We start from the raw sequence: 358,171 nt of genomic DNA, 5'->3' as shown, positions 1-358,171 counted from the left end.
AAGTGGGCGGGGAGGTGGTGCCGGTGTGCCTGATGGGTGCTGTTGGAGTGGGGGCGCTGCCCCCACACCCCCGGAGATATTTTGGCCAAGATGAAGGGCGGGGCGGGGCTTTACTGCACCGTCAGGAAGGGGTCACCCGCGGTGATCTGGCCGATGCGGGCGGCGGGGAAGCCCATGGCCTGAAGGTCTGTCAGGAGCCTGGCGGCGCGGCCGGGGGGGACGGCGGCGAGGAGGCCGCCGGCGGTTTGCGGATCGAACAGCAGGTCGGTCTCGGGCGGGGCGGGCGCGGGCAGGGCGATGCGGCTGGCGATGGCGGCGCGGTTCTCGGCCCAGAGGGTGGAGCGGATGCCCTTGGCGGCCAGTTCGGCGGCGCCGGGCAGGAGCGGCAGTGCGGCGAGCTTGAGCGTGGCGGCGACGTGGCTGGCCTCGCAGATGGCCATGAGGTGCCCGGCGAGGCCGAAGCCGGTGACATCGGTCATGGCGTGGGCAGTGGCGAGCAGGCGGGCGGGGCCGCCTTGGGGCCGGGCCATGGAGGCGAGGGCTCCGGCGACCCAGGTGGCCTCGGCCTGCCCGCGCATGTCGGCGGCGAGGATGGTGCCGGTGCCGATGGGCTTGGTGAGGATGAGCGCGTCGCCGACCTGTGCGTTTTCCAGCCCCACGGGGAAGGCGGTGCGAAGCCCGGTGACGGTGAAGCCGAGTTGCACCTCGGCGCCCATCGAGCTGTGCCCACCGACCAGCTCGGCGCCTTCATCGCGCAGGATGGCGCTGGCGGCGGAGAGCACCTCGCGCATGGAGCGGGCCTGCATTTCGGGCGCCATGCGGCGCAGGGTGACGGAGGCGAGCGCCGCCTGCGGCCGGGCGCCCATCGCCCAGATATCCCCCAGCGCGTGGACGGCGGCGATGCGGGACATCAGGGCGAGGTCTTCGGTGAAGCCGCGCAGGTGATCGGTGGTAATGACCTGCCAGTCGCCCTCCATCGCGAGGATGGCGGCATCGTCGCCGGGCAGGCTCATCAAGTCATCGCGCTCGGGGGTGGGCAGCTCGGCCAGTGCGGCCTTCAGCGCGGTGGGGGCGATCTTGGCGCCGCAGCCGGCGCAGAGCATGGGTTCGGCGGCCGGGTCTTCGGGGGCCATCGAGGGGTAGGCGGTGAACTTTGCCATGAAGGCGCGATCGATCCGGTCTTTCACGCGCCAGACCCAGGGGCCGGAGGCGGTGAGGCCGAGCTTTTCACCCAGCGCGGATTGGGAGCCGAGGGAGATGAGCTTTAGGTAGTCGCGCTGCGGGCGGAAGGGTTTGAGGGCGGCGCCGCCCTCGGTGGCGCGGCGGAAGTTCTCGGCCAGAACGGGCGCGGCGCGGACGGCATAGACGCCGGCCTTGGGGCGCGGGTCAGGCTCGAAATGGGCGCAGTCGCCGACGGCGAAGATCGCGGGATCGGTGGTGCTGCGCAGGCCGGGGCCGACACGGATGAAGCCGTTGTGCAGGTCGAGGCCTGTCTCGGTGAGCCAGTCGTGGGGCCGGGCGCCGCCCGCGCCGATGATGAAATCAGCGGGCAGGGTGCGGTCGTTTTCGAGGTGGACCGCCTCGGCGGTGACGTGGGTGACGCGGGCGTACTCGAGGCAGGGGATGCTTGCCTTGCGGAGGGTCTCGAAGAGCCGGGCGCGGGAGCCGCCGCCGAGGGCGGAGAGGGCGGTGCCGGCATCGACCAACGTGACGCTGGGGCTGTGGCCTGCGGCGCTGAGGCGGTGGTGGGCGGCCATGGCCAGCTCGACCCCGGCGACCCCGGCACCGATCACCACCACGCGGGCGCGGCCGGGGGCCTCCGCGAAGGCTTGCCAGCGGGCGGCGAAGGCATCGAGCGGCTTGGCGGGGCAGGCGTGCTCGGCGAAGCCGGGGATTTGCGGCATGTCGGAGGTGACGCCGATGTCGAGCGAGGCGATATCATAGCCGAGGCGGCGGGGGCCGGAGGCGGTTTGGACCAGCACCTCGCGCGCCGCGCGGTCGATTGCCGTGGCGTGGCCGTCGATCAGCCGGGCACCTGCAAAGCGGGCGAGGCGGTGAAGGTCGATCTGGAGCGCATCGAGCGGGTAGTGGCCAGCGATATGGCCGGGCAGCATGCCGGAGTAGGGCGCGGTGGTGCCGGGGTTCACCAGCGTCAGCCGGGCTTGCGGGATGGGCGCCATGCCGAGGCGGCGCAGCACCAGCGCATGAGCATGGCCGCCGCCGATGAGCAGGATGTCTTTTGTCAGGCTCGGGGTGGCGTGCACGCGGGCTCTCCGTTGGCTCTGTGCAGACGATAGCGGCCCGGCGGCGGGTGGCAAATGGCGATGGCGACAGGTTGCGCGATGGGCGGGCTGGCAATGGGGTGGCGCGGCGGCAATTGTTCACGATCCGGCATCAATCGGGGCCGCTTTTTCTCCTTGACGGCTCGTCCCCCGGCCACTACATCGGCCCTCGCTTTTGGCGGAGTAGCTCAGTTGGTTAGAGCAGCGGAATCATAATCCGCGTGTCGGGGGTTCAAGTCCCTCCTCCGCTACCAAGCATTTCCTGACAGTTCGTGACTTTTGCTCGGTACGGTGTGCGTCGTGCTGGCTACACTGCGCTCTCGCGTGTCCCGTCGCCGCTGGTCGGAGGGTCTTTGCTCTGCGCGGGAAGCCTCGTATGAGTATTGCCATGCAAGCACTGCGGTTCAGTCAGGATCATGTGGAGGGCGAGACGGTTGGCGATGGGGCCTACCGGCGGATCCGGGCTGACATTGTCTCAGGTAAGTTGCGCCCGCTGGAGCGGCTTAAGCTCGAGCAGTTGCGCGAGGCCTATTCGGTGTCTGTCACCACGCTGCGCGAGATCCTCACCCGCCTGGCCGCCGAGGACTTGGTGACCGCCGAGGGGCAGCGCGGGTTTCGGGTGGCGCCGGTGAGCCTTGCGGACCTCAAGGGGCTGGCTGAGTTGCGGACGCTGCTGGAGGTGCATGCGCTGCGGTTGTCGCTCGCCAATGGCGATCTGGACTGGCAAGGGCAGGTGGTGTCGGCGCATTACAAGCTGTCGGTGGTGGAGCAGGATCTGCTGAGCAATGACCTGCGCACCGTGGCACAATGGGTCGAGCATGACTGGGGCTTTCACCATGCCACCATTGCCGCCTGCGCGACCGAGCCGTTGATGCGGATGCACGCGGCCGTTTTCGACCGCTACATGCGCTACCACATGCTGGTGCTGGATTTTCGCGGCAAGCCCGCTGCCGACGATCACGAGCGGCTGCGGGACTTGGTGCTGGAGCGCAAGACGGAGGCCGCGGTGGACCTGTTGACCCGGCATATCGGGGCGGGACTGGAGCGGATGCTGCAGTCCGGCAAGATCCCCGAGTAGCAGTCAGGCGGCTTTTGCGAGGGCCAGTTCGGCGAGGCGGGTGATGGCGTGGCCATAGCCCGAAATGCCGAAACCCTCGATCTTGGCGCTTGCGGCCTTTGACACGTAGCTGAGATGGCGGAACTCGTCGCGGCGGAACAGCGGCGAGATATGCACTTCGATGATCGGGCCGTCGAAGATGAGCAGGCTGTCGAGGATGGCGATGGAGGTGGAGGTGAAGCCCGCGGGGTTGATCAGCAGGCCGGCGGCCTTGCCGCGCGCGTGCTTGATCCAGCCGATGATCTCGGCCTCGCTGTCGCTCTGGCGGAAGTCGATCTCGACGCCGGCTTCGGCGGCGCGGGCGCGGCAGAGGGCCTCCACGTCGGCGAGGGTTTCATGGCCGTAGATCTCGGGCTGGCGGGTGCCGAGCATGTCGAGGTTGGGGCCGTTGATGATGAGGATTGTGGGGCGCGCGGACATTTGGGTCTCCGGGGTTAGCCGCCGTAGCCGTAGAGCCGTGGGAGCCACAGCACCACGTCGGGGACGAAGGTGATGATTGCGAGGCCCGCCACCAGCACCGCGAGGAAGGGCAGCAGGTAGCGGATGGTCTGGCGGATCGGGGAGCGGGTGATCGAGGTGACGACGAAGAGCAGCAGTCCGTAGGGGGGCGTGGCGAGGCCGATCATGGTGTTGACCACCACGATCACCCCGAAATGCACCGGGTCCACCCCGAGCGCGACGGCGGTGGGCAGGAAGATCGGCACGATCACCAGCAGGATCGCGTTGGCCTCCAGCAGGCAGCCGAGGCCGAGCAGGATCACATTGACGGTGAGCAGAAAGCCCAGCCGCCCCAGATCGGTGCCGGCCAACGCGTCGCGCAGCACGTTGGGCACCTGCTCGACGGTGACGACGTAGTTGAAGGCCAGCGCGCCGGCGATCAGGAAGCCGACGCTGGCGGTGGACTTGGCGCTTTGGCGCACGGCGCGGTAGGCGGTGCGCAGGCTCACGGAGCGGTAGAAGAAGGTGGAGACGAGGAAGGCGTAGAGCGCAGCCAGTGCTGCGGCCTCGGTGGGGGTGGTCACCCCGCCGTAGATGCCCACCAGCAGGATCACCGGCATCAGCAGGGCGGGCACCGCCCGCAGGGTGATGCGGGGCAGCTCGCGTGCGGGCACCGGCTCGTCGACCGGGTAGTCATGGACCCGCGCCTGCCATGCATTCACCACCATCAGCAGCAGACCGAGGATGAGGCCGGGGACGACGCCACCGAGAAACAGGAAGCCGATGGAGGTATCGGAGACGAGGGCGAAGAGCACCATCGGGATCGAGGGCGGGATGATTGGGCCGATGATGGAGGAGGCGGCGGTGATGGCGCCTGCATAGGCGGGCGGATACTTCCCGTCCTTCGTCATCAGGTTGATGATGATACGGCCCATGCCCACGGCATCGGCGATGGCCGAGCCGGACATGCCGGAAAAGATCAGCGAGGCGGTGACGTTCACATGCCCCAGCCCGCCCCGGAACCGCCCCACCAGCGCGCGGCAGAAATCGAGCAGCCGGTCGGAGAGGGAGCCGACGTTCATCAGGTCGGCGGCGAAGATGAAGAGCGGGATCGCCAGCAGCACGTAGGAGCCGTAGAGGCCGTTCAGCATCTGCTCGAAGGCGATGGACATGTCCTGCCCGGCGAGCAGCAGGTAGACCACCGAAGAGGCCAGCATGGCGTGGCCGATGGGCAGGCCCAGCAGCGCGGTGACGACGATGCAGGTGACGGCGGCGCCGAACTCCCAGCTCATTGGCCCATGTCCACGCGGCTGACCTCGCGCGCGCCGCCGCGCAGGGCGTCGATGAGGATCAGAAGGTAACGCAGGATCGTGACCACCGAGAAGACCAGCGCGATGGAGTAGACCCAGTTGAACCGCAGGTCGAGGTAGCTGGTTTTCTGGATTTTCATGAAGGTGACGTAATCCCAGAGGGCGGGCAGGGAGACGGCATAGACCGCCACGAGAAAGATCGAGAACAGCGCGCGGAAGATCCGGCGGGTGCGGGCGGAGACGCTGACATATAGGATGTCGAAGCGGATCTCGTCTTCTTCGGAGACCGAGACGGATTGGCCCCAGAGCAGGATCCAGACCCAGGAGATGACGCAGACCTCCACGGTCCAGCCGACCGGGCTATCCATCACGTAGCGCATGAAGACCTGGAAGATGAAGCAGAGGAACATCGCCACCAGCAGCACGGCGGGCACCGCCTCGGCGGCGGCACGGGCGTGGGGGGCAAGGCGGGAGAGGGCAGGGGGCATATGCGGCAACTCGTTCGGCGGGCCGGAGTGGTCGGCCCGCCGGTGGTGCAGGGGGGGGCGGGTTTATTCGCCCAGAGCGTTGATCGCGTCGAGCATGCCTTCGGGCCAGCTCGCGGCGAACTCGGAAGCGAGATACTTGTCCCGCGCAAAGCTGCGGAAGGCGGCCCGGTCGGGCTCATAAACCTTCAGCCCTTCGCCCTTGAAGAACTCGACCAGCTCGGCCTCGCGCTCGAGGTGGCGCGCGGTGCTCTTGTCGATGGCAGTATCGACGGCGGCTTGAAGCGCGGCCTGCTGCTCGGGAGTCATGCCCTCCCAGACCTCGGTGCCGATGGCCAGCACATCGAAGCCGATGAGGTGGCTGGTCATGACGATCTGGCTCGTCACCTCGTAGAACTTCATGTTGTAGTCGTTGGGCAGGGGGTTGTCCTGACCGTCGATGGCGCCGGTTTGCAGTGCGGTATAGACCTCGGCATAGGCGAGCGGGGTCGGGTTGGCGCCGATGGCCTCGCCGAGAAACTGCCATGCATCGCCGCCGGGCATCCGGAGGGTCACGCCGCTCAGGTCTTCGGGGGTGTTCACCTCCATGTCGGGCTTCAGGTTGACCTGGCGGGTGCCGAAGTAGACCGGGGCGAGGATGTGGATGCCGATCTCGTCGGTCAGTGCGGTGAGCTGCGCGCCCACGTCGCTGGCGAAGGTGGCCTTCAGGTGGTCGGCGTCGTTGAACAGGTAGGCCGAGGTCACGATGGACCATTCGGGCACCTGCTCGGCGATGGTTTGCGGCGCGATCAGGCCCAACTCCAGGTTGCCGCGCTGGATCGAGGTCAGCTCGGAGCCTTGCTGCACCAGTGTGGCGCCGTTGAAGACCTGGAGATCGAACATGTCCGACACGGCGGCGGAGATCTCGGCGAAGGCCTCGGCGCGGATGTCGTTGTCGGAGACCACCGACGAAAGCCGGAGCACCGGCTTGTCTTGCGCGGCGGCGGGCAGCCCGAAGGTGAGCGAAGAGGTGGCGAAAAGCGCCGCGGCGAGGGCCGCGCGGCGGGTGATGGAATTCATGATGTCCTCCCTGACGTGGTGTCTTTTGTGACTGCCGCAAGATCGGCGCGGCTCGTTCATAGGTCAATATTAAAAATATCCTACGTTATTCAAAATGTGATACGTATAGGTTTGGCGGAAACGGTGGGTATTTGAATGCAATGAGGGCAGCGGCTGGCCGCTGCCCTAGCGTTTTCCATTGTGGAAAGGGGGGTATCGCAGCCTGCGTCGCCGACATGGGCGTCGAGGTCTAGCGACCGAGTTTGGGCGTTGGGGAGGTCGCGAGCCTGCCTCCCCCGCATGCGGGGTTGCTTGCGTGGCCGCTGGCCTGAGCGGGCGGTCAGACCAGCGCAGGCTCGGTGTTGCGGGCTTGAAAGGGGTTGTCCAGCCGGGTGCCGGTGGCGGTGTCGAAGGCATGGGCGCGAGTCAGATCGGGGCGCAGGGAGACTGTCTCTCCGACCCCGTCCAACCTGTGGCGCGGGGCGGTGATGACCAGCCGGCCGGCATCCGTTTCGCAATGCAGGATCAGGTCGGAGCCTGTCATCTCCGACAGCACCACCCGGCCCTGCAGGCCCTCGCCGGAGGGGGCAACCGAGATCGTGTCGGGCCGGAGGCCGAGGGTGATATCCTTGCCGCCAGCCCATCCCGGCATGTCGCGGGCGAGCACGAAGTTCATCGGGGGCTGGCCGAGGAAGCCGGCGACGAAGCGGTTGGCGGGGCGGTCGTAGATGGCGGCGGGCGTGTCGTACTGCTGCAGGTGGCCGTCCTTCATCACCGCGATCCGGTCGGCCATGGACAGCGCCTCGGTCTGGTCGTGGGTGACGTAGACGAGGGTGGCGCCGACCTTGCGGTGCAGCGCCTTGATCTCGGCGCGCATCTCGACGCGGAGGGCGTTGTCGAGGTTGGAGAGCGGCTCGTCCATCAGGAACACGCCGGCATCGCGGGCCATCGCCCGGCCCATTGCCACCCGCTGGCGCTGGCCGCCCGAGAGCGCGCCGGGCTTGCGGTCGAGGTAGGGATCGAGGTGCAGCATGCGGGCCACCTCCTCGGCGCGGGCGTGGCGCTCGGCGCGTTTGACGCCGCGCAGTTCCAGCCCGAAGGAGATGTTCTCGCGGACGGTCATATGCGGGTAGAGCGCGTAGTTCTGGAAGATCATAGCGATGTCGCGGTCGCGCGGGGCGACCTCGTTCACGCGACGGCCACCGATGGCGATTTCGCCCTCGGTGCAGGCCTCCAGCCCGGCGATCATGCGCAGCAGGGTGGACTTGCCGCAGCCGGAGGGGCCGACGATGACGACGAACTCGCCGGGCTGAATGGACATGCTGACGCCGTGCAGCACCTGCGGGCCATTTGAGTAACTCTTGCGAATGTCGGTGAGGGCGATGCCGGTCATGCCGCCTGCCCCTTGGTGAAGGCCGCGCGCCGCGCGATGGCGAGGCTGGGCCGGTCGGTGGTGAAGACCTTAACTCCCATTGCGAGAGCCTTGTCGATCTGGGCGGCGGAGTGGGCACCGAAACAGCCGAAGGCCAGCCCGGCCTCCTCTGCCGCCGCCTGCAAAGGGGCATCGGCGCAGTCGATGAGCACGGAGATTTCGGGGATGCCGTGGGCCAGCGCCATCTCGATCACCCCGGCGTCGCCCAGTTGGCGCAGCACCGGCGGGCTGACGAGCCAGAGGCGCGGGCGGGTGGTGAGGCGGGCCAGCTCGTCTTGCGTGGCGATGAGGAAGGAGGAGAAGGTGGTGCGCTCCAGCATACCCTCGGCCTCCAGCACCTCGAGCGCGCCGGGGATGAAACCGGGGTAGGGGCGGCCCTCGGCGTTTGGCTTGAACTCGCAGCGAAAATCCACCGTGCTCTCCCGGTAGATCGCGCAAAGCTCGGCGAGGGTCAGCGGATGGCCGCCTGCGCCATAGTCGATTACCGCGCGGCGGACCGTAGCCGCGGGCAGATCGGTGATCGCGCCCTGCGTATCGGTCGTGCGGTCCAGCGTGGCGTCATGGTGAACGATGATCGCGCCGTCGGCCGTTGGGTGCAGGTCGAACTCGACCTCCTCCAGAGGCAGCCGGGCGGTGGCGGCAAAGCCCTGTGGCGTGCTGTCGCCGAATTCGAGGGTTCCGCCGCGGTGGGAGGCAATGCGTGTCATGGTCATGTCCGTCATTTCACGGCACCCATGGTGATGCCGCGCACGAGGTGCCGCTCCACCGCAAGAAAGCCGATTAGGATTGGAAGGATGGTGATGGTGGAGGCTGCCATGACGAGGGGCCAGTTGATGACATCCTCGCCCGGGTTCTCGCGGTAGAGCTTGGCCAGCCCAATTTGCAGCGTGTAGAGGTCGCTGTCGCTGATCGCCACCAGAGGCCAGATGTAGTTGTTCCACTCGGTGATGAAGATGTAGAGGCCCATCGACAGGATCGCGGGCCGGGCCAGCGGCACGATCACGCGCCAGAGGACCTGAAGCGGGCGCGCGCCATCCATGTAGGCCGCCTCGTCCAGCGCGCGGGGGATGCCGCGGATGTACTGCCGCAAGAAGAAGGCGGCGAAGCCGTTGGAGATGGCGGGCAGGATCAGGCCGGCATAGCTGTCGAGCAGGCCGACCTTGGCGAGCGTCAGGTAGTTGGGGATCAGCGTGATGTGGCTGGGGATCATCAGCGTGGCCACCACGGCGGCAAAGAGAAAGTCGCCGCCAGGAAAGGTGAAGCGGGCGAAGGCGAAGGCGGCCATGACCGCCAGCGCCAGCCCGCCGAGCGTGACCACGCCGGAAACCAGCAGGGAGTTCAGCAGGTAGCGCAGAAAGTCGAACTCCCCGAAGGCGGCGCGATAGTTGTCGAGCGTCAGGACCGGGGTGCCGGCGTAGTAGCTGTCGACCGTGAGGAACGACATCCAGATGGTGTAGAGAACCGGCGACAGGAAGATCAGCCCGGCGGCGAGTGCCGCGAGGGACCAGAGGGCTTCAGGCTTCATAGTGCACCTTCCGGCCCAGCACACGGGCCTTGAACACGGCGAGCGCGATCAGCAGGACAAAGAGCAGCACCGCGATGGCCGAGCCTTGCCCGATGTCGAAGAGGGTGAAGCCGATGCGGTAGAGCAGGTTGACCACCATGTCTGTCGCCCCCGCCGGGCCGCCGCGGGTCATGACATCGACCACGGTGAAGACCTGAAAGGCCTCGATGACGGAGATCACCAGCAGGAAGTAGGTGGTGGGCATGACCAGCGGCACGGTCACGCGCCGGAACACGTGAAATCGTTTGCCGCCGTCCACATCGGCAGCGTCGTAGAGATCGGGCGAGATGGCCTGAAGCCCGGCGATGTAGATGACGATATCGTAGCCGAGCTGCTTCCATGTGTTCACGAGGATGATGACCCAGAGCGCCAGTTGCGGGTCTTGCAGCCAGTAGACCTTGGGCAGGCCGAACCAGGCGAGGGCGGCATTGATCACGCCGTAGTCGGTGGCGAAGAGCCATGAGAACACCACCGCGATGGCGACGGTGGAGGTAACGGAGGGTAGGAAGAGCGCGCCGCGCAGCAGACGCTGGGGGAGTGCCTCGCGCACCAGATAGCTGGCGATGGCGATGGCGAGCACGAGCCGCAGGGGCACCGAGATCAGCGCGAAGATCGCCGTGACCTTCACCGAGTTCCAGAATTCGCTGGAGGAGAGCACGAGCCGGTAATTCTCTGTGCCGACCCAAGGCTTGGCGTCGGTCAGAAAGTCCCATTCACGGAACGAGAGGTTCGCGCTGGTGAGGATCGGGATGTAGGTGAACACCGCGATGAAGGCGAGCAGCGGCGCGATCAGCAGATAGGGGGTGAGGCGGGAGGTCATGGCGCTTGCCTTGTGGAAGTAGATGCCGGGCCACGGAGCGGGCCCGGCATCGGGGTTGAGCGCGGCGGCTCAGTTGGTGCGGGCTTCTTCGGCGCGGGTCTGGGTGGCGAAGTCGGTGAGCGTTTCGGTCACGTCACGCTGGCCGAGGGCCATGGCCTGCCACTTGTCGTATTCGCTTGCGCGCATCCAGGTCACGACCGGGGGGCGCGGGCGGCCACGGGCCACGGAGAGCTGCTCGATGGCGACCGAGATGCCCGGCTCGCCTTCCAGCGCCTCAGCGGCCACCGGCTGGTCCTTGGTGTTCTTGTTGATCGGCATGTAGCCGGTGCCGGCGAACCACTTGGCGTTGGACTCGGCGCCTGCGGCGAAGCTGATGAACTTGTAGGCGGCGTCCTTCACCTCCTGCTCGGAGGTCGAGAGGATGCCGATGCCGGCCCCGCCGATGGGCGCGGCGCAGGCCTTGTTGCAGGGCATGGGCAGCACCAGCAGGTCATCGCCCAGCGCGGTCTTGGAGCGGCGGTAGTTGCCGGTCGAGTTCATCATCATGCCGACCTTGCCGGCCAGAAAGGCGTCCCGCCCGTTGTTCTCCTTGGTGACACCATCGACCGAGGCGACGCCGTGCTCGTGCACCAGAGAGGCCATCCATTGGTAGGCCTCGACGGTGTTAGGCGCGTCGATCAGGATTTCACCGGAGACGCTGTCGATCAGGTCGCTGTCATTGGCCATGATCAGGCCCCAGCGGGCAAACTGGCCGGGCGCGGCGATGCCGGAGATGCCAGTGTCGCCCAGCTCGGCCTGCACGGTTTGCGCGGCGGCGAGGATCTCGTCGAAGGTGGTCAGCGGCGGGATCTCTTCCATGCCGGCATCGGCGAAGATATTGGTGTTCACGTAGAGCACCGGGGTGGAGGAGTTGAAGGGCACGATGAAGTTTTTGCCCTGATAGACGCCGACCTCGCGGGCGAAATCGAAGAGCTCGTCCTTCAGCGGGTCGGCCTCGAGATAGGCGGTGAGGTCGGTCAGCACGCCGCGGTCGGCGAAGAGGCCATAGCGGGTGACTTCCATGATCACCGCATCGGGAGCGCGGCGCGCGGGGATCGCGGCCTGCAGCTTGGTGACGATGTCGTTGTAGTTGCCGATGTGCTGGGCGTCGATGTCGATGCCGGGGTTGGCGGCCTCGAACTCGGCCACGATGCCATCGAGCACCTCGCCGCTGTCACCGGAGAAGCTGTGCCAGAATTCCACCGTGGTTTCGGCGGAGGCTGCGGAGGCCGCGAGCGCCAGAAGGCTGGTCGCTGCGGCGATCTTGAGAGTATCGTACATGGGGTCTTCCTCGTGTTCAGGGTTGGGTCGTGAGTTGGCGTTTCTTGTTGTTGTGGCGGGGGCGCCTACTGCCACTCGGGCGGCAGGGTGGCGCGGAACTTGCGGTAATCTTCCAGCGCGGCGAGGGAGCGGCCCTCGTCGATCCCGGCTAGATCGAGGATGACGGCGTTGGCTACGGCCATCGGCACGGTGAGGGACTGGGTCTCCCCGGCCCGACCGCGCGAGACGCGGATGAGGTGATCGGGGGCGGGGCGCAGGGGCAGGCTGTTCTGGTCGGTCAGGGCCAGAATGGTGGCGCCGCGCGCGCGGGCCACTTCGCAGAGCGAGAGCACGGTGCTGTGCGGTGCGCGGAAGGAGAAGAGCCAGACCACATCGCCCGGTGCCAGCCCGCGCAGCGCCATCGCCATGCCGCCGCGCTCGCCATCGAGGTCGCAGGCGTCATAGCCGGAGCGGCGCAGGCGCAGGGCGGTGAGCTTGGAGAGGCTGGCGGCGTGGCCCTGCCCGAAGAGGCAGATGCGCCGGGCCGCGCCGAGGTGGGCGGAGAAACTGCGGATGTCACTGTCGGCCACCGAGGTGCGCAGGCCCTCGAGCGCGGCGATCTCGCCGTCGATGACCGAGGAGAGCAGGCCGCCCTCTTCGGCGCGCACCAGCCGCGCGGCCATGCGGGCGGAGGCGGTGCCAAAGTCGCGCCCGCCCTCGGTGAGGTTGGTGCGCAGGAAGGCGCGAAAGGCGGGATAGCCCTCGAACCCAAGGCGCTGGGCGAGGCGCACGGCGGCGGCGGGGTTCACGCCCGCGCGATCGGAGAGTTCCTTGCCGTTCTCCAGCGCGGCGCGCATCGGGTCCTGAAGCAGGACTTCCAACAGGCGGCTGTCGGTCGCGGTCAGCCGGGTGGCATTGCGGGACAGCAGCGCATCGAGGGAGGAGGGGTGGCTTGCATCGTTCATGCAGCCGGAATTGCGGGTGCAATGTAAATTGCAGCTATCGGTCCGTTGACTGTTTTGTGACAAGCGGCGCCACGTGAGGGGCGCCGCGGGACCGGGCCTTGGCCTTAGATCGCCCCGCGCGCGAAGGCGATCAGCGCCCAGACCAGCAGGACGACGCCGATGGCCCCGACGATCTCGGGCCACCAGCCAAACTCGTAAGCCTCGTGGTCTTCGTCATTGGTATCCATGATGGCTCCTTTCTACAGGCCCGGCAGCCAGAGCGCGATTTGCGGGAAGGCCATGACAAGGGCGAGGCCGATGATCTGGAGGCCGATGAAGGGCAGGACGGCGAGGAAGATCTCCTGCAGGGTCACGTCCTTCGGGGCCACGCTCTTGAGGTAGAAGCAGGCCGGCCCGAAGGGGGGCGAGAGCATGTAGATCTGGATGTTCATGGCGAAGAGGATACCAAACCAGACCGGGTCATACCCTAGTTGCACCACCACGGGCGCGAAGACCGGCACGGTGATGAAGACGATGGCGATCCACTCGAGGAAGGTGCCGAGAAAGAAGATGATCAGCATCATCACGATGATGACCATGATCGGGGCCATATCGAGCCCGGTGAGGATTCCGCTGAGGAAGCGGGTGCCGCCCATCAGGTTGTAGATGCCCACGAGGCTCACAGCCCCGATGATCAGCCAGAGGATCGAGCCGGTGGTGAGCGTGGTGGCCCAGAGCGCCTCGCGCACGCCCTTGGTGGTCAGTTCGCGCCGGGCCGCGGCCACGATGAGCGAGCCGACCGCACCGATGGCGGCGGATTCGGTGACGGTGGCGATGCCGCCGTAGATCGAGCCGAGCACTCCGAAGATAAGCAGGAATGGGAGGATCAGCCCTTTGAGGTAGGAGATCCGCTCGAGGAAGGGCAGCTGCGCCTCGGGCGCGTCATAGGCGGGGCCGACGGCGGGGTTCATCTTTACGCGGAACAGCACGTAGGCGATGTAGAGCGAGGCCAGCAGCACGCCGGGGCCGACGCCTGCAGTGAAGAGGTCGCGCACCGAGACGCCCGCTTCGGCGCCGTAGACGATGAGCACAACGCTGGGCGGGATGAGCGTGGCCAGCGAGCCGGAGGCGCAGAGCACGCCAATGGAGAGCTTGCGGTCATACCCGAGGCGGAACATCTGCGGCAGGGCGATGAGGCCGAGCAGCACGATCTCGCCGCCGACGATGCCGGACATGGCGGCCAGCACCACGGCCACGAGGCAGGTTTGCACCGCGACGCCGCCGCGCATCCGCCCGCCAAGCACGGCCATCGAGTTGAACAGCTCCTTCGCCACCCCTGATCGCTCCATTATGTTCGCCATAAAGACGAAGAAGGGCACGGCCACGAGGGTCTGCTTGTCCATCACCTTGGTGACGGCGGAGGTGACGAGGATGAAGCCGTTGCTGCCGTAGGCGAGGTAGGCGGTGGCGACGGAGATCAGCAGGGTCGAGGCACCCAGCGGCACGCCGATGGCCATCAGGATGAAGAGCGCCGCGACGATGTAGAGCGTGATGAGTTCGATGCCCATTATTCCACTCCCATTCCGGCGGGGGCGGGCCGCTTGGCGGCGGGCGTGAGGAGGTTGGCGAGCAACTGGAGGAAGTAGAGCACCACCGAGGCGACGAGCATGGTCTTCACGTAGGTGGGAGCATAGGGATCAAAGGCGCTGCCGGTTGTCTGCGGTGCTTTCAGCACCTTCACCATCGGCCCCCAGAGCATGATCAGCAGCCCGGCCACGCCGATCATCGACAGGACGATGGCGACCCTTTTCATGCGGTTCCAGAGCTTCTCGCCGACGAGAATTTCCATGGTGGTGACGGTGATGTGGCGGCGTTGCTGGGTGACGGCGCCGACGCAGAGCATCCAGGCGGTGGCCACCAGAACCATGATCGTTTCGGAGGTCCATGAGGTGGGCGCGCCGAGCACGTAGCGCATGAAGACCTCGTAGAGCGAGAGGCCCACTGCCGCGAGGTAGAACACCCCGCAGACCTTGCCGAGGAAGACAGAGATCTTCCCCATGATCGTTACATATGCCTGCATCTGCCCCTCCCCGTGTGACGGGAGGGGCCAGCACCACGGCAAGCCCCTCCCTCTCGTCTTGTTGTGTTACTTCAGCAGGCCGATCTGCTTCATGAAGGCGTAGTGGGCGTCGAGCGCCTTGCGTGCCTCGGGCGACTTCTCGGCGGTCTCTTCCCAGGCCTCGGCGGCCAGCACGCGGAACTTGTCGCGCTCCTCTTGGCTCCAGTCGACCACGGTGATGTCACCGGCGGCCTCATCGGCCTGCACCTGCTGCTTGTCTTGCAGGTCGAGCTGGCGGCGCAGGTCGTCATAGGCGGCGTAGAACCATGTTTCCACGGCAAGCTGCTGATCCTCGGTCATGCCGTCCCAGACGCCCTGGTTGATGACGAACTGGCGCATCGCCATCGAGTGGATGCCCGGATAGAGCGGGAACTTGGCAACCTGATGGAAGCCGCTGGTCGAGTTGTTGATGTAGGCCGAGGCATCGGCGGCATCGATGACGCCCTTCTCCAGCGAGGTGAAGACATCGCTGATCGACATCGAGACCGGCGCGGCGCCTGCCTTCTGGAAGACCGTGGCGGCGAGCCCGGAGGGCGAGCGGATCTTGACGCCTTCGAGATCGGCCACGCCGCGGATTTCGACCTTGGAGACCAGCGCTTCCTTGGAGACTGCACCGCAGCCGACGACGTGCATCGCGCCGGGCAGCACCGACTCCCACAACTCCTGAAGCGCATCGCGCCCGCCACCGTGGCGGCAGAAGGTTTGCACCTGCTCCGGCGAATCGTAGCCGGCGATCAGGTCGCCCATGATGGCGAAGGCCGGATTGCGGCCGGTGAAGTAGGCCACCGAGTTCAGGTCGCCGCTGAGCACCCCGGCCATCACGGCCTCGGGGGTTTCGTTGCGGTCGACGATTGCGTTGATCGGGAAGAACTCGACGGTCACTTCACCGCCTGTCATGGCGGCCAGGCGCTTGCCCCATTCATCCTCGAGATAGCTGTATTCATAGGCACCGCTTTGCGCCGACGACTGGATCTTGAGAACCGTTTCCGAACTGGCCACCGTGGCAGCGAGCGACAGGGCCGCCGCCGTCAGAATCATCCGTTTCATCTTTCCTCCTCACGCCCACGGGTGGGCAATATCTGGGCCGGAGCACCGGCAAGTCCGCACACTAAGGCATTTTGCATCGCATTCGTCAATGTATGCATTAATTTATTTGACGACCTCCCCCTGAGGTGCAATTGTTGCCGAAACGAGAGGGAACGGACCGGATGGCAGAGGCTGTCAAATCATCGCGCGTCGAGGCTGCCTATGAGCGGCTGAAGGACGAGATCCGGGCCAACCGGATGCCGCCCGGCTTTCAGGCGCCCGAGCCGGAAATCGCGATCAGGCTCGGCATGAGTCGGACCCCGGTGCGCGAGGCGCTGATCCGGCTGGAGGCGGAGGGGCTGGTCGAGCTGATCCCGCGCCGGGGCGTGCGGGTTTTGCCGATCCGGGCCGAGGATATGCGCGAGATCTACCAGATCCTGACCTCGCTGGAGCCCGATGCCGCCGCCCGCTACGCCGAAACGAACCCTAGCGAGGCGGAGCTTGCCCCGCTGGAGCAGGCCACCGCCGAGATGGAGGCCGCACTGGAGAGCGAAGACCTCGATACTTGGGCCGAGGCCGATGACCGGTTTCACCAGATTTTGCTCGATCTTCAGGGTAACCGCCGCCTGAAGGACTTCGTCCGCGCCCTTTACGATCAGGCGCACCGGGCGCGCGTGGTGACGATGCGGATGCGCGGGCCACCCCATCGCTCCACGCAGGAGCATCGCGAAATTCTCAATTACCTGCGGGCAGGCGACGGCGATTCCGTGCGGCGCCTGTTCAAACAGCACCGCACGAGGTCCGCCGAAGAACTGCTGGCCATTCTGGAAAAATACAAGCTGGGCCAGCTTTAGCCCGGAAGGAAACATCATGTCAGACAAGCTGAGCATCGCCCTTATCCGGGGCGACGGGATAGGTGTGGACGTAGCAAACGCGGCGGTCGAGGTTGTGGATGCCGCCGTGGCCAAGGCCGGGCTGCCCGCGCTGCGCTACGAGGAGATCACCGCCGGGGCTGGCTACTTCAAGGAAACCGGGCGCGATATCGAGCCCGGCGGCGAGGCCCGTGCGGGCGAGCTTGATGCGATCTTCCTTGGCGCCATCGGCCTCCCCTCGGTGCGGCATGAGGACGGCACCGAGATTGCCCCGCACCTGCGCTTGCGGGACCGATATGGCCTCTATGCCGGCGTGCGCCCGGTGAAGGCCTACCCGAATGCCCCGCAGCGGCTGGCAGACCCGCGCGCCGCCGGGATCGACATGGTGATTTTGCGCGAATCCACCGAAGGGCTGTTTTTCTCGGCTGCCACTCACGGGCGCCCCAACTTTGCCAGTGATGACGAGGTGCGCGATACGCTCCGCATCACCCGCCCTACCACGGAGAAGCTGTTTCACTTCGGGTTCCGGTTGGCCGAGAAGCGCAAGGCGCGTGGCCGTCCCGGCAAACTGACCTGCGTCGACAAGGCCAATGTGTTCAACTCAATGGCCTTCTTCCGGAAGATCTTCGACGAGGTGTCGCCGCAGTATCCGGAGGTGGAAGCCACGCACAATTACGTCGACGCGCAGGCGCTGGACCTGATCCGCAAGCCCTGGGAGTTCGACGTGATGGTGATGGAAAACATGTTCGGCGATATCCTCTCCGACCTTGGCGGCGGGTTGGTTGGCGGCATGGGCATGGCCGCCTGCGCGGAGATCGGCGACGAGGTGGGCCTGTTCCAGCCCGCGCATGGCTCGGCACCGGACATTATGGGGCAGGACAAGGCCAACCCGCTGGCCGCCGTTCTCTCGGGCGCGCTGATGCTCGACTACCTGGCTGAGCGCAGCGGCAACGAGGCCTGGGCAGAGGCGGCGGAACTGGTCGAGACAGCGGTGCAGGACGGGTTCGAGGCGAACCGCCTGCGGCCGATGGAGTTTGGCGGCGACATGGGCACCGTTGCGGTGACAAAAGAGCTGCTGGACCTGCTGGGCTGACCTATGGGGATCACGATTGGCGCCATTGCCGATGACTTCACCGGCGCGACTGACCTTGCAAGCACCCTTGCGCGCGAGGGCATGTCGGTTGTGCAGGTGATCGGCGTGCCGGACGCGGCGACCGAGACCCATGGAGCCGAGGCGGTGGTGGTGGCGCTGAAGTCGCGCACCGCGCCGAAAGCGGAGGCTGTGGGGGAGGCCATTGCTGCGACCGATTGGCTCTTGCCCCAAGGTGCCGGGCAGATCCTGTTCAAGTATTGCTCCACTTTCGACTCGACCGATGAGGGCAATATCGGCCCGGTGGCGGACGCGTTGCTGGAGCACTTGGGCGAGGGCTTTGCCGTGATTTGCCCGGCCTTTCCGGACAATGGGCGCACCGTATCGAACGGCGAGCTCTTCGTGGGCGATGTGCCTTTGGCGGAAAGCTCGATGAAGGACCATCCGCTGACGCCGATGCGGGACTCGAACCTGATCCGCTTGATGGAGCGGCAGAGCAGGCATCGGGCGGGGCTGATCTCTCTCGATGATGTGCGGTCGGGGCTTGAGACGATCGGGGCGCGAGTGGAGGCTCTCCGCGCGGAGGGGCGGCGTTATGGCGTGGTGGATGCGGTGACGAATGCGGATCTGCGGGCTATTGGCGCGGCCAACGGAAGCCATCGGTTCATCACCGGCGGGTCCGGTATTTCCCTTGGCCTGCCGGCTTATCACCGCGCGACCGGCGCGCTGGGTGAGGCGGTGCCGCTGGAAATGCCCAGCGTGACCGGCCGCGCCTTGGTGCTTTCGGGCAGCTGCTCGGAAGCGACCCGTGCGCAGGTTGCGCGTGCCTGCTCAGTTTGGCCAAGCCGCAAGGTTGATATCTCCCACGCCGCAGAGGGCGACGGCGAGGCGGAGGCGTTGGTGGCCTGGGCGTTGGGTCAGCCAGCCAATGCGCCAGTGCTGATTTACGGCTCATCGGACCCTGCCGAAGTGGCCCGCACGCAGGCGGCGCTTGGCAGGGTGCGGGCCGGAGAGGTCATGGAGCGCACGCTTGCCACGGTCGCCCGCGCGCTGCTGGCTGAAGGGTTCACCCGGATTGTCGTGGCGGGCGGAGAAACATCTGGCGCAGTGGTGACGGCGCTTGGCGTCAAGGCGCTGAGGATCGGCCCGCAGATTGCCCCGGGCGTGCCTTGGACAGAGACGCTCGGTACGGCCCCGGCGGCGCTTGCGCTCAAGTCTGGCAACTTCGGCGGAGAGACGTTTTTCGAGGATGCGCTGGGGATGCTGCCATGATGCAGGCCCGCCGCAGCCGGAGGGCGTGCCGCCTCAATCAATGCGCTCGGGGCGCAGCCTGAAAGGAAAGCCCATGTATGTCGTCACCGTAGTTTTTGAGCCTCACGCGGGCCAGATGGACGCATTTCTGCCGTTGATGCAGGAGAACGCCCGCCGGTCGTTGGAGGATGAGCCGGGGTGCCATCGGTTCGATGTTTGCCTGACGGAGGATCGCAGCCGGGTGTTTCTTTACGAGATTTATTCGGATGAAGCGGCGTTCGTGGTGCATGTTGAGACGGCGCACTTCAAGTCGTTCGATGCTGCCGTCGCCGACATGGTGCGGGAGAAGACGGTGAACATTTACAGGTTGGCCCAGCCGCGGGAGGGATGACCCGCCGATGAAGGCGGCACCACGTCAGGTCGATGGTGCCGGGCTGGTGGGCGCAGGATCGGCGCGCGCCTCTTCCGGGCGCTGGCTTCGGCGGGAGCGCTTTTCACCGAGCATGAGCATGGCGGGGGTGACGATGAGGGTCAGGGCGGTGGCGAACACCAGCCCGCCCGCGATGCTGGAGCTGAGTTCGACCCACATCTGGGTGGAGGGCGCGCCGTAGACGATTTCGCGGCTGAAGAAGTCGACGCTGACGCCGATCACCATTGGTGCGAGGCCTAGGGCGGTGGTGCCGGAGGTCAGGATCACGGGTCGCAGGCGCTGGGCGCCGGTGCGCAGCACGGCCTCCAGCGGCGACATGCTGGCGCGCTTGAGGTCGTTGTAGGTGTCGATCAGCACGATGTTGTTGTTTACCACGATCCCGGCAAGCGCGATGACCCCGATGCCGCCCATGACCACGCCGAAGGGCCTGCCGGTGACGGTGAGGCCGAGCAATACGCCCGCAATCGAGAAGACGATGGCGACCATGATGGTGAAGGCCTGATAGAAGCTGTTGAACTGGATCAGCAGCACCAGAACCATCATGCCAAGGGCGGCGATGAAGGCGCTGATGAGGAAGATCATCGCGTCCTGCTGGTCCTCCGCCTCGCCAGCGAAGGACCATGTGACGCTTTCGGGCAGGTCCATCGCCTCGATGGCGCCGCGCAGGGCGTTGATCTGATCATTCACCAGAAGGCCGGGGGAGACATCGGCGGAGAGGGTGGTGACCCGCTCCTGATCGATCCGCTTGATGGTGCCGCTGCGCGGGGCGGGGGCGAAGCTGACGAAATTGGTGATCGGGATCAGCCCGGCGTTGGTGGGCACGCGCAGGCTTTCGAGCTCGGCGAGGGAGCGGTCACCGGCGGGGAAGCGCACTTTGATGTCGACAGCCTCCTCGGAGGTGTCGGGCCGGTAGTCGGCCACGGTGATGCCTTGGGTCAGGAGCCGCACCGCCTGCCCGAGCAGCGCCACATCGGCGCCGAAGCGGGCCGCCTCGGAGCGGTCGAGCCGGATCTCCCATTCGACGCCGGGCAGGGGGGTGGTGTCTGTCACATCGGTGAAGCCGCCGATCCGCTCCATTGCAGCGCGGACTTCTTGCACGGCGGCGATCCGCAATTCGCTGTCACGCGAGACAAGCTCGAGGTTCACGGGTTTGCCCTGAGAGGGGCCGCCGGCCTGCACCTGCACCTGCACGTCGATGCCGGGGACGGCGCGCATCTCGCCGCGGATCTGCTCGACGATCTCGGCGGCGGGGCGGCGGGTGTCCCAATCGGTCAGTTCGAGCTGGACGGTGCCGATCACCTCTTCGTCGGCCTGCCGGTTGGAGCCGGTGCGGGCGTAGACGCTGCGCAGCTCGCCGTATTTCAGCAGGCGGGTTTCGACCTGCCGGACGAGGGTATCCTGCTCGTAGATCGAGAAGTTGTCGCGGGCGCGGACCTCGACCTGCACGAAATCGGGCTCGGACTCGGGGAAGAAGGTGATGCCGTTGCCGAGTTGGGCGTAGCATAGGAAGGAAGCGAAGAGCGCCAGAACGGCGAAGATCACGGTGCGGCCGGGGCGGAGGATGGCCCATTCGAGCGCCTTCACGTAGAGCCCGGCGGCGCCGGTCATCTGGCGCGGGTCGCCATGCTCGGCCGCGGCGATCTGGGCCTGTTGCGCGGCGCTCTGGGGCTGGCGCTTGCCGATCAGCCCGCCGAGGACGGGGATGAAGACGAGCGCCATGAAGAGCGATGCCGAGAGGGTGAAGATCACGGTGATCGGCAGGAACTTCATGAACTGGCCCACGGTGGAGGACCAGAACAGGAGAGGGAAGAACACGCTGAGGGTGGTCGCTGTGGAGGCGATGATCGGCCAGGCCATGCGTTTGGCGGCGGCGGCATAGGCCTCTTTCGGGGTCTTGCCCTCGCTCAGAAGCCTGTCGGCCAGTTCGACGGTGACGATGGCGCCATCGACCAGCATGCCGACGACGAGGATCAGGCTGAAGAGCACGACCATGTTCATGGTGTAGCCCATGAAGAAGAGCGCGGTGACACCGGCCAGAAATGCGCCGGGGATGGCGAGGCCGACGAGGATGGAGGAGCGCAGGCCGAGTGCCCAGACGATGACGATCATCACCAGCAGCACGGCTGCGATGACGTTGGATTCGAGGTCGGAGAGCATGGTTTTGACCTGCTTGCTCTCGTCTTGCATGTAGTTGATCTGGACGCTGTCGGGCCATTGCGATTGCGCTGCCGCGACGGCCTGCTTCACGGTGTCGACGGTTTCGATGATGTTGGCGCCGCTGCGCTTTTTGACCTCAAGCGCGAGGGCGGGCTGGCCGTTGATCCGGGCAAAGCTGGCGGGGTCTTCAAAGGTGTTTCGCACGGTGGCGACATCGGCGAATGTCACCACGGTATCGCCGGAGACCTTGACCGGCATTTCCATGATGTCGCCGATATCCTCCACCAGCCCTGGCACCTTGAGCACCATCCGGCCCGCGCCGTTTTCGATGGCTCCGGCGGCGATGAGCAGGTTGTTGCGGCTGATCTGGTTGGTCAGCTCGGTGAAGGAGAGGTTGTAGGTTTCGAACACTGTCGGGTCGATCAGCACTTCGAGCATCTCGACGCGTTCGCCGGCCACATCCACCTCGAGCACGCCGGGCACGCCTTCGAGCCTGTCTTTCAGGTCGTTGGCCAGCGCGTTGAGCGTGCGCTCGGGCACCGGGCCGGAGAGGATGGCCGTGAGGATCGGGAAGAGCGCGGTGTTGACCTCCGTCACCGTGGGTTCGGTGGCGTCGGTGGGCAGCTCGCCTGCGGCGCGGTCCACCGCCTCGCGGACCTTGTCGAGCGCGGTGTCGGGGTCGAACCCGGCGTCGAACTCAAGCTGGACGCTGGCGTGGCCCTCGGCGGCTGTGCCGGTCATGCTGTTGAGGCCGGTGAGTGCGGCCAGCTCGGTTTCGAGCGGTTTGACCAGCAGGCGCTCGGCGTCTTCGGGGGAGATCCCCTCCAGCGAAGTGGAGACGTAGACGGTGGGGATCTGGACCTCTGGGAAGCTCTCCTTGGGGATGGCCTGATAGGTGATGGCGCCGACGGTGAGAATGGCGATGAGCATCAGCACGACCACGCGGGTGCGGCTGAAGGCGGCGTCGATCAGAGCGTTCATCACTCGGTCTCCGCCGCGCTGGTATCAGGGGCTTCGACCTCGGCGGCGGCGACCTCATCCTCATCGGCCACGGGGGCCACGGTTTCGCCCTCCGAGACGAATCCTTGCCCGATGGTGATGATGCGCGCCCGCTCCGGCAGGCCGCTGACCCAGACGCCATCGCGCTGGGCGCGCTCGACGACGACCTCGTGGAAGGCGACCACGTCGCCATCGCCCACGGTCTTGACGCCAAGGCGGCCATCTTCGCTGAGCGAGAGGATCGCCGGCGAGATGAAGTGCGCGGTGACCTGCCCGGTGGGGATGCGGACCTGAACCGAGAGGCCGGAGGCGATGGCGCCATCGGGGTTGGGCACGGTCACCTCGGCGCGGAAGGTGCGGGTATCAGTCTCGGCATCGCGGCTGATGTACTCGATCTCGCCTTCGCGCTCCTCGCCGGTGATGAAGGTGACCGAGGCGGTCAGCCCCTCGCGGATCTGGGCGAGGGCCTGCTGCGGCACCTGAATAACGATGCGCAGCGGGTCGGTATCGAGGATCGTGCCAACCTCGGCACCGGCGGAGGTGAAGGCGCCGATCTCGAGGTCGAGCCGGTCGAGCCGCCCGGCGAAGGGCGCCCGGATCACTGCCGACTCCAACGCCTCCTCTGCTTGCGTCAGCTGCGCTTCGGCGGCGGCGAGGGCGGCGCGGGTCTCGCGCAGGCGGGCGGCGGTGGCGGCCCCGCGCTCGACGAGGGTTTCGGTGCTGTCGAAATCTTCCTGCGCTCGGGAGAGCGATTGGCGGGCTTCCTGAACGCGGGCCTCCAGCTCGCGGGTGCTCAGGCGGGCGATCTCGTCGCCCGGTTCCAGCGCCTCGCCCTTGGCGGCGGAGAGGCTGACCACCTCGCCTGCCATCTGGGCGCGGAGCAGGGCGCGGCGGTCGGGTTGGGCCTGCCCCTCGGCGCTGAAGGTCTTGGTGACCGGTTCGGCCCGGCTGCTGCGGACGCTCACGGCGACCGCCTCGCTAGCGGCGACGGTCTCGGGCGGGGCCTCCTCGGGCGAGGGCAGGATGAAACCGCTGCCCATCCAGCCCACCAGCGCGAGGGCGAGCAGCCCGGCGACCCATTTGGACCGTGCCGAGCCGGGCTCGTCGCGGAATGTCAGCTTATCGGGCTCGGTGCCGCGTGCGTCATCGGTCATCGTGAATTCTCCTTGCGCGGCACGACCATGCCCTGCGCATCATCCAGGCCGACCATTTCTGCACTCTCGTTCCACAACCGGTTCTGGGCCTTCAGGTTCCGCGCCAGAGTGGACGGTGCGGGGAAGGTCGGCAAGCCGTTCACCAGCGAAACATAGACGCCCTCGGGCGGAGAGAGCCTGCCGGTGGCCACATCGGCCAGCATCCGGCCGGAGTGCTCGGGGGTGTTCATGTTGAATTCCGGCACGAAAAGGCCGATCGCCGGAAAGAGGGTGCGGGTCAGGCCCTTGATCGCCAAGCGGCGCAGGGGCGAGGCATCGCCGCCGCCCGCCCCGCCGGTCAGCCCGGGGTTGAAGGCGATCACGTCGATCCGGCGCTGCTCCACGTCCGGCTGACGGGCGAGGGTTTGCGCCGTCATCAGGTTGCAGAGCTTGGAGGCACAGTAGCCGCGCGTTCCGGTGCCGCCGCCGCCGGGCGTGGGATGCGCCCATTCGGAAAGGTCCAGCTCCTTGGGCGCGAGGCGTTTGAAGGGCGGGTTGTGCATGTTGCTGGAGGTGATCACCAGCCGCCCGCAGAGGGCGAGGCGGGGCAGGAGCAGGCGGGAAGGGATAGTGGGCGAGGTGGTTGACGGCGAAGGTGAGGCCGTAGCCCTCGGCGCTGACCTGACCGGCCTTGGAGCCGTGCAGCCCGGCATTGAGCAGGAGCACGTCGATGCCGTCACCGGCCAGACGGCGCTGCACCTCGGCGGCGAAGGCGCGGGTGCTCTGCAGCGAGGCCAGATCGAGCGGGAGCACCTCGACCCCGGCGGGCACGGCGCGGCCCTCGCCACGGGCGCCGAGGATGATCCGGGTGTCGCGCTCCTGCGCGAGCAATTCCAGCGCTTTGGCGCCGAAGCCGCTTGTGCCGCCGGTCATCACGATGACCTTCTGGCGGAAGGCCCTGTCATCGAAGCTCATTTGGTTTCCTTTGCGGTGGGGATGTCGCGACGCGGGCGGAGTAGCCAGATGCGGAGCCGATACGCTTCCAGCGCGGCCAGGGGGCTGAAGAAGAGCGCGGCAGGTGCGATGCCTCCCCAGTCATGGAGGGCGGCCCAATGGAGGGCGGTGAGCAGGGCGGCGAGGTAGACGAAGCGCTGGAGGGTCTTCCAGTGCCGTCCGAGTCGGCGCATGGCGGCGTCGGTAGAGGTGGCGGCGAGGGGGATGAAGATGAGGAAGGCGAGCCAGCCGGTCCAGATCTCGAACCGCGTGGACTCGCTCAGCACCGAGGCCAAGGCCTGCCGGTCGAGGAGGTAGACCAGCGTGTGCAGTGCGCCGTAGCCGAAGGCCGCCACGCCGAGGTAGCGCCGGTGCTTCAGCAGCCAGCGCGGGCCGCGCCATCCGCGCAGCGCCAGTGCGAGTGGGCTGGCCAGCATGGCGGCGATCAGCAACCAAGCCGAAAGTTCGCCAGATATGTGGAGCGCCTCCGAGCCGGCCCCGATCTTTCCGCCGCTACGCGCCAGCCCGATGAGGATGGCGGCGGCGGGAAGCGAGAGGGCCAGCCAAAGGGGGAAGGGGTGCAATCGGGAGAGGGGCACGTGGGGCTCGCGGAAGGCTCGTTTGGTGGAGCCATCTCTAGCCGGTTGAATGTCAAGCGCCGTCAAGCTTGTGTAAAGTTGGGTAAAACATGGCCTTGGGGCCGTGTTCACAGGCTATGGACGGGCCGAATGCGCAGAGGATGACGCAGGTGATCAAGGTTCTGCTGGTCGATGATGACGAGGAGCTGACGACCCTTCTTCGGGAGTATCTCTCGGACGAGGGCTACGAGGTTGCGGCCACCTCCGACGGGCGGGAGGCGATTGGGGCGGCGGTGGAGGCAAGGGTGGATCTGATCGTGCTCGACATCATGATGCCGCGGATGAACGGGATCGAAGTGCTGCAGCGCATCCGCGCGCAGAGCGAGGTGCCGGTGCTGATGCTCACCGCACGCGGGGATGACACTGACCGGATCGCCGGGCTCAACCTTGGTGCGGATGACTACGTGCCGAAGCCCTGCTCGCCCGGCGAGCTCTCGGCCCGGATGCGGGCGATCCTTCGGCGGGTGCGGCGCCTGCAGGAGGTGGCGGCGAGCGATCCGATCCGGGCAGGGCGGCTGACGCTCAATCCCGGCAGCCGGACGGCGGAGTGGGATGGCGAGGCGATCAGCCTGACGGGCACCGAGTTCAGCCTGCTGGAGGTGCTGGCACGGCAGGCCGGTGAGCTGGTGTCGAAGCAGGACATCTCGCGGCGTGCCTTCGGCCAGCCGCTCACACCGTTCGACCGGCGGATCGATGTGCATATCTCGAGCGTGCGTCAGAAGCTGGGGTGGCGCGCCGATGGCCAGTCGAGCATCCTGTCTGTTCGGGGGCAGGGCTATCAGCTTCTGGTGGACTGACATGCGCGGCCTGTTCCTGAAATCTCTCGTTGTGATCGCCGTCTCGGTGATTGGCTCGATCGTGGGGATGATCCTGATCCTGAATGCCTTCGAGGCCTCACCGGTGCTGCTGAAACTCGAGGAGGACCGGCGGCAGGTGGCGCTCGACCTGACAGAAGCCGTGCTCACGGATGAGGGGCCGGAGGCGGCGATGCGGTTTGCCGAAGTCTCGGAACGGGCGCGGCCGCTTGGCCTGCGCCTCACGCAGTTGGGGGTGGGAGACTGCGCCGAGGGTGCGGGGCCTTATGAGCAGTTGGTGGACAGGGCGGGCGGGTGCTACCGGCTTTCGACCGAGCCGCCGGCCCCGTTTGTTTCCTACAGGTTTGCGCCGATCATGCTGGGCCTTGCCGTGCTGGCCTCGACCGTGCTGGCGGCGGCGCTCTTGGCCCGAAACCTCGTGAACCCGGTGATCCAGCTGCGCGACGGGTTGCGTGCGCTGGCGGATGGGCGGTTCGACGTGCGGATCGCTGCGGCGCTCGCGCATCGGAAGGACGAGATTTCGACTTTGGCGGGTGATTTCGACCGCACGGCGGTGCGGCTGGAGGAGCATCACGAGGCCCAGCGGCGGCTGTTTCATGATGTATCGCATGAGCTGCGCTCGCCGCTTTCGCGGTTGCAGGCTGCCACGGGGATCTTGCGCAAATCGCCCGCCCGTCTGGGCACGATGCTGGACAGGATGGACCGTGAGGTGGAGCGGCTGGACGAGCTGGTGGGCGAGGTGCTCACGCTGGCGCGGCTCTCGGAGCGGGTCGATGCCCCGTTGCAGACCCAGGTGCTCGACCTGATCGACCTGCTCAACGCCATCCTCGCGGATGCGGCCTTCGAGGCGGCGGAGCGGCGGGTGACGGTGACCACCGACCTGCCGGGCAGCTTCTTGGCGGAGGTCGAAGGCGAGTTGGTGTATCGCTCGTTGGAAAACGTCATTCGCAATGCGGTGAAGCACACCGCCGAGGGCACATCGGTGACGGTGGAGTGCGCGGAGGTGGGGGGCAGGCTGAGCATCAGCGTGACGGACGAGGGGCCGGGGGTGCGCCCGGAAGACCTTGAGACGATCTTTTACCCCTTCGCCCGTGGGTCGGGTGCGCCGCAAAGGGGCGGATATGGCTTGGGCCTCGCAATCGCGCGCCGCGCGATCGAGCATCACGGTGGCCGGGTGCGGGCGGAGCTGCCGCCATCCGGTGGGCTGCGGGTGGTGCTGGACCTGCCGAAGCAGCCGGGGAAGGCGGGCTAGGCGACTGGCGCTGTCATGAGCCGACCAGCCCCGGCAGGATGAACACAAGCCCCGGCACCGCCAGCAGCAGGGCCACGCGCAGCAGTTCGGCGACAAAGAAGGGCAGCACGCCGAGGAAGGTATCTCGCATCGGCACGTCGGGCGCCTGCGCCGAGATGATAAAGACGTTCATGCCTACGGGGGGCGTGATCAGGCCGAGTTCGACAACGATCAGCGCAAGGATGCCGAACCAGATCTTGAGGTCTTCAGTCGTCATCCCGAAGGGGCTTTCGGCCGCGGTGGCCCAGTCGCCGCCGTTGATCTCCACCAGCACGGGCCAGAAGAAGGGGATGGCGAGGAGGATCATCGACAGGCTGTCCATCAGGCAGCCCAGCAGGATCAGGGCGGCCAGCAGCAGGATGAGGGTGGTCATCGGGGCGAGGCCGGAGTTTGCCATCATCTCGGCCATGACCTGCGGCACGCCGCCCCGGGCCATGAAGATCTTCAGCAGTTCAGCGCCGAGCAGGATCAGGAAGATCATGCCGGTGGTGCGGGCGGTCTCCAGCAGGGCTTCGCGGGTTTCCACCAGGGTCAGCTTGCCGCGCAGCAGGCCGATGAGGGCGACCATGACCACGCCCACGGCGGCGGCGGGCGTGGGGTTGAAGAGGCCGAAGTAGAGGCCACCGATGACGGCGGCGAAGACCACCAGCACCGGGGAGATCGCCAGCGTGGCCGAGACCAGCTCGGCGCGGGAGGCGCGTTGGCCGGAGGGGCCGGAGCCGGGGGCGAGGGTGGTGTAGGCGAGGATCGTCAACAGGAAGAGCGCCACGGCGATGAGGCCGGGCAGCAGGGCGGCCATGAACATGGTCACCACGTTGGCCTCGACGATGATGGCGTAGATGATCAGCACCACCGAGGGCGGGATCAGGATGCCCAACACGCCGCCCGCCGCGATGGTGCCGGTGGCGAGGCGGTCGGAGTAGCGATACTTCTTCAGTTCCGGCAGGGCGACGCGGCCCATGGTGGAGGCGGTCGCCAGCGAGGAGCCGCAGACCGAGCCGAAGCCCGCGCAGGCCGCGATGGCCGACATGGCCACCCCGCCGCGCATCCAGCCGAGCCATGCGTTGGCGGCGCGGAAAAGGTCGGCCGAGAGCCCGGTGCGCGAGGCGATGGCCCCCATCAGCACGAAGAGCGGCACCACCGAGAGGTCGTAGTTGGAGAATTGCGCGTAGGCGAGATCCTTGAGTTGGCTCAGCACGATGGGCCAGCCGTTGAGCACCGCCGTGCCTACGCCGCCGACGAGGATCATCGCGTAGGCGATGGGGATGCGGATGGCGATGAGCGCCACGAGCACGCCGAGGCCGGTGAGGCCGATGGTCAGGCTGTCCACGGGTCAGGCGCTCCGCTTGGATTTCAGGGCCGCGATGGCCTCTGTCAGGGTGATGAAAGAGGCCAGCAGCAGCAGGGCGAGCGAGGCCAGAACGGGCACAAAAGCCCACCAGATCGGAATTTCGAGGATGCCGGTGAACTCGGTGTAGGTGCGGTAATCGACCAGCCCGAGCCACATGCGCCAGATCAGCAGCACGCTGAAGGCGAAGGCCACCAGCGCGGCGAGCAGCGACATCAGCGCCACCTGCCAGGGCGAGGCGCGCATGGTGAAGATATCGGCGGAGACATTGGCGCCGACCAGCTGGCAGTAGGGCAGGAAGGCGAAGACGGCGACGGCGGTGCCCATCTCGGTCAGCTCGAAGTCGCCGGGAAAGGGCGCGTTGGCGAGCCAGCCCGCGAGGATCGACCATGCGTTGACGGCGACCACGGCAAAGAGCACAAGGCCGCCGAAGAGCGCCCAGCCCTCGATCAGGCGTCGCGCGGGCCTGAAGCGGCCCGCGCCGGGGGTTTCACCCGTCATCTCAGTTGGTCTGCATGTTCTGGCCGACCAGCTCGACCGCCTTGTCGTAGAGCGCCTGCCCGTCGATGCCCTGACCGTTCATCTCCTCGATCCAGCGGGTCACGACGGTGGACATGGGCTCCTCGAAGGCCGCCCATTCCTCATCCGTGAGCTGGATGTGGGTGTTGCCCGCGCCGGTGGCGACCTCGATGCCGTGGGCATCGGCATTGGCCCAGACCTCGCCCACCTCGGCATGCCACGCCTCGTCGGAGGCTTCGCGGAAGATGGCCTGAATGTCTTCTGGAAGGCTGTCCCACTTGGCCTCGTTCATCAGCACCGAGAAAGAGGTGGTGCCGAAGCGTTTACCGCCCGGGCCCTCGATCTGGTAGTCGGTGACCTCGTGGATCTTGAGGGCGGGGATGATCTCCCACGGGATCAGCGCGCCGTCGATCACCTTTTTGGAGAGCGCGACCGGGATTTCGCCCACCGCCGTCTGTACCGGCGAGGCGCCGAGGGCCTCAAGCACCCATGAGCCGGTGCGCGAGGGGATGCGGATTTTCTTGCCGGCGAGGTCGGCGGGGCTACGGACCTCTTCGGAGGCCATGTGGATGGCCTGTCCCTGGTGGACGTGCTGGAACATGGGCACGACGCCCTGGAAATCCTCGGCGAGGAACTCGTCATACATCGCCAGCATGGCCTTGTTCACCGCCGCGTTGTCGCCGCGATGCACGCCTGGAAGCTCGAAGACCTCGGTGCGGGGGAAGGCCCCGGCGGCATAGGCGTTCACGATCCAGACGAGGTCGACCACGCCGTCACGAGCCTGACGCGGAAGCTGAGGCGGCTTGCCGCCGAGGGTCATGGCCGGGAAGATCTCGATCTTCACGCGGCCCTCGGAGGCCTCCTCGATCTTCTTGGCCCAGGGCTCCAGCATCTGGGTGTGGGCGGGGGCCTTGGGGCTGAGGAAGTGGTGCAGCTTGAGCTGGATTTCCTGCGCGAAGGCCCCGCCGGTGGCAAGGGCGAGGGCCACGGCAGAGGTGGCGAGCGTTCTGACAAAAGACATTGGTTCCTCCCTGATTGTCTCTGTTTGCGGGGCGCCGGTTAGTGCGGCGCGGTTCGTGCGATGGCGATGTTGAGCAGCACCTGCCGCCGCTCGGTGGTGGCGACCGAGATGGCGCGCTCCAGCGCGGCGGGCAGGTCGGCGCCGTCGGTGACGGTCTCGGTATGGGCGCGGCTGGCCCCGGCGGTGCGGGTGAAGTCGGGGCTTGGGCGGAGCGAGGTGAGCGGCACCTCGTTGGAGGCCCGCGCGGCACCCTTGGGGTAGAGCCCCTCGACCGAGTGCCGGACCGCGCCCCACTCCTCATTGTTCAGCACCAGCACGATCACCGGCACCTCATGCGCCTCGGCCACGAGGTGGCAGGCGGTGGGGTTAGCGAACATGTAGCTGCCGTCGCCCATGGTGGCGAAGGTGAGTCTGTCGGGGTGGGCCATCTGCGCGCCGATGGCGGCGGGCAGGCCCCAGCCGAGGCCGCCGGAATGCGGCTCCTGAAAGTAGCTGTCAGGCTCTTGCAGATCGAGCGGCATGAGCGGGCAGCCGAGTTCATGAAAGACGGTGGCGCGGCGGCCTTGTTCGGCCTGTGCTCGGATGGCGCGGCCAAGGCAGAGGCTCACCCATTCCTTGCTCATGGGGCTGCCTGCGCCGGTTTCGGCTTGCGCTACGGCCTGGCCTCGGGCCTTGGCGGCGGCTTCGGTGATGCGGGTGCGGCGGGCCTCGATCGCGTCGGGCTGCTGCGGTACGCCCATCGCCTGCGCCAGACCCTCGATCACCCGGTCGGTCGGGCCGGAGAGGGTGATGGCGGCGGGAAAGCCACGCACGGGGGTGCGGGTAAAGAGCGGGTCGGGCCCGGCCATGATTACGGTGGCATCCTCGCGCAGCGTGACCTTGTCGGGGAACCACGGCGCCAGCGCGTCGAGCACCAGCACGACATCGGCCTCGGCCAGCCACGGGCCAGGATCGGCGCCCACCTGCATGGGGTGGGAGAGCGGCAGGGCGAGCTGGTTTGACCAGTAGTGCGAGAGCGGCAGGGCGTGGGCCTCGCAGAGGGCGGAGAGCGCGGCGAAGCCCGCCTCGCTGCCTGCGCCGCGCTGGGCGATGATGAGGGGGTTTTCGGCCTTGGCGAGCGCCTCGGCGGCCTCAGCCAGCGCCGCGCTGTCGGGGGCGGTGCGCACCGGGGCGATGCGCGAGGGAGCCTCCAGCCCGGCCTGCGGGCAGGGCTCGCAGAGCACCTCGCGCGGCAGGCTCAGGTATACCGGCCCGCGCGGGGTGGAGTTGGCGATGGCCCATGCGCGGTCCATCAGTTCGGCGATCTGGTCGGGGAAGCGCAGCTCGTAATGCCACTTGGTGGTCTCGCGGATCAGAGCCTCCTGATCGAACATCTCCTGACCCCAGCCGATGGGCACGGTGCGGGCGCCGAAGCGGCTGTGCTCGGTGACGGGGGTGCGGCCCGACATCACGATCATCGGGACCTGATCGCACCATGCGTTGATCGCCGCCGTCGCGCCGTTGGCGAGGCCGACGTTGGTGTGCAGCAGCACGGCCTGCGGGCGGCCGGTGACCTGCCAGTAGCCATGGGCCATGGAAACGGCGGCGTGTTCGTGGGGCACGGTGACGGGCGTGGGCAGGTCGAGCCCGGCGCGGCGGGCCTCCACCAGCCCTTCGATGATCGGCGGAAAGTCGGTGCCCGAGTTGGCAAAGACATAGTCCACGCCCAGCGCCTTCAGCTTGCCGAAGATCGCGCCGCCGGCGGTGATGGTGGGGGTGTCTTTCATGCGTGCGCCCTGCTGCCTGTCTCACATTTCACTATTTGAGATTCTGTTTGCAGATAGTGAGGCAGCGCGGCAAGGTGAGTCAATGCTCGCTGAGGGAGACCGCCTGCATGGCCACGCCGATCAACCTGTCTGTCATGAAGGCCTTCGACGCGCTGGAGCTGTTCAACGAGGCGCGGGCCGAGCTGACGGCGGAGGTGGTGGCGCGGGAGTTGCGGCTCTCTCACGCGACGGCGCACCGGTTTTTGGCGACGCTGGAGGCCGCGAGCGTGCTGACGGCAGTGCGGCGCGGGGTGTACGCTCCCGGCCCGCGCCTCGCCCGGCTGGGGCGGATGGCCGAAGACCTCGCCCCGCTGCCCGCCAGCCTGCAAGCCACGCTGGACCGGCTGCGGCAGGGGTTGGAGGAGTCGGTGATGGCCTGCCGCTACACCCCGCGCGGGCCGCTCTGCGTGGCAGTGAGTCAGGCCGACAGGCCTATTTCGGTGAACATCCGCACCGGCACCACCCTGCCGATGCTGAGCACCGCGCAGGGCCGGTTGTTTCTGGCCGGAATGGCGCCGCGCGACCGGAAGAACTGGGCCATCGGGCAGAGCGTGGCGCAGGCGGCGCTTGCCGAGGTGGAGCCGCTGCTGGAGGGCATCCGCGCCGAGGGCCATGCGCTGAACCGGGGCGACAACGAGCCTGATATTGCCGCCGTCTCGGTGCCGGTCATCGCGGGCGGGCGCACGGCGCTGACGATCTCGGCCTTCGGCACATTGGGGAGCTTTGGCCTGGAGGTGCAGGAGCGCGCCGCGCGCCTGCTGAAGGAGGCCGCCGCAGAGTTGGCGCAGGATATCGGCCCGACGAAAGATACCTAGGAACCCCAAGGGAGGAGAGACGAGATGAAAGACGACGACAAAGGCGGCAGCGAGTTCTGGCGCGATCTGAAGCCGATCACCAAGGTGTTTCAGCCCGATGCCTCGCCGGAGGTGTACCTGCCGAACATCGCCGATGACGACATGCGCTACTACGTGCCCTTCACCGAGACGGTGTTCTCGAAGCCGGTCTGGATTTCGCCCAGCAAGAACCAGTGGTGCGATGTGCTGATAGCGACGGGGCCGGGGCTGGTGAACCGGCATTACCACCCGCATGAAGTGTTCGCCTACACGATCTCCGGCAAGTGGGGCTACCTCGAGCATGACTGGATCGCGACGGCGGGCGACTTTGTGTACGAAACGCCGGGCGAGGGGCACACGCTGGTGGCCTATGAGCATGAAGACCCGATGAAGGTGCACTTCAAGGTCACCGGCCCGCTCATATGGCTGGACGAGGACGGGGAGCCGGACGGCTACTTTGACGTTCACCAGTACATCGCGCTTTGCAAGGAGCATTACGAGAAGGTCGGGCTTGGCGCCGACTACATCGAGAAGCTCTTCCGCTAGCATCAGACCGACATGCCGCCATCGGCCATGAGCGCATGGCCGGTGGTGAAGCCCGATTGGGACGAGGCGAGGTAGAGGATGGAGGCGGCGATCTCATCCGCCGTGCCGTGGCGGCCCATCGGGATCATCTCGTTGAAGAACTCCGTGCCGTCGCGGCCGATCTCGGCGCCCAGCCCGTCTTCCACCGCCTTCTGAAAGCCGTTGTCCACCGGGCCGGGGGCGATGGCGTTGACCCTGATGCCGCGCGGGGCGAGATCCTTGGCCAGCACGCGCATAAGGCCGGTCAGGGCGTGTTTAGCGGTGATGTAGGCATAAACGCCGGGATCGCCCCGGGTGGCGGCGACGGAGGAGGTGAGCACGATGCTGCCCCCCTGCCCCATGTGCGGGACGGCGTGTTTGGCCAGCAGGAAAGCGCCGCGCACGTGGACGGCCATCACGCTATCGAACACCTCGGTCGGGTAGGCCTCGATGGGGGCGACGGTGCCGAAGATGCCCGCGTTGGAGACGAGCACGTCGATCCGGCCGAAGCGGTCGACGGTGCGGGCAACGGCGCGGCGGACCTGAGCCTCGTCGGTGACATCGCAGGCGAGGCGCAGCACCCCTGCGGCCTCGGCGCCAAAGGCCCGCTCGCAGGCTTCGTCCAGATCGGAGAGGTGCAGATCCACCAGCGCCAGATGCGCGCCCTGCGCGTGCAGCATCCGCGCGGCGGCGAGGCCGAGAGAGCCCGCGCCGCCGGTGATGAGGCAGGTCTTGCCTTGGAGGTCGAACATGCCGAGCGCCCCTCAGATCGGGTAATGCGGAGTGCCGTCCTGCACGGTGATCCAGCGCAGGGTGGTGAACTCCTCGATCGCTGCCGTGCCGCCGAAGCGGCCATAGCCGGAGTCCTTGACCCCGCCGAAGGGCATTTGCGCCTCGTCGTGGACGGTGGGGCCGTTGATGTGGCAGATGCCGCTCTCGATCCGCTTGGCGACGTTCATCGCGCGCACGGTGTCCTCGCCGAAGATACAGGCGGAGAGGCCGTATTCGGTGTCGTTCGCTACGCGCACCGCCTCGTCGATAGAGCCGACGCGGACCACCGAGGCGGTGGGGCCGAAGCTCTCCTCGGTGTAGATCCGCATGGCGGGGGTGACATGGTCGAGCAGGGTAGCCTGCATCAGCACGCCATCGGCCTGACCGCCGGCGACGAGCTTGGCGCCCTTGTCCTGCGCGTCGCGCACGAGGCCCATGATCCGCTCCACGGCGTTTTTGTCGACCACGCATCCCAGCGGCGTGTTGCCCTCGCGCGGGTCGCCCACGGCGAGGGTGCGGACCTTGGCGGCGAGCTTCTCGACGAAGGCATCGGCGATGGCCTCATGCACCACCAGCCGCTCGGTCGACATGCAGATCTGGCCTTGGTTCATGTAGGCACCGAAGGCGGCGGCGGCGACGGCCTTGTCGAGATCGGCGTCGTCCAGCACGATCATCGGGGCCTTGCCGCCCAGCTCCAACAGCGCTGGCTTCAGGTGCTCGGCGGCCAGTTTGGCGATGATCCGGCCCACGCGGGTGGAGCCGGTGAAGTTGACCCGGCGCACGGCAGGGTGGGCGATGAGCGCCTCGACGATATCGGCGGCGTCATCGGGCGCGTTGGAGATGACGTTGAGCACGCCTGCGGGCAGCCCGCCCTCCTGCATTGCTTCGACAATCAGCGCATGGGTGCGGGGGCTGAGCTCGGAGGACTTCATCACCACGGTGTTGCCGCAGGCGAGCGGCATGGCCAGCGAGCGGACGCCGAGGATGACGGGCGCGTTCCACGGCGCCATCGAGAGCACTACGCCGGCAGGCTGGCGGATGGCCATGGCCATCGAGCCGGGGCGGTTGGAGGGGATGATCTCGCCCTTGATCATGGTGGTCATCGCGGCGGCCTCGCGCAGCATGCCGGCGGCCAGCATCACGTTGAATCCGGCCCATGCGGCGGTGGCGCCCAGCTCCTCGGCCATCGCCACGGCGATATCGCCCTTGCGGGCCTCGAGGCTGTCGGCGGCGGCCATCAGCAGGGCGCGGCGCTGGCCGGGGCCGGTGGCGGACCATTCGGGGAAGGCGGCGGCGGCGGCATCGGCGGCGCGCATCGCATCGGCCACGGTGGCGGCGGCGGCCTCGGTGGCGACGCCGCCAGTCAGCGGGTTGTTGCGGGCAAAGGTGCGCCCGCCCTCGGCGCTCACCTTCTCGCCGGCGATCAGAAGTTCAAGCACGCTCATGGGGTTCTCCTTGGCTTTGGGTCACGCGCTGCCGCCCAGAAAGGCGCTTTGCACCGCATCGTCTGTCATCAATTCTTCGGCCGATCCCGCGCCGGTGATCCGGCCTGCCTCGAGCAGGTAGCCCCGGTCGGCGTGGCGCAGGCTGATCTTCACGTTCTGCTCCACGATCAGCAGGCCCACCCCGGTGGCGCGCACGCGAGCGAGCGCCTTGAAGAGGTCGCCCACCACGATGGGGGCGAGGCCGAGGCTCGGCTCGTCGAGCAAAAGGAAATCGGGCCTGGACATCATCGCGCGGCCCACGGCCACCATCTGCTGCTCGCCGCCCGACATGGTGCGGGCGATCTGCCCGCGCCGCTCCGCGAGGCGGGGGAAGATCTCGAAGACCTGCGCCAGTGTCTCCTCCTCGGAGGCACGGGCGCGGGGTGGTGTGGCGCCGAGGCGGAGATTCTCCTCCACCGTCATCTGGCCGACGATGCCGCGCCCCTCGGGCACCAGCGCGAGGCCCTTGCCGGTGAGGGCGTGGGCGGGCAGGCCGGTGAGGCGCTCGCCGTTCATCCGGACCTCGCCCGAGGCGGCGGGGACCATGCCCGCCACCGCCTTGAGGGTGGAGGACTTGCCCGCGCCGTTGGCGCCGAGCACAACCACCACCTCGCCCTTCTCGACGGTCAGGCTCACGCCCTCCACCGCGAGGTGCTTGCCGTAGCGCACGGTCAGGCCGGAGAGTTCAAGCATGGTCGTCTCCCAGGTAGGCCTTGATCACGGCAGGGCGGGCCAGCACTTCGGCGGACGGCCCCTCGGCGATGACCTCGCCTGCGCTCATCACGATGCAGCGCGAGCAAAGGGCGCGGACGGCCTCCATGATGTGCTCGACCAGCAGCACGGTGATGCCCTGCCCCTGAAGGTGGCGCACCAGCTCGATGCCGATGGAGAGCTCGGAGGGGTTGAGGCCTGCAAGCCATTCGTCGAGCAGCAGGATATCCGGCTCGGAGGCCAACGCGCGGGCCATCTCCATGCGTTTCTGGTCGATGTAGGTGAGGTTGCCCACCTGCTCGCCGCCGCGGCCCGCCAGCCCGACGAAGGCGAGCTTCTCTTCCGCCAGATCGCGGGCCTCGCGGCCCCAGTGGCGCTTCTTGCCGAAGGCCAGCGAGAGCATGACGTTTTCGCCCACGGTGAGGGTGGGCAGGGGGCGGACGAGCTGGAAGGTGCGGGCGACGCCGTGTTTGGCGACGCGGTGAGGCTTCATCCGGGTGATGTCGGTGGTGCCGACCTTCACGGAGCCGCCGTCGCAAGGCAGCGCGCCGGAGATCATGTTCATCACCGTGGTCTTGCCCGAGCCGTTGGGGCCGAGCAGACCGACCACTTCGCCGGGCGCGAGGGAGAAGGACACGTCCTTCACCGCGACAAGCCCGCCGAAGCGCTTGTGCAGGTGGCTCAGGTGCAGCTCGGCGCTCATGGCTTGCCCCTCCCGCGCAGGTCTTCGAGCTTGGCCAGCACGCCCTGCGGCATGACGAAGACGATGAGGATGAAGAGCAGCCCAAGGATGATCGAGAAGTGATCGGGGAAGCTGACAGAGAGCCATTCGAACAGCAGGAAGAGCGGCACCGCGCCCACCAGCGGCCCCCAGAGGCGCATCGCGCCGCCCAGCAGGGCCATGATGAGGGTCATGAAGCTGACGGTCGGATTGAAGACGATGGAAGGCTCGATATAGGTCCACCGCGGGGCCTGGATGGCGCCGACGAGGGTGATGAGCGTGGCGGAGATGACGAAGAGCGTCAGCTTGATCCGGGTCACGTTGATGCCCGCGTGGGCGGCGACCGTCTCGTCATCTCCGATGGCCTTCAGCGCCAGCCCGAGCCGCGAGCGGCCGATGGCCCATGAGATCAGCAGGGTGACGGCGGCGAGGGCGAGGAGCTGCCAGTAAATGTGCCGCCCCTCGAAGGGCAGGAACACGTAGCGGCCCATGGTGTAGGTCACGTTGACCTCCCACCAGCTCACCGTCTGGCGGACCAGCTCGGCGAGGCCGAAGGTGAAGATCACAAAGTAGACGCCCGCGAGCCGCAGGGTGGAGAGGCCGACCACAAGGGCCATCGCCGCGCCGATGCCACCGGCGCAGAGCAGCACCAGCGGGTAGGGCAGCACCTCGTTCAGCACGGCGACGGTGTAGGCGCCGACGCCGAAGAAGGCGACGGTGGCGAGCGAGACGTAGCGGGTGGGGCCGGAGAACAGCGCCCATGCGGTGGCCAGCGCCACGTAGCCTGTCATCCCGAGCAGCACGCCTGTCCAGTAGTCGGGGATGAAGAGGGGCGCGGCGGCGAGGGCGGCGAGCACCACGGCGGCGAGGGCGAAGGCGAGGGGTGTCTTCATCGCTCAGGCCTTTCCGAAGAGGCCGTTGGGCCGCACCAGAAGCAGCGCGAGGAAGACGGTGTAGACGGCGGCGAGGGTCAGACCCGGGTCGATGTAGGCGGCGACGAAGGTTTCGACGAGGCCCAGCAGCAGGCCCGCGAGGATCGCCCCCGGCACGCTGCCTTTGCCGCCGAGGATGACCACGATCAGCGCCTTCATGGTGAAGACCACGCCGCCGGTTGCGGTGAAGGTCTGGAACATCGAGAGCACCACGCCCCCGGTGCAAGCCAGCGCCCCGCCGATGGCGAAGGCGGTGCGCGCGGCGCGGTTTGTGTCGATCCCGTAGAGCGGGGCGCTTTGCGGGGCGAGGGCCACGGCGCGGAGGGTCATGCCCCAGCGGGTGCGGAAGAGCACCACCACCAGCGCGGCGCCGATGGCGAGGCTGAGCGCGAGGGCCAGCAGGCGGTTGGCGGCCACGGTGGTGCCGAGCACGTTCACCGGGCTGTTGAGATAGCTGTAGCTGGTGTAGCCGCCGCCGAAGAGGGTGAGCAACACGCCCTGGATCACGAAGAGCAGGCCGAAGGTGACGAGGATGCTGTCGACCTCCAACGCGCCTTCATCGGGGGCGCGGTCGACCAGCGGTTTCATGATGAAGCGGTAGACCACGAGGCTCAGCGCGTAGCCTGCGGGCACCAGCACCACCAGCGCGAGGATCGGGCTCAGCGCGAGGCCGGTGAACATGAGCCATGTGGCGAAGCAGGCGGCGATGATCGTATCGCCGAAGCTGAGGTTCATGATCCGGGCGATGCCGTACTGGATGGTCAGCCCCATAGCGACCAGCGCGTAGGTGCCGCCGAGCACCAGCCCGTTGACGACGTGTTCAAGCATGAGGGGTCCGCTGCGTCTTGAGTGGAGGGAGGCGGCGGGGCAAGGCCCGCCGCGCTCCGGTTCGGGTTATTCCCAGCCGGGCTTGGGCAGCTTAACCGCCGCCTTGCCCTCGCCGCCATCGGCGGAGACGGCGACGAAGTTGCCGTCCTGCCACTGGCCGATCCAGTTGATCGCGCGGAGCTGGTTGTTCTCCAGCCGGGTCTCCTCGCCAAGCACCGTCGAGAAACTGCCGGTGGAGAGCTCGTTGGCCACGGCGGCCTTGTCGAGACCCACCCGCTCGATGGATTGGGCGAGCATCTGCAGCGAGGCATAGACGAGGATCGAGCCCCAGAGATCGGGCGCGCGGCCGACGACCTCTTCGTGCTTGCTGCGGTAGGCCATCGTGAGCTCGTTGTTGGGGTCGATCCCGCCGAGGCTCATCACGCCCTCCACCGAGCCGCCCGCGATGCCCGGATAGACCGGGAAGGCCGCGCCGACGCCGAGGTAGAAGACCGGCGGATTGAAGCCCGCGACCTTGGCCTGCTTGGTCAGGGCAAAGGTGTGGGGCGGGTAGCTGAAGGCCACGAAGGTATCGGCGCCCGCATTGCCGGCCTCGCCGAGGATGGTGGCGAAGTCGGAGGTTTCGGGCGGGAAGGTCTTGTCGTAGCTCACCTCGAAGCCCGCGGCCTCGAAGGCGGGGCGCGCGGCCTTCACCAGATCGATCCCGAAGCCGTCGGCCACGGAGACCATGGCGATCTGGTCATTGATCGTGCCGGCCTCACGCTGGGCGACGAGGATCTCGGTGAGCGCGTCAACATAATCGACGCTGCCGCCCATGAACCAGAAGCTGGTGTCCCAGCGCTCGACGAAGTCGGGGGCCTTGTCGGTTACCGCCGCGCCCGCGAGGTGCGGGTAGCCGAACTTGGCCATAAGTGGCGCGACGGCGAGGTTGAAGCCGGTGCCCCAGGGCGGGAGGATGAAATCCACCTCGTCTTGCGTGGCGAGGCGCTCCACGGCGCGCACCACCTCTTCGGCGGAGGAGCGGTCATCGTATTCGATGACCTCGATCATCTTCTGGCTGCCGTCGGGCAGGGTGAGGCCGCCCGCGGCGTTCACCTCTTCGACCCAGAGCTGGTAGTTGGGCGTGACCGTCATGTCGGACCCGCCCGCGTTGGGGCCGGACTTGGAGACGGCATAACCGATTCTGACGGTGTCGCCCTCTTGGGCCAGCGCCGCCGTGGATGCCACCGAAGCCAGCAGCGCCACCGTAGCGCCACGTGTCATCAGGCGGCGGACCGCGCCTGCGGTCTCCGCAATAAAGGATGTCATGGTTTTCCTCCCGATATGTCTCGGGAGCGGCTCGTTCGGGCCGCACCCGGCTCCGCATGTCCTCCCATGCGGGGCGTGACAGAGAGCCTACGCCTGCAATGCGGCAGCCGGAATAGACATTTTGAGGAATAAATTGCACTTTTGACGGAGAGACGCGGGAGGGATGCGATGGAGCGGCAGGCGGTTGAGGCACAGCGGATCAGGAGTGAGCTGACCACGACCGAGTTTGGCACCTCGGGCGGGCGGGCGGTGATGCTGTTGCTGCTGGCGGGGCGCGGCACTTTCATTTCCGACGAGGTGGAGCGGGAGGTGGCCGGCCCCTGCCTGATCTGGGCGCCGACCGGCTGGTGGACCCGGATCTCGCTGGCCGCCGGGGCGCGGGGCTTTCTGGCCCGCCTGCCCGAACGCGCGCTTGGTCGGGCGATGCCGACCGATGCGCTCTCGGCCCATGTGCGCCAAGCGGTAAGCCGCCGGATCTTCCTGTCGGACATCTCGCCCAAGATGATCGCCTCGGTCACGACCCTTTTCGAGAAGATCGACACCGAGCTGCGCGAGGCGCCGCCGGGCAGCGAGACGGTGCTGCACCATTGCATCTCGCTGATGCTGATCGACATCTGGCGCGCGGCCGCCCCGCCGCGGCAATCGGTCGAGCAGGCGCCGCACCGGATTTCGGACAGCTTCCTCAGCCTCGTTGAGCTGCACATGCAGAACCATTGGACCATCGCCGAATACGCCAGCCGGATCGGCATTTCACGCGACAGCCTGAACACGGCGGTGCGCGGGGCCATCGGGGTGCCGCCGCACGCGCATATCCAGCGCAGGCTGATGGAGGAGGCGAAGGCGCTGCTGGTCACCACCAACCTTCGGGTGGCGGAGGTGGGCTATCGGCTCGGGTTTGGGGATGCCGCCTATTTCACACGGTTCTTCAAGCGCCATGAGCAGCTGGCCCCGGCGCAGTTCAGGCGGAAGTACACGCCGCTCTATCGCCAGCGGACCGAGGAAGTCTCTTTTGCCCAGTGGCCGTGACGCGGGGCCGCTATTGGCGCGCTCTCAGATATTCAGGCTGCTGCCGCTCTTCACGGCGTCCATCGACACGAAGGTGCGGAACTTGCGGACGTTGCCGCCCGCGAAGAAGGCCCGGCGGGTGAACTCCTCGTAGGCGGCCATGCTCTCGACCACGAGCACCAGCATGAAATCGGCCTCGCCGGTCACGTAGAAGCACTGCTGTACCTCGGGGGCCTCGCGGAAGCGGCGCTTCATCGTGTCGATATCGTCAGGGGTTTCGCTGACCAGCTCGACCTGCGCGAAGATCGTGAGAGGCAGGCCGACCCGGTCGGGCGCGACGACCGCGACATTGGCCGCGATCACGCCCTCGGCCTCCATCCGCTTGATCCGCCGCTGCACTGAGGGCGCGGAGAGGTTGACGGCCTCGCCAATGGCGCGCTGGGGCGTGGCGTTGTTGCGCTGGAGGATGCGGAGGATCGCAAGGTCGTAACTGTCGAGCGGGGTCATGTGAAACAAACTTGCACGAAGGCGGGCAAAATGCAGCGCAAATCTCGCCCGTGGTGGAGTAATTACTCAGGCAGCCAGGGAGATGCCGATGTATTTGCACAACCGACTGCCCAACCACGCCACGCCGCTGGACCCGCGCGATGCCGAAACGCTCGGGCGCGAGGGGGCCCGGGCGGTTGCGCAGGTTCTGGCGCTGCGGGCGCACAATGAGGCCACGCCGCTTGTGGCCTTGCCGGGGCTGGCGGGTGAGCTTGGGCTGGGGGCGATTCACCTGAAGGATGAAGGGCAGCGGCTTGGTCTGGGCAGCTTCAAGGCGCTGGGCGGAGCCTATGCGCTGATGCGGCTGGTGCAGGCCGAGGCCGAGCGGCGGCTGGCGCGCAGGGTGGCGCTGGAGGAACTGCTCTCGGAGGAAGTGCGGGCGATTGCGGCGACGATGAGCTTTGCCTGCGCGACCGATGGCAACCACGGGCGCTCGGTTGCGCAGGGGGCGCAGATCATGGGCGCGCGGGCTGTGATCTTTGTCCATGCGGGCGTGAGCCAAGGGCGGATCGACTCGATCGCGGGCTTCGGGGCGGAGATCATCCGGGTTGCGGGCAATTACGACGACAGCGTTGCAGAGGCGGCGCGGGTCTCGGAGCGAGAGGGGTGGACCGTGCTGTCTGACACCTCATGGCCGGGGTACGAGCATATCCCCGGCCTCGTCATGCAGGGCTACACCGCGATCGTGCAGGAGGCGCTGGCCGAATTGCCGGAGCCGCCGACCCATGTGTTCCTTCAGGCCGGGGTTGGCGGGTTTGCGGCGGCGGTGGCGGGGCATCTGGCGGTGCTGCTGGGCGAGGCCCGCCCGCATGTGACGGTGGTCGACCCCGCGCGGGCGGCCTGCCTTTATGCCAGCGCCGAGGCCGGGGCGGTTGTGAAGGTGGCCGAAGGCGCGCCAACGGTGATGGCGATGCTCGAGTGCTACGAGCCCTCTCTGGTGGCCTTCAGGGTGCTTGAGCGGGTGGCGGACGGGTTCATGACCGTGAGCGAGGAGGATGCCGTTGAGGTGATGCGCCGCCTCGCCGCTCTGGTGGCGGGCGACCCGCCGGTGGTGGCCGGGGAGAGTGGCGGCGTCGGGCTGGCCGGGGCGATTGCAGTGCTGCGGGACGCGGAGCTGGCGGCCGGCATCGGGCTTGGTCCGGACGCGCGGCTGCTGGTGATCAACACCGAGGGGGCGACCGACCCTGCGCTCTATGCCGAGTTGGTGGGGCGGGCGCCGGAGGCGGTGCTGCAAGGAGCGGGCGGATGACGCTGGCGATTGACGGGGCGCGGCTTGTCTACCGGCTGGAGGCGTTGGGCGAGGCGGGCCGCGATGACGCGGGGCGGCTGACACGGCTGGCGGGGAGCGATGCCGACAAGGCGGGGCGCGACCTGCTCTGCGATTGGATGAGCGCTGCGGGCCTGCGGATCGAGATCGACCGGATCGGCAATATCCACGGCCTCTGGGTGCCGGAGGGCGCGCAGGGCGATCCGGTGGTGATGGGGTCGCACATCGACACGGTGATCGACGCGGGCGTCTATGATGGCTGCCTCGGCGTGCTGGCCGGGTTGGCGGTGATCGAGGCGTTGCAGGCGGGCGGCGCAGGGCCCGCGCGGCCCTTGGCGGTTGTGGCCTACACCAACGAGGAGGGCGTGCGCTACGCGCCCGACATGATGGGCAGCCTCGTTGCCGCCGGGGGGATGACGGCGGAGGAGGCGCTGGCCACGGTGGGCACAGATGGCACCACGCTGGGCGAGGAACTGGCGCGGATCGGCTATGCAGGGGACCGGGAACCGGGGTTCATCACGCCCCATGCCTATGTCGAGCTGCATGTGGAGCAGGGGCCGGTGCTGGAGGCGGAGGGGCTTGGCCTTGGCGTGGTGGAGAGCCTTCAAGGCATCTCGTGGCAGCGGGTGACGATTGGCGGCACCGCCAACCATGCCGGAACGACGCCGATGGCGCTGCGGCGCGATGCCGGCGTGGCGGCGGCGCGGGTGATGTGCTTTCTGGACCGGATGGCGCGGGAGATGGAGGGCGCGGTGGCGACGGTGGGCACCATTGAGCTGGTGCCGGGCGCGATCAACGTGATCCCCGCTGCCGCGCGCTTCACAGTCGATCTGCGCAACCCCGACGAGGCCCGGCTGACGGCGCAGGAGGCCGCGCTGGGCGGGCTGCTCGATGAATTGCGCAGCGAGGGCTTCGAGGTGGCGACCGAGCGGCTGGCGCGGTTCGAGCCTGTGCTGTTTGACCCGGAGATCGTAGCCCGGATCGAGGCGGCGGCGCAGGGGCGGCAGCTTGCGCACCGGCGGATGACCTCGGGGGCCGGGCATGACGCGCAGATGATTGCCCGCGTCGCGCCATCTGCGATGATCTTCGTGCCCTCGCGTGGTGGGATCAGCCACAATCCGGCGGAATTCACCGCCGAGGCTGACCTCGTGGCCGGGGCGAATGTTTTGCTCGACGTCGCATGGAGCCTGAGCCGATGACGGATATGGACGCCCTTGAACGGGAGATGACGGGCTGGCGGCGCGCGCTGCACCGCGACCCCGAGTTCGGATTCGAGGAGGCGCGGACGGCGGGCTTTGTGGCCAAGGTGCTGCGTGGCCTCGGGCTGGAGGTGGCAGAGGGGATCGGCGGCACGGGGGTTGTGGGCACGCTCAGGCGCGGCAGCTCCAACCGCGCCATCGGGCTGCGGGCCGATATGGATGCCCTGCGGATCACCGAGGCGACGGGGGCCGACTGGGCCTCTGCCACCCCCGGGGTGATGCACGCCTGCGGGCATGACGGGCATACCGCCATGCTGCTGGGCGCAGCGAAGATACTGGCCGAAGAGGGCGGGTTTGACGGCACGATCCGGTTCATCTTCCAGCCTGCCGAGGAGTGGGGCCGGGGGGCGTTGGCGATGCTGGAGGACGGGCTGATGGCGCGCTTCCCCTTCGATGAGGTCTTCGGGCTGCACAACATGCCGGGCCTGCCGGTGGGCACGCTCGAAACGCGGGGCGGCGCGCTGATGTCGGCGGAGGATATCTTCGAGATCACGCTGACGGGCGAGGGCGGCCATGCGGCGCGACCGCATGTTGGGCGCGAGGTCATGGTGCCCGCCTGCGCGCTGGTTCTGGAGTTGCAGGCCATCGTCTCCCGGCGGCTCGACCCGGCGGAAATTGCCGTGGTCTCCGTCACCGAGCTGCGCACGGATGGCACCCGCAATGCGCTGCCGGGGGAGGCGCTTATCCTTGGGGATGCGCGCAGTTTCAGGCCGGAGGTGTCGGCGCAGATCGAGGCGGAGATGCGGTCGATTACGGCGGGCGTTGCCGCCTCGCATGGGGTGGCGGCAGAGGTGGCCTACACGCGGGAGTTCATCCCGCTGGTGAATGACGGCGAGCTGGCCGGTGAAACGCTGCGCGCGGCTGGGCCGGTGTCGCGCGAAGTGCGCGAGATGCCCGCGCCGATGACCGCCTCGGAAGATTTTGCGCAGTTTCTGGCGCACGTGCCGGGCTGCTTTGCCTTCATCGGCAACGGCGAGGCCTCGGCGCCGCTGCACAGCCCGAAGTACGATTTCAACGATGCGGCGCTGCTGCATGGGGCCAAGGTTCATGCGGCGATTGCGCGGCAGCGGTTGCCGGAGGCCGAAGGCTGATCGCCGGGTCGCAGGCTAGGGCACGGTCTGCCGCGCGCCCGGCGTGACCAGTGCATCGATCTCATGGGCTTGCCGGGCGGGCTACTTGGGGTCGATGTTGGTGAGCATCTGCCGCATGACCTTCAGGAAAACCTCGAGGTCTTCGGGCGCGATGCCCTTGATCAGATCGGCCTCGCAGCCAAGGGCCACGGCGAGGATATCGGCGTGGACCTGCAGGCCGCGCTCGGAGAGCCACCAGAGCCGCTTGCGCGGGTCCGGCCCGGGCTGTTCGTGGCGCAGGTGGCCCATCTCGTTCAGCGTTTTGAGCGAGCGGCTGACGGCGGCCTTGTCCATGCGGATCACGTCGCAGATGCGGCTGGCGGTGATGCCGGGCTCGATGTTGAGCATGGCGACCACGCGCCAGTCGGTCAGGCCGAGGCCGAAATCGCGCCGGTAGATCGCCGAGGTCTGCCGCCCCCATGCGCTCGCCACTGCGTTCAGCAGGAACGGCACATAGTAGTCGATGTCTAGGATTTCCGCGCCCTCGCGGTCGCGGGTGGGCGCGTTGAGGCGCTCGGGCGCGGCTTTGATCTGGTCGGCACGTGTCATGCGGGGGCACCTTTCAAGCGCTCACCGATAGCCGGGTTCGGCCGCCGTGTCACGGGGGCGGCGGCGCTCAGAACTGCTCCTCGGGGATATGCACGGTCAGCCCGTCCATCTCATCGGTGAGGCGGAGCTGGCAGGAGAGGCGGGAGCTGTCCTTCATCTCGGACATGGCGCAATCGAGCATGTCTTCCTCGCTCTCCGAGCGGGTACCGGTGCGGCTGGTCCATGCGTCATCGACATAGACATGGCAGGTGGCGCAGGCCATCGAGCCGCCGCATTCGGCGACGATGCCGGGGACGTTCGCGGCGATGGCGGCTTGCATCACGCTGTCGCCGGGTTTGGCCTCTACGGTCTGTTCGCTGCCGTCGGGCTGGATGTAGGTTACTTTCACGGGGGCGTCCTCTATTTCGGGATGAGTTTGAGTGGCAGGCGGTCGAGCGCTCGGATGGCGTTGTTGGGCCGCCAGACGGCCTCGCCCGCCGGTTCGATCCGGGCGACCTTGTCGGCCATGACGGTGAGCAGCGCCTCCAGCTCGCCGCGGGCGATGTTCTGGCCCACGCAGCCGTGGATGCCTGCGCCAAAGGCCATGTGGCCGACAGGGCGGCGGTCGATCCGGAAGGCCTCCGGGTCGCCCCACTTGTCCGGGTCCATGTTGGCGGCGCCGAGCACGCAGAGCACCTTGGCGCTCTCGGGCACCGGGTGGCCGGCGATCTCGGTGTCCACATTGGCGGTGCGCAGGAAGGTGTGGACCGGTGAAGTGATGCGCAGCACCTCCTCGAAGGCGGGGCGAGCGAGCGAGGGGTCGGCCTTTAGCGCCTCCCACTGGTCCGGGTTCTGCGAGAAGCACCAGAGCGCGTTGCCGATGCCGGTGACGGTGGTGTCGACCCCGGCGGAGAGGAAGCTGCGCACCAGCATGGCGGCCTCGTCGGGCGTGATCTCGCCCGCGTCGGCGGCCTTGTAGACCAGCGCGCCGAGGCCCTCGCCAGTAAGCCGGTCGCGGGCGCAGGCGGCGTTGATCCAGGCAGCGACCTCGGGGGCGCGGGCCATGGCGCCGCGGCGCAGGGCATTGTCGGGGCCGACCGCGTTGAAGACGATGGCGCCGTAATCCACGAGGTGGCGGGCGTGCACATCGCGCATGCCCACGGCGCGGGGGAAGACGCGGGTTGGGAAGGCCTCTGCCAAATCCACCACACCCTCGATCTCGGACCGCTCCAGCAGCCCGTCGACCACCTCTTCCGCGGTGCTGCGGAAATCGTCCATCAGCCCACGGACCACCTTGGGCGAGAGGGCCTTGGACATCACCCGGCGGGTCTTGGTGTGATCGGGCGGGTCGGCCTCGAGGATGATCGACGGCGGTCGCCAGGGCTTTTCGAGCTTGAAGTCGTTGAAACCGATGCCGCGCGACGACACGAAGTTCTCGTGGTCGGAGAAGGTGGCCTTGGTCTCCTCGTAGCGGCCCACGGCGAGCACCTGGTAGCGGGGGATGAACACCACCGGCCCGGTCTCGCGCAGTTGGGCGTAGTAGGGGAAGGGGTCGGCCAGCACCGCCTCCTCATAGGGGTCGATATCGAGCACCGGAATGTCGTCGCTGGGGGCCAGCGGGGCGTGGCCTTCGATCAGGTCCATTGTCGTGTCCTTTGCTATCATGTGGCCAGCGCAACGCCGATGTGGCGCTCCAGCAGGTCGGACCCCTTGAGCGCGGCGGCGGGGCCATCGTGGACGATGGCGCCGCCGGTCATGATCAGGGCGCGGCTGGCGAAGGAGAGGGCGGCCTCGGCGTGCTGCTCGACCAGCACCACGGTGCGCCCCTCGGCGGCGAGGCGCTCGAAGACCTCCATCAGTTGCTCGCAGATCACCGGGGCGAGGCCCTCGAGCGGCTCGTCGAGCAGCAGGGTTTGCGGGCCGGTCATCAGGGTGCGGGCGATGGCGAGCATCTGCTGTTCGCCGCCCGAGAGCTGCCCGCCGCCGTTGCGCCGCCGCTCCTTGAGCCGGGGGAAGAGGGTGTAGGCCTCGTCGAGCGTGGCGGTGTCGCGCTGGGCGGCGAGGAGGTTTTCCTCGACCGAGAGTGATTTGAAGATGTCACGGGTTTGCGGGACGAGTCCGAGGCCAGCGGCGTTGCGCTTGTGAGGCGGGAGGGTGGTGACGGGCTGGCCGTTCAGCGCGATGGTGCCGCCGTGCAGCTTGGTGAGGCCCATCATTGTGGCGAGCAGAGTGGTTTTGCCCGCGCCATTGCGGCCGATCACGGCGAGGCGTTCGCCCTGTGGGATGCTGAGAGAGATGCCGTTCAGCACATGGGTCGGGCCGTAGCCTGCGGTAACATCGGTGAGGGTGAGCGCATCAGTCATGGCCGTGGCCTCCGAGATAAAGCTCGCGGACCTGCGCGTTGGCGGCGATCTCCTGCGGCGTGCCTTCGGTCAGGATGCGGCCCTGCACCAGCACGACGATTTGCGCAGCGACGCGAAAGACGAGGTCCATATCGTGCTCGATGATGAGCACCGCGAGGTCAGGCGGCAGGGCCTCGATGGCCTGCACGATCAGGTGGGTTTCGGAGGAGGGCACCCCGGCGGCGGGTTCGTCGAGGATTAGGACGCGGGGCTTGAGGGCGAGGGTCAGGGCCAGTTCGACGAGGCGTTGCTGGCCATAGGCGAGATCGGCCACGCGCTTGTCGGCCAGAGGCTCCAGCGCGAAGGCGTCGATCAGCGCGGCCACCTCAGCCTCTGTCTCGCCATTGCCATCGGCGCGGCGGAACATGGCAAAGCCCCGGCCCTGCCGCTCGAGGATCGGCAGGCGCAGGTTTTCGCGCACCGTCAGGTCGCGGAACAGTGTGGTGATCTGGAAGGTCTTGGCGATGCCGCGCTTGACCCGTTGGGCCTCGTTCAGCTTGCCGATATCCACCCCGTCAAAGCGGATGGTCCCCGAAGAGGGCGGCAGGATGCCGGTGACGAGGTTGGAGAAGGTGCTCTTGCCTGCCCCGTTGGGGCCGATCAGCGCCTTGCGGTCGCCGGGGCGCAGGTCGAAGTCGATGTTCTCCGACACGGTGAGGCCGCCGAAACGCTTGGAAAGGCCACGGACTTCAAGACCCTGCATTTTGGCCTCCCAGACGTTTCAGGGCGGTCGGCACCGCGACCAGCCCGCGTGGCAGGAAGAAGACCACCGCCAGCACCAGCGCGCCGATGACGAAGAGCCAGTTGAACGGGTCGTTCGCGGCGGCCCAGTGGTGGACGAACATGAAGACCAGCGTGCCCAGCACCGCGCCGTAGAGCCTGCCCGTGCCACCGAGGATGAGCATGATCAGCGCTTCGGCGGAGAGGGTGAAGGAGAAGGACTCGAGGCTCACGAGTTGGGTCACCTGCGCCGAGAGCGCGCCGGCCACGCCCGCGATGGCCCCGCCGAGCGTGTAGGCCGCGACGCGCCGCCAGTAGACGGAGGTGCCGATGGCGGCCATGCGCTCGGGGCTTTCGTGGATGCCGCGCAGCGAAAGGCCAAAGGGCGCGCGGGTGAGAAGGGTGAGGAAGGTGAAGACCACGGCGAGGACGGCGAGGGCATACCAGAAGCCGGTCTGCCCGACGAAATCGAACTCGAAGAGGCCCAGCACCGGCTCCATCCGGATGCCGCGCAGCCCGTCGGCGCCGCCGGTGATGTCACGCGCCTTGTTGGCGATCTCGTGGCAGATCGCGGCAACAGCGATGGTGAGCATGATCAGCGTCAGCCCGTGGGCGCGCAGCACGATCAGGCCGGAGATGAAGGCCAGAACCGCCCCGGCGACACCCGCCACCACCAGCCCGGCGATTGGATCGGCCCAGGCGTGGATGGCGAAGAGACCGGCGGCATAGGCCCCGGCGCCGTAGAAGGCGGCCTGCCCGAGAGTGGCGATGCCCGCGAAGCCGAGCACGAGATCGAGCGAGAGCACCAGCACCGCCATGATCAGGATGCGGGTGAGGAAGGCGAGGTTGTAGGGCAGCGCAAAGTAGAGCGCGACGGCAAGCGCCAGCAGGGCGAAGGGGGCGATACGGTTCATCATTGGGCCCTCACGATCAGCCCGTTCGGGCGTAGCGCCAGCAGCGCCATGACCAGCGCGAAGAAGAGTATGGTGGCGAAGTCGGGCGCGAGGTAACGGGCCGCGGTTTCCAGGAGGCCGAGGCCGATGGCGGCGAGGAAGCTGCCTGCGATGGAGCCCATGCCGCCGACTGCCACGACGATGAGGAAGAGCACCATGTAGCGCAGCGGGTAGTAGGCATCGATTGGCAGGATCTCTGCGCCGAGCACGCCGCCAAGCGCCGCGAGGCCCGCGCCGAGGCCGAAGGCGGCCATGAAGATGCGGTCGGTGTTGATGCCGTGGGCGGAGGCGGTGCCGCGATTGTCGACCGCTGCGCGCAGGCGAATGCCGAAGCGGGTGCGCTCGAGGAGCCACCAGAGGCCGAGCACCACGGCGAGCCCGGCGGCGATCACCATCAGCCGGTGGGCGGGGAGGGTGCGGAAGCCCAGATCGACGGTCGCTTTAAGCCCCTCGGGCAGCGGTACGGGCAGCAGGCTTGAGCCCTGCCAGAGGTTCACGGAGGCGATCATCAGGAAGGTCAGGCCTATGGTGGCGAGCACCTGTTGCAGATCGGTGAAGCCGTAGATCCGGCGGTAGATCACCCGCTCCAGCGGCAGCGAGAGGGCCACGGTGAGCGTGACGGCCAGCACCAGCGCAGGCCAGAAGGGCAGGCCCAGTTCGGCCGCGAACCAATGTGCGAAGGTGCCGCCCAGCAGGGCGAAGCCGCCGTGGGCGAGGTTCACCACCCGCATCAGGCCCATGGTGACCGAGAGGCCGACGGAGATCATGAAGAGGATCATGCCGTAGGCCACGCCGTCGACGAGGATGTTGAGGAATAGGGTCATCTGGCTTTCACTTCGCTGGATTTGCCCCGGGCCGGGAGACCAGCCCGGGGCGGGAGGATCACTTGTCCCAGCCGAGGTCGCCCACGGTGGCGATCACGCCGGTCTCACGGTTCACCAACTGGCCGGTGGCCTCGTCGCGGGCGACTTCGCGGATGTAGACGTTCTGGATCAGCGTGCGCGTCTCCGGGTCCATCTTCACCGGACCGCGCGGGCTCTCCCATTCCAGCGTCTTGGCGGCTTCCACGGCACCGGGGCCGTCGGTTCCGGCGGCGGCGACCATCTGGTAGATCAGGTGGGTGCCGTCATAGGCGCCGACCGAAGCCCAGTTGGCGATGGCATCCGGGAACAGCTCGGTCAGCTTGGCCTGAAAGGCGCGGTTCTCGTCGGAGTCGTGGGCGCCGGAGTAGTGGTAGGCGGTGGTCAGCCCGATGGCGGCATCGCCCAGCCCTTGCAGGTTCACCTCTTCGGTCTCGGCGGTGCCGAGAAACTTGATGCCCGCCTCGGCAAGACCGTTCTCGTTGTAAGTCTTGGTGTAGGTAAAGGTGGGCGGGCCGCCCGGCAGAAAGGTGAAGACCGCATCGGGCGCGGCATCGCGGACGCGCTGGATGAAGGGGGTGAAATCGGTGGTCGAAAGCGGCATGCGGATCGCGTCCACCACCTCGCCGCCCTTGGCCTCGAAAGCGGCCTTGAAGGCGTTTTCCGCGTCGATGCCGGGGCCATAGTCGGTGACCGTGGTGGCGACGGTGCGCATGCCCTGGTCATAGGCCCATTCTGCCAGCGGGGCGGAGACCTGCCAGAGCGTGTAGCTTGTGCGCAGGTAGAATTCGCTCTCCTTGTTGATCGAGGAGGTGGCGGCGTTGAAGATCACCGTGGGCGTCTGGCTCTGCTCGATCAGCGGGCCGACGGCGAGCGCGTTGGGGGTGAAGGTGAAGCCTGCGAGATAGTCGACCTGATCGCGGATCAGCAGCTCCTGCGCCAGTGCGCGGGACTGGTCGGGGTTTGGCCCGCCGACATCCTTGTAGATGAACTCGATCTCGTGCTCGCCGGCGCTGGTGCCGTGCTGGGCGACGTAGGTTTCCACCGCCTCTTGGTACTGTTTGCCGTAGATGGCGAAGGGGCCGGAAAAGGGGGCGACGACCCCGACCTTGATGGTGTCTGCCGGGCTGGCGGCAGGCAAAAGGGTAGCTGTCACGGCCACGAGGGCCGCGCGGATGGCGCGTGTCATGGAATATCCTCCCTGAAGTCCCGCATCCCTCCCTGGACGCGGAGTTGATGATTCAACTCACTCTACGATACGGAGGCGGATTGATATGTCAACTCATATCGGATGATACATTTTCGTGCATTTAAAACAGGGCGTTATGCCGAATTTGCGCCGCTTTACCGGCTTGTTGCTGCGGTCAGAACAGGAAGGTGAGCACCGCCAGAGCACCGACAGAGACCATACCTGCGACCAGTGCGGTGGAGGCGAGACTCAGCACCAGTCCGGCGGCCAGCCAGTATCCGTCACGCTCGCTCAGGCCCAGTGCCAGCATGATGATGGAGAGGGCGGGCAGGCCGTTGGCGAAGGGGATCGGCAGAAACAGGAACACCGACATGATCAGTGTGGTCAGCCCGATCAGCCGTTCGGCCAGCAGGTAGGAGCGGGGCCACCAGCGAGGGCGGGCGAGCCGTTCGACCCGCTCGATATAGGGCACAGAGGCATTGACCATTCGCCCGAAGGCGGCCCGCTCGATGGAGCGGCGGGCGACGAACTGCGGCAGCCACACATCGGGCCGCCCGAGCATGAGCTGCACCGCCAGCACCATGAGCGGCAGGCCGGTGAAGATCGACGATCCGGGGATGAACAGAAACACGTTGGGCGCGGCGAAGAGTACCATCAGCGGGGCAAAGCTGCGGTCGCGCAGGCCGCTGACGATATCGCCGACAGACACCCGCGCACCCTCGCCCGCCCGCAGATCGCGCAAGACTTCCGAAAGGCGCCGACCGGGGCGCTGGGCAAGGAGGGGCGCTGCGGCTTCCAGCTGCGTCATGGGGCGGGCCGGGCCGCAGCGTATGGGGCGTAAAGGACCAAGGCAGAGTCTCCCGGGGAGGCTGGCAGGAGGCCGGGGCGCAGCACGGCCCGGCACCCTCGGAAAGTGGGGGCGACGGGCGGCAAAACAATTGGCGCGAGGTGAAATATTTCTGCACGGACCGCTTGCAGCTTGCGCCGCTCAGGCAGATATTCTGCGCAACCGCCGCAGACCATCCACGGGCCGCCTTGGCGCCCGCGTCTTGCCACCTTCGACGGACCGTCGCCGTGCCCGCGACAGGACCGGGCGCATGTGGGTGCATCTTGAGCGCTATCCTTTGCCGGACCGATTGCCTGCTGCCCGCGCTGCCGTGGCCCGCGCCACTGCGCGATCCAAGGCGCATGCCCCGCATCCCCTTCTTCCCGGTCACGGCTTTCTCCGTGCGCCATTTTCGAAAGACAGCACCATGCTTCACACCGCGTCCCTGATCGCCGGCCTCATCGCGCTTTTCTGCGCCGTGGCGCTCTATGGCATGAACGTTCGCACCCGCCCCACCAGCCGCCTGCGCAGCGATTTCTGGGGCTCGATGTTTCTGGCCCTGCTCACCGGGCTCTTTCCGCTGGCTGCGGCGGGGAGCCTTGTTGGCATGTGGCGGCTGCTTCAGGGCGGCGTGACGGTGGAGGAGTTGCTGGCGGGCGGGGCGGACGTTGTTTCGCTGGCCGCCGTGGTTGCCACCGTTCTGGTGCTCCGCGCACTCGTCGTCGCTACTTACCGGCCAAGCGCCTTGCCCGACAACGTAACCCCGCTCACCCCGCGCCCGCTTGCGCCGCGCCGGGCGGCGACCCGGTTGAAGAAACGGGCCGCCTGAGCGCTCAGCCCTCGGCCCGTTTGCGCCGCATCTCCTTGATCCACGGCATCAGGAAAGGCGAGACGATGCTGAGCACCGCCGCCAGCAAAAGCAGGCCGGAGATCGGGCGCGTGAAGAAGGGCAGGATGCCGTCGTCGGTATAGGTCATCCCGCGCCGCAGGTTCAGCTCGAGCATGGGCGCGAGGATGAAGGCGAGGATGAAGGGGCCGATGGGCAGCCGCAGCTTGTCCATCGCCAGCCCGAGGGCGGCGAAGCCCAGCAGCAGCACGTAGTTGAAGGCAGTGGAGGAGCCGACGAAGACGCCCATGAAGCCCAGCACCACGATGGCCGGGTAGAGGTAGTGATAGGGGATCTTCAGGATCGCTGGGAACAGGCGCATGCCCCAGAACTGCATCACCAGCACCAGTGCGGCGGCGATGAGGGCAGTGAGGAAAAGCGCGTAGACGATCTCGGGGTTGTTGTTGAAGAGCAGCGGCCCGGCCTGAACGCCGTGGATCATCAGCCCGCCCAGCAGGATCGCCGTCACCCCATCGCCGGGGATGCCGAGCGCCACCATCGGAATGAGCGAGCCGCCGACCGAGGCGTTGTTGGAGGTCTCCGAGGCGAAGACGCCATCGACGCAGCCCTTGCCGAACTTCTCCGGGTGCTTGCTGGCCGATTTGGCCTGCGCATAGGCCACCATGTTGGAGAGCGCCGCGCCCATGCCGGGCAAGAAGCCGATCCAGAGGCCGATGAAGAACGAGCGGATCATGTTCCATGTATTGTCGCGGTATTCCTGCCAGCTCACGCCGAAGCCCTTGATATCGCGCGCGTCGACCTCGGGCACCTGCTGCTGGCCCTGCGCGTAATCCTGCACGATCTGCTTGAGGGCGAAAAAGCCGAGCATCAGCGGAATCAGGTCAAACCCGCCGTTCAGGTAGATGTTGCCGAAGGTGAAGCGGGGGTAGCCGTCGATCGGGGCGAAGCCGACGGAGGCGAGCACGAGACCCAGCGCGGCGGCGGCGAGGCCATGAAAGATCGAGCCGCGCGAGAGGGCGGCTACCAGCGAGATGGCGCAGAAGCCGAGCGAGAAATACTCCCAAGGCCCCATCTTCAGCGCCAGCCGGGCCATCAGCGGCGAGGCGGCCATGGCGATGAGGATCGACAGGAAGGTGCCGATGAAGGAGGCGGTGATTGCCGCGCCGAGCGCCTTCACGGCTTGGCCATTGCGGGTCATCGGGTAGCCGTCAAACGTGGTGGCGATGGCCGAGGGCGAGCCGGGGATGCCCAGCAGGATCGAGCCGATCATCGCGCCAGAGACCCCGCCGACCCAGATCGAGACCAGCATCGCCAGCCCGACCTCGGGCGGCATCCCGAAGGTGATCGGCAGCAGCAGTGCCACGCCGAGCCCGCCGGAGAGGCCGGGGATCGCGCCCAGTACGATGCCGAGCGCGGTGGAGAGGATGATGACCATGAAGGTCGTCGGGGCGAGCAGGGTGCCGAAGCTGGCGAGGATGTCTTGCATGGCGAGGTGCCTGTCAGATCAGAAGAGGAGGCCGGTGGGCAGGAGGGTGTTCAGCATTTCGGCGAACACGAGATGGACGCCGAGGGTGACGGCGGCGGCATAGAGCGCCCCGCGCCACCAGACCCGGCGCTCCGGCCCGGCGATGGTGTGGTAGAAGGCGTAAACCATGAGCGGCGTGGCGATGTAGTAGCCGAAGATCCAGAGCGCGAGGGAGTAGGCCACCAGCAGCCCAGCCATGACCACGCCGCGCAGGGTGCTGCTGCGCGCTTCCTGAACCGCATCGGCCTCGGCCTCGGTGAGCACCTTGGATTGGCGCGCACGGGTCAGCAGCATGCCCAGCCCGCAGAGCACCAGCAGCGAGAACCCGAGGATCGGAAAGAGCTGTGGCCCCGGATCGTCGTTGAAGGTGCGCACGCTGATCTGCAGGGTCGCCCAGATCCCGGCGGCCCCGAAGGCGATCAGCCCGGCTCCGAGCGGTTTTTCGGTGTTCATCATGGTTCCTCCCAAAAGTCGCGGGGGCCGGTCGGCCGCGGCCCCCGCGATATGGCTTCACACGCGTCTTGTGATGCGGTCAGCGTGCGAGGCCAAGCTTTTCGGCCAGCGCCTTGATCTTGGCATCTTCCGAGGCCATCAGATCGGCAGCGCCGCCGACATCATAGTAGGTGAACACGCTGTCGGCCTTCTTGAGGGCCTCCCGCGCGGTGGCGTCCTCGGCCATACCGGCGGTGGCGGCGTTGATGGTTTGCACCAGCTCCGCATCCATCCCCTTCGGCCCCCAGAGCACCAGCGGCGCCAGCCAGCTCACGTTGACGCCCTGCTGCACGCAGGTTTCGTATTCCGGGTAGGCCGGGTGCGGCTCGGGGTCGAGCAGGCAGAGCACCTTCATGTCACCGGCCTGCTCATACTGCTTGGCCGAGCCTGCGCCGAGATTGCCCATCTCGATATGCCCGCCCTGGATGGCGGCCACCTTGTCGACCTCGGCGGAGGCCTCCAGCAGCTTCAGGTCGACATCCTCGTTCATCATGATCAGCCCGGCGATGAAATGGGTCGTCCGCCCGAGCGAGACGGCCACGGTGCGCTCACCGGGGTTGGCGCGGGCGTCCTCCATGAAGTCTTTCATCGTGTCCCAAGGCGCATCGGGGGCCACGGCATAGACCTGCGGTGCGTAGCTCTGGGCAACGCCGATGGTGGTGAAGTCATCCAGCCCGATATCGGAGTGGCCGGTGTGGTAGCCCGCCAGCAGGCCGGTGTGATTGTAGAGAATAGTTTGCCCGTCGGGCGCGGCGGTCATCACCTGATTGTAGGCGATCGAGCCGCCGCCGCCATCGACGTTGACCACGACCACATCGCCGCCGGTTTCGCGGCCGAGGTAGTCGGCGAAGATGCGGGCCATCACATCGGTGCCGCCGCCGGGTTTGGACGGCACGATGATCTGCACCGGCCCGTCGGGCCATTCGGCCGCCAGTGCGCCGGTTGCGCCGAGGGCCAGCGCCAGTGCGGCGCCGATCAGTTTGCGTGGTTTCATGGTGTCCTCCCTGTTGAAACGCTTATCCGTAGAGCCTTTGCAGCCAGCCGAAGATGAGAGCCCGCGCCTCCTCGTGGCGGGCCTTGCCGCTGACCACCCAGCCGTGGTCGCAATCGTCGAACTGATGCACGGCGATATCGACGCCTGCGGCGATGAGCTGCCCTGCGTAGCGGTGCGCCTCGTGGCGCAGCGGGTCGAGCCCGGCCACCAGCATCAGCGCGGGCGGCTGGCCGTGCAGGTGCTCGGGCGCGGCCAGCACGGGTGAGACCAGAGGGTTGGCCATGTTGTCGGGCTGCTGGCAGTAGAGCACGTTGAAGGCGTGCATCCGCTCGGCAGGCATGATCGAGCGCGGGTCCACCTTGTCTTCGGGCGGGGTGGCGGCATCGAGAAACGGGTAATCCAGCACTTGGCCGCAGGGGCGGAAAGCGCCGCTCTCGGCCACCATCTGGCAGATCGAGGCGGTGAAGTTGCCGCCCGCCGAGTGGCCGCCGATGGCGATGCGGTTTGCGTCGATCCCGAGCGTGTCGGCATTTTCGAAGGCCCAGGCCACCACATCGTGGCACTCATGCAAGCCGGTGGGGAAGGGATGTTCGGGGGCGAGGCGGTAGTCGACATCCAGCACCAGCGCCCCGGTGGCGCGGGCCAGCTGGGCGCAGAAGATCGTGTCGCGCCGGTGGTAGGGCCGCACGAAGCCGCCGCCGTGGAAATTGATGAAACAGGGGCGCGGGGTGGTGCCCTCGGCGGCGGTGACCTTCATCACCCGCGAGGGGCCAACGCGGGTGGGCACGGCGATTTCCTCGACCGTGACGGCAGCGAGGTCGGCCTCCATCTCGGGGGTGATGGTGGGGGGCAAAAGGGTGCCGCCGCGCAGCTCTTCGGCCAGAGCCAGTTGCGCCTCAGGCGTCATGTCGAAGGAGTAACTCATGCCGCCTCTCCCATCAGGGTGCGGACCTGCGCGATGCGGCCGTCGATCAACCCGTGCCAGATCGCCGGGTCGTGAAACGGATTATGGCCGGGCCGGATGGCCTCGACCTTCTCCAGCATGCCCACCTGCGCGGGATGCGAGCCGAGGGTGACCTGCACCGGAATGGCGCGGACCTTCAGCATGGAGGCGAGGTAATCGTTACGGGCGCTCACCGGCAGGCCGCTCTCGGCCAGAAAGGCATCGCCCAACGTGTTCAGGCCAACGCCGCCGTGCATGCCGCAGAGCAGTCCACCCGCCTCGAAGAAGAACGAGGTGGTGCCCGGCGTGTGGCCCGGAGTCAGCACGGTGCGGACCCTGCGGTCGCCAAGCTCGACGGGCGTGTCATCGGAGAAGAAGGCATCGGGCGTGAAGCTGCCGCAGGGGTAGCCGCTGGCAAAGATCTGGTCGGGCCGCTCCTGCATGAAGTCCCAGTCCTCGCGGCTCATCATCACCCGCGCGCCGGTCGCCTCCACCAAGGCGCGAACACCGCCGATGTGGTCGTAGTGCATGTGGCTGATGAGGATCAGCTCGATGTCTGCCGGGTCCAGCCCCAGCTTCCGGATCGCCTCGAACAGCAGGTAGACCTGCGGCTGCATCGTGGTGTCGATCAGCACTAGCCCCGCGCCGGTATCGAGCAGGTAGGCGCCGACCCAGCCGTTGCCGACGTACCAGGTGCGCTCGGCCACCTCGAAGGGGTCCACATCCACCTCCCACGGGCGCTCGCACCCTTGGCAGAGGCATTCAAAGGGGTCGCTCGGGATTTGGGGCAGAGCTTTACTGGACATGCGCGAATGGCCTGTTGCTAGAGGGTAGGAAAGTGGGGCGCCGGGCAGGGGGCTGCCCGGCGCGGTGGTGGTTCAGTTGGTGAGGCCGAGCATCTCGGCGGTGGCCTTCACCGCCTCACTGGACGAGGCGATGCGCGCCTGGCTCTCGGCCACGCCCATCGGGCTGATCGGCATCCGCATCTGGGCGAGCTTGTCGGTCACATCGGCATTGCCGAGCACGGCGGCGAAGGCCCCGTTGACCTGCTCGACCAGCCCGGCATCCATTCCCGCCGGGCCGAGCACGATGAAATCGAGCCCGTAGACGGCCTCTTCGTAGCCCAGCTCATGCAGCGAGGGGAAATCCGGTGCGCCCGGATCGCGCTCGGGGTTGCCTGCGATGGTGGCGAGGATGCGCAGATCGCCGTTCTCGACATATTGCAGGGTGCCCGGTGTGTTCACGAAAGCAGCGTCGATCTGGCCGCCCTGAAGCTGCACCAGCTTGTCGGCGTCCGACCCGGCTTCGACCATACGGAACTGCGCGTCACTGGCCTTGGTCAGCAGCCCGGCCATGAAGTGCGAGCCGGAGCGAAACTGCACCCCCAGCGTCACCTTGTCGGGGGTTTCCTTGGTGGCGGCGATCAGCTCGTCGACGCTCTGGTAGGGGCTGTCGGCATCCACCGCGAGGGCAAAGCTGCCGCCGACCGGGAAGGTGGCGATGGTGGTGAACTCTTCCACCGGCGAATGGTCGTAGCCGCCGGTGTGATAGGTCGAAAGGAAGCCGGTGTGGTAGTAGAGCAGGGTCTGCCCGTCAGGATCGGCGGTGCGCACCTGCTCGGCGGCCACGGCGCCGCCGCCACCGGGGCTGTTGACCACGACGACACCCTCGCCGATCTGCTCCTGAAGCTGCGCCGAGATGATCCGCGCGCCCGCGTCGGTGCCGCCGCCCGCCTTGGCGGGCACCAGCAGTTGCACGGCGCCCGAGGGCCAGTCTTGCGCCTCTGCGGTGGCCGGGGCCAGCCCGAAGCCGAGCGCCAGAGCGGTTGCGCCAAGCGCGGCCATCAGGGGCCGGCGTGCAATGCGGCTGTGAGTTTCGCGGTGCATAGAGAATCCTCCCAAATATCTCCTCGCTGGCCACGCTATTGACTTTAGTCATAGGTTTGTAATTCCTTTTGAGGGCAACTCATAAGTGATACTTATGCCATGTCCCTGACCGCCGCCGTCCTGCTGAACCGCCTTACGACCCGCGCCAAGATCCGCCATATGCGGGCGCTGATGACCCTCTGCGAGCTGCGCGGCATGGGCCGTGCGGCGCAGGCGCTGGGCATCACCCAGCCCGCGATGAGCCAGCTTGTTGCCGAGTTGGAAAAGCTGCTCGATACCCGGCTCTTCCTGCGCCACTCCAAAGGGGTGGACCCGACCCCGGCGGCGCTCGATCTGCTGCCGATTGCAAGCCGGATCGTGGCGGCGACGGAGGAGGGGGCGGAACGGATTGCCTCGCATCACCGGCGCGAGGGCGGGATGGTGCGGGTTGGCTCCTCCGCCGCCGCGACCGGTGCCCTGCTCGATGCTGCCCTGCCAACGTTTGGGGCCGCGCATCCCAACATTTTCACGCAGGTCCAGACGGTAATCGGGCAGGCGCTCGACAATGCCTTTTCGGGTGACGAGTTCGATGTGGTTTGCTGCCGCGAGCGTGAAGTGCTGCCAGATGGCTGGGCGTTCGAGGCGCTGGTGCCGGACGAGCTGATCGTGGCCGCAGGCACCTCGCACCCGCTGGCGCAGCAGGCCGGGAAGGTGAGCATAGAGGCGCTCTCCCGCGCAACATGGGTGCAGCACACCGCCGTTTCGCTGGCCCGCGACCAGTTCGATATGCTGCGCGAGCGCCACGGTTGGGACGAGTTGAAACTGGTGCATGTGACCTCGCGGATCCCGGTGCTGAGCTGGTCGATGCTGAAGACCGGCGAACTGCTCTCGCTCGTGCCGCGCAGCGTGGTGATGCCGTGGCTCTCGATCGGGCTGTTGAAGGAACTCGACGCCGGGCTGGGCTTGCATCTGCCGCCGATTGGCTATCACTGGCGGCCAGACCGCACGGGCCGCGCGGTGCGGCGCTTCTTCGAGGCGCTGGCACAATGCGCGGCACCGCAGGCAGAGGAGACAGCCCCGTGAGCCAGTTTGATACCATCGCGCCGCCCCGCCTTGGCCACCGCCTGTTGTGGGAGGCGCTGGTGGATGTGGAGGAGATGCGCAGCCTCGGGCAGGGGCCCACGGGCGAGCGCCGGATCGTGCCGATCACCGGCGGCGAGTTTCGTGGCGGGCCGGGGTTGGAAGGGTTTTATGGAACGGTGCTGGCTGGCGGGGCCGACCGGCAGCTGGTGCGGGCCGATGGCTCCAAGGAGCTGGACGCGCTCTACGAGATGGAGGTGGCCGATGGCACGCTGCTGACCATCCGCAACCGGGTCATCATCGATGAGAGCCTGCCCGGCCCGCGCTACGCGCTTTCGCGGATCGAGGTGCGCGCGCCCGAAGGGCCGTGGGAATGGCTCGGGCGGCGGTTGATCGTGGGGACGTTGCAATCCGCCCGGCCCGAGCGGGCGGCTGTGCTGATCCGGGGCTGGGAGATGACCAGCGCTTGAGGCCGCGCCTCAGCCGTGCAGCAGGCAGACCGGTTCGGGCAGGCCTTGGTGGCCTGTCTCGATGGCCAGCACCGCACCATCCGGCCCGCCCCCTGAAGATGAGGGGTCGAGGCTGGTGAGGTAGAGCGTGCGCAGGTCCGGCCCGCCGAAGCACGGTTTGGTCGGCCAAGTCACCGGCAGGTCGATACAGAGGTCCACCCGCCCCGCCGGGGTGATCCGCAGCAGCTCGCCGCCGCCCACGCCCGCCATCCAGTAGCAGCCATCCACGTCCACGCAGGCGCCGTCCGGCCTGCCCGCCCGCCCGGCGGTGTCGTAGAACAGGCTGCGGTTGGTGAAAGCGCCGGTTTCCGGCTCGTAATCGAACCGCCAGATCCGCCGCAGGCTCTCGTAGCTATCGGCCACATAGGCGGTGCGGTCGTCTGGGCTGAAGGCCAGCCCGTTGACGATGTGCAGCCCGCCAAAGTGGCGGGCAAGCTGGCCCGCCCCGGCCTCACCGCTCCAGTGATAGAGCGCGCCGGAGGCGACCGAACGGTCGCTCAGGGTCATGGTGCCGAAATGAAAACGCCCGCCGCGCGAGGTGGCCCCGTCATTGGCGCGGTGACTGGCAGCCGCCTCGGGCGGAAGAAGCGCGTGGGGCGCGAGGGTTCCGGTGGCCGGGTCGAAGAGGTGCAGGCCGTCGGGCATGGCCACGACGAGCGTATCTGTTGCAGTCAGGGCGATGCACCCGGGCTGATCGGGCAGCGGCCAGCGGGTGAGGGCTTCTGCCTCCGGATCAAGGCGCAGCAGGGCGCGGCCCTTGATGTCCACCCAGAACAGCACATTGCGGCGCGGGCACCAGAGGATGCCCTCCCCCACCTCGCAGCGGGTACCCTCCAGCAGGCGGATCTCGGGGCGCAGGCTCACACCTTGAGGTGGAGGGTCACAAGCAGGGTTGCCGCGCTCCCGGCGTCAAACTCACCCGCCAGCCGCAGCCAGTTGCCGAAGTGCGTGAGCCGCACCGCAGCCACCTCACCCTCGGCGGGCACCTCGACCGTTGCGCCCTCGTCCAGCCAGTGCATCCCGTCTGGCGAGATCTGGACCCGCAGCGCGGGCTGCGCGCCCTCAGGGGCCTTCAGCGAGCGGACGAAGAGCACGGCCTCGCGGGCCCACCCGGCCTCGAACGGCTCTGTCGCGGCGCCCCCCTCCCAGCGCTCGTTGCGGGCGAGGATGGCGGTGATGTTCTCGGGCAGCATCAGAAATCTCCCGAAATGCAGACGGAATCGATGTAGAGGAACGCCCGCTTGGCGGCGTCGGTCTCCACAAAGAAGGCGAAGTTGAGCATGTTCCAGAGGTTGGGCATGGCGGGGATCTCGATGGACTCGAAGCCCGAGACATCGAACTCCCGGTCGTTCACCCGGAAGGCCAGCGGGCGCATCGCATCCAGGTCGAAGTCGAAGCACATGTAGTGCCAGTTCACCTTGGTCGCGATCTCGTTGTAGCACATCAGCTGGTCGCCGCCCGGCAGGTCCTGCCAACCATCGGGCGAGAGGTGATAGTGGCTCGCGGTCTTCTTCTCGCTGCCGATGTCGGTGAATTGGGTTTGCCCCGGCTTGTACTGCCACTTGCGCAGGGTCTCGCCCTGATCGGCGTTCAAGAACCGCAGGTGCGGCATGACCCGGCGTTTTGCCATCTGATCCCCGCCCTGAAGGTCGAACAGAAAGCCCCAGGACCGCACGTCATTGTCGCCCAGCCGCAGCTCGGTGGCCTCGGGCTTGTAGGTGACATAGGCCTCGAAGCGGATCGGGCCGCGGTGGCGCATCGTCAGCCGCTTGATCGCCACATTCTGCGCGCCGGGGCGCGGGCGGGTGGCGATTTTCAGGGCATAGGAGCTGTCATAGCTGCCGTGGGAGCCAGCATCCCAATGAGCCAGCGTGGAGAGCATGGCGCTGGTGTGCTGAGCGTAGCCGGGGAGCATGGTATCGAGGCTGCCTTCGTAATTGCCCACCAGCTGCGACCAGCCGCAGTGCCCGCGGCTGAAATCGTCGTGGCAGATGATCCGGCGCATCGGGTCGAACCGGCTGAGTTGCGGGTCGGCCAGCAGCATCCCCTGCCGTATCGCCTCGGTCTGATCTGTCATTGCATCGCGTCCTTCCTTGCCCCGGAGGGGGCGTCACTTTCACTTGCTGCGCAGGTGCGCCACCGCATCCCAGTCGATCTCGAGGCCAAGGCCGGGGCCGCGCGGCACGTCGAGCGTGCCGTTTTGCTGGCGCAGGCAGCCGGGCTTCAGGTCGGCGATATCCACCTTGAAGGGGCTTTCGTCGCCCTCGCATTCCATCACCCGGAAGTTCGGCATGGCCGCCGAGAGGTGCACGCTGGCCGTCTCGCAGACGATGCCCGACATGCCGATGTGCGGCGCGTAGCCCACGTCATGCGCGGCGGCGAGCAGGGCCATGCGGCGGGTCTCGGTCACGCCGCCGGCGCGGGCCACATCGGGTTGCAGGATTGAGAGGGTGCGATTGCTCACGAGGCGCATCGCCTGATCGACGGTGTAATTGCTCTCCCCGGCGGCCAGTGGCACGTCGCAGCGGGCGCGGAGCTGCTCGTAGCCCTGCTCGTCCTCGGGGCGCAGCGGCTCCTCGAACCAGAAGTAGCCGTTTGCGGCGAGCGCGCGGCCTACCTCGATCGCCTCGTCGAGCCCGTAGGCCCAATTGGCATCGACGCAGAGCGCGATGTCGTCGCCCGCCCGCTTGCGCATCCTCTCGATCCGGGCGCAGGCCTCCTTCACCGGGCGGGCCATCTTGACCTTGATCCTGGGGAAGCCGCGGGCGATGAACCGCTCCAGCTCGGCATCTGCTAGCTCGTCGTCGCCCCAGTTCACCGCTGCAGCATAGACGTCGATCTCGCTGCGGTTCTCGCCCCCGAGCAGCGTGGCCAGCGGCAGGCCCGCCAGCTTGCCCATGATGTCCCACAGCGCGATATCCACACCCGCGATCGCCTCGATCAGCATGCCGCCCGCGCGGCCCGAAAGGGCGCGGCGCATCTGCTGCCAATGGGCGGAGATGTTGGCGACGGGCTGGCCGACGATCCGGGGCTTGAGCAGGGTCTCTATCACCTCGGCATAGGCCTTGGGGGCGAAGCGGGCGAGGGTCTCGCCCACGCCGCTCACGCCCGCATCGGTGCGGACCTCGACCAGCACCATCGACACCTCGTTATAGGTGCCCCAAGAGGTGACGGTGGGCCGCCGCATCTGCTGGGTCAGCGGATGGGCGATGACGTCGGTAATGATGGTGCCACTCATGCTGCAAGCTCCTTGACCGCGTCCCAGTCGAGGGTGAGGCCCAGCCCCGGCCCGGTCGGCACGGCAACGCTGCCGTTCTCGATGCGTGCATGGCCGGGCGCGATGTCGGCCAGCCCGTCGCGGAAGAGATTGGGGTTGGCGGCGCATTCCATCGTGCGGGTGTTGGGCATGGCCGCGCCGAGGTGCAGGCTCGCTACCTCGCAGATGATGCCCGACATCCCGACATGGGGCGCGTAGGCGACATCATGCATCGCGGCGAGTTCGGCCATGCGGCGGGTCTCGGTGATGCCCCCTGACCGGGTGACATTCGGCTGGAGGACCGAAAGCACCCGGTCGCGAATGAGCGGCATGGCCTGATCGAGGGTGAAGTTGCTCTCGCCCGCCGCAAGCGGCACGCGGCTGCGGCGGTGGAGGCTGCGATAGCCCGCCTCATCCTCGGGGCGCAGCGGCTCTTCGAACCATGCGTAATTGTTGGCCTCGAGCGCGCGGGCGACCAACTCGGCCTCGTCCAGCGTGTAGGCCCAGTTGGAATCAGCGGTGAGGGTGATGGCCTCTCCAGCGCGGGCGCGGACCCGCGCGATGCGGGCGCAGGCCTTGTCCACCGGCCCGCCGATCTTGACCTTCATGTCGGTCAGGCCGCGGGACAGCATGGCATCGACATCCGCATCGGCTTGGGCGTCATCACCCCAACGGACCGAAGCGCCATAGACCGGCACATGGCTGCGCCCGACACCGCCCAGCAGCTGCCAGATGGGCATATTCGCGGCTTTGCCGAGAATATCCCAGAGCGCGATGTCCACCGCCGAAATCGCCTCGATCAGCATGCCGCCCGCGCGGCCCGAGAGGGCGCGGCGCATGTCGGCCCAGCGGGCGGAGATGGCGGTGGCGTCCTGCCCGATCAGGCGGGGGGCGAGGGCGCTCTCGATCAGCTCGGCGTAGCCCTGCGGGGCGAATCGCGCCAGCGCTTCGCCAACGCCGGACAGGCCCGATGCGGTGCGCACCTCGACCAGCAGGATCGAGACCGAGTCGTAGGTACCCCAAGAGGTGCGCGTGGGCTGCGGCAGCCGCTGAACCAGCGGAAAAACCTTTATTTCCGAGATCTTGTGATCTCCCTCGCCCGTCATGCGCTGTGCTCCTCCGTCACATTCGGTGTCGGGCAAGGGGTAGCAGATTTGAAAAACATAACAACTAAAAAACCTAGTTGCTAAGTTGAGAGGCCTCGCCTAACGTCAGCCCCAACAGCGAGAGGCCGAGATGATCGACAAGCGAAAGACCGACGCCCTGTTTGAAGCCACCCCGCCGACCGGACGGCTGGCGGATGCGGTCTCGCAATCCATCGCCGGGGCACTGCTGGAAGGCCGGATCGCGCCGGGCGAGGCGCTGCCCTCGGAGGGCGAGATCGCCAAGGAGTTCGGCATCTCCAAACCCATCGCCCGCGAGGCGCTGCGCCAACTGGCGGGCGTGGGGCTGATCCACACCCAGCAGGGCAAGGTCGCCCGCGCCAAGGCGCTGAACGGCGAGCCGCTCGACCGGTTCTATGGCTATGCCGTCCGCTCCAGCCTCAAGCGGCTGCGCGAGGCCAACGAGATGCGCCGCGTGGTCGAAACCGGCATCGCCCAGCTCGCCGCCGAGCGGCGGGCACCGGAGGGTATTGCCCAGATGGAGGAGGCCACCCGCCAGATGCGCGAGACCATCCTTCAGCCCGGCGGGTTCACCGAGTGCGACATCGCCTTTCACCTCGGCATGGCGGCCGCGACCGGCAACAGCATGATCAAGGTGCAGATGGAGGGCCTCGGCTCGATCCAGCGCGAAGTGTCGGAGCTGTTCTCGCGCCGGTCCAACCGCAGCAAGGCCGATTGGGAGCGGACCATTGCCCGCCACGAGGCGGTGCTGGAGGCGATCCGTTCGGGCGATGTGGAAGCCGCGCGGGCGAGCATTGATGCGCATTACGAGGCAGCCGATCTCGCCTCGCTCGAAGTGGCGGGCGAACCCGGCAGCGAAGGCCCGAGCGCGTGACAGAGCGCCCGCTCACCGGCCGCACCGCGCTGGTCACCGGTGCAAGCTCCGGCATTGGTCGGGCAATTGCGCTGGCGCTGGCGGGGCAGGGGGCGGACGTGATCCTGCATCACCACGGCCAGCCGGAGGAGGCTGAGGCGGCGGCTCAGGAGATCCGCGCGGTAGGCTGTGATGCGCGGGTTGTGGACGGAGATTTCACCGCGCCGGATGCAGCGGGCAATCTGCTCGCCCAGTTGAACGGCCAGCAGGTCGATATCCTCATCGCCAATGCCGCCATCGAGCGGCGCGGCCCGTGGGAGAGCCTGCCTGCCGATCACATTCAGGCCCATGTGCAGGCCAACTTCCTGTCGCTCATCACGCTGTTGCAGGGCCTCGTGCCCGACATGGCGGCGAGGGGCTGGGGCCGTGTCATCTGCCTCGGCTCGATCATGCAGGCCCGGCCCCGCGCCGAAACCCTGGCCTATGCGGCCATGAAGTCGGCCCAGCTCACCACCATCCGGGCCATCGCCCGCGAGGTCGCGGCGCGGGGGGTCACGCTCAACGCGGTATCGCCCGGCGCGATCCGCACCGAGCGTATGGCCGAGCGATACGACGACCCGGCCTTCGTAGCTGCCGTCACCGCCAAGATTCCCGCCGGACGCCCCGGCACGCCCGAAGACATCACCGCCCCGGTGCTCATGCTCTGCTCCGAGGGGGGCAGCTACATCACCGGGGCAGACATACCCGTCGATGGCGGATGGAGGATCGGCGACGCGATGCACGCGCTGCCCGAGAAGACCTGAAGATAAACATCTCAAGGGAGGAAAACATGACACTTACAAAGAGCCTGCCGGCCACGGCGCTCGCGCTGATACTGGCCACCCCGCTTGCGGCGCAGGAGCTGCGCTTCACGGTCTGGACGGGCAATGACGCCCACCTCGCCATGCTCAACGGCATTGCCGAGAGCTTCAAGGAGAGCCACCCGGATGTGACCGTCAACTTCGAGACGATCCCGGCGGGCGACTACATTCAAAAGCTCACCTTCCAGCTCGCAGGCGGCAACCCGCCCGACCTTGGCTGGATGTTCGAAGACAGCATGCCAGCCTTCGTCGCCGCCGGTGCGGTGCAAGAGTTGACCCCCGCGCTGGAAGGCGCCGAGGGCTACGACCTCGCCGACTTCTCCGAGCCGGCGATGGGCCTGTGGAAGGACGGCGACGCGATCTACGGCGTGCCCTTCTCCACCTCGCCATTCATGATCTACTACAACAAGGACATGTTCGATGCCGCCGGGCTCGAAGACCCGCTGGCGCTCGCCGCAAAGGGCGAGTGGGACATGGACAAGTTCCGCGAAGTGGCCAAGGCCCTGAAGGACTCGGGCGATGCCTATGGCTTCGAGTTCAAGGACGGTCAGGGCTACGATACCCGGATCATGCACGCGATCATGCCGCCGATTCGCGCCTATGGCGGATACGCCTGGCAAGACGGCGAATGCGGCTTCAACAAGCCCGAGGCCGTCGCCGCGATCACCCAGCTGCACGAGATGATCTTCGAGGATGGCTCCATCGTGCCACCGGGCGAACAGGGCGATTATTTCTCGGGCGGCTCGGCGATGACGATCAACCAGATCAGCCGCGCCTCGCGCATGGCCGAAGCGGGCTTCAACTGGGGCATCGCGCCCCTGCCCACCGGCCCGGCGGGCGCCTCCCCGATCATCGGCCAAGCAGGTCTTGTGGTGTTCTCGGAAAGTGACCAGCCCGAGCTGGCGAAGGAGTTCATCGCCCATATGACCAGCGCCGAGAACGTGGGCGTCATGGCGCAGTTCTTCCCGCCTGCCCGCAAATCGGTGCTGGAGAGTGCCACCTTCACCGAGGCCAACAGCCTGATCCCGGCGGAGCAGATGGCGGGCGTCTCGGCGGCGATCAACGAAGGCAACGTGCTGCCCAGCCACCAGAACTCGCCCCAGATCGGTGCGGCGCTGAAGCCCAAGTTCGATGCGCTCTGGCGTGCCGATGCCGATGTGCAGGCCTCTCTCGATGCCGTCTGCGACGCCATCCAGGGCGATCTGTGAGCGCCCGCTAGATGGCCGTGACCGACACCACCGAGACCACGGCGCGCAAACCCCGCGCGCCGTGGCTCACCCTTCGCAGGCGCGAGGCAATCGAGGGCTGGCTCTTTGTCAGCCCCACCCTCATCGGCTTTCTGATCTTCTTCCTCGGCCCGCTCATCGCCGTGGTGTTCTACTCGCTCACCGAGTGGAATCTGCTGAGCCAGAAGAGCACCTATGTCGGCCTCGCAAATTACACCGATGCCCTGCGCGACAACCCCGATTTCTGGCATGTGATCCGCAACTCGGTGGTCTTTGCCGCCGGTCTCGTGCCGCTGAACATGGCGCTGGCCCTCGGCCTCGCCGTCGCGCTCTGCCGTCCGGGCAAGGGCGTGGTGTTCTTCCGCACCGTCTTCTTTGCGCCCGTCATCACCTCTGCCGTGGCCTGGGCCATCGTCTGGAAGTTCCTGCTCCAAGGCGAGGCCGGGGCGGTCAACCAGATGCTGGCAGGCATTGGCATCGATGGCCCCAACTGGCTGCGCGAGCCCAACTGGGCGATGTTTGCCGTGATCGTCACCCGCGTCATCAAGATGGTCGGGCTGAACATGATCCTCTACATCGCCGCCCTCCAGGCCGTGCCGCGCGACTATGAAGAGGCAGCAAGGCTCGAGGGCGCGAACGGCTGGCAGATCTTCCGCATGGTCACATGGCCGCTGCTGGCGCCGACCACGCTGATCATCATGGTCATCACCACCATTGGCTCGTTCAAGGTGTTCGATCACATCTACCTGATGACAGGCGGCGGCCCCGAGAACGGCACGCTGGTGCTGGCCTATTACATCTACGAGCAGGCCTTCGAGTTCTTCAACATCGGCTATGCCGCGGCACTGGCGATCATCATGTTCGTCATCGTGCTGGCGCTCACCGTTGTGCAGCTGCTGCTGCGGCAGAAAGGCTCCTCCTGATGGCCCTCACCCGCAGCCAGACCCGCACCGTCACCCGGATTTTCTGGGCGCTCTCGCTCTCGGTGGTGGCGGTGCCCTTCGTCTTCCCGTTCCTATGGATGATTTCCTCGGGGTTCAAATCGGCCACCGAGATCTTCGGGCAACTCAGCCTGATCCCCGACACATGGCGCTGGGGCAATTACATCGAGGTCTTCACCTACCAGCCCTTCGCGCGGCAGTATTTCAACTCGATCTACATCGCCTGCGCGGTCACTGGCATCACCCTGATCCTGTCGTCGCTCGCGGGCTACGCGCTGGCCCGGATGCGCTTTGCCGGGGCCGGGCTGCTGATGCTCTTTCTCGTCTCGGCCCTGATGGTGCCAGAAGAGGTGACGATCCTGCCCAACTTCTTCCTGATGAAGTGGCTGGGCGTGATGGACACCCATGTACCGCTCATCCTGCTGCCGGTCTTCGGCCCGCATGGGGTGATGGCCACATTCCTGATGCGGCAATACTTCGTCTCGCTCCCCAAAGAGCTGGAGGAGGCGGGCAAGATGGATGGCCTCTCGCGGCTGGGCATCTGGTGGAAGATCGCCCTGCCGATGTCGCGCCCCGCGCTGGCGGCGGTGGCCATCATCACCTTCCTCTTCTCGTGGAACCTCTTCCTCGAGCCGCTGGTCTTTGTCTCCAGCCTCTCCAATTTCACCCTGCCGCTGGCGCTCTCCAACTTCACCGATCCCTACGGCGCGCCGCTCTGGCACCTGCAACTCGCGGCGACCTCGCTGGCGGTGGTGCCGATCCTGATCGTCTACCTGATTGCCCAGCGGCAGATCATCGAAAGCTTTGCAATGTCCGGCGTGAAGGGCTGATGCCCGTCGCCACCCGAAAGGCCTGAACCATGAGCAGTCTCACCCTCAGAAACCTCACCAAGTCCTTCGGCAAGACCGACGTGATCCGCGGCGTCAGCCTCGACGTGGAGGAGGGCGAGTTCGTCGTCTTTGTCGGCCCCTCGGGCTGCGGCAAGTCCACCCTGCTGCGGATGATCGCCGGGCTTGAGGATGTGTCGGGCGGCGACCTCATGATCGGCGGGCAACGGATGAACGACGTGCAGGCCGCCAAGCGCGGCGTGGCGATGGTGTTCCAGTCCTACGCGCTCTACCCGCACCTCACCGTGCGGCAGAACATGGGCTTCGGCCTGAAGGTGCGCAAAGTGCCCGCCGCCGACATTGCCCGGCAGGTCGATGAGGCGGCCGCCGTGCTCAAGCTCGACGCCCTGCTGGACCGTTACCCCCGCGAACTCTCCGGCGGCCAGCGCCAGCGGGTCGCCATCGGGCGCGCTATCGTGGCCTCGCCCGAGGTATTCCTCTTCGATGAGCCGTTATCGAACCTAGATGCCGAGCTGCGGGTGCATATGCGCGCCGAGATCGCGGCGCTGCACCGGCGGCTGGGCAACACGATGGTTTACGTGACCCACGACCAGATCGAAGCGATGACGCTGGCCGACAGGATCGTGGTGCTGCGCGATGGCCGTGTCGAGCAGGTCGGCACCCCGCGCGAGCTCTACGAGAGCCCGGCCAATACCTTCGTGGCGCAGTTCATCGGCAGCCCCAAGATGAACCTTGTCGACGGGCGCGCCGTGGCGGAGAGGCTCAGCGCGTTGGGCCGCCCGGTGCCGGAAGGGGCGATGGTGGGCCTGCGCCCCGAGCACCTGCAACTGGTGCCCGCCGATCAGGCGATCCTTGGCGGGCGGCTGGTCACATCGGAATACACCGGGGCCGACACGCTGCTGCATGTCGAACTGGCGGGCGGCGAGGTGCTGCTGATGGTCCATCAGGGCAGCGATGCGCCGGAGCCGGGTGCGGAACTCTCCATCGGGATCGACCCGGCGCTGGCGCATATTTTTGAGCAAAACGTCGCGGCGAAGAACGCCGCCTGACGCTCAGGCGGAGGCTTCGGTGCGGATCGCAGCGGCCATGCCCTGCGCCCGCATGGTTTCCAGCTTCTTGGCGATGGCCTGCCGCAGCGCGGTGCTCTCTGCCAGCGGGGCAGGGAAGAGGCCGGGCAGCGCCATCAGCCTTGCGACGATGTCCTCCGATCCTTCAACGCCGCTCACCGCTGCCCGCAATTCGTCTTCGCGCGGGTCTCGCAACGCATAGGCTTCGCCCGCCTCGGTCTGGCCGAGGGCGTAGCGCATCCATGCCGCGAGGGCGAAGGCGAAGGGGGCCAGCGGCTGGCCAGCGGAGAGGGCTGCAACGCAGGGCGCAAGGATGCGCTGCGGCAGCTTTTCGGTGGCGTCCATCGCGATCTGGTAGGTCTGGTGCTTCAGGTGCGGGTTGGCGAAACGGGCGCAGAGGGCTTCGGCATAGGCGGCAAAATCGACGCCAGGCAGGGCAGGCATCGTGGCGGCGGCTGCGGCGAGGTGTCGGCGCACCAGCGCGGCCAGCGGGGCATCCTGCATCACGTCAGACACATGGCGATGCCCGGCCAGAAAGCCGGAGTAGGCCAGCATCGAATGCGCCCCGTTCAGCATTCGCAGCTTCATCTCCTCAAAGGGGCGCACATCCTCCACGAACATCGCGCCCGCCGCCTCCCAGGCCGGGCGGCCAGTGGGGAAGTTGTCTTCAATTACCCATTGGGTAAAGGCCTCGGTCTCCACCGCCGCCTCGTCGTGGTGGCCGGTCAGCGCCTCGGCGTCGGCCAGCGTTTCGGTCGTGGCGGCGGGCGTGATACGGTCGACCATGGTGGAGGGGAACGCCACTTCCGTAGCGATGAAATTGGCCATCTCCGGCGCGGTGCGGCGGGCGAAGTCCACCAGCAGACTGCGCAGGAGCAGGCCGTTCTCTGGAAGGTTGTCGCAGCACAGCACCGTGAAGGGCGGGATGCCCGCCGTGCGACGGGCCTTAAGCGCCCAGACCAGCAGGCCAGCAACGCCGATCGGCGCCTCGGGTGCGGCGAGGTCATGGGCGATGGCGGGGTGTGTTTCGTCTACGCCTCCGGTGGCGCGGCTGAGGCCATAGCCCTTTTCGGTAACCGTCAGGCTGACGATCCGGGTCGCGGGCGAGGTCAGGGCCGCCAGCACCTCGGCGCGGTCCGGTCCGAGGCAGAAGGCCTGCGCAAGAGAGCCGATCACCCGTGCTTTGCTGCCCTCGGCGCTGCGTTCGATCAGGGTGAAGAGCCCGTTCTGGGGGCCGAGCTGGGCGGCGGGGTCTGGGCTGCGCAGGCTGACACCGCAGATGCGCCAGTCGCCGCCCTCCGCTGCCAGCGCGGCATCGGTGGCGGCGGCCTGATGCGCCTTGTGAAAGGCCCCGAGGCCAAGGTGTACGATCCCCACGCCATGATCGGCGGGGGTGTAGCCGGGCCGCGCGACGCTGCTCGGCAGCCCGTCCAGCGATGTCAGCCTCATGCGGCGGTCCGTGGCTCGAGCGCGGCGATGATGCCGCGCAGCTCGGCCAGCCCCTTCAGCCGCCCGATCGAGGGGTAGCCCGGCTGGGCGCTGCGTCCGAGGTCATCGAGAATGTCCTGCCCGTGATCGGGGCGGAAGGGGATGGACCAGTCGGCGCGTCCGGCGGCCTTGCGCTTGGCCTCTTCCTTCAGCGCGGCCTCGACCAGCGCCACCATGTCTGTGTCGCCGCCGAGGTGCTCGGCCTCGTGGAAGTCGCCACGGATGTCCGCCGTCTCCCGCTTCACGTTGCGCAGGTGCAGAAAATGCACCCGGTCGCCCAGCCGCTCCATCATGCCCGGCAGGTCGTTGTCGGGCCGCGCACCGAGCGAACCGGAGCAGAGGGTGATGCCGTTGGCGGGGCTGTCGACGCCCTCCACCAGCTTCCGGTAGTGATCTTCGGTCGACATGATCCGGGGCAGGCCCAGCAGCGGCACGGGCGGGTCGTCGGGGTGGCAGCACATCCGCAGTCCAAGCCGCTCGGCGGTGGGCGCGACCTCTGCGAGGAAGTCGAGCAGGTGCTTGCGCAGGGTGTCCTCGGTCATCGCGGCATATTGGGCGAGGTGGTCGCGCACGTCTTCGAGCGAGAAGTGCTCCGCCGCGCCGGGCAGGCCGAAGACGACGTTCTTGGCGAGCTGCGCCTTGCGGTCCTCAGACATTTCGGCGAACCGCTTGGCGGCTGCGTCACGCAGGGCTTCGTCATAATCCTCCGCCGCGCCGGGGCGGGCGAGGATGTGCAAGTCGAAGGCGGCGAAGTCGGTGAGGTCGAAGCGCATGCAGGTGGCGCCGTTGGGCAGCCGCCAAGCAAGGTCGGTGCGGGTCCAGTCGAGCACCGGCATGAAGTTGTAGCAGATCACCTCGATGCCCGCCTCGGCGAGGTGCTCGAGGCTGGTGATGTAATTGGCGATGTGCGTGCGCCAGTCGCCCTGCTGCTTCTTGATATCTTCCGAAACCGGCAGGCTCTCGACCACATCCCAGCCGAGTCCAGAGGGCGCGCCATCCTTCATGGTGCCGATTTCGCGCTGGCGCTGTGCGATCTCGTCGGGCGTCCACACGGCCCCGGTGGGCACATGGTGCAGCGCCGAGACAATGCCCTGCACCCCTGCCTGAAGCGTGTCGTCAATGGATACGAGGTCACGGGGGCCGAACCACCGCCAGGTCTGTTTCATGAAAGGAGCCTCCCGAGTCGTCTGTTGGCGGCAAGCTACCAGACCCGCGCGATCCTGACTAGTATGGAAGTATGGAAGTATGGTAGAGCCATGCCGGGAGGAGAGCGAATCATGACGGAAAACCGCATTACATCCGCTGCGCTGGATCCGGCATCGCCGATCACGCCGCAGATCTATGCGCATCTGCGTGACGCCATCATCCGCAATCGCCTCGCCCCCGGCGACCGCATCTCCGAGACCGAGATTGCCAAGAGCTGGAGCGTCAGCCGCCAGCCCGTGCGCGAGGCCTTCATCCGGCTCGCAGGCGAGGGGTTGCTGGCGGTGCTGCCCCAGCGCGGCACCATCGTGACCCGCATCAACTATTCCGACGTGCTGAATGCGCGGTTCCTGCGCGAAGCCATTGAGGCCGATATCGCGAAGATCCTCGCCCAGCGCCCTGACCCGGCCCTGATCACCGAACTGCGCGCGCAGCTGCAGGCGCAGGAGGCCGTCGCCGCCTCCACCCCGACCGACTTCATCGGTCTGGATGAGCAGTTTCACCGCACGCTGGCCGACGTCGCAGACAAGCGCGGCGCGTGGCGGCTAATCGAGGGGCTGAAATCGCAGATGGACCGGGTGCGCTTTCTGTCGCTCGGCCATTTTCCGGTGGTCAAGCTGGTGGGCCAGCACCGCGCCATCGTGGATGCCATCGAGCAGGGTGACACCAGCGCGGCCAATGCCGCCGTCCGCACGCACCTGCGCGAGGTTCTGATCGACCTGCCGCAGATCCATGCGGCCAAGCCAGAGTTTTTCGACGTGCCGGAGGGGGGGATTCCCGAGCCGGTCAATGCACCTATCCAAGGAGGAAAAGACGAATGACGTTCAATTGGAAAAAGCCGGTTCTCGCCGCCGCTGTGGCCGCGTTTGCCGCCGTGCCCGCCCTTGCTCAGGAGATGACCCTGAAGCTCGGCCACCTCGCCAACGAGGATAACCCCTGGCACCTCGCTTCGGTGAAGTTCGCCGAAGAAGTCGCCGCCCGCACCGAGGGCCGGATCGCCGTGGAGGTCTTCCCGAACGAGAGCCTCGGCAAAGAGATCGACCTGATCAACGGCATGCAGCTCGGCACCGTCGACATGACGATCACCGGTGAGAGCCTGCAGAACTGGGCGCCGATGGCCGCGCTGCTGGCTGTTCCTTATGCCTACAAATCCATCGAGCACATGGATGAGGTCGCCTCGGGTGACATCGGCAACCAGATCGAGGCCCAGATCATCGCCAATGCGCAGATCCGCCCGATCGGCTACTTTGCCCGTGGCCCGCGCAACCTCACCTCGAATCGCCCGATCACCACGCCCGATGATCTGGCCGGCCTGAAGATGCGCGTGCCGAACGTGCCGCTCTTCATCGACGTGTGGTCCGCCCTTGGCGCCGCCCCCGGCCCGATGGCCTTCTCCGAGGTGTTCACCTCGCTGCAGAACGGCACCATCGAGGCGCAGGAAAACCCGCTGGCGCTGATCCGTTCGGCGAGTTTCAACGAGGTGCAGAGCCACGTGAACCTCACCGAGCACGTGCGCTCGTGGATCTACCTGACCATCGCCGAAAGCACCTGGGCCAAGCTCTCCGAGGCCGATCAGGAGGCCGTTCTGGCCGCTGCCGCGGTGGCGCAAGAGTATGAGCGTGGCCTCTTCGAGCAGAGCGTCGCCGATGACCGCGCCTATCTCGAAGAGAACGGCATGACCTTCGTCGAGGTCGACGGTGCCGCCTTTGCCGCCAAGGCCAAGGATGCCGTGCTGTCCAACGTCAGCGACGAAATCCGCCCGATCGTCGAGGGGCTCTTCGCCGAGTAACCCCGCCTTCGGGCACACGGCCGGCGTGGCTCTCCCCCGCGCCGGCCGCCTTCTTTCCTGCCGGAGACCGCTGCCATGCGCCCTGTCGAAACCCTCGTTCGCCTCCTCACCCTGATCGCCCGTGTCGGCGCGGGTGTGGCCTTTGCGGTGCTGATCGTCACCGTGCTGGTGCAGGTCGTGGGGCGCACCACCGGGCAATCGCCCGTGTGGACCGAGGAGCTCACCCGCTTTGCCCTGCTCTATCTCGTGGCCTTCGGAGCGGGCCTCAGCCTGCGCACCGGCGATCTGGTGAACGTCGACGTGATCAGCGAGTCGCTGCCCGGCAAGCTGCCGTGGATCCTGCGCCTGCTGGCCGCCGCCGCCACCGCCGGCCTCGCGCTCTACCTGCTGCCCCATGCGTGGAAATACGTCACCATCGGCAAGATGCAGACCGCCCCGGCGCTCGGCATGCGGATGACCTGGGCGCATCTCACTGTCTTCATCCTGCTCGCAGGCCTCTCCCTCTTCGCCGTGCTCCGCTGCATCACCATGCTCTCTGGCACCGAAGACGGCACCCCCGTCAAACCCGCCGAAGAGGAGGAGTGACCTCATGGACGTGACCATCCTCCTCACCGTTTTCGTGCTCGGCCTCGCGCTGGGCATTCCCGTTGCCGTCACCCTCGGCCTGTCGTCGCTCGCCTACCTGACCTACGCCGGCATCCCGCCCGTGGTCATGCCGCAGAAGATGTATGCCGGCATGGACGTGTTCGTGCTGCTCTCGATCCCCGGCTTCATCCTCGCCGGCAACCTGATGAATCGCGGCGGCATCACCGAGCGGATCATCCGGTTCGCCAATGCGCTGGTGGGCTGGATCAGGGGCGGGCTGGGCCTGACCAACATCGCCGCCTCCATGCTTTTCGGCGGCATCACCGGCACCGCCGTGGCCGATGCCGCTTCCATCGGCGGCGTGATGATCCCCGGCATGAAGAAGGCGGGCTACCCGGCCGACTTCTCCGCCGCCGTCACCGCTGCCTCCTCCACCGTCGGGCCGATCATCCCGCCTTCGGTGCCGATGATCATCGTCGGCGCGCTCTCGGGCATCTCGGTGGGCAAGATGTTCCTTGCAGGCGCGATCCCCGGCATCCTGATGGGGCTGGCGATGATGGTGACCTGCTACATCATCTCGCGCCGCAAGAACTTTCCGCACCAGCCGTGGCAGGGCTTCGGTGAGGTCGCCCGCAGCTTCGGCGGCGCGATCTGGGCGCTGGCGATGACCTTCCTGATCATCTACGGCCTGCTCTCCGGCCTCGCCACGCCGACCGAAACTGCCGTGGTCGCCTCGGTCTATGCCTTCCTCGTCGGCGCCTTCATCTATCGCGAGTTGCCGCTCAAGCGCGTGCCCGGCATCGTCGTCGATAGCGCCGTGGCCGCCGCCGGCATTCTCGCGCTCGTCGGCTTCGCTAACGTCTTCGGCTGGATCCTCGTTTCCGAGCGCATCCCGCAGGCGATTGCCGATGCGGTGCTTTCGGTCACCGACAACAAGTTCCTCGTGCTGCTGCTGATCAACCTGCTGCTCCTTTTTGTCGGCATGTTCCTCGAGACCATCGCGGCGCTGATCATCCTCTTCGTGCCGCTGCTGGCGCTCTCCAACGCTGTCGGCATCGACCCGATCCACTTTGCCACCGTCGCGGTGCTGAACCTGATGATCGGCCTCACCACGCCGCCCGTGGGCGTGTGCCTCTTCGTCTGCGCCAACATCGCCCGGCTGCCGCTGGCGCCGGTGGTGGTGGCGATCTTCCCCTTCCTTCTGACCAACATCCTCGTGCTGCTGGCGGTCACCTACATTCCGCCGCTCGCCACCTGGCTGCCCTCGGTCCTCACCCCCTAGGAGCCCGCCCATGGACGCCCGCGTTTGCCGCCTCTACGGCCAGAACGACATCCGGATCGAAACCGCCGAGGTGGCCGAGCCCGGCCCCGGCGAGGTGCTGCTGGCGCTGGCAGCTGGCGGCATCTGCGGCTCGGACCTGCATTACTATCAGGACGGCGGATTTGGCCCGATCCGGGTGCGCGAGCCGATCATCCTTGGCCACGAGGCTTCCGGCACCGTTGTGGCGGTGGGCGCGGGCGTGAGTGGCGTGGCCGAGGGCGACCGCGTGGCGATCAACCCCAGCCGCCCCTGCGGGACTTGCAGCTTCTGCCAGCAGGATCTGCCGATCCATTGCCTCTCGATGCGGTTCAACGGGTCCGCCATGCGGATGCCGCACGAGCAGGGCCTCTTCCGCGACCGGATGGTGGTGGACGCGGCGCAATGCGTGAAGGTGGCCGATGGCGTGAGCCTCGCCGCCGCCGCCTGCGCCGAGCCGCTGGCGGTATGCCTTCACGCCCGCAATCAGGCGGGCGACCTTGCGGGCAAGCGGGTGCTGGTCACCGGCGCTGGCCCCATCGGTGCGCTCTGTGCCGCCGCCGCTGCCGAGGCAGGCGCGGCGGAGGTGGTTGTCACCGACCTTCAGGATTTCACCCTCGGCGTCGCCGCGAAGATGAGCGCGACGCGCACCATAAACGTGGCAACCGATGCCGAGGCGCTGGAGCCCTACGCCGAGAACAAGGGCAGCTTCGACGTGGCTTTCGAGTGTTCTGCCGCCGCCCCCGCGATCAAGACAGCCATCACCTGCCTGCGCCCGCGCGGGCGGCTGGTGCAGGTCGGGGTCTCGGGCGATGTGCCGATCCCGCTCAACATGCTGGTCGGCAAGGAAATCGCCTACCACGGCACCCAGCGCTTTGCCGGGGAGTTTGCCGAGGCGGTGGCCCTCATCGGCAGCGGGCGGATCGACGTGGCCCCCATCATCACCGGCACCTTCCCGCTGGAACAGGCGGTGGAGGCCTTCAACACAGCCGGGGACCGCTCCGGCGCGGTGAAGGTGCAACTCTCTTTCGCCGCGGACTGATCCGATGACCGCCTACCAGCGCGACGATCTCCTCACCTTCGCAATCGCCCTGCTCACCCGCGCCGGGCTGCCCGATGACAAGGCCGCCGTGGTGGGCGAGCTTCTGGTGCAGACCGACGAGATGGGGATCACCACCCACGGCGTCTCGCTCATCCCCTACTACCTGCCCGAGCTGACCGGCGGCACCATGACCACCGAGGGCACGCATGAGGTGGTGCAGGATCGCAAGGTGACGATGGTCTGGGATGGCAACTACCTCCCCGGCCACTGGCTGATGGGGCAAGCGCTCGAGGTCTGCATGGACCGCGCCGCCGAGTTCGGCATGGCCGCGCTCTCCATGCGCCGAGCGCACCACATCGGCTGCCTCTCCACCCTCACGCGCATCGCCGCCGAGCGCGGCTTCGTTTGCTACATCGCCACCTCCGACCCTTCCGGCAAATGGGTCGCGCCCTTCGGCGGCACAGAGCCGCTGCTCACGCCCAACCCCTGGGCGGTGGGCTACCCGACCGAGGGCCACCCGGTGCTGATCGACACCTGCGCCTCGATCACCACGGTCTCCAAAGTGCGCGAATACATCAACACCGGTGCCGAGTTCTCCCACCCGTGGATGCTCTCTGCCGAGGGCACCCCCACGACCGACCCCACCGTGGTCAACGCCAGCCCTAAAGGCACTCTGATGCCGGTGGGCGGGGCGGATCACGGCCACAAGGGCTTTGCGATGGCGCTGATGGTCGAGATGCTGACGCAGGGCCTCTCCGGCCATGGCCGGGCCGAGGATGTCAGCCGCTGGGGTGGCAACGTGTTCCTGCAGGTGATCGACCCCGAGGCCTTTGGCGGGCGCGAGGCTTTTCTGCGCGAGGTCAGCCATCTTGGCGATCTCTGCCGTGCCAACCGCCCCGCCGACCCGGCCCGCTCGGTGCGGATGCCCGGCGACCGGGCGCAGCAGGCGCTCGCCGGGGCGAAGGGCCGGGTGCGCCTGCCCGATGAGGTCATCACCCGCCTCGCCGCCTCAGCTGCGGAGTTCGACGTGGCGCTGCCGGCAGCGGTCTAAGGCCTCAAAACGCGGGCCAATCGCCCGATTTGCCTGCCCCTGCGTAAATCAAGCGTGAAAAACACGGGCCAAACGGGCCGTGGCGGCGACGACAGGCGCGCAAAGCGCCATAGTGAGGGCATTCACCGCCGTCATTTCAGAGCTCGCCATGCCCAGCCTGCGTTACCGGATTCAAAGCACCCTCTTTTCGATCGTCGAGGCGATCCCATTCCTCGCCAAGATCGCCAACCGCTGGGCGATCAACCGGGTTGTCAAACGCGCCCGCAACCGGCCCCATCCGCTGAGCACCGTGGGCAACTACGTGTCTTGGCGGGGGCTGACAGACCGTCGCTGGAGCGGGCGGCACCTGCCACCGCAACACCGCAGCGGCCTGCCCGACGTGGCAGATCTCCTGCCCCTGTTCGAGCGCCGCGTAGGGGTGCAGCGGCTCTGCCCCAAGTCCACCTGCCTCTTCCCGGCCTTCGCGCAGTATCTGACCGATGGATTCCTGCGCACCGAGACCGACGGGCTGATCCCCGAGGGCGAAGACCCGGAGCTGCGCCTGCGCCGGAACACCTCGAACCACGAGATCGACCTCTGCACGCTCTACGGCCGAACCTTCGGCCAAACCATGGCGCTGCGCGAAAGCTCCGATGAGAAGGGCCGGCGCGGGCGGCTGAAATCGCAAATGATCGAGGGTGAGGAATATCCACCCTTCCTGTTCAAGAATGGCGCGATTGACCCGGACTTCGCCGCGCTCGACCCGGCGCTCGGCCATGAGGATCTGCCACCCGAGCAGCAGGCCACGCTCTTTGCCGTCGGCGGCGACCGGGTGAATTCGGTGCCGCAGGTGGCCATGCTGAACACCCTCTTCCTGCGCGAGCACAACCGGCTGGCGGGCGAGATCGAGGCGGCCAATCCGGCGTGGGACGATACCCGCATCTTCGAGACCGCGCGCAACACCATGATCGTGCTCTTCATCAAGATGGTGGTGGAGGATTACATCAACCACATCTCGCCGCTGCCTTTCAGCCTGAAGGCCGATCCCTCCGTGGCTTGGGAGGCGAGCTGGAACAAGCCCAACTGGATCACCACCGAGTTCAGCCTGCTCTATCGCTGGCACGCACTCATCCCCGATAGCATCCGCTGGGGCGGCGAGGATGTGCCTATCGCCAGAACCCTGCGCAACAACGCGCCGCTGCTGAAGGGCGGACTTTTGGCCGCCTTTGCCGACATCTGCGCCACTCCCGCTGCCGAACTCGGGCCGCGCAACACCTCGGCGCCCTTGGTGAAGGTCGAGGAGGCCTCGATCCTGCAAGACCGCGCCTGCGAGCTGGCCAGCTTCTGGGATTACAACGTGTACCTCAAGCAGGAGCCGCCCCGGACCTTCGAGGATATCTCCTCCGACCCGGAGGTCGCCGCCGAGCTGGCCCGGCTCTACCGCAGCCCCGAACAGGTGGACTTCTTCGTGGGCCTCTTCTGCGAAGACCGGGTGCCCAACAGCCCGCTGCCCAACCTCGTGCTGGTCTTCGTCGCGCTCGACGCCTTCAGCCAGGCGCTGACCAACCCGCTCCTGTCGCGCCACGTGTTCAACGAGGCAACATTCTCCGCGCCGGGATGGCGGGCAATCAATGAGACCCACAGCATCCGCGACATCCTCGACCGCAACGTGCCGGGCGGGGCGGGGGAGACCTTTGTGTCGATGACCCGAGCGGATTGGCAGTCCGAATAAGGGCGGCTTATCGCTTCAATCCGCATTTCCAATTTTTCCTGATAGCGCCCCGCTGCTACGGTTTAAGCATCAGGGAGGAATCACCGGCACCGCTACGGGGCCGGACCCTCCCATTCGCCATAGCCAACGACAGGAGCGCCAGATGGACGGAGCCGAACTTTCAAACATCAACAAATGCCCGGTGATGCACACCCACGCGGTGCGCAGCAACAAGGACTGGTGGCCGAACCAGCTCAACCTGAAGATCCTCAACCAGAACGCTCCGGGCACCTCGCCGCTGAAAGGGTTCGACTACGCCGAGGCCTTCAAAGGCCTCGATCTGAAAGCGCTCAAGGCTGACCTCCACGCGCTGATGACCGACAGCCAGGAGTGGTGGCCCGCCGACTTCGGGCACTACGGCCCGTTCTTCATCCGCATGGCGTGGCACTCCGCCGGCACCTACCGCACCGCCGATGGCCGTGGCGGCGCACGCTCTGGCTCGCAGCGCTTTGCCCCGCTGAACAGCTGGCCCGACAACGCCAACCTCGACAAGGCCCGCCGCCTGCTCTGGCCGATCAAGGCCAAGTACGGCAACGCGATTTCCTGGGCCGATCTTATGGTGCTCACCGGCAACGTCGCGCTCGAGTCGATGGGCTTCAAGACCTTCGGCTTTGCCGGGGGCCGGGCCGATGTGTTCGAGCCGGAAGAAGATATCTACTGGGGTGCCGAGGATGAGTGGCTCGCCCAGTCGGACGCGCCCAACAGCCGCTACTCCGGCGACCGCGAGCTGGAGAACCCTCTCGCCGCCGTGCAGATGGGCCTGATCTACGTGAACCCCGAAGGCCCCGACGGCAATCCCGACCCGCTGGCCTCTGCCAAGGACATCCGTGAGACATTCGGCCGGATGGCGATGAACGACGAAGAGACCGTTGCGCTCATCGCTGGCGGCCACACCTTCGGCAAAACCCACGGCGCCGCCGATGCCGCCAACGTGGGTGTCGAGCCGGAGCAGGCCGGCATGGCGGAGCAGGGCTTCGGCTGGACCTCCAGCCATGGCACCGGCATGGGCGCCGACACCATCACCTCGGGCCTCGAGGTGACATGGACCTCGACGCCCACCAAGTGGTCGAACGGGTATTTCGACAACCTCTTCGGCTTCGAGTGGGAGCTGACCAAGTCGCCCGCAGGTGCCAACCAGTGGACGCCGAAGGACTGGAACGGCGAGCATGCCGTGCCCGATGCGCACCGCGCCGGCGAAACCCACGCGCCGACCATGCTCACCACCGACCTCGCCCTGCGCTTCGACCCGATCTACGGGCCGATCTCCAAGCGTTTCCACGAGAACCCCGAAGAGTTCGCCGATGCCTTCGCCCGCGCCTGGTTCAAGCTGACCCACCGCGACATGGGGCCGAAAGAGCTTTACCTCGGGCCTGAAGTGCCCGCCGAAGAGCTGATCTGGCAAGATCCGATCCCCACGGTCGATCACCCGCTGGTGGACGCCGCCGATATCGCCGCGCTGAAGGAAAAGCTCCTCGCCGCGCTGCCGGTCTCGGATCTGGTGAAAACCGCCTGGGCCTCGGCCTCCACCTTCCGCGGCTCCGACCTGCGCGGCGGGGCCAACGGCGCACGCATCCGCCTCGCACCGCAAAAGGACTGGGCGGCGAATGAACCCGCCGAACTGGCCCGCGTGCTGGGCGTGCTCGAAGGCATCAAGGCCGAGTTCGACGCCGCTGGCGCCAAGAAAGTGTCGCTCGCCGACCTGATCGTGCTCGGTGGCTCCGCCGCCGTCGAGAAGGCCGCCGCCGATGCCGGTTCGGCCATCGAAGTGCCCTTTACCCCGGGCCGGATGGATGCCTCCGCCGAGCAAACCGACGCCGAGGCCTTCGAGCCGCTGGAGCCCCGTGCAGACGGCTTCCGCAACTACATGGGCGGCGATTTCTCGGTCTCCGCCGAGGAGCTGCTGGTGGACCGCGCGCAACTGCTCACCCTGACCGCACCGGAGATGACCGTGCTCGTCGCTGGCCTGCGGGTTCTGGGCGCCAACCACGGCGGCAGCAAGGCGGGCGTCTTCACCGACCGCGAAGGCCAGCTCACCAACGACTTCTTCGTGAATCTGCTCAGCATGGACACGAAGTGGGAAGACGCGGGCGACGAAAAGGCCTTTGTCGGCAAAGACCGGAAAACCGGCGAGAAGAAGTATGACGCATCCCGAGTCGATCTCGTCTTCGGCTCCAACAGCCAGCTGCGGGCAATTGCCGAGATCTATGGCCAGTCCGATGCGACCCACGCTTTCGTCGAGGACTTCGTCGCCGCCTGGGTCAAGGTGATGGACGCCGACCGCTTCGGCGCCTGATCGACAGTTACCACCACGGATGAAGGGCGCGGGGGCAACCTCGCGCCCTTTTGCCTTCCGACCCGCTCCTCATTGGTCCTGCAAATATCCTGCGGGGGTGCGGGGGTGCAAAACCCCCGCCGAGCTCTCCTTCAAGCGCCCCGGCTATGATTGGTCGCGCCTATACGATGAGGCCACGATGGGACCGACGAGCTACGCCGCCGAGAGCCCTGCGCAGAACGCCTTCAGCGCCGCCACTTCAGCACGGTCCGCCCCGCAAATCGCCGGGTCCGTGCCATAGAGCGTCACCGCTGCGCCGATCTCGCCCTGCCAGTCCAGCACCGGGGCCGAGATTGCCGCGAGGCCGGGGATCAGGTCACCGCTCACCTGCGCATAGCCCGCTGTCCGCACCTCTCCCGCCAAAGCCGCCGCATCGCGTCCCGGCTCCAGCGCCATTTCCTCCTCCAGCCGCCCGGCGATCACCGCCTCCGGTGCCCATGTCAGAAAGGCCCGCCCGCTGGCCGAGTTCAGAAGCGGCATCACTGTGCCCAGCCCCAGCGTGGTGACCACGAAGCGTGGCGCGCGCTCCCAGCGCACCACGGTCGCCCCCGCGTTGCCCCAGACGCTCAGCAGTGCCGTCAGCCCGGTGGATTCCACCAGTTCGGGCAGCGCATCCGCCGTGCGGTTCACCAGTTCCATCCGCGCCATTCCAGCGACCCCTAGCGCTACCGCACCCGGCCCGAGATCATACTTGCCAGACCGTCCGGCCTGACTCACCAGCCCGGCGGCCATGAAGCTGGCGAGGTAGCGATGCGCCTTGCTGGCAGGCATCCCCGCCTCCCGCGCGATCTCGCTCAGCCCCACCGGGCCGCCTTGCTGCGAGAGGAGCTTCAGCAGCCCAAGCGCCGCGTCGAGCGAAGAGAGCCCCTCAGCCACCAATCACCTCCCGAAGCGGCGCCACATCGCCCGCCCTGATCCGCCCGTCCGCCTCAACGAACACGCCGCGCACCTCCTCGCCCTCGATCACCAGCCGCTCTCCCACGCTGCCACGATAGTCCACCCGCAGGCTCGTCCGGCCCCATTCGCCGAGCACCATCTCCAGCCGCAGCACGTCTCCATCCAGCCCCGGCGAGCGGAATCGCGCATCGGCCGAGATCAGGCCCAGCCCCCGCGCTCCGAGCCGCCGGCAGAGCGCCGCATGGCCGCCGTGCCGCGCCTTGAGGAAGCTGTGAAAGCACCGGTCCATCCAGCGGAAGTAGTTGGGATAATAGACAATTCCGGCCGCGTCGCAGTGACCGAAGCTGATGTCGACATCGAGGGTGAACAGGCCCAAATTTCCGCTCCGTAAAAGCTATTGCGCAATATGGAATTAGCGCCTAGCCTTACCCTGACACAAGACCAAACCGCAGGGGAGGGCGGAATGGCAGAGATTTCTACCATCGACATCATTGGCGGCGGCCCCGGCGGGCTGCTCTCCGCCATCCTCGCCCGCCGCGCCTTCCCCTCGGCCCGCGTCACAGTGCATGAGGCCGCGCCGCGCGGGGTCACATGGGGCTTCGGCGTGGTCTTCTCGACCCAGGCGCTGGACTTTCTGGAGGCTGACGAGCCGGAGACCCACGCCCTGATCACGCCCCGCATGGAGCGCTGGCAGAACATGGTGCTCAACCACCCCGACGGCCCCGTCACCCTCGACGGCATCGGCTTTGCTGCCATCGGGCGGCTGGAGTTGCTAACGATCCTCGCCGCCCGCGCCGAAGAAGTGGGGGTGGATCTGCATTTCGGCGCAGAGGTGGACCCTTCCAGCCTGCAGGCCGACCTCATCATCGGCGCCGACGGCCTCAACTCCCGCACCCGGACGGAGGCCAACGTGCCCAGCCTCACCCATATGTCCAACCGCTTCGCATGGTTCGGCACACCCCGCCCCTTCGACACGCTCACCCAAACCTTTATCCGCCACCCCAAGGGCGCGCTGAACGCACATCACTACCGCTACGCACCAAACATGAGCACCTTCATCGTCGAGCTGGAGGAAGAGGCCTTTGCCGCTCACGGGCTGGCAGAAATGGACGAGACCGAAAGCGCCGCCTATTGCGCCGAGCTCTTCGCCGATGTGCTCGAAGGCGTCCCGCTGCTCACCAACCGCTCGATCTGGCGGCAATTCCCCAAGCTCTGGTGCGAGACCTGGACCAGAGGCAACACCGCGCTCATCGGCGATGCCGTTCATACCGCGCATTTCTCCATCGGCTCCGGCACCCGGCTCGCGATGGAGGATTCCATCGCCCTTATCGCCGCCCTAAAGGCAGCAACCACGGTCACTGACGGCCTCGCCAGCTATCAGGCCACCCGGCCCCCGATCGCCCGCAAGATCGTCACCGGCGCAAATACATCCGCCCAGTGGTACGAGTCCTTCTCGACTCACATCGAGCAGTCCCCACTCGACTTCGCCATGTCTTACATCACCCGCTCCGGCCGCGTGCCGCGTGAGAAGCTCCGCGCCCTCTCGCCCGCCTTCATGGCCGAATACGAGGCAGCCAAATGATCGACCCGGTTGAAAACCCGCCCGGCGCGCAGGAGATCGGCTTCGACAAATCCGCGCACCCCAACTGCGCCGAGATTCTCTGGCAGAACCTCGCCCGCAACCCCGGCGCCCGCGCCCTCACCGGCCCTGCGGGCGACCTCACCTACGCCGAACTCATCGCGCAGGCGGCCCAATGGGGCAACGCCTTCACCGCTCAGGGCCTCGCCCCCGGCGACCGCATCGCGCTATTCCTTGATGACACGCCCAGCTTCCCCGCCGCCTTCTTCGGCGCCACCCGCGCGGGCTTCGTGCCGGTGCTGCTCAACACCCAAACCCCGCCCGATCTGCTGGCCTATTACCTCTCCGACAGCGCCGCGCCCCTTGCCGTGACCGAGCCGCACTATGCGGAGCGCTTCCCCGCAGATACCCGCCTCGTCACCGACCACGCCGCCTACATCTCCTGCCAGCCCACCACGCTTGAGGCCGCACCGACCGGCCCGGATGACATGGCGTTCTGGATGTATTCCTCCGGCTCTACCGGCCGCCCCAAAGGCATCGTCCACCTGCATCACGACATGGCCTACAGTCAGCAGAGCTTCGCCGCCCATGTGCTGAAGATCCGGGCCGATGACATCTGTTTTTCCGTCCCCAAGGCCTATTTCGCCTATGGCTTCGGCAACAGCTTCACCTTCCCCTTTGCGGCCGGCGCCTGCACCCTCCTGATGCCCGATGCCCCCAAACCCGTTGCCGTGCTCGATATGATCGAAGCCCACAAGCCCACCGTCTTCTACGGCCTGCCCACGCTCTACACCGCGCTCACCAACACGCCCGGTGTCGAGAGCCGCGACCTCTCCAGCCTGCGCCAATGCATGTCTGCCGCCGAGATCCTCTCCGAGGATGTCGCCTCCCGCTGGAAGTCCCTCACCGGCCTTTCACCCATCGAGGGACTCGGCAGCACAGAGATGCTGCACGTTTACCTCTCGAACACGGCCAACGACATGCGCCACGGCGCGGCGGGCAAGCGCGTGCCGGGCTACGAGATCGAGCTCCGCGAGGGCGGGGTGATGTTCGTGCGCGGCCATTCCTCCGCGCCGCTCTACTGGAACCGCCCCGACAAGACCGCCGAGACCATGCAGGGCGACTGGATCAACACCGGCGACCGTTTCGAGGAGCGCGAGGGCTTCTACTACTTCCAGGGCCGTGCCGATGATCTGGTGAAGGTCTCCGGCCAATGGGTCTGGCCGCTGGAGGTGGAGCGCGCGCTGAACGAACACCCCGAAGTGCACGAGAGCGCTGTGCTTGCCCATGAACTGCCCGACCGCCGCACCACCCTCTCCGCCCTGGTCTCGCTCCGCACCGGCCCCGCCGACGAGGGTGCCGTCAAGATGCTCCAAGATCACGTCAAAGCCATGCTGATGCCCCACAAGTATCCGCGCCGCATCCACTTCGTGACCGACCTGCCGAAAACGGGCACTGGAAAAATCGACCGGCAGGCTGTCAAATCACTGCTGCAAGGGAATGAGAATAATATTGCCTAAAACGGCAGTATAGTGCACAAATCTTACTGCGACCGCCGCTCAAAGGAGGCGCACAACGGGAGGAACAACATGAACAAGCTACTCACGGCGGCCCTCGCGGCCAGCCTGACCGCCACAGCCGCCTACGCCGAAAGCGTGAAAATCGGCTTCGTCACCACGCTGACCACCCCCGCCGCCGTCATTGGCAAGGACATGGAGAACGCGGTCAATCTCGCGGTCGAGCACCTCGGCGGCAAGGCCGGCCCGCTCGACATCGAGGTGATCTTCGGCGACGACCAATTCGCCCCTGAGGCCGGCAAGCAGGCCACCGACAAGCTGGTGAAGCAGGACAACGTCGATTTCGTGGCTGGCTACATCTGGTCCCACGTGCTGCTCGCTTCGCGCAAATCGGTGGTCGATGCCGACAAGATCCTGATCTCCGCCAACGCGGGCCCCAGCCAGATGGCCGGCAAGCTCTGCGACAAGAACTACTTCTCGACCTCCTGGCAGAATGACCAGACCCCGATGGCGATGGGTGAGGTGCTGAACAAGGCGGGCGTGAAATCGCTCTACCTGATGGCTCCCAACTACGCCGCCGGCAAAGACATGACGGCAGGCGTGGAGCGCACCTTCACCGGCGAGATCGTCGGCAAGGACCTCACAAAATGGGGCGCCGACGCACAGCTAGACTTCTCCGCCGAACTGGCCAAGGCCAAGGCCTCGGGCGCCGATGGCCTCTTCGTCTTCTACCCCGGCGCAGCGGCCGGTGCTTTCGTGAAGCAGTACCAGCAGGCCGGCCTGAAAGACACGCTGCCGCTCTACTCGGTCTTCACCATCGACGGCATCTCGCTGCCCAAGCTCCAGCAGGCGGGCTTCACCGATGCGCTGGGCTCCAAGATCACGCAGGAGTGGGACCCCTCGCTCGACAACGCCGCGAACCAGAAGTTCGTGGGCGACTTCAAGGAAAAGTTCGGCACCTACCCGAGCTTCTACGCCGCCCAGAGCTATGACGCGATCATGCTGATTGCCTCCGCCGTGGCAGCCGTGGATGGCAACCTGGAAGACCGCGACGCCCTGCGCGCCGCCGTGAAGGCCGCTGACTTCGAGAGCGTGCGTGGCAACTTCAAGTTCGGCACCAACAACATGCCGGTGCAAAACTTCTACCTCCGCGAGGTGGTCGAAGACGCCGATGGCAACTGGACGACGAAGGTGGTCGACACCGTCTACACCGACCACGTCGACAGCTTCGCTGCCGAATGCTCGATGAACTGATCTGACACTCCGGGCGGGCAGGGGAGACCTTGCCCGCCCCTACGCGCGAAGGCCCTCCGTGGACACCTCCCTCCTTTTCATCCAAACGCTGAACGGGCTCCAACTCGGGCTGCTGCTGTTCCTCGTCGCCTCCGGGCTGACGCTTGTCTTCGGCATCCTCGACTTCGTGAACCTCGCCCACGCCTCGCTCTACATGCTCGGCGCCTTCATCTGCGCCTCGCTGACCTACGCGGTGGGCAACTTTTTCCTCGCCGTGCTGATCGCCCTCCCGATCACCGCGCTACTCGGCTGGGGCGCCGAACGCTTCGTTGCCCGGCCCCTTTACGCCCGCGACCACCTCGACCATGTGCTCGCCACCTTCGGGCTGATCCTCGTGCTCGATACCGCCGCCCACCTGATCTGGGGGCCGGAGGGCATCGCCGTGCCGCTGCCCGAGGCGTTTCGCGGCCAGATCGAGCTATCGGAAACCCTCGTCATCCCCACCTACCGCCTCGTCATCATCGCAGCCGGGCTGGCTGCGGCGGGCGGCCTCTACTGGATGGTGGTCCACACCCGGCTCGGCATGCTGATCCGCGCCGGGGCCTCCAACCGGGTGATGGTCGGCGCGCTCGGCATCAACATCGAGCTGCTCTTCGGCCTCGTCTTCGCCCTCGGTGCGGCCCTAGCGGGGCTGGCGGGCATGCTGATTGCGCCGATCACCGAGGCCTCGATCGGCATGGGCAACCAGGTCATCATCACCGCCTTCGTCGTCATCATCGTCGGCGGCATCGGCTCGATGAAAGGCGCCTTCATCGCCGCTCTGCTGATCGGGCTGATCGACACGCTAGGCCGCAGTTTCCTCGATGACATCTTCAAGCTGGTGATGAGCCCCGACGCCGCCGAAAACTCGGCCCCCGCGATCTCTGCCATGCTCATCTACATCATCATGGCCTGTGTGCTGGCACTCCGCCCGCAGGGCCTGTTCCCGCCGAAGGTGCGGTGAGGCGGATGATGCACCAGAAGAGATTTCAGGCCTCCGGCGGGGATATTTGTCGCAAGAAAATGCGAAATTTGATTCAAATTGTTCCTGCCCGCGTGCAACGCCCTTTGCATTTTCTTGCTGCAAATATCCATACCGGGCGCCCGCCCCGGGCGGAGGTCCAGCCATGAGCGCCCGCACGATCGCCACCCTCGCGCTCATGGCCCTGCTCGCCGTGCTGCCGCCGCTGTTCTTCTACACCGGCAACGCCTTCTGGCTCGATCTCGCCACCCGGCTCACGATCCTCGCCATCGCGGCGGTCAGCCTCAACCTGATCCTCGGCTACGGCGGCCTCGTCTCCTTCGGCCACGCCGCCTACGTCGGCCTCGGCGCCTACGCGGTCGGCATCCCGGCCTATCACTGGCTCTACGGCGGGCTCGAAAGCCTTGGGCTGGCGACCACCTCCGGCCTCGTGCAGATCCCACTCGCGATGGTGGTCTGCGCACTCTTCGCCCTTATCACCGGCGCAATCTGCCTGCGGACCAAGGGCGTGTATTTCATCATGATCACCATGGCCTTCGCTCAGATGGTCTATTACGCGATCGTCTCGATCGAGGAATACGGCGGCGACGACGGGCTGGTGATCGACACCCGCTCGGAGTTGCCCGGCCTCAACCTCGACGACCCTATTCAGCTCTTCGCGCTCGCCTATGTGTCGCTCGTCGTGGCCATGCTGATCGTGCGCATGATCACGCGGAGCCGCTTTGGCATGGTGCTGCGCGGGGCCAAGGGCAACGCCGAGCGCGTCCAGATGATGGGCCTCAACCCCTACGCCTACCGCCTCACCGCCTATGTGATCTCCGGCGCGATGGCGGGCTATGCCGGCGCGCTTCTGGGCAATTTCACCACCTTCATCTCCCCCGAGATGATGGATTGGACGCGCTCGGGTGAGCTGATGTTCATGGTCATTCTCGGCGGCGCCTCCACCACTGGCGGCCCGGTTCTGGGGGCGGCGGCCTTCATCATTCTGGAGGAGGTGCTCTCGCACTTCACCATCTACTGGCACCTCCCCTTCGGGCTGCTGCTGATCGCCGTGGTGCTCTTCACCCGTGGCGGTCTGATGGGCTTCTTCCGGGGGCGCAAATGAGCATTCTGGAAACCAAGGGCCTGATGAAGAGCTTCGGAGGCATCCGCGCCACCGATGACCTCACGCTCAGCGTCGAGCAGGGCGAACTCCACGCCATCATCGGCCCCAATGGCGCGGGCAAGACCACGCTCATCACCCAGCTCTGCGGCACTCAGATGCCCGATGCCGGCACGATCCACTTCAAGGGGCGAGACATCACCGCCCTCGCCCCGTACAAGCGCGCCCGCCTCGGGATCACCCGCAGCTTTCAGATCACCTCGCTCATCCCCGACATGACGGTGCTGGAGAATATCGCGCTGGCCGTGCAGGCCCGCGAGGGCTCGTCCTACCGTTTCATCCGCGCCGCCGCGGGCATCCCGGCGATCCGCGACCGGGCGATGGCCCTACTGGAGCGGGTCGGCCTCGCCGAGAAGGCAGAGATGGAAACCCGCGCGCTCTCCCATGGCGAGCACCGGCACATGGAGATCGCCATCGCGCTCGCCAGCCGCGCCGAGCTGATGCTGCTCGACGAGCCTATGGCCGGGCTGGGGCCGGAGGAGTCCGCCCGCATGGTGGCTCTGCTCACCGAGCTGAAAGGCCAGCACACCATCGTTCTCATCGAGCATGACATGGATGCCGTCTTCGCCCTCGCCGACAGGATTTCGGTGCTGGTCTACGGCCACATCATCGCCACCGGCGACCCGGCGTCGATCCGCGCCAACAAGGAGGTCGAGGCGGCCTATCTGGGGGAGGAGGCCTGATGCTGACGGTCGAGAACCTTCAGGCCCATTACGGGCCAAGTCAGGCGCTCTTTCGGGTGTCGCTGCAGGTGAAACCGGGCGAGGTCGTCACCCTGCTCGGACGCAACGGCATGGGCAAGACGACGACGATCCACTCCATCATGGGCATCGTGAAGCCCACCGGCGGGCGGGTGCGGCTGGAGACCAGCGAAATCGCCGGCATGGCCTCGCACTGCATCGCCAACCTCGGCCTCGGGCTGGTGCCGGAGGGCCGCCAGATCTTCCCCAACCTGACGGCGCGCGAGAATCTCGTTGCCACCGCCTCCAACCACCTTGGCCAGCCCGATCCGTGGACCGAAGAGCGCGTCTATGCGCTCTTCCCCGAACTGGCCGAGCGCAAGTCTTCGATGGGCAATCTGCTGTCAGGCGGCGAGCAGCAGATGCTCGCCATCGGCCGCGCCCTGATGACCAACCCGCGCCTGCTGATCCTCGATGAGGCGACAGAGGGGCTGGCCCCGTTGGTTCGGGCCAAGATCTGGGAGGCGCTCGCGCAGATCCGCGACACCGGCCTGTCGATCCTCGTGGTCGACAAGAACCTGCACGACCTGATGCGCCTCGCCGACCGCCACGTGGTTATCCAGCGCGGCGAGACCGTCTGGCAGGGCACATCGGCGGAGCTTGAGGCGGATGAGGCGGCGCGGGAGCGGTATTTGGGGCTGTAAGTCGGAACTTGTCCCGACACGAGCGTCGCGGCGTGTTCGCCCTAGAACGCCTTGAACGTAAGCGTCGTCAGCGTGCGCTCCACGCCCTTCACCTTCGAGACGTTCTCGCTGATGAACTGGCCGATATCCACGCCCTCGGGCGGGTAGAGCTTCATCAGCAGGTCCCATTCGCCGGAGGTCGAGTAAAGCTCGGAGTGAATCTCCTCCAGCACCAGCGCCTTGGCCACCTCGTAGGTGGTGCCGGGGGTGCAGCGGATCTGGACGAAAATGGCGCTCATGTCTGGTCTCCTCCGGCGCAGGCTAACGTGAAATCACAGCGGCGCAAGCGCCCATCCGGCGCCTTCCAACTTCGCCCGCACCGCCCGCGCGATGGCCAGCGCCTCCGGCCCGTCGCCATGCAGGCAAATGGTGTCGATCTGCGCGGGCAGGGTGGCGCCCGATGCGGCGAAGATCGCCTGCACTTCGACCATGCCGAGCACCCGCGCGGCGGCCTCCTCCGGGTCGTGGATCATCGCGCCCGGCTTCTTGCGGTCCACAAGCGTGGCGTCATCTTCATAGGCCCGGTCTGCAAAGATCTCGCAGGCCATCTGCGCTCCAAGCGCTTCCGCCGCGCGCTGTTGCGCGGTCTGGGCGATGACCATGATCACCAGCTCCGGGTCCACCGCCAGCGCCGCCTCGTAGCAGGCCCGCGCCATCGCCTCATTCTCCGCGCACAGGTTGGCCAATGCGCCGTGCAGCTTGAGGTGGCGCACCTTGCCACCCGCCCGCGCCGCCACGGCCTGTGCCGCGCCGAGCTGGTAAGTTACGAGGTTGCCCAGCTCGGCAGGCGAAAGCGTAATCCGCCGTCGCCCGAAGCCCTGCAGGTCGGCAAAGCCCGGGTGCGCCCCGATCCCGACGCCGCGCCTGACCGCCTCGCCCATGGTGGCGGCCATCACATCCGCATCGCCGGCGTGAAAGCCGCAGGCCACGTTGGCCGAGGTCACCACCTTCAGGATCTCGGCATCCTGCCCCATCACCCAGGGGCCAAAGCTCTCGCCCATGTCGGCGTTCAGGTCGATCGTGCGCCCCATCACTCCTCCAGCTCATTGCCGCGGGTCACCCCGCCCACCAGTTGATAGCCCAGCAGGTCGGGGATGTCGTGCGGGTCGCGCACCCGGGGCTGCACCGCCTTGCGCAGCCGTGCCAGCTGCGCCGTTTCGCTCTCCCAGAGCGCATCGGCCTCTTCGACGCCGAGCATCTCGAAGCGCACCGCGTCGCCCGCATGCGCCTGCGCCAGCCGGGGCAGGTCTGCGGTGATCACCGTGCCGATCCTCGGGTAGCCGCCCACCGTCTGGCTCTCGGCCAGCAGCACGTAGGGCCGCCCGTCGCCCGTCATCTGTACGTCGCCGCTGGTGATGAAATCCGAGGCCAGCCCCTGTGTTTCGCTCTCGAAGGGCGCGCCCTCGAACTCCAGCCGCACCCCTTGCCGGTTGGCCTGCGGGGCGCGGGTGAAGGCGGTGTCTAGAAACCGCTCCAGCACTCCTTCGCCAAACAGCCCCGTCTGTGGCCCCGGCATCATCCGCACTGTGCCGCCGCCGAGCCTGTCTTCCGGCACAAGCACCCGCGCCGCCGCCTCGGGATCGGGGTCACTTCCCAGCGCAATTTCATCCCCCGCCGCCAGCGCCCGTCCCACGCCCGCCAGCAAGTGCGCCGCCCGCGAGCCGAGCCATTCCTCGCCGAAAACGCCACCCGCGAAGGCGAGATAACCATATGAGCCCTTCTCCGCGCCGCCCACCCGCAGCACCGCGCCGGGAGGCAGCAGCACCGTTTCGGCATGCCCCACCGGGCGGCCATCGACCTCGGCCTTCATCCGCGCGCCGGTCAGGCAAAACTGCGTGGGCGCATCCACCGTAAACCGCCCACCCGCGCCCGCCATTTCCAGCGCTGCCAGCGGAGCCTCCTGCCCCAAGAGCGCCGCCGCCTCCAGCAGCGCCAACCGGTCCGCCGCGCCGCCCCGTGCCAGCCCCTTGGCCGTCCAGCCCGGGCGGCCCATGTCCTGCACCGTCACGGCGGGGCCTGCGTCGATTACCCGGAGCGTGGTCATGCGATCTCCTCGCACACCGCGCCGCCCAGAGGTTCCGCCTCCAGCCGCTCCAGTTCTGTCGCCTCGACCCGCTCGAACCGCAGCGCATCCCCCGGCGCCAGTGGAAACGGCTCTTTCGCACCCCGCCGGAACGGCCGGAAGGCGCAGCGTCCGACCATCCGCCAGCCGGTCACGCTCTCGGTCGGAAATAGGACAAGCTGCCGAACCGCCACCACCAGTGCCCCGGCGGGCACCTTTGGGGTCAGGTCTGTCTGGCGTGGGATGTTCCAATGCTCCGGCAGGAACCCGAGGTAGGGCATGCCCGGCGCAAAGCCGATCGCCCGCACCCGCAGCTCGGTGGTCAGAAACTCCTCGCAGGCCTCTGCCTCGCTCAATCCGGCCAGCTCCGCCGCCTCGCCGAGTTGGGGCCCGTCCAGTGCCACCGGCACCCGCCAGCGGCGGGCCGGCGTAGGGTCTTTCAGCCCGCGCCATTCCCGTTCGTCCAGTAGTTCCTCGATCCTGGCCACTAGTTCAGCCCGGTCCACCTGCGCCGGGTCGAACCGCAGCAACACCGAGGCCAACGCAGGCGCGACCTCGCCCGCCAGACCCTCGGCCTCCGCCGCAAAGCGGGCGACCGCCGCGCTGGCTTCCGGGCTGACGGCGCGGGCAAAGCGCACAAGTACGCCATCCTGCCCGAGCGGCAAAATTTCCGGCGTGATCTCTGCGGCATCCATACCCGCACTTTCCCCCGCCCACCCCTCGGCGACAATATGCACAAAAATGCAAAATCGACGCGACGAGCTTGATCGACGCGCAGATGTATGCACTATAACGCACATACAGGGAGGAGGCGCGATTCCACGGAGTCGCGTCAGGGAGGACGAAGCCATGAACAGCAACGCAGCCCTCTATTTCGTCGATCGCCACGTGATACAGGGCCGGGGCGACAAGCCCGCCTTTCGCGAGGCCGACGGGGCAAAACGCAGCCTGACCTACGGGCAGCTGGCGAAGGAAACCGCAAAATTCGCCGGGGCGCTCGCCCGCCACGGGGTGCGCCGGGAGGAGCGGGTGGCGATGATCGTCCGCGACCAGATCGAGTTTCCGGTCGTGTTCTGGGGCGCGCTGAAGGCCGGGGCGATCCCGGTGCCGCTCAACACCCTGCTCGCCGCGCCGGTCTACGAGGCGATCCTCGAAGACAGCCGCGCATCCATCCTCGTGGTCTCCGGTGCGATGTGGGACACGGTCAAACCGGCGGTAGAGAACAACCGCTTCCTCCGCGCCATCGTGGTGATCGGCGAGGCCCCCGAGGGCACCGAGAGCTACACAGCGTTCACGCAAGGCGCCGAGCCGATGGAGGCCGTGGAGGCCCATGAGGATGAGCTGGCCTTCTGGCTCTATTCCTCCGGTTCCACCGGCGTGCCCAAGGGCGTGCGCCACGTGCACGCCAGCCTGAAGGCCACCTCCGATACCTTCGGCAAGGACGTGCTCGGCATCCGCGAAGACGATACCGTGTTCTCCGCCGCCAAGATGTTCTTCGCCTACGGGCTGGGCAATGCGATGAGCTTTCCCATGGCCGTCGGCGCGACCACCGTCATCTACTCCGGCCGACCCACCCCCGAGGCCTGCTTTGCGATCATGTCCGAGGAGAAGCCCACGCTCTTTTGCGGCGTGCCCACCCTCTTCGCCGCCCTCGTCGCTGCGCAGGAAAAGGCGGGCGGAGCGCCTGCCCATACCGTCCGCCTCTGCACCTCCGCAGGCGAGGCCCTGCCGCGCGAGATCGGCGAGCGGTGGGAAAAGCTTTGGGGCGCCGAGATCGTCGACGGTGTCGGCTCCACAGAGATGCTGCACATCTTCCTCTCCAACCGCCCCGGCGAATGCGTCTATGGCACCTCCGGCACAGCCGTTCCGGGCTACGAGGTCCGGCTGGTCGATGAGCATGACGAAGACGTGGCCGATGGCGAGATGGGTGAGCTGCTGGTGCGTGGACCTTCCGCCGCTGAGGGCTACTGGAACCGCCGCGCCAAGAGCATGGCCACCTTTCAGGGCCACTGGACCCGCACGGGCGACAAATACGAGCGCGACGGGCAGGGGCGTTACGTCTACTGCGGCCGGACGGATGACATGTTCAAGGTCTCCGGCATCTGGGTCTCCCCCTTCGAGGTCGAGCAGGCGCTGGTGGAGCACCCCGCCGTGCTCGAAGCCGCCGTGGTCGCCCGCGCCGACGAGAAGGGGCTCGACAAGCCCGCCGCCTATATCGTGCTGAAGGAGGGGGCCAGCGCCGACATCGCTAGCGACCTCAAGGAAATGGTCAAGGAGAAGATCGGAATGTGGAAATACCCCCGATGGATTGAGGTGGTCGATGAGCTGCCCAAAACCGCCACCGGAAAGATCCAGCGCTTCAAGCTGCGCGACCCGGAGGCGGCGTGATGGAGTTTCCCGGCATGGGCCGCGTTACGGCGGCAGGCAAATCCCTCGAATGGCAGAGCTGCGGCGGCGATACATCCGCGCCCGTTATCGTCCTCTTGCATGAAGGTCTCGGCTGCCTCGCCCTCTGGCGCGACATCCCCGAGAAGCTGGCACAGGCGACCGGCCTGCGTGTCTTCGCCTATTCCCGCGCGGGCTACGGCCAGTCCGACCCCGCCGATCTGCCCCGCCCGCTTGATTACATGACCCGTGAGGCGATGGAGGCTCTGCCGGATGTGCTCAATGCCATCGGCGCCGAGCAATACATCCTCATGGGCCATTCAGATGGCGCGACCATCGCCGCCGAATACGCCGGCCGTCATGCCGATCACCGCATTCGCGGGCTGGTGCTGATGGCGCCCCATTTCTTCACCGAGCCCGATGGTCTTGCCGCCATCGCCGCTGCCCGAGAGGCCTTCGAGGCTGATCTCAAGCCCCGCATGGCCAAGTATCACGCTGACCCGGAAGCCACCTTCCGTGGCTGGAACGATGTCTGGCTCGCCCCCGGTTTCAAGGAGTGGCACGTGGGCGAGGTGGTCGACTACCTGCGCATCCCCTCGCTCGTGATCCAGGGCGCCGATGATCAGTACGGTACGCTGGCGCAGGTGCGCGAGGTCGAGGAGCGCAGCTACGCGCCTGTCGATACCGTGATCCTCGAGAATTGCCGCCACAGCCCCCATTTCGACCAGCCGCAGGCGGTGTTGGATGCCGTGGCCGAGTTCTCCGCCCGCCTTATCCGGCTGGAGCGCGAAGAGGTGGTGCCCGCGTGACCCTCGCGGCGGATCCCCGGCCCGACTACGCCTATGTGCCGGGCCAGAACCCGCGCCACCCGGAGGGCGCATTTGACGCCATCCGTGCAAGCGCCGAGACCGATCCGCTGGGCTCCGACGCCCTGCGCATCGGCCTCGACTGGATCGACGCCGGGTTCTACTGGGAGGCCCATGAGGTGCTCGAGCCGGTCTGGCTCGTGCTCCCCGATGGCCCCGACCGGGTTGGCATCCAGGCCCTGATCCAGCTGGCCAACGCCGGGCTGAAGGCCCGGATGAACCGCCCCTCCGCCGCGCTCCGCCTGTGCGACATCGCCGCCCGCCTGCTGGACGAGGCGGCCCCCTTCACGCCCCCGCATCGCCCCGCCGGGTGGTTCACCCTTCGGGTGGAGTCGATTCGATCCAGCGCGAAGATCGCGGCGAAAGATGCAGTATAATGCAATAAAGTGCATGATAACCCGGCATAACCACGCCATATGTGAATTATTATGCAAAAAACCGTTGCCGCAACGCGGCCAACCCTGTAAGACAGCGGACTCAAGAGGAGACGCGCCATGAGTGAACAGCCAATCGACTTCCGCACCGACCCGTCGAAGTATCGGCACTGGAAAGTGACCTATGAGGGCGAGGTGGCCCGCGTCACGATGGACGTGGACGAGGATGGCGGCCTGTTCGATGGTTACCAGCTCAAGCTCAACAGCTACGACCTCGGCGTCGACATCGAGCTGGCCGACGTGGTGCAGCGCATGCGCTTCGAGCACCCCGAGGTGAAGGTGGTGATCATGCAGTCCGGCAAGGACCGGGTGTTCTGCGCCGGGGCCAACATCCGCATGCTGGGCGGCGCGAGCCATGCCCACAAGGTCAACTTCTGCAAGTTCACCAACGAGACACGCAACACCTTCGAGGCCGCCGAGGCGGACTCGGGCCAAAAGTGGATCGCCGCCGTGAAAGGCGCCTGCGCCGGGGGCGGCTACGAGCTGGCGCTGGCCTGCAACCACATCATGCTGACCGACGACTCCAGCAGCTCGGTCGCGCTCCCCGAGGTGCCGCTCCTCGCCGTGCTCCCCGGCACCGGCGGCCTGACCCGCGTGACCGACAAGCGCAAGGTCCGCCGCGATCTGGCCGATGTGTTCTGCGCAATGGAAGAGGGCGTGCGCGGAAAGCGGGCCAAGGACTGGCGGCTGGTCGACGAAGTGGTGCCGAACAGCAAGTTCGACGCCACCGTCACCGAGCGCGCCGCCGAATTCGCCGCCGCCATGCCCTCCCGCGCCGAAAAGGGGATCACCCTCGGCCCCATCGAGCGCACCATTACTGACAACGCTGTGACCTACACCCACGTCGAGGTCGAGCTGGACCGCGAGGCACGCTCCGCCACGATCACCCTCAAAGGCCCCGAGGGCGCCGCCCCGGCCTCCGCAGAGGAGCTTCTGGCTCAAGGCGACCAAAGCTACATGCTCAAGCTCGCCCGCGAGCTGGATGACGCCATCCTGCACCTGCGCCTGAACGAGATGGAGCAGGGCACCTGGACCTTCCGCACCCAAGGCGACCCCGAGGCCTTGCTGGCGCATGAAAAGGCTCTGACCGACAACGCGGGCCACTGGCTCGCCGCCGAGACCCTCGGTTTCTGGAAGCGCATCCTCAAGCGGATCGACGTGACCTCCCGCAGCCTCGTCGCCCTCGTGGAGCATGGCTCCTGCTTTGCCGGTGTCCTAGCCGAGATCCTCTGGGCCTGCGACCGCACCTACATGATGGAAGACGAGTTCGAGGGCGACAATCGCCCGCTTGCCACCATCACCCTCGCCGAGACCAACTTCGGCCAATACCCGATGGGCAACAACCTCACCCGCCTGCAAACTCGCTTCCTCGGCACGCCCGAGCAGGTGGAGGCGCTGCGCGACCACATCGGCGAACCCATCGAGGCCGAGGAGGCCGATGAGCTGGGTCTCGTCACCTACATCCTCGATGACATCGACTGGGAAGACGAGATCCGCATCTTCATGGAAGAGCGCGCCAGCTTCTCCCCCGATGCGATGACCGGGATGGAGGCCAACCTGCGCTTCGCCGGGCCGGAAACCATGGAAACCCGCATCTTCGGCCGCCTCACCGCCTGGCAAAACTGGATCTTCCAGCGCCCCAACGCCGTCGGCCCAGAAGGCGCGCTCCAGCGCTACGGCACCGGCATCCGCGGCGACTACAACATGCAACGCGTCTGACCAGACGGTCTTTCAAAACAAAATCTTCGGCAGGAAAAATCCTCGCGAAGGTTTTTCCACCACCAAGGAGGAAAAAATGCTCGACCTGATCAACGTCTCCTACGACACCCAGATCCCCAACAACGTGGGCCTGTCGGAAGACAAGCGCGTGCTCAAAGCGCTGGAAAAATGGCACCCCGGTTACATCAACTGGTGGAACGACCTGATCCCGCAGAACTTTCAGGAAAGCCTTGTTTACCTGCGCACCGCCGTGTCGGTGGACCCGAAGGGCTGGGCCAAGTTCGATTACGTGAAGATGCCCGAGTACCGCTGGGGCGTGCTGCTGGCCCCGCAGGGCGAGGGCCGCACCATTCCCTGCGGCGAGCACGCAGGCCAGCCCGCGTGGCAGGAGGTGCCCGGCGAGTACCGCAACATGCTCAAGCGCCTGATCGTGATCCAGGGCGACACTGAGCCGGGCTCCGTCGAGCAGCAGCGCTTCCTCGGCCTCACCGCGCCCTCCCTCTACGACCTGCGCAACCTCTTCCAAGTCAACGTCGAGGAGGGCCGCCACCTCTGGGCGATGGTCTACCTGCTGTTCAAATACTTCGGCAAAGACGGCCGCGAGGAGGCCGATGACCTTCTTCGCCGGTCGTCGGGATCCGACGAGGCCCCCCGGATGCTCGGCGCCTTCAACGAGGAAACGCCCGACTGGCTCAGCTTCTTCATGTTCACCTACTTCACGGACCGTGACGGCAAGATGCAGCTGGAGTCGCTCGCCCAGTCCGGCTTCGACCCGCTCTCCCGCACCTGCCGCTTCATGCTGACCGAAGAGGCCCACCACATGTTCGTGGGTGAAACCGGCGTGGGCCGCGTGGTTCAGGCCACCTGCGAGGCGATGAAGGCCGCGTGTATCACCGACCCCTACGACATCAACAAGATCCGCGACCTCGGCGTGATCGACCTGCCGACGATCCAGAAAAAGCTGAACCTCCACTACACCCTCTCGCTTGATCTCTTCGGCCAAGAGGTCTCCACCAACGCCGCCAACGCCTTCAACGCCGGCATCAAGGGCCGCTACATGGAGCATCGGATCGACGACGATCACCAGCTCCGCGGCGACACCTACAAGGTCTGGAATCTGGTCGACGGCAAAGTGGTGCAAGAGGAAGTGCCCGCGCTGACCGCCATCAATATGCGCCTGCGGGACGATTACGTGCGCGACGCCTCGGGCGGCGTGGGCCGCTGGAACAAGGCCATCGAGAAGATGGGGATCGAGTTCGAGCTGACCCTCCCGCACGAGAGCTTCCACCGCCAGATCGGCGTCTTCTCGGCCGCCAAGTTCGACCCGCAGGGCACTCCGCTTTCCGAGGAAGAGTACAACGCCAAGAAGGACGAGTGGCTGCCCACCAAGGCCGATGGCGATTTCATCCAGTCGCTGATGAAGCCCTGTTACGAGCCCGGCAAATACGCCAGCTGGATCGCCGCGCCCAAGGTCGGGATCGACAACAAGCCCGGCGACTTCGAGTATGTGAAGCTGCACATGGCTTGATGCCAGTTCGGGCGGCGCCCCGGTGCCGCCCGTCTCCACGACCGATGAGGGAGGAAACGCCATGATGACACAAAGCCACGCCCCCGCCCGCCCCCGCGCGCTGACCACCGGCAAATGCCTCGGCTGCACCGGCTGCAAGGGCGCCTGCCGCGAGGTGCTCGACCTGCTGGCCGTGCCCGAGATGGTGCTGAAGCCGAAGGGCAGGGCGGCATGAACAAGCCCCTCAAGCAGCACCTCATCGATCCCGAGATCTGCATCCGCTGCTACACCTGCGAGATGACCTGCCCGATCGAGGCGATCACCCACGACGACATGAACGTCGTGGTCGATGCCGATAAGTGCAACCACTGCATGGATTGCATCCCCGTCTGCCCGACCGGCTCCATCGACGAGTGGCGCGTGGTCGAAACACCCTATTCGCTTGAAGAACAGTTCGAGTGGACAGAGCTGCCCGAGCAGCAGGAGATCGAGACAGGCGGCGAGAGCAGCACCGAGGCGCTGGACGAGGCCATGGCCGCACTGCTGGCCGAGGCCCACGCCGGGGCAGGGGGCAAGTCCGTCGCCCCCGCTTCCGCCTCCAAACCCTCGATCAACCTTCACACCATCGGCAAGCCTGTCACCGCCAAGGTGCAGGGCAACTACCGCCTCACCGCCGAGGGCGCCGGCAGCGATGTGCGCCACATCATTCTCGACATGCAGGGCGCGCCCTTTCCGGTGCTCGAAGGCCAGTCCATCGGGATCATACCGCCGGGCACGGATGCGCAGGGCAAGCCCCACCTGCCGCGCCTCTACTCCGTCAGCTCCCCGCGCGATGGCGAGCGGCCCGGGTATTCCAACGTCTCCCTAACGGTGAAGCGGGAGGAGAAGGGCGTGGCCTCCAACTACGTCTGCGATCTCGAAAAGGGCGCCGAAGTGCAGGTCACCGGCCCCTTCGGCGCCACCTTCCTGCTGCCAGACGACCCCGCCGCCCGGCTGCTGATGATCTGCACCGGCACCGGCTCCGCCCCCTTCCGCGCCTTCACCATGCGCCGCCAGCGCATGTCGGCGGGCGCGGCGGGTGACATGGTGCTCTTCTTCGGCGCCCGCACGCCCAACAGCCTTCCCTACTTCGGCCCGCTGAAGAAGGTGCCCGACAGCCTGCTGAAAAAGCACTTCGCCTTCTCCCGCGTCGAGGGAGAAGAAAAGCAATACGTGCAGGACCGGATGCGCGCCCATGAAGACGAGGTCGCCGAGCTTTTGGCCGACCCGAAGACCCATATCTACGTCTGCGGGCTGCGCGGCATGGAGGCGGGCGTGGACGAGGCCCTCTCGAACATCGCTGAGAGCATCGGCCTGCCCTGGGTCACGACGCGGGATGCCATGCGCGCCGAAGGCCGCTACCATGTGGAGACCTACTGAGGAGGAGAGACCCGCATGGCAACTTACGTGATCGTTCACGGCGCATGGCACGAGGGCGCGCTGTTCGAGGAGGTTGCCGCGCCGATCCGCGTCGCCGGCCACACCGTCCACCTGCCCACGCTCGCCGGCAACGAGGCGGGCGGCAACAAGCGCGCGGGGCTTGATGACGCCATCGCCTCGGTCACCGACTACTTCGCCGAGCACGACCTTACCGATGCCGTGCTGGTCGGCCACTCCTACGGCGGCATGGTCATCACCGGTGCCTATGATCGCTTGCCTGAAGGCTCCGTCCGTCGTCTCGTCTACTGGTCGGCCTTCGTGCCGAATGACGGTGAGGCGCTGGATGATCTCGTGCCGCCCCACTACGTCGACCTCTTCAACCAGCTCGAGGCGGATGACGGCTCGGTGCTGCTGCCCTTCCCGGTCTGGCGCGAGGCCTTCATCAACGATGCCTCGCTGGAGCAGGCGCAAGAGGCCTACGACAAGCTCAACCCGCACCCGCACAAGACCTTTCAGGACAAAATCTCGCTGCGCAGCAACCCGGCCGAATGGCAGGTCGGCAAGAGCTACATCCACTGTCAGGAAGATGTGGCCCTCCCCGCCTCGCTCCCGTGGCACCCGCGCCTCTCCGAAAAGCTCGGCCTCTATCGCTACGTCTGGATGCCCGGCAGCCATGAGGTCTGCTTCACTAACCCCGCGCTACTGGCGCAGAAGTTCATGGAAGCGGGCAGGGATTGACCCCCTACACCCACCACATCCAAGTCGGCTGGGGCGATTGCGACCCGGCCCGCATCGCCTACACCGCCCGGCTGCCGTGGTTCGCGCTGGAGGCGATCAACGGCTGGTGGGCCGATGCGCTGGGCGAGGTGGCGGGCTGGTATCATATGGAGATGGACCGGGGCACCGGCACGCCCTTCGTCTCGATGAGCATGGATTTCCGCGCGCCGGTCACGCCCCGCCACATCCTTGATTGCGCCTGCTGGCCCACCCGGCTGGGCACCACCTCCATCACCTTCCGCGTCGAGGGGCGGCAGGCGGGTACGCTCTGCTTCGAGGGCGAGTTCACCTGCGTCTTCGTCGATGCGCCCAGCTTCACCAAGCAGCCCCCGCCTGAAGACATCCGCGCACTGGTCGAGGCGCGCATTCCCTAGGGCAGGGCTTGTCCCGACCCGCCAAAAACGCCATCTCCTGCCGGGAACCTCGCCCGCCCCCGCGGGTTACTCCGCCGCAAGGAGACCCGCATGCAAATATTCCACTGCCCCACCTGCTCCGAGCAGGTCTGGTTTCACAACCACCAATGCCCCAACGGCCACGCCCTGCACTTCGACCCCGGTGCGCAGGCGATGGTGCAGGGCAGCGATTGCGAGCGCCGCGCCGCCATCGGCTGCAACTGGTCCGCCCATGCCGAGCCGGGGCCGCTCTGCCGCTCCTGCGCCATGACCGCCGTCATCCCCGACCCCGAGGTCGAGGGCGCCGAGAGCCGGCTGGCCCGCACCGAGGCCGCCAAGCGCTGGGTGCTCGCCGGGCTGCACCGCTGGGGCTGGTTCGGCCCCGCCGATCCCGGCCCCGCGCCGCGCTTCGAACTCGTGGCCGACCGCACCCGTCACGGCCCGGAGAGCATCACCATGGGGCACGCCGATGGGGTGATCACTCTCGATGTCGCCGAGGCCAGCCGTGCCGTGCAGGAAGAGCGCCGCGAGCGGCTGGCGGAAGACTACCGCACCATGATCGGCCACCTCCGCCACGAGTTGGCGCACTACCTTTTTCTGCGCCTCAGCACCGATGATCCGGCCTTCCCCGATGCCTTCCGCGCCCTCTTTGGCGACGAGCGGGCCGATTATGGCGAGGCGCTGAAGGGGCATTACGCCAACCCCCGTCCCGCCGGTGGCACTCATATCACCAGCTATGCCACCGCCCACCCTCATGAGGACTGGGCCGAAACGGTCGCCCACCTGCTGCACCTGACCGACCTTGTCGACAGCGGCTATGCCGTCGCCCTCGCGCCCGGCGGCGATGCCTATGCCGAGCCCGATGCGCAGGCCCTGATCGAGCGCGCCGCCAATTTCGCCATGCGGGTCAACCACGTGAACCGCGCCCTCGACCTGCCCGATCTCTACCCCTTCGTCCTTTCCGACCCGGTCCGCGACAAGCTCGCCTTCGCCCACGACGCCCTCCGCCGCACGGGCTGACACCGAATTTCGTTGAAGCCGCCCGGCGGATCGTCCATCTTGTGCACTATAATTCACACGATGGATCCCGGTGCGCGGGACGCGGCGACAGATGAGCGAAATCACCAACTTCAGGGGCCAGACCACCGCCGCTTTGGGCGGCGACGAGATGGAGGCAGCCGTTGAGCGGCTGATCTCCCGCGTCGGCGAGCGGGTCCGCAAGGCCCGTGAACTGCGCGGGCTGCCCCGCCGCGTGGTGTCGGAGCTCTCCGGGGTCTCCCCGCGCTACCTCGCCCAGTTGGAGGCTGGCGAGGGCAACATCTCCATCGGCCTGCTGAAGCGTGTCGCCGTGGCGCTCGACCACCGGATCGAGTGGCTGGTCGGAGAGGATGACCCGTGGACCTCGGAGGCCATGCGCGTGGCCGACCTGTTCTCTTCCTCCCCCGCCGATGTCCGCACCCGCGTGCTCGAGCTGCTCACGCCCGAGCCACCCGCCCGGATGCGCGGTCAGCGGATCTGCCTCATCGGGTTGCGCGGGGCCGGAAAATCCACGCTCGGCGCGGCGCTTGGCGCCCGCCTCGGCCTGCCCTTCATCGAGCTGAACCGCGAGATCGAGGAGCAGTCGGGCATGCCTGTCAATGAGGTGATGGCGCTCTACGGGCAGGAGGGCTACCGCAAGCTCGAGGCGCAGGCCGTGAGCCGCATCACCGCCACCCACGAGTCGCTCATCCTCGCCGTCGCGGGCGGCATCGTCGCCGAGCCCGATACCTACAAGAGCCTGCTGGCGCAGTTTCACACTGTCTGGCTCAAGGCCTCCCCCGAGGAGCACATGGGCCGGGTCCGGGCGCAGGGCGACACCCGGCCGATGGCCGGCAATCCCGAGGCGATGGAGCAGCTAAAGAGCATCCTGCGCAGCCGCGAGGCGCTCTACGAGCGCGCCGAGGCGCAGCTCGATACCTCCGGCCAGCCGATCGAGGCCACGCTGGACGCGCTCGAAGCGCTGGTGCGGGAGCGCGGCTTTCTGACCGGCGAATGAGCGGCACTATAGTTCATGAGGCCGTGGCCCGGCTGATGGCGCGCAGCCATGCCGAGGTAGAGGCGCTTCTACTCGAAGGCTCCAACCCTTGGGAGCTGGACGAGGCTTTGGAGGCGGGCGGCATGGCCCAGGGCCCCTGCGCCATGCAGGACCAGATCGGCCTCGATGTCATCAAATCCGCCCGCAGCGAGCCGTTCCTTGTGGCCGACCGCATGGTTGCCGAGGGGCGGCTTGGCCGAAAGGTCGGCGTCGGCTGGTTCCGCTATCCCGGTGGCGGCGGCGCGGTGATCGACCCACTGGTGGAAGACCTGATCCGCGAAGAGGCCCATTTCGCCGGGCGCGCGTGGCGCGAGCTGAGTGCCGATGCGCTGCGGGCGCGCTACTTCGGCGCGATGGCGGAGGCGTCTCAGGGCATGCCACCCGAGGCCCGCGCCGCGCTGGGGCTGCCCAAGGATTGAACGGCGAACCGGCACGGAATCAAGGCGAAGCCGCCGTGCAGCGCCGTCCCGCCCCTCCGGGGCGGCGCTTCCTTGACGTTGGTGCCAACTTCTGAGGTTCGACAACCACTGCACCGTAAAGTGTCATGAATAAACGTTGCATGCGCCACCCCGCAGGACGGCGCTGCACGGCTCCGCGCTCCTCACAGCCGCCGGAACACCTCCTGCATTACCCGCTCCGCTGCCCGGCTCATCTGCCGCGCCCGCGCCCGGATGATGAAGCAGGGAGAAACTGCCAGCGGCTCCGCCAGCTCCAGCGTGGCGAGGCTGTCGCCGATCTTGTTGCGCGTCAGCAGATCCGCCACCTCCTGGCTCTGCGGCGCAATCGCATCGGTCCCCTCAAGGATCGACAGTGCCACCAGCAGCGAGGAGGAGTTCGTGATCTGCTCCGGCGCGGCCAGCCCGGCGGCATGAAAGGCCCCATCCATCGCCACCCTGATCGGCGTGCCGAGGTCTTGAATGACCCACTCATAGCCCACCAGCTCCGACAGCTTGCGCCGCTCTCCCAGCGCCGGATGCCCGGCCCGCACCACGAGTGACACCACCTCGTTCCGCGCCGGGTCGATCCGGAACTGGCGGCTGTCATACTCCGGCGGCAGGCGGGCGATGACAAAGTCGAACCGCCCCTCCTCCAGCCCCCTAACAAGCTGCCCCGAGGGGCCGACCTCCACCGTGGCCTGTATTCCGGGCGCCTTGGTCCGCACCGCCCGGATGGCCGGCACCAGCACGCCCACCGTCGGCCCGGTCACCGAGCCCACGCGCACCTCGCCGCCCTCGCCGCTGCGCAGCCCCGCGACCTCCGTCTCGAGGCTCTCCAACTCGCTCAGGATCACCCGCGCATGGCGCAGGAAGGTCTCGCCAATCAGCGTGGGCTCCATCCCCTTGGGGTGGCGGGTGAACAGCGGCGTGCCCACCTCCGCCTCGATCTCGGCCAGCACCCGCGAGGCCGCAGGCTGGCTCATCGCCAGCATATGCGCGGCGGTCTGCAACTGTCGGGTCTCCCCGATCCGCTGGATCAGCCTGAGCTGCCGTGGTTTCAGCCGGGTCGCCAACTCCATAACACGCCCTCCATAACAGAAGTGATATGCAGATCGGCAGTATTCGCATTTTACAGTCATGTAAACGGCGGGCTATCGGAGTCGCACGGGCGCCGGAAGGCCCCGCAACAGGGAGAAGTGCGCCACCGGGCCGGGAGGGCCTGCCGAGCGCACGCATTTGGAGGATACAAATGAAACTCAAGACCCTTCTCGCCTCGGCTGCGGCCGTGGTGGCCTTCACCGCTGGCGCCTATGCCGAAGGCACCGTCGGCATCGCCATGCCCACCAAATCCTCGGCCCGCTGGATCTCGGACGGCGAATCCATGGTTCAGCAGTTCGAAGAGGCCGGCTATGAGACCGACCTGCAATATGCCGAGGATGACATCCCCAACCAGCTCGCCCAGATCGAGAACATGATCACCAAGGGCGTCGACGTGCTGGTCATCGCCGCCATCGACGGCACGACCCTCAGCAACGCGCTCGAAAACGCTGCCGCCTCCGGCATCAAGGTCATCGCCTACGACCGCCTGATCCGCGACAGCGAGAACGTCGACTATTACGCCACCTTCGACAACTTCAAAGTCGGCGTGCAGCAGGCCTCCAGCCTCGTTGACGGCCTCAAGGAGCGCTTCGGTGACGGCCCCTACAACGTCGAACTCTTCGGCGGCTCGCCCGACGACAACAACGCCTACTTCTTCTACAACGGCGCCATGTCGGTGCTTCAGCCGCTGATCGACGACGGCACCGTTGTCATCCAGTCCGGCCAGATGGGCATGGATACCGTTGGCACCCTGCGTTGGGACGGCGCCGTGGCTCAGGCCCGGATGGATAACCTCCTCTCCGCCCACTACACCGACAAGGAAGTCCACGGCGTTCTGTCGCCCTACGATGGCCTCTCCATCGGCATCCTGTCGTCGCTCAAGGGCGTCGGCTACGGCTCCGGCGACATGAAAATGCCGATCGTGTCCGGTCAGGACGCCGAGGTACCCTCGGTCAAGTCGATCCTCGCCGGTGAGCAGTACTCCACCGTGTTCAAGGACACCCGCGAACTGGCCCGCGTCACCGTGGGCATGGTCGATGCGGTCCTCGGCGGCGGCGAGCCCGAGATCAACGACACCGAGACCTACGACAACGGCATGAAGGTGGTTCCGTCCTATCTGCTCGAGCCCGTCTCCGTCGACGCGAGCAACTGGGAAGAGATCCTGATCGGTTCCGGCTACTACTCCGAAGACCAGATCAAGTAATCCCCTCCAAGGGGGTTCTCCCGGGGCCTGCGTTCGCGCGGGCCCCATCAAAGGCGGAGGCAGCGATGAGCGCACTGCTCGAAATGCGCGCGATCACCAAGGAATTTCCCGGCGTGAAAGCCCTCGACACGGTGAATCTCACCGTGAAGGAAGGCGAAATCCACGCGCTGGTCGGTGAGAACGGCGCAGGCAAATCCACCCTGATGAAGGTGCTCTCCGGGGTCTATCCCGTGGGCAGCTACGAGGGTGAAATCCACTACGAAGGCGCGCTTGCCGAGTTTAGCAACATCTCCGACAGCGAAGCGCGCGGCATCATCATCATCCACCAGGAACTTGCCCTGGTGCCGCTGCTTTCCATCGCCGAAAACCTGTTTCTCGGCAACGAACGGGCCAAGGGCGGCGTGATCGACTGGCGCGAAACCAACCGCCGCACCGAGGAGCTTCTGCGCAAGGTCGGCCTCAAGGAGCCGCCCACCACGATGGTCGACAAGATCGGCGTGGGCAAACAGCAGCTGGTCGAAATCGCCAAGGCCCTGTCGAAGGAGGTGAAACTCCTCATCCTCGACGAGCCGACTGCCGCGCTCTCGGAATCCGACAGCCAGGCGCTGCTCGACCTGATGCTGGAGCTGAAGGCGCAGGGCGTCAGCCAGATCATCATCAGCCACAAGCTCAACGAAGTCCGCCGCGTGGCCGATAGCGTCACCGTCATCCGCGATGGCACGACCGTCTCCACCATGGATGCCCGCGAGGGCGGCATCACCGAAGACCGCATCGTGCGTGACATGGTCGGCCGCGACATGGCCAACCGCTACCCCGCCCGCGAGCGCCGCTCCGGCGACATGCTGATGGAGGTGAAGGGCTGGAACGTCTGGCACCCCGAGCACTCCGACCGGCAGGTGATCAAGAACGCAAACTTCACCGTCCGCGCAGGCGAGGTGGTGGGCATTGCCGGCCTCATGGGCTCGGGCCGCACCGAATTGGCGATGAGCCTCTTCGGGCGCAGCTACGGCCAGAACATCTCAGGGCAGGTCGAAATCGGCGGCAAGCCGGTCGATACCTCTACCGTCCCCCGCGCCATTCAGGCCGGGCTGGCCTATGTGACCGAAGATCGCAAATCGCTCGGCCTGATCCTCGAAGAGGACATCCAGCGCAACATCACCCTCACCAACTTGCCTGCCGTCTCAACCTCGGGCGTGCTGAACGAGGCCGAAGAGACCAAGGTGGCCGAGCGCTACCGTTCCGCGATGAACATCCGCACACCTTCGGTGTTCCAGAAGGTGATGAACCTCTCGGGCGGCAACCAGCAGAAGGTGGCGCTCTCCAAGTGGCTCTTCGCCGAGCCCGAGGTGCTGATCCTCGACGAGCCGACCCGTGGCATCGACGTGGGCGCCAAGTTCGAGATCTACGGCATCATCAACGAGCTTTCCGAGCAGGGCAGGGGGGTGCTGATGATTTCGTCTGAAATGCCCGAACTGCTCGGCATGTGTGACCGCATCTACGTGATGAACGAAGGGGCCCTCGTCGGTGAACTCACCGCCGAAGAGGCCAGCCAGGAGCGCATCATGTCGCTCATCGTGACCGATTGAGGAAGACCCATGGCAATCGCTGAACAGAACGACACCGCCCAAGAGGGCATCGGCAGCTACCTGAAGAGCCACCTGCGCGAATACGGCCTGCTGCTGGCCCTCATCGCCATCATGGTGTTCTTCCAGATCGTCACCGAGGGCACCCTGCTGCGCGCGGTGAACATCACCAACCTGCTGCTGCAGAACAGCTACATCATCATCATGGCGCTGGGCATGCTCATCGTCATTGTCTCCGGCAACATCGACCTTTCCGTGGGGTCGGTCATGGGCTTCATCGGCGCTCTGGCGGCGGTGATGATCGTCAACTGGGGCTGGAACACATGGCTCGCCGCCGCCGCGTGCCTCGTCGTTGGCGGGGCCATCGGCGCGGCGCAGGGCTATTGGGTCGCCTATTGGAAGATCCCCAGCTTCATCGTCACTCTGGCGGGGATGCTGGTGTTCCGCGGTGCCTCGCTCTGGTTGCTCGAAGGCCAATCCGTTGGCCCCTTCCCCCGCGAATTTCAGGTCATCGCCAACGGCTTCATCCCCGATCTCTTCCCCGAGGGTCTGGGTGACAGCCTCGCCGGTATCTTCGGCGCCCGTCAGGTCAACGTGCTGGCCCTGCTGACCGGCGTGGTCGCCGCCGCCATCATCGTCTGGCTCGGCATGCGCCAGCGCGCCCGCAACAAAACCTACGGTATCGCAGGCGAACCGCGCGGCTTCTTCATCGCCCGCAACGCCATCGTCTCCATCGCGCTGATCTTCATCTGCTACAAGCTGGCCACCTTCCGGGGCCTGCCCAACGTGCTGATCACAATGGGCGTGCTGACGATCATCTACGCCTTCATCACCGAGCAAACCACCATCGGCCGCCGGGTCTATGCCCTCGGCGGCAACGAGAAGGCAGCCAAGCTTTCGGGCATCAAGACCGAGCGGCTGACCTTCCTTGCCTTCACCAACATGGGCGTGCTCGCGGCCATCGCCGGCCTCGTCTTCGCCGCCCGCCTCAACACCGCTACGCCCAAGGCCGGCTTCGCGCTGGAACTCGACGTGATCGCAGCCGTCTTCATCGGCGGGGCTTCCATGTCGGGCGGGGTCGGCAAGATCGTCGGCGCCGTGGTCGGCGCCTTCCTGATGGGCGTGCTGAACAACGGCATGTCGATCATGGGCATCGGTATCGACTACCAGCAGGTCATCAAGGGCCTCGTGCTGCTCGCCGCCGTGCTCTTCGATGTCTACAACAAGTCCAAACAGGGGTAACTCATGGCGTTCCAACCCGCAGAATGGCCCCGCAAGCTCCGTAGTCAGGAATGGTACGGCGGCAACTCCCGCGACACGATCTATCATCGCGGCTGGCTCAAAAATCAGGGCTACCCGCATGACCTGTTCGACGGCCGCCCGATCATCGGCATTCTCAACACATGGTCCGAGCTGACGCCCTGCAACGGGTCTCACGTCAAGGAACTGGTGGAGAAGGTGAAGGCAGGCATCTGGGAGGCTGGCGGCTTCCCCGTCGAGGTGCCGGTGTTCTCCGCCTCCGAAAACACCTACCGCCCCACCGCCATGATGTTCCGCAACCTCGCCGCGCTGGCGGTTGAGGAAACCATTCGCGGCCAGCCGATTGACGGCTGCGTGCTCATGGTCGGCTGCGACAAGACCACGCCGAGCCTCATGATGGGCGCCGCCTCCGTCGACCTGCCCGCCATCGTCGTCACCGGCGGCCCCATGCTCAACGGCTACTTTCAGGGCGAGCGCGTCGGCTCCGGTACCCACCTCTGGAAGTTCTCGGAGGATGTGAAGGCCGGTAAGATGACCCAGGAGGAGTTCCTCGAAGCCGAGCAGTCCATGTCCCGCTCCACCGGCACCTGCAACACCATGGGCACCGCGTCTTCCATGGCGTCCATGGCCGAGGCCCTCGGCATGGCGCTCTCCGGCAACGCCGCCATTCCCGCCGTCGACTCCCGCCGCCGCGTCATGGCCCAGCTCTCCGGCCGTCGCATCGTCCAGATGGTGAAAGACGACCTGAAGCCCTCCGACGTGATGACCAAGCAGGCCTTCGAAAACGCCATCCGGACCAACGCCGCCATCGGCGGCTCCACCAACGCGGTGATCCACCTCCTCGCAATGGCGGGCCGTGTGGGCGTCGACCTGACTCTGGAAGACTGGGACCGCTGCGGCCGCGACATCCCCACCATCGTCAACCTCATGCCCTCCGGCAAATACCTGATGGAAGAGTTCTTCTATGCCGGCGGCCTCCCGGTCGTACTCAAGCGCCTCGGTGAAGCGGACGTGCTCCACAAAGAGGCCCTCACCGTCTCCGGCGGCGCGATCTGGGACGAGGTGAAGGACGCCGTAAACCACAATGACGATGTGATCCTCCCCGCCGAGAAGGCCCTCACCCAATCCGGCGGCATCGTTGTGCTCAAGGGCAACCTCGCCCCCGGCGGCGCGGTGCTCAAACCCTCCGCCGCCACCCCCGCGCTGCTGCAGCACAAGGGCCGCGCCGTGGTGTTCGAGGATATCGACGACTACAAGGCCCGCATCAACGACGATGCGCTCGACATCGACGAGACCTGCATCATGGTGATGAAGAACTGCGGCCCCAAGGGCTACCCCGGCATGGCCGAGGTCGGCAACATGGGCCTCCCGCCCAAGGTGCTGAAGAAGGGCATCACCGATATGGTCCGCATCTCCGATGCCCGCATGTCGGGCACCGCCTACGGCACCGTGATCCTGCACACCTCCCCCGAGGCCGCCGCTGGTGGCCCGCTCGCGGTGGTGCAGTCGGGCGATATCATCGAGGTCGACGTCGCCAACCGCCGCCTCCATCTCGACATCCCCGAAGCCGAACTCACCGAGCGCCTCGCCGCCTGGAAGCCGACCCACGAGCAGCCCGCATCCGGCTATGCCTGGCTGCACCAGCAGCACGTGATGGGCGCCGACACCGGCGCCGACCTCGACTTCCTCAAGGGCTGCCGGGGCAACGAAGTAGGCCGCGACTCGCACTAACAGGGTGGGCAACCTGCCCACCACCCGAACCAACCGGAGACACCCATGGAAATCGCCCTCGTTGGCATCGGCAAGATCGCGGTGGACCAGCACGTGCCGTCCATTGCCGCCTCCCCCGAATGGGAACTGGCCGCCACCGTCTCCCGCAACGGCACGGTGGAGGGCACGCCCGCCTATACGCAGCTCTCCGAGATGCTTGAGGCCCACCCAGAGATCCGCGTCGTCTCCCTCTGCGTCCCGCCCGTGCCGCGCTTCGCCCTCGCGGCGGCGGCCCTCAAGGCAGGCCGTCACGTGATGCTCGAAAAACCCCCGGGCGCGACCCTCTCCGAGTGCCACACGCTCGAGGCGCTGGCCCGCGAAAACCGCGTCACCCTCTACGCCTCATGGCACAGCCGCGAGGCGGCGATGGTCCCGCAGGCCAAGGCTTGGCTTGCCGGCAAACAGCTCACAAAATTCACCGTAACGTGGAAGGAAGACGTGCGCCGCTGGCACCCGGGGCAGGAGTGGATCTGGCAACCCGGCGGCCTCGGCGTGTTCGATCCCGGCATCAACGCCCTCTCCATCGTCACCGAGATCCTGCCAGACCCGATCCACCTGACCTCCGCCAACCTCGACGTGCCGGAAAACTGCCAAGCCCCCATCGGCGCCCAGCTGGCCTTCGCCCATCCCACGGCCTCTGTCGACATGACCTTCGACTGGCGCCAGACCGGCGACCAGACATGGGAGATCGAGGCTGAAACCACCGAAGGAACCCTCAAGCTGCTCGACGGCGGCGCGCGCCTCCAGATCGACGGCACCGAGCAGGGCGAAGACGCCGACGCGCTCAAGGGTGAATACCCGCGCCTCTACGCCAACCTCGCCCGCCTCGTCGCCGCCGGAGAGATCGACATGGACCTCGCCCCCATGCGCCACGTTGCCGATGCCTTCACCCTCGGCCACCGCACCCTCACGGAGCCCTTCCACGAATGACTGCCGAAATCTTCGCCACCACGCCCGAGGGCGACACCGTCGAGATCGTCACCCTCACGGGCGGCCCCGCCACCGCCCGGGTGATGACATGGGGCGCGACCCTTCAGGACTTTCGCCTCGACGGCACCCCGAACAGCCTCGTCCTCGGCTCCCCGGTGTTCGAGCCCTACCGCAGCCGTATGCGCAATTACGGCGCCGTGGTGGGCCGCGCCGCCAACCGTATCGCGAACGGTCGGGCACCGCTTAACGGCGAGATCGTCCAGCTTGAAACCAACGAGGCCGGCCGCACCGCCATTCACGGCGGCTCCGATGGCTGCGGCTACGTCAACTGGTCCCTCGCTAACCACAGCGAAACCTCTGCCACCTTCACGATTACGCTGGCCGACGGTCAGGCAGGTTACCCCGGCAACCTTGCCCTCACCGCCACCTATAGCCTCGACGACGAAGGCGCGCTGACGCTGGAGATCACCGGCATGACCGACGCCCCGACCTTCTGCAACATCGCCCACCACAGCTATTGGAACCTCGACGGCACCCCCACGCTGGGTGGCCACACCCTGCACATCGACGCCGACAACTACCTCGCGGTCGATGAGCACAAGATCCCGCAGGGCGGCCCGCAGCCCGTCGCAGGCACCCGCTTCGATTTTCGCCAGCCCCGCGCTATCACCACGCCGCAGGACGACCCCAAGCTCGATCACAACTTCTGCCTGCGCCTGCCCGGCACCGAGATGCACCCGGCTTGCACGCTCCGCGCGGGCGATCTGCAACTGGAGATCGACACCACCGAACCCGGCCTTCAAGTCTATGACGGCTCCGGCCTAAGCTCCGAAGTCCCCGGCCACGGCGGCGTGCCCTACGGCCCGCATGGCGGGGTGGCGATCGAGCCGCAAAAGTGGCCCGACGCGCCCAACCACCCCGACTATCCGCAAATCACCCTCAACCCCGGCGAGACCTATCGGCAGGTCTCCCGGTTCCATGTCACCCGTATCTGACGTAAGGAACACCCATGCAAAGCCCGCTCACCGGAATCCTCCCCGTCGCCCCCACGCCCTTCACCGCCGAAGGGCTGGTGGATGAAGAGGGGATGCGCCGCGTCCTCGATTGCATGATCGACCAAGGGGTGGATGCCATCTGCATCCTCGCCAACTACTCCGAGCAGTTCGTGCTCTCCGACGAGGAGCGCGCCACGCTCACCCGCGTGTCGCTCGAACACGTCGCGGGCCGCGTCCCGGTGATCGTCACCGTCTCGCATTTCTCCACCCAGATCGTGGTGGAGCGGGCCAAATACGCAGAGTCCCTCGGCGCCTCCATGCTGATGATGATGCCCCCCTATCACGGCGTTGGGCTCGTGCCCGCCGAGGCCGGGATCATGGAGCACTTTCAAGCCGTTTCGGATGCCATCAACATCCCGATCATGGTGCAGGATGCGCCGCTCTCCGGCGTCACCCTGACCGTGCCCACGCTGGTGCGCATGGCTAAGGAGATCGAGCATGTCTCCTACTTCAAGATGGAAACTCCCTTTGCCGCCGACAAGCTGGCAGCCCTGATCGAACAGGGCGGCGAGCACATCGTCGGCCCCTTCGACGGTGAAGAGGCCGTCACCCTTCTGGCCGACCTCGACGCAGGCTGCACCGGCACCATGACCTCGGCGCTCCAGCCCGAGCTGATCGGCCCCATTGTCGTCAACTACCTCGACGGCGACCATGACGCCGCGCTCGCAGGCTGGAAACGCTGCCTGCCCCTAATCAACCACGAAAACCGCCAATGCGGCCTCCGCGCCGCCAAGACGGTGATGATGGAGGGCGGCGTGATCGGCTCCGACCACGTGCGCCATCCCTTGAAACCCATGTCGCAGCGAACGAAATCCCGTTTGCTGCAACTCGCAAAAGAACTTGATCTGATCGCCCTGAAATGGGGCAAGTGAGGAGAGAAATGAGCTTTACCCCCAAGTCCAAGCACCTGATCGCCGGCGAATGGCTCGATGGCCCGTCGACTTTCAAATCCGAGCCCGCCCACGGCGAGGCCTTCGACTATCCGGTCGGCACGCCTGATCTGGTGAACAAGGCCTGCGAGGCGGCGGAAGAGGCCTTCTGGACCTATGGGTACAGCTCACGCGAGACCCGGGCGAAGTTTCTCGACACCATCGCCGACGAGATCGAGGCGCGCGGTGACGAGATCACCGAGATCGGCACCTCCGAGACCGGTCTGCCCGAGGCCCGCCTTCAGGGCGAGCGCGGCCGCACCACCGGCCAGCTCCGCCTCTTCGCCTCGCACATCCGCGATGGCGGCTACCTCGACGTGCGCCATGACGAGGCGCTGCCCGACCGTGCCCCGCTGCCCCGGCCCGACCTGAAGATGGTCCAGCGCCCGATCGGCCCGGTCGCCGTCTTCGGCGCCTCCAACTTCCCGCTCGCCTTCTCCACCGCAGGCGGCGACACCGCTGCTGCGCTGGCTGCGGGCTGCCCCGTGGTGGTCAAGGGCCACTCCGCTCACCCCGGCACCGGCGAGATCGTCGCCCAGGCCATCGACGCCGCGATCCAGAAGTGCGGCATCCACCCCGGCGTGTTCTCCCTGATCCAGGGCGGCAAGCGTGACGTGGGCACCACCCTCGTCGAGCACCCGCTGATCAAGGCCGTGGGTTTCACCGGCTCGCTGGGCGGGGGCCGCGCGCTCTTCAACCTCTGCGCCGCCCGCCCCGAGCCGATCCCCTTCTTCGGTGAGCTCGGCTCCGTGAACCCGATGTTCGTGCTCCCCGAGGCCGCCAAGGCGCGCGGCGCCGCGATGGGCGAAGGCTGGGCCGGGTCGCTCACCATGGGCGCAGGCCAGTTCTGCACCAACCCCGGCATCGCCGTGGTCGAGAAGGGCGCAGACGGCGACGCCTTCGTTTCCGCCGCCAAAGAGGCGCTCTCCAAGGCCGCCCCGCAGACCATGCTCACCGACGGCATCGCCAAGGCCTATCAAGACGGCAAGGCCCGCTTCGACGGCCGCAATGCCGTGCAGCCGCTGTTGACCAACGCCGACGAGGGCCGCAATGCCAGCCCCAACCTCTATGAAACCGACGCCGCGGCCTACCTGCAGGACCACGCGTTGGGCGAGGAGGTCTTCGGCCCCCTCGGGCTGGTTGTACGGGTGAATGGTAAAGAAGAGATGGAGACGCTTGCGAAAGGCTTCGAAGGCCAGCTCACCGCCACCATCCACATGGATGAGGGCGACACCGAACGCGCCCGCGCCCTGATGCCGATCCTCGAGCGCAAGGCGGGCCGCATCCTCGTCAACGGCTTCCCGACCGGCGTTGAAGTGGCCGACACCATGGTCCACGGCGGCCCCTACCCGGCCTCCACCAACTTCGGCGCCACCTCCGTCGGCACCCTCTCGATCCGCCGCTTCCTGCGCCCGGTCTGCTACCAGAACATGCCCGACGCGATCCTCCCCGAGGACCTCGCAGGCGCATGACCGCTGCTTGGATCGCGGCCGATTGGGGCACCTCCAACCTCCGCCTCTGGGCCATCGGTTCCGAGGGGGAGGTGATCGGCCGCGACTCCAGCAGCTCGGGCATGGGCACGCTCGCGCCCGAGGGCTATGAGCCCGCCCTCCTCGCCCTCGCCGAAAAATACCTCGGTGACGGCCCCACCGACGTGCTCGTCTGCGGCATGGCCGGCGCCAAGCAGGGCTGGGTCGAGGCGCCCTATGCCTCTGCCCCCTGCAAGCCCTCCGGCCTCGCCCCGGTGAGCGCCCCCACCAATGACCCGCGCCTGCGCGTGCGCATCCTGCCCGGCGTCAGCCAGCAGGACCCGGCAGACGTGATGCGCGGCGAAGAAACACAAGTCGCAGGCTTCCTCGCCGGCAACCCCGACTTCGACGGTATCCTCTGCCTGCCCGGCACCCACTCCAAATGGGTCCACGTCTCGGCAGGCGAGATCGTCAGCTTCCGCACCTTCATGACCGGCGAGCTCTTCTCGTTGCTCTCCTCGCAGTCGGTGCTGCGCCACTCGCTCCACGGCGAGGGCTGGGACGACAGCGCCTTTGCCGAGGCCGCCTCCGAGGCCATGTCCCGCCCCGAGCGCCTCGGCTCTTCACTCTTCTCCCTCCGCGCCGCTTCGCTGCTCACCGGCCTCGCGCCCGGCACCGCCCGCGCCCGCCTTTCCGGCATGCTCATCGGCCTCGAACTCGCTGCCGCGCGCCCCTACTGGCTCGGCCAGCGCGTCGCCCTCATCGGCGGCCCGCTCCTGACCGAACCCTACGCCAAGGCCCTCGCCGCCCAAGGCCTCGCCCCCGAAACCCACGATGGCGACAACCTCGCGCTGGCAGGCCTCACCGCCGCCCGCATGGCCCTCGTCTGACGCCGCACCGGAGCCGCCCATGACCCGCAACATCGTCGCCATCCTCCGCGGCCTGACGCCGCCCGAGGCCGTCACCATCGGTGAAACCCTCATCGCCGCCGGGATCACCAAGATCGAGGTGCCGCTCAACTCGCCCGACCCGCTCGCCTCGATCGCCGCGATGGTGCAGGCCTTCCCCGAGGCGGTGATCGGCGCAGGCACCGTGCTCACCGCAGGCGACGTGGCCCATGTCGCCGCAACCGGTGCCCGCCTCATCGTCTCGCCCGACACCAACCCGGCGGTGATCGACGCGACAGTGGCCGCAGGCATGCTTTCCTACCCCGGCATCATGACCCCGTCCGAGGCCTTCACCGCGCTGCGCCACGGCGCCACCGGCCTCAAGCTCTTCCCCGGCTCGTTGCTCGGCCCCGAGGGGCTCAAGGCCATCCGCGCCGTGCTGCCCGCAGGCACAGAGGTGCTCGCCGTGGGCGGGGCAGGGCCCTCCAACTTCGCCAACTGGGCTGCGGCGGGCATCTCGGGCTTCGGGATCGGCTCCGCGCTCTACAAGCCCGGCGACACGCCGGCGCAGGTGGCCGATAGGGCCGCCGCCATCGTCGCGGCCTACGATGAGGTCATGCCATGAGCGAGGTTTACGACTCCCGCGCCTGCCGCCTTGGTGAGGGCCCGCTCTGGCACCCGCTCCGCCGCCAACTCTTCTGGTTCGACATCCTCGAAGCCCGCATGCTGACGCAAACCGACGAAGGCCCCCACGAGTGGACCTTTCCCGAGCTGGTCTCCGCCGCTGGCTGGCTCTCCGAAGACGTGTTGCTCATCGCCTCCGAAACCCAGCTCTTCACCTTCGATCTCGACACCGGCGTGCGCGAACACATCGCCCCGCTGGAGGCCGACAACTCCGTAACCCGCTCCAACGATGGCCGCGCAGACCCAATGGGCGGCTTCTGGATCGGTACTATGGGCAAGAAGGAAGAAAAGGGCGCAGGCGCGATCTACCGCTACTACAAGGGCGAGCTCAGGCAGCTCTACGGCGAGATCACCGTCAGCAACTCGATCTGCTTCGCCCCCGGCGGGCGGTTGGCCTATTGGTCCGATACGGTGACGCAGAAGATCATGCGCACGCCGCTCGACGCCGAGGGCTGGCCGTCCGGCGAAGCGGAGGTTTTCGTCGATCTGGCCGCCGAAGGCCTCTACCCCGATGGCTCGGTGGTGGACAGCGAAGGCGCGCTCTGGAACGCCCAATGGGGCGCAGGCCGCGTGGTGCGTTACCTGCCCGATGGTAGCGCCGATAAAATGATCGAGGTCGGCGGCGAGAAATCCACCTGCCCCGCCTTCGGCGGCGAGGGGCTGACCACGCTTTACGTGACCACCGCCTGCGGCGGCATGGAAAAGGATGGTAAGCAGGGTGTCACTTACATGGCCCCCGCCGGTGTGGCGGGCCTGCCCGAACCGCAGGTCATCCTCTGACCCGCGAGGACGCCTCGAAGGGCGGACGAGCGCACGCGGCGCCCGCTCATCAAGCCCCTCGGGCTTTCTTCGCCCCCGCTATCCCGTCACCCCAATCGGCCAGGGCGCGAACTCCTCTTCGCCCACACCCAGCGCTTCGCTCTTCGATTTCTCCCCACTGGCCACCGCCAGCATCTTCTCGAAGATCTCCTGCCCGACCTCGTCCAGCGACTTGTCGCCGTCGATCACCGTGCCGCAGTTCACGTCCATGTCGCCGGTCATCCGGCCATACATCGGCGTGTTGGTCGCCAGCTTGATCGTCGGCGCGGGCATCGAGCCAAAGCAGCTCCCCCGGCCGGTGGTAAAGCATACGAGGTTCGCCCCACCGGCAATCTGCCCTGTGGCGCTCACCGGGTCGTAGCCCGGCGTGTCCATGATCACGAGGCCCTTCTCCAGCACCGGGTAGGCATATTCATAGACCGCGTTGATCCCGGTCGAGCCGCCCTTCTTCGAGCCGCCCAGCGACTTCTCGATCACATTGGCCAATCCGCCCGCATTGTTTCCAGGCGAGACCCGCCCGTTCATCTGCACATCCCGGCCCTCGTTGTACTTGAGCCACCAGTTGATCCGCTCGATGAACTTTTGCCCCACCTCAGGCGTCTTCGCCCGCGCCGTCAGCGTATGTTCCACGCCATAAAGCTCCGGCGTCTCAGAGAGGATCGCCGTGCCGCCGTGCTTTACCAAGATGTCCACAGCCTTCCCCAGCGCCGGGTTGGCCGACAGGCCCGAGAACCCATCCGATCCACCGCACTGAAGCCCCACCATCAGGTGCTCCGCGCTTACCGGCTCCCGCTCGATCGCGTTGGCCTCGTCCAGCATCTCGCGGATCACCCGCTTGCCTTCCTCCACCGCCGCCGCCGTGCCGCCGACATGCTGCATGGTGATCGCCCGCAGCATCTTGCCGCTCTCCAGCGACTCCTTCTCGAAGAACTCGCCCAGATTGTTCCGCTCGCAGCCCAGCGAGCACACCAGCGCCCCCGCCGTATTCGGATGCCGGATATACCCGGCAAGCGTGCGCCGCAGCAGGTCCATCGGCTCGCCGGTCATCTCCATGCCGCAGCCCTGCTGGTGAACAAAGGCCACCACGCCATCGACGTTCGGCCACTTCTCCAGCCGCTCCTCGTCGAAGTAGGCGCTGATCTTCCGCGCCACCGTGGCCGAGCAGTTCACCGTGATGAAAATCCCGATGTAATTGCGCGTGCCAATCCGCCCGTCCTTCCGCCGGATTCCCATGAACCGTGCGCGCTCTTCCTCGGGCAGCACCGGCGTTTCCACGTAATCCTTTGAAAAGCGGTAGTCTTTCTGGAAGTCATCCACGAGCACATTGTGCGAGTGCAGCCACGTCCCCGGCACAATATCCTCGCCCGCAAAGCCGATGATCGTCGCGTATTTCAGGATCGGCTCGCCCTTGCGGATCTCCCGCGTGGCGATCTTGTGGCCCAGCGGCACCTCCTGCAGCGTGGTCACGCCCTCGCTCGCCACGACCGTACCAGCAGCAATCTCGACCCGCGCCACAACCACGTTGTCGGCTTCATCCAGCCGGATCACCGGCGATTTTTCCATCACGTCGCTCACAGCAACCCCGCCTCTTTCATGAAGCCCATCAAATCCGCCGTCTGCCGCTCGGTCAGCCCGCTGGCCCCCGGCGGGCGGCACGCCCCGCAGTCCATCCCCTGCGCCGAGAGTGCGGCCTTCACCCCGGTCACGTTGGTCCCGCCCATCTCCTCGGCGCGGATGTCCTCGAACACCCGCATCCCCTCGATGAGCCGCGCCGCGCCCGGGTAGTCCCCCGCCGCCAGCGCATCGCGGATCGCCACCGAGCGTTCCGGCCACACGTTGATGAGCCCGCTGGTGAACCCCCGCGCCCCCACCGCATAGAGCGGCGGCGCCCAGACCTCGGCGAGCCCCGCGACCCAGATCACATCTTCCGGGCTCTCCTCGATCGCCCGCGACAGGTTCAGCGCATTGGTCGTCGCCCATTTCACCCCGGCCACGCCTTCGATGGAGCAGATCTCGGCAATCGCCTTCGGCCCCATCCCGTCGTTGCGCAGATACAGCATCACCGGCAGCCCGTCGCCTGCATCCACCACGCGCTTTACATAGTCCGAATACCCACGCGGCGACACAAAGGGGTCCGGCGTCTGGTGGATCATCAGCGCATCCGCCCCGGCCTTGGCCGCGTGTTTGGCCGCCCTCTCCGCCTCGCGGATGCTGCGCCCGATCCCGGCAAACACCGGCGCCCGGCCATCGACCATCTCGACCACCGAAGAGCACATCCGCGCCGCCTCGGCCTCTTCGAGGCTATAAAACTCACCCGTATTCCCGTTCACCACGAGAATATCCACACCAGCCCCAACAGAGCGATCGATGATCGGCACCAGCTTCTCCGGCGCGATCTCGCCGTCATCGCCATAGGGCGTGACGAGAATGCCAGAAATCCCGGCCAGCGCTTCCCTTATCCGGCTCATGCCGCACCTCCAAAGCTCTCTTCGGCCCGCGTCCACTCCCGCGCCTTGTCGCTCAGCGTAAAGCCAAGGCCGGGGCGCTCGGGCACATGCATCTTGCCGCCCGAAATCTCCAACTGCTCGTTGAAAAGCGGCAGCCACCATTCAAAATGCTCCACCTAGCCCTCGCTGCCATAGGCCGCCGCCGCGTGGATGTGCAATTCCATCACCATATGCGGCGCAAGCTCGATCCGCGCCGCCTCGGCCATGGTCATTACCTTCAGCATCGGGGTGAAGCCGCCAATCCGGCATACGTCCAGCTGGTTCACATCGCAGCCGCCCTTGCCGATCAGGTCAAAGTGCTCCTGCGGCGAGGTCAGCATCTCGCCGGTCGCCACCGGGGTCGCCAGATTGCGGGCCAGCTCGGCGTGGCCGTCAAAATCCCATGCGTCCAGCGGCTCCTCGATGAAGGCGAGGCCCATGCCGTCGACCACCCGGCCGAATTGCAGCGCATAGGCCCGGTCCCACTGCTGGTTGGCATCGATCATCAAGGCAATGTGCTCGGGCAGATGGGCGCGCATCGCGTCGATCCGCTTGAGGTCTTCCTGCCCGTCCGGCTGGCCGACCTTCATCTTGATCCCGCCGATCCCATTGGCAATCGAACGGTCCGCCGCCGCCTTCATCTCATCAATCGAGGCCTGCAAGTATTGCCCCTGCGAATTGTAGATCCGCACGCTATCCCGATGCGCGCCAAAGAGCTTGGCCAGCGGCAGGCCCGCCCGCCGCGCCTTCATGTCCCACAGCGCCACGTCAAAGGCGCAGACCGCGTGATAGGCCATGCCGCCGCGCCCGAGCGAGATGCTCTGCCACGCGAGCCGTTCCCATATCCGGTTGATATCGTTTGGGTCCTGCCCGATGAGAAACGGCGCCAATTCGCAGCCGAGCGCAAACATCCCCGGCCCGCCGGCACGCAACGTGTAAGAAAACCCGAGGCCCGTGTGTCCGCCTTCGCTCACCATCTCCACCATCAGCAGATCGAGCGCCGCGAGCGGGCTCTGCCGCCCGGTCAGCACCTTGGCGTCGCTGATCGGCTTGTCCATCGGCACCACCACGTGCCGCAGGGTGACACTCTCGATCCGGTCGGTCTGAAAGCGCGGCTTGTGCCCGGCCATAGGAGGCCGCGCGGCAATGCGCCGCTCGCTCAGATCGAGGCCCATCAGTTGATCTCCGGTTCGGGAACGGGCGCGCCGAAATCGGTGCGCAGGTAGTCAAAATCGCAGCCCTTGTCGGCCTGCTCGATATGCTGGCTGAACATCGCGCCATAGCCACGCTCGTAACGCGGGGGCGGGGCCTGCCAGGCCTTGCGGCGCTCGGCCAGCTCCTCGTCGGAAACCTCCATCTCCAGCTTGCGTGCCTTGATATCCAGCACCACCATGTCGCCGGTCTTCAGCAACGCCAGCGGGCCGCCCACATAGGCCTCGGGGGCAATGTGCAGCACGCAGGCGCCATAGCTGGTGCCGCTCATCCGCGCATCGCTCATCCGCACCATGTCGCGAATGCCCTGCTTCAGCAGCGCCTTGGGCATCGGCAGCATCCCCCACTCCGGCATCCCCGGCCCGCCCTGCGGCCCGGCGTTGCGCAGCACGAGCACAGTGTCGGCAGTCATCGGGTGGTCTTCGTCGTTGATGATCTCTTTCAGCTCGGCGTAGCTGTCGGCCACCAGCGCAGGGCCACGGTGCTGCCAGAAATCCGGGTTGCAAGCGGCGGGCTTGATCACCGCGCCATCGGGCGCGAGGTTGCCCTTCAGCACCGCGAGGCTCCCCTCATGGTAAACCGGGTTGGAGAGCGGCCGGATCACATCGTCATTGAAGTTCTTCGCGCCGTCGATGTTCTCTCCCACGGTCTTGCCGGTCACGGTCATCGCGCCCAGCTCCAGCTTGTCGCCCAGCTCCGCCATCAGCGCGGGCAGACCGCCAGCATAGAAGAAATCTTCCATTAGGTATTTGTCGCCCGAGGGCCGCAGGTTGGCGAGCACCGGCACCTCGTGGCCAATCCGGTCGAACTCATCCAGCGTCAGGTCGATCCCCGCCCGCCGCGCCATTGCCAGCAGGTGAATGACGGCGTTGGTCGAGCACCCGGTCGCCATCGCCACCCGCACAGCATTGCGCGTGGCCTCCCATGTGATGATCTTTTCCGGCGTCAGGTCTTCCCAGACCATCTCCACCGCGCGCCGCCCGCAGGCTGCCGCCATCCGCTTGTGGCCCGCATCCGGCGCCGGGATGCTGGAGGCACCCGGCAGGCACAACCCGAACCCTTCGGCGATGCTCATCATCGTCGAAGCGGTGCCCATCGTCATGCAGGTGCCGTAGCTGCGGGCAATCCCACCCTCCACGCCGTCCCATTCTTCTTTTCCGATGGTGCCCGCGCGCCGCTCGTCCCAGTATTTCCACACATCCGTGCCCGAGCCGAGCTTCTGGCCCGCGTAATTGCCCCGCAGCATTGCGCCCGCAGGCATGAAGATGAAGGGAATGCCCATGCTGATCGCGCCCATCACCAGCGCGGGGGTGGACTTGTCGCAGCCCCCCATCAGCACCACGCCATCCACCGGATGCGAGCGCAGCACCTCTTCCACCTCCATCGCACCGAAGTTGCGATAAAGCATCGAGGTTGGCTTGAGGAACTGCTCGCTGAAGCTCTGCACCGGCATCTCCACCGGCATCCCCCCGGCCTGATACACGCCCTTCTTCACAAACTCCGCGCGGTCGCGCAGGTGGTGATGGCAGGGCGACAGGTCCGACCATGTGTTGATGATCGCGATGACAGGTTTGCCTTCCCAGTCATTGCCATCGAGCCCCATCTGGCGCGCTCGGGAGCGGTGGCCCATCGAGCGCAGGTCATCCGGGGCGAACCACCGGGCGGATCGCAGGTCTTCAGGCTTCTTCATGGCGAACCTCAGGAGATGGGGGTGGCGAAGGTGAACATCAGCGTAATGATCACCCCGGCCAGCACCAGCCCCCCGATCCAGGGCCAGAGGCCATAGCCGTTGATGTCTTCGTGAGAGTCTCTGCCGATCATGTCAGCCTCCTCAGTTCAAGAGTTCGGGCAGCCACAGCGCGATCTGCGGGAACATCATCACCAGAACGAGGCCGGTGATCTGCAGCGCGATGAAGGGCAGCACGGATAGGAAGATTTCCTGCAGCGTCACATCCTTGGGCGCAACCGACTTGAGCCAGAAGCAGGCCGGGCCAAAGGGCGGCGACAGGAAGTAGATCTGGATGTTCATCACAAAGAGGATGCCGAACCAGATCTTCGCCTGATCCTCGGTGAGGCCAAGCTCGGGCGCCAGTGTCATCACCACTGGCGCAAAGACCGGCACGGTAATGAGCACGATGGCGATCCACTCCATGAAGGTGCCCAGCACCATCAGGATCAGCATCATCACGATCACGGTGCCCATGGCCGAAAGCCCGAGGTTCAGGAACAGCGACCGGATGAAGTCACCACCACCGACGAGGTTGAAGATCCCCACGAAGGAGACAGCGCCGAGGATCAGCCAGATGATCGTGCCCACCGTGGTCATGGTGCCCAGCAGCGAGGCCGAGATCACATCCCAGTTGAACCGGTTGCGCACGGCGGCGATGAAGAGCGCGCCGATGCAGCCCACCGCGGCGGACTCGGTGACCGAGGCGATGCCGCCGTAGATCGAGCCCATCACCATCGCAATGAGGATCACGCAGAGGATCACCGCCGTCAGCCGCTCACGGCTCAGCTTCTGCTTGGTGCCGGTGATTTCCGCCACCTCTGCCGCCGTGGGGGCCATCGAGGGGTTCAGGTTCACCCGGATCAGCACGTAACCGGCGTAGAAGGTCGCCAGCATGATGCCCGGGATCGCACCGGCCATGAACAGATCGCCAATCCCCACCTCGGCGGACACGCCGTAAACGATGGTGATGATCGAGGGTGGGATCAGCGTCGCCAGCGCACCGGCGGCACAGATCAGGCCAATCGAGAGCTTGCGGTCATAGCCAAGGCGGAACATCTGCGGCAGGGCGACAAGCCCCAGCATCACGATCTCGCCGCCCATCACGCCCGACATGGCCGCCAGGATCACCGCCACCACGGTGGTCTGCACCGCCACGCCGCCGCGCAGGTTGCCGGCAAAGATGCTCATCGCGTCAAACAGGTCTTCGGCGATGCCCGCCCGTTCGAGGATCGAGGCCATCAGCACAAAGAAGGGCACGGCCACGAGGCTGTAGTGCTCGAGCAGGCCCGCCGCGTTGGACGACACCAGGAACAAGCCGCGCGGGCCAAAGAAGCCGACCGCCATGATGACCGAAACGAAGAGCGTCACCACGCCCAGCGGCATGCCGGTCATCATCAGCACGATCAGCAGGATCACCATGATCAGCGAGATGGTGCCAAGGTCCATGCTGCGCAGTTGCAGCGCCTTCGACGGGTCCATCGACGCGCCCAGCCCCGAGATCCAGTCGGACACCGCCTTGAAGATCTGAATGTCCAGCACATGGCTCAGGAAGGCGGAGACGAAATAGAACACGAAGTAGACGGCCACCGCCTTCACGATCAGCTTCGCCCAGCCGGAGCTGAGGTGGCGATGCAGGTTCATCGTGAGCTGTGCCAGATACATGAACGCGCCCAGCACCATCAGGCTCTTCATCATGAAGGGCAGGGGAGAGTTGAAGGCCGAGCCAGAGGTCTCCACCCGCATCACGCTGTCATAGGCCCGCACCGAGGCGTCGGTCAGCAGCATGTAGAGCGCGAAGATGCCCACCACCATGGCCAGCAGGTCGAGCCACCAGCGGGTGCCGGGGCTGGCAATGTTGTGGATGACGGTGATCGCAATGTGCCGCTTCTTCATCGTCACGTAACCGGCAGAGAGCATCCACGCGGCGGCAACGGTGACCATCACCGTCTCGAAGGCCCAATAGGTTGGCTGGTTCAGCACGTAGCGCGAGAAGACCTCCCAGAGGGTGGCCAGCGCGGCGATCATGTAAAAGGTCGAAACCGCAATGCCCACAACGTGGCTGGTGTGTTCGACAGGCGTGTAATCCGCCATCGCCAGATCAGCCTCGTCGTCATGGTGCAACGGGTCCTGATCGGCAATCTCGGCGTGGCTGGCCTGCACGGCCTCGTCGTATCGCTGGGTCATCTGCGCGCTCCCCTTGGCCCTCTCAGGGGCCGTCCCTCTCGCGGAAATTCTGGTAGCCCCGTAGGGCAAAGATCGGCTGTGCCCCTTGGGGCAAGAGTGGCCTGCGCCCGCCGGTCAGGGGGCGCAGGCTCAAGCTGGGCTCAGAGCAGCCCGGCTTCTTTCATGAAGGCGACATGCGCGTCATAGACTTCCTGAGCCAGCTCGGTCTGAGAGGCAAAGGCGCTCCAGGCTTCCTGGGCGATGACACGGAGCTTGTCGCGCTCTTCCTGCGGCCAGTCGATGATCTCCAGTTCACCGGCAGCCTTGTCGCGGGCCACCAACTGGCGGTCGAGACGGTCGAAGTGCTGACGCAGCCCGTTGTAGGCGGCGAGATACCAGGTCTCGAGCGCCACACGCTCCTGCTCGCTCAGCTCGTCATAAACCTGCTGGCTGATGGTGAACTGCAGGATCGGAGTGGAGTGGATGCCGGGGAAGATCGGGTATTTGGCGATCTTGTGCATCCCGTTGGCGTCGTTGTTGGCATAGGCCGAGTTGTCGGCGGCGTCGATCACGCCCTTCTCCAGCGCGCCATAGGTCTCCGAGCCGGACATCGACACAGGCGCAGCACCCGCGCGCTTGAACACGTCAGCGGCAAGGCCCTCGGGCGAGCGGATCTTCAGGCCCTGCAGGTCTTCCACGCCGCGCACCGGCACCTTTGAGACAAAGGCCTCGCGGGCATAGGCGCCGCAGCCAACCACATGCACACCCGGGAAGTGGGCATCAAAGAGCTTTTGCAGCATCTCCTTGCCGCCGCCCTGCGCACAGAAGGCCTGGATCTGGTCGGCGCTGTCGTAGCCCGCGATCAGGTCGCCCATCAGCGCAAAGGCCGGGTCGACACCGGCGAAGTAGTTGATCGAGGTGAGGTCGCCGTCGAGGATGCCAACGCCGATGGCTTCGGCGGTCTCGCGGCGCGGCACCACCGCGTCCACGGGCAGAAGCTCGACACCCAGCGAACCGCCGGTCATCTCTTCCAGCTTGGGCACCCACTCTTCGTTGAGATAGGCCAGCGAAGCGTGGCTGGCGTTCGAGCTGGTCTGAATTTTCAGAGTCCGCTCGGCGGCCATCGAGGCCGTCGCCATGGCGCCGATGACGGAAGCCACCGCAAGGGTGCTGACCGTCTTGGCGAGGGTTTTGAATGTCATTGGTATCCTCCCGTTTACCTGTTTCGGGCCGCGCGCCCGGTCCTCCCCTGACGCTGCGACTCGCTTACTGATATATTAGTGACCCAATTGCGGCAAGCCTCCAGCCAAGGCGCCGGGCAAAAAGGTTACAAAAGAGAAGGGCCGCCGTGCCTTGTGGCAACGAAGCGGCCCTCCACAATTTTGGCGCATCGCGTATGCATGGAATGTGCATAGGATGTGCATCAGTTGTGTATCCCCCGATTTCAGCGCATCGGTGGGTCGTTAACCTTCAGCGCAGGTTTATTTGCGCCCCGCGATGAGCTGCTCCATCAGGCCCATTTCCTCGTCGGTCAGGTCGGTCAGCGGGCTGCGAACCGGCCCGGTTTCAAAGCCGCGCAGCTTCACGCCCGCCTTGATCGCGCTCACCGCATAGCCGGTCTTGCGGTCACGGATCTTGGCGAACGGATAGTAGAAATCGCGCAGCATCTGCTCGCATTTCGCATCGTCACCGGAGGTGAAAGCAGCATGGAACTCCAGCGCCGTCTCGGGGACAAAGTTGAACACAGCCGAGGAGTAGGTGGGCATCCCCGCGCCGCTATAGGCCTGCGCGAACAGCTCATGCGTGGGCATCCCGCCTATGTAGCTCAACCGGTCGCCCATACGCACGGTGATGCGCCGCACGGTGTCGATATCGCCGGTGCCATCCTTGAAGCCGATCAGGTTGGGGCATTCGTCCGCCAGACGCGCGATCATGTCTTCCGTCACCCGCGCCTGGCCCCGGTTGTAAACGATCACGGCCATCTTGGTGGCTTTGCAGACCGCCCGGATATGCGCCTCGATCCCGTCCGCCGGTGCGCCGATCAGGTAGTGCGGCAGCAGCAGGATACCGTCGCCGCCCGCCGCCTCGATGCCCTGCGCAATCTCGCAGGCCAGCCGCGTGCCGTAGCCGCAGCCGGCAATGATCGGCTGGCCCGGCTGGGCCTCCTTGGCGACCTTCACCACATCCACGATTTCCTGCGGCGTCAGCGAGAACATCTCGCCCGTGCCGCCCGCCACAATGAGCCCCGCGACCTCGTAATCGCTCAACCATTCCAGATGCTTGCGGAACGGATCGGCGGCAAATCCCCCGTCCTCGCCAAACGGCGTGACCGGGAAAGAGAGCAGCCCGGTCTTGATGCGGGCCTGAAGATCTTTGTTGTCGAGCATGGGGTTTTCCTCAGCGGTTGTTCTCTTTGCGCCAAGTCTCGAACTTGGCCAGGTTCTCTTCCTTGGTGGCCGGGTAGAGGCCGATGATCGTCGCGCCCTCCTTCACCTGCTCCACCACGAAATCTTCATAGGCGGTCATCTCCACCGCCTCGGCGCTCACCTCTTCGGCAATCTCCGCCGGGATCACGATGACGCTCTCGTAGTCACCCACGATCACGTCACCGGGGAAGACCGCCACATCGCCACAGCCGATCGGGCCGTTGATCTCGATCGCCTCGTGCAACGTCAGGTTGGTCGGGGAGGAGGGGCGGTTGTGATAGGCCGGGATGTCGAGGCCCGCGATGGTGCCCGCATCGCGAAAGCCGCCATCGGTGACAACCCCCGCGCCGCCGCGCACCATGAGCCGGGTGATCAGGATGTCGCCCGAGGACGCCGCGCGCGGGTCCTTCCGGCTGTCCATCACCATCACGTGGCCTTCCGGGCATTGCTCAATGGCCTGCCGCTGCGGGTGGTTCGGATCGCGGAAGACAACCAGCTGGTTCCGGTCTTCTCGCGCGGGAATGTAACGAAGCGTAAAGGCCGGCCCGACCATATTGCGGCCCTTCACGGCCACCGGCCGCACATCCTGCAACACCTGATTGCGCAGACCGCGCTTGTAGAGGGCAGTTGCGAGCGTGGCGACAGAAACGCCCATCAGCCGCTCGCGGATCTCTTCAGTGAACGACATGGCGCAACCTCCCGTGTTCTGGCTCGTGTCGCGCCAACTGATATATTAGTGCCTCTGGTCTTGCAATGGCCCACTCGGGTTGGCAGAATGCCGTAGTTTCAGGGTTGATAACGCTAACATGAACGATCAGGGCACCTTCACAGACGTCATCGCCCGCCTCGGAATCGGGGCTGACGGGCGTGGTGCCCCGCAAACTGCCGCGGCCCGCACGCTCGATTCGCTCCGCCGCCGGATCATCTCTCTCCAGCTCCCGCCCGACACCGTGCTCACCCGCAATGATCTCGCCCGCGAGTATGGCATCAGCCAGACCCCGCTGCGGGACGCCTTGCAAAAGCTCGAGGCCGAGGGGCTGGTGGATATCTTCCCCCAGAGCAAAACCCTCGTCACCCGCATCGACCCCGACGAGATCGAAGAGGCCCACTTTTTGCGCCGCTCGGTCGAGATTGAGGTGGTTCGCAAGCTGGCTTCCGAGGGCGTGGGCGAAAACACCCTGACCCGGCTCAAGACCTTGGTTTCCATGCAGGAAATGGTGATCGCCAATGGCGATGACATCTCCGCCTTTCAGGATATCGACGACGCCTTCCACCAGGCCCTGCTCGCCGCTGCCGGCTACGCTGGGCTGCACCGGCTGATCCGCTCCCGCTCCGGTCACCTCAACCGCCTGCGGCGGCTCGATATGTGGGATGACGAGAAGGTCAGCCGGATCATTCGCGAGCACCGTGAGATTATCGCCGCGCTGGCGGCCGGCGATGCCGAGCAGGCCGTGGCCGCCGTGCGCAACCACCTGAGCCAAACCGTCAGCCGCCTTGAAAAGCTCCGCGCCGATCACCCCGCCTACTTCCCCGATTGACCGTCAGAACTTCGGCCGGCCAAAGGTCCAGTCCGGCCAGTGCTTGCGCATCTCGGTGGCATCGTCACGCTTGGTGTAGCCGCAGGCGAGGTAGTTCTGGTTCAGTCGCGCCAGCGCCTCTCGGTCCAACGTCACGCCCAGCCCCGGCCCCTCAGGCACCGCCAGCGAGCCGCCTTCAAAGGCGAGTTTGCCGCCCTCGATCACCTCATCCACCTGCCACGGCTGATGCGTGTCGCAATCGTAGGTGAGGTTCCGTGTGGCGGCGGCCAGATGGGTCATCGCCGCCAGTGAGATACCAAGGTGCGAGTTGGAGTGCATGCCCAGCCCCAGCCCCCATAAATCGCAGATATGGGCCAGCTGGCGGCAGGCCATCAGCCCGCCCCAATAGTGGTGATCGCTAAGGATCACCCGAAAGGCATCCTGCGCCATGTTCGAGGGAAGATGCGCGTTTTCAACGACATACATGTTTGTCGCCAGTGGAATATCGGTCGCCGCCTGCACCTGCGCGTTCTCGCTCAGCCCGGCGGTCGGGTCTTCGAGGTATTCCACCAGCCCGGTCAGCCGGGGCAGCAGCTTTAGCGTGGTCTCCACCGTCCAGCCGCCGTTCGGATCGATCCTCAAGGGCGCATCGGGGAAGGCCGCGCGAAGCGCCTCCAGCCCGGCAATCTCTTCTTCCGGCTCCAGCACGCCCGCCTTCAGCTTGATCGCCTTGAAACCGTTCTGAATCACCATCTTGCGGGCCTGTTCCACCAGCCCCTCCGGAGTAAGTGCCTCGCCCCAGTCATCGGTCGTGCCATCGGCGTGGGCGCCGAACTTGTAAAACAGATAGGCCGAGAACGGCACGCGTTCACGCACCTGCCCGCCCAGCAGGTCCACCACCCGCTGCCCGGTCGCCTTGCCGAGCGCGTCCCACATCGCCACTTCAATGGCGGCGACAACCCGTGGCACCACGGCCTCCGCCCCGGTGTAGCCCTCCGTCCGTCCGCCGCCCTGCGCCGCCGCCCAGAGCGCATTGAGGTCAGTCACCTTGCGGCCGACCATTGCGGCCCCCGCAGCCTTGATCCCCTCCACAACCGCCGCCGCGCCGTAGCTCTCGCCAAGACCCACCACGCCATCTTCGGTTTCCACCTCGATGATCGAGCGGAGCGCGAACGGCTGGTGGCAGCCCGCGTTGTTCAGCAGCGGCGGATCGGCGAAGGCGATGGGGGTGACGCGAACGTCCGCGATGTGCAGGTCAGTCATTATTCACCCGATGCGCCTCGATGTATTCCATGTTCAGGTCCTGCCCCAGCCCCGGCTCCTCGCGGCCATGCACATAGCCATCGGCATCCATCTCGTCGTCGATTCTGTTCTGGTAGTCCGCCGGCGCGTCGTAATCTATGAAGGGGTGCAGCAGCCCGCGCTCGTAGTAGGTGCAGTTGTGCGAGGCCAAGGCCACGGCGAGGTTACCCGCCCCGGTGCCATGCACCTCGCAGGCCATGTGGAAGCTCTCTGCCATATGGGCGCATTTCATCGCCGGGCTGATCCCGCCGACATCCCACACCCCTGTGCGGACCATGTCGCAGGCGTCATGCTTGACCCATTCGGCGCGGGTCCAATGCTTGCCGGTCATCGTCTCCGGCCCCAGAATGTTGAGCCCCGTGCTCGCGGTGAGCCACTTGTAGGAGCTCATTGAGGCCTCCTCCATCGGCTCCTCCATCCAGACAAAATCGAGCTCCGCCAGTTTGTTGGCGAGCCAGAGCACATCGCTGCGTGGGTAGAAGTGATGCGGGTCGAGCATCAGCGGGATATCGGGGCCGACGACCTCGCGCACGGCGGCGCAGGCGCGGTAGTCGAGCTTCACGTCCGGCGCGCCGGGCATCGGGACCATCCAGCCGTGCAGCTTGATGGCCTTATAGCCGCGCCCGAGCATCCATTCGGCAAAGCGGGCGTAATCCTCGGGTGTGGCCAGCCCGCCCTCCATGTCATCGCCGCACATGGTCGAGCCATAGGCGAGAATCTTGGGTCGGTAACCGCCGATCAGCTTCCAGACCGGCTGGCCCGTGACCTTGCCCATCAAGTCCCAGAGCGCGAGGTCGACGGCGGTGAGCGCACGGTCGGTCAGCTGCCCGCCCGAGAGCCGCTGCCACTTGTAGATCGCATACCAGGCCCGCTCGATCAGCAGCGGGCTTTGCCCGATCAGGTTGGGTCGCACAAAGCGCTCCAGCACATCCGGGCGCAGGTCGGTCGGGCGGCAAATGGCCTGACCAACGGTGCCATCGTCGCAGGTGATCTGCAGCAACGCCGAAGTGCCGGTGCCTTCCGGGCCGGGATGGTTGTGCCCGTCGCTGTCGCGCTGGGTGTAGGTGCGGTGGGTGAAGGTGATCGCCTCGACGCGCTCGATCTTCATGTGAGGGTCTCCTTGAGAAAATGTGCGGCCCGCGTGATGCAGGCCTCGGCGGCAGGCACGAGGCGCCCGCGATTGATGAATCCGTGAGTCACGCCCGGCTCCACGTGCCAGGTGGTCGGCACCCCGGCGTTTTGCAGCGCGTCCGCCATGGCTTCGTTCTCGCTGCGCAGAACGTCCACTTCAGCGGCGATTAGCAGGGCGGGCGGCAGGCCATGCAGGTCGGCCTTAAGCGGGGCGATCAAAGGGTCGCGGGATTGGCCCGGGTCATACATGGCGAAGAGCTCCTGCATCCGGGTGCGGGTCAGGCCGGGGCCGGCCTCGTGGCGGCGGTAACTCTCTGTCTCGAAATCGTCGCCATAGACCCCATAGAACAGCACCATTCCGGCGAGCGGCACATCGGTCGAGAGCGCGGTTGCCAGTGCGAGGTTGGCCCCTGCCGAGGCGCCTCCGATGGCGAGTTTTCCACCCTTCGCGGCGAGGAAGTCCAGCGCAGCCCGGCAATCCTCCAGCCCGGCGGGGAAGGGGTGGGCCGGGGCGAGCCGGTAGCTGATGCTCAGCACATCCCACCCGCTCTGCAGCGCCATCCCGGCTGCCGAAGGCTGGTGCAGCTCGATAGAGCCTCCCGCCCATCCGCCGCCGTGGATGTATAGCAAGGTCCCGGCCCCGCCGCCCCTGTAGAGCCGCGCCCGCTGCGACTGGCCACCTCCGCCCGTGTAGCAGAGATCCTCGAAAGGCGCCTCGGGCACTCCTTCGTTCCAATAGGCCGCAGCCTCCTCGGGCGAGGGGAAGTCCCCCAGCGCGATCACCTCCGCGATGCCTTCGGCGTAGCTCACGCCCCCTCTCCCAAATAGCGGTGCCGCTGGCGGGTGCCGCGCAGGGCCGGGTCGGCGATGGGCACAGACGAGAGCAGCGCCTGCGTGTAGGGGTGCTGCGGGTTCTGGATGATCTCCTCGGTCTCGCCGATCTCAACGATCTTGCCGCGATACATCACCGCAACCCGGTCACAGAAATAGCGGATCACAGCCATGTCGTGACTGATGAAGATAAAGCTGAGGCCCATTTCTGCCTGGAGCCGCAGCAGCAGGTCGAGCACCTGCGTCCGGATCGAGACGTCGAGCGCCGAGGTCGGCTCGTCCGCGATCACCAGCTTGGGCTCCAGCGCGATGGCGCGGGCCACCACGATCCGTTGCCGTTGCCCGCCCGAGAAGGCGTGTGGGTAGCGCTCCATCATCTCGGGTTGGAGACCTACCTCGCGCAGCAGCGTCGCCACCCGGTCCTCGAGCTCGGAGCCGGAGGCCACGCCGTTCACCACCAGCGGCTCGGCGATGAGTTGCTTCACGGTCATCCGCGGGTTCAGCGAGGCAAACGGGTCCTGAAAGATCATGCGGATCTGCTGGCGATAGCTTTGCAGTTCCGCCTTGCCCGCCGTCACGAGGTTGGAGCCGCGATAATCCACCGTGCCTTCCGGGTCATACACCCGTGCAATGCAGCGGCCCACGGTCGTCTTGCCCGAGCCGCTTTCGCCCACGATCCCCAGCGCCTCGCCCTCCTTGAGCGAAAAGCTCACGCCGTCCACTGCCTTGGTCACATCCGTCACCCGCTGAAGGAACCCCTCGCGCTTCTCGAAGTGCAGCCGCAAGTCATCGACCCGCAAAATCTCCTTTGCATCCGCCGCAGGCCGCACTTTGGCCGCAGCAGGTTCCTCCAGCCGCTTCACAGCGCCCAGCAGGCGCTTGGTGTAGGGGTGGTGTTGCTCGGCAAAGAGCGGCCCGGTCTCGCCGGTCTCCACCACATGGCCCTTCTCCATCACCACCACGTCATCAGCCAGTTCGGCGACCACCCCCATGTCGTGGGTGATGAACATGATCGCCATGTTCAGCTCGACTTGGAGCTTGCGCATAAGGTCGAGGATTTCGGCCTGCGTGGTGACATCCAGCGCGGTGGTTGGCTCATCGGCGATCAGCACATCGGGGTGGCACGAGAGCGCCATGGCAATCATCGCGCGCTGGCGCATGCCGCCGGAGAACTCGAAGGCGTATTGATCCAAGGCCTTCTCCGGCTTCGGAATTTCCACCTGCTCCAGCATCTGGCGGGCGATCTCGCGGGCCTCCTGCTTGGTGCAGTCACGGTGCAGCCGCACGGCCTCGATGATCTGGTTGCCGATGGTATGAACCGGGCTGAGGCTGCTCATCGGCTCCTGAAAGATCATCCCGATCTTGCCGCCCCTGATATCGCGGATCGCCTTGCCGCGCGGGTCCAGCGCGGTGGTTTCGATCTCGCTGCCCTTGGAGGGGCGGAACAGCACCCGCCCGCCGTTGATCTGCCCGGGCCTCGGGACCATATTCAGGATCGCCCGCGCGGTGACGCTCTTGCCTGAGCCGGACTCCCCCACAATTGCCGTTGTCCGCCCGCGGTTCAGCTCGAAGCTGACACCGTGGAGCACGTCGAACATACCCTTGCGGGTGTTGAACCCGACGTTGAGGTTTTCGACCGACAGGATCGGGCGGCTGCTTGCTTCAGTGGCCATAGGGGTCTGCGGCATCGCGCATGCCGTCTCCAAGGAAGTTGAAAGCCAGAACCGCGACGACAACAAAGCCGCCGGGGATGAAGAGCCAAGGGGCCTGGCTGATCGAGCGGATGTTCTGCGCCTCTTTCAGCAGTACGCCCCAGCTGATCGCGGGGGGCTGAAGTCCGAGGCCGAGGAAGCTCAGGCCGGTTTCTGCGAGGATCATCAGCGGGATCGCCAGCGTCAGCGATGCGATTATGTGGCTGGTCAGCGAGGGCAGCATGTGGCGGTAGATGATCCGCTTTTCGCTAGCCCCGTCGAGCCGGGCTGCGATGACGAAATCGTCGTTCTTCATCGCCAGAAATCGCCCGCGCACCACGCGCCCCAGCTCCGTCCACCCCACGAGACTGACAATCAGGGTAATGACGAAATACTGCTGGTAGATCGGCCATGAGGGCGGCAACGCGGCGGCCAGCGCCAGCCAGATCGGGATGGTCGGCAGGCTGAGCACGAACTCGATCAGCCGCTGGATCACCGTGTCGATCCGTCCGCCGTAGTAGCCCGAGATCCCGCCCAGCGTGATGCCGAGCACCAGCGCAATCGCCACGCCGACGAGGCCGATGCTCATGGAAATCCGGGTGCCGTAGACAACGCGGGAGAACATGTCGCGCCCCAGCCTGTCGGCCCCGAAGAGGAAGAAGTTGTCACGCGGTTTGACCGTGGCCAACAGATGAATGTCGGTCTCCCAGAGGCCCCAGAACTTGTACTCTTGCCCGCGCCCGAAAAGTCGCAGGTAGATCTTTTCGCCGCTCGGGACGTAGGTCACGGCCAGCGTGTCGGGGTCGCGCTCGCGGTCCATCTCGTAGACGTAGGGGCGGAAGCTCCAGCCATCTTCGCTGCTGTCGATGAAATGGATCATCTGCGGCGGGTGATACACGGCGCGACGGTTGCTGTCAGTCGGGTCGTTCGGGGCCACGAAGCCAGCGAAGAGCGATACGATGTACATGAAGCCGATCACCCAGAGGCCGATCATCGCCAGCCGGTGCTTTTTGAAGGCCCACCACGTGAGTTGCCACTGCGAGGCGATTGCCACCTCATCGGGCGAGTGCGCCTCGGCCACGGCGAGCGGCTCGTCGGGCTGGTCTGGCAGGGCTTTGGAGGGAGTCTCAGTCATACTTCACCCGCGGATCGAGCAGAACGAGCAGGATGTCTGAAAGCAGCATCCCGATCACGGTGAGGGAAGAGAGCATCAGCACGAAGGCCCCGGCGAGATACATATCCTGCGCCAGCAGCGCCTGAAGCATCAGCGGCCCGGCGGTGGGCAGGCTCAGCACGATGGCGGTGACGACCGCGCCTGACACGAGGTTGGGGAGCACCCAGCCGATGGTCGACACGAAGGGGTTCAGAGCCACGCGCACCGGGTATTTCATGATGAGCCAGAACTCGGAGAGTCCTTTGGCGCGGGCGGTGTCGACGTAGGGCTTGTTCAGCTCATCCAGCAGGTTGGCCCGCATGATGCGGATGAGCGAGGCCGTGGCCGAAGTGCCCAGCACGACGACCGGTAGCCAGAGGTGTTTCATCAGGTCCCAGACCTTGGCCCAGCTCCACGGGGCGTTCTTGTACTCATTGGAGAAGAGGCCGCCGACATCTGCGCCAAAGTGGACGACGCCGATGTACATGAGGATCAGCGCGAGCAGAAAGTTGGGGGTGGCGAGGCCGATGAAGCCGATGGTGGTGGCGAGGTAGTCGCCGAAGGAATACTTGCGCACGGCGGAATAGACGCCGATGGGGAAGGCAACGGCCCATGTGAAGAGCAAGGTCGCCATCGAGAGGCAAAGCGTCAGGCCCATGCGGCCCCAGACAAGATCGGAAACCGGCTGCCGCCATTCGAAGCTCATCCCGAAGTCGCCTACCAGGAGGCGGCTCACCCACTTGAAATACTGCACGTAGAGTGGCTGGTCGAGGCCGAAGCGGGCGCGGAGGTTTTCAATTGAGGCCTGGTCCAGCACCTCGTTGCTCTCGCCCAGCTTGGCGATATAGGTCGTCAGGTAGTCTCCCGGCGGCGCCTGGATGAGCAGGAAGGCGACGATGGAGACACCGAAGAGAAACGGCACCATCCAGAGGATGCGTTTCAGGATGTAACGCCAGATCATTGGGTTTGCCTGTCAGGGTAGTCGTTGCGCCGAAGGGCGGTGGGGGCGGGCCCGAAGGCCCGCCCGAAGGGTCAGCTTTCCGGCCAGTACCAGGTTTGCGGCAGGGTCGGGCCCGGGTCAGGATACATCCACGACGAGGGAAGGCTGCGCGGCGCGTTCATCAGGTTCTTGTTCACCACGCCCACGAGGTTGGGAGCGAGGGAGATGCCGATGATTTCCATCTCGTCGGCGGCCTCCTGGTGAATCTGCCGGAAGATATCCAGCGCCTTCTCCTGATCGGCCTCCTGCTTGAAGCTGTCGTAGAGCGCGAGGCGTTTCTTCATGCTCTCGGTCGGCTCTTCACCTTCCGAGCCGCCGGAAAGATACCAGCGCGTCCAGGGGATGCCGAACCAGCTGGCCTGCGGATGGACGGCGAGCACATCGCGCGGAGAGAGGGTCGGGTCCAGCCCGCCGGGTGCGCCCCAGACCATGAAGTCATGCTCGTTGGCTTCACCGCGCGAGTAGTAGATCGACCGTTCGACCGAGGTCGAGTTCAGCTCGATGCCGATCTCTTCCCACTGCTCCTTGATGATCTCGAGGCTGTCGCCCCAATCGGGCTGCTCAACGCCGGTGTACTGCGCGTTGAACACGATCCGGGTGCCATCGGGGAACAGGCGGTAGCCTTCGTCGTCCATCTCGGCATAGCCGGCAGCATCGAGCAGTTCGTTGGCCTTGTCAGGATCATACTCGGTGTGCTGCTTGCCCAGTTGCTCGTTGTAGAGCACATGGGTCGGCCGCGGCCCGATCTGGTAGGGCTCGCCCTGGCCCTGATAGACGATGTCGATGATCTCCTCGCGGTCGATCCCGAGGCTCAGCGCCACGCGCACATCCTTGTTGCGGATGAAATCGCGCATCTGCGGGTTCTTGTGCGTGTGGTTGAAGTGGATCGCCATCGAGTTGGAGTTCGAGTTGATCATGTCGAGGATCTCGAAACCGCCCTTTTCGGCGTTCTCGGCAAAGACCGGCTTGTTGGCCGGGTTCGAGATTTTCCGGCGCTGGAAGTCGATGTTGCCAGCAATGGCCTCCAGCACGAGGGCCTCGTTGTCTTGCGCGACGCCCATCTCCAGCGTGTCGATATAGGGGAGCTGGTTGCCCTCCTCGTCGACCTGCCAGAAGTAGGGATTGCGCTCCATGACCACCTGCGTGGAACCGGCGGAATAGCCCTCGCCAGTAACCACCCAAGGGTCGAGCGTGGGACGCTCGGGGTTGGACCAGCGGTTGGGGGCCTCGACCTCGCCGCACTTCAGGCGGTAGAGCGCGGGCCAGTCTTCGACCGCCTCTGTCTCATCCACCATCGCCTGCACGTCGTCGTTGTAGGCCGGGTGGAACTGCTGGCAGTAGTGCTTGGCCCAGAGCACCGGCTCCTGTGCGAGCGGCGTGGCCAGCTCGGTCAGGAAGGTGCCGTAGGGCGCTGCGAACTTCAGCGTGACGGTGTGGTCATCCACCTTCTCGGCCTGCATCGGCTCTCCGGCCACCACGAAGCGGGCAGGCGGGTTGGGGTAGAATTCCTTGTTGTTCAACAAGTCGTTGACGAAGAACACCACATCATCGGCGGTGAAGGGCTCGCCGTCCGACCACTTCATGCCCTCGCGGAGCTTGAAGGTGAACTCGGAGCCGTCTTCGTTAGTTTCCCAGCTCTCGGCCACGTTGGGCACCACGCCGGAAAAGTCGGCTTTCCAGCGGGTCAGGCCCTGCGGGCTGATGATGCGCAGAATGGAGTTGTGATCGTTCGAGCCGCCAAGCATCCGGCGCAGTTTGCCGCCGTAGGTGCCGATGTTCTCCAGCCCCGTGACCACCTCGGGCTGGGCTGGCAGCCGCTCTTCCAAGGGTGGCAGGTTGCCTGCGGCAACGGCTTCGGCCAGAGCGGGCGCTTCGCCTGCCTGGGCGGTGAACGGATGCAAGAATACGCCGACGGCAAGCGCGGCCACTGACGAGAATCGCCAATTTCGTGTCATGGATTTTCCTCCCTGTGCTTTCGCTCTTCCGAGTCTCAGCGGCACAAGGTCAGCATTTCCGATGACAACTTGTCAAACAAATTATCTCATGTTGTAATTTCGAGGCCCGTGATACATCTCCGGGCGGGAGAACGTGTTAATGAATACTGTGTCGAAAGATGTGCCTTCGCGCGGGGAGGCGGCCCACGCGCGGCGGCTGGAGAATCAGATCTACGAGCGCCTGCTCGGGCAAATCCGCAGCGGGCACTACACGCTGGGGGCCAAGCTGCCGGCGGAAAAGGACCTTTCGGCAGAGCATGGTGTATCGCGCCCCGTGATTCGTGCGGCCCTTGCGCGGTTGCGCGAAGATGGGCTGATCGTGTCGCGGCAGGGGGCCGGGTCGTTCATCAGCGGGGGCGGTGACCAGCCGGGTGCCGGATACGCGCCTTTGCAGAGCATCGATGATATCGCGGCCTACATCGGTTTTCGGAAGATGCTGGAGGTCGAGAGCGCCGGTCTGGCGGCACAGAAGGTGACGCCCGAGGAGGTTGCGGCGCTGGAGGCCATGCTGGAAGACATGGAGGCGAGCGTGCGCGAAGGCACCTCGACCATCGACATGGATGCGCGGTTTCACGTGCGGATCGCGGAGTTGTCTGACAACAGGTTCATACTTGATACTTTGCGCATGCTGCGAACGCAGATGTTTTTTATCGGTAAGTTTGTGCGCAGTCTTGGCTCCACCGGATACCGGGAGGGCAAGGTCTCAATGGGAAACGAGCACCGTCGGATCTTTGATGCGATAGCCGCGGGCGATGCCACAGCGGCGCGGGCGGCGATGGCCGAGCATATCGAGGCGTCCGAGCGGCGGGTGTTCAAGGGAGAGTGATCCATGACAGTTTCGGTTGATGTGGCCGTGCCCGCTCGGGCGCAGCTGGGAGAGGGGCCTGTTTGGGACGTGGGCGACCAGGCGCTTTGGTGGGCCGATATCTCTGGCGGAAAGATTCACCGCACCGGGGAGGATGGCAGCGACGAGGCATTCGACTTTGGCGAGCCGGTCGGGTGCGTTGCCCGGCGGGAGGCTGGCGGGCTGATCGTGGCGGCGAAGTCCGGCTTTTATCTTTATGACCCGGAAACCTTAACAAAGACCTTCCTCACGGACCCCGAGGCCGACCGGCCCGGCAACCGCTTCAACGATGGCGGCACCGATATGCAGGGCCGGTTCTGGGCCGGCACGATGAAAGACGGCGGCGACCCGGAGCAGCTGGGGCAGTTCTACCGCTACGGCACGGACGGGTCGGTAACGCCCTTCTTCGACAAGGTCTACACCACCAACGGCCTTGCCTTCAGCCCCGACGGCACAACGCTCTACTACTCCGATAGCAACCCGCTGGTGCGCACCATCTGGGCTTGCGACTACGATACCGAAAGCGGCACGCCCTCGAACCGGAAGGTTTTCTTTGACACCCGCGAGGTCGCGGGGCGACCCGATGGCGGCACGGTGGATGCCGATGGCTGCTACTGGATGGCCGGGATCAGCGGCGCGCAGTTGGTGCGGATCACGCCGCAGGGCAAGGTAGACCGGATCATCGACATGCCGGTGGAGCGCCCGACCAAGCCGATGTTCGGTGGGCGCAACCTCGACATCCTCTATGTCACCTCAATCGGTTCCGACGCGCCGGATGCGCTGGATGGCAACCTCTTTGCCGTCACCGGCCTTGGCGTGACGGGCGTGGAGCAAGCGAGGTTTGCGGGATGAAGATCACTGGCTTGAGAAGCTTCATGTCGCGCGACGGCAACCGCCCGCGCGTGATTGTGGCGGTCGATACCGACGAGGGGATCACCGGCTGGGGCGAGTGCTACAACCACGGGCCGGACCGCGCGCTGCCGCCGCTGCTTGATTACCTCTACCTCCAGATCGAAGGCGAAGACCCGACGCGGATCGAGCGGCTGATCTTGAAGCTGCTCCAGCAGAGCCGCTTTCCGCCCGGCGCGCTTGGCCTAGCGGCTATTGCCGGGATCGACCATGCGCTTTGGGACATTTCGGCGAAGGCGCTGGGCGTTCCGGTTTACAAGCTGCTTGGCGGGCATGTGCGTGACCGGGTGCGGGTGTATCAGGGCGTCTACTCGGCGCCCGATGCGGCGGAGGTGGCCGACCATGTGGCGGAGCACCGGGAGGCGTGGGGTCTCAATGCCTTCAAGCTTTCGCCCTATCGTTGCGATATTCATGCCGAGCCGTGGCACAGGGTGGTTGGCCAAACCGAGGAATGGGTGGCCGAGCTGCGTGAGCTTTGCCCGGATGCGGAATTTGCCTTTGATGCCCACGCCCGCCTCTTCGAGCCCTATCAGGCGGTGGAAATGGGCAATGCGCTCGCTGCCTTCCGCCCGCTCTTTTACGAAGAGCCGATGCGGATGGAGAACATCGAGGCTTGGGGCGATCTGAAGCGGCAGCTGAAGGTGCCGCTGGCGACCGGGGAGAGCCTGTATTCGCGCTTCGAGTTCAACCGTCTGCTGGCGGTGAAGGGGGCGGACATCATCCAGCCCGATATCTGCGCCGTGGGCGGGCTGCTGGAGATGCGCAAGATCGCGGCGATTGCCGAGGCGCATTACGTGAACGTTGCGCCGCACAACCCGATGGGGCCGCTGGCGACGGCGGTGAACGTGCATTTCTGCGCCGCGCAGCCCAACTTCAAAATCCTCGAATACCGGCTGCCGGGCACCTCGGCCTTTCTGACCCGCGACATGGTGAAAACCGATGAGGCGGCGGGCTATGTGAAAGACCCCTACATGCCGGTGGACGGCCATCTGGAGCTGCGCCCCGACCGGCCCGGCTGGGGTGTGGAGATCGACGAGGAGTTTCTCGCGACCGACCGTTACATTCATTGGGAGCGCAAGTTGCCCGTGCGGCCTGACGGCTCCTACGGCTACACCTGATGCGCTTGGAGGAGCTGGTGGGCTGGGCGCCGGCGGAGCCGTTGGCGGGCGGGGTGCTCTTGTGCCCGGAAGGGTCGGGGCCGTTTCCGGCGGTGCTCTATTGCCATGCCCACGGAGGCGAATACGGCCTTGGCAAGCGGGAGCTGACCGAAGGCGCATGGTGGACAAGCGGGCCGCCCGGCCCGGCTTTGGTGGCGGCGGGCTTTGCGGTGTATTGCATCGACATGCCGGGGTTTGGCACGCGGCAGGCCGAGGGCAGCGAAGAGGCGCTGTCGCTGGCCGAGGCGTGGCACGGGCGCTCGCTCTTTGCCCGGATGCTGGCCGACCAGCGCGGGGCCTTTGAGCATCTGGCCGCTGACCCGCGCGTGGATGCTGCACGGATCTTCACCTGGGGTGCCTCGATGGGTGCGGGGCTTGGCACATGGCTCGCCGCGCTGGAGCCAAGGGTCGCGGGGGCGGTGAGCCTGATCATGCTGGCCGATATCGCGCCCATGATCGAAACCGGCGCCCATGCGCGTCACGGGCCGTGGTACACCGCGCCCGGCCTGCTCCGCATGGGCGACCAAGGCGATGTGGCCGCGCGGATCGCGCCGCGCCCGCTCTTTGTGGCCCACGGCGGGCAGGACGCGCTGACGCCGCAAGCCGCCCGTGAAGCCGCGCTGGCCAAGCTGCCGCCGGAGGGGCTCACCCATTTCTTCCAACCGGAAGCCGGCCATGCCGAAACCGCGGAAATGCGGGAGGCTGCTCTGGCCTTCCTGAAAACCCATGCGCATAAGTCCTGACAGGGAGAGAAGACTATGATGAACCGACTGCTGATCACCGGCGCCGCTGGCGGCCTTGGCTCGATGTGCCGCGACCGCCTGAAACATATGGCGAAGACCCTGAGGCTCTCTGACGTGGTCGAGATGCCGCCTGCCGGGGAGAACGAGGAGGTCGTGGTTTGCGACTTGGGCGACAAGGCGGCGGTTGAAGACCTCGTGCGCGGCTGCGACGGGATCGTGCATCTGGGCGGCCGGTCGATTGAAGATACGTGGTCGGTCATCCGCAACGCCAATATCGACGGGGTGTTCAACCTATACGAGGCCTGTCGTAACACCGGCTGCAACCGGGTGATCTTTGCCAGTTCCAACCACGCGGTGGGCTTTCACAAGCAGACGACGCGGCTCGATGCCAATGCGCTGACCCAGCCGGACGGGCTCTATGGTGTGAGCAAGGTCTTCGGCGAGGCGATGGCGTCGATGTATTACAACAAATTCGGCATCGAGACCGCGAGCGTGCGGATCGGCTCCTGCTTCCCTGAGCCGAAGAACCGGCGGATGCTGGCGAGCTGGATGAGCTACGATGATTTCGTGCGGCTGATCGAGTGCGTGTTCCGCGCGCCGAAGATCGGCTGCCCGATCGTCTACGGCGCCTCCAACAACGCGACCGGCTGGTGGGACAACCGCGAGGTCGGCTTCCTCGGCTGGGAACCGCAGGACCGGGCGGAAGATTACCGCGCCGTGGTGGAGCAGATGGAGGAGATGCCTGCCATCGATGCGCCGCAGGTGGTTTACCAGGGCGGGGCCTTCACGGCTGACGGAATTCACGAGGAATAGCATGGCCATTTTCGGGGCGATTGCCGACGATTTCACGGGTGCCACCGATCTGGCGGGCCTGCTGGCGCGGAGCGGGGCGAAGGTTTCGCTGCGCATCGGGGTGCCGGAGGACGGCGAGAGCGATGCGCCCTTTGAGGTGGTCGCCCTGAAGATCCGCACTGCGCCGGTGAGCGAGGCCGTGTCGGAGGCGCTGACCGCGCTCGACTGGCTGAAGGGCACCGGGGCGGAGCGGTTTTTCTGGAAGTATTGCAGCACCTTCGACTCGACCGCAGAGGGCAACATCGGCCCGGTGTCGGAGGCGTTGATGGCGGCGCTGGGGGCGGAGCGCACGGTCTATTGCCCGGCCTTCCCCGAGAACGGGCGCTCGGTGTTCATGGGCAACCTCTTTGTCGGGCAGCAGCCCTTGGCGGAGAGCCCGATGAAGGACCACCCGCTGACCCCGATGCGCGACAGCAACCTGATGCGGCTGCTTGGCCCGCAGGTTACGCGCGAGGTGGGGCTGGTGGACAGGCTCACCGTGGCGCGGGGCGCGGAGGCGCTGGCCGAGGCGCTGGCCAAGGCCCCGGCGCATGTGGTCGTGGATGCGGTGGCGGACGCCGACCTCGAGATCATAGCCCGCGCGGGCCGCGACATGGCGCTGATGACCGGCGGTTCGGCGCTGGCGATGCCCTTGCCGGCGCTCTATCGCGAGGCGGGCCTGCTCGATGACAGCGCCCGTGAAGCCACGGTGCCACAGGTGGGGCCGGGCGCGGTGGTGCTCTCGGGCAGTTGCTCGGCGATGACGCGCGCGCAGGTGGCGGCCTATGCTGGCCCGGCCTTCAAGCTCGACCCGCTGGTGCTGGCCGCCGAGGGCCACGGCGCGGCCTCCAACTGGCTGGCCAAGCAGGACATGGGCAAGGCGCCGATCGTCTATGCTACGGCGGAGCCGCAGGCGGTGCGCCGGGCGCAGAGCGAATTGGGGACAGCCCGCGCTGGCGAAGTGGTCGAAGAGGCGCTGGCCGCGCTGGCGGTGCAGGCGCGCGACCAGGGCGCGCGGCGGATCGTGGTGGCGGGCGGCGAGACCTCGGGCGCGGTCACGCAGGCGCTGGGCGTGACCCGGCTCGACGTGGGCCGCGAGATTGCGCCGGGCGTGCCATGGTGCGGCTGCGTCTCCGGTGGCGAGGAGATTGCGCTGGCGCTGAAGTCGGGCAACTTCGGGGCCGAGAGCTTCTTTTCCGATGCGCTGGGGATGCTGGCATGAGCGAGACGGCCCTGCGCGAACAGCTTTGCATGCTGGCAAAATCGCTTTTCGACCGGGGGCTGACCCACGGCTCGACCGGCAATATCTCGGCCCGCACCGAGGATGGCGGCCTGCTGGTCTCGCCCACCGGCACCAGCTTTGGCCGGCTCGACCCGGGGCGGCTGGCGCGGTTCGACAGCGCGGGGCAGCACGTGGGCGGCGACAAGCCAACCAAGGAAATGGCGCTGCACACGGCGTTTTACGACACGCGCGGCACGGCGGGGGCGGTGGTGCACCTGCATTCGTGCCACTCGGTTGCGCTCTCGATGCTGGAGGCCGACGAGGACGACTTTTTGCCGCCGCTCACCCCCTATGGGGTGATGCAGTTGGGCCGGGTGAAGCTGCTGCCCTTTTTCCTGCCAGGCGATCCGGCGATGGGCGAGGCGGTGCGCGGGCTGGCGGGTAAACGATCGGCGGTGATGCTGGCCAACCACGGGCCGGTGGTGGCGGGCAAGGACGTGGAGGCGGCCTGCAACGCCATCGAGGAGTTGGAAGCCACGGCCAAGCTGGCGCTGATGACGCGGGGCATGGGCGCGCGGGGCCTCGACGACGGGCAGGTTCAGGCGCTGGTCAGCAAGTTCGATCTGGAGTGGGACGCATGAGATTTTCGGCCAACCTCGGGTTCCTCTGGAGCGAGTTGCCGCTTCCGCAAGCGATCCGGGCCGCCAAGGCGGCGGGGTTCGACGCGGTGGAGTGCCATTGGCCCTATGCGGTGCCTGCGGGCGAGGTGGCCGATGCGCTGGCCGAGACCGGGCTGGAGATGCTGGGCCTCAATGCCTCGCGGGGCGATGCGGCGAAGCGCGAGATGGGCTTTTCGGCGGTGCCGGGGCGTGAGGCGGAGGCGCGGGATGCCATCGACGAGGCGCTGGCCTATGCCGAGGCGAGCGGCACCGGGAAGGTGCATGTGATGGCGGGCTTCGGAGGCGACCATGACACCTTTGTCGAGGCGCTGGGCTATGCTTGCGGCAAGGCGGCGGGAATGGGAAAGACCATTCTGATCGAGCCGATCAACCACTATGACGCGCCGGGATACTTCCTTTCGACCACCGCGCAGGCGGAGGCGATTCTGGCCGAGGTGGGGGCGGAGAACCTGAAGATCATGTTCGACTGCTACCATGTGCAGTTGATGGAAGGGGACCTCAGCCACCGGTTGGAGCGGCTCTTGCCGAAGATCGGGCATATCCAGATCGCGGCGGTGCCGGACCGGGGTGCGCCGGATCATGGCGAGGTGAATTTCACGCATATCTACAGGCACTTGAAGGCGCTTGGCTGGGAGTCCCCGCTGGGGGCGGAATACAAGCCCGGCGGGCCGACGGAGCCGACGCTGGGCTGGCTGAAGGCGGCGCAAGGCATCTGAGCCAAGCAAGGCTCTTGATCGGTGCGGACGCTTGCGCTAGCAACTGGTATGATGAGCTTACCAGATCAAATAAAACCCCGGAAGCTGGCCGATGAGGTGCAGGATCGTCTGCTGCGGTTGATCCGCGAGGACGGCCTTGGCCCGGGCGATGCCTTGCCTTCCGAGCGGGAGCTGATGGCGCGATATGAGATTGGGCGGCCGGCGATCCGCGAGGCGATGCAGGCGCTCCAGCATCGCGGCGTGATCGAAATCCGGCATGGCGGGCGCCCGAGGGTGGCGGAGCCGTCGCTCGATGGGCTGATCGGGCAACTGGGCACCGGGGTGCGGCACCTGCTCGCGCATACCTCCTCGATGGACCACCTGAAGGAGGCCCGCGCGGCGCTGGAGGCCGAGATGGCCCGGATCGCCGCACGCCGCCGGACAGAGGTGGACATCGCCTCGCTGGAGGCGCTGCTGGCGGCGCAGGAGCTTTCGGCGGAAGAGCCGGAGAAGTTTCTTGAGATCGACGGAAAGTTCCACCGTCGCATCGCGGCCATTTCGGCTAACCCCATTTTCGAGACCCTCGCTGCCGGCGTGTTCGATTGGTTGCGCGACTTTCACGCAGAGGCGGTGCGCAAGCGCGGGTTGGAGCAACTGACGCTCACCGAGCACCGCGCGATACTCGATGCGATTGCAGCAGGGGATGAGGGCGCGGCGGCGAAGGCCATGCGAGACCACCTCGAGCGCGCCAATGAACTCTATCACCAGGATCACTTCCAATGAGTGAACGCATCGAAGCGGACTACCTGATCGAAACCCCGGTGGACCCGGCCAAGGCGGCGGAGGCGATGGCGGGGGAGCAGAGTTCCGGCACCTTTGTTTCTGTGCCGGGGGAGACGCCGGAGCTGCGCGAGCGCTCGGCGGCGCGGGTGGAGGCGCTGGAGGTCGTGGGCGAGGTGGCCGAGCCGTCGCTGGGCGGTGGGGCCACGGGGGAGCGGTATACGCGGGCGAAGGTGACGTTGAGTTGGCCGATGGGGAATATCGGGGCGTCGATCCCCAACCTCGTGGCGACGGTGGCAGGCAACCTCTTTGAGTTGCGGCAATTCTCGGGGCTGCGGCTGCGCGATATCCGGCTGCCGCGGGAGTTTGGCGCGGCCCATCCGGGGCCGAAGTTTGGGATCGAGGGGACGCGGCGTTTGAGCGGCGTGGAGAGAGGGCCGTTGATCGGCACCATCGTAAAGCCCTCTGTGGGCTTTGGGCCGGAGGAGACGGCTTCGCTGGCCGGTGATCTGGCCGCGGCGGGCATCGACTTCATCAAGGATGACGAGTTGCAGAGCGACGGGCCGAACTGCCCGTTCGACGCGCGGGCGCGGGCGGTGATGCGCGTGCTGAACGACCATGCCGAGAAGACCGGCAAGAAGGTGATGTTTGCCTTCAACCTGACGGGCGAGGTGGACGAGATGCGGTGGCGGCATGACCTGCTGCTGGAGCTTGGGGCGACCTGTGCGATGGTTTCGCTGAACTCGGTGGGCTTTGCGGGTTTCCTCGCCTTCTCGCGCCATTCGGAGCTGCCGATCCATGCGCACCGCTGCGGCTGGGGCTACCTGAGCCGGGCCGACATGCTGGGCTGGGACTACACTGCGTGGAGCAAGCTCTGGCGGCTGGCCGGGGCGGACCACATGCACGTGAACGGGCTGCGCAACAAGTTCTCGGAGGCGGACGACAGCGTGGTGGCCTCGGCGCTCTCGGTCGGCACGCCAATGTGGGAGGACAAGCCCTGCGTGGCGATGCCGGTGTTCTCCTCGGGCCAGACGGCGGTGCAGGCGGCGGAGACCTATGCCCGCGTCGGCCACGCAGATTGCATCCACGCGGCGGGCGGCGGGATCATGGCGCACCCGGATGGGCCGGCGGCAGGCGTGGCCTCATTGCGGGAGGCTTGGGAGGCGGCGCAGGCGGGTGTGGCGGCGGAGGACTATGCTGCGACACGACCCGCGCTCAAGGGCGCGCTGGAGGCCTTCGGGTGAGCCTGCCGGGCGGCACCCTGATCGGCTGGGTGGGGGATGACTTCACCGGCTCGGCGGCCAGCATGGAGGTGCTGGAGTTCGCGGGGGTGCCTGCGGTGCTGTTCTTGGATGTGCCAACGGAGGCGCAGCTGGCGCGGTTTCCCGGCGTGCGGGCGGTTGGGGTAGCGACCACGGCGCGCTCGCATTCGCCCGGCTGGATGGAGCGGGAGTTGCCGGGGGTGTTCCGCTTTCTGGCCGGAACGGGTGCGCGGGTGGTGCATTACAAAACTTGCTCGACCTTGGACTCATCGCCCGAGATCGGCTCGATCGGCAAGGCAATCGACCTTGGGGCGGAGGTGGTGAAAGGGCCGTTCATCCCCTGTCTGCTCGCCGCGCCGAAGATGCGGCGTTATCAGGCTTTCGGGCATTTGTTTGCGTCCGGCCCCGGCGGGGTGTTCCGGCTCGACCGGCACCCGGTGATGGCACGGCATCCGGTGACGCCGATGGATGAGAGCGATGTGGCGCGGCATCTGGCGAAGCAGACGGGCAAGAGCTTTGGGCTGGTGTCGCTGGAGGACTTGGACGGTTCGCCGGAGGCGGAGGTCTGGTCATTCGATGCGATGACGGATGCGCATATGGGCCGGGTCGGGCAGCGGATGTGGGACCAGTCGCCGGTGTTTGCCGTCGGTTCGCAAGGCGTGGAATACGCGCTGGTGGAGCATTGGCGCGCGCAGGGATGGCTGCCTGCGGAGGACCGGGGCGAGAGCGCCGGGCCGGTGGAGCGGATGCTGGCTGTCTCCGGCTCGGTTTCGCCGGTGACGGCGGCGCAGATTGCATGGGCTGAGGCGCATGGGTTCGAGGGGATCGAGCTGGATGCGGTGGCCGCCGTGAAGGGCGAGGCTACGGGGGCCTATGAGACGGCGCTCAAGGCTCTGGAAGCCGGGCGGGACCCGCTGATCTACACCGCGAAGGGGCCGGATGACCCTGCTGTGGCGCGGCTGCGGGCGGCGGTGCCGGCAGGCGGGATGGAAGAGGCGAATGCGCGGATCGGCGCGGCGCTGGGCAAGGTGCTGGCGCGGCTGCTGCGGCAGACGGGGCTGAAGCGGGCGGTGATCTCGGGCGGGGATACCAGTGGCCACGCGAGCCGCGAGCTGGGGCTTTATGCCTTTACCGCACTGGCCCCGACGATCCCCGGTGCGGCGCTGCTCAGGGCGCATTCGGAGGATGAGAATTTGGCCGGGCTCGAGCTGGCGCTGAAGGGCGGGCAGATGGGATCGGACGATTATTTTGGATGGATCAAACGCGGCGGTGGTGCCGCAGGAGGAGAATGAGATGACCAAGGTTGCTTTGCTCGGTGCGGGGGGAAAGATGGGCGTTCGGCTGGCGCAGAACCTCAAGCCCACGCGGTTCGAGATTGACCATGTGGAAGTGTCAGAAGTGGGCCGCAAACGGCTGCTGGACGAGGTGGGCGTGGAGGCCGTGACCGACGGCGACAACGCGATTTCAGACGCCGATGTGGTGCTGATGGCGGTGCCGGACCGGCTGATCGGCAAGATCACCCATGGCTTCGTGGACAAGCTGAAGCCCGGCGCGGCGGTGATCGTGCTGGACGCCGCGGCGCCCTATGCAGGGGAGATGCCGGAGCGCGATGACATCACCTACTTTTGCACCCATCCCTGCCACCCGCATATCCTCGAGGTGCAGGAGACCAAGGAGGCGCAGGCGGATTACTTCGGCGGGATCGCGGCGCCGCAGGGGATCGTTTGCGCGCTGATTCAGGGGCCGGAGGAGCATTATGCGCTCTGCGAGGAGATCGCGAAGATCATCTATGCGCCGGTGGCCCGGAGCCATCGCTGCACGCTGGAAAACATCGCCGTGCTGGAGCCTGCGCTGAGCGAGACGGTGGCGGCCACGATGAGCCTTGCGTTGCGCGATGCGACCGACCGGGCGGTGAGCATGGGGGTGCCGGAGGCGGCGGCGCATGACTTCGTGCTGGGGCATCTGAAGATCGAGCTGGCGATTGCCTTTGGCATCTTCCCGGAGGGCAAGTTCAGCGATGGCGCCCTGATGGCGATCGACAAGGCCAAGAGCGTGATCTTCAAGGAAGACTGGCTGGATCAGGTCTTCTCGCTGGAGGCGGTGAAAAAGTCGGTGCAGGAGATCTGCGAAGGCTGAGCGGCTTGACTCCCCGGCGGTGCGGTGGGAGGGAATGGTATACCATTTGACGCGCCGCCGGGGAGGAACAGGCCATGAGCAAGGTGATCGCAATCGGGAACTACAGCGAGGCCGATCTGGCCAAGCTGAAAGAGACGTTCGACCCGGTTTTTCTGGCCGAAACCACCGAGATCGGCAGCCTCGACGAAGCCACGCGGGCGGGCATCACCGCTGCGGGCTTCAAGGGGCACAAGCCGTTTGGCGCCGAGGCGATGGACCTGCTGCCGAACCTTGGGGTCATCGCCAACTTCGGGGTTGGTTACGACTCCATTAACGTGGCGGCCGCCTCGGAGCGCGATATTCGCGTGACCAACACCCCTGACGTGCTCAACGATGACGTGGCTGACCTTGCCGTGGCGATGCTGCTGATGTGCGGCCGGGAGATGGAACATGCGAGCCAGTGGGCGCGCTCCGGATCATGGGCCGAAAAGGGTGAATATCGGCTGAACCGCAAGGTCAGCGGGGGCCGCGCGGGCATCCTTGGCCTTGGCCGGATCGGGCGCGAGATTGCCGAGCGGCTGGTGCCGTTCAAGATGGATCTGCACTACTGGAGCCGCTCCGAGAAGGAGACGCCGGGCTGGACCTATCATGACAGCCCCGAGGCGCTGGCCGCCGCTGTCGATTACCTGATCGTGGCCACGGTGGGTGGCAAAGCGACCGAAAATATCGTTTCGAAAGAGGTGCTTGAGGCGCTGGGCCCGCGCGGCATCCTGGTGAACATCTCGCGCGGCTCGACGGTGGACGAAGAGGCTCTGATCGCCGCGCTGAAGAGCGGCGGGATCTATGGCGCGGGGCTGGATGTGTTCGTGAACGAGCCGAAGATCGACGCGCGGTTCTACGAGTTCGACAACGTGGTGATCCAGCCGCACCAGGGCTCGGGCACGGTGGAGACGCGGGCGGCGATGGCGAAGCTTCAGCGCGACAACATCAGCGCCTTTCTGGCCGGAAACGACCTGCTGACGCCGGTCAACTGAGGCTTTGCGTTAATGCCTGTGCGGCGGGGCCGGATGGGCGTTAACGCTATATTTTGTTGATGCACAACTGATGCACATCCCATGCACATCCTATGCATATGCAGATGTGCATGACGGCGACGTGTTAACGGATCGGGCGGTCTCTCGCCCGGTTCCGGCCGGCGGGCGAGGCGCCGCTAGGGCGCAAGCTTGGGCCAGTCGGCCAGCAGGCTATCGCGCGTCAGAAGGCCGGGGGAGCGCGATGTGCGCTCGCGGGCCTGTGTGAGCCGGGCGAAGACGAGGGTGCGCCCCTCTTGCTCGGCCCAGCCGACGAACCAGCCCCAGCCCGCAGCATAATCGAAGCTCCGGTCGGCACGGCGCGGGTAGGCGCCGCCGGTCTTGCCGTGGATCACCCAGCCGCCCGCCTCGAAGCGCTGCGTGATGGCGCGGGTCTGCGCCATGGCCTCGGGCGAGACGGGCAGGGTGGCGGTGACCAGACCGCGCAGGAAGTCGGTTTGCTCGCGCGGGGAGATTTGCAGCGATGAGGCGATCCAGGCGCGGTCGAGCCCGTTGCCGAAGCCGGGATCACCGGAGAAGTCGGCGTTGCCATAGCCAAAGGCGCGGGCATGGCGGGTGAGGGTGGCCTCCCCGAGCGCGTGGGTGATGCGCTGCGAATACCAGACGACGGAGTAGCGGAGCCAATCGGTTGGGCCTGTTTCGCGCGTCCAGTTGGCGCCGCCCCAGTCCGGGTCACCGGGGCGGAAGGGCAGGACAGGAGCGTGAGGGCCGGTAAGAAACCCCTCCTCGAAACCGATGATGGCGAGGGCGAGTTTGAAGGTGGAGGCGGGGGTGGTGCGCGTGTCGCAATCGCCCGCCTCGTGCAGCGCGGCGCCTGTGGCCGCGTCGATCACGAGGGTGCAGAGGGTGCGGGGTGCGGCCTGCGTCGAGGCGGCGGCGAGGGTCAGCAGGAGGACGGTGAGCAGCGTGCGCATGGAGGCTTGGGCCGGGTCTGGCGGGCTGGAGCAGCCTCACCGCAGCATGGGCTGCGATGAGGCTTTGAGGGCCGAAGCGTGGCCCGTATCAGGGGCGATCGTCTTCGATGTAGTAGCGGATGTTGTCTTCGAAGGTCTCGTCCGCCGACATGCCGAGGCGCCGGGCCTTTTCAGGCCGCAGATCGAAGCGCCAGCCTTTCACGATGTTCTGGATCACCGGATCGTCGTTCCAGGTGATGAGCTTTGCGGGCTCGGGGCCCGCGACGGCGGTCATCGCGTCGATGCATTGGCGGATTGTCCACATGCGGCCGGGCAGTTGCACGGCGCGGTTGGGGCCGAAATCCTCCGCCGGGATCTCGGCGCCGATCACGAGGTTCTCCACGCATTTGCGCGGGCTGAGGTAGTAGTGCGGGAAGCTGTCATCGACGGGGCAGTTGGCGGGCTGGCCGTTGAGCGGCTCGCGGAAGATCGACGACATGAAGCCGGAGGCCGCCGCGTTGGGCTTGCCGGGGCGCACCGAGATGGTGGGCAGGCGGAAGGCGCGGCCATCGATGTAGCCCTTGCGGGAGTAGTCGGTGACCATCATCTCGCCGATGGCCTTTTGCGCACCGTAGGAGGTTTGCGGGTTCAGCGAGGAGAAATCGGTGATCGGGTCGGGCGTGTCGCCGCCGTAGACGGCCATCGACGACGAGAACACGACTACCGGGCAGGTGCCGAGGGTGCGGGCGCGCTCCAGCACGTTGATGGTGCCGTGCATGTTGATGTTCCAGCCCAGCTCGAACTCGGCCTCGGCCTGACCGGAGACGATGGCGGCCAGCAAGTAGATCACATCGGTCTCGGCGGTGATGATCGCTTCCATCGAGGCCGGGTCGGTGATGTCACACTTTGTGGTTTCGACGGCGAAGGGCGCCTCGACGGCGGCGGGGGCGACCACATCGGCGAGGATGAGGCGGCTGATCGGCTTGCCGCGCAGGGTGCCCTTGGCGGCGAGGGAGGTGGCGAGCTTTTGCCCGACGACACCTGCGCCGCCGATGATGAGGATGTTCATTTGCTGTCTCCTGAGAAGATATCTGGCACGAGCGCGCCGGGCGCGCGGATGACTTTGGCGGCGAGACCCATGGCGGCGCGGGCGGCCTCGGCGGGCGGCTCCTGCTGGGCGAGACCGGCGAGGAAGCGGGCGGCGAAGCTGTCGCCTGCGGCGGTGCTGTCCACCACCTTGTCGACCGGCTCGCAGGCGATCTCGGTGATGCCCTCGGGCGTGGCCAGCGTGAGCGCCTCGGCGCCGTTTTTCACCGCGATGATGGAGGCCCCGGCCTCGCGGTAGCGGGCGATGGTGTGCTCTGGCGTGGGGTCGCCGAAGAGGGCGGTTTCCTCATCGAAGCTGGGCAGCACGATTGAGGCGGCGGAGGCGCCTTGGGTGAGGCCGCGCTTCATGGCGTTCTCGTTCTCCCAGAGGCGCGGGCGCAGGTTGGTGTCGAAGCTGACGGTGGCGCGGGAGGAGCGCAGGGCATTGCACAGGCGGCTGCGCTGGTCGGGGGCGAGGATGGCGAGGGTGATGCCGGAGAAGTGGATCATCTCGGCGGTGGCGAAGGTGCTGGCGAGCCAGTCGGTATCTTCGCCCAGCAGGCGGGCGGCGGAGTGGCTGCGCCAGTAGGAGAAGCTGCGCTCGCCGTCGTTGGTGGCGATCATGTAGAGGCCCACCGTGCGATCCGGGATTTCGCGGGTGACGGGGCTGACACCCTCGGCCTGCATGAAGGCGGTCATCTCGGCTGAGGTGGCATCTGTGCCGACCGCGGTGGCGTAGCTGACATCCCAGCTCTCGGGGAGGCAGCGGCGGGCGTACCATGCGGTGTTGAAGGTGTCGCCTGCGAAGCCGCGGCGGTAGGTGTCAGGCCCGGTTTGGGCCAATTCGACCATGCATTCACCGATGCAGAGGAAACGGCTCATAGGATCACCAGATGTTCGGCCTGCCCGGTCGCCTGCGGATCGAGCAGGTAGGTGCAGCCGTCTTCGGGGGCTGGGTTTGGGTCTTCCTGAATGGCTGTCGTCACATAGAGCTGGTCGAGCGCCTCGCCGCCGAAGGCCGGGCAGGTGGTGTTCTTGCCGGGGACGGGGAGGGCGCGCAGCTCGGTGCCATCGGGCGCGTGGACGGTGACTTTGGAGTGGCCATATTGGGCGATCCAGAGGTTACCTTGGGTGTCGCAGACGGCGCCATCGGGGCGGTGGCTCTCCTTGGGGAGGGTCAGCCAAGGTTCGGGGTCGCCCTTGGGCCAGCCGTGCTCATCGAGCGCCACCCGCCAGATCTGGTTTTGCGGCGTGTCGGCGATGTAGGCGGTGGTGCCATCTGGGGTGAAGCAGGTGCAGTTGGGGATGCTCCAGTTATCCCAGAGCTGGCGCAGCTCGCCGCGGTAGTAGCGGTAGTAGGCGCCTGCGCCGGTTTCCTTCTTGCAGCCCATCGTGCCGATCCAGAAGCCGCCCTGAGGGTCGGCGCGGCCATCGTTGGAGCGGGTGGCGGGGTTGTCGGCCTCGAGCGAGGTGATCTCTTCACGCGCCCCTGTGGTGAGGTTGAAAGTGAAGAGCGCGGCGTCTGAGGCGATCAGCAGCGTGTCACGATCGACCCAGCCTCCGGCGGAGACGAAGTGCTCGAACTCCCATGTGAAGGTCTGGCCCGCGCGCTGGGCGTGCATGTGGTGCTTGTTGATGTCGAACCAGAAGAACTCTTGCCGCTCGGGGTGCCAGAGCGGGCCTTCGCCGAGGTTGCACTGGGTATCGTCATAGAGGGTCATAGCAGGCCTCGCTGGGCAAGGTTGCGCATGAGCGCGGAGGTGCCGAAGGTCCACTCCGGCGCCTCGGTGGAGAGGCGGACGGTGTTGGTGAGGGTGCCGAGCAGCGGGGTGGAGATGGAGACGGTATCGCCCGGGTGGTGGGTGAAGCCCTGGCCCGGGGCGTCGCGGTCTTTGACCGGGGCGAACATGGTGCCGAGGTAGAGGAAGAAGCCGTCGGGGTATTGGTGGTGGCGGCCGATGGTTTGGCTGACGATCGAGGCCGGGTCGCGGGAGATTTTCTCCATCGAGGAGGAGCCTTCGAGGGTGAAGCCATCGGTGCCGGTCACGCTCATGGTGAGGTGAGTCTTGCGCACGTCATCGAGGGTGAACTTGTCGTCGAAGAGGCGGAGGAAGGGACCGAGGGCGGCGGAGGCGTTGTTGTCTTTCGCCTTGCCGAGGAGGAGGGCGGAGCGGCCCTCCACGTCGCGCAGGTTTACATCGTTGCCGAGGGTGGCGCCGACGATTTTGCCTTTGGAACTGACGGCCAGCACGACCTCGGGTTCGGGGTTGTTCCAGCTCGACATGGGGTGCAGGCCCACGGAAGCGCCGTGGCCCACGGCGGCCATGGGCTGGCACTTGGTGAAGACCTCGGCGTCGGGGCCGATGCCGACTTCGAGGTATTGCGACCAGAGGCCCTCCTTTTGCAGCACCTCCTTGACGGCCATGGCCTTGTCGCTGCCCGGCTCGATGCCGGAGAGGCTATCTCCGATGTGGGATTTCACCCGAGCGCGGATCTCTTCGGCGCGGTCGGCATCGCCTGCGGCGCGCTCCTCGATGACACGCTCGACCATGCTCTCGGCGAAGGTGACGCCGCTGGCCTTGATCGCCTGAAGGTCGGCGGGGGCGAGGAGGCGGAGGGCATCGGGGCCGGCGGCCTCGGTGGAGGCTTCGGCCAGCTCTTCAAAGGTGCAGAGGAAGTTGCCGGGCGCGGAACGGGCGGTGGCAGCCGGGTCGGGCTGCTCCAGCAGGGCCTGCATGGTGGGGATGGCCTTGGAAGTGATGTCGATCACCCGGTTTGCCTCAAGCCGCACGACACAGGGGCCGGTGCCGGGCTTCCAGACGCGGGTTGTCAGGACGGCTTGGTCACTATTCTGCGGCAGCATGGGGCACCTCGTTGGTTGGCGGCAGGAGCTTGCCGGGGTTCAGGATGTTGCGCGGATCGAAGGCCTGCTTGATCGCGCGCATGTAGGTGAGCGCGGGGCCGTGCTCGGCCTCCATGTAGCGCTGCTTGCCGAGGCCGATGCCATGCTCACCCGAGACGGTGCCGCCGAGGCGGAGGGCGGTTTTGGCGAGCGCACCGGTGAAGGCCTCGGCGCGCTGCATTTCCTCGGGGTCTGTCGGGTCAACGCTGACGCCCGCGTGGAAGTTTCCGTCGCCGACATGGCCGACGATGGTGGAGGTGAGGCCGAGGGCGACCGCATCCTTCTGGGCCTGAAGCACGGCCTCGGCGAGCCGGGAGATCGGCACGCACACGTCCGTGGGCCAGAGGTGCTTGCCCTTGCCGAGCGCGGCGGAGGCGTAGTGGGCCTTGTGGCGCATGGCCCAGAGGGCGGTGCGATCCTCGGCCTTTTCGGCGACCTGCCAGCCGGAAGCGCCGAAATCTTCGGCGATCATGCCGAAGGTCTCGGCCTGTTCGGCCACGGAGGCGGGGGTGCCGTGGAATTCGAGGAAAAGGTGCGGCTCTTCGGGGAGGCCCGCGCCGGAGTAGGCGTTGAAGCCTTTGACCATCATCTCGTCGAGCAGCTCGATCCGGGCCATCGGCAGGCCGGACTGGATGGTGGTGATGACGCAGTTCACCGCGTCTTCGACTGAGGCGAAGCGGCAGGTGGCGGCGGAGGTGGCCTCGGGGATGCCCTGAAGGCGGAGGGTCAGCTCGGTGATGATGCCGAGCGTGCCCTCGGAGCCGATGAGCAGGTGGGTGAGATCATACCCGGTGGAGGATTTGCGGGCCTGGGTGCCCGTGCGGATCACAGTGCCATCGGCCATCACCGCCTCGAGTGCGAGGATATTCTCGCGCATGGTGCCGTAGCGCACGGCGGTGGTGCCGGAGGCGCGGGTGGCGGCCATGCCGCCGATGGAGGCGTCGGCGCCGGGGTCGACCGGGAACATCAGGCCGGTGGCGCGGAGCTCTTCGTTGAGGCGCAGGCGGGTGATTCCGGGCTGGACGGTGCAGTTGAGATCTTCGGGGCGGACTTCGAGAACGCTCGCCATGCGGTTCATGTCGAGGGAGATGCCACCGGAGGTGCAGAGGTGCTGGCCTTCGAGCGAGGAGGCGGCGCCGTAGGGGACGACGGGGCAGGACTCCTCGTGGCAGATGCGGAGAATCTGGCTGACTTCCTCGGTCGTTTCGGGGAAGGCCACGGCATCGGGCGGGGTGTCGGGGTAGTAGGTCTCATTCTGGCCGTGCTGGTCGCGCACGGCGCCGGAGGTGACGATGCGGTCGCCGAGGAAATCGAGGCGGGTGATGGCAGCGGGGATGGTCATTTGAGGAAACTTGCGTAGAGGGCGAGGGCGACAACGGCCAGCAGCGAGGCGGCCATGGCGATGTTGATCCGGCGGTGGGCGGCCTCGGAGAGGTTGAGGCGGTGGAGCGTGGCCCCGGCCCAGAGCCAGCCGAGGTGGATGGGAATCCAGATGGCGTTGACGATCACCAGTTTGGCGATGGTCTCGAACACGAGGTTGTCGGGGGCGAAGGGGAAGCCCGCGAAGAGGGTGGTGTTGACGGCATAGGCCTTGGGGTTGATCGCCTGAAGCATCACGCCGCCGAGGATGCCGGGGGCGGTGGCGGCGGGAGAGAAGGCGATCTTGCTGCCTGCGAAGGCGATCTTGGCGGCGAGCCAGCAGAGGTAGGCCACGGAGGCGACGGCCAGCACGATGCGGATGGCCGGGACCGAGAGCACCACGGCGGCGACGCCTGAGATGACCCCGAGCGCCACGAGGTTGGTGCCGATGAAGAGGCCGACCACATAGCGCAGGCCGGGGCGGAAGCCGAAGCCCGAGCCAACGCCAGCCGTTGTCAGCACGCCCGGGCCGGGGGTGATGATGAGGAAGAAGACGGCGGCGGCGAAGGTGAGCATCAGAACTCCAGTTGGACCTTCATGGCGCGGGATTTGTCGGAGGCCATGGTGAAGGCCTCGGCGAAGCTGGCGAGCGGGAAGCTGTGGGTGATGAGCGGGGCCACGTTTATCAGGCCCTTCTGCATGAGCTGGACCGCGATGGCGAATTCTTCGTGGAAGCGGAAGGAGCCCTTGAGGGAGAGTTCCTTGGCGGTGACCTGCATCATCGGCACGGGCATGTCGCCGGAGAGGCCGAGTTGCACCAGCGTGCCGCGGGGCCGGAGAGCGGCAATGCAGGCGGCGAGGGCTTGGGGCGCGCCGGAGCATTCGATGGCGGCATCGAAGGTGCCTTTGCCCGCCGTGTAGGGGGCGAGGGCCTCGGGGTTTTCGGCGGTGTTCAGGGTGCGGTCGGCGCCGGAGGTTTTGGCGGCTTCGAGCGCGGGCGTGGCGATGTCGGTGGCCACGATCTCGGCGGCCCCTGCGCGGCGGGCGGCGAGGATGCAGAGCTGGCCGATGGGGCCGCAACCGGTGATGAGCACGCGTTTGCCGAGGAGGTCTCCGGCCTGGCGGGTGGCGTGGAGGCAGACCGCGAGCGGCTCGGCCATAGCGGCCTGTGCGGCGGTGAGTCCGGCGGCGGGGACGCATTGGGAGGCGAGGGCAGTCAGCTCTTCGCGGAAGGCGCCTTGGATGTGCGGGAAGGGCATGGCGGAGCCGTAGAAGCGCATGTTCAGGCACTGGTTGGGCAGGCCGCGCAGGCACTCGGCGCAAGCCCCGCAGGGGCGGGAGGGGGAGACGGCGACGAGGTCGCCGACCGCGAGGTTCTGGACGCCCTCACCAAGCGCTGTGATCTCGCCTGCCACCTCATGTCCGAGGATCATTGGCTCGCGCAGCTTGACGGTGCCGAAGCCGCCGTTGTGGTAGTAATGCAGGTCGGAGCCGCAGATGCCGCCGCGCACCATCCGCAGCGCAACCTCGCCCGGGCCGGGGGCAACGGGCTGGGACTCCTCAAGGCGCAGGTCATGCGCCCCGTGGGCAAATAGCGCCTTCATGGGCGTGGCTCCTCCCTGGGCGGGGCGGTTGCATGCCGCCCCAAATGGTATACCATTTGCATGAAGGCTCGGCCCCCGATTGTCAATGAGGGGGGCTGGCGCGTGGGAGGACTTATGAAGATTTTCGATCTGAGCGGCCGGCGGGCGCTGGTGACCGGCTCGTCTATGGGGATTGGCGCTGCGCTGGCCAAAGGGCTGGCGGAGGCCGGGGCCTCGGTGGTGCTGAATGCGCGCAACACCGAACGGCTCGGCGAGGCGGCAGAGGCGCTGCGGGCGACCGGCGCGGATGTGGAGACGCTGGCGTTTGACGTGACCGATGCGGGCGCGGTGCGTGAGGCGGTGGAGGGCTATGGCAAGCCGCTCGATATCTTGGTGAACAACGCCGGGATGCAGCACCGGGGGCCGCTTGAGGAGTTCGAGCCGGAGGCCTTTGACCGGCTGATGCGGACCAATGTGAACAGTGCCTTTTACGTGGGGCAGGCGGTGGCGCGGGGGATGATTGCGCGCGGCAGCGGCAAGATCATCAATATCGCCTCTGTGCAGACCCTGCTCGCAAGGCCCGGCATTGCGCCCTACACGGCCAGCAAGGGGGCGATTGCGAATCTCACGAAGGGGATGGCGACCGATTGGGCCAAGCACGGGCTGAACTGCAATGCGATTGCGCCCGGCTACTTTGACACGCCGCTGAACGCGGCGCTGGTCTCTGACCCCGAGTTCAGCGCCTGGCTCGAAAAGCGCACGCCTGCCGGGCGCTGGGGCAAGGTGGAAGAGCTGGTGGGGGCCTGCGTGTTCCTTGCCAGCGATGCGGCGAGCTTCGTGAACGGGCATACGCTTTTCGTGGATGGCGGCATTACCGCCAGCCTTTGAGATTTTCCGGGAGGACAACATGGCAGACAAACCGACCGTCGGGTTCATCGGCGTGGGATTCATGGGCCACGGGATGGCGAAGAACATCCTGAAAGGCGGCTATCCGCTGGTGGTGAAGGGCAACCGCAACCGGACGCCGATCGAGAGCCTCGTGGGCATGGGGGCGACGGAAGCGGCCTCGCCCAAGGAGATGGCAGAGCAATGCGAGATCATCCACATCTGCCTCGGCAATTCGCCGCAGGTGGAGGCGGTGTTTCATGGGTCGGACGGGATTTTGGCCGGGGCGAAACCCGGCCTGATCGTGGTGGAATGTTCCACCGCCGATCCGGTGAGCACCATGAAGCTGGCCGCTGAACTGGAGGCCAAGGGCGGCCGCCTCGTGGATGCGCCGCTGGGCCGCACGCCGAAGGAGGCCGAGGAAGGCACGCTGGACGCGATGGTGGGCGCGGATGACGAGAGCTTCGCCAAGGTGCTGCCGGTGATCGAATGCTGGGCGGGCACGATCAACCACATGGGCCCGACCGGCAACGGCCACAAGATGAAGCTGCTGATGAACTTCGTCTCGATGGGCTATGCCAGCCTTTATGCCGAGGCGGCGGTGCTGGGTGCGAAGGTGGGGATCACGCCGAAGCAGTTTCAGACGGTGATCGGCGGCTCGCGGCTGGGCAACGGGTTTTTCGACACGTTCACTCGCGGCTGCGTGGGCCGGGAGGCGGAGGTGCACAAGTTCACCATCCAAAACGCCAACAAGGATCTGCGCTACGTGAACTCGATGGCCGCCGATGCGGGCGTGGTCAACGTGGTGGCCAGCGCGGTGCGGCATTACTTCAACCATGTCGAGGCGATCGGGAAGGGCGGCGACTTTGTGCCCTTCGTCACCGACCACGTGGCCCGTATGAACGGGATGGACATGGAAGAGGAAGCCAAGAAGGGCTGACTAGCCGGGCGTGGCCCCTTGGGCCATTGCCCTCTCGACCGCGGCGAGCAGCTCGTCGCGGGGCACGGGCTTCATAAGGCGGATGTCGTCGGCGTGGAGCCCGTTGCCATGCACCGTGGCCTCGGAGGCGTAGCCCGAGAGGAACACGATGGGCAGATCGGGACGGCGGGCGCGCAGGGCGCGGGCCAGCCCGGTGCCCTGAAGCGCGCCGGGCATGACGATATCGGTCAGCACCACATCAAAGGCTTCCGGCTCCTCCAGAAAGGCGGCGAGGGCGGCATCGCCGGTGGCGGTGGCGGTCACCTCGTAGCCGGCGCGGGTGAGGATGGAGAGGAGCACGTCGTTCACGCCGCTCTCATCCTCGGCCAGCAGCAGGCGCTTGCCGGTGGGCGGGGTTTCATCGGCCACGGGCGCGGGCGCGGCGGGCTGCATCGGGGCGCCATCGGCGGCGGGAAAGTAAAGCTTGAAGGTCGTGCCGGTGCCCGGCTCGGAATAGACCTGCACGGTGCCGCCGGACTGGCGGACGAAGCCCATGACCATCGACAACCCCAGCCCGGAGCCGGAAGCGGGGGGCTTGGTGGAATAAAACGGCTCGAAGATATGCGGCAGGTCTTCGGGCGCGATGCCGGTGCCGGTGTCGGAGACGGCGAGCATGACGTAGCGGCCCGGCGCGATCTCTTCATTGCGGGCGTCGATGTAGCTTTGGTCGATGCGCACATTGGCGGTTTCAATGGTGAGGCTGCCCTTGCCCCGCATTGCATCGCGGGCATTGACGATGAGGTTGAGCAGGGCGCTCTCCAGCGTGGCCGGGTCGGCCAGCACCGGCCAGAGGCCGCCCAGCAGCGAGGTTTCGACCGAGACGGAGGTGGGCAGGGCGCGGCGCATCCAGTTGTCGGACTGGCGGGCGATGTCGTTGAGGTCGACCACCTCGGGATCGAGCCGGGACTTGCGGGCGAAGGCGAGCATGGCGCGGGTGAGCTGCGCGCCGCGCTGGCTGGCCTCGATGGCGGCATCGATCAGCGAGAGCCTGTCAGCCGAGCTTATGTCTTCGCGCAGGAGCTCGAGGTTGCCGAGGATCACCGCGAGGATGTTGTTGAAATCATGCGCCACGCCACCGGTGAGCTTGCCGATGGCCTCGTTGCGCTGGGCGCTGTGGGCCAGTTCGAGATTGTGGTCGGCCTCGGCGCGTGCGGCGACCTCGGCGGAGACATCGATGAAGATGCCATCGACCTGATGGCCGCCCTCGGGCAGGGGCGTGCCGGAGCCATAGAACTCCATCCAGCGGGTGGTGCCGATGCGGTCGGTGACCGGGATGCGGCTGCGGATGGGCGCACCGCGGACCAGGGCCGCGCGCATGTCGGCCACGAAACGCTCGACATCCTCGGGCGGCTGGCCGCTGCGGATGAGCGAATTGTCGGCCATGACCTCCTCCGCAGGGTAGCCCCAGACCTCGAGGCACTTGGGGCCGATGTAGGTGAGGCGGCGGCTGCCATCTTTGTCGATCAGCAGTTGCACCACCACGCCCGGCAGGTTGGCGGCGATGGTGGAGGAGCGCTGCTCGGCCTTGTCGAGCGCCTGCTGCGCCCGCCGGATATCGGTGAGGTCGCGGTGGACGCCGACCATCTCGACCGGCCCGTCAGGGGCCTCGCGGAACACCACCCAGTTGAGGCGGATCTCGAGCGGGGTGCCATCGGACCGGATGGCGCGAATGTCGATCTGGTCGCGGGCGGTGCTGCCGGCCTCGGCCTCGTCCTTCGCGCGGGCCATCCGGGCGCGGTCGTCGGGGTGAACGAGGGCGTCGAAGGTGGCGTAATCGATCGGGCCGGGAGGGCGCGACAGGCCGTAGAGCCGCATGAAGCCCTCGTCGACGTGGTAGGTGTTGCTCTCGCCGTAGTAGCGGAAGGTGCCCACACCGGCGTGGGGCAGGATGATGCCCATGCGGGCGAGCAGCTCGTCTTTCTCGGTGAGGCCGTGGGCGGTGCGGCGGGCGATCTCGTTCAAGGCCCAGGTGAGGACGATCGAGATGGCTCCGCCCAGCAGGATGCCTGGCAGGATGACGACAGGGCTGCCAAGCGCGCCGATCGCGGCGCTGACGCGGGGAAGCATCGGCACGATGGATTGCACGAAGGCGAACCCGATGAGCAGCAGGGCGAGGTGGCGGAGCGGCACGCGGGGCCAGTCGCGCGGGGGCGCGAGGGCGCGGATGGCGAGGCCGGTGAGCAGCAGGCCGGCGATGAGCAGCAGGCCCTCGGCCATCACCGGCCCGCCCATCCAGACCCGGGCGCCGAGGGCAAACACCGCTGCCGCCGCCGTGCCGATGGGGCCGCCGAGATAGCCGGCCAGCACCAGTGGGCCGGATTTGGCCACGAGGGGCGCGACAAGCTCGGTCAGCCCGTGTGTTTCGATCAGCAGGGCGACGGTGATGCCGAGGGCGGTGCCGATGGCGGCATCGCGGAGCGGTGGGCGGCGGGCGAGGCTTTGGGAGGAGTAGATGGCATAGAGCGCCCCGGCGGACAGCAGGAGCATGGTCAGGCTGAGGACGACCGAGGTGATCATGCCTTTGCCTTGGGCTTGGCCTGAAGCGGGCGGGCAAGCGCCCTTGGGTCAGCGCGGTGCGGTTTTGCCATGCTCCTCCCTTGGTTTCGGTCGCTTCCGGGCTGGCGCGGGAGCACCAAAGCCATTCGGGCAGAGGGAGGGCCGATGAGTCAAGCCGGGGCTGCTTGCGCCGGTGCGGCTCTCGTGGTCGGATCGGACCATGCGTGCCGCGTTGAAAGCCATAGGTCTCGGATTGCTCCTGCTGCTCGTCTTGGCGGGGGCGGCGGCTTGGGTGAAGCGCGAGGAGGTGGCGCGGCTCTGGGCGGTGCAGAAGCTCTTCGATCCGGAGCGGATCGTCTGGAACTTCACCCACATGGGCGAGCTCTTTCACTGGGTCGCGCTGCCGGTTGGGCCGGGCGATGCGGTGCAGCCGGTGCTGGAGGCCCCGCCGGTGCCGCTGCCCGAAGGGTCGGAGGCATGGATGGCGGAGCGGCGGATCACCGGGCTGGTGGTGCTCTCCGACGGGCAGGTGACGCAGGAGGTGTACCGCGAGGGCACCGGGCGCGATGACCTGCGGATCTCGTGGTCGGTGTCGAAGAGCTTTGTCTCAGCGCTGCTCGGGATCGTGCTGGATGCGGGCGAGATCGAAAGCCTCGACGACCCGGTGACGCAATATGCTCCGGCGCTTGAAGGCAGCGCCTATGACGGGGCGAGCGTTGGCGATGTGCTGCTGATGCAGTCGGGCGTGGCCTTCAACGAGGACTATTTCGACTACTGGTCCGACATCAACCGGATGGGCCGTATCCTTGCGCTGGGCGGCTCGCTCGACGGGTTCACCGAGGGGCTCGACCGCCGGGCCGGGCCGCCGGGAGAGGTCTGGCGCTACGTGTCGATGGACACCCATGTGCTGGGCATGGTGCTGCGCGGCGCGACCGGGCAGGACATGGCGACGTTGCTCGGCGAGCGGCTGCTGGCGCCGATGGGGCTGGAGAGCCGCCCGACGCTGCTGACCGATGCGCGGGGGCAGGGGTTTGTGCTGGGCGGGCTGAACATGAGCCTGCGGGACTATGCGCTCTTCGGGCAGATGTATTTGCAGGACGGGCGGCTCGGGGAGCGGCGGATCGTGCCCTATGACTGGGTGCGCGAGAGCACTCTGCCAAGGGCCAACACCGCGCCGGGCGCGTTGCGCTACGGCTATCACTGGTGGGTGCCGAAGACGGGAGAAGGTGAATTTCTGGCCGTGGGGATCTATGGGCAATACATCTACATCAACCGCCCGGCGCAGGTGGTCGTCGCGGTGAGCGCGGCGGACCACGGCTTTGGGCAAGGTGCGGTGCAGGACGGGATGATCGACTGGTTCCGCCGCATCGCCATAACCAACGTGGAGGCCCGCTGATGACCGCACTGGAGAAATACCCCTCGCTCAACGTGCTGGGCGGCGATCTGGAGCCCTGCTCCAACGATCCGGTGACGGGGTTCTTCCGCGACGGGCATTGCAACTCCTGCCTCGCCGATGCGGGGAGCCATACGGTGTGCGCGGTGATGACGGCGGAGTTCCTCGCCTACAGCAAATACGTGGGCAACGACCTGAGCACGCCGATGCCGCAATACGGGTTTGACGGGTTGAAGCCCGGCGACCGCTGGTGCCTCTGTGCCAGCCGGTTCATGCAGGCCCATGACGAGGGCTGCCCGCCCGAGGTGGTGCTGGAGGCGACCCATCAGAAGGCGCTGGAGATCGTGCCGCTGAAGGTTTTGCAGGCCGTGGCGGCGAAATAGTTTTGCCGCGTGGTCAATGGGTTACGAGATTTTCGCGAAATAATCTCAGTCGGCAATGAATAAACCGGGGTGCTGCTGCGTAACTCTCATGACAGCCGATGAGGGCCGTCACCGAGATAAACCGAACCAGACCATTGACCCAAAGGACCGACAGATGACCCGCATTCTTCCGATGACCGCCGTTCTCCTCGCCATGGCCGCCCCGGCCTTTGCCGCAGGCTCCGACAGCACCACACCGCCGACCAGCACCTCGACGACCACGAAGTGCGAGAAAGGGCAGGTGTTTGACGAGAAGACCGCCAAGTGCCTCGACGCCAAGTCCGAAGCCGTGACCGACGACGACCGCTACGAAGCCGCCCGCGAGCTGGCCTACAATGGCAAATACGACCGCGCCCTGATGGTGCTGGCCGCCGCCGAAGACCAGAACGACCCGCGCATCCTGAACTACAAGGGCTTCACCCACCGCAAGATGGGCGACACCGGCGCTGCGATGGGCTTTTACCAGGCCGCGCTGAACGTGGACCCCGATTACATCCTTGCCCGCTCCTACATGGGCCAGGGCCTTGCCGCCGAGGGCGACCTTGCGGGCGCGACCGAGCAGCTTGAAGAGATCGCCCTGCGCGGCGGGCAGGACACATGGGCTTATGCCAGCCTGATGCAGGCGATTGGCGGGGTTGCGGTGGATTATTGATCCCGCTGCACACCCGAGGGGCAGGCGCCATCCCTGCCTGCCCCAAAAAGCCAACCGTCCGGGCGCATTTTCGCACGGGCGGTTGCATCGCGACCGGCCTTTGGTTTCTATCGGGCCACGCGGACCAGGGGGTTCGCACCGCTCCGAGGAGGCCGCAGCTTGCAGCCCGACGCGACAGATTTTCAGGCCGAGCTTCTGGCCAGCCTTCCGCGGCTGCGGCGCTTTGCGCTCAGCCTGACCCGCCACCCATCCGAGGGCGATGACCTTGTTCAGATGACCTGCGAACGTGCCATAACCAATGCCGCCAAGTGGAACCCCGAGCAGCCGCTGCTGCCGTGGCTTTACACGATGGCGCGCAATCTCTGGACATCGGAGATGCGCAAGCGGCAGGTGCGAACGGGCGAGGGCACGGTGCCAGCTGAGGAGGCCGCCGAACTGGTGAGCCATGCGGGCGGTGAGGAGGCCACTCGCGCGGGGCAGGTGATGGCGCAGATCATGGCGCTGCCCGAGGGGCTCTCATCGGTGCTGCTGCTCGTCTCGGTGGAGGGCCACAGCTATGCCGAGGCGGCGTCGATCCTCGATATTCCGCCGGGCACGGTGATGTCACGCATGTCGGCGGCGCGTGTGCGCTTGCGGGCGGCTCTGGCAGGGGAGGCGGCATGATGGCCGATCGGATGGACCGCATCTCTGCCTATCTCGACGGGGCGATGAGCGCCGCCGAGGCCGCTGCCTTCGAGGCCGAAGCCGCCGAAGACCCGAGCCTTGCTGCAGAGATCGAGGCGGCGGGCGCGCTGGATGCCGAGGTGGGCGTGGCCTTTGACAGCCTGCTCGACGCACCGTTGCCGCCCGAGCTGCTGGCGACGATATCGGCCACCACCACGCCGGGCACCCGGCTGGAAGAGGCCCGGCCCACGGTGGCCGCTGCGACGCCGGCCGGCGAGGGCGCGGCCCCTGCACCGGATGTGGCCGAGGCCGAGCCGGGCGTGCCGGGGCAAGCAGCGCTGGGCGGCGGCGCGCCTTCGGTTGGGGGCATTCCAGCCGGGGGCAATGCGCCGCGCGAAGAGATGCCGCCGCCGGCCTATGCCGCGGCCAATGAGAACCGCCAACCGTTCTTTTCCTCATCCATCGCCGCGGCGCTGGCGCTGCTTTTGGTGGGCGCGGGGGCCGGGGCGCTGATGACGCGGGCGCTGGTGCCAGGCACGGAACTGGCCGATGGCCATGCCACGCGCGGCTGGATGGACGAGATTGCCGATTACCACCGGGTCTATGCCCGGCAGGTGGCGCACCTCGTGGAGGTGCCGGCGAGTGACAAGGACCACATCGAGACATGGCTCGGCAAGGAGACGGGTGTGCCGTTCAGCGTGCCGGATCTTGCCGCCTCTGGCTTTACCTTCCAGGGCGCACGCCTGCTGGTGGCAGGCGGCAAGCCGGTGGCGCAGCTGCTCTATACCGATGCTGAGGGCCAGGTGATGGCGCTTTGCGTGCTGGGCCGGGAGGGTCCGGGGAGCGAAGAGTTTACCCCGCGCAGCTTTGACGGTGTGGAGATGGTGCGCTGGCTGGCGCCGGGTGCCGCATGGGTGGCCGTGGGCGAGCCGGGGATGGACTTGGAGGCGGTGGCGCGGGAGGCGGCGCAGGAGGTGTGAGCCTTGCGGCGTTGCGCACTTTGCCGGTGCTGACTGGGGGGCCAGCCCCCCAGACCCCCCGGGAATATTTTCAGCAAGAAAATGACCAGGGCGGGGCGAGAATTTTAGGCGAATTGTAGGTGTAGGCCGCCCGGCGGGGGTGCCGGACGGCCTGTTGGTTCAGTCGCGGAGCTTCACGAGGTCGGACAGAAGCCCGGCCGTCCCGTTGTGGACGGTGAGCCGCTCGACCTTGGAGGCCACGGTTTCCAGCGCCTCCAGCTCTTTCAGCCGCAGCATGACGGGGTTGTCCGCCATGACCTTGGCCGTGTTGTGCAGCGCCCGGACCGCGTTGGTCTCTTCGCGCCGACGGATGACGTTGGCCTCGGCCTCTTTCTCCGCCGCCACGACGCGGTTGAGGATTTCGCGCATCTCGCCGGGAAGGATCACGTCCTTCAGGGCGATTTCCGCCACCTCGAGCCCGAGCTCGGCCATGGCCGCCCGGACCTCGCCCGCCGCCGTCTCGTCGACCGCGACCTTGTCGGCCAGAAGCTCGTCGAGAGTCAGCGCCCCGAGGGTCTTCCGGAAAGCGAGGGCCAGCGCCCGGTGGAGCGCTTCGGCGTAGTCCTTGACCACCGTCACCGCGGCCCGCGCATCGACCACCCGGTAGGTGGCCGAGAGGTTGACCCGCAGAGTCACCCGATCCCGCGTGAGGATCTCATGGCCGGTGACCTCATGGGCCCGCCAGCGGAGATCGACCGTGGTGACGGTCGACTTGGCGCCGATCGACCAGACACGGTGCAGACCGGGAGCCAGATCACCCACCAGCGCGCCCTCGGTGAAGAGCAGGCCGGTGTGGCCATCGGGCACGGTCACGGGGGTGTAGACCCGCGTGATCCCGGCGGCCTCGAGCCGGTCCCCCAGTGCCTTGGGCAGCAGGGGGCCGGTCACGGCGTGGCGCTCGACCGTCCAGAGGCCCGCGTCTTTCCAGACGGTGACCCGGTGGCCGGGGTGGAGCAGGCGCCAGGGCCAGCCATAGAGCGAGATCAGCACCACCTCGGCCTCCTCGGCCCGGATCTCGGTGAGGTGGGCGTCGTGCAGATCGGGGCGTGCGCGCTTCAAGGCGTCGCTGTAGGACGAGACGAAGGCAGGGTTTGCCTCGATGTCATACCGGTGCAGCGTGGTGCCCTTGCGCCGCAGGCGGTAGTGCCCAGCGGTCAGCATGGAGGCGAACCGCCCGTGCCGCAGCACGAGCACACGCTCGGTTTCGGTGACGGTGACGGGGATGGTCCCGGTCAGAAAATCTATCATGGTCATTGTCTCGTTCCTTCTTCGCTTCGCTATCGCACGCGCGATCTCCTTTTGGGTTTGGTGGGTTGCGCCCGGGATGGACGGCAGGTGTGAGGCGCCGGGTGGCGCGGAAAGGGTGGAGCCCGAGGCCGCCCCTGCCGTGGCTGCGAGCGGGCGGGCCGGGGAGAGGGCGTGGCGTGGTGCGGGTGGGGCATTGGGAGTGCTCCCGCCGCCCGGCCTGCACCGGCCCGTGCCATCACCCGCCGCCGGCCCGTGGCCAGGGTCGGGAAGCGCCTTGCCGCCCCCTTGCCCGAGGGCGCGGGATTGGCGCGGAGCCACCCGACAGGGCGACCCCGAACTCCGTATCTTCAGATGCACCGTTCAAAGCGGTGGCCAGTTCCTGAAACTGGTGGCCTTTTAAGGGCCGGTGATGGCGGGATTCGAACCCGCTACACCCAGATTAGAAGTCTGGTGCTCTACCCGAATGAGCTACATCCATGGCGCACGTGGAAGGAGTTGAACCTCCGGCCTCCGGATTAAATTCCGGCGCTCTTCCGCTGAGCTACACGCGCATCCCGCAGGGCTGCGCCGGGTTCGGCATACGGCAGAGGCAGGGCCTCACCGCACCGGACGGGGGATCAAACCCCGAGCCGCTGAACTCCGACCGCTACGAGCGGGAGGGGCCGTATAGGCGGGATGCGCGATTCTGCCGCATGAAATATGCTGTCATGGGCCGTGAAGTTGCAGAATTGCCACGCGGAGGTGCTGGCAGGGCTATCGCGGGGTGGCCTCGGCGGCTTCGGCGGGCTGGGGACGGGCCGGGGGTGGAGTGGCGGCGAGGGTGCTGGCGGCGAGGCGCTCGTTCATGCCGCTCTCCATCAGTTCTTCGATGAAGAGGGAGAGAAGCTGGGGACGGCCGTTGACGCCGGCTTTACGATAGATCGCTGCCGTTTGGGCCTTCACCGTGCCCTCGGAGGTTTGGCGCAGGCTGGCGATTTCGGGGATGGTCAGGCCCTTCACCGCGAAGATGGCCACATCGCGCTCGGCCGGGGTGAGGCCCCAGGCGGCGATGCGCTCTTCGAGCAGGTCCATGAAGGCGCTGGAGGCGGCGTGCAACTGGTGCCCCAGCGCGGCGTTGCGCGACATGGTGCGGCGCAGGGCGATGCCGCCCAGCAGGATGCCGAGAAGGAGCCCCAGCGCGGCGCCGATCTCGATGAACTCATGCACCTGCCAGCTGAGGGGGGCGAAGCCGATGACCGAGGACAGGATCTCGCCGACGAAGAACAGCGCGCAGAGGGTTTGCACGACGAGGATGACGAGGAGGAGGGCGGTGTTGGCCTGCATCACGGGAGGCCCGCCGCGCGGGGCGGCGCGGGCAGGGCGCCGGACGGATCAATCGTCATCGTCGTCGCCCCCATCGTGGTCATCGTCCCCGTCGTCGTCGTCGTCATCATCGTCGTCGTCATCTCCGCCGCCGCCACCGTTGCGATCATTGCTCGCGCCCGAGGCGTGGCCGTTGCTGCCCTGCACGCCCTTGCGGATCGGGCGGGAGAGATCGCGCAGGATCTCGCCGGTGGCCGGGTTGAAGACGATCTCGCGCTGCATCCCGCGGCCGATGGCGACGATCCGCACCCGGCCCAGCAGGGTGCGGGAGATCCGGAAGTTGCCGAAGCCCTGCGCCTCAAGCTGAGAGACCACGCGGTCGCGCACCGACTGGGCCGGCGCGGGCTCGGGCAGGGCGAGGGCGGTGACGAGGCAGAGGAGCGCGAGGATGCGAGTCATGGTCAGAGCTTAAGCGAAGCGCCCGACCCGGAAAACCGGGCCGGACGGGTTTGGGCCTTTCGGCATGAGATTGCGCGGGTGATCAATCGTCGTCGTCGTCGTCGTCGTCGTCGTCGTCGTCGTCGTCGTTATCATCATCGTCGCGGTCGTCATCACGATCATCGTCGCGATCATCGTCCCGGTCATCGTCATCATCCCGGTCGTCGTCGCGATCGTCGTCATCATCGCGATCATCATCCCGGTCGTCGTAACGATCATCATCATCGTCGTCATCGTCATCGTCATCGTCGTCATCGTCGTCGTGGTCATCCCAATCATCGTCGTCGTCATCCAGCCCGGACATGTGGTGGATCCGGCGGTCGGAGCGGTTGTCGTAGCCGAAGACTTCGCGCTGGCCGTCGCGGTAGACATCGACCCGCGTGGTCTGACTGCCGCGCTGGATCACGATCCGGTCGGCGCCGGGGTGCATGCGCATGATATCGCGCTTGGACAGGTCGGCCACGGCTGGGGCGCTGACCATGGTGAGGGCCGTGGTGGAGAGAATGAGGATGCGGCGCATCGGCTTTTCCTTTCGGGCGTTGTGGGCCGGCGGGGTGCCGGACCTTGGCCAAAAGGAAAGCGTGGTTGGGGGCGGGCGGTCGATTGGCCGGGGGTTTAGGCGTGCGGCCTTAAACCCCCGGGTGACCGGCCTAAACCCCCGGCAGAGGGGCCTAAACCGAGGTTTAGGCCTCAGCCCATCGCGCTCATGTCGACGCCGAGGGCCTTGGCGACGGTGAAGATATCTTTATCGCCGCGGCCGCACATGTTCATGCAGAGGATGTGATCGGCGGGCAGGGTGGGCGCGTATTTGATGACGTGGCCGAGCGCGTGGCAGGGCTCGAGCGCGGGGATGATCCCTTCGGTCTCGCAGCAGAGCTGGAAGGCCTCGAGCGCCTCGGCGTCGGTGATCGACACGTATTTGGCGCGGCCCGTCTCGTGCAGCCAGGAGTGCTCCGGCCCGATGCCGGGATAGTCGAGGCCCGCCGAGATGGAGGAGCCTTCGAGGATCTGGCCGTCTTCATCCTGCAGCAGATAGGTGCGGTTGCCGTGGAGCACGCCGGGGCGGCCGCCGGAGAGGGAGGCGCAATGCTCCATCTTCTCGTTCACGCCCTTGCCGCCGGCCTCGACGCCAATGATCTCGACTTCCTTGTCATCGAGGAAGGGGAAGAACAGGCCCATCGCGTTGGAGCCGCCGCCAATGGCGGCCACGAGGCTGTCGGGCAGGCGGCCCTCGGCCTCCATCATCTGCTCGCGGGTTTCCTTGCCGATGATGGCCTGAAAATCGCGGACCATCGCGGGGTAGGGGTGCGGGCCGGCGACGGTGCCGATGCAATAGAAGGTATCGCGCACGTTGGTCACCCAGTCGCGCAGCGCGTCGTTCATCGCGTCTTTCAGGGTGCCACGCCCGGAGGTCACCGGCACCACCTCGGCGCCCAGAAGGCGCATGCGGAAGACGTTGGGGGCTTGGCGCTCCACGTCATGGGCGCCCATGTAGACCACGCATTTGAGGCCGAACTTGGCGCAGACGGTGGCGGTGGCCACGCCGTGCTGGCCTGCGCCGGTCTCGGCGATGATGCGGTTCTTGCCCATGCGGCGGGCGAGGATGATCTGGCCCAGCACGTTGTTGATTTTATGGGCGCCGGTGTGGTTCAGCTCGTCGCGCTTGAAGTAAACCTTGGCGCCACCGAGGCGCTCGGTCAGCCGCTCGGCAAAGTAGAGCGGGCTGGGGCGGCCGACGTAATGCTTCCACAGGAAGTCCATCTCGGCCCAGAACTCCGGGTCGGTCTTGGCGTGCTCGTAGCGTTCCTCGAGTTCGAGGATCAGCGGCATCAGCGTTTCCGACACGAAACGCCCGCCGAAATCGCCGAAGCGGCCCTTTTCATCGGGGCCGGTCATGAAGCTGTTGAGCTGTTCGGTCATCGCGCGGACTCCTTGTTGACCTGCGCGTTCTAAAGGCGCGGGCGCGGCGCGGCAAGCGGGTCGGGCGCCATTTGGGGGCCGATCAGGCGGCCGTCAGGCCAGGAGCGTGTGATCGAGCAGGATACCGGTGCCGAGGGCGATGAGCGCAAGGCCGCCCGCGACCTCGGCGAGGGTGCCGAAGCGGCGGCCAAGGGAGGCCCCGGCGAGGGTGCCGAGGGTGGCCATGACGAGGGTGGCGGCGCCGATGGTGATGGCGACCGTGACAATGGGCGCGCCGAGCACGGCGAGCGAGATGCCCACGGCGAAGGCGTCGATGGAAGAGCCGATGGCGGTGAGAACGAGGCCGCCCGCGGTGGGCGCGGGCCGGGACTTGGCGAGCGCGTGCAGCACCATGCGCCCGCCGACGAGCGCGAGGAGGAGAAAGGCGATCCAGTGGTCGATGGCCTCGACGAACTGCGCGGCGGCTAGCCCAGCGGCCCAACCGAGCAATGGGGTCAGCGCCTCGACCGCACCGAAGACGGCGCCGGTGGAGAGCGCGGCGGCAAAGCCGGGCCGGGCGACCTGCGCGCCACGGCCAAGCGCCGCCACGAAGGCGTCGATCGAGAGCGCAAGCGCGAGGGTGGCGATGGCAAACGGGGTCATGGCGGGCCTTTCCTGTGCGGGTCAGGTAAAGGCGCTCGATAGAAAAGTCAACGATTTCAATTAGATGTAACTGCGACGCAGTTGCATTCTCATAAACTGTTCAGCAGTTCCGCGGTGGGCCAGCCATCGGCGGGCAGGCCGAGGCGGGCCTGTTCGGCGCGCACGGCGGCGCGGGTTTTTGCGCCCAAGATGCCGTCGACCTCGCCCACGTCATGGCCCTGCGCCTGAAGTTTCTGTTGCAGGGCCTTCATTTGCCCATCCGCGAGACCCGGATCGGGGGCGCCTGCGTTGAACACAGGGGCGCCCTCCAGCCGGGTGGCGAAATAGGCGGCGGTGGTGACGTAGACGAAGCTCTGGTTCCACTCGAAGTAGACGCGGTAGTTGGGGTAGGCGAGGAAGGCCGGGCCCTTGCGGCCCTGCGGGAGCAGGAGCGAAGCGGGCAGATCGGCAAAGCTGCCCTCGCGGGGCTGCACGCCGAGGGCGGCCCATTCGGAAGCGGGCTTCTCGGTTTCCAGCCCGGTCTGCGACCAGTCGAGCGTGTCGGGGATCGTGACCTCTTGGAGCCACGGCTCGCCGGCGCGCCAGCCGAGCGATTGCAGCATCTTGCCGCCGGACATCAGCGCGTCGGGGGCCGATGTCTTGAGGCTCACGTGGCCGTCGCCGTCGCCATCGACGCCATTCTCGATGATGTCTTCGGGGAGCATCTGGACCATGCCGATCTCGCCCGCCCATGCGCCGGTGGTGCGGGCGGGGTCGAGATCGCCGGACTCATAGAGCTTCATCGCGGCAAAGACCTGCGGCCGGAAGAGGCCGGGGCGGCGGCAGTCGTGGGCGAGGGTAACGAGGGCGTTCACCGTGTTGAAATCGCCCTGCACCGCGCCGTAGTCGGTTTCGAAGGCCCAGAAGGCGAGGAGGACGCCGCGGGAGACGCCGTAGCGCTGTTCGATCTCGGTGAAGATGGCATCGTACTCGCGCGCATTGGCCCGGCCCCGGTCGATCCGGCTCTGGCTGATGAGGCGGCGGGAGAAGTCGACGAAGGGCATCTGGAAGACGCCTTGGGCGCGGTCGGCCTTGAGCACGGATTGGTCTTGCCGGACACCGGACAGGAAGCGGCTGGCGGTGTCGGCGCTGACGCCGTGGGAGGGGGCCTCGGCGGCGATAGCGGCCTTGAAGGCGGTGAAGTCACCGCCGCAGGGCGCCTCTTGCGCCTGAAGCGGGGCGGCGGCGAGCAGGCTGGCGGCGAGAAGGGCGGTGCGCATGGCGATCTCCGGGGCTGGCAGTGCGGCGAGAGGGTAGCGGACGCGCGGGAGGACGCAACGGGGCCTACGAAAACGTTAAGTGGTTAACAGGCCGTTCACCGGTGATGGGCGACAAGGCGCTGATTTGAGGCTGATTTTAGATTTGTCCCTCCGGAGCCGGGGAATCGCGTTAACCATTATGTCCAATGTGTTAACGTGCGTTTAGGTATTCTGGCCCATAGTGGGCTGAGGGGGCGTTGCGTCCGGAACCTTCCGGTCAGCGAGGCGTGGTGTGAAAGTCTTGATCGTGGAAAGCGACGAGGAGCTCGGAGGATTCTGGGCTCGGCATCTGGAGCGGCAAGGCTGCCAGGTGACGCTCGTTGGCGGCCAGGGCGATGCGGTGGATGTGCTGCGCCACGGCGAGGCCAAGGTGATCGTGCTGAACCTCGTGCTGGCCGAGGGCAGCGCGCTGGCGGTGGCCGATTTTGCCGCCTACCGCAGGCCCGAGACCAAGGTGATCTTCGTCACCGACACCAGCTTCTTCTCGGACGGGTCGATCTTTTCGATCGCATCCAATGCCTGCGCCTTCCTGCGCACGGGCACCCCGGTCGACGACCTCGCCGCGATGGTTGAGTACCACGGTGGCGGATTCACCCCGGCGGCGACCGGAACCGACGGCGCGCTGACTCACTGACCCCACAGCAGAAAATAGTCGGGCCGGAGGCTTGCCGGGGCCGCGCGAATGGCACAGGCTGAGACGAATCCCCGGGGCCGCCAGATGAAGACCGTCGTGCCACTAAAAACGCCCAAACCTTCCGCCGCGCCGCGGGCCGCTGAGCTTCGGCATGGCGGGCAGGTGCTTGTCGACCAACTCGCCATCCGTGGCATCGAACGCGTGTTCTCGGTGCCGGGAGAGAGCTTTTTGCCGGTGCTCGACGGGCTCGTGGACTCCGGCATCAAGAACATCGTCTGCCGCCAGGAAGGTGGCGCGGCGATGATGGCCGAGGCCGAGGGCAAGATGACCGGCGAGCCCGGCGTGCTCTTCGTGACCCGCGGGCCGGGAGCGGCCAATGCCTCTGCCGGGCTGCATGTGGCCAAGCACGACAGCACGCCAATGGTGGTGTTCGTCGGGCAGGTGCCGCGCGAGCAGCGCGACCGCGACGCCTTTCAGGAAGTCGACATGAAGGCCTTTCTGGCCCCCGTCGCCAAGTGGACGGCGGAGGTGGATGACGCCGCGCGCCTGCCGGAATACATCGACCGCGCCTTCCGCCTGTCGATGTCGGGCCGTCCGGGGCCGGTGGTGCTTTCGCTCCCCGAGGACATGCTGCACGACAAGGTCAACGTGGCCGACCGCCCGGATGACTCCTTTTTCACCTCGCCGGAAGGCTCGAATTTTGCCGAGCTGGTGATCCACCAGATCGAGCGGTCGCACCGGCCGCTACTGATCGCGGGCGGGCCGGGCTGGAGTGCCGAGGCCTCCGCCAACCTCGCCCGCTTTGCCGAGGCGATGGATCTGCCCGTCGCGGTGCCGTTCCGGCGGCAGGATTACATGGACAACCGGCACCCCAATTACATCGGCGATCTCGGCGTGGGCATGAGCCCGGGCCTTGCCGATGCCGTGCGACAGGCCGATTTGATCGTGGCGCTGGGCACCCGGCTGGGCGATGTGACGATGGGCGGCTACAAGCTGCTCGACGTGGCCGCGCCGCACAAGCGGATCATCCACGTTCACCCCGATCCGGACGAGATCGGCAAGGTCTACCCGGTGCAGCTGCCCTTCGTCGCGGAGGCGCCGGTGGTGCTGGCCAAGCTCGCCCGCTCCGTGCGCCCGCGCGGCGACAAGCGGCAGTGGACGGCCGATTACCGCGCTGCCTATGAAAAGTGGATCCGGCCGAAGGAGACCCCCGGCGCACTGAAGCTGGAGCAGGTGATTCACTGGCTTTCGGAGAACCTGCCCGACGATGCGGTGCTGACCAATGGCGCCGGCAACTATGCCGCCTGGTTGCATCGCTACTACCAGTTCAAGCGTTACGGCACCCAGCTTGCGCCGACTTCCGGCTCGATGGGCTATGGCCTGCCCGCCGCCATTGCCGCCAAGCTGCGCCATCCCGAGCGGGTGGTGGTGGCACTGGCGGGAGATGGCTGTTTTCAGATGACCTGCAACGAGCTCTCGACCGCGATGCAACATGGCGCCGCGCCGATCGTTCTGGTGGTCAACAACGGGCGCTATGGCACGATCCGGATGCATCAGGAAAAGACCTTCCCCGGGCGCGTCTCGGGCACCGACCTGGCCAACCCGGATTTCGTGGCGCTGGTGCAGGCCTATGGCGGGTTTGGCGAGCGGGTGGAGCGGACGGAAGACTTTGCCGGGGCCTTCGTTCGGGCGCAGGCCAGCGGGCGGCTCGCGGTGCTGGAGCTGGTGGTGGACCCTGAGGCGCTCTCTGCCGGGATGACCCTGAGCGAAACCCGCGAGGTGGGCGAGCGGCGCTGAGCCGCGCGGGCCCTGCGCCAGCTTCCGGCGGTCAGTTGTCTTGCCGGACGATGTCGATGATGAGCACATCCGTCAGCGTGGCGCCGAGCACCTTGCGGCCAATCTCCTCAAGCGCTTCGGAGAGGTGGCGCATCTTGGTGCCGGTGGTGAAGTTGCCAGAGAACCCGCCAGAGTTGGCGTGGTCGAAGAGCACCTGCAGGAAGCTGTCGCGCAGCTTGGGTTCTCGGGCATAGACGGTTTCGCGCTGGCCGAGCTCGACTTCGAGGCTGAGGCTGAGCACCACCATCGAGGCCACGCGCCCCTCCTCGACGATAGGCACGATGAACTGGTTGTTCAGCTTCACGTATTCCTTGTTCGGGTCGGCCTCCTCGCCGGTGGTGTCCTTTGGCTCCGGCGCGGCGACCGGGTGGCTCTCGACCATCTCGCCCTCCTCGCCGCAGGGGTTCATCACCACCTCCTCGGGCGGCGGGCGGAGCATCATGCCCGCGCCTGCGCCCGCGCCGATGCCGATGGCGGCGAGGATGAGGATGAGGAGGATAGACTTCATGGGGCTGTCTCCGGTGTGGGCGCGGATCAGAAGGGCAGGACGATGTCGGCCACCTGCTGGCCGTAGCGCGGCTGCTGCACATCGGTGATCTGGCCACGACCGCCGTAGGAAATGCGGGCACCTGCGATCTTGTCATAGGTGATCTCGTTCTGGCGGGTGATATCCTCTGGGCGGACGTAGCCGGTGACCAGAAGCTCGCGCAGCTCGAAGTTCACCCGCACCTCCTGGCTGCCCTGAATGCGCAGGATGCCGTTGGACATTTCCTCCACGATGGTCGCCGCGATGCGCAGTTCCAGCTGCTCGTTCCGGCTCACAGACCCGTTGCCTGAGAAGGTGGAGGAGGAGTTCGTTGAAACCGCATCGGCGGTGCTGGCGCCTTCGGGCAAGCGCTCGTCGATCCGCTGGGGGATGCCGAAGAGCGAGGGGACGCCCATGCTCTCGGAGCCGTTGCGGGAGCGGCCGGTGGCGTTAGAGATGGAGGCGCTGTCGTCGATCTCGATCACCACGGTGAGGATATCGCCGCGCCGCACGGCCCGCCTGTCACCCAGCAGGGACTTGCGGTTGCGGCTCCAGAGCGAGGCCTGCTCGGCGCCGCGCTTGTCGTCGAGCACGTCGGGCAGGGGCACGGAGGCCATGGCGCGATACTCATAGCTCTTTTCGGTCGGCTCGAAGTCGGGGGCCTTGCCCACGTTTTGCAGACGCGAGCAGCCGGTGAGCGCGAGTAGCGCGGTGAGCAGGATAAGGGCGGTGCGGGTCATCAGAAGTCCTCCAGGTCGTGCAGCATTCGGGCGCTTGGGCCCACGATGACGCGCCCCGCCTCGTCGACCTGTCCGGTGACGGTGCTGCGGGATGCGAGGTTCATGACTCTCAGCATGTCGCCCAGGCCGCCGCGCCCCAGCGCCCGCGCCTCGGTGGCGATGAGCAGGCCGGAGCGGCGGTAGACGAGGGTGACGATCTGGTTGCGCTCGACCAGTGCGGGCGGACCCAGCTCGGCGGCGCGGATCGGGCGACCGGGGTAGAGGACGACGCGGGATTCGAGCCCGACGGCCTCATCGACGGCCACCACCGCGCCGGCCGCCGTGCCCTCGCGCAGGAGCACATCGCGGGGCTCCAGCAGGGTGCCCGCCGGGATCATCCGGGCGGCCACCAGCATCTCGGCCCGGAGCGGGCTGGCTAGAAGCGACAGAAGGGCGAGGAGGCGAAGCATCATTAGCGGATCTGGGTGGTGGCGCCGAGCATCTGGTCGGCGGCGGTGATGACCTTGGCGTTCAGCTCGTAGCCGCGCTGGGCGGTGATCAGATCGGTGATCTCCTTCACCGCATCGACGGAGCTATCCTCCAAATAGCCTTGCCGGACGGTCCCGAGCCCCTGTTCGCCGGGGGTGGCCACCAGCGGCGGGCCGGAGGCCTCGGTCTCGAGGAAGAGGTTGGAGCCCATCGCTTCGAGCCCCTTCACGTTGGAGAAGTCGGCGAGGGTGAACTGGCCGAGAAGCTGGGGCGCGACCTGGTCGTTGAAATAGGCGTAGATCTCGCCGTCGGCGTTGATGGAGATGGCGCGGGCATCCTCGGGGATTGTGATGTCGGGCACCACGCCGTAGCCGTCGGCGGTGACGATGAGGCCATCGGCCGAGCGCTTCAGGGCGCCGTCTCGGGTGTAGGCGGAGAGGCCGGAGGGCAGAGTGACCTCGAAGTAGCCGTTTCCCTCTATCGCCACGTCGAGATCACCCCCGGTGGCGCCGAGCGAGCCCTGCTGGACGTTCATGCTGACTGCGGAGGGCCGCACGCCGAGGCCGATCTGCACGCCGGTCGGCAGGATGGTGCCATCATTTGCGTTGATCGCGCCGGGCCGGGCGAGCTGGCGGTAGTGCAGATCGGCGAAATCGGCGCGGCGGGCGTTGTAGCCGGTGGTGCTCATATTCGCGAGATTGTTGGAGATGACATCGACGCGCATCTGCTGCGCGCTCATGCCGGTGGCGGCGATTTTCAGGGCCTGCATGGGCTTGCCTCCTTAGCGTGTCAGGGTCTGGATGACGGAATCCTTGCGCTCGGACTCCTTCTCCAGAAATTTCTGGCCCAGCTCATAGGTGCGCTGGACCTCGATCATCCGGGCGATCTCGAGGATCGGATCAACGTTGCTCTCTTCAACGAAGCCTTGCAGCACGCGGGCGTTCTCGGCGGGCAGCACGGCGCCGCCGGGGTTGAAGAGGGTGCCGCCCTGGCGGGTCATGGCGGTGTAATCCTCCGGCACAACCACGCCGATCTGGGTGAGTGGGGTGCCATCGGCGGAGAGGGTGCCATCGGGCGAGAGGCTGATGGAGCGCACGCCAGGCGGAGCGAAAACGGGCGCGCCGCCGGCATCGAGCAGGAAATGGCCATCGCCGTTCATCAACTCGCCTGCCGGGCCGGGGGTGTAGCTGCCAGAACGGGTGAGGCGCAGGCCCTCGGGCGTTTCGATCTGGAAGAAACCCTCGCCCTCGATGGCAAAATCGAAGGTGCCGCCGGTCTGGGAGAGGACGCCTTGAGACAGGTCGGTGTTGCGCACGCGGGCGGTGCCCATGGAGACCGAGCCCGAGGGGCCATCGGCGGCGCGGACCCATTCGGAAAAGATCACCCCCTCGCGGCGGAAGCCGGTGGTGGAGAGGTTGGCGAGGTTGTTCGCGACCGCGCGCATCTCGTTCATCAGCCCGGTCTGGCGGGAGAGGGTCACGTATCCGGTGCTCATGGGGTCATCCTCCGGCGATTAGCGGCACGAGGGTGGATTGGAAGAAGCTGACGAGGCTTTCGGTCATGAACCCCATGGTCAGCCAGAAGACGGCGAGGATGGCGGCGAGCTTGGGCACGAAGGTGAGGGTCATCTCCTGCACCGAGGTGAGCGCCTGGACGAGGCCGATGGCCACGCCCGCGACGAGTGCCACGATGAGGATGGGCAGCGCGATGATGACGCCGACCCAGAGCCCCTCGCGGAGCGTGTCGTAAAAGCCCGCCGCCTCCATTGATCACACAGGCATCCGCAGGATTTCCTGATAGGCCTCCACGACCTTGTCGCGCACCGTGACGGCGGTTTCGACCGCCAGCTCGGCTTCGGCCAATGCCTGAACGAGGGCGTGAGGATCGGCTTTGCCGACCATCGCGTCCTGCGCCACCTGCTCCGCGTTCGAGAGCATGGAGGCGAAGTCCTGGGCCACGCGGGCGAAGCCTTCGCCGCCCGACTGAGTGCTCTCTTTCGGAGCGGTGGCCGGCTTGGCTCCTTCGTAGAGCCGAGCCACCTGGGACAGTTTGATATCCATTCTGGATCTCCTTTAACCTGCTATTTTCGCAGTATTTCCAAAAGGCTCCGGGTCATCTGCCGGGCCTGATCAAACATTTTGAGGTTGGCCTCGTAGCTGCGCTGGGCCTCGCGGGCATCGGCGATCTCGATCACGAGGTCGACGTTGGAGCCGCGGTAGAAGCCCGCCTCATCGGCCATCGGGTGCGAGGGGTCGAAGACCTCGGGAAGCTCGGTGTCATCGAGCCGGACCGGCGCGGCCTCGACCTCGCCGGTCATCCGGCCGCCCTGCATCACCTCGCGGAACGGGGTCAGCTTGCGGTGGTAGCCGGGGGTATCGGCGTTGGCGATGTTCTCCGACACGTGGCGCAGGCGCGAGCTTTGCGCGGCCATGCCGCTGGCGGAGACGGAGAAACTGGACAGAAGATCGCTCATGTTGCCCCCTTACCTGCGGCCGAGCGTGGTGCGGAGGATGCCGAGCGTGGTGCGGTAGACCGAAAGCGCCATCTCGTGCTGGGTGCGGATCTCGGCCGATTTCACCATCTGGCTCTCGATCGAAACGGTGTTGCCGTTGGGGTCGCCATCGATGCCGCGCTCCACATGGGGGCGCAGGGCGGGCGGTGGCGTGCTGTCGGCGATATGGCCCGCGCGGGTGCTGCGCAGGGCCAGCCCAGACGAGGCACGGTAACTCTCGCCAAAACTGGCGAGGTCGCGCGCCTTGTAGCCGGCGGTATCGGCCTGGGCGAGGTTTTGCGCCACCACGGACTGGCGGGCGGCGGAGTGCGTGGCAAGGCCACGCGCCATTGAAAGGATCTCGAGCTGATCGAACATCGGGGTTTCTCCCACGGGCTTCAACCTGGGCTTAACCCTGATTCCTTTAGAAACAGTTTCAGGCGCCCGGCTCGCGGCGCGGAATGTGGAGAATCCCATGGCCGAGACCTCTATTGCCCAACTCACCGCCGAAATTGCGGCGCTCCGGCCCTCGGCCTCGGTCGGGCGGATCAGTGCGGTAGGGCGCGGCGCGGTGGAACTCACCGGCCTGTCGGAGATCGCCGCGCTAGGCGATCAGGTCTGGCTCGGCACGCAGGGCGGGCGGCTGCGGGGCGAGATCGTGCATATCGACCGGGAGCGCGCGATGGCGCTGCCGGACGGGCCGGCCGATGGCATCCGGCTGGGCGACAAGGTGACGCTTCAGGGTGGCGACGGGCTGTTCCCTGATCTGTCGTGGCAGGGGCGGGTGATCGACCCCTATGGCCAGCCACTCGACAGGCGGGCGCTAGCGCGGGGGCCGGACCTGCGCCCACTGCGGCCCCATGCGCCGCCTGCGACACAGCGCAAGCGGCTGGGCGACCGGCTGGGCACCGGGCTGGCGGTGTTCGACACGCTGCTGCCGATCGTCCGGGGCCAGCGCCTCGGCCTTTTCGCCGGGTCGGGCGTGGGCAAATCCTCACTGCTGGGCGCACTGGGCCGGGGGCTTCAGGCCGACCGGGCGGTGATTGCCCTGGTAGGTGAGCGGGGGCGGGAGCTGCGGCACTTCATAGAAGATGTGCTGGGGCCGGAGGGGATGGCGCGCTCGGTGATCGTGGCGGCGACATCGGACCAGTCGGCCATTGCCCGGCGCCGGTGCCTCTGGACGGCGATGGCGGTGGCGGAGCACCTGCGGGACGAGGGGCACCATGTGCTTTTTCTGGCCGACTCGGTAACGCGCTTTGCCGAGGCGCACCGGGAGGTAGCGCTGGCGGCGGGGGAGCCTGCGAGCTTGCGGGGCTATCCGCCCTCGACCGCCCATATGATCATGGCGCTGGCCGAGCGGGCCGGGCCGGGGGTGGAGGGAGTGGGCGACATCACCGCGATTTTCTCTGTGCTGGTCGCCGGATCAGACATGGAGGAGCCGGTGGCCGACATCCTGCGCGGCGTGCTCGACGGCCACGTGGTGCTGGCGCGGGAGATCGCGGAACGCGGGCGCTTTCCGGCGGTGGACCTGCTGCGCTCCACCTCGCGGTCACTCCCCGAGGCGGCCAGCCCCCAGGAGAATGCGTTGATCGCCAAGGCACGGCGACGGCTGGGGGCTTATGACCGGGCGGAGCTGATGATTCAGTCGGGGCTCTATACCTCGGGCTCGGATCCGGAGATCGATGCGGCGATCCGGGTTTACGGGCAATTGGACGGGTTTCTGGCGGAGGCGAGCGCTGGCCCGGAGGAAGCATTCCGGCGGCTGCGGTCGGTGCTGGGGCCGGGGAAAGCATAGGTGATAGACATAGAAAGGGGGCCATGACGGCCCCCTTTTTGCTGCGCTGATGGGCGCGGATTACTCGGCGCGCAGTTCCTGGAACTTGGCTTCGGCAACCGGGTTGATGATGCCGCGGGCGGCAACCGCCTGCGAGGTGGCGGACACGCCGTTGTTCTGCTCGGCGTTCAGCTCGCGGAACTTGGCGGCGGCCACGTCATTGACCACGCCGTTGGCGGCATCGCCACCGAAGTAGACGCGGGATTCACCGGCGGAGTCGCCCTCGTGGGCTTTCAGCGTGGCCAGCTGCTCTTGGGTGTAGGCACCGGGCTGAACGCCGAGGGAGCGGGCGAGGCTGGCATCGCTTGCGAAGGCGGGAGCGGCGACGGCGAGAATGGCGGCTGCGAGGATGGGGGTTTTCATTGTCTTGTCTCTCTTTCGTGTGGTGCCCGTTGGTGGGCTGTTGGCGCGATGTCTTGCATCGTGATGAGCCCGATGTATGGTCTGTTTAGTATGAATCAAACAAACAGAACAAAATAATCGGATTGAACATGCTAATGCATTGAATTTGCTTGATTCAAAATTTGTCGGATGGCCCCGGGTGGCCTCCGCAGGCGCACAGGACGGGGGAACCACTAGACTTTAAGTGCGTTTAGTACTATCTGAACTTACGAGAACGACAGAAGAACAGTGACCAAGACGCATATGAATTGAAGCTCCGAAGAGGCGACCGAATGACCAAATCCATCGAAGAAATCCGTGACGAGTTCATCGAGAAGATCGGGCTGCTGATGCAATCCGACGGCCTGCCGCGCACCGCAGGGCGGGTGATGGGCGCGCTGGTTTGGGAAGGGTCTCCGGTTGCGTTCTGCGACCTTGCGACAGAGCTTCAGGTGAGCCGGGGCAGCATCAGCACGGCGACCCGCGCGCTGATCGACCGCCGGATGATCCGCCGGGTGACGAAGCCGGGCGATCGGCAGGATTACTTCCAGCTCGCCGAAAAATCCTATGAGACGATGGTGGAGGACCTGAGCCTCAAGTTCCATCGCCGCAGCGAAGAGCTTTATGCCACGCTCGATGGCGTGCCCGAGTGCGAGCCGGAAATTCGTGAGCGGGTGCGGGCCTATTCGGAAACGCTGGAGTCCGTCGCCAAGAAGATTGGCGAACTGGCGAAAGAGATGGTCTGAGCGGCCGAGGCCGCCTGCGCCACGGCCAGTCCGGCGTGGGCCGGAACCTCTGATTGGCTGGATCGTTCTGTTGGCAACGCCACCTGAACGAAAGGCAGCCCGACATGGCCAAGAAACCTTCCACCCCGCACACCACCACCGATGCCGGCATTCCGGTCCAGAGCGATGAGCATTCGCTGACCGTAGGCCGCGACGGCCCGATCGTGCTGAATGACCATTACCTGCTGGAGCAGATGGCCAACTTCAACCGCGAGCGCATCCCGGAGCGGCAACCGCATGCAAAGGGCTCGGGTGCCTTCGGGCATTTCGAAGTGACGGCGGATGTTTCGAAATACACCAAGGCGAAGGTGTTTCAGCCGGGCGCGAAGACCGACATCCTCGCCCGGTTTTCCACCGTGGCGGGCGAGCAGGGCAGCCCTGACACGTGGCGCGACCCGCGCGGCTTTGCGGTGAAGTTCTACACCGAGGAAGGCAACTTCGACATGGTGGGCAACAACACGCCCATCTTCTTCATCCGGGATCCGATGAAGTTTCAGCACTTCATCCGCAGCCAGAAACGCCGCGCGGACAACGGGTTGCGCGACCATGACATGCAGTGGGATTTCTGGACGCTGTCGCCCGAGAGCGCGCACCAGGTGGCTTACCTGATGGGCGACCGGGGCATTCCGCGGACGTGGCGGGAGATGAATGGCTATTCCTCGCACACCTACTCACTGGTGAACGCTGAGGGCGAGCGGTTTTGGGTGAAATTCCACTTTCATACCGACCAAGGCGACGGCAACGCGCACCTCACGCAGGAAGAGGCCGACAGGCTGGCGGGCACGGATGGCGACTATCACCGGGCCGACCTGTTCAACCAGATCCGCGAGGGCAACCACCCGAGCTGGACACTGAAGTGGCAGGTGATGCCGTGGGACGATGCAAAGACCTACCGGATCAACCCGTTCGACCTCACCAAGGTCTGGCCGCATGCCGATTACCCGCTGATCGAGGTCGGCAGGATGGTGCTCGATCGGAACCCGACCGATTTTCATACCCAGATCGAGCAGGCGGCTTTCGAGCCGAACAACATGGTGCCGGGCGTGGGCCTTTCGCCCGACAAGATGCTGCTGGCACGGGGATTTTCCTACGCCGATGCCCACCGCGCGCGGCTTGGGGTGAATTACAAGGAAATTCCGGTGAACAAGGCGCAATCGCCGGTGCATAGCTACTCGAAGGATGGTGCGGGGCGGACGGTGCCGGTGAGCGACCCGGTCTATGCGCCCAACACCTACGGCGGGCCCGAGGCACAGCCTCACGAGCACGAAGCCGGGCTCTGGCACAGCGACGGCGAGATGGTGCGCGAGGCCTATACGCTGCGCGAGGATGACGACGACTGGAGCCAGGCCGGAACGCTGGTGCGCGAGGTGATGGACGACGATGGCCGTGAGCGCCTGGTGAATAACGTCGCCGGGCACCTGAGCGCCGGGGTCAGCGAGAAGGTGTTGGTGCGGGCGTTCGAGTACTGGCGCAACATTGACGGTGACATTGGCGAGCGCATCGAGAAGGCCGTACGCGACAAGATCGGTGGCAAGTCGATGGCCGAAGGGATGGCCTCGGCGGAGAGTATCAAGGGGTGAGGCTTCAGGCGTGGTGGCGGGATACGTCCCGCCATTCGCCACTCAGGCCACGAGCGCTTCGGCCTTCTTGAGGTCGACCGAGACCAGTTGGCTCACGCCCTGTTCCTGCATGGTGACGCCGAAGAGGCGATCCATCCGGCTCATCGTCACCGCGTGGTGGGTGATGATGAGGAAGCGGGTATCTGTCCGCCGCGTCATCTCGTCCAGCAGGTCGCAGAACCGGGTGACGTTGGCATCGTCAAGCGGGGCATCCACCTCGTCGAGCACGCAGATCGGGGCGGGGTTGGCGAGGAAGACGGCGAAGATGAGCGCGAGCGCGGTCAGGGTCTGCTCGCCGCCTGACAGCAGGCTGAGCGTGCTGAGTTTCTTGCCCGGCGGCATGCACATGATCTCGAGGCCGGCTTCCAGCGGGTCATCTGACTCGACCAGTTCGAGCGAGGCCTCACCGCCACCGAAGAGGTGCTTGAACAGGAGGGTGAAGTTTGAGTTCACCTGTTCGAAGGCGGTCAGAAGGCGCTCGCGGCCCTCCTTGTTGAGGCCGGCGATGCCGTTGCGCAGAGCGCGGATCGCCTCTTCGAGATCGGCCTTTTCTTTCACCAACTCGTCATGCTCGGTCTGGACCTCTTTGGCGTCTTCCTCGGCGCGGAGGTTCACCGCGCCCAAAGCGTCGCGCTGGCGGCGCAGGCGGGAGAGGTCATTTTCGAGCGCATCGACACCGGGCATCTTCTCGGGGTCGGTGTCCAGGGTTTCGAGCAGTTTTGCGGGGGCGCATTCCAGCTCTTCGTGGATACGCTCCTCGGCGAGCTTCCGGGCTTCCTGCGCGGCCTCCATGCGGGCCTGTGCGGCGGCGCGCCCTTCGCGCAAATCGCCTGCGATCTTGGTGGCCTCGCGCTCCTGAGCCTGAGCCTCGCGCCATGCGCTCTCGCCGGTCGCCAGTGCGTCAGCGGCGGCTTTGCGGCGGTCTTCGGCCCCCTCAAGCGCCTCCAGAAGCTTTGCCTCGCGGGCCTCGATCTCTTCCGGCGCGGCCTCGGCCTGTTCCAGCTCGGCCTCGGTAGCGGCGTGGCGCTCCTTCAGCTCAGTGGAGCGGGTCTCTGCGTTGGTGAGGCGCTCGGTCCAGCTGGCGACTTCGCGGGCGATCTCCTGCACGCGCCGCACGCGGGCCTCGCCCATGCGGCGGATCTCATCCTGCACGGCGCGGCGGGAGAGCATGTCCTGCCGGGCGTTCTCGACGAGGCTCTTGGCAGCCTCGACGTTGCCGCGCGCCTCCTCCAGATCGCCGAGCTGAGACAGCGCAGCCTCGGCCTCGGCCAGACGGCCGCGTGCATCGGCGGCCTCATCCTCATGGCGCTTCACCGCCATCTCGGCGGCTTCGGCGCGGGTGGCGGCCATGGCGGCATCGCTCTCGGCGCGGTTCAGGGCGCGGGAGGCATCGGCGAGCGCGGTGTCGGCCTCTCGGCGGGCCTGACGGGCGGCGCGGTCGGCCTCGGTCACGCGGGCCAACTCGTCGGACAGGCTGCGGTGGGCGGAGCGTGCGCCCTCGGCGCGGGCCTCGGCCTCGTTGAGGTCGATCTTCAGCTCTTCCAGCCGGTTCAGCTGCTCCAACCGGAGGGCGGCGGCGGAGGGCGCATCTTCGGCCCCGGCGCGGAAGCCATCCCAACGCCAGAGGTCGCCCTCACGGCTCACCAGCCGCTGGCCGGGCTTCAGCTCGGCCTGCCGCGCGGCGCCCTCCTCGGGGGAGCTCACCAGCCCGACCTCGGCCATGCGGCGCTGGAGCACCTCGGGCACATGCATGTAATCGGCCAGCGGATGCAGCCCGCCGGGCAGGCCCTGCGGCGCAGGATAGGCGGGCAGGGCGGCCCAGCCGGAGGGCGCGTCGGCCTCGACGGCGGGGGCGCGAAGATCGTCGGCCAGCGCGGCGCCGAGAGCCTTTTCGTAGCCCTTGTCGACCGAGAGCATGTCGAGCACCTGCGCGCCCTCGGTGCCCTCGCGGTCGACCAGCCGGGCCAGCGCGTGCATCTCGGCGGAAAGGGTCTTGGTTTCGCCCTCGGCGGCGGAGGCGGCTGCGCGGGCTTCGGCCTCGCGCCCGGCGATATCGGCGCGGGCAGCATCGGCAGCCTCGAGCGCGGCCTCGGCCTCTTCGGCCTTGGCGCTGGCGATCTCGCTGGCCATCTGGGCCGCGCGCATCGCCTCCTCGGCGCCGGACTTGCGGCCCCGCGCCTCCTCGGCCTGCGCCCGGGCCTTGGCGGCCTCGGCCTCGCCTCGGTCGGCGGCGCTGCGGGCATCGGCCTGCATCCGCTGGGCAGATTGGTGGCGGGCGGCGAGGCGGGCAACATCCTCTGTCTTTTCAGCCAGTTGCTCCTCGATCTCGGAGAGCACGGAGGCAGCTTTGCGGGCGGCCTCGGTGGCCTGCTCCAGCTTGTCCTCGTGGCCCTCACCGGCCTTTTGCAGCTCGGTCTCCTCCCAGCCGAGGCGCTGGACGGTCTCACCGGCATCACGGTTCAGCCCGTCTTCGCGCTCCATGTCACGGGCAAGCTGGACCAGCCGGTTCTTCAGTGTGTCGATGGCGGCCTCGGCGCGCGTGGCTTCCTCACGCAACCCGCCGCGCTCGACCGAGAGCCGTTGCAGCACGGCGGCGGCAATCGCCTCTTCTTCGCGGAGTGCGGGCAGGGCGGCATCGGTCTCGCTGCGGCGCTTTTCGGCGGCCAGCACGGCGCGTTCGGCGGCGGAGGCGGCGGCAACGGTTTCGCGGTGGGCGTGGCCTGCGGCGGCCACAGCCTCATCGGCCTCTTTCCAGCGGCGGTAGAGCAGCAGGCCTTCGACCTGCCGCAACTCGGTGCCGATCTCGCGATAGCGGGCGGCCTGCCGGGCCTGCCGGGCGAGCTGTGAAAGCTGGGCGGCGAGTTGCTCGATCACGTCATCGACGCGGGCGAGGTTTTGCTCGGCGCCGTTCAGCTTGAGCTCGGCCTCGTGGCGGCGCTGGTAGAGGCCGGAAATGCCTGCCGCCTCTTCGAGAATCCGCCGCCGGTTCTTGGGCTTGGCGTTGATCAGCTCCGAGATTTGCCCCTGCCGCACCAGCGCCGGGCTGTGCGAGCCGGTGGAGGCATCGGCGAAGAGCATCTGGATGTCGCGCGCCCGCACATCCTTGGTGTTGGCCTTGTAGGCCGAGCCGGCATCGCGGGTGATGCGGCGGACGACCTCGAGCACATCGGCATCGTTGAACCCGGCGGGCGCGAGGCGCTCGGCGTTGTCGATATGGATCGAGACTTCGGCGAAGTTGCGGGCCGGGCGCGAGGCGGCACCGGCGAAGATGACATCTTCCATGCCGCCGCCGCGCATGGCGGTTGGGCGGTTCTCGCCCATGACCCAGCGCAGGGCTTCCAGCAGGTTGGACTTGCCGCAGCCGTTCGGGCCGACAACGCCGGTCAGGCCATCGGCGATGACCAGATCGGTCGGGTCGACGAAGCTCTTGAAGCCATTGAGTCTGAGCCGTGTGAAACGCACGCTGCCTGCTGCCCCGGTTGTTGTCCCCATGCCCCGTGGGGGCGATTCCCCGGGGCTGACCCATGTTTGGGGGGTGTGCTGCGTCTGTCAATCAGCATCTGGGCTGGATGTTGGTCTTATCCACAAGATATGGAGCGGGTGACGGCGGGGGAACGCCGAAACGGAGGCTGATATGCGCGAAATCGAGGTGACGGTCGGAGACCCTCGGCACCCGGAGGCGACCGCTCTGCTGAAGCAGAGCCACGCACTGATGGAACGGCTGTTTCCGCCGGAGGATAACTTCTTTCTCGACATCGACGCGCTTGCCGGTCCGGACATCGTGTTTTTTGTCGCGCAGGACGTGGGCCGGGTGGTGGGCACCGGAGCGCTGGCGGTTAAGGCGGGCTACGGCGAGGTGAAATCGATGTTCACCGACGAGGCGGCGCGGGGGCGCGGGGTGGCCGGGAAGGTGCTTGCGGCGATCGAGGCGGAGGCGCGCGCGCGCGGGCTGGGCTGGCTGCGGCTGGAGACTGGCAACCTGCTGGAGGCGGCGCATAGGGTGTATCGGGCGGCGGGGTTTACGGAGCGTGGGCCGTTCGGCGACTACCCCGATGCGGCCTCCTCGCTCTTCATGGAAAAGCGGCTCTCATAGCTTGCGGATCAGTTCCCGGCTGGCCTGCATCTGTCCGAAGGACCGGGCCAATGCCTTGCGGGCCTTGGCCGAGGCGGCGCGGGCGCGGGCGAGGTCGCGGTTGAGCACCGCCTTGCGCGCATCGGTCCAGCGCAGCCACACGTTGGTGGCCCGCGCGTGGGACGGGCTGAAGTGGACCGGGTCGGAGGCATCGGCCATCGCCTGACGGCGGGCGTTGTCGATCTCGTCGATGGCCGCGGCGAGGCGGGCCTCTTCGGCGAGGCGTTGCTTGAGCGTGCCCTGACCGGCCATGAACCGCGCCTCCATCAGCCCGGAGAGCCGCTGCATCTGCTTTCGCTTCACACTCATGGGCTGCGCCTGCGGGCATAGCTGGCCCGCGCCTTGCGGCGCATCGCCTCGGAGAAGCGGATGGCGGCTGCGACCGGGGCATAATGCTCGGGGCGGATCTCCTCCCCGATCTGGACGGTGCCGAAGAGCGCCCGCGCGGTGGGCGGATCGCGGTGGATCGGTACGCCTGCCTCCTGCGCCTTTTCGCGTATCCGCGCGGCGACCTCATCCACCCCCTTGGCCACGCAGACCGGCGCCCCCACAGACTCGCGGCTCCACTTCAGGGCGACTGCATAGTGTTGCGGGTTCACCACGATGACATCGGCCTTGGGCACCTCGCCCATCATCTGCGCCGAGGCGATTTCGATGGCCTTCTGGCGGCGCTGCTGGCGGATGTAAGGATCGCCCTCGCTCTCCTTGTGTTCGTCCTTCAGCTCTTGGTGGCTCATCCGGTTTTTGCGCATGTGCTCGGCCCGCTGCCACATGAAATCCACCGTGGCGATGGCGGCCATGATGGCCGTGACGATGAGCAGGAAATCGAGGCAGAGCCGCCCCAGCAGCGCCCCGACCTGCCCCGGCTCCAGCGCGGTGGCCGAGAGCATGTCGGGCAGGCGGCGGTCGAGGTAGGCGAAGAGCACGACCGAGATGATGGTGAGCTTGAGGAAGCTCTTGAAGAACTCGAAGAGCCCGCCGCGGCCGAACTTGTTCTTGGCGTTGGAGAGCGGCGAGATGCGGCTGAGCTTGAACTGGATCTTCTCGGGCGCGAAGGTCACCGCGCGCTGGGCAATGAGCGAGAGCAAACAGACGAGCGCGGGGATGGCGAACCACGGGGCGATGGCTGTGGCGACCTGTGCCAGCAGCCCGCCGGAGAGGGTGGCATAGCCCGGCCCGGTCATCAGCGGGGCGAGACGGTCGGCCTGGGCGAGGAGCTGGCTGCCGGTGGTGCCGAGCGCGCCCACGCTGGAGGCCCCGGCGGTGAGCATGGCCAGCAGGAGCCCGCCATAGGCAGTGGCGGTGGTGATATCGGTCGAGCGCGGAACTTCGCCCTTCTTGCGGGCGTCCTCCAGCCGCTTCTGGGTCGGCTCGTGTTGCTTTTCGCCTTCGTCGCTCTGCCCGGCCATGCGTTACCCTCCGAGCGGGACGGCGAGGTAGCGCTGCAGCGTGTCCAGCCAGAGGGAGAGCAGGTAGGGCGCGGAGAAGAACAGCAGGATGAGCCCGCCTGCGGTGATGGCGGGCGCGCCGACGAAGGCCACCATGAGCTGGGGCATGGCGCGGTTAATCACCCCGAGGGCGATGTTGTAGATCAGCGCGGCGATGATGAAGGGGGAGGCGAGCGAGAAGGCCATGCCGAAGGACGCGCCGATGCGCTCCACGCCCCAGTCCATCGCCTCGCCCGCACCGATGACCGCGCCCACTGGCAGCACTTCAAAGCTCTGGACGAAGCCCATCGCTATCTGCACATGCAGGCCCGACATGGCGGCGAGCGCGAGGCCCGAGACCACCAGCAGGTGGCCGATGGCCGGCTGCGGATCCACATCCTTGGAGGCGCCGAAAATCTGGGCGAGAGAGGTGGATTGCGCCGCCATAGAGCCCGCAACCTGGAGCGCATAGACAAAGAGCCGCAGCCCGAAGCCGAAGATCAGTCCGATGGCGGTTTCGCTGACGAGGGTAAGCGAGAGGGCGATGTCGGTGAGCGACGCGGATTGCGGTACCTCGACCATGGGCGCGACGATGGCAGTGAAGGCCAGCGCTGCGGCGAGGCGGATGCGGGCGGGCACCCCGGCCTCGCCGAAGGCCGGGATCATCATCATCGCCGCGCCGACCCGGAGGAAGACGGTGAAGCCGGTCACAATGGCGGCTTGGGAGAAGCCGAGAAGCTGGGCAAGGGCCTCGATCATGTGCGGCGGCTCATGCGGGACGGCTCATGCGGCGATGACGCCCATCAGGGCCGGGCGCGCATCCATCCCGATTTCCTCGAAGGAGAGCACCGGCGTGCCGATGCCCTTGGCCGTCAGCACGGTTTTCAGGAAGCGGCGACGGCGGGAGGTGGTGACCAGCGCGGGCGAGACCCCGCTTTCGGCCGCGTGGGATAGCTTTTCGGAGACGCCGGTTGCGAGCTTGGAGAACGCCTCTGGCGGCAGGGCGATATCCTCGGTGCCGTTGCCGCCATCGACTTGGTGGGCAAGGAATTTTTCCTCCCATTCGGGGGCGAGTTGCAGCAACGGCAGGGTGCCATCCTCCCGACGCAGCTCGGAGACCAGCTGGAAGCCGAGGCGCTGGCGGACGTGCTCGCAAATCGCCTCCGGGGCGGAATAAGTGCCGCGCGCCTCCGAGATCGCCTCGAGAATAAGGGGCAGGTTGCGGACAGAGACTTGCTCATCGAGCAGCAGCCGCATGACGGCGAGTAGTAGTTCGGTTGGCACCTTGTCGGGCACCAACTCGTCGATCAGGCGGCGGTTGGCCTCGGCGCGGACCGGATCTGAGAGGTTGGATAGCTCCTCCAGCAACCGCCGCAGTGCCTTTAGGGTGAGCAGCCGGGCGAAGTTGCGCTTGAGGACCTCCAGCAGGTGGGTGGCGAGCACCTCGGCGGAGGTGACCACGGTGGAGCCCTGAAGCGCCGCCTCTTCCCGCGCATTTTCGGAGATCCAGCGGGCCGGGGCGCCATAGACCGGCTCGTTGCAATCTTCGCCGGGGGGCAGCAGTTCGGGCGTGTCACCGGCCAGCGCGAGCACCCGGTCGGGGTGGAGCGTATTGGTGGCCTGGGTCACGCCGTGGATGCGAATGGCGTAGGTCTGCGGCTTGAGCGCGGCGTTATCCGTCAGCCGGATCTCGGGAAGGATTAGCCCGTAAGCCCCGGCCACATGGGCGCGCATGTTCTCGATCCGGGCGTCGAGGCCGGTGGCCGGGTCGAGCACCATGGCCACCAGATCGGGCGCGAACTCGACGTGGATATCGTCGAGGTCGAGCATGTCGCCGATGGATTTTCGGGCCGGTTTGGCGGCTTCCGGCGCGGGCTGCGCGGCGGCGATGGCCTCGGCCCGCAGCACACTTTGCCGTCGCCACGCGAAGATCCCGAGGGTCACCGCGCCCGCGAAGAAGGGCAGCATCGGAAGGCCGGGGACGAGGCCGAAGAGCGCCATGAGCACGGCGACCGTGGCAATCGCCGCCGGGTGCTTGCCAAGCTGGCCCACGAGGGCAAGGTCGGTCGCCCCCTTCTCGCCGCCCCGGGCCAGCAGCAGGGCGGAGGCGATGGAGATGATGACCGCCGGGATCTGGGTGACGAGCCCGTCACCCACGGTGAGGATCGCATAGGTCTGGAATGCTTCGGCCAGCGGGAGGCCATGAACTGCGGCCCCCATGATGAGCCCCATCACGAGGTTCAGCAGGGTGATCAGCAACCCGGCCACGGCATCGCCCTTCACGAATTTCGAGGCACCGTCGAGCGAGCCGAAAAAGGTAGTTTCGGCCTGCTCCAGCTCGCGCCGCGCCTTGGCCTCGGCATGGTCGATCGCGCCTGCGGACATGTCGGAATCGATGGCGAGCTGCTTGCCGGGCATGCCGTCGAGCGCGAACCGCGCGCCGACCTCGGCCATGCGGGCGGCGCCCTTGGTGATGACCATGAAGTTCACGATCATCAGCACGCCAAAGACCACGAGGCCCAGAAACACCGAGCCGCCCATGACGAACATGGCGAAACCCTCGATCACGCTGCCCGCTGCCCGGGTGCCGGTGTGACCCTCGCCGATGATCAGCTTGGTCGAGCTGACGTTGAGCGACAAGCGCAGCATGAGCGAGGCCAGCAGGATCGTCGGGAAGGACGAAAAGTCCAGCGGGCGCTCGATGAAGAGGGTGACGGTGAAGATCAGGATGGCGAGCGCGAAGCTGCCGGCAAGGCCGATGTCGAGCACCCATGAGGGCATGGGCAGGATCATCATGGTGATGACGCCCATCAATGCGAGCGCCAGCAGAATTGTGGGCTTGAAGAGATCGGCCTTGCCGAGCGCCATGGCTCAGAACCCTTCTGCCGGGGCGAAGAGGCTGGCCCCCGGGGTTGCCGGGGCGGTGGGCACCAGCGATCCCATGACCTGCGCCGCGCCGGTGTCTTGCACGAGCGGGTAGGTGTTGAGCCGGGGCTGGTTTCCTTGCGGGCCGACAGTGGTGAGCGCCGTATCGTAGGCCTCCGCATGGAGCGAACTGCGGTTGCGGTTGAAGCTGGCCAGCCAGGTCTCGGACTCTTCAGGAGCGAGACCTTGGAGTGCGGCAGCGGCATAGACCCAGCCGCCGTGTTTGGCGTGCAGACCGAGCAAGAGAGACGCTGCAAACTCGGCGTTGATGCGGGGAGTCAGCATATCTTCGAGTGAGGCGAACTCCGGGCCGTACTTTGCATAGTCGATCTGAAAACAGCCGAGCCCAAGCGCGGGTTCGCTGGCCTTGACCTGCTGGTAGGCGTAGGCGCGGGCGTCGTCGGCGGTTTCAAACCAGACGCGCTGCCCGCCTGCGCCGATGGTCCAGGGCCAAGGCACGAGACCCTCCTCGCTCTTGCGGCCGCTGACGGTGAGCATGATCGCCCGAAGGACAGAGAGCGGCACGCCGGTCTTGGCGGAGGCCTCGCTGGCGGCGGCCTCGCAAAGCTCTGGCCGGGTGGGTTGGGCTAGCGCGGGCAGCGACAGCACGGCCAGCGCGAGAGCGGCGAGGATGATGAAGATCCGGCGCGCGCGGGGCGTACCGAGGGGCGGCGTGCGGGGGGCGGTGGACAGCCCGCGCGGAGCAACGCTGGGGCCGCCTTCTGGCGAGGAGCAGTCGGGCATCTGAGATCGCAATTCTGGCTAATCCAACATGCGGTCAGCCTAGGGCAAGCTGGTTACCATAAGGTTTCCGCCGTCAGGCCCCTGGCGGATTTTCGGCCCCTTCTCCCGCGGGGGTAGTGGAACGAGTCGCAGCCCCGGTAGCGGTGGATTTTTCTTCGAGCAGGGTCTCGATCGCGCTGCGGCGCTGTCGGATCTGTTCGAGCAGCTCTTCGGCGCCGGAGAGGCTGGGGCGTCCGGGGGCGGTGGGGGCGGTCTCAGGGCGGGTGGCCTCGGTGAAGCCGGCCTCTGTCTCGCTCCCCGATTCGCGGATCGCCTCGGCACTGCCGCTGGCCCAGGCGGCGCGGCGGGCCGCCTCTTCATCACCCGCGACGCGGCTCATGGTATGGGCGCGCTCGTGCTCACCCAGCCGAGCGAGAAGTTCCCCGCGCAACGCGTCACTCTCAGCGCCTCGCAGGCCGGCAAGGGAGGCCAGCGCCCGTTCATAGCGGCCAAGCGCGGCGAGGGCGCGAACCCGCATGAGGCGGTAGGCATCTTCGCGAGGCAGGCTCTCGGACTGGGCGAGGGCCTGCTCGGGGAAGCCGAGGGCGAGCAGCCGTTCGGCGATGGCGAAGCTTGCCTCAGGAGAGACGGTGGCGCCGAGCCCGGCATGGGCGGGGTGGAATAAGGTACGAAGGAATATTTCGTCTGCCGCGTTCTGCGCGAGCAGGAGCGCGGTGGTGGAGCGGGCTCGATCGAGCGGGTCCGGCACCGCCTCAGTGGGGAGAGCGGCAGCAGCGTCGAGCCGGTCGAAGGCTTTGCTGAAAGCCCCATCGCGGGCGTAGGCCGGTGCGAGGCCGATTAGCAGAACCCGGGCGACGTCGGTATCTCGATGCTCGAAGATCAGGGCTTCGGCGAGGTCTATCTTGTCGGGCGGCAGCGGGCGACCTTGCGCGTTGGCGAGGCGGATCAACTCGACGAGCGCCTGCGCGGCCTCGACCTTGTTGCTCTCTGCCACCTTTTCGAGAATGGCTTCAGCGGCGGTGCTGCTTGCAGGCGAGGGGGCGCCATCACCGCCGGACGCGATATCGCCTTCTTCGGCCAGCGCGGCCTGAAGCATCTGGTAGCTGGCGCCGTGTGCGCCGTCGACGCGGGCGAGAGAATCGCGCAGGGCAGCGGCCAGTTGATCGTGACCGCGGGCGAGCAGGTGCTGCGCGAGGCGCGGGACGAGGAGGCGGCGCAAGTGCAGCGGCAGGTCGGAGGCGGTGGCGGCCACATCGCGCTGGGTGCGCTCGTTCAGCGCTGCAGGCACAGGGCCAACCATCATCGCCCAGAATGATGCAGGACCGGGGCAGCCGACCTGGCCGCTCAAGGCCTGACCGGCGAGGTCTGGCGTGTCATCAAGCCCGGCGGCGAGAGCGCGGTAGAGCGGGGCGACCTCGGCCTTTGGCAGAAAGTCATCGATCACCTGCCGGGCCTCGGCACCGAAGCCGAGATAGAGGTAGACGCGGGAAAGCGCTTCGGCAGCATAGGTATCGGGTGTGTCGAACTCCTTGAGCAGTGCCATGCGGGCGGTGGCGATCATCTGATGCGGCTCTTCCGAGGGTTCGGAAATGAGGAATGCGAAGTGCTCCGGCGCGATGCAGGCGGCGCGCGTGTCTTCCGGCGGGAGCGGGGCATCTGGCGCGGCGCGGTCGACGCCTGTGATTGCGTCGACGTTCGCGCCGGGGTGATTGCTGGGGGGCATGACGGCATCAGGTTGTGCGACCTGCCCCTCGAGCCCGGCGTAGGCCGGGTTGGGTTTGACCATGCCCTGTGAGCCCGCGCGGGCCAGTTGCTTGAGCAGTTCTGCCTCGATCTCGGCGATCCGGCGCCGCTCGCGGGCCTCGGCGAAGGCATCGGTCACCGGCGGCTCCTCTCGCGCGGGAACGCTTTCGGGCGGGCTTTCGGGGGGGGCTGACTGCCTGTTAGGCAAAACAACGGGGCGATCATAGCGTTTGCGCAGCGCGCCCGCGTGCAGCGGTGGCAGGACACCGTCGGCTACTTCTGCCGTGGGCGGGTGAACGGGCTCAGGTGCTTTTTCGGGTGCAGGGTCGGGCGGGTTGAGTGGCGCATTGAAGGCGTTGCCCTCGGGAGCGGGACCATCGCGGATGTCGACGACAAGGATGTTGGAGCGGATCTGGAAGGCGTCGGCGTGGCAGTTGCAGCGGACACCGATGCTGAGCAAGCCTTCGGCTGCATCGAACTTCAGCGTGCCGATGCGCGTGCGGGGGATCAGGTCGAAAGCCTCGGTCAGATCGACAGCAATGTCGCGGCGGGCCAGCTCGAGTCCGAAGCCGCCCTCGATCCGGCCCACGCGCCATGCGCTCTCGCGCGCGAGCACGAGGGCGATGCGTGTGAAACCGTTATGCTCCCCGGAGAGAAGGCGCACGGTCTCGGCCCGCAGCGGCGCGGCGACGAAGGCCGCGACCAGCGCGACCGCATGGAGCCACAACCGAAGGGTCATGCGGCCTCCGACTTGAGGTTCTTCAGCGCTTCTTCCAACTCCGAGAAGCTGGGGCGGCTGTGACCGGGAGTATTTTGCCGCCCGACCTCGATGCAGATGTTGGTGGCGTGCTGGTGCAGGTTGGCCACCAGCACCTCGCGGATGAGCTGGTAGAAATGCGCATCTTCCTCGATCACGGCCTTCATCTTGGAGGCAAAGGGCCCGACGATGCCGTAGGCGAGAAACACGCCCAGAAAGGTGCCCACGAGCGCGCCGCCGATCAGCTTGCCGAGAATCTCCGGCGGCTGGTCGATGGAGCCCATGGTTTTGATCACGCCGAGCACGGCGGCCACGATCCCCAGTGCCGGCAGGCCGTCGGCCATCGACTGCATCGCGTGGGAGGAGTGCATGTTGTGGTGCATGTTGGCGGACATGCGCTTTTCGAGCACCTCCTCGACCTGGTTCGGGTCATCGTAGTTCATCGAGGCGGAGCGGAGCGTGTCGCAGATCAACTCGATCGCTTCACTGTCGGCAAGGATCTTGGGGTAGCGTGAGATGATCGAGCTTTCGGCCGGGTTCTCGATATGCTCCTCGAGGCCGACCGGGTTTTGCCGGGCGAGACGGACCAGCTCGAAGAGCAGGCAGAGCAGTTCTTTATAGTCGTGGTGGCCCCAATGCGGGCCTTTGAACACCTTCTTGATGTCTTTCAGGGTGTGCTTGATCGCGGCCATGTCGTTGGCGAGCACGAAGGCACCCACGGCGGCGCCGCCGATCATCGTCATCTCGAAGGGCAGGGACTTGAGGATGATTCCCATCTTGCCGCCAGCGGCGAGATAGCCGCCGAAGACCATCACGAAGATGATGATGATACCGACAATACCGATCATGTTCTGCTCGCTCTTGCTCTGCCTCGCGGGCTTTGGCCCGCGTCCGTTGTCGCATCCGGCGGTTAAGATTCTCTGAGGCCCGGGCCTTTACTCGGTTGGAACCGCGCCGTTCCGGCCGGCGAGGATGAGGGAGAGGGTATAGGCCGCCTTGGGCTCCATCCCCGCGAGCACCGCAGCGGCCCGTTCCGGCTGCATGCGGCCGAGAAACCCGGCGGCAAAGACCGGGTCCATCTCGGCAAAGAGCGCGGCGGCCTCTTTGGGCTTCATCACCTCATACATGCGCGTCAGCTTGGCGAGATCGTTCTCGGCCGCGCCATCCGCGAGCGCGAGGGTCTCTTCGAGCTGGGCTTCCGCGGCCTTCAGCGCGGCCATCTCGCGGGCGACCTCTGCCCGGGCGCGTTCCAGCGCGACGATCTCGTCAGACACCGCCAGTTCACGTGCAGAGACGGCCGCCTCACGGTCGGTGAGCGCGGCGAGAAGCGCGGCGATTTCAGGCTCGGGCTCGCATCCGGCGACGACGGGTATGGCCTCACCGCCCGCATCGCTGCCCATGCGGCTGGCGACCTCGCGGGCGAAAGCGGTGCCGCTGCCGCCGGTCAGCCGCAGCGCGGCGGAACTCAGAAGGAGGCCTGCCAGAACGGTCAGCAGCCCGCGGCCCAGCCTGCGGCGTAGCCCTGAGCGCGATTTCTTGCGCCGTGCCATCAGGCGGCCTCCTGTTCCTCGGGGCGCGCGGCCCGGCGACGGCGGGTCACCGTGGGCTTGGCACCGGGCTTCGGCTCGCTCTCCGGCAGGTCGTGCATGGAGGCGAGGAGAATCTCCAGCCGGGCGGCCGACTCCTCGGCGCGTTTTGTCATGTCGGTCAGGCGGGAGACGCTGCCGTTGGAGGCCTTGCGTGCTTCTTCCAGCGCCTTTTTCAGGTCGTCGACCTGCACCGAAAGCACGGCGACGGCGCCGCCCATGCCGCCCTCAAGATCAGTGAAACGGGAGAGCCTGCGCGACAGGATCAGGCAATAGACCCCGGCGCCGACAGCCCCGGCGACCATGAGAATATCTGCAATGAGATTGAGCATCGAACCCTCCTAGTTCACCACGAATTCGGTCACGAGAAGGTCCTTTACCCGGCCCTCCCCGGTGACGATCTGAATGCGCCGCAACATCTGCGCACGCAGACTCATGAGCGCGCTTGGGCGCTCGATTTCACCGATTTCCACGGCGCGAAGGTAGGTGTTGAGCACGTCGAGGATGCGCGGCATCAGCAAGGTCACCTCCTCCTGCCGATCCGGCTCCACCTCCAGCTCGGCGCGAAACCGGAGGTGGGCGGCGCGACCTCGCGAGCGGACCGCGATGATGATCGGATCGAGCGGCACGAAGGCCACCGGCTCGAGTGGCTCGGCCTCGGCGACCTCTTCATGCCCTTCCTCCGCAGGCTCCCCCCCGCCCAGCATGCCGGAGAAGGTGGCAAAGAACGCCCCGCCGCCGCCGCCCAGCATGAGCAGGACGCCGAGAATCAGCGGCAGCTTCGACTTTTTCTTTGGGGTGTCGTCACCGCCCTCCGTTGCGGCGGCGTCCTCGTCCTCGGCCATGGCGTCGGGTCTCCTGAACAAATCCGTTGATCCGTTCATAGACCGAATGTGGCTAACCGATTGTTAAGGCCAATGCGCGATTTAGGGAGCACAGGGCAGAAGCCCGGATGACGGCGGAGAATGCGCGTGCAGAACCTACTCGACACATGGAATGGCCTCGATGCGCGGCGGAGAATCACCGTTCTGGTCACTACGCTGGCCATGTTTGCGGCGGTTCTTGCGCTGAGCCGGGTAGCAACGGCCCCCGGGATGACGCTGCTCTATGCCGGGCTGGAGCCCTCTGCGGCGGGCGAGGTCGTGACTTCGCTCGATCAGCGCGGGGTGGCCTATGAGGTGCGCGGCGGTGCGATCTATGTGGATAGTGCCCGCCGCGATGAGCTTCGGATGACCCTTGCGGGCGAGGGGCTGCCGGCCAACGGCGGGCAAGGCTATGAAATCCTTGACGGTCTTTCGGGGTTTGGCACCACGAGCCAGATGTTCGACGCGGCTTATTGGCGAGCGAAGGAGGGCGAGCTGGCACGCACGATTCTGGCGTCGCCCAAGGTACGCGCGGCGCGGGTGCATATCTCGAACCCGGCGACCCAAGGGTTCGGCCGCAACGAATCTGCCTCGGCCTCGGTCTCCTTCACCTCGACGGGCGGGCGGGTGACACCGGCAGAGGCCAAGGCCTTCAAGTTCCTGATCGCCAGCGCAGTGGCCGGGCTGTCGCCGGAGGGTGTTTCAGTGATCGATGGCGCCACGGGGGCCGTGGTCTCTGCCGAAGACGCAATGGGCGATTCGGGCGGGGAGGAGCGGGCCGAAGCCCTGCGCCGCAACGTGCAGCGTCTGCTGGAGGCCCATGTTGGGCCCGGCAATGCGGTGGTGGAGGTTTCAGTCGAGACCGAGACGGAGCGCGAGCAGATCATCGAACGCCGGTTCGACCCGGACGGGCGGGTCGCGGTGAGTTCGGAGACCGAAGAACGCTCCAACTCCGCCAGCGGCACCAACCCTTCTGCGGTGACAGTCGCCTCCAATCTTCCGGATGGAGAGGCAGGCGCGGGGGGCGGTGAAAGCCAGAGCCAAGAGACCGAAACCCGCGAGCGGACGAACTTTGAAGTCTCTGAAACGCAAAGGGAACTGCTGCGGACCCCCGGGGCAGTCAAGCGCCTAACCGTGGCCGTTCTGGTCGATGGGTTGCGCGCGGCGGATGCTAACGGCGATCCGACCTGGACGGCTCGCAGCGACGAGCAGCTTGGTGCCCTGCGCGAACTGGTGGCCAGCGCCGTTGGCTACAACGAGGATCGGGGTGACCAGATCACCATTAAGTCGCTCGAATTCCTGCCGGTGGAAGAGATCGGCACGGCGGCGGGCGGCTCGCTACTCGACAGCCTCAACATCATGACCCTGATTCAATTGGCGATTCTGGCGGTGGTGGTGCTGGGTCTCGGCCTCTTCGTGCTGAAGCCGGCGCTCAGTGCCCGCGCGTTGCCCGCGCCCGAGGCCCCGGTGGCCGCCCTGCCGCCCGGCGCACCCTCAGAGAGCGGCGAGGCCGGGCTGGATGACTTTCCGATGCCGGACGCCCTCACAGGTGAGATTGATGATAGCGGAATCGAGCTACCTGATCTTGCCGTGGTCAATGATTTCGACGTGGCCGGAGTGCCCGGGTTCGATGGGGCCGACAGTGATGACCCGGTGGCCCGGCTGCGCAGCATGATCGAAGAGCGCCAAGACGAGACCATCGAAATTCTCAAAAGTTGGATGGAAGATGACGAGGAGGTGAAAGCGTGAGCGGGGGAGGGATCACGCTTGAGGAGTTCAGCGGCCCGGCGCGCAAATCGCGCCGCGCCGACGCGGGAGACAGTGCGCTCGCCGAAGCCCAGCTCGCCGCCTTCGACAAGGGCTACCGCGAGGGATGGGACGATGCCGCCAAAGCCCACGCGGAAGAGCAGAAGGCCATCGGCGCCGACCTCGCCCGAGCGCTCGACGACATGAGTTTCACCTACCACGAGGCGCGCCGCGCCATGTTGGGTGAAATGCGCGAGCTGGTGACCGGGATCGTCTCTAAGGTGCTTCCCGAAACCCTGACCGGAAGCTTGGGGCTCATGATCCTTGAGCGGATTGAAGCCGCAGTGAAGTCACGCAGCGAGGTTTCGGTCGAGATCACTGTGGCGCCGGGCAACATGGCCCGAGTGGAGCCGCTCCTTCAGGCGGAGGCGACCATCCCAGTGCGGCTGGCCGAAGAGCCGAGCCTCGGGCCGGGGCAAGCGGCACTGCGCTTCGCCAGTTCCGAAGAAATCATCGACTTGGACGCCGTTCTGGCTGGCATCGCCGAGGTCGTGGACGGGTTTTTTGAGGGTCAGGCGACCCGGGAAGGATGAGACATGAGCGAGGAAATTCACGCCAGGGGCAACCCGTTTACGCAGGTGCCGGTGGAGATCACGGTGGCGGTCGGCAAGGCGCGGCCACGGGTCTCGGAGCTGCTGAAGCTGGGGCCGGATGCGGTGCTGCCGCTCGACCGCCGGGTCGAAGACCCTGTGGAGCTCTACGTGGGCGACAAGCTTATCGCGCGGGGCGAGTTGACGGAGGCGGAAGATGGCCAGCCGGGCCAGCTCGCGGTGCGGCTCACCGAGGTCGCGGATCTCAAGGGCGGTCTCTGACCGTCATGTGGCGCAGTCTTGGAGTTGCTCTAGCAGTGCTGCTGAGCGCTGCCCCATTGGCGGCGCAAGATATCTCGGTGAATCTCGGTGACGGGTCGGGGGCACTGACCAACCAAACCATCGGCCTCTTCGCGCTGATCACCATACTCAGCCTCGTGCCAGGGATCGCGGTAATGATCACCTGCTTTCCCTTTATCGTCACGGTGCTCTCTATCTTGAGGCAGGCGATCGGGCTTCAGCAATCGCCGCCAAACATGCTGATCGTCTCGCTGGCGCTTTTCCTTACTTATTTCATCATGGACCCTGTGCTTCAGGAAGCGTGGGCCAGCGGGGTCAAGCCGCTGCTCGATGAGCAGATCGCGGCGGCGGAGGCCTTTGACCGAACGCTTGCACCTTTCAGGGGGTTTATGGCGGCCCGGGTCGATGCAGAGACTTTCGGCATACTTGCCGACTTGCGCGAGGGTGTTGCAGCCACGACCCCGCCGGGGGAGGCCCCGCTCTCGCTTCTGGTGCCGTCTTTCCTGCTGAGCGAGGTGGAACGGGCATTTCAAATCGGGTTCCTGATCTTCCTGCCCTTCCTTATCATCGACCTGGTCGTGGCGGCGGTGCTGATGTCGATGGGGATGATGATGGTGCCGCCTGCGATCGTGTCTTTGCCGTTCAAACTCGCCTTCTTCGTGGTGGCCGACGGATGGGCGCTGATCTCAGGAGCGTTGGTGCGAAGCTACTTTTGAGTGCTCTGCGGGTTCCAGCGCTCACCTTCTGTTCTACTTGTTCCATCACTCTGCTGAAGTTGCGCCCACGCTCTGAAGCATCTGCGATGCGCGTGCGCTCGCCATGTCTCGGCTGAGCAAGCGATTTACTTGTCAGGGGGCGGCCTTTAGTCGGGCGCTAAAGCATGCGGACCTAGCGGACGATGAAGTCCGCGTGGAGGGCGCCGGCGGCCTTGATGCTCTTCAGGATGTCGATCATGTCGCGGGGGGAGACGCCGAGGGCGTTGAGGCCGGCGACGACTTCCGAGAGGGAAGTGCCCTCGGCGACCTCGGCAAGGCCGATGCCGGGCTCTTCATTGATTTCGGCGGTGGTGTTGGGCAGCACTACGGTCTCGCCGGGGGCGAAGGGGTTGGGCTGCACGGCGATAGGCTTTTCTTCAATGCGGATCGTGAGATTGCCCTGGCTTACGGCCACACGGCTTATCCGCACGTCCTCGCCCATGACGATGGTACCGGAACGCTGATCGACCACGACCATGGCGCGGCGCTGGGGCTCGACCGCGATGTTTTCGATCCGGCTGACCATATGGGCCGGGGAGCGGGTGCCGCTGCCGGAGAGGTTGATCTGGACTGTGCCGGCATCAAGCATGCGGGCAACGGGTGCGCCTAGAGTGCCGTTGATTGCACTCTCGATCCGGCTGGCGGTGGTGAAATCTTGTGTGCGCAGGGCCAGGCGCATGGTGCGCAATTGGGTGAAATCGAAGGGCACCTCGCGCTCTACGCGGGCACCTGAGGGCACGGTGCCCGCGGTTGGAACGCCCTGCGTTACGGTTGCGCCTTCGCCTTCGGCGGTTGCGCCGCCGGCGATGATCGTGCCCTGCGCGACGGCGTAGATCTGACCGTCGGCGGCGGTGAGGGGGGTCATCACGAGGGTGCCGCCGAGCAGGCTCTTGGCGTCGCCGATGGCGGAAACCGTCACGTCGATCTGGCTCCCGGCGCGGGCGAAGGGGGGCAGGGTGGCGGTGACGAAGACGGCGGCCACGTTCTTGGGGCGGAATTGCTCGCCGGTGACGTTGACGCCAAGCCGCTCCAGTATGTTCTGCATGATCTCCTCGGTGAAGGGCGCATTGCGCAGGCCGTCGCCAGAGCCGTTGAGGCCGACGACGAGGCCGTAGCCGACGAGGTCGTTGCCGCGGACCCCGTCGAACTCGACGAGATCCTTGATCCGGACAGGTGTGGCATGGGCCGCGCTGAGGGTGGTCAGCGCGAAGAGGCAGGCAAGAAAGAGACGAAGCATCAGAGGTAATTCACCAGGCTTAGGGACTGCATTCTGGCAGTCATCGCGTAGATGGTTTCGAGTTGTAGCTGCACCTGTTGCAGCCGCGAGGCGGTTTCATAGGGATCGACTTCGACCAGCTCGGCGCGGGTCATCTTGAGGGCGGAAGTTTCGGCAGCGCGGGCGGTATCGGCTTCGCCGATCAGCTCCTCGACGGTGCCGAGGCGGGCTTGCAGCTGGGTGAGGCCGGATTCGCCCTCGGTCAGGATCTCGCCGGCGCGCTGGAGCAGGTCTGCGCGGGCGTCGGTATCACCAGCGAGGGCGCCATCGGCGATAAGGCCTGCGAGGGCGATGCCCATGAGCGTGGCGCGCAGCTCGGGGTCGAGGGCGGTAAAACCGAGGTTGGCAGAGACCTCCTGTCCGATATCGACAGGGGCCAGCGGGGTGGCGGAACCGAGATAGACGGTGGTCTCGAAACCGCCGCCGGGGTCGAACCAGGTGTCGACTGCGGCCATGAGCGTGGCGACGTCGGTGGCCCCAGCGGTGGCGGAGCTGAGGCCTGCCATCAGGGTGGCGGCATCTGCGACGGCGGGGCCGCTGACATCCTGCCCGGCGAAGACGCTGCGACCGCCGAACTCGGTGTTCAGTGCCGAGAGAATGGGCTGGAGCTTGGAGGCGGCATCGGCGGCAGCGGTGCCGATCAGCTCAGGTTGCGCGGCCTGACTCGCGTTGAGCAGGTTGGAGGCGCTGTCGGAACCGAAGGTGGAGATCGTCTGGTAGGCGTGCTGCATCACCGAGGCGAAGCTCGCGGCCTCGGTGCTGGCGGTCTGGAAGGCGGCATTGCGTGCCAGTGTCATCTCGATGCTGGTGATCGGGGCGAAGTCGCCGCCGACGGCCTCGGCGATGCTGGACTTGCGACCCGAGGACATCTCTTGCGTGAGGCGGGCAAGCTCCGACTTCATGTCGTGGTTGGAGCGGTTCATCGAGTGGAGGCGGGCGAGATCGCCGAAGCCGAGTTGTTTCAACATCCTGTCAGCCCCTTCAGATGGCCATGATCCGCTGGATCAGCTCGTCGATGGTTTGGATCACCTTGGCGTTGGCGGCGTAAGCCTGTTCGACGACGAGGAGTTGTTGCAACTCGCGATCGGTATCGACGCCGCCGGCAAGTTCGGTGCTGAGCAGCGTGTCGTAGCGGGCGTATTGGTAGCTGAGTTCAACCTCGCCGCTTTCGCGCTCGGCGGCGAGACCGGAGAGGAAGTCGGCGGCATGGCCTGAGGCGGAGCGGGACAGGCCGGTGGCGGCGGTGGAGGCGGAGCTGCGGCTCTCGTTCAACCGGTCGGTGAGTGACTGGAGCAGGGCGGCGTTGCCGACCGGACCGGAGGCGGCGGCACCGAGACCGTCGCGCAGGCGCCAGCTGTCGCCGCCGCGATCCGGGTCGGCGAGGATGTTGAACTCCAGCCGGGCGGAAAGCCCCTCCTCATCGGTGGCGACAAAGGCGGCGCCGCCATCGGTGAAGAGCCCGGCGTCTCCGGTGCCGAGCGTGGTGTCGAGCGCCGGGTCCTGAAACCGCTCGACGAGATCGCGGGCCATCATGTCGAGGCTGGCTTGGGCTGCCACCGCGATCTCGTCGCGCTGGGCGAAGAGGGCGTGGAGGCTGCCGCCGGCGAAGGGGGCATTCTTGCCATCGGTGCGGACGGGGTTGCCGTTGAGGGTAAGGCCGGAGAGCGCGCCTGAGCCGAGGGTCATGTCGGGAGTGATCATGTTGACGGAGGAGAAGCCGATTGTGGCCGCGGTCCCCTCCAGCAGGATGCCGCCGGTGGGGGTGAAGAGGGCGACCTTGCCGCCTTCGCGCTGGACCTGCCGGATGGGAACGATCTCGGCGATGCTGTCGATCAGCACTTGGCGCTGGTCATGCAGGGCGGCGGCGTCCTGACCGCTGGAGTTGGAGTTGAAGATCAGGGCGTTCAGCTCGGCCACCTGCTCGAGCGCGCTGTTCAGCTTTGTGACCTCGCGGCTGATCTGCTGGTCGGCCTCGAGCCGGAGATCCTGAATGCCATCGGAGATGCTCTCGAACTTGGCGGCGAGGTTGACGCCAGCGCGCGCGGCGCTGTCGAGCCGGGCGGGCACATCGGGGCGGCTGGCAGCCTCGATCAGTGCGCCCTCGAAGCGCGCGTAGGCGCTGGTGAGGGCGTTGATATCATCGGGCGCACCGAGCAGGGCCTCGATGCGGGTGAGCGCATCGGACCGGGTTTGGGCCTCGCCGGCGGCGGCCTGGGCCAGCCGCCGGTCGCCGATGACGCGCTCGTTCACGACCCTTTCGATGGCGCCGAGCTGCACCCCGCCAAGGGGGCGCACCGAGAGGCTCACGCTGCGGCGCCCGTAGCCCTCGGTGAGGGCGTTGGCGATGTTGGAGCTGATCACGTCGGTCTGGCGCTTGGTGGCGTTCAGCCCCGACAGCGCGGCCGACATGGAGGCGGAGAGGGTCATGGGGAGACTCCCGGGTTAGAGCTGGGGTCAGCGCTTGATGTTGGTGGTTTCCTGCAACATTTCGTCCACCGTCTGGATGACCTTGGCGTTGGAGGAATAGGCGCGCTGGGTCTGGATCAGGGCGGTGAGCTCGCCTGCCACATCTGTGGCGCTCTCTTCGAGCGCGTAGCTCAGGATATCGCCGGTCGGCCCGTCTGCTGCATCCCAGAGGAAGAAGGAGCCGGAGGCGTTGGAGGTTTGGTAGGTCTGGTTATCCAGCGCGAGCAGCCCGTTGGGGTTGGGCAGGTCGACCAGAGGGATCTGGTAGATCGTGCGGGTGATGCCGATGTCGAAAGCTGCCGAGAGGAAGCCGTTGGCATCGACCTCGACCGAGACCATGTTGCCCACCGGTGAGCCATCCTTGCTGATCGAGGTGGGTGCGAAGCTGTCTGAGAGCTGGGTCATGAGGTTGCCGGATCCGATGGCGCCGATGTTGATGTCGATCGGGCCGCCGTCGACGGTGACGGTGAAGATGCCTGTCACCCCATCATAAGCGCCGCCCGCGCCGGTGAGGGTGACGGCGTCAATCGTGCCGCCGGAGCCGCGGGTATCATCGAAGACCAGCTCGTACTCGCCCACCACGGCGCCGCCCGAGGCGGAATCGGTGATCACCATATCCCAAGTGTTGGAGGAACCGGTGGCCGGGATCTGGGGGGTGAAGGTGATGGACAGGGACTCGGAGGTGCCGAGGTTGTCGTAATATTCGATCGACAGGTCGAGCGGGTCGCCGGAAGCGTCGAAGTCGGTTTCGGTTGCGGGCAGGTTCATGCCGAGTTGCATGTTCTCGGTCGGCTCGCCAGCGAATTGGTTCACGTTGATCTGGATCGGCTCGAGCCCGTCGGCGGTGTCGCGCGCGAAGTTGGGGATGGAGCCATCGGAATCGGCTGGCCAACCCATGAGCACGAGGCCTGACTCGGTCACCAGATAGCCATCGGCGTTGGTGCGGAAGCTGCCGGTGGTGGCAAGATACATCGGGCGGTCGCCGGTGAGGTTGTTTAGCGAGCTTTCGGTTGTGACGGGCAGAAAGCCGCGGCCGCGCACGGCGAGGTCGGTTGGGTTTTCGGTCGAGAGCAGAGCGCCGGGCTGGTCGATGAAGCGGGTGGTCGTGACCCGCACGCCGCCGGCGGAATAGGTGCCGCGCCCTGAGGTGATGACCATGGCGTGAAAGTCGGCCACGGCGCGCTTGTAGCCGTTGGTCGCGCTATTGGCGATGTTGTCGGAGATCGTGGCCAGGCGGCTGGCGTTGGCCGCGAGGCCTGCCACGCCCGCGTTGAGCGAGGAAGAAATCGTCATGTGAAGCGCCTTTCTGCTGCTTGGAGCTTTGCTTGAGAGGCACTATGCGCGGGCGTCCTTAAGGGAGGGCTAACAGATAAAATGCCATCGGTTTTGCCGCTCTTTCGCCGCAATCAGATGTCGGTGCGCAGGAGGATGAACTCCAGCCGGTTGTTGCGGATCGACATGGGGTTGCCCTCCATCGGCTTGCGGTCGGCAAAGCCGGAGGTGCGCTGCATACGGGCGCCGTCGAGGCCGGAGGATACCAGAAGCTCGCGGCCCACGGCGGCGCGATCTGCCGAAAGCTGCCAGACGGGGTTGTTGGCCCGGACGACCGGCTCAGAGGCGGTGTGGCCGTTGACGGCGACAGGGTTGGCGGCGAGGTCGAAGACACGGGCCAGCATGCCGGCGATCTCACGCATGATGCGGGTGGGCTCATCGGTGCCGGGCTGGAACAGCGGCACGCCTTCGATGTCGAAGACCTCAACGATCAGCCCCTCGTCGGTGACCTTGGTGACGATGTGGCGGAGCGCCTCGTTGGCGGTCATGCTCTCGCCGGACATGGCCATAAGCGCCTGTTCGACATCTTCGAGATCGACCGATTGGGTGAGGGATTCCTCGTTGGACGCGCCCGCGTGCTCGCCCTGTTCGCCTGCGGCAAGCTGGGCGTCTGCCGGGTTTTCTGCCGTGGCGCCGGTGCCGCTTTGGGGCAGGGTCTCTTCGGTGAAGACACTGTCACCGCCGAAGGCTCCCTCGCCGCCGCCGGAGACGCGGGAGAGCGGGACATTGGGGTTAAAATAGTCGGCGATGCCTTTGCGCTGCTTCTCGGTGGTGGCGTTCAGGAGCCACATCAGCATGAAGAAGGCCATCATCGCGGTCACGAAGTCGGCGTAGGCGACCTTCCATGCGCCGCCGTGGTGACCATCGCCCGCAATGATCTTTTTCTTCTTGATGATGATCGGTCGAACATCGTTCGCGGCAGACATAGCTCGCCCCTCGCTTTTACACCTGTCTTCACCCGGAGACGGGTTTAGCAGAGGGGCGTGAAGCGGGGCTTAACAGGTAAAATGCGAGGCGTATCGGGCGGCGTGCCGGTTCAGGCAGGCGCGCCGGTATCGCGGATGAGCTGCGAGATTTCGGCCACTTTCTCGTCGAGCAGCGCACGGTCGCCGCGGGTTTCGACGTTGAGGCGCAGCACCGGTTCGGTGTTGGAGCTGCGCAGGTTGACCCGCCATTGGGGGAACTCGAGGCTGAGGCCATCGAGGCGGCTGGTGTCGGTGGCGTCGGCGGCATAGGTCGTTTCGAAAGCCTGCTTGGCGGCCTCAGGGTCGCCGAGGCGAAAGTTGATCTCGCCGGAGGAGGGGTAGGCCGCGCGCATCTGCGCCACCATCTCGGAGAGCGGTTTGCCTTCGGAGGCCATCAGGGCAGCAATCATCAACCAGGGGATCATGCCGCTGTCGCAATAGAAGAACTCGCGGAAGTAATGGTGGGCCGAGATCTCGCCGCCGTAGATGCCATCTTCGCTGCGCATCAGGCGCTTGATGAGCGAGTGGCCGGAGGGCGAGGGCACGGCCACGCCGCCCGCCTCGGCGATCACCTCGCGGGCATTGAAGGCGACGCGGGTATCATGGACGATCTTGGCACCGGGATGCGCGGCGAGAAAGCTCTTGGCGAGGAGGGCCACGACGAACTCACCCTCGACGAAGCTGCCGGTTTCATCGCAGAGGAAGCAGCGGTCGAAGTCGCCATCCCATGCCACGCCCATCGCCGCGCCGGTGGATTTGACCTGGTCGGCGGTGGCGGGCTGGTTCTCGGGAAGGAGCGGGTTTGGGATGCCGTTGGGAAAGGTCGCATCAGGCTCGTGGTGCATGCGCTCGAAGGCGAGCGGTGCGCCTGCGGCCTCGAGCTTGGCGGCGATGGCATCAAAGGAAGGGCCGGCGACGCCGTTGCCGGCATTCACGAGGATCTTAATCGGTTTGAGCGCGGACACATCCACGAAGGAAACGATCTTGTCGGCATAGGCATCGCGGGTGTCGGCCTCGGAGCGGGTGCCGGGGGTGGCGGCATCAGGCAGGTCGGAGCCGCCGCAAAGCTCCTTGAGGCGCTCCATCTCGTCATCGGCGGAGAGCGGGCGGGAGCCTTCGGCCACCATCTTGATGCCGTTGTAATCAATCGGGTTGTGCGAGGCGGTCACCATCAGGCCGCCATCTGCGCCGAGGTGGGAAGTGGCGAAATAGACCTCTTCGGTGCCGACGAGGCCGATGTCGATCACATCGACGCCGCCTGCGATGAGGCCTTGGGTCAGCGCCTCGGTGATCTCGGGGGAGGAGGGGCGGATATCACGCCCGATGACGGCCGTCTTGCAGCCCAGCACCTCGGCAAAGGCGCGGCCGATCTTGCGGGCGAGCGCGCTATCGAGGTTCACGCCGATCTGGCCGCGGATGTCATAGGCCTTGAATGCGGAAAGGTCGGTCATGGGGGCTCCGGGTGCTGGTACGGTCATGCTGCAACTGCGAATGGATCGTAGGCAGCCCGCGCGAATTGGCAACCCCGGCGGCGCAATCACGGCTTTGCCCTTTAAACACACCCATAAACCCTATATGGCCCCGCAACGTGTAAACAAAGGAGACCCTGATGGGCTATCGCGTCGTCGTCGCCGGCGCCACGGGCAATGTGGGCCGCGAAATGCTGAATATCCTGGCCGAGCGCCAGTTCCCTGTTGATGAGATCGTTGCGCTGGCATCGCGCAAATCTCTCGGCACAGAAGTTTCGTTTGGCGACAAGACCCTCAAGACCAAGGATCTCGATACCTTCGACTTCACCGGATGGGATATCGCGCTCTTCGCCATCGGCTCGGATGCGACGAAGACCTATGCGCCCAAGGCCACCAAGGCGGGCTGCCTCGTTATCGACAACTCGTCGCTCTACCGCTACGACCCGGATATCCCGCTGATCGTGCCGGAGGTGAATGCCGATGCGATCGAGGGCTATGCCAAGAAGATGATCATCGCCAACCCCAACTGCTCCACGGCGCAGATGGTGGTGGCGCTCAAGCCGCTGCATGACCGGGCCAAGATCAAGCGCGTGGTGGTGAGCACCTACCAGTCGGTTTCCGGCGCGGGCAAAGGCGGCATGGACGAGCTTTGGGACCAGACCAAGGGCATGTATGTGCCGGGTCAGGAGAAGGAGCCTGCGCAGTTTCAGAAGCAGATCGCCTTTAACGTGATCCCGCAGATCGACGTGTTCATGGAAGACGGCTCCACCAAGGAAGAGTGGAAGATGGTCGTCGAGACCAAGAAGATCATCGACCCCTCGATCAAGGTCACGGCGACCTGCGTGCGGGTGCCGGTGTTCGTGGGTCACTCCGAGGCGGTGAACATCGAGACCGAGGAATTCCTCGATGAGGACGAGGCGCGCGACATCCTGCGCGAAGCGCCCGGCATCCTTGTGGTCGATAAGCGCGAGCCGGGCGGCTACACCACGCCGGTTGAATGCGTGGGCGACTTTGCCACCTTCATCAGCCGCATCCGGCAGGACAGCACCATCGAAAACGGGCTGAACTTCTGGTGCGTGAGCGACAACCTGCGCAAGGGCGCGGCGTTGAACGCGGTGCAGATCGCCGAGCTTTATGGCCAGCGGATCCTGAAAAAAGGCTGAAAATGGTGCGCTTTGATGGCGCACCCAATGAACGCCGAAAATTTTTGAGGGCCGGTCCAAGGATCGGCCCTTTGCTTGCGTCTTACCTTTTGAACGGCGCCGAGGAGCGCCGGGAAACGCAGCTTGCTTTCGGACAGAGGCAGGAGGATGCTCCGCGCCGAAGGCATTTTGACATGAGGTATTGACCGATGAAGACCCTCCTTTGGGCGACCGCCCTCACCACCCTGCCCGTTGCCGCGCTGGCTGCCGATTTTCAGGCCGTTGCCCCGGTGACGGCTGCGACCGTTTACCCGCAGGGTGCCACCGTGACCCGCACGGTGACGGCGCAGGTGCCGGCGGGGGCGCACCGCATTCTGTTTCCGGTGCGCCGAGGGATGCAGGACTACGGGCCGCCGCGGATCTTGCCGTCGGGCGGTGTGGCGCTGGGGGCGACCCAGCTTTTGACCGGCTACGTGACCGACGCGGAAACGATTTATTCCCCGGCTCAGCAGGCAACGCTCGAGCGGGTCGAGAGCCTTGAGGACAGCATCACCGCCAAGGCCGATGAGATCGCCCGCGCACAGGTGGCGCGGGATGGGGCGAACGCGCGGCTCGAATTTTTGGCCTCGGTGAAGGGCGGGGCGCTTGATGCGATCGACCCCGAGGCGCTGCGCGCGGCCGCCGGGCTGATCGGCACCGAAACGGCGGCCGCCCAGCTGGAGAAACAGCAGACCGAGGAGGCCCTGCGCGACCTTTCCGAGGAAATGACCAAGCTGAAAACCCAGCTTGCACAGGCGAAGGCCGACATGGCCCGCCTGACCCCGCCGGAGGGGCCGGTGGACATGATGGCGGTGTCGCTGGAGCTGGACGCGCCGCAGGAGGTGGTGCTGGAGGTGGTCTATCTCGACGGGGCCGCCGCGTGGCGCCCGGATTACGATCTGCGGCTGACCCGCGGCGAAAACGCCTCGGTCGCGATCGACCGGAAGGCGGTGGTGCAGCAATACACCGGGGAACTGTGGGACGGGATCACGCTGGAGCTTTCGACCGCCGATCCGTTTGCGGGCATCGTGCCCAGCGAGCCGCACCCGAACCAGGCGCAGATCGGGCAGGGTGCTTACAAGAGCCGTGTCTCTGGCAGTGCCTCCTACGACACCGCCCGTGCTGCCGCAGAGCCGGAGGTGATGGAAGAGGCGATGGTGGAGCCGGTCGCCCCGATTGCCGCCGGGCTGAAGGTGGAGGGGCTTGCTGTGAGCTACGACTACCCGCGCAAGGTGACGCTCTCGCCCGACGCGGGCGAGGGGCTGCAACTGGCGCTGGATACGGTGACGCTGGAAGCGGACGAGAAGATCATCGCCGCCCCGCGAACCGACAGCACCGCCTTCCTGCTGGCCGAGCTGCGCAACTCGCTGGCTGAGCCGATCCTGCCCGGTCAGGCCTCGGTCTACCGTGACGGCGTGTTCGTGGGCCGCAACTCGGTTCCGCTGATCCCGGCGGGCGCGAAAGAGGAGCTTTCGTTTGGCCCGCTGGAGGCGGTGCGGCTGGAGTGGAAGTTGCTGAACAACGACACTGGCGACAAGGGCATCGTGACGCGCTCCAACACCCGCGAGCAGGCGATGGAGTTCACGGTGGAGAACCTCAGCGGCGAGCCGGTGGAGCTGACAGCGCTGTATGCGCTGCCCTATTCGGAGCAGGAAGACCTGGAGCTGGACATCCGCGTGCGCCCCGCCCCCACCCGCGAGGACTGGGAGAAGAAGCGCGGTGTGGGTGAATGGGACATGGAGCTTGCGCCGGGTGAGAAGAAGCTGGTGCGGATCGACGTGACGCTGGACTGGCCCACGGGGTCGGAGCTGATCTGGTATCCGTGAGGCCGGTTGACTAACGAGGAGAGGGCCGGAGCGTGGTGCGCTCCGGCCCTTTGCTGTTTCAGTACTTGGGGTGAGCCGCGTTCATCAGTTGCCGCCGCCGCACGGCCCGCTCGCGCTGCCAGATGTAGAGGCCCGAGCCGATGATGATCAGCCCGCCAGCCAGCGTCCACACCGTTGGCCATGTGTCGAACACGAGGATGCCCGAGACCGCGGCGAGAAAGATCTGGCTGTAGACCATAGGTGCGAGGATCGAGGCATCGGCCCAGCGGTGGGCGGTGGTTGCCAGGATATGGCCGAACATGCCGAAGAAGCCGATGGCGAAGAGGACCACCCATTGGGTTGTGCTTTCAGGCGCGGTCCATGCGACGAAGGCGAAGGGCGCCAGCACGAGGGAGGCCAGCCCGGCGGACCAGACCTGCTGGGTGGCGTTGGTCTCGACACCCGCGAGCATCCGGGTCATCACGAAGTAGAGCGAGGCCATGATGAGCGCGGCGAGTGAGAAGAACATCGCCGGGTGCCATTCGGCTCCCCAGGGTTGGATCACCACAAGCACGCCCAAGAAGCCGGTGGCCACGGCGAGGAAGCGGCGCAGGCCGACTGTCTCGCCCAGTAGCGGGATGGCGAGGAGCGTGACCACGATGGGGCCGGCGAACATGATCGTCGTGGTCACGGTGATCGGCAAGTATTTGAGCGCGAAGAAGTTGAGCACCGTAGAGCCGAAGAGGAAGCAGCTGCGCAGGAACTGCTTGAGCGGCGCACGCGAGCGGAAGCAGCCGAGCCCCTCCTGCGGGATGTAGACCACGCAGGCATAGACGAAGTGGCCGAAATAGCGGGCGAAGACCACCATCAGCACCGGCAGGCCAGAGAGGGTGAGCCACTTGGCCGAGGTGTCGATGCAGATGAAGAAGCAGACGGCGAGCAGCATGGTGACCACCCCCGCTGCCGTGCGGTCTTCTCTTGGTAACGGATCGCTCAAGGAGTTTGCCTCAGTTCGACATGCCGCCGTCGATGGCGATGCACTGCCCTGTCATGTAGCGACTTTCATCGCTGGCGAGGTAGAGTGCAAGGTCTGCGATCTCCTGCGGCAGCCCAATGCGGCCCATCGGCTGGCGAGCGACGAAGGCCTTCATCGCGGCCTCGTAGTCGCCGGTGGCGCGGAGGCGTTCGTGCAGGGAGGGGCTGTCGACCGTGCCGGGGCAGATGGCGTTGCAGCGGATGCCATCGGTGATGCAATCGGCGGCGACCGACTTGGTAAGGCCCAGAACGGCGGCCTTGGAGGTGCCGTAGACGAAGCGGTTGGGCACGCCCATGATCGAGGAGGCCACGGAGGCGATGTTCACGATCGCGCCGCCGCCCTTGCCGCGCAGGATGGGCAGCATGGCCTGAATGGCGTGCATCTGCGAGCGGACGTTGAGGTTGATGGCAAAGTCGAGGTCGGCGTCGGTGGCTTGTTCGATGGTGCCCGCGTGGACGACCCCGGCGCAGTTGACCAGCACATCCGGCGTGGCAGCCTGGATGGCGGAGGTGAGGGCGGCGCGGTCGAGCACGTCGAGCGCGAAGGCCTCGCCAGGAAGGCCGGTGAGCAGGTCGGCGTTGAGGTCGGTCGCCACCACATCGGCGCCTTGGGCGGCGAAGGTTTCGGCAATCGCCCGGCCGATGCCCTGACCGGCGGCGGTGATGAAGGCTTTCTTGCCCTGTAGTCTCATTTGGGGTCCTTTCCGAGGTTCTTGCCCATCCAGTCGACGAGTTCGGGCACCATGATCTCGCCATCGCCGGAGGATTTGGCCTCTTGCAGCGTGGCATCGGCGGCGGTGGACATGCGCGAGTGCAACCCGAGGTCGGTGGCCATCTGGCGGTAGTAGCCCACGTCCTTGGCGCCGTTGTCGACGGAGAAGGCGAGGTCGATCTGGCCCTTCATCGCGTAGTTCTTGATGAAGTCCATCATGCCGGAGTGGTTGGGACCGGCGGCCATGACATCGTAGAGCGCGCTGCGCTCGATGCCCGCCGCGTCGGCCATGGCAAAGGCCTCTGACATGGCGGAAGCGGTTGTCATGGCAAAGAAGTTGTTGATCAGCTTGATGGTGTGGCCGTTGCCGGATTTGCCGAGGTGGAAGACGTTTTCACCCAGCGTGTCGAGCACGGGTTTGACCTTTTTGTAGGCCGCCTCGTCGCCCGCGCACATGATGTTGAGCAGGCCCTTTTCGGCGTGGGCCGGGGTGCGGCCGAGGGGGGCGTCGAGATAGGCCGCGCCCTTGGCGGCGAGGTCGGCGGCGATCTTTTGGGTGGAGGCGGGCAGGGAGGTGCCGAAGTCGATGACCACCTGGCCGGGTTTGGCCCCGGCGAGCACACCATCCTCGCCATAGACGCGGCCTTCGACATGCTCGGAGGTGCCCATGCAGAGCATCACGATGTCGGCGGCCTCGGTCAGCTCGCGGGCGGTGACGGCCTCGGTCGCGCCCCGTGCGATGGCTTCCTCGATGCCGGTGCGGTCGCGGTTGCCGAGGGCGATGACCGGGTGACCTGCCTGCTGAAGGCAGCCGACCATTGCGCGGCCCATGAGGCCGAGACCGATGAAACCGATGGTTTCCTTGCTCATCTTAGACTCCTGTGTAGTCGCCCGGCACATCTGCCGGGGTGATCGGTTTGCCTGCCTTGCCGGAGAGGGCGGCGGCGAGGGTCATTTCCATCGCGGCGATGCCGTCTGCGCCGGTGCAGAGCACGCTGTCTTCGCCCCCTGCCACCACTGCGGCGAAGCGCTCGATCTGGGCAAGTAGCGGGTCGATGCGCTCGAAGCGCTGACCCGGCACAGGGGCGAGCGGCTTCGACCACTCGATCTCGCCCGGGCCGGAGCGGCCCCAACGGGTGAGCGAGGGGAAGGCGAGGGCGCCTTCGGTGCCGGTGATGCGGATGTAATCCTCGCCCGAGCCGGCGATGGCTGGGTTCTCGTAGCTGGCGGCCTCGAAAGACCACGGCGAGGCGCCGGCATCGGAGATGAGGAAGGAGCCGAGCGCGCCGTTTGCGAAGCGGAAAGCGACGGCGGCGGTATCTTCGATCACGAAGCCACGGCGGGCGGAGGAGAGCAGCGCGGTGGCCTCTGTCATGTCACCTATGAGGAAGCGCAGCAGGTCGATCTCATGAGTAAGGTTGGTCAGCAGCGGGCCAGCACCGGGTGCGCGGCGCCAGTCGACATCATAGTAGGTGTTGTGCTTGCGCAGGCTCCAGATGCCCTGCACGCCGACCAGATCGCCGATCTCGGCCAGCGCATCGCGGGCGGCGATCGAAAAAGGGTGGCAGCGGCGGTGGTGGCCGGTGAAGAGCAGCAGGCCCTTGGCCCCGGCATCGGCCACCAGCGCGCGAGCCTCGTCGAGCGTGGCGGCGGTGGGCTTTTCGACCAGCACGGCCCAGCCGCGCGAGAGGCAGGCGTGGGCGCTGGCGGCGTGGTCCTGCGTGGGGGTGGCGATGATGGCGGCGCGGGTTTCGGCAGGCACGTCATCAAGCGTGGCGACGGCGTTCAGGCCCTGTGCCGCCAATTCATCCCGGCGCGGTGCGTGGGGCTCCACGATGGCGGTGATCCTGACCTCCGGCGAGGCCGTAGCGACCTCTACATGGCGCATGCCGATGGAGCCTGCGCCGATGATGCAGAGCGGGAGTGATGTGGTCATGTGGCGGCCTCCTGCCGGGGCATCCGAAGGTCTGGACTGTTTGAGCTGTGCTGATCCCTACACTCGCGGGGCGAGCCAGAGGAGGAGACACCATGTTGAAGCATCTCATTGTAGCCACGGCCCTTGCCGCCTTGCCCGGCGGGGCGATTGCCCAGCAAACCTCGGGAGAGGTGGGAGGCTTTCCGCCGGAAGACATCGAGATGGTGGTGAGAACCGGGGAAGGCGGGGCGCCGGATGTCTCGGCCACCGAGTTCACGCTGGCGCTGGGCGGCTACTACCGCTTCAACTTTACCTGCCCGGACGCGAAGGATGACGAGACCGGCTTTCACTTTGAATCGGAGGGGTTGATGACCAATGCCCATATCCGGGTTGTCTCGGTGGGCGATATGGAGATCTACATGCAGGGTCTCGGCTTCAGGGCGCTGGAATGCGACGAACCGGGGACGGTAAAGTTCAGCTTTCATCCGATGCGGGCGGGCAGCTACGACTTTATCGTGCGCGACCACAGCGAGCCGCCGCAGGTGGTGAATGGGGTGTTTGTGGTGGAGTAGTTGCGCCATCAATCCCACCAGACGAGCCAGGAGGAGGCGGAGGCGAGGGTTTCGGCGGCCTGCGCGGCGGGGATGCCGTTGATCTCGCTGGCCCCGAGGGCCTGAAACCCCAGCGCGATGCGGGCGGCCTCGGCCAGCGGGGGCGGCGTGGGGGAGTTAAAGCCGAGGCTGTCGGTGCTGGCGGTGATGGGCCGCGCGCCATGGGCGATGTGCAGGTGGCGACAGAAGGCGAGCAGCGCGGTGCGGCTATCGCCCGCCATGTAGCTTGCGCCCGGCAGGTAGGCGGGGGCGGCCCAGGGGTGGGGCGCGGGCAGGCGGGCGAGGGTGGCCTTGCTGCTTGCGGTGCCGAGCATGGTGGAGAGCGGATCGAGTGGGGCGGCGGCATCGGGCGTGTCAGGCTCGGAGGCGGTGCCGCCGGTCAGGGCCGCCACGGCCTCGCCGCCAAAAAGCTGGCTCATGAGATGAAGCGAGCGGAAGGGATCGTGCGGTTTGGCCTCCGGGCTCATCAGCCGCTCCACGAGGCCCTGCACGGTGGCGAGGTCGGTGCCCGGATCGTCACGGGCCTCTTTCAGCGCACGGGCCACTCCGATCAGCTCTTTTTCCTCCTTGCTCATCGCCGCGTCCGGCGTGCCATCGACGGCGCGGCGGCGGCGGACCATATCGTGGACCATGGGCGACCATGTCGGATCATCCTCGGCGGGCAGCGCGCCCATGGCGAGGCTGATAAGCAACTCGGCCTCGCGCTCTTCTTCGGAGATAGTGCCGGTGGCGTAGAGCCAGGCGGTGAAGTCGAAGGCCTCGGCTGCGGCGATGAGCGCGGCGGCATTGCTTGCCGCCTCCTCGGCCAGATCTCGCAACTCTGGCCGCTTGATCAGCAGCAGGGTGCCCTCCTCGGGAGGCGGTGCGCGCAGCACCTCCAATGCGCGGTTGCGAGGAACTTCGATGACCTCGAAGGGCAGCGGCATTACATCACCGCTCCGACCTGCCAGGGGACGAACTCGTAATCGCCAAGCCCCTGAAGCTCGGATTTGGTCTTTTCGCCCGAGGCCATGCGGAGCCACATCTCGTAGATTTCGCGGCCCACTTCCTCGACGGAGGCGCCCTCGGTGAGGATGCGGCCTGCGTTCACGTCCATGTCGTCGCCCTGCTTCTCGAAGAGGGGCGAGTTGGAGGAGACCTTCATGCAAGGGGAGGGCTTAGAGCCGAAGGCGGAGCCGCGCCCGGTGGTGAAGCAGACGAGGTTTGCGCCGCCGGCGATCATGCCGGTCACGGAGGCCGGGTCGTAGCCGGGGGTATCCATGAAGGTGAAGCCCTTGGCGGTCACCGGCTCGGCGTATTTGTAGACTCCCATCAGCGGGGTGGTGCCTCCCTTGGCCGCCGCGCCGAGGGACTTTTCGAGGATCGTGGTCAGGCCGCCCTTCTTGTTGCCGGGGGATGGGTTGTTGTCCATCGAGCCGCCTGCCTTGGCGGTGTAGTCCTCCCACCAGTGGATCAGGTCGATGAGCTTTTCGCCGGTGGCGCGGTCCTTGGCGCGGGCGGTGAGCAGGTGCTCGGCGCCGTAGACCTCGGGTGTTTCGGCCAGCACGCCGGTGCCGCCTTGCGCCACCAGCAGGTCGCAGGCGTGGCCGACGGCGGGGTTGGCGGTGATGCCGGACCATGCATCGGAGCCGCCGCACTCGAGGCCCACCATCAGCTCGGAGGCGGGGCATTCCTCGCGCTGGGCCTTGTTGACCTCGGGCAGCATGGCCTCGACTTGGGCGATGCCCAGTTCGACAGTTTTGCGAAGGCCGCCGACATCCTGAATGTTCATGGTCTGGAACAGCGGGCCGGGGGTGAGGCCGTAGGCCTCGAGCAGCCAGTCGATCTGCATGCCCTCGCAGCCCAGCCCGGCCATCAGCACGCCGCCGACATTGGGGTTGCGGGCATAGCCCCAGAGCGTGCGCTGGAGCAGCTCGAAGCCGGTGCCGTCACCGCCCATGGCGCAGCCGGTGCCGTGGACAAAGGCCACGACGCCATCGACGTTGGGGTAGGCGGCGAGTTTCTCTGCGGTGAAGTGCTGGGCGATCTGGCGGGCGGCGGTGGCGGAGCAGTTCACCGAGGTGAGCAGGGCGATGTAATTGCGGGTGCCGACGCGGCCCGTGCTGCGGCGGTAGCCCATGAAGGTATCAGGCGTAGCGACGGGCTCGACGGGGCGGAGGTTGGTGGAGAACTCGTACTCGGTGTCGACGTTGCGAAACTCGAGGTTATGCGTGTGAACGTGGGCGCCCTGCGGGATGTCTTCCGCCGCGTAGCCGATGATCTGGGCGTATTTCAGCACCGCCTCGCCCTTGGCGATGTCCTGAGCCGCCATCTTGTGCCCGCGCGGGATGAGCTGGGTCGCCCCCTCCTGCCCGACTTCGAGCGGAGTGATGGCGGTGACGACATTGTCGGCGGCGGAAAGTCGGACGGTTTGGCTCATGGATGGCTCGCGGTTGAGAGTGGTGTGGTGGGCAGATTGCCCACCCTACGGGTCAGGCACAGACGGGGGCGTTGCCGTCCCAGCGGTGGATCGGGATGTGCGGCTCTGGGGCGAGGCGGGTGCGGGTGTCTTCCCACATCTGCTTCCAGACGCGCCAGTCCTTCAGCTCGCTTTCGGGATTGGCACGCGAGCGGGCGACGAAATCGGGGAAGTGGGCGCGGCCGGTGGGCTGGCCGGTGACATTGTAGCGGATGTCGAAGGACCAGCGGAAATCATCGGCCACGTTGTCGAGCGAGGCGTGGGGCGTAAGCGGGTGGAAGATCACCGCGCCGCCGGCCTTGACCGGCAGGGGGCGGGCCTTGCTTTCGTCAAGCAGGCCATCGGCGATGGAGGTCTGCTTTTGGGGGCAATGCGGATACATTTGCGGCTTGCCGGGGATGACTTGCAGGCAGCCGTTTTCGAGCGTGGCATCGGAGATCGCCAGCCAGACGGTGACCATCTGGGTGTTGTCGCCCTCGGCGTGGGCCACGGCACGATCCTGATGCCAATCGGTGGCCATGATGTGGGCAGTGGTCTCGGAGCCGCGCAGGGTGCGTGAGGGCGGCTTGAGGCGGACGTGCTGGATAGGGTTGGAGGTGATCTCGGGGCCGATCAGGCTTTCGACAAGATCGAGCAGGCGGTCGCAGCGCAGCATGTCAAAGACCGCCGGGCCCTGGTGCATGGGCGTGTCTGCGGTGAACTCGCCGCCGGGCAGGGTGATGTCCATCGGCTGGAACCACTCGCAACCCGCCTCGTAGCTGACCAGCAGCTTTTGCCAGAAGTCCATGTTGCCGGGCGCGGGCACGCGGCCCTCGGCGTGCCAGCGGTCATACATGGCGTCGAGCAGGGCGGTGTATTCGGCCTTCACCGCCTCCAGCGTTTCGGTGGGCAGAACATTGTCGACCACGAGCACGCCCTCGGCGTTGAAGGTGTCGATCTGGCTTTGCGTGAGCATTGGCGTCTCCTCCTCAGGCGCGGCAGGTTTCCAGCTTTTCCCAGTCGAAGGCGACGCCGTGGCCCGGGGTTTCGGGCGCGGTGACGTGGCCTTCGACCACGGTAAGCGGGGTTTCGATGTAGTCGTTCAGGCCGAAGCTGTGCATCTCGAGGTAGCTGCGGTTTGGCGCTGCGGCGAGCAGATGTACGGTGACATCATGCGCGCCGTGGCTGGTGACGGGCAGGTGGTGGGCCTCAGCCAATGCGGCGATCTTCATAAAGCCGGTCACGCCGCCGCAGCCGGTGACATCGGGTTCGGGGTAGCTGATGCCCTTGCTGTCGATGAGGGTCTTGAACTCCCAGAGTGTACGGAGGTTTTCGCCGGTGGCCAACGGCACGCCGCCTTCGGAGAGTATGCGGGCGTGGCCTGCGGGATCGTCCGGCGGAATCGGCTCTTCGAACCATGTGAGGTCGAACTCGCGGAAGGCACGGGCGGCGCGGATGGCGCCATCGACCGTGAACTTCATGTTGGCGTCGGTCATCAGCGGCATGTCGGGGCCGAAGGCGTCTCGCATGGCCGACATCCGGGCCACGTCCTCGTGGAGCGCGTCGCGGCCGCATTTGATCTTGATGTGGCGGTGGCCGTTCTCGACGTTGCGGTGGGTCTGGTCGACCAGCTCTTGCGGTGAGAGGTGCAGATCGACCCCGCCCATGTAACAGGGCACACGGGCGTCATATCCACCAAGAAGGCGCCAGAGCGGCAGGTTTGCGCGCCGCGCCTTCAAATCCCACAGCGCCATGTCGAGCGCCGAAAGTGCCATAACAGTCGGGCCGCCGCGCCCGCCGTAGTGGGTGGCCCACCAGAGGTCTTTCCAGATTGCTTCGATGAGGTCGGCATCGCGGCCTGCCACGCGGGGGGCCATCTCGCGGGTGAGGGTATCGGCAATCGCGCCGCCGTTCACGCCGCAGGTGTAGGTGTAGCCCATCCCCTCGGCGCCATCGCTGTCAGTGACGCGGGCGGTGATGACCTCGAAATTCTCCATCGCGCCGTGCATCGAATCTTCGAGCACCTGCGGGAGGGGGGTGATGTAATGGTCGGCCTGAAGACGGCTGATGGTGGCCATGGAATTTCAAGCTCCTCGCGGCCTGGAAGAATGCGTGCCGGGGCGGGCGGGCCGCCCCGGCGAAATGTCAGCGCCTCAGAGGAAGACCGAGACGATCGGCGGCCAGATCAGCAGCACCGCAAGGGCGCAGAGCTGGAGGCAGATGAAGGGCAGGAAACCCCGGAAGATCGCCGTGAGGGTGATGTGCGGCGGGGCCACGGACTTCAGGTAGAAGGCCGCGGGGCCGAAGGGGGGCGACAGGAAACTGACCTGCATGTTCATACAGAATACCACGCCGAACCAGATCGCCACGTGGCGCGGCTCCAGCCCGCCGATGAAGCCCAGTTCCTCGACCGGCAGCTTGAGCACGATCGGCAGGAACACCGGCATGATCAGCAGCACGATGCCGACCCAGTCCATGAACATCCCCATGATGAGGAAGATCAGCATCATCACGAGAATGATGCCCATGGTGGGCAGGTCGGCGGCGACGATCAGGTTGGCCACGTAGGTCGGGCCACCCGCGAGGGTGTACGCCGCAGCGAGGGCCGCCGCACCGATGGTCACCCAGATGATCGTGCCGGTGGACTTGAGCGTGCGCATCAGGCTGTCCCAGACGATGTCGAAGGTCATCTCGCGGCGCAGCACGGAGATGGTGAAAACCGCCACCACGCCCATACCGGCGGCCTCTGTGATGCCGGTGATGCCCATGTAGATGGAGCCGAGCACAACGCCGATCACGATCACGGGCGCGACGAGGCCCTTGCCCATCTGCCAGCCCTCCGCGGTACGCTCCTTGCCCACAAGGAACACGGCGGCGAGGCAGAGCGCGAAGGCGCCTGCGATCCAGGGCATGTGATAGACCATGCCAAGCGCGATCGGGTCGACACCTTCCTGCACGTAGCCTTCACCGGTTGCCCAGAAGAACACTGCCCGCAGGAACAGCACCCCGGTGATCCAGAGGCCGAAGTAGGCGAGGAAACCGAGAAAGCGCATCCCCTTTTCCTTGCCTTCCACCGCGCCCGGCTCCTCGGGAGGCAGCGGGGCCAGCGAGGGGTTCAGGTTGGTGCGGATCAGGATGTAGACGATGAAGAACGACGCCAGCATGAAGCCCGGCAGGAACGAGGCGGTGAAGAGGGCCTTGATCGAGGTTTCCGTCACCAGCCCGTAGAAGATGAGCACGATGGACGGCGGGATCATGGTGCCGAGCGAGCCGGAGGCACAGATGGTGCCGATGGCGAGGTTCTGGTTGTACCCGAGGCGGAGCATCTGCGGCAGGGCGATGAGGCCCAGCAGAACCACCTCGCCGCCGATGATGCCCGACATGGCGGCCATGATGACGGCCATGATCGAGGTCACGATGGCGATGCCGCCGCGCATCCGGCTGAGCCAGACGTTCAGCGAGTTGTACATGTCCTTGGCGATGCCCGTTCGTTCGAGGAGCGCCGCCATGAATATGAACAAGGGTATCGAGATCAGGACGTAGTTCGTCATTTGCCGGTAAACGGCCTGACCGAGCACCGAGAACGGGCCCTTGCCGAAGTCGCGGAAGAGGATATCCACGTCGAACTTGAGGATCAGGGTCACCACCGCGAGGAAGGCGGAGGCGAAACCGAGGGGCATGCCGATGGCAAGCAGGATGAACATGCCTGCAAGAACCAGCAGGCTGAGGGTGCCGATATCGACCATTGATCAGTCCTCCAGCGTCTTGCGGATGTTTTCGATCTCTTGCTCGTCCATCTCGTCGGTGTGGTGCTCGGGGGCCTTGTTCCAATCTGCGATGAGGTTGGAGACGGCCTGCACGGCGACGAGGCAGATGATGAAGAGAATGGCGGCCTTCATGGTGCCCGGAATGGGCGGATCCCAGGCGGTGCCGAAGGTTTCCATCCGCAGGAGGCGGGTTTTGGCGTCGGCGTAGCCGCCCCAGACGAGAGCGAAGGTAAAGCCGACGATCAGGCCGACCGAGATACAGTCGGCGGTCTTTTGGGCCCAGCGGGGCATCACGTCATAGATCACGTAGATGCGGATGTGGCTGCGCTGCTGCATGGCGTATTGCCCGGCGAACAGGAACACCACGCCCGCGATCCAGAGCGAAAGTTCGTTGGCCCAGAGCGTGGGGCGCGAGAAGACGTAGCGCGAGACCACCTCGTAGAACATGACGATCACGATCAGCCCGATCATGATCATGGCCATCCGCGACGTGATCAGCGACAGAATGTCGAAGAAGCCTTCCGGCTTGTCCTCGATCGCGCCGATGAAGTCGGATAGGTAGATCGAGGTGAACACGATGGAGAGCAAGGCCGAGCCCAGCATCAGGTAGACGATCGGCTTGCCCTGGGGGCGGATCATCTCGTGCATGCCGTAGGCGTCGTCGGAGATCAGCAGGTTGAGCACCAGCCAAGCCCAGACGAGCACGGCGATGCCGGTGAACACGATGGCGGCTGTACGGACGGGCTTTCGCAGCCCTCCGAGCCACACACTTTCCTTTTCGAGAATTTCCGACATGGCGCACCTCCCCAAGCGGTCATGCTGTGTGTTGTGTGATTATTTCTTCTGCCCGAAGACGGATGAGCCCCGGCGTGCGGGGCTCATCGATGTTATGAAGGCTGATGCCTCATGCTTACTCGATCAGGCCGAGCTGCTTGAGGTAGGTCTTGTGGCTGGCGAGGATCGCGCCGGCCTCGGGCGAACGGGTGCCCCAGTCGTCCCAAGCGGTCTGAGCGGCCTTACGGAAGGCGGCACGATCTTCGGGCGACCAGTCGTAGAGAGTCACGCCAGCGGCGGTCAGCTCAGCGGCGGCTTCAGCGTTGGCCTTCTCGTTCGACAGGGCGATCTGGAAGGAGAGTTTCTGCCAGGCGGTGTCGATGATCCGACGCTGCTGCTCGGTCATGCCGTCCCACACGTCCTTGTTGCAGGCGAGGTGGTCGGACGGCATCGAGTGGAAGCCCGGGTAGGTGGCGTGCTTCACGATGTCGTAGAGACCGAGGCCCACGTTGTTGGCGAGGCCAGAGGCGTCAGCACCGTCGATGATGCCGGTTTCGAGCGCGGTAAAGATCTCGGTGAAGTCCATCACGATGGGCGAGGCGCCCAGCTCTTCGAAGATCTCGGTTTCCATGCCCGGGGGCGAACGGAACTTCCAGCCCTTCAGGTCTTCGAAGCCACGGATCGGCTTGGACGAAGACAGCGACTCCTGGCCGTAGATCGACCAGCCGACGAGCTGCATGCCCTGAGCGTTGTAGAGCTCCTGAGCGGCGGCGTAGCCGTCACCGTAGTAGAGCCAGGAGTACTGCTGCCAGGGGGTATCGTAGCCGCCCATGATGTCGCCGACGAACTGGAACGCGGGGTTCTTGCCGGTCTGGTACGCGCCGCCGGTGGCGTCGCAGTCGACGATGCCGTTGATGGCGGCGTCGAAGGTCTCGGTGGTCGCCACGACGGACGAGGAGTAGAACATCTCGACGGTGATGTCGCCGCCGGACATGGTCTGGACGTCGTCGATCCAGGTGGCCAGAGCCTGACCGGTCGGATGCTCGGTTGCATAGTGAGTCTGGATCCGAAGGGTGATCGGATCAGCCATGGCGGCACCGGCCACAAGGGCAGCGGCTGCGGCCGTCGAAAGAACGGTCGAAAGTTTCATAGAGTTACCTCCCTGCGCGGCCCTTACCCTCCCCGGGCGGCACCGCTTTTCATACTGCGCGTCCTCCAACGCGCGGCGAAAGATGGCATACCATCCGGGCGGAAACTATCGGAAGCCATGTCGACAATCAACGGGTTTTGGTATACCAAAATCGCCGGAGAGGCACTTTTTTGCGGTTGATTTCGGGGTCATTGCCCGTATTTCGCGAGTGCCTGGGAGGGAATCGCCAACACGAGGCGCAATATGGCGGACAAACTGCTGCCGGAGCAGATCGCGAAGCGTCTGCGAAGGGAAATTCTGCGGGGCACGCTGCGGCCCGGTGCTTCTATCAAGGAACGCGACAATGCCGCCGAGCTGGGTGTGAGCCGCACGCCCATGCGTGAGGCGATTCGGATCCTGTCGCTGGAGGGGCTGGTGGAGCTGCGTCCCTCGCGCAGCCCGATCGTGGCCGACCCGACATGGAAGGAAGTGGTGGACAACCTCGAAGTGTTGAAGGCGCTGGAGTTGCTCTCGGGCGAGCTCGCGGTGGCCCATGCCTCGGAGGCTGATATCGATGCCGCCGCCGCCGTTCAGGCCCGTATGGAAAAGCTTGCCCCCACTACGGATGAGATCGACCTCTTCGAGGTCGATATGGAGTTTCACTCCGCGCTCGTGCGGGCCAGCGGTAACCCGGCGCTTGCCGAGACCCATAGCACCTACCTTGCCAAGCTCTGGCGCGCGCGCTTTCTCGGCAGCCGGATCGGGCGCAGCCAGCAGCGGGTGTTTGACGAGCATAACGGCATCATTCAGGGGCTGCGGGACCGGGACCGGCGCAAGGTGAAATCAACCATCTCGGCCCACCTCGATGCCCTGCGCCGCCAGATACGGCGGCACTTTGACACCAACACCCGGGTCGGCGAGCTACAGCCCAACCCGACAACGGAAGCCGCGGACGACGTCACCCCTGCAAAGTGATCCTTCCGCATCAAGCTATCTCTATCAAGGAAAGTGAGACCTGATGAAACTCTTGCGTTTTGGCCCGGCGGGCTCGGAAAAGCCCGGCATTCTGGATGCGGAAGGCCGCGTGCGTGATCTGTCCGGCAAGGTGGGCGAACTGGCGGGTGAGGGCGTATCGCTCGAGGCCCTCGAGGCGATCCGCGCCATCGACGTTAACAGCCTGCCGGTGGTTGAAGAGCCGGGCCGGATTGGCAGCTGCGTGGCCTCCGTGCCGAACTTCTTTTGCATCGGGCTGAACTACACCAAGCACGCCGAAGAAACCGGCGCCGAGCCGCCGAAGGAGCCGATCATCTTCTCGAAGGCGACTTCCGCGCTGTCGGGGCCGTTTGACGAGGTGATCATTCCGCGGGACAGCGTGAAGGGCGACTGGGAGGTCGAGCTGGGCGTGGTGATCGGCAAGACGGCGCTTTATGTCAGCGAGGAAGAGGCGCTGGATTATGTGGCCGGTTACTGCACGATCAACGATGTCTCCGAGCGCGAGTTCCAGATCGAGAAGGGTGGCCAATGGATCAAGGGCAAATCAGCCCCGACTTTCGGCCCGACCGGCCCCTACCTTGTGACCGCCGATGAAGTGGCCGACCCGCAGAAGCTGCGGGTCACGCTCGACCTCAATGGCGAGACCGTGCAGGATTCGAACACGGATGACATGATCTTCACCGTGGCCGAGATCATCAGCTATATGAGCCGGTTCATGCAGCTTCAGCCCGGCGACATCATCGCCACCGGCACGCCCTCGGGCGTGGGCATGGGCATGAAGCCGCAGCGGTTCCTGAAGCCCGGCGACGTGATGGAGATCGAGGTGGAAGGCCTCGGGCGCCAGCGGCAGGAGGCCGTGGCGGCGAAGTAAAGGAGCAAGGGGATGGCACGGACCGAGAACCTCAATGCCATCCTCTACTTCGAGACGGTGGCGCGGCGGGGCACGCTCTCCCGCGCTGCCGAAGAGCTTTCGGTCTCGCCATCGGCCGTCAGCCAGCAGATCAAGCTGTTGGAGCAGCAGCTCGGGGTGAAGCTGTTTCGGCGGGACGGGCGGCAGCTTTCGCTGACGTTGGAAGGGGAACAGCTCTATCAGTCGGCCGGTACGGCGCTGCGGATGTTGAAGGACGCGCGGCGTAACCTTGGTCGATCACGCGAGACCCGGCGGCTGAACCTGAGGGTGGCGCCGAGTTTCGGCGTGCTGTGGCTGGGGCCGCGGCTGAGCCGGTTTGTCGAGAAGCACCCGGAGTGGGAGTTGCGGGTGGATGCGGCGCCGGACCCAACGGACTTTGACCGCGAGGTGATGGACCTCGATGTGCGCTACGGCACCGGCGATTGGGGCGGGATGCACGTGGAGCCGGTGGTGGAAGATCACATCCTGCCGCTGGCAACGCCGGCGTATCTGGAGGCCTTGGGCGGCGACCCGTTCGGCAAGGCACGGTTCATCGATTCTGCGCGCAACCTGTGTCAGTGGGACAGCTGGCTCTTGCGCAACGGGATCGAGACCCGCGCCAACCGCAAGACATTGCTGATGGATCGCTCGTCGATGGCCCTGCAACTGGCACTCGACGGCGTCGGTATGGTGCTGGAATCGCTGGTTGTGGCCGAGCGGGAGGTTACTGAAGGGAGGCTGGTGCCAGTTGCACCCAAGGTGCCGGTGCTACGGTTTCCTGCGCATTGGGCGATTTGCCCGAGCCGGTATCTGAACCGGAAGGCGGTGCAGATTTTTCTGGGCTGGATTGCTGAAGAAGCGGAGCGGCACGGGCGCGACGTTGAGGCGATCGTGGCGCGGCACGGGTTGACCGTGGAGAGCTTTGAGAGCGTGACGGAGCTGGCGGGGTAGGTGGGTGCGCCATGGCTGGCGCACCCATTTCGGATCAGTGGATCAGCGAGCCGCCGTTCACGTCGACTTCGGAGCCGGTGACATAGGCGGCGAGGTCGGAGGCGAGGAAGAGGGCGCACCCCGCTACATCGGAGGCTTCGCCGGCGCGACCCATCGGGATGCCGTCGAGTACCGCCGCTTTCATTTCGTTGGTCAGCTTGCCCGCCGTGATGTCGGTCGCGATGAAGCCGGGGCAAATGGCGTTGGAGCGCACGTTGTCGGGGGCGGCTTCGCGGGCCATGGCCTTGGTGAGGCCGAGCACTCCCGCCTTGGCGGCCGAGTAGTGCGGCCCGCCGAAGATGCCGCCGCCGCGCTGGGCGGAGACAGACGACATGTTGACGATAGAGCCGGACTTGCGGGAGCGCATGTGGGGCAGCGCTGCCTGGCTCATGTAGAGGGTGCCGCGCAGGTTCACATCCAGCACGGCGTCGTAGTTCTCGGGTGCGATGTCCATGAACTTCAGCGGCTGGGTGATGCCAGCGTTATTCACCAGAATGTCGACCTGACCGAAGGCCTCCAGCACGGCGGCGAAGGCGGTGTCGCAGGCGTCTTTGTCGGTGACGTTGCAGGCGAGCCCGATGTGGCCTTCGCCGGGAAGATCGCTAGCGGCCGATGCGGCGGCGTCGGCGTCGAGGTCGAGCACCGCCACGCGGCAGCCGTGCTCGGCGAAGAGCTTGGCGGTGGCCTTGCCGAGGCCGCGCGGGCTGGCGGCGCCGGTGATGATGGCGGTCTTTCCGGTGAGAAGGTCGGGCATTTTGCTTCAGCTTTCGTGAACGGGTTTTCCGGTGAGCGCCTCGTAGGCGCGGATGACGAGGGCATCGTCCGCCTTGCCGTGGCCGAGGGCCCGGGCGGCGGAGAAGAGTTGCAGCGAGAGGGCGGCCAGTGGCACGGGGGCCTCGGCCTCCTTGGCGGTTTCTTCCACCAGCCCGAGATCCTTGATGAAGATCTCGACGGTGGAGGTGACTTCGGGATCGGCTTCCATCATCCGGGGGCCACGGTTGCCGAGCATCCAGCTCGCCCCTGCCGAGGCCATGACGATCTCGTGCAGCTTTTGCGGGTCACAACCGGCCTTGGCGCCGAAGCTCATCAACTCGGCGGCGGCGGCGATGTGGACGCCTGCGGCGAGCTGGTGGACAACCTTGTAGGTGGCGCCCATGCCCGGCTCGTCGCCGAGGCGGTGGAGCGTGCCAGCGGTGGCTTCGAGCACCTTTTCGGCGCGGGCGAAGGCCTGTGCGGAGCCACTGGCCATGATGGTGAGCGTGCCCGCTTCGGCTCCGACCTGCCCGCCGGAGACCGGTGCATCGAGCAGGTGGTGGCCCATTTCGGCCAATTCGTCGCCAATGGCGCGGGCGGCGAAGGGGGCAACGGTTGACGACAGCATGACGGTGGCGCCGGGGGAGAGGGCGGCGGCGGCGCCTTGCTCAAAGAGCGCGGCGCGGGCCTGGGCGGCGTTGACCACCATGAGGATCAGCAGAGAGGTGCCGTTTGCGGCCTCGGCGGCGGAAGTGGCGGGTGTGCCGCCCATCGCTTTTAGCGCGTCGAGCGCGGGTTGGGCCATGTCATACCCCGTGAGCGGGATGCCCGCCGCGAGGATGTTCTTCGCCATGCCCCGGCCCATGACGCCGAGGCCGATGATTGCTGTTCCGGTGTTTGCTTCAGTCATTCAGCCAGCCCTTTACCCGTGTGGTGATGCTGGCAACGGATAGCCCGTATTGATCGTGAAGCGAAGGGAGGGCGCCGGCGTCGAGGAACTCGTCGGGGAGGGCGACCTGGCGGAAGGGGACGTGGACCTGGTTGCGGGCCAGCGCACCCGCCACGGCTTCACCGAGGCCGCCGGTGATGGAGTGGTTCTCGGCGGTGACCACGAGCCTGCCGCCCTTGGCCGCCTCGGCGCAGATGGTGGCCTCATCCAGCGGCTTGATGGTGGGCGAGTGGAGCACGGCGCAGCTTACGCCATCTTTCTCAAGCGCCGCTGCCGCGTCGAGGCAACGCATGGTCATGAAGCCGGAGGAGATGAAGAGTACGTCGTTGCCGGGGCGGATCTCCTTGGCCTTGCCCAACTCGAACTGGTAGCCGTATTCGCCCAGCACGTTCGGCACCTTGCCACGCAGCAGCCGCATGTAGACCGGGCCGGGGTAGTCGGCGATGGCGCGGGTGGCTTGGTCGGTTTCCACCGCATCGCAGGGGTCGAGCACGGTCATATTGGGCATGCCGCGCATGATGGCGAGGTCTTCGGTGGCCTGGTGCGAGGGGCCGTAGCCGGTGGTGAGGCCGGGCAGGGCGCAGACGATCTTGACCGGCAGGTTCTCCTCGGCGATGGCCATCACGATGAAGTCGTAGGCGCGGCGCGAGGCGAAGACGGCGTAGGTGGTGGCGAAGGGGGTGAACCCCTCGCGGGCCATGCCGGCGGCGGCGGACATCAGCAGCGCCTCGGCCATGCCCATCTGGTAGAAACGGTCGGGGTAGGCTTGGGCGAAGATGTGCAGGTCGGTGTATTTGCCGAGGTCGGCGGTGAGGCCGACGATATCTGAGCGGGTCTTGGCGAGGTCCACCAGCGCGTGGCCGAAGGGGGCGGCGATGGTGTCGCGGCCCTCGGCATCCAGCGAGGCGATCATGGCGGAGGTACGGGCGCCGCGCTCGGCCGGTTTCGGACGGGCGATGTGGGCTGGCGTGCGGCGGGAGTTGGGACCGATGGTCATTCCGGCATCTCCGTATCGAGGTGGGCGAGCGCCTTGGCCCATTCTTCGGGCTCCACGCGGACGAAGTGGGTGATCTCGCGCTCTTCGAGGAAGGGCACGCCCTTGCACATCTTGGTGTTGCAGATGATCGCGCGGGGTTTCGGATCGGTCAGATTTCGGGCGCGGTCGAAGGCGGCCACAACTGCCGCAATGTCGTTGCCGTCGACCTCCTCGGCGTGCCAGCCGAAGGCCTGCCACTTGGCGGCCTCGGTTCCAGGGCCGGTGGCGAGTGCGTCCATCGTGGGGCCGTCGGCCTGCTGGTTGTTGAAGTCGACGATGGCGATGAGGTTATCGAGCTTCCAGGCGGCGGCGCCCATGACCGCCTCCCAGGTGGAGCCCTCGCCCAGTTCGCCATCGGACAGCATGTTGTAGACGAAGGCGTCGTTTTTCTTGCGCTTGAGGCCCAACGCCATGCCCACGGCGATGCCCAGACCGTGGCCGAGCGAGCCGCCGGTGATCTCCATGCCCGGCGTGTAGGCGGCCATGCCGGACATCGGCAGGCGGCTATCGTCCATGCCGTAGGTTTCGATCTCGTCCTCGGGCAGGATGCCGGCTTCGATCATCGCGGCATAGAGCGCGATGGCGTAATGGCCAATGGAGAGGAGGAAGCGATCCCGACCTTCCCAGTCGGGATCGCCGGGGCGATAGCGCATGGCGTGGAAGTAGGACACCGCCAGAACGTCGGCCGATCCCAGCGCCTGCCCGATATATCCCTGCCCCTGCACCTCGCCCATCCGCAGCGCATGGCGACGGATCGACCAGGCGCGGCGGGCGAGACTCACGTTTGAACCTGCCGGATGTTCCACGCTCACGTTCCTCCCTTACGCTCGTGTTTCGCCAGTGGTTCTGGCAGGGCGGAGCGGCTGAAACAACGACATATTCTTAAAGTGTGGTGAAGCGGGGCTTAAAGGTGCGATAGCAGAATTTGATGGTGCAGAAGGCGCGCGCGCCGCTACCGTCTGGCCAGATATTGGAGGACGGCAATGAACCTTGCGAGCATGTTGGCGGCGCGAAACGCCGCAGGAAGACCGGTGCGTGTAGGCCTGATCGGGGCGGGCAAATTTGGCTCGATGATCCTGGCGCAGGCGCGTCATATCGAGGGGCTGCATGTGGTCGGGGTCGCGGACCTCGACGTGAAGAAGGCGCGCGAGTCCTTTGCGCGGGTCCACTGGCCGAGGGAGCAATATGCTGCGTCGTCGGTGCAGGATGCGCTCAGCAGCGGGCAGACCTGGATCACCGAGGATGCAGGTGCGTTGATGGCCTGCGAGGATATCGAATGCATCATCGAGGCCACGGGCCATCCGCTGGCGGGCACGCGGCACGCCTTGGCGGCCATCGGTGCGGATAAGCACGTGGTCATGGTGAACGTCGAGGCCGACGTGATGGTGGGCGCGCTGCTGGCAGAGAAGGCGCGGCAGGCCGGGGTGGTTTACTCGATGGCCTATGGCGATCAGCCTGCGGCCATGTGCGAACTGGTGGACTGGGTGAAGAGCTGCGGCTTTGAGCTGGTTGCGGCAGGCAAGGGGATGAACTTTTGCCCCTCCTACCGCTATTCGACGCCGGACACGGTGTGGGACTACTTCGATTTCACCCCGGAGCAGGTAAAGTCGGGCGACTTCAATCCGAAGATGTACAACTCCTTCACCGATGGCACCAAGGCGGCGATCGAGATGGCGGCTGTGGCCAACGCGACCGGTATGGATTGCCCGAAAGACGGCCTCGCCTTTCCGCCCGCCGGGCTGCAAGACCTTGCCGAGGTTTTCAAGCCGGTGAGCGAGGGCGGGCAGTTGGAGAAGACCGGCATTGTCGATATCGCCGCTTCGCGGGAGCCGGATGGGCGGACGGTGCTGAACAACATCCAGTACGGTATGTTCGTGACCTTCAAGGCGCCGAACGAATACACCCGCCAATGTTTCAACCAATACGGCCTGATGACCGACAAGAGCGGCTGGTATGGCTCAATGTGGCGACCGTTCCACTTGATCGGGCTGGAAACCGCGATGTCGGTCCTTTCGGCCTGCCTGCGGCAGGAGCCGACGGGCAGCTCGCGTCTGTTCCGCGCCGATGCGGTTGCAGCGGCCAAGGGCAGCTTTGACAGTGGCGAGTATCTCGACGGTGAAGGGGGCTTCAAGGTTTGGGCCAAGGCCATTCCGGCGACGGAGTCGGTGGCGTTGAATGCCCTGCCCATTGGGCTGGCGCATCACGTGCGGCTGAAGCGCTCTGTCAGCCAGGACCAGGTCGTGAGCCTTGATGATGTGGACATAGTAGATGACCTCGACATTCACGCGCTCCGCCGGGAGCAGCGGCGGCTGCTGTCGCCGGGGGACGAGGCAGCGCAGCTTGCGCCTGCGATGGCCGAGGCCTGACGGCCCGGCCTCAGCCCGGGACGGCGGTGCTCTGTCGGGTCACCAGCTCGACTCCGACCATCTCGACCCGGTCGGGCGCTACGGGGGCGAGCGGGTCGCCTGCCGCGGCGATCTGCTCCAGCAGCAGCTGGGCGGCCCGGCGGCCGAGCGCGTGCCGATCCTGCCGGATGGTGGTGAGCGAGGGCGTGTAGACCTTGCTCAGCTCGATATCGTCGAAGCCGATGACCGAGATATCCTCGGGCACACGCAGGCCCGCCTCCATCAGCGTGGACATCAGCGCAAAGGCCACCTGATCGGAGGCACAGAAAACGGCTGAGGGCCGGTCTTTCATGGCGATGATGCGGTGCGCGGCATCGCGGCCCGAGGCGAGCGAGAAGTCGCCGCGAATGATCCAGTCATCCCGGCTGGGCAGGCCGAGGCGGGCGCGCTCGGCCAGCATGCCTGCGCGCCGGGCCTTGGTGAGCACATTGCCTGCGGGGCCGGTGACATGGGCGATGTCGCGGTGGCCGAGATCATGCAGGTGCTGCACGGCGAGGCGCGCGCCTTCTTCATTGTCGGACCGAACTGAGGGCAGGGTGGAGCCATCGACCCACTCACAGGCGAAAACGATGCGTTCGGCCACGCCTGCGCTGTCAAAGGCGGCAAGGTCGGACTGGGCGAGGCCACCATCGAGCGAGATCATCCCGTCGATCCGGCCATCGAGAAAATAGCCGGTCAGCTCGCGCCCGCCGCTTGCGGTGTCGGCAATGAGCACGGAGGTATCGGTGCCAGCGAAGCTCTCGGAAATGGCGGCGAGGATGGTGCTGAAAAACGGGTTGCCGAGGTTGGGCACGAGCACCAGAACGGCCCCGGCGCGCTGCATCCGGAGGTTCCGCGCGGCGTGGTTGACCCGGTATCCGGTGATTCGAACCGCATCTTCTACCGCTTTGCGGGTGCTCTCCGTCAGCAGGTCGGGGTTGGAAAGCGCCCGGCTGACGGTGGCGGTCGAGACCCCGGCCTCCCGCGCAACATCCCGAATTCTGACAGTTTTTTGAGCCATTGAAGTAAATCCCTCGCCGCTTGCCTGATAGCGATAACCCGGTGCTTGACAAGGGCAGCGGTGCCGGAAACTATCCATGTAATCGTTTACATGCAAGGGCGCTGCGTTTCAGTCCTGCACATGTAAACGATTACAGGCGCCGTGGAGGACGGTGCGTAAAAAATGACAGGGCCTGCCCCGCGCAGCGCCCGCAGGGAGGAATAGAGATGACGTTTCGCACCATTCTGATGGCGGGCACGGCGCTGTGCGCAGGGTCCGCCGTTTCGGCGGCCAACCTTGAGGTGACACATTGGTGGACATCGGGCGGCGAAGCCGCAGCCGTGCAGCAGTTTGCCACCGAATTCGAGGGCCAGACCGAGCACAGGTGGATCGACGGCGCGATTGCCGGGGGCGGGGGCACCGCCCGCCCGGTGATGGTGAGCCGGATCATCGGTGGCGACCCGATGGGGGCGTTCCAATTCAACCACGGGCGTCAAGCGGAGGAGCTGATCGAGGCCGGGTTGCTGCGCGACATGACCCATGTCGCCGAGGCCGAGGGCTGGACGGATATCGTGAACCCGCCGAGCTTGCTGGACGCCTGCACGGTGGACGGCAAGATCTACTGCGCGCCGGTGAACATTCACTCGTGGCAGTGGCTGTGGCTCTCCAATGGGGCCTTCGAGACGGCAGGCGTGGACGTGCCGGCCAACTGGGACGAGTTCGTGGCTGCGGCCCCTGCACTAAAAGAGGCCGGTATCCAGCCGATGGCGCTGGGCGGGCAGCCTTGGCAGAGTTCGGGCGCATTCAACGTGCTGATGGCCACTCTGGCAGGGCCGGACGTGCTGCAGAAGGTTTATGGCGACGGCGATGCCGAATTGGCGGGCGGCGAAGAGATGGCCCGCGTGTTCAAGGCGGCCGAAGACATGCGTGGCATGGTCGAAGGCTCCAACGTGCAGGACTGGAACCAGGCCACCAACCTTGTGATCACCGATGCCGCGGGCGGCCAGATCATGGGCGACTGGGCGCAGGGCGAGTTTGCCGTGGCCGGTGAAGTTGCCGGTGAGGATTACACCTGCTTGCCGGGACTTGGCGTGATCGAGGTGCTTTCGACCGGCGGTGACGCTTTCTACTTCCCCGAGACCGGCGATGCCGAGATCGAAGCCGCGCAGGACGCGCTGGCAGCGACCCTGTTGAAGCCGCAGACTCAGGTGGCTTTCAACCTCAAGAAGGGCTCGCTGCCGATCCGCGGTGACGTCGACCTCGCCAGCGCCAACGACTGCATGAAGAAGGGCCTCCAGCTGCTCGCAGACGGCAAGACCATGCCCGACGTGAACATGCTGAACACCGAAGACACCAACAACCAGTTGAACGACCTCTTCGTTCAGTTCTTCCAGGATCCGTCGATCTCTGCCGACGACGCGCAGGCGCGTTTCGTGAGCATCGTCGAGAACAAGGACTGACACGCGTCCACCCAGGGGCTGGGCTGCGCTGACAGGCGTGGCCCGGTTCCATGGCTGACCTACCAGCGCGAGAGGGGAGTGCCATGGCTGCGGCCCGCCCGTTAGGGCTTTTTCGGAACATCAACGCGAAGATCGCCGCCATTCCAATGGTGCTGACGGCCCTCGTGGTCTTCACCGGGGGCACGATCTGGACGGTTGTTTACTCCTTCACCAACTCCAAGCTGTTGCCGCGCGAGAAGTTCGTGGGCTTTCAGCAATATGAGCGCCTCTGGGGGACCGAGCGCTGGAACGTGGCGATCGAGAACCTGCTGATCTATGGCGCCTGCATGGTGGTGTTCAGTCTCGTGATCGGCTTCGTGCTGGCGGCGTTGCTAGACCAGAAAATCCGGTTCGAGAACACCTTTCGGACGATCCTGCTCTATCCCTTCGCGTTGAGCTTCATCGTGACTGGCCTCGTCTGGCAATGGCTGTTGAACCCCGACTTCGGCATCCAGTCGGTGATCCGGGCGATGGGGTGGGAGAGCTTCGATTTCGACCCGCTCTATAACGCGGATATCGTCATCTATGGCGTTCTTATTGCAGGGCTGTGGCAGGGCACCGGGCTGGTGATGTGCTTGATGCTCGCGGGGTTGCGCGGGATCGATCAGGAGATCTGGAAGGCCGCGCGGGTCGACGGCATCCCGATGTGGAAGACCTACATCTTCATCGTCATCCCGATGATGCGACCGGTCTTCATCACCACCCTCGTCATCATCGCCTCCGGTATCGTGCGCCTCTACGACCTGATCGTGGCGCAGACAGGGGGCGGGCCGGGGATCGCCTCGGATGTGCCGGCGAAATATGTCTATGACTACATGTTCCAGGGTCAGAACCTCGGGCAGGGCTTTGCGGCCTCGACGATGATGCTGCTTGCGGTGCTGGTGGTCATCATTCCCTGGGCCTATCTCGAATTCGGGGGGAAGAAGCGTGTCTGACCCCGGTATCCTCAACGTGGCTGGCGTGGGTGCCGACGCGCTCGACGGGCCGCGCGGACCCAAGCCGCGCCGCCGGTTCTCGCGGCGCAACATCTTCATCTACGGCACGCTGATCGTGGTGGCGCTCTACTACCTGCTGCCGCTCTGGGTGATGGTTGTGACCTCGCTGAAGGGGATGCCCGAGATCCGGCTGGGCAACATCTTCGCGCCGCCGGTTGAGATCACATTTCAGCCTTGGGTGAAGGCTTGGGCGGAGGCTTGCACCGGGCTGAATTGCGACGGGTTGAGCCGGGGGTTCTGGAACTCGGTGCGGATCACCGTGCCTTCGGTGATCCTGTCGATCCTCATCGCCTCGGTGAACGGTTACGCACTCGCCAACTGGCGGTTCAAGGGCGCGGATATCTTCTTCACCATCCTGATTTTCGGGGCCTTCATCCCCTATCAGGTGATGCTTTACCCCATCGTTATCATCCTGCGCGAGATCGGGCTCTACGGCTCGCTCACCGGGCTGGTGCTGGTGCACTCGGTCTTCGGGATGCCGATCCTCACGCTGCTCTTCCGCAACTACTTCACCTCGCTGCCGGAGGAGCTGTTCAAAGCCGCAAGGGTTGATGGGGCCGGGTTCTGGCAGATCTACCTCCAGATCATGCTGCCGATGAGCCTGCCGATCTTTGTGGTGGCGATGATCCTGCAAGTCACTGGTATCTGGAACGACTTCCTCTTCGGCGTGGTCTACACCAAGCCGGACCTCTACCCGATGACGGTGCAGCTCAACAACATCGTCAACTCGGTGCAGGGGGTGAAGGAATACAACGTCAACATGGCGGCGACGTTGCTCACCGGCCTAGTGCCCCTCGTCATCTACTTCATCTCCGGAAAACTCTTCGTGCGCGGCATCGCGGCGGGCGCGGTCAAAGGCTGAGGCATGGAACATTCAATCGAAATCAAACACCTCGACCTTTCGTTCGGCGCCGTGAAGGTGCTTCAGGATCTGAACCTCGATGTTAAGCAGGGCGAGTTCCTCGTGCTGCTGGGGTCCTCAGGCTGCGGCAAATCCACCTTGCTTAACTGTATTGCCGGGCTGCTTGACGTGACCGACGGGCAGATCTGGATCGGCGGCAAGAACGTGACTTGGGAGGAGCCGAGCAAGCGGGGCATCGGCATGGTGTTTCAGAGCTACGCACTCTACCCGCAGATGACCGTGCGCGGGAACCTGAGCTTTGGGTTGAAGAACGCAGGGGTCAGCAAGGCCGAGATCGCCGACCGGGTGAACCGGGCGGCACAGGTGCTGCAGATTGAGCCGCTACTGGACCGTAAGCCTTCGGCTCTTTCGGGCGGGCAACGGCAGCGGGTGGCGATAGGGCGAGCGCTGGTGCGGGACGTGGACGTGTTTTTGTTCGACGAACCGCTCTCGAACCTCGATGCCAAGCTGCGGGCCGACCTGCGGGTGGAGATCAAGCAGCTACACCAGACGCTGGGCAACACGATGATCTACGTCACCCACGACCAGATCGAAGCGATGACGCTGGCCGACCGGATCGCGATCATGAAGGGCGGGGCGGTGATGCAGCTCGATGCGCCCAACGCCATCTACAACCGCCCGGCCAACAAATATGTGGCCGAGTTCATCGGCTCGCCGACGATGAACTTCTTCGAGGGCGAGGTGCAGGGCGGCAACTTTCTGTCGGGCGAGCTGGCGATTCCGCTCACGGGCTACGACTGGCAGGACGAGGCGCAGGACGATGCGGCCTGGCTCGGCATCCGGCCCGAGCACATCGCCAGCGGCGAAGTTGCCGCGCATAAGCCGTTTCAGGTGGAGGCCACTGTAGAACTGGTGGAGCCGCTCGGCTCCGACACGCTGCTACGTTGCGACGTGGCGGGGCGGCACGTGTGGGTGCGGATCGACGGGCAGACCGAGATCGCCCCCGGCGCGCCCCTTCCACTCGGTTTCTCGCCCGAGCGCGCACACCTCTTTGAAAAAACGAACGAAACCCGGCTCTGAGCCGACACGACAGGACCGATCATGATGATCTCATACCAGCTCTACTCCTCCCGCGACGCCGGGGCTTGGGAAGACACGCTCAACCACCTGGCATCGCTGGGCTACAGCTATGTCGAAGGCTTTGGTGGCGTCTATGAAGACCCGCATGGCTTCAAGGCGCTGCTGGACGCCAACCAACTAGCGATGCCATCGGGGCACTTCTTTCCGCTCACATCGTTCGAGGAGGATTTTGACAAGAGCATCGCCGCGGCCAAGGTGCTGGGCATGGAGCGGCTGTTCTGCCCGGCGCCGACGGATGAGTACCGCAATGGGGCCGATCTGGCGGCCTGGAAACACCTCGCCAACCGGCTGAACGAGGCGGGCAAGCGGGTGCAGGGCGCTGGGCTGCGCTTTGGCTGGCACAACCATCATTGGGAGTTCATGGCGCTGGAGGATGGCACCCTGCCGATGCAGATCCTGCTCGAGGTCGCGCCCGAGATCGAGTGGGAGATGGACGTGGCCTGGGTGGTGCGCGGCGGAGCGGACCCGCTGAAGTGGATCGCTGATCATAAGGATCGGATCACCACAGCCCATGTGAAGGACATTGCCCCCGAGGGCGAGTGCGCCGATGAGGACGGCTGGGCCGATGTGGGCCATGGCGTGATGGATTGGCCGGGGCTGATGGCGGCGCTGGAGGGCGCGGGCGTGGACCTGTTCGTGATGGAGCACGACAAGCCCAACGATGCGCGGCGCTTTGCGCAGCGGTCGCTCGAAGCCGTGAAGGGGTATTGAGCCATGGCGGATACACTGGGAATTGGCGTGATCGGCTGCGGCAACATCTCGGCCGCCTACATGCGCCTCGCGCCGCTCTTCAAGGGCATCGAGATACGGGCCTGCGCGGACCTGCACGAAGAGGCTGCCAAGGCGCGGGCCGAGGAGTTCGGTTTGCGGGCAGATAGCATCGACGGGCTGCTGGCGGCAGATGACGTGGATGTGGTGGTGAACCTGACAGTGCCCAATTCGCATTTCGAGGTGTCGAAGCGCGTGCTGGAGGCGGGCAAGCATGTGTATAGCGAAAAGCCATTTGTGCTGACGCTGGAGGAGGGCGAGGCGCTGAAGGCCATTGCAGGCGAGAAGGGCCTGCGGGTGGGCTCGGCGCCCGATACTTTCCTCGGTGGGGCGCATCAGTTGGCGCGGCATCTGGTGGACAGCGGAGCGGTGGGCCGTGTGACCTCCGGCACCTGCTTCGTGCAGAGCGCGGGTATGGAGATGTGGCACCCGAACCCCGATTTCTTCTTCCAGCCCGGCGCCGGGCCGGTGCTGGATATCGGGCCATATTACGTGAGCAACCTCGTGCAGCTGCTGGGGCCGGTGAGCCGTGTGGTGGCGATGAGTTCGAGTGCGAATGAATATCGCACCATCACCTCGCAGCCGCGCCATGGCGAGAAGATCAAGGTGGAGACGCCGACCACGATTCACTCGATCTTGCAGTTCGCGAGCGGTGCGCAGGTGACGTTTATCGCCAGCTGGGACGTGTGGCAGCACGGGCATTCGAACATGGAGCTTTATGGCACCGAGGGCACGCTGCATGTGCCCGATCCTAACTTCTTCGGCGGAGAGGTTCGGGTGACCGAGAAGGGTGCCTTCACCAACCTGTCGCGGGACTGGGCGCATCCATTCTCGAAGGCCAATGACAATGGCCGGGCGAACTACCGCACGGCCGGGCTGGCGGACATGGGCGCCGCTATCCTCGAGGGGCGCAAGCACCGCTGTTCGGATGACTTCGCCACCCATGTGGTGGACGTGATGACCTCGATCCTCAAGGCGGGCGAGGAGGGGCGTGCGCTGGACATCTCCACCACCTGCGAGCGGCCTGCCGCGCTGGGGCCGGATGCGGCTAAGGCGCTGCTGGCATGAGTGTGTATTCCGCCGCGGAGGACCGGTACGAGCGGATGGAGTATCGTCGCTGCGGCAAGTCGGGGGTGAAGCTGCCCGCCGTGTCGCTCGGGCTGTGGCACAACTTCGGCGATGACGCGCCCCACGAGACCAAGCGGGAGATCTGCCGGACGGCCTTTGACCACGGGATCACCCATTTCGACCTCGCCAACAACTATGGGCCGAGGCCCGGCGCGGCGGAGCAGGCCTTTGGCGAGATCTTGCGGACCGATTTTGCGCCCTATCGGGATGAGCTGATTATCTCGTCTAAGGCAGGCTATGGCATGTGGCCGGGGCCATACGGCGAGTGGGGGAGCCGAAAGTATCTGGTGGCAAGCTGCGACCAGTCGCTGAGGCGGCTTGGGCTGGATTACGTCGATATCTTCTATTCGCACCGCTTCGACCCGGACACGCCGCTGGAAGAGACGATGGGCGCGCTGGATTTCATCGTGCGCTCGGGGCGGGCGCTTTATGCGGGGATTTCCTCGTATAACAGCGAGCGGACGCGGGAGGCTGTGGCGATCCTGCGCGAGCTTGGCACGCCCTGCCTGATCCACCAGCCGAGCTACAACATGATCAACCGCTGGGTGGAACGGGACGGGTTGAAGGACACGCTGGCCGAGCTGGGCGTGGGCTCCATCGCCTTCACGCCGCTGGCGCAGGGGATGCTGACGGCGAAGTACCTGAACGGCGTGCCCGAGGGCAGCCGGGCGACGCAGGGCAAGAGCCTGTGCAGCGAAATGCTGAGCGAAAGGGCGATCGAGAACATCCGGGCACTCAACGACATCGCCGAGCGGCGCGGGCAGACGCTGGCGCAAATGGCGATTGCCTGGGTGCTGCGCGGCGGCGGGATCACCACGGCGCTGATCGGGGCCTCGAAACCGAGCCAGGTGGTCGACTGCGTGGGCGCGGTGGGGAACCTGGAGTTCACGGAGGCCGAGCTGGCGGAGATCGACGAATACGCAGACGAGGAGGCAATCAACCTCTGGGCGCAATCTGCCGAGCAGACGAAGGGAGCTGCGCAACGATGATCCGCAACCCGATCCTGCCGGGCTTCAACCCCGACCCCTCGATCTGCCGCGTGGGGGATGAGTATTTCATCGCCACCTCCACCTTCGAGTGGTATCCGGGCGTGCAGATTCACCGCTCGAAAGACCTGGTGAACTGGGATCTGGCCTGCCGCCCGCTGAGCCGTGCGAGCCAGCTAGATATGCGCGGCGACCCGGACAGTTGCGGCATCTGGGCGCCCTGCCTGAGCTACGCCGACGGGCTCTTCTGGCTCGTCTATACCGACGTGAAGCGCTATGACGGCAACTTCAAGGATGCGCATAATTACATCGTCACCGCGCCCTCCATCGAAGGACCGTGGAGTGACCCGGTGAATGTGAGCAGCCACGGGTTCGACCCTTCGCTCTTCCACGACGACGATGGCCGCAAATACTGGCTGGTGCTACAATGGAACCACATCAGCGAGAGCATCGGCGGCAAGCCGAAGACATCCGCCTTCGACGGTATTCTTTGCCAGGAGTGGCACCTAGAGGAGGGGCTGAAAGGTGAGATCAAGGTGATCTCCAAGGGCTCGCCGCTGGGGCTGACGGAAGGCCCGCACCTGAGCAAGCGGAATGGGTGGTACTACCTGACCGTGGCCGAGGGCGGCACGGGGTATAGTCACGCGGTGACGATGGCGCGCTCGCGCGATGTGTTTGGGCCGTATGAATTGCACCCTGACACCCACCTGCTGACCGCCAAGGATGACCCGGACGCGCCGCTGCAACGCACCGGGCATGGGCAGATCGTGGAAACGCCCGAGGGCGAGACCTATCACACTTTCCTCTGTTCGCGGCCCCTGCCGGGGCGGTTTTCGCCGCTGGGGCGGGAGACGGGGATCGAGAAATGCGAATGGCGGGACGATTGGCTTTATGTCGAGGGCGGCGGCACGCTGGCGCATCTGGAAGTGCCAGCGCCGTTTGATGTGAAGCAGCGGGCGCCGGTTTCCGTGGAGCGGAAGTTTGCGGATGAGCTTCCGCCCGAGTTCCAATGGTTGCGGACGCCGGAGCCGGAGCGGATCTTTACGCTGACCGGCGAGGCGCTGAGGCTCATCGGGCGGGAGAGCATTGGCAGCTGGTTCGAGCAAGCACTCGTGGCGCGGCGGCAGGAGCACTTACGGTATCGCGCGGCGACGACGCTGGAGGTGTTTGAGCCGACGACCTACCAGCAGGCCGCCGGGCTGACGACCTACTACAACCGGTACAAGTTCCACTTTGCCGCTGTTTCTTGGACGGAGGAGCAAGGACGCTGCCTATTGCTGATGTCCTGCCCCGGTGACTGGCCGGATGGGCGAATGCAGTTTCCGGCCGAGCCGGTGTCTCTGGCCGAGGGGCCAGTGGAACTGGCGGTTGAAGTCGACCACGCCAAGCAGCAATTCATCTATCGGCAGGGTGGCGGCAACTGGCAGCCCTTCGGGCCGGAACTGGATGCCAGCGTGATTTCCGACGAAGGCGGGAGGGGCGAGCATGGCTCGTTCACCGGGGCCTTTGTGGGGATGATGTGCTTCGACATCACCGGACAGGGCCGCACCGCTGATTTCACTCGGTTCAGCTACGACCCGACCTGATGTTCGCCGCGCTTGAAATATTCGACCTTGAGACCGGCCGTAGCCAGACGATGCTGGAGACCGAGCGGCACATCGAGGCGCCGAACTGGGCGGGGGATGCGCTGATCGTCAACGCAGAGGGGTGGCTCTATCGCGTGCCGCTCGATGTGCCTGTTTTGGATTTGATCGACACCGGCCTGCACGATGGCCTGAACAACGATCACGGCCTCTCGCCTGACGGCAAATGGCTCGCGATTTCCGACAGCAGTGAAGCTGGAGCGTCCTGCATCTACACCCTGCCTGCGGGTGGCGGTGTACCCGAGCGGATCACGATGCAGACGCCAAGTTGGTGGCACGGCTGGTCGCCCAATGGCGAACGGCTGGCCTACACCTGCCGACGTGATGGGGTTTTCGGCATTGCCACGATCCCTGAAGCCGGGGGCGACGAGACGGTGCTGATTGCCGGTGGTGGGCATTATGACGGGCCGGACTACACCCCCGACGGCCACCATATCTGGTTCAACTCCGACAGGAGCGGGCAGATGAACCTGTGGCGCATGGGGCCGGGCGGGGAAGACCCCGAGGAGATGACGGGCGGTGATAGCGTGGACTGGTTTCCGCATCCTTCGCCGGATGGTGAGCACGTCCTCTATCTCGCCTACCCGCCCGGCACCGAAGGGCACCCGTTTGGCCGTGAGGTCGAGCTGAGACTCATGCCCGCGAGCGGCGGAGCGCCGAAGACGCTCTGCGCCTTCTTCGGCGGGCAGGGCAGCATCAACGTGCCGTCTTGGTCACCTGATGCCCGCCGGTTTGCCTATGTCAGATACGCGCGACCCTGAGGTTACGCCGCCTTTGCGGCCTCGCTCACCCGATCTGCGAGTGCCTTGAAGTTCCGAGCCGAAGCGAGGTGAAGGAAGGTGCATTCCAGCTCGTCATTGCGGAACATCTGGAGCGCCGCATCATCCTCCAGGCCTTTCAGCTTTTCACGGTCGACGGTGAAGAAGCCCTGAAGCGTGCGCTTCTCACCTGAGGGCGTGGTGTAATTGGCCTGCATCGGCTTGAGCAACTCGAGGTCCGCAAGCCGCTGGGCGTAGGCCTGGGTCCGCTGGTGCTGGGCCTGATAATCCTGCTGAAACTTCAGCACGCCTTCGAGGTAGGGCGTTGGTTTGCCGCCTGCATCGAAAAGTGCCTCGCCCTTGCCCTTGGTCGCAAGACAGGCGGCGCTGTCATCGATGTGCAGGGTCTGGGTGCCGGTCTTGTCCTGCTGCGACAGGACGAACGGGTAGCGGCGGATGTAGGCCGGAACGTAGCTGCCCAGCCAATTGCCCTTTTTGCCGATGAAGGCATTGCGTGACCCGTCCAGACCGAGGATCACCGAGGGCACGGGGGCCTTCGGATCGCCCGCAAACACAATAGGATACTCGGCGGCGCAGAGCGCGAATTCGGCGGCGGCGATGGGCACGGAGTTGACCCCGGCGGCAAAGCTGAAGTCGCCGGTGTCCTTTACAAGCGTCTTGCCGTGCCGCGCGGGATTCACCGCGGCGGGGGTTTCATAAAACAGCAGCTGCTTGGCCATCGGTCTGCTCTCCTCACCTGTCATGCTGGCCCTTGGTGTAACGGCTGAGAGGGTGGTTGCAAGGGAAAGGCGGGTTTTGCGGCTCGGTGACGGATGGGGTCTGCCGTTCGGTGGTCTCGGCATTCGTAAAGGAAGCTCGCTTAGGGTCGGCCGGAACGAATTCCGACCGGCGCGAACCGGCGCGACGATTTCCACAGTTTCAACCACAGGGAGCCCGCTTCCATGCACGATCCGTTCAAGAACCGCACACCCAGCCTCTCCGGCCCCGCGACCGATATCATTCCGGTTACACCGTCCGACAACACCAACCTGTCCGCCGTTTGCGTGGCGCTTTACATCGAGACCGGCGGGGACCTCGTGATTGTCACGCAAGCCGGGGCGATGCGGACGGTTGCAGTGGCCGACCAGTCGATGCTGCCGGTAGGCGTGCGGCGGGTGCAGGCCACGGGGACCACTGCGACGGGCATTCATGGCTTCGTGGTCTGAGCATGACCGGATTCACCCTTGATCTTACACAGACGCCGAGCCTGCGCTTGCGGCGGGGGCGGTCCCTTTCACTCGAGGGCCTGCTCGCCAATCTCGCGCCGGAGGATGTGCCCACAATCAGCATAGGCACCGCGCAAACGCTGGCCGGGACGCTGGTGGATTGCTCAGCCGATTTTCACGGCGACCCGCACTACCGTTACGATGGGTGCCTTGATGTGCGAAAGACCGGCTCAGGGCGGATCGCGGCGGGGCTGTCCACGCTCGGGATCACTTATTACTGCAACCTCGAGTTTGTCACCGATGCGGCGAATGATGTCTTCGAGGCAAAGGTTTATGTGCCGGCTTCCGGCTACGACCTTGGGCTGCGGGTGGTGGTGGACGGCAAGCTACACAGCCTTCACCTCGAGCGGCATGCGACCACGCCCAACGCGATCCATTACGTTCGTGTGGCCTTTCCTACGGCGCGGGCGCGGCACATCACCTTGGAGATGGAGACCGTCTCCAGCTTGAACGGCGTGATCGTGCCATCGGGGCAGGGGCTGACCCGGCCCGCCGCGCCCGTGGCGCGCCCGGTCGGCGTGTTGGGGGACAGTTTCTTTCGCGGCGCGGGGTATAGCGTGGGCGGCGCTAGTGGGTTGGAAACGGCGGGATACTTCATCGCGCGGCTGCTTGGGGCGGATCGGATCGTCAACTTTGCGGTGGGAGGAACTGGCTGGGTGAACGCCGGGTCTGCCAATGCCTTCGGTGGGCGGTTGCCGGAGATTCTCGGCTCGGGCGTGATGGCGCTTATCTGCGCAGGGTCGCGCAACGACGACGGGGAAAGCGGCATTCAGGCGGCGGTGGAGAGCGCACTAACCGGTCTATCGGATGTGCCGTTTGTCGCGGTCAGCGGGCCCGCCCAGCCGGGGTTCTCTGCCGTCAACGCCGAGGTTGCAGCAGCGGCCGCGAGTGCGGGTCGGGCCTTCGTGGATACGCTCAACGTGATCGGCCCCGAACTGACCTTGCCGGAGGGCGTTCATCCCAATGCTCAAGGCCATGAGGCGCTGGCGCGGGCTATTGCGGGAGGGTTCTCGATTGGTCAGGCGCAGGCCACGGTCTCTGCGGCAATGGCGGCACGCGAGGCTGTTTCGCTAACGCTGACCGGCCCCTCCGGCGCATTCGTGAAGACCGGGAACGACGTGGCGGTGACGGCGGAGGTTTCCACCGGCCAGCCCGGCAGTGTGACCTTCTTCGAGGCGGGGCTGCCGCTTGCCACGGAGGTTGTTGCGGGTGGCTTGGCCAGCACGGTGATCGGGGGCATCGCTAGCGGCCTGCATAGCTTCAGCGCGAGTTTCGTGCCGGATGATCGCTTTGCGGCCACGATCGCCACCGGGCAGGTCAGCCTGGCGGCCGTGGATGATCTTGGCTTCACCGACAGTTTCACGCGGGCCGATGGGCCGCCGGTCGAGACGGAAGGCGCAGTGCCGAAGACGTGGCAGGCGCTTGGTAGCGGCGGGGCGTGGCTGCTCGCCGGAAACAAGCTGGCGAATACTACTGTGGCGGGCGGCTCGCATTACCTCGTGGCGGAGGCGGGCGCGCCGGATGGAGCCTTTGAGGTGACAGTCTCGGGCAGCCTAGTAATCGGCGGCTATATTGCGCTGCGAGCCACGAACCAGACGAACCTGTTGCGGCTGACTGTTCAGGGCGGCCAGATCGAACTGCAATCCATCGTTGCGAACGCGAAGACGGTGATCGCGGCCGGAACGGGTGGGGCCTGGGCTGATGGCGATACGGTCCGCGTGGAACTGGTGGGGCAGGCGGTGACGGTGCTGCGCAATGGAACGGCGGTGCCGGGGCTTGAGGGCGTGAACTGCGCGGCTTGGACCGACCGGACGCTCTTTGGCGTTGGAGTGGGCAGCGCCGGGGGAAATGTGGCCTTCGATGAGGTGAGTTTCAGCCAGATCTTGTGAGTATTTCCCCGAGCCGCGACAGATGTTTTCGGCGCGGCTCGGATGAAGCCGATTTGCACGACGCTTGCCTTTGTTCCGCAAAACACGCTCACTACCCTGAGATGAAATGCATCGCCTGCCGAACACTCGCGGGCGCAGAAGGCAGGGTCCGCCCTGCCGGGATTGTGGACGGAATGCGCCTGTGCTTTGCCATAAGCAGCTTCGGTCAGGGCGGCGCGCAAAAGCAATGCGTCGCCCTGATGAACGCGCTGGCCCTCGAACCCGATATCGAAGTGCAGCTGATCTATTTTCAGGAAGGCGAGAATTTTGCGGCCCTGAGGCAGGACAGGATTAGAGCGGTGCGGCTCTCCGGCGGCTCAGTTTATGATCCCCGCAACATATTCCGCATGGCGAAGCGATTGCGCGAGTTGCGGCCGGATGTGATTTGCAGCTGGCTCCATGGAAGTGATGTGCTCGCCGCCCTGAGCACGTCACTGCTTGGCGCAACTGGCCGGCACGTGCCGTGGGTCATGACCGAGCGTGACAGCCACTACACGTCGAACTGGCGTTACGGGCTGCGGCGCAGGTTAGCGCTTCGGGCGCGGCGCATCCTGTGCAACTCCGAGGCCGGGCGCCGCTATTGGCTCGCAAACGGCATCGGCGCTGCGGCGCTGCACGTGGTGCCGAACATCAACCTTGCTGCTGGGCTGACCGCCAACTCTGCTGGCACGTCGCAGCGCGAGGTGGTGTTTGCCGGTCGTCTCGAACCGCAGAAGAACGTGCGCCAGCTTGCTCAGGCGTTCGTTATTTCCGCCCAGGGCAGCCCGGCCCGCTTTCGCATTCTGGGCGACGGAAGCGAGCGTGAGGCGGTGTCGGCAATCGTGGGGCAGGCTGGCGGCGTGGGGTGCGTGGAACTGGAAGGGCACCAGCCCGACATTTTGCCGGTCTACCAGCGCGACCCGGTCTATGTGACGCTTAGCAGACACGAGGGCACGCCCAACGCGGTTATTGAGAACATCAGCCTCGGCAACCTTATCGTCGCGTCTCGGATCGACGAGCACGTGGCGCTCCTTGGGCCGGAATACCCGTTCTATGTGACTCCCGACGCCGCGCCATCGGACGTGGCCCGGGAGATTGGTAAGGCTCTCGCGGTGGAAGATAGGTCCTGTCTGGCTTATGCGCAGGCCAAGGTTGCAGCCTTGACCGCACCGGCGGTGGCGGCCTGTTACAAACGACATTTCATGGAGGTCGCGGAATGATCTCGCTCCGCCGCCCCTTGTCGCGCCTGATCTTTCACGCGGTCCGGATGCTGCTTCGCGCCATCGAGCCGATCTCGGCGCGGCTTTGCATGCGGGCCTATCTGCCGCTGCTCCGCGCGATGGGCCTGCGGATGACCGGCTGCCCTCGCTATATCGCGCTGGACGCCAAGTTCGACGATTTCAACCGGATCACGCTTGGAGACCGGGTCGTGATCTCACAGCGGGTCATTCTGTTGACGCACGACTATTCGCTTACCGCTGGTTTGAGGGCGATCGGCGAGGCGCCGGAAACGGACATTGCCTTCATCCGGCCCATCACGCTCGGCGACAATGTCTTTGTCGGGATGGGGGCGACCCTGCTTCCGGGCACGGTGATCGGGGATGATGTGGTTGTGGCGGCGGGTTCCGTCGTTCGCGGCACGGTTGAGCCTGATAGCATCGTTGCCGGAAACCCTGCACAGGTCGTCAGGCGGCTCAGCGAGCGGGCGCAAGACTGGAAAAGCCGCATGGAAGATGCCGATTTGCGGGTCGACAAGGCCTGACGGGCCAAGGCCGTCGCACTTGCCCGAAGCGCTTGATGGGACTACCAAAGAAGTCTGGGCACAACCTGATGGCGAGTGTCCGGACTGGGATGATTGGAACGGTACGTCTTGGCGCGGTATCAGGATCTTGGCAGCTTTCGCCTGCCCCCCGGCTCTCGTGGCCGATCGGCATTCGTCGTGCAGCTCTGGTGGCTGGTTCAGGCCGTGCTGGTGCAAAGCTCTCCTCAGTTCATGTACGGCTGGCGCGCCTTCTGGTGGCGGGCCTTCGGCGCGACGGTCGGGAAGGGTTGCCTCATCCGACCCTCGGCGCGGGTGACCTATCCTTGGAAGGTACGTTTGGGGGCGAATTGCTGGATCGGGGACCGGGCGGAGCTTTACTCGCTGGAGAGCATCACGGTTGGCGACAACGCGTGTATTTCGCAGGATTGCTACATCTGCACTGGCTCGCATGAGCCCGCGCGCTTGGACTTTGCCTACGCCAACGCACCGGTCGAAATTGGTTCGGAAGTCTGGATTGCGGCAGGCGCTTTTGTTGGCCCCGGGGTGAGTATCGGCGATGGTGCGGTCATTGGCGCACGGTCACTGGTGCTGACGCCGCTGGAGGGCGGCGGCATCTATGCAGGGCAGCCTGCTCGGTGGGTTCGGCAAAGGCCTGAGGCTGGGGGAGCGGGCGCATGAACGGTCGCGGCGGGCCTCTTCTGGCGATCGGCCAGTTCCCTCCGCCGGTGCATGGGTTCAGCGCTGTTACCGAGGCCATGGCCGATGCGTTGGAGCAGCAGGGCGAGGTGCAGCGGGTCAACCTGGCGCCCTTATCATCGCGGGCCGGCCTGAAAGGGGCGTCGCGGATATTGCGGTGCCTTGTCGCCATGTTCGCCTTGCTTGTGGCTCGGCGGCGCGGTGCGCGGCTGGCCTATATCCCCTGTGAAGGTGGGCGCGGCCTGCTCTTCACGCTGGCTCTTGCCCGCCTTGCGCGTGCCGTGGGTTACGAAGTGACGTGCCACCATCACAGCTACGCTTATATCAATGCCCCTTCTCGCTTGATGTGGTGGCTCACACGACCGCCGCTGGACCAGATGCGCCACGTGTTCCTGTCAAGCGACATGCGCGCGGCGTTTGAGGCGCGCTATGGGCCAGCGGCACGGGCCAGCGTGATCAGCAATGCGGCCTTCGTTTCGCCTGTGGCCGACGTTGTTGCGGTGCCGCGGGAGGGCGCGCGGCTCCGGCTTGGGTTGCTGTCCAACCTTTCGGCGGAGAAGGGCGCGGTGACGCTTCTGGATCTTGTGGAGCACCTGCATGCAAAGGGCATTTCGGTTGAGGCCGACCTGGCTGGGCCGGTCGCTGACCAAGACTTCGCGCGGGTACTGAGGGCGCACCCGGCTGTTGCTGCGGGTCGCGCTCGCTTGCTCGGGCCGGTCTACGGCGCTGCGAAGTCCTCGTTCTTCGAGGGGATCGATGTGTTCGTCTTCGCGACTAGCTACCTTAATGAAGCCGAGCCTATGGTGGTCTTCGAGGCCATGGCACATGGCGTCACGGTGGTCGCGCGGGATCGCGGAACGATCAGGTCTCAGATCGCAGGGATTGGGCACTTGATGCCTCCGGAGGCCGACTTTTGTGCCGCGTTCCATGAATGGCTAAGCGCCCGTCGGAAGCCGACGAATTTTGACCGTTTAGCGGTTCATGCTGACTTCCGCGATCGCCATACAACTGCACGCAACGCGTTACGTCTGTTTTGCCGCCAAACAATGCCGCCGACCGTGCAAGCCGAAGACCGAGCGCATGGATAGTGGTGCGGTTCATATCGTGTTGCCGCAAATCTCCCGGCTGCTAAACGCGCTAGACGCCGCCGACATTCGATACGTTCACTGGAAGAGCAACAACAACATCGACAGGGCGCTCTCGGGCCGTGACGACCTTGATCTGCTGGTGCGCCCGACGGACCAGACTAAGGCCAAGGCGCTGATTTCAGAGCTTGGCTACGTGCAGGGCATCTCGGAGAAGGACGGATGGCAGCGCAATATGCTGCACTACTTCACGATGGATGCCGAGGCGGGCCAACTGATTCACCTGCACCTGCATTCTGGGCTGACGCTGGGGTACGACTACCACAAGAACTACACCTTACCGCTTGTCCATTGGTATCTGGAGGGGCGCCGCCGTGCGGGGCCGATTTGGTTGCCGCGGCCGGAGCGTGAGTTCGTGATCTTCGTCATCCGCGTGCTGCTGAAGTACGCGGCGACCGGGGCGGTGGCGGAGTTTCCAGTACGCCAACTTCGGGCACTTTACCGCTCGGAGACGCGCGCGGGTGTGGCGCGCGAGTTCGATTGGTTGAAACGTCAGGGGGCATTGGAGAGCCTTGATGAGAGTTTGGCTAGTTCTGGGCTGCCGTTCTCACCAGCCGGTTTCCGAAAGCTGGCTGAAGTTGCGGAACAAGGGGGTGGGGCGCAGCTTCGCCTTGCGGCGCGGGAGATTAAACAGGCTCTCGCGGCAGTGCGGGATGCAAGCGAGTGGCGGTCCTTGCTTGCTTGCTTTTGGCGCGTCAATCGATCTCGGTTCGAGAGGCTTCTAGGCGGTTTTGCTGTCGTTTCTTCTGGCCGCAAGAAGGCCGTGCAGGGCGGGAGAGTTATTGCTTTTCTGGGTGGGGATGGTGCCGGCAAGAGCACCAATTCGGCGTCTCTGACTCGAGCGCTTGGACGACACCTCGCCGTGGAGAGCCTGCACTTTGGGCGGCCGGGGCGATCTCTGCTGGGACTATGCCTCGCCGCATGGAGTAAACTCCTGAGAGCAGCGGGCCAGTCGGTGCTCGCGGAAGACTTTCGAAGCCTTGCGCTGGCCCATGATCGCCGCAGTGTCTCTCGCCGGGCGGAGCGAGCGCGGGCGGCCGGGAGTATCGTGATCCTCGACCGCCTCCATCGGCTGGAGATCACCAAGATGGATGGGCCCCGGATCGAGGATGCGCACACCCCACTCCGCCGCTGGCTGGCGGCCCGGGAGCAGCGCCTCTACCGGAAGACGGTCTCAGCCGACCTTCTGGTCGTTCTGCGTCTCGACCCGGAAGTTGCCTGCCGGCGCCGCCCCGATGACGATCGGGCGACGCTTATGGCGCGTTCCGGCGAAGTATGGCGGGCCGAGTGGTCCGCAGCGAACATGCTTGTACTCGACACCGGCGAGCTGCGCCCCGAAGTGGTTCAGGCACGCGTGTTCCGCCGGGCGTGGGAAGAGATTGCACGGCCCTTTCTGCGCGTCGAAGTCCTGGGTCTGACGGGGGCGGGCAAGTCGACACTCACGCGCGGTCTGGTGCGCGAATTCGGCAATGCGGCGACCGGTCTGCCCTACCGGAGGCATCCCGTTGCGGCGGCGAGAGGCATCGCACGCGCGCTTGCGGAGGGCGGCTGGCCGCATGGCGGGAATGAACGGTGGCAGGTCTTCCGCAACCATGCACAATTGCATGCGTTTCTCGATTTGGTCCGGCGCGGAAAGCTCACTGCAAATCGCCCCGTAACACATCTTTTGCTCGATCAGGGTCCGCTCTTTCAGGTTGCGATGTGCCTCAAAGAAGGGCGATTGAAACCCGAGTTGGAAACAGTGCAACGCACCATTTCAGCCTTTGAGAGTCTGGGTGGTCGTGCGCTTTTTCTGGCCGCACCGGATGAATTGCTTCGCGATAGAGTGGCGCGTCGACCGGCGCAGTGCTCACGGGGGGAGGGCCTGTCGGACGAAGCATTTGACATTTTTCTCGAGAGTTATGCGGCGAGTTTTGCGGCGCTCCTAAACAGGATGTCCAACCCTGCCGAGCTCTCATCAAAAAATTCCGCCGAGGCGACCCTCCAAGAGGCGCTGATACGCCTCAACCGTGCGGGATCTGCACCTTGAGCCCGGCGCGCCGCAATGCGCTGGCCAGCTACCTGAACTTCGCGGTTCTGGCAGGGGTCGGCCTCGTGGCTAACCCGCTCCTCGCAGGGGCGCTAGGGCCTGTCGCCTTCGGGATATGGAAAGCAACTCAGCGGCTTTTTGACGTTGGAGCCGTGGCGGACGGGCAGGCGACGCAGGCTTTGAAATGGGTCATCGCCCACCGCGGGAGAGAAGCGGACACGGGAGGGCTGAGGCGGATGGTCGGATCGGCGCTCAGGGTCTGGCTTCTGTGGTTGCCGGCGCTCCTTTTGATCCAGTTGGGCCTCGTATTGATGCTGCCGGTCCTGATCGCAGACGTGCCGGAACATCTCGGCTTGGCGCTGATGTTGATGGGGGCGGTGCTTGGGCTGAACGTGGTGGCGCGGGGCGTCTCAGGTATTCCGGATACAGCTCTGGTCGGCAGCAACCTTGGTTACCGCTCGATGCTGGTGACCACGTTGCTGTTGCCGCTGTCGAACGCGGCGCTGGTGATCGTCGCCCTCAGCGGCCCTGGCGGGCTGGTGGGGCTCGCGGCTGTTGTGTTGGCGGCGACTGTGCTCAACGGTGCGCTGACGTGGCTGGTGGCGCGCGCTTCGCTGCCGTGGTTTGGCGCAAGCCGCCCGGAACCGGGAGAGACAGGTGAACTCGCGCGGTTCGGCGGTTGGGTGCTGGGTTGGGCGCTGGTGGCACGCCTCATGCTCGCGACTGAGGTTCTGCTTTTAGGCGCAATCCTTGGCGCAACTGCGGTCACGGCCTGGGTCTTCACCTCGTTCGTCCTGCAATTCGCGCTGGCCGCCTGCCTGATGACCGCAAGCGCGATGATGCCGGGTCTGGGGCGCTTGCTGGGTCAAGGTGAGATTGCACAGGCTGCAGCGCGGGCAAGAGAGACGCGGGAGATCGTGGCGGCATTCGCCACGGTGCTGGCGAGCCTCATGATCCTCTTCAACGAGGCCTTCGTGGGCCTTTGGGCCGACCCGGAGGTTTTTATGGGTCAGCCGCTGACCATTGCCATGAGCCTCGCCTTTGTTCAGCTGGCGCTCTGCCGGTGTGACGGGCAGATACAAGACGCGGGGCTGAAGCTCAGGCCGAAAGTCCTGCTTGGTGCGGCAAGCACGCTGCTTTCCCTTCTCTTCGGCGGGGTCGCGCTTGCGTTGACGGGGGCGCCTTGGGTCATGATCGCGGCCATCATGGTTGCTCGACTTCCGATGTGGCTGGGGTTCGCGGTGATGGTGCGCCGCTTGCTGGGGCCGTCTAGTGCCTTGCCGCGCCGGAGCCTGCCAGTCGCTGCGGGAGCGCTTGCGTTCAGCATGCTCCTTGCGCCACTGGTGCCGCAAAGCGCGTGGGTGGTCACTGCCCTTCCACCAGCGCTCTGCCTGACGGCGGTGGCAGGTTGGCTCATGCTGTCGCCGCTCACCCGTGCAAAACTGATGCCATTGCGGCGTTGAGGTGCGGATGAGGCTGACCCACTTCAATTTCGCCGAACTGTGCCTTGTCGCGCTTCTAACCGCCTTGTTTTTCGGCGCGCCGGCCGGCGCTTCACCGCTGGTGCTGGCAGGGTGTCTCGCAGTCTTTTACACGCTGTTCGGCCGGGCGCTTTTGATGCCTGCCATGGTACGCCCCGTGTTGCCGACGTTTATAACACCGAAGCTTTTGTTTTTCTTCTTCTACTTCCTGCTCTTCTACTATCCCTACCAGCTCTATTTGCTCGGGTTCACAGATATGAACCGCAGCATCTTTCTGCGGCGCACCTATGTGGAACACGCCAACCTTGCGATGATCGCGGCCACCATCGGGGTGCTGGCGTTTGACTTCGGGGTCGACGCGGGGCTGCGGGGGCGGGCGCTTCGGGTTTCGGGCAAGCGTATGCCAAGCAGATCGCTTCCGGTCTTCTGCCTGACGCTCCAACTGGTGCTGATCGCTGTCTATTTCGCTTTGGGATTCCGGGCCGCCAGCGAGGGGCGCTACACCGGCACTTCGTCGGGCGGGCAGATTGCAGAAGGCATCTACCTGATCATCCTGCTGCTGGCGATGGTTGGCACGGGCGAGTTCATTCGCAGGCTGGCACAGCGCAAGCCATTGCCGCCCGGCCTGTTGCTGGCGATGGGGGTCAATCTGCTTTGGATCACGCGGATACTGCTGGCGGGCGATCGCAACAGCTTCATGCTCTTCGGGATATTCATCGTGGGCGGCCTGTTCACCTATGTCTGGCGCGCGACCCGTCTCCACCTGTTGGCGTTCCTGATTGGCGCGTTGGTCTTGTATCAGTCGATCGAGGTTTTGCGGATGACCCAGACCATGCCGCTGAAGGACGCTCTGGCGGTGAGCCTGAGTGGCAATGCGATTTCGGCGGGGGATGACAACAGCTTCAATATCACCACCATCGGGCTTCGCGCCACTTTCGAGGCGGTGCCGGAGAAGGTGGACTACGGATACGGCCTCTACAAGTTGGTAGGGTTCATGGGGGTGGTGCCGCTTTTGCGCGGTGTGGTCTTCGGAGACTCGCTGACGTTCGACACCACGTCGAAACTACTCAAGAGCGAGATGCTGGAACCGACAGCCGGGTGGGGCGTGGGATCCAATATCGTCACTGATTTTTATGCCGATTTCGGGCTGCCGGGGGTCATCTTTGGGATGATGCTGTGGGGATGGTTCGTGGGATGCATGCAGAAAACGGCGAGAGTCTTTCCTGACTCGGCAAAGGTCGCCACGCTGTATTTGCTGACGCTGGCGCTGTTTGCTGAGATCCCACGTTATTCGGCGGACTTTCCCGTGAGGCCTCTGGTTTGGGCATTCCTGCTCTATCAGGCATATCAGACGCTCGTTGCGTCGCGCCTCGGTCGCACGCCTGCTCCGCCGGGCCGCTTGGTTGCGGAGCACCAGCGCGATCCCTGAGGTGTTCAGCGGTTCTGCTGGCGAAGGGCCTTTGGGTTGAGCGGGAACCGGGAATTCAAAGCAAGGTCGGTGCTAGTTGGCTCCGTAGGCGGTGTTTCATGCGGAGCTGTCCGACCGTCACTGCAAAGTAGCTCAAAGGCCGATTTGAGCTCATTGAGCGTGCGCGTGGCATCCCATCTCTCCAGCGCAAGGGCGCGGGCTCTGGTGCCAAGGGCGGCCCGGCGCTCAGGGTCGTCCAATAACGCGGACAACGCTTCGGCGGCGGCCGCTCCGTCACCGGGGCGGGTTACCAAGCCGGCGCCCTCGACCTCATCGGCTAGGGCTGTGCCCGGCTCGGTGGTGGCCAGCACCGGGCGGCCCGAGGCGAGCATGTTGGTCAGCTTCGATGGCAAGACGAGATCGGCCGCGCCGGCGATCTGGGGCAGCAAGTGAATGTCGGCCATGCCCAGCAATTCGCCCAGTCGCTCAATGGGCTGCAGCGGCAGAAAACGGATGTTCGAAAGGCCGCGAGACATCTCTTCAAGCCGTGACCGTAGTGGTCCGTCGCCGCAGACAACGAATGTAACATCGCGGCGATGGTCGAGCCGTCGGGCAATGTCGGGAATGATCTCAAGTCCCTGCTTGTTGGCGAGGTTGCCGGAGTAGAGTACGACGTGAGGCGTGTGGATGCCCAGTTCGGTGCGCATCGGCGATGGCCTCTCAAGCGGTTTGACCTTTTCGAGATTCGCCCAGTTGCGAAGCTCGCAGACGCGCTCTTGCGGTACCTGCTTCTGGCGAAGCTTGGCGACCATCGGTGCCGAGATCGTGCTGACCCGGTCAAAACGGCGCAGCACCCAGTGCTCAAAGGCCCGGGCAGCCCGCGCGATGCGGCTTTCGGGCTTCAGCAGGCCTGTTGCAAAAGCGGCCTCGACCTCGAAGTCCTGAATGTGGAGCCATGCCTTGGCACCGGCAAGCCGGGCTGCCAGCCAACCCACGGGGGCAGAGATCATTGAAGGCGCGACGACGAATACGATATCGGGGCGCCAGACCAGCCCGCGCCAGAGGGCTATGGGAAGGGCGGTGATGGCAAAGCTGGCATGGTGCAGGATGCGCTTGAGGCCGGTGGGGTTGGCAGGCACGTAGAGCGGGCAATGAGTGATCTTGACGCCGGTTTCGGAGCGCCGATTGCGCCAGAACGGCCCACGCCAGCCTTTCCGCACACGCCACTCCGGATAATAGGGCTTGGCCGCGACCACCCGCACCTCGGCGCCGCGGCTTGCCATGCCCTCGGCGAGATCGGTGTTGTAGACTGCGGTCGAAATGATCTCGGGCGCGTAGTTGATACCGAGCAAGAGAATTTTCAGCGGGCGGGCTTGGGCCTTTGAAGCCATCCTAAATCCTCGCGGCGAGTTGCCTGTCCGGCACGTGCCGGAGATCACGAGGATATGCAGAAGCTTGGTTAACAGTCGGTTAAGGCCGGCCGTTTTGGTGCCGGGTGCTCAAGCTTCCGACCGGAGCTATACGCGTTTGCGCAGCGTCCCGAAGGCGAGCGCGCCGCCTTCGGGAATTCTCTTCAGATCAGGTCAGAACTTCATGTTCGCCGAGATCAGGAACGTCCGACCCGGCTCGGTAATCGGTTCCACGGCGGAGAAGCCGACACCATCGTTGCCGCGCCCGGAGTAGGTCGTGTCGAACACGTTTTTCACGTCGAAGCGGACGGTGAGGTTGTCGTAGCTGGGCGGGGTCCACTTGGCCCAAAGGTTCACGACCTCGTAGCTGTCGAGCGGGGCATAGCCCGCAGGCACTTCATCGACTTCCAGCGCGATCTCGGCGGTGCCGCCAAGGGTCCACTGCTCGTTCACGTCCCACGCACCGGAGAGGCCGATGATATGGCCCACGGGGCGACCCACGTAGTAAGACGTTGTCGAAACGGGGCCTTCATCAATCTGCACGTCGGCATAGGTCCAGTTGCCCTCGATGTAGCCCTGTGTGCCGGTGTACCGCAGCTTGGCGTCAAAGCCCTGAGAGGTCACATCGTAGGCCGCCGCTTCCCCCATGGTGGTGAAGGGATCGTTGGCGTCCTTGATGTTGGTGTGGAACAGGGCAAAGCCCGCCTGCCACGGACCCTGCTCGTAGCGCAGGCCGATGCGGAAGTTCGTGGACCGGCTGGTGATCTGGTCGCCGTACACCGGGGCCGAGCGCAGACCGATCAAGGCCGCCTCATTCAGCTCGTAGCCGCCCCACACCGACGCTGCACCGACGTTCAGGGTGAGCCGGTCGGTTAGTAGCACGTCTGCCGCTGCATTCACGCTGACGCCCGAAGACGACCACTCCTCACCGGTGGCACCGGTGTAGGTCTGGCTGTCGAGGCGCACGCCGTATGAGAGCGACACGCGGCTGCTCACGTCCTGCCGCATCTGGGCATAGAGGCCGATGTTGGAAAGCTCTTCTTCACCTGCGTCGGCTGCCGTGCCGGTGTTGGTCGCGGTCTCGTGGAAGAAGTCCACGCCTGCGGTCAGCACGCCGCTGCCTAGCGCAAACCTGTTCTCCGCCTTGCCCGAAAGGCTGCGGTTGCGGCCCTGTGCGCTCTCGGCATCAACAAGCTGCTCGTTCCAGGCAAGCTGGATGGTCGGAGCCCAGATGCCCTGCGGGTTCTCATCGGTATAGGTGAAGCTGTAGCTGGTGCGCTCCGTCACCGCCACGAGATAGGTGGTGCCACGGCCCGGCACATCCTCGAAGTCGGGCCGCGGGAAGCCGCCCTGGAAGGGGCGCAGGCCCTGATCGGAGATTTGCTCAGCGGAGAACTCGAAGCGTTTTCCGGCATCTGTGGTGTAGGCGACCTTCGCAAAATAATCGGTAAGGTCGGGCTCGGTCCCGCCGATCACATCGCCATCGCCGTTCTCGTAATCGTCGCCTGTCTGGCGGGAATAGGCCAGCAGGTATTCGAACCCGCCCTGCGCCCCGTAGAGCGCGCCGGAGCGGCGGAAGGTGCCGCCATTGGAGCCGAAGGTGAGGCCGGTGAAGCCGCCGATGGTCTGGCCCGGCTCGAGCAGGTCGCGGGCATCTTTGGTTTCGTAGGCGAGGATGCCGGCGAGGGCGCCGGGGCCAGCATCGGCAGGGGCAAGGCCGGAGCTGACCTTCACGCTCTTCAGCAGGAAGGGATCAATCGGCACGTTGCCGGTGTGGTGGAAGGCACCCTTGTTCTGCCGGGCGCCATCGATGGTGACGGCGAGGTTGCTCTCTTCGAGGCCGTGGACCAGAACCTTTTGCGCAATCACCGAGCCGCCGGTTGCGAGGATCTCGGATTGCCCAGCGAATAGCTCATCGGTGCTCGCGGCGTTCCGCTCTTCGATCTCTTCACCAGAAATTTCAACGTTGCCGAGGGAGTCTTGCGCGGCGTCGGATTCAACACGGATGGCTTCAAGGTCGATCACATCCTGCGCGGCGGCGATGCTGGCGGCCAGAATGGAAGAAGAGGCCAGCAGGGCGGCCTTCATGGTCGTTTTCATAGTCGGGTGTCCCGGGGTTCGTGGTGGTTTCTTGAGCTGGCACGGAACACGCCGGGAGGCGCCGGAGGCTGGCTTTTTGAGTCTTGGCGGAATTGGCTCCGCCATTAAGGATCAGGAAGCGGCGGCGAGCCCCTCCCAATCCATCGTTTCGAAGTTTTCGCGGAAGGCAAAACGCACGAGGTGGTTGTCGATCACGGCGCGCGCGCGGGTTAGCCCCTCTTCGCTTGGTGCGGTCACCTCGACCACGAGCGCATCATCTTCGGCGCGCAGCTTGGCGGGGCCGACAGGCAGGGCACATTCGCCCGAACTTGCATCATAGCGCACGTCGATCTTGTGGCCGAAGTGTTTGCAGAGCTGTTGCAGGTACTTGCTTGCGCTTTGGGTGGCAAATCTGCCGGTGTCGTGGAGTTGCTCTTGCATCTTGCTTGTCTCTGAGTTTTTCTGTCGGAAATAATCCTGATGAAATCCATCGGGATTGTCCAGCCCGATTCCGAACCCCAGGAGACCCCGATGAATCGCCTCGCCACATTGGCTGCACTGGCTCTGACACCCGCCGCGCTGGCTGCGCAAACCGTCGAAATCGAGACCTATGCAGGCCCGGTCAGCGTTCCGCAGGCGCCTGAGAAGGTTGTTGTGCTCGATATCGCCGCAATCGACTCGCTTTCTGCCTTGGGCGTTTCCATTGACGCGGTGCCGCAGTTCACCCCGCCGGCCTACCTGGCGGATGTGTTTGCCTCGGCTCAGCCGGTTGGCAGCCTGTTTGAGCCCGACTTCGAAGCCATCGCGAGCCTTGGCCCGAGCCTGATTGTCGCTGGCGGCCGGTCACAGGCGCAGGTCGAGCCGCTTTCACAGATCGCTCCGACCGTCGATATGACGATCTGGGAAGATGTCGTGGGCCAGGGCCGCGCGCGGCTGGAAGCCTACGGCAAGCTTTTTGCCAGGGAAGGTAAGGCCGCTGAACTCGTCGGTGAGCTCGATGCGGCCGTCGAGGGGGCAAAAGCTGCGGCAGAAGGCAAAGGTGACGCTCTGATCCTGCTGGTGAATGGTGGAAAGATTTCTGCCTATGGCGATGATAGCCGCTTCGGGTGGCTGCATAGCACGCTCGGACTGCCCGAAGCCTACCCCGATCTGACTGCGGAAACCCACGGCGAGGCAGTGTCCTTCGAATTTGTTGCCGAGGTGAACCCGGATTGGATTCTGGTGATCGACCGTGGCGCCGCCATTGGCCAAGAAGGCGAAGCGGCCAGCGCTGTGCTGGACACGCCTCTGATCGCTGGCACCACGGCGGGCCAGAACGGGCAGATCGTCTATCTTGAGAGCGCGCGCCTCTACATCGCAGGCGGCGGCATCAACTCGATGCTTGGGACGATCGGTGAGGTCACCGAGGCGCTGGAAGGCGCCGCAGCCAGCAATTGAAACCGGTCACGCTCTGGCTGGCCGCCGGACTGATCCTCGCCGCCCTGATCTGCGCCTCGGTGCTGATCGGGGCGGCGAGCCTCTTTTCGGGTGATGTCGATGGCGGCCTGCTGATTGCCGTCAGCCGCCTGCCGCGCACTCTTGCCGCCTTGTTGGCCGGAGCCGGATTGGCGCTGGCTGGCGTGGTCGTGCAGATGGCGGTGCAGAACCGGCTGGTTGAGCCGGGGCTTGTCGGCACGCCAGAGGCGGCCATGCTCGGGCTGCTTGCGGTCACTCTGATTGCACCGGGCGCATCAATGATGGTCAAGATGAGCGTGGCCGCTGCCGCAGCGCTCGTTGGCACGCTCTGCTTCATGGCTTTGGCCCGACACGTGCCTCGGCGCGATCCCGTGCTGCTGCCGCTGGTCGGGCTGATCTACGGCGGAATTCTGGGGGCGGCAGCGCTGTGGGTCGCCTGGACAACCGACCTTGTTCAGTATCTTGGCACGTGGATGTCGGGCGAGTTTTCGGGCGTGCTGGCGGGCCGCTATGAACTGCTCTGGATTGTGGCCGTTCTGGCCCCGTTGCTCTACCTGGCCGCAGACCGCATTACCCTGCTGGGACTGGGCGAAGACGCGGCGCGCAGCCTCGGGCTGAACTACCGGCAAACCCTGCTGGCCGGGTTGCTGCTGGTGGCCATCATCACCGCTGCCGTTGTCGTGACGGTTGGGGCCATCCCTTTTGTCGGGCTTGTGGTGCCCAACATCATCTCGCGGCTTCGGGGAGACAATCTACGCCGTAATCTGCCGCTTACCGCATGGCTCGGGGCAAGTGCGGTTCTGGCGTGCGATATTCTCGGTCGCCTGATCCGTTGGCCCTACGAAATTCCGGCCGGTACGATCTTTGCCGTTTTCGGTGCGGGCGTGTTTCTGTGGCTGCTCAATGCCGCTCCGCGACGTGCTCATGCCTGACCGCCGCCGCCTCATCCCCCTGGCACTGATGCTGACAGGCCTCGCGGCCCTTTTCCTTGCGTGGAATTTGAAGGCACCGGTGGAGTTCATCCTGACCCTGCGGGTAGGCAAACTTGCCTCGCTCGTGGTGGTCGGCGCGGCCATCGGGGCTGCCACGGTGATCTTTCAGACCTTGACGGAGAACCGGCTACTGACCCCCGGGATCGTTGGTTTCGACGCGCTCTTCGTCTTCATCCAGACGGCGTTGGTTTTGCTCTTCGGTGGCTCGGTGCAGGCCGCTATTCCACCGCTGCTCCAGTTCCTCGCGGAGGCGGCATGTCTGGTGGCGGTCAGCCTCGCGCTATTTACGCTCCTGCTCGGGCGCGGCGCAGGAGATATTCTGCGCATGGTGCTCTCGGGGGTAATTCTCGGCATTTTCCTGCGGGGGCTCACCAGCTTTGCGCAGCGGCTGCTTGACCCGTCTGAGTTTGCCATTGTCCAGCAGGCGAGCATCGCCAGTTTTACTGCCGTCAATCCGCAGGTGCTTACAATTGCCGGGATCACCCTCATCCTTGCGCTTGGTGCAGCCCTTTGGTTGGCGCCTTCGCTCGATGCGGCAGGTCTTGGGCGGCAGACGGCGCGGGGCATCGGGCTGGATCACGATAGAGTGGTGCTGGTGGGTCTGAGCCTCGTTGGACTCCTTGTGGCGCTCTCTACCGCGCTCGTTGGTCCGGTGACCTTTCTGGGCCTGATCGCGGCGAGCCTCGCCTATCGGTTCTGCGGCACGTGGCGCCACGCGGTGTTGATCCCCGCTGCGGCCCTGATCGGTGCGGCCATCCTCGTGGCCGGCCAGTTCATGTTCGAGCGCATCCTCGGCCTGCAATCTTCGCTTTCGGTCGTGGTCGAGTTTTTGGGCGGCCTGCTCTTTTTGTTCCTCCTCCTCCGAAGGTCAGCCAGATGATCCGCATCGCCAACCTAACTGTCACGCGCGGCACCAAGCCCGTGCTTGACGACCTGTCGCTGCGCTTCGGGCATGGCGGCATCACCGCGCTGATCGGGCCGAACGGCGCTGGAAAGTCGACGCTGTTACACGCCATCGCCGGCCTTCTGCCCGCCACAGCAGGGCAGGTGGAGGTAGAAGGCCGCGATGTGGCGCGCATCCCGCCGGAAGAGCGGGCGCGACTCGTGGCGTTGCTCATGCAGTCCGACCGCGTCACGGCGCGATTGACCGTCGAAGACCTCGTGAGCTTCGGTCGCTGGACCTACCACAAGGGCCGCCCTACGGCTCGCGACCGTGAGGTGATTGCGCAGGCGCTCTCGCAGTTCGACCTCGAAAGCCTCGCATCCCGCCAGATCGACAGCCTCTCTGGCGGCCAGCGCCAGCGCGCCTTTGTCGCCATGGCTTGGGCGCAGGAAACCCCGTGGCTACTGCTCGATGAACCCCTCGCAGCCCTCGACCCGCGCCATGTGCGTGACCTGATGGAACGGCTGCACGGCATGTCGCGCCCCGGTGAGGGCCAGCGGAGCATCATCATCGTCATGCATGATTTGCCCGCCGCCGCCCGCTATGCCGACCGGATCATTGCCATGAAGGATGGCCAGATCGTTACCACAGGTCCGCGCCAGTTGAAGATGACCGGAGCTGTCTTGAGTGACCTATTCGAGACCGGTCTGGAAGTGGTGCAGGTTGGCGGCAGAGATACGGTCGTTCCCGCCTAGGCGGGGCAACGTCAGAAGGACTCTGGCAAGAGCAGGCTGGGCTCGAAGAGCGTTGGTGAGGACACCTCAAGCTCTGGAGCTTGCGCCATTCTGTCGACCAAGGCAGCGCAGAGTTCTTTCAAAGGGGTGGCGACGCACATCAGGGCATAGCGGTCGGCAAGTGCGTTCTGGCTTTCGGGGGTCAATTCGTTGACGATCAGCGCCACCTTGTTCGGCGGTCGAACCTCCCGCAGGGCGGCGATGGCCCCCTCCATGCCGCCGCCCGCCACGTAGAGACCGGCAAGGTCGTTGTGGCGGGTCAGCAGGTCGAGCGTCGCTTCATATGTAACTTGCCGCGTTTCGAGGTTTACCACCGTGTCGGCTATCGCGATTTGCGGGGCATATTCGTGCAACGAGTTGCGAAAGCCCGTTTCCCGCAGGGAATGGCCGTGCCACCGCGTGCCACCGACGAAGATGCCCACGCGGCCGGGTCTTTGCAGCCGCAGCGCCATCATCCAGCCCGCGATGCGCCCGACCTTCATGTTGTCTAGTCCGAAGTAGCCTGCCCCGGCACGGCCGCCAAAATCGTTCAGCAGCGAGTAGACCGGCGTGCCCTGTGCCCGAAGTTCGGTCATCAGCCGTGAGAGGGACGGATGGTTGATGGCCGTGGCCGCCACGGCGTGAGCGTTCTGGGCGGCGCGGGTGATCGCGGCGCAGAAGTCATCGGGCGATTGCGATGCGGAGTACTCGATGTGCGGTGTGATGTTTGCCGCTGGATGGGCCGCGCATGCCGCTTCGATCTCTGTCGCGAACCTTTGGTAGAAACTTTGCGACGGCTTGTGCAGGACGAAACCGAGGTTGATCCTCCGTAACGGGGCCGAAGGCGCCGCACTGTCCGACGGGAGGCGGTAGCCAATGCGCTCCGCGGCCTCGGCGATCCTTTGCCGCATCCTGTCCGATACATTGCCGCGGCCGTGCAGGGCCCGGTCCGCCGTGGCCGTGCCAACTCCGGCCGCGCGGGCCAGATCGCGGATGGTTGGGCGGTGTCCCAAACAAAGCTCCTGATGCAATGACCTCAGTTTTCACCGCCAATGGTGATGTATTCTGATGCGAAGGGGAACGAGAAACTTCGCGAATCCACCCTCCCTTCAGGTATCGTCTCCCCGAACACAGGCTCTGGGAGGACCATATGGCGCGCGATTACTCACTGCTCGGACCCGATGCCAAGCGCGCTGTCCAGATCGGCCTTGCGGCGGCAGAGTGGTATCACACCGACATTCCCCGCAAGGAGATGAAAGCGCTGATGCAGCGGGCCGATCAGCCTGCGATCCGCGATACGTTCATCCTCTTTGGCTGTATGGTGCTCTTTGCGGGCATCGGCATCGCGCTCTGGCCTTCATGGTGGTCGGCACCCTTCTGGCTGGCCTATGGTGTGCTCTATGGTTCGGCGATGGATTCTCGCTGGCACGAGTGCTCACACGGCACCGCCTTCAAGACCCGGCAATACAACGACTGGCTCTATCAGGTCGCCTGCTTCTGCATGATCCGCAATCCGGTGAGTTGGCGGTGGTCTCACGCGCGGCACCACACCGATACCATCATAGTTGGCCGCGACCCCGAAATCGCCGTGATGCGCCCACCTGCGCTGTTCAGGATCTTTCTCAACTTCTTTGGGATCATCGACGCATGGCACGGCTGGGGGCGGATGCTCTACAACGCTTCCGGGCGCATTCACCCGGAAGAGGCCGATTACATCCCCGAGAGTGAGCAGCCAAAGGCCATTCGTGTGGCCCGGATATGGACTGCAATCTATGCCGCAACGATCCTGCTGGCCCTCGTCACATGGTCGCTGCTGCCGCTGATGGTAATTGGCCTGCCCCGGCTCTATGGCGCTTGGCACCACATCATGACCGGGCTGATGCAGCATGGTGGCCTTGCTGACAACGTGACCGACCACCGGCTCAACAGCCGCACCGTGTACATCAATCCGATCAGCCGGTTCATCTACTGGAACATGAACTATCACGTCGAGCATCACATGTTCCCCATGGTGCCCTATCACCGGCTGCCGGAACTCCACGAGGCGATCAAGCATGACCTGCCCGCGCCCAATCCTTCGATCTGGGCAGCCTATGCCGAGATGTGGCCTGTGCTGAAGCGCCAGCTTGCCTATGAGGACTTCTTCCTCAAGCGCGAGCTGCCCGCCTCCGCCAAGCCTTATCGGGAGGATTTCCATGCCTCCGCGCTGGGCGCGGCCGCCGAATAAACCCTGACATTTCCGAAACCACCGACCGGGAGGAGCCTGATACATGGCCTGGATCGACGCTTGCGCAACCGATGAGATCGACGAAGAGGACCTGATCCGCTTCGACCATGAAGGAAAGACTTTTGCCATCTACCACGCGCCAGACGGGGCATTTTACTGCACCGATGGGCTTTGCACTCATGAGAAGGTGCACCTCGAAGACGGGCTGGTGATGGAATACGAGATCGAATGTCCAAAGCACAACGCGACCTTCGATTATCGAACGGGCGAGGCACTGCGTGCGCCTGCTTGCGTAAACCTCAACACCTATTCAGTGAAGGTCGAAGCTGGTCGGGTGATGATCGAAGTGTGACGCGGCGCTACTTGCCTCAAGCTCGCGCCTTGCCGAAAACGCATCATTCATGCTGAAATGCCTCATCCGTTTTTCGGAGGGAGGATATCATGGCAAACCGGCCGACCATCAGGGACGTGGCGCGCGAAGCGGGCGTCAGCCCGGCCACAGTGGACCGGGCGCTCAACGGCCGCAGCAAGGTGCGCGATGAGACCCTGCGCAAGATCGCCGAGGCCGCCCGCCGCGTGGGCTATCACGCGCGCGGGTTGATCGATCAGCGCCTCGTTGCTTCCGTCCCTGATCACAAGATCGGCCTGATCCTCATCAAGGAAAAGCAACCCTTCTACCGGGCGTTTCAGGCGACTATGGAGCAAGCGCTTGAGGAGCGTACTGACATTCGTGGACGGCTGGTGGTGCGCTATGCGCAGTCTCAGTCCCCCGAGGAGTTTGCCAGCCTGTTGGCCGAGGTGGGCGCGCGGGTTGATGCCGTCGGGGCCGTGGCGGTGAATCACCAGTCGCTGGACAAGGTTGTGCAGGATCTGGCCCAAAACGGTGTTCCAACCTTCTCGCTGCTCAACGACTTCGCCCAGGGCATTCGCAGAAACTACATTGGTTTGAACAACATAAAAGTTGGCCGGCAAGCGGCCTGGATGCTCACGCGCGGCGCGGCGCCGGGCAGCTATGCCATCTTCGTCGGCGGCAACCGTTGGCACGGGCACGACCTGCGGGAGGTCGGGTTCCGGGCCTATATGCGGGAGGGCGCGCCTGCCTCATCGGTCAAGGAAACGCTCGTCAACCTTGAGACCCGGCAGCTGACTTACGAGGCCACACTGAACCTGCTGGAGCGGCAGCAGGACTTGCGAGGCATCTACGTGGCGGGCGGCGGGATGGAGGGCGCCATCGCCGCCCTGCGTGAGACCCGCCCTTCCGGCAAGGTCGGGCTCGTTGTCAACGAGTTGACAGCAGACAGTCGTGCCGGGCTTCTGGAGGGCTACGTGCAGATGGTCATCGCCACCCCGCTCGAAGCACTGTGCCGCGAATTGGTCGCCCTGTCCCTACGCTCCCGGTCCGAGGCCGGATCGACCGCCGTAGAGCAGAAGTTCCTCACCCCGGAAATCATTCTGCCGGAACTGCTGTGATGATGGTTTAACGTCATTCCTGTGAGGGTGAATGACGTCATGCATGAGGAATTCTTGCCGTCGCAAGATTGACCGACTCGCACACACAGGCGCAGAACATTCCTCGGAGGTCGCCTCGCGCTTTGGCATGAGGCCGAGGGAGGAGCGTTAGATGCAGACAGCGATCAATCACATGACCGTGCCGCGGCTCTCTTACGTCGAGCTGCTTGATCTGGCCGCCAACCTCGGCTGCGTCGGCGTCGAAGTCAGGAACGATATCGAGCGGCCACTGTTCGACGAAGCCGATCCGGCCTCTGCCGGGGCAATGGCGCGCGACAAGGGCTTGCGCCTTGTGGGTCTGAGTCAAGTTTATCCCTTCAACAGCTGGTCCGACACGATTGCCATCGAAGTTCGTGCGCTCATCGCAACTGCGCTGGAGGCTGGGGCCGAGACCATCAGCCTCATTCCGCGCAACGATGGCACGCAAACCGGAAATGGCGAGCGCCACGCCAACCTGCGGATCGCGCTTAAGGAAATCCAGCCCATGCTGGCGGATGCGGGCCTTGTTGCACTGGTCGAGCCTCTCGGCTTTCCGCGTTCCTCGCTCCGCTCCAAGACCGAACTGGTAGAGACCATCGACGCGCTCGATGCTGCTGCGCAGTTCAGGATCGTGCATGATACGTTCCATCACGCTTTGGCTGAAGGCGGGCCGATCTACCCCGAGCGCACGGGCATCGTGCACATCTCCGGTGTCACTGACCCGGCGCTGGGCATCGAGAAGATGGAAGATGAGCACCGCGTGCTGGTGGATGCATCTGACCGGTTGGGCAACATCGAGCAACTGCGCGCGCTTCTGGCGGCAGGTTACGATGGCCCGGTATGCTACGAATGCTTCTCACCCGAAGTTCATGCCTTGGGTGATCCGGAGGCCGCGTTGCGCGCTTCTTTCGAGTTCATTTCCTCGCAGCTCGCGGAAGAGGCCGCGTGAGGTGAGGGTCGTCGCCCCTCTGGGGCATCCGGCAGCAAGGACGGGTGAGCCGGACACCCGAATTGGGAGGAAACCAATGAAAAAGACTTTCATCGCAGCGGGCGTAGCCTCGCTTCTGTCGACCAGCGCCATGGCCGAGACCATTGGCGTTTCGATGGCACTCTTTGACGATAACTTCCTGACCGTCCTTCGGAACGGAATTCAGGAGCAGGCGGACGCCATGGACGGTATCGAGGTACAGATCGAGGATGCGCAGAACGACGTGGCGCGCCAGCTCGACCAAATCAACAACTTCGTGGCCTCCGGCGTCGATGCGATCATCGTCAACCCGGTCGACACGTCTGCCACCGAGGCCATGACGGCGGCTGCCGAGGCCGCCGGTGTGCCGCTGGTCTATGTGAACCGCCAGCCGATCAACGTGGATACGCTGCCCGACAATCAGGCCTTCGTGGCCTCCAACGAGGAAGAGTCCGGCACGCTCGAGACCATTGAGATTTGCGATATCCTCGCCGAGCAGGGCACCGACCCGGCCAAGATCTACGTGATGATGGGCGAGCTCTCCAACCAGGCCGCCGTGCAGCGCACGCAGGACATCGACGACGTGATCGCCGCGGGCAACTGCAAGGTCGAGATTCAGGAGATTGACCGTCAGACCGCCAACTGGTCGCGCGATCAGGCACAGAACCTGATGACCAACTGGCTTTCTTCCGGTGAAGAATTCCACGCTGTCATCGCCAACAACGACGAAATGGCCATCGGCGCCATCCAAGCCATGAAAGCGGCGGGCATCTCGATGGATGATGTCGTGGTCGGCGGCATCGACGCCACGCAGGATGCCCTTGCAGCCATGGCGGCAGGTGACCTCGATGTGACCGTGTTCCAAAACGCGGCCGGTCAGGGTGGCGGTGCGCTGGACGCGGCGCTGAAGCTCTCCAAAGGCGAGGACGTGGACCAGAAAGTCTACATCCCATTCGAGTTGGTGACGCCTGACAACATGGCTGACTACACCTCCAAGAACTGATCGCCTCATCAGGTGATACATTGAGGAGCGGCGTTACGTCCGCCGCTCCGACGGCACTCCAGCCGGGCACGGCGCCAACCGTTCAGGGGACAAGGACCATGGCAGACACAACCCAGGGCACAGGCGGGCTGATCTACGACAAGTCCAAACGCGCCTGGCCGAATGAAATCAATATCTTCATCGCGCTGATCCTCATCATCGGCGTGTTCGAGGCTCTCGGTCAGATCCTGCCTTACATGCAGGGCCAGAGCTTCTTGTTCGATACCTCGGGCCGCTTCGACTCCATCTTTAACGAGGCGCGGCTCAAGATCGTAATCCTCCAAGTGGCGATCATCGGGATCATCGCGCTGGGGTCGACACAGGTCATCATTTCCGGCGGCATCGATCTTTCCGCAGGCCCGCTCGTGGGCGCAGCGGCGATGATTGTGATGTCCTTTGCCCAGACCGAGCTGGTCAACGGAAACCCCAACCCCAAGGCGGTGTTCGGCCTCTGGGCGATGGATCTGCCGGTGATCGTGCCGGTGCTTGTGGGCCTCGCCTTCGGCGCGCTGATCGGAGCCATAAACGGCTCGCTCATCGCCTACACTGGCATCCCGCCCTTCATCGCCACGCTCGGCATGTTCCTCTTCGCACGCGGCATCTCCCGCTGGTGGACTGAGGGCCAGCCCGTGAGCTTTCCGACCGAGGGATTTGCCGCGCTGGGCTCGGGGATGATGCCGGTGTTCTGGTTTCTCGCGCTCGCGGTGCTGTTTCATGTGCTGCTCCGCTACACGCTCTACGGCAAGCGCACTTATGCGATCGGCTCCAACGAGGATGCCGCGCGGATGTCGGGCATCAACGTGAAGCGCCACAAGGTGCTCGTGTATATGATTGCCGCCATGCTCGCCGCCTTTGCAGCCGTGGTGCTGTCGTCAAAGAACCTCACCGCGCAGGCCGGGATGGGGCAGTTCTACGAGCTCTACGCCATCGCCATGGCGGTGATCGGTGGGGTGAGCCTGACTGGCGGGCGCGGCTCGATCCCGGGCACGGTGCTGGGTGCCATGGTCTTCGGCGTCATCCAGTCCGGCTTCACCTATGTAAAACTCGATGCCTACTACCAGCTGATGGCCATGGGCATGATCATCGTCGGCGCCGTGGTGCTCGACAAATGGCGCCAGCAGCGCGGCGCGAAAATGGGCTGAGGAGAGGTAAGATGAGCGACATGCAGACCGATATCCACAGCGCCGATCATGCGCATCCGCACGGGAACCTCGGCGAGGTGATCCTCGAGACGCGGGGGCTGACCAAGCATTACGGCGGGGTTCATGCGCTTGAAGACGCGAACTTCACCCTCCGCAAGGGCGAGCACGTGGCGATCATGGGTGACAACGGGGCAGGCAAAAGCACATTTGTCCGCCAGATCACCGGGGTGGAACAGCGTACGCGAGGTGACATCTACTTTGATGGTCAGCCGGTCCACTTCGCCGGCCCGCTTGAGGCTCGCGAAGCCGGGATTGAGGCGGTGTTTCAGACCCTTGCGCTCGCCGATGATCTCGACGTAGCCGACAACCTCTTCTTGGGCCGCGAAAAGACCAAATGGAACTGGCTCGGGCCCTTCCGCTTTTTGGACTACAAGGCAATGCGTCAGGATACGATTGCGGCGCTGGAAAAGACGGCGGTGAAGATCCCGAACATCCGCAACACGATCCAGAACATGTCCGGCGGGCAGAGGCAGTGCGTTGCCATTGCCCGCACCGCGACGTTTCACTCCAAACTGACGATAATGGACGAGCCGACCGCTGCGCTCGGCGTTCAGGAGACTGCGCAAGTCGAAAACATCATCCGCACGCTGAAGGAGGCCGGCGAGCCGCTCATCCTGATCAGCCACAACATGCGGCAGGTGATGGATACCTGTGACCGGATCGTGGTGTTCCGCCGTGGGCGCATCTGCGCAAACATCGATATCACCGGCGGCGATGTGACCGGGGAGGAAGTTGTCTCCTACATCACCGGGGCCAAGACCCAGCCGGAGTATGATGTCGAGGGGCTGACCTGAGGCAGGACGCGAGAGGCGCTGGGTTCGGGTTGTCTCGCAGGGCTCAGGCGTTCCCGGTCCAGCGCAGATCGGCGGCCAGCAGGGCGCCGTTCACCCGCTCGGCATTGGCGAGGTCATTGCCTTCGGCGCGGGCGGTGGCCTCGGCCTGCGAGAGCCCGTGCGCCAGCCACCGCTCGACCAGCCGCGCGCGCAGGGTGTCGATGCTGACATCGATCAGCACGGCGAGGTCCCACAGCGGGCGCAGGTCGCGCCAGACCGGAGCGTCGAAGAGCAGGTAGTTGCCTTCGACGATCACTGTCTCGCAGGCGTCATCCACAATTCCGGCACCGGCAATGGCAATGTCTCGCGCCCGGTCGAACAGTGGAAAAGCAACCTCCGGCTCGCGGCCCAACCGCCCGGCGAGATGCCGGAAGCCCATTGCGTCAAACGACTCCGGCGCGCCTTTTCGCGCCAGCAGGCCGCGCTCCACGAGGATTGGGTTGTGCAGATGAAACCCGTCCATCGGCACCACCTGGGCGCTGTGCTCCCGGTCCTTGAGCGCATCGCAAAGCGTTTCGGACAGCGTAGACTTTCCGCTCGCAGGCGCCCCGGCCAGCGCCACGACCCTGCGACGCCCGGCAGGAGGGGCCGCCATAACGGCCTCCACCAGATCGGGCAGGGCGTGGAGAGCGCGTGTCATGCCGCCTCGGCGGGCGCCTCTTTTGCGCCGGTCATGAAGGCAACCGCATCCGACATTGTGTAATCCCGGGGGTCGATCACGCAGAGCCTGCGGCCCAGCCGATGCACGTGAATGCGGTCGGCGACCTCGAACACATGCGGCATGTTGTGGCTGATCAGGATGATCGGGATACCGCGCGACTTCACGTCTTGGATCAGCTCCAGAACGCGGCGGCTTTCCTTGACCCCGAGCGCGGCGGTGGGCTCATCGAGGATGATGACCTTGGAACCGAAGGCCGCCGCGCGGGCCACGGCCACGCCTTGGCGCTGACCACCTGAAAGTGTTTCGACCGCCTGATTGATGTTCTGGATCGTCATCAGCCCTAGCTCGGTGAGCTTCTCGCGGGCGACCTTTTCCATTTGCGGGCGGTCGAGCTGGCGAAGAAATTTGCCACGCCAGCCGGGGCGGCGCAGCTCGCGGCCCATGAACATGTTGTCGGCGATGGAGAGCGCGGGCGACATGGCGAGGGTCTGGTAGACTGTCTCGATCCCCGCCTCGCGCGCGTCAATGGGCGAAGAGAAGTGCACCTCTTTACCTTCCAACGTGACCGTTCCCGCATCGGGGATCACCGCCCCCGACACCGCCTTGATCAGCGAGCTCTTGCCCGCCCCGTTGTCTCCGATGACGGCGAGGATCTCGCCCGGCATCAGATCGAAGTCGCAATTGTCGAGCGCTGTGACGCGGCCGTAGCGCTTGGTCAGACCGCGGCCTTTGAGAATGGGTTCCATCAGGCTGCCACCTTTCTGATCCACTGGTCGACGGCCACAGCCGCGATGATAAGAGTGCCGATGAGGAGGTAGGTCCATTGCGCATCGGCCCCGGCGAGGCGCAGGCCGAGGGTGAAGACCCCCACGATCAACGCGCCGAAGAAGGTGCCGAGGATCGAGCCGCGCCCGCCGAAGAGCGAGATGCCCCCGATCACGACGGCGGTGATGCTCTCAATGTTCAGAAGCTGGCCCGAGGTCGGCGAGACCGAGCCAATCCGCCCGATCAATGCCCAGCCTGCGAAGGCGCAAATGAGGCCCGCAAGCGCATAGACCGAGATCAGCACGCCCTTGACGTTCACGCCCGAGAGCTCCGCCGCCTCCGGATCGTCGCCCACGGCGTAGACATGGCGCCCCCAGGCGGTGTGGCGCAGGACGTAGGCGAGGATCAGCACCAGCACCAGCATGAAGACCACGCCAAAGGTGAAGACCGCGCCGCCAATGCTGAATTTCGCGCCCATGAGCTGGAGCAGGGGAGCCTGTTCGGCGATGTCCTGGCTGCGGATGGTCTCGTTGGCCGAATAGAGGAAGTTGGCCGCAAGCACGATCTGCCACATGCCCAGCGTTACGATGAAGGGCGGCAGCTTGACCCGCGCAACCAGCCAGCCATTCAACGCGCCGATGGCGGTGCCGACCGTGAGGCCACAGAAGATTGAGACGCTCACGGGCAGGCCGTAGCGGAAGGTGAACTGGCCCATGATAACCGAGGAGATCACCGCTATGGCGCCAACGCTCAGGTCGATGCCCGCTGTCAGGATAACGAGGCTCTGCGCGGCGGCGACGATGCCGACGATCTGCACCTGTTGCAGGATCAGCGTTAGCGCGAAGGGCGAGAAAAAGCGGCTGCCCAACGTGATGCCGAAGACGATGATCGAGATCACCAGCACGATGAGCGGCACCAGCGCGGGCGTGGTGTGCAGCAGGTGCTGGAAGCGGTCGACTAGGCTCTTGCCGTGCCCGTCGAACGACGCGACTTCACTGGGAGCGCTGGAGGCAGAGGCCTCGTAGTTATCGGATTGTGACATGTGTCCCCCCGGGAAGCAGGCTCCTCCGCCTGCCGGTTTGAACAGGGCGGCGAGGCCCGCCCTGTTCGTGGTTCAGTTGGCTGTCTGCCGGGTCAGCCCCAGCAGAGCTCGTTGCCCTCGGCGGTGTCGATGCTTTCGACTCCGTCGGCGGGCTTGTCGGTGACCAGCGCAACACCGGTATCGAAGAAGTCCTTGCCGGGGGTGTTTTCGGGCTTGGTGCCGTCGTTCGCCCACGCCACGATCGCTTCGATGCCCTTAGAGGCCATGAGCAGCGGATACTGCTGCGAGGTCGCGCCGATCACGCCGTCTTTGACGTTCTGCACACCGGGGCAGCCGCCGTCGACCGAGACGATCAGCACGTCATTCTCGCGGCCAATGGCCTTGAGCGCTTCGTAGGCACCGGCAGCGGCGGGTTCATTGATGGTGTAGACCACGTTGATTTCGGGATCGGTGGCCAAGAGGTTTTCCATCGCCCGGCGGCCGCCCTCTTCGTTGCCCTGGGTTACGTCATTGCCGACGATGCGCGGGTCTTCCTCGTCGCCCCACTTGTTCGGATCGCCGAGGTCGATGCCGAAGCCCTGAAGAAAGCCCTGATCGCGCAGCACGCCAACGGAAGGCTGGCTGACGGCGAGGTCGAGCATGGCGATCTTGGCGTTGGCTGCCTCATCACCGAGGGTCGCGGCGGCCCACTGGCCGATCAGCTCACCGGCAAGAAAGTTGTCAGTGGCGAAGGTCATGTCGGCAGCGTCGATCGGCTCCAGCGGCGTGTCGAGTGCAATCACCACGAGGCCGGCGTCTCGGGCCTGCTGCACGGCGGGCACGATGGAGCTGGTGTCGGAGGCGGTGAGCAGGATGCCCTTGGCGCCGTTGGCGATGCAGGTCTCGATAGCCGCCACTTGCGTTTCGTGGTCGCCGTCGATCTTGCCCGCGTAGCTGTTGAGCGTCACGCCGAGCTCGGCAGCCTTGGCCTCGGCGCCTTCGCGCATCTTCACAAAAAACGGGTTGGTATCGGTCTTGGTGATCAGGCACGCGCCAATGTCTTGCGCCATGGCAGTTCCGGCGGTTGCACAGAGGGCGAGCGCCGTGGTTGCGACGAGTTTCTTCATGTTTTCCTCCCTGGGAAATGATGACTGACTTGGATCTCCCATGATCCCCCCAGAACGGCGCACCGCCTGAGGTTGAGGCCCAAGAAACCGTGATTCCGCAGGGGCTGTCAATAAATAAATAAACTTGATTTATTAACTGGGGCCGGGCCTACTTCCGCAAGCGAGAGAAGTTTCGTATGGCCAATGTGATGGACGGGAGCGAGATCAAGGGGTTGAGCGGTGGCGTCAACCAAGCGGGTGTTCGTGACTACAACGAACGCCTCCTGCTCTCTGTTCTACAACGCCGTGGAGCCATGGCGGGCAGCGATATTGCCCGGCTGGTTAACCTCTCTCCGCAGACCGTCTCGATCATCCTCCGGCGGCTTGAGAAAGACGGCATCATCATGCGGGGCGACCCGAGCCGCGGGAAGGTGGGCAAGCCGTCGATCCCAATGCGCCTCAACCCCAATGGGGTTCTGGCCATCGGCTTCAAGATCGGTCGTCGCAGTGCCGACCTCGTGCTCACCGGCTTTGATGGTGCCGTGCGCCAGCAAATTCAGGAGCACTACGATTACCCGTTTCCGGAGGCGATCTTCGGGCTCTTACAGCGTGGCGTGGCACAGTTTCTCGATCACCTCACGGCGGAGGAACAGGGGCGGCTCTCCGGCATCGGCATCGCTGCGCCCTTCGAGCTGTGGAAGTGGCATGACCTCGCCGGCGACATGGCCGAGAGGTTCCGCTCATGGAAGGACGTGGACTTTGCTGCCGAGGTCGCAAAATTCAGCCCCTTGCCGGTTTTCGTGCTGAATGACGGCACCGCAGCTTGCCATGCCGAGCACCTCTACGGGCGCGGCAAGGAATTCAGGGATTACGCATTCTTCTTCGTCAGCTCGTTCATTGGCGGTGGCGTCGTACTGAACAACACCGTCTTCGCCGGAAATCAGGGAAATGCGGGCGCGTTGGGCTCCATGCGCACCACCGGACCACTGGGCGAGTCTCAACACCTGATAGATGTGGCCTCGATCCATTTGCTCGAAGGGCGCCTGAGCGAGGCGGGGGTGGATCCGCGCCTGCTGTGGCAGCAGCCGCAAGACTGGAGGATGCTCTCTCGCTACGTCGACCCTTGGTTGGCGCAAACCGCACAGGAGCTCGCCAAGGCAGCGCTCTCGATCTGCTCGGTGATCGACTTCGAGGCCATCGTGATCGACGGGGCCTTTCCGCCTGAGGTCCGCACCGACCTAGTGAGCCGGGTGCGGCGCTACCTTGTCAATCAAGACACCCGCGGCCTGATCGAGCCGCGCATCGAAACCGGAAGCATCGGGTCGGCCGCCCGGGGCATCGGCGCGGCAAGCGCGCCGATCACGTCGCAGTTTCTGCTGAACGCGAACGCCGGGCTGACAGCCTATTGAGTTGCAGCCTGACCCTCCGCCTCTCTCACAGCAGTCCTGGACCGAAGATCACCGCGCCACCGGCACCGATCAGGACTGCGGTTGGCACCATCTTCCGCATCCCGATCAAGCCAAAGGAGATAAGCGCGAGACCGAGCGCGATCTGTGAAAACGCCAGCAGAGCCATCACCGGGGTTTCGGCAAGGGTCAGGATCGCCGGATTGGCGATCATTCCCAGCGGGATGATGTAGAGACCGACTCCGAGCGCCATCGCCGTGATTGCCACCTTCAGCCAGTTCTCCCCGATCATCCCGGCTGCGATGAACACCGCTCCGCACACCGGCGGGGTGATGGTTGAGAGCAGTGCGAACCAGAAGACGAAGAGATGCGCCTGAAGCGGTTCCAGCCCAAGTTGGGTCAGCGCGGGCCCTGCCACCGAAACACAGATCACATAGGCTGCCGTTGTCGGCACCTCCATGCCGAGCAGCAGGCAGGCCAGAGCCGTCAACAGCAGCGAGGGCCAGAGCATGCCGCCTGAGCCTTCGAGGATCAGAGAAGTCAGCTTAACCCCCAGCCCGGTAATCGACAGCACGCCGATGATGATGGACGCGCAAAGGATGATGGCAGCGATCATCGAGACCTGACGCGCCGCATTGAGGATCGCCGAGCCGAACCGCTCGATGACCTGCGCCCGGTTCACCTGAAGTTTGCCATTGATGAAAAGCAGAGCAGCCCCGGCGAACACCGCAAGAGCGGCTGAGTATTCAGGGGTGTAACCTGCCGCGAACATCGCCGTTAGGAGCGTGGTGAAAGGCACGAGGAAGAAGAGCGAAGTTATCAGAACGTCCCGCCCGGCTGGCCGGTCTTCACGGGCGACGCTCTTCAATTCGGTGTGGCGGGCGTAGGCATCAATGCCGACCCAGACTGCCACAAAAAACAGGATCGCCGGAAGGATCGCGGCGGCCATGATGGAGGTGTAGGGGGTGCCAGTGAGTTCGACCATCACGAAGGCACCCGCGCCCATCAGCGGCGGCATGATCTGACCTCCCGAAGAGGCAACAGCTTCAACGGCAGCAGCAAGCCGCTTGGGATAGCCCAGCTTTTCCATTGCGGGCAAGGTGACAGCGCCTGTCGAGGCGACGTTGGCCGAGGCCGAGCCAGAGATGGAGCCAAAAAGTGCGGAAGAGATCACGGATACCTTCGCCGCACCGCCCTTCAAACGTCCGGCGGCAGCGGAGGCCACGTTCATGAAGCCTTGTCCGGCTTCGCCAGCGTTGAGCACGGCGCCAAAGATCACGAAGATCGAGACAACGCCAACCGAAACCCCAGTGAGCGAACCCCAGATCCCGCCTTCCGCAATGGTCAGGGTCCCAAGGAAACTCGACAGTGGAATGCCTGAATGCCCGAACTGGCCGGGAATATGCTGGCCGAAGAGGCCGTAGAGCAGGGCAAGGGTGGCCACCAGTGGGAGGGGCCAGCCAATGGCGCGCCGCGCGGCTTCGATCACCACGGCCAGCAGAGTCACGGCAATGACAACCTGCCATGTGCTCTCCAGGAAGCCGTATTGATCGGCCAGCAGGTTGTAGTTCCAAGCAATCCACAGCGCCGCGCCCGAGCCGATCGCCGCCAACACTGCCCCACTGGCCTTCTGGCTCGGAGAAGCTGCGCCGAGGACGAGCACGAAGGGCAGGATCAGCGCCATATGCACAGGGCGGCTGACAAGATTTGGTGCGAGCCCGTAAAAAACCAAGCCGATGTGATAAATCACCACCAAGGCGGCAAGGGCGAGCCAGAAGGGGGCGCTGAAACGAGTGGCCAGCGCAAGCCAAGGGCTCCCGGCGGGCCGGGGCGAGGCGACGGTATTCATGTTCGGGTCTTTCACGGCGAGAGAGGGTTATGGCGCGCGATGTGCGAGGCCGAAGGCCAACTTCTGTGAGCCCCGGCCTCGCAGAGGGCCTTACATGTCGCCGGACGGCAGGGCGATGCCTTGCTCTTCATAGTAGCGGGCTGCGCCCGGGTGGAAGGTGCCGCTCACCTCCCCCAGCAACTCGGTGCTCACGCCATCCCACCACGGGGCCATTCCAGCCATCTCTGCCTTGCTCTCCCAGAAGGTCTTGGTGAGCAGGTAGGCGGTGTCATCGCTCATTGCCGTGGTGGTGAAAGCGACGACCGGCAGTGAGGTGGTGTTGATGTCCTCGGTCTGTCCGGCATAGGTGCCTGCCGGAATGGTGATGGCGGTCCGGCCAGTCTGTGCGATTTCTTCTTCCGACATGGTCAGCACGGTGACAGGGGTAGAGGCCGCTGCCTCGATCACGTTGGGCGCAGGCCAGGAACCTGCGGTCACGAAACCATCGATCTGGCCGTTCTTCAGTGCAGCAACCGCGTTGGAAAGCTCGGCATCAGCGATCTCGACCTTGCCGGTCAGCCCGAAGAGCTCGATGTACTTCTCGCCCTCGGTGGCCCCGAAAGAGCCTTTGCCCAGCAGCACCGAGTGGCCCTCCATGTCCGCCAGCGCGCTGGCGCCGGCTTCGGCCGACATGACGAAGTGCATGGTCAGTGAGGGGATCGGAAAGAGCGCGCGTATTTCGGAGAACTTGGGGTCGCCCTTTCCCTCGAACGGACCGGTCCCCGCAGCGGCGGAGGTGGCAAGCGCGGGCGGGGTGGTAAATACGTAGTCGGCGCCGCGGGCGCGAACTTCCATCACGTTCTGCACCGAGCCCTGGCTCTCTTCGATGGTCATGATGACTTCGCCATCGGTACCTGCCTTCAGGGCCTCTGCCAGTTCGACGCCCATCTGGTAGTAGGACGAGCCGGTTTTCGCCGACTTGTAGGTGATACGGGTCTCGGCACCTGCCGCGACGGTCGCGAGCCCGGCGAGGGCGAGGCCCAGCGTGGTCGATTTCAGGAATGCGTTCATTGGTTTGTCTCCTCCATGACAGAATTCTCCTGCGCCTTTGGCGCCACTTCGGCACCCAAGGGCATCTTGTGCGCGCCCGCAAGGTGCGATGCGGCAAAGAATGTAGCGCTTGCGCCGCCGTCGACAGGCAGCACGTGGCCCGTGATGAAGCGCCCTGCGCTTGAGCTGAGGAACATGGCCGCGCCAGCGACCTCCTCGGCAAGGGCAGCGCGGCGCAAGGGCGTGCGCTCCAGCGCGCGGGCACGGTCATGCGGGGCTGACCCCATGCCACGCCCTGTCGGGCCGGGAGCCACGGCGTTAATGGTAATGCCTTCCGGGCCAAGCTCGCCAGCCACCGCATGGATAAAGCCCGAGATGCCACCTTTGGAGGCGGCGTAGGCCACGCGGTTGGGAGCGCCGCGCAGGGCGTGGATCGACGAGATATGCACGATGGCTCCAGCGCGCTCGGCCTGCATCGCTCGCGCGGCGGCTCGGGTCACGCGGAAAGCCCCGCCAAGGTTTGTATCGATCGTGCGCAGAAAGTCGGCTTCGCTGGTCTCAAGCAAGGCGCCCCGCGTCATCAGGCCTGCGCAGTTCACCACGACATCAAGCCCGCCCAAGCGCTGTATTGCGGCCGCGAAAGCCTTCTCAACGTTGGCCTCGCTTTGAATGTCCACGGCGGCGGTGCCAACTGCCCCGGGCAGGTCGCTGGGTGCCAGATCCAACCCGAACACCTTGTCACCACGGACGAGCGCAGCCTGCACCACGGCACGGCCGATTTCGCCACTTGAGCCGATGACGATCGTTCGATACATTGTCAGTCAGACCTGCTCATTTTCGATATTGGTGAATAATATCGGATATTTTTGGAGTTGCAAGGCGAAATGAATCCGGAGAGTTCGGGGGTCGAGCGAGAGAGCGGTGGGGTGATCCACTCGGCGACGGATGCTTTGCGCGATGACATCTCTGCAGGCCGCCTTTCACCGGGCCAAAAACTCAAGGTCACATGGGTCCGGGAGACCTATCAGATCAGTGCCGCGTCTGCCCGCGAGGCGCTCTCCCAGCTCTGCGGCGAGGGCTATGTGGACGCGGTCGAGCAGCGCGGTTTCTTCGTGTCGGACATGACAACCGAAGCCCTGCTCGACAATACCCGCCTTCGCGCCGAGCTCGAGTCCCTTGCGTTTCGTTGGTCGGTTGAAAGGCATTCGCCGGAGTGGCGCGCGGGCATCGTCAGCCGCCATTTTCTCCTGAAAGAGGCAGAGTCCGCGATGCTCGAAAACCCCGCGCAAGCGGTCCGAAACTGGGATGACCGAAACAGGGCCTTCCACATGAGCCTCATCACCAACGCAGGCTCACCTGCGCTGATCGACTTAATCCGTGATCTCTATGACAAGACCCGTCGCTTCCGCATCCACGCCTATTTGCGCCTGACGGAGACAGGGGCGTTAGAGCAGAGATTGCGGCGCAGCGCCGCCGATCACGAAGAAATCGCCGAGGCCGCGCTGGCGCTAGATGCTGCCCGGGGCGAGCGTGCGCTTCGCGCGCACATAAACAAGCCGAACGGTGCTAGTTGACCAAACTCAGCTCTCGGCGAAGGCATCCTTGTAGGCGTCGCGCAGCACATTCTTCTGGACCTTGCCCATCGTGTTGCGCGGCAGGCTCTCGGCCACCACCATCCTGCGCGGATGCTTAAAACGGGCAAGCTTTGTGCTCACCTCGGCCTCGATCGCGGCGATGTCGGGGTCAGCGCCCGGCTCCGGCACCAGAACGGCAAGGACTGTCTCGCCAAAGTCGGCATGCGGAACGCCGATCACCGCGCTCTCGAGCACACCCGGCTGATCATCCAGTAGCGCTTCGATCTCCTTGGGGTAGATGTTGTAACCGCCGGAGATGATCAGATCCTTCCCGCGCCCGACGATTGAAACGTAGCCGTCACCATCGACCATTCCGAGGTCACCGGTGATGAAGAAACCATTATCCCGCAGCTCCGCTGCGGTCTTCTCCGGCATCTCCCAGTAGCCCTTGAACACGTTCGGTCCGCGAACCTCGATCTGGCCAATCTCACCCTGCGGGAGCTCCGCGCCGCTGTGCGGATTGGTGATTCTGAGTTCGACGCCCGCAAGTGGGAAGCCAACGGTCCCGGCGCGGCGCTCGCCGTAGTAGGGGTTGGACGTGTTCATATTGGTCTCGGTCATCCCGTATCGCTCGAGAATGCGCTGTCCGGTCCGCCCCTCGAACTGTCGGTGAGTTTCGGCCAGCAGCGGGGCGGAACCGGAGATGAAGAGCCGCATATGCGCAGCGGCCTCGGCGGTGAAGCGCGGATCACTGAGCAGGCGGGTGTAAAAGGTTGGCACACCCATCATAGTTGTTGCGTGGGGCATCTGTTCGAGGATCACGTCGAGGTCGAACTTCGGCAGGAAGATCATCGCCCCGCCAGCCGCCAGTGTGACATTGGTCGCCACGAAGAGCCCGTGTGTGTGGAAGATCGGTAGGGCGTGCAGCAGCACGTCTTCGGCCGTGAAGCGCCACTCATCGGCCAGCGTGAGGCAGTTCGAGAGAAGGTTCGCCTGCGTCAGCATTGCCCCTTTTGAGCGGCCTGTGGTGCCGGAAGTGTATAGAAAAGCGGCAAGATCGTCCTCGCCACGGGCAACTGTGCCGAACGACTCCGCCAGGCCTGCGGCGTTGTCAGCAAAGCTGCCCGCCCCGTCCGCGCCCAAGGTGAGCAGGGCCGCGCCCGTAGCGCTCGCGACCGGCTCCATCGCATCAGCGCGCGCCGGGTCGCAGACCAATAGCTTCGCGCCGCTGTTTCCGATGAAATAGCTGACTTCATCCGCCGTGTATCCGGTGTTCAGCGGTAGGAAGATCACGCCAGCCTGAACGGCGGCGGCATAGAGCGCCAGCGCCTCGGGGCTTTTTTCGATCTGCACAGCCAGCCTGTCGCCCGGTTCCAGCCCGGCGGCAACCAGTACATGGGCGAAGCGGCTGGCTATCGCCAGAAACTCCGCGTGGCTGAGGCTCCGCCCGTCAGCCAGCTGCAGAAAGGGGGTGCTCTTGCCCGCATGGGCGCCGAACAGCCGGTCGTAGAGAGGGTTGGCCATCGGCGTTACTCCTGAGTCAGTGTCTTGTCGGCCTCTTGGGCCAGCGCCCGCACCTCGGCAGAGGCAGCAATTTCGCCGCTCTCGGCAAATCGCTCATGGTTCTGGGTCACGCGGGAGAGGTCGTAGAGGTAGTTCACCATCACGCAGTGTGATTGCGCGTGGCCCTTCTCCGAGGTGTCAGCCCCAGTGTGAAGCATGTGGACCTGCGCCCCATTGCCAAGGTGGAAGCGCGCAACCGGGTCGCGCGGCGTGTCGCCTCGGCCCTTGGCACGTGTGAGGTAATAGGCGGCGAGCTGGCGCAGGCGGGTATCGTCGCCGGGCTCAAGCTCTTGCTCCTCCATCCACGCCGCAAGGCCTGGTATGGGGGAGAGGGTGACAAAGGTCGTAAGTCCCGGCACTTCGGCAGAAAGGTCGGACGCCACCTGCTTGATCAGCGAGTTCCCAAACGAGATGCCCGCGAGCCCGGCCTGACAGTTGGAGATCGAGTAGAACACCGCCGTGTCGGCCTCGGCCTCGGGAAGGGCAGGGCGCCCCTCGGCCAGCAGCGCCTGCACCGATCCGGGGATGCCCTGCGTCAGCGCGACTTCGACAAAGATCAGCGGCTCCGAAGGCATGGCAGGGTGGAAGAAAGCAAAGCAGCGCCGGTCGGTCGGCTCGAGCCTGCGCCGCAGGTCGGCCCAGGAGTGGATGGCGTGCACCGCCTCGTAGGCGGTGATCTTCTCCAGCACCTGCGCCGAAGTCTCCCATGAGATCGGGCGCAGCACCAGAAAGCCCCGGTTGAACCAGCTGGCGAAGAGGTGGCGAAAGTCGAGGTCGAGCGCCATCAGCGACTCATCGCCGTGGCCCAGCCGCAGCAGGTCGGCCCGCATTTGAACCAGCGCACCAGTGGCACCGGGAACTTGGTTCAGCCGCCGGATCAGCTCTTGGCGCGGTGGCTCCGACGCCACCATGAACGCGCGGTAGCTGGCCTTGGTCTGGCCTTCGCCAAGAGCCTCTAGCGCCGCGCCCACTGCTGTCTGATCCACCCCCAGCGCGCTCGCGAGAAAGTGGAAGAAGGCAAGCTTCGCCTCGTCCTCCAGTGCAGCGTAGCGGTCAAGCATCGCGCGGGCCAGCGCGAGGCCCGACATTTCGCCGGAACTGCCAATGAGGTCGCGTGCCAGCTCCTCCAAGCTTTGGTCGCCGAGCCGGGCGGCCGCATCGGACCGCACCCGGCGCTCGAAGACGGTCGAGAGCAGATCGGCCAGCAGGGTCATAGCTCTGGCCCCATCACCGCGTCCGGCAGCCAAGTGGCGAGGCCGGGGAAGAGGCAGAGCAGCACGATGGCCAGAACCATGCAGGCGACAAATGGCAGGGAGCCTTTGAGGATGGTCTGCAACCGGATATCTGGCGCGATGCCGTTGATGACATAGAGATTCAGGCCCACCGGCGGCGAGATGAGGCCGATCTCCATGTTGATGGTCAGCACCACGGCAAACCAGATCGGGTCGAACCCAGCGGTGGTAATGATCGGCAGCAGGATCGGTGCGGCCATCAGGATCACCGCGACCGGCGGCAGGAAGAAGCCCGCCACCAGCAGGAAGAGATTGATCGCCCCCATCAGCACCCAGCGGTTGGCTTCCAATGTTCCGATCCAATTGGCGATGGATTGGGTGATGAAAAGCGAGGAGAGCATGTAGCTGAACACGCCCGCCGCCGCGATGATGAACAGGATCATCACGCTTTCGCGGGTACTGTCGCGCAGCACCACCCAAAGGTCATTCGGATTCCACAGCCGGTAGATGATCACCGCGACCATGAGGCAAAGCAGGGCGCCGACCGCGGCGGTTTCCGAAGGTGTCGCCACCCCGCCATAGAGTGCGTAGAGCACGCCCAGGATGATGAGGATGAAAGGCACCACGCGGGGCAGGATCTCCAGCCGTTGCCGCCAGGAGTAGCGCGCGCCGGAGAGCAGGTTGGTGTCGCCCGACTTCCAGGTGGAATAGAGCGACCAAGCCATGAACAGCATCACCAGCATGAGGCCGGGCAGAACGCCAGCAAGGAAGAGGCGGCCGATCGAGGTTTCGGTCGCGATGCCGTAAACGATCATGGTGACGGAGGGCGGAATGAGGATGCCCAGCGTGCCGCCCGCCGCGATGGAGCCCGCCGCCACGCCATCGGGGTAGCCGCGCTTGCGCATCTCGGGGATGCCCATCTTGCCGATGGCGGCACAAGTGGCGGGTGAGCTGCCCGACATGGCGGCAAAGAGTGCACAAGCCCCAAGGTTGGAGATCACGAGGCCGCCGGGAACGCGGGTGAGCCAGCGCTCCAGCGCCTCGTAAAGATCGGCGCCCGCGCGGGTTGAGCTGATCGCCGCGCCCATGATGATGAACATCGGGATCGAGAGCAGGGCGAAGTTGTCGAGCTTGCCGAAGAAGATTTCGGGCAGAAGCGAGAGCGAGCGCATCCCGTCGAAGACGATCAGGAAGCCCGCCGATACGACAAGCAGGCCCGCGCCAACGGAGATGCCGGAGAAGAGAACGAGGATGGTGAAGACGGCGACCAGCGCGCCAAGAATGAGCGGATCCATCAGTGGCCCTCCCGTCCGTCGGTGAGGCCTACATCAGGATCGAGCCCGAAAGGTGTATCGTACCCAGCCAGCAAAGCCCAAAGATCGGCGGCCACTTGGCAGGCGTAAAGCCCGAAGCCCACGGGCAGGGCGAGGTAAGGCACCCAGAGCCGGGGGTTCCACGGCGAATTCGAGGTTTCGCCCCAATCCCAGGCCTCGTGCCAGAACTCATAGCCGTAAAACAGCATCATCCCAATCACTGCCAGTGTGAGCAGTTGGACGACGATCGCCAGCGCTTTGCGGGCGGCGGGGGGCAGCATCAGCGGCAGCAGATCCACGTTCACGTGGCCACGCAGCAGTTGCACATAGGGCAGGCCGAGCATGGTGGCGGCGATGACGATGTAGGTCACGCCTTCGGTCTGCCAGATCGTGGAGCCGTTCAGCACCCAGCGGATGAAGATCATCTGGCAGGTGATCGCGACGGCAGCGACGATCAGCAGCGCGGCGAGGACGCCGCACACCCGGCTGAGCGCGCCAATGGCCCGCAGCAGGGGATTGCCGCCGTGGCGTGCGGCGGGAGTGGGATGGGCAGAGCCGGACATCGGGAAATCTTTCAGCAAGGGGCGTCCCGGCAGGCATGCCGCCGGGACGCAATAGGCATCACTCGACGGAGAGCGCGAGGTCGAGCAGCTTCTGGTCCTGCTCGGAGCCTTCTTTGAAGGCTTTGTACGAGGTGTCCTGGGCAATCGCCTGCCAGGCCTTGAACTGCTCTTCGGTCATCTCCGAAATCTCGACACCGTTCTTCTCGAAAGTGTCGCGGGCCTCTCCGTCTTCGCGCTTGGCCTCTTCAAGGTAGAAGGCCTGCGCCTTCTCGGCGGCGGCATCCAGCGCGGCACGCTGCTCGTCAGTCAGGTCGTCGTAGACGGATTTGTTCATCATCAGCGGCTGGTACATGAACCAAAGCGCGTAGTCGCCCACGGGGGTGAAGCACTTGGCCTGCTCATAGATGCGGTAGCTGACAAAGCTCGACGATGAGGTGTTGGCCGCATCCAGAACGCCGGTCTGCATGGCGTTGTAGATTTCGGCGGAGCTCATCGAGGCAATCGAGGCGCCGGCACCGGCAAGCATCTGCTCGAACGCCTTACCAGCGGCGCGGGTCTGCATGCCCTGCACATCCTCTGGGCCGGTGATGCAGCTGTCCTTGCCCGCAAAACCACCTGCGAGGTAGCCGTGGACCAGCACCATCACGTCATCCTCGGCCATGATCTTCTCGATCTCGCCCATGAACTCGCTGTCGTTCATTCGCGCGGCATGGTCGTGGTTTTTGACGAGGCCGGGCATCAGGGTGAGGTTGTAGGCATTGCGCAGCCCGCCTGCATAGGAGAGCGGGAACACGATCATGTCTACCTGCCCGCGGCTCAACGGCTTGTATTGCTCGCGCGCCTTGAACAGCGATTGGCTGGGAAAGATCTTGATCTCGAGATCGACACCGGCAGCGGACACGTCGTCGGCCACCATCTGGGCCACCTTGTGGCGCACGTCGCCCTCTGACCACTGGTGCGAGAGCCGCAGCTCTTTGGCGTCAGCGGCAATGGTTCCGGCAAACAGTGCGGCGGCCGCCGCGAATGCGCTATACTTCATGGTTTCCTCCCTGGGTTTTCGGTCCTTTTGGACTCCTCCGACGCAAAGCCTTGCATCCATTGTTTTCAGGGTCAACTATTTTGTATACAACTTTGCACTTCTTGTGGGCAACTTTTGGCGCTAGAGTGGAAGGTATGGAGAGGAAGCGTTCAGACATCATTGCCGAAGAACTGGAGGGGCTGATCCTCGGTGGTGTGTTCACCCCGGGAGAACGGCTGGACGAGGTGCAACTCGCTGACCGTTTCGCAGTCTCCCGCACGCCGCTCCGCGAAGCCTTTCACCGCCTCGCGCTTTCGGGTCTGGTCGAGCACATCCCCCATCGTGGCACCTTCGTCCGCCAGCCTGGCCCAGTGGAACTGATCGAGATGTTCGAGGTCATGGCAGAGTTGGAGGCTACCTGCGCCCGGCTCGCGGCGGCCCGTATCACCGATGAAGCCCTCGACGACATGCGCGCCACCAATGCCCGCTGTCTGGCCGCCGTCGAAGCCGCTGACCATGATGGCTACTACCACGAGAACGAGCGCTTTCATGCCATCCTTTACCGACAGTCGGGCAACGGGTTTCTGGAGGGTGAATGCCTACGCCTGCACAAGCGCCTCATGCCCTTCCGCCGGATGCAACTCCGCCTGCGTGGGCGGCTGCGTCAGTCGATGAGCGAGCACGAGGCCATTGTTGAGGCGCTGCAGCGTGGTGCCGCCGATGAGGCCGCCGAAGCCCTGCGCGCGCACGTGGCGGTGCAGGGCGAGAAATTCCACCACCTGATGGCTGGGCTGAAGCAAGCGGCGGAGTAGGGTGCATCGCCGGAAGCGGAGCTGTCCGGTTGAGCCTTAGCTACGCGCCACGATCTGGGCATCCCAAACACCCGAGCGCACGGCCTCATCTGCATGTCTGAGTAATAGGTCGCGGATCGCCTCTGAGGCGTAGGTCGGAGGCCGAGAGGCAAGGCGAGTGAGGTGCAGCGTGCGGGAAAGTTCCGGCTCGATGATCGGCCGGGCGGTGATGGTCCCGCGATCGAGTTCATCCTGCATGAAGAGCTTGGTGCCGATTACGCAGCCCAGCCCGGCCACCAGCGATCCGGCGATGGCCTGCACCGAGTTCATCTGAAGAACCGCGCGGGCCTCGATCTTCTTCAGCAGAACCGTGTCATCCAGAATGGCCCGTGCCGAAATGCCCTGCCTCAGCAGGATGATCGGCAGGCCGAGCACCTCTTCAAAACGGATCGGCTCGTCGGTGTCGCCGATGATCTCGGGCCGCCCCACGCAAACGAGGGGCTCTTCCAGGACTGGCACTGAGTTGAACATCGGGTCGTTCGGCGGGTTGTAGATGAGCGCCATATCCACTTCGGAGGCCATCAGCGTTGGCAAGGCCACGCCCGAGAGGCTCTCGGTCAGCGCCAGTTGCACGGCCGGATAATCTCGAACCACCTGGCTGATGAAGGGCACCCCAATCGCCTTGACGGCCGAGTAGGACATCCCAACCGAGACCGACCCCGATATTTTGCCCTCCTGATCCGCCATGTCGGCCTCCGCCGATGTGACCGCCCGCAGGATCGCCCGCGCGTGCTCATGCAGCCGACGCCCGGCCGCTGTCGGTTCCATGCCACGCGGTTTGCGCAGAAAGAGCGGTTGGCCGAAGCGCGCTTCGAGTTGAGCAAGGTGATGGCTCAGCGCGGAGGCGGCGACATTGAGGTTTGAGGAGGCTCGAGAAAGTGAGCCGTGCTCGCAGATGGCGGCGAAGTATTGAAGCTGACGCGTATCTAGCATTCTGGTTTCCAGAAAGGTTTGGTCGAAACATTATAATATTCTGTTCTCGCTGCCGTGGCTATCCTTCGAGTCGGGAGGATTGTCATGACCGAAGACCTGAGGCCGCTCGCCGGACTGCGCGTAGTCGAGATGACCCATATGATCATGGGGCCATCTTGCGGCATGTTCCTTGGCCTGCTCGGGGCTGAAGTCATCAAGGTCGAGCCGCCCGAGGGCGACAAGACCCGTGCGCTCACAGGCATGGGTCGTGGCTTTTACCCCACCTTCAACCGCGGCAAGAAGAGCATCACTCTCGACCTCAAGTCCGAGGCGGGCGTTGCTGCGCTGCACAAACTGCTCGCCAGTGCGGATGTATTCGTCGAGAACTTCCGTGACCAGTCGCTGGCGAAGATGGGGTTTGCGCCGGACGTTCTGCGCGAAAAATACCCCGCGCTCATCGTCTCATCCCTGAAGGGGTTCCTCAAAGGCCCCTACCAGAACCGCACCGCGATGGACGAGGTGGTGCAGATGATGACCGGCATGGCCTATATGACCGGGCCCACCGGCCGTCCGCTGCGCATCGGCTCCTCCGCGAACGACATCATGGGCGGCCTCTTCGGCGCCTTCGCAGTGCTTGCAGCGCTTCTCCAGCGCGGGAAGGATGGCAAGGGCCGCACTTTGCGCACCGGGCTCTTCGAGAACTGCCTCTTCCTCGTCGCCCAACACATGGTGCAGTTCGACATCGAAGGCCGCGAAGCCCCGCCGATGCCCGAGCGCGAGTTCTCTTGGCCGGTCTATGATATCTTCGAGACCGCTGACGCCCGCCAGATCTTCATCGGCGCCGTGACCGAGGGACAGTGGGTGACACTGTGCAACATCCTCGGTCTCGACAACTTGCGCGACGACCCCCGCCTGCAAAAGCGGATGGACCAGATTGAGGCGCGCGACTGGACGATCCCCATCGTAGCAGAAGCTGTCCGCGCCCGTGGCTTCGGTGATCTGCTCGCGGCATTCGAGCCCGCCGGCATCCCCTTCTCCCCGATCCACCGCCCGGCGGAAATGTATGACGATCCTCACGTCACTCGCCCCGGCGGCCTCTTCACCTCGCGGTTGCCTGAGGGCCAGAGCTATCGCGCCCCGATCATGCCCTTCGAGATTGACGGAACGCCGCTGCACGGCGACTCGCTCGATATCGCCGGGATCGGCGATGATACCCGCGCCGTGCTTGCCGCAGCGGGCCTGAGCGACGCCGAAATCGCGGCGGCCAGCGGTATGGAAACGACAGCATGAGCCTTGAGGTCATTTACCCCGCGGACCGCTTGACTCTGCGCGAGGTCGGCCTGCGCGACGGGCTGCAGCTCGCCAAGTCGTTGCCCTCGCCCGAGGCCAAGCGGGCTTGGCTAAAGGCCGAGGCGGACGCAGGGGTTCGGCACTACGAGGTCGGCTCCTTCCTGCCCGCCGCCCGCTTTCCGCAATTCGCCGACATCCCGCAGATGATTGAGGCAAGCGAAGCGCTGAACCTGCATTCCGCCGGGCTTACGCTCAACGAGCGCGGCGCAGAGACCGCCATCGCCACAGCGATCCGCGAGATGGCCTGCGTTGTCTCCGCCACCGAGGAGCACTCCGAAGCCAACATGCGCCGGTCCCGCGCAGCTGCGGTGGAGCTGGTCGGCAAAGTGGCAGCGCTGCGCGATGCCGAGGCACCCGGTAAGCTGGTCAATGCAGGCATCGCCATGGCCTTCGGTTGCTCCATCTCCGGCAACGTGAACCCCACCGAGGTGATCCGCCTTGCAGAAGCCTGCCTTGAGGCCGGGGCCGATATCGTCGGCTTGGCTGACACGGTGGGCTACGCCGGGCCAACAGCGGTCGGCCAGCTCTGCGCATATATGGAAAAGCTCTGCGCGGGCCGTCCCTTCATCATCCATCTGCATGATACCCGCGGCATGGGTATCGCCAACACCGCGGCGGCGCTGGACAATGGCGCGCGGGTGGTGGACGCTTCACTCGGCGGGCTGGGGGGCTGTCCTTTCGCACCCGGCGCCACCGGCAATGTCGTATTCGAAGATGTGGTCTATCTGGCCGAATCCATGGGCTTTCGCACCGGGATCGACCTTGAGGCCCTCAAACCCGCCCGGGCCATCGCGGAGGAGGCGATGCCGGGCGAGGAGTTTCATGGCGCCCTGCACCGCGCGGGCCCGCCGAAGAACGCAAATTGGCAGGCGATGGCCTGACCGAACCCCAGGGAGGAAAACCAAATGAAGCACATCGCAACCGCTGCACTCGGCGCAGCCATGCTCGCGGCCCCTGCGGCCCAAGCCGCCACCGAAATGCGCTGCAGCCACCAGCTGCCGCCCGCGCACCACATCGCCAAGGTCGTCGACCGCTGGGCCGAAGAGGTCGAAACCCTCTCCGAAGGCGAGATCGACGTGCAGATCTTCGGGGCCGACAGCCTCGTAGGCGCGCGCGAGAACATTGTCGCCACAGCCAAAGGCGATATCGAATGCGCCTTTTCGCTGAACTTCCAGTGGGGCAAGACCCTGCCGATCATGAACGTCACCGTCGCCCCCTTTGCCTTCGGTGACATCGAAATCTGGAAGAAATGGCCCGAAAGCGAGGCTGCCGCCTTCCTCGAAGAAAAACTGCTTGAGAAGGGCGTCAAGAACGTCGTCTGGATGTTCCAGACCAATACCTCCGTCTTCACTACCAATGGTGAGCCGCTGGTGGCCCCGGAGGATTTTGACGGCCTCAAGTTCCGCGGCCTGACCCCGCCCTTCGACGCCTCTTTCGTCGCCCTCGGCGCGACACCAACCGCCATGCCCGGCTCCGAGGTCTATCAGGCGCTCGCAACCGGCGTGATCGACGGAGCTATCACCGACGTGGCCGCCGCCGTCTCGCGCAAGTATTACGAGGTGCAGGATGCCTTCACCGTGGTGCCCGTGCTTTCGGCCTACCTGCACGGTTACCTGAACCCCGAGTTCTACGACGGTCTCACCGACAAGTCGAAAGAGGCACTGCGCGAGGCCGGGCTGAAGGCTTCCGGCTGGGCTATAGAAGCCTCTGTCGAGGCTGGTGCCGCCGGGCCCGAGCAACTCCGCGAGAAGGGCGTGACCGTGCATATCGCCACGCCGGAAGAGAACGCGGCGCTGGAAGCTGTCATGCGCCCGGCCTTCGACAAGGCCTTTGGCGAGGGCGATGCCGACAGCGCCAAGCTGCTCGAACTCCTCGGCAAGATGTGATCGCGCCGCGCGATGCACGACACTGAAAAGGAGGGAGCGCCAGCCGCTCCCTCTCCCCTCTTTCCTGATCGGATCGTGACCGGGTTGGTGCGCCTCTGCGGCGCTCTCTCCACTCTGCTCATCCTCTACGTCTTCTGCCAGATCGTGGTGGCCGTGGTTCGCCGCTACCTGCTCGATGCGCCGCTGCAATGGAATGACGAGATGATCGGCTACCTGCTGGTGGCTCTGGTGATGCTGGGCGCGGCCGAGGCGCTGCGCCGGGGTGATCACATCGCCATCGATCTCGCGACATCGCGCCTCGGCCCGCGCATGGCCCGCGCAAAGGCGGTTCTGGCGCATCTGGCTGTCATGGCCTTCGCCTTCATCGTCGGCCATTCGATCTGGGACAGCATCGCGTTTGCCCGCAGCTTCGGCTCCTACTCGGTTGGCTACATCGAAATCGAAACATGGATCCCCCAAGTGCCGGTGGTGCTGGGCGCGGGCCTGCTGTTTCTCGCCGCCGCGCTTGGCCTGTACCGCACATTGAGGCCACTCTCATGACCCTCGCCCTCGTTTTCGCCGGGCTGATCCTGCTGCTGCTCTCCGGCATCCCGATCTTTGCCGCCCTTGGGCTGACCGCCAGCGCCATCCTGCTGCTGGTCGAGGGTGACATGGATGGAGTTGGCGATGCCGTTTACACGCATCTCAACAAGCCGGTTCTAGCGACCATACCGCTCTTCGTCTTCATGGCGCAGGTGATGATCCGCGCCAAGGTGATCGACGATCTCTACAGCTTCGCCCACACGCTGATCGGCCACATCCGAGGCGGGCTCGGCGTGGCGACGGTCATGGCCTGCACGATCTTTGCGGCCATCTCGGGCTCTTCCGTCGCCACCGCGCTCTCCATCGGTTCCAGTGCCATCCCGCAAATGCAGAAGTTCGGCTATGCCGAGCGCGACGCGCTGGGCGTGGTCGCTGCTGGCGGCACGCTGGGCATCCTCATCCCGCCCTCCGGGCCGATGATCCTCTATGCGATTGTTTCCGAAGCCTCTATCGGGGGATTGTTCCTCGCAGGTATCATCCCGGGGCTCTTGCTGGCACTGATGTTCTCCGGCTGGTGCATGGTGCAGGCCCGCCGCCGCAGCGGAATTGACGCGCCCGACTGGTCCGGCTGGAGCAAGGCAACCGCGGCGCTGCGCCGCTCGGTTTGGGCACTGCTGGCCCCGCCGGTGGTGATGGGGGGCATTTACTTTGGTGTCTTCACTGCCTCCGAAGCTGCCGCCGCAGGCTCGCTCTATGCCCTGCTAGTGGCGGTGCTGGTCTACCGCAATTTCGGGCTGCGCGACCTATGGCACTGCGCCTATGCCACCATGCGGACGTCGATGATGGTTTTCATGATCATCGCGGGCGCGGCGATGTTTGCCCACTCCATCACGCTAGTGCGCCTGCCGGTGGGGGTGACCGAGAGCGTGACGGCTATGGGCCTTGGCCCCATCGGCTTCATACTTGTAGTGATGGCGCTGATCTTCGTGCTCGGCATGTTCCTCGAGAGCATCGCGATCATTCTCATCACCACGCCGATACTGCTCCCAACCATGATCGCGCTCCAGATCGACCCGATCTGGTATGGGGTCCTTCTGATGATCAACCTGGAACTGGCGATGATCACCCCGCCGGTGGGGATGAACCTCTTCGTGATCAAAGGAATCACCAACGCCTCATTGGGGACAATCGTGCGCGGCGCGGCGCCCTTTGTTGCGCTGATGCTTGGCGGGCTGGCTCTACTGGTCGCCTTCCCCGGTCTCGCCACATGGCTGCCCACGGCCGCGGGTTTTGGGCGCTGAGTTCTCTCTGCCCGGCACTGCCCGATCGCCATAAAGCACTGGAACGTAGCGTTCTCCCGGGCCAAGATTGCTGGGCCGGGGGAGGGCGCAGCGCGATGATCGCAGAGAAAATCAAGCGGGCCAATTCTCGGGCCCAAGCATCTAAGGGCTGAGCGAAGAACGCGCCGCCATGACACTTCTGGTCGACATCAAAGCCTTCCTCGCCACCGCCCGCACCGGCAGTTTTTCGGCCGCCGCGCGTGAAATCGGCGTGGCACCCTCCGTCGTCACGAAACGGGTCGGTCGGCTGGAAGATCACATCGGCAACCGGCTCTTCGTCCGCTCCACCCGCGCGCTGGTGATGACCTCCGAGGCTGATCGCTTGCGCCCCCGCCTGCAAATGCTGGTGAGCCAGCTCGACGACGCGCTCGAGGGTGCCGCACCGCCCGAAACCGGTCTCGCCGGTCACGTGCGGATCAAAGCGCCCACTACGCTGGGTACGCTCTTTGCCGGGCGCTCCATTGCCCGTTTCATGGCGCAGAATCCCGCGATCACCACTGAGCTGATGCTGATCGACCGCGCGGTGAACCCGCTCGAAGAGGGCTTCGACATCGCCCTCGGCGGGTTGCCGCAGAGCTTTGCTAGCGTGCATGAAACGCCGCTCTGCTACTATCCGCGCGTGCTGGTGGCCACGCCCGAATACCTTGCCGAGCATGGCAGCCCCAAGACGCCGGGTGATCTGGTGGAACACCGCTGCATCATCTACGTGGCCGCCGGGATGACGTGGTTCTTCGAGAGCGATGGGGGGCCGATCTCCGTCACGGTAAACCCGGTCTTCACCGTCAACGACTCGCGGCTCTTGCACTTCGCCGCCCTGCATCACCTCGGCATCTGTATCGCACCCGGTTTTCTGGTGCAGGAAGATCTGGCGGAAGGGCGGCTTGTGGAGGTGATCCCCGACTTTCCGGTCACACAGCTCTGGTTCAAGGCGATGGTGCCCAACAACAAGCTGCACCGTCCCGAGGTGGCCGCGCTTCTGGAGTTTCTGAAGAAGGAATTCGAGGCGGCGCCTTGGGAAACGGAGCCGGTGCCACGGCTCTGATGTGGAACAACACGGCGGGGCAGAGCGCCCCGCCGCGGTCATGCGTCAGGACGCGAGCGAAAGCTCGGGCGCCTGATCGTCCAGCGTGGTGGTCCGGCGCAACTCGCGGGGCTCGTCGAGGTCAAAGTGGCGGCCACGGTGCAGGGTGGCCCGATTGTCCCAGATCACCGTATCGCCGGTCTGCCACTTGTGGCGGTAGATGAACTGCTGCTGGGTGGCGTGCTCCAACAGATCGGCCAGCATCATCCGACCCTCGGGAACGGTCAAACCGTCGATCTGGCGGGCATGGACGCCGATGAAGAGGTGCTTGCGTCCGGTCGCCGGGTTCACCCGCACGATGGGCCACCAGGCCGGGTCAATCGCGGCTTTCTGTTCCTCGGTGTAGCTGTCGTCGCCCAGCAGGAAGCGAGAGTGCAGCGCGTAATGCTCTGCCTCTTTCCCGTCGAGGAACTCCTTCATCCGGTCGTCCAGCGCGTCATAGGCGGCTTTGAGGTCGGTGAACTCGGTATCGCCGCCCCAACTCGGGTTCCGCACGGAGTGCAGCATCGAGTATTTCGCTGCCGGCTTCTGGAACGAACTGTCGGAATGCCACATCTGGTTGGCGATGTTGTTCAGCACCCGCTTGTCGGTGCGCGGTACCGGCTTGCCATCCTTGCCGATGTTCGAGATATCGCCGACCTCGGCTTGGGTAACCTGCGTATTGGTGTTCCACTTGGCCGTGACCTTCTTGAAGCCTTGGTCCAGCGGGCCAAATTGGCGGGTGAAGGCCAATTGCTGATCGGTGGTCATCGGCTGATTGCGGATGAGCACGATAGAATGCTCGTCCATCAGCGCATCCAGCTCCGCAACCTGCGCGGGGCTGAGCGGTGCGAGCACGTCGAGCCCGCCGGTGATTTCCACGCCAAAGCCGTCTTCGATCTGTCTGGTTTCCATGGTCAGTCTCCTCTCATCACATCTTACGGGGCCACACCGTCGGTGCGGGTCAGGTTGTCGGAAAGCCGCCCTTGCAGCGCGGCCATGTCGAGCTGGTGGACGGAGCCGGAGCCGGCGAGGTCGAGTGCCTGAGCGGCGGCCATGCCCTGCGCCATGCAAGGGCCCATCACCCGGACCGAGCTGAGTGCCGCCGGATCACCGTCGATGCAGCGGCCCACGGCGACGAGGTTGTCGGCCTCTGGGCAGATCATCGAGCCGAAAGGGATGTAATGGGTGTGGTTCTCGTCGAAAGTCTCCCAAACGAAGCCCTCGGGCGCGTTGTGCAGCTCGATCGGCCATGCAGTGCGACCGATGGCGTCGTCGAATTTCTTCTGGCCGACGACCTCATCGACCACGAGATGATGCGCGCCCTTGATCCAGCGGGTCTGGCGGATGCCGGGGAAGCCGTAACTGCGCACTCGGATGTTGCCGAAAAACTCGGGGTATTCGGCCTTCAGCAACTCGATTCCCCGGTCCACCTGCTCCTTGCCGAACTGCCCCATTTTCGAGGCCTCCAGCGGGTCGAGCGGGGTTTCCATATGGGTCATGTTCAGCACCGCCACATCCTTGCCGGGGAAGTAGAAGGCGATGCCGCCGTGGCGCAGCAGCCCGTAGTCCTTGGCCTTCTGCGCGATCCGCTCGGAGAGTTCGTCGCGCTCCGGCGGCTCGACCTCGGTGTTCAGCCCCTCGACCACGCATTGCTGGGTGCCATAAACTTTCTCATCCGGCTCGCGGCACTCCAGCCCGGCAAGATAGGCCAGCGCTGCATCGCCCGAGCAATCGGCAAAGCCCTCGGCGCGTACCGTCACGTCTCCGTAGCGGGTGACCAGTTTGGCCGCGGTGATCCGCCGCCCGTCGCGCTCGACTTCGCGCAGGATGGCGCCGGTGATGGGGATCACGCCCGCCTTGTCGAGCGAGGTTTCGACCCAGCGAGACAGGGCGACCTCGTTGTAATGCACTACGGTCGTCATCGGGCCATGGCGGTAGTAGCAAGCGTCGTTGGCCTCGAGATAGGCCAGCATCTCGTCGGCGATGCCGAAGGTGTAGCGGTGGCCGTGGGTGCCGTTCTGGTAGAGGCCGCAGAAAGTGCCGATGATCGAATTCACCGCCTGCCCGCCGAGCGCGGGGAGGCCATCGACGATGGCGACCTTCTTGCCCAGCTTCGCGGCCTCCAGCGCCGTGGTGGTGCCGGAGATGCCCGCGCCGATCACGCAGAGGTCCACCTCCAGCTCGCGGTGCAGGGTTTCGCCGGTGTGGCGCACCACTGTCGTGGCGGGGTTGATCGGGCGACCGTAAGACATGCGTATAGACTCCGTTGAAATGCTATTTTCGGTGATGCGGGTGGTTGACCCGCCTGTGTGTCAGGTTGCGCTGGCCGGGGCGTCCCGCGCCTCCGCCCGGCTGCCCAGCAGCACCAGCGCTGCGGCGAGGGCGAGGCCGATGGCGGTGCTGGACCATTCGGGGAAGCCGATGATCAGCCCGCAGCCAAAGAGCGGCCATCGCGCCCATCCCGCCAGCCTGCCGCGCCAGGGTACGTAGCCCTCGGAGGCGGCGGCGATGGTGATCACGGCGAGGATGTTCAACGCGGTCCAGATGACCGTCAGGTAGAACGGCCCCTGTAGGATGAGCGCCGGCTCGAACAGGAAGAAGATCGGCACAAAGTAGAGCACGATTCCTAGCCGCGCCGCGTGGACGCTGGTCTTGATCGGGTCACTGTCGGAGATCCGTGAGGCGAGGAAGGCCGCCAGCGCCACCGGCGGGGTGATCGCGGCGAGCGAGGCGTAATAAGCGATGAAGAGGTGGATCGCCAACGTGTTGAGGCCCGCGATCTGCTCCAGTGCCGGGGCGAGGGTAAGCGCCAGCATCAGGTAGGCGGCCACGATCATGCCCAGCATCCCGAAGATCAGACAAACGCCGATCCCGATGGCCAGCACCGGCACGAGGCCGTCGCCACCCATCCGCACAAGGCTGGCGGCAATCACCGGGGCCACGCCGGTGGCCATCAGGCCGCCAAGGATGAAGCTGGTGGGCAGCAGCAGGCCCATGGTCTGACTGAGCAGCTTGGTGATCTGGTAGAACAGTTCGGGAATTCGGTTCGGCCGGATGCGCAGGCGCGGGTGCAGGGTGGTAAGCACCAGCAGCAGGGCCGAGGCATAAAAGGGCGTAAGCCGCTCCCAGCGCATAAAGACGAGGCCCCAGACGAGGAAGGCGAGCACCACGAGGAACGGCCAGCCATCCTTAAGCACCGCGGCGACCCGGGGCAGGTCGGCCCGCTTGAGGCCTTTCAGCCCGTTGCGGGCGGCAAAGCCGTCGACGTGGCAGTAGAGGCCGAAGTAGTAGAGCAGCGAGGGGATCAGCGCGGCCAGCACGATCACCCGGTATTCGGTGTTGGTGAAATCGGCCATGATGAACGCCACCGCGCCCATCACCGGCGGCATCAGCATGCCGCCCGTCGAGGCACAGGCCTCGAGCGCGCCAGCATAGTGGCCCGGAAAGCCCGCCTTCTTCATGCTCGGGATGGTGACCGAGCCGGTCGAGACCACGTTGCCGAAGATCGACCCCGAGAGCGAGCCGAAGAAGCCCGAGGCCAGCACGCTCACTTTGGCCGCCCCTCCCCGCGAGGTGCCCATCAGCGCCATCGCGAGGTTGAGGAAGAAGTCTGCCGCGCCGGTCGCCACCATCAGGGCAGCGAGGATCAAGAAGCCGATGATCAACTCGCCCACCACCCGCGTCACCACGCCCAGCATCGCGTCACCGGAGAAAACGTTGAAAGCGATGGTGCGCGAAAGCGTCGTCGGCGGCCCCCAGAGGATGCCGGGCATGAAGAAGGCGTAGACCGGGTAGAGCGCCAGCGCGATGACGATGACGAGGAAGATGTATCCGCCGGAGCGCCGCGCGGCTTCGAGGATCAGCAGGAAGATGGCCGAGGCCACCACCAGTTGCCAGGTCTCTTTGACCGGAACCCAGGTGCCAAACACGAGGCCGCGCGCCTGGTAGGCCATGAAGAGTGTGAGTCCGCAGATCGCGATGGCCGGCAGGTAGCTTGCCCATGTCACCCGGTCTTCGCTCGTCCAGGCCGGGAGCAGCAGGTAGACGACAGGCAGGAACGCGGCCATCAGCAGGAAGTAGTAAGTCAGATCAAGCATCGGGACGATGGCGAAAATGTAGGCCACCGAGAGTGCGACACCGCTGGCCGACATTGCCAGCACCAGAGCGCGCACCCAACGCGGCATCGAGAGCCAGCGTTCTTCGGCCTGATCGCGAAAGCTCTGCGGCACGGCGGCGGCTGCGGCGGCCGCTTCGGCCTCATTTGTCAGAGCGCTGGTCTGGGGTGTCTGGTCGGTGCTCATGTCTGGCCCTTCGGCGCAATGGCCGGTGTGTTGGGTTGGAGATTTTGCCGCCCGCATCTCTGGGGGAATGCGGGCGGCAGGTGAGGGTTCACTCGATCGAGAGAACCATCTCGCCATAGGTCTTGCCGCCGCTCGCGGCCTCGCGCTTGGCAGTCCAGAGCTCGGTGAACTCGGCGCTGTCGGGCGATACGTCGATGCCCTTCTCTTGCGCCTCCGCCAGCGTCTCCTGCCATAGCGCTACCCGCTCCTCGGCCAAAGCCACCAGCTTGTCCTGCCGAGCCTGATGCGCGTCGGTCCAGACGCCCTTTTCCTTCAAGTAGCGAATTGCGCCGTCATGCACCGGCTGAAGCGCGCCAACATTCAAGAAGTTCTCTAGGCTCGCCATTGACATCATCTTTGCGTGTGTGAAGTCCTTCTCGAAGTCGCCATGGTGCTCGTCGAGCCACTTGGACAATCGGTAGACGAACTCCTCATCGCCATCGGCCATCACGTGGTTGGCCTGAAAGGCGTGATCCATGTTCAGCCCTTGCGAACTGGGCACACCCGAGGTGATCGTGGCCGGCACGTAGCCCGGCTGGATCGCGCGGTATCGGTCAAAGGCTTCCGGGTCGGCTTTGCGTTCGGGCAGCGGTAGCCAGCGGATGCCCTGCGGGTTGGCCTCGGCCTCGTAGCTGGTGCCGGAGAGCGGCGAGGTGAAGGTCACATCGGCGCGGCCTTCCACAGTGATCCGGGTGTTGGCGCCGTAGTTGCCCACTTCGACAAGCTCCACGTCATCGCGGCTCAGGCCACGGTAGGCCAGCAGCGCGTCCACGCCTGCCACGAGGAAAGAGGAGGAGGGCGAAAAGGCGATGCGCGTGCCCGGGCCGATATCCTCGAAGCTTTCGATCTCGCTGTCACCGCGCACCATGTAGCCCCAGGGGGTGATCATGTTCATCACCGCCACACGGCTGTCGGAAGGCCCGCCACTGCTGGTGGCATAGCCTTCGTTGGCATCCATCAGGTCAAAGTAGTCGCTGGCCTGCATCATCGCGACCAGCCCCTCGCCGGTGCTCAGCCACTCTGCGCGGGCATAGCCGTTGGGGGCGGGCAGCACCCTGGCACGACTGGCGGTCTGGGCCGAGAACTCGGCAGTCCAGGCCACGGCGAGCGAGTGGTTGGCGGTGCCCACAATGGGGGTGATGACCGAAAAGTAATCGGGCCATTCGTAGTCCTGTGCAGAGGCGCTTGCGGTGGTCAGCCCCATCGCAAGAGCGGCACCTGCCAGCAGGTGGGTTGCGCGTTTCAACATCTGTTTGGTCTCCTCCTTGTTGGTCGGGGCGGGTCTGCCCCTTTCTTCCGGTTGGTCCGGCGCGACACCCTCCCAGGTGCGCCGGTCCGGTCATTTCCCTCAGCCCGGCGGCTTGGTGATGGTCACGGTTCCTGCATCAGCATCGACCTCAACGAGATCACCGCTCTCGATCAGCTCGAAGGGGTCGCCATCGAGATCCGTCACCGTGGGCACCCGTGTCACCACCGCGCCGAGCGCGATCTTGGTGGTCATCCGGGTAAAGATCATCGCCGCCGGGGCGGTGCCGTTCAGGCGGCACATATGAAAATAGGCCGACCAGCCCGAGCTTCCCTTGGCGCCGGGAAAGACCAGCACCTTGCCGACAAAACTCTGCCCGTTCAGCTCGTGGTGCAGTTCGATCACCGAGCCGTCGCGCTCGTTGATCCCGCCCCAGCCCGAAATGGTCTGCGTGGTCACCAGTGCTTCGGCGCGGGCTTTGCCACCCACCACCTTGCGGCCCCGCAGGGTGATGACGCGCGGTGGTGCGGCAGTCTCGCTCATTGCACCACCCCCAGCCATTCACCAGCTACGGCGCTATCGACGCATTGTTGCACCGAGCCGAACCAGCCCTGCACCTTGCCGATGGCGGGCAGGTAATGCGCCTGCTTGGCGCTGTCGGTCGCGATTACGCGCACGCCCTTTGGCATCCGCCGCGAAATCGAGGGGCAGGTGTCCGACATCACCTCACCGCCGGCGGCACGGATGATATCGGTGTAGCCGGAGCGATCCGCGATCTGCCGAATGGCGCGGGGGGTGTGCACCCAGAGCGCTGTGTCGGGGTGGATCTTCCGCCCTTCGAGCAACTCGGCCACCAGCGACATCTGCTCAATCGAGTTGTGCGGGCAGCCAAGCATTACGAAATCGAGCTTACGGTCGGTCGCGTTCTGCAGCCGCGCCCATGTCCGCCGCTTCTCGGCCTCACCGAAGACAATGGCTTCGGGCCGGGCCGCGCCGCCAAAGGCCGCGTCCATCGTTGGCGCTTCAGGAGTGATCCCCGGCAGGTGATACATCTCCACCCCGCCCGAGGAGGCGGCAGCGGCGCCGAAGTGCTTGAGCTTCATCAGGTCGGGCAGGTGGGTCAGCCCCTCGAACGCAGGCTTGTTCTCTTCCACCTCGAAGCCGGTGAAGTAGCCGAGCACGCCCCAGTCGGCCATGTCGTTCACCTCGGTCTCGACCCGGATCAACCGGTTGGCAAAGCGGTTCTCGGGGCGGTGCAGGCCCCAATAGGGGATGCGTCCGGTCAGACCGGCGGCACCGGTGCTTTCTTTGCCCTCAACGTTGGTGCGCGCGCCCAGAACCGAGTTGCAGTAGATCACCGCAGAGCTCTCCATCCAGGCGCAATGCTCGCCCTGCACCGGTACGTTGCCGACCTGATAGGGCGTGCAGGTGCACATCATGTTGACGCCGCGCTTGCCTAGGTATTTCTCGCCTGCGCGCTGCATCTCCACCAGCGCGGGGTCGGCGCCTTGAAGTTCGTGGTTGTCGAGGTCGATCCCGGTGATCAGCTGGCAGGTCGGGACCGCCATGCGCGGCACATCCACTACTTCGTCACTATCGAGGTTCAGCTCGGAGAACACCCTGTCGAAGCCCTCTTCGGCGAGGCTGCGCACCGAGGGCGTAGAGGCATTGTAGGCCCCCGCCACATTGCGCGTTTCCACTAGGCGCTCGGCGCCCAGTGCCTCTCCATATCGGATCAGAAGGTCCATCGAACGGGCCACCGCGGGGCCGCTTGAACCGTCGCGCATGGCTTTTTCGGTGTCAGTTAGCTGCATCTCTCCTCCCAAGGAATGCTGGCTGTTCGGACAGGCTAACCCCGGCAATCTTTCTTGATAACAGAGAAAAATGACTATCAGTTTTCGCGATGCGAGAAAGGCGGGATGCTTGGCCGCGCCCACGCAGAGTCTGACGAGCCCTTCCAGTCGCCCGCGCACTCTGGTCGATCAGCGGCTTGACGCAAGTGCGAAAAACCTGCGGAGCTGCAACTGAATTGAGCCCCCGTTTGCCGCGCCGATCTGCGGGCGCGGGGCTTTCCCGGTGTTAACTCCAGTCACTGAAACCCGTTTGCCCCAAAGCCGACCTCTAGCCTCCTCGCGGCATCGGCGCGTCGATCTGATCGATTCCGATAAATCAGTATACTTGACAATTTTTATCAGATTTCTTAGTGCCCGATCAGCGCAACCCACCCTACCGGCAGGCCTGCACAGAGCAACGCATGGCGGAAGGGGACCAAATGCGCCAATTCTCACTCTATACGACCACGGCAGCCGTAGCACTCGCGGCTCCTGCTTGGGCGCAGCAAAGCGCCTTCACACTTGACCCGATCTACGTGGAATCCGCCGCACGGACCGAGCGTCTCATCCTCGATACACCGGTTTCCGTCACAGCAGTGGACGCCGAAAACCTGCTCAACAGGCAGGCTGGCGATTTTAACGAGCTTATCGGCGATATCCCGGGCGTCACCATCGGAGGCGGCCCACGGGCGATCGCGCTAGAGCCCAACATCCGCGGCTTCACTGACGATCAGATCGTGCTGCGTTTCGATGGCGGGCGTTTCAACTTCAACCAAGGTCACCGCGGGCGCTTTTTCCTCGATCCGGCACTGGTCAAGCGCGTCGAAGTGGTGCGCGGCGGCGGCTCCACGCTCTACGGCTCCGGCGCGCTGGGCGGGGTCATCTCTGTTGATACCGTCGATGCCGATGATCTGCTGGAAGAGGGCCGCACCATCGGCGCTCGGGTCGGCATGGGTTACTCAACAAACGGCGGGCAATGGTCGGCCAACACCGCTGTCTATGCAGACTGGGGCAATTGGGATGCGCTCATGTTCCTGGGCACCCGCGACACCACCGACAATTACACCTCCGGCGACGGCGCCGACATTCCATTCTCCGAGCTCGACCAGCAGAATGCCATGATCAAGCTCGGCTTCGAGCCTTCCGCCGACAGCCGGGTCGAGTTCAGCTTCTCCGACTATCACGACAGCGCCCTCACGCTGGCCTCGGCCAATGGCGCGCCCTCCAGTTCCAACCCGGAGGTGAACCGCGAGGCTGATGAGCAAAGCTTCCGCTTCAGTTGGGACTATGCCCCCGAGGGCTCCGATGCGTTGGACCTTTCCGTGCTCTTCTACGGCGACCGGCTGAAGATCACCGAAGACCGCGTAAGCGCCCCGCGCCTCGATGAAACCACCTACGACAGTCTCGGGCTGGAGGTCATCAACCGCTCCCGGCTCGATTTCGGGGTGCCAGTTGAGGTGGTCTACGGGCTTGAGGTCTTCAAGGAGAGCCAAGAGGGCACACGCGATGGCGCGCCCCGCTCCACCTTCCCGCCCGCTGAGGCAATGACGACCGGGATCTTCGCCGAAGCCACCTTTGAGCTGTCACCGCAGTTCGACCTGATCGCGGGGGCCCGCTACGATGCCTACAACCGAAAGCCAGGCGACGCTTCGCTCGCCGATGTCGAAGAAGAGTTCTTCTCGCCCCGCATCGGCGTCAGCTACCGCCCCAACGAGAATTGGCAGGTCTTCGCCAACCTGTCCCGGGCTTATCGCGCGCCTTCTTTGAGCGAACTCTACAACGATGGGCTGCACTTTCCGGGCAATCCCTTCGGCTTCCCGCCCGACAACTTCTTCGTTCCCAACCCGGACCTGAAGCCTGAAGAGTCCACTCAGTTTGAAGTCGGCGCCCGGTTCGAAAAGCGCGGCTTCCGGCAGACGGACGACAAGCTCAGCTTCTCGGTCAGCCTCTACAATGCAGACGTGAAGAATTACATCGAGCAGACGGTCGATATCTTCGCCGGCACCACCACCTCCGACAATGTCGATGGCCGGCTTTGGGGGATGGAGGCCGAAGCCCGCTACGACACCGCCGCATGGTTCGTCGGCGGCGGCCTCTCCATCGCCCGGGGCGAAGGTGATGACGGTGATCCGCTGGCCTCCATTCCGCAAGACAGGCTCACACTGGAGGCGGGTTACCGCCCCGACGAAGACTGGCTCTTCGGCGCCCGCGCCACCTTTGCCGCCGAACAAAACCGCGTGCCGTCCACTGGTGTTGCGGGTGAAAGCTGGCAGACCCTCGATCTCTACGCAGCATGGACCCCGAGCAGCAAGGCAATGGCTGGCAGCAGTTTCCGCGTGGGCATCGACAACGTCTTTGACCAGCAGTACACGATCTACCCCAACGAACTCGCCCAGCCGGGTCGTTCACTGGAGGTCTCTGCCGCCTTCACGTTCTGAAGTCGTACCAAAGGGACAAAAAGAACCGCCGCGTGCTACGGGCACGCGGCGGTTTCGTTTTTGGGGCAGGGCGGTCTCAGCCGATGTGCTGGATCGGGGCGAAGCCCTCGAACTGCGGGTGGCCCTCAAACAGATTGTCCGGTCCGCCCGCCTTGGCGTGCGATGCCCTGAACTGCTCGGAGCGGGTCCATGCGCGAAACGTTTCCTCGCTCTCCCAAACCGTGTGGGAGGCGTAGAGGATTGTGCCATCTTCCCGCTCTGGCCCCTTCAGCATGTGAAACTCGCGAAAGCCCTCCATCTCCTTGAGGTGCGTGTCGCGCCCGAGCCAGAGCGCCTCAAAGGCCTCCGCGTTGTCAGTCTTCACGGTAAAGCGGTTCATTGCCAGATACATGTGACTTCTCCTTTCGAGGATGTTGGTTTGAGTGTCAGCCCGTTGGCCGGGCGGTGTGAGGCAAAAGGAAGGTTGCGGGGGCAGGCGGCGCGGTGTTGACCCGCAATGCACAGCCATAAGCCCGCGTCAGGTTCGCATCGGTCAGTACGTCTGCCGGGGCGCCGCTCGCCTGCATCAACCCGCCAGCCATCAGCATTACGTGGTCGGCATACATGGCGGTCAGGTTGAGGTCGTGCATCACCGCCACCACACCACCGCCCGCCGCGGCATAGCCCGCAAGCAATTCCATCACCTCGAGCTGGTGGCCGATGTCGAGCGAGGAAACCGGCTCATCGAGCAGGAGCCAGCGAGCGCCCTCCGGCCCCACCGGCTCCCAGACCTGCGTCAGCACGCGAGCCAGTTGCACCCGCTGTTGCTCCCCGCCAGAGAGCGCGGCATAGGGCCGCCCGGCAAAGCCCGCGAGGCCGACCCGTTCCAGCGCTTCGGCGACCCGGCCTTTTGGCGGCGGTGTGGCGGCGGCGGTCATCCCAAGGCGCACGATTTCGGCCACCGTGAACGGAAAGGCGATGCGGCTGTGCTGCGGCAGCACCGCCCGCCGGGCCGCCAGCTTCCAGCCGGGCAGGGCGGTAATGTCTTCCCCGTCCAGCCGGATCTCGCCCTCGAAGCCAACTTCCTGCGTGATCGCCCGCAGGAGCGTCGTCTTGCCCGAACCGTTCGGTCCCACGATCACTGAAACCTCGCCTGGTCGGGCCGTGAGCGAGGCACCGTTCAGCACCGGCGTCCGGGAGAGGCGCACGTGGATATCGGTCGCGCTCAGCATCGCGGCCTCACAGTTCCAGCCCGGCGCGGTTGCGCAGCAGGATCCAAAGGAAGAAAGGGCCGCCGATCACGGCGGTGACGATCCCGATCGGCAGTTCCGCAGGGGCGATGATGGTGCGTGAGATCATATCGGCCACCAGCAGCAGCGAGGCGCCAAGCAGTGCGGCATTGGGTAGGAGCAGCCGGTGATCCGGGCCAATGACCAGCCTGAGCAGATGCGGCACCACGATCCCGATAAACCCGATACCGCCCGAAACCGCCACAGCCGCGCCAGTCGCCGCCGCAACCGAGAGCACGGCGAGGCGCTTCATCCTCTGAACCGGTATCCCCAGGTGCGCCGCCGGTGCCTCGCCCAATGCGAGCGCATTGAGCGCATGGGCGAGAAAGGGCGTTGCCGCCAGAGCCAGCCCGATGAGCGGCCCTGCCACCAAAACCTTGCCCCACGTCGCCCCGGCCAGCGAGCCGAGGCCCCAGAAGGTAAGGTCGCGCAGCTGGCTGTCGTCCGCCATATAGACCAATACGCCGCTGATGGCTCCCGCCAGTGCGGCCAGCGCGATGCCTGCGAGCAGCATCACGGCAACAGAGGTGCGCCCCTCGCGCGTGGCAATGCAGTATAGCAGGAGCGTTGTGACCCATCCGCCCGCAAAGGCTGCCACCGGAACCAGCGCGTAGCCCAGCCCATCGCGCAGAGCCAAGGGCAGCAGCCCACCAAGTACGATCGCGAGGATCGCACCCAGCCCGGCGCCCGCCCCGACGCCCACCAGCCCCGGGTCAGCCAGTGGGTTGCGGAAGAGCCCCTGCATCACCGCGCCCGACACCGCCAGCGCCGCGCCCACCAGCATGCCGATTGCCAGCCGTGGGAGGCGAATGTCGAACAGGATCAGCCGGTCGCGCAGGGCGATCTCTTCTCCGTTGAGCGCCTGCCACAGTGCCGCCGGCAGGCTTGTGCCCGACGCCCCGACGCCTAGGCTGAGCACGCTGATCACCAGCAGGAGTGCGGTGAGCGCGAGCGCGGCGATGCGCGCCCGTGGGCGGCGGTCGCCTTCAGCTGCAACCAGTCGGCGTAAGGGCGACGGGCGGTCAGAGAGGGCAGGGGCAGCCATCCGGGCTCAGGGCCGCGCGGCCTTCAGCGCGCTGCTCAGGGCAGTCACTGCTTCCGGCGTTCGCGGGCCGAAACCGAGCAGCAGAAGCCCCGGCAGACGGAGCACTGCGCCGGACTCGGCAGCTGGGGTCTGCCCCAGCACCGGATGCGCCAGCACATCCGCACTGTCGCCGCCGTGGTCTCCGCCACGTTCCATCATCAAGATCACCTCTGGCGCGGCCTCCAGCACCGCCTCGTCCGACACCTGGCTGTAGCCATTGAAGCCCTCAAGCGCGTTCACTCCCCCGGCAAGCGAGATGATCGCTTCAGCCGAGCTGCCCCGTCCCGCCGCCATGATCCGTCCGCCCTGCATCGAGAGCACGAAGAGCACGCGCACGGGCTGATCAGGTCGCGCACCTTCCACGGCCTCCGCCAGCGTGGCCTCGACCTCCGCGGCTAGCGCCTCTCCCTTTTCGGGCACGCCCAGCGCCTCGGCCACGATCTCGATCTTCCGGCGGATCGCCGGGCCGTCGTAGCCATCAGGCACCACAACAAGTGGCACCTGTGCCGCCTCCAGCACATCCAGCGTTTCCTGCGGCCCGCTGCTTTCTTCTGCGAGGATCATGTCGGGTGCGACAGAGAGCACGCCCTCGGACGACAGAGCCCGCACGTAGCCCACATCTGGCAGCCCAGTGGCCTCCGCCGGAAAGGTCGAGGTGCTGTCGCGCGCCACCAACCTGTCCTGCTCCCCGAGCGCATAGATAATCTCGGTCACGGCCCCGCCGAGCGATACCACCCTGCGGCCAGCGTCTTGCGCCATAGTGGGGCCGGCCAGCGCCACGGCGAGTACCAATGCGGCAACGCGCGCCGTCAGAGTTGTGCGGGGTAAAATATGGGGTCGTGCCATGCGTCAGAACCTTCATGAGCCGGTTTCTCGTGAGGTCGCTGGCACTGCGTCGTAGCGGCGTTGCTGGCACCGGGGGTCACCCGTGAGCGCAGATGTATTATACCGCTCCGTCGACCACAAGAGCGCGCCCCGGCTGCCCACTCGCCTTGGGCGCTCCGGACCACCGCCCGCATCCGGCACCCAAAGAAAGTTTCTGTTGAGAATCTTCTTAATGTTGGATATCCAACAATCAAATACGGCGAGGAGGCCGTATCTCAGGGAGGATCACATGAAAAAAGTTTCCGTTGCGCTCGGCGCTCTGCTTTCGCTCACCGCGGGGAATGCCGCTGTTGCTCAAGAGGTCACGCTGCGCCTGTCACATTGGGTGCCGCCGACCATCGCGCCCGCAACCAAGGGCATCAATCCTTGGGCCGAGTCGGTCCAGGAGGCCTCCGAAGGCCGGATCGCCATCCAGATCTTCCCGGCCCAGCAGCTTGGCAAGGCGCCCGACCATTACGACATGGCACAACAGGGCATCGTCGACATCGCCTACGTGAACCCCGGATACACCGCCGGGCGGTTTCCGATCTACGCGTTGACCGAAATTCCCTTCATGGCCGATGACAGCGTCGCCGCCGCCAAGGCGATCCACGAGTGGTACATGGAGAATGGCGCAGCAGCGGAGATGAGCGATGTGAAGGTCTGCTTTGTCCATCCCCACGGCCCCGGCGCCCTGCACAGCCAGGAAACAATCACCTCGCCAGAGGACGTCAAAGGCAAGAACATCCGCCCGGCCCACGCCACCATGGCCCGCTTCGTCTCGCTGCTTGGCGGCGGCCCGGTTCAGGTGCCCGCCCCCGAAGTGCGCGAGGCGCTCTCCAAGGGCACCGCAGAAGCGGTGACGTTCCCCTGGGGCGCAATGTTCGATTTCAAGCTGACCGATGAGGTGCCGGTCCACCTCGACATGCCCTTCTACCTCTCGTCTCAGGTCATGGTTATGAACCAAGGCAGCTATGATGGGCTCTCTGACGAGAACAAGGCTGTGATCGACGACCACTGCACGCCCGATTGGTCCGCCAAAACCGCCGCAGGCTGGCTCGAGGATGACATGGCCGCGCGCGACAAGTTGATGGCTGACAGCGGCCAGACCTTCAACACGCCGACCGACGAAGAGGTCGCGGCGTGGCGCGAGGCGGCCCTGCCGCTCATCGACGAGTGGAAAGAAAGCGTCACCGCCAAGGGCGGCGATGCCGACGCCATCCTCGAAGCCTACAAGGCCGCGCTCGAAGCCAACGACGCAGCTTACTGAGCTGGCCCGGCGATGCGCAAAGCGATTGACAGTTACCTGCGGACCACGTGCAGGACAGGATGACACAACCCACTGAAAAGCGGCGCTTCGTCGACCGTGTCGTCCTGTCAATCGAGCGCATCGCTGGCCTAATGCTTGGCGGCGTCACCCTCCTGATCGTCGTCTCCGCAATCGGGCGCTACGGGTTTGCGCGCCCCCTGCCGGATGCCTTCGATTCCTCGCGTTTGCTGCTTGGCGTGGCCATCGCTTGGGGTATGGCTTCAGTCGCCTGGCATGGCTCGCACATCAAGGTCGACATCGTCGCTCAGGCCGTTGGGCCACGTGCGCGCCTCTGGTTGTCGGGCTTCGCCTGGGCGGTTCTCTTACTCTTCACGCTGGCGATGACCTGGAAGATCGGCGAGCGGGTCGAGGCCACCTTCCGCTCCGGCGACACCACGATGGATCTGCGCCTGCCGCACTGGCCGTTCTTTCTGGCGATCTGGCTGGGGCTGGTCGCGGCCCTCGTCACCACCGTTCTGCGCCTTTGGCGGATCTTCGTCCACGGCTCCGATCTTGAAGAGTTCGATGGCGCCGAGGCGCGCACGCAAGAGGATACGCAGAAATGACCAACGAGCTCGCGGCGGTCGCAGGTTTCGCTGCCCTCTTCGGCATGATGGCCCTCCGGGTGCCGATCGGGGTTGCCATGGGCATCGTCGGCGTTGGCGGCTTTGCGGTGGTCGTCCACCCTTCGCCCGCGATGAACCTGCTCTTCCAATCGCCCATCGCGACCATCACCGACTTTAACCTCACCCTGATTCCGCTCTTCATCCTGATGGGGGTGCTGGCCACCCGCTCCGGCATGTCGGCCGAGCTGTTCCGGGCCGGCCGGGCATGGCTGGGCGGTTTCAAGGGCGGCCTCGGGCTGGCCTCGGTTGGGGCCTGCGGCGGTTTCGCCGCCATCTGCGGCTCATCCGTCGCCACCGCGGCCACCATGACCAACATCGCCTACCCGGAAATGAAGAAATCCGGCTACCCAGACGCCGCCTCGACCGGCATCATCGCGGCGGGCGGGACGCTGGGTATCTTGATCCCGCCCTCCGTGGTGCTCGCGATCTACGGCTTCATCACCGAAACCGATATCGGCACACTCTTCATCGCGGGCATCGTGCCCGGCATCCTCGCCGTGCTGCTCTACATGCTCACCGTCCGCGTCTGGTACGGCCGCCACCTGCCTGCCGCAGAGCCATTCCATTTGCCTGAGGCCCTGGGCTCGCTCAAGGGCATCTGGGCCGTAGGCCTGCTCTTCATCTCGGTCATCCTGTCGATGTACTTCGGCATCGTCACCGCAACCGAAGCTGCCGCCGTGGGCGCAACCATGACTGCCATCATCGGCCTGCTCCGCCGCCGCCTGAACTGGACCAGCCTGCTCGACGGCCTCACCGAAGCGCTGCGCACCTCGGTGTCGATCTACGTTGTGCTGATCGGTGCCACCCTCTTCGGTTACTTCCTCGCGGTGACTCAGGTGCCGCAGAACATCACCATGTTCCTCACCGAACTGGGGGCCGGAACCTACGGCACGCTGGCCCTGATCCTGCTGCTCTTCTTCGTCATGGGCTGCTTCCTTGACGCGATGGCAATGATCATCCTGATGGTGCCCATCGTCTTTCCGGTCGTGTCCGAACTCGGGTTCGATCCCGTCTGGTTCGGCATCATCATCGTAATGACAGTCGAGTTGGGCCTGATCACCCCGCCCGTGGGGATGAACGTTTACGTAATCAACTCGATCGCGCGGGAGGTGAGCCTGGTCACGATCTTCCGCGGCGTCCTGCCCTTCGTCACTATCGACGTGCTGCGCCTGATCCTCCTCATCGCCTTCCCCGCGCTGGTCCTCTTCCTGCCGGAGAGCATGAAATGAGCGCGCGCGCGCCGGTCATGCGGGACGTGGCCGAGGTGGTCGAGCCGGAGCTTCTGTCGCGATCGGTCTCCTATCGCATTCGCCTATTGCAGATCGCGTCCTACAAGATCTTCGAGCAGCGGGTCGAAGGCTTCGGCTCCGCGCCGCGATACTTCGGGATGCTCAAACTGATCGAAGCCAACCCCGGCATTCCACAAACCCGCCTTGCCGAGGCGATTTTTCTGGACCGATCCAGCCTTGTGCCGATCCTTGAGGGCCTAACCCGAGAAGGTTGGGTCGAACGCAAATCGACCCCGCAGGACAAACGCGTACGCCGGGTGTTTCTGACCGAAACCGGGCGGGAGCGGCTCGGGCAACTCGAACAGCTCGTGGCCGAGCACGAGGCCGCTATCACCGAGGGGCTATCGGATGCCGAGCGGGAGCAGCTGATTTCCAGCCTCGAACGCGTGGGTGAGAACCTCCGGTCGGTTTCAGCCGGACCAAAGTGAGACCCGGCCCTCACAGACCCAGGGGTATGCCGTAGGGCTGCACCGCCCCCTCCGAAAGATGGGGCCAAGCCTCCGCAATCGCCCCCGCCGTCCAGCCGCCCTTGCGCAGATCCACTCGCAGTTCTGCCGGATGCGACCAGAGCGCCAGCCGGTCGCCCCCAATGCCGAGGCACTGCCCGGTGATCCCGCCGCCGGCTCCGGAGGCCAGAAACACCGCCAGCGGCGCAATATCCTCCGGCAGCCCCATGCCGAACTCGGCCCGCAGTCGCTCGGGCAGCGGCTCGCCCCGCTCCATCGCTGCCACATGGGGCGCGAAGGCCGGAATCTCCGCTGTCATCCGCGTCAGCGCCGTGGGGATGATCGCGTTGACTGATACCCCCGCCCGCCCCAACTCCGCCGCCCATGTCCGCGCCATCGCCGCAATCCCGGCCTTGGCAGCCGAATAGGCCGTCTGGCCGAAGTTGCCGAGCTGCCCGGCAGGTGAGCCGACCAGGATCATCCGGCCACCTTCCCCCGCCTCGCGCAGGTGCCGCGCAGCAGCCCGGCCGCATTGGAACGTGCCGCGCAGATGGGTTCGGATCACAAGGTCAAAGGCGTCGTCCTCGGTTTTCCACAACACGCTGTCGCGAAGCACGCCCGCGTTGGCGCAGAGAATGTCGAACCGCCCGAACGCCTCGACCCCGCCCGCAATGCAGGCCTCCGCCGCGCCCTCGCGCCCGATCTCCGCGGCAACGGCCACCGCCTGCCCGCCTTCGGCAATGATCTCTCCGGCAGCCGTCTCGGCGGTCGCGGCATCGAGATCATTCACCACCACCGCCGCGCCGGCCCGTGCCAGATCCAGCGCAATCGCCCGGCCAATGCCCCGGCCCGCACCGGTCACCACCGCCACTTTGCCTGCCAACCTCATCTCAGCGCCCCCTGTAGACTGGCCTGCGTTTTTCCATGAAGGCGCGCGGTCCCTCGCGGGCATCTTCGGTCGCCATCACGATGGCCTTGGCCTCGTCTTCCAGCGCATAGCCTTCCGCCAGCGGTCGGCCCTGTGCGGCGAGCACCGTGGCCTTGATCTTCTGCACCGACACCGGCGCATTGGCCGAGACCCTCTCGGCCAACTCCCACGCCGCATCCATCAGCTCCTCCCGGGCCACGACGCGGTTGACTAGCCCATGCCTCAACGCGTCCTCCGCCGTCATCGGCACGTTCGCCAGCATGATCTCCATCGCCGCTGCATAGGGGATCTGTCGCGACAGGCGCGCCAGCGCACCGGCAAAGGGGATCACCCCCCGCGCGGCCTCGGGCAGGGCAAAGCGAGCCTCTGGCACGGCCACCCTCAGGTCGGTGCCGAGCAGAATTTCCATACCCGCCGCCATGCAGTCGCCGTTGACGGCTGCGATAATCGGCTTGTGCATGGCGATACTGCGCAGGGCCATCCGATCGTTGATGCTCGGATCATCGAGCAAGCGTCTGTCCCACTCCGTCTCCGGTGCCCGCGCGCCCGACATCAGCGGAAGGGTCTGTGCAAGGTCGCCACCAGAGCAAAACGCCTTGTCGCCCGCCCCGGTCAGGATCACTGCGCGGATTTCATCGTCCGCCGCGATCTCGGCGATGGCATCGGCGAACCGGCAGGCGCTTTCCGGGCAGATCGCGTTGCGCTTCTCCGGCCGGTTGAAGCTGAGCAGGGCCACATGGCCCTCTCGCTCAAAGAGGAACGGCACTGTCATTGGCGCACCGGTTGCAGCGAGCCGTCCGCGATCCGGCGCGTGGCCACTTCGCGCAGCACGAACTTCTGCACCTTGCCGTTGGCGGTGAGCGGCAACGCCTCTATCGGAACGATGTACTTGGGCATCTTGTGGCGGGCTACGCGTGCGCGGCAAAAGTCCTGCAATGCCGCCGGGTCCGCCTCCGCGCCGGGCGCGGGCACGACGAAGGCGCATATCTCTTCGCCGAGATCCGCATCCGGCACGCCGATGACCTGCACCTCCGACACAGCGCCATGATCCAGCAGGCAGTTCTCTATCTCCGCCGGATACACGTTCTCGCCGCCCCGAATGATCATGTCCTTCAGCCGCCCGACGATCCGCAGATGCCCGCTCTCGGTAAGCTCCGCAAGATCGCCCGAGTGCAGCCAGCCATCGGCGTCGATGGTTTCGGCGGTCTTCTCCGGCATGTCGAAATACCCGACCATGGTAAGATAGCCCCGAATGCAAAGCTCCCCGCTCTCGCCCCAGCCGCAGGTCCGGCCGCTTTCGGGGTCGACAATGCGGATCTCGGTGTGGGGTAGGGGGGTGCCTGCCGTGCCGAACCGCGCTTCCGTAGGGTCCTCGGGGTTGGTCTGGGTGATGATCGGGCTGCACTCGGTCATGCCCATGATGATCATCGGCTCCCCACCCGTCCACTCCCGCATGCTGTGCATCAGGCTCGGTGGTATAGTGGTGCCGCCGGTGAAGACGGTCCGCAGGGTGCGGATGTCATAGTCCCCGGCATCCGGATGCCCGAGCAGCCGGGTCATCATCGTTGGCACGGCATTGATGATCGTGGGTCGATGAGCCTGCCAAAGCTCCAGCATCCTCCCTGCATCAAAAGTGTCCATCGTCACCACCCGGCCACCGCAGGCGAGCATGGCCATCACATTGCAAACGCAACCGGCCGTGTGAAAGAGCGGCATGGCCGAGAGCAACGTGTCCTCGGCCCTGAACCCACCCCGGTCAGCCATCAGCCGGGCATTGTTCAACGTCGAGCGGTGGCTCAGCTTCGCGCCCTTCGGCTTGCCGGTGGTGCCGCTTGTGTATTGGATCTGCGCCACATCGGTGCAGGCCACTCCGGCCTGTCGCTCACTCAGGGCCTCGGGGGAAACCGTCTTCGCCGCCTCCCGCAACGCATTGAAGGGCAGCGCAAACTTCGCAGGCGTCTCACCAAGGCCGATCAGCAGCCGCAGGTCGGGCAGGGGGCCTCCCGCCGCCCGCACGCCTCCGCGGGTGGTGGCCAGTTCGGGCAGGATGCCCAGCAGATGCCCGCTGATATCATTGCTGCGCAGGCGCGGGGCAAAAACCAGCGCGGCCACTCGGCCTTGCGTGAGGATATATGCCAGTTCCTCCTGCAGAAGCGCCGGATTTACCGTCACCAGCACTGCGCCGATCTTGGCCAGCGCATACTCAAGCAATATCCACTCGGCGCAGTTCGGCGCCATCACTGCAACTCGCTCGCCCGCAAGGATGCCCTGCGCCATCAGGCCTCGTGCGATCAGGTCGGCCTCCTGTCGCAACTCGGCATATGTCCAAGATGTACTGCGCGCACCGCCCCGTTCATCAACGTGGACCGCTGGGCGCGCGCCATAGCGCTCGGCCTGTTCGTCGAGCAAGGCGCCGAGGGTCATATCCACCAGTGCAGGCCCCGAGGCATCAGGCCTCCACCATGCATCCTTTCCCTGCCGGTTCCCCATTCTGTCTCCTCCCTCGCCGCGCGGTGCTCGCGCCGCTCTTTCATGCGCCGCCTGCACAGACCTGTCAAGTTTGTTGGACATCAAACATAATGGCGAAGAGGGCGAACAGCCGCTTGCCCGCCTTGACATTCCTCCCGCGCTCCACGACGGTCGCGCCATCAACCAGGGGTGCTCCGGACGGGGCTGAGATGCGCAAGCCTGCGTGAACCCTTCAAAGCTGATCTGGGTAATGCCAGCGGAGCGAGGATATCATGTTCATTGGCGCGCAAGTGTCACTCTACCCGATGACGTCTGATTTCGTGGATGTCATCATGACCGGCCTCAAGGCCCTCTCCCCCTACGAAAAAGACCTGCGGATCGAGACCGACGACATGTCGACCCTCATGGTCGGCGCGCCCGATCCGCTGCTCGACGCCATCCGCGACCTCTTCTCCGAGGCCGCCCGACGGCCCGAGCATGTGACCATGCATGTAACCCTCTCGCGCGGCTGCCCCGGAGAGCCGGATGATCCGAGCTGCCACTGCGAGGCGCTGGTAAAGGCGCAGTCGCTCGGGCTGGAAGAGCGCAAGGCGCTGGCACTGGAGGCCGTGCAATCCGCGCCCGAACAGGGCGTGGGCATCGACGTTCAATTTTCGCTCTACGTGCTGGGGCAGGACAGGCACATGGATGAGATCTACGGCTGCATCGACTTTCTCAAGCAGTCCGGCACCTTCCTGAAGTCCAAGAACTTCTGCACCCGGCTCCGGGGCGATGCGGGCGCGGTCTTCGAGACGATCCGGCAGGCCTTCTTGCGGTTCGGTCCGGCGGAAGGGCATGTCACCATCGACCTGACCGCCTCGGCCAACAGCCCCAGCCTGCGCTGAGCCGCTGCCGCCCTCGGGGCGGCCTGCAAAGGCCTTTCTCCGGACCGTCTCGATGCCGATCACCCGTGCCCTGCCCAGCCTGTGCCTTGCCGCCGCCTTCCTGGCGGTCTGGCAGCTCTATTGCGTCTGGGCCGATGTCTCGCCACTGATCCTGCCTGCACCCTCCGACGTGGCCCTCGGCCTCTGGGTCAACCGCGCCACGCTTGCAGGCCACGCAGCAGCCACCCTCGGCGTGGCGACCCTCGGCTTCAGTCTCTCGGTCAGCTTCGCCTTCGTCATCTCGGTCGCCCTCCACTTCATACCCTGGCTCCGGCGCGGCCTCTTCCCGCTGCTGGTCGCCAGCCAGACGGTGCCGATCGTCGCGCTGGCCCCGCTGATGGTGCTCTGGTTCGGCTTCGGCCTGCTCCCCAAGGTGCTGCTGGTGATCCTCGTCACCTTCTTCCCGGTGCTGGTCAGCCTGCTCGCCGGATACGCCCGCCTGCCGCAGGCCTACCGCGATCAACTCGCCTCCATGGGCGCCGGTCGCGCACAGGTCTTCCGCCGCGCCGCCCTCCCTGTGGCCCGGTCCCACTTCTTCAACGGCCTGAGGATCTCCGCCACCTATGCCATCGTCGCCACCATCTTTGCCGAATACGCAGGTGCGCGGCAGGGGCTGGGGATCTACATTCTGACTGCCAAGAACAACTTCCGCGCCGATCTCGTGCTCGCCGCCGTTGTGCTCTCCGCCACGCTCACCCTCCTTCTGCTGGGCCTCCTGCACCTGATCGACCGCGCCACCGGGCGGCGCTACCGGAGGGCTGTCGATGCTGCGGGTTGAGGGCCTCACCATCCGCACAGGCCCGCGCCTTCTGGTCGAGGACATCACCCTTGCCCTCACCGAGGGCACGATCACCTGCCTCATAGGCCCTTCGGGCTGCGGCAAAAGCTCGATCGTCAAATGGCTCTCCGGCGTCCTGCAGCCCGAACTCTCCGCAGCCGGCACCGCCACCCTTGAGGGCGACCCGCTCGCCGCCCCATCCCCCGCGCTCGCATACCAGCCCCAACAAGACACGCTCTTCCCCTGGCTCACCGTCGCCGAAAACGCCGCCCTCGGGCTCGAGATCGCAGGCCTGTCCCGCCGGGCCGCCCGCGCCCGCGTGCTGCCGCTCTTCGCGCCCTTCGGTCTTGCCGGACACGAGGCCAGCTTCCCCGACCAGCTCTCCGGCGGCATGCGCCAACGCGCCGCCTTTCTGCGCACTATGGTGCAGCAGAGCCGCTTCCTGCTGCTCGACGAGCCCTTCTCCGCCCTCGACGCCGTCACCCGCCTGCGGATGCAGCACTGGCTCTGCGACCGCCTCGCCGAGCACCCGCGCGGCGTACTGATGGTCACGCATGACCTCTACGAGGCCACCCAAATGGCCGACCGCTTGCTCGTCATGTCCGCCCGCACCGGGCGCATCATCTCCGACATCCCGCTCACCACCCCCCGCAGCGCCCGCACCGAGCCCAGCCTGGCCGACACCCGCGCGCTGCTCAAATCCCTGCTCCTGGAGGACACCCCATGAAACTGCTTTCCATCCTCGCCGCCTGCCTCGCCCTACCCGCCGCCGCGCAGGCGCAGGAAAGCGTCACCATCGCGCTCGACTGGACACTGAACACCAATCACATCGGCCTCGTCGTCGCGCAGGAGAAGGGCTTCTACGAGGCCGCCGGGCTGGAGGTGGAGCTTCTGCCCTATTCCGACAGCGCCTCCACCGCCGTCCTCGCCGCCGGTGCGGCGGACTACGCCTACATGACCTCGCTCGGCTTCATGAGCGCCAAGGCCGCCGGGGCCGATATCGTCGCGCTCTGGGCCACCATGCAGCGCGAGAACGGGCGGCTGGTATTCAACGCCAGCAACGAGGCCATTACCCGCCCCGCCGACCTAGAGGGCAAGATCTATGCAGGCTTCGGCTCGGCTTGGGAGGATGCGTTGATAACCACCATGATCGAGGCCGACGGCGGTACGGCGGAATATGACACCGTGACGATGGGCACCGGCGCCTACGAGGCGCTGGCCAGCGGCGCGGTCGACTTCACGCTGGAGGTCGCCACATGGGAGGGCGTGAACGGCGAGCTTCTGGGCCGCGAGCAGAAGCACTTCACCTATGCCGACTACGGGGTGCCCGATCAGCAGAACGGCTACATCGGCACCACCTTGGCAAAGCTTGCGCAAGACCCGCAGCAAGTGAAAGCCTTCATGGCGGCCACCCAACAGGGCTACCAATGGGCCGCCGAAAACCCCGACCAGGCCGCCGAGTTGCTGATCGGCGCGGGCGAGTTCCAGAACCCCGAACTGGTGCGCGGCTCCATGGCCGCGCTCGCCGAAGGGGCCTACATCAAGGCGGGCTCCACGCCCGTCGGTACCATCGACAAGGAGCGCTTTGCCACAATGGCCCGGTTTCTCTTCGATAGCGGCGTGCTGAAAGGTCCGGGCGGCGCGGCGCTCGACTGGCCGGGCGATGTGTCGGGCTGGTTCGACCAAGGCTGGATGACGGAGTAACATCCGGCCCAATACCCGGCCAGCGGGAACTCCCCCGCGTTTCCAAAAGCTTGGCTGGCGCCCGCCAATTCCCGACAGAGGCGCCAGCCTACCTCTGCGCATTGAAAAAGCCGCTCTGCTTGCCCCGAACCCTCACGCCATCTACCTGCCAAATCGCCGCTGCGTCAGCCCGGCCCGGTGGCATAAATCTCCGTGAAGGGACTTGGCACCCGGGCAGGCTCATGTTTCGGTTGTCCATCACCCCCGCGCGAACAGGGGGGAGATTGATAAACAGGGAGATATCCATGACCAAATCGAAAGGCCTGCTGGCCCTCGCTGCGCTATTGTCGTCGACAACGCTCGCCCCGGCGGAAACCCTGCGCTGGGCCCGGGCGGGTGACGCGCTCACCCTCGACCCGCACGCACAGAACGAAGGGCCGACCCACACGATCCGTCACCAGATCTACGAGCCGCTCATCATCCGCGACATGACCGGCGCCTTCGAGCCCGCCCTCGCCACCGAATGGGCCCCCAAGGAAGACGACCCCAACGTCTGGGTCTTCAAGCTGCGTGAGGGCGTCAAGTTCCATGGCGGCGAAGACTTCACCGCCGAAGATGTCGTCTTCTCCTTCGAGCGCGCCAAGCAGGAAAATTCCGACATGAAGGAGCTTGTCAGCTCCGTGGTCGAGGTCCGCGCAGTCGATGACTACACCGTCGAGATCGTCACCGATGGCCCCAACCCGATCCTGCCGTCGAACTTGACCAATCAGTACATCCTCGACAAGGGCTGGGCCGAAGCCAACAACACGGTGAACGTGCAGGACTTCGAGGGCGGCGAGATCACCTTCGCCACCACAAACGCCAATGGCACGGGCCCCTACATCCTGCAATCCCGCGAGCCTGACGTGAAAACCGTCATGGTCCGCAACGAGGAGTATTGGGGCCGCGATCAGTTCCCGATGGAGGTTTCCGAAATCGTTTATACGCCCATCCAGAACGCCGCGACCCGTGTGGCCGCGCTGCTCTCGGGCGAGGTGAATTTCCTCCAGGACATGCCGGTACAGGATCTGGAGCGCGTGGCCGGGGCCGATGGGCTGGTGGTCAAGAAGGCCCCCCAGAACCGTGTGATCTTCTTCGGCATGAACATGGGCGCCGATGACATCGAAGCCGACAATGTCGAGGGCGCTAACCCGCTCGCCGACAAGCGCGTGCGCAAGGCCATGTCGATGGCGATCAACCGCGACGCCATCCAGCAAGTCGTGATGCGCGGCCAGTCCGAGCCTGCCGGGATGGTGGCCCCGCCCTTCGTTAACGGCTGGACCGCCGAGATGGACGGCGCCAGCGTGACCGATATCGAAGGCGCCAAGGCACTGATGGCCGAGGCAGGCTATGGCGACGGCTTCTCGATCCGGCTCGATTGCCCGAACGACCGCTACATCAACGATGAGGCGATCTGTCAGGCCGCCGTCGGCATGTTTGGTCAGATCGGCGTCACCGTGAACCTCGATGCCAAGCCCAAGGCCCAGCACTTCCCGCTGATCACCGACGGCAAGAGCGACTTCTACATGCTCGGTTGGGGCGTTCCGACCTACGACTCCGAGTATATCTTCAACTTCCTCGTCCACGGTCGCGAGGCTGATATCGGCACATGGAACGCGACCGGCTACGACAACGACGATCTTGACGCCAAGATCAAGTCGCTGGCCTCTAACGTCGACCTCGACGCGCGGAATGCCGACATCGCCGCCATCTGGGACGTGGTGCAGGACGAAACGCTCTACATCCCGATTCACCACCAGGTCCTGAACTGGGGTATGGGTGAAGGCGTGGGCATCGAGGTTGATCCCGAGGATCAGCCGAAGGTGAAATACTTCACGATGAACTAAGTTCTTCGCCATCGGGCCGCCCGCACCCGCGGGCGGCCCACACCCACCTTGCTGCATTGGAGGAGATCACATGCACCGTCTATCCACCGCCCTGGCCTTGGTACTGGCGCTTCCCGCCACCGCCGAAGAGTTCAACTTCGCCGTCACCACCGACCCGCAAACGATGGACCCGCACGCCGTCAACTCGACGCCGGTGCTTGGATTTCTGAACAACGTCTACGAAGGCCTAGTGCGACGCGGCAAGGACATGTCCATTGAGCCATCGCTCGCGGTGAGCTGGGAGCCGATCGGCGAGGGCGAAGGCTGGCGCTTCAAGCTGCGCGAGGGCGTGACCTTTCAGGACGGCGCGGCCTTCAACGCGGATGACGTGGTCTTTTCCTACGAGCGTGCTTCTTCCGAGCAGGCCGACACCTCGAGCTGGTTCGCACCGGTGAGCGAGGTGATCAAGGTCGATGACTACACCGTCGACATCATGACAACCGCACCCAACCCGATCTTCCCCGACTCCATCGCCAACTGGATGATGATGGATAGCGGCTGGGCCGAGGCCAACGGCGCAGAGCGCCCCGACAAGGAGCAGGGCAACTTCGCCACGCTCAACGCCAACGGCACCGGCCCGTTTCAGGTTGTATCGCGCCAGCCCGACCTCGAAACCGTGCTCGAGCCGCACGCCGGCTGGTGGGGCGAAGTCGAGCACAACCTGACCCGGGTCACGATGACCCCCATCCAGAACCCGGCAACAGCCTTGGCCGCGCTGCTTTCAGGCGATGTCGATTTCATCAACCCCGTGCCTATTCAGGATGTCGCCCGGCTTGAGGGCAACCCCGAGGTCCGCGTGATCCAAGGGATCGAAGCACGGGTGATCATGCTCGGCTTCGACCAGCAGGAAGGCGCCGCCGAGAGTGGGCAGGGCGCGGCAGACATGTTCCTCGACCCGCGCGCCCGTGAGGCCGTGGCTAAGGCGATCAATGTGCCCGCTATCCTCCAGACGATCATGCGCGGCAACGCCGAAGTGGCCAGCCAGATGGTCAGCCCGGCCATGCGCGGCTTCTCCGAAGCCAATGCAGCACCCTACGCCTACGATGCAGAGGCCGCCCGCAGCCTCGCCGAAGAGGCGGGCCTTGCCGGGCAGACCATCGCATTCAAATGCCCCAATGACCGTTACCTGAACGACGAGGCGGTGTGTCAGGCCGTCACCTCCATGCTGGCGCAGGCCGGAATGGAGGTGTCGCTCGATGCGATGCCGGTCTCCAACTACTGGCCCGAGTTGCGTGCCGACAACTTCGACATGTATCTGCTCGGCTGGTCGCCCGGCACCTTCGATGCTGAGCACCCGATCCGCTTTCTCGCCGCCACGCAAGACGACGAGGCCAAGCTGGGCAGCTGGAACTTTGGCGGCTACTCCAACGCGCGCGTCGACGAACTCCTGCCGATGATCCAGTCGGAGATCGACGATACAGCCCGTCAGGCCATGCTCGACGAAACCGCCAAGATCCTTCAGGACGAGGTTGCCTATGTGCCGCTCTACGTGCAGCCGCTGGTCTGGGGCGCCCGCTCTGGTGTGGAGCTGACACAGCGCCCCGACGATTTCTTCATCCTGCGCTGGGTCACGGTAAACTAGCGCCGCAAGCTCAACCGCTCCGGGGCCCGGCCAAGGGCCCCAGCCATCCGCCAGAGGTGGCTCCAGCCCCGGGGCGCGTTTCAAAGGGACAGATCAGTGCTCTCCTTCATCGTCAAACGCGTCGGGCAATCGGTTCTCGTGCTCCTGATCACGGGGCTCGTGGCCTTCTCCATGTTCACCTTCGTCGGCGACCCGATCGACAACATGCTCGGTCAGGAGCGCACCATCGAAGATGTCGAACGGCTGCGCGAACAGCTTGGCCTCGATAAGCCCTTCGTGGTGCAGTACTACCGTTTCCTCGAACAGGCGGTGCAGGGCAATTTCGGCGTCTCCTACCGGCAGGGCCGCCCGGTGGCCGAGATCCTGCTGGAGCGCGCGCCCGCCACGCTGGAGCTTGCTGCGGTGTCGGGCATCTTCGCCATCCTCATGGGTATCGCGCTGGGCGTTTTCACCGCTATCCGGCGCAATGGCTTCGCCGCAAACCTGATCATGTCGGCCTCGCTCATCGGGGTCTCATTGCCCACCTTTCTCATAGGTATCCTGCTGATCTACCTCTTCAGCGTCGAGTTGGGCTGGCTGCCCAGCTTCGGACGTGGCGACACGGTGGACCTTGGTGGCTGGACGACCGGCTTTCTCACCGCCTCCGGCCTCAAAGCGCTGATCCTGCCGTCGATCACTCTCGGCCTGTACCAGATGACCCTCATCATGCGGCTCGTCCGCTCAGAGATGCTGGAAGTGCTGCGGCAGGATTACATCCGCTTTGCCAAGGCCCGCGGGCTGAGCGACCGGGTCATCAACTTCCGCCACGCGTTGAAAAACACGATGGTGCCCGTCATCACCGTCATCGGCCTGCAACTGGGCTCCATCATCGCCTTCGCGATCATCACCGAGACCGTGTTCCAGTGGCCCGGGGTGGGCCTGCTCTTCATCAACGCAATCCAGTTCGTCGATATCCCCGTCATGGCCGCCTACCTCATGCTGATCTCCGTCATGTTCGTGGCCATCAACCTGCTGGTGGACATTCTCTATGCCTTCATCGACCCGCGCCTGAGGGTGGCCGCATGACCCGGTTTTTCGACAGCGACATCTTCTATGCGTTCCGCACCAGCCCCGTGGCCATCGTCTCGGCGCTGGTCACGGCGATCCTCGTGCTCTCGGCGGTCTTCGCCCCGCTCATCGCGCCCACCAACCCGTTCGATCCGGCCAGCCTGAACCTGATGAATGGCTTCACCCACCCGATGGAGCCCAACGCCTTCACCGGCGAAACCTTCCTGCTGGGGACCGACGATCAAGGCCGCGATGTGTTTTCCACCATCCTCTACGGCTTACGGATATCGCTCTTCGTCGGCGTCTCGGCGGTGCTCTTCGCGATGGTGCTGGGCATCTTCCTCGGTCTGCTCAGCGGCTACGTCGGCGGCTGGACGGAAACCATCATCATGCGCGCCGCCGATGTGCAGCTCACCTTCCCTTCGATCCTCGTGGCCATGCTGATCTTCGGCGTGGCCAAGGGGGTTACCCCGGTCGAATACCGCGACCAGATGGCGATCTGGGTTCTGATCCTCGCCATCGGTCTCTCCGACTGGGTGCAGTTCGCCCGCGTGGTGCGCGGTGCGACGCTGGTGGAAAAGTCCAAGGACTACGTCGCCGCCGCCCGCCTCATCGGGCGCTCGCCGCTGCGGATCATGCTGCGCCACATCCTGCCCAACGTGCTCTCTCCCGTGCTAGTGATCGCCACGATCTCGCTTGCGCTGGCCATCATCGCCGAGGCCACCCTCAGCTTCCTAGGCGTCGGCGCACCGGCCACCCAACCGTCGCTCGGCACGCTCATCCGCATCGGGCAGGGCTTCCTCTTCTCCGGCGAATGGTGGATTCTCTTCTTCCCCGCCTGCACCCTCCTTGCCCTCGCTCTGGCAGTGAATCTACTGGGCGACTGGCTGCGCGACGCGCTCAACCCGAGGCTCCGATGACAGATCCCGTCCTCTCCATCCGCAACCTCACGGTCGACATTCCAACCCGCCGCGGCCTCTTCAAGCCGGTCGAGGGCGTGTCCTACGATATCCGGCCCGGCGAAATTCGCGGCGTGGTGGGGGAGTCCGGCGCGGGTAAATCCATGACCGGCAACGCCGTGATCGGCCTGCTCGACCCGCCCGCGCGGATTGCAGAGGGCGAGATCTGGCTGAACGGCCGCCGGATCGACCAACTGAGCGCCGACGAAAAGCGCCGAATCCGCGGCAAGGAGATCGGCATGATCTTCCAGGATCCGCTGACCTCGCTGAACCCGCTCTTCACCGTGGGTGAACAACTGGTCGAGACGATCCAGCTCCACCTTGGCCTGAGCGTCAGCGAGGCCCGCAAGCGCGCCATCGCCCTGCTGGACCGCGTGCGCATCCCCAAGCCGGAGGAGCGCTTCAACCAATATCCGCACCAGTTCTCCGGCGGCATGCGGCAGCGGGTGGTGATCGCGCTCGCACTCTGCTCCGAGCCCTCCGTGATCGTCGCCGACGAGCCCACCACCGCGCTCGATGTGAGCGTGCAGGCGCAGGTGCTGGACCTGATCAAGGAACTGGCCGCGGAGCGGCAGGTGGGGGTGATCCTAATCACCCACGACATGGGGGTGATCGCCGACACCACCGATCAGGTGACGGTTATGTATTCCGGCAAGGTGGTGGAGCAGGGTGCCACCGCGCAGATCCTCGGCGCACCCACCCACGAATACACCAAGAGCCTCATCGCCGCCGTGCCCCGCCCGCAGGTCAAACTGCAGCGCTTCCCGCAGGTCAGCTACGGCGGGCGTGAGACCAGCTTCAAGATCGAGGATCTTGCCCGCAACTGGGACCGCTCTGCCACCTCGCAATCGGGCACCCTGCTGAAGGTGGAAGGGCTGACCAAGCGCTTCCTTTCCAAGGGCTCCGTGCTGCCCTCCCGGCGCGAGTATTTCACCGCCGTCGACAAGGTCAGCTTCGACATCAAGGATGGTGAAGTTTTCGGGCTGGTTGGGGAGTCCGGCTCGGGCAAATCCACCGTCGCCCGGATGATCGCCACGCTCTACCCGGTAGATGAGGGCACCATCACCTTCGACGGCGAGGAGATGACGGCGATGGACGCGGCAGGGCTTGCCCGCTACCGGCGGCAGATCCAGATGATCTTCCAGGATCCCTTCTCGTCGCTCAACCCGCGCATGTCGGTGGGTGATATCGTGGCGGAGCCGCTGCACCACCACAAGCTGCTGCCCCGTGCCGAGGTTGCACCGCGCGTCCGCGAGTTGCTCGACCGTGTCGGCCTTGCCGCCGACGCCCACCGCAAGTATCCGCACGAGTTCTCCGGCGGCCAGCGCCAGCGCATCTCGATCGCCCGCGCGCTTGCCACCCAGCCCCGCTTCCTGATTTGCGACGAGCCCACCTCGGCACTCGACGTGTCGATCCAGGCCCAGATCCTGAACATCCTGAAAGACCTTCAGGAGTATCTCGGCCTCACCATGCTGTTCATCTCGCACGACCTGCCGGTGGTGCGGCAGATGTGCGACCGGGTCGGGGTGATGCGGCAGGGGCAGCTGGTGGAGGTGCAGGAAACCGGCGCGCTCTTCGAGAGCCCGCAGTCCGACTACACCCGCGAACTGCTGGAGCTCATGCCCCGGTTGGAGCAACTCTCCGAAGATGAAATTGCGGGCCTGCGCGCCGAACCATAGCCACACGCGCCCGTCCTACGGCGTACGTTGTCGGGCTAGCCAAAAGCCATCTCCCATCGCTTTGAGCCAGCACCTGCGCCGTGCGCCGACTCTGCGGCGCCCTCTCGACCAAAGGTGACATCAGGGCAACCTGTGTCTTTGCGTGGCACAATGTGGCGGAATGTGGAAATCCGAAGGCAGAACTGTCAACAATTTCACTCTACAGTTGCGTGAAAAAGTCGGCATTCTCGGGTAGTACCAATTTTAATAGGTTTTAAGCTAATTTCGGCGCAATCGCGAGTTGCGCGGCGCTTAGCGCTTTAAAAACTTTATTAAATGAAAAATTACCACAATCTGGGCGAATATTTAACATGAGAACTCAGCAGGTTGTTGCCATTGCAGCCTACTACTGGAGTGAAACAATGGCCAATATCTCGACTGACATCTCTGAACTCGCGAACATCCAAGGCTTCATCGCCGCCTGCCTCGTGGACGGTGAATCCGGCCTGATGCTCGCCAACGAAACCAGCGCCCACAAATTCGACATCGAAGCCGCCGGCGCTGCGAATACCGAAGTGGTTCGCGCCAAGAACGAAGCCATGAAGGCTCTCGGCCTCGACGACCACATCGAAGACATCCTGATCTCGCTGGGCACCCAGCTGCACCTGATCCGCCCGCTGGCGTCGAACCCGATGGTCTTCGTCTACGTGGCCCTCGACCGCAAGAAGGCCAACCTCGGCCTGGCTCGCCTCGCTGTGAAGAACATCGAAGGCACGCTGAAGATCTGATGATCTGAGGTTCGCGCGCCGCCGAGCGGATCGGCGGCGCGCACCCCGGCCCAAGTATCCCGGACACAGTGGGGCCAATTTACGGGAGCACATTCAGGACGGTGAGGGTTACGATGTCCGTCAAAAGCGGAAAGTTCGATGGGTATCAGGAAGGTTTTCGGGAGCTGAACAGCTTCTGGGGCCGGATCGATGAAGTTGAAAACGCCATCAACGAGTATTCGGAAGTCGCCCTGTCCTTCGCGGAGGCGCCTCTCGAGGACGTCCTCGAAAAGATCAAGGCATTCGAGCCTTCGGTCAGCGTGATCGGCCAGATCAAGGCCGGCAAGAGCACGCTGATGAACGCCATCCTCGGCGAAACCAATCTTCTGCCGTCAGACGTCAATCCCTGGACGTCCGTCATCACCGCGCTTCACCTCAACAGCCGCCACCGCCCCTTGAACACGCGAGCCGTCTTCCGGTTCTTCGATCAGGGTGAGTGGGATCGCCTCGTTGCGACCGGCGGACGCCTGGGTGAAATGGCCAACCGGTCCGGCTTCGAGCGCGAGGCCGATGAGGTCAAGGCGCAGGTGGCCGAGATGCGTGAGACGACCGAGGCCCGCCTCGGCGACGAGTTCCACGAGCTGCTCGGCAGCAGCCACACCTATCCCGACCTCGATCACGACACGATCGACCGTTACATCTGCTACGGCGACCCCGACGATCTGGAAGACGGCGCGACCGAAGGTGTCTACGCCGACATCACCAAAACCGCCGATCTCTACATCGACCTGCCGCACCTGCCCAAGGGCCTGTGCCTGCGTGACACGCCCGGCGTGAACGACACTTTCATGATGCGCGAGCAGATCACGCTCAACGCCATCAGCGACAGCCGTGTCTGCGTGGTCGTGCTTTCGGCTCACCAAGCTCTCTCCACGATGGACCTCGCGCTGCTGCGGATCATCTGCAGCGTGGATGCCCGCGAAGTGCTGATCTTCGTCAACCGGATCGACGAGCTCGAAGACCCGGAGGCCGAACAGGCCAACATCCGGGCATCCATCCAGAAAACCCTCACCCGCCTCGGCGTCGGCAACAGCATCGATATCCTCTTCGGCTCCGGCTACTGGGCAAACTTCGCCATCTCGAACCAGGACACCATGCTCGAGGCCAGCAAAGCCTCGCTGGCCCGGATCTTCGACGGCGACGACACCGACGACATCGAAACTCTGCGCCAGCGCGCGATGGAGGCTTCCGGCGTCCGCGAGTTGCTGAAGGCCATCGCCCAGCGGGTGATCGACGGCCCCGGCGAGGCCTTCCTGAAAGACATCAAGAACGAGCTCGATAACATCATCGAGATGAGCGAGACGGTGGAGTCGGTGGCCGACAGCGGCGGCGCCAACATCAACGTCTCCCCGGTCGAGCTGAAGGTGAAGCTGGCCGATCTCCGGGACAAGTGCCTCAATGGCTTCGATGAACGGGCCAAGGAGCTGACCGACAATCTGCGTGAGCGGCTCGGGCGGGCACAGGAAAACTTCGTGGAGTCTGCGCTTTCCGCGCTTCAGGCCCAGATCGACACCTTCGGCGAGGCCGGCACCTGGAACCACGATCCCACAAGCCTGCGGATGATGATGAAAACCGCCTTCCTTTCGTCCTGCGCAAAGCTACGCAGAGAGGGGGAGGGGGCGTTCGACGACATCCTCGACGGCATTCAGGAAATTCTCGAGAACGACATGTTCGTTTTCCGCGAAGGCAGCTCTATCGAATTCCCCGAGCAGGCCCAGCACAAGGCGCCCACGGTGCTGGCGAGAACACTCTCGCTGGACCTGCAAGGCAGCTGGTGGCGCAAGCACTGGCGGTTCGGGCGCAAGAACGCGGCGGTAAAGCGCTATCGCTCGGCCATCGTGGCCGAAACCGCACCGCTCATCGACGACCTCATCACGGGTTTCTTTGATCCGGCTGTCTCGGCCACCCGTGACATCGTCGAGCGGTTCGCCTTCGATCAAGGCGAGTTCTGCCAGGCCATCCTCGAGCACGCCGCCAAGGGCGTCACCAAAACCGAGCGCGAGGACGACGAGACAGCGAGCATTTTGCAGAGGTTGTCAGCATGAGCTACCGAAAGCGAAGAGCCGCCAAAGCGCGCCCCGCGTCCCCCGTTGTGGACGCCCCCGCGCCCGCCCCAGTCGCCGCGCCGCGCAAGCCGCGCGTCATCATCGCGGGCGAGTTCAGCGCGGGCAAAACACGCCTTATTACTGGGCTTCTGGGCGCCGATGTGCTCCCCTCCAATGTGACCGCCACCGCGCTCCCGCCGGTCTGGCTGGTGTCCGGGCATAACCGCATCGCTGCCGTCGACCTCGAGGGCAATGTGCGTGATCTCGACACGCTCAAGGACATCTCGGTCGAAGACACGCACTACTGCGTCGTCTCCCACCCGGCCGAGATCCTCAAGACCTTCGAGATCATCGACACCCCCGGAAGCTCCGATCCCGGCATTGCCGCCGAGAGCTGGGAGCGGATGATGGAGTTCGCCGATATGGCCGTGTGGTGCACCAACGCCACCCAGGCTTGGCGGCAGAGCGAAAAGTCTGTCTGGGACGAGCTGCCCGAGCATCTCGTCGGCCCGGCGCTTATGCTCGTCACGCACGCCGACCGCATGCCCGACGAGCGCACCGCCGAGCGGGTCATGCGCCGCGTGCGGCGCGAAGCCAAGAAATACTTCAGCCATTTCGAGATGGCCTCCCTCATCCGCCCCGATCAGGTGGAGCGCGTCTCAGGCACGCTGGGCGGCATCGTCTCGGAGCTGTCCGACCTTGCAGGCAGCAAGAACCCGGTTCTCGAAGAGCTGACACGCCGCTGGGAGAGCGAACCCGCCCCCGCCGCGCCGCAACTGCCTGAGGCCCCCAAGGTCATGCCCAAGCGCTTCGAGCGCAGCGAAACGGCAATCGACCTGGCTGCGCCCGCCTTCGAGATGGGCGGCGAGATCCTGCAGCTGAACGTCGATACACCCACGCCCCGGACCGCAACGGAGGTTTCGGCCTTCCGCGCTGCCTGGAACGAGATGATCGAGGACGAAGATGCCTCTGATCCGGCAGCGATCCTGTCCTGCGTCGAGCGTTACATCTCGATGCTCGAAGAGAACGGAAGCACGTTCTCCGGCGACGATCCCTCGTCGCACTCAACAGCCTTCGAACGCGAAACCAAGTCACGAATGAACGGTAGGTAACAATGCAAATCGCACCCAAACTCAAGGCGGAGCTCGAGTTCCTTCATTCGTCGCTGGACAGCTTCGAAAAATGCGTCGACCGCAAAGGCCGTCAGAACGTCCGTGACCTGCGCGAAAAGCTAAATGGTTGGGCCGCCCGCGTCGCCGTGATCGGTCAGGTGAAGGCCGGCAAGTCCACCTTCATGAACGCCCTGCTTCAGCAGGATGATTTCCTGCCGTCCGACGTGAACCCCTGGACCTCGGTGGTTACGAACATCCGCGTCAACATCCCCGGCGATCCGGTGTCCGGTGCCAAGTTCGACTTTTTCGACGAGAAGGACTGGCAGGAGATCATCGACGGCGGCTCGCGCATTCGCAAACTGACCGAGCAGCTTCTGCCCGGCTTTGATACCGACCTGCTCAAGGTGCAGAGCGAGCAGATGAAACAGCGGGCTCAGCGGCGGCTGGGCCAGCACTATCACACCCTTCTTGGCACCTCGCACGAGTACGACTTCCTGACGCCCGACCTGCTCAAGCGCTATGTCTGCGCCGGCCCCGGCTCCGACGAAGGCCTTGAGCGTGACTCTCTCGGTCGCTACGCCGCCCTGACCAAGGTCGCCAACGCCTACATGCGCCTGCCCGAGTTCCAGGTGCCCACCATCGTGACCGACACCCCCGGTGTGAACGACCCGTTCCTTGTGCGCGACGAGTTCACCTGCCGCAGTCTCGACAAGTCCGATGTGTTCCTCGTGGCCCTCTCGGCCCACCAGCCGCTTACCGATGTCGACATCGCGCTCATCCGCATCCTCGCCAAGCAGGATGAGAAGGACGTGCTGATCTTCGTGAACCGGATCGACGAGCTGGACGATTACAACCTCGAAGTCCCCAAGGTGATGCAGGACGTCGAGCGTCGTCTGCGCAAGGCGATCCCGAACATGGATTTCCGCGTCGTCGCCGGCAGTGCCCACATGGCCAATGTCGCCATGCGCATGGATGACGAGGCCGCCGAGGCCCGCGATGCGCTCGATACCCCCGAGCTGATGGCCTACCTGCAGACCAAGTATGGCAAGGTCCCGATGGATCAGGCCGACCGTCTCCTGTTGGCCTCCGGCCTTGATGACGTGAAGCGCGCCCTCTCTGAAACCATCGACAACGGCGTTGGCCGCGGTCAGCTCGCCCAACTGCTGGGCGATATCCGCGCCGAGCTGAGCGCCGCGCAATTCGTCGCCAAGAAAGAGCGCGATACCGTCCACAGCCAGGTGGAAAGCGTGCAGGCCGATCTGGCCGAAGAGGCCGCGCAGGAACTGGCCGCCGATATCGACAAGCTGAATTCGGTGAACGACGCGCTCGAGGAGTACATCGAAAATGCCGATCGTCAGATCGAGCTGGTGATCTCCAAGTCCTGGTCCAAGCTCGAAAGCAAGCTTGTCGGGCAGATCGATACCTTCGTCGAAGGGCAACAGCAGGCGCTCGCCGACCGCGTGTTCCGCGACAAGGTCTCGGGCGGATCCGGCAAGGCGCTCGAAATCGACCTCGCGCCGCTTCAGGCAGCCATCGAGCAAGATGTGACCGCAGGCTTCCAGAAGTCCCGCGCGGGCACCGACGTTGCCCTGAGCAACTGCCTGCACGCCTGCCGTCAGAAGGTTCAGGAGAACTTCAAGGACGAGGCCGAGAACATCGCGCTCGACAGCCTTCCCTACGACGAGTTTTCCTCCACGCTTCTGCTCGCCAAGAAGTCCATGAACGTGGATCTCATCACCGACCGTGGCTGGAAGTTCTGGGCCAAGAAAACCGTCAACGTCGACAAGACGATGGAAGCCCTGCGCGCCATCGCCGCCGAAGAGTTGCGCCCGCCGGTCGAGAAGATCCTCGGCGCCTTCAACGAGGCGCAGGTCGAGCGTGCAACGGCTGGCATGTCGCGCGTGCGGGTGTTCCAGCGCATGATCGAGGTCACCCTCAACGAGCAGACCCACCAGCTGAAGCGTGACAAGATGGCGCTCGAGAAGCTGGCACGGGATCCTGCCGCACGGGCGGCCATGTCGAACTCGCTCCAGAGCAAGATCGAGGTGCTCCAGCATCGCCTGATCAACCTCGCGGCGCTCGACACCAGCCTCCAACGTCCCAAACTTTCCAGCGCCGCCTAACCCTGTTGCGGCCCCAACCAAGTAGTCCAAATGTCTGATCAAGTTGCGCCTTCCGACCGCCCTGTCATCCGTGTGGCCATCTGTGGCGAAGTCCGCGCCGGCAAGTCGGCGATGCTGAATGCCCTGCTTCGGGAGAACCTGCTCACCGACAACCTCGGCAACGATCTCCGGCCAACCGTCTTTGCCGAGTTCGATGAAGACACCGGCATCCAGTACATGGACGAAGACCTCAACGCGCATGACAGCCCGCCCGAGGTTGATGCCGAGGGCCAGCCGCGGATCGAGAGCATTCAGGTCAGGCATGCCATGCAGGATCTCGCCGCCTACGAGTTCGTCGAACTGCCCCTGAGCACCGCCGAAGAGCTGGACGACGGCCACAAGGCGCTGGTCCGCTCGGCCGATATCCTGATCTGGGTCACCATTGCCTCGCAGGCCTGGCGCCTGACCGAAAAGACCATCGTCGATGAGCTGGGCGATGCCCGCCCCAAGCGCTGCATCCTCGCCGTCTCCCGCGCCGACAAGTTCCGCCGCAAGGCGGATGCCGAAAAGGTCATGGGCCGGATGGAGCGTGAAACTGCAGACTACTTCGACAGCCGGGTTCTGGTCACCAATTCCCGCGCCCGGATCGAGCAGAGCGCCAAATCGGAGGCAGACTGGCAGAATACCGGTGCCGCCGAGATCCTGCGCCAGCTCGACCGCATGTCGGGCGAGATCTATGTCGAGATCGGAGAGCGCCGGAAGCGCCCGACAGCAGCCGAAGCTGCCCCCGAAGCGGAAGCTTCCGACGTGGCAGAGGAGCCCGAAGCCGCGATTGAAGTGCAGCCGGAGCCTCAGCCGGAGGCCCGCACCGACACCGGCCTCATCGCCGCTGTCGGCCCCCTCGTGGACACCTCTGGAGACGGCACGCTCATAGGCCTGTTCAACCCCTCCACGCCGGAGGACTGCATCGTGCTCAAAGGTGATGAAGCTGCCTGTCAGACCGTCGGAACGAGTTTCCGTGCCATCGCCGACAAATGGCTGACGACTTTCGGCGTCGAGGGCGAAGAGGCCCGCGAACTGGCCTTCGTTGTCCATTCCTCCTCGCAGAGCCTGCACTATCGCAGGGTGAACGAGAGCGCCTCGGTCTTCATGATGGCTCCCTGCTCCGAGCTGTCCCGGGGCACCGCCCAAGTGAAACACACCCAGATCTGCGCAGCGATCTCAGGCGCCGCCTGACTGTTGCGCCGGGCGAACCAATCTGTTCCCCGCCCCTAGCTTGACCGTCGTCCGAGGCGGCATATCATGGCATTATCGTGACAAAATCTTGTCCGCCATGAGGGGTATGCGCAGCGCCATGACGAAATGGGTGACCGAAAACGGTGAAGAGTGGGGCCCTTGGGTCCTGCACGACGGCAAGGGATGCCCGCTGAAAGCCGGCGTCATCGTGGACGTGGTTGCCCAAGACCGCTTCGGATACAACATGCGCACCGTGACCACCGTTCAGGGCGGCGCCTATTCCTCTTGGGATTGGGAATATTTCCCCGAGCTCAAGAAGGTCATCCGCTACCGCGAGAAAAAGCCCAAAGGCCTCCAGATGCTCGAATCCGAGGTCGACAAGCTGACAGAGCCCAAGGACAAGTTCCACACCCACCGCCCCAAGGCCCCCGCCGAGCCTGTCTGAGCTCGGCCGCCCCTGATCCGGGCTTTAGCCTTACTTGCGTTTCATCGCCGAGAGCAGGGCTTCACCCAGCGCGCCCTGAGAGGCAGGCTTGCCGCCACCGCCTTTGCCGCCGCCCTTGCCACCGGGTCCGCCCTTGCCGGGCCGATGCGTGCCGCCGCCTTTGCCAGGCCCTCTGCCCGCACCCTGCTTCTGCGGCTCGGCGGGCCGTTCGCCGCCCTCCTTGCGCATGGTCAGGCCAATCCGCTTGCGGGGGATATCCACCTCGGTCACCCGCACGCGCACCACGTCACCAGCCTTCACCACCTCATGCGGGTCTTTCACGAACCGGTCAGCCAACTGGCTCACATGCACTAGGCCGTCCTGATGCACGCCAATATCTACGAAAGCACCAAAGGCCGCCACGTTCGTCACCGTCCCTTCGAGCGACATGCCGGGTTTCAGGTCCTTGATGTCCTCCACCCCGTCGGCAAAGGCCGCCGTCTTGAACTCGGGGCGCGGGTCGCGGCCCGGCTTGGCCAGCTCGTCGAGAATGTCGCGCACCGTCGGCAGGCCGAAACTGTCATTCACGAAGTCCTCCGCGCGCACGCCCTTCAGCGCTTCCGGGCGGCCCATGATATCGCGGATATCGCGCCCGCAGGCGCCCACGATCCGGCGCGCCACGTCATAGGCCTCCGGGTGGACAGAGGAGGCATCGAGCGGCTCGTCGCCATTGCGGATGCGCAGGAAACCCGCGCATTGCTCAAACGCCCGCGGCCCGAGCCCCGCCACTTTCAGCAGGGCCGCGCGGGTGGCAAAGGCGCCATGCGTATCGCGATGGGCCACAACGGCTGCGGCCACCGAGGGGCTGAGGCCCGCGACATGGGCGAGCAGAGGGGCGGAGGCCATGTTGAGGTCCACGCCCACCGCGTTCACCGCATCTTCCACCACACCCTCCAGCGCCTGCGCAAGGCGCCGCTCGTCCACGTCATGCTGATACTGGCCCACGCCAATGCTCTCAGGCGGCACCTTGACCAGCTCCGCCAGCGGGTCTTGCAAGCGCCGGGCAATGCTGACCGCCCCGCGCAGGCTCACGTCGAGCTCGGGGAACTCCTTCGCCGCCAGTTCGGAGGCCGAGTACACACTCGCGCCCGCCTCCGAGACCACCACTTTCATCGGCTTGCGGCCTTCGACCAGCTTCAACGTGTCGGCCACCATGCGCTCGGTCTCGCGGCTCGCCGTGCCGTTGCCGATGGCGATCAACTCGATCCCGTGGCGCTTCACCGCCGCCGCGATCCACGCCTGTGCGCCGCGCAGATCCATCTTGGGCTGGAACGGGTAGAGCGTGGCCGTCTCCACCAGCTTTCCGGTGGCATCGACCACGGCGGCCTTCACGCCGGTGCGTATGCCCGGATCGAGCCCTAGCGTGGCTTTCGCACCCGCCGGTGCGGCGAGCAGCAGGTCACGCAGGTTGCGGGCAAAGACGGCAATGGCCTCCTCATGCGCTCGCCGCCGCAGGTCGCTCATCAGATCGATATACATCGAGAGTGAGAGCTTCACCTGCCACGCCCAATCCGCAGCCGCCCGCAGCCAGAGGTCGCCCAGCCCCTCGCCGGTAATGCCGATCTCGGAACAGATGATCCCCTTGGCGCGGTCCGGCCCGGTCTCAGGCTCCGGCGCGATGTTGATCGTAACGATCTCTTCCTTCGAGGCCCGCAGGATGGCGAGCGCCCGGTGCGAGGGGATCGTGGCCCAGGATTCGGCATGGTCGAAATAGTCGGAGAACTTGACGCCAGCTTCCTCCTTGCCCGGCACCACCCGCGCCGTCACCTGCGCTTCGGCCTGCATGAACGCCCGCAAGCGGCCCAGCAGCGTGGCGTTCTCTGCCAGTTCCTCGATCAGAATGTCGCGCGCACCCTCCAGTGCGGCTGCCGGGGTCTCGACAGCTTCGGTCACAAACCCCTCCGCCAGCATCTTGGGGTCAGCCCTCCGGTCATCGAGGATGCCCCGCAGCAGCGGCTCCAGCCCGTTCTCACGGGCGATCATCGCCTTGGTGCGCCGCTTGGGCTTGTAGGGAAGGTAGATGTCTTCGAGCGCGGCCTTGGTCTCGGCCTGGGCGATGTCGCGGGCCAGTGCGTCGGTCAGTTTGCCCTGACCGCTGATCGACTCGAGGATCGCCGCCCGCCGCTTTTCCATCTCGCGCAGGTAAACCAGCCGGTCCCCCAATGTACGCAACTGGGTGTCATCTAGCCCGCCTGTGGCCTCCTTCCGGTAGCGCGCGATGAAGGGCACGGTGGCGCCTTCGTCCAGCAACGCAACGGCGGCGGCCACCTGCCGCTCGCTGGCGGTGATCTCGGTCGCGATGGTGCGGGCGATGCGGTCGGCGGTCTGATCCAAGGGCGTTCTCCTGCTGCTCGGAGGCCCGGTCTATCCAAGCCACGCCCCGCCGCCAAGAGGCGAGATAGGGCTGGCGCGTGCCGGGGCGACGCACGGCCAAGAGCCGCTTGGCTTGAAGGTTCAGGTCTCCGAGCGCGGAATGGGCCGTGCGGCCAGCCCGGCCTCTTCCAGATGGTCGAGCAGCGCCGTTTCCACCGGCGTCATGTGCCGCTCCACATCCACCACCGAGAACACATCAATCACCGGCGGCGTGGCCTGGATCGGGATCTGCCAGAGCCGCGCGCCGTAGCGCAGCGCGTGGGTACGGGCCATACAGCCAATGGCCGTGCCGCTTTCAATCAGTTCCGAAAGGTCGATGATGCCGGTCGCGGCGGCGATGAACTTACCGCCAATCCCGTTTCTGACCCGCCACAGCGCAAGCGCCGAGAGCGCACCAGCCATGCGGTCTTCCTCGTAGCCGACCACATCACAGGTGGCCAGCGCCTCCATATCGACCGCGCTCTGGCGGAAGAGCGGATGCTTCGGCCCGCAATAAACACCAAACTCCTGCGGCTGGATCGGATGCGCCCTGAGCCGCTGGATCGCCGGGTCGATCTGGGTGCAAAACCCCACCGACGCGACTCGCTGCTGCAGCGCCTGCGAGACCTCGTGGCACGAGGAAGAGCGGATCGAGAGCGTCACGCGCGGGTGCTGCTGCCGAAACTCCTCGAGCACCGGGGTGATCTCGTCCATCTCAAGATGCGACGACCGGCAGACAACCACGTTGCCCGAAAGAGACCGCCCGCCTTCTGCCGCCAGATCGTTGAGGCGCACGACGCCGCCGTAAATCTCCAGCGACTCCCGATAAACCGCCTCGCCCTCCCGCGTGATGGTAAAATTCTGCCCGCTCCCGCGTTCGACCAGCCGCAGTTCCAGCCGCTCCTCCAGCCGCCGTAGCGCGGCCGAAACCGAGGGCTGAGACACGTTCAGCCGGACGGCAGCAGCCGTGATGGAGCGCTCCTGCACGATGACCATGAAGGTCCGCAGAAGGTTCCAATCCAGCTGAAGGGCCAGTCGGTCGAGCGGAAAGCTCATGCGGAAAGCGAACCTTTCGTCTGATCTGCAAAGTGGCACAGCGCCTGACGCCCGGAGCCGAGTGGCACAGGCTCAGGGGCGCGCGTGTCACAGACCCCGACTTTAGCGATCGGGCAGCGGGTGTGAAAGGCGCAACCTTTCGGCACATTGGCCGGGCTCGGGATGTCACCGGTCAGGCGCAGCCGCTCAGGCCGTTCCACCGCCGAGGGCACCGGCACCGCCGAGAGCAGCGCGCGGGTGTAGGGGTGGCGCGGGTCGCCAAAGACTTCCGCCACCGGCCCTTCCTCAACGATCTTGCCCAGATACATCACCGCCACCCGGTCGCACAGAAACCGGATCACAGCGAGGTTGTGCGAAATGAACAGCTGGGTGAGCCGCGGTCGGCTGAGCCGCAAGTCCTTCAGCACGCCGAGGATCTGTGCTTGCACTGAAACGTCGAGCGCCGAGGTTGGCTCGTCCAGTACCAGCAGGTCAGGCTCCAGCACCAGCGCACGCGCAATACAAACCCGCTGCTTTTGCCCGCCCGAGAGTTCATGCGGGAACCGGTCGTGAAACTGCGGCGGCAGCCCCATGGCGATAAGCATCTCCGCCACCTTCTCGCGCAGCGCATTGCCGCGCAGGCTGGTGTTCAGAATCAGCCCTTCCGCCACGGCCCGCCTAATGGTCATGCGCGGATTGAGCGAGGAATGCGGGTCCTGAAAGATGATCTGCGCCTTGCGCCGCAGCGCCTTCAGGCCTTTCTGCCCCGCCGCGCGCACATCCAGCCCATCAATGTCGATCTCGCCGGCAGTCGCCTCCACCAGCCGCAGCACTGTCTTGCCCACGGTGGTCTTGCCCGAGCCGCTCTCGCCCACGAGGCCCACGGTCTCACCGGGTTTGAGCGAAAGGGTCACACCATCGACGGCGCGCACCACCTGCCCTTTTGAAATGGGAAAATGCACATCGAGATTCCGAATGGAGAGCATGTCAGTGCTCATGGGCATGCTCCTTTGTCTCGGCTGGCTCATAGAGAGTGCAGGCCACCTCGTGGCCCGGCCCCACCGTTCGAAAGTCGACCGGAGCGGCGCAGGCCGCATGGGCCTTGGCGCAGCGGGCAGCAAAGCGGCAGCCCTCGGGCGGGTTCAGCAGGTCAGGCAGGGAGCCGGGGATGGAGGCCAGCTTGTCCACCGGCTTGAACGGGTGGGGCAGGGCGGCGAGCAGGCCCTGTGTGTAGGGGTGCGACGGCGCGTCGAAAATCTGCCTGATCGGAGCGTCCTCCACGATCTTGCCTGCATACATGACCGCCACGCGCGAGCAGACCTGCGCAACCACGCCAAGATCATGCGAGATCATGATCATCGTCAGCCCCATGTCTTCGACCAGCTCTGCCATCAGGTCGAGGATCTGGGCCTGAATGGTCACATCCAGCGCGGTGGTCGGCTCGTCGGCAATCAACAGCTTGGGCTTGGCGGCCAGAGCCATCGCAATCAACACCCGCTGGCGCATCCCGCCAGAAAGCTCGTGCGGGTACGATCTGAACTGCCGTTCCGGGTTGGGCAGATGGACCTTTTCGAGCATCTCCAGCGCCAGCGCACGGGCCTCGGCCTTGCTGGCCTTGCCGCCCGATTGCGCCCGGATCGCATCAACCAGCTGAGTGCCGATGCGGAACACCGGGTTCAGGTAGGTCATCGGGTCCTGAAAGATCATCGCCACGTCTTTGCCGCGCACGCCGCGCAGCGCGCGGTCGGACAGGCCAAGCAACTCGCGCCCCTCCAGCTTCACCGAGCCGGAGGTGATCCGCGCAGGCGGGGTAGGCACGAGGCCAAAGGCCGCGCGAGTCAGTACCGACTTGCCGCAGCCGGTCTCGCCAACCAGCCCCATCGCCTCGCCGGGCCGGAGCGTGAGATTGACCTTGTCGATGGCATGGTAAGTGCCATCGAAGGTGTCGAAGACGAGCGAGAAATCCTTGATCTCGAGGGTGGGGGTGCTGCTATCGGTCATCGCTGCCTCGGGTCCAGAACGTCACGCAGGCCATCGCCCAGCAGGTTGAAGCCGAGCACGGTGAAGTAGATCGCCAGCCCGGGGAAGAGCGAGCACCACCACCAGTCCGGCAGATAGGCACGCCCGGTCGAGATCATCGCGCCCCACTCCGGGTAGGGCGGTTGCGCGCCGAGGCCCAAAAAGCCCAGCGACGCGGCGCCAAGGATGGCAAGGCCCATGTCCATCGAGGCTTTCACGATGATGGGCGAGAGGCAGTTCGGCAGAACATGCACGAACACCACCCGCAGCGGCCCCGCGCCAAGCGCGCGGGCGGCATCCACATAGGTCTCGTTGCGCTGGCTCAGGGTCTTGGCCTGCACCAGCCGCACGTAGCCCGGCCACCAGACGAGCGAGAGCGCAAGCATCGCGTTGCCGATCCCCGGCCCGAGCGCGCCGACGATGGCGATGGCAAGGATCAGCCCAGGGATGGATAGGAAGATATCGGTGATCCGCATGATCGTTTCGGCCACCCAGCCGCCCGCCATGCCCGCGATGAGGCCCAGCGGCACCCCGATCAGAATGGCGATGCCGGTCACGGTGAGTCCGATCTGCAGCGTGGTGCGCGCGCCAATCAGCACGCGAGAGAAAATGTCGAGCCCGACCTGGTCGGTGCCAAACCAGTGCTCAGCGGAGGGCGGCAGCAGCTTGGCGCCAAAGTCCACCGCGCCATAGGCATCCTCGGGATAGGGGGCCAGAAGCGGGCCGAAAGCGGCGATGAACAGGAAGATCAGCACGATCACCAGCCCGACCATCGACGAGAAGCTGCGCGAATAGGTGCGCACCAACCGGCGGGTTTCACGAAAGCGCATCTGGCGCGGGGCGACCGTCTCGGCGGCCTGTGCGGTGGCGGTAGACATCACCCCTCCTCAGATCTGGTTGCGGACACGCGGATCGAGCAGCGCATAGGCCAGATCGATCAGCAGGTTGGTGACCATGAAGGCCGCGCCCAAGATGAGCGTCACGGCCATGATTGGCTCGAAATCAGACGACACCGCAGCCTTTGCGGCGTAGAGCCCGACACCGGGAAAGTCGAAGACGCCTTCCACCAGCACCGTGCCGCCGAGCATCCAGCCAAAGCGCAGCCCGATCATCGCCAGCGTGGGCAGGATCGCGTTTTTCAAGGCGTAGGCGGCGATGATGCGGAAGGGGCCGATGCCCTGCGCGCGGGCGTTTGTCACATAGTCGCGGCCCAGCACCTCCAGCATTTCGGCGCGGTTTACGCGGATGATCGCGGCAAGCGCGGGCAAGCTGAGGGCGAGGGCGGGCAGCACCATATGCCACAGCGCCGTAAAGGCGGTCGCCGGATCGCCGTCCAGCAGCGCGTCGACCGTGATCATGCCGGTGATCTTGGGCGGCACGTCATCGAACACTCCGAGCCGTCCGCCGAGCGGAAAGAGGTCGAGCTCCAGCGCCAGATACCATTGCAACATCAAACCGAGCCAGAACATCGGCAGCGCCGCGCCTGAAACGGCCAGCAGCCGGATTCCGTGGTCGCCCGCCTTGTTCTGCCAAACGGCGGCCAGCACCCCCAGCGGGATGCCGAAGACGACGGCAATGGTGATGGAGAAGAGAACCAGCTCGAGTGTCGCGGGCAGAAACTGCGAAATATCCCGTGCCACCTCGCGCCCGGTGTAAACCGAGGTGCCCAGATCGCCCCGGGCCAGTTGCCCGAGGTAGATGAAAAACCGCACCGGCACTGGCTTGTCGAAGCCGCGCTCGGCGCGCACTTGCTCCACCATCTCTTGGGAAGCATCGGGCCCCGCAGCCAGCCGCGCCGGATCGCCGGGGGCGACATTGGCGATGGTAAATGTGATGACCGCGAGGCCAAGCAGCATCACGATCATCAGGCCCAGCCGTTTCAGGATCAGTCTAAGCATCGGGGTCCGGTTTCTTGATTGGGGTCCGGGCGGCCCGCGTTTGGGCCGCCCGGACGTGGTGCCGTGAGTGGATCAGGGCTCGATGTAAAGCGGGTAGAGATCAACTTCTGCCGTCATCCGGATCGGGCTGTCGACATAGCCTTTCACATAGGTCCGGTAGGCGAATTGACGCTGCCGCAGCATCCCGAAGATCTCGGGCTGGATGTCGGCAATGCGCTGCTGGATTTGCTCGTAGAGCGGCGCACGCTGTTCCCATTCCGAGATCGCGCGGGCCTCTTCGATCATCGCCGCCAGTTCGGGGTCATCCACGAAGTGCGAGCCGTAGTACTTGCCGTGGGACGACGGGTGATACTGGATCGCAACCGCATCGGGGTCGGTCGACACCGGGGTGGCGAAAATCGCCAGCAGGTCGGGGCTTTCCTCGACCGAGGAGGCACGGGCCACCATGTTGGGCCACGTCAGCGGCACCATCTCGAGCTCGATGTTCAGCTCCTTCAGGCTGTTGAGGAGCGAGAGCCCCATCTGCCGCTGCTGCTCGAGACCCTGCACATACACGTATTCCAGCGTGATCCCGCCTTCGGGCCACTGCGACTTGGCAAGGAACTCCTTCGCCTTGGTCAGGTCCTGCCGCGGCATGTCGATCTCCACCTTGCCGCGGATCGCATCGGCAAAGGGCGAGGTCTGGAGCTTGGCGTTGCCGTTATAGACCTGCACAAAGGTCTCGTAGTCAAACGCATGGGCCACGGCTTTCCGCAGGTTGATATCACCGGTGTATTCGCCCTGCGTGTTCATCTTCAGGCCAAAGGTCGTGAGCGCCGGGGTGGAGGAGACCTCGATATCGGGCCGTGCGCCCACCACCTCGAACTCTTCCGGCGTCAGATCGGTCACCAGATCGGCCTCGCCCGACATCAGCGCGGCCCGCTGCGAGGAGCTTTCCTGGATCAGGCGGTAGATGATGCCACCCATGTCCTCAGCCTCGTAGGGGAAACCCTTCCAGTAGTCGGCGTCCCGGCGCAGCCAATAGGCGGTGCCCTGGTCGAAGCGCTCCAGTTCATAGGGGCCGGAGCCTGCATCGTTCTCGGCCAGCCATGCCTTGCCGAAGTCGCCGTCCACCACGTTGGCCTCAACCTGCGCCGGGTTCACGATGAACCACCACGGCAGGAAGGAGAGGAACGGCGCATAGGGGCGGTCGAGGGTGAACTCGACGGTGTGCTCGCCGGTGGCCTTGATGTTCTCGGGCTTCAGGATCTCCGAGAGCATCCACGCCACGCCCTCGTTCATCTCCAGCACCCGCTGGTAGGAATAGACGACAGCTTCGGCCGTCACCGGGTCGCCGTTGTGGAAGGTGGCGTTCTCGGCAAGGTTGAAGGTCCAGGTCAGGCCGTCTTCCGACGTCGTCCAGTCGGTGGCAAGCCACGGCTCGACCTCGGGCGGGTTGCCGGTGTATTTGACCAGCCCGTCATAGAGGGCCTGGGTCATCATGCGGATGGAGTAGTCGTAAGACTGGCCCGGGTCGATATGAGACACCGCCTGCCGTCCGCCGATCACCATCCAGAACTCGCCATCACGCTTCTCGGCGGCCTGAAGGGGCGACACGAGGGTCGCCGCCAAGGCAAGGGCCGAGGTCAACATTCTGAGTTTCATGTTTACTCTCCGTCTGGGAGGCCCGCTTGAGGCCGGTATTTGTTTGTGGGCCGCCCTGAGTGCCGGGCCGCCGGTAAACCCATCAATTCAGATGCGGCCTGTCAGGAAAAACAGCGATTGCGAATGATGCTCATCGCCTGAGCCTATGAAGCATCCGCCTTGCGTCCGATTTCTGGCGCTCAGGCGGGAAGATGTGCTCAAAAAAGTGGCAAGTCCGGCGCGGAGCGGCCCTAAGGCGGGGTCTGAATAGCCGGCGCGAATTTGCACCATAGCGAAAGGCTATTTGCAGAGAGGCGGTTTCGGGGCCGAAGTTCTGCCCAGTAACGGGCCGGATTGCGGCCGGGATCGGGCTTGAGCAGGTGGCTGCGCAAGACCTGACGGTTTGAGAGGAAGTCACATGAACACCCTGGCCCAGAGAACCCCAAGCCAGACTCACCGTGTCTTGTCGGCCGAGGACATCGAGGCCCTGGCAGTCGGCGCGTGGATTCTGGGAACCGGCGGCGGAGGCGACCCCTACCAGAAGCTTCTCAATATGCGCCTGCTCTACGAGGCAGGCAGTGAGGTCACGCTGGTCGACCCGCTGGCGCTCGATGATGATGCCGTGGTCGCCGTGCTGTCCAACATGGGCGCCCCGCTGGTCGGGCAGGAGCGGCTCTCCGACCCGGAGTTTGCGCTGAAGCCCCTCCGGATGATGGAAGAGTATCTGGGCCGCAAGTTCGATGCCGTGATGGCGTTGGAGATCGGCGGCGGCAACGGGGTGCACCCCATGATGGTGGGCGCGCTCACCGGCTACCCGGTGGTCGATGCCGATACCATGGGCCGTGCTTATCCCGAAGCGCAGATGACTTCGGTCGCCGTTGCCGGGCTGCGCTGCTACCCGCTGACCATGGCCGACATCCGCGACAATGAAGTCATCATCCCCCGCGCCGCCTCCTGGCGCTGGATGGAGCGGATCAGCCGCAAAGCCTGCACCGAGATTGGCTCCGTCGCTGCCACCTGCAAGGCGCCCCGCTCGGGTGCCGAGGTCAAGCAGCACGGCGTGCTCTATTCCGTCTCCAAGGCCATCGCGCTCGGCGCCAACGTTCTCAAGGCCCGCGCCGCCCACACCGACCCGATCGAGGCCGTGCTCTCCGCCACCGAGGGCAAACGCCTCTTCGCGGGCAAGATCGTCGACATCGAGCGCCGCGCCACCGAGGGCTTCCTGCGCGGCAAGGCCAAGATCGAGGGGCTCGATGATTTCGCCGGCAAGGAAATGGTCGTGCACTTCCAGAACGAGTTTTCCGTCGCCTATCTCGATGGAGAGCCAATCGTGATGACACCCGACCTCATCTGCCTGCTTGATACCGTCTCCGGTGACGGCATCGGCACCGATGTCCTCCGCTTCGGCCAGCGCGTCAGCGTGCTCGCCCTGCCAGCACCCGGCGTCTTTCTCAGCGAGAAGGGCATCGCCGCCGTGGGGCCGCGCGCCTTCGGCTTCGATCTCGAATTCAAATCCGTCTTCAAGGAGCCCAACTGATGAAACGCATTGGCATTGATGTCGGCGGCACCAACACGGATGCGGCCCTGCTCGACGGCGACCGGGTGATCGCGGCGGTCAAGACCTTCACCACCGCAGATGTCACCAGCGGTGTCCGCACCGCCCTGAAAGAGGTGATCGCCAAGGCCGGGGATGAGGCCCAGGGCGTGGTCGCGGTGATGATCGGCACCACGCATTTCACCAACGCCGTGGTTGAACGGCGCAACCTTGGCCGCGCGGCAGCACTGCGCGTGTCGCTCCCCGCCTCCGCCAGCCTCGTGCCCTTCTGCGACTGGCCCAAGGATCTGGCCGCCAAGGTCAACGGCGGTGTCTACCTCGTTGAAGGCGGCCATGAATATGATGGCCGCCCCCTCGTTCCGATGGATGAGAAGGCCGTGGCCGAGGCCGCCCGCAAGATGGTGCAGGATGGCATCGAGGCGGTCGCCGTCTCCGCCACCTTCTCCCCGCTGACCGCCGAGTGCGAAGACCGGGCCGCCGAGATCCTGCAAAACGAAGCGCCCGACATCCACGTCACCAAATCCTCCACCCTCGGCCGGATCGGCCTGCTGGAGCGCGAGAACGTGGCCCTGATGAACGCTTCGCTCATCGGGCTGGCCCGCGACACCACCAAGGCCTTCGTCGATGCCGTGGCAGAGAGCGGGCTCGGCGCCCAGCTCTTCATCACACAGAATGATGGCACCGTGGTGCGGGCCGAGGCCGCGCGCGAGTATCCGGTGTTCTCCTTCGCCTCTGGTCCCACCAACTCCATGCGCGGCGCCGCCCTTCTGGCCGGCATCGAGAACGCGATGGTCTGCGATGTGGGCGGCACCACCGCCGACATCGGCTGCCTCGTCAACGGCTTCCCGCGCGAGGCCAACAACGTGGTCGAGGTCGGCGGCGTCCGCACCCTCTTCCGCATGCCCGACCTGCTCTCCATCGCGGTCGGCGGCGGCACCAAGATCGGGCGCGATCCGCTCACCGTGGGCCCCGAGTCGGTCGGCTACCGGCTGAGCGAGCGTGCGCTGGTGTTCGGCGGCGATCAGGTCACGGCAACCGACATCGCGGTTGCCGCTGGTCTGATCACCCTCGGCGATCCCTCCAAGGTGGCCTCTCTGCCCGCCGATTTCGTGCAGGCCGCGCTGGCCAAGATGCACGAGAACATCGCCGAGGGCGTCGACCGGATGAAGACCGACGCCACCGAGGTGCCTCTCCTCGCCGTGGGCGGCGGTGCCATGCTGATCCCCGAGTCGGTTCCCGGCATCTCCGAGGTGATCCACGTCGAGCACAGCGGCGTCGCCAATGCGGTCGGCGCGGCCATGGCGCAGATTTCCGGCGAGACCGACCGGATCTACCGCGATATGGACCGCGACGAGGCCATCGCCGAGGCCCGCCGCGCCGCGATTGCCGCTGCGGTCGAGGCCGGGGCGGAAGAGAGCACCATCAAGGTGATCGACGTTGAAGACCTGCCGCTCTCCTACCTGCCCGGCCGTGCCATCCGCACGCGGGTGCGGGTGGTGGGCGAGGCTGCCGCCCTCAACGAACCCGTGCCGGCATGACTCGCCCCAACATCGGCCTGCTCGTCGTCGGGCAGGCCCCCCGCCCGGCCTTGCTGGCCGACTTCCGCCACGTGTTGCCGGAGGCGGCGGCGGACATTCGGGTGATGGGCGCGCTCGACCATCTCGATGACGCGGGCCTCGCCGCCGCCGCCCCCACCGGCGACGGCGATACGCTCTACACCACCCTGCCCAGCGGCCGCTCCATCCTGCTCAGCAAAAAGGCCGTGACCGAGGGCATGGGCAAGCGGCTGGACGATCTCGCAGCAGAGAGCATCGACGTGGCCATCGTCGCCTGCACCGGCCGCTTCCCGTCGCTGGAGCGCGCGGGCGTTCACTTCGCCTCCGATCTGGTCAGCGGCGCGGTCGAAGCCTGCCTGCCCCGCAGCGGCAAGCTCGGGGTATTCATCCCGACGCCGAGCCAGGCCGAGGCCTGCGTTGCCCGCTGGAGCCGTGCGGGCCGGGAGTGCCACGCCATCCCGCTCCAGCCCGACGCGGATGACGCCACCATCGCAGCCGCCGCCGAGGCAATGGCCGCGGCCGCGCCCGATCTCGTGATCCACGATTGCATCAGCTACACGCGCGCCAGCCGCCAGCTTGCCGCTAAGATCCACGGCAAACCGGCCATTCTCGCCGCCGCCATCTGCGCCCGCTTCGCCGCCGAACTCTCGGGCGCCTGACAAGCGCGCAGACACAAGCCGGGCGGCGCAGCACGTCAGCTGATCAGCACCGCCCGAAAATCGTTCACGTTCGTCAGCGTCGGTCCGGTCACAACAAGGTCTCCGGTCGCGTCGAACACCGCATGGCTGTCGTGCCTCAGCAGGCAGTCCTGCGCATCCAAGCCCCTTTCGGCGGCCTTCGCCAAGAGCCCCGGCCCGATAAGCGCCCCTGCGGCCTCCTCGGTGCCATCAATGCCGTCCGTGTCCACGGCAATCGCATGCACGCCGGGGTGCCCGTCGAGCGCGATGGCAAGGCTGAGCGCGAACTCCATGTTGCGCCCGCCCCGCCCCGGCGTCGCATCGCCGATCGAAACCGTGGTCTCGCCTCCAGAGAGCAGAACCGCAGGCGCCTTGGCCGGGTGCCCGTGCCGCGCGACCGATTTCGCGATGCCCGCCATCGCGGTGCCAAGCTCGCGCGCCTCGCCCTCCAGCGCATCGCCCAGCACCACCGGTGTGACCCCGGCCAGCCGTGCCACCTCTGCCGCCACTTCGAGTGACATCAAGGGGCTGGCGATCAGGCGATAGTCCGTTTCGAAGGCAGGGCTTGGGCAGGGCGGCTCCAGCAAAATCTCGCGGGCGGCGTCGGGCAGGTCCGGGCCAAGCCGCAAGGCGAGCGCCGAAAGGTCGTCGCCCGCTGTTGGGTCAGGCACGGTCGGGCCGGAGGCGATGCTGGCCGGGTCATCCCCGGGCACATCCGAGATCGCCAGCGTCACCAGCCGGGCAGGCGCGGCGGCAAGCGCCAGCCCGCCGCCCTTAAGCATCGAGAGGCGGCGGCGAATGCGGTTCATGTCTCCAATCGCCAGCCCTGAGCGGAGCAGCAGGCGGTTGATGGCCTGCTCATCCTCCAGCGTCAGCGGCGGCACCGGCAGGGGCATCAGCGCCGAGCGCCACCCGAGATCAGCGCCAGCACCAATTCACCCTCGCGGGCCGCGCGCACGACTCTCAGGATCTCCTTCGCCGCCTCCATCCCCGCCGCATCCGGCACCGGATGGGCGGCCTCGCGCACGGTGATCCGCTCGGTCGGCACCGCGTGGCCATAGCGGGTGACGACAACGCCGCCGAGGTCCACATCGGGCCACGCCCGTTCTACCGCCCGCGCCATCGAGGCCGCCGCCTTGCCCGCTCCGACCACGATGCAGCGCCCCTCCGGGCGGGACGGCAAGTGGTGCGCGAGCACATGCGCCGGGTCGGCTGCCGAGATGGCAGCCGTCATCATACGGCGCAAAAGCGCCGCCGCGTCCTCATCGGTCATGGAGTTGCCTCAGATGTTCTCGCCGCGGATCGCTTCGCAGACCGCGTCGGTCACCTGCTGTGTGGTCGCCTCGCCGCCCACATCGGGCGTCAGCACACCATCGGCGCAAACCTTCTCGACCGCCCGCATCAGCCGCCGCGCCGCATCGGCCTCGCCCAGGTGCTCCAGCATCTGGCTCGCCGTCCAGAAGGTCGCGACCGGGTTGGCGATGCCCTTGCCAGTGATGTCGAAAGCCGAGCCGTGGATCGGCTCGAACATCGAGGGGTAGCGCCGCTCGGGGTCGATGTTGCCCGTGGGCGCCACGCCGAGCGATCCGGCCAGCGCACCCGCAAGGTCGCTCAGAATGTCGGCATGCAGGTTGGTCGCGACAATAGTGTCAAGGCTCTCGGGGCTCTTCACCATCCGCACGGTCATCGCATCCACCAGCATCTTGTCCCACGTCACATCGGGGAAGTCCTTGCTGACCTCGGCGGCGATCTCGTCCCACATCACCAGCCCGTGGCGCTGGGCGTTGGACTTGGTCACCACCGTCAGCAGCTTGCGCGGGCGCGACTGGGCCAGTTTGAACGCATAGCGCATGATCCGCTCGACGCCGACGCGGGTAAAGATCGCAACCTCGGTGGCCACCTCCTCGGGCAGGCCTTTGTGAGCGCGGCCCCCGATGCCGGAATACTCCCCTTCAGAGTTCTCCCGAACGATCACCCAGTCCAGATCCTTCGGGCCAACTCCGGCCAGCGGGGAAGTGATGCCGGGCAGAATCTTGGTGGGCCGCACGTTGGCATATTGGTCGAAACCTTGGCAGATCGGCAGGCGCAGGCCCCAGAGGGTCACGTGGTCGGGCACATCCGGCGCGCCGACCGCTCCGAAGAAGATGGCATCAAAGCTCTTGAGCTGCTCGGCCCCGTCCTCCGGCATCAACGCGCCGGTCTTGCGGTAGCGCTCCGAGGACCAGTCGAACTCGGTCACATCCAGCTCGAAACCGCCGTCACGCCGGGCCAGAGCCTCCAGCGCCTGAAGGCCCGCGGCGATGACTTCTGGGCCAATCCCGTCCGCCGGAATGGAAGCGATCTTGTAGGTTTTCAACGGGGTGCTCCCTTTCGGTTCGGCTTCGGCCCGGGCGCGCTCAGCAGGCGCCAAATCAGTGACGGACATGGGTGTAACTCCTCCAACGCCGCTTGGTGGCGTGGTCCGGACGCTACCCGTATGCATCGCAGCTTCTCAATCGGCAATTGATTATATACAAATCGGCAATAGTCGAAAGGGTGCCTCATGGACATCAAGCAACTCAGATGCTTCCTCGCCGTGGCCGAAACCCTGCACTTCGGGCGGGCCGCGCAATCGCTCGATATGCTGCCCGCTTCGCTGGGGCGGCAGATCCGCCTGCTGGAAGACCGGCTGGAGACTCGCCTCTTCCTGCGCACCACCCGCGCCGTTTCGATCACCGAGGCTGGCGCGGCGCTAATCGAGGATGCCCGCGCGCTGGTCGCCTCGGCCGATGCTTTCGAGGCCAAGGTCCGCTTCGTGCGCAAGTCCGAGGCGCCGGTGCTGAAGGTCGGCGCGATCGACAGCGCGGCGGCGGGGCTGATGCCGCAACTGCTCAAGCTGGTGCGCGAGGCCCAGCCGGGGCTGGAGGTGCAACTGGTCGAGCAGAAGACCATCCACATGCTGCCCCGCCTCCTGAGCGGCTCGCTCGATATCGCCTTCTGCCGCACCCCCGATGTGCGCGACCCGCGCATCAATTTCCGCACCCTGTTCTTTGAAACCGCCGTCGTGGCGCTGCCCGATGGCCACCGGCTGGCCGGACAGGATGAAATCAACATCTCCGACCTTGCCGACGAACCGCTCATCGTCCCCGACCGGCGCTCGCGCCCGCATTCCCATGACCTAACCATCAAGCTCTTCGTCGAGGCCGGGCTCACCGCGCGCATCGCCCAGGTCGCCGAAGAAAAGCAGACCATCGTCAACCTCGTCTCCGCGGGCACCGGACTTGCCATCGTGCCACGCTGGACCGCGCGCCTGCAGGTGCCGGGCGTCACCTTCGTCGCGCTTTCGGTTCCCTCCGGCACGACCCGCTCCAAGCTCATCCTCGCCGTTGCCTGGGCGCGAGGCACGCGCGATCCGTTGCGCGAGGCCTTCATGGGCGTGCTGGAGCGCAACCTCGACGTCATCGAAGCCACCGCCTGATTATATCGCAGTATAATATAATCTTTGGCGCGTAGCGCGGCGCGACCCTTCTCCACACACTCCTCCCATTCGGGCCCGCGTCCAAACGAGGCCCGGGAGGACATCACGGAGGAGACCCCATGAACTACCGCACCCTCACAGCGGTGGCGGCACTGGCTGCCATCACCACCACCCTTCCGCTCGCCGCGCAGGATCGCGAGGGCTGGCCCTCGAGCGTTACCATCGGCACCGGCAGCCAAGGCGGCACCTACTTCACCTATGGCTCCGGCTTCGGCGCGATGCTGAGCGAAGACCTCGATCTGAATGCTGGCGTCGAGATCACCGGCGGCCCGGTGCAGAACGTCACGCTGGTAGAGACCGGCGAGCACCAGCTCGGTTTCGTCACCCTCGGCCCGGCCGACGAGGCGCGCCGCGGCGAGAGCCCGCTGATGCCCGGCACGCCGCATGAAAACGTGCGCGCGCTCTTCCCGATGTATCAAACCCCGCTGCAGGCCGCCGTTCTGGCCAGCTCCGACATCCAGAGCGTTCAGGACATGGCCGGCAAGCGCGTCGGCGTCGGCCCGGCAGGCGGCACCTCGGCCACCTACTGGACCCGCTTCTTCGAGAACGCCGAGGGCTACGATGGCGTGACCATCTCCAACGCGGGCGGCTCCGATACCGCAGGCCAGCTCAAGGACGGGCTCATCGATGCCTTCGTCTATGCCGCAGGCCTGCCGACCGGCGCCTATGCCCAACTCGCGGTGGAGAATGACGTGCGCTTCATCTCGATGGATGAAGAGACCCTCGCCACGATGAAAGAGATCGTGCCCGCCATGGCCGATTTCACCATTCCGGCCAACACGTACGAAGATCAGCCGGACGATCTGCAAACCGTCTCGCTCTGGAACTTCGCCATCGCCCATAAGGACATGCCGGAGAGCCTCGCCTACGAGATCACCAAGCTCGCCATGGAAAACCCCGAGCGCATGGTCAGCGTTCACGCCGCTGCCAAGGAAACGCTGGCCGAAAACGTGCTGAAGAACCAGGTGATCCCCTTCCATCCGGGCGCGGTCAAATGGTTCGAGGAGAACGGTCACACGATCCCGGACAACCTGAAGTAAGGCTGCTCCCCAGCCTGCTTCCGGGCGCGGATGGCCGAGTTTACCTCCGTCCGCGCCCTCTTTGTATCAACTGCCGACACCGGGTAATCTGCAATGAGCCACCCTTCCGACACCGACCACACATCCGATGACCTCTCGATGATCGAGCAGGAGACCGCGCGGGCCAATGTCGATGCGGAGCCGCTTGCGGGCAACCAGCGCGACTTCTCCGGCACGCGGCACTGGGTCATCGCCGCCGCCTGCGTGGCCTATTCGGTGTTCCACCTGCTGGTGATGAACGTATATCCCTTGGAGACATGGGCCTACCGCCTCAGCCACGTCGGCGGCGGCCTGATCCTCGGCTTCCTGCTCTTCGGCTCCACGGCCATGACCCTGACGCCACCCGAGGCGCAGCGCCGCAACCCGCTCGGCCTCGCCATGTTGGCCCTCGCTGCGGCAGGCATCCTTTACGGTCTCATCGGCGTCACAGCCGTCTGGATCAATGGCACCGTGATGGGCGAGATGCTGCCCCCTGCATGGGCGATGTCCAGCTTCGGTATCCCGCTCACCCTCGGCACCGCAGCGGCAATCCTGCACAGCTGGGTCTTTCCGCAGGGTGACCGCACCCGCTTCGCCCCCGCCGATGTTCTGCTGGCGCTCGCCGCACTCACCGCGACGGCCTACCTGATCTTCTTCTCGCGCCAACTCCAGCTGCGCGCCGGGATGCCCATGGCCCTGCCGGGCGACATGTGGTCGGCGGTGACCGGCGTGTTGCTCATCATCGAGCTGACCCGCCGCCTCGCAGGCATGGCGCTGGTCATCATCGCCTCGATCTTCGTGGCCTATGCCTTCCTCGGGCCATGGCTACCGGGCATCTTCGAACATCGCGGCTATGACGCGAAGCGCTTCTTCTCCTACATCTTCACCGACAATGGCATCCTCTCCGCGCCCATCGCCATCAGCTCGACCTACATCATCCTCTTCGTGATCTTCGCGGCCTTCCTCCAGACCACGCGGGTGGGCGAGTATTTCGTCAACCTCGCCTTCGCCGCCGCAGGCCACAGGCGTGGCGGCCCGGCCAAGGTTGCGATCTTCGCCTCCGGCCTCATGGGCATGATCAACGGCACATCGGCGGGCAACGTGGTCGCCACCGGCTCGCTGACCATCCCGATGATGAAGAAGGTCGGCTACCGCCCGCAAACCGCCGCCTCGGTCGAGGCCGCTGCGTCGACCGGCGGGCAGATCATGCCGCCGATCATGGGGGCAGGGGCCTTCATCATGGCCGAGATCACCGGCATCGCCTACATGGACATTGTCGCCGCCGCGATCATCCCCGCCGCGCTCTACTTCATCTCGGTCTACTTCATGGTCGATCTCGCCGCGCTCAAGGCCGACATGAAGGGCCTGCCCCGCGACCAACTGCCCAAGCTCGGCGTGCTGACCCGCCAGATCTACCTGCTAACGCCCATCGTGGTGCTGATCTACGCGCTCTTCGCCGGATACTCGGTCATCCGTTGTGGCACCCTGGCCATGATAACCGCTGCTGTCGTCTCTTGGCTCACGCCGCACAGAATGGGGCCGAAGCAGCTGTTTCACGCCCTCGACAGCGGGGCGCGGATGGTGCTGCAACTGGTCGCCGTCTGCGCCACGGCGGGCATCATCGTCGGCGTCATCGCCCTCACCGGCATCGGCTCGCGGTTCTCTACCGTGCTGCTGGCGCTGGCCGACCAAAGCCAGATCCTCGCGCTGTTCTTCGCCATGGTCGTCTCGATCGTGCTGGGCATGGGCATGCCCACCACCGCCGCCTATGCCGTAGCCGCCAGCGTGATCGCCCCAGGCGTGGTCAACCTCGGCGTCGAGCCGCTGATCGCCCATCTCTTCATCTTCTACTTCGCGGTCATGTCGGCCATCACCCCGCCCGTTGCGCTCGCCTCCTATGCAGGCTCCGCGCTGGCGGGCTCAGACCCGGTGAAGACCAGCGTCGAGAGCTTCCGCATCGGCCTCGCGGCCTTCGTAGTGCCCTACATGTTCTTCTTCTCCCCGGCGATGTTGCTTCAGGGCAGTTGGTTCGAGATCGCCCATATCGCCGCAACGGCGGTGGTGGGCGTCTACCTGCTGTCGTGCGCGGTGCAGGGCTGGTTCGTCGGCCGGGCTGGCGCAGCTGTGCGGGTCGCGCTGGCCATCGGCGGGCTGAGCATGATCGCGGGCGGCTGGCTCACCGACGGCATCGGCCTCGGTGTCGCGGCGCTGGCCTTCTTCTGGCAGAAGCACGCGGCGGGGCAGGCCGCCTGACGAGTTTCGCGGTGGCGGCGCGCCAGAGCGCGTCGCCGGGCCATTTCGATGAACGGCCTCCCTAATCGCGCCGATTGAAGATCGTGGTGATGAAGTCATAGGCGACCAGCGCCAGCGTCAGCAGGATGACCACGACCAGATCAGGGCTGGGCACTTCAAAGGCCAGGATTCCGGCAAAGGCGGCGAAGACCGCAAAGGCGAGGAAGGCGAGAATTGCATTCATGTTCCGTTGGTCCTTTCACTCACTCATTCGTTCATAGAGCCATCGCGCCGAGCGCAGGAGGCGTCCGTCCTCTCCGCGCCGCCCCACCAGTTGCACGCCCATCGGCAACCCGTTCGAGGCGGTCAGCAGAGGCAGGGTGACGGCGGGCGTGCCGCAGAGCGTCCAGAGCCCGTTGAAGATCGCGTCCCCGGTCGAGCCAAGACCCTCGGGCGCGGGGCCGGGGGCTGCGGGGCAAAGGATCGCGTCACAGCGCGTGAAGATCTCATCCAGCCCGGCGTTCAGGATGCCGGGCCAGTCGAGCGCAGCGAGGTAGTCCCGCGCCGGGGTGGCGGCGCCCTCGCGGATCGCCTCCAGTGTCACCGCGCCAAGTGTTTCGGCCCCGTCCCGCTCGTAGCGGTAGTAGTTGCGCGACATCTCGGCAAAGTTGATCCGCGCCCGCTGAGCTGCGGCCTCGTTAAAGATCGGGGGCAGTTCCACCGCAAAGGCCTGCTCGCCCAGCTCTTCTTCCAGCGCCAGAAAGGCCTCCTTGAGGTCGTCATGCGCCCCGTCCCAGCCGGGCGGGCGCACCACGGCAAAAACCGGGGGCATGGGCGGGGCCGAGAGGGCCGTGCGTTCCATCGACGGGTGCGGCGCGGGGCGAGTGGCACTGTCTGCCGGGTCGTAGCCGCAGAGCACATCGGCCAGCATCGCCGCACCTGTTGGGTCAGTCGCGAACACGCCGAGCGTGTCCAGCGTCTGCGACTGCATCAGCACGCCCCGCCGCGAGATTGCGCCGAATGTGGGCTTGAAGCCGGTGACGCCGCAGAAGGAGGCAGGCCTGATCACCGAGCCGCCGGTCTGCGTGCCTACCGCCAGCGGCACCATCCCATCCGCCACCGCCGCCGCCGAGCCGGAGGACGAGCCGCCGGGCGTGTGCGCAAGGTTGTGCGGGTTGCGCGTGCGGCCGGGGTGCATGAAGGCCAGCTCGGTCGAAACCGTCTTGCCCATGATGATCGCCCCCGCCGCCTTCAGCTTTTCGACAATCGCGGCGTCCTGCATCGGCACCCGGCCCGCATCGAGCGCGCAACCGTTCTCGGTGGGCATCCGGGCGGTGTCGATCACGTCCTTCAGCCCCACCGGCAGCCCGTGGAGCGGCCCGATCGGGCGGCCCGAGCGGCGCATCTCGTCCATCACCTTGGCCTGATGCCGGGCGAAGCCCGCGTCGAAAAAGGCCCAAGCCCCCACTTCCGCCTCCCGCGCCTCGATCCGCGCGATGCAGGCCTCGACCAGCGTGATCGCATCGAGCGCGCCAGAGGCCAGCCGGTCCCTCAGCGCCACCGCGCCAAGGGCCATCAGGCTGGTCGCATTCGCCCCGTCAGCGGCCATAGAACAGCTCCGGCAGATAGAAGACGACCTGCGGGAAGACATACATCAGCACCATCGACACGAGGACACAGAACAAGAAGGGCATGACCCCCGAGAAGATCTGCGTAAGCCGCACCTCCGGCGGGGCGATGCCCTTGAGGTAATAGGCCGACATCGCCATTGGCGGCGTCAAGAAGCTGGTCTGCAGGTTCAGCGCCACGAGGATACCGAAGAACAGCGGATCGACCTCGAAGATCGCCAGCAGCGGCAGGAAGATCGGCACGAAGATGATGATGATCTCCGACCATTCCAGCGGCCAGCCGAGCAGGAAGATGATGAGCTGCGCTAGGATCAGGAACATCAGCGGCGAGAGGTTCAGCGACTGCACGAACTCCGAGATCACATGCTCGCCGCCGAGGTAGGAGAACACCGCCGAGAACACGTAGGAGCCGACGAAGAGCCAGCAAACCATCGCCGTAGTGCGCACCGTCAGATAGACGCTCTCGCGCAGCCGCTGCCATGTCATCGCGCGGTAGACAAAGGCCAGAAGGATGCCGCCCAGCGCGCCGATCGAGGCCGCCTCGGTCGGTGTGGCGAGGCCGAAGAGGATCGAACCGAGCACCGCGAGGATCAGGAAGGCCAGCGGCAGGAAAGACGTGACGATCATCATCCAGAGCTTGCCCAGCGGCATGTCGGGCACTTCATCCTTGCTCGGGCGCGGGGCGACCGAGGGTTGCAGGATCGACCGGCCGATGACGTAGACCAGGTAGAGCCCCACCAGCACCAGCCCCGGCAATAGCGCCGCCGCGTAGAGACGCACGATCGAAACGCCCGAGGCTGCCGCATAGACGATCAGCATGATCGACGGCGGGATCAGGATGCCCAGCGTCCCGCCCGCGCAGATGATGCCGCTGGCAAACGACGGGTTGTAACGCGCCTTCAGCATCTGCGGCAGGGCCAGCAGGCCCATCAGCGTGACCACCGCGCCCACGATCCCGGTGGCGGTGGCAAAGAGCGCGCAAGTGATCAGCGCCGCCACCCCCATCGAGCCGGGCAAATCCTTCGAGGCGATGTTGAGAGTCGAGAACAGGCGGTCGACGATATTGGC

At 65.8% G+C, this 358,171-nt stretch carries 341 protein-coding genes, 3 tRNA genes, 2 pseudogenes and 1 riboswitch (1 of these 347 only partly in view); of the genes and pseudogenes, 163 read left to right on the top strand and 183 right to left on the bottom strand.

Annotation, left to right across the window (positions count from 1 at the left end):
• Positions 1–110: 110 nt before the first annotated feature.
• Positions 111–2,264: a selenide, water dikinase SelD gene (gene selD, locus KUV38_RS15420; protein WP_222470893.1), complete on the bottom strand. Its 2,154-nt coding sequence runs from the start codon at positions 2,262–2,264 to the stop codon at positions 111–113.
• Between the two features lie 195 nt (positions 2,265–2,459).
• Between selD and KUV38_RS15415 the strand changes: the two genes are divergently transcribed.
• Together KUV38_RS15415 and KUV38_RS15410 are read left to right on the top strand one after the other, a co-directional pair.
• Positions 2,460–2,536, top strand: a tRNA-Met gene (locus KUV38_RS15415).
• 122 nt (positions 2,537–2,658) lie between these two features.
• Complete coding sequence (locus KUV38_RS15410) at positions 2,659–3,360, top strand: GntR family transcriptional regulator (protein ID WP_261385254.1); 702 nt, start codon at positions 2,659–2,661, stop codon at positions 3,358–3,360.
• Positions 3,361–3,363: 3 nt separating this feature from the next.
• Here KUV38_RS15410 and KUV38_RS15405 read toward each other — a convergent pair whose 3' ends face one another.
• The 14 genes from KUV38_RS15405 to dctP (KUV38_RS15345) form a co-directional block, all read right to left on the bottom strand.
• Complete coding sequence (locus KUV38_RS15405; protein ID WP_222470892.1) at positions 3,364–3,819, bottom strand: type II 3-dehydroquinate dehydratase; 456 nt, start codon at positions 3,817–3,819, stop codon at positions 3,364–3,366.
• A gap of 14 nt (positions 3,820–3,833) precedes the next feature.
• The gene (locus tag KUV38_RS15400; RefSeq protein WP_222470891.1) at positions 3,834–5,129 is read right to left on the bottom strand and encodes a TRAP transporter large permease; all 1,296 of its coding nucleotides are present in this window, start codon (positions 5,127–5,129) and stop codon (positions 3,834–3,836) included.
• Positions 5,126–5,635, bottom strand: a complete 510-nt coding sequence (locus KUV38_RS15395) for a TRAP transporter small permease (protein WP_222470890.1) — start codon at positions 5,633–5,635, stop codon at positions 5,126–5,128. The genes KUV38_RS15400 and KUV38_RS15395 overlap by 4 nt, the downstream gene beginning before the upstream one ends.
• 63 nt (positions 5,636–5,698) lie before the next feature.
• The gene (dctP, locus tag KUV38_RS15390) at positions 5,699–6,691 is read right to left on the bottom strand and encodes a TRAP transporter substrate-binding protein DctP (protein ID WP_222470889.1); all 993 of its coding nucleotides are present in this window, start codon (positions 6,689–6,691) and stop codon (positions 5,699–5,701) included.
• A gap of 319 nt (positions 6,692–7,010) precedes the next feature.
• Complete coding sequence (locus KUV38_RS15385) at positions 7,011–8,063, bottom strand: ABC transporter ATP-binding protein (protein WP_222470888.1); 1,053 nt, start codon at positions 8,061–8,063, stop codon at positions 7,011–7,013.
• The gene (locus KUV38_RS15380) at positions 8,060–8,815 is read right to left on the bottom strand and encodes a glycerophosphodiester phosphodiesterase family protein (RefSeq protein ID WP_222470887.1); all 756 of its coding nucleotides are present in this window, start codon (positions 8,813–8,815) and stop codon (positions 8,060–8,062) included. Before KUV38_RS15380 ends, KUV38_RS15385 begins: the two co-directional genes overlap by 4 nt.
• 5 nt (positions 8,816–8,820) lie before the next feature.
• Positions 8,821–9,627 carry a carbohydrate ABC transporter permease gene (locus tag KUV38_RS15375; RefSeq protein WP_222470886.1) on the bottom strand — a complete coding sequence of 269 codons (807 nt, stop codon included), beginning with the start codon at positions 9,625–9,627 and terminating at the stop codon, positions 8,821–8,823.
• Positions 9,617–10,486 carry a carbohydrate ABC transporter permease gene (locus KUV38_RS15370; RefSeq protein ID WP_222470885.1) on the bottom strand — a complete coding sequence of 290 codons (870 nt, stop codon included), beginning with the start codon at positions 10,484–10,486 and terminating at the stop codon, positions 9,617–9,619. The genes KUV38_RS15375 and KUV38_RS15370 overlap by 11 nt, the downstream gene beginning before the upstream one ends.
• Positions 10,487–10,555: 69 nt before the next feature.
• Positions 10,556–11,806 (bottom strand): ABC transporter substrate-binding protein, encoded by a 1,251-nt coding sequence (locus KUV38_RS15365; RefSeq protein ID WP_222470884.1) that lies wholly within the window; start codon positions 11,804–11,806, stop codon positions 10,556–10,558.
• A 65-nt stretch (positions 11,807–11,871) separates the two neighbouring features.
• Positions 11,872–12,750 carry a MurR/RpiR family transcriptional regulator gene (locus tag KUV38_RS15360; protein ID WP_222470883.1) on the bottom strand — a complete coding sequence of 293 codons (879 nt, stop codon included), beginning with the start codon at positions 12,748–12,750 and terminating at the stop codon, positions 11,872–11,874.
• Between the two features lie 104 nt (positions 12,751–12,854).
• Positions 12,855–12,977: a hypothetical protein gene (locus tag KUV38_RS20955; RefSeq protein ID WP_261385253.1), complete on the bottom strand. Its 123-nt coding sequence runs from the start codon at positions 12,975–12,977 to the stop codon at positions 12,855–12,857.
• Between the two features lie 12 nt (positions 12,978–12,989).
• Positions 12,990–14,297 (bottom strand): TRAP transporter large permease subunit, encoded by a 1,308-nt coding sequence (locus KUV38_RS15355; protein WP_222470882.1) that lies wholly within the window; start codon positions 14,295–14,297, stop codon positions 12,990–12,992.
• Positions 14,297–14,809 (bottom strand): TRAP transporter small permease subunit, encoded by a 513-nt coding sequence (locus KUV38_RS15350; RefSeq protein WP_222470881.1) that lies wholly within the window; start codon positions 14,807–14,809, stop codon positions 14,297–14,299. The genes KUV38_RS15355 and KUV38_RS15350 overlap by 1 nt, the downstream gene beginning before the upstream one ends.
• Positions 14,810–14,875: 66 nt before the next feature.
• Entirely contained in the window at positions 14,876–15,895 is a 1,020-nt protein-coding gene (gene dctP, locus KUV38_RS15345) for a TRAP transporter substrate-binding protein DctP (RefSeq protein WP_222470880.1), read from the bottom strand.
• Positions 15,896–16,056: 161 nt separating this feature from the next.
• Here dctP (KUV38_RS15345) and KUV38_RS15340 point away from each other — a divergent pair, with 161 nt between their 5' ends.
• From KUV38_RS15340 to KUV38_RS15325, 4 genes are all read left to right on the top strand, one after another.
• Positions 16,057–16,728, top strand: coding sequence for a GntR family transcriptional regulator (locus KUV38_RS15340; RefSeq protein WP_222470879.1), 672 nt, complete (start codon positions 16,057–16,059; stop codon positions 16,726–16,728).
• 16 nt (positions 16,729–16,744) lie between these two features.
• The gene (locus tag KUV38_RS15335; protein ID WP_222470878.1) at positions 16,745–17,839 is read left to right on the top strand and encodes an isocitrate/isopropylmalate dehydrogenase family protein; all 1,095 of its coding nucleotides are present in this window, start codon (positions 16,745–16,747) and stop codon (positions 17,837–17,839) included.
• 3 nt (positions 17,840–17,842) lie between these two features.
• On the top strand, positions 17,843–19,108 hold the full coding sequence (gene otnK, locus KUV38_RS15330; RefSeq protein ID WP_261385252.1) for a 3-oxo-tetronate kinase: 1,266 nt from the start codon (positions 17,843–17,845) through the stop codon (positions 19,106–19,108).
• Between the two features lie 73 nt (positions 19,109–19,181).
• On the top strand, positions 19,182–19,478 hold the full coding sequence (locus KUV38_RS15325) for a putative quinol monooxygenase (protein WP_222470877.1): 297 nt from the start codon (positions 19,182–19,184) through the stop codon (positions 19,476–19,478).
• A 24-nt stretch (positions 19,479–19,502) separates the two neighbouring features.
• Here KUV38_RS15325 and KUV38_RS15320 read toward each other — a convergent pair whose 3' ends face one another.
• The 5 genes and pseudogenes from KUV38_RS15320 to KUV38_RS15305 form a co-directional block, all read right to left on the bottom strand.
• Positions 19,503–22,655, bottom strand: a complete 3,153-nt coding sequence (locus KUV38_RS15320; protein WP_222470876.1) for an efflux RND transporter permease subunit — start codon at positions 22,653–22,655, stop codon at positions 19,503–19,505.
• Positions 22,655–23,827: an efflux RND transporter periplasmic adaptor subunit gene (locus tag KUV38_RS15315; RefSeq protein WP_261385251.1), complete on the bottom strand. Its 1,173-nt coding sequence runs from the start codon at positions 23,825–23,827 to the stop codon at positions 22,655–22,657. The genes KUV38_RS15320 and KUV38_RS15315 overlap by 1 nt, the downstream gene beginning before the upstream one ends.
• The gene (locus tag KUV38_RS20950) at positions 23,824–24,387 is read right to left on the bottom strand and encodes a hypothetical protein (RefSeq protein WP_261385250.1); all 564 of its coding nucleotides are present in this window, start codon (positions 24,385–24,387) and stop codon (positions 23,824–23,826) included. The genes KUV38_RS15315 and KUV38_RS20950 overlap by 4 nt, the downstream gene beginning before the upstream one ends.
• A 70-nt stretch (positions 24,388–24,457) precedes the next feature.
• Positions 24,458–24,739: pseudogene (locus KUV38_RS21165) on the bottom strand (hypothetical protein); the annotation flags it as partial.
• A 38-nt stretch (positions 24,740–24,777) separates the two neighbouring features.
• On the bottom strand, positions 24,778–25,398 hold the full coding sequence (locus KUV38_RS15305) for a sulfite oxidase heme-binding subunit YedZ (RefSeq protein WP_222470874.1): 621 nt from the start codon (positions 25,396–25,398) through the stop codon (positions 24,778–24,780).
• A gap of 140 nt (positions 25,399–25,538) precedes the next feature.
• Between KUV38_RS15305 and KUV38_RS15300 the strand changes: the two genes are divergently transcribed.
• Both KUV38_RS15300 and KUV38_RS15295 read left to right on the top strand, forming a co-directional pair.
• The gene (locus KUV38_RS15300) at positions 25,539–26,234 is read left to right on the top strand and encodes a response regulator transcription factor (protein WP_261385248.1); all 696 of its coding nucleotides are present in this window, start codon (positions 25,539–25,541) and stop codon (positions 26,232–26,234) included.
• 1 nt (position 26,235) lies between these two features.
• Positions 26,236–27,504 (top strand): ATP-binding protein, encoded by a 1,269-nt coding sequence (locus KUV38_RS15295; protein ID WP_222470873.1) that lies wholly within the window; start codon positions 26,236–26,238, stop codon positions 27,502–27,504.
• A gap of 13 nt (positions 27,505–27,517) precedes the next feature.
• Here the strand turns inward: KUV38_RS15295 and KUV38_RS15290 are convergent, their stop codons facing one another.
• From KUV38_RS15290 to KUV38_RS15275, 4 genes are read right to left on the bottom strand one after another with little or no spacing between them, the layout of a single operon-like run.
• Positions 27,518–28,873 (bottom strand): TRAP transporter large permease, encoded by a 1,356-nt coding sequence (locus KUV38_RS15290; protein ID WP_222470872.1) that lies wholly within the window; start codon positions 28,871–28,873, stop codon positions 27,518–27,520.
• A 3-nt stretch (positions 28,874–28,876) separates the two neighbouring features.
• On the bottom strand, positions 28,877–29,392 hold the full coding sequence (locus KUV38_RS15285) for a TRAP transporter small permease (RefSeq protein WP_222470871.1): 516 nt from the start codon (positions 29,390–29,392) through the stop codon (positions 28,877–28,879).
• Between the two features lies 1 nt (position 29,393).
• Complete coding sequence (locus KUV38_RS15280; RefSeq protein WP_222470870.1) at positions 29,394–30,431, bottom strand: TRAP transporter substrate-binding protein; 1,038 nt, start codon at positions 30,429–30,431, stop codon at positions 29,394–29,396.
• A gap of 38 nt (positions 30,432–30,469) precedes the next feature.
• Positions 30,470–32,197: a thiamine pyrophosphate-requiring protein gene (locus tag KUV38_RS15275; RefSeq protein WP_222470869.1), complete on the bottom strand. Its 1,728-nt coding sequence runs from the start codon at positions 32,195–32,197 to the stop codon at positions 30,470–30,472.
• Between the two features lie 107 nt (positions 32,198–32,304).
• On the opposite strand from KUV38_RS15275, the gene KUV38_RS15270 reads away from it, so the two are divergent.
• The gene (locus KUV38_RS15270; RefSeq protein ID WP_222470868.1) at positions 32,305–33,051 is read left to right on the top strand and encodes an IclR family transcriptional regulator; all 747 of its coding nucleotides are present in this window, start codon (positions 32,305–32,307) and stop codon (positions 33,049–33,051) included.
• A gap of 24 nt (positions 33,052–33,075) precedes the next feature.
• A complete protein-coding gene (locus KUV38_RS15265) occupies positions 33,076–33,615 on the top strand; it encodes a 2,4'-dihydroxyacetophenone dioxygenase family protein (RefSeq protein ID WP_222470867.1) in 540 nt (179 codons plus the stop codon).
• 2 nt (positions 33,616–33,617) lie between these two features.
• Here the strand turns inward: KUV38_RS15265 and KUV38_RS15260 are convergent, their stop codons facing one another.
• The 7 genes from KUV38_RS15260 to KUV38_RS15230 all read right to left on the bottom strand — a co-directional run bounded on the left by KUV38_RS15260 (position 33,618) and on the right by KUV38_RS15230 (position 40,388).
• Complete coding sequence (locus KUV38_RS15260) at positions 33,618–34,385, bottom strand: SDR family NAD(P)-dependent oxidoreductase (RefSeq protein WP_222470866.1); 768 nt, start codon at positions 34,383–34,385, stop codon at positions 33,618–33,620.
• Between the two features lie 12 nt (positions 34,386–34,397).
• Complete coding sequence (locus KUV38_RS15255; protein ID WP_222470865.1) at positions 34,398–35,849, bottom strand: aldehyde dehydrogenase; 1,452 nt, start codon at positions 35,847–35,849, stop codon at positions 34,398–34,400.
• Positions 35,850–35,870: 21 nt separating this feature from the next.
• A complete protein-coding gene (locus KUV38_RS15250; RefSeq protein ID WP_222470864.1) occupies positions 35,871–36,581 on the bottom strand; it encodes an ABC transporter ATP-binding protein in 711 nt (236 codons plus the stop codon).
• Positions 36,574–37,302, bottom strand: a complete 729-nt coding sequence (locus KUV38_RS15245; RefSeq protein ID WP_222470863.1) for an ABC transporter ATP-binding protein — start codon at positions 37,300–37,302, stop codon at positions 36,574–36,576. The genes KUV38_RS15250 and KUV38_RS15245 overlap by 8 nt, the downstream gene beginning before the upstream one ends.
• Positions 37,299–38,213 carry a branched-chain amino acid ABC transporter permease gene (locus KUV38_RS15240; RefSeq protein ID WP_222470862.1) on the bottom strand — a complete coding sequence of 305 codons (915 nt, stop codon included), beginning with the start codon at positions 38,211–38,213 and terminating at the stop codon, positions 37,299–37,301. Before KUV38_RS15240 ends, KUV38_RS15245 begins: the two co-directional genes overlap by 4 nt.
• 3 nt (positions 38,214–38,216) lie before the next feature.
• Complete coding sequence (locus KUV38_RS15235; RefSeq protein WP_222470861.1) at positions 38,217–39,080, bottom strand: branched-chain amino acid ABC transporter permease; 864 nt, start codon at positions 39,078–39,080, stop codon at positions 38,217–38,219.
• A gap of 66 nt (positions 39,081–39,146) precedes the next feature.
• The gene (locus tag KUV38_RS15230; protein WP_261385247.1) at positions 39,147–40,388 is read right to left on the bottom strand and encodes an amino acid ABC transporter substrate-binding protein; all 1,242 of its coding nucleotides are present in this window, start codon (positions 40,386–40,388) and stop codon (positions 39,147–39,149) included.
• A gap of 168 nt (positions 40,389–40,556) precedes the next feature.
• On the opposite strand from KUV38_RS15230, the gene KUV38_RS15225 reads away from it, so the two are divergent.
• Entirely contained in the window at positions 40,557–41,414 is an 858-nt protein-coding gene (locus KUV38_RS15225) for a helix-turn-helix domain-containing protein (protein ID WP_222470860.1), read from the top strand.
• Between the two features lie 24 nt (positions 41,415–41,438).
• On the opposite strand, the gene KUV38_RS15220 is transcribed toward KUV38_RS15225, so the two are convergent.
• Positions 41,439–41,900, bottom strand: coding sequence for an Lrp/AsnC family transcriptional regulator (locus KUV38_RS15220; RefSeq protein ID WP_222470859.1), 462 nt, complete (start codon positions 41,898–41,900; stop codon positions 41,439–41,441).
• 88 nt (positions 41,901–41,988) lie between these two features.
• On the opposite strand from KUV38_RS15220, the gene KUV38_RS15215 reads away from it, so the two are divergent.
• From KUV38_RS15215 to KUV38_RS15205, 3 genes are read left to right on the top strand one after another with little or no spacing between them, the layout of a single operon-like run.
• A complete protein-coding gene (locus KUV38_RS15215) occupies positions 41,989–43,188 on the top strand; it encodes a diaminopropionate ammonia-lyase (protein ID WP_222470858.1) in 1,200 nt (399 codons plus the stop codon).
• Positions 43,185–44,405 (top strand): Zn-dependent hydrolase, encoded by a 1,221-nt coding sequence (locus KUV38_RS15210; protein WP_222470857.1) that lies wholly within the window; start codon positions 43,185–43,187, stop codon positions 44,403–44,405. Before KUV38_RS15215 ends, KUV38_RS15210 begins: the two co-directional genes overlap by 4 nt.
• Entirely contained in the window at positions 44,402–45,556 is a 1,155-nt protein-coding gene (locus KUV38_RS15205; RefSeq protein ID WP_315898636.1) for an amidohydrolase, read from the top strand. The genes KUV38_RS15210 and KUV38_RS15205 overlap by 4 nt, the downstream gene beginning before the upstream one ends.
• Before the next feature lie 81 nt (positions 45,557–45,637).
• Here KUV38_RS15205 and KUV38_RS15200 read toward each other — a convergent pair whose 3' ends face one another.
• From KUV38_RS15200 to KUV38_RS15160, 9 genes are all read right to left on the bottom strand, one after another.
• Positions 45,638–46,144 (bottom strand): MarR family winged helix-turn-helix transcriptional regulator, encoded by a 507-nt coding sequence (locus KUV38_RS15200; protein ID WP_222470856.1) that lies wholly within the window; start codon positions 46,142–46,144, stop codon positions 45,638–45,640.
• Between the two features lie 67 nt (positions 46,145–46,211).
• Positions 46,212–46,532, bottom strand: coding sequence for a 2Fe-2S iron-sulfur cluster-binding protein (locus KUV38_RS15195; RefSeq protein ID WP_222470855.1), 321 nt, complete (start codon positions 46,530–46,532; stop codon positions 46,212–46,214).
• An 11-nt stretch (positions 46,533–46,543) separates the two neighbouring features.
• The gene (locus tag KUV38_RS15190; protein WP_222470854.1) at positions 46,544–47,767 is read right to left on the bottom strand and encodes a cytochrome P450; all 1,224 of its coding nucleotides are present in this window, start codon (positions 47,765–47,767) and stop codon (positions 46,544–46,546) included.
• Positions 47,768–47,784: 17 nt separating this feature from the next.
• Positions 47,785–48,486 (bottom strand): ABC transporter ATP-binding protein, encoded by a 702-nt coding sequence (locus tag KUV38_RS15185; protein ID WP_222470853.1) that lies wholly within the window; start codon positions 48,484–48,486, stop codon positions 47,785–47,787.
• Positions 48,479–49,228, bottom strand: coding sequence for an ABC transporter ATP-binding protein (locus KUV38_RS15180; RefSeq protein WP_222470852.1), 750 nt, complete (start codon positions 49,226–49,228; stop codon positions 48,479–48,481). Before KUV38_RS15180 ends, KUV38_RS15185 begins: the two co-directional genes overlap by 8 nt.
• On the bottom strand, positions 49,215–50,159 hold the full coding sequence (locus tag KUV38_RS15175; protein ID WP_222470851.1) for a branched-chain amino acid ABC transporter permease: 945 nt from the start codon (positions 50,157–50,159) through the stop codon (positions 49,215–49,217). The genes KUV38_RS15180 and KUV38_RS15175 overlap by 14 nt, the downstream gene beginning before the upstream one ends.
• Complete coding sequence (locus KUV38_RS15170; protein ID WP_222470850.1) at positions 50,159–51,022, bottom strand: branched-chain amino acid ABC transporter permease; 864 nt, start codon at positions 51,020–51,022, stop codon at positions 50,159–50,161. Before KUV38_RS15170 ends, KUV38_RS15175 begins: the two co-directional genes overlap by 1 nt.
• Before the next feature lie 58 nt (positions 51,023–51,080).
• A complete protein-coding gene (locus tag KUV38_RS15165; protein ID WP_222470849.1) occupies positions 51,081–52,247 on the bottom strand; it encodes an ABC transporter substrate-binding protein in 1,167 nt (388 codons plus the stop codon).
• Positions 52,248–52,422: 175 nt separating this feature from the next.
• Positions 52,423–53,055 (bottom strand): exopolysaccharide biosynthesis protein, encoded by a 633-nt coding sequence (locus tag KUV38_RS15160; protein ID WP_222470848.1) that lies wholly within the window; start codon positions 53,053–53,055, stop codon positions 52,423–52,425.
• 445 nt (positions 53,056–53,500) lie between these two features.
• On the opposite strand from KUV38_RS15160, the gene KUV38_RS15155 reads away from it, so the two are divergent.
• Entirely contained in the window at positions 53,501–53,902 is a 402-nt protein-coding gene (locus KUV38_RS15155; RefSeq protein WP_222470847.1) for a hypothetical protein, read from the top strand.
• Between the two features lie 4 nt (positions 53,903–53,906).
• On the opposite strand, the gene KUV38_RS15150 is transcribed toward KUV38_RS15155, so the two are convergent.
• From KUV38_RS15150 to KUV38_RS15125, 6 genes are all read right to left on the bottom strand, one after another.
• Positions 53,907–55,406, bottom strand: a complete 1,500-nt coding sequence (locus tag KUV38_RS15150) for a tripartite tricarboxylate transporter permease (protein WP_222470846.1) — start codon at positions 55,404–55,406, stop codon at positions 53,907–53,909.
• An 18-nt stretch (positions 55,407–55,424) separates the two neighbouring features.
• Positions 55,425–55,901 (bottom strand): tripartite tricarboxylate transporter TctB family protein, encoded by a 477-nt coding sequence (locus tag KUV38_RS15145; RefSeq protein WP_222470845.1) that lies wholly within the window; start codon positions 55,899–55,901, stop codon positions 55,425–55,427.
• Positions 55,902–55,977: 76 nt separating this feature from the next.
• Positions 55,978–56,931, bottom strand: a complete 954-nt coding sequence (locus KUV38_RS15140; protein WP_222470844.1) for a tripartite tricarboxylate transporter substrate binding protein — start codon at positions 56,929–56,931, stop codon at positions 55,978–55,980.
• A gap of 22 nt (positions 56,932–56,953) precedes the next feature.
• Positions 56,954–57,856, bottom strand: coding sequence for an alpha/beta hydrolase (locus tag KUV38_RS15135; RefSeq protein WP_222470843.1), 903 nt, complete (start codon positions 57,854–57,856; stop codon positions 56,954–56,956).
• Positions 57,853–58,680 (bottom strand): MBL fold metallo-hydrolase, encoded by an 828-nt coding sequence (locus tag KUV38_RS15130; protein WP_222470842.1) that lies wholly within the window; start codon positions 58,678–58,680, stop codon positions 57,853–57,855. Before KUV38_RS15130 ends, KUV38_RS15135 begins: the two co-directional genes overlap by 4 nt.
• A 72-nt stretch (positions 58,681–58,752) precedes the next feature.
• Positions 58,753–59,718, bottom strand: coding sequence for a Bug family tripartite tricarboxylate transporter substrate binding protein (locus tag KUV38_RS15125; RefSeq protein ID WP_222470841.1), 966 nt, complete (start codon positions 59,716–59,718; stop codon positions 58,753–58,755).
• 141 nt (positions 59,719–59,859) lie between these two features.
• Between KUV38_RS15125 and KUV38_RS15120 the strand changes: the two genes are divergently transcribed.
• Positions 59,860–60,822, top strand: a complete 963-nt coding sequence (locus KUV38_RS15120) for a LysR family transcriptional regulator (protein WP_222470840.1) — start codon at positions 59,860–59,862, stop codon at positions 60,820–60,822.
• Entirely contained in the window at positions 60,819–61,289 is a 471-nt protein-coding gene (locus KUV38_RS15115; protein WP_222470839.1) for a DUF3237 domain-containing protein, read from the top strand. The genes KUV38_RS15120 and KUV38_RS15115 overlap by 4 nt, the downstream gene beginning before the upstream one ends.
• A gap of 9 nt (positions 61,290–61,298) precedes the next feature.
• Here the strand turns inward: KUV38_RS15115 and KUV38_RS15110 are convergent, their stop codons facing one another.
• From KUV38_RS15110 to KUV38_RS15090, 5 genes are read right to left on the bottom strand one after another with little or no spacing between them, the layout of a single operon-like run.
• Positions 61,299–62,192: an SMP-30/gluconolactonase/LRE family protein gene (locus KUV38_RS15110; RefSeq protein WP_222470838.1), complete on the bottom strand. Its 894-nt coding sequence runs from the start codon at positions 62,190–62,192 to the stop codon at positions 61,299–61,301.
• Positions 62,189–62,521 (bottom strand): DUF6385 domain-containing protein, encoded by a 333-nt coding sequence (locus tag KUV38_RS15105; RefSeq protein WP_222470837.1) that lies wholly within the window; start codon positions 62,519–62,521, stop codon positions 62,189–62,191. The genes KUV38_RS15110 and KUV38_RS15105 overlap by 4 nt, the downstream gene beginning before the upstream one ends.
• A complete protein-coding gene (locus KUV38_RS15100) occupies positions 62,521–63,405 on the bottom strand; it encodes a DUF6772 family protein (protein ID WP_222470836.1) in 885 nt (294 codons plus the stop codon). The genes KUV38_RS15105 and KUV38_RS15100 overlap by 1 nt, the downstream gene beginning before the upstream one ends.
• A 39-nt stretch (positions 63,406–63,444) precedes the next feature.
• Positions 63,445–64,566, bottom strand: a complete 1,122-nt coding sequence (locus KUV38_RS15095) for a mandelate racemase/muconate lactonizing enzyme family protein (protein ID WP_222470835.1) — start codon at positions 64,564–64,566, stop codon at positions 63,445–63,447.
• On the bottom strand, positions 64,563–65,690 hold the full coding sequence (locus KUV38_RS15090) for a mandelate racemase/muconate lactonizing enzyme family protein (protein ID WP_222470834.1): 1,128 nt from the start codon (positions 65,688–65,690) through the stop codon (positions 64,563–64,565). Before KUV38_RS15090 ends, KUV38_RS15095 begins: the two co-directional genes overlap by 4 nt.
• Before the next feature lie 130 nt (positions 65,691–65,820).
• Here KUV38_RS15090 and KUV38_RS15085 point away from each other — a divergent pair, with 130 nt between their 5' ends.
• Genes KUV38_RS15085 through KUV38_RS15060 form a run of 6 tightly spaced genes read left to right on the top strand, consistent with a single transcriptional unit; the run spans position 65,821 to position 71,485 of the window.
• Entirely contained in the window at positions 65,821–66,582 is a 762-nt protein-coding gene (locus tag KUV38_RS15085) for a FadR/GntR family transcriptional regulator (protein ID WP_222470833.1), read from the top strand.
• Positions 66,579–67,364 (top strand): SDR family NAD(P)-dependent oxidoreductase, encoded by a 786-nt coding sequence (locus tag KUV38_RS15080; protein ID WP_222470832.1) that lies wholly within the window; start codon positions 66,579–66,581, stop codon positions 67,362–67,364. The genes KUV38_RS15085 and KUV38_RS15080 overlap by 4 nt, the downstream gene beginning before the upstream one ends.
• 26 nt (positions 67,365–67,390) lie before the next feature.
• A complete protein-coding gene (locus KUV38_RS15075; protein ID WP_222470831.1) occupies positions 67,391–68,629 on the top strand; it encodes an ABC transporter substrate-binding protein in 1,239 nt (412 codons plus the stop codon).
• 17 nt (positions 68,630–68,646) lie between these two features.
• A complete protein-coding gene (locus tag KUV38_RS15070) occupies positions 68,647–69,570 on the top strand; it encodes a carbohydrate ABC transporter permease (RefSeq protein WP_222470830.1) in 924 nt (307 codons plus the stop codon).
• Complete coding sequence (locus KUV38_RS15065) at positions 69,570–70,418, top strand: carbohydrate ABC transporter permease (protein ID WP_222470829.1); 849 nt, start codon at positions 69,570–69,572, stop codon at positions 70,416–70,418. The genes KUV38_RS15070 and KUV38_RS15065 overlap by 1 nt, the downstream gene beginning before the upstream one ends.
• 29 nt (positions 70,419–70,447) lie before the next feature.
• Positions 70,448–71,485 (top strand): ABC transporter ATP-binding protein, encoded by a 1,038-nt coding sequence (locus KUV38_RS15060; protein ID WP_222470828.1) that lies wholly within the window; start codon positions 70,448–70,450, stop codon positions 71,483–71,485.
• A gap of 3 nt (positions 71,486–71,488) precedes the next feature.
• Here the strand turns inward: KUV38_RS15060 and KUV38_RS15055 are convergent, their stop codons facing one another.
• Together KUV38_RS15055 and uxuA are read right to left on the bottom strand one after the other, a co-directional pair.
• Positions 71,489–72,952, bottom strand: coding sequence for a mannitol dehydrogenase family protein (locus KUV38_RS15055; protein WP_222470827.1), 1,464 nt, complete (start codon positions 72,950–72,952; stop codon positions 71,489–71,491).
• Positions 72,949–74,157, bottom strand: a complete 1,209-nt coding sequence (gene uxuA / locus KUV38_RS15050) for a mannonate dehydratase (protein ID WP_222470826.1) — start codon at positions 74,155–74,157, stop codon at positions 72,949–72,951. Before uxuA ends, KUV38_RS15055 begins: the two co-directional genes overlap by 4 nt.
• Before the next feature lie 111 nt (positions 74,158–74,268).
• Between uxuA and KUV38_RS15045 the strand changes: the two genes are divergently transcribed.
• The 8 genes from KUV38_RS15045 (at position 74,269) to katG (ending at position 84,001) form a co-directional block, all read left to right on the top strand.
• The gene (locus KUV38_RS15045; protein ID WP_222470825.1) at positions 74,269–75,015 is read left to right on the top strand and encodes a GntR family transcriptional regulator; all 747 of its coding nucleotides are present in this window, start codon (positions 74,269–74,271) and stop codon (positions 75,013–75,015) included.
• Positions 75,012–75,983, top strand: a complete 972-nt coding sequence (locus KUV38_RS15040; protein WP_222470824.1) for a TRAP transporter substrate-binding protein — start codon at positions 75,012–75,014, stop codon at positions 75,981–75,983. The genes KUV38_RS15045 and KUV38_RS15040 overlap by 4 nt, the downstream gene beginning before the upstream one ends.
• 75 nt (positions 75,984–76,058) lie before the next feature.
• Positions 76,059–76,568: a TRAP transporter small permease gene (locus KUV38_RS15035; protein WP_222470823.1), complete on the top strand. Its 510-nt coding sequence runs from the start codon at positions 76,059–76,061 to the stop codon at positions 76,566–76,568.
• A gap of 4 nt (positions 76,569–76,572) precedes the next feature.
• Positions 76,573–77,850 (top strand): TRAP transporter large permease, encoded by a 1,278-nt coding sequence (locus tag KUV38_RS15030; protein ID WP_222470822.1) that lies wholly within the window; start codon positions 76,573–76,575, stop codon positions 77,848–77,850.
• Between the two features lie 10 nt (positions 77,851–77,860).
• Positions 77,861–78,907, top strand: coding sequence for an L-idonate 5-dehydrogenase (locus KUV38_RS15025; protein WP_222470821.1), 1,047 nt, complete (start codon positions 77,861–77,863; stop codon positions 78,905–78,907).
• A 4-nt stretch (positions 78,908–78,911) separates the two neighbouring features.
• Positions 78,912–79,958, top strand: a complete 1,047-nt coding sequence (locus KUV38_RS15020) for an Ldh family oxidoreductase (protein WP_222470820.1) — start codon at positions 78,912–78,914, stop codon at positions 79,956–79,958.
• Between the two features lie 148 nt (positions 79,959–80,106).
• Positions 80,107–81,669, top strand: coding sequence for a peroxidase family protein (locus KUV38_RS15015; RefSeq protein ID WP_222470819.1), 1,563 nt, complete (start codon positions 80,107–80,109; stop codon positions 81,667–81,669).
• A gap of 142 nt (positions 81,670–81,811) precedes the next feature.
• Positions 81,812–84,001: a catalase/peroxidase HPI gene (gene katG / locus KUV38_RS15010; protein ID WP_222470818.1), complete on the top strand. Its 2,190-nt coding sequence runs from the start codon at positions 81,812–81,814 to the stop codon at positions 83,999–84,001.
• 192 nt (positions 84,002–84,193) lie between these two features.
• On the opposite strand, the gene KUV38_RS15005 is transcribed toward katG, so the two are convergent.
• Positions 84,194–84,916: an IclR family transcriptional regulator gene (locus KUV38_RS15005; protein ID WP_222470817.1), complete on the bottom strand. Its 723-nt coding sequence runs from the start codon at positions 84,914–84,916 to the stop codon at positions 84,194–84,196.
• Complete coding sequence (locus tag KUV38_RS15000; RefSeq protein WP_222470816.1) at positions 84,909–85,313, bottom strand: acyl-CoA thioesterase; 405 nt, start codon at positions 85,311–85,313, stop codon at positions 84,909–84,911. Before KUV38_RS15000 ends, KUV38_RS15005 begins: the two co-directional genes overlap by 8 nt.
• 87 nt (positions 85,314–85,400) lie before the next feature.
• Between KUV38_RS15000 and KUV38_RS20945 the strand changes: the two genes are divergently transcribed.
• From KUV38_RS20945 to KUV38_RS14970, 7 genes are all read left to right on the top strand, one after another.
• Complete coding sequence (locus tag KUV38_RS20945; protein WP_261385244.1) at positions 85,401–86,519, top strand: FAD-dependent monooxygenase; 1,119 nt, start codon at positions 85,401–85,403, stop codon at positions 86,517–86,519.
• A complete protein-coding gene (locus KUV38_RS20940; RefSeq protein WP_261385243.1) occupies positions 86,516–88,036 on the top strand; it encodes a benzoate-CoA ligase family protein in 1,521 nt (506 codons plus the stop codon). Before KUV38_RS20945 ends, KUV38_RS20940 begins: the two co-directional genes overlap by 4 nt.
• Before the next feature lie 69 nt (positions 88,037–88,105).
• Entirely contained in the window at positions 88,106–89,287 is a 1,182-nt protein-coding gene (locus tag KUV38_RS14990; protein WP_222470815.1) for an ABC transporter substrate-binding protein, read from the top strand.
• Between the two features lie 58 nt (positions 89,288–89,345).
• Positions 89,346–90,269 (top strand): branched-chain amino acid ABC transporter permease, encoded by a 924-nt coding sequence (locus tag KUV38_RS14985; RefSeq protein WP_222470814.1) that lies wholly within the window; start codon positions 89,346–89,348, stop codon positions 90,267–90,269.
• Positions 90,270–90,432: 163 nt separating this feature from the next.
• A complete protein-coding gene (locus KUV38_RS14980) occupies positions 90,433–91,392 on the top strand; it encodes a branched-chain amino acid ABC transporter permease (protein ID WP_222470813.1) in 960 nt (319 codons plus the stop codon).
• The gene (locus KUV38_RS14975) at positions 91,389–92,132 is read left to right on the top strand and encodes an ABC transporter ATP-binding protein (protein WP_222470812.1); all 744 of its coding nucleotides are present in this window, start codon (positions 91,389–91,391) and stop codon (positions 92,130–92,132) included. Before KUV38_RS14980 ends, KUV38_RS14975 begins: the two co-directional genes overlap by 4 nt.
• Positions 92,132–92,833: an ABC transporter ATP-binding protein gene (locus KUV38_RS14970; protein ID WP_222470811.1), complete on the top strand. Its 702-nt coding sequence runs from the start codon at positions 92,132–92,134 to the stop codon at positions 92,831–92,833. Before KUV38_RS14975 ends, KUV38_RS14970 begins: the two co-directional genes overlap by 1 nt.
• A gap of 41 nt (positions 92,834–92,874) precedes the next feature.
• On the opposite strand, the gene KUV38_RS14965 is transcribed toward KUV38_RS14970, so the two are convergent.
• The 4 genes from KUV38_RS14965 to KUV38_RS14950 are packed head-to-tail and all read right to left on the bottom strand — an operon-like array spanning position 92,875 to position 95,629.
• Positions 92,875–93,111 carry an Lrp/AsnC ligand binding domain-containing protein gene (locus KUV38_RS14965; RefSeq protein ID WP_222470810.1) on the bottom strand — a complete coding sequence of 79 codons (237 nt, stop codon included), beginning with the start codon at positions 93,109–93,111 and terminating at the stop codon, positions 92,875–92,877.
• Between the two features lie 33 nt (positions 93,112–93,144).
• Entirely contained in the window at positions 93,145–93,903 is a 759-nt protein-coding gene (locus KUV38_RS14960; protein ID WP_222470809.1) for a LamB/YcsF family protein, read from the bottom strand.
• Positions 93,903–94,916, bottom strand: coding sequence for a biotin-dependent carboxyltransferase family protein (locus KUV38_RS14955; RefSeq protein ID WP_222470808.1), 1,014 nt, complete (start codon positions 94,914–94,916; stop codon positions 93,903–93,905). The genes KUV38_RS14960 and KUV38_RS14955 overlap by 1 nt, the downstream gene beginning before the upstream one ends.
• Positions 94,913–95,629, bottom strand: coding sequence for a 5-oxoprolinase subunit B family protein (locus tag KUV38_RS14950; protein ID WP_222470807.1), 717 nt, complete (start codon positions 95,627–95,629; stop codon positions 94,913–94,915). The genes KUV38_RS14955 and KUV38_RS14950 overlap by 4 nt, the downstream gene beginning before the upstream one ends.
• Before the next feature lie 154 nt (positions 95,630–95,783).
• Between KUV38_RS14950 and KUV38_RS14945 the strand changes: the two genes are divergently transcribed.
• The 12 genes from KUV38_RS14945 (at position 95,784) to KUV38_RS14890 (ending at position 106,926) form a co-directional block, all read left to right on the top strand.
• Positions 95,784–97,322, top strand: coding sequence for a benzoate-CoA ligase family protein (locus KUV38_RS14945; protein ID WP_222470806.1), 1,539 nt, complete (start codon positions 95,784–95,786; stop codon positions 97,320–97,322).
• Positions 97,322–98,128 carry an alpha/beta fold hydrolase gene (locus KUV38_RS14940; protein WP_222471101.1) on the top strand — a complete coding sequence of 269 codons (807 nt, stop codon included), beginning with the start codon at positions 97,322–97,324 and terminating at the stop codon, positions 98,126–98,128. The genes KUV38_RS14945 and KUV38_RS14940 overlap by 1 nt, the downstream gene beginning before the upstream one ends.
• Entirely contained in the window at positions 98,125–98,562 is a 438-nt protein-coding gene (locus tag KUV38_RS14935; RefSeq protein ID WP_222470805.1) for a DUF309 domain-containing protein, read from the top strand. Before KUV38_RS14940 ends, KUV38_RS14935 begins: the two co-directional genes overlap by 4 nt.
• A gap of 117 nt (positions 98,563–98,679) precedes the next feature.
• Entirely contained in the window at positions 98,680–100,338 is a 1,659-nt protein-coding gene (gene boxC / locus KUV38_RS14930) for a 2,3-epoxybenzoyl-CoA dihydrolase (RefSeq protein WP_222470804.1), read from the top strand.
• A 76-nt stretch (positions 100,339–100,414) separates the two neighbouring features.
• Positions 100,415–101,866 (top strand): benzoyl-CoA 2,3-epoxidase subunit BoxB, encoded by a 1,452-nt coding sequence (gene boxB, locus KUV38_RS14925; protein ID WP_222470803.1) that lies wholly within the window; start codon positions 100,415–100,417, stop codon positions 101,864–101,866.
• Positions 101,867–101,927: 61 nt separating this feature from the next.
• Positions 101,928–102,080: a hypothetical protein gene (locus KUV38_RS14920; protein WP_222470802.1), complete on the top strand. Its 153-nt coding sequence runs from the start codon at positions 101,928–101,930 to the stop codon at positions 102,078–102,080.
• Positions 102,077–103,264 carry a benzoyl-CoA 2,3-epoxidase subunit BoxA gene (gene boxA / locus KUV38_RS14915; protein WP_222470801.1) on the top strand — a complete coding sequence of 396 codons (1,188 nt, stop codon included), beginning with the start codon at positions 102,077–102,079 and terminating at the stop codon, positions 103,262–103,264. Before KUV38_RS14920 ends, boxA begins: the two co-directional genes overlap by 4 nt.
• A 15-nt stretch (positions 103,265–103,279) precedes the next feature.
• Positions 103,280–104,002: an alpha/beta fold hydrolase gene (locus tag KUV38_RS14910; RefSeq protein WP_222470800.1), complete on the top strand. Its 723-nt coding sequence runs from the start codon at positions 103,280–103,282 to the stop codon at positions 104,000–104,002.
• Complete coding sequence (locus KUV38_RS14905; RefSeq protein WP_261385241.1) at positions 103,999–104,415, top strand: acyl-CoA thioesterase; 417 nt, start codon at positions 103,999–104,001, stop codon at positions 104,413–104,415. The genes KUV38_RS14910 and KUV38_RS14905 overlap by 4 nt, the downstream gene beginning before the upstream one ends.
• A 90-nt stretch (positions 104,416–104,505) precedes the next feature.
• The gene (locus tag KUV38_RS14900) at positions 104,506–105,453 is read left to right on the top strand and encodes a putative zinc-binding metallopeptidase (protein ID WP_222470799.1); all 948 of its coding nucleotides are present in this window, start codon (positions 104,506–104,508) and stop codon (positions 105,451–105,453) included.
• Positions 105,454–105,544: 91 nt separating this feature from the next.
• Complete coding sequence (locus KUV38_RS14895; protein ID WP_222470798.1) at positions 105,545–106,468, top strand: helix-turn-helix transcriptional regulator; 924 nt, start codon at positions 105,545–105,547, stop codon at positions 106,466–106,468.
• Positions 106,465–106,926, top strand: a complete 462-nt coding sequence (locus KUV38_RS14890; protein ID WP_222470797.1) for a 3-hydroxyacyl-CoA dehydrogenase family protein — start codon at positions 106,465–106,467, stop codon at positions 106,924–106,926. Before KUV38_RS14895 ends, KUV38_RS14890 begins: the two co-directional genes overlap by 4 nt.
• A 182-nt stretch (positions 106,927–107,108) precedes the next feature.
• Here the strand turns inward: KUV38_RS14890 and KUV38_RS14885 are convergent, their stop codons facing one another.
• The gene (locus KUV38_RS14885; RefSeq protein WP_222470796.1) at positions 107,109–108,023 is read right to left on the bottom strand and encodes a LysR substrate-binding domain-containing protein; all 915 of its coding nucleotides are present in this window, start codon (positions 108,021–108,023) and stop codon (positions 107,109–107,111) included.
• Positions 108,024–108,193: 170 nt separating this feature from the next.
• Here KUV38_RS14885 and chvE point away from each other — a divergent pair, with 170 nt between their 5' ends.
• The 11 genes from chvE (at position 108,194) to KUV38_RS14830 (ending at position 120,593) form a co-directional block, all read left to right on the top strand.
• Positions 108,194–109,246, top strand: a complete 1,053-nt coding sequence (chvE, locus tag KUV38_RS14880) for a multiple monosaccharide ABC transporter substrate-binding protein (RefSeq protein WP_222470795.1) — start codon at positions 108,194–108,196, stop codon at positions 109,244–109,246.
• A gap of 65 nt (positions 109,247–109,311) precedes the next feature.
• Complete coding sequence (gene mmsA, locus KUV38_RS14875; protein ID WP_222470794.1) at positions 109,312–110,832, top strand: multiple monosaccharide ABC transporter ATP-binding protein; 1,521 nt, start codon at positions 109,312–109,314, stop codon at positions 110,830–110,832.
• A 9-nt stretch (positions 110,833–110,841) separates the two neighbouring features.
• Positions 110,842–112,071: a multiple monosaccharide ABC transporter permease gene (gene mmsB / locus KUV38_RS14870; RefSeq protein WP_222470793.1), complete on the top strand. Its 1,230-nt coding sequence runs from the start codon at positions 110,842–110,844 to the stop codon at positions 112,069–112,071.
• Positions 112,072–112,074: 3 nt separating this feature from the next.
• Positions 112,075–113,820 carry an L-arabinonate dehydratase gene (gene araD / locus KUV38_RS14865; RefSeq protein WP_222470792.1) on the top strand — a complete coding sequence of 582 codons (1,746 nt, stop codon included), beginning with the start codon at positions 112,075–112,077 and terminating at the stop codon, positions 113,818–113,820.
• A 45-nt stretch (positions 113,821–113,865) separates the two neighbouring features.
• Positions 113,866–114,789 (top strand): Gfo/Idh/MocA family protein, encoded by a 924-nt coding sequence (locus KUV38_RS14860; protein WP_222470791.1) that lies wholly within the window; start codon positions 113,866–113,868, stop codon positions 114,787–114,789.
• Complete coding sequence (locus KUV38_RS14855; RefSeq protein ID WP_222470790.1) at positions 114,786–115,784, top strand: aldose epimerase family protein; 999 nt, start codon at positions 114,786–114,788, stop codon at positions 115,782–115,784. The genes KUV38_RS14860 and KUV38_RS14855 overlap by 4 nt, the downstream gene beginning before the upstream one ends.
• A gap of 14 nt (positions 115,785–115,798) precedes the next feature.
• A complete protein-coding gene (locus KUV38_RS14850) occupies positions 115,799–116,716 on the top strand; it encodes a dihydrodipicolinate synthase family protein (RefSeq protein ID WP_222470789.1) in 918 nt (305 codons plus the stop codon).
• An 8-nt stretch (positions 116,717–116,724) separates the two neighbouring features.
• The gene (locus tag KUV38_RS14845; RefSeq protein WP_222470788.1) at positions 116,725–118,245 is read left to right on the top strand and encodes an aldehyde dehydrogenase (NADP(+)); all 1,521 of its coding nucleotides are present in this window, start codon (positions 116,725–116,727) and stop codon (positions 118,243–118,245) included.
• On the top strand, positions 118,242–119,132 hold the full coding sequence (locus KUV38_RS14840) for a 2-dehydro-3-deoxygalactonokinase (protein WP_222470787.1): 891 nt from the start codon (positions 118,242–118,244) through the stop codon (positions 119,130–119,132). Before KUV38_RS14845 ends, KUV38_RS14840 begins: the two co-directional genes overlap by 4 nt.
• Before the next feature lie 19 nt (positions 119,133–119,151).
• Complete coding sequence (locus KUV38_RS14835; protein WP_222470786.1) at positions 119,152–119,754, top strand: 2-dehydro-3-deoxy-6-phosphogalactonate aldolase; 603 nt, start codon at positions 119,152–119,154, stop codon at positions 119,752–119,754.
• Positions 119,751–120,593: an SMP-30/gluconolactonase/LRE family protein gene (locus tag KUV38_RS14830; RefSeq protein ID WP_222470785.1), complete on the top strand. Its 843-nt coding sequence runs from the start codon at positions 119,751–119,753 to the stop codon at positions 120,591–120,593. The genes KUV38_RS14835 and KUV38_RS14830 overlap by 4 nt, the downstream gene beginning before the upstream one ends.
• Before the next feature lie 78 nt (positions 120,594–120,671).
• Here KUV38_RS14830 and KUV38_RS14825 read toward each other — a convergent pair whose 3' ends face one another.
• The 10 genes from KUV38_RS14825 to KUV38_RS14780 all read right to left on the bottom strand — a co-directional run bounded on the left by KUV38_RS14825 (position 120,672) and on the right by KUV38_RS14780 (position 131,336).
• Entirely contained in the window at positions 120,672–122,207 is a 1,536-nt protein-coding gene (locus KUV38_RS14825) for an altronate dehydratase family protein (protein ID WP_315898635.1), read from the bottom strand.
• Complete coding sequence (locus KUV38_RS14820; protein WP_222470784.1) at positions 122,204–123,100, bottom strand: dihydrodipicolinate synthase family protein; 897 nt, start codon at positions 123,098–123,100, stop codon at positions 122,204–122,206. The genes KUV38_RS14825 and KUV38_RS14820 overlap by 4 nt, the downstream gene beginning before the upstream one ends.
• On the bottom strand, positions 123,097–123,255 hold the full coding sequence (locus KUV38_RS14815; protein WP_222470783.1) for a hypothetical protein: 159 nt from the start codon (positions 123,253–123,255) through the stop codon (positions 123,097–123,099). Before KUV38_RS14815 ends, KUV38_RS14820 begins: the two co-directional genes overlap by 4 nt.
• Positions 123,256–124,293, bottom strand: coding sequence for an L-talarate/galactarate dehydratase (locus tag KUV38_RS14810; protein WP_222470782.1), 1,038 nt, complete (start codon positions 124,291–124,293; stop codon positions 123,256–123,258).
• Positions 124,293–126,020 (bottom strand): L-arabinonate dehydratase, encoded by a 1,728-nt coding sequence (gene araD / locus KUV38_RS14805; RefSeq protein WP_222470781.1) that lies wholly within the window; start codon positions 126,018–126,020, stop codon positions 124,293–124,295. Before araD (KUV38_RS14805) ends, KUV38_RS14810 begins: the two co-directional genes overlap by 1 nt.
• Before the next feature lie 8 nt (positions 126,021–126,028).
• Positions 126,029–126,151 carry a dihydroxy-acid dehydratase gene (locus tag KUV38_RS14800; RefSeq protein ID WP_222470780.1) on the bottom strand — a complete coding sequence of 41 codons (123 nt, stop codon included), beginning with the start codon at positions 126,149–126,151 and terminating at the stop codon, positions 126,029–126,031.
• A 10-nt stretch (positions 126,152–126,161) separates the two neighbouring features.
• Positions 126,162–128,243 carry a TRAP transporter large permease subunit gene (locus tag KUV38_RS14795; RefSeq protein WP_222470779.1) on the bottom strand — a complete coding sequence of 694 codons (2,082 nt, stop codon included), beginning with the start codon at positions 128,241–128,243 and terminating at the stop codon, positions 126,162–126,164.
• 140 nt (positions 128,244–128,383) lie between these two features.
• Positions 128,384–129,424 (bottom strand): TRAP transporter substrate-binding protein, encoded by a 1,041-nt coding sequence (locus KUV38_RS14790; RefSeq protein WP_222470778.1) that lies wholly within the window; start codon positions 129,422–129,424, stop codon positions 128,384–128,386.
• 279 nt (positions 129,425–129,703) lie between these two features.
• A complete protein-coding gene (locus tag KUV38_RS14785) occupies positions 129,704–130,609 on the bottom strand; it encodes a 5-dehydro-4-deoxyglucarate dehydratase (protein WP_222470777.1) in 906 nt (301 codons plus the stop codon).
• A 10-nt stretch (positions 130,610–130,619) separates the two neighbouring features.
• Positions 130,620–131,336 (bottom strand): ribonuclease activity regulator RraA, encoded by a 717-nt coding sequence (locus KUV38_RS14780; RefSeq protein ID WP_222470776.1) that lies wholly within the window; start codon positions 131,334–131,336, stop codon positions 130,620–130,622.
• A gap of 118 nt (positions 131,337–131,454) precedes the next feature.
• Between KUV38_RS14780 and KUV38_RS14775 the strand changes: the two genes are divergently transcribed.
• Complete coding sequence (locus KUV38_RS14775) at positions 131,455–132,186, top strand: GntR family transcriptional regulator (RefSeq protein ID WP_222470775.1); 732 nt, start codon at positions 131,455–131,457, stop codon at positions 132,184–132,186.
• Between the two features lie 3 nt (positions 132,187–132,189).
• On the opposite strand, the gene KUV38_RS14770 is transcribed toward KUV38_RS14775, so the two are convergent.
• From KUV38_RS14770 to KUV38_RS14740, 7 genes are all read right to left on the bottom strand, one after another.
• Positions 132,190–133,428: an enolase C-terminal domain-like protein gene (locus KUV38_RS14770; RefSeq protein ID WP_222470774.1), complete on the bottom strand. Its 1,239-nt coding sequence runs from the start codon at positions 133,426–133,428 to the stop codon at positions 132,190–132,192.
• Positions 133,421–134,575 carry an enolase C-terminal domain-like protein gene (locus KUV38_RS14765; RefSeq protein WP_222470773.1) on the bottom strand — a complete coding sequence of 385 codons (1,155 nt, stop codon included), beginning with the start codon at positions 134,573–134,575 and terminating at the stop codon, positions 133,421–133,423. The genes KUV38_RS14770 and KUV38_RS14765 overlap by 8 nt, the downstream gene beginning before the upstream one ends.
• Positions 134,572–135,408 carry an alpha/beta hydrolase gene (locus KUV38_RS14760; RefSeq protein WP_222470772.1) on the bottom strand — a complete coding sequence of 279 codons (837 nt, stop codon included), beginning with the start codon at positions 135,406–135,408 and terminating at the stop codon, positions 134,572–134,574. Before KUV38_RS14760 ends, KUV38_RS14765 begins: the two co-directional genes overlap by 4 nt.
• Positions 135,405–137,117, bottom strand: a complete 1,713-nt coding sequence (locus KUV38_RS14755) for an ABC transporter ATP-binding protein (protein ID WP_222470771.1) — start codon at positions 137,115–137,117, stop codon at positions 135,405–135,407. The genes KUV38_RS14760 and KUV38_RS14755 overlap by 4 nt, the downstream gene beginning before the upstream one ends.
• Positions 137,092–138,255, bottom strand: coding sequence for an ABC transporter permease (locus KUV38_RS14750; protein WP_222470770.1), 1,164 nt, complete (start codon positions 138,253–138,255; stop codon positions 137,092–137,094). Before KUV38_RS14750 ends, KUV38_RS14755 begins: the two co-directional genes overlap by 26 nt.
• Positions 138,248–139,234 (bottom strand): ABC transporter permease, encoded by a 987-nt coding sequence (locus tag KUV38_RS14745; RefSeq protein WP_261385239.1) that lies wholly within the window; start codon positions 139,232–139,234, stop codon positions 138,248–138,250. The genes KUV38_RS14750 and KUV38_RS14745 overlap by 8 nt, the downstream gene beginning before the upstream one ends.
• 71 nt (positions 139,235–139,305) lie before the next feature.
• A complete protein-coding gene (locus KUV38_RS14740; RefSeq protein WP_261385238.1) occupies positions 139,306–141,228 on the bottom strand; it encodes an ABC transporter substrate-binding protein in 1,923 nt (640 codons plus the stop codon).
• A 139-nt stretch (positions 141,229–141,367) separates the two neighbouring features.
• On the opposite strand from KUV38_RS14740, the gene KUV38_RS14735 reads away from it, so the two are divergent.
• From KUV38_RS14735 to KUV38_RS14675, 13 genes are all read left to right on the top strand, one after another.
• Positions 141,368–142,093 carry a FadR/GntR family transcriptional regulator gene (locus KUV38_RS14735; RefSeq protein ID WP_222470768.1) on the top strand — a complete coding sequence of 242 codons (726 nt, stop codon included), beginning with the start codon at positions 141,368–141,370 and terminating at the stop codon, positions 142,091–142,093.
• 3 nt (positions 142,094–142,096) lie between these two features.
• A complete protein-coding gene (locus KUV38_RS14730; protein WP_222470767.1) occupies positions 142,097–142,963 on the top strand; it encodes an SMP-30/gluconolactonase/LRE family protein in 867 nt (288 codons plus the stop codon).
• 23 nt (positions 142,964–142,986) lie between these two features.
• Entirely contained in the window at positions 142,987–144,138 is a 1,152-nt protein-coding gene (locus KUV38_RS14725; RefSeq protein ID WP_315898634.1) for a mandelate racemase/muconate lactonizing enzyme family protein, read from the top strand.
• Positions 144,138–144,920, top strand: a complete 783-nt coding sequence (locus tag KUV38_RS14720; protein WP_222470765.1) for an alpha/beta hydrolase family protein — start codon at positions 144,138–144,140, stop codon at positions 144,918–144,920. The genes KUV38_RS14725 and KUV38_RS14720 overlap by 1 nt, the downstream gene beginning before the upstream one ends.
• Before the next feature lie 15 nt (positions 144,921–144,935).
• Positions 144,936–145,733 (top strand): NAD-dependent epimerase/dehydratase family protein, encoded by a 798-nt coding sequence (locus KUV38_RS14715; protein ID WP_222470764.1) that lies wholly within the window; start codon positions 144,936–144,938, stop codon positions 145,731–145,733.
• Position 145,734: 1 nt separating this feature from the next.
• Complete coding sequence (otnK, locus tag KUV38_RS14710) at positions 145,735–146,973, top strand: 3-oxo-tetronate kinase (RefSeq protein WP_222470763.1); 1,239 nt, start codon at positions 145,735–145,737, stop codon at positions 146,971–146,973.
• Positions 146,970–147,614, top strand: a complete 645-nt coding sequence (locus tag KUV38_RS14705; RefSeq protein WP_222470762.1) for an aldolase — start codon at positions 146,970–146,972, stop codon at positions 147,612–147,614. Before otnK (KUV38_RS14710) ends, KUV38_RS14705 begins: the two co-directional genes overlap by 4 nt.
• Complete coding sequence (locus KUV38_RS14700) at positions 147,611–148,369, top strand: hydroxypyruvate isomerase family protein (RefSeq protein ID WP_222470761.1); 759 nt, start codon at positions 147,611–147,613, stop codon at positions 148,367–148,369. Before KUV38_RS14705 ends, KUV38_RS14700 begins: the two co-directional genes overlap by 4 nt.
• A gap of 51 nt (positions 148,370–148,420) precedes the next feature.
• On the top strand, positions 148,421–149,131 hold the full coding sequence (gene nanR, locus KUV38_RS14695) for a transcriptional regulator NanR (protein ID WP_222470760.1): 711 nt from the start codon (positions 148,421–148,423) through the stop codon (positions 149,129–149,131).
• Positions 149,128–150,372 (top strand): ribulose-bisphosphate carboxylase large subunit family protein, encoded by a 1,245-nt coding sequence (locus KUV38_RS14690; protein ID WP_222470759.1) that lies wholly within the window; start codon positions 149,128–149,130, stop codon positions 150,370–150,372. Before nanR ends, KUV38_RS14690 begins: the two co-directional genes overlap by 4 nt.
• A complete protein-coding gene (locus KUV38_RS14685) occupies positions 150,369–151,682 on the top strand; it encodes a four-carbon acid sugar kinase family protein (protein WP_222470758.1) in 1,314 nt (437 codons plus the stop codon). The genes KUV38_RS14690 and KUV38_RS14685 overlap by 4 nt, the downstream gene beginning before the upstream one ends.
• 1 nt (position 151,683) lies before the next feature.
• Entirely contained in the window at positions 151,684–152,526 is an 843-nt protein-coding gene (locus KUV38_RS14680; RefSeq protein WP_222470757.1) for a phosphogluconate dehydrogenase C-terminal domain-containing protein, read from the top strand.
• 74 nt (positions 152,527–152,600) lie between these two features.
• A complete protein-coding gene (locus KUV38_RS14675) occupies positions 152,601–153,539 on the top strand; it encodes a 2-hydroxyacid dehydrogenase (protein ID WP_222470756.1) in 939 nt (312 codons plus the stop codon).
• A 176-nt stretch (positions 153,540–153,715) separates the two neighbouring features.
• Here the strand turns inward: KUV38_RS14675 and blaOXA are convergent, their stop codons facing one another.
• The 8 genes from blaOXA to KUV38_RS14635 all read right to left on the bottom strand — a co-directional run bounded on the left by blaOXA (position 153,716) and on the right by KUV38_RS14635 (position 161,440).
• On the bottom strand, positions 153,716–154,510 hold the full coding sequence (blaOXA, locus tag KUV38_RS14670) for a class D beta-lactamase (protein ID WP_222470755.1): 795 nt from the start codon (positions 154,508–154,510) through the stop codon (positions 153,716–153,718).
• A gap of 88 nt (positions 154,511–154,598) precedes the next feature.
• Positions 154,599–155,558, bottom strand: a complete 960-nt coding sequence (denD, locus tag KUV38_RS14665) for a D-erythronate dehydrogenase (RefSeq protein ID WP_222470754.1) — start codon at positions 155,556–155,558, stop codon at positions 154,599–154,601.
• Positions 155,555–156,457: a sugar kinase gene (locus KUV38_RS14660; protein WP_222470753.1), complete on the bottom strand. Its 903-nt coding sequence runs from the start codon at positions 156,455–156,457 to the stop codon at positions 155,555–155,557. Before KUV38_RS14660 ends, denD begins: the two co-directional genes overlap by 4 nt.
• Entirely contained in the window at positions 156,454–157,296 is an 843-nt protein-coding gene (locus KUV38_RS14655; RefSeq protein WP_222470752.1) for an SMP-30/gluconolactonase/LRE family protein, read from the bottom strand. The genes KUV38_RS14660 and KUV38_RS14655 overlap by 4 nt, the downstream gene beginning before the upstream one ends.
• The gene (locus KUV38_RS14650) at positions 157,293–158,438 is read right to left on the bottom strand and encodes a fumarylacetoacetate hydrolase family protein (RefSeq protein ID WP_222470751.1); all 1,146 of its coding nucleotides are present in this window, start codon (positions 158,436–158,438) and stop codon (positions 157,293–157,295) included. The genes KUV38_RS14655 and KUV38_RS14650 overlap by 4 nt, the downstream gene beginning before the upstream one ends.
• Entirely contained in the window at positions 158,422–159,819 is a 1,398-nt protein-coding gene (locus KUV38_RS14645) for an FAD-binding oxidoreductase (protein ID WP_222470750.1), read from the bottom strand. Before KUV38_RS14645 ends, KUV38_RS14650 begins: the two co-directional genes overlap by 17 nt.
• Positions 159,816–160,412: a LysE family translocator gene (locus tag KUV38_RS14640; RefSeq protein ID WP_222470749.1), complete on the bottom strand. Its 597-nt coding sequence runs from the start codon at positions 160,410–160,412 to the stop codon at positions 159,816–159,818. Before KUV38_RS14640 ends, KUV38_RS14645 begins: the two co-directional genes overlap by 4 nt.
• Positions 160,412–161,440: an L-idonate 5-dehydrogenase gene (locus tag KUV38_RS14635; protein ID WP_222470748.1), complete on the bottom strand. Its 1,029-nt coding sequence runs from the start codon at positions 161,438–161,440 to the stop codon at positions 160,412–160,414. The genes KUV38_RS14640 and KUV38_RS14635 overlap by 1 nt, the downstream gene beginning before the upstream one ends.
• A 114-nt stretch (positions 161,441–161,554) precedes the next feature.
• On the opposite strand from KUV38_RS14635, the gene KUV38_RS14630 reads away from it, so the two are divergent.
• Both KUV38_RS14630 and KUV38_RS14625 read left to right on the top strand, forming a co-directional pair.
• Positions 161,555–162,307 (top strand): SDR family oxidoreductase, encoded by a 753-nt coding sequence (locus KUV38_RS14630; RefSeq protein ID WP_222470747.1) that lies wholly within the window; start codon positions 161,555–161,557, stop codon positions 162,305–162,307.
• Between the two features lie 19 nt (positions 162,308–162,326).
• Entirely contained in the window at positions 162,327–163,244 is a 918-nt protein-coding gene (locus KUV38_RS14625; protein WP_222470746.1) for an NAD(P)-dependent oxidoreductase, read from the top strand.
• Here KUV38_RS14625 and KUV38_RS14620 read toward each other — a convergent pair whose 3' ends face one another.
• Complete coding sequence (locus tag KUV38_RS14620; RefSeq protein ID WP_222470745.1) at positions 163,245–165,800, bottom strand: PAS domain-containing sensor histidine kinase; 2,556 nt, start codon at positions 165,798–165,800, stop codon at positions 163,245–163,247.
• 199 nt (positions 165,801–165,999) lie between these two features.
• Here KUV38_RS14620 and KUV38_RS14615 point away from each other — a divergent pair, with 199 nt between their 5' ends.
• The 5 genes from KUV38_RS14615 (at position 166,000) to KUV38_RS14595 (ending at position 169,889) form a co-directional block, all read left to right on the top strand.
• Positions 166,000–167,175 carry a serine hydrolase domain-containing protein gene (locus tag KUV38_RS14615; protein WP_222470744.1) on the top strand — a complete coding sequence of 392 codons (1,176 nt, stop codon included), beginning with the start codon at positions 166,000–166,002 and terminating at the stop codon, positions 167,173–167,175.
• On the top strand, positions 167,175–167,555 hold the full coding sequence (locus tag KUV38_RS14610) for a DUF2237 family protein (protein WP_410001033.1): 381 nt from the start codon (positions 167,175–167,177) through the stop codon (positions 167,553–167,555). Before KUV38_RS14615 ends, KUV38_RS14610 begins: the two co-directional genes overlap by 1 nt.
• Before the next feature lie 154 nt (positions 167,556–167,709).
• Positions 167,710–168,246 carry a tetratricopeptide repeat protein gene (locus tag KUV38_RS14605; protein WP_261385236.1) on the top strand — a complete coding sequence of 179 codons (537 nt, stop codon included), beginning with the start codon at positions 167,710–167,712 and terminating at the stop codon, positions 168,244–168,246.
• Positions 168,247–168,405: 159 nt separating this feature from the next.
• Entirely contained in the window at positions 168,406–168,909 is a 504-nt protein-coding gene (locus KUV38_RS14600) for an RNA polymerase sigma factor (protein WP_222470743.1), read from the top strand.
• Positions 168,906–169,889: a hypothetical protein gene (locus KUV38_RS14595; RefSeq protein ID WP_222470742.1), complete on the top strand. Its 984-nt coding sequence runs from the start codon at positions 168,906–168,908 to the stop codon at positions 169,887–169,889. The genes KUV38_RS14600 and KUV38_RS14595 overlap by 4 nt, the downstream gene beginning before the upstream one ends.
• 159 nt (positions 169,890–170,048) lie before the next feature.
• Here KUV38_RS14595 and KUV38_RS14590 read toward each other — a convergent pair whose 3' ends face one another.
• The 9 genes from KUV38_RS14590 to KUV38_RS14550 form a co-directional block, all read right to left on the bottom strand.
• Positions 170,049–171,182, bottom strand: coding sequence for a slipin family protein (locus KUV38_RS14590; protein WP_222470741.1), 1,134 nt, complete (start codon positions 171,180–171,182; stop codon positions 170,049–170,051).
• A 401-nt stretch (positions 171,183–171,583) separates the two neighbouring features.
• A tRNA-Arg gene (locus KUV38_RS14585) sits at positions 171,584–171,651 on the bottom strand.
• A 2-nt stretch (positions 171,652–171,653) separates the two neighbouring features.
• Positions 171,654–171,727 (bottom strand) — tRNA-OTHER (locus KUV38_RS14580).
• 202 nt (positions 171,728–171,929) lie between these two features.
• The gene (locus KUV38_RS14575) at positions 171,930–172,499 is read right to left on the bottom strand and encodes a helix-turn-helix transcriptional regulator (RefSeq protein WP_222470740.1); all 570 of its coding nucleotides are present in this window, start codon (positions 172,497–172,499) and stop codon (positions 171,930–171,932) included.
• 48 nt (positions 172,500–172,547) lie between these two features.
• Complete coding sequence (locus KUV38_RS14570) at positions 172,548–172,937, bottom strand: hypothetical protein (protein WP_222470739.1); 390 nt, start codon at positions 172,935–172,937, stop codon at positions 172,548–172,550.
• Between the two features lie 82 nt (positions 172,938–173,019).
• Positions 173,020–173,496, bottom strand: coding sequence for a hypothetical protein (locus tag KUV38_RS14565; RefSeq protein ID WP_222470738.1), 477 nt, complete (start codon positions 173,494–173,496; stop codon positions 173,020–173,022).
• Positions 173,497–173,666: 170 nt separating this feature from the next.
• Positions 173,667–174,896, bottom strand: coding sequence for a tryptophan synthase subunit beta (gene trpB / locus KUV38_RS14560; protein ID WP_222470737.1), 1,230 nt, complete (start codon positions 174,894–174,896; stop codon positions 173,667–173,669).
• A gap of 93 nt (positions 174,897–174,989) precedes the next feature.
• On the bottom strand, positions 174,990–175,538 hold the full coding sequence (locus tag KUV38_RS14555) for a manganese efflux pump MntP family protein (protein ID WP_222470736.1): 549 nt from the start codon (positions 175,536–175,538) through the stop codon (positions 174,990–174,992).
• 89 nt (positions 175,539–175,627) lie between these two features.
• Positions 175,628–176,797 (bottom strand): lytic murein transglycosylase, encoded by a 1,170-nt coding sequence (locus KUV38_RS14550; protein ID WP_222470735.1) that lies wholly within the window; start codon positions 176,795–176,797, stop codon positions 175,628–175,630.
• Between the two features lie 271 nt (positions 176,798–177,068).
• On the opposite strand from KUV38_RS14550, the gene KUV38_RS14545 reads away from it, so the two are divergent.
• Entirely contained in the window at positions 177,069–177,470 is a 402-nt protein-coding gene (locus KUV38_RS14545; RefSeq protein WP_222470734.1) for a response regulator transcription factor, read from the top strand.
• Positions 177,471–177,554: 84 nt separating this feature from the next.
• On the top strand, positions 177,555–179,267 hold the full coding sequence (locus KUV38_RS14540) for a thiamine pyrophosphate-binding protein (protein WP_222470733.1): 1,713 nt from the start codon (positions 177,555–177,557) through the stop codon (positions 179,265–179,267).
• A gap of 31 nt (positions 179,268–179,298) precedes the next feature.
• Here KUV38_RS14540 and KUV38_RS14535 read toward each other — a convergent pair whose 3' ends face one another.
• Genes KUV38_RS14535 through KUV38_RS14495 form a run of 9 tightly spaced genes read right to left on the bottom strand, consistent with a single transcriptional unit; the run spans position 179,299 to position 183,909 of the window.
• Entirely contained in the window at positions 179,299–179,814 is a 516-nt protein-coding gene (locus KUV38_RS14535; RefSeq protein ID WP_222470732.1) for a flagellar basal body-associated FliL family protein, read from the bottom strand.
• 26 nt (positions 179,815–179,840) lie between these two features.
• Entirely contained in the window at positions 179,841–180,572 is a 732-nt protein-coding gene (gene flgH, locus KUV38_RS14530) for a flagellar basal body L-ring protein FlgH (RefSeq protein WP_222470731.1), read from the bottom strand.
• Entirely contained in the window at positions 180,572–181,024 is a 453-nt protein-coding gene (flgA, locus tag KUV38_RS14525; protein WP_315898633.1) for a flagellar basal body P-ring formation chaperone FlgA, read from the bottom strand. Before flgA ends, flgH begins: the two co-directional genes overlap by 1 nt.
• On the bottom strand, positions 181,024–181,809 hold the full coding sequence (gene flgG, locus KUV38_RS14520; protein WP_222470730.1) for a flagellar basal-body rod protein FlgG: 786 nt from the start codon (positions 181,807–181,809) through the stop codon (positions 181,024–181,026). The genes flgA and flgG overlap by 1 nt, the downstream gene beginning before the upstream one ends.
• 12 nt (positions 181,810–181,821) lie before the next feature.
• Positions 181,822–182,535: a flagellar hook-basal body complex protein gene (locus KUV38_RS14515; RefSeq protein WP_222470729.1), complete on the bottom strand. Its 714-nt coding sequence runs from the start codon at positions 182,533–182,535 to the stop codon at positions 181,822–181,824.
• Between the two features lie 4 nt (positions 182,536–182,539).
• On the bottom strand, positions 182,540–182,806 hold the full coding sequence (locus KUV38_RS14510) for a flagellar biosynthetic protein FliQ (protein WP_222470728.1): 267 nt from the start codon (positions 182,804–182,806) through the stop codon (positions 182,540–182,542).
• A gap of 3 nt (positions 182,807–182,809) precedes the next feature.
• A complete protein-coding gene (fliE, locus tag KUV38_RS14505; protein ID WP_222470727.1) occupies positions 182,810–183,100 on the bottom strand; it encodes a flagellar hook-basal body complex protein FliE in 291 nt (96 codons plus the stop codon).
• Between the two features lie 20 nt (positions 183,101–183,120).
• Entirely contained in the window at positions 183,121–183,513 is a 393-nt protein-coding gene (flgC, locus tag KUV38_RS14500) for a flagellar basal body rod protein FlgC (protein WP_222470726.1), read from the bottom strand.
• A 9-nt stretch (positions 183,514–183,522) separates the two neighbouring features.
• Positions 183,523–183,909, bottom strand: coding sequence for a FlgB family protein (locus tag KUV38_RS14495; protein WP_222470725.1), 387 nt, complete (start codon positions 183,907–183,909; stop codon positions 183,523–183,525).
• A gap of 97 nt (positions 183,910–184,006) precedes the next feature.
• Between KUV38_RS14495 and KUV38_RS14490 the strand changes: the two genes are divergently transcribed.
• On the top strand, positions 184,007–185,326 hold the full coding sequence (locus KUV38_RS14490) for a FliI/YscN family ATPase (protein ID WP_222470724.1): 1,320 nt from the start codon (positions 184,007–184,009) through the stop codon (positions 185,324–185,326).
• A gap of 60 nt (positions 185,327–185,386) precedes the next feature.
• Here KUV38_RS14490 and KUV38_RS14485 read toward each other — a convergent pair whose 3' ends face one another.
• The gene (locus KUV38_RS14485) at positions 185,387–185,728 is read right to left on the bottom strand and encodes a hypothetical protein (RefSeq protein ID WP_222470723.1); all 342 of its coding nucleotides are present in this window, start codon (positions 185,726–185,728) and stop codon (positions 185,387–185,389) included.
• 311 nt (positions 185,729–186,039) lie between these two features.
• Between KUV38_RS14485 and KUV38_RS14480 the strand changes: the two genes are divergently transcribed.
• Both KUV38_RS14480 and KUV38_RS14475 read left to right on the top strand, forming a co-directional pair.
• Positions 186,040–186,492: a GbsR/MarR family transcriptional regulator gene (locus tag KUV38_RS14480; RefSeq protein ID WP_222470722.1), complete on the top strand. Its 453-nt coding sequence runs from the start codon at positions 186,040–186,042 to the stop codon at positions 186,490–186,492.
• A gap of 104 nt (positions 186,493–186,596) precedes the next feature.
• Positions 186,597–188,111 (top strand): catalase, encoded by a 1,515-nt coding sequence (locus KUV38_RS14475; RefSeq protein WP_222470721.1) that lies wholly within the window; start codon positions 186,597–186,599, stop codon positions 188,109–188,111.
• Between the two features lie 42 nt (positions 188,112–188,153).
• Here the strand turns inward: KUV38_RS14475 and smc are convergent, their stop codons facing one another.
• Positions 188,154–191,612, bottom strand: a complete 3,459-nt coding sequence (smc, locus tag KUV38_RS14470) for a chromosome segregation protein SMC (RefSeq protein ID WP_222470720.1) — start codon at positions 191,610–191,612, stop codon at positions 188,154–188,156.
• Between the two features lie 172 nt (positions 191,613–191,784).
• On the opposite strand from smc, the gene KUV38_RS14465 reads away from it, so the two are divergent.
• A complete protein-coding gene (locus tag KUV38_RS14465; protein ID WP_222470719.1) occupies positions 191,785–192,243 on the top strand; it encodes a GNAT family N-acetyltransferase in 459 nt (152 codons plus the stop codon).
• Here the strand turns inward: KUV38_RS14465 and KUV38_RS14460 are convergent.
• The 10 genes from KUV38_RS14460 to fliL form a co-directional block, all read right to left on the bottom strand.
• Positions 192,238–192,591, bottom strand: a complete 354-nt coding sequence (locus tag KUV38_RS14460) for a hypothetical protein (RefSeq protein ID WP_222470718.1) — start codon at positions 192,589–192,591, stop codon at positions 192,238–192,240. The two genes, KUV38_RS14465 and KUV38_RS14460, sit on opposite strands and share 6 nt — an antisense overlap.
• The gene (locus KUV38_RS14455) at positions 192,588–193,691 is read right to left on the bottom strand and encodes a flagellar biosynthesis protein FlhB (RefSeq protein WP_222470717.1); all 1,104 of its coding nucleotides are present in this window, start codon (positions 193,689–193,691) and stop codon (positions 192,588–192,590) included. The genes KUV38_RS14460 and KUV38_RS14455 overlap by 4 nt, the downstream gene beginning before the upstream one ends.
• A gap of 3 nt (positions 193,692–193,694) precedes the next feature.
• Complete coding sequence (locus KUV38_RS14450) at positions 193,695–194,468, bottom strand: flagellar biosynthetic protein FliR (protein WP_222470716.1); 774 nt, start codon at positions 194,466–194,468, stop codon at positions 193,695–193,697.
• Positions 194,469–194,492: 24 nt separating this feature from the next.
• Positions 194,493–196,577 (bottom strand): flagellar biosynthesis protein FlhA, encoded by a 2,085-nt coding sequence (gene flhA, locus KUV38_RS14445; protein WP_222470715.1) that lies wholly within the window; start codon positions 196,575–196,577, stop codon positions 194,493–194,495.
• A 3-nt stretch (positions 196,578–196,580) separates the two neighbouring features.
• Positions 196,581–197,378, bottom strand: a complete 798-nt coding sequence (locus tag KUV38_RS14440) for a hypothetical protein (protein ID WP_222470714.1) — start codon at positions 197,376–197,378, stop codon at positions 196,581–196,583.
• 73 nt (positions 197,379–197,451) lie between these two features.
• Positions 197,452–199,860 (bottom strand): hypothetical protein, encoded by a 2,409-nt coding sequence (locus KUV38_RS14435; RefSeq protein WP_222470713.1) that lies wholly within the window; start codon positions 199,858–199,860, stop codon positions 197,452–197,454.
• Positions 199,857–200,726, bottom strand: coding sequence for a flagellar motor stator protein MotA (gene motA / locus KUV38_RS14430; protein WP_222470712.1), 870 nt, complete (start codon positions 200,724–200,726; stop codon positions 199,857–199,859). Before motA ends, KUV38_RS14435 begins: the two co-directional genes overlap by 4 nt.
• An 87-nt stretch (positions 200,727–200,813) precedes the next feature.
• A complete protein-coding gene (locus tag KUV38_RS14425) occupies positions 200,814–201,428 on the bottom strand; it encodes a MotE family protein (protein ID WP_222470711.1) in 615 nt (204 codons plus the stop codon).
• On the bottom strand, positions 201,428–201,796 hold the full coding sequence (locus KUV38_RS14420; protein WP_222470710.1) for a hypothetical protein: 369 nt from the start codon (positions 201,794–201,796) through the stop codon (positions 201,428–201,430). Before KUV38_RS14420 ends, KUV38_RS14425 begins: the two co-directional genes overlap by 1 nt.
• A 9-nt stretch (positions 201,797–201,805) precedes the next feature.
• Positions 201,806–202,309, bottom strand: coding sequence for a flagellar basal body-associated protein FliL (fliL, locus tag KUV38_RS14415; RefSeq protein ID WP_222470709.1), 504 nt, complete (start codon positions 202,307–202,309; stop codon positions 201,806–201,808).
• 120 nt (positions 202,310–202,429) lie between these two features.
• On the opposite strand from fliL, the gene fliF reads away from it, so the two are divergent.
• The 4 genes from fliF to fliP are packed head-to-tail and all read left to right on the top strand — an operon-like array spanning position 202,430 to position 205,679.
• Complete coding sequence (fliF, locus tag KUV38_RS14410; RefSeq protein ID WP_222470708.1) at positions 202,430–204,076, top strand: flagellar basal-body MS-ring/collar protein FliF; 1,647 nt, start codon at positions 202,430–202,432, stop codon at positions 204,074–204,076.
• Positions 204,073–204,666 (top strand): hypothetical protein, encoded by a 594-nt coding sequence (locus tag KUV38_RS14405; protein ID WP_222470707.1) that lies wholly within the window; start codon positions 204,073–204,075, stop codon positions 204,664–204,666. The genes fliF and KUV38_RS14405 overlap by 4 nt, the downstream gene beginning before the upstream one ends.
• Before the next feature lie 3 nt (positions 204,667–204,669).
• Complete coding sequence (locus KUV38_RS14400; protein WP_222470706.1) at positions 204,670–204,945, top strand: FliM/FliN family flagellar motor switch protein; 276 nt, start codon at positions 204,670–204,672, stop codon at positions 204,943–204,945.
• Between the two features lie 5 nt (positions 204,946–204,950).
• Positions 204,951–205,679, top strand: coding sequence for a flagellar type III secretion system pore protein FliP (fliP, locus tag KUV38_RS14395; protein ID WP_222470705.1), 729 nt, complete (start codon positions 204,951–204,953; stop codon positions 205,677–205,679).
• A 172-nt stretch (positions 205,680–205,851) separates the two neighbouring features.
• On the opposite strand, the gene KUV38_RS14390 is transcribed toward fliP, so the two are convergent.
• From KUV38_RS14390 to KUV38_RS14365, 6 genes are all read right to left on the bottom strand, one after another.
• Positions 205,852–206,955 (bottom strand): flagellar basal body P-ring protein FlgI, encoded by a 1,104-nt coding sequence (locus KUV38_RS14390; protein WP_222470704.1) that lies wholly within the window; start codon positions 206,953–206,955, stop codon positions 205,852–205,854.
• Positions 206,955–207,962 (bottom strand): flagellin, encoded by a 1,008-nt coding sequence (locus KUV38_RS14385; RefSeq protein WP_222470703.1) that lies wholly within the window; start codon positions 207,960–207,962, stop codon positions 206,955–206,957. The genes KUV38_RS14390 and KUV38_RS14385 overlap by 1 nt, the downstream gene beginning before the upstream one ends.
• Positions 207,963–207,975: 13 nt before the next feature.
• The gene (gene flgK / locus KUV38_RS14380) at positions 207,976–209,421 is read right to left on the bottom strand and encodes a flagellar hook-associated protein FlgK (RefSeq protein ID WP_222470702.1); all 1,446 of its coding nucleotides are present in this window, start codon (positions 209,419–209,421) and stop codon (positions 207,976–207,978) included.
• 27 nt (positions 209,422–209,448) lie between these two features.
• Complete coding sequence (locus KUV38_RS14375; protein ID WP_222470701.1) at positions 209,449–210,753, bottom strand: flagellar hook protein FlgE; 1,305 nt, start codon at positions 210,751–210,753, stop codon at positions 209,449–209,451.
• 113 nt (positions 210,754–210,866) lie between these two features.
• Positions 210,867–211,718, bottom strand: coding sequence for a flagellar motor protein MotB (locus tag KUV38_RS14370; protein WP_222470700.1), 852 nt, complete (start codon positions 211,716–211,718; stop codon positions 210,867–210,869).
• A 110-nt stretch (positions 211,719–211,828) separates the two neighbouring features.
• Complete coding sequence (locus KUV38_RS14365; protein WP_222470699.1) at positions 211,829–213,208, bottom strand: phosphomannomutase; 1,380 nt, start codon at positions 213,206–213,208, stop codon at positions 211,829–211,831.
• Between the two features lie 158 nt (positions 213,209–213,366).
• Here KUV38_RS14365 and KUV38_RS14360 point away from each other — a divergent pair, with 158 nt between their 5' ends.
• Positions 213,367–214,389 carry an aspartate-semialdehyde dehydrogenase gene (locus KUV38_RS14360; protein WP_222470698.1) on the top strand — a complete coding sequence of 341 codons (1,023 nt, stop codon included), beginning with the start codon at positions 213,367–213,369 and terminating at the stop codon, positions 214,387–214,389.
• A 188-nt stretch (positions 214,390–214,577) separates the two neighbouring features.
• Complete coding sequence (locus KUV38_RS14355) at positions 214,578–216,233, top strand: DUF4139 domain-containing protein (protein ID WP_222470697.1); 1,656 nt, start codon at positions 214,578–214,580, stop codon at positions 216,231–216,233.
• A gap of 58 nt (positions 216,234–216,291) precedes the next feature.
• On the opposite strand, the gene KUV38_RS14350 is transcribed toward KUV38_RS14355, so the two are convergent.
• From KUV38_RS14350 to KUV38_RS14335, 4 genes are all read right to left on the bottom strand, one after another.
• The gene (locus KUV38_RS14350; protein WP_222470696.1) at positions 216,292–217,158 is read right to left on the bottom strand and encodes a DMT family transporter; all 867 of its coding nucleotides are present in this window, start codon (positions 217,156–217,158) and stop codon (positions 216,292–216,294) included.
• Positions 217,159–217,219: 61 nt separating this feature from the next.
• Positions 217,220–217,939 (bottom strand): SDR family oxidoreductase, encoded by a 720-nt coding sequence (locus KUV38_RS14345; protein WP_261385234.1) that lies wholly within the window; start codon positions 217,937–217,939, stop codon positions 217,220–217,222.
• Positions 217,936–218,829, bottom strand: a complete 894-nt coding sequence (locus KUV38_RS14340) for an NAD(P)-dependent oxidoreductase (RefSeq protein ID WP_261385233.1) — start codon at positions 218,827–218,829, stop codon at positions 217,936–217,938. Before KUV38_RS14340 ends, KUV38_RS14345 begins: the two co-directional genes overlap by 4 nt.
• Before the next feature lies 1 nt (position 218,830).
• Complete coding sequence (locus KUV38_RS14335; RefSeq protein WP_222470694.1) at positions 218,831–219,895, bottom strand: Gfo/Idh/MocA family protein; 1,065 nt, start codon at positions 219,893–219,895, stop codon at positions 218,831–218,833.
• 92 nt (positions 219,896–219,987) lie between these two features.
• Here KUV38_RS14335 and KUV38_RS14330 point away from each other — a divergent pair, with 92 nt between their 5' ends.
• Positions 219,988–220,446: a hypothetical protein gene (locus tag KUV38_RS14330; RefSeq protein ID WP_222470693.1), complete on the top strand. Its 459-nt coding sequence runs from the start codon at positions 219,988–219,990 to the stop codon at positions 220,444–220,446.
• A gap of 8 nt (positions 220,447–220,454) precedes the next feature.
• On the opposite strand, the gene KUV38_RS14325 is transcribed toward KUV38_RS14330, so the two are convergent.
• The 7 genes from KUV38_RS14325 to KUV38_RS14295 all read right to left on the bottom strand — a co-directional run bounded on the left by KUV38_RS14325 (position 220,455) and on the right by KUV38_RS14295 (position 228,613).
• Positions 220,455–221,411: a DUF4253 domain-containing protein gene (locus KUV38_RS14325; protein WP_222470692.1), complete on the bottom strand. Its 957-nt coding sequence runs from the start codon at positions 221,409–221,411 to the stop codon at positions 220,455–220,457.
• Entirely contained in the window at positions 221,411–222,904 is a 1,494-nt protein-coding gene (locus KUV38_RS14320; protein WP_222470691.1) for a UxaA family hydrolase, read from the bottom strand. Before KUV38_RS14320 ends, KUV38_RS14325 begins: the two co-directional genes overlap by 1 nt.
• A 52-nt stretch (positions 222,905–222,956) precedes the next feature.
• Positions 222,957–223,898 carry a phytanoyl-CoA dioxygenase family protein gene (locus tag KUV38_RS14315; protein ID WP_222470690.1) on the bottom strand — a complete coding sequence of 314 codons (942 nt, stop codon included), beginning with the start codon at positions 223,896–223,898 and terminating at the stop codon, positions 222,957–222,959.
• A 13-nt stretch (positions 223,899–223,911) separates the two neighbouring features.
• Positions 223,912–225,000 carry a mandelate racemase/muconate lactonizing enzyme family protein gene (locus tag KUV38_RS14310; protein WP_222470689.1) on the bottom strand — a complete coding sequence of 363 codons (1,089 nt, stop codon included), beginning with the start codon at positions 224,998–225,000 and terminating at the stop codon, positions 223,912–223,914.
• Between the two features lie 75 nt (positions 225,001–225,075).
• Complete coding sequence (locus tag KUV38_RS14305) at positions 225,076–226,668, bottom strand: TRAP transporter large permease subunit (protein WP_222470688.1); 1,593 nt, start codon at positions 226,666–226,668, stop codon at positions 225,076–225,078.
• Between the two features lie 3 nt (positions 226,669–226,671).
• Positions 226,672–227,484, bottom strand: a complete 813-nt coding sequence (locus tag KUV38_RS14300) for a TRAP transporter small permease subunit (RefSeq protein WP_213544356.1) — start codon at positions 227,482–227,484, stop codon at positions 226,672–226,674.
• Positions 227,485–227,599: 115 nt separating this feature from the next.
• Positions 227,600–228,613 carry a TRAP transporter substrate-binding protein gene (locus tag KUV38_RS14295; RefSeq protein ID WP_222470687.1) on the bottom strand — a complete coding sequence of 338 codons (1,014 nt, stop codon included), beginning with the start codon at positions 228,611–228,613 and terminating at the stop codon, positions 227,600–227,602.
• Positions 228,614–228,856: 243 nt separating this feature from the next.
• Here KUV38_RS14295 and KUV38_RS14290 point away from each other — a divergent pair, with 243 nt between their 5' ends.
• Genes KUV38_RS14290 through KUV38_RS14280 form a run of 3 tightly spaced genes read left to right on the top strand, consistent with a single transcriptional unit; the run spans position 228,857 to position 231,425 of the window.
• The gene (locus KUV38_RS14290; RefSeq protein ID WP_222470686.1) at positions 228,857–229,567 is read left to right on the top strand and encodes a GntR family transcriptional regulator; all 711 of its coding nucleotides are present in this window, start codon (positions 228,857–228,859) and stop codon (positions 229,565–229,567) included.
• 43 nt (positions 229,568–229,610) lie between these two features.
• Entirely contained in the window at positions 229,611–230,456 is an 846-nt protein-coding gene (locus KUV38_RS14285; RefSeq protein ID WP_222470685.1) for a fumarylacetoacetate hydrolase family protein, read from the top strand.
• Positions 230,457–230,468: 12 nt separating this feature from the next.
• Positions 230,469–231,425, top strand: a complete 957-nt coding sequence (locus KUV38_RS14280; protein ID WP_222470684.1) for a LysR family transcriptional regulator — start codon at positions 230,469–230,471, stop codon at positions 231,423–231,425.
• Between the two features lie 34 nt (positions 231,426–231,459).
• Here KUV38_RS14280 and KUV38_RS14275 read toward each other — a convergent pair whose 3' ends face one another.
• From KUV38_RS14275 to KUV38_RS14260, 4 genes are read right to left on the bottom strand one after another with little or no spacing between them, the layout of a single operon-like run.
• On the bottom strand, positions 231,460–232,218 hold the full coding sequence (locus tag KUV38_RS14275) for an SDR family NAD(P)-dependent oxidoreductase (protein ID WP_222470683.1): 759 nt from the start codon (positions 232,216–232,218) through the stop codon (positions 231,460–231,462).
• A 6-nt stretch (positions 232,219–232,224) separates the two neighbouring features.
• On the bottom strand, positions 232,225–233,127 hold the full coding sequence (locus KUV38_RS14270; RefSeq protein ID WP_222470682.1) for an NAD(P)-dependent oxidoreductase: 903 nt from the start codon (positions 233,125–233,127) through the stop codon (positions 232,225–232,227).
• Positions 233,120–234,163 (bottom strand): transketolase family protein, encoded by a 1,044-nt coding sequence (locus tag KUV38_RS14265; protein WP_222470681.1) that lies wholly within the window; start codon positions 234,161–234,163, stop codon positions 233,120–233,122. The genes KUV38_RS14270 and KUV38_RS14265 overlap by 8 nt, the downstream gene beginning before the upstream one ends.
• Positions 234,160–234,936 (bottom strand): transketolase, encoded by a 777-nt coding sequence (locus tag KUV38_RS14260; protein WP_222471093.1) that lies wholly within the window; start codon positions 234,934–234,936, stop codon positions 234,160–234,162. Before KUV38_RS14260 ends, KUV38_RS14265 begins: the two co-directional genes overlap by 4 nt.
• Positions 234,937–235,185: 249 nt before the next feature.
• Between KUV38_RS14260 and KUV38_RS14255 the strand changes: the two genes are divergently transcribed.
• Complete coding sequence (locus tag KUV38_RS14255) at positions 235,186–236,568, top strand: NAD(P)H-dependent oxidoreductase (protein WP_222470680.1); 1,383 nt, start codon at positions 235,186–235,188, stop codon at positions 236,566–236,568.
• Between the two features lie 10 nt (positions 236,569–236,578).
• Here KUV38_RS14255 and KUV38_RS14250 read toward each other — a convergent pair whose 3' ends face one another.
• On the bottom strand, positions 236,579–237,607 hold the full coding sequence (locus KUV38_RS14250) for a LacI family DNA-binding transcriptional regulator (protein WP_222470679.1): 1,029 nt from the start codon (positions 237,605–237,607) through the stop codon (positions 236,579–236,581).
• 206 nt (positions 237,608–237,813) lie between these two features.
• Here KUV38_RS14250 and KUV38_RS14245 point away from each other — a divergent pair, with 206 nt between their 5' ends.
• The 9 genes from KUV38_RS14245 (at position 237,814) to KUV38_RS14205 (ending at position 247,368) form a co-directional block, all read left to right on the top strand.
• Positions 237,814–239,046, top strand: coding sequence for an ABC transporter substrate-binding protein (locus tag KUV38_RS14245; protein ID WP_261385232.1), 1,233 nt, complete (start codon positions 237,814–237,816; stop codon positions 239,044–239,046).
• 83 nt (positions 239,047–239,129) lie between these two features.
• Positions 239,130–240,020: a carbohydrate ABC transporter permease gene (locus KUV38_RS14240; protein ID WP_222470678.1), complete on the top strand. Its 891-nt coding sequence runs from the start codon at positions 239,130–239,132 to the stop codon at positions 240,018–240,020.
• On the top strand, positions 240,013–240,942 hold the full coding sequence (locus tag KUV38_RS14235; RefSeq protein WP_315898631.1) for a carbohydrate ABC transporter permease: 930 nt from the start codon (positions 240,013–240,015) through the stop codon (positions 240,940–240,942). Before KUV38_RS14240 ends, KUV38_RS14235 begins: the two co-directional genes overlap by 8 nt.
• Before the next feature lie 3 nt (positions 240,943–240,945).
• Complete coding sequence (locus KUV38_RS14230; RefSeq protein WP_222470677.1) at positions 240,946–242,022, top strand: ABC transporter ATP-binding protein; 1,077 nt, start codon at positions 240,946–240,948, stop codon at positions 242,020–242,022.
• A gap of 21 nt (positions 242,023–242,043) precedes the next feature.
• Positions 242,044–242,793, top strand: a complete 750-nt coding sequence (locus tag KUV38_RS14225) for a sugar phosphate isomerase/epimerase family protein (protein WP_222470676.1) — start codon at positions 242,044–242,046, stop codon at positions 242,791–242,793.
• Positions 242,794–242,796: 3 nt separating this feature from the next.
• Positions 242,797–243,918, top strand: coding sequence for a Gfo/Idh/MocA family protein (locus tag KUV38_RS14220; protein WP_222470675.1), 1,122 nt, complete (start codon positions 242,797–242,799; stop codon positions 243,916–243,918).
• On the top strand, positions 243,915–244,967 hold the full coding sequence (mgrA, locus tag KUV38_RS14215) for an L-glyceraldehyde 3-phosphate reductase (protein WP_222470674.1): 1,053 nt from the start codon (positions 243,915–243,917) through the stop codon (positions 244,965–244,967). The genes KUV38_RS14220 and mgrA overlap by 4 nt, the downstream gene beginning before the upstream one ends.
• On the top strand, positions 244,964–246,550 hold the full coding sequence (locus KUV38_RS14210) for a glycoside hydrolase family 43 protein (protein ID WP_222470673.1): 1,587 nt from the start codon (positions 244,964–244,966) through the stop codon (positions 246,548–246,550). Before mgrA ends, KUV38_RS14210 begins: the two co-directional genes overlap by 4 nt.
• Positions 246,550–247,368, top strand: a complete 819-nt coding sequence (locus tag KUV38_RS14205; protein WP_222470672.1) for a TolB family protein — start codon at positions 246,550–246,552, stop codon at positions 247,366–247,368. The genes KUV38_RS14210 and KUV38_RS14205 overlap by 1 nt, the downstream gene beginning before the upstream one ends.
• A gap of 2 nt (positions 247,369–247,370) precedes the next feature.
• On the opposite strand, the gene KUV38_RS14200 is transcribed toward KUV38_RS14205, so the two are convergent.
• A complete protein-coding gene (locus KUV38_RS14200; protein ID WP_222470671.1) occupies positions 247,371–248,105 on the bottom strand; it encodes a SapC family protein in 735 nt (244 codons plus the stop codon).
• Positions 248,106–248,327: 222 nt separating this feature from the next.
• On the opposite strand from KUV38_RS14200, the gene KUV38_RS14195 reads away from it, so the two are divergent.
• The 9 genes from KUV38_RS14195 (at position 248,328) to KUV38_RS14155 (ending at position 259,100) form a co-directional block, all read left to right on the top strand.
• Positions 248,328–248,591: a hypothetical protein gene (locus KUV38_RS14195; RefSeq protein ID WP_222470670.1), complete on the top strand. Its 264-nt coding sequence runs from the start codon at positions 248,328–248,330 to the stop codon at positions 248,589–248,591.
• A 2-nt stretch (positions 248,592–248,593) separates the two neighbouring features.
• A complete protein-coding gene (locus tag KUV38_RS14190) occupies positions 248,594–250,540 on the top strand; it encodes a hypothetical protein (protein ID WP_222470669.1) in 1,947 nt (648 codons plus the stop codon).
• Between the two features lie 101 nt (positions 250,541–250,641).
• The gene (locus tag KUV38_RS14185; protein ID WP_222470668.1) at positions 250,642–251,778 is read left to right on the top strand and encodes a glycosyltransferase; all 1,137 of its coding nucleotides are present in this window, start codon (positions 250,642–250,644) and stop codon (positions 251,776–251,778) included.
• Positions 251,775–252,320, top strand: coding sequence for an acyltransferase (locus tag KUV38_RS14180; protein WP_222470667.1), 546 nt, complete (start codon positions 251,775–251,777; stop codon positions 252,318–252,320). The genes KUV38_RS14185 and KUV38_RS14180 overlap by 4 nt, the downstream gene beginning before the upstream one ends.
• A gap of 93 nt (positions 252,321–252,413) precedes the next feature.
• Complete coding sequence (locus KUV38_RS14175; RefSeq protein WP_315898630.1) at positions 252,414–252,998, top strand: WcaF family extracellular polysaccharide biosynthesis acetyltransferase; 585 nt, start codon at positions 252,414–252,416, stop codon at positions 252,996–252,998.
• Entirely contained in the window at positions 252,995–254,104 is a 1,110-nt protein-coding gene (locus tag KUV38_RS14170; RefSeq protein ID WP_222470666.1) for a glycosyltransferase family 4 protein, read from the top strand. Before KUV38_RS14175 ends, KUV38_RS14170 begins: the two co-directional genes overlap by 4 nt.
• A complete protein-coding gene (locus tag KUV38_RS14165) occupies positions 253,998–256,190 on the top strand; it encodes a hypothetical protein (RefSeq protein WP_222470665.1) in 2,193 nt (730 codons plus the stop codon). The genes KUV38_RS14170 and KUV38_RS14165 overlap by 107 nt, the downstream gene beginning before the upstream one ends.
• Before the next feature lie 236 nt (positions 256,191–256,426).
• Positions 256,427–257,653 carry a hypothetical protein gene (locus KUV38_RS14160; RefSeq protein ID WP_222470664.1) on the top strand — a complete coding sequence of 409 codons (1,227 nt, stop codon included), beginning with the start codon at positions 256,427–256,429 and terminating at the stop codon, positions 257,651–257,653.
• 7 nt (positions 257,654–257,660) lie between these two features.
• On the top strand, positions 257,661–259,100 hold the full coding sequence (locus KUV38_RS14155; protein ID WP_222470663.1) for an O-antigen polymerase: 1,440 nt from the start codon (positions 257,661–257,663) through the stop codon (positions 259,098–259,100).
• A gap of 5 nt (positions 259,101–259,105) precedes the next feature.
• On the opposite strand, the gene KUV38_RS14150 is transcribed toward KUV38_RS14155, so the two are convergent.
• The 3 genes from KUV38_RS14150 to KUV38_RS14140 form a co-directional block, all read right to left on the bottom strand.
• The gene (locus KUV38_RS14150; protein ID WP_261385231.1) at positions 259,106–260,431 is read right to left on the bottom strand and encodes a WcaI family glycosyltransferase; all 1,326 of its coding nucleotides are present in this window, start codon (positions 260,429–260,431) and stop codon (positions 259,106–259,108) included.
• 231 nt (positions 260,432–260,662) lie between these two features.
• Positions 260,663–262,588 carry a TonB-dependent receptor domain-containing protein gene (locus KUV38_RS14145; RefSeq protein ID WP_222470662.1) on the bottom strand — a complete coding sequence of 642 codons (1,926 nt, stop codon included), beginning with the start codon at positions 262,586–262,588 and terminating at the stop codon, positions 260,663–260,665.
• 111 nt (positions 262,589–262,699) lie between these two features.
• Positions 262,700–263,008 (bottom strand): DUF2218 domain-containing protein, encoded by a 309-nt coding sequence (locus tag KUV38_RS14140; RefSeq protein WP_222470661.1) that lies wholly within the window; start codon positions 263,006–263,008, stop codon positions 262,700–262,702.
• Between the two features lie 39 nt (positions 263,009–263,047).
• Here KUV38_RS14140 and KUV38_RS14135 point away from each other — a divergent pair, with 39 nt between their 5' ends.
• From KUV38_RS14135 to KUV38_RS14120, 4 genes are read left to right on the top strand one after another with little or no spacing between them, the layout of a single operon-like run.
• Positions 263,048–264,004, top strand: coding sequence for a siderophore ABC transporter substrate-binding protein (locus KUV38_RS14135; RefSeq protein WP_410001032.1), 957 nt, complete (start codon positions 263,048–263,050; stop codon positions 264,002–264,004).
• On the top strand, positions 264,001–264,954 hold the full coding sequence (locus KUV38_RS14130) for an ABC transporter permease (RefSeq protein WP_222470660.1): 954 nt from the start codon (positions 264,001–264,003) through the stop codon (positions 264,952–264,954). The genes KUV38_RS14135 and KUV38_RS14130 overlap by 4 nt, the downstream gene beginning before the upstream one ends.
• A complete protein-coding gene (locus KUV38_RS14125; RefSeq protein WP_261385501.1) occupies positions 264,926–265,894 on the top strand; it encodes an iron chelate uptake ABC transporter family permease subunit in 969 nt (322 codons plus the stop codon). Before KUV38_RS14130 ends, KUV38_RS14125 begins: the two co-directional genes overlap by 29 nt.
• Positions 265,891–266,652, top strand: a complete 762-nt coding sequence (locus tag KUV38_RS14120) for an ATP-binding cassette domain-containing protein (protein ID WP_222470659.1) — start codon at positions 265,891–265,893, stop codon at positions 266,650–266,652. Before KUV38_RS14125 ends, KUV38_RS14120 begins: the two co-directional genes overlap by 4 nt.
• Before the next feature lie 11 nt (positions 266,653–266,663).
• Here KUV38_RS14120 and KUV38_RS14115 read toward each other — a convergent pair whose 3' ends face one another.
• Positions 266,664–267,683, bottom strand: coding sequence for a LacI family DNA-binding transcriptional regulator (locus KUV38_RS14115; RefSeq protein WP_222470658.1), 1,020 nt, complete (start codon positions 267,681–267,683; stop codon positions 266,664–266,666).
• Between the two features lie 137 nt (positions 267,684–267,820).
• On the opposite strand from KUV38_RS14115, the gene KUV38_RS14110 reads away from it, so the two are divergent.
• The 7 genes from KUV38_RS14110 to KUV38_RS14080 all read left to right on the top strand — a co-directional run bounded on the left by KUV38_RS14110 (position 267,821) and on the right by KUV38_RS14080 (position 274,390).
• Positions 267,821–268,897 carry a fatty acid desaturase family protein gene (locus tag KUV38_RS14110; protein WP_222470657.1) on the top strand — a complete coding sequence of 359 codons (1,077 nt, stop codon included), beginning with the start codon at positions 267,821–267,823 and terminating at the stop codon, positions 268,895–268,897.
• A 43-nt stretch (positions 268,898–268,940) separates the two neighbouring features.
• Positions 268,941–269,249 (top strand): MocE family 2Fe-2S type ferredoxin, encoded by a 309-nt coding sequence (locus KUV38_RS14105; protein ID WP_222470656.1) that lies wholly within the window; start codon positions 268,941–268,943, stop codon positions 269,247–269,249.
• An 89-nt stretch (positions 269,250–269,338) separates the two neighbouring features.
• Complete coding sequence (locus KUV38_RS14100; RefSeq protein ID WP_222470655.1) at positions 269,339–270,367, top strand: LacI family DNA-binding transcriptional regulator; 1,029 nt, start codon at positions 269,339–269,341, stop codon at positions 270,365–270,367.
• Positions 270,368–270,518: 151 nt separating this feature from the next.
• Entirely contained in the window at positions 270,519–271,334 is an 816-nt protein-coding gene (locus KUV38_RS14095; protein WP_222470654.1) for a TIM barrel protein, read from the top strand.
• Between the two features lie 76 nt (positions 271,335–271,410).
• Positions 271,411–272,355, top strand: a complete 945-nt coding sequence (locus tag KUV38_RS14090) for a sugar ABC transporter substrate-binding protein (RefSeq protein ID WP_222470653.1) — start codon at positions 271,411–271,413, stop codon at positions 272,353–272,355.
• Between the two features lie 98 nt (positions 272,356–272,453).
• The gene (locus tag KUV38_RS14085; protein WP_222470652.1) at positions 272,454–273,536 is read left to right on the top strand and encodes an ABC transporter permease; all 1,083 of its coding nucleotides are present in this window, start codon (positions 272,454–272,456) and stop codon (positions 273,534–273,536) included.
• 20 nt (positions 273,537–273,556) lie between these two features.
• Complete coding sequence (locus tag KUV38_RS14080) at positions 273,557–274,390, top strand: ATP-binding cassette domain-containing protein (RefSeq protein ID WP_222471086.1); 834 nt, start codon at positions 273,557–273,559, stop codon at positions 274,388–274,390.
• A 43-nt stretch (positions 274,391–274,433) separates the two neighbouring features.
• Here the strand turns inward: KUV38_RS14080 and KUV38_RS14075 are convergent, their stop codons facing one another.
• The 4 genes from KUV38_RS14075 to KUV38_RS14060 form a co-directional block, all read right to left on the bottom strand.
• Entirely contained in the window at positions 274,434–275,069 is a 636-nt protein-coding gene (locus KUV38_RS14075; protein ID WP_222470651.1) for a nucleoside/nucleotide kinase family protein, read from the bottom strand.
• The gene (locus tag KUV38_RS14070; RefSeq protein WP_222470650.1) at positions 275,066–275,836 is read right to left on the bottom strand and encodes an ATP-binding cassette domain-containing protein; all 771 of its coding nucleotides are present in this window, start codon (positions 275,834–275,836) and stop codon (positions 275,066–275,068) included. The genes KUV38_RS14075 and KUV38_RS14070 overlap by 4 nt, the downstream gene beginning before the upstream one ends.
• Positions 275,836–276,897 carry an ABC transporter permease gene (locus tag KUV38_RS14065; protein ID WP_222470649.1) on the bottom strand — a complete coding sequence of 354 codons (1,062 nt, stop codon included), beginning with the start codon at positions 276,895–276,897 and terminating at the stop codon, positions 275,836–275,838. Before KUV38_RS14065 ends, KUV38_RS14070 begins: the two co-directional genes overlap by 1 nt.
• A gap of 92 nt (positions 276,898–276,989) precedes the next feature.
• Positions 276,990–278,003: a sugar ABC transporter substrate-binding protein gene (locus tag KUV38_RS14060; RefSeq protein ID WP_222470648.1), complete on the bottom strand. Its 1,014-nt coding sequence runs from the start codon at positions 278,001–278,003 to the stop codon at positions 276,990–276,992.
• 188 nt (positions 278,004–278,191) lie between these two features.
• On the opposite strand from KUV38_RS14060, the gene KUV38_RS14055 reads away from it, so the two are divergent.
• On the top strand, positions 278,192–279,391 hold the full coding sequence (locus tag KUV38_RS14055; RefSeq protein WP_222471085.1) for an ROK family transcriptional regulator: 1,200 nt from the start codon (positions 278,192–278,194) through the stop codon (positions 279,389–279,391).
• 25 nt (positions 279,392–279,416) lie between these two features.
• On the opposite strand, the gene KUV38_RS14050 is transcribed toward KUV38_RS14055, so the two are convergent.
• The 3 genes from KUV38_RS14050 to KUV38_RS14040 all read right to left on the bottom strand — a co-directional run bounded on the left by KUV38_RS14050 (position 279,417) and on the right by KUV38_RS14040 (position 283,081).
• Positions 279,417–281,237 (bottom strand): TRAP transporter permease, encoded by a 1,821-nt coding sequence (locus KUV38_RS14050; protein WP_222470647.1) that lies wholly within the window; start codon positions 281,235–281,237, stop codon positions 279,417–279,419.
• Between the two features lie 90 nt (positions 281,238–281,327).
• Positions 281,328–282,287 carry a TAXI family TRAP transporter solute-binding subunit gene (locus KUV38_RS14045; protein ID WP_222470646.1) on the bottom strand — a complete coding sequence of 320 codons (960 nt, stop codon included), beginning with the start codon at positions 282,285–282,287 and terminating at the stop codon, positions 281,328–281,330.
• Complete coding sequence (locus KUV38_RS14040; protein WP_222470645.1) at positions 282,284–283,081, bottom strand: SDR family NAD(P)-dependent oxidoreductase; 798 nt, start codon at positions 283,079–283,081, stop codon at positions 282,284–282,286. The genes KUV38_RS14045 and KUV38_RS14040 overlap by 4 nt, the downstream gene beginning before the upstream one ends.
• A 69-nt stretch (positions 283,082–283,150) precedes the next feature.
• Between KUV38_RS14040 and KUV38_RS14035 the strand changes: the two genes are divergently transcribed.
• A complete protein-coding gene (locus KUV38_RS14035; RefSeq protein WP_222470644.1) occupies positions 283,151–283,840 on the top strand; it encodes a GntR family transcriptional regulator in 690 nt (229 codons plus the stop codon).
• A gap of 6 nt (positions 283,841–283,846) precedes the next feature.
• On the opposite strand, the gene KUV38_RS14030 is transcribed toward KUV38_RS14035, so the two are convergent.
• Genes KUV38_RS14030 through dctP (KUV38_RS14010) form a run of 5 tightly spaced genes read right to left on the bottom strand, consistent with a single transcriptional unit; the run spans position 283,847 to position 289,550 of the window.
• Positions 283,847–285,364 (bottom strand): malonate--CoA ligase, encoded by a 1,518-nt coding sequence (locus KUV38_RS14030; protein ID WP_222470643.1) that lies wholly within the window; start codon positions 285,362–285,364, stop codon positions 283,847–283,849.
• Between the two features lie 5 nt (positions 285,365–285,369).
• Complete coding sequence (locus KUV38_RS14025) at positions 285,370–286,617, bottom strand: malonyl-CoA decarboxylase (RefSeq protein ID WP_222470642.1); 1,248 nt, start codon at positions 286,615–286,617, stop codon at positions 285,370–285,372.
• Positions 286,614–287,930 carry a TRAP transporter large permease gene (locus KUV38_RS14020; protein WP_222470641.1) on the bottom strand — a complete coding sequence of 439 codons (1,317 nt, stop codon included), beginning with the start codon at positions 287,928–287,930 and terminating at the stop codon, positions 286,614–286,616. Before KUV38_RS14020 ends, KUV38_RS14025 begins: the two co-directional genes overlap by 4 nt.
• A complete protein-coding gene (locus tag KUV38_RS14015) occupies positions 287,930–288,511 on the bottom strand; it encodes a TRAP transporter small permease (RefSeq protein WP_222471084.1) in 582 nt (193 codons plus the stop codon). Before KUV38_RS14015 ends, KUV38_RS14020 begins: the two co-directional genes overlap by 1 nt.
• A 58-nt stretch (positions 288,512–288,569) precedes the next feature.
• Positions 288,570–289,550, bottom strand: a complete 981-nt coding sequence (dctP, locus tag KUV38_RS14010; protein ID WP_222470640.1) for a TRAP transporter substrate-binding protein DctP — start codon at positions 289,548–289,550, stop codon at positions 288,570–288,572.
• A 134-nt stretch (positions 289,551–289,684) separates the two neighbouring features.
• Here dctP (KUV38_RS14010) and KUV38_RS14005 point away from each other — a divergent pair, with 134 nt between their 5' ends.
• Positions 289,685–290,341 (top strand): GntR family transcriptional regulator, encoded by a 657-nt coding sequence (locus KUV38_RS14005; RefSeq protein WP_222470639.1) that lies wholly within the window; start codon positions 289,685–289,687, stop codon positions 290,339–290,341.
• Between the two features lie 36 nt (positions 290,342–290,377).
• On the opposite strand, the gene KUV38_RS14000 is transcribed toward KUV38_RS14005, so the two are convergent.
• A complete protein-coding gene (locus tag KUV38_RS14000; protein WP_222470638.1) occupies positions 290,378–291,313 on the bottom strand; it encodes a LysR family transcriptional regulator in 936 nt (311 codons plus the stop codon).
• Between the two features lie 84 nt (positions 291,314–291,397).
• On the opposite strand from KUV38_RS14000, the gene KUV38_RS13995 reads away from it, so the two are divergent.
• The 6 genes from KUV38_RS13995 (at position 291,398) to KUV38_RS13970 (ending at position 297,432) form a co-directional block, all read left to right on the top strand.
• Entirely contained in the window at positions 291,398–292,582 is a 1,185-nt protein-coding gene (locus tag KUV38_RS13995; RefSeq protein ID WP_222470637.1) for a CaiB/BaiF CoA transferase family protein, read from the top strand.
• Positions 292,579–293,523: a hydroxymethylglutaryl-CoA lyase gene (locus KUV38_RS13990; protein WP_222470636.1), complete on the top strand. Its 945-nt coding sequence runs from the start codon at positions 292,579–292,581 to the stop codon at positions 293,521–293,523. The genes KUV38_RS13995 and KUV38_RS13990 overlap by 4 nt, the downstream gene beginning before the upstream one ends.
• 24 nt (positions 293,524–293,547) lie before the next feature.
• Positions 293,548–294,528: a TRAP transporter substrate-binding protein DctP gene (dctP, locus tag KUV38_RS13985; protein ID WP_222470635.1), complete on the top strand. Its 981-nt coding sequence runs from the start codon at positions 293,548–293,550 to the stop codon at positions 294,526–294,528.
• A 75-nt stretch (positions 294,529–294,603) separates the two neighbouring features.
• Positions 294,604–295,068 (top strand): TRAP transporter small permease, encoded by a 465-nt coding sequence (locus tag KUV38_RS13980; protein ID WP_222470634.1) that lies wholly within the window; start codon positions 294,604–294,606, stop codon positions 295,066–295,068.
• Positions 295,065–296,351 (top strand): TRAP transporter large permease, encoded by a 1,287-nt coding sequence (locus tag KUV38_RS13975; protein WP_222470633.1) that lies wholly within the window; start codon positions 295,065–295,067, stop codon positions 296,349–296,351. Before KUV38_RS13980 ends, KUV38_RS13975 begins: the two co-directional genes overlap by 4 nt.
• 169 nt (positions 296,352–296,520) lie before the next feature.
• The gene (locus tag KUV38_RS13970) at positions 296,521–297,432 is read left to right on the top strand and encodes a LysR family transcriptional regulator (RefSeq protein WP_222470632.1); all 912 of its coding nucleotides are present in this window, start codon (positions 296,521–296,523) and stop codon (positions 297,430–297,432) included.
• Positions 297,433–297,477: 45 nt separating this feature from the next.
• On the opposite strand, the gene KUV38_RS13965 is transcribed toward KUV38_RS13970, so the two are convergent.
• From KUV38_RS13965 to KUV38_RS13940, 6 genes are all read right to left on the bottom strand, one after another.
• On the bottom strand, positions 297,478–298,365 hold the full coding sequence (locus KUV38_RS13965) for a TauD/TfdA dioxygenase family protein (RefSeq protein WP_222470631.1): 888 nt from the start codon (positions 298,363–298,365) through the stop codon (positions 297,478–297,480).
• Between the two features lie 23 nt (positions 298,366–298,388).
• Positions 298,389–299,705 (bottom strand): FAD-dependent oxidoreductase, encoded by a 1,317-nt coding sequence (locus tag KUV38_RS13960; protein ID WP_222470630.1) that lies wholly within the window; start codon positions 299,703–299,705, stop codon positions 298,389–298,391.
• A gap of 60 nt (positions 299,706–299,765) precedes the next feature.
• On the bottom strand, positions 299,766–301,754 hold the full coding sequence (locus tag KUV38_RS13955; protein WP_222470629.1) for a TRAP transporter permease: 1,989 nt from the start codon (positions 301,752–301,754) through the stop codon (positions 299,766–299,768).
• An 88-nt stretch (positions 301,755–301,842) separates the two neighbouring features.
• Positions 301,843–303,042, bottom strand: coding sequence for a TAXI family TRAP transporter solute-binding subunit (locus tag KUV38_RS13950; RefSeq protein ID WP_222470628.1), 1,200 nt, complete (start codon positions 303,040–303,042; stop codon positions 301,843–301,845).
• 99 nt (positions 303,043–303,141) lie between these two features.
• Complete coding sequence (locus KUV38_RS13945; RefSeq protein WP_222470627.1) at positions 303,142–303,582, bottom strand: aconitase X swivel domain-containing protein; 441 nt, start codon at positions 303,580–303,582, stop codon at positions 303,142–303,144.
• Positions 303,579–304,853, bottom strand: a complete 1,275-nt coding sequence (locus KUV38_RS13940; RefSeq protein ID WP_222470626.1) for an aconitase X — start codon at positions 304,851–304,853, stop codon at positions 303,579–303,581. Before KUV38_RS13940 ends, KUV38_RS13945 begins: the two co-directional genes overlap by 4 nt.
• A 458-nt stretch (positions 304,854–305,311) precedes the next feature.
• On the opposite strand from KUV38_RS13940, the gene KUV38_RS13935 reads away from it, so the two are divergent.
• Positions 305,312–307,309, top strand: a complete 1,998-nt coding sequence (locus KUV38_RS13935; RefSeq protein WP_222470625.1) for a TonB-dependent hemoglobin/transferrin/lactoferrin family receptor — start codon at positions 305,312–305,314, stop codon at positions 307,307–307,309.
• A 76-nt stretch (positions 307,310–307,385) separates the two neighbouring features.
• Here KUV38_RS13935 and KUV38_RS13930 read toward each other — a convergent pair whose 3' ends face one another.
• From KUV38_RS13930 to KUV38_RS13915, 4 genes are read right to left on the bottom strand one after another with little or no spacing between them, the layout of a single operon-like run.
• On the bottom strand, positions 307,386–307,700 hold the full coding sequence (locus tag KUV38_RS13930) for an antibiotic biosynthesis monooxygenase family protein (protein ID WP_222470624.1): 315 nt from the start codon (positions 307,698–307,700) through the stop codon (positions 307,386–307,388).
• Positions 307,701–307,734: 34 nt separating this feature from the next.
• Positions 307,735–308,520 carry a heme ABC transporter ATP-binding protein gene (locus KUV38_RS13925; protein ID WP_222470623.1) on the bottom strand — a complete coding sequence of 262 codons (786 nt, stop codon included), beginning with the start codon at positions 308,518–308,520 and terminating at the stop codon, positions 307,735–307,737.
• A gap of 7 nt (positions 308,521–308,527) precedes the next feature.
• A complete protein-coding gene (locus tag KUV38_RS13920) occupies positions 308,528–309,622 on the bottom strand; it encodes a FecCD family ABC transporter permease (protein WP_222470622.1) in 1,095 nt (364 codons plus the stop codon).
• A gap of 6 nt (positions 309,623–309,628) precedes the next feature.
• Positions 309,629–310,453, bottom strand: coding sequence for a hemin ABC transporter substrate-binding protein (locus tag KUV38_RS13915; protein WP_315898629.1), 825 nt, complete (start codon positions 310,451–310,453; stop codon positions 309,629–309,631).
• Positions 310,454–310,775: 322 nt separating this feature from the next.
• On the opposite strand from KUV38_RS13915, the gene KUV38_RS13910 reads away from it, so the two are divergent.
• The 4 genes from KUV38_RS13910 to KUV38_RS13895 are packed head-to-tail and all read left to right on the top strand — an operon-like array spanning position 310,776 to position 314,177.
• The gene (locus KUV38_RS13910; RefSeq protein WP_222470620.1) at positions 310,776–311,795 is read left to right on the top strand and encodes a TRAP transporter substrate-binding protein; all 1,020 of its coding nucleotides are present in this window, start codon (positions 310,776–310,778) and stop codon (positions 311,793–311,795) included.
• A gap of 59 nt (positions 311,796–311,854) precedes the next feature.
• Positions 311,855–312,400 carry a TRAP transporter small permease gene (locus KUV38_RS13905; RefSeq protein ID WP_222470619.1) on the top strand — a complete coding sequence of 182 codons (546 nt, stop codon included), beginning with the start codon at positions 311,855–311,857 and terminating at the stop codon, positions 312,398–312,400.
• Positions 312,397–313,689 (top strand): TRAP transporter large permease, encoded by a 1,293-nt coding sequence (locus KUV38_RS13900; protein WP_222470618.1) that lies wholly within the window; start codon positions 312,397–312,399, stop codon positions 313,687–313,689. Before KUV38_RS13905 ends, KUV38_RS13900 begins: the two co-directional genes overlap by 4 nt.
• On the top strand, positions 313,686–314,177 hold the full coding sequence (locus KUV38_RS13895) for a MarR family winged helix-turn-helix transcriptional regulator (protein ID WP_222470617.1): 492 nt from the start codon (positions 313,686–313,688) through the stop codon (positions 314,175–314,177). The genes KUV38_RS13900 and KUV38_RS13895 overlap by 4 nt, the downstream gene beginning before the upstream one ends.
• Positions 314,178–314,187: 10 nt before the next feature.
• Here the strand turns inward: KUV38_RS13895 and KUV38_RS13890 are convergent, their stop codons facing one another.
• From KUV38_RS13890 to KUV38_RS13880, 3 genes are read right to left on the bottom strand one after another with little or no spacing between them, the layout of a single operon-like run.
• A complete protein-coding gene (locus tag KUV38_RS13890) occupies positions 314,188–315,084 on the bottom strand; it encodes an SDR family NAD(P)-dependent oxidoreductase (protein ID WP_222470616.1) in 897 nt (298 codons plus the stop codon).
• Position 315,085: 1 nt separating this feature from the next.
• Positions 315,086–315,895 (bottom strand): enoyl-CoA hydratase/isomerase family protein, encoded by an 810-nt coding sequence (locus KUV38_RS13885; RefSeq protein WP_222470615.1) that lies wholly within the window; start codon positions 315,893–315,895, stop codon positions 315,086–315,088.
• On the bottom strand, positions 315,892–317,613 hold the full coding sequence (locus KUV38_RS13880) for an AMP-binding protein (protein ID WP_222470614.1): 1,722 nt from the start codon (positions 317,611–317,613) through the stop codon (positions 315,892–315,894). Before KUV38_RS13880 ends, KUV38_RS13885 begins: the two co-directional genes overlap by 4 nt.
• Before the next feature lie 154 nt (positions 317,614–317,767).
• Positions 317,768–317,874: riboswitch (TPP riboswitch) on the top strand.
• On the opposite strand from KUV38_RS13880, the gene KUV38_RS13875 reads away from it, so the two are divergent.
• The 15 genes from KUV38_RS13875 (at position 317,865) to KUV38_RS13805 (ending at position 335,914) form a co-directional block, all read left to right on the top strand.
• Entirely contained in the window at positions 317,865–318,476 is a 612-nt protein-coding gene (locus KUV38_RS13875; protein ID WP_222470613.1) for a YkoF family thiamine/hydroxymethylpyrimidine-binding protein, read from the top strand. It overlaps the preceding riboswitch by 10 nt.
• Before the next feature lie 52 nt (positions 318,477–318,528).
• Positions 318,529–319,293, top strand: a complete 765-nt coding sequence (locus tag KUV38_RS13870; protein ID WP_222470612.1) for an ABC transporter permease — start codon at positions 318,529–318,531, stop codon at positions 319,291–319,293.
• Positions 319,280–320,020, top strand: a complete 741-nt coding sequence (locus tag KUV38_RS13865; RefSeq protein ID WP_222470611.1) for an ABC transporter ATP-binding protein — start codon at positions 319,280–319,282, stop codon at positions 320,018–320,020. Before KUV38_RS13870 ends, KUV38_RS13865 begins: the two co-directional genes overlap by 14 nt.
• Positions 320,017–320,997, top strand: a complete 981-nt coding sequence (locus KUV38_RS13860; RefSeq protein ID WP_222470610.1) for an ABC transporter substrate-binding protein — start codon at positions 320,017–320,019, stop codon at positions 320,995–320,997. Before KUV38_RS13865 ends, KUV38_RS13860 begins: the two co-directional genes overlap by 4 nt.
• 284 nt (positions 320,998–321,281) lie before the next feature.
• Entirely contained in the window at positions 321,282–322,862 is a 1,581-nt protein-coding gene (locus tag KUV38_RS13855) for an ABC transporter substrate-binding protein (protein WP_222470609.1), read from the top strand.
• A 70-nt stretch (positions 322,863–322,932) separates the two neighbouring features.
• The gene (locus tag KUV38_RS13850; RefSeq protein WP_222470608.1) at positions 322,933–324,483 is read left to right on the top strand and encodes an ABC transporter substrate-binding protein; all 1,551 of its coding nucleotides are present in this window, start codon (positions 322,933–322,935) and stop codon (positions 324,481–324,483) included.
• 96 nt (positions 324,484–324,579) lie between these two features.
• On the top strand, positions 324,580–325,548 hold the full coding sequence (locus tag KUV38_RS13845) for an ABC transporter permease (RefSeq protein WP_222470607.1): 969 nt from the start codon (positions 324,580–324,582) through the stop codon (positions 325,546–325,548).
• Positions 325,545–326,450 (top strand): ABC transporter permease, encoded by a 906-nt coding sequence (locus tag KUV38_RS13840; RefSeq protein WP_222470606.1) that lies wholly within the window; start codon positions 325,545–325,547, stop codon positions 326,448–326,450. The genes KUV38_RS13845 and KUV38_RS13840 overlap by 4 nt, the downstream gene beginning before the upstream one ends.
• Positions 326,447–328,168, top strand: coding sequence for an ABC transporter ATP-binding protein (locus KUV38_RS13835; protein WP_222470605.1), 1,722 nt, complete (start codon positions 326,447–326,449; stop codon positions 328,166–328,168). Before KUV38_RS13840 ends, KUV38_RS13835 begins: the two co-directional genes overlap by 4 nt.
• A gap of 350 nt (positions 328,169–328,518) precedes the next feature.
• Entirely contained in the window at positions 328,519–328,935 is a 417-nt protein-coding gene (locus KUV38_RS13830; RefSeq protein WP_222470604.1) for a roadblock/LC7 domain-containing protein, read from the top strand.
• A 113-nt stretch (positions 328,936–329,048) separates the two neighbouring features.
• Positions 329,049–331,019: a dynamin family protein gene (locus tag KUV38_RS13825; protein WP_222470603.1), complete on the top strand. Its 1,971-nt coding sequence runs from the start codon at positions 329,049–329,051 to the stop codon at positions 331,017–331,019.
• Positions 331,016–332,131, top strand: a complete 1,116-nt coding sequence (locus KUV38_RS13820) for a hypothetical protein (RefSeq protein WP_222470602.1) — start codon at positions 331,016–331,018, stop codon at positions 332,129–332,131. Before KUV38_RS13825 ends, KUV38_RS13820 begins: the two co-directional genes overlap by 4 nt.
• Before the next feature lie 2 nt (positions 332,132–332,133).
• Positions 332,134–334,254, top strand: coding sequence for a dynamin family protein (locus tag KUV38_RS13815; RefSeq protein ID WP_222470601.1), 2,121 nt, complete (start codon positions 332,134–332,136; stop codon positions 334,252–334,254).
• Positions 334,255–334,284: 30 nt separating this feature from the next.
• Positions 334,285–335,469, top strand: a complete 1,185-nt coding sequence (locus KUV38_RS13810; RefSeq protein ID WP_222470600.1) for a hypothetical protein — start codon at positions 334,285–334,287, stop codon at positions 335,467–335,469.
• 118 nt (positions 335,470–335,587) lie between these two features.
• A complete protein-coding gene (locus tag KUV38_RS13805) occupies positions 335,588–335,914 on the top strand; it encodes a hypothetical protein (RefSeq protein ID WP_222470599.1) in 327 nt (108 codons plus the stop codon).
• 30 nt (positions 335,915–335,944) lie between these two features.
• Here the strand turns inward: KUV38_RS13805 and KUV38_RS13800 are convergent, their stop codons facing one another.
• The 7 genes from KUV38_RS13800 to KUV38_RS13770 form a co-directional block, all read right to left on the bottom strand.
• Complete coding sequence (locus KUV38_RS13800; protein ID WP_222470598.1) at positions 335,945–338,287, bottom strand: Tex family protein; 2,343 nt, start codon at positions 338,285–338,287, stop codon at positions 335,945–335,947.
• 120 nt (positions 338,288–338,407) lie between these two features.
• The gene (locus KUV38_RS13795) at positions 338,408–339,361 is read right to left on the bottom strand and encodes a LysR family transcriptional regulator (RefSeq protein WP_222470597.1); all 954 of its coding nucleotides are present in this window, start codon (positions 339,359–339,361) and stop codon (positions 338,408–338,410) included.
• A complete protein-coding gene (locus tag KUV38_RS13790) occupies positions 339,358–340,338 on the bottom strand; it encodes an ABC transporter ATP-binding protein (RefSeq protein ID WP_222470596.1) in 981 nt (326 codons plus the stop codon). Before KUV38_RS13790 ends, KUV38_RS13795 begins: the two co-directional genes overlap by 4 nt.
• Entirely contained in the window at positions 340,328–341,341 is a 1,014-nt protein-coding gene (locus tag KUV38_RS13785) for an ABC transporter ATP-binding protein (protein ID WP_222470595.1), read from the bottom strand. Before KUV38_RS13785 ends, KUV38_RS13790 begins: the two co-directional genes overlap by 11 nt.
• The gene (locus KUV38_RS13780; RefSeq protein WP_261385230.1) at positions 341,338–342,237 is read right to left on the bottom strand and encodes an ABC transporter permease; all 900 of its coding nucleotides are present in this window, start codon (positions 342,235–342,237) and stop codon (positions 341,338–341,340) included. The genes KUV38_RS13785 and KUV38_RS13780 overlap by 4 nt, the downstream gene beginning before the upstream one ends.
• 9 nt (positions 342,238–342,246) lie before the next feature.
• On the bottom strand, positions 342,247–343,257 hold the full coding sequence (locus KUV38_RS13775) for an ABC transporter permease (protein WP_222470594.1): 1,011 nt from the start codon (positions 343,255–343,257) through the stop codon (positions 342,247–342,249).
• 72 nt (positions 343,258–343,329) lie between these two features.
• The gene (locus tag KUV38_RS13770; RefSeq protein WP_222470593.1) at positions 343,330–344,901 is read right to left on the bottom strand and encodes an ABC transporter substrate-binding protein; all 1,572 of its coding nucleotides are present in this window, start codon (positions 344,899–344,901) and stop codon (positions 343,330–343,332) included.
• A 442-nt stretch (positions 344,902–345,343) separates the two neighbouring features.
• On the opposite strand from KUV38_RS13770, the gene KUV38_RS13765 reads away from it, so the two are divergent.
• The 3 genes from KUV38_RS13765 to KUV38_RS13755 are packed head-to-tail and all read left to right on the top strand — an operon-like array spanning position 345,344 to position 348,650.
• A complete protein-coding gene (locus KUV38_RS13765; RefSeq protein ID WP_261385229.1) occupies positions 345,344–346,417 on the top strand; it encodes a DUF917 domain-containing protein in 1,074 nt (357 codons plus the stop codon).
• A complete protein-coding gene (locus KUV38_RS13760) occupies positions 346,417–347,973 on the top strand; it encodes a hydantoinase/oxoprolinase N-terminal domain-containing protein (RefSeq protein ID WP_222470591.1) in 1,557 nt (518 codons plus the stop codon). The genes KUV38_RS13765 and KUV38_RS13760 overlap by 1 nt, the downstream gene beginning before the upstream one ends.
• On the top strand, positions 347,970–348,650 hold the full coding sequence (locus KUV38_RS13755) for an AroM family protein (protein ID WP_222470590.1): 681 nt from the start codon (positions 347,970–347,972) through the stop codon (positions 348,648–348,650). Before KUV38_RS13760 ends, KUV38_RS13755 begins: the two co-directional genes overlap by 4 nt.
• 35 nt (positions 348,651–348,685) lie before the next feature.
• On the opposite strand, the gene KUV38_RS21110 is transcribed toward KUV38_RS13755, so the two are convergent.
• The 3 genes and pseudogenes from KUV38_RS21110 to KUV38_RS13745 all read right to left on the bottom strand — a co-directional run bounded on the left by KUV38_RS21110 (position 348,686) and on the right by KUV38_RS13745 (position 351,024).
• Positions 348,686–349,087 (bottom strand): MOFRL family protein, encoded by a 402-nt coding sequence (locus KUV38_RS21110; protein ID WP_315898643.1) that lies wholly within the window; start codon positions 349,085–349,087, stop codon positions 348,686–348,688.
• A gap of 225 nt (positions 349,088–349,312) precedes the next feature.
• Positions 349,313–349,902, bottom strand: a pseudogene (locus tag KUV38_RS21105) (DUF4147 domain-containing protein); the annotation flags it as partial.
• A 48-nt stretch (positions 349,903–349,950) separates the two neighbouring features.
• Positions 349,951–351,024 carry a tartrate dehydrogenase gene (locus tag KUV38_RS13745; protein WP_261385228.1) on the bottom strand — a complete coding sequence of 358 codons (1,074 nt, stop codon included), beginning with the start codon at positions 351,022–351,024 and terminating at the stop codon, positions 349,951–349,953.
• A 186-nt stretch (positions 351,025–351,210) separates the two neighbouring features.
• Between KUV38_RS13745 and KUV38_RS13740 the strand changes: the two genes are divergently transcribed.
• From KUV38_RS13740 to KUV38_RS13730, 3 genes are all read left to right on the top strand, one after another.
• Positions 351,211–352,125, top strand: a complete 915-nt coding sequence (locus KUV38_RS13740) for a LysR family transcriptional regulator (protein WP_261385227.1) — start codon at positions 351,211–351,213, stop codon at positions 352,123–352,125.
• Between the two features lie 119 nt (positions 352,126–352,244).
• On the top strand, positions 352,245–353,225 hold the full coding sequence (locus tag KUV38_RS13735; protein ID WP_222470588.1) for a TAXI family TRAP transporter solute-binding subunit: 981 nt from the start codon (positions 352,245–352,247) through the stop codon (positions 353,223–353,225).
• A 93-nt stretch (positions 353,226–353,318) separates the two neighbouring features.
• Positions 353,319–355,496, top strand: coding sequence for a TRAP transporter permease (locus KUV38_RS13730; protein WP_261385226.1), 2,178 nt, complete (start codon positions 353,319–353,321; stop codon positions 355,494–355,496).
• A gap of 61 nt (positions 355,497–355,557) precedes the next feature.
• Here KUV38_RS13730 and KUV38_RS13725 read toward each other — a convergent pair whose 3' ends face one another.
• The 3 genes in view from KUV38_RS13725 to KUV38_RS13715 are tightly spaced (at most 15 nt apart) and all read right to left on the bottom strand, a layout consistent with a single transcriptional unit that may run on beyond the window.
• Positions 355,558–355,719, bottom strand: a complete 162-nt coding sequence (locus tag KUV38_RS13725) for a hypothetical protein (protein ID WP_222470587.1) — start codon at positions 355,717–355,719, stop codon at positions 355,558–355,560.
• Positions 355,720–355,734: 15 nt separating this feature from the next.
• The gene (locus KUV38_RS13720) at positions 355,735–357,084 is read right to left on the bottom strand and encodes an amidase (protein ID WP_222470586.1); all 1,350 of its coding nucleotides are present in this window, start codon (positions 357,082–357,084) and stop codon (positions 355,735–355,737) included.
• Positions 357,074–358,171, bottom strand: partial view of a TRAP transporter large permease subunit gene (locus KUV38_RS13715; RefSeq protein WP_222470585.1) — the 3' portion only. Its footprint extends 321 nt past the window's final position; the window shows 1,098 of its 1,419 coding nt (coding positions 322–1,419); its start codon lies beyond the right edge, outside the window — the gene reads right to left on this strand; the stop codon is at positions 357,074–357,076. Before KUV38_RS13715 ends, KUV38_RS13720 begins: the two co-directional genes overlap by 11 nt.

The organism is Vannielia litorea (assembly GCF_019801175.1).
Lineage (GTDB): Bacteria > Pseudomonadota > Alphaproteobacteria > Rhodobacterales > Rhodobacteraceae > Vannielia > Vannielia litorea_B.
The sequence above is the reverse complement of the archived record's forward strand: the minus strand, read 5'-3'. Positions and strand labels throughout refer to the sequence as shown.

Bases quoted from the DNA above. Each gene is read 5' to 3' on its own strand.
- KUV38_RS14310 (WP_222470689.1), bottom strand. From the start codon at position 225,000: ATGGCCACCATCAGCCGTCTTCAGGCCGACCATTACATCACCCCCCTC.
- KUV38_RS15215 (WP_222470858.1), top strand. From the start codon at position 41,989: ATGTATTTGCACAACCGACTGCCCAACCACGCCACGCCGCTGGACCCG.
- KUV38_RS14040 (WP_222470645.1), bottom strand. From the start codon at position 283,081: ATGTATCGAACGATCGTCATCGGCTCAAGTGGCGAAATCGGCCGTGCC.
- KUV38_RS14780 (WP_222470776.1), bottom strand. From the start codon at position 131,336: ATGTCGTTCACTGAAGAGATCCGCGAGCGGCTGATGGGCGTTTCTGTC.
- KUV38_RS13975 (WP_222470633.1), top strand. From the start codon at position 295,065: ATGACCCTCGCCCTCGTTTTCGCCGGGCTGATCCTGCTGCTGCTCTCC.
- KUV38_RS14125 (WP_261385501.1), top strand. From the start codon at position 264,926: ATGCCGCTCCGCGACGTGCTCATGCCTGACCGCCGCCGCCTCATCCCC.
- KUV38_RS14030 (WP_222470643.1), bottom strand. From the start codon at position 285,364: ATGGCCAACCCTCTCTACGACCGGCTGTTCGGCGCCCATGCGGGCAAG.
- KUV38_RS13720 (WP_222470586.1), bottom strand. From the start codon at position 357,084: ATGGCCGCTGACGGGGCGAATGCGACCAGCCTGATGGCCCTTGGCGCG.
- KUV38_RS13935 (WP_222470625.1), top strand. From the start codon at position 305,312: ATGCGCCAATTCTCACTCTATACGACCACGGCAGCCGTAGCACTCGCG.
- araD (WP_222470792.1), top strand. From the start codon at position 112,075: ATGGCGTTCCAACCCGCAGAATGGCCCCGCAAGCTCCGTAGTCAGGAA.
- KUV38_RS14510 (WP_222470728.1), bottom strand. From the start codon at position 182,806: ATGGAGGCGGCGGGCTTTTACGACACGCTCCGCGAGGGGCTCTGGGTC.
- KUV38_RS14250 (WP_222470679.1), bottom strand. From the start codon at position 237,607: ATGGCTCAAAAAACTGTCAGAATTCGGGATGTTGCGCGGGAGGCCGGG.
- KUV38_RS15090 (WP_222470834.1), bottom strand. From the start codon at position 65,690: ATGACGGGCGAGGGAGATCACAAGATCTCGGAAATAAAGGTTTTTCCG.
- KUV38_RS13860 (WP_222470610.1), top strand. From the start codon at position 320,017: ATGAAACTGCTTTCCATCCTCGCCGCCTGCCTCGCCCTACCCGCCGCC.
- KUV38_RS15085 (WP_222470833.1), top strand. From the start codon at position 65,821: ATGATCGACAAGCGAAAGACCGACGCCCTGTTTGAAGCCACCCCGCCG.
- KUV38_RS15065 (WP_222470829.1), top strand. From the start codon at position 69,570: ATGGCCCTCACCCGCAGCCAGACCCGCACCGTCACCCGGATTTTCTGG.
- KUV38_RS14225 (WP_222470676.1), top strand. From the start codon at position 242,044: ATGATGATCTCATACCAGCTCTACTCCTCCCGCGACGCCGGGGCTTGG.
- KUV38_RS14980 (WP_222470813.1), top strand. From the start codon at position 90,433: ATGAGCGCCCGCACGATCGCCACCCTCGCGCTCATGGCCCTGCTCGCC.
- KUV38_RS14240 (WP_222470678.1), top strand. From the start codon at position 239,130: ATGGCTGCGGCCCGCCCGTTAGGGCTTTTTCGGAACATCAACGCGAAG.
- KUV38_RS14265 (WP_222470681.1), bottom strand. From the start codon at position 234,163: ATGACCATCGGTCCCAACTCCCGCCGCACGCCAGCCCACATCGCCCGT.
- dctP (WP_222470889.1), bottom strand. From the start codon at position 6,691: ATGAATTCCATCACCCGCCGCGCGGCCCTCGCCGCGGCGCTTTTCGCC.
- KUV38_RS14060 (WP_222470648.1), bottom strand. From the start codon at position 278,003: ATGAAGAAACTCGTCGCAACCACGGCGCTCGCCCTCTGTGCAACCGCC.
- KUV38_RS15210 (WP_222470857.1), top strand. From the start codon at position 43,185: ATGACGCTGGCGATTGACGGGGCGCGGCTTGTCTACCGGCTGGAGGCG.
- KUV38_RS14370 (WP_222470700.1), bottom strand. From the start codon at position 211,718: ATGTCTGCCGCGAACGATGTTCGACCGATCATCATCAAGAAGAAAAAG.
- KUV38_RS14550 (WP_222470735.1), bottom strand. From the start codon at position 176,797: ATGCGCACCGCCCTTCTCGCCGCCAGCCTGCTCGCCGCCGCCCCGCTT.
- KUV38_RS14275 (WP_222470683.1), bottom strand. From the start codon at position 232,218: ATGCCCGACCTTCTCACCGGAAAGACCGCCATCATCACCGGCGCCGCC.
- trpB (WP_222470737.1), bottom strand. From the start codon at position 174,896: ATGACCGAACAGCTCAACAGCTTCATGACCGGCCCCGATGAAAAGGGC.
- KUV38_RS14810 (WP_222470782.1), bottom strand. From the start codon at position 124,293: ATGGGCCTCGATCTGAGCGAGCGGCGCATTGCCGCGCGGCCTCCTATG.
- KUV38_RS14970 (WP_222470811.1), top strand. From the start codon at position 92,132: ATGCTGACGGTCGAGAACCTTCAGGCCCATTACGGGCCAAGTCAGGCG.
- KUV38_RS13895 (WP_222470617.1), top strand. From the start codon at position 313,686: ATGAGCGCGCGCGCGCCGGTCATGCGGGACGTGGCCGAGGTGGTCGAG.
- KUV38_RS13780 (WP_261385230.1), bottom strand. From the start codon at position 342,237: ATGTCTACCGCCACCGCACAGGCCGCCGAGACGGTCGCCCCGCGCCAG.
- KUV38_RS15245 (WP_222470863.1), bottom strand. From the start codon at position 37,302: ATGAGCGCCGAGCTGCACCTGAGCCACCTGCACAAGCGCTTCGGCGGG.
- KUV38_RS13840 (WP_222470606.1), top strand. From the start codon at position 325,545: ATGACCCGGTTTTTCGACAGCGACATCTTCTATGCGTTCCGCACCAGC.
- KUV38_RS20945 (WP_261385244.1), top strand. From the start codon at position 85,401: ATGGCAGAGATTTCTACCATCGACATCATTGGCGGCGGCCCCGGCGGG.
- KUV38_RS15170 (WP_222470850.1), bottom strand. From the start codon at position 51,022: ATGACCCTATTCCTCAACATCCTCGTCGACGGCGTGGCCTACGGCATG.
- flgH (WP_222470731.1), bottom strand. From the start codon at position 180,572: ATGACCCGCACCGCCCTTATCCTGCTCACCGCGCTACTCGCGCTCACC.
- KUV38_RS14495 (WP_222470725.1), bottom strand. From the start codon at position 183,909: ATGTTCGATCAGCTCGAGATCCTTTCAATGGCGCGTGGCCTTGCCACG.
- KUV38_RS14155 (WP_222470663.1), top strand. From the start codon at position 257,661: ATGAGGCTGACCCACTTCAATTTCGCCGAACTGTGCCTTGTCGCGCTT.
- KUV38_RS14460 (WP_222470718.1), bottom strand. From the start codon at position 192,591: ATGAGTGTGAAGCGAAAGCAGATGCAGCGGCTCTCCGGGCTGATGGAG.
- KUV38_RS13890 (WP_222470616.1), bottom strand. From the start codon at position 315,084: ATGAGGTTGGCAGGCAAAGTGGCGGTGGTGACCGGTGCGGGCCGGGGC.
- KUV38_RS15265 (WP_222470867.1), top strand. From the start codon at position 33,076: ATGAAAGACGACGACAAAGGCGGCAGCGAGTTCTGGCGCGATCTGAAG.
- KUV38_RS14640 (WP_222470749.1), bottom strand. From the start codon at position 160,412: ATGCTCACCTTCGCCGCCGCCGTCTTCTTCCTCATCATCACCCCCGGC.
- KUV38_RS13995 (WP_222470637.1), top strand. From the start codon at position 291,398: ATGACCGAAGACCTGAGGCCGCTCGCCGGACTGCGCGTAGTCGAGATG.
- KUV38_RS15135 (WP_222470843.1), bottom strand. From the start codon at position 57,856: ATGAGTTACTCCTTCGACATGACGCCTGAGGCGCAACTGGCTCTGGCC.
- KUV38_RS15100 (WP_222470836.1), bottom strand. From the start codon at position 63,405: ATGACAGATCAGACCGAGGCGATACGGCAGGGGATGCTGCTGGCCGAC.
- KUV38_RS13775 (WP_222470594.1), bottom strand. From the start codon at position 343,257: ATGCTTAGACTGATCCTGAAACGGCTGGGCCTGATGATCGTGATGCTG.
- KUV38_RS15240 (WP_222470862.1), bottom strand. From the start codon at position 38,213: ATGAAGACACCCCTCGCCTTCGCCCTCGCCGCCGTGGTGCTCGCCGCC.
- KUV38_RS14245 (WP_261385232.1), top strand. From the start codon at position 237,814: ATGACGTTTCGCACCATTCTGATGGCGGGCACGGCGCTGTGCGCAGGG.
- KUV38_RS13905 (WP_222470619.1), top strand. From the start codon at position 311,855: ATGACACAACCCACTGAAAAGCGGCGCTTCGTCGACCGTGTCGTCCTG.
- KUV38_RS15015 (WP_222470819.1), top strand. From the start codon at position 80,107: ATGCCCAGCCTGCGTTACCGGATTCAAAGCACCCTCTTTTCGATCGTC.
- KUV38_RS15395 (WP_222470890.1), bottom strand. From the start codon at position 5,635: ATGCCCCCTGCCCTCTCCCGCCTTGCCCCCCACGCCCGTGCCGCCGCC.
- KUV38_RS15025 (WP_222470821.1), top strand. From the start codon at position 77,861: ATGGACGCCCGCGTTTGCCGCCTCTACGGCCAGAACGACATCCGGATC.
- KUV38_RS15375 (WP_222470886.1), bottom strand. From the start codon at position 9,627: ATGAAGCCTGAAGCCCTCTGGTCCCTCGCGGCACTCGCCGCCGGGCTG.
- denD (WP_222470754.1), bottom strand. From the start codon at position 155,558: ATGAACATCCTCATCATCGGCGGCGCAGGTGTCGTCGGGCAAAAGCTC.
- KUV38_RS15155 (WP_222470847.1), top strand. From the start codon at position 53,501: ATGCTTCACACCGCGTCCCTGATCGCCGGCCTCATCGCGCTTTTCTGC.
- KUV38_RS14260 (WP_222471093.1), bottom strand. From the start codon at position 234,936: ATGGGCGAGGTGCAGGGGCAGGGATATATCGGGCAGGCGCTGGGATCG.
- KUV38_RS14820 (WP_222470784.1), bottom strand. From the start codon at position 123,100: ATGAGCCGGATAAGGGAAGCGCTGGCCGGGATTTCTGGCATTCTCGTC.
- KUV38_RS13740 (WP_261385227.1), top strand. From the start codon at position 351,211: ATGGACATCAAGCAACTCAGATGCTTCCTCGCCGTGGCCGAAACCCTG.
- KUV38_RS14540 (WP_222470733.1), top strand. From the start codon at position 177,555: ATGAAGACCGTCGTGCCACTAAAAACGCCCAAACCTTCCGCCGCGCCG.
- KUV38_RS13805 (WP_222470599.1), top strand. From the start codon at position 335,588: ATGACGAAATGGGTGACCGAAAACGGTGAAGAGTGGGGCCCTTGGGTC.
- KUV38_RS14300 (WP_213544356.1), bottom strand. From the start codon at position 227,484: ATGTCGGAAATTCTCGAAAAGGAAAGTGTGTGGCTCGGAGGGCTGCGA.
- KUV38_RS15040 (WP_222470824.1), top strand. From the start codon at position 75,012: ATGACGTTCAATTGGAAAAAGCCGGTTCTCGCCGCCGCTGTGGCCGCG.
- KUV38_RS14420 (WP_222470710.1), bottom strand. From the start codon at position 201,796: ATGCTCAATCTCATTGCAGATATTCTCATGGTCGCCGGGGCTGTCGGC.
- KUV38_RS14910 (WP_222470800.1), top strand. From the start codon at position 103,280: ATGGCAACTTACGTGATCGTTCACGGCGCATGGCACGAGGGCGCGCTG.
- KUV38_RS15020 (WP_222470820.1), top strand. From the start codon at position 78,912: ATGACCGCCTACCAGCGCGACGATCTCCTCACCTTCGCAATCGCCCTG.
- KUV38_RS14355 (WP_222470697.1), top strand. From the start codon at position 214,578: ATGAAGACCCTCCTTTGGGCGACCGCCCTCACCACCCTGCCCGTTGCC.
- KUV38_RS14690 (WP_222470759.1), top strand. From the start codon at position 149,128: ATGAGTGAACGCATCGAAGCGGACTACCTGATCGAAACCCCGGTGGAC.
- KUV38_RS14565 (WP_222470738.1), bottom strand. From the start codon at position 173,496: ATGCGCCGCATCCTCATTCTCTCCACCACGGCCCTCACCATGGTCAGC.
- KUV38_RS14070 (WP_222470650.1), bottom strand. From the start codon at position 275,836: ATGGAACCCATTCTCAAAGGCCGCGGTCTGACCAAGCGCTACGGCCGC.
- fliL (WP_222470709.1), bottom strand. From the start codon at position 202,309: ATGGCCGAGGACGAGGACGCCGCCGCAACGGAGGGCGGTGACGACACC.
- KUV38_RS14075 (WP_222470651.1), bottom strand. From the start codon at position 275,069: ATGACACGCGCTCTCCACGCCCTGCCCGATCTGGTGGAGGCCGTTATG.
- KUV38_RS14895 (WP_222470798.1), top strand. From the start codon at position 105,545: ATGAGCGAAATCACCAACTTCAGGGGCCAGACCACCGCCGCTTTGGGC.
- KUV38_RS14655 (WP_222470752.1), bottom strand. From the start codon at position 157,296: ATGACCCTCTATGACGATACCCAGTGCAACCTCGGCGAAGGCCCGCTC.
- KUV38_RS14830 (WP_222470785.1), top strand. From the start codon at position 119,751: ATGAGCGAGGTTTACGACTCCCGCGCCTGCCGCCTTGGTGAGGGCCCG.
- motA (WP_222470712.1), bottom strand. From the start codon at position 200,726: ATGATCGGTATTGTCGGTATCATCATCATCTTCGTGATGGTCTTCGGC.
- KUV38_RS14020 (WP_222470641.1), bottom strand. From the start codon at position 287,930: ATGGATCCGCTCATTCTTGGCGCGCTGGTCGCCGTCTTCACCATCCTC.
- KUV38_RS13875 (WP_222470613.1), top strand. From the start codon at position 317,865: ATGTTCATTGGCGCGCAAGTGTCACTCTACCCGATGACGTCTGATTTC.
- KUV38_RS14330 (WP_222470693.1), top strand. From the start codon at position 219,988: ATGTTGAAGCATCTCATTGTAGCCACGGCCCTTGCCGCCTTGCCCGGC.
- KUV38_RS15045 (WP_222470825.1), top strand. From the start codon at position 74,269: ATGACGGAAAACCGCATTACATCCGCTGCGCTGGATCCGGCATCGCCG.
- KUV38_RS14360 (WP_222470698.1), top strand. From the start codon at position 213,367: ATGGGCTATCGCGTCGTCGTCGCCGGCGCCACGGGCAATGTGGGCCGC.
- KUV38_RS14595 (WP_222470742.1), top strand. From the start codon at position 168,906: ATGATGGCCGATCGGATGGACCGCATCTCTGCCTATCTCGACGGGGCG.
- KUV38_RS13770 (WP_222470593.1), bottom strand. From the start codon at position 344,901: ATGAAACTCAGAATGTTGACCTCGGCCCTTGCCTTGGCGGCGACCCTC.
- KUV38_RS15295 (WP_222470873.1), top strand. From the start codon at position 26,236: ATGCGCGGCCTGTTCCTGAAATCTCTCGTTGTGATCGCCGTCTCGGTG.
- KUV38_RS14170 (WP_222470666.1), top strand. From the start codon at position 252,995: ATGAACGGTCGCGGCGGGCCTCTTCTGGCGATCGGCCAGTTCCCTCCG.
- katG (WP_222470818.1), top strand. From the start codon at position 81,812: ATGGACGGAGCCGAACTTTCAAACATCAACAAATGCCCGGTGATGCAC.
- KUV38_RS14590 (WP_222470741.1), bottom strand. From the start codon at position 171,182: ATGACCATGATAGATTTTCTGACCGGGACCATCCCCGTCACCGTCACC.
- KUV38_RS14755 (WP_222470771.1), bottom strand. From the start codon at position 137,117: ATGCCGCAGACCCCTATGGCCACTGAAGCAAGCAGCCGCCCGATCCTG.
- KUV38_RS14210 (WP_222470673.1), top strand. From the start codon at position 244,964: ATGATCCGCAACCCGATCCTGCCGGGCTTCAACCCCGACCCCTCGATC.
- KUV38_RS15370 (WP_222470885.1), bottom strand. From the start codon at position 10,486: ATGACCTCCCGCCTCACCCCCTATCTGCTGATCGCGCCGCTGCTCGCC.
- KUV38_RS13880 (WP_222470614.1), bottom strand. From the start codon at position 317,613: ATGGGGAACCGGCAGGGAAAGGATGCATGGTGGAGGCCTGATGCCTCG.
- KUV38_RS15360 (WP_222470883.1), bottom strand. From the start codon at position 12,750: ATGAACGATGCAAGCCACCCCTCCTCCCTCGATGCGCTGCTGTCCCGC.
- KUV38_RS14450 (WP_222470716.1), bottom strand. From the start codon at position 194,468: ATGATCGAGGCCCTTGCCCAGCTTCTCGGCTTCTCCCAAGCCGCCATT.
- KUV38_RS15410 (WP_261385254.1), top strand. From the start codon at position 2,659: ATGAGTATTGCCATGCAAGCACTGCGGTTCAGTCAGGATCATGTGGAG.
- KUV38_RS14535 (WP_222470732.1), bottom strand. From the start codon at position 179,814: ATGAAGTCTATCCTCCTCATCCTCATCCTCGCCGCCATCGGCATCGGC.
- KUV38_RS14290 (WP_222470686.1), top strand. From the start codon at position 228,857: ATGGCGGACAAACTGCTGCCGGAGCAGATCGCGAAGCGTCTGCGAAGG.
- KUV38_RS14490 (WP_222470724.1), top strand. From the start codon at position 184,007: ATGGCCGAGACCTCTATTGCCCAACTCACCGCCGAAATTGCGGCGCTC.
- KUV38_RS15175 (WP_222470851.1), bottom strand. From the start codon at position 50,159: ATGAACCGTATCGCCCCCTTCGCCCTGCTGGCGCTTGCCGTCGCGCTC.
- KUV38_RS14110 (WP_222470657.1), top strand. From the start codon at position 267,821: ATGGCGCGCGATTACTCACTGCTCGGACCCGATGCCAAGCGCGCTGTC.
- KUV38_RS14195 (WP_222470670.1), top strand. From the start codon at position 248,328: ATGCACGATCCGTTCAAGAACCGCACACCCAGCCTCTCCGGCCCCGCG.
- KUV38_RS15340 (WP_222470879.1), top strand. From the start codon at position 16,057: ATGGCAGAGGCTGTCAAATCATCGCGCGTCGAGGCTGCCTATGAGCGG.
- KUV38_RS15325 (WP_222470877.1), top strand. From the start codon at position 19,182: ATGTATGTCGTCACCGTAGTTTTTGAGCCTCACGCGGGCCAGATGGAC.
- KUV38_RS14840 (WP_222470787.1), top strand. From the start codon at position 118,242: ATGACCGCTGCTTGGATCGCGGCCGATTGGGGCACCTCCAACCTCCGC.
- KUV38_RS13735 (WP_222470588.1), top strand. From the start codon at position 352,245: ATGAACTACCGCACCCTCACAGCGGTGGCGGCACTGGCTGCCATCACC.
- KUV38_RS15125 (WP_222470841.1), bottom strand. From the start codon at position 59,718: ATGGCCGCGCTTGGCGCAACCGCTCTGGCGCTCGGCTTCGGGCTGGCC.
- KUV38_RS14345 (WP_261385234.1), bottom strand. From the start codon at position 217,939: ATGAGACTACAGGGCAAGAAAGCCTTCATCACCGCCGCCGGTCAGGGC.
- KUV38_RS15060 (WP_222470828.1), top strand. From the start codon at position 70,448: ATGAGCAGTCTCACCCTCAGAAACCTCACCAAGTCCTTCGGCAAGACC.
- KUV38_RS14295 (WP_222470687.1), bottom strand. From the start codon at position 228,613: ATGAAACTTTCGACCGTTCTTTCGACGGCCGCAGCCGCTGCCCTTGTG.
- KUV38_RS15315 (WP_261385251.1), bottom strand. From the start codon at position 23,827: ATGACCGATGACGCACGCGGCACCGAGCCCGATAAGCTGACATTCCGC.
- KUV38_RS13725 (WP_222470587.1), bottom strand. From the start codon at position 355,719: ATGAATGCAATTCTCGCCTTCCTCGCCTTTGCGGTCTTCGCCGCCTTT.
- KUV38_RS15335 (WP_222470878.1), top strand. From the start codon at position 16,745: ATGTCAGACAAGCTGAGCATCGCCCTTATCCGGGGCGACGGGATAGGT.
- KUV38_RS14015 (WP_222471084.1), bottom strand. From the start codon at position 288,511: ATGTCCGGCTCTGCCCATCCCACTCCCGCCGCACGCCACGGCGGCAAT.
- KUV38_RS20940 (WP_261385243.1), top strand. From the start codon at position 86,516: ATGATCGACCCGGTTGAAAACCCGCCCGGCGCGCAGGAGATCGGCTTC.
- KUV38_RS13820 (WP_222470602.1), top strand. From the start codon at position 331,016: ATGAGCTACCGAAAGCGAAGAGCCGCCAAAGCGCGCCCCGCGTCCCCC.
- KUV38_RS14965 (WP_222470810.1), bottom strand. From the start codon at position 93,111: ATGAGCGCCATTTTCGTCCAGATCCGCTGCACCCCCGGCACCACCTAC.
- blaOXA (WP_222470755.1), bottom strand. From the start codon at position 154,510: ATGCGCACGCTGCTCACCGTCCTCCTGCTGACCCTCGCCGCCGCCTCG.
- KUV38_RS14230 (WP_222470677.1), top strand. From the start codon at position 240,946: ATGGAACATTCAATCGAAATCAAACACCTCGACCTTTCGTTCGGCGCC.
- KUV38_RS15220 (WP_222470859.1), bottom strand. From the start codon at position 41,900: ATGACCCCGCTCGACAGTTACGACCTTGCGATCCTCCGCATCCTCCAG.
- KUV38_RS15255 (WP_222470865.1), bottom strand. From the start codon at position 35,849: ATGAGCGTGCTTGAACTTCTGATCGCCGGCGAGAAGGTGAGCGCCGAG.
- KUV38_RS14575 (WP_222470740.1), bottom strand. From the start codon at position 172,499: ATGCAGGCCAACACCGCCCTCCTCCTCGTCATCCTCGTCGTGCAAACC.
- KUV38_RS14745 (WP_261385239.1), bottom strand. From the start codon at position 139,234: ATGATCTGGCGTTACATCCTGAAACGCATCCTCTGGATGGTGCCGTTT.
- KUV38_RS14480 (WP_222470722.1), top strand. From the start codon at position 186,040: ATGACCAAATCCATCGAAGAAATCCGTGACGAGTTCATCGAGAAGATC.
- KUV38_RS14715 (WP_222470764.1), top strand. From the start codon at position 144,936: ATGATGAACCGACTGCTGATCACCGGCGCCGCTGGCGGCCTTGGCTCG.
- mgrA (WP_222470674.1), top strand. From the start codon at position 243,915: ATGAGTGTGTATTCCGCCGCGGAGGACCGGTACGAGCGGATGGAGTAT.
- uxuA (WP_222470826.1), bottom strand. From the start codon at position 74,157: ATGAAACAGACCTGGCGGTGGTTCGGCCCCCGTGACCTCGTATCCATT.
- KUV38_RS15095 (WP_222470835.1), bottom strand. From the start codon at position 64,566: ATGAGTGGCACCATCATTACCGACGTCATCGCCCATCCGCTGACCCAG.
- KUV38_RS15380 (WP_222470887.1), bottom strand. From the start codon at position 8,815: ATGACCATGACACGCATTGCCTCCCACCGCGGCGGAACCCTCGAATTC.
- KUV38_RS14555 (WP_222470736.1), bottom strand. From the start codon at position 175,538: ATGACCCCGTTTGCCATCGCCACCCTCGCGCTTGCGCTCTCGATCGAC.
- KUV38_RS14455 (WP_222470717.1), bottom strand. From the start codon at position 193,691: ATGGCCGGGCAGAGCGACGAAGGCGAAAAGCAACACGAGCCGACCCAG.
- KUV38_RS14855 (WP_222470790.1), top strand. From the start codon at position 114,786: ATGACTGCCGAAATCTTCGCCACCACGCCCGAGGGCGACACCGTCGAG.
- KUV38_RS14025 (WP_222470642.1), bottom strand. From the start codon at position 286,617: ATGACCCTGCTGGCCGATCTGCTCTCGACCGTCTTCGAGCGCCGGGTG.
- KUV38_RS14990 (WP_222470815.1), top strand. From the start codon at position 88,106: ATGAACAAGCTACTCACGGCGGCCCTCGCGGCCAGCCTGACCGCCACA.
- KUV38_RS14785 (WP_222470777.1), bottom strand. From the start codon at position 130,609: ATGCTCGACAACAAAGATCTTCAGGCCCGCATCAAGACCGGGCTGCTC.
- KUV38_RS14750 (WP_222470770.1), bottom strand. From the start codon at position 138,255: ATGACTGAGACTCCCTCCAAAGCCCTGCCAGACCAGCCCGACGAGCCG.
- KUV38_RS14945 (WP_222470806.1), top strand. From the start codon at position 95,784: ATGAACAGCAACGCAGCCCTCTATTTCGTCGATCGCCACGTGATACAG.
- KUV38_RS13920 (WP_222470622.1), bottom strand. From the start codon at position 309,622: ATGGCTGCCCCTGCCCTCTCTGACCGCCCGTCGCCCTTACGCCGACTG.
- KUV38_RS14610 (WP_410001033.1), top strand. From the start codon at position 167,175: ATGACCGCACTGGAGAAATACCCCTCGCTCAACGTGCTGGGCGGCGAT.
- KUV38_RS14285 (WP_222470685.1), top strand. From the start codon at position 229,611: ATGAAACTCTTGCGTTTTGGCCCGGCGGGCTCGGAAAAGCCCGGCATT.
- KUV38_RS15190 (WP_222470854.1), bottom strand. From the start codon at position 47,767: ATGGACCTGATCGAAGGCCACGCCCCGCTGGCCCCCAGCGACGACATT.
- KUV38_RS14085 (WP_222470652.1), top strand. From the start codon at position 272,454: ATGGCAGACACAACCCAGGGCACAGGCGGGCTGATCTACGACAAGTCC.
- KUV38_RS14795 (WP_222470779.1), bottom strand. From the start codon at position 128,243: ATGACCCAGCGATACGACGAGGCCGTGCAGGCCAGCCACGCCGAGATT.
- KUV38_RS14055 (WP_222471085.1), top strand. From the start codon at position 278,192: ATGGACGGGAGCGAGATCAAGGGGTTGAGCGGTGGCGTCAACCAAGCG.
- KUV38_RS14720 (WP_222470765.1), top strand. From the start codon at position 144,138: ATGCGCTTGGAGGAGCTGGTGGGCTGGGCGCCGGCGGAGCCGTTGGCG.
- KUV38_RS15120 (WP_222470840.1), top strand. From the start codon at position 59,860: ATGTCCCTGACCGCCGCCGTCCTGCTGAACCGCCTTACGACCCGCGCC.
- KUV38_RS14305 (WP_222470688.1), bottom strand. From the start codon at position 226,668: ATGGTCGATATCGGCACCCTCAGCCTGCTGGTTCTTGCAGGCATGTTC.
- KUV38_RS14120 (WP_222470659.1), top strand. From the start codon at position 265,891: ATGATCCGCATCGCCAACCTAACTGTCACGCGCGGCACCAAGCCCGTG.
- KUV38_RS15250 (WP_222470864.1), bottom strand. From the start codon at position 36,581: ATGCTTGAACTCTCCGGCCTGACCGTGCGCTACGGCAAGCACCTCGCG.
- KUV38_RS13785 (WP_222470595.1), bottom strand. From the start codon at position 341,341: ATGACCGATAGCAGCACCCCCACCCTCGAGATCAAGGATTTCTCGCTC.
- KUV38_RS13940 (WP_222470626.1), bottom strand. From the start codon at position 304,853: ATGCAGCTAACTGACACCGAAAAAGCCATGCGCGACGGTTCAAGCGGC.
- KUV38_RS14725 (WP_315898634.1), top strand. From the start codon at position 142,987: ATGTCGCGCGACGGCAACCGCCCGCGCGTGATTGTGGCGGTCGATACC.
- KUV38_RS14635 (WP_222470748.1), bottom strand. From the start codon at position 161,440: ATGAAGGCGCTATTTGCCCACGGGGCGCATGACCTGCGCCTTGAGGAG.
- KUV38_RS15260 (WP_222470866.1), bottom strand. From the start codon at position 34,385: ATGTTCGACCTCCAAGGCAAGACCTGCCTCATCACCGGCGGCGCGGGC.
- KUV38_RS14105 (WP_222470656.1), top strand. From the start codon at position 268,941: ATGGCCTGGATCGACGCTTGCGCAACCGATGAGATCGACGAAGAGGAC.
- KUV38_RS14475 (WP_222470721.1), top strand. From the start codon at position 186,597: ATGGCCAAGAAACCTTCCACCCCGCACACCACCACCGATGCCGGCATT.
- KUV38_RS14435 (WP_222470713.1), bottom strand. From the start codon at position 199,860: ATGACCCTTCGGTTGTGGCTCCATGCGGTCGCGCTGGTCGCGGCCTTC.
- KUV38_RS15225 (WP_222470860.1), top strand. From the start codon at position 40,557: ATGGAGCGGCAGGCGGTTGAGGCACAGCGGATCAGGAGTGAGCTGACC.
- KUV38_RS15130 (WP_222470842.1), bottom strand. From the start codon at position 58,680: ATGTCCAGTAAAGCTCTGCCCCAAATCCCGAGCGACCCCTTTGAATGC.
- KUV38_RS14645 (WP_222470750.1), bottom strand. From the start codon at position 159,819: ATGACCATCCCCGCTGCCATCACCCGCCTCGATTTCCTCGGCGACCGC.
- KUV38_RS14680 (WP_222470757.1), top strand. From the start codon at position 151,684: ATGACCAAGGTTGCTTTGCTCGGTGCGGGGGGAAAGATGGGCGTTCGG.
- KUV38_RS15030 (WP_222470822.1), top strand. From the start codon at position 76,573: ATGGACGTGACCATCCTCCTCACCGTTTTCGTGCTCGGCCTCGCGCTG.
- KUV38_RS15105 (WP_222470837.1), bottom strand. From the start codon at position 62,521: ATGCTGCCCGAGAACATCACCGCCATCCTCGCCCGCAACGAGCGCTGG.
- KUV38_RS14920 (WP_222470802.1), top strand. From the start codon at position 101,928: ATGATGACACAAAGCCACGCCCCCGCCCGCCCCCGCGCGCTGACCACC.
- KUV38_RS14270 (WP_222470682.1), bottom strand. From the start codon at position 233,127: ATGACTGAAGCAAACACCGGAACAGCAATCATCGGCCTCGGCGTCATG.
- KUV38_RS14390 (WP_222470704.1), bottom strand. From the start codon at position 206,955: ATGCTTCGTCTCTTTCTTGCCTGCCTCTTCGCGCTGACCACCCTCAGC.
- boxC (WP_222470804.1), top strand. From the start codon at position 98,680: ATGAGTGAACAGCCAATCGACTTCCGCACCGACCCGTCGAAGTATCGG.
- KUV38_RS14790 (WP_222470778.1), bottom strand. From the start codon at position 129,424: ATGACATTCAAAACCCTCGCCAAGACGGTCAGCACCCTTGCGGTGGCT.
- KUV38_RS14200 (WP_222470671.1), bottom strand. From the start codon at position 248,105: ATGGCCAAGCAGCTGCTGTTTTATGAAACCCCCGCCGCGGTGAATCCC.
- KUV38_RS14775 (WP_222470775.1), top strand. From the start codon at position 131,455: ATGAACGATCAGGGCACCTTCACAGACGTCATCGCCCGCCTCGGAATC.
- KUV38_RS15355 (WP_222470882.1), bottom strand. From the start codon at position 14,297: ATGGGCATCGAACTCATCACGCTCTACATCGTCGCGGCGCTCTTCATC.
- KUV38_RS14185 (WP_222470668.1), top strand. From the start codon at position 250,642: ATGAAATGCATCGCCTGCCGAACACTCGCGGGCGCAGAAGGCAGGGTC.
- dctP (WP_222470880.1), bottom strand. From the start codon at position 15,895: ATGAAACGGATGATTCTGACGGCGGCGGCCCTGTCGCTCGCTGCCACG.
- KUV38_RS14650 (WP_222470751.1), bottom strand. From the start codon at position 158,438: ATGCTGCCGCAGAATAGTGACCAAGCCGTCCTGACAACCCGCGTCTGG.
- KUV38_RS13755 (WP_222470590.1), top strand. From the start codon at position 347,970: ATGACTCGCCCCAACATCGGCCTGCTCGTCGTCGGGCAGGCCCCCCGC.
- boxA (WP_222470801.1), top strand. From the start codon at position 102,077: ATGAACAAGCCCCTCAAGCAGCACCTCATCGATCCCGAGATCTGCATC.
- KUV38_RS13870 (WP_222470612.1), top strand. From the start codon at position 318,529: ATGCCGATCACCCGTGCCCTGCCCAGCCTGTGCCTTGCCGCCGCCTTC.
- KUV38_RS14080 (WP_222471086.1), top strand. From the start codon at position 273,557: ATGCAGACCGATATCCACAGCGCCGATCATGCGCATCCGCACGGGAAC.
- KUV38_RS15320 (WP_222470876.1), bottom strand. From the start codon at position 22,655: ATGAACGCTCTGATCGACGCCGCCTTCAGCCGCACCCGCGTGGTCGTG.
- fliE (WP_222470727.1), bottom strand. From the start codon at position 183,100: ATGGATATCAAACTGTCCCAGGTGGCTCGGCTCTACGAAGGAGCCAAG.
- KUV38_RS14845 (WP_222470788.1), top strand. From the start codon at position 116,725: ATGAGCTTTACCCCCAAGTCCAAGCACCTGATCGCCGGCGAATGGCTC.
- fliP (WP_222470705.1), top strand. From the start codon at position 204,951: ATGTGGCGCAGTCTTGGAGTTGCTCTAGCAGTGCTGCTGAGCGCTGCC.
- KUV38_RS15200 (WP_222470856.1), bottom strand. From the start codon at position 46,144: ATGACACGTGCCGACCAGATCAAAGCCGCGCCCGAGCGCCTCAACGCG.
- KUV38_RS14800 (WP_222470780.1), bottom strand. From the start codon at position 126,151: ATGATCGGCAGAGACTCTCACGAAGACATCAACGGCTATGGCCTCTGG.
- KUV38_RS13790 (WP_222470596.1), bottom strand. From the start codon at position 340,338: ATGAGCACTGACATGCTCTCCATTCGGAATCTCGATGTGCATTTTCCC.
- KUV38_RS15205 (WP_315898636.1), top strand. From the start codon at position 44,402: ATGACGGATATGGACGCCCTTGAACGGGAGATGACGGGCTGGCGGCGC.
- KUV38_RS14005 (WP_222470639.1), top strand. From the start codon at position 289,685: ATGGAGAGGAAGCGTTCAGACATCATTGCCGAAGAACTGGAGGGGCTG.
- KUV38_RS14100 (WP_222470655.1), top strand. From the start codon at position 269,339: ATGGCAAACCGGCCGACCATCAGGGACGTGGCGCGCGAAGCGGGCGTC.
- KUV38_RS14890 (WP_222470797.1), top strand. From the start codon at position 106,465: ATGAGCGGCACTATAGTTCATGAGGCCGTGGCCCGGCTGATGGCGCGC.
- KUV38_RS14705 (WP_222470762.1), top strand. From the start codon at position 146,970: ATGAGCGAGACGGCCCTGCGCGAACAGCTTTGCATGCTGGCAAAATCG.
- KUV38_RS15185 (WP_222470853.1), bottom strand. From the start codon at position 48,486: ATGACTGATGCGCTCACCCTCACCGATGTTACCGCAGGCTACGGCCCG.
- KUV38_RS14065 (WP_222470649.1), bottom strand. From the start codon at position 276,897: ATGTCACAATCCGATAACTACGAGGCCTCTGCCTCCAGCGCTCCCAGT.
- KUV38_RS13930 (WP_222470624.1), bottom strand. From the start codon at position 307,700: ATGTATCTGGCAATGAACCGCTTTACCGTGAAGACTGACAACGCGGAG.
- dctP (WP_222470640.1), bottom strand. From the start codon at position 289,550: ATGAAGTATAGCGCATTCGCGGCGGCCGCCGCACTGTTTGCCGGAACC.
- mmsB (WP_222470793.1), top strand. From the start codon at position 110,842: ATGGCAATCGCTGAACAGAACGACACCGCCCAAGAGGGCATCGGCAGC.
- KUV38_RS13945 (WP_222470627.1), bottom strand. From the start codon at position 303,582: ATGAGCGAGACTGCCGCACCACCGCGCGTCATCACCCTGCGGGGCCGC.
- KUV38_RS14350 (WP_222470696.1), bottom strand. From the start codon at position 217,158: ATGCTGCTCGCCGTCTGCTTCTTCATCTGCATCGACACCTCGGCCAAG.
- KUV38_RS13955 (WP_222470629.1), bottom strand. From the start codon at position 301,754: ATGAGCACCGACCAGACACCCCAGACCAGCGCTCTGACAAATGAGGCC.
- KUV38_RS14900 (WP_222470799.1), top strand. From the start codon at position 104,506: ATGCAAATATTCCACTGCCCCACCTGCTCCGAGCAGGTCTGGTTTCAC.
- KUV38_RS14160 (WP_222470664.1), top strand. From the start codon at position 256,427: ATGGTCGGATCGGCGCTCAGGGTCTGGCTTCTGTGGTTGCCGGCGCTC.
- chvE (WP_222470795.1), top strand. From the start codon at position 108,194: ATGAAACTCAAGACCCTTCTCGCCTCGGCTGCGGCCGTGGTGGCCTTC.
- mmsA (WP_222470794.1), top strand. From the start codon at position 109,312: ATGAGCGCACTGCTCGAAATGCGCGCGATCACCAAGGAATTTCCCGGC.
- KUV38_RS14960 (WP_222470809.1), bottom strand. From the start codon at position 93,903: ATGGGGCGCACGATCGACCTGAACGCCGACATGGGCGAGAGCTTTGGC.
- KUV38_RS13925 (WP_222470623.1), bottom strand. From the start codon at position 308,520: ATGCTGAGCGCGACCGATATCCACGTGCGCCTCTCCCGGACGCCGGTG.
- KUV38_RS14620 (WP_222470745.1), bottom strand. From the start codon at position 165,800: ATGATCACCTCGGTCGTCCTCAGCCTGACCATGCTCCTGCTGTCCGCC.
- KUV38_RS13970 (WP_222470632.1), top strand. From the start codon at position 296,521: ATGACACTTCTGGTCGACATCAAAGCCTTCCTCGCCACCGCCCGCACC.
- KUV38_RS13865 (WP_222470611.1), top strand. From the start codon at position 319,280: ATGCTGCGGGTTGAGGGCCTCACCATCCGCACAGGCCCGCGCCTTCTG.
- KUV38_RS14615 (WP_222470744.1), top strand. From the start codon at position 166,000: ATGCGTGCCGCGTTGAAAGCCATAGGTCTCGGATTGCTCCTGCTGCTC.
- KUV38_RS14145 (WP_222470662.1), bottom strand. From the start codon at position 262,588: ATGAAAACGACCATGAAGGCCGCCCTGCTGGCCTCTTCTTCCATTCTG.
- KUV38_RS13910 (WP_222470620.1), top strand. From the start codon at position 310,776: ATGAAAAAAGTTTCCGTTGCGCTCGGCGCTCTGCTTTCGCTCACCGCG.
- KUV38_RS14255 (WP_222470680.1), top strand. From the start codon at position 235,186: ATGAACCTTGCGAGCATGTTGGCGGCGCGAAACGCCGCAGGAAGACCG.
- KUV38_RS15140 (WP_222470844.1), bottom strand. From the start codon at position 56,931: ATGAAACCACGCAAACTGATCGGCGCCGCACTGGCGCTGGCCCTCGGC.
- KUV38_RS14190 (WP_222470669.1), top strand. From the start codon at position 248,594: ATGACCGGATTCACCCTTGATCTTACACAGACGCCGAGCCTGCGCTTG.
- KUV38_RS14765 (WP_222470773.1), bottom strand. From the start codon at position 134,575: ATGAAGATCGAGCGCGTCGAGGCGATCACCTTCACCCACCGCACCTAC.
- KUV38_RS15235 (WP_222470861.1), bottom strand. From the start codon at position 39,080: ATGCTTGAACACGTCGTCAACGGGCTGGTGCTCGGCGGCACCTACGCG.
- KUV38_RS14335 (WP_222470694.1), bottom strand. From the start codon at position 219,895: ATGACCACATCACTCCCGCTCTGCATCATCGGCGCAGGCTCCATCGGC.
- KUV38_RS15180 (WP_222470852.1), bottom strand. From the start codon at position 49,228: ATGCAGGGTCTTGAAGTCCGTGGCCTTTCCAAGCGTTTCGGCGGCCTC.
- KUV38_RS14400 (WP_222470706.1), top strand. From the start codon at position 204,670: ATGAGCGAGGAAATTCACGCCAGGGGCAACCCGTTTACGCAGGTGCCG.
- flgK (WP_222470702.1), bottom strand. From the start codon at position 209,421: ATGACCCTCTCCGCCTCCATGTCGGCCGCGCTGTCGGGGCTGAACGCC.
- KUV38_RS14035 (WP_222470644.1), top strand. From the start codon at position 283,151: ATGAATCCGGAGAGTTCGGGGGTCGAGCGAGAGAGCGGTGGGGTGATC.
- KUV38_RS13990 (WP_222470636.1), top strand. From the start codon at position 292,579: ATGAGCCTTGAGGTCATTTACCCCGCGGACCGCTTGACTCTGCGCGAG.
- KUV38_RS13835 (WP_222470605.1), top strand. From the start codon at position 326,447: ATGACAGATCCCGTCCTCTCCATCCGCAACCTCACGGTCGACATTCCA.
- KUV38_RS15300 (WP_261385248.1), top strand. From the start codon at position 25,539: ATGACGCAGGTGATCAAGGTTCTGCTGGTCGATGATGACGAGGAGCTG.
- KUV38_RS14340 (WP_261385233.1), bottom strand. From the start codon at position 218,829: ATGAGCAAGGAAACCATCGGTTTCATCGGTCTCGGCCTCATGGGCCGC.
- KUV38_RS15055 (WP_222470827.1), bottom strand. From the start codon at position 72,952: ATGAGGCTGACATCGCTGGACGGGCTGCCGAGCAGCGTCGCGCGGCCC.
- KUV38_RS14675 (WP_222470756.1), top strand. From the start codon at position 152,601: ATGAGCAAGGTGATCGCAATCGGGAACTACAGCGAGGCCGATCTGGCC.
- KUV38_RS14375 (WP_222470701.1), bottom strand. From the start codon at position 210,753: ATGACGATTTCTTCCTCGCTCAACGCGGGCGTGGCAGGCCTCGCGGCC.
- KUV38_RS14050 (WP_222470647.1), bottom strand. From the start codon at position 281,237: ATGAATACCGTCGCCTCGCCCCGGCCCGCCGGGAGCCCTTGGCTTGCG.
- KUV38_RS14630 (WP_222470747.1), top strand. From the start codon at position 161,555: ATGAAGATTTTCGATCTGAGCGGCCGGCGGGCGCTGGTGACCGGCTCG.
- KUV38_RS13815 (WP_222470601.1), top strand. From the start codon at position 332,134: ATGCAAATCGCACCCAAACTCAAGGCGGAGCTCGAGTTCCTTCATTCG.
- KUV38_RS14220 (WP_222470675.1), top strand. From the start codon at position 242,797: ATGGCGGATACACTGGGAATTGGCGTGATCGGCTGCGGCAACATCTCG.
- flhA (WP_222470715.1), bottom strand. From the start codon at position 196,577: ATGGCGCTCGGCAAGGCCGATCTCTTCAAGCCCACAATTCTGCTGGCG.
- KUV38_RS14950 (WP_222470807.1), bottom strand. From the start codon at position 95,629: ATGGATGCCGCAGAGATCACGCCGGAAATTTTGCCGCTCGGGCAGGAT.
- KUV38_RS14730 (WP_222470767.1), top strand. From the start codon at position 142,097: ATGACAGTTTCGGTTGATGTGGCCGTGCCCGCTCGGGCGCAGCTGGGA.
- KUV38_RS15405 (WP_222470892.1), bottom strand. From the start codon at position 3,819: ATGTCCGCGCGCCCCACAATCCTCATCATCAACGGCCCCAACCTCGAC.
- KUV38_RS13795 (WP_222470597.1), bottom strand. From the start codon at position 339,361: ATGAGCTTTCCGCTCGACCGACTGGCCCTTCAGCTGGATTGGAACCTT.
- flgC (WP_222470726.1), bottom strand. From the start codon at position 183,513: ATGAGCGATCTTCTGTCCAGTTTCTCCGTCTCCGCCAGCGGCATGGCC.
- flgG (WP_222470730.1), bottom strand. From the start codon at position 181,809: ATGCAGGCCCTGAAAATCGCCGCCACCGGCATGAGCGCGCAGCAGATG.
- KUV38_RS14605 (WP_261385236.1), top strand. From the start codon at position 167,710: ATGACCCGCATTCTTCCGATGACCGCCGTTCTCCTCGCCATGGCCGCC.
- otnK (WP_222470763.1), top strand. From the start codon at position 145,735: ATGGCCATTTTCGGGGCGATTGCCGACGATTTCACGGGTGCCACCGAT.
- dctP (WP_222470635.1), top strand. From the start codon at position 293,548: ATGAAGCACATCGCAACCGCTGCACTCGGCGCAGCCATGCTCGCGGCC.
- KUV38_RS15280 (WP_222470870.1), bottom strand. From the start codon at position 30,431: ATGTCTTTTGTCAGAACGCTCGCCACCTCTGCCGTGGCCCTCGCCCTT.
- araD (WP_222470781.1), bottom strand. From the start codon at position 126,020: ATGAAGAAGCCTGAAGACCTGCGATCCGCCCGGTGGTTCGCCCCGGAT.
- boxB (WP_222470803.1), top strand. From the start codon at position 100,415: ATGCTCGACCTGATCAACGTCTCCTACGACACCCAGATCCCCAACAAC.
- KUV38_RS14140 (WP_222470661.1), bottom strand. From the start codon at position 263,008: ATGCAAGAGCAACTCCACGACACCGGCAGATTTGCCACCCAAAGCGCA.
- KUV38_RS14325 (WP_222470692.1), bottom strand. From the start codon at position 221,411: ATGCCGCTGCCCTTCGAGGTCATCGAAGTTCCTCGCAACCGCGCATTG.
- nanR (WP_222470760.1), top strand. From the start codon at position 148,421: ATGAGCTTACCAGATCAAATAAAACCCCGGAAGCTGGCCGATGAGGTG.
- KUV38_RS14700 (WP_222470761.1), top strand. From the start codon at position 147,611: ATGAGATTTTCGGCCAACCTCGGGTTCCTCTGGAGCGAGTTGCCGCTT.
- KUV38_RS15285 (WP_222470871.1), bottom strand. From the start codon at position 29,392: ATGACGGGTGAAACCCCCGGCGCGGGCCGCTTCAGGCCCGCGCGACGC.
- KUV38_RS15160 (WP_222470848.1), bottom strand. From the start codon at position 53,055: ATGACGCAGCTGGAAGCCGCAGCGCCCCTCCTTGCCCAGCGCCCCGGT.
- KUV38_RS15385 (WP_222470888.1), bottom strand. From the start codon at position 8,063: ATGACCGGCATCGCCCTCACCGACATTCGCAAGAGTTACTCAAATGGC.
- KUV38_RS15145 (WP_222470845.1), bottom strand. From the start codon at position 55,901: ATGATGAACACCGAAAAACCGCTCGGAGCCGGGCTGATCGCCTTCGGG.
- fliF (WP_222470708.1), top strand. From the start codon at position 202,430: ATGCGCGTGCAGAACCTACTCGACACATGGAATGGCCTCGATGCGCGG.
- KUV38_RS15275 (WP_222470869.1), bottom strand. From the start codon at position 32,197: ATGAAAGACACCCCCACCATCACCGCCGGCGGCGCGATCTTCGGCAAG.
- KUV38_RS15035 (WP_222470823.1), top strand. From the start codon at position 76,059: ATGCGCCCTGTCGAAACCCTCGTTCGCCTCCTCACCCTGATCGCCCGT.
- KUV38_RS21110 (WP_315898643.1), bottom strand. From the start codon at position 349,087: ATGGCGGGCATCGCGAAATCGGTCGCGCGGCACGGGCACCCGGCCAAG.
- KUV38_RS14045 (WP_222470646.1), bottom strand. From the start codon at position 282,287: ATGAACGCATTCCTGAAATCGACCACGCTGGGCCTCGCCCTCGCCGGG.
- KUV38_RS13960 (WP_222470630.1), bottom strand. From the start codon at position 299,705: ATGTCTTACGGTCGCCCGATCAACCCCGCCACGACAGTGGTGCGCCAC.
- KUV38_RS14860 (WP_222470791.1), top strand. From the start codon at position 113,866: ATGGAAATCGCCCTCGTTGGCATCGGCAAGATCGCGGTGGACCAGCAC.
- KUV38_RS14975 (WP_222470812.1), top strand. From the start codon at position 91,389: ATGAGCATTCTGGAAACCAAGGGCCTGATGAAGAGCTTCGGAGGCATC.
- KUV38_RS14515 (WP_222470729.1), bottom strand. From the start codon at position 182,535: ATGAGCACCGGATACGTGACCCTCTCCCGCCAGACCGGGCTGATGAAC.
- KUV38_RS14740 (WP_261385238.1), bottom strand. From the start codon at position 141,228: ATGACACGAAATTGGCGATTCTCGTCAGTGGCCGCGCTTGCCGTCGGC.
- KUV38_RS14425 (WP_222470711.1), bottom strand. From the start codon at position 201,428: ATGGCACGGCGCAAGAAATCGCGCTCAGGGCTACGCCGCAGGCTGGGC.
- KUV38_RS15365 (WP_222470884.1), bottom strand. From the start codon at position 11,806: ATGTACGATACTCTCAAGATCGCCGCAGCGACCAGCCTTCTGGCGCTC.
- KUV38_RS14315 (WP_222470690.1), bottom strand. From the start codon at position 223,898: ATGCTCACGCAAAGCCAGATCGACACCTTCAACGCCGAGGGCGTGCTC.
- KUV38_RS14850 (WP_222470789.1), top strand. From the start codon at position 115,799: ATGCAAAGCCCGCTCACCGGAATCCTCCCCGTCGCCCCCACGCCCTTC.
- KUV38_RS14835 (WP_222470786.1), top strand. From the start codon at position 119,152: ATGACCCGCAACATCGTCGCCATCCTCCGCGGCCTGACGCCGCCCGAG.
- KUV38_RS13900 (WP_222470618.1), top strand. From the start codon at position 312,397: ATGACCAACGAGCTCGCGGCGGTCGCAGGTTTCGCTGCCCTCTTCGGC.
- KUV38_RS14135 (WP_410001032.1), top strand. From the start codon at position 263,048: ATGAAATCCATCGGGATTGTCCAGCCCGATTCCGAACCCCAGGAGACC.
- KUV38_RS15075 (WP_222470831.1), top strand. From the start codon at position 67,391: ATGACACTTACAAAGAGCCTGCCGGCCACGGCGCTCGCGCTGATACTG.
- KUV38_RS13850 (WP_222470608.1), top strand. From the start codon at position 322,933: ATGCACCGTCTATCCACCGCCCTGGCCTTGGTACTGGCGCTTCCCGCC.
- KUV38_RS13825 (WP_222470603.1), top strand. From the start codon at position 329,049: ATGTCCGTCAAAAGCGGAAAGTTCGATGGGTATCAGGAAGGTTTTCGG.
- KUV38_RS14090 (WP_222470653.1), top strand. From the start codon at position 271,411: ATGAAAAAGACTTTCATCGCAGCGGGCGTAGCCTCGCTTCTGTCGACC.
- otnK (WP_261385252.1), top strand. From the start codon at position 17,843: ATGGGGATCACGATTGGCGCCATTGCCGATGACTTCACCGGCGCGACT.
- KUV38_RS20955 (WP_261385253.1), bottom strand. From the start codon at position 12,977: ATGGATACCAATGACGAAGACCACGAGGCTTACGAGTTTGGCTGGTGG.
- KUV38_RS14570 (WP_222470739.1), bottom strand. From the start codon at position 172,937: ATGACTCGCATCCTCGCGCTCCTCTGCCTCGTCACCGCCCTCGCCCTG.
- KUV38_RS13810 (WP_222470600.1), top strand. From the start codon at position 334,285: ATGTCTGATCAAGTTGCGCCTTCCGACCGCCCTGTCATCCGTGTGGCC.
- KUV38_RS15150 (WP_222470846.1), bottom strand. From the start codon at position 55,406: ATGCAAGACATCCTCGCCAGCTTCGGCACCCTGCTCGCCCCGACGACC.
- KUV38_RS15350 (WP_222470881.1), bottom strand. From the start codon at position 14,809: ATGCAGGCATATGTAACGATCATGGGGAAGATCTCTGTCTTCCTCGGC.
- KUV38_RS13760 (WP_222470591.1), top strand. From the start codon at position 346,417: ATGAAACGCATTGGCATTGATGTCGGCGGCACCAACACGGATGCGGCC.
- KUV38_RS14280 (WP_222470684.1), top strand. From the start codon at position 230,469: ATGGCACGGACCGAGAACCTCAATGCCATCCTCTACTTCGAGACGGTG.
- KUV38_RS13730 (WP_261385226.1), top strand. From the start codon at position 353,319: ATGAGCCACCCTTCCGACACCGACCACACATCCGATGACCTCTCGATG.
- KUV38_RS15230 (WP_261385247.1), bottom strand. From the start codon at position 40,388: ATGACATCCTTTATTGCGGAGACCGCAGGCGCGGTCCGCCGCCTGATG.
- KUV38_RS14095 (WP_222470654.1), top strand. From the start codon at position 270,519: ATGCAGACAGCGATCAATCACATGACCGTGCCGCGGCTCTCTTACGTC.
- KUV38_RS13855 (WP_222470609.1), top strand. From the start codon at position 321,282: ATGACCAAATCGAAAGGCCTGCTGGCCCTCGCTGCGCTATTGTCGTCG.
- KUV38_RS14000 (WP_222470638.1), bottom strand. From the start codon at position 291,313: ATGCTAGATACGCGTCAGCTTCAATACTTCGCCGCCATCTGCGAGCAC.
- KUV38_RS15400 (WP_222470891.1), bottom strand. From the start codon at position 5,129: ATGAGCTGGGAGTTCGGCGCCGCCGTCACCTGCATCGTCGTCACCGCG.
- KUV38_RS15270 (WP_222470868.1), top strand. From the start codon at position 32,305: ATGGCCACGCCGATCAACCTGTCTGTCATGAAGGCCTTCGACGCGCTG.
- flgA (WP_315898633.1), bottom strand. From the start codon at position 181,024: ATGATGCTTCGCCTCCTCGCCCTTCTGTCGCTTCTAGCCAGCCCGCTC.
- KUV38_RS14165 (WP_222470665.1), top strand. From the start codon at position 253,998: ATGCTGACTTCCGCGATCGCCATACAACTGCACGCAACGCGTTACGTC.
- KUV38_RS13830 (WP_222470604.1), top strand. From the start codon at position 328,519: ATGAGAACTCAGCAGGTTGTTGCCATTGCAGCCTACTACTGGAGTGAA.
- KUV38_RS14485 (WP_222470723.1), bottom strand. From the start codon at position 185,728: ATGAAAACCCCCATCCTCGCAGCCGCCATTCTCGCCGTCGCCGCTCCC.
- KUV38_RS14735 (WP_222470768.1), top strand. From the start codon at position 141,368: ATGAATACTGTGTCGAAAGATGTGCCTTCGCGCGGGGAGGCGGCCCAC.
- KUV38_RS14885 (WP_222470796.1), bottom strand. From the start codon at position 108,023: ATGGAGTTGGCGACCCGGCTGAAACCACGGCAGCTCAGGCTGATCCAG.
- KUV38_RS14205 (WP_222470672.1), top strand. From the start codon at position 246,550: ATGTTCGCCGCGCTTGAAATATTCGACCTTGAGACCGGCCGTAGCCAG.
- KUV38_RS13950 (WP_222470628.1), bottom strand. From the start codon at position 303,042: ATGTTGAAACGCGCAACCCACCTGCTGGCAGGTGCCGCTCTTGCGATG.
- KUV38_RS14465 (WP_222470719.1), top strand. From the start codon at position 191,785: ATGCGCGAAATCGAGGTGACGGTCGGAGACCCTCGGCACCCGGAGGCG.
- KUV38_RS14660 (WP_222470753.1), bottom strand. From the start codon at position 156,457: ATGAGCCGTTTCCTCTGCATCGGTGAATGCATGGTCGAATTGGCCCAA.
- KUV38_RS13885 (WP_222470615.1), bottom strand. From the start codon at position 315,895: ATGACAGTGCCGTTCCTCTTTGAGCGAGAGGGCCATGTGGCCCTGCTC.
- KUV38_RS14955 (WP_222470808.1), bottom strand. From the start codon at position 94,916: ATGACCACGCTCCGGGTAATCGACGCAGGCCCCGCCGTGACGGTGCAG.
- KUV38_RS14625 (WP_222470746.1), top strand. From the start codon at position 162,327: ATGGCAGACAAACCGACCGTCGGGTTCATCGGCGTGGGATTCATGGGC.
- KUV38_RS14180 (WP_222470667.1), top strand. From the start codon at position 251,775: ATGATCTCGCTCCGCCGCCCCTTGTCGCGCCTGATCTTTCACGCGGTC.
- KUV38_RS14770 (WP_222470774.1), bottom strand. From the start codon at position 133,428: ATGACTGACCTGCACATCGCGGACGTTCGCGTCACCCCCATCGCCTTC.
- KUV38_RS15165 (WP_222470849.1), bottom strand. From the start codon at position 52,247: ATGACACGCGCCATCCGCGCGGCCCTCGTGGCCGTGACAGCTACCCTT.
- KUV38_RS13965 (WP_222470631.1), bottom strand. From the start codon at position 298,365: ATGGAAACCAGACAGATCGAAGACGGCTTTGGCGTGGAAATCACCGGC.
- KUV38_RS14385 (WP_222470703.1), bottom strand. From the start codon at position 207,962: ATGTTGAAACAACTCGGCTTCGGCGATCTCGCCCGCCTCCACTCGATG.
- KUV38_RS14320 (WP_222470691.1), bottom strand. From the start codon at position 222,904: ATGAGCCAAACCGTCCGACTTTCCGCCGCCGACAATGTCGTCACCGCC.
- KUV38_RS14365 (WP_222470699.1), bottom strand. From the start codon at position 213,208: ATGACCGACCTTTCCGCATTCAAGGCCTATGACATCCGCGGCCAGATC.
- KUV38_RS14940 (WP_222471101.1), top strand. From the start codon at position 97,322: ATGGAGTTTCCCGGCATGGGCCGCGTTACGGCGGCAGGCAAATCCCTC.
- KUV38_RS14440 (WP_222470714.1), bottom strand. From the start codon at position 197,378: ATGCCCGACTGCTCCTCGCCAGAAGGCGGCCCCAGCGTTGCTCCGCGC.